Raw genomic sequence first — 343,865 nt, forward strand, 5'->3', positions numbered from 1 at the left:
CGAGGTTTTGAAACGCTCGGATTCCAGGCGCTTGAGCCAAAGACAGAAGCCGTTGCGCTCCCAATAGAGGATTTTCACCCGGTTGCGGGAGCGATTCAGAAAAACGAAAAGTACCGGGTCGAAGACGGCCACCTTGATATCCAGCTCGACCAGGGCGGCCAGGCCGTCGATGGATTTTCGGAAGTCCACGGACTTGGGGTAAAGGTAAACTTTTTCGACTTTGGCGTCGGGACGCATCATGAGGTGCTGGCTCCAGAAAGAGATCGGGAGAGCAGCATCGGGCTTCAATGGGCGGCTTTGAATGTGTGGGTGATGGATCGGTTACAGAAGATTTGTTGGAGGCTGCGATAAAAATCGGCCTTGAGCTGACTCACGAGGCAAACAAAAAGAAGGGAAGTTTGGAGAAATGCGGGCTGTGTTTTTTTGAGCTCGGGCATTTTGTGGACGTTTTCCCGAAAACCGTAGTATAGATTTTCAGTGTTTCCCAAACCCCAGAAACCACAAAGCCCCGCATTGCGGGGCTTCGAGATATGGTGCGGCACCAAGAGTCGAAAAATCTATTAACTTATTGTTTTTGAGTGGTTTTTTTATCTAAAAAAATAAGCCTACCTCTATTGCTATCCTTATCCTTGCGCACAACTGCCTCGCCGGGCAGGGCAGGCTATCTAGTTTTTACTTTATTTTAACCTTTGAAAAAATACTCCGAAATCGATCATACAGTTCGCCAGCTTCAACTGTCGGTGCGGCATCTAGTCGGGAAGCAAATATTTTATAGTAGGAGCCGTACATCTTTCGGTCTTTTGCTTTGTTCCAGGTCCAGCCAATACCTTTCCCGTTCCCTATATTCAACTCAGTTCCTGTAGCGGTGCGTTCTAGTATAAATCTAAATATTTCATTGTTTAATGATTTTGCTAGGGTAGTCAGTAAGTCCGCGATGCTGGCGGCGTCACTTACTTTTAGCTTCAAAGGCTTTTCAATAAATTGCTTATGGTTTGAAAGGCCGAGTTCGATTGCGTTTTTCGTTCCCAGCTTTCCAAATCGATGTACGCAGCAATGACGTATTTCACAGACGGAATTGTAATTGTTGAGTAGTTCAACTAGGGCTTTATCTTTCAAGTCAAAAGTCAAAAATTTCTTGAGGCCATCTATTATGCCTTTTTTTCCAGAAAATACTGACTCTTCAAGCAGCGCTTCTGGAAGCATTTCTTGCCTTTGATGTTTTGCAGCGCCATAGGATAATACAGCTTTCTCGCAAGCTTTTTGGCAATAAGGGTCTATGAATACAACTCTGCGCAGGAGCGCGCGCATAAAACTTTCGACGGCAGATACGTATCCAAGTATTAAAAGAATACCTAGCTCTGTTTCAATCACTTCGTCTGCTTGCCGGGCCACCCACATTCGATTCAGTCTTAGGGTGTTTTCGATGAACTGATCAATGGGTGATACATCAGAGTCGTCATGAGTGACGTCAAAAAGTGTACCAGTTTGGATTGTACCTATCAGAGGCCTTACGGCCACCAAGTTTGCAAAATCGTTTTCCGTAACTTTAATTGTCATAATTAGGATAGAAAGTCGTCTGCGAAGCCATTAAGAACGTCTACGATCTTTGCCGTTCTACGACGACCGAAGCCCCTTACCGTTAGCAAATCTGCTGCTGGGTCTTGCTTTGCCAGAAAGTCGCGAAGTGTTTTCAATAAAGGTAAGTGCTGGGAGATTTGGTCTCGCTGCCAAGTTGTAAGTCCCGGTACATCGGAGATAAAAGTTTCAAGGCACAATGAGAATGTGGACGCATCAACCAGTTGCTGTCCGCAACTGTGGCAGAAGCGCTGGTTATCGGTTAGGCGACGAGTACCGCACGAGCTGCATTTCGGCAGGGATAGCGTGAGCCCATCAAGGTCGACAGTGTTTACAACTCTCTTTAAGCTTTTTCGTACGGGGTGTTTGGCCGATTTAAACGCGATAGCCTCGACTGTCTGGTTAATCGTGCCCCCCGCGCCACTGCCACCTAATGCCCGTACCGTTAATAGGTGAGCAGTATGAGGAATGAATCGATGATAAATTCTAGTAGGTGTGCCATGTTTAACTGTACCATTGTCATAAATCAGTCCTGCCTCAACTAAGAGGTTGAACATGCGCTCTACAATGGCGGTCATTTCTGACTCGGCGACACCGTATGTAAGCTGTTTAAATTTTTTGGGTGCGATGGTCGCATTGAAGGATTTAAGCTCCGCCACGATGCCGTTTAAAACTTGCTCGCCAGCGATGACGAGTGATTCGATTTTTGGAACTTTTTTGCCCAAAGATCTGAATTCAGCGTTTCGCGCGTCAAGATGCTCTTGGATAATCTGATTGACCGCTTGCTGGCTAGAACGAAACCCTCCCCGTCGATACTCCTCTAACATTGTTAGGTAAGCACGAGGGATGCCAAACGCCGCAAAGCGAAGCATTTCTGTGTGTGACACATTGATGGTTTGGAAATCAGGTACGCGAGCCCGTGCAATGTCGTCCATTATCTCATTGTAATTTGGATCTTCGACACAGAGCCACACTGGTATAGAGATTGAGTCTTGGCCTTCATGGAATTTATAACTGACCTCAGTAGTCCCGGGGTATACGGATGCTTTCGGGGCCAGATCAATAGATTTCAGCGACCTAACAATATCAAGGAACTCAATCAAGAAGTCCGGGGCTAAGGTAAGCGCCGCGTCATCCATAAGAAGGATCGTGTACTTTCTTCCGAGAAGTCGTCGAGCATTAGAAATCAAAGATTGCACTGTCTCTATTGTCAGGCTTGCGGCAATCTCAGAGTTTTTTTCGTCCAGAGGTAGATTTCGCTCTACTCGGTTGACGTATGTTTTGATTGCGTCAATCGGAGCTTCGCTTGATAGCGTAGAATAAACTTTTTGAGAGTCTTCCCACTCAGTTAAGCTGTCGAATAAAGCTAGAACAATTCTAGCCAAAACCCAAGAATGGAACTGATGTAGGGCATTGGAGTGTGTAGAAAGTAATGGCTCTAGTCTAAAGTACCTGTTGAAGGTAACATAAACGGCAAAAGGATTTTTAATGTTATCTCGGCAGCTGAGCCAGGCATAGCGCATCATGTGCGTTTTTCCGCATCCTCTTGGACCAACAATCGTACGCAGCGCGCGATTGGTAAGCTCCTTGTGCACGGACTGGAAAAGATCGCCTGTTTGGGAGGTCTCTTTGAGCAAGTCTTCGATCGGGATGTAGTCTGCCCGCTGCTGTAATACGCTTTCGAGATTATTAGTAGTCATCCGTAATTCTTAATCCAGTTCTAAATCTAGAAGTCGGGCAGCAGTTATAAATCGAGCGCCTACTCCCTGAGAGATTTTATCAAGCTGAGCGCGGCCTGAGTCGCTCGTTAGGAGCCGTAATACTTCATCGGAAGCTGCATTGGGAGTTAGAGCAAAGAAACAATCCGTGATAAGGATTGGGCCTTTTTTTACAAGAACTACCTTTCGGCTTAAATTCCGCCCCACACGCGCGACAAGTATATCGCCCTCACGTGCATAGCTACCGCCCAAAGCTTCCGCATCAGACTGTGATACTAAAAACCTAGGTGAAATATCGGACTCGTAATCTGCCAAGTCTGTAATGTGAAAGATCGGTAGTTTTACTGATTTTCTTGAGCTAGAGCTATGGCTACCCCTAGAAACTGAAGAAATTAATTCACTTAACTTTCGTCTAATCTTCTTTCTTGTTTTTTTGGTTTTGTTTTGGACGTGATGGCTATAGTCGATCCGCGAGATGGCCTCGTCAGATGGTATATTTAACGCCTCAGAAAGAACGCCGCTCAGTTCGAGCTTCCTACTTGTTACAGTCGATTTTTGCGTCCCGTTTTTTGAAAGTATAACAATGTGTGTTTGAGCTTCCGTCTTACGAAAAATATTTCGTGGCAGCTCAATAATTTGCTCTAGTGAATGGTTTTCAATTAGCGCGCGCCGAAACCGTTCAAACCTTTCACCAGTAATTAAACCGTCTGGAAGTATTAGTCCGAGCTTGCCCCCACTCTTAAGAAGGCGCAGGTTTTGTGCCACAAATAGTATTCCAGCGGGTGCATTTTTTGCTTCTGGAAGGACATGGCTAAGGCCGACTTCTTCAAGAATATTGCCGAAATGTTCCTGCCAGATAGGGCGAATATAGGGTGGATTACACACAGCAGCACAGGCTTGCGACCAGCCGAGCCCTATTCGATCGCCCAATCTCAGGTCGAGTGCATCACCTGTAAAATGAACAAAAGACGGTCCGCGAAGCGTCGGAAGGCGGCCGCTATCGGCTTGCTCGTCAATATCTACGGTGAGATAGCGTTCTGCTGCCCACTGATTCGCGGCTTCAGTTACCAGCGCACCATCACCTGCACCTAAGTCAATGACAGTCCCAGGTGTAGCCAGCTTCATGGAGCTGATCAGAAGCGAGGCGACTGTCTCTCGGGTGTAGTATCGACCGAGATGGTCAGAGGTTCTAGATTCCATTGGTACTGCTTCGTTGGGCGCTCGGAGAGCGACTTTACAGGGTTTGACCGTGTCTGAGAACGTATTCTAGATAGCTTTTGACTCTTCATGCGATTGATGGCGGAGAATCGCTTGCGATGGTTCGAACCGCGTTTGGCGCTTGTGGAAAATGCCACTCCTTGCCCAGCCGCAGAGCAATCAAGCGTATTGTCAGCAGATAGTAGTATCGCGTTTGTGCGCCATGATTCAGCAGATAAGAGTTCATAAACCAAGCGAGGTGTTTCTGCCGCCAACTCCAAGGATTGTCTCGCTTCCAGCGATCCCCTATCGCCTTCTGGATACGTTTCGATTGGCGAAGATGGCGTTGACGTGTGGCATGCGACCCCTTAAGCACCGCTATCAGAAACACCTCAAAGTCGAACTGCCTGCTCATTTTTGACCCCCGATGTACGCTGATACAACGTCTATACGACTGTGTCCGAGTTCATAGCTGATTTGTGTGCGTGCCTTTCGGTCTAGTCGTGGATCGAAGCGGCCGGACCCGCCGCCATTGATCGGGGCTAGATGTTGGGTGATCTGTTCATATCGCTCGCACGCATAGGCCGCCCTTAACTCATGGAAGCCTTTGACGTTGTGTGCATGGAGGAAATCCCGAGCAGGACGGACGATTCGCTGTTGGAAATCCAGGTAGCTCTCGTTCGGTGCAAGTAGATTGTGGCTACCCTCTGGGGAGACCAGTTCTGCATAGCTGAGTGCTTCGCGAACCTGGTCATCCACGGAAATCCAACGAGGTGCTGACGCACCGCCGCGGCCACCTTTGGTGCCGTCCTGGATGTTGATCCTCCCGAGTTGCTCGGCTTCCCGTTGCAGCCGAGGAAGGTCGGCCAAAATCGCCTCGCGTAAGCGCATGCCGGTGGCGCGTGCCAACTGTGCGATAGCCGCGGCGCGGGGATGCTGTTCGTGGAGCGCATCGACAGTGCGCATTACTTGCTCGCGATTTTGGCCTTGGGGAATTGTCGTGCGAACGGTGGTGCGCTGCATCCTCAAAGCCTTACTCGGGCTCGGCACTTTCACATACTGATCACCGCGAAGAGCTGCGAGGGTTCGGTTGACGCTGGACAACCGGTTTTGCGCAGTCGCGATGGCGAGCTCGCCTTGTTCAACTTGCTGGCGGAGATACCCGGCGTAGTCCAGCAAGGTCTGCCGATCTATCTGCCGCGCATCGTTGAGCCCCGGCCCATCCTCCGAACGACACCATCGCACAAACGCCTGCCACCGATCACTGTGTGCCTTGACCGTCCCGTAATGCCCGCCGCCAAACAGATCACGTAGCGCCTGCGGCCCGGCATAACTCAGTTGTCGGCCATAGCCAAAATTTCGTCCATCCCGTCTACCTACCAATGCCATGATCAAGCTCCTCTCGAAGCCAAAACCTTTGAAACCTTCCCCACGTCATCCCGCCTAGGATGTTGAGTGTTATCAGGGATCAAGGCCCCTGCGACCTGTGAGGGTTGTCCACTAACGCGGGACTGGCGGCTCCTTACGACCGGGAGCTTGGGCATCTCATGATCTGGCCTCCTGAACACTTCCGAGGAAGTGGGCGGGTGGAGGCTGCACTGGCTGACGAGACCGGCGCCGCAAGACCCTGAGTCGGGTGAAGGCAGTGATGCGATGACAGGGGCATGCCTGACTGTCAGTCAGGTGCAGTCCATTCCTTGGGCTGCGGCACCATCATCTGCATCGCTGTTGCTGGTGACTTCGGTGTTTGTCACGCCGATTGTCACGAGGGGGAATGCCGCAAAGCCTTGTACGAGTTGGGCTGCAGCAGCGGTAGGAGTGCCCGTCTCTTTCCGGAAGAAAGAGACGGGCGCAGGTTGGCGCAGTGAAATGGCCAAGCGGATAGGTTGCTGCAGGGCAGCTATGCAAGGGGATGAGTTGCCGCAGTGGGCACACTGGTAAAAGTAGGCATCCATCACATCGCTGTGACCGTGCGAGCCGCCGGACGCTAATCGCACTTTGGGGGAACCACCACCGTGTGGCGTAGCCTTAAAGGTTCTGGCTACCTGGGTTGCTGTCGACGACAGCGCTTTGCCCGATCTTTTCTACGCCTGTGGATAATTCGGGTCAAGACTCCAATTTTCGGGAGTTCTGCGGCTGTGGATGAAATTATCCACCGGTGGAAATCAGTGGTTTTCCACAGACAGTTGTGTGGGCTTTAGATTTTTTAAGTGAGGTCCATCCAAGCAGGGCGGCTTTGCAGCCCTGTTTGGATGGACCCGCGTGGACAAGCGGATCGCTGAGATATGAAGACCGAGCGCTTACTCAGTTGCGCCACGTTTTGCTTTAAGGCGAGTGACGTTCGCTCCTGTCTGGTTCGCGAATTCGTGTGGAGTGACATGCTCCTGCCCATTGGCCTCCAGGTACCGGCTCCACCAGTTCATGATCAGCCTGCGCTCCTCAATAAACTCGGCCTTGTGGATGTAAGCGGCACGGACGTTGTTGCGCTCCTTGTGGCTCATCTGCCGTTCAATGGCTGTCTCCGACCACAATCCTGACTCGATCAGTGCACTGCAGGCCATCGAACGAAACCCATGCCCGCAGATATCGGTTTTGGTGTCGTATCCCATCGTCCGAAGCGCGTTGTTCACGGTATTTTCGGACATGGGCTTCCAGGGTTTGGCATCCCCTGCGAAGACCAATGCGAATTTGCCTGTGAGTGCATGGATTTTTTCGAGTAGCGCCACTGCTTGCGGCGATAAGGGTACTAAATGGATATCCCCTGCCATCTTCGTACCCCTTGTGGAAAAGGGTACTCCCTCCAACGCTGGTCGAGTGTCCGGTATCTCCCAGGTGCCGCGCTTGAGGTCGAACTCGCTCCAGCGTGCGAAACGCAGCTCGCTGGATCGTACAAACACATGCAGCGACAGCATCACCGTCAGACGGGTAAGTGCCCGGCCTTTATAGGTGTCGATCCGTTCCTGCAGTTCCGGCAGTCGCGATAAGGGTAGAGCGGGGCGATGCACCACCCGCGGGGCTTTGATCGAGCCTTCGAGATCGTAAGCAGGGTTTATGGTGATAAGCCGGAGGCGCTTTGCCTCGCGCATGATGCTCTGCAGGTAGTTTTGTACCCTTAAAGCAACGTCGATCGTTCCGCGCTTCTTGATCGCTTCCAAGGGCTGCATGAGGTCATGGGTGTCGAGGTCGACAATGGCGCGGGCGCCGATCAGCGGGAACACGTGGGTTTTGAGGCGGCTCATCACAGTCTTGGAATGGCCTGGTGCCCACTTGGCCGACATTTCCGTATGCCAGTCGAGCGCAACGCTTTCAAAGGTTCTGCCTTTGATCACGGCTTCCGCCTTGGCTTGGTGCTTGGTCTCTATGGGATCAATACCATCCGCCAGCATTCGCTTGACGTCCAAGCGCTTGCGGCGAGCATCGGCAAGGCCGATGACGGGGTAGTTGCCGAACGAGGTCAGTCCTTCCCGTCCGTCAGGTTTGACGTAACGGAGCCGCCAGCCTTTGCGGCCATTGGGTTGGACTAGGAGATAGAGGCCATCGCCGTCGAAAAGCTTGTAGGCGCGGTCTGTAGGTTTTGCCAAGCGGCAAGCTGCGTCGGAGAGCGGAGCTGTGGTGCGCGACATAAGGGTACTCCCTTTTATCGAAGTGACCTGTATCCCAAACTCTACCCCTAAAACGGTTGGAATCCACCAGTTTCTGACGGAAACCGATGGAACGCCAAAACGAAAAAACCCGCCAGAAGGCGGGTTTTTCGGGGGTTCCAGAGATTTTGAAAGCCTTCTCTGGAACCTTGTATGGTGCCGGCACCAGGAGTCGAACCCGGGACCTACTGATTACAAGTCAGTTGCTCTACCAACTGAGCTATACCGGCGTGTTAGGGCGACGATTATAGCGATTGGCAAGGTTCTGTAAACCCCTGAATTCTGACTATTTTTGCAGAACCCACGCTTTTTCCACGCTCGCCCCTTTTTCCAGCTGGCGAGTGTAGGATTTCTCCCTTGCCACCGTAGGGTCTACCCCGGCAAAAATCTTCTCCAAACTCAAGGAAGCCCCACGTGAAACGGACTCTCTCGCTGTCCCTCATCCTCCTCACTGCCGCGCTCGCTGCGTGTTCGTCCAACAAACCCGCCAACGACCCGGCGCTGGTGGGCACCTGGAAAGGTCTGCGCACCGAGACCGGTAAATGTCAGTTCCTGTCGTGGACCAACACCCTCAAGCCCGACGGTCGTTTTGTGATTACCTTCTACCGCGATGCACAGCAGACCAAGGTGATCCAGACCGAGCAGGGTTCGTGGTCGGCGGCCAATGGCAGGAATGAGTTGCGTACCGACGGCGTGCGTTCGCCGGATGTGTACACCTATAAGCTGCTGGACGCAGACACGGTGCATTACGTGAGTGTGGCGTCGGACCCGACCAGCGATTGCCAGGATGACTACGCGTTCACCGAGCGTCGTGTGCGCTAAGCCTTCAGAAACGCTCCGAAACCGGGCACTCAGGTGCCCGGTTCGCGCAAGCCTCAACTGCCTTCTGCGCAGTTACCTGCGAACTTTTTGTAGTCCAATACCTGCTTCTGCCCGTGGGAATCCAGGTAGGTCATGTGCGCATTCACGATCCCACACGCTCCGTTTGTGTCTTCGACAGTGGTCAGCACGCGCTGGATATCCAGCTTGGGCTGTACGTCGGCGTGGGCGTTGACGGCAAAAGCCAGCAGGCTGACGGCGATCAAGGTGTTCCAGTTCATGGTGAGTATCCTCCGGGTTCAACAAGTGGGTGTGGGCTTATTGAGCGCCCTGGAGGTATCTGCACTGTGTCATGCGGCGCGGGTTTTGCTTCGTTGTGTAGCGAGGCCGTGACTGCATACACAGCGATACACGGGCGGTGGCTTTATGGACCATTTGGATCGACCGCTCAGCCGGTTTTCCCTTGAATACAGGTGCGGTTTCCGTATTCTGTGCCGCGATATAAACCGTCAGTTTTATCGCGGTTCCTTGTAGGCAAATTTCCGAGACAATGTAGGGCAATTGAAAATCTGTTGAAGCGTATGTCAGTTTTGTGCCGTTTCTGTCCACTCGGCCAACTTTTTTTGCGAAATAATGATGCAAGTTCATGTTCTTACAGCGAATGGCGTTTTCTCTATAAAAACGTCATAAAAATGGCGTTAAGCCGTTCGTCGGATAGATTTGAACTAAAATCATCAAAATACTGACACCATCAATGTGATATCACAGAATGCGCCCGACACCACATAACTAGAAAAATACGAGGTCAGCTCATTGCTGGCCTTTTTATCGCCTTTTAAAGCGCAAATCAGGTGGGGGGGCAGTGAGTGAGTCGGGCAGATGATATTTCAAAGCTATTCAACAAGCTGGGTGCCAACCCGAGCGGCTATCGCGAGATCGACTTTGTCCATGAGTTCATCGAGGACGAAATAGAGGTCCTGGAAGCCCCCGCAGTCACTCACGCTCCCCCTGTGATCGAAGCACCCTCGGCGCCGCTGCTGCGCCTGCTGGAGGAACTGAGCCAAGGTGAAGCCGACCACCTGCAGCCGCCCGAAGTGGTGGAAGGGCGGGACGGCCAGGTGTACTCCGAGCAATCCAGCCCTAAAGTCGTAGTGTTGGTCTCGGTCAAGGGTGGCGTTGGCCGCAGTACCCTGGCCGCCGCGATTGCCAGCGGTCTGCAGCGCCAGGGCCGCCCGGCGCTGGCCCTGGACCTGGACCCGCAAAACGCCCTGCGCCACCACCTGTGCCTGGGCCTGGACATGCCCGGCGTCGGCGCCACCAGCCTGCTCAACGAAAGCTGGGCCGCCCTGCCCGAGCGCGGTTTTGCCGGTTGCCGGCTGGTGGCATTCGGTGCCACTGACCACGAGCAACAGCACAGCCTCAATCGCTGGTTGGGCCAGGACAGCGAGTGGCTCAGCAAGCGATTGTCCGGCCTCAAGTTGAGCGGCCAGGACACCGTGATCATCGACGTCCCCGCCGGCAACACCGTCTACCTCAGCCAGGCCATGTCGGTCGCCGACGCTGTGCTGGTGGTCGTACAGCCGGACGTGGCCTCGTTCAGCACACTCGACCAGATGGACAGCCTGCTGGCGCCGCACCTCAAGCGCGCCAAACCGCCACAACGCTTCTACGTGATCAACCAGCTGGACGGTGCCCACCGCTTCAGCCTGGACATGGCCGAGGTGTTCAAGACCCGTCTGGGCGCTGCGTTGTTGGGGACTGTCCACCGTGACCCCGCATTCAGCGAAGCCCAGGCCTACGGGCGTGACCCCCTCGACCCAACCGTCAACAGTATCGGCAGCCAAGACGTCCACGCCCTGTGCCGCACCTTGCTCGAACACATCGACTCGGACCTTCCATGACCGACACTACGTCCTCCACGCCCTTCGTCGAAGGGCACGCCGAACAGCGCCTCAATGACGCCATCGCGCGCTTCAATCGGTGGCCTGCGGCGCTGCGTACGGTGCTGGTTGTCGCCAGTTGCGTGCTCGGCGCGCTGCTGTTGCTGGGCATTATCAGCGCGCCGCTCGATCTCTACAGCCAATGCCTGTTCGCCGGCGTGTGCTTCCTCGCGGTGCTGGTGCTGCGCAAGATCCCGGGGCGCCTGGCGATCCTCGCGCTGGTGGTGCTGTCGCTGGTGGCGTCGTTGCGCTACATGTTCTGGCGCCTCACCTCCACCCTCGGCTTTGAAACCTGGCTCGACATGTTCTTCGGCTACGGCCTGGTCGCGGCCGAGTTCTACGCCCTGGTCGTGCTCATCTTCGGCTACGTGCAAACCGCCTGGCCGCTGCGCCGCACGCCGGTATGGCTCAAGACCGAGCCGGAGGAGTGGCCGACGGTCGACGTGTTCATTCCCACCTATAACGAAGCGCTGAGCATCGTAAAACTGACCATCTTCGCCGCCCAGGCGATGGACTGGCCCAAGGACAAGCTGCGCGTCCACGTGCTCGATGACGGCCGTCGCGACGACTTCCGCGACTTCTGCCGCAAGGTCGGGGTGAACTACATCCGCCGCGACAACAACTTCCACGCCAAGGCCGGTAACCTCAACGAAGCGTTGAAAGTCACCGACGGCGAATACATCGCGCTGTTCGACGCCGACCACGTGCCGACGCGTTCCTTCCTGCAAGTGAGCCTGGGCTGGTTCCTCAAGGACCCGAAGCTGGCGATGCTGCAAACGCCGCACTTCTTCTTTTCGCCGGACCCGTTCGAAAAGAACCTCGATACCTTTCGCGCCGTACCCAACGAGGGTGAGCTGTTCTACGGCCTGGTGCAGGACGGCAACGACTTGTGGAACGCCACGTTCTTCTGCGGCTCCTGCGCCGTCATCCGCCGTGAGCCGCTGCTGGAAATCGGCGGCGTGGCCATCGAGACGGTGACCGAAGACGCCCACACCGCGCTCAAGCTCAACCGCCTGGGCTACAACACCGCTTACCTGGCTATCCCGCAGGCCGCGGGCCTGGCTACCGAAAGCCTGTCGCGCCATATCAACCAGCGGATTCGCTGGGCGCGAGGCATGGCGCAGATTTTCCGCACCGACAACCCGCTGCTGGGCAAGGGCCTGAAGTGGGGGCAGCGCATCTGCTATGCCAACGCCATGCTGCACTTCTTTTATGGGTTGCCGCGCCTGGTGTTCCTCACCGCGCCACTGGCCTACCTGATTTTCGGCGCCGAGATTTTCCACGCCTCGGCGCTGATGATCGTCGCCTACGTGCTGCCGCACCTGGTGCACTCCAGCCTGACCAACTCACGGATCCAGGGGCGTTTCCGTCACTCGTTCTGGAACGAGGTGTACGAGACCGTACTGGCCTGGTACATCCTGCCGCCGGTGCTGGTCGCGCTGGTCAACCCCAAGGCGGGTGGCTTCAACGTCACCGACAAGGGCGGCATCATCGACAAGCAGTTCTTCGACTGGAAACTCGCCCGCCCGTACCTGGTGTTGTTGGCGGTGAACCTGGTCGGCCTGGGCTTCGGTATCCACCAGTTGGTCTGGGGCGATGCGTCCACAGCCGTGACGGTGGCGATCAACCTGACCTGGACCCTCTACAACCTGATCATCACCAGTGCCGCCGTGGCCGTGGCCTCGGAAGCGCGTCAGGTACGTTCCGAGCCACGGGTCAGCGCCAAGCTGCCGGTGAGCATCATTTGTGCCGACGGCCGTGTGCTGGACGGCACTACCCAGGACTTCTCGCAAAACGGCTTCGGCCTGATGCTCAGCGATGGGCACTCGATCACCCGTGGCGAACGCGTGCAACTGGTGCTGTCGCGCAACGGCCAGGACAGCCTGTTCGATGCGCGCGTGGTGTTCAGCAAGGGCGCGCAGATCGGCGCCCAGTTCGAGCCTCTCAGCCTGCGCCAGCAAAGCGAACTGGTACGCCTGACCTTCTCCCGTGCCGATACCTGGGCCGCGAGTTGGGGCGCCGGCCAGCCGGACACACCGTTGGCGGCCCTGCGCGAAGTCGGCGCCATCGGCATCGGCGGTCTGTTCACCCTCGGCCGCGCCACCCTGCACGAACTGCGTCTGGCCTTGAGCCGCACCCCCACAAAACCGCTAGATACGCTGATGGACAAGCCATGACCTCGAAGATATTCGCTCGCCCTCATCCGCGCCGTGCACTCGCGCTGATGATCGCCTCGCTGATGGGCCTCAACACCCTGGCGCAAGCTGCCGAGCAAGCGGCTGCCACCGTGCCGGTACAAAGCACCGATAACGGCTACAGCCTGACGCTCAAGCAGTTGGGCCGTCGCGACACCATGAACCTGCAAGGCGTGGAGTCGTCCGACAGCGTCAACTTCGATATCCGTGCCGATGAAGTGGTGAAGGGCGCGCAACTGCTGCTCAAGTACAGCTACTCGCCGGCGCTGCTGGCGGACCTGTCGCAGATCAACGTGCTGGTCAACGGCGAAGTCGCCGCCAGCCTGGCGCTGCCTAAAGAAGGCGCGGGCACCCCGCAAGAGCAACTGGTGCAGATCCCGCCGAAGTTGATCACCGAGTTCAATCGCCTGAGCCTGCAGTTCATCGGCCACTACACCATGTCCTGCGAAGACCCGTTGCACAGCAGCCTGTGGGCCAAGATCAGCAACAGCAGCGAGCTGAAAGTGCAGGTCGAGCCGATCGTGCTCAAAGACGACCTGGCGGTGCTGCCGCTGCCGTTCTTCGACAAGCGCGACGCTCGCCAGGTGAGCCTGCCGTTCGTGTTTGCCACCGCGCCGGACAGCGCCGCACTGGAAGCCGCTGGCGCCTTGTCGTCGTGGATCGGCGGCCTCGCCAGCTACCGGGGCGCGACCTTCCCGACCACCCTCGGCGAGCTGCCGGCCAAAGGCAACGCCATCGTGCTGGTGCAAACCGCCGACGCGATGGACGTGCACGGTGTGGCCATCGCCAAGCCGACCGGCCCGACGCTGACCCTTATCGCCAACCCCAACGACGCCAACGGCAAGCTGCTGATCGTCACCGGGCGTGACGGCGAAGAGCTCAAGCGCGCCGCCAACGCGGTGGTGCTGGGCAACCCGGTGCTGGCCGGTAACAGCGTGGTCATCACCAAGCTTGACACCCTGGCACCGCGCCGCCCGTACGATGCGCCGAACTGGCTGCCAAGCAACCGCCCGGTACGCCTGGGCGAACTGATCGAACAGCAGAAACTCAGCGTGTCGGGCTACAACCCGGGCGCCATCAGCGTCGACATGCGCCTGCCGCCCGACCTGTTCAACTGGCGTGAAGAGGGCGTGCCGCTCAAGGTCAAATATCGCTACACGCCGCAGCAAGTGTCGACCAACTCCTCCCTGTTGATCGGCCTGAATGACCAGTTCATGAAGTCCGTGGCGTTGCCGTCGGTGGCCAACCTGGGCGGCGGCCAGACCCTGCTCGACCAGTTGAAGAAAGACGAAAGCCTGCCGCGTGAAGTGACCACGCTGTTGCCGATCAGCTCGGCATCGCCCAAATCCAAGCTGCAGCTGCGCTTCATGTACGACTACATCAAGGAAGGCGAATGCCGCGACATCATCGTCGACAACATGCGCGGTTCCATCGACCCGGATTCGACCCTCGACGTCACCGGCTACCAGCACTACATCGCCATGCCTAACCTGGGCGTGTTCAACGACTCTGGCTTCCCGTTCACCCGTCTGGCCGACCTGTCGGAATCCGCCGTGGTCATGCCCGACAACTACGGCACCGACGAGTTGACCGCCTACCTGACCGTGCTCGGTCGCTTCGGCGAAGCCACCGGCTACCCGGCCACCGCCGTCAAAGTGGTGCAGGCCAAGGACGTGCAGAGCGTTGCCGACAAAGACCTGCTGGTACTTGCCACCGCCGCCAACCAGCCGTTGCTCAAGCAGTGGCAGCAATACCTGCCGGCGACCAGTGATGGCGAGCAGCACCACTTCCTGCTGTCCGACCTGCCGCGTTATGTGCGCAGTTGGATCAGCCCCGACCCGGCGGCCAACCAGCATCCGGCCAACACCGGCATTACGTTCAAGGGCCTGAGCAACAGCACCTGGCTGGCCGGTTTCCAATCGCCGCTCAAATCGGGCCGCAGCGTGGTGCTGATCGCCAGCAACCAGCCGCAGGGCCTGCTGGAAGCCACCTCGGCGCTGATCGGCGGGGACGACTACAAAGACTCGATCCAGGGCAGCCTGGCCGTGGTGCAGGGCACAACCATCAGCTCGCTGGTCGGTGACGAGCAGTACTACGTCGGCAAGCTCAACTACTTCAAACTCATGCAGTGGCAACTGTCACAGAACCTGGGCTGGATGCTGTTGATCACCTTCCTCGGCCTGGCCGTGGTGACCAGCCTGGTCTACCTGTCGCTGCGCGCACGTGCAAAACGGCGGTTGGCATGAGCCTGCTCAAGCGTATGGCCCTGGCGACACTGGGCGCGATGATGTTGGCCGGCGGCGCCCAGGCGCAGACCTGTGACTGGCCGCTGTGGCAGAACTACGCCAAGCGCTTCGTGCAGGACGACGGCCGGGTGCTGAACTCGTCCATGAAGCCCACCGAGAGCAGTTCGGAAGGGCAGTCCTATGCGATGTTCTTCGCTCTGGTCGGCAACGATCGCGCGAGCTTCGACAAGCTGTGGACCTGGACCAAGGCCAACATGTCGGGCTCCGACATCGGCCAGAATCTGCCGGGTTGGTTGTGGGGTAAAAAAGCCGATAACACCTGGGGCGTGATCGACCAGAACTCCGCCAGCGACGCGGACTTGTGGATGGCCTACGCCTTGCTCGAAGCGGCCCGCGTGTGGAATGCACCGCAGTACCGCGCCGACGCACAGCTGTTGTTGGCCAACGTCGAACGCAACCTGATCGTGCGTGTGCCGGGCCTGGGCAAGATGCTGTTGCCGGGGCCTGTCGGCTATGTGCATCCGGGTGGCTTGTGGCGCTTCAACCCGAGCTACCAGGTGCTTGCGCAACTGCGTCGCTTCCAGAAAGAACGGCCGAACGGCGGCTGGAACGAAGTCGCCGAAAGCAATGCGCGGATGCTCGCCGACAGCGCCAGCAACCCCCATGGCCTTGCGGCCAACTGGGTTGGTTACCGCGCCACCAGCGCCAACACCGGGGTGTTCGTGGTCGATCCGTTCTCCGATGACCTGGGCAGCTACGATGCAATCCGCACGTATATGTGGGCCGGCATGACCGCCAAGGGCGATCCTTTGGCAGCGGCGATGCTCAAGTCGCTGGGGGGTATTTCCCGTGCGACGGCGGCGTCGGTCACCGGCTTCCCGCCGGAAAAAATCCACGTACTGACCGGCGAAGCCGAGAAAAACAACGGCTATACGCCGATGGGCTTCTCGGCCGCTACCTTGGCCTTCTTCCAGGCCCGCGGCGAAACCGCCCTGGCGCAATTGCAAAAAGCCAAGGTCGACGACGCGCTCAATAAAGCCCTGGCGCCCTCGGCGCCCGACAGTGCGCAGCCGATCTACTACGACTACATGCTCAGCCTGTTCGGCCAGGGCTTCGCCGATCAGAAGTACCGGTTTGAACAAGACGGTACGGTCAAACTTTCCTGGGAGGCAGCATGCGCCGTCACACGCTAGCCATTGCGATTCTCGCTGCCCTGGCTTCCACCGCCAGCCTCGCTGAAACCAGCGACCCACAGTCCTTGCTGATCGAGCAGGGCTACTACTGGCAGTCGAAAAAGAACCCCGAGCGCGCCCTGGAAACCTGGCAGAAACTCTTGAACCTGGCCCCGGAGCAACCGGACGCGTTGTACGGCATCGGTTTGATCCAGGTGCAGCAGAACCGCCCGGCCGAAGCCCGGAAGTACCTGGCCCGCTTGCAGGCGCTGAGCCCGGTGCCGCGCCAGGCGTTGCAGCTGGAGCAGGACATCACCGTGGCGGTGCCGGACAACGCCAGGTTGCTGGAGCAGGCCCGCGAGTTGGGTGAACCCGAGGACGAGCGCGAAAAGGCCGTGGCCCTGTACCGCCAGATTTTCCAGGGTCGCCAGCCCCAAGGCCTGATCGCCCGTGAGTACTACAACACCCTGGGTTTCACCGCCAAGGGCACCAATGAAGCCATCGCTGGCTTGCAGCGTTTGTCCCGTGAGCGGCCGAACGACCCGATCGTTGCGCTGTTCCTGGCCAAGCACCTGGCGCGTAACCCCGCCACGCGGCCGGACGGCATCCGGGCGCTGGCCAAGCTGGCACCGAACAACGACGTGGGCGGCAACGCCGATGAAACCTGGCGCTTTGCGCTGATCTGGCTCGGCCCGCCGAAGCCGGACCAGGTGGCGTTGTTCCAGCAATTCCTGACCGCGCACCCGGATGACACCGAGATCCGCGCCATCATGGAAAAAGGCATCGCCCAAGGCAAAGGCGGTGGTGCCTGGCAGCGTGATCCGCAGATGACCAAGGCCTTCAAGGCCCTGGACGATGGCGACCTGAAAACCGCCGAGCCCCTGCTGGCAGCGCGCCTCGCGCAAAAAACCAACGACGTCGATGCCCTCGGCGGCATGGGCGTGTTGCGTCAGCAGCAGGAACGCTACGGCGAAGCGGAAAACTACCTGGTCCAAGCCACGCGCTTGCCCGGTGGTGCGGCCTGGCAGTCGGCCTTGAACGATGTGCGCTACTGGAACCTGATCAGCCAGAGCCGTGACGCTCAGCGCGCCGGTCGCAGCGCCCAGGCCCGCGATCTGGTTGCCCAGGCCGAGCGCCTGAACCCGGGCCAGCCCGGCGCGGCTGTCGCATTGGCGGGCTTCCAGGCCCAGGACAATCAGTTCGAGGAAGCCGAAGCCGGCTACCGCAAGGTGCTGGCCCGTCACCCTGGCGACCCGGATGCCTTGAGCGGCTTGATCAACGTGTTGTCCCAGTCGGGCCAGCCGGACGAGGCCTTGAAGCTGATCGACTCGGTGTCGCCGGCCCAGCGCGCCAAGTTCGCGCCGAGCGTGAAAATCAACGCGCTGCGGGCGACTCAGGTCGGCAAGCTGGCCGAGCAACGTGGCGATTTGAAAGGTGCGCAAGCCGCTTACCGCCAGGCGCTCGACGCTGACCCGGAAAACCCCTGGACGCGCTTTGCCCTGGCACGCATGTACCTGCGTGACGGCCAGATCCGCGCCGCCCGTGCCTTGATTGACGGCTTGCTCAAGACCCAACCCAACCAGCCGGACGCGCTGTACACCAGCACCCTGCTGTCGGCGGAATTGAGCGAGTGGAAGCAGGCCGAAGCGACCTTGGGACGCATCCCCACGGCGCAGCGCACCGCCGACATGAACGAACTGGCGACCGATATCGCGCTGCACCAGCAGACCGACATCGCCATCGAGACCGCCCGCCGTGGCCAGCGCCCGGAAGCCCTGGCGTTGCTGGGGCGTTCCGAACCGCTGACCCGCAAGAAACCCGAGCGCGTGGCCGTGCTGGCCGCCGCCTATGTGGAAGTGGGCGCTGCACAGTACGGCCTGGACATGATGCAGAAGGTGGTGGAGAACAATCCCAACCCGACGGTCGACCAGAAGCTGCTGTACGCCAACGTGCTGCTCAAGGCCAACAAGTACAGCGCGGCGGGTGAGATCCTGCGCGAAGTGCAAGGCCAGCCGCTGACCGAGACCGGGCGCCAGCGCTACGACGATTTGATCTACCTGTACCGGGTTAAGCAGGCCGACGCCCTGCGTGAGAAAAACGACCTGGTGGCCGCCTACGACATGCTGTCACCGGCCCTGGCCCAGCGCCCGAACGATGCCTTGGGTGTCGGCGCCCTGGCGCGCATGTATGCCGACAGCGGCAACGGCAAAAAGGCTATGGAGCTGTATGCGCCGTTGATCCAGCAGAACCCCGACAATGCACGTCTGCAACTGGGCCTGGCGAACATCGCCCTGAAAGGTCGCGACCGTGACCTGGCACAACGCGCCACTGACAAGGCGTTGGCGCTGGAGCCGGGTAACCCGGAGATCCTCACCTCGGCGGCCGGTGTCTACCAAGGCCTGGGCAAAAACAGCGAAGCCGCTGAACTGCTGCGCAGGGCCCTGGTGATCGAGAACGCGATGAAGGCCAGGACCCAGGTGGCCCAGGCCGGCACCGAAGCCAAGTCGTCGAACCCGTTCGTGGGCTTGCCCGGCCAGCGTCGCCAGGTCACCGACCTGACCATCGCCGGTGCGGTGCCACCACCGATCGATGCGCCGACCAACAGCGTGACCTCCAACGCATTTGCGAGTGCAACGTCCAACGACCTGAGCGATCCGTTTGTTCCGCCGTCGAAAATCGCCTCCATCGACAGCCCCGAGCTGAGCCCGGCGCGTCGTGCGCTGGACACCATCCTGCGCGACCGTACCGGTCATGTGGTGCAAGGCTTGAGCGCGCGCAGCAACAACGGCGAAAAAGGCTTGAGCAAACTCACCGATATCGAAGCGCCGTTTGAAGCGCGCATGCCGGTCGGCGATAACACCGTGGCGCTGCGAGTGACGCCGGTGCATTTGAGTGCCGGCAGTGTCAGCGATGACGCTGCATCCCGCTTTGGCGGCGGCAAAGCCACCTCACCCCGCACCCAGAATGCGACCGGTGTGGGCTTGGCCGTGGCTTTCGAGAACCCGGATGAAGGCCTCAAGGCCGACGTCGGCGTCAGCCCACTGGGCTTCCTCTACAACACCATCGTCGGTGGGGTGAGCGTGTCGCGTCCGTTCGAGGCCAATTCGAATTTCCGTTACGGCGCGAATATCTCGCGGCGCCCGGTCACCGACAGCGTCACGTCCTTCGCCGGTTCCAAAGACGGTGATGGCTATAAATGGGGCGGTGTGACCGCCAACGGCGGACGGGGTGAGTTGAGCTACGACAACCAGAAGCTGGGCGTCTACGGTTACGGCTCCCTGCACCAACTGATGGGTAACCACGTTGACGACAACACCCGCATGGAGCTGGGCAGCGGCATCTACTGGTACCTGCGCAATAACCCGCAGGACACGCTGACCCTGGGTGTCAGTGCCTCGGCGCTGAGCTTCAAGGAGAACCAGGACTTCTACACCTATGGCAACGGCGGCTACTTCAGCCCGCAGCGTTTCTTCTCCCTGGGCGTGCCGATCCGGTGGGCGCAGAGCTTCGATCGCTTCAGCTACCAGGTAAAAAGTTCGGTGGGTGTGCAGTATATCGGCCAAGATAGCGCGGACTTTTTCCCGGGCCGCAAAGACCTGGGTACCCAGGAGTACAAAAGCTCGGATAAAACCGGCATCGGCTACAGCTTCAATGCCGCCGCCGAATATCGCCTCAGCTCGCGCTTCTACCTGGGTGGCGAGATCGGTGTCGACAACGCCCAGGACTACCGCCAGTACGCCGGTAATGCTTACCTGCGCTACTTGTTCGAAGACCTGAGCGGGCCGATGCCCTTGCCGGTCAGCCCTTACCGTTCCCCTTATTCCAACTGATTAAATCGGAGTCATTCATGCCTGTTTCTGCGATTGCCGGCCTGACCATGCTGGTATTGGGCGAAAGTCATATGAGCTTTCCCGATTCGTTGCTCAACCCGCTGCAAGACAACCTCACCCAGCAAGGCGCGGTGGTTCACTCCATCGGTGCGTGCGGTGCCGGCGCGGCGGATTGGGTGGTGCCGAAAAAAGTCGAGTGCGGCGGCGAGCGCATGCCCACCGGCAAGGCTGTGATCTATGGCAAGAACGCCATGAGCACCACGCCGATCAAAGACCTGATCGCCAAGGACAAGCCCGACGTGGTTGTGTTGATCATCGGCGACACCATGGGCTCCTACACCAACCCGGTGTTCCCCAAAGCCTGGGCCTGGAAAAGCGTGACCTCGCTGACCAAGGAAATCGCCGCCACCGGCACCAAGTGCGTGTGGGTCGGCCCGCCATGGGGCAAGGTCGGTTCGCAGTACAAGAAGGACGACACCCGCACCAAGCTGATGTCGTCGTTCCTGGCCAGCAACGTGGCGCCGTGCACTTACATCGACTCGCTGACCTTCTCCAAGCCGGGCGAGTGGATCACCACCGACGGCCAGCACTTCACCATCGACGGCTACCAGAAGTGGGCCAAGGCGATCGGGACAGCCTTGGGTAACCTGCCGCCATCGGCCTACGGTAAAGGAAGCAAATAATGAAGCGAATGACCCTGGGCCTGGCGACCTTGCTCGCCAGCGTCAGCGCCTACAGTGCCGACATCCCGCTGTATCCGACCGGTCCGGAGCAAGACGCAGCGTTCCTGCGTTTTGCCAACGGCACCCCGGGCGAATTGAAGCTGGTGGCGGACGGTTCCAAGGCCAGCTTGGTCCTGAGCGGCGACAAAGCCGTGTCGGTGTTCCTGCCGGTGGTCGGCGGCGACAAGCCGATCAAGGGCGTCTTGAGCAGCGGCGGCAAAAACGCGGATTTCTCGGTGAACGTCGCGCCGGGTGAGTTCGCCACAGTGGTCGCATTGGTCGACGCCAAGGGCGCCACGCGCCAGCTGGTGGTGCGCGAAGTGCCGGACGACTTCAATGCGCTCAAGGCCTCCCTGGCCTTTATCAACGCCGACGCCAGCTGCGCCGACGCCAGCCTGGAAGCCGTGGCGCAAAAGGCCGAGTTGTTCAAGAAGGTCGCTGAAGGTGCGGTGCAGCGGCGCATGATCAACCCGGTAGAACTGTCGGTGCAGCTCAAATGCGCCGGCGCGCCGGTCGGTCAGCCGCTGGCGTTCACGCTCAAGGCGGGCGAGCGCTACAGCGTATTGGCCGTTCCTTCAGATAAAGGCTCGAAGTTGCTGTTCGCCTCTGACGCACTCGCTAACTGATCGGGCCCGACACCACCATGGTCTTTGCCTCACTCGAATTCCTCACGCTGTTCCTGCCGGCCTTCCTGTTGATCTACGCGCTGGCTCGTCCGAGCTGGCGCAACGTCATCCTGCTGATCGGCAGTTGGCTGTTCTACGGCTGGTTGAGCCCGTTGTTCCTGTTCCTGCACATGGTGTTGACCGTGGTGGCATGGGTCGGCGGCTTGCTGGTGGACCGCTCCCGTGAGGATGGCAAAGGCCGGGTGCGCCTGTTGATCGCATTGATCGTGTTCAACACGGCGGTGCTGTGTTGGTACAAGTACGCCAACATCGTCGCCGGCACGGTGAGCGAGGTGATCACCTGGTACGGCGCGATGCCGCTGGACTGGCAGCGTGTGGCCTTGCCGGCCGGCTTGTCGTTCATCGTATTGCAGGCGATTTCCTACCTGGTGGATGTGCACCGGCATACGGTGCCGGTGGAGCGCAGCTTCATCAACTACGCCACCTATATCTCGATGTTCGGGCACTCGATTGCCGGCCCGATCATCCGTTACGACTGGGTTCGCCGCGAGCTGAACCAGCGGTATTTCAACTGGGCGAATTTCTCCCTGGGCGCGCGGCGCTTCATGATCGGCATGGGCATGAAAGTGCTGGTGGCCGACACCCTGTCGCCGCTGGTGGACATCGCCTTCCACCTGGAACACCCCAGCCTGGTGGACGCCTGGATCGGTTGCCTGGCGTATTCGCTGCAACTGTTCTTCGACTTCGCCGGCTACAGCGCCATGGCCATCGGCCTGGGCCTGATGCTGGGCTTCCACTTCCCGGAAAACTTCAATCGGCCGTACCTGGCCAGCAGCATCCAGGATTTCTGGCGGCGCTGGCACTTGTCGTTGTCCAGCTGGTTGCGCGACTACCTGTACATCGCCCTGGGCGGGAACCGCGACGGCGTGTGGCGCACCTATCGCAACCTGTTCCTGACCATGGCGATTGCCGGGTTGTGGCACGGCGGCGACAGCTGGAATTACCTGTTGTGGGGTTCGGCCCATGGCGTGGCGCTGTGTGTCGACCGCGCCTGGTCGCGATCGAGCCTGCCGAGCCTTCCGCCGGTGTTGTCGCACGTCCTGACCTTGCTGTTTGTGTGCCTGGCCTGGACCTTGTTCCGTGCGCCGGACTTCCACTCGGCACTGACCATGTACGCCGGCCAGTTCGGCCTGCATGGCATGGCCTTGGGTGACGCGATGGCCGTGGCCATGCGCCCGGCCCATGGCATGGCCACGCTGTTGGGCCTGGTCTGCATCATCGCGCCAATCTGGCAGGTGCGTTGTGAACAGCGCTTCGGCACCCAACCGTGGTTTGTGCTGGCGGCTTCGCTGTGGCCGGTGGCCGGGTTTGTGTTGTCGTTCGCGCTGATCGCCAGCCGTGACGCCGTACCGTTTCTGTACTTTCAGTTCTAAGGACGCCCGACCATGCCTGCTCCTACCGCGCCGACGCCTCCGAGTGAACTGGCCGTTCGCACCAGCCCCCTGGCGGCCTGGGTGCTGGTGCCCTTCCTGGCGGCGGGGCTGTTGTCATGCGCCTGGCTGATGGTGAAGGGACCGATCAGCTATATGCCGGCCAAGGTCGACAGCGACATGCTGCTGCACGGCGACCTGACCCACCGTTTTGCCAAGGAACTGGCCAAGGCGCCGATGGCAATCCAGGCCGCCAACCTGGAGCGCGGCGGCAGCTGGCTGGCGTTCGGTGACACCGGGCCGCGGGTACGGCGAGGTTGCCCGGGCTGGCTGTTTATCAGTGATGAACTGCGCATCAACCGGCATGCCGAGGCCAATGCCCAGACCAAGGCCCAGGCGGTGATCGACCTGCAAAAACAACTGGGTCAAAAAGGCATCGACCTGCAAGTGGTGGTGGTGCCGGACAAGAGCCGCATCGCCGCTGCCGAACGCTGTGGCCTGTACCGCCCGGCGGTGCTCGACGGCCGCATTCAGTACTGGACCAAACGGCTGCAAGCTGCCGGCGTTTCCGCGCTGGACCTGACCGACACTTTGAAACCCCTGGGCGCCGAAGCCTACCTGCGCACCGATACCCACTGGAGCGAAATCGGTTCCAACGCCGGCGCACAGGCGCTCGCGCAGCGCATCCAGCAGCGTGGCATCAAGGCCACGCCGGAGCAGACGTTCGATATCACCCAGGCGCCGCTCGCCGTACGCCCGGGAGACCTGGTGCGCCTGGCCGGTCTGGATTGGTTGCCGCCCACGTTGCAGCCGCCGGGGGAGTCGGTCGCGGCCAGCAGCGCCCATGAAACCGGCGGCGCGACCAGCAATGCCGACGACCTGTTTGGCGACGCTGGCCTGCCCAATGTGGCGCTGATCGGCACCTCGTTTTCGCGCAACTCCAACTTTGTCGGCTTCCTGCAAAAAGCCCTGAACGCGCCGGTCGGCAATTTCAGCAAGGACGGGGGCGAGTTCTCGGGGGCGGCCAAGGCCTATTTCGAAAGCCCGGCCTTCAAGCAAACACCGCCCAAGTTATTGATTTGGGAGATTCCGGAGCGGGACCTGCAAACGCCCTACGATGCGATCACGGTTGGTCAGTAATTTGACGATTTGCCGTTTGTCTAAAAAATAGACAGCTTTCTCATCAAAATAATGACACCTTTGCGTGCCTGAAGCAGACTGGCTTGCACTAGGGCGACCACAAAAAGACCTGCGGTAAGCAGTCGTATCAGCTGACCTTTTCACGTCTTTGGGCTTCGCCGTGATGAGGGGTCAGCTATGAGCATTACCAATGGTCTTTTAGCCTTGCTCGGCAAGGACATCTGCCAGGATGAGCGCGGCAAGGAGGCGCGGATGCATTTCTTCGGCAGTATTCCCCGCGCGGATGATGTTGCCGTCAGCCACGACGCAGACACCGTGCCCCTCAAGCCAAAAGTGGTGGCGCTGGTGTCGATCAATGGCGGCGTCGGCCGCAGTACCCTGGCCACTGCCTTGAGCAGTGGTCTGCAGCGTCAGGGCGAGTCCGTCGTGGCCCTGGACCTGGACCCGCAGAACGCCTTGCATCTTCACTTCGGCGTGAGTCCGGCGTTGCCGGGCATCGGGCGTACCAGTCTGGAACATGGGCCATGGAACCCGCTTCAACAGCTCAGCTTCGCCGGCTGCCAGGTAATCCCCTTTGGCGAAATCGACATCCCACAGCAGGAAAGCCTGGAGCGCTGGCTCAAGCAGGAGCCGCGCTGGCTGGCTCAACACCTGGCAGCCCTCGACTTGAGTGCGCGACAGACAGTGATCATCGACACACCTGCCGGTAACAACATCTACTTCCATCAAGCGCTGAGTGTCGCCGATGTGGTGCTGGTCATTGTGCAGGCAGACGCTGCATGCCTGGGCACCCTCGACCATCTGGATGCACTGCTTGCCCCGCACCTTGAAAGTGGACACGCGCCTCGCGTGCACGTGGTTATCAACCAAGTGGATGAAAGGAATGCTTTCTGCCTGGACATGATCGAGGCCTTTACCCAGAGGCTGGGGAAAGAGGCGCTGCAGGTGCATCGCGACATGCGGATCCATGAAGCGCTGGCTTCTGGTGACGACCCGGTGGAAAGCGCAGAGAAGGGCCTGGCGGGTGACGATATCAACGATCTTTGCCAGCTGTTGAAGGCGCCAAACACCCGGGCATAAAGCGCTGGTTATACGCTTGACCCCAGATGCTTATGCACAATCGGTTGGATGCACCTGTCACCCAACAGCCATTTTGTGGAGCTGTTCTCATCACGCTGCAACTGCCTGTTTTGCGTGCATTTTATTTTGTGAACAAAAAATGACCAGTACGGCTTTTGGCCTGTAGCGCAGATGCCTACAAGCTCCGTAAAGAATCCATCAACAGAGTTATCCACAGGCTGCACTGCGACAATTTTGCCCTCTAATCGCGCTGGGCAAGCACCATCAAGTTGCGCGGCGTCAGTGCAGGATCGCAGAAGGTGCCTACGTCGACCTTGTAGCCGTTCTCACCGAGAAACAACGCCCGATCCAGCACCAGCCACACCTCAAGCGGGCGCCGAAACAGACCACGCACCAATTCCAGGTTTCTCACCTCAGCCAGGCGGCGCCAGCCGTGGGCCTCCAGTGCCGCCCAATCCTGTTCACCTGTGGATAACCCTTTGAGGTTCGCCAGCTCCCGGCAGTAATCGGCGAAGGACTTGTCCAGCCAACGGGCAGGCAGGGACGGTGTGGGCAGGTATTCGTCGAGGCCGCGCAGTTCGCGTTGCAGTTGGTCGAAACCCAGGCGCCGTGCCATGGACGTATCGCGTTGCAAGCGCACGCGTTTGCCAGCGGTGACGGTTTCGCTCAGCGGCAGGCCGAGGTCATCGATGGACAGTTGCAGGGTTGAAGCACGGCCTGCGTTGGACAGTGGCTGGTAGGTGTCGGCAGTGATGCGGTTGTAGCAGCATGGCGCCAGCGCCAGCTGCTTGCAGCCGACCGCGCTGGCCAGTTGCAGCAGGCGCACATGCAGGTCGCCACAGGCGTGCAGGGCGACGGGGGTGTGTTCGGCGTGGATCGCCACATCGGCCATCACATCTTGCAAGCGATGGGTGGCGGACAGGCCATGGTGATCGCTCAAGGCCTGGCCTGCCGCGATCAGTGCCGGGTCGTATTCCAGGCAGGTCAGGGCCTGATCGGCTTGCAACAGCCGGCGACCTAGGTGGCCCTTGCCTGAACACCAGTCCAGCCAGTGTGTGGGGGCTTGCGCAAACTGCAGCGCACTGCCGAAGGCTTCAATCTGTTCCCACTTGCGGCCCGGAACATCGACGTTCAGGCGGTGACGAGCAGGAGCCAGGGGTTGCGTCGGTAACTTATCCACAGCACTGAGCGCGCGAGCGTGCGCGGCGAGTTGCGCAAAAGGCGCCGGTGCCGGCAGGTCATGGGGGTGGTTGTGACAGGTTTCGGCATCGTCCAGCGAGCGTTGCCGCAGCCACTGGGCGAGTTCGGGGTGCTGGGTTTCCCAGGGCAAGTGCAGATGAGTAAAGGGCCGTGGTTTCCACAGCCCTTGGTGCTCGATCAGGAACGCATCCAGCGCCTGGAAGCGTGCCTCAACGTCCTTGGCAGGCATCGACGCGCAGCCAGCGTTCCAGCAGTTTGAAGGCGCGTACCAGCACGTAGGCCATCAACAGGTAGAACAGGCCCGCAGCGAAGAAAATCTCTACCGGCAAGTAGGTACGGGCAATGATGGTCCGTGCCATGCCGGTCAATTCCAGCAGAGTAACGGTACTGGCCAGGGCGCTGGCCTTGAGCATCAGGATCACTTCGTTGCTGTACGCCGGCAGGCCGATGCGCGAGGCACGCGGCAGGATGATGTAGAACAGCGTCTTCGGCCTGGACATGCCCAGGGCTCGTGCCGCTTCGATCTCGCCGGGCGGGATGGCCTGGATGGCGCCGCGCAGGATCTCGGCGATATAGGCGGCGGTGTGCAGGGTCATGGTGGCGGTGGCGCACCAGAACGGATCGCGCAGGTAGGGCCACATGAAGCTCTCGCGCACTGAATCGAACTGCGCCAGGCCGTAGTACACCAGGAACAACTGCACCAGCAGCGGCGTGCCACGGAAGAAGAAAATATAGGCGTAGGGCAGGGCGCTGACGTACCAGCGGCGCGAGGAACGGGCGATGCCCAGCGGGATCGCCAGCAGCAGGCCGGCGATCACCGCAATGGCCACCAGCTCCAGGGTCAGAATGGCGCCCTGGGCCAACTTGGGCAGCCACTTGATGATCACGGACCAGTTCAGGCCCAGGTCGAAATGCGCCAGCCAGCTGTAGTCGCCGCTCATTGGGTGCTCCTTGCAAAGCCGCGGGCGGCGCGTTTTTCCAGGAAGTGCATGCCGGTCATGGCCAGCACGGTGAGGCCCAGGTACATGAAGGCGGCGACCATGAAGAAGGTGAAGGGCTGCTTGGTGACAGTCACGCCGATCTGCGCATGGCGCATGATTTCTTCCAGGCCGATCACCGATACGAGGGCGGTGTCCTTCATCAGGATCATGAACAGGTTGCCCAGGCCCGGCAGGGCGATGCGCCACATCTGCGGCATGATCAGCCGGGTGAAGATCCGGAACTTGGACAGCCCCAAGGCTACACCCGCTTCACGGTGGCCCTTGGGAATGGCGAGGATCGCGCCACGGAACACTTCGGTCGCGTAGGCGCCAAAGCACAGGCCCAGGGCAATGACCCCGGCGGCGAAGGCACTCAGGGAAAGGTCGGGGTTGCCGAAGAACTCACCGAGGGCACGCATCAGGTTGACCGTGCCGAAGTAAATCAGCAGCACCCACAGCAATTCGGGAATGCCACGCACGATGGTCGAATACGCACCGCCCACCCATTGCAACGGCTTGTACGGCGAAGTCTTGGCCAAGGCCCCGGCAAGGCCGAGCACCAACCCCAGGCACAGGGCCGTGAGCGCCAGTTTGACGGTCATCAGCGCGCCGGCGGCAAGCGCCGGGCCGAATCCGTAGAGATCGAAATTCATGGTGTTTTCATATCGCGGCAGGCATTGCAAAAAGCCGACGCGCTCAGGTGAGCGCGTCGGGCATACCGTTCAGATCATTCGATGCTGAAAGGGAAGTACTTGTCGTTGATCTTCTTGTAGGTGCCGTCTGCCTTGATCTCTGCCAGGGCTTTGTTCAGGCGCTCGCGCAGTGGGTCGCCCTTGCGTACGGCGATACCGATCTTGTCGCTTTCTACAACCGGGTCGCCCTTGAACTCGTAGGCCGAACCGTCTTTGCTCTTGAGCCATTCGTACTGCACGTACTTGTCGGCGAGGATGCCATCCAGGCGACCGGAGGTCAGGTCGAGGTAGGCGTTTTCCTGGGTGTCGTACAGCTTGGCTTCGGTTTCAGGCAGCTTGTCTTCCAGGTAGGTACCGGCCAGCGTCGCGCGTTGTGCACCGATGACCTTGCCTTTCAGGTACGCCGCGTCAGTCTTGAAGTCGGCGGTGGCTTTAGGCGCGATGAATTGCAGCTTGTTGGAGTAGTACGGGTCGGTGAAGTCGACGGCCTGCTTGCGCTCGTCGGTGATCGACAGCGAGGACACCAGGAAGTCGAACTTCTTGGCGTTCAGGGCCGGGATGATGCCGTCCCAGTCGGACACATACACTTCGCACTTCTCGACTTTCATCTTGGCGCACAGGGCGTCGCCGATGTCTTTGTCGAAGCCGACCACGTTGCCGCTCGCGTCTTTGTTGTTGAACGGCGGGTAGGCCGCTTCAATCCCCATTTTCAAGGTTTCTGCCATGGCCGTGGCGCTGAACGCCATCGAGACGGCCGCGGCCAGAAGGAATTTTTTATAGTTCTGCATGCATGTTGCTCCGTTAGCGGTTGCTGGACATGAATTGTTTGCAGCGCGCCGAAAGCGGGTTTTCAAACACCTGCTGTGGCGATCCTTGCTCTTCGACCAGGCCCTGGTGGAGGAACACCACTTCACTGGACACCTGACGGGCGAAGCCCATTTCATGGGTGACCAGCAGCATGGTGCGGCCTTCTTCGGCCAGCGCGCGGATCACATTAAGTACTTCCTGAACCATTTCCGGGTCAAGCGCGGAAGTGGGCTCGTCGAACAGGATGACCTTGGGCTGCATCGCCAGGGTGCGCGCGATGGCGGCCCGTTGTTGCTGGCCGCCGGACAATTGCGCGGGGTAGGCGTGGCGCTTGTCGGCAATGCCGACCTTGTCCAGCAGCGCTTCGGCGACTTCGATGGCTTCGGCCTTGCTTTGGCCGAGCACGCGGCGCGGGGCCTCGATGATGTTGTCGAGGATGCTCATGTGCGGCCACAGGTTAAAGTTTTGAAACACAAAACCGATTTCGCTGCGCAGGCGGTTGATCTGCTTGCCGTCGGCGGCCATCAGTTCGCCGTTTTTCGCGGCCTTGAGCTTGAGTTCTTCGCCGGCCACCAGGATCTGGCCCTGGTGCGGGTTTTCCAGCAGGTTGATGCAGCGCAGGAAGGTGGACTTGCCGGAACCGGAGGAACCCAGGATCGAGATCACATCGCCGTCGCGAGCGGTCAGCGAGATACCTTTGAGTACCTCCAGCTCACCATAGCGTTTATGCAAGTTGCGGATTTCAAGCGCGGGCGTGGCCTCGGCCATGTGGGGTCCTCATTGTGTTCGTTGCAATCCTGCTGTTGGGCCGCCTTCCTGGCGAGGCGCCAAGCTAGCATAGCGTCCTGATGGCAGCCAACAGCGCGCCGGCGGTAAACCGATGGTGTGCGGCGGGGTGTCGCATCGGCACAGCAGCGTGTCGCGCCATCAACAACCGAACAACCGTTTGAACCCGGAAAACCGCAGGCTTTGCGTAAAAAAGGGCGCGATGGTGCCAGCTTTGGCCGGGTGTTGGAAGGGTTAACCGGGCAAACGGTGCTTATCAGCCCTTTTATGGAGCGTCACGTACTTTTTGTGTGTGTTTATGGTGCGTTTATTCGTCTTGAATGTGAGTCGCACGGTAACGCTATAGCGGAATGCCATTGTTCTCAATGACTTGCGATGGTTGTTGAATCGTCCTACAGCCCACGTCAATCGTGGCTCTGTAACATTTTGGCGCAAATCTTGCGTAAAAAATAAAGAACGCCCTGTTGGTTTCTTTTCACGAGAAAGATCCCGGGCCGGGTGGACCGTTTTCGCAATTCCTCGCAAAGGTGTGTCAATGAGTAGTACGCAAAGCTCCAATGACCTCGAACAGGGGCTAAAACCGCGTCACGTCACTATGCTGTCGATTGCCGGCGTCATCGGTGCCGGTCTGTTTGTCGGCTCCGGCCACGCGATTGCTGCCGCCGGCCCGGCCGTACTGCTGGCGTATGCCGCAGCGGGCACGCTGGTGGTATTGGTGATGCGCATGCTGGCCGAAATGGCCGTGGCGTCGCCGGACACCGGTTCGTTCTCCACTTATGCCGACCGTGCGATTGGCCATTGGGCCGGCTTTACCATCGGCTGGTTGTACTGGTGGTTCTGGGTCTTGGTGATTCCGTTGGAAGCCAACGCCGCCGCGACCATCCTGCATGCCTGGTTCCCGGATGTGGCTATCTGGGCCTTTACTCTGATCATCACCCTGCTGCTGACGGCGACCAACCTGTTCAGCGTGAAGAACTACGGCGAGTTCGAGTTCTGGTTCGCGTTGATCAAGGTCGTGGCGATCGTAGGCTTCGTGATCCTTGGCCTGGCCGCGATTTTCGGTTTCCTGCCGACCAGCCAGGTCAGCGGTGTTTCCCATCTGTTCGATACCCAGGGCTTTATGCCAAACGGCATGGGCGCCGTACTGGCTGCGATCCTGACCACCATGTTCTCGTTCATGGGGACCGAGATCGTCACCATCGCCGCCGCTGAATCGAAGAACCCAGGCCAGCAAATCACCAAGGCCACCAACTCGGTGATCTGGCGGATTGGTTTGTTCTACCTGCTGTCGATCTTCATCGTGGTGTCCCTGGTGCCTTGGAACGATCCGACCCTGGCGGCCGTGGGTTCCTACCAGACCGTGCTGGAACGCATGGGTATCCCGAATGCCAAGCTGATTGTCGACCTGGTGGTACTGGTGGCCGTGACCAGTTGCTTGAACTCGGCGCTGTATACCGCTTCGCGCATGCTGTTCTCCCTGGGCCGTCGCGGTGATGCACCGGCTGTTGCCAAGCGTACCAACAAGAGCGGCACGCCTTACTGGGCGGTGTTGTTGTCCACCGGTGCGGCGTTCCTGGCGGTCTTCGCCAACTACGTGGCCCCGGCGGCGGTGTTCGAGTTCCTGCTGGCCAGCTCCGGCGCCATCGCGCTGCTGGTGTACCTGGTGATCGCAGTATCGCAACTGCGCATGCGCCAGAAGCGCACGGCGGCGGGCGAGAAGATTGTCTTCAAGATGTGGCTGTTCCCTGGCCTGACCTACGCGGTGATGGTGTTCATCGTGGGGACGTTGACCATCATGCTGTTCCAGGAAGCGCATCGGGTCGAGATCATTGCGACCGGTGTGCTGAGCTTGCTGGTAGTAGCGGCGGGGCTGATGGTGGCGAGTCGCCGCAAGGCGCAGCGAGTGGGGGTTGCGGTACTTAACTGACCCAATGTGGGAGGGGCAGGCCCCTCCCGCTTTGTTTTCGCGTCAGGCTTCTGGGGTGATCAGCGCCTGAGACGCCGCGACGTAATCCGCCTGGAACTGCGGCGACTCGATCCACGCCAATGCAGCCGCCTCATCATCGGTATCCGTCGCCCACTGTCGATACTCGATCAGCGCCGCCAGGATGAAATCGGTGGCTTGCTCTTCGCCTTCCTGCTCCAGCACCAGCGCCAACAGCGGGTGCGCCAGGAATGCCGTGCACAACGCCTGCTGGCTGGTTTCGCCTGCGGTGCGCATCTCGACAAACATCTCCGTCAAATCCACCGACTCCAAGTCAATGCGGCTGTCATCGCCGGCAAACGCATCCGGTTTGGTCGCGACGGCGCGCTGGGTGCGGTTCTGCTTGGCCTTGGCCTTTGCCCGGTGGGCGCGTTTTTGCTGCTTGTTCGGCGAGGCCATGGGGTTGGCGTCCTAGGGTTCTGGATCGGGGGGAGTATTGAAGCGCAGGTTGGGGGAAATCCCAAGGGTATCTGCCGTCAATTGACCGTTTTGAAGCCACGCCAATGCAATCGGCCACAACCGGTCCTGATATTCGCTGCGGAAAAAGGCGAAATGCCCGACCTGGTTTTCGCCGATATCTTCCGGCGCTATGCGCAGGTGCGTACGCTCGCTGCCGTCAAAATAACCCAGCAGCCGCTCGATGGCCGCCACGGTGCCGAAGGGGTCATCCGTGATACTGATTGCCAGTATCTGCGCTTTCACGCGGCTGAAGGGCAGGTTGCCCAGCGCTCGACCGCTGGGGCGTGTTTCATACCGGGGCGTCGGCATGCTCCAGTCGCGCACTACGCCGGCTGGCGTATCTTCCAGCCAGCCCAGGCGCTTGCCGGGGAAGTATCCGCACAGTGCCGTCAGCAGCGGCATTACCACATGCCACTTGGCAAACATGCGCCAGCGCCCGCTTGGTGCGTAATCGCGCCAGTAGGCGAACTGTGCGCCCACCGTGACGATCCGTCGAATAACAGCACCCGACGCCGCGAGTCCTGCCGCGCAACCGCCAAAGCTGTGGCCGACTACGTCAATCGGCTGCCCTGGGAACTCCCGTTGCGCACGCGTGAGCATCGCCTCGAAATCCAGCACGCCCCAATCCGACCACGAGGCCTTGAAGTGGCGCAGCGAGCCGTTGCGGGATTCGCCGATGCCACGGTAGTCGTAGGTGATGACATCCAAGCCGTTGGCGAACAGGTAGTCGGCGAAGCGAGCGTAGTGGCGGCAGCGTACGGAGGTGGCGGCGTTGATGATCACCACCGGGCGTGCGGGGTCGGTCCTGATATGGCGCCAGGCGAAGCCGCCCAGGATATGGCCGTCGGCGGCGGGTTCCTTGAAGGGTTCGCTGTGATCGCGTGCAGGCGGGGCTGGAGGCAATTGTAAAGAGGCGTCGTTCAAATTCATTGGTTTCTCGACCTCGATCGGTTTCTTGTTTTTTTAGAAACAATTGCTCAGTTTGCCAGCACTTGCGCTGTCATTTGGTGGTTTATCAAATGACGGATTGGATCGCCTGCTTATGTCGCTCGACCTGGAGCCGGTATATACATAATCTTGCGCTCTTTCGATTCGACTAGACCACCTTATGACCCGCGATACCCTCGAACACAACCAGATTCCGATCTACCTCGTCACTGTGTTTCTGGCCGTCGTCCTCGGTCTGCTTCCCCTTTCATTCGCCCACGATCTCAGCGCACTGGTCACCCCCGCCATCGCCGTGCTGATGTACGCGATGTTCCTGCAAATACCGTTTCTGGACCTGCGCCAAGGCTTGGGTAACAAGCGCTTCCTGTCGGCATTGCTGCTGGCCAACTTCATCCTGGTGCCCTTGCTGGTATGGGCGCTGACCCAAAGCCTGGTCGGGCGCCCGGCGTTGCTGGTGGGGGCGTTGCTGGTGTTGCTGACGCCTTGCATCGACTACGTGGTGGTGTTTACGCATATCGGCAAGGGCGACTCACGGCTGATGCTGGCGGCCACGCCGGTGCTGTTGCTACTGCAGTTGGCGCTGTTGCCGTTGTACTTGGGGTTGATGCTGGGGCCGCAGTCTGAGGTCGTGGTGGAAGCGGGACCATTTGTCGAAGCATTCCTGTTGTTGATTGTGATGCCGATGATTCTGGCAGTGCTCACGACTTCCCTGGCGCGGCGATCATCTGTCGTCAACGCGTGGAGCAGCGCCTGGGCGTGGCTGCCCGTGCCGGCGATGGCGCTGGTGTTGTTTGTGGTGATCGGTTCGCAAATCACTTCCGTGGTGCGGGATATCAACCTGCTGTTGCCGGTGATTCCGGTGTATATCGGCTTTCTGCTGTTGGCGCCGTTGATGGGTGCGCTGGCGTCGCGGCTGTTTGCGCTCCCGGCCGCAACGGCGCGGGCGGTAACATTCAGCGCATCGACACGCAATTCGTTGGTGGTGCTGCCCTTGGCGCTGGCCCTTCCCGACGATATGCGCGGGTTGGCGGCGACGGCGGTGATCCTGCAAACCCTGGTCGAACTGGTCGGGGAGTTGATTTACGTGCGGCTGATCCCGAAGTGGGTGTGGCCCGCAGGTCGGTAGGCGCACAAATCTTCCAGTCTGTTCAGGCGCTATTCAGCAGGGCGGTCGGCACCATAAGTCGGCGCCCCTTACCTGACAGGTCAACCGATGGATCACCGCAACCGTTTTCGCCTGGAATCCTCAGGGATTTTCCTCTTCGCTCTATTGTTGTTCACCCTGGGCATCTGGGATCAACAGCCCCAAGGGTTTGATGGGCGATGGGCGCTGTTCCTGCAAGAGATGTTTCGCCATGGCGTGAGCTTTTTCCCGACCACCTATGGCCAGCCCTACGCGGATTATCCCGGCACCGCGACCTTCTTCAGCTATGTGTTTGCCAGGCTGTTCGGTGCGCCCAACCATCTGGCGAATATCCTGCCGACCGCCCTGGCTTCTGCTGGCGTAGTCGCGGTGGTCTATCGCTTGCTGGTGCCTGCGAGCCGGCCGTGGGCACTGCTCACGGTGCTGCTGACCTTGCTTACCACCCAACTGCTCGAAAAGTCCCGCTCGGTTTGCCTGGACCAGATGATGGCGTTGCTCTGTGTAGGCAGTTTCTACCTGCTGCACAGCGGTGGACGCTGGAGGCGGCTTGCAGTGTTCCCGCTGTTTGTCCTGGGTTTTGCGATACGCGGGCCATTGGGGTTGATCGAGGTCTGTGGTGTGGTGTGTGTGTATTGGGCACTGGCCAAGCCTGGCGAGCGTGTGAAACAGGTGCTGATTCACGGCATCGTCGGCGTGGTGCTGCTGGCAGCCTGTTGGTGGCTGCTGGTGAAGCTGGCGCGCATCAGTGGGGGCGACGCGTTTGCCGATGAGGTGTTCAAGATGCAGGTCGGCGGGCGCCTGGATGAAACCGGAGAGCCGTTCTACTTCTATTTCCAGTTGAGTCTGTACCGCTATTTTCCAGTGGTGCCATTGGCGCTGGCCACGATGATTGCCCTGCGTCATCGCTGGCCCGAGCGGTTTGAGGGCGACATGCAACTGGTCGCGCGGCTGGGTGCCTGCGGCTTGATGATCTTGCTCGGGCTGTCGATACCGCACTTCAAGCGCGCTTATTACATCCTGCCCATGGTGCCGATGTTCGCGGCTGTCGCGGCCTATGGGCTGCTCCAGGCGCAAGGCTGGCTCACGGGCGTGCGCCGCTGCTACGAAGCGCTTGTCGTCGCGCTGCCGGCGTTGTGCGTGGTTGCGATCTTTGTGTGTCGGCATGGCTGGCAGAAGCACGGTTACTGGCCGGCTGTTTCACTGCCGCTGCTGATTGGCGGGCTGGTGGTGCTGCAGGTGGCGGCGCTGATCGCCTGGCATCGGGGAGGGCGGTTGGTGTGGCTCAGCCTGATCGCGTTGATGGCGCAGTGGGTGGTGTTGGTCACTGTGGTGGAGCCCTCCAAGGATATGCAGTTCGATACCCGGAAGTTTGTCGGCCAGGTGGAGGCGTTGCGTGCCGCGCAGCCGGGGCCGCTGGTGTTTATCAATCTCGGCCGAGACACTTGGGCGGTGCGCTACATGATGAACCTGGACCATGATGAGCAACCGATCTTTATCGAAGGCAGCGAAATAGAGCGACTGGGGACTTTGCCTCGACCCGCCTGGGCAATTGTGTCGCGCAAGGAAACCGCGTTGCTGCAAGGAACGCCTCTGGAGAAGCAGACGCCAAGATTTGAAGGGCGGCTGAACGACAATCCGCTGATGGTGTTCTTGTTGAAGTAATAGAGGTCGTTCGTTTCGGGGTGGCGCAGGCCGCCCCTGGACAACGCAATAAACGACAGACAACAAAAAACCCGCACTAGGCGGGTTTTTGTGTGTTTCAAATGACGTTTGCACCACTTGAAACTGAATAGTGGTGCCCAGAGACGGAATCGAACCGCCGACACGGGGATTTTCAATCCCCTGCTCTACCGACTGAGCTATCTGGGCAACGGGGCGCATTAAACGGGTTTTTCAGGGGGTCGTCAAGCAAGTTTTCGAAAAATATTTAATTATTACCGTCGCTTACGTGCCGGCCCCGGTTTTTGATCAATTATTGAGCAGGCGGCACGTAGCCGTCGGCCTTGGCGTATTCCTCGCCGGAAAAGAACTTGTCCATCTCGCCCGCCAGGTATTTGCGATCTTCGGCGTTCATCATGTTCAGGCGTTTTTCGTTGATCAGCAGGGTCTGGTGTTTCAACCAGTCGCCCCAGGCTTTGGCCGAGACATGTTCGAAAATGTCCTGGCCCTTGGCGCCTGGATACGGAGGGCGTTCCAGGCCGGGCAATTCTTCTTTGTACTTGCGGCACATGATGGTGCGGGTCATGACGACACTCCTGCATTCAATACGTCGGCCGCGCGTTTCAGCAGTTTTTTTACCGGGGCGGCAAGGCCCAGGCGCGGCGGGGTGGCGAGGTTATACCAGAGCCAGTCGGCCTCGGCCACGTGATGGGCGGTTTCCTCGACCTGGATCAACCAGGGTTCGATGGCGAGCTGGAAGTGGCTGAAGGTGTGGATCAACCCCGGCAGCGCCTGTTGGTTGCCCAGTTCCAGCGCATGCTGGTGGGCCAGGTGTTCCAGGTCTTGCAGGTCATCCAGCTCCGGCAAACTCCACAGGCCGCCCCATAGCCCGGTGGAAGGACGACGGTAAAGCAGGATCGCGCCCTCGGCATTCGCCAGCATCGGCATCAGCGTGCGCTTTTGCGGGATGGTCTTGCGCGGCTTGGGGATCGGATAGCGTGTCTCCAGGCCGAGCATGTGGGCTTCGCAATGTTTTTCCAGCGGGCACAGCAGGCAGCTGGGTTTGCTGCGGGTGCAGAGGGTGGCGCCCATGTCCATCATCGCCTGGGTGTAGGCGTTGACGCGGGTCTGGGGCGTGAAGCGCTCTGCGGTGGCCCACAGCTGCTTGGCCACCTTGGGTTCGCCGGGGTAGCCCTCCTGTGCGGTAAACCGCGCCAGCACGCGCTTGACGTTGCCGTCGAGGATCGGCGCACGCAGGCCCATGCTCAGGCTGGCAATCGCGCCGGCGGTGGACAGGCCGATACCGGGCAGCTCGGTGAGCTTTTCGACATCCCTGGGAAACTCGCCACCGTACTCGGCCACGACAATCTTCGCGGTCTTTTGCAGGTTGCGCGCCCGGGTGTAGTAACCCAGGCCGGTCCACAGGTGCAGCACTTCATCTTCCGGCGCGGCGGCCAAGGCTTCGACCGTTGGCAATGACGCCATGAAGCGGTCGAAGTAATTGAGCACCGTGCTGACCTGGGTCTGCTGCAGCATGATCTCCGAGACCCACACCCGATAAGGCGTGATGCCCTGTTGCCAGGGCAGGTCATGGCGACCGTGGCGGTCGTACCAATTGAGCACGGCCTCTGAAAACTGCTCGTTTCTCATCGCTTGAACAGGCCCTTCAATGCATCTTTCAACTGCGGGTTCACCTTGTCGAGCTTCTCTTCCAGCTTGTCGCTAAGCTTGTTGCCGGCCGCCTTGATGGCGACCTGGGTCAAGCCGTCCTTGTCCAGGCGGCAGGCCTTGGCGCCCAGCTCCAGCGGGCCACGGCAGCGCAGCGGCACTTCGATGCCCTGGAAGTTGGAGCCGACCTGGCAGGCAGGGTCCGGCGTTTCGCGCTGGTCGCCCTCGACAATGATGCCGACGCGGTAGTCCATGCCCAGCACGCGCAAGTCCACATCACCGTTACCATTGACGGTCAGGCCCGGGATGCGCACTTTCAGGTCAGGGTTGCTGGCCACACCGTTACGGAAGGTCAGGTTGCCTTTCAGCTCCTGGAACGGCGTGTCCTTGCCTGGCGGCGTGCTGCTCAGCGTTTTGCGGTTGAGCAGGGCAATACCGGTGCACAGTTGTTGCTCAAGGTTGGCGTTGAGCAGCACGCCGTTGTTGATCACGAAACTGGCGGTGCCGTTGAGGCTGTCGATCAGGGCTTTCTGGCTGTTGCCGCGGCCTGTGAGGTTGCTGTCCAGGGTGATCTGGCCTTTTACCGGCGGGTTCTGCCCCTGGGCCTGCAGGATGCGCTCGACCGGCACCTGCTTGATCCGGCTCTGCAACGCCAGCACCGGAATATCCTGGCGCACATCGAGGCTGCCGTTGGCCTGGAAGGTGCCGTTGTAGAGACCGCCGCTCAAGGTGTCGAGCTTGAGTTGGCCGTCGAGGCCGGACGCTTTGAGCGCCGCATTCTGGATCGGCAATTTGCTCAGGGTCAGTTGACCGAAGGCGAGGTCGGCATCCACGTCCAGCGTGCGCAGGCGCGTCAATGGCAGCAGCTTGTCGGTGCTCCAGGCGCCCTTGGTCGGGGCGTCGGGCAATGGCGTGGTGCCGCCGGCGGCCATGGCACCGGCTTCGCTGTTCTGCACCTCGGCCTGGCGTGCGGCGCTTGCACCCTTGGCGGATTCGGACTTGGCCGGCAGGTAGTTGTCGGCGTTGAATGTATCGCCCTTGAGCTGCACACGCAGCGATTGTTTGGCGAAATCGTCCACCGCCAGGCGACCGGTGAAGGTGCTGCCGTCGAGTTTCAGGTTCAGGTCTTCCAGCGCCAGGCTGGTCGGGGTGCCCTTGAGGCGGCTGACCAGTTCGACCTTGCTCAGGCTGCCCTCGGCCATCGGTGGCAGGGGGTGGCCGACGCTGTCGAGGAATTTGGCCAGGTCGAACTGGGCAATGGAGAGGGCGCCGCTGAGCTGCGGGGTCTTGTCCAGGTCGTTGACCTTAAGCTCGCCCAAGGCGCGCAACTGGTTGGCCGAGAGCTTCAGGTTGGTCCATTCGGCGATATTGGCCGCCTGGTCCACCAGCAGTTGGCCTTGGGTGGAGAAGGTCACGGTCTTGCCTTGCAGCGGTTCACCCGTGGCTTCGCCGGTGATCTTCATGTCTTCCAGCTGATAACGCTTGAGGGCGCGCTGGATGCGCAGGTTGCCGTTGAGTTCGGTCTTGACGCGCATCACCGGCTGGTTGGTGCCGAAGAAGGCAGTGAGCTTCACCGGAATACTGGCGCCTTCGTGCACGGCGCCGGCGCTCAGCTGGATGCTTTCGGCGCTGAACTGCTTGCCGGTCTGCTCGTCGTTGTATTCGATGCGGGCGTTGTTGATGGTCAGGCTGTCGATGTCCAGCCGGATAGGTTTCGAGGGTTTCTCCGGCTCGGGCTCGGCGGCCTGTTCCGCGGCAGCGGGTGCGCTGGCGCTCGGCTCATTGGCGTTCTTGCCAATGTCTTCCCAATCGCCATGGCCTTGTTTGTCGCGGTTCAGGCGCAGGTTGAGGCCTTCGACACGCACATCGCTCATCTGCACTTCACGACGCAGCAGCGGTAAAACCCGTACCGACAGGCCGAGCATCTGCAAGTCGGCGAACGGTTTGGTCGGGTTGGTCAGGGTCGCCACGCTGGCTTCGTGCAGTTCCAGCCCGAGCCAGGGGAACAGGCTCCAGCCGATATCGCCATTGAGCGTCAGCTCGATGTGGGCCTTGTCGCGGGCAATCTGGCGGATCTCATCTTTATAGTCGTTGGGATCGAAGAGGTGGGTCAGGGCAAAGCCCAGGGCCACAATGATCAGCAACAGCCCGAGAAGTACCAGACCCAGGATTTTGCCGAACGCTTTCATGGGCGAGTCCTTGTATGTCGATTTCAAAATTTAGCCGCAGAGTATAACGCCCGACGGCCTGCGTCAGTGCCCCGATCGTTACATTGTATCCAGGGGCCGGGAAACGGGTTTTTGACGTCAAACAAAGCAGATTTCCTGAAAAAGGTGATGGCAGTTTGGTTTTTCTGTCATCCACAGATGCTAATCTCTGCATGTTCGTCCGCCTTCTGCGACTTAACGTCGCGCCTAAAACGGAGCTTCACTCAACAAAACGGCCGCGCTTTGCGTGCAAGGCCGAGGGAGAGAGCGCCTGACGGACACATACTAACAACTGGGGGAAACACCAATGAGCACTAGCACTGCGGCAGCTTCATCTGCCGCGCAGCCTGCGTTCCTGTCCAAGGAACGCATTATCGCCAAGCCCGGCTTCAACCGCTGGCTGGTTCCGCCGGCCGCCTTGGCCATCCACCTGTGCATCGGCATGGCCTATGGGTTCTCGGTGTTCTGGCTGCCACTGTCCAAAGCGCTGGGTATCACCAAACCGGTCGCCTGCGCGCCGGACATGAGCTTTATCGCTCAAGTCTTTTCGTCCCAATGCGACTGGCCCATCTCCATGCTGGGCTGGATCTACACGCTGTTCTTCATCTTCCTGGGCTGCTCGGCAGCGATCTGGGGCGGCTGGCTGGAACATGCCGGGCCACGCAAGGCGGGCGTTGTTTCGGCGCTGTGCTGGTGTGGCGGCCTGTTGATTTCGGCGTTGGGGATCTATACCCACCAGATCTGGCTGATGTGGATCGGCTCCGGGGTCATTGGCGGTATCGGCCTGGGCCTGGGCTATATCTCGCCCGTGTCGACCCTGATCAAGTGGTTCCCGGACAAGCGCGGGATGGCCACCGGCATGGCGATCATGGGCTTCGGCGGTGGCGCGATGGTGGGTGCCCCGTTGGCAGCGGCATTGATGGGTCACTTTGCTACGCCCACCAGCGTGGGCGTGTGGCAGAGCTTCCTGGTGATGGCCGCGATCTACTTCGTGTTCATGATCGGTGGCGCCTTGTCCTACCGCGTCCCGCCGACCGGCTGGAAGCCTGAAGGCTGGACCGCGCCGGCGAAAAAAGCCAGCAATGCAATGATCACCCACCGTCACGTACACGTGAACGTGGCGTGGAAAACCCCGCAATTCCGCCTGGTATGGCTGGTGCTGTGCCTGAACGTGTCCGCCGGTATCGGCATCCTCGGCATGGCTTCGCCCCTGCTGCAGGAAGTGTTCGGCGGCAAGTTGCTGGGTGTGGATGTGCCATTCGGCCAGCTGGACGCCGGTCAACTGGCCTCCATCGCCGCCATTGCGGCGGGCTTCACTGGCCTGTTGAGCCTGTTCAACATCGGTGGCCGGTTCTTCTGGGCGTCGTTCTCCGACTACCTGGGCCGCAAAAACACCTACTTCGTGTTCTTCGCCCTGGGCTTTGCCCTGTACGCGCTGATCCCGAACCTGGGGCACCTGGGCAACGTGGCGCTGTTCGTGGCGGCGTTCTGCATCATCCTGTCGATGTACGGTGGTGGTTTTGCGACCGTCCCGGCCTACCTGGCCGACCTGTTCGGTACGCAAATGGTCGGCGCGATCCACGGTCGCCTGTTGACCGCCTGGGCGGCGGCTGGTGTGTTGGGCCCGGTGTTGGTGAACTACCTGCGTGAGTATCAACTGAGCATCGGCGTTGAACGCGCTGCGGCCTATGACATCACCTTGTACATCCTCGCTGGCCTGCTGGTGCTGGGCTTCATCTGCAACCTGCTGGTCCGCCCGGTGGCGGACAAGTACTTCATGACCGACGCCGAACTGGCCGCCGAACAGGCGCTGGGCCATGACAAAGGCGCGGATGCCACCACTTCCCTGGAGTGGAAAGCAGCCCCTGGCACCGTGCCATTGGCGATCGCTGCCTGGCTGGTGGTGGGTATTCCGTTGGCGTGGGGTGTGTGGGTGACCCTGCAGAAGACCGCAGTCCTGTTCCACTAACACCGCAAAAATTTTGTGGGCGCGGTTCCTGTGGGAGCCGGGCTTGCCCGCGATGGCATCACCTCGGTGCAACTGAAACGCCGAGGTGCCTGCATCGCAGGCAAGCCAGCTCCACAAAAGCTGGTTCTCACATGTATGCACATGTCTATCCCCGACACTCCATCAGTCTTATCCCCTCCGATGTTTCTGTTTGGCGCCCGCGCCCCTATAATGGCTGCCTTTTTCGCCCAATGATTTTGCGGAGCTGGTGATGGCCGAACGTAAGGCGTCCGTCGAGCGCGACACTCTGGAAACCCAGATCAAAGCCTCGATCAACCTGGATGGCACCGGAAAGGCCCGATTTGATATCGGTGTTCCTTTTCTTGAGCACATGCTGGACCAGATCGCCCGTCACGGGCTGATCGACCTGGATATCGTCAGCAAGGGCGACCTGCATATCGACGACCACCACACGGTGGAAGACGTCGGTATCACCCTCGGCCAGGCGTTTGCCAAGGCCATCGGCGACAAGAAAGGCATCCGTCGCTACGGCCATGCCTATGTCCCGCTGGACGAAGCGCTGTCGCGTGTGGTCATCGACTTCTCCGGCCGTCCAGGCCTGCAGATGCACGTGCCCTACACCCGCGCCACCGTGGGCGGCTTCGACGTCGACCTGTTCCAGGAGTTCTTCCAGGGGTTCGTCAACCACGCGCTTGTCAGCCTGCACATCGACAACCTGCGCGGCACCAACACCCACCACCAGATCGAAACCGTGTTCAAGGCTTTCGGCCGCGCCCTGCGCATGGCTGTGGAGCTGGATGAGCGCATGGCCGGGCAAATGCCTTCGACCAAGGGCGTCCTGTAATGCAGACGGTCGCGGTTATCGATTACGGCATGGGTAACCTGCACTCGGTGGCCAAGGCCCTCGAGCACGTAGGGGCCGGCAAGGTACTGATCACCAGCGATGCCAACGTGATTCGCGAATCCGATCGCGTGGTGTTTCCCGGCGTCGGCGCGATTCGCGATTGCATGGCCGAGATTCGCCGCCTGGGCTTTGACAGCCTGGTGCGCGAAGTCAGCCAGGACCGTCCGTTCCTCGGCATCTGCGTGGGCATGCAAGCCTTGCTCGACCGCAGTGAAGAGAACGAGGGCGTCGACTGCATCGGCCTGTTCCCTGGGCAAGTGAAGTTCTTCGGCAAAGACCTGCATGAAGACGGCGCTCACCTGAAAGTCCCGCACATGGGCTGGAACGAAGTCAGCCAGGCGGTGGATCACCCGCTGTGGCACGACATTCCAGACATGGCGCGCTTCTACTTCGTGCACAGCTACTACATTGCCGCCGGTAAGCCGGGCCAGGTGGTGGGTGGCGGGCACTACGGCGTCGACTTCGCCGCTGCGCTCGCTGAAGGCTCGCGGTTTGCCGTGCAGTTCCACCCGGAGAAGAGCCATACCCATGGCCTGCAATTGCTGCAGAACTTCGCCGCCTGGGACGGGCGCTGGTAATGGCCAGGAAGCCGAAGCAGCCGGTCTTGAACCTCACGCCTGAACAGGAGAGTGAGGCTACCCTCAAGATCAAGCGTTTCATGGAAGATCGCTTCGAGCTCAAGCTGGGGTCGTTCGAGGTCGCCGAGATCCTCGAACTGTTCACCACCGAAGTGGCTCCGCACTATTACAACAGGGCGATTTTCGACGCGCAGACGCTCCTTAAAGAAAGGTTCGAAAGCATCGAAAGCGACCTGTGGTCGCTTGAGAAACCCTGATTTCCCAAGCATTGCTGAATATCGAATAAGGTTTGCCAGATGCTGATTATCCCCGCTATCGATCTCAAGGACGGTGCCTGCGTACGTCTGCGCCAAGGCCGCATGGAAGACTCCACCGTGTTCTCCGATGACCCGGTGAGCATGGCCGCCAAATGGGTGGAAGGGGGCTGCCGTCGTCTGCATCTGGTGGACTTGAACGGCGCCTTCGAAGGCCAGCCGGTGAACGGTGAAGTGGTCACCGCCATTGCCAAGCGTTACCCGAACCTGCCGATCCAGATCGGTGGCGGTATCCGCTCCCTGGAAACCATCGAGCACTACGTCAAGGCCGGCGTGAGCTACGTGATCATCGGCACCAAGGCGGTGAAAGACCCGGCGTTCGTCGCCGAAGCCTGCCGCGCGTTCCCGGGCAAAGTGATCGTGGGCCTGGACGCCAAGGACGGTTTCGTCGCCACCGACGGCTGGGCTGAAATCAGCACGGTGCAGGTGATAGACCTGGCCAGGCAGTTTGAAGCCGACGGCGTCTCCGCCATCGTTTATACCGACATCGCCAAAGACGGCATGATGCAGGGCTGCAACGTGCCATTCACCGCTGCACTGGCGGCCGCCACGAAGATCCCGGTGATCGCTTCCGGCGGCATCCACAACCTGGGCGACATCAAGTCGCTGCTGGACGCCAAGGCGCCCGGCATCATCGGCGCCATCACCGGCCGTGCTATCTACGAAGGGACCCTGGACGTCGCTGAAGCCCAGGCTTACTGCGATGCCTACAACGGCTGAGGACTGACCATGGCGCTGGCCAAACGCATCATCCCTTGCCTGGACGTCGACAACGGTCGCGTGGTCAAGGGCGTCAAGTTCGAGAACATCCGCGACGCCGGTGACCCGGTGGAAATTGCCCGCCGCTACGATGAGCAAGGTGCCGACGAGATTACCTTTCTCGACATCACCGCCAGTGTCGACGGCCGCGATACCACGTTGCATACCGTCGAGCGCATGGCCAGCCAGGTCTTCATCCCGCTGACCGTGGGCGGTGGCGTGCGCACTGTGCAAGACATCCGCAACCTGCTCAATGCCGGCGCGGACAAGGTTTCGATCAACACGGCGGCGGTGTTCAACCCGGAGTTCGTGGGCGAGGCCGCACAGCACTTCGGCTCGCAATGTATCGTGGTCGCCATCGACGCCAAGAAAGTCTCCGGCCCGGGCGAAACCCCGCGCTGGGAGATCTTCACCCACGGCGGTCGCAAGCCGACCGGCCTGGACGCGGTGGAGTGGGCGATGAAGATGGAAGGCCTGGGTGCCGGTGAAATCCTGCTGACCAGCATGGACCAGGACGGCATGAAAAACGGCTTCGACCTGGGCGTGACCCGGGCCATCAGCGATGCGCTGGGCATCCCGGTGATCGCTTCCGGCGGCGTCGGCAACCTGCAGCACCTGGCCGACGGCGTGATCGAAGGCCACGCCAGCGCGGTACTGGCGGCGAGTATTTTCCACTTTGGCGAATACACCGTTCCCGAGGCCAAGGCCTACATGGCGGCGCGCGGTATCGTCGTTCGCTAAACGCTGCTGGACACCATGGCAGGCCAGAGGCACTCTCTGCGCTTGCCATGGATTCCGGTAACTTTCATGTTCAAGCACCTGCTGCTCGCCCTTGCCAGTACGTCCCTCCTGTTGACCGTTCCGGCCCGCGCCGAGGAACCGTCCGACGCCTCCCTGGTGTTGCTGACGGAAAACTTCCCGCCCTACAACATGGCGAAAAACGGCAAGAACTTCGCCAAGGACGAGAACATCGAAGGCATCGCCGTGGACATCGTGCGCGAAACCTTCAAGCGTGCGGGCATTTCCTACAATCTCACCCTGCGTTTCCCCTGGGAGCGCATCTACAAGCTCGCCCTGGAGAAACCAGGCTACGGCGTGTTCGTGATGGCGCGCCTGCCGGACCGGGAGGCGCTGTTCAAATGGGTCGGCCCCATCGGTCCGGACGATTGGGTGCTGTTGGCCAAGGCCGACAGCAAGATCCAGCTGAACGACCTTGAGCACGCGCGCCGCTACAGGATCGGTGCCTACAAGGGCGATGCCATCGCCGAGACCCTGGAAAAGCAGGGACTCAACCCGGTCGTCGTGCTGCGCGACCAGGACAACGCGCAAAAGCTGCTGGATGGCCAGATCGACCTGTGGGCCACCGGCGACCCCGCCGGGCGTTATCTGGCGCGCCAGATCGGGGTCTCCGGGCTCAAGACAATCCTGCGTTTCAACAGCGCCGAACTGTACCTGGCGCTCAACAAGCAGGTGCCGGATGAAGTAGTGAGCAGGCTTCAAGCGGCGTTGGATCAGTTACGAGACGAGGGGGTCGTGGCTGACATCATGGGGCGTTACCTCTAGTGGCGGCTCCTTTGCGGGCACGGGCTGCGGGCGCTCGGCCTCTACGGAATCGGTGGTATTTGCCTCACTGAAATACACCTGCTCGGTATTGGTGTAGGTCACTGATGTTGCCAGGGGGCTGGCATCCCTGCGCAGCAATGTGTACTCGCTTTCGACCACATAGGCTGCCACGGTCTTGTGGGCCGGGACATATGCAGCGATGTCGGTGGTTTGCGGGGCGGTCCAGCCTTTGGACGAAACGCTCGAGTGAGTGAATGCACTGCCCAGCCTTACCGAGCTTTTCGGGTTGGTTCTGAGAGAATGGCCTGTCCATGCCTCGGTCATGTCGACACCCGTGGCCCACTTGAGGAAGTTGGCTGCGAAACCGGTCGAGCCTTTGGTAATCGTCCATTTGAAGGTCTGGCTGGTGGTCGTTGGGTTGCGCGCCACATCGACCAGTACGTACTTGTCGCGTCTTTGCAGCCTGTAGAAGGGGGACCGCAAGGGTTGCTCGTCGGCTGGCAGCTCCGGGTCGGAGACTAGAAACCAGGGGAGTTGGCAGACATGCAAGGACTCTTCGGCGTCCAGGGTTGAAGGTTGCCCGTCTGCAGACGGTGCGGGCGGGGCCGGGAGCTCGTGCCCCGCCACCTCGGTCAGGGGGATATGCAAGGCATGCGCTAACCCGGGCGCTTCGGGCTTTGCATAGCCCCGCACCCCGAAAAATGTCCCTGGTGCCAGGTAAGCCTCTCCAGGATGAGCGGTCGGCGGCATGACGTCCCAGGCACTGAAGTCGATTTGGCCGCGACTGCCTTTGTCATTCCAGATCTGATCGGCAACGTAAGCCGGCACGGCCAGGTCAGCCCGCACACAGCGCACGGTGTTCAGCGAAGGCCGTTGATAGCCCACGCCGCATACGGTACCCAGGGCCACATAGCCATCAGGCGGGACCGGCTGCCAGATGGAAATATCAGCGTTGGCGCCTGTGCCGCGACTGTTCCAGACTTCTATGAAGTCTTTCGGTTGGCGAAGTGCGGTGCCGTTGGTTTTGTTGGCTTCGCTGACAACAACGACGGTCTTGCGATGATTCAAATTGTCATGGCTCGGGTGAGCGACATCTCCCAATGAGGAGAACGAGATCAAGTGATCGGCACTGGTGCTCGGGCGCCAAAAGCTGGCCGACTTTTTGGCGCCCGAGCCTTGGTCGTTCCAGAGTGGGGTGAACTCCGAAGTGAAGTTGATCAGCAGGTCTTTGACTTGGATGGGTTCCATGGGGGTACTCCTTGTGGATGGAATGGTTCTGTCTCTCGATGTGGTCGAGCCGGACCGGTTAGCGGGGTTTGAGCAAGTCCACGCGCAGTGTTGAGGGTTGGTCAGCCTGGTCGTAGGCGTAGGTGCAGATCTTGTAGGGTCTGTCCCGAACGGTGATCAGCCGTGCGTACTGCTCTGTTCGCGTGCTGGGGGAGTCATTGAGCGTGGAAAATATCTCGATAGGTTCGTCCTCCTCCTCCTCCACGGGAGGGGGCGGAAAGGCCAGGTAATCGACTGGCCTGAGGCAATCGGTCGTGGTGGCCGGGCCGAACTTGTAGGAGTAGCGATGCATGAATGGCGGCGCGAGCTTCCAGATCACGGTGTAGGCCGCCAGCCCCTGTTTATCCAGGCTGATGCTCAAGTTCGGCGTGCGTGCCGGCCCGGGTTCGGCCAGTTCCACCGCCAGGGTCAGGGCATTTTTCATCATGCCGTTGGTCGCCTGTTGTTCCTCGGAATCCAAGCCGACGATACACAGCATGTGCATACCGGTTTCCGGTCCGATGGCGTCATTCACGTACGCGTCCTGCGCCTTGATCGGGGTGCTGTAAAGCTCCGGTTTTTCGCAATCAATGGCGCGCCGAGTGGTTTTGTAGCGATAGAGCGCAGTGTTGGTCGTGAAGGAAAGGTTCCAGCGCGGCACGATATCCTTGTGTGTGCCGTCGGGTCGCTTGACGAAGTATTGCTGGATGGGGTCCGGGTGCCGAAAGGAAATGGTGGTGGTCGGGAAGAGTTCGCAGTGTTCACTGTCGGCTTTCAGAACGCCTTCGACAAAGCACCGGTTGAGGAACGTCACCGGGCTGCCGTAGTTCGTTTCGGGGTGCCAGGTGGGCATACCGTTGTTGACCTCGCAGGGCGCGTCCCTTTGGCATTTGCGTTCTTCGGTCTGGCCTGAAGTGCTGGTGCTGAGAATGCCGAAGAGCGTATTAGTCGCCCGCTCCAGCAGTGGCCCGCCGAAGCCGCCGCGGCCGATACCCTGGCATTGGTTTTTCATGGTCACCCGCCACACGAACGGCTGTTCCACCAGTTCGCGCGAGGCTTGCTGCGCGCAGGCGGAGAGATGCAGGGTGTCCCATTCCGGTGCAGCCAGCGCGAGGATATCGACCCCGTCGGCGGGGACCGCTTCGGCCAGTTTCAAAGGGGCGATGCCTGCCTTCAGCAAATCGGCAAGCGAAGCTTTCAGCTCGACGATCGCCAGGTCCACTCCCTGGCTACTGCTCCATTTCAGGGTTTTCAACGGAAAGGTCTTGAGGCTCTCCAGCGTGTCGTCGAAGTAGTTGAAGCTGATGTTGCCTTTGATATCCAGGTCTTTTTGTACCCCGCCGTTATGGCGATGAAGGCAGTGGCTGCTGGTGAGCACATAGGCCGGGCCGGACTTGCCTGCGTCGTCGCGGGTGTCCAGTAGGGAGGCGGTGCAGAGGGCCTGGGCTTCATTGCGGATGCGACCGACGCCAGTCCAATGGGCGTGCTGATGCTGCGCATTGGCGAGCATTCTGGGCGGGCTGGCGTTGGCAAGGCCTTCACCATAGTCCCTTGGTGCCGCGATAAGCAGGTTGGAAAGGCTGCAGAGCAGCAGCCCCGAAATCAAGTGGTGGAGCGTGTTCATGGCATGTCCTGAAAGAGTGAGCGCAAGGTTCGACTATTCAGGAATGTCAGCTGGGCAGTACGGTAGCTATCTAGTACTTGCCATTCTTGCCATGGCCGGCCATTGCCTGGTTACTGCGCACGCTGATCATCAACTTGATATCGATCCACTCCACGCCCTGGGCCTTGAGCTTGGGCAGCTCGCGCTCCAGCACCGCCAGGGTTTGCGGGTAGGGATGGCCGATCATCACCGCCGAACCCTGTTTGTGCGCCAGTTTGATTGCGCTCTGCAGCTGCGTGGTGATTGCCGCTTCGGTGCGTTCGTCGTCCAGGAACACGTCCCGCGAGACGCTGGCCAGGCCGATCTTCTGCGCCTCGGCGGCGGCGACTGTCTTGGCGCTGGTGCGGCTGTCGACAAAGAATTTGTTGCGCCGTTGCAGTTCGCCCATCAACCAGGCCATGGCCTCGGGCTGCGCGGTCATGCGGCTGCCCATGTGGTTGTTGATGCCCGCGGTGTAGGGCACTGCCTTGAAGGCAGCGTCCAGGCGCCTGCCGAGTTCCTCGATGGGCAACTCCGGGTGCCAGGCGAACGGGCCGGTGGCCGGGTCCATGGGCATGTGCAGGATCACGATCTTGCCGGCCTTGTGGGCTTCGCGGGCGAATTCGGCGGCATGGGGCGTGTCGGGCATGATCGCCGTGGTCACCGGCCCGGGCAGGGCCAGCACGCGACGATCCCTGGGCAGATTTTGCCCGAGGTCGTCGATGATAAGGGTCAGGTAGGCTTTGTTGGGCTCGTTGGCCGGGGTCGCATGGGCGACTCCGGCCAGGCTGCACAGCACGGCGATGATCAGGGCAAAACGCATATCAACGGCTGCGCGTAATGCTCAAGCCCTTGAGCAGGCTCAGCGCCTGGGCCAGCTGGTAGTCATCGTCCTGTGGCATCGGCTTGGCTTTCTTGCCGCTGCCGGTGGGCTGGTCGGCGCCGCCGTTGCCATTGCCCAGATGGCCTTGCAGGTCCGCTTCTTTGTAGTACTCGCTGTCGATCTCGTTGGTGATCTTGGCTTTGCGCACCTCGATGTCGGGCACGATGCCCTGGGCCTGGATCGAGCGACCATTTGGCGTGTAGTACAGCGCCGTGGTGATCTTCAGCGCACGTTCGTTGTTCAGCGGCAACACGGTTTGCACCGAGCCTTTGCCGAAACTGGTGGTACCCATCAGCACGCCGCGCTTCTGGTCTTGCAGGGCGCCGGCGACGATCTCCGACGCCGAGGCGCTGCCGCCGTTGATCAGCACGGCCAACGGGACGTTTTCGCTGAGGTCGTTGCCCGTTGCCGAGAAGCGCAGTTCGGAGTTGGCAATGCGGCCCTTGGTGTACACGATCAGGCCCTTGGTGATGAAGTGGTCGACCACTTCCACTGCCGACTGCAGCACGCCGCCCGGGTTGTTGCGCAGGTCGAGCACGATACCGCTGAGCTTCTTACCGTTGTCCTTGCGCAGCTTGGCCAGGGCCTTGGCCACTTCGTCGCCGGTCTTGACCTGGAATTGGGTGATGCGGATGTAGCCGTAGCCCGACTCCAGCAGCTGGCTCTTCACGCTCTTGACCACAATGGTCGCCCGGGTCAGCGTCACGTCGAACGGGTTGCCGCCGTCGCGTACCAGGGTCAGGGTGATTTTCTGGCCGATCTTGCCGCGCATCTTGTCGACGGCTTCAGTCATGGTCTGGCCACGGGTCGGCTGGCCGTTGATCTTGACGATGAAGTCGCCGGCCTGGATGCCGGCCTTGGACGCCGGGGTGTCGTCGATCGGCGAGACCACCTTGATGTTGCCGTCTTCGGAGCCGACTTCGATGCCCAGGCCGCCGAATTCGCCGCTGGTGCTTTCCTGCAGCTCGGCAAAATCTTCCGGTCCCAGGTAGGCGGAGTGCGGGTCGAGGTTGCTGAGCATGCCCTTGATGGCATTTTCCAGCAGGGTCTTGTCGTCTACAGGTTCGACATAAGCGGCCTTGATCCGGTCCATGACCTCGGCAAAGGTGCGCAGCTCGTCCAGCGGCAGCGGCGCCTTGGTGGTCGCGGCCGTGCTGGCCGGGGCAGCCTGGTCGGCGAAAGCCAGGGGCGCGCCGATCACCAGGGCGATCGTCAGGGCCAGCGAAGTGAGGCGGGACAAATGCAGCATGTCGAACGAACTCCTAATGTAGATGCGCCCCTATCCTTGGGAGCGGCACCATTGTGCGGGATCGCTCGGGCGACCCTGCTGACGAATAGCGAAGTACAGCGCCGGAGTGTCCTGGCCACCACTGTTACCCACAGTGGAGATGGATTCACCGGCTTTTACAACATCACCTGCCGACTTGAGTAATGTCTGATTGTGGCCGTAAAGGCTCAAATAGCCATTGCCGTGGTCGAGAATCACCAGCAAACCGGCGCCCCGCAGCCAATCGGCAAACACCACACGCCCGCCATGAACGGCGTGGACCTGGCTGCCGGCGGAGGCGCTGATCATCACCCCATCCCACTTGGCGCGGGTGTCATCGCCACGGGTTTCCCCGAAGCGTGCCAGTAATCGACCATCAACTGGCCATGGAAGTTTGCCGCGGGCCGAAGCAAAAGGCCCACCGAACGACTCGCCGGCGCTGGAAACCAGCGGGCCAGGCGCTGCATGCGCCGGTTTACGCGGTGCTGGCGCATCCGTAGTGGCGGCCAGCTCGGCCTCACGCTGGCGCTTTTTTTCGGCTTCCTGCTGGGCGATCAGCGCTTTCTGTCGCGCTTCTTCGGCCTCGCGTGCCTGGCGTGCCAGGGTTTCCTCGATGGTTTTAAGCACTTTGGCCAAGTCGGCCTGGTCCTGCTCGCGGGCCTGGAGCTTGGCGTCGCGGGCCTTCACATCCTCATTGAGCTTGGCCAGGGCCAGTTGGCGCTCCTTGCGAACCTTGTCCAGCTCGTCGCGCTGGGCGTTGAGGGCGCTTTTCTGGTCTTCCAGCTGCGACTGCTGGTTGGCGATCTCCTGTTCGACGTTGACCAACTGGCGCAGGGTTTCGTTGAAGCTTTTAAGTTGCTCCAGCCGGGCCTTGCTCAGGTAGTCGTAGTAGGTGAGGGTGCGCGCGAATTTCTCGGGGTTCTGCTGGTTGAGCAGCAGCTTGAGGTATTCCTGGCGGCCGTTCTGGTAGGCGGCACGGGCCTGGATCGCGATCAGGCGTTGCTGTTCAACGCGGGCGCTCTGGAGTTTTTTTTTCTCAGCGTCGAGTCGCTCCAGTTCCGACTCGCTCTTCTTTAATTCTTTTTGTAGCTCCTGGACCTGCTTCTCCAGCTTGCCCATCTCGGTTTCCGTACCGCGCAGGTCTTTCTGCACTCCGGATTTCTCTTCCTGGAGCTTGCCGAGCAGTTTCTTCAGCTCGGTAATGTCCTGACGCGTAGCGTCCAACTGTTGTTGGGTTTGTGCGCGCTCGTCGGCAAACGCCGGTTGGAGCAGGCAGACAAGAGCAAGGGTAATCAAGGCGCGAAGCATAGAGGCGGGCGACACCAGGGAAATGGACGGCCTAGTATGCCCGCCAAGCGCGGCAAAAAAAACGCCCAATTCGGGCTGTAGCGCAAGATAGGTGCCGAGTGGCAGTGGTATGGCAAAAAGACATGTTCCAAACACCGCAGATCCAATGTGGGAGGGGGCTTGCCCCCGATTGCAGTGTGTCAGCTCAATAGGTGCTGGCTGATCCACTGCTATCGGGGGCAAGCCCCCTCCCACACTGTTGCGCGGTGTGGTTGAAATCAAATCAGAATCGAAGTCCCGGTCATCTCCACCGGCTTCTCCAGCCCCATCAGCATCAGCATGGTCGGCGCCACATCCGCCAGCACGCCACCGCTACGCACCTTGAAATCACGCTTGCCGACGTAGATGAACGGCACCGGTTCGGTCGTGTGAGCAGTGTGGGCCTGGCCGGTGGATTCGTCGGACATCTGCTCGCAGTTGCCGTGATCGGCCGTGATCAGCGCTTCGCCGCCCACCTTTTCCAGGGCGTCGACGATACGGCCGACGCACAGGTCCAGGCATTCCACGGCCTTGGTCGCAGCTTCCAGGTTGCCGCTGTGGCCCACCATGTCGCCGTTGGCGTAGTTGACTACGATCACGTCGTAACGCTGGTGGTCGATGGCGTCGACGATCTTGTCGGTGACTTCCGGCGCGCTCATCTCCGGCTGCAGGTCGTAGGTGGCGACCTTTGGTGATGGGATCAGGATGCGCTCTTCACCCGGGAACGGCTCTTCGCGACCACCGGAGAAGAAGAAGGTTACGTGGGCGTATTTTTCGGTTTCGGCAATGCGTAGCTGGGTCTTGCCATTTTTTGCCAGGTAATCGCCCAGCACGTTGTCCAGGCTGCCCGGGGCAAAGGCGGCGGGGGCCGGGATGCTGGCGGCGTATTGGGTCAGGCCCACGTACTGCACTTTTGGCTGGCGGGCGCGCTCGAATTCCTTGAAGCCGTCTTCGACAAACACACGGCTGAGCTCACGGGCGCGGTCGGCGCGGAAGTTCATGAACACCACGGCGTCGCCGTCTTCGACCTTCACTGGCTCGCCGATGGTGGTGGCTTTGACAAACTCGTCGCTTTCGCCACGGGCGTAGGCGGCTTCCAGGCCTTCCTGGGCGGTGGCGGCGTTGAATTCGGCCTGGCCGTCGACGATCAGGTTGTAAGCCTGGGAGACGCGGTCCCAGCGGTTGTCACGGTCCATGGCGAAGTAACGGCCCACCAGGCTGGCGATGCGGCCCTTGCCGAGGGCGGCGAAGGTGGTGTCGAGCAGTTCGATGGACGATTGCGCGCTTTTCGGCGGGGTGTCGCGGCCGTCGAGGAAGGCATGCAGGTAGATCTTGTCGGCGCCGCGCTTGAAGGCCAGTTCGGCCATGGCGACCAGGTGGTCCTGGTGGCTGTGGACGCCGCCATCGGACAACAGGCCCATGAAGTGCACGGCCTTGCCGGCAGCCACTGCTTTATCGACCGCCGCGCAAATCGTCGGGTTCTCGAAGAACTCGCCATCGCGGATCGCTTTGGTCACGCGTGTGAAGTCTTGATACACCACTCGTCCGGCGCCGAGGTTCATGTGGCCGACTTCCGAGTTGCCCATCTGGCCGTCCGGCAGGCCCACGTCCATGCCCGAGCCGGAGATGAGGCCGTTGGGTACGGTGGCGGTCAGGCGGTCGAGGACAGGCTTGTTGGCCGCGTATACCGCGTTGTCGTGGTGGCTTTCACTGTGTCCGAAGCCATCGAGAATTATCAGGACCAAAGGTTTAGGCGTAGTAGTCATAGATCCTCTCGCGGCGGTAATAAAGGAAGACAATTGAAAAGGGAGTGGCAGTTTAAAGCGAAGTTCCGACCACGTCACCGCTTTACGGGGGTTGGCCCCCCCTGGCGGCTGTGTATACTTACCGCCATTTTAACGCCCTGGAACCTCCTTGATGGTTGATCACCTGATTGCATTTGCCACTGCCCACTACCTGCTCGTGGGTGCCTTCGTTATCCTGCTGGCGCTGCTGATCGCTCATGAATTGAGCCGCGGTGGCCGCAGCCTGAGCACGGCGGAGCTGACCGCGCTGGTCAACAAGGATGAGGCCGTTGTCGTGGACATTCGTCCGGCCAAGGATTTCGCCACCGGTCACATCGTCGGCGCCCTGAACATTCCTCAGGACAAGCTGATCGCGCGCCTGGCCGAGCTGGAAAAGCACAAGGCCAAGACCATCATCCTGGTCGACGCCCAAGGCCAGCACGCCGGCACCCACGCCCGCGAAATGCTCAAGACCGGTTTCACCGCCGCCAAGTTGTCCGGTGGCATCAGCAGCTGGCGCGCCGATAACCTGCCGCTGGTGAAGTGATATGAGCCAGGTTGTCGTGTATTCCAGCGATTGGTGCCCTTACTGCATGCGGGCCAAGGCCCTGCTTGAGAAGAAGGGTGTTGCCTTCGAAGAAATCAAGGTCGACGGCAAACCGCAAGTGCGCGCCGAAATGGCCCAGAAGGCGGGGCGCACGTCCGTGCCGCAGATCTGGATCGGCGCCAGGCACATCGGTGGCTGCGACGACCTGTTCGCCCTGGAGCGCGCCGGTAAACTGGATGCGCTGCTGCTCGTCTGACTCCTAAACCCTAAAAGACCTCAAGATCACAAGGATCTGCGATGACTGACCAACAGAACACCGAAGCTGCAGAAGCCCAAGCGCCACAGTTCTCGCTGCAGCGCATCTACGTGCGTGACCTGTCGTTCGAAGCGCCGAAAAGCCCGGCCATCTTCCGTCAGGAATGGACGCCAAGCGTTGCGCTGGACCTGAACACCCGCCAGAAGGCACTGGAAGGCGACTTCCACGAAGTCGTGCTGACCCTGTCCGTGACCGTCAAGAATGGCGAAGAAGTGGCCTTCATCGCTGAAGTGCAACAGGCCGGTATCTTCCTGATCCAGGGCCTGGACGAAGCGTCCATGAGTCACACCCTGGGCGCGTTCTGCCCGAACATCCTGTTCCCGTATGCCCGTGAGACCCTGGACAGCCTGGTCACCCGTGGCTCGTTCCCTGCGCTGATGCTGGCTCCGGTGAACTTCGATGCCCTGTACGCGCAAGAGCTGCAGCGCATGCAACAGGAAGGTTCGTCGACGGTTCAGTAATCTCGAACCCGGTGCAGGACCCCATGTGGGAGGGGGCTTGCCCCCGATAGCGGTGGATCAGTCACATAGATGTCGACTGACACTCCGTCATCGGGGGCAAGCCCCCTCCCACATTTGTTATGTGTGTTATTTGAAGCCGAGCTGGCGCCAGCCTTCGTAGACGGCGACGGCCACGGTGTTGGACAGGTTCAGGCTGCGGCAGCCCTCGCGCATCGGCAAACGCAGGCGATGGCCGTCGGGCAGGGCGTCGAGCACCTCGGCCGGCAGGCCCCGGCTTTCCGGGCCGAACAGGAACGCATCGCCCTCGGCAAAGCTGGCATCATGGAACGGCCGCGACCCCTTGGTGGTGAACGCGAACAGCCGTGGGTGGCCCAGGCTTTCCAGGCAACTGGCCAGGTCGGCGTGGCGTTTGAGCGTGGCGTACTCGTGGTAATCCAGCCCGGCACGGCGCAGGCGCTTGTCGTCCATGTCGAAGCCCAGCGGTTCGATCAAATGCAGGTGGCAGCCACTGTTGGCGCACAGCCTGATAACGTTGCCGGTATTCGGCGGAATTTCTGGTTGAAAAAGGATGACGTGAAACATGCACGGCTCCGAAGGCAAAGATGCGCTGCATTCTACCCTCGAAGAGGACCCGAGGCCGAAGCTTATGCCGAGGGTCATGGGCTCTTTGGCGATTGTCGGCATGATGGTCGGCCTGATGATCGGTCGCCTGACCACCCCGGAGCCGGTCGAACTGCAACAGGTCGAGACCGCGAGGGACGGCGTGGTGGTGTGGTTCAACGGCGAACCCAAGTTGCACGGCGAGCACGTCGACGGCACTGTGGCGCTGTTGTTCGACGCCCAGGGCAAGGCCGCGAGTGGACGGCTCAAGGTCAATGACAAGGACGTGAACTGGCGCGTACGCAAGACCGATGGCGGCCTGCTGCTGAACCTCGTGGCGGCGCGACCATTGCGTGGGGAGTGGAAGGGCGAGAAGGCCGATGGCCGTTGGCGGCTGGAGATCCATCTCCAGGAGGAATAAAAGAGGGAGTTCCCGGCCTGCCTGTACCAGGGCTCCCAAAACGGGGTGAAGCTTGCAAAGCTTCGGTGTTAAAGAGGGAATCCCCGGCCTGCCTGTACCGAGGTTCCCCAAAGCGGTGTGGAGCGCGACGCGATTCGCATCAAGCACCCCGGGTGTAAAGAGGGGATTCTCGGCCTGCCTGTACCAAGGTCCCCGAAACTGGGTAGTAACAGGGTTATTGCAGGGCGCGTGCCAAAATTCGCAATATGGGCCAAAAAATTACGCCAGAAAGCGCAAAGCCCCGGAATACGGGGCTTTGGTGTTTTCGGTTCGCGGGTTCTATTGAGTGAGGCTCTGGCTTTCGCTACCAGATCCATGCCCGATGCCGGTTCATGGTGCATTGAAGCGGTGCACGGTGCTGGAGCCTTGTAGAGGTCCAAATGTGGGAGGGGGCAAGCCCTCTCCCACATTGGGTCTTGAGTGGATCCGAGATTCAGGCTTCATCCCCCTCGTCATCATCCCCCCCGTCGACCTTCATCCCCAGTTCCTTGATCTTGCGCGTCAGGGTATTGCGGCCCCAGCCCAGCAACACGGCGGCATCGCGACGGCGACCGGCGGTGTGTTTCAAGGCGGTCTCGATCATGATCCGCTCAAAGGCCGGCACGGCGCTGTCCAGCAGGCTCGACTGGCCGCGTGCCAGGGCCTGGTCGGCCCACTGGCGCAGCGCCTGTTCCCAGTTGGTTACTGGCGCAGAGTCTTGCGGCAGGCTCAGCAGCTCCGGTGGCAGGTCGCTGATATGCACTTCGCGCCCGGACGCCATCACGGTGATCCAGCGGCAGGTGTTCTCCAGCTGGCGCACGTTGCCCGGCCACGGCAGGTTCTTCAGGTACTCCTCGGTCTCGCTTTTCAGCAGTTTCGGCTCGACGGCCAGCTCCTGGGCGGCGCGGCTGAGGAAGTGACGGGCGAGGGTCGGGATGTCTTCGCGACGGTCCGACATGCGTGGAATGTGGATACGGATCACGTTGAGGCGATGGAACAAGTCCTCACGGAATTTGCCGGCGTGTACCAGGGTTTCCAGGTTCTGGTGGGTTGCCGCAATGATGCGTACGTCGACCTTGACCGGCGTGTGCCCGCCAACGCGATAGAACTCACCGTCAGCCAGCACCCGCAGCAGGCGGGTCTGGGTATCGGCCGGCATGTCGCCGATTTCATCGAGAAACAAGGTGCCGCCGTCAGCCTGTTCAAAACGCCCGCGCCGCAGGTTGGCCGCGCCGGTGAACGCGCCTTTTTCATGGCCGAACAGCTCGGATTCCATCAAGTCCTTGGGAATCGCCGCCATGTTCAGCGCGATGAACGGCGAGGCCGCCCGTGGGCTGTGGCGGTGCAGTGCATGAGCGACAAGCTCTTTACCGGTGCCGGATTCGCCGTTGATCAGCACGGTGATGTTGGAGTGGCTCAAGCGCCCGATGGCGCGAAAAACTTCCTGCATCGCCGGCGCTTCGCCGATGATTTCCGGGGTGCGGGTCAGGGCCGGTGGGGCTTCCTGGTTCTGCTGTTCCTGGGCGTGCTGGTTGGCGCGCTTGACCAGTGCCACCGCCTCGTCCACGTCGAACGGCTTGGGCAGGTACTCAAAGGCACCGCCCTGGTAGGACGCGACAGCGCTGTCCAGGTCCGAGTGCGCGGTCATGATGATCACTGGCAGGCGCGGGTGCTGCTCGCGAATCCGCGCCAGCAAGTCCAGGCCACTGGCGCCGGGCATGCGGATGTCGGAGATGATCACATCGGGCTGCTGGCGCGCCAGGCGGCTCATCACCCCGTCGGCGCTGTCGAAGCTCTGGGTGGTCATGCCTTCCTGTTGCAAGGCTTTCTCGAGGACCCAGCGGATAGAACGGTCGTCATCGACGATCCAGACAGTTTCACTACGGCTCATGTCGATGGGGCTCCTTGTTCCAGAGGCAGAAAGATCGAGAACGTGGTGTGGCCGGGATGGCTTTCACATTCGATCAGACCCTGGTGCTGGCTGATGATGTTCTGGGTGATGGCCAGGCCCAGCCCGGTACCGTCCGGGCGGCCGCTGACCATGGGAAAGAAAATGGTTTCCTGGAGTTCCGCAGGAATGCCCGGGCCGTTGTCGATGATTTCGACCTTGGTCACCAGGCGATGGCGCACGTGGCCGATGGTGAACTGGCGCAGGGCGCGGGTGCGCAGGCTGATGCGACCCAGGCGCAGCTCATTCTGGCTGCTGATGGCCTGCATGGCATTGCGCACGATGTTGAGCACTGCCTGGATCATCTGTTCGCGGTCGATCAATACGTCGGGAATGCTCGGATCGTAGTCACGCACCAGGGTGATGCAGCCCTGGCTTTCGGCTTCCACCAACTGGCAGACGCGCTCGAGCACTTCGTGCACATTGGTCATCGCCAGTGACGGCAACTTGTTGGAGCCGAGCATGCGGTCCACCAGGTTACGCAGGCGATCGGCCTCCTCGATGATGACGTTGGTGTAGTCCTTGAGGTGTTCCTCCGGCAGCTCACGGGCCAGCAACTGCGCCGCACCGCGAATGCCGCCCAGTGGGTTCTTGATCTCATGGGCCAAGCCGCGCACCAGCATCTTGCTGGTTTCCTGCTTGGACAGCTGCGCTTCCTCCTTGGTGATGCGCAGCAGGCGATCGCGCGGGTGTACTTCCAGCAGCAGCAACGTCGCGCCGTTGCTCAGGATGGGGGTCACGGCATAGTCGACGGTCAGTGTCTGGCCGGTGAGGGCGGTGAGCATCGCTTCGCGTTTGGTGAACGGGTGTGCCTGCTCCACCGCCTGGCGCAACGAACTCAGGGCTTCGGCCGACTCGGTGAACAATTCGCTGATGAACTGCCCATGGCTGCGCTGGCCGCTGATGGCCAGGAGCATCTCCGCCGCCGGATTCATGTACTCAAGACGCAAGTCGTCATTGAGCAGGATGGTCGCGGTGGTCAGGTTGTCGAGTAGCAAACGGTGCAGTGCATCGCTGATGGTCATCAGGACCTCTTTTGGAGCAAGGCGCGGGCTTGAGGCACACGCTGATACATGGAAAATGCAAAAACCAAACCAAGGCTCCGAAAAGAAGCGTGAAAGCCCTGAAATGGGTGTTTCAGGCGCGAAACTGTGGCGTTCTGCCAGCTTGCACGGGAAGTTTCGAACCAAAATGGGCTGGGCAAGTGGGAAGGGTGCAGCCTATCGCACCAATATAGTGCGGTTTTGTGAAGGTTGTTCAGGAAGTGGCGAGTGGATCGTTTTCAGGGCGCGGTGAAAACGATCCGGAGTGGGGGATGGATCAGTGTTGTTCGGAAAGTGGCATGCCCGGACGGCCCGCGTAAAAGACCAGCAGCTCGACCGGGGTGTTGCCGGTAATACCGCGATGCTCAATGCCTACCATCTCGGCAAGGGTTTGCCCTTGCCTCAAGGTGCGCGTCAGCCCGCTCTTACGGGTTTCAACGGTCAGCTCTCCCGAAACGATGTAGGCGGCATTTGGCATTGGGTGAGTGTGCCAGGGCAATTGCGTGTGCGCAGGGATCTTGAGGCGTATGAGCGTCAGTTGCGGCGGACCTGAGGGGTAGGCTTTGTAAGGTGTGCCATCCCATGACGCGCTGCGTTCAAGCAACACCTCTTTTTCGATGTGTACGGCGTTCTTTGGGTGGGTGCCGCAGCCAAGCAACGACAAACCCACCGCTGCTGCAATCCAGCACTTGAGGGTGATCATGGTTCCATCCTGTTCGATAAATGAACAGTCAGGCTATGGCTGCCGGCCTCGGTGAAAATGCAGGACGGGTCCTCAAATCAAGTAGGTCCAGTGCACAGTTCGGCCGTGGCGCGGATCATCGCCAGCTGACGCAACGGATCGTTCAGCGGCTCATGCACGGCTTCGGCCAGCCATTGTGGGCACTGTGGATCGGTGCGCTGCGGGGTGAAGTCAGCCAATTGCTGCAGCAGGCGTTTTTGCAATTCGTCCAACTGCGGGCGGATCTGTTTCACCAGGTCCGGGCGCGGATCGTCAGGTGCCTTGCCCTGGAACTGCCAGTCTGACAGATGGGTGTACTGCACCAGTTTGTTCGCCTCGATCTGCGCCGAGAAAAACTGCTCGACGGCGGCAGACGCCAATTTGTAGCTCGGTGCCTGGGCGACGACGCTGGCGATCACTTCTTGTTCGCGCTTTTTGTCCTCTACCGGCTTGTGGCTGTCCCATTTGCTCAGGGCTACCTGGTCGGCGATCTCCAGGCGTTCGGCGATGCTGTTGAGCAGCGGCTCCAGGGTGGGCGGCGCGGCACTGGCACTGGCACTTGCGAACAACAGGGCGCACACAAGTCTATGTTTCAATGAAGATCTCCTTGTGGGAGGGGTAAGCCCCTTCCCACCTTTTTGATTGGGTTTGCAGGTCTACAGCAGCGTCAGTCAGAGGCTACCTTATAGTTACGCGAGAATCCGCCGGCCAGCTAAACCCCAGGCAAAAAAAAGACCTCCCGAAGGAGGTCTTTTTCGTCACGCCACGTTAAGCAGCGCTACCGGATCAGCAGCTGTAGTACAGCTCGTATTCCAGTGGGTGTACGAAGGTGCGAACCTTGATTTCTTCTTCGCTTTTCAGCTCGATGTAGGCATCGATGAAGTCGTCGCTGAATACGCCGCCTTTGGTCAGGAACGCACGGCCCTTGTCCAGCTCTTCCAGGGCTTCTTTCAGGCTGCCGCACACTTGTGGGATCTCTTTGGCCTCTTCAGGCGGCAGGTCGTACAAGTTTTTGTCGGCGGCGTCGCCAGGGTGGATCTTGTTCTGGATACCGTCCAGACCGGCCATGACCAGTGCCGCGAAGGCCAGGTATGGGTTGGCTGCCGGGTCCGGGAAGCGCGCTTCGATACGGCGAGCACGTGGGCTGGACACGTAAGGAATACGGATCGAGGCGGAACGGTTGCGAGCGGAGTAGGCCAGCATTACCGGAGCTTCGAAACCTGGGACCAGACGCTTGTAGGAGTTGGTCGACGGGTTGGTGAAGCCGTTCAGGGCCTTACCGTGCTTGATGATGCCGCCGATGAAGTACAGGGCAGTGTCGGACAGGCCGGCGTAACCTTCGCCTGCGAAGGTGTTCTTGCCTTCTTTGGCGATGGACAGGTGAACGTGCATACCCGAACCGTTATCGCCGTACAGTGGCTTAGGCATGAAGGTCGCGGTACGGCCGTAGGCATCAGCCACGTTGTGTACGCAGTACTTCAGGGTCTGTACTTCGTCAGCCTTGGCTACCAGGGTGTTGAACTTCACACCGATTTCGTTCTGGCCGGCAGTGGCCACTTCGTGGTGGTGCACTTCGATGACCAGGCCCATTTCTTCCATGGCGTTGCACATGGAGGTACGGATTTCGTGGTCGTGGTCGAATGGCGGAACCGGGAAGTAGCCTCCCTTGACGCCTGGACGGTGGCCTTTGTTGCCGCCTTCCACGTCCTGGTCGGACATCCAGGAGCCTTGTTCGGAGAAGATCTTGAACATGGAGCCGGAAATGTCGGACTTGAACTTGACCGAATCAAAGATGAAGAATTCTGGCTCCGGGCCTACGAATACGGTGTCGCCGATACCGGTGGACTTCAGGTATTCCTCGGCACGCTTGGCGATCGCACGTGGGTCGCGGTCGTAGCCTTGCATGGTCGAAGGCTCGATCACGTCACAGACGATGATCAGGGTTGGGTCTTCGGTGAACGGGTCGAGAACAGCAGTGCTGTCGTCCGGCATCAGGATCATGTCGGAAGCTTCGATGCCTTTCCAGCCAGCGATGGAGGAACCGTCGAACATTTTGCCTTCTTCGAAGAAAGCATCATCCAGCGCGTCGCGAGCCGGCATGGTCACGTGGTGCTGAGTGCCTTTGGTGTCCGTGAAGCGCAGATCAATCCATTTAACGTCATGATCTTTGATGAGTTGAACCGACTTCGACATAGTGTCCTCCGGGTGGCTTCGGGCTGGGGTAGTGGAGTTAGCCCTTAGAATGTGGGTGATGCCGGCGCGGATACTCCGCCATGGCAACCTGCCTCACAAGAGAGCAAATTGCATGCCAGTGCGCCAACATGGGTTTTCTGTTCCAAAAACGCCCCTATAACGGTGCATTACGACAAAAGCCCGAAAATAGCGCACCTCAATGTAGCGCAAAGGCGTGCATGTGCACCCATTTAGTGCGTTGCGCCTGCTGTGCATATTAACTGGTTAAACCTTGAGCGATTTCCGCTATAATCCGCGCCCCCCTTTTTCAGCAGGCCCGGCGCGCGCTGTTTCCATGAAATTAATCGTTAAAGTCTTTCCCGAGATCACCATCAAAAGCCGACCGGTACGGACGCGTTTCATCCGTCAGTTGGCCAAGAACATCCGTGCCGTGCTCCGCGATCTGGACCCGGCTGTGGTGGTGAACGGCGTGTGGGACAACCTCGAGCTGGAAACCCGTGTCACCGAGCCCAAAGCCTTGAAGGACATGACCGAGCGCCTGAGCTGCATGCCGGGGATCGCGCACTTCCTGCAGGTGGATGAGTACCCGCTGGGCGACTTCGACGACATCACCGAGAAGTGCAAACAGCACTACGGCGACTCGCTTACCGGCAAGATCTTTTCGGTGCGCTGCAAGCGTGCCGGCAAGCACAGCTTCAGCTCCATGGACGTCGAGAAATATGTCGGCAGCAAGCTGCGTCGCGAGTGCGGCGCTGCCGGAATTTCCCTGAAAGCACCGCAAATTGAAGTGCGCATGGAAATTCGCGACCAACGGTTGTTTGTGATCCACAGCCAGCACAACAGCATCGGCGGCTACCCGCTGGGCGCTCTGGAACAGACCCTGGTACTGATGTCCGGCGGTTTCGATTCCACGGTGGCGGCCTACCAGATCATGCGTCGCGGCCTCATGAGCCACTTCTGCTTCTTTAATCTGGGCGGGCGTGCACACGAATTGGGCGTGATGGAAGTTGCGCACTTTATCTGGAAGAAGTACGGCAGCTCCCAACGCGTGCTATTTGTGAGCGTGCCGTTCGAGGAAGTGCTGGGCGAAATTCTCGGCAAAGTCGATAACAGTCATATGGGCGTGGTATTGAAGCGTATGATGTTGCGCGCTGCCTCGCGGATCGCCGACCAGTTGCAGATCGACGCGCTGGTCACCGGTGAAGCGATCTCCCAGGTATCGAGCCAGACGCTGCCGAACTTGTCGATCATCGATTGTGTTACCGAGAAGCTGGTACTGCGCCCACTGATCGCCAGCCACAAGCAGGACATCATCGACCTGGCAGAGCAGATCGGCACCGCCGATTTTGCCAAGCACATGCCCGAGTACTGCGGGGTCATCTCGGTGAACCCCAAGACCCACGCCAAGCGTCACCGCGTGGAGCATGAAGAGAAAGAATTCGACATGGCGATTCTGGAGCGTGCGCTCGAGAACGCCAAACTGGTCCCGATCGATCGCGTCATCGACGAGCTGGGCCAGGACATCAAGATCGAAGAAGTCAGCGAAGCCCTGGCCGGCCAGATCGTCATCGACATCCGTCACCCGGATGCCGCTGAGGATGAGCCGCTGGAAATCGCCGGCATCGACGTACAAACGCTGCCGTTCTATGCATTGAACGCGCGTTTCAAGGAACTGGATAACAGCCGTCAGTACCTGCTGTATTGCGACAAAGGCGTGATGAGTCGCCTGCATGCCCACCATTTGCTCAGTGAGGGGCATGCCAATGTGCGCGTTTATCGACCGAGCTAAGAGCCCGGGGCTGTTTGCCTGTGGCCTGCGTCACCGGCCCCCCGACTCTGCCGTCAAGCTGTAACGGCAAGGCCTGACTCTACTGTTAATCGCTGCCACGACCTGTCAGCACACCGAATCCTCTGATCGAGATACACAAGTGATCGAAAATCTACGTAACATCGCCATCATTGCTCACGTTGACCATGGTAAAACCACCCTGGTAGACAAACTCCTGCGTCAGTCCGGCACCCTGGAGCGCAACGAGCTCAACGACGAGCGCGTGATGGACTCCAACGACCAGGAAAAAGAGCGCGGTATTACCATCCTGGCGAAAAACACCGCCATCAACTGGAACGGCTACCACATCAACATCGTGGACACCCCGGGCCACGCCGACTTCGGCGGCGAAGTAGAACGCGTAATGTCGATGGTGGACTCCGTTCTGCTGCTGGTTGACGCTCAAGACGGCCCTATGCCGCAAACCCGTTTCGTGACCAAGAAGGCCTTCGAAGCTGGCCTGCGTCCGATCGTGTGCATCAACAAGGTTGACCGTCCAGGCGCGCGTCCGGACTGGGTTCTGGACCAGATCTTCGACCTGTTCGACAACCTGGGTGCCACCGAAGAACAGCTGGACTTCAAAGTCGTCTACGCCTCGGCCCTGAACGGTATTGCCGGTCTGGACCACACCGACATGGCTGAAGACATGACCCCGCTGTACCAGTCGATCGTCGACAACGTACCTGCGCCGGCTGTTGACCGTGACGGTCCGTTCCAGATGCAGATCTCGGCACTGGACTACAACAGCTTCCTGGGTGTTATCGGCGTTGGCCGTATCGCCCGTGGTCGCGTCAAGCCGAACACTCCGGTTGTCGCTATCGGCGCCGACGGCAAGAAGCGTAACGGTCGTATCCTGAAGCTGATGGGCCACCACGGCCTGCACCGCATCGACGTTGAAGAAGCTGCAGCTGGCGACATCGTGTGCATCAGCGGTATGGACTCGCTGTTCATCTCCGATACCCTGTGCCACCCGGACGCGGTAGAAGCGATGAAGCCTCTGACCGTTGACGAGCCAACCGTTTCCATGACCTTCCAGGTAAACGACTCGCCTTTCTGCGGTAAAGAAGGCAAGTTCGTGACCTCCCGTAACATCAAGGAGCGTCTGGACAAAGAGCTGCTGTACAACGTTGCACTGCGCGTTGAAGAAGGCGACTCGGCTGACAAGTTCAAGGTTTCCGGCCGTGGTGAGCTGCACCTCTCGGTACTGATCGAAACCATGCGTCGCGAAGGCTTCGAAATGGGCGTTGGTCGTCCTGAAGTGATCATCCGTCAAGTTGACGGCGTGAAGCAGGAACCGTTCGAAAACGTCACCATCGACACCCCTGAAGAATCCCAGGGCAAGGTCATGGAAGAGATGGGCCTGCGTAAAGGCGACCTGACCAACATGGTGCCGGATGGCAAAGGCCGTGTGCGTCTGGAATACAACATCCCTGCTCGCGGTCTGATCGGTTTCCGTAACCAGTTCCTGACCCTGACCAACGGTGCTGGCATCCTGACCTCGATCTTCGATCGCTACGACACCATGAAGTCCGGCGACATGTCCGGCCGTCAGAACGGTGTTCTGGTCTCGGTAGAAACCGGCAAGGCACTGACCTACTCCCTGGAAACCCTCCAGGCGCGTGGCAAGCTGTTCGTTGAACACGGTCAAGAGATCTACAACGGTCAGATCGTCGGTCTGAACAGCCGTGACAACGACATGGGCGTCAACCCAACCAAAGGCAAGAAGCTCGACAACATGCGTGCTTCGGGTAAAGACGAAACCATCGCCCTGGTTCCACCTGTTCGCTTCACCCTGGAACAGGCCCTGGAATTCATCCAGGACGACGAGCTGTGTGAAGTCACGCCTAAGTCGATCCGCCTGCGTAAGAAGATCCTGGACGAAGGCGAGCGTACCCGCGCTGCCAAGAAAGCCAAGAACTGAGTTAACTCAGGCTGAATGAAAAACGCCCCCGGTCGAAAGGCCGGGGGCGTTTTTTTGCGCCTGCATTTTGTGGGGTGGCTTTACTGGCCTCATCGGGGGCAAGCCCCCTCCCACATTTTGAACTGTGAACACTTTCAAGTGTGGGAGGGGGCTTGCCCCCGATAGGGCCCTTGAAAGCCCCGCAAAACCCTGATCAGAACTTGTCGAGGGTCTTGAACGTGGTCTCGCGCACCACTTCCTTCGGCTTGTACGCGCAATATCCCGGACGCGGCCCGATCTTCGGGTGGTTGCGGCAGGTATCCGGGCGCTTGTCATAAATAGTGCAGAAGCGCGTCTTACGATCCAGGTACAGGCAATCGTTGTTGCTCATGCGCTGCAGGGTAAAAATCTCGGATTTGGAATTGAAGCGCTCGACGATGCCTTCCTTCTGCAGGCGCTTGGCGATGTTCTTCGGCGGGTCGCCACGCTCGAATTCATCGACGATGCCAATACGGATCAGGTCCTTGATCTTCACTTCGACCGGCAGCGTGCAGCAGCTGGACACGCAACCACCGCACATATGCGCGGAATATTTCTGCCACGTTTCAAGACGGTCGAGTTCCGCGGCGGCGATCAATTGAGGCTTCATCAGGGTTCCAAAAGGTGGGGCTGTATCCGGGCGCGCGATCATACCGGGATTGGTGATTTTTTGAACAATATTTTCTGGGTTTCAGCTCAAAGGCAGATCGGGCACGACCCCTGCATCTAATTCACGCAACGGTGAATGCGTTAAAAAACTGCCGAACCAGCGCGTCTACCGCCTGTCAGACCGTCTAGGCTCTAGCAACTCCTTCTATCTCGCCCGAGGTCGCAATTGATGTCTCAGGAACCACTTGCACGAGAAGCAGAGGTAGCCGCATTCCGCGATGCCGTCTTGACCAAACTCACCTACGCGGTGGGCAAGGACCCGGATCACGCCTTCGACCACGACTGGTTCGAAGCCATTGCCCTGGCCGCCCGCGACCAGATGGTCGACCACTGGATGGACCATACGCGGCGTATCTACCGCAAAGGCCAGAAGCGCGTTTATTACCTTTCCCTGGAATTCCTCATCGGCCGCCTGCTCTACGACAGTCTGAGCAACCTTGGCGTGCTGGAGATTGCGCGCGAAGCGTTGTCCGAGCTGGGTGTCGACCTGGAGCGCATTCGCCTGCTGGAGCCCGACGCGGCGCTCGGCAACGGTGGCTTGGGCCGCCTGGCTGCGTGCTTCATGGAAAGCATGTCGACCCTGGGCATTGCCGGCCATGGTTATGGCATTCGTTATGAGCACGGCTTATTCCGCCAGGCGATTGTCGATGGCTGGCAGCAGGAGCAGACCGAGCGTTGGCTGGATTTCGGCAACCCGTGGGAGTTCGAGCGGGCCGAAGTGATTTACCCGATCGGCTTTGGCGGCAGCGTCGAAACCCTGGCGGATGCCTCCGGCAAGATGATTCAGGTGTGGTCGCCCAACGAAACCGTCCGGGCCGTGGCCTACGACACTCCGGTGGTCGGCTGGCGTGGCGCCAGCGTCAACACCCTGCGCCTGTGGCGCGCCCGTGCGGTGGAAGACTTGCACCTGGAGCGCTTCAACGCCGGTGACCACTTGGGCGCTGTCGCCGAAGTGGCCCGGGCTGAAAGCATCTCCCGCGTACTTTACCCAGCCGACAGCACCGAAGCGGGGCAGGAACTGCGCCTGCGTCAGGAATACTTCTTTGTCTCTGCCTCATTGCAGGACCTGCTGCGCCGTCACAAGAACATGCACGGCTCGGTGCTGAGCCTGGGCGAACACGCGGCGATCCAGCTCAACGACACGCACCCGTCCATTGCCGTGGCCGAGTTGATGCGGCAGTTGGTGGATTTGCACGATATTCCGTGGGAAGCAGCTTGGGACGTCACCGTTGAAACCCTTTCCTACACCAACCACACGCTGTTGCCCGAAGCCTTGGAAACCTGGCCTGTGGGCCTGATGGAACGCATGCTGCCCCGGCACATGCAGATCATCTACCTGATCAACGCCCAGCACATCGATTCGCTGCGCGCCAAAGGTATCCACGATTTCGATGTGCTGCGCGCCGTCTCACTGATCGAAGAAGACAACGGCCGCCGTGTGCGCATGGGCAACCTGGCATTCCTCGGTTCCCACAGTGTCAACGGCGTGTCCGGCCTGCACACGCAACTGATGCGCAGCACCGTGTTCTCCGAACTGCACAAGCTGTACCCGGAGCGCATCAACAACAAGACCAACGGCATTACCTTCCGCCGCTGGTTGTACCAGGCCAACCCCAAGCTCACGTCCATGCTGGTGGAGGCGCTCGGTCCGGACATTCTCGACAAGCCCGAAGAGCGACTGCTGGAACTTGAACCCTTTGCCGAGAAACAGACATTCCGCAAGACGTTTGCCGAGCAACGTTTACACAGTAAGCGTGCACTGGCCGACATCATCCACGAGCGCCTGGGCATTGCGGTGAACCCGGCGGCGATGTTCGACGTGCAGGTCAAGCGTATCCACGAGTACAAGCGCCAACTGCTCAACCTGCTGCACACCGTGGCGCTGTACCAGGCGATCCGTGCCGAACCGGGCACCGACTGGGTGCCGCGCGTGAAGATCTTCGCGGGCAAGGCGGCGGCCAGTTACCACCAGGCCAAGTTAATCATCAAGCTGACCAACGACATCGCCCGCACCGTCAATAACGACCCGACCGTGCGCGGCCTGCTCAAGGTGGTGTTCCTGCCTAACTACAACGTCAGCCTGGCGGAAAGCATCATTCCGGCGGCGGACTTGTCGGAGCAGATCTCTACCGCCGGCTTCGAAGCCTCGGGCACCAGCAACATGAAGTTCGGCCTCAATGGTGCGCTGACCATCGGCACCATGGACGGCGCCAACGTTGAAATGCATGAGCGCGTGGGTGCCGAGCACATGTTTATCTTTGGCCTCAGCGCGCAGCAAGTGGAAGCCCGCAAACACGCCGGGGAGTTCAGCGCCGGGCCGGACATCGTCGCCTCCCATCGGTTGAACGATGTGCTGCAAGCGATCCGCGGCGGGGTGTTCTCGCCGGATGATCCGGGCCGCTACGTGGGGTTGATCGATGGGTTGATCGACTACGATCGATTCCTTGTGTGCGCCGACTTCGATTCGTACTGGGACGCCCAGGCGCGGGTCGAGGCGCATTGGCATGATTCCAAGGCGTGGTGGCGTTCGGCGGTGCTGAATACGGCGCGCATGGGCTGGTTCAGCTCGGACCGGACGATCAGGGAGTACGCGACCGAGATCTGGAAAGCCCTCGACTAAACATCGCTGATCCAAAAATGTGGGAGGGGGCTTGCCCCCGATAGCAGCCTGTCAGTTTGCAGATATGTCGACTGGTGCACCGCTATCGGGCGCAAGCTCCCTCCCACATTGGTTCTGCATCGATATACTGGGCGCCGGTTTGCCTAGGGAATATCGACCATGCAATGGATTTTCATGCTGATTGGCCTGGTGCTCGGCTGGACGCTCGATGAGTCGTTCAGCGATGCGGGCATCGGTGCGCTGTTGGGGCTGGGCATTGGCCAGGCGATCCGCCTGGCGAAGCTGTCCTCCCAGGTGGACCAACAGGCGCGTCAGTTGGAAACCACGCAGAAGTCGCTGATAGCGCTGGGTGAGCGCCTGCGGCAACTGGAAGTGCCTGCGCCTGCAACCAGCAGCGTGTTTGTCGAGCCCGCCGTTGCAGAACCCACCCCCGTCGCCCAAACGCCTGAGCTGGTCTGGGAGCTGCCTGCCGAGCTGACACCTGTGACCATGGTCGCCGAAGCGAGCCAGCCGCTGCCGGATGATGTGTGGGCACCGGCTGCGTCGTCGTCCCCTAAAGAACCTGCCATCCCGCGTGGCCCCAACCTTATCGAGCGTGCCCTCAACGGTGCACGCAATTGGCTGTTTGGCGGCAACACGGTGCTGCGCGTCGGGGTGGTGCTGCTCTTTCTCGGCCTGGCGTTCCTGCTGCGCTACGCCACCGAAGGCATGGTGGTGCCGATCGAGCTGCGTTATGCCGGTGTGGCTGCGGCTGCGGTGGGCCTGCTGGGCCTGGGCTGGTGGCTGCGGCTGCGCAACAGCAACTACGGGTTGATGCTGCAGGGCGCGGGCATTGCGGTGTTGTACCTCACGGTGTTTGCGGCGATGCGTGTGCATCTGCTGATCGATCCCGGCGCGGCAATGGGGTTGCTGGTCGCCGTCACGGTATTTTCAGCGATCCTGGCGATCACCCAGGATGCCCTCGGCCTCGCCTGTGCGGCGGCTTTGGGCGGTTTTGCGGCACCGATCCTGGTATCGACCGGCGCCGGAAGCCATGTGGCGTTGTTCAGTTACTTTGCGTTGCTCAATGCCGGCATTCTCGCGATTGCCTGGTTCAAGGCCTGGCGCCTGCTGAATGTGATCGGCTTTGTGGGCACCTTCGGGATCGGTTTCGCCTGGGGTATGCGTTCCTACACGCCGGAGCTGTTGTGGAGCACCGAGCCGTTCCTGCTCCTGTTTTTCGCGATGTACCTGGCAATCGGCCTGTTGTATGCCTGGCGCAAGTTGCTGGAGATGGGCGAGGGCGACAGCCTGGGTACGCAATTGCGCAAGGGCGACTATGTCGACGGCACCTTGTTGTTCGGCCCGCCGCTGGTGGGCTTTGGCTTGCAGTTCGCGCTGGTGCAACACCTTGAGTTCGCCGCTGCGTTCAGTGCGCTGGGCCTGGGCATTATTTACATGGTCTTGGCCCGTGTATTCAGTGGTGGGCGCGCCGGGCTCCTGACGGAAACCTGTCTGGCCCTGGGGGTGATCTTCGCCAGCCTGGCCATTCCCTTGGGCCTCGATGCACGCTGGACCGCTGCGGCGTGGGCTGTCGAAGGCGCCGGGATCTTCTGGCTCGGCCTACGCCAGCATCGCCCCGTGGCGCGGGCGTTCGCCTTGCTGTTGCAACTGGGTTCGTTGCTCGCCTTCCTCAGCGAACTGCGCGATGGCCAGGACACCTTGCTGCTGGGCCCTCCATTAGGGGCGTTGTTGCTGGGCGCCGCACTGTTGTTCAGTTTTTACCAACTACACAAAGCCGCGCCGGAGCAGAGCCGGCGTTGGGAACGTCTCGGCGCTCCAGGGCTCGCCATACTCGGCCTGGGTTGCGCCTACCTGCTGGCGCCGCTGTTGTTTTCAACCCAAGGCAGCATCGTCAGTTGGGCAGTTGCGGGCCTTGCGACCCTATGGGTGGGCCAGCGTATCGGCTCGCCGGTGGTAGTGCGCTGTGGCATTGCTGTGCAAGTCCTTTCGGGCGCGCTGTTTGCCCTCGACCCCGTGAGCAATGCCTGGACGCCGATGATCATTGCCTTGGCGGCAATGCCCGGCGCCTGGCGCTTGCCCCGTGGCCGTTTGTCCTCAGCTCTGCTGGCCTGGGGTGTGGCGTGGTGGGCGCTGGCGGTGATCATTGAAGTGTGGCGCTTGGCGCCTGTACCTTTGCACGCTGCACTGTTGCTGCTGGCGGCTGCGCTGAGCGGGGTGATCTGGACGTTACTGGCGCTGCGTTTGCGCTGGGTGGCGTTGGGTCTCGCCAGCACGTTGCTGATGCCTGCGGCGGGCCTGGTGTTGTGGGACGCATGGACCGAGTATTACCACCCAGCCGCGCAGTTCGGCTGGCTGGCCTGGCTGGCGGTGTTCGGGGTGCATTTCATCTCGCTGCGACGTTTGGCGGCACTGGTGCCTGGAAAGGTCTTAAGCGCGGCTCATGTACTGGGCTGCTGGATGCTGATCGGCGTACTGGCACTGGAACTGCGCTACGGCTTGCTGATGCTCTCGAGCGAATACAACGCCTGGCGCTGGCTGGGCTGGGCGATCCTGCCAAGCCTGTACCTGGTGCTGGCCGCCGCGCCGCGCAGCTGGCCGTGGCCTGTTTCCGCGTACCCAAGGGAATACCGCGTGCTCGCCGCATTGCCGCTGGCGGTGCTGATGCTCGGTTGGTTCTGGCTGGCGAACATCTTCAGTGACGGCACTGCCAAGCCGCTGCCCTATCTGCCCATGCTCAATCCGCTGGACCTGGGCCTGCTGTTCGCGTTGCTGGGCATTTACCTGTGGTCGCGCAGCGCCGCGCCGCAGCGGGGGCCGCGTGTCGAGTCGATCGCCCAAGGTGTCGCGGGGCTTTCGCTGTTCGCCTTCTTTACCGCGCTGGTGATGCGCACGGCCCACCATTGGGGCGGCGTGCCGTTTCAATGGGATGCGTTGCTGGAGTCGATGCTGGTACAGGCCGGCCTGTCGATTGTCTGGACCCTGATCGCCCTCGGCCTGATGATCGGCGGCCACCTGCGCCATCGTCGTGAAGTGTGGCTGATCGGCGCGGCGCTGATTGCGGTGGTGGTGGCCAAGCTGTTCTTCGTCGAATTGAGTAACCGCGGCGGCCTGGCGCGGATCGTGTCGTTTATCGGCGTGGGCGGGTTGTTGCTGGTGGTGGGCTATTTTGCACCGTTGCCGCCCAAACGTATTGAAACTGAGGGAGCGTCTTCTTGATAGGCAAGCTGAGTCTGAGTGGGTTAACGATATGGACGCTGTGCTCGGTGGCGTTTGCTCAAGAGCGGCCGGCTGATTTCGCCACCCAGGTGCCGCTCGCCGTGAGCGGCACTGGCCCCTGGTATCGCCTGGACTTGCCGTTGGCGGTTCAACTGAATGCACGCCAGGCCGATCTCAGCGATGTGCGAGTGTTTAACGCCGCCGGTGAACCCCAGGCCTATGCGCTGTCTCGCCAGTCCGTGCAACGCTCCGAGAGTCGCAACGTCACTGACGTGAAGTGGTTCCCGCTGTACGCCGCCGACACTCAAACAGCGTTGCCCGACGTGGTGATGAAGGCCTCTACCACAGGCACCTTGGTGGAAATAACCCCATCCACTGCACCCAAACCCGGCAAGCAAGTACTGCGCGGCTGGGTGTTGGACGCCAGCGCGATCAAGGCGCCCTTGCAGCAATTGACCCTGGACTGGAGCCGCGAACAGGAGGGCTTCCAGCGTTTCAGCATCGAGGCCAGTGATGACTTGCAGCACTGGGACGCCTGGGGCGATGGGCAGGTGGCGCGCTTGTCGTTTGCCGACGAACGGGTCGAGCAACATGACGTGAACTTGCCCGGGCAATCGGCGCGCTACCTGCGTCTGGTCTGGCAGGGCCAGGCGGCGCCGCTGCTGACCTCGGCCAAACTGGTGAGCGCTACCCGCAGCAGCGTGCCGCTGCCGTTGGTATGGTCGCAGCCGCTCACGGGTACGCGGCTTGGCGCCGGGGAATACAGTTGGCAGTTGTCGGCGGGGGTGAGCATCGAACGCTTGCGCGTCGAGTTGAAGCAACCCAACACGCTGGCGCCCGTGACGTTATCCGGTCGAAGGGACAGCAAGCAGGCATGGCAGCCGTTGAGCAATGGTCTGTTGTATCGCCTGACCCAGAATGGCCAGGACGTGGTGCAGGATGAACTGCAACTGCCGGGGCAAACGGTGGCCGAGCTCAAATTGCAGGTAGATGAGCGCGGTGGTGGTCTGGGCGTCGAGGCGCCGGCGCTGCGCTTTGCAGTGCGTGCCACGCAGTTGGTGTTCCTGGCGCGGGGGGAGCCACCGTTTACGCTGGCGTTGGGCAATGCGTCCGCCAAGGCCGCGAGCTTGCCGCTGTCGACCTTGATCCCGGACTACAAACCCGAGCGCTTCGAGACGCTGGGGCAGGCCAAGGTCGTCGGGGAAGTCGCGGTCACACCGGTTGCGATGGTAGCCGCTGCCGATCCCGGGACGAACTGGAAAAAGCTTGGGCTCTGGGCCGTACTGCTGCTCGGCGTGGCGGCACTGGGCGCCATGGCCTACAGTTTGCTGCGCAAGCCGCCGGCGGCACGTTAAATAAAGTCCATGAACTCTATTGGGTTTAAATCCTCTGATAGGAGGAAATACGCCCCGACTCGCGTTAAACTGCGCGGGTTTTCAAGCCCCCCATTCTCCGGAGCCTTACATGTCCCGCGTTACCTTGAGTCGCTATTTGATCGAGCAGACCCGCAGCAACAACACGCCTGCCGATCTGCGCTTCCTTATCGAAGTGGTGGCGCGTGCTTGCAAGGAAATCAGCCACGCCGTTTCCAAAGGCGCACTGGGTGGTGTCCTGGGCAGCATGGGCACTGAAAACGTGCAGGGCGAAGTGCAGAAGAAGCTCGACGTCCTGTCCAACGAAATCCTGCTCGAAGCCAACGAATGGGGCGGTCACCTGGCCGGCATGGCGTCCGAAGAAATGGACAATGCCTACCAGATCCCCGGCAAATACCCGAAAGGCGCGTACCTGTTGGTGTTCGACCCACTGGACGGTTCGTCCAACATCGATATCAACGCACCGGTCGGCACCATCTTCTCGGTACTGCGTTGCCCGAATGAATACCTGAGCCAGAACGAAGCGCTGAACGAAAAAGCCTTCCTGCAGCCAGGCACCGAGCAGGTCGCTGCCGGCTACGCGATCTACGGCCCGCAGACCATGCTGGTGCTGACCCTGGGTGACGGCGTCAAGGGCTTCACCCTGGACCGTGAAATGGGCAGCTTCGTACTGACCCACGAAGACATCTCCATTCCTGGGTCGACCCAGGAATTTGCGATCAACATGTCCAACCAGCGCCACTGGGAAGAGCCGGTGAAGCGCTACGTCAACGAGTTGATGGAAGGTGAGGAAGGCCCGTTGAAGAAAAACTTCAACATGCGCTGGGTGGCCGCGATGGTCGCCGACGTGCACCGCATCCTGACCCGTGGTGGCCTGTTCATGTACCCACGCGACAGCCGCGAGCCGTCCAAGCCGGGCAAACTGCGCCTGATGTACGAAGCCAACCCGATGTCGTTCCTGGTTGAGCAGGCGGGCGGCGCGTCCACCGACGGCCATCAGCGCATCCTCGACATTCAGCCGGAAGGCCTGCACCAGCGTGTGGCGGTGTTCCTGGGGTCGAAGGAAGAAGTCGAGCGCGTGACGGCTTACCACAAGAAGTAAGCTGCGGCGACAAGTGACTGGTGTTGTTGTGAGCCGGTTCACCGTTGAAGAAGCCCCGAAACGTTTCAGCGTTTTTGGGGCTTTTTTGTTTTCGCTCATCGGGAACCAGACACCTCTTTTCCCTTCTAAGCTTCTGGCAGATACCCACGCTGCTTCGTCCCTCCAGGAGTGTTTCCATGTCGTTACGCCGTTTCGCTTTGCTGGCTTTTTGCGTGCTGTTGGCCGCTTGCAGCAAGGTCAACCAAGAAAACTATCAAAAATTGTCGGCTGGCATGGCCAAGGCTGAGGTGGAGTCGTTGCTGGGCAAGCCGACCGATTGTTCCGGCGCACTGGGCATGTCCAGTTGTACCTGGGGCGATAAAAACAGCTTTATCAGCGTTCAATATGCCGGTGACAAGGTTCTGATGTTTTCCGGGCAAGGCCTGAAGTAAACCGGGGCGCAAGCCTGCGGGAGAAGAAGAATGATGCGTTTTGTTTTGTTCCTTTGTGCCAGCCTGTTTTTGGCGGGCTGTGCCAGCCATTCTGGCGATGATCTGCAACCCAAGACAGCGAGCAACGTCAACCTCAAGCGTTACCAGGGCACCTGGTATGAGTTGGCCCGATTGCCGATGTACTTCCAGCGCAACTGTGCGCAGTCCGAAGCCCGCTACACCCTGTTGCCCGACGGCGACATGTCGGTGTTCAACCGCTGCCTGACGACCGAATGGAAGTGGGAGGAAGCTAAGGGTACCGCCACCCCGCAAGTGCCGGGCAAGACCGACAAGCTCTGGGTGGAATTCAACAACTGGTTCACCTCGCTGCTGCCGGGCGTCGCCAAGGGCGACTACTGGGTGCTGTATGTCAGCGATGACTACAAGACCGCCATTGTCGGCAGCCCGAGCCGGCGCTACATGTGGATCCTTTCGCGCACGCCAACGGTCAATGCGGACACCCGCGAAGACCTGCTGAGCAGGGCGCGACAGCAGGGGTATGACACCACACGGTTGATCTGGCGTACGTCGGACAAGCAGATGGCGAAGACTTCGCAATAATCTGAGAACTCCTCAATCCAATGTGGGAGGGGGCTTGCCCCCGATAGAGGTGTGTCAGTATCTGATTTGCTGGCTGACACTCTGCAATCGGGGGCAAGCCCCCTCCCACACGTTTTAACCGAGTAAGTCCCTTAGAACCTGCGTGAATGCGAGGCTACTGTCTTCCTCGCCGGCATGTCGCCCATCACGCACCACCCACTTTCCATTCACCAGCACATCCCGCACCTGCCGATCACCGCCGGCAAACAACCAGCGATTCAGAATCCCGTCCTCGGTCGCCGTGGCCAGGTACGGATCATTACCGTCCAGCACAATCCAATCCGCACGTTTGCCCACTTCCAATCGGCCAATTGGCTGTCCCAGCGCCTGGGCACCACCGTCCAGCGCGGCATCGAACAGCGTGCGCCCAACCATCGGCTGGTCACTGCGATACAAGCGGTTACGCCGTTGATCACGCAGGCGCTGGCCGTATTCCAGCCAGCGCAATTCTTCCACCACGCTCAGTGACACATGGCTGTCGGAGCCGATACCCAGGCGTCCGCCCTGAGCGAGGAAGTCCACCGCCGGGAAAATCCCATCACCCAGGTTGGCCTCGGTGGTCAGGCACAAACCGGCAATCGCCCGGCTCTTGGCCATGCGCGTCACCTCATCGGCGTCGGCATGGGTGGCGTGCACCAGGCACCAGCGTTCATCGACGTCGACATTGTCATACAGCCATTGCAGTGGGCGTTTGCCGCTCCAGGCCAGGCAGTCGTCGACTTCCTTCTGCTGCTCGGCAATGTGGATATGCACCGGGCACGCCTTGTCGCTGGCGGCCAGCACTTCGTTGATTTGTTGCGGTGTGACGGCGCGTAGCGAGTGAAAACACAGGCCCAGTTGCTGTGCGGGTTGCGCGGCCAGAATTGGCTGCAGACGCGCTTGCAGCTCCAGATAATTTTCAGTGCTGTTGATAAAGCGCCGCTGGCCTTCATTGGGCGCCTGGCCGCCAAACCCAGAGTGGGTGTAGAGCACCGGCAACAACGTCAGGCCAATCCCGCTGCTGGCCGCCGCCTGGCTGATCTGCCGCGACAATTGTGTGCGATCGGCATAGGGCTGGCCGCTGACGTCATGGTGCACGTAGTGAAACTCGGCCACCGAGGTATAGCCGGCCTTGAGCATCTCGATATACAGCTGGCGCGCGATGACCTGGAGTTGGTCCGGGTCGATCTTGCCGACCATGCGGTACATCAGGTCGCGCCAGGTCCAGAAACTGTCATTCGGGTTGCCGGCCACCTCGGCCAAGCCGGCCATGGCACGCTGGAATGCGTGAGAATGCAAGTTCGGCATACCCGCCAAGACCGGCCCTCTCAGCCGTTCGGCCCCCTCTGCGCTGGCATTGGCCTCAACGTTGGTCAGCAGGCCATCGGCGCTGACTTCAAGACGTACATCATTGGCCCATCCATCAGGCAGCAGCGCGCGTTCGGCGAAGAAAGCGGACATGATCAAGGCACCCCGGTCGTGTGTTTATTTGTATATACATATACAGACGTTTGCCTGCTCGGTAAACTCCGGCAATCTATGCATCTTTTTCCCCTGCAAGGATTCCCCGTGCCGACTCCGCCCGCCAACTCTTCGCTGGCTGCCCACATGGACGAAAGTCCGGCGCCCTTGTATGCCCGCGTCAAACAGATGATCAGCCAGCAGATCCTCAACGGCAACTGGCCGCCCCATTACCGCGTGCCATCGGAGAGCGAGTTGGTCAGCCAACTGGGTTTCAGTCGCATGACCATCAACCGCGCCCTGCGCGAACTCACCGCCGAAGGGTTGCTGGTGCGCATGCAAGGCGTCGGCACGTTTGTCGCCGAGCCCAAGAGCCAGTCGGCGCTGTTCGAGGTGCACAACATCGCCGATGAGATCGCCTCCCGCGGTCACCGGCATACCTGCCAGGTCATCACCCTGGGTGAAGAGGCCGCCGGTTCCGAGCGCGCCGTTGCCTTGGAGATGCGTGAAGGCGGGCGGGTGTTCCATTCATTGATCGTGCACTTCGAAAACGATATTCCCGTGCAAATCGAAGACCGCTTCGTCAATGCCCTGGTCGCGCCGGAATACCTGCAGCAGGATTTCACCCAGCAAACGCCTTACGCCTACCTGAACCAAGTGGCGCCACTGACCGAAGGCGAGCATGTGGTCGAAGCCATCCTTGCCGACGCCGCCGAGTGCAAGCTGCTGCAAATCGAGCCTACCGAGCCGTGCCTGTTGATCCGCCGACGCACCTGGTCGGGTCGCCAGCCGGTGACCGCTGCGCGTTTGATCCACCCCGGTTCCCGTCACAGCCTGGAAGGACGTTTCAGTAAATGAGTAGCGTAAAAGTCTGGCGCGCCGCTGAGTACGTACGCATGCCGTGGAAAAACGGCGGCGGCAGCACTGAAGAAATCACCCGTGATGCAGGTACAGGGCTGGATGGCTTTGGCTGGCGCTTGTCGATTGCGGATATCGCTGAATCCGGCGGTTTCTCCACCTTTGCCGGCTATCAGCGCGTGATCACCGTAATCAAGGGCGCCGGCATGGTCTTGACCGTGGACGGCGAGGAGCAGCGCGGGTTGCTGCCGCTGCAAGCTTTTGCGTTCAAGGGTGACAGCCAGGTGTCATGCCGTTTGATCACCGGGCCGATCCGCGACTTCAACCTGATCTATTCGCCCCAGCGTTACCACGCACGGCTGCAATGGATCGATGGCGAACAGCGCTTCTTCAGCACGGCGCAGACAGTGCTGGTGTTCAGTGTCGCGGATGAAGTGAAGGTGCTGGACCAAAAGCTAGGCCATCACGACTGCCTGCAAGTGGACGGTAACACTGGCCTGCTGGAGGTTGCCGTGAGCGGTCGCTGTTGTGTTATCGAACTGAGCAACAGCTGAGCGCTTGTATGACCGGCGCTCAGCCAGCGTGGGGAGATGGGTTTACTTAACGCACATCAGTTGAAAGCCCATCGAAGAATCGCCCGCGGGTTTGTTGTCTCCCACTTTCAGCGTTAAAACGTTGACGTAGTTGATCGCCGGGACGCTCCCCAACTTGGCGTGGCCGTAGAAGATGTGATCATTGGAGCTGACGTCCGTCACCGACACGGTGCAAAACCGTGGCGCGTCCTTGAACACTCCCGGCACAAACCTGACTTTGTAATCGGAGAAGTAATCAGGTTGGGCGGTGAGTTTCACGTCCTTGATCCACTTGGGTGACTGCGCAGTAATTTTTCCTGTTTTATCAAGGGTCGCAGTAAAGGTGTCGGCAATGGCCTGGACTGAAGCCATGCTTGTCGCCATGAGTACGATAAAGATGCCTGCCCGTTTTAGAGTGGTCACGATAAGTCTTCCATGGTGTTGGGTGTGTGAAAGCCGACTCTAAACCACTGAATATACAAAAAAATCCGTTTTTACTGGGCTACAGATAACTCAGAAAAATCGTCGTTGGGACGCGCCTTTTACCTGGCAGGCCAGGCGCGCCATTTCACTGCTACGCATGCCCACCCTCGATTCCCAACCGTGCGCACCATTTTGTTACCGAATGCCCCAATGCGGCGCAATGCTGCATTGGGGTGACAAACCCCTCTCCCGGGAAGAAACGTCTGCAAGAAATTTCATCAAGCCTCAAAGCCTCAATTTCCAAGGCTTGCACACCCCTTCACAAAAAATCCCGACAACGCCTTTCTAAAGTTGGCCGCTTGATTGCATATGCTTGTATGTACAAGTAAAGATGTGTGCGTAAGACTCTCCTTCGCACCATCCATGTTCGCGCATCATGCCGAGGAGTCCAGTCGTGACCGATTTTTCTAAAGCCAGGCCTACAAAATACCGTGACGTCGAAATCCGTGCCGCCCACGGTAACAAGCTCACCGCCAAAAGCTGGCTGACTGAAGCGCCGCTGCGCATGCTGATGAACAACCTCGATCCACAAGTGGCCGAGAACCCGAAAGAGCTGGTGGTGTATGGCGGTATTGGCCGCGCAGCACGCAACTGGGAGTGCTACGACCAGATCGTCGAGAGCCTCACCCACCTGAATGACGACGAAACCCTGCTGGTGCAATCCGGCAAGCCGGTCGGCGTGTTCAAGACCCACAGCAATGCACCGCGTGTACTGATCGCCAACTCCAACCTGGTGCCGCACTGGGCTAGCTGGGAGCACTTCAACGAACTGGATGCCAAGGGCCTGGCCATGTACGGCCAGATGACCGCCGGCAGCTGGATCTACATCGGCAGCCAGGGCATCGTCCAGGGCACCTACGAAACCTTCGTCGAAGCCGGTCGCCAGCATTACAACAGTGACCTCAAAGGCCGTTGGGTACTGACTGCCGGCCTCGGCGGCATGGGCGGCGCCCAGCCGCTGGCGGCCACTCTGGCTGGCGCCTGCTCGCTGAACATCGAGTGCCAGCAGGTCAGCATCGATTTCCGCCTGAACAGCCGTTATGTCGACGAACAAGCCACCGACCTCGACGACGCCCTGGCACGCATCGCCAAATACACCAAGGAAGGCAAGGCTATCTCCATCGCCCTGCTGGGCAACGCCGCCGAAATCCTGCCGGAACTGGTCAAGCGTGGCGTGCGCCCGGACATGGTCACCGACCAGACCAGCGCCCACGACCCCCTCAACGGTTACCTGCCCGCTGGCTGGACCTGGGACGAATACCGCGCCCGCGCCAAGACCGAGCCCGCCGCCGTGATCAAGGCCGCCAAGCAGTCGATGGCCGTGCACGTCAAAGCCATGCTGGAATTCCAGAAGCAAGGCATCCCGACTTTCGACTACGGCAACAACATCCGCCAGATGGCCCAGGAAGAGGGCGTGGAAAACGCCTTCGATTTCCCGGGTTTCGTCCCGGCCTATATCCGCCCGCTGTTCTGCCGTGGCATCGGCCCGTTCCGCTGGGCGGCGCTGTCCGGTGACCCGCAGGACATCTACAAGACCGACGCCAAAGTCAAAGAGCTGATCCCGGACGACGCGCACCTGCACAACTGGCTGGACATGGCCCGCGAACGCATCAGCTTTCAGGGCCTGCCGGCACGTATCTGCTGGGTTGGCCTGGGCCAGCGCGCCAAGCTCGGCCTGGCGTTCAACGAAATGGTGCGCAGCGGCGAGTTGTCGGCACCGGTGGTGATCGGCCGTGACCACCTCGATTCCGGCTCGGTCGCAAGCCCGAACCGCGAAACCGAAGCCATGCAGGACGGCTCCGACGCCGTATCCGACTGGCCGCTGCTCAACGCTCTGCTCAACACCGCGAGCGGCGCGACCTGGGTGTCGCTGCACCACGGTGGTGGTGTGGGCATGGGCTTCTCCCAGCACTCCGGCATGGTCATCGTCTGCGACGGTACCGATGAAGCGGCTGAGCGGATCGCCCGTGTGCTGCACAACGACCCAGCCACCGGGGTGATGCGCCACGCAGACGCCGGTTACCAGATCGCGATCGATTGCGCCAAGGAGCAGGGCTTGAACCTGCCGATGATCAAGTAAGCCAGCACCACCCTGAAACAATCCATCAGAGGTTGAACCGACATGGCTGCAAATGACACCACCCCGTTGATCGAAAGGCGTTCGATCGACTACATCCCGGAAGCGGAAAGACACGGTCGTCTGTTCAGCCAGTTCACCCTGTGGATGGGCGCCAACCTGCAGATCACCGCGATTGTCACCGGGGCCCTGGCCGTGGTGCTGGGCGGTGATGTGTTCTGGTCGTTGATCGGTCTGTTGATCGGTCAACTGATCGGCGGTGGGGTCATGGCGTTGCATGCGGCGCAAGGGCCCAAGCTGGGCCTGCCGCAGATGATCTCCAGCCGGGTGCAGTTCGGTGTGTATGGCGCGGCGATTCCGATCGTGCTGGTGTGCCTGATGTACCTGGGTTTCACCGCCACCGGCACCGTGCTTTCGGGGCAGGCGCTGGGCCAGTTGTTCGGGGTCAGCGACAGCGTGGGCATCCTGATTTTCGCCAGCGTGATCGTGTTGGTCACGGTGCTCGGCTACCGGGTGATCCATTTCATTGGCCGCGTCGCCAGCGTCATTGGCGTGGTCGCCTTTGTCTACCTGTTCAGCCGGCTGGTGAGCCAGACCGATGTGGGCGCACTCCTGCAAATCCGCCACTTCAGCTGGAGCAGTTTCCTGCTGGCGGTATCGCTCGCGGCCTCCTGGCAGATTGCCTTCGGCCCTTACGTGGCGGACTACTCGCGTTACCTGCCAAGCAAGACGTCATCGGTGAAAACCTTTTTCGCCGCCGGCGCCGGTTCGGTGGTGGGCGCGCAGGTGGCCATGGTGCTGGGCGTGTTTGCCGCGGCCATGTCCAACGGTCAGTTCGCCGGGCATGAAGTGGCGTACATCGTGGGCTTGAGTGGCACGGGTGCTACCGCTGCGTTGCTGTACTTCAGCATCGCGTTCGGCAAGGTCACCATCTCGACGCTGAACTCCTACGGCAGCTTCATGTGCATCGCGACCATCATCAGCGGCTTTCGTGGTCGCCTGGAGGTCACGCGCCTGCAGCGCCTGGTGTTCGTGCTGGCGATTGTCGGCACGGCGACCCTGATCGCATTGCTCGGCCAGCACTCGTTCCTGGGGGCGTTCAAGTCCTTCATCCTGTTCCTGCTGGCGTTCTTCACGCCCTGGAGCGCGATCAACCTGGTGGACTACTACTGCATCACCCGCGAGCGCTATGACGTACCGGCGCTGGCCGACCCGAACGGTCGCTATGGCCGCTGGAACCTGCTGGGAATCAGCGTCTACGTGTTCGGCGTGCTGGTGCAGTTGCCGTTCATCTCCACCAAGTTCTACACAGGTCCCTTGGTGGCCGCGCTGGGTGATGTGGATATCTCCTGGATCATCGGCCTGGTACTGCCCGCAGCGCTGTATTACCTGTGTGCGAAAAAATGGCACGGCACCGTGCCCGATCAACTGATCCTGCCAACAGAGCAGGGCGCTATACCCACAACAAACGGGCTGGCTGCACAGGCCTGATGGGACGTGGACAGGGCAGGATGCCTACTGACTGCCGTAATCCATTTCAAGATTGGGAGCGTCACAACAATGAAAATGCATAAGACCCTGATGGCTACCTTGCTCTCTGCGGGCTTGCTGGCCAGCGCTGGCGCCCAGGCAGCCGGTTGGTGCGAATCCGGCAAACCGGTGAAATTCGCCGGGCTGAACTGGGAGAGCGGCATGTTGCTCACTGACATCCTGCAAACCGTGCTGGAAAAAGGCTACGACTGCAAAACCGACAGCCTGCCGGGCAACTCCATCACCATGGAAAACGCCCTGAGCAGCAATGACATCCAGGTGTTCGCCGAAGAGTGGGTCGGCCGCAGCGAGGTCTGGAACAAGGCCGAGAAGGCCGGCAAAGTCGTCGGCGTCGGTGCCCCTGTAGTGGGCGCTATCGAAGGCTGGTACGTGCCGCGCTATGTGATCGAAGGCGACGCCAAGCGCAAGCTGGAACCCAAGGCCCCGGACCTGAAAAACATCGCCGACCTGGCCAAGTACGCCTCGGTGTTCAAGGACCAGGAAGAGCCCTCCAAGGGTCGTTTCTACAACTGCCCGGCCGGCTGGACCTGCGAGCTGGACAACAGCGAGATGCTGAAAAGCTATGGGCTGGAAAGCACCTACACCAACTTCCGCCCCGGCACCGGCCCGGCGCTGGATGCGGCGGTGCTGTCGAGCTACAAGCGTGGCGAGCCGATCCTGTTCTACTACTGGTCGCCCACGCCGCTGATGGGCCAGGTCGATTTGGTCAAGCTGGAAGAAAAACCCGGCGTGGATAAAAGCGTGAGCATCAAGGTCGGCCTGTCCAAGACCTTCCACGAGCAAGCCCCTGAATTGGTGGCCGTGCTGGAAAAGGTCAACCTGCCCATCGACCTGCTGAACCAGAACCTGGGCCGCATGGCCAAGGAGCGAATTGAGTCGCCAAAACTGGCGAAAATTTTCCTCAAGGAACATCCTGAAGTCTGGCACGCCTGGGTGAGCGACGACGCAGCCAAGAAAATCGACGCGGCCTTGTAGGTCAAGCGTGCCCGGCTACCCTGAGGGGCTGGCCGGGCGCCTGGCCACAACCCACTGGATCGAGAGCACGATATGTTTCCTGAGAGTTTTACGTTTTCCATCGCCGACTGGGTCAACGGTTGGGTGGACTCACTGGTCACCAACTACGGCGATGTGTTCCGGCACATCTCCGACACCCTGCTGTGGGCCATCGTCAACCTGGAAGGCTTGCTGCGCGCAGCGCCCTGGTGGCTGATGCTGGCCATCGTCGGCGCCGTCGCCTGGCACGCGACCCGCAAGGTGGTGACCACGGCGGTGATCGTCGGCCTGCTGTTCCTGGTGGGCGCGGTTGGCCTGTGGGACAAGCTGATGCAGACCCTGGCCCTGATGATGGTCGCTACGGTGATCTCGGTGCTGATCGGCATTCCGCTGGGCATCCTGTCGGCGCGCAGCAATCGCTTGCGTTCGGTATTGATGCCGCTGCTGGACATCATGCAGACCATGCCGAGCTTCGTGTACCTGATCCCGGTGCTGATGCTGTTCGGCCTGGGCAAGGTCCCGGCGATTTTCGCCACGGTGATTTACGCCGCGCCACCGCTGATTCGCCTCACCGACCTGGGCATTCGCCAGGTCGACGGTGAAGTTATGGAAGCCATCAACGCCTTCGGTGCCAACCGCTGGCAGCAACTGTTCGGTGTGCAACTGCCGCTGGCATTGCCGAGCATCATGGCCGGTATCAACCAGACCACCATGATGGCGCTGTCGATGGTGGTGATCGCCTCGATGATCGGCGCCCGTGGCTTGGGTGAAGACGTGCTCGTCGGCATCCAGACCCTCAACGTCGGGCGTGGCCTTGAAGCCGGCCTGGCGATCGTGATTCTCGCAGTGGTCATCGACCGCATTACCCAGGCCTATGGTCGTCCACGGCATGAGGCGAGCAAATGACTACTGTCAGCAAAATCGAAGTCAAAAACGTCTTCAAGATCTTCGGCGCGCGTTCCAAGGATGCGCTGTCGTTGATCGGCCAGGGCAAGACCAAGGACCAGGTGCTGGCCGAGACCGGCTGCGTGGTCGGTGTGAACGACCTGTCCCTGAGCATCGGCACCGGTGAGATCTTTGTGATCATGGGGCTGTCGGGTTCCGGCAAGTCCACACTGGTGCGTCACTTCAACCGCCTGATCGACCCCACCAGCGGCGCGATCCTGGTGGACGGCGAAGACATCCTGCAACTGGACATGGAAGCCCTGCGCCAATTCCGTCGGCACAAGATCAGCATGGTGTTCCAGAGCTTCGGCCTGCTGCCCCACAAGAGCGTGCTCGACAACGTCGCCTATGGCCTGAAGGTGCGTGGCGAAACCAAGCAGGTCTGCGCCGAGCGCGCGTTGCAGTGGATCGAAACCGTGGGCCTCAAGGGCTACGAAAACAAATACCCGCACCAGCTCTCCGGCGGCATGCGCCAGCGTGTCGGCCTGGCCCGCGCCTTGGCGGCTGACACCGACATCATCCTGATGGACGAAGCCTTCAGCGCACTCGACCCGCTGATCCGCGCCGAGATGCAGGACCAGTTGCTGGAACTGCAAAAGACCCTGCACAAGACCATCGTGTTCATCACCCACGACCTCGACGAGGCCGTGCGTATCGGCAACCGCATTGCGATCCTCAAGGACGGCAAGCTGATCCAGGTCGGCACGCCTCGGGAGATCCTGCATTCGCCGGCGGATGAGTATGTGGATCGGTTTGTCCAGCGGCGGGCGGCGGTGGTCTGATCTGGATGTGTTGGTGAGGCTGATGGCCTCATCGGGGGCAAGCCCCCTCCCACAGGGGAATGCATTCCAAATGTGGGAGGGGGCTTGCCCCCGATAAGGCCGGTAAGGCTGCACAAGAATTGAAGAGAGTATGAACATGTCCCAGGCAACAAAAATCACCATCGCCGACACCCCGCTGCGCTGGCAGGACGTGGTCGCCGTCGCCCGCCACGGCGCCGTGCTCGAACTCTCGGGCCAGGCCTGGGCGCGCATCGACAATGCCCAGGCCATTGTGCAGCGCATCGTCACCAGCGGTGAGCGCGCCTATGGGGTGAACACCGGCCTGGGCGCGCTGTGCAATGTGTCGCTCAAGGGCGAGCAACTCAGCCAACTGTCGCGCAACACCTTGCTCAGCCACGCCTGTGGCGTCGGCCCGGTGCTGAGCGACGAGCAGACCCGCGCGATCATCTGCGCCGCCATCATCAACTACAGCCACGGCAAATCCGGCCTGCATCCGCAGGTGGTGCATTCGCTGCTGGCGCTGCTCAACCACGGCATCACGCCGCAAGTGCCATCCCAGGGCTCGGTGGGTTACCTGACCCATATGGCCCATGTTGGTGTGGCTTTGCTGGGCGTGGGTAACGTGAGTTACCAAGGTCGGGTCGTTCCGGCTCAAGAGGCATTGAGCGCGGAAGGTCTGCAGCCGGTGGTGCTCGGCGCCAAGGACGGCCTGTGCCTGGTCAACGGCACGCCGTGCATGACCGGCCTGAGCTGCCTGGCCCTGGCTGACGCCCATCACTTGCTGCAATGGGCTGACGTGATCGGCGCCATGAGTTTCGAAGCCCAGCGTGGGCAGATCGATGCCTTCGATGAAGAAATCATCGCGCTCAAGCCGCACCCGGGCATGCAGCACGTGGGGACCCATCTGCGCGCCTTGCTCGATGGCAGTGAAGTGATCGCCAGCAGCAAAGGCATCCGTACCCAGGACGCCCTGAGCATTCGTTCGATCCCGCAGATCCACGGCGCGGCCCGCGACCAGGTAGAGCACGCCACCCGTCAGATCGAGACCGAACTCAACAGCGCCACCGATAACCCGCTGGTGCTCGGCACGCCGGAACACTACCGCGTGGTGTCCCAGGCCAACCCGCACGGCCAGTCCGTGGCGCTGGCGGCGGACATGCTGGCGATCGCCATGGCCGAAATCGGTTCGGTGGCCGAACGTCGCCTGGACCGCCTGATCAATCCGCACGTCAGCGGCTTGCCGGCGTTCCTGGTCAGCAACCCCGGGGTCAACTCCGGGATGATGATCGTGCAGTACGTCGCCGCCTCCCTGTGCGGGCAAAACCGCCAACTGGCGCAACCGGCGGTGCTCGACAACTTCGTCACCTCGGGCCTGCAGGAAGACCACCTGAGCATGGGCACCAATGCCGCGCTCAAGCTGCACCAGGTGCTGGCCAACGTGACCCAGATTCTCGCCATCGAGTACTTGTTGGCGGCCCAGGCGTTCGAGTTTCTCAAGGAACAACGTTTCGGCGCCGGCACCGACCGTGCCTGGCGGTTGTTGCGTGAAGTCGTCCCGGCCTATGAACAGGACCGCTGGCTGGCGCCGGACATTGCCGCCGCCGCTCAGTTGCTGAAAAACACCGATTTACCGAATGTGCACTTTTAAAAGAACAATTCAGAAGGAGTATGAATGTGACTGCGCTAAACCTGATTCCAGGCCAACTGAGCCTTGCCCAGCTGCGAGCCATCTACCAGCAGCCGGTAACCCTCAGTCTGGATGACAGCGCTACGGCGCAGATCGACGCCAGTGTGGCCTGCGTGGAGCAGATTCTCGCCGAGAACCGCACCGCCTACGGCATCAACACCGGTTTCGGCCTGCTGGCCTCGACCCGCATCGCCAGCGAAGACCTGGAAAACCTCCAGCGTTCCCTGGTGCTGTCCCACGCCGCCGGCGTCGGTGAGCCGATCAGCGATGCGCTGGTGCGGCTGGTCATGGTGCTCAAGGTCAACAGTCTGAGCCGTGGATTCTCCGGCATCCGCCGCCAGGTGATCGACGCGCTGATCGCGCTGATCAACGCGGAGGTATACCCGCATATTCCGCTGAAAGGTTCGGTGGGTGCCTCCGGCGACCTGGCGCCGTTGGCGCACATGTCCCTGGTGCTGCTGGGCGAAGGCAAGGCACGCTACAAAGGCGAGTGGCTGGAAGCGATCGACGCGCTGAAAGTCGCCGGCCTCACGCCGCTGACCCTTGCCGCCAAAGAAGGCCTGGCGTTGCTCAACGGCACGCAGGTGTCGACGGCTTATGCACTGCGTGGCCTGTTCGAAGGTGAGGACCTGTTCGCCGGCGCCCTGGCCTGCGGCGGCCTCACCGTGGAAGCGGTGCTGGGTTCGCGTTCGCCGTTCGACGCGCGTATCCACGCGGCTCGCGGCCAGCGCGGCCAGATCGACGCGGCAGCGGCCTACCGCGACTTGCTCGGCGAAAGCAGCCAGGTGTCCCAGTCGCACCAGAACTGCGACAAGGTGCAAGACCCGTACTCGCTGCGCTGCCAGCCACAAGTCATGGGCGCCTGCCTGACCCAGTTCCGCCAGGCCGCTGAAGTGCTGGTGGTCGAGGCCAATGCCGTGTCGGACAACCCACTGGTGTTTGCCGCTGAAGGCGACGTGATTTCCGGTGGCAACTTCCACGCCGAACCGGTGGCCATGGCCGCCGACAACATGGCGCTGGCCATCGCCGAAATCGGCTCCCTGAGTGAGCGCCGTATCTCGTTGATGATGGACAAGCACATGTCGCAACTGCCGCCGTTCCTGGTGGGCAATGGCGGTGTGAACTCCGGTTTCATGATCGCCCAGGTGACCGCTGCCGCGCTCGCCAGCGAGAACAAGGCGTTGTCTCATCCCCATAGCGTCGATAGCCTGCCGACCTCCGCCAACCAGGAAGACCACGTGTCGATGGCCCCGGCTGCGGGCAAACGTCTGTGGGAAATGGCTGAGAACACCCGTGGCATTCTCGCGGTTGAGTGGCTGGCCGCGTGCCAGGGCCTGGACCTGCGCGAAGGCCTGAAAACTTCGCCGAAGCTGGAAAAGGCGCGTGGCATCCTGCGCGCCAAAGTGGGCTTCTATGACAAGGACCGCTTCTTCGCCCCGGACATCAATGCCGCCAGCGAACTGCTCGCCACTCGCTGCCTCAACGAGCTGCTGCCAGCTCGGTTGCTGCCGAGCCTGTAACTGCGCACGCGATCCAATGTGGGAGCTGTCGAGCCCCAGCGAGGCTGCGAAGACGGCAGCACTGGCGATGGAGATGTTGAGCCTGAACCACCGCTTTCGCAGGCAAGCCACCCACAGGGATTAGTTTCACCGACCACAGACGGAGGCGTTGATGAAAACGCTATGGCAACACTGCCACATTGCAACCATGGCCCAGGGCAAATACTCGATCATCGAGGATGCCGCCCTGGTCACCGCCGGTTCGCTCATCGAGTGGGTCGGCCCGCGCAGTCAAGTCCCTGCGGCGGATTACGCCCAGGTGCATGACCTGCGTGGCGCATGGGTCACCCCCGGGCTGATCGACTGCCACACCCACACGGTGTTCGGCGGTAACCGCAGCGGCGAATTCGAGCAGCGTCTCGAAGGCGTGAGCTACGCCGAGATCGCGGCCAAGGGCGGCGGTATTGCCAGTACGGTGCGCGCCACTCGCGCCGCAACCGAAGATGAGCTGTTTGCCAGTGCTGAAAAACGCCTGCGCAGTCTGCTACGGGACGGTGTCACCACCGTGGAGATCAAGTCCGGCTACGGCCTGGACCTGGCCAACGAACGCAAGATGCTGCGTGTGGCCCGTCGCCTCGGTGAAGCCCTGCCGGTCAGCGTGCGCGCCACATGCCTGGCGGCCCACGCGTTGCCGCCGGAGTACAAGGACCGCGCCGACGATTACATCGAGCACATCTGCGCCGAGATGCTGCCGGCCCTGGCCGCGGAAGGGCTGGTGGACGCGGTGGATGCGTTCTGTGAATACCTGGCGTTTTCCACCGAGCAGGTGGAGCGGGTGTTCAAGGTCGCCCAGCAACTGGGCTTGCCGGTGAAGCTGCACGCCGAGCAGCTTTCGTCGCTGCACGGCTCCAGCCTGGCCGCGCGTTACCAGGCGCTGTCGGCGGATCACCTGGAGTTCATGACCGAAGCAGACGCCATCGCCATGGCCGCCTCCGGCACCGTCGCGGTGTTGCTGCCGGGCGCGTTCTACTTCCTGCGCGAAACCCAGTTGCCGCCGATGGACGCCCTGCGCAAACACGGCGTGAAGATCGCCATCGCCAGCGACCTCAACCCCGGCACCTCGCCAGCGCTGTCGGTGCGCCTGATGCTGAACATGGCCTGCACCCTGTTCCGCATGACCCCGGAAGAAGCCCTGGCCGGTGCCACGCAACATGCGGCTACCGCATTAGGCATGGGCGACACCCACGGCTCCCTGGAAGTGGGCAAGGTCGCGGATTTTGTCGCCTGGCAAATCGATCGCCCCGCCGACCTCGCCTACTGGCTGGGTGGCGAGCTGGATAAACGCGTCGTGCGCCATGGCGTCGACGTCACTGTGTGAGGAGTACTGCTTGTGGATAAGGTTCTGAACTTCAAACAAGGCCGCGTTCCGCTACTGATCAGCATGCCCCATGCCGGTCTGCGCCTGACGCCTGCGGTCGAAGCGGGGTTGATCCCCGAGGCGCAAAGCCTGCCGGATACCGATTGGCACATTCCTGCGCTGTATGACTTCGCCGAAGAGCTGGGCGCCAGCACCCTGGCCGCCGAATACTCGCGGTTTGTCATCGACCTGAACCGGCCATCCGACGACAAGCCGCTGTACGCCGGCGCGACCACCGGGCTGTACCCGGCAACGCTGTTCGACGGCGTGCCGTTGTTCCGCGAAGGGCTGGAGCCGTCCCCGGAGGAACGCGTCAGCTACCTCCAGAAAATCTGGGGGCCGTACCACCGTGCCCTGCAAGAAGAACTGGCGCGCCTCAAGGCCGAGTTCGGCTATGCCTTGCTGTTCGATGCGCACTCGATCCGCTCGGTGATCCCGCACCTGTTCGACGGCAAGCTGCCGGACTTCAACCTTGGCACTTTCAATGGCGCCGCGTGTGATCCCGAATTGGCCTGCCAATTGGAAGCCATTTGCGCCGCGCACCCGCAGTACTCCCATGTACTGAACGGGCGCTTCAAGGGCGGCCACATCACCCGGCATTACGGCGATCCGGCTCAGGATGTCCACGCGGTGCAGTTGGAGTTGTGCCAGAGCACTTATATGGAAGAGGTTGAACCGTTTCGGTATCGCCCTGATTTGGCCGAACCGACGCGGGTGGTGTTGAAGCAATTGCTGGAGGGGGTATTGGCCTGGGGGCAAGCGCGCTATCGGTGAATTGGGGGGCTCCTGAAATAGCTATCGGGGGCAAGCCCCCTCCCACCTTTTGATTGGTGAACCCAGTCAAATGTGGGAAGGGGCTTGCCCCCGATGGCGGTCTCACCGTCGCCCCAGTGCAACTGCCGGTCGCCACAGTTCGTGTTGAATGCATGCTCACTGCGTAAGGTTGTTTAATAAAAACAGCCGAGTGAGTGCTCACCCATGAAAAAACTGTTGTTGCCCCTCACCTGTGTCGCACTGCTCAGTGCACACGCCATGGCCGCCGAACCGATCTCCTGCAAAAGCATCCGCATGGGCGTGGTCAGTTGGACCGACGTGATCGCCACCTCGGGCATGGCCGACGTGCTGCTCAATGGCCTGGGCTACGACAGCAAGCAGACCAGCGCGGTGCAGCAGATCATCTTCGCCGGCATCCGTGACAAGCGTCTGGACATCTTCCTCGGCTACTGGAAACCCGCGATGGACAACAACATTGCGCCGTTCCTGGCGGCCAGGCAGGTCAAGGTCTTCGACACCCCGAGCCTCGCCGACGCCCAGGCCACCCTGGCCGTGCCGCAGTACGTAGCCGACGCAGGCTTGAAGACCTTTGCCGACATCGCCCGCTTCAAGGACAAACTGGGCGGCAAGATCTATGGCATCGAGCCGGGCAGCGGCGCGAATACCGATATCCAGAAAATGATCGACACCAATCGTTTCGGCCTGGGCGGCTTCAAGCTGGTGGCCTCGGGTGAGGCGGGCATGCTGGCCGCCGTGCAGCGCGCGGTGAATCGCAAGGAGTTCGTGGTGTTCGTCGGTTGGACCCCGCACCCGATGAACATCAACATGAAAATGGCCTACCTCACCGGCAGCGAAGACGTGTTCGGCCCCGACGAAGGCCGTGCCACCGTGTCCACCGTCACCGCGCCGGACTTTGCCGAGCGTTGCCCCAACGCCAACCGCCTGTTGGAGAACCTTACCTTCACCGCCGCCCAGGAAAGCCAACTGATGGTGCCGATCATGGAACGCCAGTCGCCGCAGGACGTGGCCAGACAATGGCTGCGCGACCATCCCGAGGATTTGCAGCGCTGGCTGGCCGGGGTAAAGGCGTTTGATGGCGGCGATGGTGTGGCGGCGGTGCAGGCGAGCCTTAAATGAATCCATACCCGATTTCGCCTGAACTGGCAGCGTTCGTAGCGAGGACCGAGTCTTTCACCAGCGACGACACGTCGCTGGCTGGGTTGCGCAACGGCTATGACCGCATGTGCCTGGCGTTTACCCCGCCGGTGCCCGAGGGGCTGACGATTGCGGATTTTTCCCTGGCTGGCGTGAGTGTGCGCAGCTATTTGCCCACTGCCCCCACGCCCCTGGATGGCTGGCCGTGCCTCCTTTATATGCACGGTGGTGGTTGGGTGGTCGGTGGGCTGGATTCCCACGATTTCATCTGTTTCGAACTGGCCAGTACCTTGCAGGTGCTGGTGATCGCCATCGATTACCGGCTGGCGCCGGAGCATCCGTTCCCCGCTGCCTATCAGGATTGCCGCGTCGTGTGGCAGGCGATCCAGGCGGGGCAGGGGCCGCATGCCATCAACCGGCAACGTCTGGTGGTGATCGGCGACAGCGCGGGCGGCAACCTGGCCGCGGCGTTGTGCCTGGGGTTGCGCGACGACCGGCAGCCACTGCCGCTGGCCCAGGTGCTGATTTACCCGGGGCTGGGCGGCCCGCCTGACTTGCCGTCGAGACGCGACTGCGCGGATGCCCCCTTGCTCAGCAGCGCCGACACCGACTGTTATCTGGCGCTGTACCTGCAGGGCAGCGGCAAGCCCATAGCCTATGCCATGCCGCTGCTGGCCAATGACTTCAGCGGTTTGCCCAGGGCGCTCATCGCCGTGGCCCAGTTCGACCCGCTGCGCGATGACGGCATGCTTTACGCCGAGCGTCTGCAAGCAGCGGGTGTGAGCACCGTGCTGTATCCGGGCAAAGGCCTGGTGCACGGCTGCCTGAGGGCGCGGCGGCAAGTGCCGGAGGTGGATCGGCTCTACGATTTCCTGCTGGATTACCTGGGGAGCGAAGGGCTGACACAGGTCTAAGCGCTCTAGGACATGCTCATTGCACAATTCGGGTTTATAGTGCCAGACGGCAAAATAAAAGACGTCCCCCCAGGGATGAACCCGACCCCCTACGGAGCGCGCAATGCAGACTTGGTACCCGCAGATCAAACCCTACGCCCGGCACGATCTGGCAGTCGATGACACCCACACCCTGTACGTCGATGAAAGTGGCTCCCCCGAAGGCTTGCCCGTCGTATTCATCCATGGTGGCCCTGGTTCCGGTTGCGATGCCCAGAGCCGCTGCTATTTCGACCCGAACCTGTACCGCATCGTCACCTTCGACCAGCGTGGTTGCGGGCGCTCCACTCCCCGCGCCAGCCTGGAAAACAACACCACCTGGGACCTGGTCGCCGACCTTGAGCGCATCCGCGAGCACCTGGGCATCGACAAATGGGTGCTGTTCGGCGGTTCCTGGGGCTCGACCCTGTCCCTCGCCTACGCGCAAACCCACCCGGAACGCGTGCATGGCCTGATCGTGCGCGGCATTTTCCTGGCTCGGCCGCAGGACATCCATTGGTTCTACCAGGAGGGCGCGAGCCGCCTGTTCCCGGATTACTGGCAGGACTACCTTGCGCCGATCCCGGCGGAAGAGCGCCACGACATGATTGCGGCCTACCACAAGCGTCTTACCGGCAACGACCAGATCGCCCAGATGCACGCGGCCAAGGCCTGGTCCGGCTGGGAAGGGCGCATGCTGGGCCTGTGCCCAAGCCCGGCACATGTGGAGCGCTTTTCCGAACCGCAACGCGCGCTGTCCATTGCGCGAATCGAGTGCCACTACTTCACCAACAACTCGTTCCTTGAGCCCAACCAGTTGATCCGCGATATGCACAAGATCGCCCATCTGCCTGGCGTAATCATTCACGGGCGCTACGATATGATCTGCCCATTGGATAACGCCTGGGAGTTGCACCAGGCGTGGCCCAACAGTGAGCTGCAGGTGATCCGCGAAGCTGGCCATGCGGCGTCCGAACCCGGCATCACCGATGCCTTGGTGCGTGCGACCAGCCAAATGGCACGTCGCTTGCTCGATCTGCCGCCTGAAGAAGCATGAAGGGCCTGTTGCAACGGGTGAGAGGCGCCCGGGTGGAGGTCGCGGGCGAAATCGTCGGCGCCATCGACCAGGGTTTGCTGGTGCTGGTGGCCGTCGAGCCTGCGGATACGCCGCAGAGTGCCGATAAACTGCTACATAAGCTGCTGAACTACCGGGTGTTCAGCGATGACCAAGACAAGATGAACCTGTCGTTGAAGGATATCGACGGCGGTTTGTTGCTGGTGTCGCAGTTCACCCTGGCGGCGGATACCAAGAGCGGGCTGCGGCCGAGCTTCTCCACAGCGGCCCCGCCGGCCCTGGGAGCGGCGCTTTTTGATCACTTGCTGTTACAAGCGCAACAATTGCATTGCAGGGTGGCGTCGGGGCGTTTTGGCGCCGATATGCAGGTGCATTTGGTCAATGATGGCCCTGTGACCTTCCTCTTGCAGACGTGAATGTATTAAAAACGACTTTTAATGCCTAAAAACGCAGGGTTTCGCTACAAATACTTCGTTGTCCCTGATGCGTTGTCTCGCGGGCTACTAGATAATCGCGCGCTACGGGGATCAGCGTTGTTTGGTCCATTTTTGACTTAGGTAGAGACTTGTCCGACAACCAATGGGGAATCATTTTGCCCCCGGGGAGTCGGAACAATGCTCGCCAACCTGGCATATAGATAGCTGGCCGTTGGTTTTTTGATCTGTTTTCGGCGAGGGTTGCTCGTGATTGTTAGTCCCTGTAATGCACCAAAATTGTCTGCCAAACGGTTACGAAACGCACTGGTGACGGGCTCCGCCCTGTTTTGCCTGTTCGGCGCGGGTCAACTGTGGGCATTCAGTCTGGATGATGTGTCGGCCAAGGCAAAAGAGCTGGCCGGACAGAAATACGAAGCTCCGCGCAGCAATCTGCCGAATGAATTCCGCGAAATGAAATTCGCGGACTACCAGAAGATTCGTTTCCGCAACGAAAAAGCCGAGTGGGCTGATCAGAACACCCCGTTCAAGCTGTCCTTCTATCACCAGGGTATGCATTTCGATACACCGGTGAAAATCAACGAAGTCACCGCCGACAGCGTCCAGGAAATCAAGTACGACCCGACGCGCTTCGATTTCGGCGACGTGAAGTTTGATCCCAAGGCCACCGAACAGCTGGGTTATGCCGGCTTCCGTGTGCTGTACCCGATCAACAAGGCCGACAAGCAAGACGAAATCATGACCATGCTGGGCGCGAGCTACTTCCGCGTGGTCGGCAAGGGCCAGGCCTATGGCTTGTCCGCCCGTGGCATGGCGATCGACACGGCATTGCCGTCCGGCGAAGAGTTCCCGCGCTTCACCGAGTTCTGGATCGAACGTCCAAAACCGGGTGAAAAACAACTGGTGATCTTTGCCCTGTTGGACTCCCCACGGGCAACCGGTGCTTACCGTCTGATCCTGCGTCCGGGCACCGACACCATTGTCGATGTGAAATCCCAGATGTTCCTGCGCGACAAGGTCAGCAAGCTGGGCGTTGCCCCGTTGACCAGCATGTACCTGTTCGGTGCGAACCAGCCGTCCAAGGTGCTCAACTACCGTCGTGAGCTGCACGATTCCAGCGGCCTGTCGATCCATGCCGGCAACGGCGAGTGGATCTGGCGCCCACTGAACAACCCTAAACACCTGTCGGTCAGCAACTTCACCGTCGAGAACCCGAGAGGTTTCGGCCTGCTGCAACGCGGTCGCGACTTCAGCCACTACGAAGACCTGGACGACAACTACGACAAGCGCCCAAGCGCCTGGATCGAGCCTGAAGGCGACTGGGGCAAAGGCACTGTCAACCTGGTAGAGATCCCGACGGCCGATGAAACCAACGACAACATCGTTGCGTTCTGGAGCCCGGAAAAACTGCCGGAAGTGGGCCAGCCGCTGGACGTTTCGTACCGCCTGCACTGGACCATGGACGAAAAAGCCCTGCACCCGGCCGACAGCGCCTGGGTCAAGCAGACCCTGCGTTCCACCGGTGACGTGAAGCAATCGAACCTGATCCGCCAGCCGGATGGCAGCGTGGCCTACCTGGTGGACTTCGAGGGCCCGTCCCTCAAGGCCCTGCCGCCGGATGCCGCAGTGCGCAGCCAGGTGAGCGTCAGCGACAACGCCGAACTGGTTGAAAACAGCGTGCGCTACAACGAGCACACCAAAGGCTGGCGCCTGACCCTGCGCATGAAGATCAAGGACGCAGGCAAGCCGACCGAAATGCGCGCAGCGCTGGTGCAGGACGTTCCGCCTCCGGCCCCTGAGCAGGACACGAGCCACGTGCTCAAGGCCGACAAGGTCCTGGCCAAGCAACACGAGAAGCAGGCCAGGAAAGACGCCAAAGACAAGGAAGCCAAGCAGCCAGAAGCTGCCCCAGCCACGCCGGAGCCGATCAAGACCGAACAAGTCCTGACCGAAACCTGGAGCTATCAGTTGCCTGCCGATGAGTAATTCTCAAATCCAGCCAGAGACCCTCTCCGAGTATCTGGCGCATCTGCCCATGACCGCTGAGCAGCGCGCCGAACTGGCGGGCTGCACCTCCTTCAGCGAGTTGCACGAGCGCTTGTCGTCGAAGACCTTCGACGCGCCCATCGACGCCGCCCAGGCGTCGGTGGGCACGCGGTTGACCCTCAGCACCGCCGAAGAGCTGCAGGACGCCGAAATGCTGGCCCTCGATGCCGAAGGCCGCGTGTGCCTCAAGGCCACCCCGCCGATCCGTCGCACTCGCGTGGTCCCGGAGCCGTGGCGTACCAATATCCTGGTGCGTGGCTGGCGCCGTATCACCGGGCGCAGCAACCCGCCGGCCCCGCCGAAGGACGAGCGCGTATTGCCGGCTGCCCGCTGGCGTACCGTCGGTTCGATCCGCCGCTACATCCTGCTGGTGCTGATGATCGGCCAGACCCTCGTGGCCGGCTGGTACATGAAAGGCATCATGCCTTACCAGGGCTGGTCGCTGGTCGACTTCGACGAGATCCGCAACCAGACCCTGCTGCAAACCGCGACCCAGGTACTGCCGTACGCCCTGCAAACCAGCATCCTGATCATGTTCGGCATCTTGTTCTGCTGGGTGTCGGCCGGTTTCTGGACTGCGTTGATGGGCTTCCTGGAATTGCTCACCGGTCATGATAAATACCGCATCTCCGGTAAAAGTGCCGGCGACGAGCCGATCCCGAAAGACGCCCGCACCGCGCTGGTGATGCCGATCTGCAACGAAGACGTGCCCCGGGTGTTTGCAGGCCTGCGCGCCACGTTTGAGTCAGTCGCCGCCACCGGTGACCTGGATCGCTTCGACTTCTTCGTGCTCAGCGACAGTAACGAGGCCGACATCTGCATCGCCGAACAGCAAGCCTGGCTTGACGTGTGCCGCGAAGCCGGTGGTTTCGGCAAGATCTTCTATCGCCGTCGTCGCCGTCGCGTCAAACGTAAAAGCGGCAACCTCGACGACTTCTGCCGTCGCTGGGGCGGTGACTACAAATACATGGTCGTGCTCGACGCCGACAGCGTGATGAGCGGCGAATGCCTGACCAGCCTGGTGCGCCTGATGGAAGCCACGCCGGATGCCGGGATTATCCAGACCGCGCCGCGTGCGTCGGGCATGGACACCCTGTATGCGCGCATGCAGCAGTTCGCCACCCGTGTGTACGGCCCGCTGTTCACCGCCGGCCTGCACTTCTGGCAGTTGGGTGAATCCCACTACTGGGGTCACAACGCGATCATCCGCATGAAGCCGTTCATCGAGCACTGCGCCCTGGCGCCATTGCCGGGCAAGGGCGCGTTCGCCGGTTCCATCCTGTCCCACGACTTCGTAGAAGCTGCGCTGATGCGCCGTGCCGGCTGGGGCGTGTGGATTGCCTACGACCTGCCGGGCAGCTATGAAGAACTGCCGCCGAACCTGCTGGATGAACTCAAGCGTGACCGTCGCTGGTGCCACGGTAACCTGATGAACTTCCGCCTGTTCCTCGTCAAAGGCATGCACCCGGTGCACCGTGCCGTGTTCCTGACCGGTGTGATGTCCTACCTGTCGGCGCCGTTGTGGTTCCTGTTCCTGGTGCTGTCCACGGCCCTGCTGGCGGTGAACACATTGATGGAGCCGCAGTACTTCATGGCACCCCGTCAGTTGTACCCGCTGTGGCCTCAATGGCATCCGGACAAGGCGGTAGCGCTGTTCTCCACCACCATCGTGCTGCTGTTCCTGCCCAAACTGCTGAGCATCATCCTGATCTGGGCCAAGGGCGCGAAAGAGTTCGGTGGCAAGTTCAAGGTGACCTTGTCGATGCTGCTGGAGATGCTGTTCTCCATGCTGCTGGCGCCGGTGCGGATGATCTTCCACACCCGCTTCGTGCTCGCCGCATTCCTCGGCTGGGCGGCAACCTGGAACTCGCCGCAACGTGACGACGACTCCACCCCGTGGAGCGAGGCGGTCAAGCGCCACGGTCCGCAAACCGTGCTGGGCTTCCTGTGGGCGCTGCTGGTGGTATGGTTGAACCCGAGCTTCCTGTGGTGGCTGGTGCCGATCGTCGGTTCGCTGATGCTGTCGATCCCGGTGTCGGTGATTTCCAGCCGTGTCGGGCTGGGCCTCAAGTCTCGCGACGAGAGCCTGTTCCTGATCCCTGAGGAATACAACCCGCCGCAAGCCTTGCTGTCCACCGACAAGTACACCCACGAAAACCGCTGGCACGCGCTGAATGACGGCTTTGTGCGCTCGGTGGTCGATCCGCAGCAGAACGCTTTGGCTTGCGCCCTGGCAACCTCGCGTCACGCCCAGGCCGAGCCGATCGAGTACCTGCGTACCGAGCGTGTGCGCCACGCGTTGAAAGTCGGCCCTGCCGGCCTCAACAACGGCGAGCGCCTGGCGTTGCTCAGCGACCCGGTCGCCTTGGCTCGCCTGCACGATCAGGTCTGGAGCGAAGGTCACGCCGAGTGGCTCGCCGCCTGGCGGAACTCGATCAAGGCAGATCCGCATGCACCGTTGCTGCCGCTGAAACCGCTGTCGTCCCAGGCCCAACCGGCCTGATTCGGATACCCCCGAGGGCTCACCTCGGGGGTGCTTCAAGCGCTGATCCTACAGCGTTTCCCGGTTCTTCCTTCTTTGTGTTAACCCCTTGTTTTTTCGAAACAAAAGACCCTCGTTCGAGGCGTATTGCCGTGCGCGTGGCTGCGTTAGCATCGCCCCCGAATTTGACTTGGTACGGGGGGATTCATGATCAAACGGTATGGTTCGGCGCTGCTGATCGGCGCTGTCGCTTTCATTCACATGGGCCTGGCCCAGGCCGGTGCAATCGATGACGCCGTTCGGCGCGGCGTGCTGAAAGTCGGCACCACACCCACTTACGTGCCCTTCGAAATGACCGATAAACAGGGGCGCATCGTCGGTTTTGAAATCGACCTGCTCAAGGTCATGAGCCAGTCCCTCGGGGTCGAGCTTGAGCTGGTCGCGGTGCCCTACACCGAACTGGTTACGGGGCTCTTGGCGAAGAAATTCGACCTGATCGGCAGCGGCATGACCGTCACCCAGGAACGTAACCTCAAGTTGAATTTCAGCGATTCGTTCATCGTCGTTGGCCAGTCGGTGTTGTTGCACCCAAGCCTTGCGGGCAAGGTCAACGGTGTCGAAGACCTTGACGACGCCAGCTACCGAATTGCTGCCACCGAAGGCACCACGGGCGAGGCGGCGGCCCGACGGTTTCTGGGGGCGGCTCGGATCAGCAGTTTTGCCACGCCCGAGGAAGGGGTGCGCCAGGTGGTGCAGGGCAAGGCTGACGCCTTTATTCATGACGCCCCCTACAACCTGATCGCCCTGAGCCGCCCGGAAAACCGCACGCTGTTGGCGCTGGAACAACCCTTCACCTTCGAACCCCTGGCGTTCGGCTTGAAAAAGGGTGATTTCGACAGCCTCAACTGGATCAACCATTTCCTCAATCAGGTAGCGCAGGACGGGACCTATGATCGCTTGCACGACAAGTGGTTTAAAGACACCGACTGGCTGGTGGAAATCGACTGAAAGTCATAACTGCTTACATATCAATCCGTTGCCCGGGCGGTCTGCGCGAGTGTCTACCCCTGCGCTTTGCTGCAGTGTTGTGGGGCTTTTCCGACATACGCCGACAACAAATAGCCGTGAAACCTTTGTGACGGCAGACGAGTGGGTTAGGATCGCACCCCGAAATGGTGCAGCCCTTTTGCGCGCCGACCTTATAAGAATGGTTCAGGGGACTTGATGATGAAAAAGTATCTTTCGATGCTGCTGCTCGGCGTCACCGCGCTGGTCGCGGCCAATGCGGCCCAGGCCGGCGCGATCGACGATGCCGTCAAGCGCGGTACGCTGAAGGTCGGCATGGACCCGACCTACATGCCGTTCGAAATGACAGACAAACGCGGCGAAATCATCGGTTTCGAAGTCGACATCCTCAAGGCCATGGCCAAGTCCATGGGCGTCAAGCTGGAGCTGGTCTCCACCGGCTACGACGGCATCATCCCGGCCTTCCTGACCGGCAAGTTCGACATGATCGGCAGCGGCATGACCCTGACCCAGGAACGCAACCTGCGCCTGAACTTCAGCGAACCCTTCATCGTGGTCGGCCAGACCCTGCTGATCCGCAAGGAGCTGGAAGGCACCGTCAAGTCCTACAAAGACCTGAACGACGAGAAATACCGCCTCACCTCCAAGCTGGGCACCACCGGCGAAATGGTCGCCAAGAAGCTGATCTCCAAGGCCAAGTACCACGGCTACGACAACGAGCAGGAAGGCGTGCTGGACGTGGTCAACGGCAAGGCCGATGCCTTTGTGTATGACGCGCCGTACAACGTGGTCGCCGAGAAGAAAGTCGGTAACGGCAAGCTGGTGTTCCTGGAAGAACCCTTCACCTTCGAACCGCTGGCGTTTGGTTTGAAGAAGGGCGACTACGACAGCATCAACTTCATCAACAACTTCCTGCACCAGATCCGTAACGACGGCACCTACGATCGCATCCATGACAAGTGGTTCAAGAGCTCCGAGTGGCTCAAGGACATGGAATAACGCTTCAGACCGAGTTGCCTGTATCGCAGGCAAGCCAGCTCCCACATTTGACGGTGTTCACACATCAACATGTGGGAGGGGGCTTGCCCGCGATGGCGGCCTCACAGGCAACACAAATCGCGGAAAGTGAAATGAAACAGAAAAAAGCCCAATGGCCCTGGCACCTGCTGACCGTGGTCGTGCTGGTCGGCCTGGCCGGCGCCTTGTACTACGCCACTTCGCTGATGTCCTACGAGTGGCGTTGGAACCGTGTACCGCAATACTTCGCCTACCAGGCCGAAACGTCCCAGCGCGCCGCTGACATCTCCACCGTGGTCGAGCTGGTACGCAAAGGCGATGTGGCCGAGGTGACCCTGCGCAACGACGCGGGCGCCGAGCAAAAGCTGACCGTGGCCGACAACAGCCTGCAGGTGGCCCGTGGCGACGATGTGGCTGAAGGCGATGTGGTCGGCGTGACCCGGCAGTGGGCGTTGGGCCCGTTGATGTGGGGCTTGTGGACCACGCTGTGGTTGTCGGTGGTGTCCGGCATCCTCGGTTTGGCGATCGGTCTGGCCACCGGTTTGTGTCGCTTGTCCAGCAACCCGACCCTGCGGGATCTGTCGACGATCTACGTCGAACTGGTACGCGGTACGCCGCTGTTGGTGCAGATCTTCATTTTCTATTTCTTTATCGGCACGGTGCTCAACCTGTCCCGGGAGTTTGCCGGCATCGCGGCGCTGTCGTTGTTTACCGGTGCCTACGTGGCGGAAATCGTCCGCGCCGGCGTGCAGTCCATCACCCGTGGCCAGAACGAAGCTGCCCGTTCCCTGGGCCTGAGTGCCAGCCAGTCGATGCGCCACGTGGTGTTGCCGCAGGCGTTCAAGCGTGTGCTGCCGCCGTTGGCCGGGCAATTTATCAGCCTGGTGAAGGACACGTCCCTGGTGTCGGTGATCGCGATTACCGAGCTGCTCAAGAGCGGTCGTGAAGTCATCACCACCTCGTTCTCACCGTTTGAAATCCTGTTCTGTGTTGCAGGCCTGTACCTGCTGATCAACCTGCCGCTGTCGAAAATGGCCAGCCGGCTTGAGCGGAGGCTCGCACAAAGTGATTGAAGTCCGCGATCTGGTAAAAGTCTTCGACACCCGTGGCCACGTGGTCCGCGCGGTGGACCACGTCACCACGCATGTGGCCAAGGGCGAAGTGCTGGTGGTGATCGGCCCCTCCGGCTCCGGCAAGTCCACCTTCCTGCGCTGCCTTAACGGCCTGGAAGAGTTCGATTCCGGCTCAGTGAGCATCGACGGCTTGCAATTGGCTGATCCGAAGACCGATGTGAACGCCTATCGCCGTGAAGTCGGCATGGTGTTCCAGCACTTCAACCTGTTCCCCCACATGACCGTGCTGGAGAACCTGTGCCTGGCGCAAAAAGTCGTGCGCAAGCGCGGCAAGCAGGAGCGCGAGGCCAAGGCCCTGGCGCTGCTGGAAAAGGTCGGCATTGCACAGAAGGCCAATGAGTTTCCGTCACGCCTGTCCGGCGGCCAGCAGCAACGGGTTGCGATTGCCCGGGCCCTGGCGATGGAGCCCAAGGTGATGCTGTTCGACGAACCCACTTCGGCGCTGGATCCGGAAATGGTCGGCGAAGTATTGGACGTGATGAAGACCCTGGCCCTGGAAGGCATGACCATGGTCTGCGTCACCCACGAAATGGGCTTTGCCCGTGAGGTGGCCGATCGCGTGCTGTTCTTCGACCATGGCAAGTTGCTCGAAGATGCCGCCCCGGCCGAGTTCTTCGATGCACCCAAAGACCCACGGGCCCAGGCGTTCCTGCGCCAGGTTCTGTAAGACTCAGAGCCTGAATTTGCCGACCAGCGTCTGCAAGTCCAGGCTCAGTTTGGTCAGTTGGACACTCGCCGCCGCCGTTTCCTCGCTGGCGGCGGCGGTCTGTTCCGACACATCCCGCACCTTCAACACACTGCGATTGATCTCTTCGGCCACTGCACTTTGCTGTTCGGCCGCAGCGGCAATCTGCGGGTTCATTTCCTGGATCACCGAGACCGTGCGCGCAATCGCCGCCAAGGCGTCACCTGCGTCGCGGGTCAGCCCGACACTGTAGTCGGTCAGGCTGCGGCTGCTGTCCATGATGTCGGCGACTTGCTGGGTGCCGGTCTGCAACCCCTGGATCAGTCCTTCGATTTCTTCGGCCGATTCCTGGGTGCGCTGTGCAAGGCTGCGTACTTCATCGGCCACCACCGCAAAGCCTTCGCCGGCCGTGCCCGCGCGTGCGGCTTCGATGGCGGCGTTCAGCGCCAGCAGGTTGGTCTGCTGGGACACCGATTTGATCACGTCCAGCACACTGCCGATCTTCCGGCTTTCTTGCTGTAACGCCAGCATCGCCCGGCCCGCGAGGGCCATCTCATCTGCCAGTTGGCTTATCTGCTCAACGGCCTGGGTCACCACTTTCTCCCCGGCGCTGGCTTGCAGATCGGCTTCGTTCGCCGCGATCGACGCTTGCTCGGCGTGCCGGGCAACTTCCTGTGTGGTGGCGAGCATTTCGTTCATGGCGGTTGCCACTTGATCGGTTTCGTCTTTTTGGTGGTTGATGCCGGTGTGACTGTGTTCGGTAACGGCCGACAGCTGTGTGGCGGCGCTGGCGACCTGACGGGCGCTGTCGCCGATGCCGCTGATCAGGCTGCGCAGGTTGCGGTTCATGTCGCTGATAGTTCGCAGCAATTGCCCCAACTCATCGCGGCGTTCCACTTGGATCTCATGGCTGAGATCGCCCTGGGAGATGCGGTTGGCAGACACCAGCACCTGGCGTAGCGGCACGGCGATCTGGCGGGCGATCCACCAGGCTGCAAGGGCACCGAGCAGCAGGGCAGCCACCGTGACGCTGATGAGCAGTGTCCGGGTGTCGTCGGCTTCCTTGCCGCGCTTGAGAATCTGGCCATTGCTCACCGCTTCGCTTTGTTCAAGCAACTGGTTGAGCTGCGTTTCAAACCGCCCTTGCGCAGTTTCGGTGGTGAGCTGAGCGTCCTTGAGCTTGATCAACTGCGCGCGATAGTTCGCCAGGTCGGTTTTAAGCAAGGTGGAATCGATCGGCAGGTCTGTCACGGCCGCTTGGGCAATGTCCAGGGCATCGAGGGCCTGGCCGACGGCTTCGGCGTAGGCTTGCAGCGACTCCTCCGCCCAGGCGGGGCTTCGGGCGCGGTCCTCGGCTTGCTCCATAGCCTGGCGCAGGTTCTCGATGGCATCCAGTGCCTGCTGGTCCTGCTGGTCAGGCAGTTCGCTGGCCAGTTGTGCGAGCGTGTCGCTGGCCTGGAGTGCTGTCGCGTGGAGGGGGGAGCGCAAGTTTTCGCGCGCCTGGATCAACGGCGGCAGCTCCACCAGCGCCGCCTTGAAGCTGGCCGAAAGGCGTTCCGCTTCCTGGACGCGCTGCAAGTCGGCTGGGTCTTTCAGATGGGTTGACAGGAAGCCGAGGTGCTCATCGATCTGAACGACCTGCCTCTTCATTTTGTCCAGGCTGGCCGTGTCCGCCAGGGTCCGGTACACGATACGGTCCGCACGCATGGCTTCAGCGACAACCGACAGTTGGCTCAAGGCAGTCAGGTTGCCTGAGCGGAACAACACCGCATTCAGGGCTTGCCAGCCGGCCACGGCGATGGCGAAGCTGAGCATGAGCACCTGGCCAAACCCCAGGGCGAGCTTGAGGCGGACGCTGGCATTGACCAGCCAACGGGTCAGTAGAGGAAGCATGGTGAACCTCCAAATCTGAAAAAGCGTTTCGCGACAAAAGAAACGCTAATTCGATTCGGAGTATTGCTGGGCTGATAACTGCGTAGGAAATTTCACAAGGTGCTGATTAGATGCGGAAGCGCCCCACCAGTGTCTGCAGGTAAATGCCCAGGCGTGCGAGCTCGGCACTGGAGGCGGCGGTTTCTTCACTGGCCGAAGAGGTTTGTTCCGACACATCGCGCACGTTCAATACGCTGCGGTTGATCTCCTCAGCCACCGCACTTTGCTGTTCTGCGGCAGTGGCAATCTGCGAGTTCATCGCCTGGATGGTCGAGACCGTGCGCGTGATGCTCGCCAACGCGCTGCCGGCGCGACGGGTCAGCTCGACGCTGCTGTCAGTGAGGCCACGGCTGTTGTCCATGATGGTCGCGACCTGCTGGGTGCCGCTCTGCAGGCCGACGATCAGCTCTTCGATCTCTTCGGTGGACTTCTGGGTGCGCTGGGCCAGGCTGCGCACCTCATCCGCCACCACGGCGAAGCCTCGCCCGGCTTCCCCGGCACGTGCGGCTTCAATAGCGGCGTTGAGGGCCAGCAGGTTGGTTTGCTGGGCAACGGACTTGATCACATCAAGCACGCTGCCGATCTTGTCGCTTTCACGCTTCAGGTCGCCCATGGCAACGGTGGAGTTGCCCACCTCGGTGGCCAGGCGTTCGATCTGGGCGATGGCTTCACCCACCACCTTGTCACCCTCACGGGCCTGTTGATCGGCGGCCACGGCCGCTTCAGAGGCTTCCTCGGCGTTGCGCGCGACTTCCTGCACGGTGGCGGCCATTTCGTTCATGGCGGTGGCGACCTGGTCGGTCTCGACCTTCTGGCTGTTGACGCCGGCACTGGTCTGTTCGGTCACGGCCGACAGCTGCTCGGCGGCGCTGGCGATCTGGGTGACACCTTCGCTGATCCCGCCGATCAGCTCCCGCAGGCCGACGGTCATGCTTTGCATGGCGCGTTGCAACTGGCCCAGTTCATCCTGGCGCACGGAAGTGAGGTTGTGGCTGAGGTCGCCGGAGGCCACGCGTTCGGCCACCTGCAGCGTCTGGTTCAGCGGAAGAATGATCTGGCGGGTGATGGCCCAGGCGGCCACCAGGCCGAAGATCAGCGCCAGCACGGTCGCCAGCAGCAACAGCTTTTTGGCGTGTGCGGCATCGGTGTCGCGCACCACGGTTTGCGACGTGGTGAGTTGTTCGCTGTGGCTCTGCAGAGTGTCGCCCTGGGCGCTCATGATTTTCAGCGCGGCAGCGGCGGCCGTCTGGGAGTCGCGGTACTGGCTGACGGCAGCGCGGTAGGCTTGCAGCGAAGTGCTGGCCTCCTGCAGGCTGGCCTGGTACTGCGCGGGCAGTTGTCCTTCGAGTTCGGTGATTTTCTTCAGGGCATTGTCGATGGCATCCAGGGCCGGTTGCTCGGCCTCGACCTTGCCGCTGTAGGTGTAGCCACGCACCTGGAAGCGCGCTTGCTGGATCAGTTTGCTCAGGTCGACCACGCTGTTGAACTGGGTGACGCTATCGCCTTGCAGCAGGGATTTTTCCACCTCACTGACCTTGGCCACGGCGTTGTCGGCGGTGTCGCCCAGCCTGCTGCGCGCACCTTCACGCTTGAGCCCGGCCTGGACCATGGCGCCAAAGGCTTTTTTGTATTGGTTCAGGGCATCCTGTTGCTGTTCCACCAGGGCCTTGTCGGCGGGTTGCTCGATCAGGTCGGCGGCGGTTTTGAGGCCGCTGTCCAGTTTGGCGATCAAGCCGTTGACCGCGTCCGTGCCTTGTTCGCCGCGACGCATTTCGAAGTCCAGCCGCGCCAGGCGCAAGTCCTTGGTCAGCCCGTTGAGGCTGGAGATATAGCCCAGCTTGTCACCGCGACTGGTGACATCCTCCAAGCCGGTCCAACCGGTGAAGGTGATCATCAACGTGAGCAGCAATACCAGGCCGAAGCCCACGCCGAGTTTGGTTTTGACGCTGACATTCCCCAGCTTTTCGGCTAACCAACGATACATGCTGCGAACTCCCCTGGAACAAGGCTTGGACTTATTCAAAGGTTATCGGCCAGCACGCGAAATTCTGTAGCGAAGCTGTGTCCATGTGGGAGGGGGCTTGCCCCCGATAGCGGTGTGTCATCCAGCTTATCTGTAGCTGACCCACTGCAATCCACAGGGTTGCTTAGGCGGTTAGAAGAGGCGGGCGAGCAGGGCGGTGACGGCGGTTTCGACGCGCAGGATGCGGGCGCCGAGTTGCACCGGCTGCAAGCCGGCCTTGGCCAGCAGGTCCACTTCGTAGGGAATCCAGCCGCCCTCGGGACCAATCGCCAGAGTCACTGGTTCGTCGAGACCGCGGGGGCAGGCTGGGTAGTCGCCAGGATGACCGACCAGGCCCAGGGTGCCTTCAACCAGTGCCGGCAGGCGGTCTTCGACAAACGGCTTGAAGCGCTTCTCGATAATGATCTCGGGCAGCACCGTGTCCCGCGCCTGTTCCAGGCCGAGGATCAATTGCTCGCGAATCGCCTCGGGCTCCAGGAAGGGGGTTTGCCAGAAGCTCTTCTCGACCCGGTAACTGTTGACCAGCACTACTTTGGGCACGCCCATGGCCGCTACGGTCTGCAGCACTCGGCGCAGCATCTTCGGGCGCGGCAGGGCCAGCAGCAGGGTCAGCGGCAGTTTGGCCGGCGGCGGTTGGTCGAAGCTCACATGCAACTCGGCTTCACTGGCCTCCAGGCGCAGCAGTTGGGCATTGCCCATCAACCCGCCGATGCGGCCGACGCGCAGGTTGTCGCCTACGGCGGCGCGGTGGACTTCCTGCATGTGCACCAGGCGCCGATCACGCAGCACCACGCGGTCGGCCGCGATGAAGTCGGCCTCCTCCAGCAGCAACAGGTTCACGGCTGGGTCGCTGGCGGCTGGTCGTCGTCGCGCTGGTCGTCCGGGTGTTCGCCGCGCTTGCTGATCAGGCTGCTGAACAGGATGCCGATCTCGAACAGCATCCACATCGGCACGGCCAGCAGGGTCTGGGAGAAGATGTCCGGCGGCGTGAGGATCATGCCGACCACGAAGCAGCCGATGATCACGTACGGGCGAATCTTCTTCAGGTACGCCACGTTGACCACGCCGATCCATACCAGCAGCACCACGGCCACCGGAATCTCGAAGGCCACGCCAAAGGCGAAGAACAACGTCATCACGAAGTCGAGGTAGCTGGTGATGTCGGTCATCATTTCCACACCGGCCGGGGTGGCGGCGGCGAAGAACTTGAAGATCAGCGGGAACACCAGGAAGTAGGCGAACGCCATGCCGGTGTAGAACAGCAGGATGCTCGACACCAATAACGGCACCGCGATGCGTTTCTCGTGCTTGTACAGGCCCGGCGCGATGAAGCCCCAGATCTGGTGCAGGATCACCGGGATCGCCAGGAACAGCGAGACCATCATGGTCAGCTTCAGCGGCGTGAGGAACGGCGACGACACATCGGTGGCGATCATCGTCGCGCCGGCCGGCAGATACTGGCGCAGCGGCGTGGAGACGAAGGTGTAGATCTGCTGGGTAAAGGCGAACAACCCGGCAAAGATGATGAAGATGGCCGCTACGCAACGCAGCAGGCGGGTACGCAGCTCGGTGAGGTGCGAGACCAGCGGCATGTGCTGGTCGTTTTCCGGTTTATCAGCGCTCATGGGGCTCGCGGCGGCAATGTAGGGTCATGGGGCGCGGGCGACGCGGCAGGCGTCGGCGCAGGCTGGGTTGGCGCGGAGGGTGCCACGGGAGCGGCTGCAACGGTCGGCGCGATGCTGTTTTGAGCCGCAGGTTCGACCGGTTTGGCAGGCTCCTGCACGGGCGACAGAATCTTGCGGGCTTCCTGCTCCAACGAGAGGATGTGCTCGTTGTGCAGTTGCCGGCGGATCTCGTCGGCGCCGATTTCCCGTTCAACTTCCTGTTTGATGGCGTTGAAACTGCGTTTCAGGCGCCCGATCCACAGGCCGGCCGTGCGCGCTGCACCGGGCAGGCGTTCCGGCCCCAATACCAGCAGGGCCACGAGGCCGACGAGCAGCAGTTCAGAGAAGCTGATACCAAACATTAGTCAGTGCTCACGAGTCTTTGCGGGTCGGCTCTTCGACTTTCTCAGCCTGTACGTCGAAAGTACGACGCTCGCTGATTGGCTGGGTCGCCTGCGGGTGCACAGGCTGCGCCGGAGGCACGGGGTTGACGGCAGGGTCGGCCGGCTTTTCGTCGTCGTTCATGGCTTTACGGAAGCCCTTGATCGACTCGCCCACATCGGTGCCCAGGTTCTTGAGTTTCTTGGTGCCGAATACCAGTACCACGACCACCAGAATGACGATCCAGTGTTTCCAGTCAAAAATGCCCATGCTGCGTATCCTCTAGTCTTGGTTATTCAGGCGGACGGGCGCGAGGCCTTCTCGGCGTGCCCGGACAAGCCGAAGCGACGGTCCAGTTCATCCAGCACAGCCTGTGGGTGCTGCCCCAGTTGGGCGAGCATGACCAGGCTATGGAACCACAGGTCGGCGGTCTCGTAGATGACATCGCTGCAGTCGCCGCTGAGCTGCGCATCCTTGGCGGCGATGATGGTCTCGATGGACTCTTCGCCGAGTTTTTCCAGAATCTTGTTCAGGCCCTTGTGGTACAGGCTGGCGACGTAGGAGCTGTCGGCGTCCGCGCCTTTGCGGTCTTCCAGCACCTGGGCCACACGGTTCAGGGTATCGCTCATGTCTAGTGTCCTGCCGAGTAGATAGCGTGCGGGTCTTTGAGCACCGGCTCCACGACTTTCCATTCGCCGTTCTCGAACACGCGATAGAAGCAGCTGTGACGGCCGGTGTGGCAGGCGATGTCGCCGATCTGCTCGACCATCAGGATCACCACGTCGGCGTCGCAGTCGATGCGCATCTCGTGCAGGGTCTGCACGTGCCCGGACTCTTCGCCCTTGCGCCACAGTTTGCCACGCGAGCGTGACCAGTAGATGGCACGCTGCTCAGTGGCGGTGAGGCTCAGGGCCTCGCGGTTCATCCAGGCCATCATCAGCACGCGCCCGGTCTTGTAGTCCTGGGCAATGGCCGGCACCAGGCCGTCACTGTCCCACTTGATCTCGTCCAGCCAGTCTTTCATGTTCAGCTCCGGCAATTTGCGACAGTGTATAACCGGATTGGCTATCGACGCACGATCAGATAAACACCCACGGCGACCATGATGCCGGCCGGCCAGTGGCCCAGTGGGTTCAGCGGGCCACCAATGGCGAGCATGACGCCGCCGACCAGATGCGCGGCGCCCAGCAGGCGCAGGAACCAGTCGTCCTTGGGCTTCTTCCAGGGCGGCGACGGGTCCTTGGCGTGGGGTTGGGACATGCGCTCCAACAGGTCGCGGGTCATGTTGGCCAGATGCGGCAGTTGCTCCATCTGGCTGTGCAGGTTGCCGAGCATGGTTTTCGGGCTCATACGCTCGCGCATCCAGCGTTCGAGGAACGGCTGTGCGGTATTCCACAGGTCGAGGTCCGGGTACAGCTGGCGGCCCAGGCCTTCGATGTTCAGCAGGGTTTTCTGCAATAGCACCAATTGTGGCTGCACTTCCATATTGAAGCGCCGCGCGGTCTGGAACAGGCGCATCAGTACCTGGCCGAAGGAAATATCTTTTAACGGTTTTTCGAAGATTGGCTCGCACACCGTGCGGATCGCCGCTTCGAACTCGTTGAGCTTGGTCTCGGCCGGCACCCAACCCGAGTCGATGTGCAATTGCGCCACACGGCGGTAGTCGCGCTTGAAGAAGGCGAACAGGTTGCGCGCCAGGTAGTCCTGGTCTTCCGGAGTCAGGCTGCCGACGATGCCGCAGTCGATCGCGATGTACTGCGGGCTCCACGGGTTGACCGTGCTCACGAAGATGTTGCCCGGGTGCATGTCGGCGTGGAAGAAACTGTCGCGGAACACCTGGGTGAAGAAAATCTCCACGCCACGCTCGGCAAGCATCTTCATGTCGGTGCGCTGGTCGGCCAGGGTCGCGAGGTCGGTGACCTGCACGCCGTAGATGCGCTCCATCACCAGTACTTTCGGGCGGCACCAGTCCCAGTACACCTGCGGCACGTACAGCAACGGCGAGCCTTCGAAGTTGCGCTTGAGCTGGCTGGCGTTGGCCGCTTCGCGCAGCAGGTCGAGTTCGTCGTAGATGGTTTTTTCGTAGTCGGCGACCACGTCCACCGGGTGCAGCAGGCGTGCGTCGGCGCTGAAGCGCTCGGCAGCGCGGGCGAGGATGAACAGCCACGCCAGGTCCTGGCCGATGATCGGCTTGAGGCCGGGGCGGATCACCTTCACCACCACTTCTTCGCCGGTCTTGAGTTGCGCGGCGTGCACCTGGGCGACCGAGGCCGAGGCCAGCGGGTCGACGTCGAAACGGCTGAACACGTCGCTGATCTTCTTGCCCAGTTGCTCTTCGATGAGCTTCATCGATTGCTGGGAGTCGAACGGCGGCACGCGGTCCTGCAGCAGCATCAGCTCGTCGGCGATGTCTTCGGGCAGCAGGTCGCGGCGGGTCGAGAGGATCTGCCCGAACTTGATGAAGATCGGCCCCAGGTCCTGCAAGGCCAGGCGCAGGCGTGCGCCTCTGCTGAGTTCCAGCTGTTTGCGCGGGAACCAGCGCCATGGCAGCGCATAGCGCACGGCGAGCAGGAACCACGGCAGGGGCAGGGCGAACAGCAGGTCATCGAGGCGGTAGCGGATTACGACGCGCTGGATACGAAACAAACGGCGGACGGCGAGCAGCTTCATGCGTTATCGCTTGGATCAAGGGAACGGCTCAGGCGCTCGAAGCGCGCCTCAAGGCGTTCCAGGTCGATTTTGGCCTTGTCGAGTTCACGAAAGCGCGCTTGCGCTTCCCGCTCCCCGACCAGGGTGCGCGATTCTTCGCTCAGGTATTCGGCGAGGTTCTGGTTGAGGCTGGCGAACCCTTGCTGGTACCAGCGCGAACGGCTGCGCAGGTGCCCGCTGATCAACTGGGTGGTGACGGGGCCGATCCAGCGCGACAGTTCGTATTCCCAGTCCAGTTCCAGGTCCTGCAGGATGGCTGCGAGGTCCATCAGCACCGAGCTGTCGCCTTCCAGCTCGACTTCGGCGCTGTGCAGGATGGCGGTCTTGTTGCGGCTCAGGGCCAGGTGCAACAGGCTCGATGCCGGCGCACGCAGCGTACAGTCGGCGTCGGCGGCCCACTGGGTCGCGAGCATCAGGCCTTCATCGCTGGGCAGGATAAACAGCTGCAAGCTGGGGCTGCGGCAATCGACGGCAATGACTTTGCCGTTGAGGTGCGCAAGCCGTGCCAGGGCGGTGCTGTCCAGGCGCAGCACACGGTTGAGGCCGTGTTCAACGCTGGCGAGAAGGCCTTTGATCAGCATCAGGGCTTGATGCCGCGATGCAGGGCGACGATACCCGAGGTCATGTTGTGGTAGGTCACGCGGTCGAAACCGGCCTCTACCATCATCGACTTCAGGGTTTCCTGGTCGGGGTGCATGCGGATCGATTCGGCCAGGTACCGATAGCTGTCCGGGTCATTGAGCACCAGCTTGCCCACCAGTGGCATGAAGGCGAACGAGTAGGTGTCGTAGACCTTGGACATCACTGCATTGGTCGGCTTGGAGAACTCCAGCACCAACAGGCGGCCACCCGGCTTGAGTACGCGCAGCATCGAGCGGATCGCGTCTTCCTTATGGGTCACGTTGCGCAGGCCGAAGGCGATGGTCACGCAGTCGAAATGGTTGTCCGGGAATGGCAGCTTCTCGGCATCCGCCTGGACGAACTCGATATTGCCGGCCACGCCTTTATCCAGCAGGCGATCGCGACCGACCTTGAGCATCGAACTGTTGATGTCGGCCAGCACCACCTGGCCGGTCGGGCCGACGAGCTTGGAGAACTTGGCCGCCAGATCGCCCGTGCCGCCGGCGATGTCCAGCACGCGGTTGCCGGGGCGAACGCCCGACAACTCGATGGTGAACCGCTTCCACAGGCGGTGCATGCCGCCCGACAGCACGTCGTTCATCAAGTCGTACTTGGCTGCCACGGAGTGGAACACCTCAGCGACTTTTTCCGCTTTTTGGCTTTCCGGGACGTTCTTGAAGCCGAAGTGAGTGGTGGGTTCGGCATCGCTGCCTTTGCGCTGATCAGTCATATCGCTGTCACCAAAAGAGAATGCGGGACATGATAATCCCCAAGGCCTGCTTTGTCTTGGCAAGGCTGAAGGTAAGATGGGCGGTCAGCGAGACCTTTTGCCGCATCGAAGGTATCCAAGTCCCTATAAAGAGGAGTCATTGCAATGGCCCGTATAACTGTTGAGCGTGCACATTCCCTGGGTAAAGAGGGCGCGCGGGCAAAGGCCGACAAGTTGGCGCACAAACTCAAGGAGCAATACGGCCTGGAGCCGTCGTGGTCCGGCGATACCTTGAATCTCAAGCGTTCGGGGGTTAAAGGCACGGTATTAGTCGCTGAGGATTCGCTGCGCATTGATGTGGAGCTGGGGCTGTTGATGTCGGCCATGAGTGGCACCATCAAGTCCGAAATCGAAAAGGCCCTGGATAAGGCGCTGGCGTGATCCCATTGTTCTTAGGGTGCCGATTCTAATTTTCCCGCCTACTTTGTGCCCAAGCCCTCAACTCCTGTGGGCCGTTCCTCCCCCCTATTCTGCGTGAGGTGCACCATGGCCAAAGTTATCCTGAAGAAAAAAATCGACGCCCAGACCACCACCCTGAGCGAGGTCAAGTCCTACGCCCGCAAGATTTGGTTGGCGGGTCTGGGGGCTTACGCCAAGGTCGGAAGCGAGGGCGGCGAGTACTTCAAAGAGCTGGTTAAAACTGGGCAACATGTTGAAAGCAAAGGCAAAAAAGTTGCAGTTGAACAACTTGAGGCCGCCAACAGTCAGATTGACCAAGTAAAGAGTAATGTCTCCGCAGTCAAAGGTCTGGTAGAAGTTCAGCTGGATAAAGTTGAAAAAGCTTTTGATACTCGCGTTGCCAGTGCCTTGAATCGAATCGGCATTGCGTCTAAACATGACGTTGAGACACTCTCTGCTAAGCTCGAAGAGCTGACGACATTGCTAGAACGTGTCGCGCGTAAACACTAAGGAGACATCGGGATGGCTGTTAAAAAGACTACTCAGAAAGAAGGCAGCTCGTGGGTCGGGGAAGTTGAAAAATATTCCCGTAAGATCTGGCTTGCTGGTTTAGGCGTGTACTCGAAGGTTAGCAGTGACGGCGGCAAATACTTCGAGACTTTGGTCAAGGACGGCGAGAAGGCCGAGAAGTTGACCAAAACCACGGTTGGAAAAAAAGTTGAAGCGGCCAAGGCAACTGCCGGCTCTGCCAAATCCAGCATTGCTGACACTTGGGAGAAGTTGGAACAGACTTTCGACAAGCGCCTCGCCAGTGCCGTTTCGCGACTGGGCGTGCCGAGTAAAGCTGAACTCAAAACGCTGCACAGCAAGGTCGATACCCTGACCAGGCAAATTGAAAAACTCACCGGCGCCAAAGTGGCTCCGGCGAAAACCGCAGCCGCCAAACCTGCTGCCAAGCCTGCCGCTAAAACAGCAGCGGCCAAACCGGCTGCCAAAACTGCCGCCAAGCCTCTGGTAAAAGCCGCCGCCAAGCCGGCCGCCAAACCAGCGGCCAAGGCTGCTGCGAAGCCAGCCGCCAAAACTGCTGCAGCCAAACCCGCTGCCAAGCCTGTCGCTGCGAAAGCTGCTGCCAAGCCAGCCGCTAAACCAGCGGCTAAACCCGCAGCCTTGGCTGCTGCTAAACCCGCAGCCAAGGCTGCTGCAAAACCAGCAGCAAAACCTGCCGCCAAGCCAGCGACCAAAACCGCAGCGGCCAAGCCAGCCGCCAAGTCGGCCGCCGCGAAACCGGCTGCCAAGCCAGCGGCAAAACCAGCCGCCGCGAAGAAGCCTGCGGTAGCGAAAAAACCAGCAGCACCGAAGCCAGCTGTTGCCAAGCCTGCTACTGCGCCAACCGCCTCCACAGCCAACTCGGTGTCCGCGCCGACCCCTGCTGCTGCGACCCCGACTGCAACGCCGGTAACCCCGACGCCATCCAGTCAGTCCTGATTTTTTCCAGGAGACGAAAAATGCCCGGCCTACGAAGGTCGGGCATTTTTTTGCGCCCCCTAAGGCCGTTTCGTCAGTTGTAAGTGATGGAAACGGTGACCGCGCTGACCAGGCTGCCCTGGGTGATGGCTTCACCGGTCTTATGGTAAGCCGCCGCGAGGGGAAGTACAGCCTTGTTGCCGTTCGTCGTCACAGTTCGGCTGCGCTGCTCAGGGGTGCCATTGGCGGGGATGGTCGAAAGGGTGGGCGCGCGATGTGTCAGCCACAGCGCAGTGCCTTTTGAGCCGCCGGTATTGGCAAATAACTCGCCGTTGCCCACGGCGGGTGTTCCGGCAAATAGGAAGATCACGTTACGGATATCCGATTCGCAGTCGGCGGTAACCTCGAAGTCGAGCTGGCCGGCGGAGGGGCTCGCGTCCAGGTCGGAAATCTTGATCGTTGGCAACGTAATGTTCCGATTTTCGTCGCCCGCTGCCAGGTTGCAGGTGCCGGCGTTGACTTGTCCGGCGAAACTCAAAGTGCCGGTAGTCGCGGCGTGGGCGGTGAGGCTGACGAGTCCGCCAATCATGGTCATTAGCAGGGGAATGCTTCGAAGGTACATCGGGTTTTCCTCGGGTTTCAGTTAGTTGTAGGTAATGCTGACGGTGGCGGTACTAGCCAGAGTGCCTGGGCTGACCCTGCCGTTTTTGTGGTACGCGGCGCTGAGCGGCAAGACTGCCCGATCACCGGACACCGTCACCGTGCGCTGGTCATTGACGCTGATGGTCTGAGGCACGCCGTTGATGCGTGAGTAGAGCCACAGCCCTATGCCTTGGGCAGTGCCCGTATTGGCGAACAGTGCGGTGTTGTCTGGCGCGGGCGTCCCGGTAAAACGAAAGGTGACGCTGCCGGCATCGGTGCAATTGGCGGTGAGATCGAAGTTCTGAACGCCGGCGTACGCTGCGTCGTTCAAATCGCCGACATTGATCGGGGCAAGTGTGATCAGGCGGTTGACGTCCCCGGCGGCCAGGTCACAAGTGGCGGGAGCCCGGATGAAACGTATGGCGTTGCCGAACACCAATCGAAAACTTTCCGGGACGTTATGCCACCTGTCCTCCCAGAGGCTCCCACTGGGTATGGTCCCGTCTGCCACTGTGCCCATCCTGTAGAAAGTGACTTGCGCCGAGGTGAAGCTTTGGACTTTCCCGGGGTACATAACGGTGTGCTGACTGAAGAGCCCGAAGTTTGCCGGCCCGCCATCGGCCCATGTCATCGACACCGTGATACCGATACCGGGCACCTCAGTGCGATAGATAAGTGTGCCGGGGTACAGATCGCGTGCGTAGCGCCCGGTAATCGTCCTCAGCGTCTGCCCCCAGCAATGGGTTGTGAAGCCGGGCGATGTGCCGTTGAACGCCTGTCGCAGGATCACGCCGCCGACAGGAATGCTGTCCGGCACGCTGATTGTCGTGGCCGTATTGAGGGTCAGCGTTGCATCCGGGTACCTGTCACAGGCCGCCTGTGCAGTGATCGATGTGCCCAGGGCCAGTAGTGCCGCCAGGAGGGGGAGGTGATGTTTCATCTTCAGTCCATCGTGAAAAGTGGCTGTGTAAACACGGGATGAACGGCCGGCCGCAGTCATTGGCATGCACCTGCGTCCACCTGAAGCAAGCGGTTGGCACCCTGTTGTCCACTGACGTCGTAACGAAGCCGGCAGGAAGCGTTTCCCTCGGACCCCCACTTCACCGCCAGTACCCCCTGGGAGCGCGGTACGCGCACAAAGGCTTTGCCACCCTGGCCGACCACGCCGACGCTGTCGCCATTCTCGTCGAACACATCGGAACCGAAGGGCAGCAGGCTGCCATCCTTGCGTAATGCAGAGATCAATAAGGCTTGGCCGCTGACGGTGTCGAAGTGCAGTTTCACCACCGAGCCTGCACGGGGGGCGACGTTTTGCGCGGCGCTCTTGAGTTCCACATCTACAGACAGATCCTTGGGGTCCAACTCGACCACGTTCTGGCGATAAGGTGTGAGGTACGGCACCACGGCATACCCGCCCTTGCCGACCTGGGCGCCGTGATTGCCATTGATCCGCGCACCTTGTGCGCCTGGGGCCTGGACAATGCCAATGGTTTCGCCCAGTTCCGGTGCGAAAATCACACCACCTGCGTGAGCGACGATGCCGCCGGTCATGCCCAGGGGCGTTGCGCGGTAGGCGTTGCTCTGGCCGAACCCTGCCGACAGCACGCCGTGGCTGGTCTGGTATTTCATGTCGGCAGAGACCGAGTTACTGCGGCCCTGCGTACGGCTACCCCCCACTCCGTAGCTGAATTGGCCGCGCTCGCCCAGGGTGCCGCCGAGGTTCATCCGTTCACCGCTGCTTTGATCGCCGCGATAGACAGTGGTGGTCAGGGTGGGGGAGCGTGCGTCGCTGCCTAAGGGCAGGCTCAGGGTCAGTTCCACTTGCTTGTCGACCCGCTCGCTCAGCAGATCCTTGGTGCGCTGGGCGCTGAGGGTGTAGCGCAGGCCCTTCCAGTTGCCGCTGTAACCGGTGGTAAAGGTCAGGTTGCCGCTGGTGCGGTTCCAGTAGTTTTGCGAGGATCCGGTCAGGTAGACCGTGCCGTTGCTCAAGCTTTGATTGAGGCTGATGTCCATCCTGTCGCGCAGACGCGATACGTTATCCAAGTTGTGCCCGCCGATGGCGAGGTCGCGCACCCGTGCGGCGTCGGCGATGCTCAGAAAGCCTTGCGTGGAGTATCGGTAGGCGCCGAGGGCGAAGTGGGTGCCGGTGTCGGTGAAGTTCTTGCTGTAGCGCAGCTGCACGCTTTGCCCCTGGCGTGAACCGTGGCCCGGTAATGTTGCATCTGAGTGGGTCAGGTCAAGGGAGAGCGCTCCATACGGGGTATTGAATGCCGCGCCCAGCAATTGCGACAAGTAGTCGTCACCCGCCACCGTCCCGGTGTAGCCGGTCACCAGGTTACTGAGGCCGTGCTGGTAAGTGGCTTGTACCAGCCTTGGGGGATGGCGCAGGCCGATTTCATCCATCCTGCCGACGCTAAGGGAATAGCGGCTGTGGCCAGTGCGCAGCAGATTGGCGTTGGCGGCGAATGGCACTATGAATTCGCGTCGACGGCCATCTGCCTCGGTCACCGTGACGGTCAAGTCGCCGCCATAACCGGTAGGAAACAAATCGTTGAGCACGAACGGGCCAGGAGCGACCGACACTTCATCCAACAACACGCCCCGTTGGCGCACGGTGACCCGTGCATTGGTCTCGGCGATGCCGCGCACGACCGGGGCGAACCCGGTCTGAGAGTCCGGCAGCATCCGATCATCGCTGAACAGGCTGGCACCACGCAGGCGCACGCTGTCGAACAGTTCGCCTGGGGTATAGATTTCGCCGAGCATCATCTGTGATCGCAGCGGGCTCAACTCGCGCTGCACATAGGTGCTGCTGCGCTGATAGCCCGAGGAGGTTTCGGTCTGGCTGAAGCTGCCGCTGTGGCGCCAGTGCCAGTCTCCCAGATTGAGCCCCGTATTCAGGCCCAGGTAATGAGAGTCGACGGAGCGGCCATTTGTGCGGGTCTCAAAGGTGTTGGCGTTGTAGCGCACGAAAGCCGCGTCGACCCCGCCGTCCCAGTGCCTGGGGTCGACATAACCGCGTGCTTTACGTGCCAGGTAGATCTGAGGAACCTGCAGGGTCAGGCGGTTTTCGCCCGGGTCGAATTGACCGGTGCTTCCCGGCAGGTAGGTTGAGATGTCTTCGCAGGGTGCAAACGCGGGAGTGGGCGTTTGTCTGGCTTCGCTGGGTTGAGCTTGTGCCGCGTCCAAGTCGATGCCAAACCTGAGCACGACATCTCGCTCCAGGCACATCTGTGCGGAATCTCGGCCCTTTACCGCGACAAACGTGAGGCTTTCGCGCCCAATCCATTGGCCATTGAGATAAACGTCGGTGCGGTAGCTGCCGGGCAGCACGACGTTACCCTGGCTGAATTTGCCTATGTCGACTTGTTGGCCGCCAACCCCATCCGGGAAGAAGGCCGGGTTGAACCTGACATTCTCGGCACCTTGGGCGCCCACAGCATAGGCGCTGCTCATCAGTAAAAGGCAGCGCGTCGCAAGCATCAATTGATGACGCGCAAAAGGCCAGTTTCTTAAACTGGCGCGGGTGTTAAAACTCATGTGTACCACTTCCAAAAAATAGGGGCTGTCCGAATTTGGGCAATGGGAAGCCCTTCCCTGAAAACCGGGCATCAAACCAACGTGTGCAGTGAGGTCAGTAGCGCGGAGAGGCGGGCCAATACGGCGCTAGGCAGCTCTCGGGGTCATGTCGAGACCCGGGCACTGTGGGTATTGCGCACTCCGTAGTCGTCGAGTGTCTGGAACTCCACGGTGGCGGCGCTGCCTGGCGGGGTGTTGAGGCTGGGCAGTTCAAAGCGCGTGCGATCACCCGGCGCCACCATGTTTCCAGCACCTGAAGACGCAGCCTTGCGTGGATGGCGCTGCCGGGACTCCAGCAACTCGACCTGTTCGAAGGTTACGTAGTAAGGCGTGGGGTTATAGACCTCCAGTACCTGGCCTTGCGCGGTCGATTCACGCCGCCATTGCAGTTTTCCCGGTGCCGCGTCGACCCCGGAAGGCAGGTTCGACGGTCGGAAAAACAGCTTGATCCGCGAGCGGAAGGCCAGTTGCAACTGATTGGCCTCCTGGGAGTGCGCGGGCACCTCCAACAGGTTGAGCCAGAACAGACTTTCCTGTTCCGTGGGCAAGCTGTCGCCCGTGTACGCCAGGCGTACGACCTGCTGCTTGCCTGGATCCATGCGAAAGATCGGCGGCGTGGCGATAAACGGCACCGTGGCCCTATCCGGGGTCGAGTGTTCGTCACCGCTGTCCAGCCAGACTTGGACCAGCACGGGTGCCTGGTTCTTGCTTTCGAGCCTGACCGTCACCTCCTTGTCGCGCTGCGGGTAGATGATCCGAGTGGTGCCAATGACCACACTGGCGTGCCCGACGGCGGCACCGGAAAGCGCAAGTGTCAATGCAATGAGACGGGCCACCCAGTGTGAAGTGAAAATGGCATTCATGGTTTCGATCGCCTGGCGTCTGGTGGTGTGACGCTTGCCGAGTGGCGCACGCGGGCACCGAAGTCGCTGACGGCGGTGAATTCGACGTTCAGCGCGCCGGTGGGGTATTCGCGCAACAATGGCAGTGCAAACAGCTTCACGTCGCCGCACGGCATCATCAGGCTGTCGTTGGCCTCTTTGTTTGGTGCTTTAGTGAATCGTTTTCCTTCGCTCAGCAAATCCACCGAACTCAGGGAAACATGATATGGCGTGGGGTTGGTGGCTTGCAGGGCGTAGCCATGCTCATGGGCGACCAGTTTCCATTGCAGCTTTGACGCAGCGCTGGCTACGGAGTAGGGCAATGCCTGCGGTCGCAGGAACACACGCAAGCGGGTCCGAAATGCCAGTTCGATCTGGTTGCCTTGTTCGGTACCGGCGGTAAGCGGTGGTACTTCCAGCACATTCAGCCAGTAGAGGCTTTCGCGATCGGGGGCTGCGGCCGCTCCGGTATAGCGCAGCCGCAGCGCCTGCTGCTGGTGGGGCTCAACGCGGAAAATCGGTGGCGAAAGGGTAAACGGCGTGCGTACCGTCGCCGGCGTCGAGCGGATATCGCCCGTGTCCAGCCAGGCTTGTACCAGCGCTGGACGGTCACCTTTGTTCTCCAGGCGTACCACCACTTCCTGCTGGTCAGCGGGATAGATCACGCGGGTGCCATGCATAATGACCCCGGCCCGGGCGGGAACTGCTTGCAGCAGTAACCCCGCAACACCACAGGTGTAAAGCACGAGGCAGGCCAGCTTTTTCATGCTCAAAGCTCTCTTCGAATCAAGCGAGTGGGCCTGCCTGGCGGCGGCAGGCCCGTTGCGTGCAAGGCCCGCCAGAGCGGGCCCGCTTTTCTATCAATCGGCGTACACGACCATGAAGCCGACGCGGGTCTTGACAGTACCTTCAGTCGCGACACCACTGGCGTACATCTGTGCGGCCAATGGAATGACAGCCTGGTTGTCGGCGATGACCACACCTTCGGATTTTTCCGTGTAAACGTTGATCGGAGTGCCATTACGGTTAGTCACCTCAACCTGTACGTTCTTGGCGTTGGTGGTGTCGGATGGGTCATCGTAGCCGTCGATGTTCAAGCGCCCGGTCGCCACATCAATCGCCGGGCTGGTAGGGTCGAAAGCAACCATTGCGGTGCGTCCGTTGGTGCAGCCACCTTCGCCAGGTGCGCCAATGCGGATGGTGAAGCCGGTCAGGTTGGCGCGATCACCCGGTTTCTGCAGGCGTGCGGCGGACACGCCACCAAGGTTGACGTCTTTGACCACGGCGCCGGTGCCTGGCGCTGCGCCTTCAATGGTGCAGGTCGTATCGCTCACCAACCCGGTGAAGTTGATGGTTCCGTCGTTGGCAGCCTGTGCCGGCTGCGAAACCGCTGCGGCTAAGGCGAGTACTACGGCGAGGGTGGAGAAAACGTGGACTTTCATAGTGTTCCCAATCGTGAGTTATCTGAGTAACCCGCCACACATTGAAGTGTTGCATCGGTAATTTGTTTCGTTTTTTTACCGAATGGCAGGTGGCAGTAATTTGGCTGGGAACGTTATTTTTGCCTATCGACAGGTCACGAGATTTATCTCGTAAATATTCGAAGTCTAAAATTTTAATTAAAACAATTGTATGGGGTAGTGTCTGTAGGGTTTCAATGTAAGACATGTATGTAGGAATAACTTGTCAGGCGCATGTTGGCTGTTTTTGATGGATTGATTCACGAAAAAGGCTGCGCTATACACTGTTCGTGCAGCGAGCATATGTGTACTAATTTGTACTTACTTGAGCGAACTTCCGGGTGTCTGAAATGCACACCATCATGTTGCTGGATAACCATGAAATGGTTCGGCAGGGAATTGAACTGGGCCTGCGCAAAGAGCCCGACCTGGAGGTCATCGGCTCCTTCGGTACATCCAGGGAGTTGCTTGATGCGCTCGGCCAACAACCTGCGGATGTGGTGGTGATGGACTTTACACTGGGGCCGTCAGACATCGATGGCCTCGGCCTGATCCAGATGCTGGGCAGGCGTTTCAAACGTTGCAAGGTGCTCGTTGTGTCATCCCGCTGCACGCGTGCAACGGTGATACTGGCGTTGAAGGCCGGGAGCTTTGGAGTGCTGGGCAAGACCGAACACCTCACGGAATTGATAGTGGCTATTCGGACTGTCGCCCAGGGGCGGATTTACCTGCAGCGTTGCATGTTGTCGGTGCTGCAGGAGGGAGAGTCTGTTCTGGCACGGGAGAATATCAAGTCGACACTTGAACATTCACTGCCGGTACGATTGAGCGGCGCCTTGACCCCCAAGGAACAGGAAGTCCTGCGTTGTTTTCTGGACGGAATGTCCGTGAATTCAATCGCGGCAAAGTTTTCGCGTAGCGCGAGTACTATCAGTACACAAAAACAGTCGGCGTATCGGAAGTTGGGTATCAGGACCGACAGTGAGCTTTTTATGTTTACCAAGCAGTTTGGTCGTCCTGATTAGCGCCGCGTGGTTTGAATGTTTGACTTGCGCGAGTATTTAAATCGGCCTGTCCAGATAACGCAGGGCCAATTGCTCAGTTGTCTGGCGTGCCGGCGATAGCAGATGGGGCGCCACCAGCATCATGATCTGGTAAACCACCACCTGTACTTCGCCTTCACGATCGAGAATCCGTTGGTAATCCAGGGAGAACAGCAAGGTCATGGTGATCTGCTCCACCAGTTGCCCAAGGGCCTGGGTGCTACTGACCAGTTGTCCTGCCGTCTTCAACCGCGCCAGCAATGACGCCAGGGTCCGTTTCAGCGCCGTCAGCAGGTTGCGAATGCCCTTGGCCAGCTTCGGCAGGCGCCCTGCCAGATTCGACAGGTCCTGAAACAGAAACCGATAATGCGCCATGCGCTCGACAATCAAGTGCAAGAACAGCCAGTAATCCTCGGCTTCCAATTGCGCGTCTGGCGGTGGGTCCAGCAGGGGCGCCAGCTCATTCTGGAAACGCTCGAACAGCCCCAGGACCAGCGGCTCCTTGCCATGGAAGTGGTAGTAGAGGTTGCCGGGGCTGATCCCCATTTCATTGGCCACCTCCATGGTCGACACGTTGGGTTCGCCCTTCTGGTTGAACAGTTGCAGGGCGCATTCAAGGATACGGTCGCGGGTCTTCATCCAGTCTTCTTAAGGTGATCGTTGAGCTCAGCGCACGCGCACGTAAGTGCCCGGTGCCGCTTCCATCGGTGGGTAATTCTGGTTGCCCAGGGCGGTGAGGGTTTCGCGTTGTACGCCGGAACGCTGTTGGATCCACTCCAGCCAACGCGGCCACCAGCTGCCTTCGACGTGGTTGGCGTCGTAATACCAGGCGCGTGGGTCGCTGCTCAGCTTGAGGTTCTCGACGTAGTTGGCCTTGGGGTTGCCCGGCGGGTTGAGAATGCTCTGGATATGCCCGCTGTTGGACAGCACGAAGCGCCGCTCGCCGCCCAGCAACTGAGTGGAGCGATACACCGCATCCCACGGCGTGATGTGGTCGTTGATGCCGGCCACGCTGAAACTGTCCACCGTGACCTTCTGCAAATCGATGGGCGTGCCACACACTTCCAGGCCGCCGGGATGGCTCAGTGGGTTGTGCTTGAAGAAGTCCAGCAGGTCGCCGTGCAAGGCGGCGGGCAGGCGCGTGTTGTCGTTGTTCCAGTACAGGATGTCGAAGGCCGGTGGTTCCTTGCCCAGCAGGTAATTGTTGATCCAGTAGTTCCAGATCAGGTCATTGGGGCGCATCCAGGCAAACACCTTGGCCATGTCGCGGCCGTCGAGCACGCCTTGCTGGTAGGAGCGACGCTTGGCGGCTTCCAGGGTCTGCTCGTCGGCGAACAGGGTGGCGGGGCTGTCGATCTGGCTGTCCAGCAGGCTCACCAGGTAACTTGCGCTGGAGATGCGGCGCAGCTGGCGCTTGGCCTGTAGGTGGCCTTGCAGCGCGGCGATGGTCAGGCCGCCGGCGCAGGCGCCCATCAGGTTGACCTCGCGGGCGCCGCTGATCGCGCGACAGACGTTGAGTGCTTCCTCCAGCGCGGCTACATAGGTGGAAAGGCCCCATTCGCGATGCCGCACATCCGGATTGCGCCAGCTGACCATGAAGGTCTGCAGGCCGTTTTTCAAGGCGTACTGCACAAAGCTGTTGGCCGGGCTCAGGTCGAAAATGTAGAACTTGTTGATTTGCGGCGGCACGACCAGCAGCGGCTTGGCGTACTGTTTTTCGCTCATGGGCTTGTACTGGATCAGCTCCAGCAGCTCATTGCGAAACACCACCGAACCGGGGGTGGTGGCTACCGTCTTGCCCACTTCGAAGGCGTGCTTGCTCACCTGGCGCGGTAGGCCATTGTTGTGCAGCAGGTCTTCGACCAGGTTGGTCACCCCACGCACCACGCTGTTGCCGCCGGAGTTGAGCAGCTCCTTGATCGCCAACGGATTGAGCAGGGTGTTGGAGGGCGAGACCGCATCGTTGAGCAATGAGAAGGCAAAGTGCGCACGGGCCCGGTCATCGTCGCTGAGGGTGCTGTCATCGATCCAGTGACGGGTCTGCTTCTGCCAGCTCAGATAGGCCTGCAGGCTGCGGCGGTACAGGGGGTTTAGCTTCCAGGTGGGGTCGTTGAAGCGGCTGTCGTTGGGGTTGGGTTCGTGCACGGTTTCACCGAGCAGTACGCGGCCCAGTTGCCCGCTCAGCGCCCAGGCATGCCGAACGGTATGCACCGGGTTGCGCAGGCCATGGGCAGCCACGCTGCGCAGCGTCGACAGCAAATCCCGGCCGCGCAGGCCGGTGATCGCATTTTGCGCGTTGATGAACGCGGCGGGGGTGGGCGCCGGGTTCGTCACGGGTCTTTCTCGCATGAGCCAACACTCCTTCGTCAAGCCATCAAACAGGCACGCCAATTCAGAACCATAGTCGGTTCCTGGCAAGTTGCGCGGCGGTGTGGTCCTTACACAGCCGGTCGCGGATGAATCACCGCGCGCATGCGCTCCTCTTCAAGAAACTTCATGATGATCGGCGCCACGGCTTCGGCCCGGGTGATCAGGAACAGGTGGCCGTCATCGATGATGTGCAACTGTGCATTGGGAATGCGCCAGGCGAGCATGCGCATGTTGATCAGCGGGATCAGCGGGTCATCGTCCCCCGCCAGCACCAGGGTGGGCTGGCGGATCTTGTGCAGCCAGTGGATGCTGGTCCAGCCCAACCCGGCGAACAGTTGCCAGTAGTAGCCGAGCTTGCCGGCCGAGCGCACTTTGCTGGCGTGTTCGGCGGCCAGTTTCGAATCGCGGCGGAACGAACCGCCGTAGATCATCGGCGCGATGCGCACCACGTGGGACGGCTGGATGTAGCGGCGCGGGCTGGCCATCAGCCACAGCACTTTTGGCTTGCCCGGCACCATCACTGCACCCGCCGCCGTGGCTGCGAGGATCAACTTTTTGCACCGCTCCGGGTAGTCATAGGCAAACTGCTGCGCCAGCGCGCCGCCCCAGGACACGCCAACGGCATTCACCTGGCCATAGTCCAGGTAATCGAGCATACGCGCGGTGAGTTTGGCCAAACCGGGAAAGCGGTACGGTCGATTGGGTGTCGACGAGCCGCCCACGCCGGGCACATCGAAGGCGATCACTTCCAGGTCCGGGTCCAGCGCCTGGACGAACGGAAACACCAACTCAAGGTTGGCGCCGATGCCATTGAAGATCAGCAGCGGCGTCAAGTGAGGCTTGCCCGGGCGTACCGCCGTGCGGATGGTCTGGCCATCCAGGTCGATGGTACGGAAGATGAACGGTTGCGGCATGCTCAAACCCTGTGAAGTGTTACAGCCGGAATGCGGTCAATGTGGGAGGGGGCAAGCCCCTTCCCACATTTGAATGCATTTCAATTTAGCGTTCGTGTACGTAGGTGCCGGGCGCCGCCTCTGCTGCGGCGTAGGTTTTGTTACCCAAACTCGTCGGCGCCTTCTTCAACTTGCCCGCTCGCTCCGCCTGCCATGCCTGCCAATGCAGCCACCACGAATCCGTATGCTTGGTCGCATTCTCCTGCCACTCAAGCGGCTTGCCCGCCAGGCCATCGCTGGTCTGGTAGCGCGCCTTGGGGTTGCCCGGCGGGTTGAGGATGCTCTGGATATGCCCGCTGCTCGACAGCACGAACTCGACCTTGCCACCAAACAGCTGCGCCGACTTGTAGCAGGATTGCCACGGCGTAATGTGATCGTTGGTGCCCGCCAATGAATAGATATCGGCAGTGACCTGCTTCAGGTCGATGGGCGTGCCGCACACTTCCAGTGCGTTGGCGCGCACCAGTGGGTTGTTCTTGAACAGTTCGATCAGATCGCCGTGGAACGCCGCCGGCAAGCGCGTGGTGTCATTGTTCCAGAACAGGATGTCGAACACCGGCGGCTCGTTGCCCAGCAGGTAGTTGTTCACCCAGTAGTTCCAGATCAGGTCATTGGGGCGCATCCAGGCGAACACCTTGGCCATGTCGCGGCCTTCGAGCACGCCGGCCTGGTAGGAATGGCGCTTGGCCGCCTCCAGGGTCTGCTCGTCGACGAACAGCGCCACCTGGGTGTCCAGCGTGGTGTCCAGCACGCTCACCAGCAGGGTCAGGGCGTTGACCTTCTTCTCCCCCAGCGCCGCGTAGTGGCCCAAGAGGGCGGTGCAGGTGATGCCGCCGGAGCAGGCGCCGAGCATATTCACATCTTTGCTGCCGGTGATCGCGGTGACCACATCGACGGCTTCTTTCAGCGCTTCGATATAGGTCGACAGGCCCCACTCGCGCTGCGCCTTGGTCGGGTTGCGCCAGCTGACGATGAACGTCTGCTGGCCGTTGCGCAGGCAAAAGCGCGCCAGGCTCTTCTCCGGGCTCAGGTCGAATACATAGAATTTGTTGATCTGCGGCGGCACCACCAGCAGCGGGCGTTCGTGCACCTGTTCGGTGATCGGCTTGTACTGGATCAACTCCAGCACGTCATTGCGAAACACCACCGCGCCTTCGGTGGTGCCCAGGGTCTTGCCCACTTCAAAGGCGCCCATGTTGACCTGGCTGGGCATGCCGCCGTTGTGCACCATGTCCTTGGCCAGGTGGGACAGGCCGTCGAGCAGGCTCTTGCCGCCGGTTTCAAAGAAACGCTTGACCGCCGCCGGGTTGGCCGCGCTGTTGGTGGGGGCCATGGCTTCGGTCATCAGGTTGATCACGAAGTGGCCACGGCTGATGTCCTGTTCCGACAGGTTGCTGTCGCCGATCCAGTCGTGCAGTTCCTTGCGCCACGCCAGGTAGGTTTGCAGGTAGCGCTTGTAGAGTGGGTTCTGGCTCCAGGCCGGGTCGGTGAAACGACGGTCATCGCTTTCCGGCACCAGCGCGGATTTGCCAAACATCACATTCTTCAGCTCGACGCCAAAATGGGCGACGTGCTTGACGCTGTGCAACGGTTGCTTGATGGCTTGGGTCAGCACCATCTTCGCCGAGGCGAGTAAATCCTTTTTACGTAACGCGATGATCGGGTTGAGCCCCAGAGTGTTTTCCGAGGCCTGGCGTTTCAAGTCATCGTTGTTCTTGTTACTCATCTACGACGCTCCATTGTCCGAAAGACGAGTACCGGGGACCGCTGCGCACCCAGTTTCGATACACAACACAAGCCTGGTACTGCGACTCGGGTGACCGTTGATACCACATCGTCAAATGCAGGGAACTTGCCAGTTCCATTGGTTACCCGAGTTTAATTTTTTTCGCAAGCGGGCCAATCGTTGGCCACGCGACAGGGCATTCAAGCAGATGAAATTAGAAAATGCGCTCTAAAGAGCAAGACGCCTGAGCTAGAGCATCAGCCGTACGACCGACTCGCTCGGGTCGCGGGTTTTGCCAGCGGCTTTGAGTTCGGCAAGATAGTCGGCCCACAGCGCGTCCTGACGCACGGCCAACTGATAGAGGTAGTCCCAGGTGAACAGTCCACTGTCATGCCCGTCGTTAAAGGTCAATTTCAGTGCGTACTGGCCGGCCGGTTCGATCTTGATCAACTTCACGTTGAGCTTGCCGAATTGCAGGATAGGTTTGCCGTGGCCCTGGACCTCGGCGGAAGGCGAGTGGGTGCGCAACAGTTCGGCAGGGAGTTGGTACACCTCGTCGGGCCCGTAGGTGAGGCCGAGGGTGTTGGAGGTTTTGTGCAGGTTTACAGCAGTGGGAAACTTTGACATTGGCAATAATCCTGATGGAACCGGCCTCAAAATGTGGGAGGGGGCTTGCCCCCGATGGCAGTGTGTCAGTCAGCATATATCTGTCTGATAGACCGCTATCGGGGGCAAGCCCCCTCCCACATTGAAGCGAAGCGATTCTGTGTGAGGCTTACAGAATATAGCGCGACAAGTCTTCGTTTTGCGCCAATTCGCCCAGGTGGCTGTTGACGTAAGCCGTGTCGATCTTGATCACTTCGCCATTCTGCGCACCGGCCAGGTCGCCGGCACTGAAGGATACTTCCTCGAGCAAGCGCTCCAGCAAGGTGTGCAGGCGACGGGCACCGATGTTCTCGGTCTTCTCGTTGACCTGCCAGGCGATCTCCGCCAGGCGCTTGATGCCGTCTGGCTGGAACTCGATGCCCAAGCCTTCGGTTTTCAGCAGTTCACGGTACTGCTCGGTGAGCGAGGCGTGCGGCTCGCTGAGGATGCGTTCGAAGTCGCCCGGGGTCAGCGCCTTCAACTCCACGCGAATCGGCAGGCGGCCTTGCAGCTCCGGCACCAAGTCGCTTGGCTTGCTCAGGTGGAACGCACCGGAGGCGATAAACAGGATGTGGTCGGTCTTGACCATGCCCAGCTTGGTGTTCACGGTGCAACCTTCGATCAGCGGCAGCAGGTCGCGCTGTACGCCTTCACGGGACACATCGACGCCGCCGGAGTTACCGCGCTTGGCCACCTTGTCGATCTCGTCGATAAACACGATGCCATGCTGCTCGACCGCCTCCAGGGCCTTGGCCTTGAGTTCTTCCTCATTCACCAGGCGCCCGGCTTCTTCGTCGCGCACCAGTTTCAGCGCTTCCTTCACCTTGAGCTTGCGGCTTTTCTTCTTGCCCTTGCCCATGTTGGCGAACAGGTTCTGCAACTGGCTGGTCATCTCTTCCATGCCAGGCGGGGCAGAGATGTCGACGCCGGACACTTCGGCGACTTCGATCTCGATTTCCTTGTCGTCCAGCTGGCCTTCACGCAGGCGCTTGCGGAACAGCTGGCGGGTGTTGGAGTCCGAGGCCGGTGCGGCTTCTTCGTTGAAGCCCATGCGTGCCGGTGGCAGCAAGGCGTCGAGGATGCGTTCTTCGGCGGCGTCTTCGGCGCGATGGCTGACCTTGGTCATTTCCTGTTCGCGCAGCATTTTCAGAGCTGCGTCTGCCAGGTCACGAATGATCGACTCGACGTCACGGCCCACATAGCCTACTTCGGTGAACTTGGTGGCTTCTACCTTGATGAACGGCGCGTTGGCCAGTTTGGCCAGGCGACGTGCGATCTCGGTTTTGCCGACGCCGGTCGGGCCGATCATCAGGATGTTCTTTGGCGTTACTTCAACGCGCAGTTCTTCGGGCAGTTGCATCCGGCGCCAGCGGTTACGCAGCGCGATGGCTACGGCGCGCTTGGCATCGTCCTGGCCGATGATATGGCGGTTGAGTTCATGGACGATTTCGCGGGGAGTCATGGACATAATGTTTGGCGGCCTCAAGCGGGAATAAGCCTACGGCTTACTCGGCGAGGTCCTGCTCCTCAATGGTGAAGTTGTGGTTGGTGAACACGCAGATATCGCCGGCGATGCCCAGGGCAGTCTCGACGATTTCGCGGGCCGACAGGTCGGTTTTCTTCAACAGTGCGCTGGCTGCCGCCTGGGCGTAGCCACCGCCGGAACCCATGGCGATCAGGCCATGTTCGGGCTCAACCACATCGCCGTTGCCGGTGATGATCAGGGACGCGTCTTTGTTGGCGACGGCCAGCATGGCTTCCAGGCGGCTGAGGGAGCGGTCGGTGCGCCATTCTTTGGCGAGTTCGACTGCGGCGCGCACGAGGTGGCCCTGGTGTTTTTCCAATTGGCCTTCGAAACGTTCGAAAAGGGTGAAGGCGTCGGCGGTAGCGCCGGCAAAGCCCGCGAGAACCTGGCCGTGGTACAGGCGACGCACTTTCTTGGCGTTGCCTTTCATCACGGTATTGCCCAGGGAAACCTGGCCGTCGCCGCCCATGACGACTTTGCCGTGGCGACGTACTGAAACGATGGTGGTCAAGGGGAGAGTCTCCACGCAGCGGGGCGAAAATGCCCTGATGCAAACTCATATGGGGGTGGCGGAGGGGATTTCAACCATAGGGGGTTATGGCGGACGAGTGGTGCTCAAGGGTCTGACACACATTCCACAGCGCTGCAAAACCAAATGTGGGAGGGGACAGGCCCCGTCCCACATTTGATCCAGGTTGGCTGAAGGTCAGCGGCTCTGGCGTTGTTGTAACAACAGGTTGCTAAAACCCGCGCCGGCCAATTGCTTTTGCGCCACGGTCAGCTGTTCACGGTTGCTGAACGGTCCTACCAGTACGCGATACCAGGTCGCATCCTTCACAGTGCCGGACTCCACCGTCACCGACTGGCCCAGCAGAATGATTTGCGCCCGCACGCGGTCCGCATCCGCCTGTTTGGGGAACGAGCCCGCTTGCAGGAAGAACTTGGTCACTGGCGCGGCCTTGGTCTCGGCCACCGGCGGTGCTGGCGGCGGGGTGATCCCGGCCAATGCGGCCTGGGCGCGCGCTGTGTCGATTTTAGCGGCCTCCGCCGGGGTGACCGGGGTGGTTGGCACTTGCGGCGTCGGCAGGGTTTTCTCCGGCACGGCGTCCGGCGGCACGATCACTTCCGATTCGGGCAACAGCGTGTAGAAGTCGTACTTCGGCTTTACCGGAGCGGTCGGGCTCGGCGCAGTCTTGTTGGCTTCGGCCATTTTCGTGGCCTTCTGTTGCTCCTGCTTGACCCGTTTGACGTCATCGCCCTTGCCCGGATCCAGTTTCATCAGGAATACGATAAACGCGCCGACGGTGAGGCCGATCGCCATCCACAACCAGCCCGGGATCGGCTTCTTCGCCGGGGCCTGATAGCGGCTGGCGCCGCGCTTGGGTGCAGGTTTTTTCTTGGCAGCCAACTTACATACGCTCCAGTGTTTCCAGGCCCAACAGTTCCAGGCCTTGCTTGAGGGTCCGTCCAGCCAGGGCGGCGAGGCGCAGGCGGCTTTGCTTCTGGGCTTCGTCGTCGGCAGTCAGGATCGGGCAGTTCTCGTAGAAGCTGGAGAACAGGCCGGCGACTTCGTACAGGTAGGTGCACAGGATGTGCGGCGTGCCTTTTTCGCCGACGCTGTTCAGCACTTCGCCGAATTGTGCCAGCTTGGCGGCCAGTTCCTGCTCGTGCGGGGCGTCCAGCACGATGTGCCCTTCAACTTCGCTGAAGTCCTTGCCCAGCTTGCGGAACACGCCGGCCACACGGGTGTAGGCGTAAAGCAGGTACGGTGCGGTGTTGCCTTCGAAGTTGAGCATCAGCTCGAAGTTGAAGCTGTAGTCGCTGGTGCGGTGCTTGGACAGGTCGGCGTATTTCACCGCACCAATGCCTACCACGCGGGCGATGTTGCGCAGGTCGGCCTCGGCCAGTTCCGGGTTCTTTTCCTTCACCAGGTTGTAGGCGCGTTCCTGGGCTTCGGTCAGCAGGTCGATCAGCTTCACGGTGCCGCCGTCACGGGTCTTGAACGGGCGGCCATCGGCGCCGTTCATGGTGCCGAAGCCCATGTGTTCCATGTGCATCGGGTGGGTGACGAAGCCCGCGCGGCGTGCCACTTCGAACACCTGCTGGAAGTGCAGGGCCTGGCGCTGGTCGACGAAATACAGCGCACGGTCGGCCTTGAGCACCCCACTGCGGTAGCGCACAGCCGCCAGGTCGGTGGTGGCATACAGGTAGCCGCCATCGGCCTTGACGATGATCACCGGCAGCGGCTCGCCGTCGGCGGTCTTGAATTCTTCGAGGAACACGCATTGCGCGCCGTTGCTCTCCACCAGCAGGCCCTGGGCCTTGAGGTCGTTGACCACGTTGATCAGGTCGTCGTTGTAGGCGCTTTCGCCCATCACGTCGGCCATGGTCAGCTTGACGTTGAGCAGATCGTAGATTTCCTGGCAGTGCGACAGCGAGATCTCACGGAAACGGTTCCACAGCGCCAGGCATTCCTCGTCACCGGCTTGCAGTTTGACCACCAGGCCACGGGCGCGGTCGGCGAACTCTTCGGATTCGTCGAAGCGCTTCTTGGCGGCGCGGTAGAAGTTTTCCAGGTCCGACAGCTCGTTGCTGGTGATCGGGTTTTCTTGCAGGTAAGCCATCAGCATGCCGAACTGGGTGCCCCAGTCGCCCACGTGGTTCTGACGGATCACGCTGTCGCCGAGGAACTCCAGCACCCGCGCCACGCCATCGCCGATGATGGTGGAGCGCAGGTGGCCCACGTGCATCTCTTTGGCCAGGTTCGGTGCCGACAGGTCGATGACCACGCGCTGCAGCGGGCCGGCCTTGAGCACGCCGATCCTGGCGTCGGCCAGGGCTGCATCCAGGCGCGAAGCCAGGGCCTGGGTATTCTGGAAGAAGTTGATAAAACCGGGGCCGGCGATTTCGGCCTTGGTGACGCTTTCGTCGGCCGGCAGCGCGGCGATGATTTTTTCCGCCAGGTCGCGCGGTTTCATGCCGGCCGGCTTGGACAGCATCATCGCAATGTTGCTGGCGAAGTCACCGTGGGTCTTGTCGCGGGTGTTTTCCACCTGGATCGCCGGCGACAGGCCTTCAGGCAACACACCTTCGTTGACGAGTTGGGTGAGGGCTTGTTGGATCAGCTGGCGAATGGTGTCTTTCATGGTGTTCTCTTTCGACCGCAAGCGGCGGCGCGCGATGCGCAGGTGGAAAAACTGGGCATTATCCGTGGCGAGGGCGGGCTTGCCAACCTTCGCGGGACCTGTGGCCAGGGTTAATACAAATCTACCGGGTCTACGTCCAACGACCATCGCACTTGCCGGCCGCTGGGCATTTGCTCCAGGGCAAGCAACCAGCTACTTAATAGCCGATGCAGCGGTGCGCGGGAGGTTGCCTGCAAGAGTAGCTGAGCGCGATAACGCCCGGCGCGGCGCTCCATGGGCGCAGGCACCGGGCCGAGCAGTTCGATGCCGCTCAGACCCAGTTCGCCAAGCAAACGTTCGGCCGCGCTGCACGCTTCATCCAGGAAACCTTCGGCCTGCCCCGGCTTGTGCGCTTCGGCGCGTAGCAGTGCCAGGTGGGAAAACGGCGGCAGGCCGGCGGCGCGACGTTCGCTCAGGGCCTGTTCGGCGAAGGCGAAGTAGCCTTGCTCGGTGAGCTGGATCAGCAGCGGATGGTCGGCCAGGTGCGTCTGGATAATCACTCGGCCTGGCTCCTCGGCACGCCCTGCGCGGCCCGCAACCTGCACGATCAACTGCGCCATGCGCTCGCTGGCACGGAAATCCCCGGAGAACAGCCCACCGTCCGCATCCAGGATCGACACCAGGGTCACCCGTGGAAAGTGATGCCCCTTGGCAAGCATCTGCGTGCCGATGAGGATGCACGGCTGGCCTTTCTGGATGGTGGCGAACAGCTGGTTCATCGCGTCTTTGCGCGACGTGCTGTCACGGTCGACCCGCAGCACCGGGTAATCCGGGAACAGGATGCCCAGGCGTTCCTCGGCGCGCTCGGTGCCTGCGCCTACCGGTCGCAGGTCGACTTTGCCGCACTGCGGGCAATGGCGCGGCACCCGCTCCACATGGCCGCAGTGGTGGCAGCGCAGTTCGCCGTGGCGCTGGTGCACCGTCATGCGCGCGTCGCAGCGCTCGCACTCGGACATCCAGCCGCAGTCATGGCACAGCAGCGTCGGCGCAAAGCCGCGCCGATTGAGGAACACCAGCACCTGCTGGCCAGCGGCGAGGGTCTGGCCGATGGCTTGTTGCATTGGCCCGGAAATACCGCTGTCCAGCGGGCGGCTTTTGACGTCCAGGCGCAGGAAACGTGGTTGCTTGGCGCCGCCCGCCCGTTCGTTGAGGCGCAAGAGGCCGTAACGGCCGGTGTAGGCGTTGTGCAGGCTTTCCAGGGACGGCGTGGCCGAGCCCAGCACAATCGGGATGTCTTCCTGGCGAGCGCGCACCAGCGCCAGGTCGCGGGCGTGGTAGCGCAGGCCTTCCTGCTGTTTATAGGAGCCGTCGTGTTCCTCGTCGATGATGATCAGCCCGGGGTTTTTCATCGGGGTGAACAGCGCCGAACGGGTGCCGATAATAATGTCGGCCTCGCCATCCCGCGCTGCCAGCCAGGACTCCAGGCGCTCGCGGTCGTTGACAGCCGAATGCACCAGCGCGATACGCGCATTGAAACGCTGCTCGAAGCGCGCCAGGGTCTGCGGGCCGAGGTTGATCTCGGGGATCAGCACCAGCGCCTGTTTGCCGGCTTGCAGGGTTTCGCGGATCAACTGCAAATAGACTTCGGTCTTGCCGCTGCCCGTGACGCCGGCCAGCAGGAAAGCGTGGAAGCTGTCGAAGCCTGCGCGGATCGCTTCGTAGGCGGCGCGTTGCTCGGGGTTCAGCGGCAATTCCGGCTGGGCCAGCCAGTGTTCGTGGCGGGCGTCAGGGGCGTGCTTGCGGATTTCCACCTGTACCAGGCCTTTGGCAAGCAGCAGGTCGAGGCTGTCTTTGCTCAGCATCAGCTTGCTCAGCAGTTGATGAGCCACGCCATGGGGATGCTGCGCCAGCGTGGCCAGTGCTTCACGTTGGCGTGGGGCACGGGCGATGCGCGGGTCGTCGAGGCGCGCGCCGGGCACCATCGACCAGAAGCGCTCCTGACGCGCTTCGGCCAGTTCGCCCTGGCGCAGCAGCACCGGCAAGGCCCAGCTCAACGTATCGCCCAGGCTGTGCTGGTAATACTGAGCGGTCCACAGGCACAGCTTGAACAGCGCGGGTGGCAGTGGAGGGGTGGTGTCGAGGATGGCCAGCGCGGGCTTGAGTTTTTCGGCCGGCACTTCGCTGTGGTCGGTGACTTCAACCAGAATGCCGATCATCTCACGCCGCCCGAACGGCACACGCACACGCATGCCCGGTTGCAACTGCGCCCGCAGTACGCCGGCCGGCGCCCGGTAATCGAACAGGCGGCGCAGGGGCGAAGGCAGGGCGAGGCGCAGAATGGCGTCGGGCACGCGAGGAGTCTCATATAAAGGCAGGCGGTGGCGCAGGGGCGGGAGCCTAGCAGAGCCGGGAGGGCTTGGGTATGCCACGGTTTTCTGATGAAAGGAGGTTTTCAGCCAGATGTGCAGCTTGCGTGATTGAAAAGGTCTGGTAGAATCCGCGGCCTAATTACGTGCGGTATTCGACAATAGTGTCGAGTGGCGGCACGCTAGCCCGAGGAAGTGCCATGAAAGCCGATATCCATCCAGCGTACGAAACCATCGAAGTCACCTGCAGCTGCGGCAACAAGTTCGAAACCCGTTCGAACCTGTGCAAGCCACTGGGTACTGACGTATGCAACGAGTGCCACCCGTTCTACACCGGTAAGCAGAAAACTCTGGACACCGGCGGCCGTGTACAGCGCTTCGCAGATCGCTTTGGTGCTTTCGGCAAGAAGCCTGCTGCTGCTCCAGCAGAGTAAGGCTCAAAAGCCTTATGGGCTTTTGCCAGCTGTTGAAAAAGGCGTCCCGTGTGGGCGCCTTTTTTGTGCCTGGGATTTGGCTTTCAGTCGCCCAGGCCGACGTGTTTTGCCCCGCGCCGTCCGCCTTGGCCCGGGTGGAGGTGCAACGCGTGGTGGATGGCGACACCGTGCGCCTCAAGGATGGCCGCAGTGTGCGGATGATCGGTCTCAATGCCCCGGAAACCGGCAAGCAAGGCCGCTCCGACGAGCCCTACGCCGTTGCGGCCCGCCAGCGTTTGCAGGTGTTGGTTGAGGCCAGTGGCGGCCGGGTTGGCTTGGTGCCGGGGCGCGAGAGCAAGGACCGCTACGGCCGTACCTTGGCCCACCTCTACAGCGCTGATGGAAAGAATCTTGAGGCGCAACTGCTGGCCGAAGGCCTGGGGTTTCAGGTGGGGGTCGCGCCCAATGTCGATCTTGTCGCTTGCCAGACAGCTGCGGAGGACAGCGCCCGTGACGCGCGTTTGGGCGTATGGCAGCAGTCACCCGTGCAAAGCGTGGCGCAACTCAAGCAGTCCGGCTTCGCCCTGGTCAGCGGCCGAGTGAGCAAGATCGAACGCAATCGTGGTGGAATCTGGATCGAGTTGCAGGGTTCACTGGTATTACGCATTGCACCCGAACTCGCCCGCCGGTTCGACTCGGTATTGCTCAGTGGTCTGCAAGGCAGGGCAGTCGAGGCCCGTGGCTGGGTGCAGGATCGATCCAAACGGGGTGGCCGGAAAAACGGCCAGGCACGTTGGTTGCTGCCGCTGACCGACCCCAGCATGCTCAAATCGGCTGATTAATAAAAAATTGTAGACATTTTTTTATTCGATTGTGAACAGTTAACCCCTTGTATCCCGTGGCCTTAGACCAAAGTACGGCGCTTTGGGGCCTTGACACCTGTGACTACCCAGTCTTGTAGGGACTTTGCGACACGCGTATCCTCGGCGGTCCGTCGACCAACAGTAAAAGCGGAATGCCGATATGTCTGATTTGAAAACTGCCGCTCTCGAATATCATGCCCATCCTCGTCCAGGAAAGCTGAGTGTAGAGCTCACCAAGGCCACTGCCACCGCCCGCGACCTGTCGCTGGCCTACAGCCCTGGTGTTGCCGAGCCCGTACGTGAAATCGCCCGCGACCCCGAACTGGCGTACAAGTACACCGGCAAAGGCAACCTGGTTGCAGTGATTTCCGATGGCACCGCGATTCTCGGCCTGGGCAACCTCGGTCCATTGGCCTCCAAGCCAGTCATGGAAGGCAAGGGCGTGCTGTTCAAGCGCTTTGCCGGCATCGACGTTTTCGACATCGAAGTCGACTCCGAAAGCCCGCAGGCTTTCATCGACACGGTCAAGCGCATTTCCATCACCTTCGGTGGCATCAACCTGGAAGACATCAAGGCACCTGAGTGCTTCGAGATCGAAAAGGCCCTGATCGAACAGTGCGACATTCCGGTATTCCACGATGACCAGCACGGCACCGCGATCGTAACCGCGGCCGGCATGATCAACGCCCTGGAAATCGCCGGCAAGACCCTGGCTGACGCGCAGATCGTCTGCCTGGGCGCCGGCGCTGCGGCCATCTCCTGCATGAAGTTGCTGGTGAGCATGGGCGCCAAGCTGGAAAACATCTTCATGGTCGACAGCAAGGGCGTGGTCCAGTCCGAGCGTACCGACCTGAACCAGTACAAGGCGATGTTTGCCCACGCCACCGACAAGCGCACCCTGGCTGACGCCCTCGACGGTGCAGACGTGTTCGTCGGCCTGTCCGGCCCGAACCTGCTGAGCGCCGAAGGCCTCAAGTCCATGGCGGCCAACCCGATCGTGTTCGCCTGCTCCAACCCGGACCCGGAGATCTCGCCGGAACTGGCTCACGCCACCCGCAGCGACGTGATCATGGCCACCGGCCGTTCGGACTACCCGAACCAGGTCAACAACGTACTGGGCTTCCCGTTCATCTTCCGTGGCGCCCTGGATGTTCGCGCCAAGCGCATCAACGAAGAGATGAAAGTGGCTGCCGCCAATGCCCTGCGTGAACTGGCCAAGCTGCCGGTGCCTCAGGACGTGTGCGACGCCTACGGTGGCGCCAAGCTGGAATTCGGTCGTGAGTACATCATCCCGAAACCAATGGACAAGCGCCTGATCACCCTGATCTCCGATGCCGTGGCCAAGGCCGCCATCGAGACCGGCGTGGCCACCCTGCCGTATCCGAAGCACTACCCGCTGAAAAGCGTGGATGATGTGTTCAACGGCTAAGCCGTTGTAGCGCACCAACAGAAAGCCCCGGCTCTTGCGAGTCGGGGCTTTTTTGTGGCGATTCACTTGGGCCTTGTGGAGACCCAAGTGTGGGAGCGGGCTTGCCCGCGATAGCGATGGATCAATCAGCTCATGTGGCGCCTGACACACCGCAATCGCGAGCAAGCCCGCTCCCACATTGAATCTGTTTCAGGCCATAAATCTCCCTAGAACAGATCGATCGGCGCCGCCTCATCCGCCGGCAGCGGGCTACCCGGTGCAACGCCATTGCCCAGCTCGTTGACCGACGGCGGCGTGTCTTCGCTTTTGAACAGTTCGAAGTACGCGTTCGGCGTGCTTGGCGAAGCTGCACGGCCACTGATCGGGTCGATGCGCAGGCTGAGGATGCCTTCCGGCTCCGGCTGGGTGTGCGGCGGCTTGTCCTTCAAGGCTGCGCCCATGTAGCTCATCCAGATCGGCAGCGCGACGGTGCCACCGAACTCGCGGCGACCCAGGCTTTCCGGCTGGTCATAGCCGGTCCACACGGTGGTCACGTAGTCGCCGTTGTAGCCGGAGAACCAGGCGTCCTTGGATTCGTTGGTGGTACCGGTCTTGCCGGCGATGTCCGGCCGGTTCAGCGCCAGGGCGCGGCGGCCGGTCCCCTTCTTGATCACATCTTCCAGGATGCTGTTGAGAATATAAGTGGTACGGCCATCGACAATACGCTCGGCAACTGCCGGCGCCTGTGGCTCCGCCGGGGTACCGTTGGCGGCCTGCGTCGTGCCTGGGGTCGGCTCGATGGTGATGCCGCCATTGCTTGGCGCTGCCAGGCCATCCGTCGCTGCCACGCCGTTGACCACGTCACCGGGCACGCGTGGTGGATTGGCGGTGAACAGGGTTTCGCCGTTGCGGCTTTCGATCTTGTCGATCAGGTACGGTGTGATCTTGTAGCCGCCGTTGGCAAAGGTGCTCCAGCCGGTGGCGATTTCCATCGGTGTGAGGGTCGCGGTGCCCAGGGCGAGGGACAGGTTGGGCGGCAGGTCTGACTTGGCGAAACCGAAGCGCGTCATGTAATCGATGGTCTTGCCCACGCCCATTGCCTGCAGCAAGCGGATCGACACCAGGTTACGCGACTTGTACAGCGCTTCGCGGATGCGGATCGGGCCCAGGAAGGTGTTGGTGTCGTTCTTCGGGCGCCAGACCTTGTCCAGGTACTCGTCGACAAACACGATGGGTGCATCGTTGACCAGGCTGGCGGCGGTGTAGCCGTTGTCCAGCGCGGCGCTGTAGATGAACGGCTTGAAGCTCGAGCCCGGTTGGCGCTTGGCCTGGGTCGCGCGGTTGTAGTTGCTCTGCTCGAACGCGAAGCCACCGACCAGGGCACGGATTGCACCGTTCTGCGGGTCCAGCGACACCAGTGCGCCCTGGGCCAGCGGCACCTGGCTGAACTTGAGGCTGTCGTCCTTCTGGCGTTGTACGCGGATCAAATCGCCCACCTGCGCCACGTCCGACGGTTGCTTGGGCATCGGGCCCATGCTGTTGGTGTTCAGGAACGGGCGCGCCCACTTCATGCTGTCCCATGCCACATGGGCTTCGCCGGTGCGGGTCAGGACCTGCACGCCATCTTTTTTCACCTGGGTGACGATGGCCGGCTCCAGGCCGCTGATCGCACGTTGTTTGCCCAACTCGGTGGTCCACGCGCTCAGGGTCTTGCCCGGCAGGCGTGATTCGGGGCCACGGTAGCCGTGACGCTGGTCATAGGTGATCAGGCCGGAATGCACCGAATTATTGGCGATATCCTGCAAGTCGCTCGGCACGGTGGTGGTCACGCGGAAACCTTCGGTATACGCCTCGCTGCCGTAGCGGCCGACCATCTCGGCGCGCGCCATTTCGGCGATGTAAGGGGCGTTCACTTCCGGCGTCGGCACGTGGTAGCTGGCATTCAACGGCTCGGCGATGGCGCTTTCGTAAGCGGCCTGGTCGATCTTGCCCAGCTTGTACATGCGTCCCAGGATCCAGTCGCGGCGCTCTTTGCTGCGCGCCGGGTTGGCCAGGGGGTTGAAGCGTGAGGGCGCCTTGGGCAGGCCGGCGATCATGGCCATCTGCGCCAGGCTGGCGTCACGGATGGACTTGCCATAGTAGACCTGCGAGGCCGCCTCGATCCCGTAGGCGCGGTTGCCCAGGTAGATCTTGTTCACGTACAGCTCAAGGATCTCATCCTTGGTCAACTGGCGTTCGATTTGCAGCGCCAGGAGGATCTCGGTGGCCTTGCGCGAAAAGCTGCGCTCGCTGGTCAGGAAGAAGTTCTTCGCCACCTGCATGGTGATGGTGCTGCCGCCGGATTGAATGTGTCCGCTTTTTACCAATTGCGTGGCCGCACGCACCAGGCTGCTGGGGTCGACGCCATAGTGGTTGGCAAAATTATCGTCCTCGGCCGAGAGCAGGGCGCTGATGAAATTGGGTGGAATATCGGCAAAACGGATCGGTGTGCGGCGCATTTCGCCGAACTCCGCGATCAGTTTTTCATCGCTGCTGTAGACCCGCAAAGGAATCTGCAACTGGATACTTCTGAGAGCCTCTACGGAGGGCAAACCCGGACTAAGGTAGAGGTAGGCCCCGCTGAGCACGAGCAGCAGCCCGCAAACGATGGCGACAATGGAGTACCCGAAAAACTTCAGCAGACGAATCAAGGCTTTTGGATTTCCAGAGAAAAGAATGGGTTAGGCGTCGGGGCTTGCATGGCAATCGATGGATCGACCCGAGCTGCAGATAAAAAGCGGCAAAAAACGCTGGGCATTAAAGCATTTTTCGACTTGGGGCGTCATTCGCACCTGCTCAACAAGTCGACCGAATGCATGGCGCCCGGCGGCAATCAGGCGGTATGACAGGCAAAGCTTTAGGGAGTTTTATGGGAAAAGGATTTTTCACGGGAAAACTCGATACCCTGCTGGGCGTCGACATCAATGACACGGCAATCCGGCTGGTGGAGCTGGGCCGTTCAATCACGGGTTACCACATTCGGGCCTATGTCACCCAGGCATTGCCGGTACGCTCGGTGGTCGACGGCACATTCCTGGATCTCGAAGGCGTGGGACGCACCTTGCGCAGTGCGTTGTCGCGAATGGCAACGTCGGTCCGTGGTGCTGCCGCTGCGGTATCCGGGCCCTCGGTGATCACGCGCATAATCGAGATGGAGGCTGGGCTCTCCGACGATGAGATGGCCTGGATGATCCAGATGGAGGCAGACCAGTACATTCCTTATCCATTGGATGACGTGGCCATCGACTTTCAAGTGCGCGGGCCGACCGCCCTGGACCCAGGTCGTGTCGAGGTGCTGCTGGCGGCGTGCCTGAAGGAACACGTCGAGGCACGGGAGGCGGTTCTGGCGCTGGCCGGGCTGGTGCCGAGGGTGGTCGATGTCGAAGCGTTTGCATTGGCGCGCGCATGCAGTCAGGATTTCGCCAGCTTCACGCCGGGCCATCGAGTCGATGGTGCACAATGGGCCGTGGACGCCCACGGGATGGGAATTGCTTGCGGGTTGGCCCTGAGGAGTTTCGCTTGAAGACACGAATCAACCTTTTGCCTTGGCGCCAGGCGCTGGCGGAGCGGCGACGCAAGTACCTGCTGGCGTGCCTGCTGGCGTTCGCCTGCGCGGCGCTCGCAGCCGTGTGGCTGGCGGACCAGGTGATCGACCAGGCCATTGACCGGCAAGTGACCCGTAATGACCATCTGGGCAAGCAAATCACCGGCCTGGATTCGCGCATCAAGACCATCGACGACCTGCAGGAGCAAAGCCAGCAGTTGGCGCAGCGCATGAAGGTTGTGCAGGACCTGCACGACTCCCGCTCGTCCGGTGCGCAATTGTTGGATCAGTTGGCGCGCGCAGTACCCGACGGTGTCCATCTGCATGAAGTGGTGGCGAAGGGCGATACGGTGAGTATCAGCGGCAGTGCCGAGTCGAGCCAGGATATCGCCCAACTGATGCGTCGCCTGGAGGCCGCGCAAGGCGCCCACTCTACGCGGTTGCAACAGGTGCGAACCGAGGGCGCGCGTGGCAACAATGAATTCCAGCTGATGGTGCGACAGGGCGAGCCTTCCGAGGCACAACCTTGAGCCCGTTGAGGCTCAATCTTTCTGCACTCACTCACAACGCTGCAAAATGGCCCCTGCCTGGCAAGGCCCTGTTGGGCTGTGCGCTGGCGAGCCTGATATTTGTGGTGGGTGACCTTGTGTACCTGAGCCCGTCGCGTCAGCGGCTAAGCCAGGTCGAGGTGCGGGAAGTGGCCCTGCAACAGCAAGTCGCTCAAAAGACGGCCATGGCTGCCCCCCTTGAGGCGCGCACGCAGCAGCTCCAAGTGATGCAGGTGAAAGCCGATGAGCTTTTCCGGGCGTTGCCGGGCGAATCCGAAATGCCCGGCTTGCTGGAAGACATCGCGCACTTGGCATTGGCCAATGGTCTGGTGGTCGAGAGCGTCACGCCATTGGACGAACAGTCTCAGCAGTACTATCACGAGCAGCCGGTACAGGTCGGCGTGACAGGGGCTTACCACGACCTGGCGACGTTCCTGAGTAGCTTGGGTGGTCTGGCGCGAATCGCGACGGTGCATGATGTGGTCCTGCGGCGGGATGGCAAGCTGCTGCGCCTTGATCTGCTGGTCAAGAGCTACTGGCAGCCGGGCGGCGGGGGAGGCGGTCAGGCCCGCCAAGGGCAGCCCTTTGTCTACGAGGCTTCTGGGCTGCGCGACCCTTTTCAGCGGCTTGCCGTTCAGGTCGATCATCTACCTGGGCGGCCAGCCCGTGCGCCAGATCTCGCCCGGCCACGTGCAGCCCTGGAAAGCCTTGCGCTGGACCAGTTCGAAATGGTCGGCACGCTGTCTCGCGGGTCGCAGGTTTTCGCCTTGCTGCGTGCGGCCTCCACGGTGCATCGCCTGGCGGTCGGTGACTATCTGGGGCCGGACCATGGCCGGGTCACGGCCATCCATGAGCGTCACATAGAGCTGGTCGAGCTGTTTCCCGATGGTCAGGGTGCATGGCTGGAGCGCCCGCGAACCCTGGTGTTGAACGTCAACTCATAACGGAATCGAATCAATGAAAAGGATTTTCTTGTCCTTCGGTGTGGCGCTATGGATAGCGTTCACGGCGCCGATGGCTGTTGCTGTGCCCAATCGTGTAGACCTGATCCAGTTGCCACCGCCTGGCAGCGCCACGTCGAGCGCTTACACCGGCGACAAGCTGAACCTCAACTTCCAGAGCATCGAGTTGCGCACCGCGCTGCAGCAGATTGCCGATGTGGCGGGCCTCAATCTGGTTGCCAGCGACGATGTGCAGGGCTCGATCACCCTGCGTCTAAAGGATGTACCTTGGGATCAGGCGTTGGACCTGGTGCTGCAAGCCAAGGGCCTGGATAAGCGGGTAAAGGCCGGTGTGTTGCTGGTCGCGCCCGCCGAGGAGTTGGCCGCGCGTGAGCTGCTGACGCTGGAGTCGCGCAAGCAAATGGCCGAACTGGCGCCGTTGCGTCGGGAGCTGTTGCAGGTCAATTACGCCAAGGCGGCGGACCTGGCCAAGTTGTTTCAGTCATTCACGGGCCTTGAGGGCGTCACCGATGAGCGTGGCTCGGTGGCGGTGGATGATCGCACCAACAACATCATCGCCTATCAGACTGGCGAGCGGCTGGAGGAACTGCGCAGGATCGTGGCGCAGCTGGATGTGCCGGTGCGCCAGGTCATGATCGAGGCGCGGATTGTCGAGGCGAATGTCGATTATGACAAAAGCCTGGGCGCGCGCTGGGGTGGGCGGCTCGCTCGCGGCAACTGGAGCGCGGGTGGCATTCCCAAACCTCTGCCTGAAGGCGCGGAGCCGCCGGAAAACCCACCCAGTTCACCTTTCGTGGACTTGGGAACACTCAACGGCACCTCGGGCTTGGGCATCGCCTTTATCACCGACAACCTGCTGCTGGACCTGGAGCTCACCGCCATGGAGAAAACCGGTAACGGCGAAATCGTCTCGCAACCCAAGGTGGTCACGTCCGACAAGGAAACCGCACGCATCCTCAAGGGCACCGAGATTCCCTATCAGGAATCCAGCTCCAGCGGCGCGACCTCGGTGTCGTTCAAGGAAGCCTCGCTGTCGCTGGAGGTCACCCCGCAAATCACTCCTGACGACCGCGTGATCATGGAGGTGAAAGTCACCAAGGATGAGCCCGACTATCTCAATAAACTCAACGACGTGCCGCCGATCAAGAAAAACGAGGTCAATGCCAAGGTGCTGGTCAAGGATGGCGAGACCATCGTCATCGGCGGGGTTTTCTCCAATACCCAAAGCAAAGTGGTAGATAAAGTGCCATTTTTGGGCGATGTGCCGTATCTTGGCCGCCTTTTCCGGCGCGATGTGCTGGCGGAGAAAAAATCCGAGCTGCTGGTATTCCTGACTCCGCGTATTATGAATAACCAGGCGATTGCTGTGAGTCGTTGATTCTGTGCGAAATTTGATTCTTGTAGGACCGATGGGCGCTGGAAAAAGCACCATCGGCCGTTTGCTGGCCAAAGAGCTGCGCCTGCCGTTCAAAGATTCCGACAAGGAAATTGAATTGCGCACGGGTGCCAATATCCCATGGATCTTCGATAAGGAAGGCGAACTGGGCTTTCGTGACCGCGAGCAGGCGATGATTGCCGAGCTGTGCGGCTGCGATGGCGTGGTATTGGCGACGGGTGGGGGCGCGGTGATGCGTGACGAGAACCGCCGCGCGCTGCATGCCGGTGGCCGGGTGGTCTACCTGCATGCGTCGGTCGAGCAGCAAGTGGGCCGTACCGCCCGTGATCGCAATCGCCCGTTGCTGCGCACGGCCAACCCGGAGAAAACCCTGCGGGATTTGCTGGCGCTGCGCGATCCGCTGTATCGGGAAATTGCCGATCTGGTGGTAGAAACCGATGAGCGGCCACCCCGGATGGTGGTCCTCGACATTCTTGAGCGCCTGCAACGGCTGCCACCCCGTTAAAGCCAGGCCCGAAATGCGCTATTCTCGGCGGCGCGCCAACACCTCCCAAGGTGTGGCGTAGAGCCATCAGGCAGCGTCAGCGTTTGACGTTACCGGTCGTCAATACATCTTCAACGCGGGGACACATGCAGACACTTAAGGTCGATCTAGGCGAGCGCAGCTACCCGATCCATATTGGCGAAGGTCTGTTGGACCAGCCCGAGTTGCTCGCACCGCATATTGCCGGGCGGCAAGTGGCGATCATCTCCAATGAAACGGTCGCGCCGCTGTATCTTGAGCGTCTGAGCCGCAGCCTCGCGGCGTACTCCGTTATTTCTGTGATCCTGCCCGACGGCGAGGCCCATAAGAACTGGGAAACCCTGCAACTGATCTTTGATGGCCTGCTGACTGCACGTCATGACCGCCGCACCACCGTGATCGCCCTGGGCGGCGGTGTCATCGGCGACATGGCCGGCTTTGCAGCGGCCTGCTACCAGCGTGGCGTGGACTTTATCCAGGTGCCGACCACCCTGTTGTCCCAGGTGGATTCGTCGGTGGGCGGCAAGACCGGCATCAACCATCCGCTGGGCAAGAACATGGTCGGCGCGTTCTACCAGCCCCAAGCCGTGCTGATCGATACCGCGACTCTCAACACCTTGCCGCCGCGTGAGCTGTCGGCGGGTCTGGCGGAAGTCATCAAGTACGGGCTGATCTGCGACGAACCGTTCCTGACCTGGCTGGAAGAGCACGTCGACGCCTTGCGCAATCTCGACCAGGCGGCCCTCACCGAAGCCATTTCCCGCTCCTGTGCCGCCAAGGCACTCGTGGTGAATGCCGACGAACGGGAGTCCGGCGTACGGGCCACCTTGAACCTGGGTCACACCTTCGGCCATGCGATCGAAACCCACATGGGCTATGGTGTGTGGTTGCATGGAGAGGCCGTGGCGGCTGGCACAGTGATGGCACTGGAGATGTCGCAGCGCCTGGGCTGGATCAGTGCCCAGGAGCGTGACCGTGGCATCCGCCTGTTCCAGCGCGCCGGTTTGCCGGTGATTCCGCCTGAAGAGATGACCGAGGCAGATTTCCTCGAACATATGGCAATAGACAAGAAAGTGATCGACGGTCGACTGCGACTGGTGCTGCTGCGCCACATGGGCGAAGCGGTGGTGACCGACGATTATCCGAAAGAGATTTTACAGGCCACGCTGGGAGCGGATTACCGCGCCCTGGCCCAGCTTAAAGGTTAATAAGATCCCGATGACTAGTTTGCATGCCGACGAGGCGTTCCTCGGCCATTACCAGTTAAGCCACGACCCTTTTGCTCCACGGGTGCCTGGTTTCAAATTTTTCCCGGCCCAGCGCAAACCAGTGCTCGGCCAGTTGCATCACCTCGCGCGCTACAGCCAATTGCTGCTGGTCGTGACCGGCCCTTTGGGCAGCGGCAAGACCTTGCTGCGCCAGGCCCTGGTGGCCAGCACTAACAAGCAGTCGGTGCAGAGCGTGGTGGTGTCGGCCCGTGGTGCCGGTGATGCGGCGGGCGTGTTGCGCCAGGTCGCCCAGGCGCTGGACGTGGCGACTGCCGAACCGAACGCAATCCTCAAGCAAGTGGTGCAACTGGGCCTGACCGGCCAGGAAGTCTACCTGCTGGTGGATGACGCCGAGCAGCTCGACGAATCCGCCCTCGAAGCGCTGCTGGCGCTGGCGGCCGGTACGCCGGAAGGTCGTCCCCACGTGTTCCTGTTTGGTGAGTCGTCGCTGATTGCCGAGCTGGAGCAGATCAGCGGTGATCAGGAGCTGTTCCACGTCATCGAACTGCAGCCGTACGAAGAGGAAGAAACCCGCGAATACCTGGCTCAACGCCTGGAAGGCGCGGGCGCGGGTATCGAACTTTTCTCCGCTCAACAGATCTCTGATATTCACGAAAGCTCCGACGGCTGGCCTGGCACCATCAACCAGGTTGCCCGCGATGCCATGATCGAAGCTATGATTGCCAGCCGCACAGCGGTCAAGCGTCCAAAGATGGGGTTCTCTATGCCTAAGAAACACGTATTGGCTATTTCCGCCGTTGTCGTGGTCGCTGTCGCCGCCGCCTGGTTGATTCCAGGCCGCAGCAAGGCACCGACCACGGCCGGCGCGCCAACCGAACAGGCGCAGTTGCCACTGGGCAAACCCACGCCAAACGTCGAGTTCGCCAATTCCGGGCAACCGACCAACCTGCCGATGGTTGGCCAACCTGTCATGCGCGGCCCGCTCGCCGAAGAAGCCGGTGGTATCTCCGAAGGTGATGACGGCGTGCCGGTGGAAGGTTCCAGCGCAACACCGCCGACCGTCACGACCACTGCACCCCCTGCGGGCGTGCCAGCCGGTCAGCCAGCGGCAAAACCAACGCCGGCACCGACTGTTGCAACCGCCAAGCCTGCGCCTGTGACCAAACCGGTTGCGCCTGCGCCTGCGCCAGCCGCCAAGCCCGCTCCGGCCCCGGCTGCCAAGCCTGCTGAAAAACCATCCGCCACCGTTGCCAAGGCCGGTGCTGCAGGTAGCGGCTGGTATGGCAGCCAGCCTTCCGGCAACTTCGTGGTGCAGATCCTCGGCACCAGCTCCGAAGCCAATGCCCAGGCGTTCGTGAAAGAGCAGGGCGGCGAGTACCGTTATTTCAAGAAAGTGCTCAACGGCAAGCCTCTCTACGTGATCACCTATGGCAGTTTCTCCAGCCGTGCAGCGGCTGATTCTGCCATCAAGGCCTTGCCAGCGAAGGTTCAGGCTGGTAAACCTTGGCCTCGCACTGTTGCCAGCGTTCAACAAGAACTCGCAACAACTCGCTGAAGATCCGGCGGCCTTACCCAGGCCGCCCTCCCGGCACCTCAAAAAAACCGCAAGTGCGTGCTGTCTCTAGAGACCGCGCGCTTTGTGGTGTCTGCGTCACAGTGGCTTTTGAGTCGTAGCGGTCAGAATTAAAAAAAGTTTTGACTAGCACAGCATATCGCTTTAAACCTTTCATAAATGCGACATAGATTTGCGACATTTCGTCGCTAAATTTGTGAGCGTCTGTGTCGGTGTGTACAATGACCTCCCTTTTGCCCCCGCTAAGCCGGCGTACGTTCGGCGTGGAAGGTAACCGGTTGAATTGAAAAGAAATTTGCCTCGGAATAAGAGGCAGCCTGGTGAGAAAGTGTCTATGAAAGCAGGTCTGTACCAACCCGATGAATTCAAGGATAACTGCGGTTTCGGCCTGATAGCCCATATGCAGGGCGAGCCCAGTCATACCCTTTTGCAAACGGCCATCGAGGCCCTGACCTGCATGACCCACCGCGGTGGGATCAACGCCGACGGCAAGACCGGTGACGGCTGTGGCTTGCTGATTCAAAAGCCCGACCTGTTCCTGCGCGCTGTCGCAAAAGAGCAATTTGCGGTCGACCTGCCCAAGCAGTACGCCGTGGGCATGGTGTTTTTCAACCAGGACCCGGTCAAAGCCGAAGCCGCTCGCGAGAACATGAACCGCGAGATCCTGGCTGCCGGCCTGCAACTCGTCGGCTGGCGCAAAGTGCCGATCGACACCAGTGTGCTCGGCCGCCTGGCCCTCGAGCGCCTGCCGCAGATCGAGCAAGTGTTCATCGCCGGGGATGGCCTGAGCGACCAGGACATGGCGATCAAGCTGTTCACGTCGCGTCGCCGCTCGTCCGTGGCCAACGCCGCCGACACCGACCACTACATCTGCAGCTTTTCCCACAAGACCATCATTTATAAAGGCCTGATGATGCCGGCGGACCTCACCGCCTTCTATCCAGACCTGAGCGATGAGCGCCTGCAAACCGCAATCTGCGTGTTCCACCAGCGCTTCTCCACCAACACCCTGCCGAAATGGCCGCTGGCCCAGCCATTCCGCTTCCTCGCCCACAACGGCGAGATCAACACCATCACCGGCAACCGCAACTGGGCCGTGGCCCGTCGCACCAAGTTCGCCAACGATTTGATGGACCTGGAAGAGCTCGGCCCGCTGGTCAACCGCGTGGGTTCCGACTCCTCCAGCATGGACAACATGCTCGAACTGATGGTCACCGGCGGCATCGACCTGTTCCGTGGCGTGCGCATGATCATTCCGCCAGCGTGGCAGAACGTCGAGACCATGGACCCGGACCTGCGTGCATTCTACGAGTACAACTCGATGCACATGGAGCCGTGGGACGGCCCGGCCGGCGTGGTCATGACCGACGGTCGGTACGCGGTATGCCTGCTCGACCGTAACGGTCTGCGCCCGGCGCGTTGGGTCACCACCACCAACGGTTTCATCACCCTGGCTTCGGAAATCGGCGTGTGGGACTACAAGCCCGAAGACGTCATCGCCAAAGGCCGCGTGGGGCCGGGCCAGATCCTGGCCGTGGACACCGAAACCGGGCAGATCCTCGACACCGACGCCATCGACAACCGCTTGAAGTCCCGTCACCCGTACAAGCAATGGCTGCGCAAGAACGCCCTGCGCATCCAGGCGACTATGGAAGACAACGACCATGGTTCGGCGTTCTACGACGTGGACCAACTCAAGCAATACATGAAGATGTACCAGGTCACGTTCGAAGAGCGCGACCAGGTGCTGCGTCCGCTCGGTGAGCAAGGCTACGAGGCGGTTGGCTCCATGGGCGATGACACGCCGATGGCCGTGCTGTCCCAGCGCGTGCGTACGCCGTACGACTATTTCCGCCAGCAGTTCGCCCAGGTGACCAACCCGCCTATCGACCCGCTGCGCGAAGCTATCGTGATGTCCCTGGAGGTGTGCCTCGGTGCCGAGCGCAACATCTTCCAGGAGTCGCCTGAGCACGCCTCCCGCGTGATCCTCAGCTCGCCGGTCGTGTCTCCGGCCAAGTGGCGCTCGCTGATGACCCTGGAGCGCCCAGGCTTTGACCGCCAGATCATCGACCTGAACTACGACGAGAGCCTCGGCCTTGAAGCCGCGGTGCGCAACGTCGCCGACCAGGCCGAAGAAGCCGTGCGTGCCGGTCGTACCCAGATCGTACTGACCGACCGCCACATCGCGCCGGGCAAGCTGCCGATCCACGCCTCGCTGGCGACTGGCGCGGTGCACCACCGCCTGACCGAAAAAGGCCTGCGTTGCGACTCCAACATCCTTGTCGAAACCGCCACCGCCCGAGACCCGCATCACTTTGCGGTGCTGATCGGTTTCGGCGCCTCGGCGGTGTACCCGTTCCTTGCGTACGAAGTGCTGGGTGACCTGATCCGTACCGGTGAAGTGCTGGGCGACCTCTATGAGGTGTTCAAGAACTACCGCAAGGGCATCACCAAAGGCCTGCTGAAGATCCTGTCGAAGATGGGCATCTCCACCGTTACGTCTTATCGTGGTGCGCAACTGTTCGAAGCCATCGGCCTGTCCGAAGAAGTCTGCGAGCTGAGCTTCCGGGGCGTGCCAAGTCGCATCAAGGGCGCACGTTTCGTCGATATCGAAGCTGAACAGAAAGCCCTGGCGGCCGAAGCCTGGAGCGCGCGCAAGCCGATCCAGCAAGGCGGCCTGCTCAAGTTCGTGCACGGTGGCGAGTACCACGCGTACAACCCGGACGTGGTCAACACCCTGCAAGCCGCCGTGCAGCAGGGCGACTACGCCAAGTTCAAGGAATACACGAGCCTGGTGGACAACCGCCCGGTGTCGATGATCCGTGACCTGTTCAAGGTGAAGACCCTGGACACGCCGATGGACATCGCCGAAGTCGAGCCGCTGGAATCGATCCTCAAGCGCTTCGACTCCGCCGGTATCTCCCTGGGCGCGTTGTCGCCCGAGGCTCACGAAGCCCTGGCCGAAGCCATGAACCGCCTGGGGGCGCGTTCCAACTCCGGCGAAGGCGGTGAAGACCCGGCGCGCTACGGCACCATCAAGAGCTCGAAAATCAAGCAGGTCGCGACCGGCCGTTTCGGTGTAACCCCGGAATACCTGGTCAACGCCGAAGTGCTGCAGATTAAAGTTGCCCAGGGCGCCAAGCCGGGCGAGGGCGGCCAACTGCCAGGCGGCAAGGTCAACGGTCTGATCGCCAAGCTGCGTTATGCAGTGCCGGGCGTGACCCTGATCTCGCCGCCGCCGCACCACGACATCTATTCGATCGAAGACTTGTCGCAGCTGATTTTCGACTTGAAACAAGTCAACCCGCAGGCGCTGGTCTCGGTGAAGCTGGTGGCGGAAGCCGGCGTGGGCACTATCGCCGCTGGGGTGGCCAAGGCCTATGCCGACCTGATCACCATCTCTGGCTACGACGGCGGCACCGGCGCTTCGCCGCTGACTTCCATCAAGTACGCCGGCGCGCCGTGGGAACTCGGCCTGGCCGAAACCCACCAGACCCTGCGCGGCAACGACCTGCGTGGCAAGGTGCGCGTGCAGACCGACGGCGGCCTGAAAACCGGCCTCGACGTGATCAAGGCCGCGATCCTCGGTGCGGAGAGCTTTGGCTTTGGCACTGCGCCGATGATCGCCCTGGGCTGCAAGTACCTGCGCATCTGCCACCTGAACAACTGCGCCACCGGTGTCGCCACTCAGAACGAGAAGCTGCGCAAGGATCACTACATCGGCACCGTCGACATGGTGGTGAATTTCTTCACCTACGTCGCCGAAGAGACCCGTGAGTGGCTGGCCAGGCTGGGCGTGCGTTCGCTGGAAGAGCTGATCGGCCGTACCGATCTGCTGGAAGTCCTCGAAGGCCAGACCGCCAAGCAGAACCACCTGGACCTGACGCCGCTGTTGGGCAGCGATCATATCCCGGCCGACAAACCGCAGTTCTGCGGCGTGGACCGTAATCCGCCGTTCGACAAAGGCCTGTTGGCCGAGAAGATGGTCGACATGGCCGGTTCCTCGATCAACGACGCCAGCGGTGGCGAATTCGCCCTGGATATCTGCAACTGCGACCGTTCCATCGGCGCACGCATCTCCGGCGAAATCGCGCGCAAGCACGGCAACCAGGGCATGGCGAAAGCGCCGATCACCTTCCGCTTCAAGGGCACCGCGGGCCAGAGCTTCGGCGTGTGGAACGCCGGCGGCCTGCACATGTACCTGGAAGGCGACGCCAACGACTACGTGGGCAAGGGCATGACCGGCGGCAAGCTGGTGATCGTTCCGCCTAAAGGCAGCGTGTACAAGACCCAGGACAGTGCCATCATCGGCAACACCTGCTTGTACGGCGCCACCGGTGGCAAGCTGTTCGCTGCCGGTACTGCCGGTGAGCGTTTCGCCGTGCGTAACTCCGGTGCCCACACCGTGGTGGAAGGCACTGGCGATCACTGCTGCGAGTACATGACCGGGGGCTTTGTCGCGGTACTGGGCAAGACCGGTTACAACTTCGGTTCGGGCATGACCGGCGGTTTCGCCTACGTGCTCGACCAGGACAACACCTTCGTCGACAAGGTCAACCACGAGTTGGTCGAGATCCAGCGGATCAGCGGCGAAGCCATGGAGTCCTACCGGAACCACTTGCAGCACGTGCTGGACGAGTACGTCGAGGAGACCGGCAGCGAATGGGGCCGTAACCTCGCTGAAAACCTCGATGATTACCTGCGTCGTTTCTGGCTGGTCAAGCCCAAGGCTGCCAACCTGAAATCGTTGCTTTCCAGCATCCGTGCCAACCCGCAGTGATATGCGCCTGAAGAGTTTGATGAGGTTTTAACATGGCTGAACGTCTGAATAACGACTTCCAGTTCATCGATGTCGGGCGCAAAGATCCGAAGAAGAAACTGTTGCGTCAACGCAAGAAAGAGTTCGTGGAGATCTACGAACCCTTCAAACCCCAGCACTCGGCCGACCAGGCCCACCGCTGCCTGGGGTGCGGTAACCCGTATTGCGAATGGAAGTGCCCGGTGCACAACTTCATTCCCAACTGGCTCAAGTTGGTGGCCGAGGGCAATATCCTCGCTGCCGCCGAGCTGTCGCACCAGACCAACACCCTGCCGGAAGTGTGCGGCCGGGTGTGCCCGCAGGACCGTCTGTGCGAGGGTGCCTGCACCCTCAACGACGGCTTCGGCGCGGTGACCATCGGTTCGGTGGAGAAGTACATCACCGACACCGCGTTCGCCATGGGCTGGCGCCCGGATATGTCCAAGGTCAAGCCGACCGGCAAGCGCGTCGCGATCATCGGCGCGGGCCCGGCGGGCCTGGGCTGTGCCGACGTGCTGGTGCGTGGCGGCGTGACCCCGGTGGTGTTCGACAAGAACCCGGAAATCGGCGGCTTGCTGACCTTCGGCATCCCCGAGTTCAAGCTGGAAAAAACCGTCCTGAGCAACCGTCGTGAAGTGTTCACCGGCATGGGTATCGAGTTCCGCCTCAATACCGAAGTCGGCAAGGACATCACCATGGAGCAACTGCTCGAAGAATACGATGCCGTGTTCATGGGCATGGGCACCTACACCTACATGAAGGGCGGTTTTGCCGGTGAGGACCTGCCGGGCGTTTATGACGCGCTCGACTTCCTGATCGCCAACGTCAACCGCAACCTGGGCTTTGAAAAGTCGCCGGAAGACTTCGTCGACATGAAAGGCAAGAAGGTCGTGGTGCTCGGCGGTGGTGACACCGCGATGGACTGCAACCGCACCTCGATCCGCCAGGGCGCCAAGTCGGTGACTTGTGCCTATCGCCGTGACGAAGCCAACATGCCCGGCTCGCGCAAAGAGGTGAAGAACGCCAAAGAAGAAGGTGTGAAATTCCTCTACAACCGCCAGCCGATTGCAATCGTCGGTGAAGACCGCGTCGAAGGCGTGAAGGTGGTCGAGACCCGCCTCGGAGAGCCGGACGCCCGTGGCCGTCGCAGCCCCGAGCCGATCCCGGGTTCCGAAGAGATCATCCCGGCCGACGCCGTGGTCATCGCCTTCGGCTTCCGCCCAAGCCCGGCGCCGTGGTTCGAGCAATTCCAGATCCAGACCGACAGCCAGGGCCGCGTCGTAGCCCCGGAACAAGGCCAGTACAAGCACCAGACCAGCAACCCGAAGATCTTCGCCGGTGGCGACATGGTGCGCGGTTCTGACCTGGTGGTAACCGCGATCTTCGAAGGCCGCAATGCCGCCGAAGGGATCCTGGATTACCTGAACGTCTAATCTCGTTCAGGCTGAAATGCGGTCAAAAATGTGAGAGGGGGCTTGCCCCCGATAGCGGTGGTTCAGTTACAGATACTGGGACTGACACACTGCAATCGGGGGCAAGCCCCCTCCCACGTTTATTTTTGTAGCGCTTTCATGTCCGCGACAAATTGACCCGATAGACAAAAGGCACGGCTCATACCGTGCCTTTTGCGTCTGGCTCTGAGAAAATGCCCGCACTTTTTTTGCGGATGCCGACATGACTGCCCTCAAGAACGACCGTTTCCTTCGTGCCCTGCTCAAGCAACCCGTGGACGTCACCCCTGTGTGGATGATGCGCCAGGCCGGTCGCTACCTGCCGGAATACCGCGCCAGTCGTGCCAACGCCGGCGATTTCATGAGCCTGTGCATGAACCCGGAGTTCGCCTGCGAAGTCACGATGCAGCCGCTGGACCGCTATCCACAATTGGACGCGGCCATCCTTTTTTCCGACATCCTCACCATCCCTGACGCCATGGGCCAGGGCCTGTACTTCGAGACCGGCGAAGGCCCGCGTTTCAAGAAAGTCGTCAGCACCCTGGCCGATATCGAAGCCCTGCCGATTCCAGACCCCCACAAAGACCTCGGTTACGTGATGGACGCCGTCAGCACCATCCGCCGCGAGCTTAACGGCCGCGTGCCGTTGATCGGCTTCTCCGGCAGCCCCTGGACCCTGGCCACCTACATGGTCGAAGGCGGCTCGTCGAAAGACTTCCGCAAGACCAAGGCCATGCTCTACGACAACCCGCAAGCCATGCACCTGCTGCTGGATAAGCTGGCACAGTCGGTCACCTCCTACCTCAACGGCCAGATCATGGCCGGCGCCCAGGCGGTGCAGATCTTCGACACCTGGGGTGGCAACCTCTCGGCGGCGGCGTACCAGGAGTTCTCCCTGGCCTACATGCGCAAGATCGTCAGCGGCCTGATCCGCGAACACGAAGGGCGCAAGGTGCCAGTGATCCTGTTCACCAAAGGTGGCGGCCTGTGGCTGGAAAGCATTGCCGGCGCTGGTGCCGATGCATTGGGCCTGGACTGGACCTGCGACATTGGCGAGGCTCGCCGTCGCGTTGGTGGCGAGGTCGCGCTGCAAGGCAACATGGACCCGACCGTGCTGTACGCCAAGCCGGAAGCCATCCGCACCGAAGTTGGCCGCATCCTGGCCAGCTACGGCAAAGGCACCGGGCACGTGTTCAACCTCGGCCATGGCATCACCCCGGAAGTGAATCCGGAGCATGCGGGTGCGTTCCTGCGCGCGGTGCATGAGCTGTCGGCGCAGTATCACGAATAACACGCAAAACGAATGTGGGAGGGGGCTTGCCCCCGATGGCGGTGTACCAGTCAGTACAACTATGACTGATCTACCCTCATCGGGGTGTAGCCCCCTCCCACATTAAAAGCCAGAGAAACTCAGGCCTTCGCTTGCCCCAACGGCGGCAACTTTGCCAACTTCAACGCCACCAGCAACGCCCCGATCAACAGCGCCACGATAAACGCGCCGATCCCGTTCCACCCGGCGAAGTGCCAGAAGAACCCGCCTGCCGTCCCCGCAATACTCGACCCCACGTAGTAGCAGAACAGGTACAGCGACGACGCTTGCCCCTTGGCTCTCACCGCGCGGCGGCCGATCCAGCTGCTGGCCACCGAGTGGGCGCCGAAGAAGCCGAAGGTGAAGATCAGCATGCCCGGCACAACAAGCCACAGGGGGGTGAACAAGGTCAGGGCCATGCCGGCCAGCATCAGCACGATGGTGCCCCACAGCACGCGACGGCGGCCAAGGCGGTCAGCCAGGGAGCCGATTTTCGCCGAGCTGTAGATGCCCGAGAGGTACACCAGCGACAGCAGGCCGACCACGGCTTGGCTCAGGTCATAAGGATCGGCCAGCAGGCGATAGCCGATGTAGTTGAACATCGTCACGAACGCGCCCATCAACAGGAACGCTTCGAGGAACAGCCACGGCAGGCCGGCGTCCTTGAAATGCATGACAAAGCCATCCACCAGGCTGCGCGGCTTGAGACTGGTAGCGCGGAAGTTGCGTGATTCGGGGAGGATCTTCCAGAACACCGTGGCGGCGATCAGCGCCAGACCGCCAATGATCAGCATCGCGGTGTGCCAACTGACGAAGTCGATCAACACGCCGATGATCAGCCGCCCGCTCATGCCGCCAATTGCGTTACCGCCGATGTACAAGCCCATGGCCAGGCCGATGTGCTGCGGGTGGATTTCTTCGCTCAGGTAGGTCATGGCTACGGCGGCCAGGCCGCTGAGCGACAGACCCACCAGTGCACGCATCAGCAGGATGCCTTCCCAGGTCGGCATAAGGCCGCTGGCGATGGTCGCCAGCGCGGCGCAGAACAACGCGGAGACCATCACCGGCTTGCGCCCCAGGCGGTCGGAAATCGGCCCGGTGATCAACAAACCACATGCGAGCATCGCCGTGGCCACCGACAGGATCAGGCTGCTTTGTGCCGCATTGATGGAAAATTCGTGGGACAGCGCCGGCATCATCGGCTGCACGCAATACAGCAGCGCAAAAGTGGCGAAACCGCCGGAGAACAGTGCCAGCACCGTACGCATGAACATCGGCGTGCCTTTTTCGATGTACTCGTCATTGAGCTGGGCCACCACCTCATCCAGGGCAGTGGGCGGGACTTCTTGAGCGAGTGGAGCGACAGCAGCTTTCACGGGGACCTCGGGGAGGAAGAGCGTGCCAGGACCGGCAATGCAAAAAAGAATATAGCTCCCTAATGATTCTTTCCAATATATTGTTCGACCTGTTTGATAGCTTTAACGACCTAATGAGGTTTGCATGGAATTGCGTCACTTGCGGTACTTCATCGCCGTCGCCGAAGAACTGCATTTCGGCCGGGCCGCGCAGGTGTTGGGCATTTCGCAGCCGCCGTTGAGCCAGCAGATTCAGGCGCTGGAGCAAGAGGTGGGCGCACGTTTGTTTGAGCGGACCAATCGTCGGGTCGAGCTGAGCGAGGCCGGGCGGCTGTTCTTGCAAGAGGCGCGGCTGGTGCTGGCGCAGGTGGACAAGGCGGCGGATGTGGCGCGTCGGGCGCAGTTGGGCGAGCTGGGTGAATTGAAGATTGGTTTCACCTCGTCGGCACCGTTCAACTCCAGTATTCCCCAGGCAATTTTCGCGTTTCGCCAGGCATTCCCGGCGGTGCATCTGAACCTGCAGGAGATGAGCAGCACCGAAGTGGCCGAGTCGCTGGTGGATGAGTCGATCCAGGTGGGCTTGATGCGGCCACTGCCCTTGCCGGATTCCTTGAGCGTGGTCGAGTTGATGCGCGAACCCTTGGTGGCGGTGCTGAATGCTGGTCACCCGTTGGTGGCGGGCAGCGAGCGTGGTTTGCACCTGGCGCAATTGGCACAGGAGCCGTTTGTGTTTTTCCCGCGCACTTACGGCAGCGGCCTCTATGCCCAGTTGCTCAACCTGGCGCGTGATGCTGGCTTCAGCCCGCACTTTGCCCAGGAGGCCGGGGAGGCGATGACCATCATCGGCCTAGTGGCGGCGGGCTTGGGCGTGTCGGTACTGCCAGCGTCCTACCAGCGCATTCGGATCGATGGTGTGGTGTATCGCACGCTGCTGGATCAGGAGGCGATGACGGCGGTGTGGCTGGTGCAACGCAAGGGCGCGCAGACGCCCATGGCAGAGGCGTTTGTGGAGTTGTTGACGCGCAAGGCTGCCCAATAACGCTTTGTGGTGAGCGCGCTTGTTGTGGTGAGCGGGCTTGCCCCGCGCTGGAGTGCGAAGCGCTCCCAAGATCTTTGGGGTCGCTACGCAGCCCAGCGCGAGCAAGCTCGCTCACCACAATAGCCCGCTCACCACGGAGGGGGTGTGCCTGACGCTGGTCTTACTTCGACGTCCCCGTCTGCTCAAACAACTGCGCCGCCGTCCCCGCCTCATTCACGCCATTGCTGCGCAAGCCCGCCATGATGTCGCTATCCAGATTGTTCACCCAACGGTTGTAGTTGCGATGGATCTTGCCATCCTTGTAGCCCAGTTCGCGGCTGTCGCGGTAGGTGATGGCGTAGCTGTTGCGGGTGTAGCGGATGTCGATGGCGGCGTAGTACTGGTTACGCACAGTGATTTCAGCCTGCACCAGTTGCGGGCTGAGGCGTTGTACCGTCCATTCGCGCTTTTGCAGGGCGTTGACGATCACCGTTTTCATTTTTTCTTCGCTGACCTGGGCGTTGGCCGGCAGGTCGTGCTGGGTATTGAGGATCGGTTTGCTGGTGCAGCCGGCGCTGACCAGCAGGGCCAGGGTGATCAAGGTAACGCGTAGCAAGGAAGACATTCCGTTTTCTCCAATCGATTAAAGAGTCAGGCCCAGCGGCGGAAAATCAGCGAGGTGTTGACGCCGCCAAAGGCAAAGTTGTTGTTCATCACGTAGTCGTGGTGCATCTCGCGGAAGTCACCCTGCAGGTAATCCAGCTCGCCGCATTGCGGGTCGACGGTGTCCAGGTTGAAGGTGTGCACGTACTGGTCGCGGTTCATCATCTCGATGCTGAACCACGACTCCAGCGCGCCGCACGCGCCGAGGGTGTGGCCGAGGAAACTCTTCTGCGAACTGATGGGCATGCGGGTGCCGAACAGGCTGCTGGTGGCCAGGGTTTCGGCGATGTCGCCTTGGTCGGTGGCCGTGCCATGCCCGTTCACGTAGCCGATCGCGGACGGCTCAAGCCCGGCATCTTCCAGGGCCAGCTCCATGGCGCGGCGCATGGTTTTCTGCTCCGGGCGGGTGGTGTGCTGACCGTCGGCATTGCTGCCGAAGCCGACAATCTCGGCATGGATATGCGCACCGCGCGCCAGCGCATGTTCCAGTTCTTCGAGCACCAGCATGCCGCCGCCTTCACCGATCACCAGGCCATCGCGGCCACTGTCATAGGGGCGTGGGCTGGTTTGCGGGGCGTCGTTTTTCAGGCTGGTGGCGTAGAGCGCGTCGAACACCATGGCTTCGGTGGGGCACAGCTCTTCGGCACCGCCGGCGAGCATCAGGGGCAGGCGGCCGAACTTGATCGCCTCATAGGCATAGCCGATGCCCTGGCTGCCGCTGGTGCATGCGCTGGACGTGGGGATCAGCCGTCCGGTCAGGCCAAAGAAGATGCTGATATTCGCCGCCGTGGTGTGCGGCATCATGCGCACGTAGGAGTTGGCATTCAGCCCCTCGGCCACCGAGTTCAGCAGCATATTGCCGAACGCCTTGATCTCGTCCGTGCTGCCGGTGGACGAGCCGCAAGCCACGCCCATGCGTCCGTCCTTGATCGACTCGTCACCGAGCAAGCCGGCGTCCTGCAACGCCTGCTCCGCCGCCCACACCGCCAGACGCGAGACGCGGCCCATGCTGCGCAGTTGCTTGCGCGTCCAATGGGCGGGCACGACGAAGTCGTCGATCGGCCCGGCCAGGCGCGTGTTCAATTCAGTGAAGCGGTCCCACTCGTCCATGCGCCGGATGCCACTGCGGTTGGCGCGGAAGTTGGCCGAAATGCTCGCCCAATCGCTGCCCAGGGAGGTCATGCCGGCCATGCCGGTGACGACGACGCGCTTCATCAGCACAAGCCTCCATTCACGGCCAGGACCTGGCGCGTGATATAGCCGGCTTCGGCCGACATCAGGAAGTTCACCGCACCGGCGACTTCTTCCGGCGTGCCCATGCGCTGCGCCGGGATCATTTTCATCAGCTCTTGCACCGGTACGTTTTCATCCAGCATCGCCGTGTCGATCAAGCCGGGGGCGACGCAGTTGACGGTGATCTTGCGCTTGCCCAGCTCGATGGCCAGGGCCTTGGCCGCGCCGATCAGGCCGGCTTTGGACGCGCTGTAGTTGACCTGGCCACGGTTGCCGATCAAACCGGAAACCGACGTGATGCACACGATACGCCCGGCTGCGCGACGACGAATCATCGGCATCATCACCGGGTGCAGCACGTTGTAGAAACCGTCCAGATTAGTGCGCATCACCACGTCCCAGTCCTCCTCCGACAGGGCCGGGAATGCGCCGTCACGGGTCAGGCCGGCATTGAGCACCACGCCGTAGTAGGCGCCATGTTGCTCCACATCGGCCTCGAGAATTTCCTTGCACAGCGCACGATCCGCCACATCGAACTGCAGCACCCGCGCCTTGCGGCCCAGGGCTTCAACCTCGGCCTGCACCGCATCGGCGTCGCTACGCCCGCTGCGGCAGTGCAGCACGAGGTCATGCCCGGCCTGGGCCAGGCGCAGTGCAATAGCGCGACCGATGCCACGGCTGGAGCCGGTGACCAGTACGGATTCAGTCATGGCGTTACGTCCTTCGATTCATCTAAATAATTGGCCGCCTGGGGCGGTCGAAATACATTCAAGCGGGCGCTCGCCTGGATACCGTCACCGGTCAGGTGGCATTCGAACACACCCATGCCATTGTCGTCTTCCAGGGAACGCAGGCCGTGGATGCTCAGCTCGGCGCCTGCCGGAAAGTGTTCCACGTTGCATTCGAACTTGCGCGTGCCGAGCAGGAAACCCAGTTCCACCGCTTCACCTTTCTGGCGCGCGTGGCAACCGGCGTAGGCGGCGACGCTTTGCGCCATCAACTCGATGCCGACCCAGGCCGGCAGGCTGCCGTCAGCGCGGTTGAACAGGCCGCCTGGCTTGATTGTGGTGCGGGTGTGGACCTGCTCTTCATCGAACGACAGCACCTGGTCGATCAGGATCATGTCGCCCGCATGGGGCAGCAGTTCGGCGAGTGGCCAATCGATCATGGGGCCTCTCCAATAATCAGGCTGACATTGTTACCGCCGAAGGCAAACGAGTTGCTCATCAGGCAGCGTTTTTCCAGGGGCTCTGCGGCTTGCGCCCAGTGCAAGGCGGGCAGTGCCGGGTCGGCCTGGCCATCCCAGACATGCGGCGGCACCCGGTGGTGGGCCAGGCTCAACCAGCAGAACGCCGCTTCCAGCGCACCGGCAGCGCCCAGGGTATGCCCGCTCAGGGGTTTGGTCGACGAGCAGGCCACGCCGTGGGGGAACAGGCTGGCGACCGCCAGGCTTTCCATCGCATCGTTATGCTGGGTGGCGGTGCCGTGCAGGTTCAGATAGCCGATCTGCCCGGGCTGCAATTTCGCGCTGGCCAGGGCCTTGCGCATCGCCTGCAATGCACCTTTGCCGGTGGGTTCCGGCGCGGAAATATGGTGCGCATCGCAACTGGCGCCGCTGCCCAGCAGGGCGATGGGGGCAGGCACCTTGCTCATCAGGAACAGCACGGCCGCTTCGCCGATGTTGATGCCGTTACGGTTCACCGAAAACGGGTTGCAGCGTTCGTTCGACACCGCTTCCAAGGCACTGAACCCGTTGAGCGTGAGCTTGCACAGGCTGTCGACGCCGCCGCAGATCACTGCATCGCACACGCCCAGGTCCAGCAGGCGCTGGGCGCTCATCAATGCGCGCGCGCTGGAGGTGCAGGCGGTGGAGATCACATAGGCCGGGCCGCTCAGTTGCAGCCAGTCGGCGAGGAAGTTCGCCGGGGCGCTGAGTTCCTGCTGCCGGTAATCGTAATCGCCGGGGAACTGGTGTTCGCGCAGGTAATGGGCAATACCGCGACTGGCTTCATCGATACCCGAGGTGCTGGTGCCGAGCACGATACCGACTCGTGAGGCGCCGTAGGTGTGGATCGCCTGGCGGATCTCGCCCTCGATCTGCAACGCCGCTTCCAGCAGCAACTGGTTATTACGGCTGCTTTGCTGGCCCAGCTCAGCGGGGATGGTTGCCAGCTCGCCGTGCACACCGGCCACCGGCAGCACACGGTCTGGGACCCAGCCGCTTTCGGCGCGCATGCCGGAGCAGTCACCGGCAAACAGGCTGCGGCTGACCTCCGCCTGGCCACGGCCAAGGGCGCAAATCACGCCCAGGGCGTTCAGGTAGGCGGTCATCGTGCCGCTCCTAGCGGTGTGATGCGGTAGCTCAAGGGGTGGCCAGTCATGTTTACGCTGAACACCTCGGACGACTGGTACACGATCTGCCAATGGCCCGGCAGGGTGCGCGTCAAATCCATCGCCTGCGCGCTGGGGTACAGCGTACGCACGTCATCCGCCGAGGTCAGCGCAAACAGCAGCGCGGCAAACAGCTCGCGTGCCTGGGGGTTGGGCGGCAGCAAGCCATCGGCTTGCCACTCGCCATCGATCAGCTTTTGCCGGGCCTGGGGAATGCCCAGGGGGTCCATCATCGACCAACGAATGCCATTGGCTTCGCGCTGGATCACCAACAGCCAGTCCTGGCTCTGGCCGTCAGCCAGGCGTTGCACATGCAGTTGCAGCGGCAAGGCCAGGGCCGGGATTTTCTCGGGCAACGGCGCCTGGCTGGCGCAGGCGCCCAGCAGCAACAGGCAACCGATCAACAGCCAGCGCATCATGGGTTGGCACTCGCCAGTGGTTTGCGTGCCACGCAGTTGACCAGGGTTTCTTCGCGTTGGCCCACCGGCGGTGCCTTGCGCAGGCCCCAGCGTTCCAGCAGGCCGAAGTCGCTGGAGCGGCTCCACCACAAGTACGGGTACGAGACGTTTTGCGGGCCGAACTCAAAGCCCTGTTCGCGGAGCATCTCCAGGTATTCTTCGGCGCTTTTCTGCACATGCATCGGGTGGCGGAACAGCCAGCGGATCACCCAGGTGTCGATATAGGCTTCGGTGGACTCGGCAAACAGCAAGTAACCGCCTGGCTTGAGCACGCGGTAGAACTCCTTGAGTGCGCGATGCTGCTCTACCAAGTGGTGGAAGGTCTGGTGGCAGAACAGGATGTCCACGCTGTCGTCCGACACCTGCAGGGTGGCGCAGTCACTGCCGATCAGCTCGATGGCCAGGCCCTGGCGCGCCGCTTCTTCACGGCTCAGTTCCAGGCTGTGCAGGTCCGCGTCAAGACCGATCAGGCGCTTCGGGGCGAACACCTGCTGCAACAGCTTGAAGGATTTGCCCTGGCCGCAACCGGCGTCCAGCAGCACCGGCGCTTGTGGCAGTGGTTCGGTGAACAGGCTGCGCAGGTCGTTGATCGCCACGCGCAACACATGGTGCTGCCAGGTGTGGCTGCGCAGGAACCAGAAGCCGAACCTGGTTTCTTCGACGTAGTTCTTACTCAAATACTGACTGCTCACGCGGCGTCCCCTGCGCAAATTTCCGACAACATCCGCAAGCGTCGCTTGGGTTCACTCACAAACGGGTTGCGCTCATCCCACGCATAACCGGCGAGGATCGACGCGATCATCCGGCGAATCTCCGGCGAACTGCCCGGATGGAAGATCACATCCTGGAACGTCCCGGCGTACCAGCCTTCGACGTAGCAGCGGAACGTATCGACACCGCGCTTCAACGGTTCGGCAAACTCTGTCTGCCAGTCTACGGTTTCGCCGTTGAGCTGACGATGCAGCACGCCGGCCGCCATGCTCGCCGAACGCATGGCGATGGTCACGCCCGAAGAAAACACTGGGTCGAGAAATTCCGCCGCGTTGCCCAGCAGCGCAAAGCCAGGCCCGTGCAGGGTTTTGACGTTGGCCGCGTAGCCGCCGATGGTCCGCGCCGGCGTATCCCATACGGCGTTTTGCAGCACACCGGCCAGGCTCGGGGTTTCATCGATGAAGCCGCGCAGGCAGGCGTCGAGGTCACTGTCACGACCGTCGAAATGCTGCCTGGCAGCGACCACGCCCACCGAGCAGCGGCCGTTGCTGAACGGAATGGTCCAGAACCAGATATCACGCTGGGTCGGGTGTGTGGTCACCAGGATCTTGCTGCGCTCGAAACCTGGGTGTTCGATGCGATCTTCGATGTGGGTGAACACCGCCTGGCGCACCGGAAAGTCCGACGGCAGATCCAGCTCCAGCAGGCGCGGCAACACCCGGCCGTAGCCGCTGGCATCGAGCACGAACTTGGCCTTGAGGTGGTACTCGCTGCCGTTTTCCCTGCGTACATGCAGGTAGCGCGACTCGCCCTTGAAGTCCACGCCGACAATGGTTTCGCCGTAGCGGATATCCACGCCTTGCTTGGCTGCCTGATCGGCCAGCAACTTGTCGAACTCGCCGCGCTGCACCTGGAAGGTAGTGGGTTTGCCGTTGCTGAAGGTGTCGCCGAAATCAAACGCGCTGTAGCGCTCGCCCCAGGCAAACGCAGCGCCGGTTTTCACCTGGAAACCTGCCGCCTGCACGGCGTCGAGCATGCCGGCTTCTTCGATAAAGTCGATGCAGTGCGACAGCAGGCTTTCGCCAATCGAGAACCGTGGGAAATGCTGGCGCTCGATGATCAATACATCATGCCCTTTGCGCTTTAACAGCGCGGCGGCGATAGCCCCGGATGGACCGGCACCGATCACCACCACCTGGCGACGTTCCATTTCAACTGTGGGCACGAGGGCTCCTTGCCACATTGGCGATAATTACATTCATAAGGCGTGCTTCTGCCGCCCGGCCCAGGGTGCCAGCATCAAGCTGAATGCCAGGCCCAGGCTGACCGATAAGCCGAAATTGCTCACCGCTGGCGTACTTGATACGGCCAGCAGGCCAAACGACAACCAGGTCGTCAGCGCCGCCAGCAATGTGCCGAGAAGACTGACCGCAGGACCGCCTATCTGTTCGCGCATCAGGATTGCGTAGTCCACGCTGATGGCCGTGACCAGCAGCAGGCCGAACAGGCTGAACAGCGTCAGCGGCTGGCCCAGCCAACCGAGGCTGGCCAGGCTGCACAGCGCCGCCAGCAATGGCAGGGCGACGATGCGCAAGGCCCCGCCGAGACCGAACGGCAGGATCAGCAGCAGGACGATCAAGACGCAGGAGATCAACTTCAATTCAGCGGCGCTGATCTGGGTGTCGGCAAACACCCGGTTCAAGTCGCCCAGGCGGTCGACCAACTGCACGCCGGGCAGATCCAGCGCTTGCACGCGCAGCAGCGCGGGGTTGTTCAAGCCTTGCAGGCTGACCATCGCCGCCACGCCGCCGTCCACCGGCCCGAGCCACAGCGTGCGCCAAGGCTCGGCCAGCGGGCCTTTCAGCGCGGCGTCGATGTCTTGGGTGGGCAGTGCTTGCAACTGTGCGACTTCGGCTTGCAGGGCACTGGCGGGCACGCCGAGGTCCAGCAGCGGCTGCCAGTGTTGCGGCAGTGCGTTCAGTGCGTCGCGCAGTTGTTGCTGTTCGGCGGGCAGGCTGACCAGTTGATCGAGCGCCAGGTAGCCCTGGAGCTTGTCCATGTTCACCAACTGATCTAGGCGTTGGCCCAACGCGTGTTGACGCTCCAACAGCTGTTGCTGGTTGTCTGCACGCACCAGGAAAAACTGGCTGGTGGGTTGGAACCCGGTGATCCGCGCCACGGCCTGGGCTTCTTGCAGCAGCTGCGGCGGCGCGCCGATCCACTGGCGGATATCATTCTTGCTGTTCAAGTGCCACAGGCCACCGGCGCAAAACAGCAGCACCAGCGCCAGCAATGCCGGGCTCGGCACGCGCTTGAGCAGCGACTCGCGCGCTAGCCACAGGCATTGCGCGACGCGCAGCGGCCATTGCGCCGGGCGCAGTTCGACGCCCTTGAGCAGCGCCGGCAGCAGACACACGGCGGACAGGTACGCACCGACCAGTCCCGCCGCGGAGAACACCGCAATCTGGGTCAGCGCCGGGAACGGCGTCCAGGCCAGCGCCAGGTAGCCGATGCAACTGGTGGCCAGGCTCAGACTCAAACCGGGCAAGGTGATGCGCAACGCCGGCCAACTGCGCCACGGCTGCAGGCTCCAGCTCTTCGACAGGTAGTGCAGCGGGTAATCCACCGCCACGCCGATCAGGCTGGAACCGAGTACCAAGGTCATCACATGCATATGGCCGAACAGCGCCACACAGGCCACCGCGCCAAACAGCATGCCCACCAGCACCGGCACAAAGGCCAGCAGCACGCGCCAGCGGCGGAAGGCGAGCAACAGCAACAACAGGATGCCAACGGTAGCGCCGCCGCCGACCCAGGTGATCTCCCGCGTGGCCTGCTGTTGACCATTGGCGGCGTACAACAAACCGCTGGCGGCGAGCAACTGCGCGCCTTGCTGACCGGCTTGCTCGCGGCTCGCCTGGAGCAGATCCGCCACCTGCAACGGCAGTTTCATGTCGAAGGCATTGCCGGTGGTGCGTGCCCGCAGCAGCACCCAGCTTTTGCCGTCGGCATCGGCGATCAATGCGCCGCTGCCGATATCCAGTTGCACCGAGCCGTGTTGCGGCTGGCTGTTCTGGATACGCCCGGTCAGGCCCAGCCAGTCATCCTGGCTCGGCACCAGGCTGAATCCGGTGAAGGGGTCGAACAGCGCCTGTACGCGTTGCTGGATAAACGCATCGGGATGCTCGATCAGTTGCTCGCGGTCCTTGGCTGACAGCATCGCCAGGCGGCCACGCAGCAATTGCTCGCGCAGTGCCGGCAAGTCGGCTTGCAGGTTCCACTGCACTTTTTCGAATAGCCCGCTGGCCTGCCAGCGCTCGCCCAACTGTTGCGCCACGGCCACGGCTTGCTGGCGGTCGGCATGTCCCACCAGCACCAGCATTTCGCGGTTCAGCGGCTCCTGCATGCGTTGTTCGGCTTGCTGTTCCAGCGCATCCGGGGTGTTGCCCGGCACCAGTTCCATCAGGTTGGCCGACAGCGGCGCACCGTGGCGCCACTGCCAGCCGGCCAGGGCCAGCACGGCCACCAGCAGGATCAGGAACAGGCGCGGCAGCAGGCGCTCACTGGGCAAAGTCGTGTTGCTCCGCTTCACTCAGGGGCAGGTCGGCATGGCTGTCCTGCATGCGCAGCACGGTGCTGTCGCCCTGGGTTTCCAGCAGTTCGATGGTTTGCACCAGGTCGCCGCCGTCGATGTTGATCTGGGTGAAGACTTGCTTGAGCAACAGCGAGCGCGGGATCAGGGTCAACTTCCACTGCTTGGCCTCGCCTTGCAGCTTCAATTCGAAGTCACGTTGCAGGCCGCTGCTGTCGCCCTGCAGTACGGCGAGGAACAGCCGATTTTGTTCGGCACCGGCGCTCTTGTTCGGCAGCAGTTGCCAACTATTGGCGTCGCGACGGGCAATGCCCTGGGCGCTGATGCGGTAGTCCTGTTGCAGTGGCGTTTTCAGCAGCCACAGCAGGCCATGGTCCTTGGCGAGCACGAAGGTGCCTTTGCTGACCAAGGGCTGGGGCAGGGCACGCAGGTGTTTTTCCTGGGTGAAGTTGCCGTGGATCACCGAGGGTTTGGCCAGTTGGTCGCTGAGTTGTTGCAAGTCAAAAGCATGTGCACTAAAGCTCAGGAACAACCCGATCAAAAATGTGGCAGCGGGCTTGCCCGCGATGAGCCTGAGGGCGCTGCGTAGTGTCCGGCGGATCGCGTTATCGTTGAAGTCCATCGGGGGTAAGCCCCCTCCCACATGGGATTTCATTTCAGGGCCCTTTCGACGGCGTCGGTGAAGACTTTGGGGGAGGCCAGTTGCATCTCGCGCGTGGCGATTTCCACCGCGACTTGCACGGTGCTGGCGCGGGTCAAACGCTCGCCGCTGGCCAGGTCGGTGATCAGGTAGTTGACCTTCAAGCGGTTCTCCCACTCCACCAGGCTGGCGCGTACGTTGATGGTCTGGCCGAACACGGCGCCGCGCACGTAGCGCAGTTGCAGGTCGATCACCGGCCAGGCGTAGCCCGATTCGAGCATCGCCGCGTAGTTGTGGCCGAGCTTGTCCAGCAGCGCGCAACGCGCCACCTCCAGGTACTTCACGTAATGCCCGTGCCACACGACGTTCATGGTGTCGACGTCAAAAAACGGCACGAGGATTTCAGTGTCGCAATGCAGCACGCCAGGGTTACGCATGCAGCCTCCAGTGTTGTTCGGCGATGCGTTGCAGGCACAGGCGCAGTTCGCCTTCCAGGGCGCGGTCTTCGATGACCGGCGGGAAGTCCTTGGCCAGTTCCGCGTGCATGGCGGCCAAGGCCGGTGGCAGCGGCCGCGCATCCTCGGCCTGGGCCCGCAGCCACACGCCCTGGTTGGCCGCGAGCAAAGTTGCGGCGGCGACCTGTTCGGTCAGCTCCAGCACGCGGATCGCATCGCGGGCGGCGATGGTGCCCATGCTCACCTTGTCCTGGTTGTGGCACTCGGTGGAGCGCGAGAACACGCTGGCGGGCATGGTGTTTTTCAGGGCTTCGGCGGTCCAGGCGCTGGTGCCGATCTGCACCGCCTTGAAGCCGTGGTTGATCATGGCGCGGTCAGCCGGCGCGCCGGACAGGTTGCTCGGCAGGCCGTGGTTGTAGCGCACGTCCACCAACAGTGCGAGCTGGCGGTCGAGCAGGTCGGCGACGTTGGCCACCAGGGTCTTGAGGCTGTCCATGGCAAAGGCGATATGCCCGCCGTAGAAGTGCCCGCCGTGCAGCACGCGTTCTTCTTCGGCGTCGATGATCGGGTTGTCGTTGGCGCTGTTCAGCTCGATCTCGATGAACGAACGCAGCCAGTTTAGGCTGTCGGCCAACACGCCGAGGACGTGGGGCGCGCAGCGCAGTGAGTAACGGTCCTGCAGACGGTGCAGTGGCGCGGTCGGCGCATCGATGGCCAGGTCCTTGCGCAGCCAGGCGGCGACTTGCATCTGCCCCGGGTGCGGCTTGGCGGCGAACAGCCGCTCGTCGAAGTGTTCCGGGTTGCCTTGCAGCGCCACCACGTTCAGCGCGGTGATGCGCGTGGCCAGTTGCAGCAGGTAGTCGGCGCGGGCGAAGGCCAGGCACGCCAGGCCGGTCATCACGGCGGTGCCGTTCATCAGCGCCAGGGCTTCCTTGGGGCGCAGCACCAGCGGGTTCCAGCCCAGTTCGCGGTGCACGTCGGCGGCCTGGCGGCGTTCGCCACGGAACATCACTTCACGTTCGCCGGACAGGGTTGCGGCCACGTAGGACAGGGGCGTCAGGTCACCGCTGGCGCCCACCGAGCCTTCTTCCGGGATCAGCGGCAGCACGTCGTGTTCGAGGAACGCATGCAGGCGCTCCAGCAGCTCCACGCGCACACCGGATACGCCGTGGCACAGCGACTGCAAACGAGCCGCCAGCACCGCCCGGGTGGCCTGGGCGTCGAGCAACTTGCCCAGGCCGCAACCGTGGAAGGTGTACAGATGACGCGGCAGCGCTTCGACGTGCTGCAAGGGCACCGCCACCACGCAGGAGTCGCCGTAGCCGGTGGTCACGCCGTAGATCACGCCTTCCTTGTCCAGCAGCGAGTCGAGGAACTGCGCGCCCTTGGCGATGCGCTGGCGATACGCGGGGTCATCCTGCAACTGCGTAGGCGCTTGACGGTTGGCCAGGGCCAGCACGTCTTCGATGCGCAAAGGGCGTTCGCCAAAGGTTACCGGCTCAAGATGCGTGGTCATCGGTCTTCCAGAAAGGGTAAAAGTTGAACCATTGTCGGGGCGCTTCCAGGCAGAACTCGCCCAGGCGTGCGGCGTAGCGTGCGGTCCACAGGGCTATGACCTGCTCGCGGGTGGTGCGTTTCCATTCGATCAGCGGCGTAAACGGCTCGATGCTCAGGCGATAGCGGCTGCCGTGCTTGAGGCACATCAACAGGTTCACCGGGCATTTGAGCAGGCCGGCCAGCAGCCACGGGCCTTGGGGGAAGGCGGCGTCGTGGCCGAGGAAGTCCACACGCACCGTGCGCCCACCGTGCAGCGGCACGCGGTCGCCGGCGATGGCCAGCCACTCGCCGTCATCCAGGCGCTGGCTGAGCAGCAGCATGGTGGCCGGGTCCAGCTCGCTGACCTGGATCAGGCGCAAGTGCGTCGCCCCGGCCTCGCCCAACAGACGGTTGAATTGTTCGGCGTGCTTGGTGTGCACCAGCACGTTCATGGTGACCTGTTCACCGATCTCGGCCAGCGCCCGGCACACTTCGAGGTTGCCCAGGTGCGCGCCCACCAGCATCTGCCCGCGCTCGCCCCGCAGTTGCCCGCGCAATTGCGCAGGGTCGTTGATTTCAATCTGCTCCAGACGCAACTTGCCGTTCCACACGTCGAGCTTGTCGAGCAACGAGTCGGCAAAGGCCATGAACTGGCCGAAGACTTTCCAGTGGGTAGGGCGCAGTTCGTCACGCCCGCTCCAGTCGGCCAGGCGCTGCTGGTATTGCCAGGCGCTCTGTCGGGCGGTGCGGCCGAACAGGAAGAAGTACAGGACGATGCCGTACAACACCGGGCTCAGCAGTCGACGACCAAGGACCTTGGCGGCGAAGGCGGTGAGTTTCATCAGCCAATAGCTGCCGCGCTCCTCGCGGTCGGCCCAGTGTTTGCTGCTGTCACTCATGCCTGCCACCGCCGCCACAGGATCATCGGCGCGCGGATCAGCATGCCGAAGAACAGTCGGGTGTGCATGGCCGAGATGCGTACGTTGTCGCGGAACAGGCGGAAGTGCGACAGGCCATCGGCCGGGTAATGCACCTGGGTCGGCAGCCAGCGCATCGGTTGGTTGCGCCAGGCCAGGCGCACCAGAATGTCGGAGTCGAAGTCCATGCGCGTGCCGATGTAGGCCGAGTCCATCAGCGCCAGCACCGGTGCCAGCGGGTACACGCGAAAGCCGCACATCGAGTCGCGGATCTGCAACGACAAGGTGTTGATCCACACCCACACGTGGGTCAGGTAGCGCGCGTACAAGCGGCCTTTGGGCACGCTGTCGTCGTATTCGGGATAGCCGCAGATAATCGCATCGGGATGCCGGCGCGAGGTGTCGATAAAGGTCTCGACTTCGCGCAGGTCATGCTGGCCGTCGGCGTCGACTTGCAGGGCGTGGCTGAAACCCAGGCGTGCGGCTTCGCGAAAGCCGGCCATCACCGCGCCGCCTTTGCCCTGGTTGTTCGGCAAGGTCAGCAGGGTGACGTTGTCCAGGGTTGCCAGTTGCGCCAATACCGCTGCGCACGCCGGGCTGCTGCCGTCATCCACCAACAGGCAGGGCAGGCCGCTGTCCAGCAGGCTGCGGACCACGGCCGGCACGGCGGCTTCGTGGTTGTAGACCGGGATCAGGGCGCAGGGGTTATGCATTGGATGCCACCAACTGAATGCGTCCGCTGGAGCAGGCCGCTACGCCGTTGCGATAGGCGAAATACAATTTGCCGCGTTCCGGGTCAAAGCGCAGGTGCAGTTCGATCCCATCGCCTGGGCGCACTAATTGCTGAAACTTGAGCACTTCCATACCCGCAAAACTCGGTGGCAAATCGAGCAGTTGTTGGCCCAGGTTGAACGCCCACTCGACTTGCACCACGCCCGGCAGCACCGGCGTGACCGGGAAGTGGCCGCTGAAATAGGCCAGGTCTGGCGGGACGCTCAGTTGCACGGTCCATTCGCCGTTGGCTTCGACGCGCTCCAATACTTCCGGTGCCTTGGGCCGGGGTGCCAGCAGCAGTGCCTCGATGTCGGCCTGAGGCAGTTTGCCTTGGCTGTTCAGCGGCAGCTGCCTCAGCAATCGCCAACGACGCGGCAGGGCCAGGGCTTCGCAGTGCTGGCTCAGGTGTTGGCGCAGGGTTTGGGTGACGGTCCGGCGGCCTTGATTGCGCAAGGCATGCAGGCCTTCGGCGCTCAACACCACCAGCGCACCAAGCGAGGCGCGATTTTCCTGGACTACGCCCAGGCGGGTGTCGGCGACCCACGGGTGGGTCATCAACGCGTGTTCCAGCATGGGCAGGGAGATGCGTTTTTCTTCCAGCTTGACGATGCGGTCCAGGCGGCCGAGCAGCTCGAAACGGCCATCGGCATGGATGCGTGCGGCGTCGGCGGTCTGTTCGACATGCCCCTCAGGCAGGTAAGGCGATGCAATGCGCAGGGCACCGTCGGCATCCTGGCTCAGTTGCACGTCGGTAAACGGCTGCCACGGCTGTGCGCCTTGGCGCCAGGCGATGCCGCCGGTTTCCGAGCTGCCGAGAATCTCGGTCGGCCATTGTTGCAAGCGGTCGTACAGGCTGCCGGCGGCGTCCACCGGCAAAGCGCCGCCGGACGAAAACACCCGCGACACGCTGCTCAGTGCCGGCCAGTCGAGGTTATCGCCCATGCGCTTGAGCAGTGCCGGGCTGGCAACCCAGGCAAAGTGCGCATGCTCGCGACTGGCGCGCTGCATGTCTTCAGGGAATGCCAGTTGCTTGCGCACAAAGGTACGGCCGGCGCACAGCGGCCACAGGACGCGGAACAGCAAACCGTAGATGTGTTGGGTGGCGACGCTGCCGATGATGCAGGCGTCCTTGAGGTCCTGGCCCCACAGGGTTTCCAGGGCCTCGACCTCGTTGGCCAGTTGACGCAGGGTCTTGTCGATGCGCTTGGGTTCGCCGCTGGAGCCGGAGGTGCACAGGCTCAGTTGGCAAGCGTCCAGTTCAAGTGCGGCAGCGCTCAATGGCGCCGCATACAGCGACTCAAGGTCAGCCGCTTCGGTCAGCCAGGCATCGACGGCCTCATCCCAGCGTTGGCGGGTCTGAGGTTGCAGGTCGGCGGGCAGCAGTACGCTGACTCCGGCCCGCCAGGCACCCAGCAGGGCAATCGCCAGCAGGCCGGCATCTTCCAGGTACACGGCCAGTCGCTGGATGCCGCGGGCTTGCAGGCCCGCCGCCAGGCTCAGGGAGTATGCCCACAGTTGGGCATGATTCATGGCAGGTTCGGTGGTAACCGGACGCTGTTCCAGCGGCTCAAGCAGCACGTGCTCAAGTTTCAACCCATTCATACGCGGCCTCGAACCCTTTGTCGTACCAGCCATTCCACGGCAAACAACAGCCCCATCAGCCCGTAGGCGATCAGGCCGTTGTACAACGTCCACCAGCTCAGCGGTGCCCACAGGGTGAGGGCGGCGGCGAGCAGGCCATTACACAGAAAAAACACACTCCACACCACGGTGACCTGGCGGGTGTACACGATGGCATGCGGCGCCAGCACCGGGTCGGTCATGCGCGCCAGGCGCTCGACCATCGGCGGGCCATATTTGAGGCTCAGGCCGAACAGCGCCAGCATGAACGCGCTGACCAGGCTCGGGTACCAGCGCAGCAGGCGGGGGTTGTCGAACCAGGCGAGCAACAGGCAGAACACGATCACCGCCAGCGCCATCCCGCGGCTGCCCGGGCGTCGTGCACCGGTCAGCGCGCGCAGCAGCCACAGACTGCCGAGCAGCAGACCGAATTGCCACGGGGCGAAGTGTTCGGTGCCGTAATACACCGCAAAGGGGTACAGCAGCCCCGCCAGCAACAGGCCAAGGCCGATCAACCGGCTCATGCGGCAGGCGTGACCAGACGGTACACCGCCTCAACCACGTCGTTCACGGTGCGCACAGCCTTGAATTCCTCGGCGGCGATCTTCTTGCCGGTCTGGCGCTTGATATGGTCGATCAAGTCGACGGCATCGATGCTGTCGATTTCCAGGTCCTGGTACAGGTTGGCGTCCAGGGTAACGCGTTCCGGCGGCAGTTCGAACAGTTCCACCAAGGCATCGCGCAGGGTGTTGAAAATATCGTCACGAGTTTGCATGGTCCGGTCTCAAGCTGCCTGTCTGGCCGTGACGAACGCCGCAAGGCTGGCCACGTTGGTGAAGTGATTGCGGGTGTCCTTGGCGTCGGCATCGATCTTGATGCCGTACTTTTTCTGGATCGCCAGGCCCAGTTCCAGGGCATCTACCGAATCCAGGCCGAGGCCTTCGCCGAACAGGGTCTGATCGCTGCCGATATCGTCGACGCTGATATCTTCCAGGCCCAGGGCCTCGATGATCAGCGCCTTTATGTCGTGCTCAAGGCGGTGTTGGTCGCTCATCTTCGGCGAGCTCCTTAATAAAATAGTGATGCAGGTAATCGTTGAGCTTGCGTGAGGCCTGGGGCGCGGGCCCCAGTGTTGCGAACGCCTGTGGTTCTATATCGGCACCCACCCGCAAACTGAAGTGCACGCGGCATTTAGGGATGCGATACCAGGGTTCGGCCTTGGTCAGCGTGGTCGGGCTGACCTTGATCACCACGGGGGTGATGATTGTCGCACCCCGCAGTGCAATGGCGGCACCGCCGCGATGAAAGGCAGGCGCCGCGCCGGGTGTGGTGCGGGTGCCCTCGGGAAAGATGATCAGGGTCTGGCCGCTGCGCAGGGCGTCTGCGGCAGCATCGAGCATCTCGGCACTGCCGTCGTTGCTGATATAACCGGCGTCGCGCACCGGGCCGCGGGTGAACGGGTTCTGCCACAGGCTCTGCTTGACCACGCAATTGGCCTGGCGCACCAGGCCGATCAGGAATACCACGTCGATCAGCGATGGGTGGTTGGCGATGATCATCTGGCCCGGGCGACCCAGCTTTTCGGCACCTTCGACGCTGTAGGTCAGCACGCCGGCGCGTTGCATCAGGCGGATAAAGAACCAGAACAGCCAACTGATCGTGTGACGGGCGCGGCTGCGGTGCTTTGCAGCGTCCCCTGGCAGGCAACTGAGCAAAGGAAACACCAGCAAACGCAGGCACAACCCGCCGAAACCGAACAGCGCAAAGCTGGCGGCGGTGGCGAACAGGCGCCAGTAATAGGCGTCTCGTGGTTTGTCATTCAGGGCTTGCGTTGCCAGTTCCATACGCGGTTCTTCCAGGCATGTTGGCAGGCGACCTGTTCGGTGAGCAGGGTGCGCAGCAGGTTCAGGGCGTGGGGCCACTGGGTTTGAGTGGGTTGGACAGTGCCGGTACCGAGTTCCAGTTGCCACTCGTCGCCCGGCGTCAGCAGCAAACCGAGGGCGTAGGGGAAGGGCACGTCGACGATCCAGCTGGCATAGGCTTCGGGCGCCTGCTCTTCGGTTATCACCAGTAAAACCGCCGTCGCACCTTCGTTGAGCAGCGCGGCGGCTTCGAGCATACCGTGTTCCAGGCCATCGCCGGCGGCGGCGAGGGCGGTCATTTCGCTGGTTTCATTGCGCAGGATCGACCAAAGGCCAATCACCGCATTGTGCACCGACAGGCTGAACTGGGTTGGCGACAGCGGTTGTTCGCTGGCCAGGTCGCTGAGGATGTCGAGGGTGCGCGGGGTTTCGCCATGCCGGGAGATAAACACCAGCGGCAGGTCCTGCAGGCCTTCGGCCAGTGGCCAACCCACGCTGAACGCCATGCGCGCCAGCCTGCTCAGGCGGCGGCGCTGCATGGCCGGCAGGAACGAGACATCAGGGGCTGCATCACTTGCGGGCAGCAACGCCGGCGCCTGACACCAGGCGCGCCAGTCATCCACGCTATCGAGCCCGGGGGCCCAGGCGCGCCATTGGGCGATGTTGAAAGTGATCACTGAGAAGTTGTCCCGCCCCTGCGGGCTTCCATGTGCGACTTTTGGCCCCGAATACCGGGACAGGGAACAATAGCCGAATGGCGCGCATTATCCCGGTGCCGTGGGGTTCTAGCAAACTTTGGTAAAGATTTGTGCACGGTCGATTACAAAATAGTGGAAAGAATTGACAGATTGTCCTTTACCCAAGGACTGGATGGATTGTCGGACCGTTCTTTTTAATCTGTGGGCTGTGTATGACAGCTATCGTGCCAATGGCATCGTGATGCAGCAGTGCATGGATGAACGAGGTAGCTAACAGGCGCTTTTGCCCTCTACACTCGGACATTCATTGATACACGGAGGTTTTTCCATGCGGCGTGTGGTGTTCAATCAAAAAGGTGGCGTTGGCAAGTCCAGCATTGCCTGCAACCTGGCGGCAGTCAGCGCCAGCGAAGGTTATCGAACCCTGTTGGTGGACCTCGATGCGCAAGCCAATTCAACCCAATACCTCACTGGGCTGACCGGCGACGATATCCCCATGGGTATTGCCGAATTCTTCAAGCAAACCCTGTCTTCCGGGCCGTTTTCGAAGAAAAACCGGGTGGATATCTACGAGACCCCCTTCGACAACCTGCACGTGATCACCGCAACCGCAGAACTGGCGGACCTGCAGCCCAAGCTCGAGGCCAAGCACAAGATCAACAAGCTGCGAAAGCTGCTGGATGAGCTGAGCGAAGATTACGACCGGATTTACCTGGATACGCCTCCAGCACTGAATTTTTATGCGGTTTCAGCGCTGATTGCCGCTGATCGCGTGCTGATCCCCTTCGATTGCGACAGCTTCTCGCGCCAGGCTCTGTATGGTCTGCTGGCGGAGATCGAAGAGTTGAAGGAAGACCACAACGAGGACCTCGAAGTGGAAGGCATCGTGGTCAATCAGTTCCAGGCCCGGGCGAGCCTGCCGCAGCAGATGCTGGATGAGTTGATTGCAGAAGGGTTGCCGGTGCTGCCGGTGTACTTGGCCAGCTCCGTGCGCATGCGTGAGTCGCACCAGGAGAGCAAGCCGCTGATCCACCTGGACCCACGGCACAAGCTGACGCAGCAGTTTGTAGAGTTGCATAACCTGCTGGAAAACGCGTGATCCAAAAGACAACACAAAACCCCTGTGGGAGGGGGATGGGTGGTTTCCAAGGCCGAGTTACACGCCTTGGCTATGCAACCAGCTCATCAATTGCGGCAACGCAAGCGCCCCACTCTGGCGCGCCGCTTCGCGGCCGTTCTTGAACAGAATCAAACTGGGAATCGAGCGAATCCCCAACTGTGCCGACAACTGCTGATTGGCCTCGCTGTCCAGCTTGGCCAACCGGCACTTGCCCGCCAACTGCCCGGCCGCCTGCTCGAACACCGGCGCAAACGACTTACACGGCCCACACCAGTCCGCCCACACATCCACCAGCAACGGCAAATCGCCCTTGATTTGACTGGCGTAGTCGCCTTGCTTCAACTCAAACGGCTTGTTCGACAAAACCGGCTGCTTGCAGCGCCCGCATTTGGGCGCATCACCCAGGCGTTCACCGGGGATGCGGTTGAGGCCGTTGCAGTGGGGGCAGGGGATGACAAGAGGTTCGGGCATGGTGGTCTCCTTGGATGTGGCCAATGGACTGTATTTGGAGTCGGGCCTAGGGTTTATCAAGCGGAGAGGGGAGGACTCATCCACTCACAGTTTCGCTCGTGCTGATGCGGGGTCGCCTATCTAGGCTGTTAGCGTCTGTTCTGTTTTGGCTCCATTGGTCTGTTTATGGCTATAGCAAATTGCGATATTTAAGCGACAGCTCTAACCTTCATAGCAAGATGCGATAAGGATGTTGCATGCGAGTGATCAGTGAGAAAAGGATCTGGGAAGCAAAGGAAAAGTGGCCGCAGTCAGCGACGGCATTGGATCAGTGGTATCGAATAATGAAGCGAAATTTCCCCAAGGATTTCGCAGCGATGAAAGCAATGTTTCCCGCCGCGGATAAGGTTGGGGAATTTCACGTATTCGATATTGGAGGAAACAAGCTGAGGTTGATTGCGGTCGTGGAGTATCGGGCGCAGCGCGTTTACATCAAGCATCTGCTTGATCATCGCGATTATGAGAAAGACAAATGGAAGGAAAAAAACAGATGAGCGCGCTTATGCGAGTAGCGGCCGAACATTGGCAATTCGTTTCGCCAGTGATGCGCAAACCAGAGAACGAAGCAGACTACGATGCGCTGGTATGTGGTTTGGACGAGTTGCTGACTCTGATCGGTGAAAATGAAGACAGCCCGTTGATAAGTCTGGTAGATATCCTCAGTGACTGGATCGAAGCCTACGATCATGAGCACCGTCCCATGCCGGTCGCCAGTGGTGCTGAAGTATTGCGATACATGATGCGTGAACACCATCTCACTCAGAGTGACCTGCCGGGGGTGGGGGCCCAGTCGGTGGTCTCTGAGGTGTTAAGCGGTAAACGCCAGCTCAACATACGCCAAATACGTTGGCTGGCTGAGCGTTTTGGGGTTTCAGTAGAAACCTTCATCTAGAGGCTTTACGACGAACAACTAATCTCCAAATGTTTCCCCCAATCTGGCGGCCGCTGTGCGTACTGCTCCATCCCCGCTTGCTCCTCAAACGGCTTGGAAAGCACCGCATGCAACCGCCGCACTTCGCTGTAATCCCCGGATTCGGCGGCAACGATGGCGTTCTGCGCCAGGTAGTTGCGCAGGATATACAGAGGGTTCACCGCATGCATCCGCGCACGGCGTTGTTCTTGGCTGAATTCCCCATCCCGCTCAACGCGCGCCTTGTACTGCTCGGCCCAGGCATCAAACCCGGCCAGGTCGACAAAGTCATCGCGCAGCCGCGCTACGGCCAACGCCGCCGATTCATCCCCCAGGCGCCGGAAGAACAGGGTGTAATCCACGCCGCTGTTTTGCATCAGCTTCAGTAAACGCTCGACCAGTTGCTGGTCATCGTCTTCGGCGATGGTCAGCCCCAAGCGGCGGCGCATCAGGTCCAGGTAGTTCGCTTGATAAAGCGGCAGATACAACCCAAGTGCTTCCTTCAACGCATCGACGCTGATAAACGGTGTCAGCGCCTGCGCCAATGCACTCAAGTTCCACTGCCCGATCGGCACCTGATTACTGAAGGAATAGCGCCCTTCGTGATCCGAGTGGTTGCAGATGAAGTGCGCGTCAAAGTCGTCCAGGAATGCAAACGGCCCGAAGTCGAAGGTGATACCGAGGATCGACATGTTGTCGGTGTTCATCACCCCGTGGCAGAAGCCATATGCCTGCCATTTGGCGATCAGCTCGGCATTGCGCTCGACGATTTCGCGGAACATCGCCAGGTACGGCTCGGGCTGTTCGCGGCATTCGGGGTAGTGCAGGTTGAGCACGTGTTCGGCCAGTTGCGCCTGCTGCTCGGGTTTCTTGGTGTAGTAGAAGTATTCGAAATGCCCGAAGCGGATATGGCTGTGCGCCATGCGCAATACCATCGCGCCGCGTTCCTGTTTTTCGCGCCACACCGGGGTGTCGGAACCGATCACGCACAGCGCGCGGCTGCTGGGGATGCCCAGCGCATGCAGCGCTTCGGACGCCAGGAATTCGCGGATCGACGAGCGCAGCACGGCACGCCCATCGCCCATGCGTGAGTAAGGCGTCATGCCGGCGCCCTTGAGGTGCAGGTCCCAATGCTCGCCCGCCTGGTTGTACACCTCGCCCAGCAACAACCCACGGCCGTCACCCAATTGCGGGGTGTAGCCGCCGAACTGATGCCCGGAATAGACCATCGCCCGCGGCTCTGCCTCGGCCCACAGTTTGTGCCCGCCGAACAGTTCGGCGAACACCGGTGTTTCGGCAACGGCGGGGTCCAGGTCGAGCAGGGCCATGGCGGCCTCGCTCGCCACGACCAGGCGCGGTGCGTCGAGGGGCTCGGGCAATACGTGGGTTGAGAACGCATCGCCCAGGCGTGCGAAGCGGTTGTCGAAGGTCAGTTCGTCGAGGGCTTTCACCGGCCATCTCCAGCAGAATGTCCGAGCATTCTGCTGGGGATAGCGCGGTTAGTCGAGTTTGCTCGGTGGTGGTTCCTGCACGCCGCCGTCATTGGCGGGCTTGGCCGGGGTGTCGACTTCCACCAGTTTGTATTCCTGGCCGTGGAGGTTCTTGAGATAGACCTCCATCTGGCGGAACGAGATGTTGATGTGCTCTTTCTTGAACTCGCGATTGATAAAGCGGTTCACTTCATCGATCACCGGGTTGCGGTCGCCCAGGTCGCGCACGTGCATGCGCAGTTCATGGTCGAGGGTGCTTTCGCCGAAGTTGAGGAAGTACACATGGGGTTCCGGCTCCTTGAGTACCCGCGGGTTCTCGCGGGCGGCCTTGAGCAGCAGTTCCTTCACGCGGTCCAGGTCGGAGCCGTAGTCCACGCCGAGCTTGAGGGTGACGCGGGTAATGGTGTCGGTCAGCGACCAGTTGATCAGTTGTCCGGTAATGAACGTTTTGTTCGGGACAATGATGTCCTTGCGGTCAAAGTCGGTGATCGTCGTGGCGCGGATGCGGATCTTGCTCACCGTGCCCGACAGGTTGCCGATGGTGATGGTGTCGCCGATGCGCACCGGGCGTTCGAACAGGATCATGATGCCGGAGATGAAGTTGGCGAAGATCTCCTGCATGCCAAAGCCCAGGCCCACCGACAGCGCCGCCACCAGCCATTGCAACTTGTCCCAGCTCACGCCGAGGGTCGACAGGGTGGAGACGAAACCGACGCCGGCAATCACGTAGGACAGCAGCGTGGTGGTCGCGTAGGCGCTGCCCTGGGCCAGGTCCAGTTTGGACAGCACCAATACTTCGAGCAAACCCGGCAAGTTGCGCGCGAGCGCGAAGGTAATGCCGATGATGATCAGCGCGCCGAGCAAGTCGCCGATGCTGATGGGCACCATGCTGATATTCGCACCTGTGCCGCTGGTGTATTCGTACAGCGTGACGTTATCCAGGTAGGAAAATACCGAGATCAGGTCCGCCCACACCCAATACAGCGCGGCGATAAAACCGCCGAGCAATGCCAGGCGAATCAGGCGCATGGACTGCTCGTTGACCTGCTCGATGTCCAGGGTCGGTTCTTCGATCACCGCTTCGCCGTCGCCGGCTTCCTTGGCGGCCTGGCGTTTGGCCAGGGCGCGCGCATAGGCCAGGCGCCGGGCGGCAACGCCCAGGCCACGGACGAAGGTGGCTTCGATCACCAGCCAGAACATCAGCAGGTACAGGGTATTGATCAGCCGGTCGCTGAGCTTGAGTGCGGTGTAGTAGTAGCCGAAGCACACGGCGATAAACAGCGCGATGGGCAGCGCGGTAAACAACAGGCCCACGGCCTTGCGAAACAGCGAAGCCTTTTCGTGCGTAGGGCTGTTGAGCAACAGGCGGCCCAGCAGCCAGGCCATCAGCGCGTAGCAGGTCAGCACCACGCCGATGCCCAGCACGTCGTCGGCCAGCGCCGCGGGTTGGTGTTCAGCGATGGCGACCACGGCCACCAGGGCCAATACCACCAGCCCGAGTTTGCGCACCCAGCCTTGCAGGAATTCGACCTGGGGCTTTTCCCAGCGAAAGTGCAGTTCGGCCACGCCACCGGGCGCCAGGATGCGATAGGCGGTGTAGAACACCAGCCATGCCTGGGCGATCTGCAGCAGGGCTGAACCGAGGTTGGCGTTTTGCCCACGGGCGTCGATTTGCAGCGCATACCCGCACAGCGCAAGGCCGAGGGACACCGGCATCGCCAGCAGGATGTTGATCAGGATGGCCTGGGGCGTGTGCCACTGGCTGTCGCGCTTGAAGTGGCCGATGTCCAGGTGCACCTTGTTCAGGCGCTGGTACAGGTTTTTCCGACGCCACAGCAACGCGCCGATCAACAGCAGCAGGGGCAGGAACAGCAGCGGGCGTTGGGTCAGGCCGTCATACAGTTCGCTGACGCTGGACGCCCAGGGCAGGGTGGCGACTTGCTTGCTCAGGTGCGCGGGGACGGTTTCCAGCCATTCGGTATCCAGCGGCTTGTTGCTGGGAATCCAGAACATCTGCTCATCCAGCGTCGCGCGCAGGGTGGTGGCGGTGCTAAGCAGTTGTTTCTGGTTCAGTTGCAACGTGATGGATTCGTTGAGCAGCGCGCTCAGTTCACGGCTCAGGCGCTCCAGCAGGTCGCTGCGGGTGATCGCCAATTCGAGCAAGGTGCGGCGCAGTTGCGGGGTGACGTCTTCCGGCGCCTGGTTGGCCAGCAGGTTATCCACATAGGCGCTGGGCGAGCTGATCAGCTCGCGCTGCTGGTTGACCTCGAACTGGTACAGGCGAATGTTGGCGATGTCGTCCGCCAGGTCGCGGTCCACGGTGAGACGCGGCAGGGCCTGCTTTTGCTTGTAGAGGATCTTTGACAGCAGCAGGCTGCCCTTGAGCACGTTGATCTGTTCGTCCAGGGCCGAGTCGCTCTGGGTCACGGTGTCCAGTTGCTGCTTGGTCTGCAGGTTCTTCTGGGTCAGGTCGTTGAGGCGGTCGGTACTTTTGAGCAGGTAGTCGGACAGCTTCAGGTTGGCCGCGCTTTCCGTGGCCAGCAGGCTGCTGCCACCGGCTTTTTGCGCTTCGATGGACTGCTGGGTCACGGTCTGCTGGGACTGGGCCAGGCGCTTCTGGTTGATCAGGGTCTGCAGGTCCTGGATCTCTTGTTCCAGGCGTGCGGTCTTTTCCATCACCAGGTCATGCTGGCTGTTGCCCAGGTCTTGCAGCTGGCTGTTGCCAGCCAGTTCCTGGCGGCGCAGGGGGATCAGCGCGTTGAGGGCCGCAAGTTCGGCGTTGAGCTGGTTGCGCTGGTCGGCGCTGAGGGTCTTGCCGTTGTCTTTACCGGCCTTGAGGGTCGAGTTGATCTGCAGAATGCGTGTCTGGCTGTTGCTGATTTCGGTCTGGGCGCGCTCAGGACGGGTCTGGGCGGCGATGGACAGGCTGTTGGCATCGGCCAGTTCTTTTTGCAGGTCGCCTTGCTGGGTGCTGCGCTGCACCAGCAACTGTTCAAGCTGTGGCACCGGCAGGCTGGCGTAGCGCTGGGCGACCGGGATGACTTTGGTTGCCTTGAGCCGCGTCAGTTCGCGCTGGTTCTCGGTGGTCTGGCGCGGGGCGTCTTCCAGTTGGCGCTTGAGGTCGGCCAGGCGCTGCTCGTAATCCTGCTTGTTGGCCAGGTACGTCAGGGTCTGCTGCAGAATGGTCTGCAGCGCCTTCATGTCGGCGTCGGGCAGTTTGCGGTCGGGCAGCTTGTCCAGGGTTTGCTGGATAGCCTCGGCGCTGGGCGGGTCGGCGGCGTGGACAACGCCGACACACAGGGTCAGGCTCAGCAGGGCAGTGGCGAGAAGAGTGCGCAAGGTTGGCATAGAGACCGGTCGTGCAAGGTGAAGAATCGGGGGCGTCGTCGCCCCGCAGTTTAGAGGAAGAGTCCGGGGCCCGGGCGACTTCCTTCGGGGAATCTGACGCCCACTTTGCCGATCTTGTTCCCGTCCATGACCGCAACGGTCCAGATGGTGTTGTTCCACTCCACCTGGTCGCCGACGATGGGCGCGCCCCCGACTTTCTGGGTGATGAAGCTGCTCAGCGGCATGTCCGGGTCGATGCCCTCCAGCTTCAGGCCGTACAAGGCCGACACCGCGCCCAGCTGGGCGTCGCCTTCCAGCACGAAGTCGCCGAAGAAGCGCAGATCCAGCCCGCGTTGCGGTGCCTGGCTGAACAGTTTGCCCAGGGCTGGCAGGTTGTGTTCGTGGCCGATCACGCAGAGCAGGTCGCCGACTTCCAGCACGGTACTACCCGACGGATGGAGCAGTTGCTGGCCACGGAACAGCGCGGCAATCCGCGTGCCTTCGGGCATTTTCAGCTCGCGCAGGGCGGCGCCGATGCACCATTTTTCCGCGCCCAGGCGGTAGACGAACAGCTCCCATTCGCTGGTGACGTGCACTTCCAGCGCCGCGCGGGAAATCGGCGCCGGGTCCGGCGGGACGGTGACCTTGAGCAGCTTGGCCACCCACGGCAGGCTCGTGCCCTGCACCAGCAGTGACACCAGCACGATAAAGAACGCCAGGTTGAAGTACAGCTGCGCATGGGGCAGGCCGGCCATCAGCGGGAACACCGCCAGGATGATCGGCACCGCGCCGCGCAACCCGACCCAGGCGATAAAGGCTTTTTCGCGGCCATGGAACGCCTTGAAGGGCAGCAGGCCAACCATCACCGACAGCGGCCGTGCAAACAGGATCATCCACAGCGCCAGGCCCAGGGCCGGCAACGCAATCGGCAGCAAGTCATGGGGCGTGACCAGCAGGCCCAGCACCAGGAACATGCCGATCTGCGCCAGCCAGGCCATGCCGTCGAGCATATGCAGAATGCCATGACGGCTGCGCACCGGGCGGTTGCCTATCACCAGGCCGCACAGGTACACGGCGAGGAAGCCGCTGCCGTGCAGGGCGTTGGTCACGGCAAATACGAACAGGCCACCGGCGATCACCAGGATCGGGTACAGGCCGGTGGCCAGGTTGATGCGGTTGACCATCTGCAACATCAACCAGCCGCCGCCCAGGCCGACGATGCCGCCGATGCCGAATTCGCGCACCAGGTGCGTCAGCAGGCTCCAGTGCAGGCCGGTCTGGCCGCTTGCGAGCATGTCGATCAGGGTAACCGTGAGGAACACCGCCATCGGGTCGTTGCTGCCGGATTCGATCTCCAGGCTGGCGGTGACCCGTTCGTTCAGGCCTTTGCCGCCGAGCAGCGAGAACACGGCTGCGGCGTCCGTCGAGCCGACAATCGCACCAATCAGCAAGCCCTGGATGATATTGAGGTCAAACAGCCAGGCCGCGGCCATGCCGGTGAGGCCGGTGGTAATCAACACCCCCACCGTGGCCAGCGACAACGCCGGCCAGAGTGCCACGCGGAAACTCGCCACCCGCGTGCGCAAACCGCCATCAAGCAGGATCACGGCCAGGGCGAGGTTGCCCACCAGGTAGGCGGTCGGGTAGTTGTCGAAGATGATGCCGCCGCCGTCGACGCCGGCGACCATGCCCACGGCCAGGATGATCACCAGGATCGGAATCCCCAGGCGGGACGAAAGAGAACTCACCAGAATGCTCGCACTTACCAGCAACGCGCCGATCAGGAACAGGCTGTTGATGGTCGTCGCATTCAAAGGCAATACTCCACGGGCAAACAAGACAGGGCGCAAACTGACCATGCAGTCTACGTGCCAGCGATTCTAACCTGTTGAATTGCTGCGCTGTCAAAAAGCTTTTAAAGACAGGCACAGATCTAAATGTGGGAGGGGGCTTGCCCCCGATTGCGATGGTTCAGCTACAGATAAGCTGGCTGATACACCGTCATCGGGGGCAAGCCCCCTCCCACAATTTCGACCCAGTTGTTTCAGTCAGAGGCGGAAGCGGCCGACCATGCCGTTCAGGTCCACTGCCAGGCGCGACAGTTCACTGCTCGCCGCGCTGGTCTGGCTGGCGCCGGTGGCTGACTGCACCGACAAATCGCGGATGTTCACCAGGTTGCGGTCCACTTCCCGCGCCACCTGCGCCTGCTCTTCGGCCGCGCTGGCGATCACCAGATTGCGCTCGTTGATCTCGACGATTGCGGTGTTGATGGTATCCAGCGACATCCCGGCACCTTTGGCGATGTTCAGCGTCGATTCGGCGCGTTCGGTGCTGTTGCGCATCGAATCCACCGCGTGCTCGGTGCCGGCCTGGATACTGCCGATCATCCGCTCGATTTCGCTGGTCGACTGTTGGGTGCGATGGGCCAGGGCCCGCACTTCATCGGCCACTACCGCAAAGCCGCGACCGGCTTCACCGGCACGCGCCGCTTCAATCGCCGCGTTCAGGGCCAGCAGGTTGGTCTGGTCGGCCAGGCCACGGATCACGTCGAGTACCTTGCCGATATCGCGGGACTCATTGGCCAGGTCGCCAATCAGGGTCGCGGTGGCTTGCACGTCGGCGCTCATGCGCTCGATGGCGCTGACTGTTTCCTGCACCAGATCACGGCCATCACCGGCGGAGGCGGTGGCGTTGCGCGACGCTTCGGAGGTGCTCACCGCATTGCGAGCAACTTCTTCGACGGCACTGGTCATTTCATTCACCGCTGTGGCGGCTTGTTCGATTTCATTGTTTTGCTGGGTCAGGCCACGGGCGCTTTCGTCGGTGACCGCGTTCAACTCTTCGGCGGCCGATGCCAACTGGGTGGCGGAACCGGCGATGCGTTGCAGGGTGTCGCGCAGCTTGTCCTGCATCTTGGCCATGGCTGCCAGCAGGCGCCCGGCTTCGTCGTTGCCGTCGACCTTGATCGGGCGGGTCAGGTTGCCTTCGGCCACTTCTTCCGCAGCTTCCAATGCCTGGGAAATGGGCAGTGTGATGCTGCGGGTCAACAGCCAGGCAAACAGCAGGGTCAGCAGCGTGGCGACCACCAACAGGCTTACCACCAGGTTGAAGGCCATGTTGTATTGGTCCTCGGCTTCCTTATTGGTGGTCAGGGCCATCGTGTTGTTGAGGTCCAGCAGCCGCGTGAGCACGGCGTTGACTTGCTCGGAATTGCTGAGCAATTCGGTGTTGAGCAGGCTGCGCAGTTCTTCCACTTGATTGGCCCGTGACAGGCTCTTCATGCGCTCTTCAATCTGGTGGTACTGGCCGAGCAGGCGTACGTACTCGTCATAAGTCGAGCGCTCCTCACTGCTCTCGATCAGTTTTTCGTAGATGCCCTGGGCGGTGCGGATCTGCTGGTTGCGCAGCTCGAAGGCTTCCAGGGTTTTCTGTTGCACATCCGGTTCACGGTTGGTCAGCAGGCGGTACGACAGCACCCGCAGGCGCAGGGTCAGTTGGGTGAACTCATCCAGGGCGCGAATGCTCGGCACGCTGGACAGGGTGATGTCTTCGGTGGCGGCGCGGATCTTGCTCATCTGATTCAGGGCGAACACACCGAGAAACAACATCAACGCACCAATAAACGCGAAGCCGAGGAAGGCCCTCGGAGCGATATTCATATTACGAAGCGACATGCGGGAATCCTGGGGGAGAAGCGCGATCCGTGCGGCCATGAGACGGGGTGTGCCTCTCTATCGGTCGTACGACTAAAGTCTAAAGGGGCGTGTGCGGTTTTGTCGCACCTGACGAGGGGTTTGACTGATTCAGGAACCAGATCCGGTAAATGCAGTCACTAAGGCTCGAAAGTGCGGCCCGGCCCTTAAAAATCGGGCCGCGCGCCGGGGATAACCCTGGCATCCGAGGTGAATTTTCTTTATCGTCACCGCCCTTTGAAAAGCCAGAGAAATCAAAATGTTAGAAGCATCCCTCAGCCAATTGGAACAACTCGTCAGCGACCTCGTACAACAGAATCAGGACCTGCTGGGCAGCAATGAATCCCTCAAGGCCGAACTGGCCCGCGCCAAGGATGAGAACGACAGCCTGCAACTGAGCCTGATGGAACAGGAAGAGAAGCACGGCGCCACCGCCGCCCGTATCCAGGCGCTGGTTGAGCGTGTGAGTGCAGGGCCTGTCAGCGCATGAGTGAAGGGATAAAGGTCGTTTCGATTCTCGGAGAGGATTACTCGATCAAGGCCCCGCCTGGGGAAGATAAGACCCTGATGCACGCCGTGACCCTGCTCAAGGCCTCCCTGGCCACCACCAAGAAAAAGTACCCGACCCTGATCGGTGACAAATTACTGGTGCTGGCGGCGCTGAACCTGTGCGCCGAGCAGATCGAAATGCAGCAGGCTCACCAGCAGGAACTCGACCGTTACCAAGAGCAAGTCAGCGCCACGGTCGATGTGATTTCCAAGGCGATCGGAACGCCTTAGAACCACTCATCCTGCATACCGAGGCACGTGTCATCGCGTGCCTCCAGAATCGCCAGTTCATGATGGCAGCCCGGTACTTCCCAGGTCAGGAAGTACCGGGCAGCCCGGAGCTTGCCTTTGTAGAAGGCCACATCGGCCGCATTGCCCTTGGCCAAGCCTTCTTCGGCGCGAATTGCCTGTTCCAGCCAGCGCCAGCCAATCACCGTATGCCCGAACACCTTCAAGTACAGCGCCGAGTTCGCCAGGCTGCTGTTGACCTTGCCCTGGGCGAGATCCGTCAGCAGGCCGATGGTCACGCCTTGCAGGCGGTTCACCAGTTGTTCCAGCGGTTCCCTCAGTGCAGTGAGGCTTGGATATTGCTGCGCACGGGCGCCGGTTTCGGCGATCAACCTGATGAGTTGCTTCAAGCCCGCGCCGCCATTCTGCGCCAGCTTGCGCCCCAGCAAATCCAGGGACTGAATGCCATGGGTGCCTTCATGGATCGGGTTCAGGCGGTTATCACGGTAGTACTGCTCCACCGGGTATTCACGGGTGTAGCCGTGGCCGCCGAGAATCTGGATCGCCAGTTCGTTGGCCTTGAGGCAGAACTCCGACGGCCAGGATTTGACGATGGGGGTCAGCAGGTCCAGCAGTTCATGGGCCTGTTTGCGCGCGTCTTCGGTTTCCAGGGTGGTGGTGTCGTCGAACAGGCGTGCGGCGTAGAGGCCCAGGTCGAAGGCGCCTTCCACATAGGATTTTTGTGTGAGCAGCATGCGCTTGATGTCGGCGTGCTGGATGATCGAGACCGGTGCGGTTGTAGGATCCTTGCTGTCGGGCAGGCGACCTTGAGGGCGCTCGCGGGCGTACTCCAGGGAATAGAGATAGCCGGCGTAGCCAAGCATTACCGCGCCCATACCTACACCGATGCGCGCCTCGTTCATCATCTGGAACATGCAGCTTAAACCTTGGTGCGGCTTGCCCACCAGATAGCCGACACAGTTGCCGTTATCGCCGAAATTCAACGCCGTGGAGGTGGTACCGCGCCAGCCCATCTTGTGGAACAGACCGGCCAGCAACACATCGTTGCGCTCGCCCAGGCTGCCATCGTCGTTGACCAGGAACTTGGGCACGATAAACAGCGAAATGCCCTTCACCCCGGCGGGCGCGTCCGGCAGCTTGGCCAGCACCATGTGCACGATGTTTTCCGACAGCGGGTGATCGCCGCCGGAAATAAAGATCTTGTTGCCCTTGAGGCGATAGGTGCCGTCAGCCGCTGGTTCTGCGCGGGTGCGAATATCCGACAGTGACGAACCTGCATGGGGTTCAGTCAGTGCCATGGTGCCGAAGAAACGGCCGTCGATCATCGGTTGCAGGAAGCGTTGTTTCTGATCGTCGGTGCCGAAGCTTTCGATCAGGTTGGCGGCGCCCATGGTCAGGAACGGGTAGGACGTGGACGCGGCGTTCGCCGACTGGAAGTGCGCGAAACAGGCTTGTGACAACAGGGTGGGCAGTTGCATGCCACCGGCTTCGAAACTGCGTGCTGTGTTGAGGAAACCGGCTTCAAGGAACGCATCCACCGCCGGTTTGACCTCCGGAATCAGAATGGCCTTGCCGTCTTCGTAGCGCGGTTCGTTCTCGTCGTTCTTGCGGTTGTGGGGCGCAAAGTATTTTTCCGCAATGCTGCGGGCGGTGCTGATGGCCGCGTCGAAGGTTTCGCGATTGTGCTCGGCAAACCGCTCGCGCTGGGTCAGGCCCTCGGCATCGAGGACTTCGTACAGCTCGAAAGCCAGATTGCGGGAACTGAGCAGCGTCTCGGACATGGCGGATTACCTTTGGAGGAATTGGCCTGAGTCTAAGTGCGCGAATAGAGGCTGGATAGCAACATTGATTTGGGTGATGCACAGGCAAATGTGGGAGGGGGCTTGCCCCCGATGGCGATGTGTCAGTCACCAAGTGCATTGGCTGATCCACCGCTATCGGGGGCAAGCCCCCTCCCACATTTTTTACCGCATTTCGTCAGGCAGTTAGCCGATGGTCATCAGGCTGGCGTTACCACCCGCCGCAGCGGTGTTGACACTCAACGCCCGCTCAATCACCAAACGCTCCAGCGCAATCGCCGTCTCGCCCTGGGATAAACCATGCACCCCGACAATCGCGCCACCACGCTGTGCCACTTGCTGGCACACCGCGCGCAACTGGTCGGAATCACCGTGGTGCAATACCGCATCGAACACCACTTCGTCCTTGGTCCAGTCTGCCACGCGCTTGATCTTCGTCTGAATCTCCTTCGGCAGGCGTGGGAACAAGGCCTTGGTCAGGTCAGATTCCGGCCATACCGCCGAACCGCCTACGGCCAGTACCGCCGCCAGTTGCGTCAACAGATCACCTTCCACGTCCGCCAGGCACAGAACGTGCTCGCGGGGCAGGATGGCGTAACTGTTGCGCTCGCCGGTCGGGCCGGCCAGTTGGCGGGTGATACCGCTTTGCGATTGCGCGGCGAACTGGCTGCACAGGGCGCTGAGTTCGCTGAACTGGTTGCTGTCGGCCCAGGTTTTGAGGGCCGTCAGCGGTTGGCTCATGGCGTCGCGCAAGCGAACATCCGGTGCGGCCAGTGCGTCGCCGCGTACGAAGGATTGCTCGATCGCATCCGTAGGACGGGTCGACAGCAGGCGGTACAGGTACAGCGGGCCGCCGGCTTTCGGACCAGTGCCCGACAGGCCTTCGCCGCCGAACGGTTGTACGCCGACCACGGCACCGACGATGTTGCGGTTCACATAGACGTTACCGGCATTGACGTTGTCGATCACCTTGGCGATGGTCTCGTCGATGCGGGTGTGCACGCCCAGGGTCAGGCCGTAGCCGGAAGCGTTGATCTGGCCGATGAGCTGGTCGATCTCTTTACGCTTGTAGCGCACCACGTGCACTACCGGACCGAAGATCTCGCGTTGCAACTCGTCGAAGCTTTCCAGTTCGATCAGGGTTGGCATCACGAAGGTGCCGCGCTTGATCTCTTCACCATCGGCAATCGCCACCTGGTATACGTTGCGGCCTTTGTCGCGCATGGCCTGGATGTGTTTCTCGATGCCGGCCTTGGCTTCGGCGTCGATCACCGGGCCGATATCCACCGACAGGCGCTCCGGGTTGCCCAGGCGGCATTCAGCCATGGCGCCCTTGAGCATTTCGATCACACGGTCTGCTGAATCTTCCTGCAGGCACAGTACGCGCAGGGCCGAGCAACGCTGGCCGGCGCTGTCGAAGGCCGAAGACACCACGTCGATCACGACTTGTTCGGTCAGCGCCGAGGAGTCGACGATCATCGCGTTCTGGCCGCCGGTTTCGGCGATCAACGGGATCGGACGGCCCTGGGCGTCCAGGCGGCCCGCGACATTACGTTGCAGCAGACGCGCCACTTCGGTAGAGCCAGTGAACATCACGCCTTTGACGCGATCATCCCCCACCAGGCGGGCACCCACGGTTTCGCCCTGGCCCGGCAGCAGTTGCAGCACGCCTTCCGGAATACCGGCTTCCAACAGGATGCGCACGGCTTGCGCGGCGACCAGCGGAGTTTGTTCGGCCGGCTTGGCCAGTACCGGGTTGCCGGCGGCCAATGCGGCGGCGACTTGGCCGCTGAAGATGGCCAGTGGGAAGTTCCACGGGCTGATGCAGACCACCGGGCCCAGTGGCCGGTGGGCGTCGTTGGTGAAGTCGTTGCGTGCCTGCACCGCGTAGTAGCGCAGGAAGTCCACGGCTTCACGCACTTCGGCGATGGCGTTGGCGAAGGTCTTGCCGGCTTCGCGGGCCAGCAGGCCCATCAGCGGCTGGATCTCGCCCTCCATCAGGTCGGCGGCGCGCTCCAGGATAGCGGCGCGTTCGGCGGGCGGGGTGGCCTGCCAGATCGGACCGGCACTGATTGCGCACAGGATGGCGTTGTCGACGTCTTCGACGGTGGCTTCTTGTACATGACCGACTACATCACGCAGGTCGGACGGGTTGAGCACCGGCGCCGCTGCTTGCTCGCTGGAGGTACAACCGAGCATCGGCGTGGCTTTCCAGTTGTTGTGAGCGGTGGCGAGAAGGGCACACGAAAGCGATGCCAGGCGATGTTCGTTGGCCAGGTCGATACCGGCCGAGTTGGCGCGGTCGCTACCGTACAGGTCACGTGGCAATGGAATGCGCGGGTGCGGCAGGCCGAAGCCGCCTTCCAGCGTGGCCATTTGCTCGATGCTGGTCACCGGATCGGCCACCAGCTCCTGGATCGAGATGGATTGGTCGGCAATACGGTTGACGAACGAAGTGTTCGCGCCGTTTTCCAGCAGGCGACGGACCAGGTAGGCCAGCAGCGTTTCGTGGGTGCCGACCGGTGCATACACGCGGCACGGACGGTTCAGCTTGCCATCGGCAACCTTGCCTACAACCTGCTCGTACAGTGGCTCACCCATGCCGTGCAGGCACTGGAACTCGTACTGGCCGGGGTAATAGTTCTGACCGGCGATATGGTAGATGGCCGAAAGCGTGTGGGCGTTGTGCGTGGCGAACTGCGGGTAGATGACTTCCGGTACCGACAGCAGTTTGCGTGCGCAGGCGATGTAGGACACGTCGGTGTACACCTTGCGGGTGTACACCGGGTAGCCTTCCAGGCCTTCGACCTGGGCGCGCTTGATTTCGCTGTCCCAGTACGCGCCTTTTACCAGGCGGATCATCAGGCGGTGGCGGCTGCGGCGCGCCAGGTCGATGACGTAGTCGATCACATACGGGCAACGCTTCTGGTAGGCCTGGATCACGAAACCGATGCCGTTCCAGCCAGTCAGTTGAGGCTCGAAGCACAGGCGCTCGAGCAGGTCCAGGGACAGCTCCAGGCGGTCGGCTTCTTCGGCGTCGATGTTCAAACCGATGTCGTATTGCTTGGCCAGGAGCGTCAGGGACAGTAGGCGCGGGTACAGCTCATCCATCACGCGCTCATACTGCGCACGGCTGTAGCGCGGGTGCAGCGCCGACAGCTTGATGGAAATGCCCGGGCCTTCATAAATCCCACGGCCGTGGGAGGCTTTGCCGATGGAGTGGATGGCTTGTTCGTACGAGGCCAGGTACTTCTGGGCATCGTGCTCGGTGAGCGCGGCTTCACCGAGCATGTCGTAGGAATAGCGGAAGCCCTTGGCTTCGAATTTGCTCGCATTGGCCAGGGCTTCGGCGATGGTTTCGCCGGTGACGAACTGTTCGCCCATCAGGCGCATGGCCATGTCGACGCCCTTGCGGATCATCGGCTCGCCGCTCTTGCCGATGATGCGGCTCAGGGACGAGGTGAGGCCGGCTTCATTGTGGGTGGCGACCAGTTTGCCGGTCAGCAGCAGGCCCCAGGTGGCGGCGTTGACGAACAGCGACGGGCTGTTGCCCAAATGCGGCTGCCAGTTGCCGGTGCTGATCTTGTCGCGGATCAGCGCGTCGCGGGTGCCCTTGTCCGGGATGCGCAGCAGCGCTTCGGCCAGGCACATCAGGGCGACACCTTCCTGGGACGACAGGGAAAACTCTTGCAGCAGGCCCTGGACAATCCCGGCACGGCCGCCGGCGCTCTTCTGGTTACGCAGTTTTTCGGCAATCGAGGCGGCGAGCTTGTTGGTGGCTTCGGCCATCGGCGCCGGCAGGCGGGCCTGTTCGATCAGCATCGGCACCACTTCCGGCTCGGGGCGACGGTAAGCGGCAGTGATCGACGCACGCAGCACGGATTGCGGCAGGATGCTTTCGGCGAATTCGAGGAAGCACTGGTGGGCGTGGTCGGTCTGGACCTCGCCCGCGTCGTCCGCGTCCTTGCTGCTCAAACCATTGAGTTCGGTCAGGGTTGCACCACCCTCCAGTTTCTCCAGGTAATTGAAAATCGCCTGCTTGATCAGCCAGTGCGGCGTGCGATCGATGGAGGTCGCGGCGGCCTTGAGGCGCTCGCGGGTCGGGTCGTCAAGTTTGACCCCAAGGGTGGTCGTAGCCATTTTCTTATCCTCATGGGTGCCACTACCGAGTGGCATCAGCTGGCGGCAAGATTAGCTTTGCGCATGCAGAGGTGCAACCGGGTGCAACCCATTTTCTTCATGATTTTTTCGATCGTGATCGGGAAAAAAACGGCCTTCGACGGAATCCGCTTCGCCTTGGTGCGTTTGCTTCTGAGATCGGCTGTTCTTGCTCCGAAAAGGAGCAAAAACGAGGTGTTTTGCGCATTTAACATCAAGGTGCAACTTATTCTCGCGAAACTGGTTGCACCTTATTTGCTTTGTTGAATAGCATTCGCGCCCAAGGTGCAACCACCTCTGAGGTTTGGTTCATCGGCTGGCGGCTTTCCTGGGGAAACGTCAGTCATAAATGCGCGGCACGCAGCTACGTCTACCTACTTCCAGTGGGTGGTCGTCTGACAGACCGCCGCTACATAAAAACAAAGCCAGGGCGTCACTCTTATGAGCGTTAGTAATCCAACCCTGATCACGTTCGTGATCTACATCGCAGCAATGGTGCTGATCGGCTTCATGGCCTATCGCTCCACCAACAACCTTTCCGACTACATCTTGGGCGGTCGCAGCCTCGGTAGCGTGGTGACAGCCTTGTCGGCCGGTGCTTCCGACATGAGCGGCTGGTTGTTGATGGGCCTGCCGGGCGCGATCTACATGTCCGGCCTGTCGGAAAGCTGGATCGCCATCGGCCTGATCGTTGGTGCCTACCTCAACTGGCTGTTCGTCGCCGGTCGCCTGCGGGTCCAGACCGAGCACAACGGTGACGCCCTGACCCTGCCGGATTATTTCTCCAGCCGTTTCGAAGATAAAAGCGGCCTGCTGCGGATCATCTCCGCCGTGGTGATCCTGGTGTTCTTCACCATTTACTGCGCTTCCGGCATCGTGGCCGGTGCCCGCTTGTTCGAAAGCACTTTCGGCATGTCCTACGAGACCGCCCTTTGGGCCGGTGCCGCAGCGACCATTGCCTACACCTTCGTCGGTGGTTTCCTGGCCGTGAGCTGGACTGACACCGTACAGGCCACCCTGATGATTTTCGCGCTGATCCTCACGCCGATCATCGTGCTGCTGGCCACTGGTGGCGTCGACACCACTTTCCTGGCCATCGAAGCCAAGAACCCTGACAACTTCAACATGCTGAAAAACACCACCTTCATCGGCATCATTTCGCTGATGGGCTGGGGCCTGGGTTACTTCGGCCAGCCGCATATCCTGGCGCGCTTCATGGCGGCGGATTCGGTGAAGTCGATTGCCAAGGCGCGTCGTATCTCCATGACCTGGATGATCCTGTGCCTGGGCGGCACGGTGGCGGTGGGCTTCTTCGGTATTGCCTACTTCTCGGCACACCCGGAAGTGGCCGGTCCTGTGACTGAAAACCACGAACGTGTATTCATCGAGCTGGCCAAGCTGCTGTTCAACCCATGGATTGCCGGTGTGTTGCTGTCGGCCATCCTGGCTGCCGTGATGAGTACCCTGAGCTGCCAATTGCTGGTGTGCTCCAGCGCCCTGACCGAAGACTTCTACAAAACCTTCCTGCGCAAGACCGCCTCCCAGGTTGAGCTGGTGTGGGTCGGTCGTGCCATGGTGCTGCTGGTGGCCCTGGTCGCTATCGGCCTGGCCGCCAACCCGAACAACCGCGTACTGGGCCTGGTGAGCTACGCCTGGGCCGGTTTCGGCGCCGCGTTCGGTCCTGTGGTGCTGATCTCGGTGATCTGGAAAGGCATGACCCGCAACGGCGCACTGGCCGGTATCCTGGTCGGCGCGATCACCGTGATCGTGTGGAAACACTTTGAGCTGCTGGGCCTGTACGAAATCATCCCAGGCTTCATCTTCGCCAGCCTCGCGATCTACGTCGTAAGCAAGATGGGCGCACCGACTGCGGGTATGGTCGAGCGTTTTGATGCGGCGGAAAAAGACTACAACCTCAACAAGTAATTCGCCGGGCCTTAAGCGCCTGATGAGTTGAAAGAGGGGCCCGCTTCCTATGGATAGCGGGCCTTTTTTTGCGTGTGCTTTACGCCGACCCAGAGAGGATTCGTACGCGTTTTTGTAGGGTTTTACTGATTTGTCTGGCGCGTGCTCGGCAGAGGGCAGCCGTGATGCAGAATCGGCCCCTTACCCCTTGCAGAGAAACACCGGATGTTAGCTCCTGCCAATCAGAGTGCCTTTACCCTGTCCCTCAATGGGGAGCCCAGTGAATTCAAGGTCCACGGGTTCATGGGGACTGAGTTCATCAGCCTGCCTTTTCGCTTTGACCTGGAGTTGGTCAGCGAGCAACCCGACCTGGACCTTGAGAGTCTGCTGCACAGCCAGGCGTTCCTGGGGTTTGATGCCAATGGCCATGGCATTCATGGCCTGGTGTATCGGGTCGCACAAGGTGATTCGGGCAGGCGCCTTACGCGCTATCAGATCACCCTGATGCCGCAGCTGGCTTATCTGGAGCACAGCACTCATCAGCGGATCTTTCAGAAAAAAACAGTGCCCCAGATCATTGCACAGGTATTGGAGGCCCAGGCCATCAAAGCTGATGCCTTCGCATTTCATCTGAGCGGCAAGTACCCCGAGTGTGAGTATTGTGTTCAGTTCGGCGAAACCGATCTGGAGTTTATTCAACGCTTGTGTGCCGAATGGGGCATTCACTATCACTTCCAGCACAGCCCCGAGCGCCACCTGTTGGTGTTTGGCGACGACCAGAGTGTGTTCGCGAAGCCGGATCACGTCACGCCATATTCACCCGGCTCCGGGATGGTGGCCGATGGGCCTGCGATCAAGCGCTTTATTCTGCGGCTGAAGACCCGCACCAGCGGTGTGAATCTGCGGGACTACGACTTCAAAAAGCCGAACCTGACGTTGGAAAGCGCAGTCTCCAGCAATCGGCAACCGACTCTGAACGACCAGCGTTACCCAGGGCACTTCGAAGATCGTGAGCGTGGCAAGTACCTGGCGCAACGCGTGCTGGAGCGTCATCGCAGCGATTACCGCCAGGCCCGTGGCCATAGCGATCAACCGGCGTTGGTCACCGGACAGTTCCTGAAGATGGCTGGTCACCCTCGTCAGGAGTGGAATGCCTTGTGGCTGGTCACTCAGTTGCACCATACAGGGCGGCAGCCTCAGGTGCTTGAGGAATCTGCCCCTGAAGGGTATGGCGATGAATCCTCCCAAGGCTACAGCAATGAATTTGTCGTAACGCCCTGGGACGTGCTGTTTCGAACACCGCTCATGATGTCGCGGCCGTCCATATCGGGTTACCAGAACGCAGTAGTGACGGGGCCCGCCGACAGTGAAATCCATTGTGACGAGTACGGCCGGGTCAAGGTGCAGTTTGCCTGGGACCGCAACGGTGAACGCAACGATCAGTCCAGCTGCTGGCTGAGGGTTGCCAGCGGTTGGGCCCATGATCGTTACGGTTCTGTGTTGATTCCGCGGGTCGGTATGGAGGTCCTGGTGGGCTTCGTCAATGGCGACCCGGATATGCCATTGGTGATGGGTTGCCTGCCTAATGCGGCAACACAGGTGCCCCTCGATTTGCCGGCGGACAAGACCCGAAGCATCTTGCGCAGCCAGAGCAGCCCTGGGGGGGGTGGCTACAACGAGCTACGCATCGAGGATCGCAAGGGGGCCGAGGAAATCTATCTGCGCGCCCAGCGGGATTGGACGCAGCATGTGCTGCATGACCATCGGGTGATGGTGGACGGCGAATCGCACCATGAAGTGCAGGGCGAGGAACAGCGGATAAATCATGGCAACCGCCTGACCGACCTCAAGCAGGACGACCATCTAGTGGTGGGCGGTTCGCAGCAGGTCCGGGCCGGGCAGACCATCCAGATAGGCGCAGGACAAAGCATCGTCATTGACGCGGGCGCGACCGTCACGATTCAGGCGGGTGGGCAGTCGATCACCCTGTCTGCCGGTGGCATTTTCAGCAGCGTGCCGATCCAGCCTGGCGGGGCGCCCGCTGCAGTAGCGGCGCCGTTGATGCCGGGGGTGAAGGAAAAATTGTTGGCAGTGATCCCGGCTCCGCTGTCCCGTGTGCAGGTCGCCAGCCTGAAACGCAGTGCACCGTTTTGCGAAGAGTGCGAACGATGCAGGAACGGCCAGTGCAATCTCACCTGACCTCCACCCAGAAGGACTCTACGTCGATGCTTCAACCCTTGCTTGCTGGTGAAAAGATCTTCGCAGTACTCGGCGCTGCCAGCGACGCCCAGCCCTTGAATGCGTGGCGAACGCTGGCCGGCGGAGCGCCTTTGCATCCCGTTTGGGCCAGTACGGCCTATGCGACCTGGGAGGAGGTGATGCCCTATGTAGGCATCGTCGATCCAGGTAGCGCGTTCCTGGAATGGGCTGCCGCCACAGACGCCACGGATTGGGGCTGGCTGGCCGTATCGTCCTGCCCATTGGACGTGGTGGTCGCACACCTGCAAAGCCTGACCAAGGTGTACCTGGCCGATGGGCAAGAGGTATTTTTGCGCTTTTGGGATGGCGCGCAGTTTCTGCCGATCATTCAGCGCTGCGGTGAAGAGCTGTTGCCGGTGTTCCCGCGATACCTCATTAGTGGCCAATCGCTGACTGTTGCGACTGGCCCGGTCACTGCCGCCAAAGCCAGCCCATGGTGGCGAGTGCCGGTACCTTTGCTGGAGCACTTGGCGGAGCAATCGCCGCAAACCCTGGTCGGTAACCTGTTGCAGTGGCTCGAAGAGCAGCGACCCGACCTCTACACCGCTTTTGCGCCGGCGACCTTGCAGCACAAGGTCGCCTACTTTGCGCGTCGATCGAGTATCAGCCATGAAGCGCTGGCTGATTACCTGGCCTCAGAGCTGAGTTGAGCCCAGCGCCTGCTGCAAATCCTCGATCAGGTCTTCAATGGCCTCGATGCCCACCGACAAGCGAATCATCTCGGGCTTTACGCCGGCCTTGGCCTGTTCTTGCTCGTTCATCTGCCGATGGGTGGTGGAGGCCGGGTGGCAGGCCAGGGATTTGGCATCGCCGATGTTCACCAGGCGCTTGAAGATGCGCAGTGCGTCATAGAAGCGCACGCCGGCCTCATAGCCGCCCTTCAAGCCAAATGAAAGGATTGCTGACGGTTTGCCTTGCAAGTACTTCTGCGCCAGTTCGTGGTGCGGGTGGTCCGGCAGGCCTGCGTAGCTGACCCACTCTACCTCGGCATGGCCTTGCAGGAACTGTGCGACCTTCAGGGCGTTTTCAGTATGGCGCTCCATGCGCAGGGCCAGGGTTTCCAGGCCTTGCAGCAGCAGGAAGGCGTTCATCGGGGCCAGTGCCGCGCCGGTGTTGCGCAGTGGAACGGTGCGGGCGCGAGCGATGAAGGCGGCCGGGCCGAATTTCTCGGTGTAGACCACGCCGTGATAGGCGGGCTCGGGGTTGTTGAGCCCGGGGAATTTCTGCGGGTAGTCGGTCCAGGGGAAGTTGCCGCTGTCGACGATCACGCCGCCCAGGGAGTTGCCGTGGCCGCCGATGTACTTGGTCACCGAGTGCACCACGATATCGGCGCCGAACCGGATGGGTTTGCACAGGATCGGCGTGGCCACGGTGTTATCCACCACCAGCGGCACGCCGTGCGCGTGGGCGACGTTGGCCAGGGCTTCCAGGTCGACGATGTTGCCCGCCGGGTTGCCGATGCTTTCGCAGTACACCAGCTTGGTGTTGTCGTCGATCAGCTCGGCGATGGCTTCGGCGCAGTCATCCCGGGCAAAGCGAACATCGACGCCGAAGCTGGGCAGCAAGTGCGCGAACAAGGTGTAGGTGCCGCCGTAGAGTTGCGGGGTGGTGACGATATTGTCCCCGGCGCGGGTGAGCGTCTGGATCGCGTAGTGGATCGCCGCGCTGCCGGCCGACACCGCCAGGCCTGCGATACCGCCTTCGAGCGCGGCGATGCGTTGCTCCAGCACGTCGTTGGTGGGGTTCATGATCCGCGTGTAGATATTGCCGGGCACGTCCAGGTTGAACAGGTCGGCGCCGTGCTGGGCGTTGTCGAATTCGAAGGCAACATTCTGGTAGATCGGCACAGCAACGGCCTTGGTGGTCGGGTCCGACTGGAAGCCGTGGTGCAGTGCGATGGTGGCGTCTTTCATGAGGGTGATGGACCTCCCTGGAGTGTGGATCGCCACAATAAGTCCGAGTCATCATTGATATTTAGACTTTTTTCAGGTGAAAGCCTGTCTTTTCGATATAAGTACCGCCCGGCACGTTGCCCTGCACCAACGCTTGCGTAAAAGGTAAACTTCGCCCCCTGCGCAGGAGCAACCATGAATTATCGTCACGCCTTTCACGCCGGCAACCACGCCGATGTCTTCAAACACCTGACCTTGACCCGCCTCATCGCCCTGATGTCGCGCAAGGAGCAGCCGTTCGCCTACCTCGACACCCATGCGGGGATCGGTCTGTACGACCTGCAGGGCAACCAGGCCAACCGCACCGGTGAATACCTGGAAGGCATCGCCCGCCTGTGGGGCGCAAGCGACCTGCCGCCGTTGACCGCCGATTACATGCGCGTGCTGCATGAGATGAACCCGGATGGCGAGTTGCGCTACTACCCTGGTTCGCCCGAGCTGGCGCGGCGCCTGACGCGCCCTCAGGACCGCGTGCTGCTCAATGAGAAACACCCGGAAGACGGCGTGTTGCTCAAGGACAACATGAAGGGTGACCGCCGCGTCAAAGTGCACCTGGGCGAAGGTTGGCACGTACCGCGTGCGCTGTTGCCGGTGCCGGAAAAGCGCGCGCTGATGCTGATCGACCCGCCGTTCGAAAAGCTCGACGAGATGCAACGCTGCGCCGCCTCCCTCAAGGAAGCCGTGGGCCGCATGCGCCAGACCGTCGCGGCCATCTGGTACCCGGTGAAGGACCAGCGCATGTTGCGTCGTTTCTACCAGGACCTCGCCGGCAGCGGCGCGCCGAAGTTGCTGCGAGTGGAGTTACTGGTGCATCCGCTGGACACCCCCAACACCCTGACTGGCTCGGGCCTGGCCATCGCCAACCCGCCGTGGGGGCTGGAAGAGGAGCTGCGTGAGCTGCTGCCGTGGCTGTCCAGGAAGCTTGGGCAGACCCAGGGCGGATGGCAGATGGATTGGCTCATCGCTGAGTAACCACGCCTTGTGAATACCTCATGTGGGAGGGGGCTTGCCCCCGATAGCGATCTATCAGTTACAGATGTACTGACTGACACACCGCTATCGGGGGCAAGCCCCCTCCCACATTTTACCCGTGTCGGCTTTAGATCGGGCAGGTCACACCGGTGCCACCAATCCCGCAATAGCCCTGCGGATTTTTCGCCAGGTACTGCTGGTGATACGCCTCGGCGAAGTACACCGTCGGTGCCTCTTCGATTTCGGTGGTAATCGCACCCAGGCCGGCCTTGGTCAGTTCGGCTTGATACGCCTTGGCGCTGGCCTGCGCCGCCGCCAGTTGTTCCGGCGTGGTGGCATAAATCACTGAGCGGTACTGGCTGCCGATGTCATTGCCCTGGCGCATGCCCTGGGTGGGGTTGTGCAGTTCCCAGAACATTTTCAACAAGTCTTCGTATTTCACTTTGGCCTGGTCATACACCACCAGCACCACTTCGCTGTGGCCGGTCAGGCCCGAGCAGACTTCTTCATAGGTCGGGTTGGGCGTGTAGCCGCCGGCGTAACCGACCACAGTGCTGACCACGCCATCGCGCTGCCAGAACCGACGCTCGGCACCCCAGAAGCAGCCCAGGCCGAAGATTGCAAAGCCGACGTCATCGAGGAACGGTCCGAGCAGCGGGTTGCCATTGACGAAGTGCTTCTGCGGCAATGCCATCGGGGTTTCACGGCCAGGCAGAGCTTGTTCTTGAGTAGGCAGCACGTTTTTGTTCACCAGAATTTCCGAGCGCAAGACCATGATCAGTCCTCTCGTCAGGTTGAGTTAGCAATAAAGATTGAGACCGCCAGTGTGCCCGAGTGTTACAGCGCTGTCAGGCGATAGGGCCGCGCGGGTAGCGTTTCAGCATCGCCAGCAGCTCGGCGCCGGGGATCGGCCGGTCGAACAGGTAGCCCTGGCCCACATCGCAACGGTGCCGGCGCAGGAACGCCAGTTGCTCGGCGGTCTCGATGCCCTCGGCCACCACCTTGAGCTTGAGATTGTGGGCCATGGCGATCACCGCCGAGGTGATTTCCATGTCGTCCTGGTTGTCCGGGATTTCGTGGATGAAGCTGCGGTCGATCTTGATGATGTCGATAGGGAATTTTTTCAAGTAACTCAACGACGAGTAACCGGTGCCGAAGTCGTCCATGGCCAGGGTCAGGCCGAAGCTCTTCAATTGATCAAGCTGCAGGCGCGTGTCTTCGGTGGCTTCCAGTAGCAGGCCTTCGGTCAGTTCCAGCTCCAGCAGGTTGGCCGGCAGTTTTTCTTCCTTGAGGATCGTGGCGATCGAGGCCACCAGGTCCGGGTCGGAAAACTGCTTGGGTGACAGGTTGATCGCCACCTGCAAGTTGCCCATGCCAGCGGCGGTCAACTGACGGCTCATGCGACAGGCCTGGCGCGCGATCCATTTGCCGATGGGAATAATCAGACCGGTTTCTTCAGCCACGCTGATGAATTGGTCAGGGCGGATCATGCCTTTTTCCGGATGGTTCCAGCGCAATAGCGCTTCCATGCCCAGCAGACGGCCACTGCGCAGGCACAGCTTGGGCTGGTAGAACACGTCCAGTTCGTTCTGGGTGAGGGCGCGGCGCAGGTTGTTCTCGACGAACAGCTTGTAGCTGGCCTCGGCATTCAGCGCTTCGGTAAAGATCTGCACCTGATGTTTGCCGTTGGCCTTGGCCTTGTGCAGGGCCAGGCCGGCGTTACGCATCAGGGTCTGCGGGTCGCGGCCATGCAGTGGCGCGCAGGCCAGGCCCACGGAGCCGGTGACGCTGATCAACTGGTTGTCGACGAACATCGGCTTGTCGAGGGTCGCGAGCAATTGGCTGGCCACCAACTGGCCACTTTCCAGGTCGGTGTCGTCGAGCAGCACCGCAAACTCGTTGCTGGCAAAGCGCGCCAGGCTGCCACCGGTGCTCAGGCTGTTGCGCAGGCGCCGGGCCAGGCTGATCAGCAGCTTGTCACCGGTCTGGTGGCCTAGGCTGTCGTTGATGCGCTTGAAGTTGTCGATGTCCACCAGCAGCAGGCTGATCGGGCTGTCGCTGTCACGGGCGAAGCGTTCATCGAGGTTGCGAATGAACGCCGGGCGATTGCCCAGGTTGGTCAGGTTGTCCGTGTAGGCCAGGCGCTCGATACGCTGCTGGGCCAGCTTGGTCTGGGTAATGTCTTCGTAGATGCCGATGTAGTGCGTCAGCTCACGGTTGTCGCCATACACCTTGGAAATCGACAGCTGGCCCCAGTAGGGCTCCAGGTTCTTGCGCCGGCTCTTGAATTCGCCCTGCCAGCTGTTGCTTTTGGCCAGGCTCGAGGGGGCGTCGAACAGCAATTCGCTGAGGTTCTCCAGCGCCGGCAATTGGGCCAGGCGGTGGCCGTGGACCTCTTCGGCGCTGTACTGGGTGATCGCAGTAAAGCTTGGGTTGACGTACTCCACTACACCATCGCAGTTGACCAGCAGAAAGGCGTTGGCGCTTTGTTCCACGGCACGCTGGAACAGGTGCAGGGCGCTGGTGGCGGTGCGGCGGTTGTGGTTGTTGATCACCTGGGCGAACTGGTCGGCCAGCTCGCCGGCAAAGGCAATTTCATCGGCCTGCCAGGCGCGGGTGCTGCCGCTTTGCTCCAGGCACAGCACGCCCACCACATGGCCATCGACGCGAATGCTCGCGTCAAGCATCGCGTGGATGTCTTTGTCGCGCAGGCTGTCGGCCATTTCTCGGGTGCGCGGGTCGCGCAGTGCGTTGGTGGCGTCGATGGCCCGGCTGGAGTGCAAGGCTTCCAGGTAGTCCGGGAAGCAACTGGCGTCGATAGGCTCGGGCAAGTGATGCTGCCCGTCTGCGCGGTGGTAGGCGGAGATCGGCACCAGGCGCTGGCCTTCAAGGTTCCAGATGCTGGCGCAGTCGATCTGGTAGATATCGCAGGCGCTGCGGGTGATCAGCTCGGCAGCTTCCTGCAGCGAATTGTTAGTGGTGTAGCGCTGACGGGCCAGCAGCAGGATCAACTCCTGTTGGGCGCGCACCCGCTCAAGGTGCTGCAACTGTTCCTGCTGGGCCCGCTGGTTGAGTTCCAGGGCGATCTGCAGGCGGCTGTTCTGGTTCTCCAGGTCTGCCGTGGGCACGGCAGTGGGGATTTCACTGAACAGGCCATCGACCACCATCAGGTAGCCGCGCAGCAGGTGGCGATTGTGTTGTTTGTAGGCTTCGCCCATTTCCAGCAGGCTCAGCGGGCCGTCGCTGGTGTGCAGGGTGTAGCGCACCAGGTAGTGCGGGCTCTGGTTCAGTTGCTGCTGGATGATGTCGTGCAGTTGATAGCGCGCCTGGGGCTCCATCAGGCTGGCGTAAGGAGTGCCGATCAGCGCGCACAGCTCGACCGCCGGCAGGCCGAATTGGCGCTCGCAATTGGGGTCGAGGTAAAGGAGGGCCCAGCTTGCCTCATTAAGCCGCTCGAAACGCAGCATACCGAGGCGCGAAGGCACCGGTAACTGCGTCACTACCTCGGCCGCCATTCGGGCGACATCGGGCTGGCTTTTCATGGGGGAGACTCACTTGAAATAACGCGCACGGCGCCGGGCTCACGCCCTCTTTTCTGTTGCCTGCGGCAAGGTTGCATCATGCGGCGCGGGCTGACAAGAGAGGATGAAGGCTAAGTGCTATAACGGGGTTATCGGCTGCGGAAGGGATTTCTGCAATCGAGGTGATGGAAGGTGTACAAACCTGTCTTGTATGTCCAGTTTCCTGCCTGAAAGCCGGCAAAAAAAGCCCCGCCAAGTGGCGGGGTTGAGGTACGAGCGTGGCGCTCGAAAATCGATACAGCCAGGCCTCCTCAGTGAAGAGGAGGCCGTGACGGTTTACAGCAAGATCGTGCGGATATCGTTCAGCACTTGGCCCAGACGCTGGGTGAAGCGTGCAGCGGCGGCGCCGTTGATCACACGGTGATCGTAGGACAGCGACAGCGGCAGCATCAGCTTAGGCTGGAACGCTTTACCGTCCCAAACCGGCTGGATAGTCGCCTTGGACACACCCAGTATCGCCACTTCCGGCGCGTTGACGATTGGCGTAAAGCCAGTACCGCCAATGTGACCGAGGCTGGAGATGGTGAAGCATGCGCCCTGCATGTCGTCCGGGGTGAGCTTCTTGTCGCGGGCCTTGGCAGCCAGCGCGGCGGCTTCGGCAGCGAGTTGCAGCAGGCTCTTCTGGTCGACGTTCTTGATCACCGGTACCAGCAGGCCATCCGGGGTGTCCACCGCGAAACCGATGTGCACGTACTTCTTGCGGATGATCGCCTTGCCGCTTGGCGCCAGCGAACTGTTGAAGTCCGGCAGCTCCTTGAGCAGGTAGGCACAGGCCTTGAGCAGCAGCGGCAGCACGGTCAGTTTCACGCCGGCTTTTTCGGCCACGGCTTTCTGCGCAATGCGGAAAGCTTCCAGGTCGGTGATGTCGGCCTGGTCGAACTGCGTCACGTGCGGGATGTTCAGCCAACTGGCGTGCAGGCCGGCCGCGCCGATTTGCATCAGGCGGGTCATCGGCACTTCTTCGACTTCGCCGAAGCGGCTGAAGTCCACGGTGCGGATCGGCGGAATGCCCGAACCACCGGTAGCGCCGCCAGCAGCTGGCGCTTCCTTGGCTTTCTGCATCATGGCCTTGACGTAAACCTGCACGTCTTCCTTCAACACGCGACCGTGAGGGCCAGTGGCCGACACAGCGCTCAGCTCCACGCCGAACTCACGGGCCAACTGACGCACGGCAGGGCCGGCGTGAACCTTGGCACCGCTTGGCGCAGGTGCGGCAGCAGCAGCGGCCGGAGCGGCCTCGACTTTTGCAGCAGGTGCAGGTGCAGCGGCAGCCGGTGCGGCTTCAGCCTTGGCGGCTGGAGCAGCGGCCGGGGCTGGGGCGGCGGCAGGCGCAGCGCCTTGTACTTTCAGCTTGAGGATGAAGTCACCGGTGCCGACTTCGTCTTCCAGCTTGACCGCAATGCTTTCCACCACGCCGGCAGCCGGCGAAGGGATTTCCATGGAGGCTTTGTCAGACTCCAGGGTGATCAGCGACTGGTCGGCTTCGACGGTGTCGCCGACCTTGACCAGCAGCTCGATGATCTTGGCCTTGCCCGACGAACCGATGTCCGGGACGTGAATGTCCTGGACAGTGGCGGCGGCAGGTGCGGCAGCGGCAGGCGCTTCGGCAGGTTTTTCAGCAGCAGGCGCAGGTGCAGCGGCGGCAGCAGGGGCCGCCGGCGCAGGGGCCGCATCAGCGGCACCTTCGATTTCCAGCTCCAGCAGTTCGTCGCCTTCTTTCAGGCGGTCGCCCAGCTTCACTTTCAGGCTCTTGACCACGCCGGCCTTGGGAGCAGGGATTTCCATGCTCGCCTTGTCCGATTCCAGGGTCAGGATGCTCTGGTCGGCTTCGACGGTGTCGCCGACCTTCACAAACAGCTCGATTACTTCACCTTCACCGCTGCCGATGTCAGGTACGCGAATGAGTTCGCTCACAAAAAGTCTCCTCAGCAGTCCAGTGGGTTGCGTTTTTCCGGGTTGATCCCGAACTTGACGATAGCGTCAGCCACCACCTTCGGTTCGATCTCACCACGGTCAGCCAAGGCTTCCAGGGCTGCCAACACCACGAAGTGACGGTCAACTTCGAAGAAGTGACGCAGCTTCTTGCGGCTGTCACTGCGGCCGAAACCGTCGGTGCCCAGGACTTTGAATTCCTTGGACGGGACCCACTGGCGAATTTGTTCAGCAAACAGTTTCATGTAGTCGGTCGAAGCGATCACCGGGCCTTTACGGCCGGTCAGGCACTCTTCAACGAAGGTGCGCTGTGGCTTCTGGCCAGGGTGCAGGCGGTTGTGACGCTCTACGGCCAGGCCATCGCGACGCAGTTCGTTGAAGCTGGTCACGCTCCATACGTCGGCCCCGACGTTGAACTCGTCACGCAGGATCTTGGCCGCTTCACGCACTTCGCGCAGGATGGTGCCGGAGCCCATCAGCTGTACGTGGTGCGCTGCTTCCTTGGTGTCTTCTTCGAGCAGGTACATGCCCTTGATGATGCCTTCTTCCACGCCGGCCGGCATGGCTGGCTGCTGGTAGGACTCGTTCATCACAGTGATGTAGTAGAAAACGTCCTGCTGCTCTTCGGTCATTTTCTTCATGCCGTCCTGGATGATCACCGCCAGCTCGTAGCCGTAGGTTGGATCAAAGGTGCGGCAGTTCGGGATGGTGGCAGCCAGGATGTGGCTGTGACCGTCTTCGTGTTGCAGGCCTTCGCCGTTCAGCGTGGTACGACCGGCGGTGCCGCCGATCAGGAAGCCACGGGTACGGCTGTCGCCTGCTGCCCAGGCCAGGTCGCCGATACGCTGGAAGCCGAACATCGAATAGAAGATGTAGAACGGCAGCATCGGCTGGTTGTGGCTGGAGTACGAAGTACCGGCAGCGATGAAGGAGCTCATTGCGCCCGCTTCGTTGATGCCTTCTTCGAGGATCTGGCCCTTCTTGTCTTCCTTGTAGAACATCACCTGGTCTTTATCGACTGGCTCGTAGAGCTGGCCGACGGAGGAGTAGATGCCCAACTGACGGAACATGCCTTCCATACCGAAGGTACGGGCTTCGTCCGGGATGATCGGGACGATGCGCGGGCCGATGTCCTTGTCCTTGACCAACTGCGCGAGGATCCGCACGAAGGCCATGGTGGTGGAGATTTCACGGTCGCCCGAGCCGTCAAGGATAGCCTTGAGGGTGCTCAGGTCCGGCGTCGGTACGCTGAAGCTCTGCGCGCGGCGTTGTGGCACGAAACCACCCAGTGCGGCGCGGCGCTCGGCCAGGTAGCGGGCTTCGGCGCTGTTCGGCTCCGGCTTGAAGAACGGCAGGTTTTCCAGCTCTTCATCCTTGACCGGGATGTCGAAGCGGTCACGGAACAACTTCAGGCTGTCGACATCGACTTTCTTGGTGTTGTGCGCAGTGTTCTTCGCTTCGCCGGCACCGGTGCCATAACCCTTGATGGTCTTGGCCAGGATGACGGTCGGTTGTTCTTTGTGGTTGACCGCTTCGTGGTACGCCGCGTAGACCTTGTACGGGTCGTGGCCGCCACGGTTGAGTTTCCAGATTTCGTCGTCGGACAGGTCGGCAACCATCGCCTTGAGTTCAGGCGTGTTGAAGAAGTGTTCGCGGACGAACGCGCCGTCCTTGGCCTTGTAGTTCTGGTACTCGCCGTCGATGACTTCGTCCATGCGACGCTGCAGGATACCGTCGACGTCCTTGGCCAGCAGTGGGTCCCAGAAACGACCCCAGATGACTTTGGTCACGTTCCACTGGGCGCCGCGGAACACGCCTTCGAGTTCCTGGATGATCTTGCCGTTGCCGCGAACCGGGCCGTCGAGGCGCTGCAGGTTGCAGTTGATGACAAAGATCAGGTTGTCCAGCTTCTCGCGGCCGGCCAGGGAGATGGCGCCCAGGGATTCCGGCTCGTCGCACTCGCCGTCGCCCAGGAAGCACCAGACCTTCTGTTTGCCTTCAGGGATGAAGCCACGGGCTTCCAGGTACTTCATGAAGCGTGCCTGGTAGATCGCCTGGATCGGGCCCAGGCCCATGGATACGGTCGGGAACTGCCAGAAATCAGGCATCAGCCAAGGGTGCGGGTACGACGACAGGCCGTTACCGTCCACTTCCTGGCGGAAGTTGTTCATGTGTTCTTCGCTGATGCGGCCTTCCATGAACGCACGGGCGTAGACGCCTGGCGAGGTGTGGCCCTGGAAGTAGATCAGGTCGCCGCCGTGTTCGTCGGTCGGGGCCTGGAAGAAGTAGTTGAAGCCGATGTCATACAGGGTTGCGCTGGAAGCGAAGCTGGAGATGTGACCGCCCAGGTCCGAATCTTTCAAGTTCGTGCGCATTACCATCGCCATGGCGTTCCAACGTACCAGCGAGCGAATGCGGCGTTCCATGAACAGGTCGCCAGGCATGCGTGCTTCGTGGGTAACGGGGATGGTGTTGCGGTATGGCGTAGTGATGGCGTAAGGCAGTTGCGAGCCGCTGCGGGTCGCGAGTTCGCCCATACGGGTCATCAGGTAGTGAGCACGGTCTTCGCCTTCTTTGTCGAGAACCGATTCCAGGGCGTCCAGCCATTCCTGGGTTTCGACGGGATCGAGGTCTTGCATGGCTTGCTCCAGGGCGGAAAGGCTACCAGAATCGGTTGCCTGAAGTTTGCGACTGGCCTTGTGGGCAGACGACATAAATTCTTGGATGGCCGAAGGTTGCTTCGGCGTCCTGTAGTTTTACTACAAATCGTCGGCCATTTCAGCCTTTCGAATGTATATACGAGTAGTAAAACTACACAAGACTGAGCGTATGGCTCGGTCTGGCTGGTGAGCATAATCGTTATTGTTGATCTTTTGCGAACAAGAAAAGGTGAAAGCTTGATGTTGGCTGCCAAAATGAAATTAATTTCAGCTATTTCTAACCTTTGTTCGACAGTCCTTCATAGAGCGTGGTCCTTGCGTTCACAACACGTAGCCAATTACACGCCGATCAAGGATAGACCATGAGCCTTCCAACACTGGCCCAACTACCGGCCATTCTCTTGCCAAAAGCCCAGCGGGCCGAGCAGTCATTTCGTGACGCAGTGGCCGCGCTGGACGACGATCATGGACTTTCTGCGTGGACGCCGCAACGGTGGGCCGACTTCGCCCGCGTGTGCGCCGCCAGTGATTTCGTCATTGAACAGAGTGTTCGTGACCCTTTGATGTTGCTCGAGCTGGCTGCCTGGGGCGAGTTGGACCGGGGTTTTGCGCCCGGCGAGCTGTGCGGGCAGATTGCTGGCGCCGTGCAACAAGTCGAAACAGAAGATGAACTCGGCCGTGTGCTGCGTCGCCAGCGCACGCGCCAGCAAGTGCGCATCATCTGGCGCGACCTGACCCGCCAGGCCGACCTGGTGCAAACCTGCCGCGACCTTTCCGACATGGCCGACGCCTGCATCGACCAGGCCTACCAGTGGCTGTACCAACGTCACTGCGTACAGTTCGGCACGCCCACCGGGCGGCGCAGCGGCGAGCCGCAGCACATGGTGATCCTCGGCATGGGCAAGCTCGGTGCGGTGGAGTTGAACCTGTCGTCGGATATCGACTTGATCTTCGCCTACCCCGAAGGTGGCGAGACGGTGGGTGTGAAACGCGCCCTGGATAACCAGGAATTCTTTATCCGCCTTGGTCAGAAACTGATCAAGGCCCTCGACCCGATCACCGTTGACGGCTTTGTGTTTCGCGTCGACATGCGCCTGCGGCCCTACGGCTCGGCCGGTGCGCTGGTACTGAGCTTCAACGCGCTGGAGCAGTATTACCAGGATCAGGGCCGTGACTGGGAACGCTACGCCATGATCAAGGCGCGGGTCGTGGCCGGCGACCAGGTGGCCGGTGCACAACTGCTCGACATGCTGCGGCCGTTCGTCTATCGCCGCTACCTGGACTTTTCCGCCATCGAAGCGCTGCGCACGATGAAGCAGTTGATTCAGCAGGAAGTACGGCGCAAAGGCATGGCCGACAACATCAAGCTGGGCTCGGGCGGCATCCGCGAAGTGGAGTTTATCGCCCAGGCGTTCCAGTTGATCCACGGCGGCCGCGACCTGAGCCTGCAACAGCGCCCGCTGCTCAAGGTGCTCGGCACCCTGGAAGGCCAGGGTTACCTGCCGCCGGCGGTGATTGCCGAATTGCGCAATGGCTACGAATTCCTGCGTTACACCGAGCACGCGATCCAGGCGATTGCCGATCGCCAGACACAAATGCTTCCGGACAGCCCCGAAGACCAGGCGCGCATTGCCTTTATGTTGGGCTTTGCCGATTGGGACGCTTTCCACGAGTGCCTGATGTACTGGCGCGGTCGGGTGGACTGGCACTTCCGCCAGGTGATCGCCGATCCGGATGAAGAAGAGGGCGAAGAAAGCGAGTTGGTGGTGGGCGGTGAGTGGTTGCCGCTTTGGGAGGAATCCCAGGATGAAGAGGCGGCCTGCCGTCAGTTGGCCGAAGGTGGTTTTACCGACGCGGCCAAGGCGCTCAAGGCGTTGGCCGGCCTGCGCAACAGCCCGCAACTGCGTGCCATGCAGCGTTTGGGGCGCGAACGGTTGGATGCTTTTATACCGCGCCTGCTTGCCCAGGCGGTCGAGCACGCCAACCCGGACCTGGTGCTGGAGCGCGTGTTGCCGCTGGTGGAAGCCGTCGCCCGGCGTTCCGCTTACCTGGTGCTGCTCACGGAAAACCCCGATGCCCTGCGCCGTCTGCTGACCCTGTGCGCCGCGAGCCCGTGGATCGCCGAGCAGATCACCCGTTTCCCGCTGTTGCTCGACGAATTGCTCAACGAAGGCCGCCTGTTCAAGCCACCGCTGGCGCCGGAACTGGCCGCCGAACTACGCGAGCGTCTTACACGCATCCCCGAAGATGACCTTGAGCAACAGATGGAAGCCCTGCGGCACTTCAAGCTGGCCCACCGCCTGCGCGTGGCGGCCTCGGAGATTGCCGGCAGCCTGCCGCTGATGAAAGTCAGCGACTACCTGACCTGGCTCGCCGAGGCCATCCTCGAACAAGTGCTGGCCCTGGCCTGGCGCCAGACCGTGGGGCGCCATGGCTCGCCGCAGCGGTTGGACGGCACCCTGTGCGATCCTGGGTTTATCATTGTCGGTTATGGGAAAGTCGGCGGTATAGAACTGGGGCATGGTTCGGACCTGGACTTGGTGTTTATCCACGACGGTGATCCCCAGGCGGAAACCGATGGCGCCAAGCCCATCGACGGTGCGCAGTTCTTCACGCGCCTGGGCCAGCGCATCATCCACCTGCTGACCACCCAGACCAACTCGGGCCAGTTGTATGAAGTGGACATGCGCCTGCGACCTTCCGGCGCATCCGGTTTGTTGGTGAGTTCGCTGGGGGCGTTTGAGCGCTATCAGCAAAATGAAGCCTGGACCTGGGAGCATCAGGCCCTGATTCGTGCGCGGGTGCTGGTGGGCAGCCAGGATGTGGGCCAGGCGTTCGAGCGGGTACGGGCTAAGGTATTGGGGCAGGAGCGGGACCTGGCGAAGCTGCGCCAGGAGGTCAGCGAGATGCGCGCCAAGATGCGTGACAACCTGGGCACCAAGGGCACGGCGGCCGGCACCGGCGCCAATGCCTTCGAAGCCACGGCGCTGTTCGACCTCAAGCAGGACGCCGGAGGTATCGTCGATATTGAATTTATGGTGCAATACGCGGCTTTGGCGTGGTCTGCGCAACATCCATCGTTGCTGCGCTACACCGACAATATCCGCATTCTGGAAGGCCTGGAGCAGGTAGGCTTGATGCCCGCCGCCGATGCCCATCTGCTGCGTGAGGTGTATAAGGCCTACCGATCCGCCGCGCACCGCCAGGCCTTGCAGAACGAGGCCGGTACAGTGGCCGGGGATCAGTTTGCCGACGAACGGCGCCAGGTAATGCGAATCTGGCAGGCGCTGGGGCTGAGCTGAAACACTATTACGGCGGGGAGGCATAAGCCTCCCCGCATCGTTTGTGGAAACTACATGAATATTCTGATCGTTGGGCCCAGTTGGGTCGGTGACATGGTGATGGCGCAGACACTCTTCCAGTGCCTGCGCGTGCGTTACCCGGACTGCCAGATCGACGTGCTCGCCCCCGAGTGGAGCCGGCCGATCCTCGAGCGCATGCCCGAGGTGCGCAAGGCCTTGAGCTTCCCGCTCGGCCACGGTGCCCTGGAGCTGGCAACCCGCCGTCGCATCGGCAAGTCCCTGGCGGGTGAGTACGACCAGGCGATCCTGCTGCCCAACTCGCTCAAGTCGGCGCTGGTGCCGTATTTTGCCGGTATCCCCAAGCGCACCGGCTGGCGCGGCGAGTTCCGCTACGTGCTGCTCAATGACGTGCGCACGCTGGACAAAGCCCGCTACCCGCTGATGATCGAACGCTTCATGGCCCTGGCCTATGAGCCGGGTGCCGAGTTGCCCAAGCCGTATCCGCGCCCGAGCCTGCAGATCGACCCGCTGAGCCGCGACGCGGCCCTGGCCAAGTTCGGCCTGACCCTGGACCGGCCGGTGTTGGCCTTGTGCCCCGGCGCCGAGTTTGGCGAGTCCAAGCGCTGGCCGTCGGAGCATTACGCGAAGGTGGCCGAGGCGAAGATCCGCGAAGGCTGGCAGGTGTGGCTGTTCGGTTCGAAGAAGGACCATCCGGTAGGTGAAGACATTCGCCAGCGCCTGATCCCCGGCCTGCGTGAAGAGGCAGTGAACCTCAGTGGCGACACGTCCCTGGCCGAGGCCATCGACCTGCTGTCCTGCGCCGATTCGGTGGTGTCCAACGACTCCGGCCTGATGCACGTGGCCGCTGCGCTGAACCGCCCGCTGGTGGCGGTGTATGGCTCCACCTCGCCGGGCTTCACGCCGCCCTTGGCCGATCAGGTCGAAGTGGTGCGCCTGGGCCTGGAGTGCAGCCCATGTTTTGACCGTACCTGCCGTTTCGGCCACTACAATTGCATGCGCCAGTTGTTGCCACAGCCGGTGAACGAGGCCTTGCAGCGGTTGCAGGGCTCTGCGGTCGAGGTCCGATAGCTTGCGCGTACTGGTAATCAAGACCTCATCCCTGGGCGACGTGATCCACGCCTTGCCGGCGCTGACCGACGCGGCGCGGGCGATCCCCGGCATTCAATTCGACTGGGTAGTGGAAGAAGGTTTTGCCGAGATTCCCACCTGGCACCCGGCGGTCGACAAGGTGATCCCGGTGGCGATCCGCCGCTGGCGCAAAAACATCTGGCAAACCATCAAGAGTGGCGAATGGCAGCGCTTCAAGCAGCAAGTCCAGTCGACCAAATACGATCTGGTGATCGACGCCCAGGGCCTGCTGAAAAGCGCCTGGCTGACCCGTTATGTGCGTGCGCCCGTCGCGGGTTTCGACAGAAACTCCGCCCGCGAGCCGATGGCCGCGCGTTTCTATTCGCGACGCCTCGCCGTTGCGCGAGGGCAACACGCGGTGGAGCGTCTGCGCCAGTTATTCGCCGTGGCGCTCGGATATGACCTGCCCAAAGGCCTGGGTGACTACGGCCTGAGCACTGAAAAGCTCCTGGGCCTGCCGCCGAAAAAACCTTTTGTGCTGCTGTTGCACGGCACCACCTGGGACACCAAGCACTGGCCCGAAGCCTACTGGCGCGAGCTGGCCGAGCGCATGGGCCGCCTGGGTGTCGACGTGAAATTGCCGTGGGGTAACGCCGCCGAAAAAGCCCGTGCCGAACGCCTGGCCCAGGGCCTGCAAAACGCCGAGGTGCTACCCAAGCTGAACCTGGCCGGTGTGGCTCGTGTATTGGCCGGCGCTCGCGCCTGTGTGGCGGTGGACACCGGTCTCGGCCACCTGGCCGCCGCGCTGGATGTGCCGACCATCTCCCTGTTCGGCCCGACCAACCCCGGCCTGACCGGTGCCTACGGCAAGCGCCAGATTCATCTGGCCAGCGACTTCCCCTGCGCGCCGTGCCTGCAAAAGCAATGTACCTATCAACCGACGGCCGACGACCTGCGTCGGTTCGACCTCAAGCGCGAGTCGCCCCTGTGCTTCACGCGCCTGAACCCAGAGCGTGTGGCAAGCCGACTGAGCACGTTGTTATTGGCTGAGGAGCTGCACTGATGCAACTGGCTTTTGTGCTGTACAAATATTTCCCCTTCGGTGGCCTGCAGCGCGACTTCATGCGCATCGCCCTGGAGTGCCAGCAGCGCGGTCATCAGATTCGTGTGTACACGCTGATCTGGGAGGGCGACATCCCGCCCGGCTTCGAAGTGCTGGTGGCGCCGGTCAAGGCGTTCTTCAACCATCGGCGCAATGAAAAGCTCAGCGCCTGGATGGCTGCCGACCTGGCCAGGCGCCCGGTGGACCGCCTGATCGGCTTCAACAAAATGCCCAACCTGGACGTGTACTACGCCGCCGACGGTTGCTTTGAAGACAAGGCGCAAAACCTGCGCCACTCGCTGTACCGCTATTTCGGCCGCTACAAGCACTTCGCCGAGTACGAACGCGCAGTGTTCGCCAAGGACGCCAAGACCGAAGTCCTGATGATTTCCGAAGTTCAGCAGCCGCTGTTCATCAAGCATTACAACACCCCGGTGGAGCGCTTCCACCTGCTGCCACCGGGCATTGCCCAGGACCGCCGCGCACCGCCGAATGCCGCCGAAATCCGTGAGGGTTTCCGCAAGGAATTCAACCTCGGCGACGACGAGTTGCTGCTGGTGCAGATCGGCTCGGGCTTCAAGACCAAAGGGGTCGACCGCAGCCTCAAGGCCGTGGCCGCGTTGCCGCCTGAATTGAAAAAACGCACGCGCCTGTTTGTAATCGGCCAGGACGACCCCAAGGTATTCCAACTGCAAAGCGCCACCTTGGGCTTGGGCGATAACGTGCAGTTCCTCAAGGGCCGCAGCGATATCCCGCGTTTCCTGCTGGGCGCCGACCTGTTGATTCACCCGGCGTACAACGAAAACACCGGCACCGTCTTGCTCGAAGCCCTGGTGGCCGGGTTGCCGGTGCTGGTCTCGGCGGTATGTGGGTATGCCCACTACATTGCCGAGGCCGACAGTGGCCTGGTACTGGATGAGCCGTTTGAACAAGCGCAGCTCAACCAGTACCTGACGCACATGCTCACCGACACTGCACAGCGCGCGGCCTGGAGCCGCAATGGCCTGGCCTTCGCTGAGACGGCCGACCTATACAGCATGCCGCAGCGCGCTGCGGATGTGATTCTGGCGGAGCCAAAACGATGAAGTTGATTCTTGCCGAACCGTTCAAGACATTGTGGGCCGGGCTTGATGCCTTTGCCGAAGTCGAGAAACTGCAAGGCCAGGTATTCCGTGAGCTGGCGGCGCGCCGCACGCTGCGCACCGTGGTGGATGGCCGTCCGTATTTCGTGAAGATCCACCGTGGCATCGGCTGGGGCGAAATCTTCAAGAACCTGATTACCGCCAAGCTGCCGGTGCTGGGCGCAGGCCTTGAATGGGCGGCGATTCATCGACTTCAGGCACTCGGCGTGCCGACCATGACCGGCGTGGCTTTCGGCGAGAAGGGCAGCAACCCGGCGGACCAGCACTCGTTCATCATCACCGAAGAGCTGGCGCCGACCCTCAGCCTCGAAGACGTCACGATCAATTGGGTCGCCGAACCGCCTGCGCCCGCGTTGCGTCATGCCCTCACGGCCGAGCTGGCGCGCATGGTTGGCGATATGCACCGGGGTGGCGTAAACCACCGCGACTGCTACCTGTGCCACTTCCTGCTGGACACCGCCAGGCCCATCGATGCGAACAACATCAAGCTGTCGGTGATCGACCTGCACCGCGCTCAACTGCGTGCCCATCTGCCGCTGCGCTGGCGCGACAAGGACCTGTCCGCGCTGTACTACTCGGCGCTGGATATCGGCCTCACCCGTCGCGACAAGCTGCGTTTTCTCAAGGGCTACTTCCGCCAGCCGCTGCGCCAGATCCTCGCTGAGCAATCGGCGTCACTGAGCCTGATGCAGCGCAAGGCCGACAAGCTGTATGCGCGCAAGCTGCGTTATGGGGATGCGATCTGATGGCGGGTTGGAACCTGGAACCTGCGTACGCCAGCCTGGCGGATGATTTCGGCAACCTCGAAGCGGTCTTCGCCCTGCAGGGCGAGCGCCTGACCCGCGATCCGCTGTCGGAAGTGATCCGCGTGGAGCGTTGCGGGGTCAACTATTACGTCAAGCGCTACATTGGTGCCGGCAAAGGGCTGCGGCGCTACCTGGGCAAGCCGCGGGTCAAGTCCGAATGGCAGAACCTCAAGCGTTTCGCCAAATGGGGTATTCCCACCGCTGATGTGGTTGCCTGGGGGCTGGAGCGAAAGGGCCTGGCCTATGATCGTGGGGCAATGATCACCCGCGAGCTGCCGAAGACCGAAGACCTCTCGGTATTGGCCGAGCGCAACGATGCGCGCCTGCGCGACCCCAAGTGGGTCGACGCGGTGAGCCGTCAGCTCGCCGAATACACACGCACCATGCACGATCATCGCTTTACCCATAACGACTTGAAGTGGCGCAACCTGTTGATCGATGACCAGCAGACCCTGTACCTGATCGACTGCCCCAACGGCGATTTCTGGCGCGGGTTCTGGCTCAAGTACCGCATCACCAAAGACCTGGCCTGCCTGGACAAGGTGGCCAAGTATCACTTGTCCGCCACCCAGCGCCTGCGTTTCTACATGCAATACCGTCAGCGCCGACACCTGAGTGCAGCGGACAAACAGCGTATTCGCCACGTGGTGAAGTTTTTCGAGGGACGTGAATGAGTGATTTCCTGGCGGCTGAAGACCGGGCGCTGCTGGAGCGCAACGGCTTGGCGACGTTCGACGCCCTGTGGGCCAAACAACTGGATGCAGTGGATGAACCCAACACCAGTCGCGGCGGCTGGAGCAGCGTGTTTCGTCTGGAGCTGGACGGCCACGGTTATTACCTCAAGCGTCAGAGCAACTACCTGACGCGCAGCCTGCACCGTCCCTTTGGCGAGCCGAGTTTCTCCCGCGAGTTCCGCAATATCAGTCGTTACCGCAAGCTCGGCATCCCTGCCTTGCAGGCGGCTTTCTACGGCGAGCGCAAGGTGGGCGGCGAGCATCGCGCCATGCTGCTGACCCGTGCCCTGGACGGCTGGAATGACCTGGATTCGCTGCTGGGGCAGTGGCCTCAATTGAGCGACGCCCAGCACCACGCGATCCTGCTGGCCTGCGGTCAGCTTGCACGTCGGTTGCACAGCGTCGGCCAGGTGCATGGCTGTTTTTATCCCAAGCATATTTTTATGCAGGCCACCGGCGACGGCTATGCCGCGCAGTTGATCGACCTTGAGAAAACCCGCCCGCTGCTGTTCGGCTGGCGCGATCGGGTCAAGGACCTGGAGCCGTTGTTGCGACGTGCACCGCAGTGGTCGGATGAACAGGTACGCCAACTGTTGGCCGCCTATCTTGATCAACCGAAGGACAGCGCGCTGGTCACCAGCTGGCTGCAGAAACTGACCGCGCGCCGTAGTCACAAGGAAAACCGTTGATGCGTCTGTCCGAGCTGAAAGCCGCCGGCCGTAACCCCGAGCTGCCACTGACCCTCGAACTGGCCGATGCGGCCGGCCCGGGCCAGTTGCAACTGCTGAGCCTGTTGCGTGTGCTGCCGGGCGAGCGTTATGTGGGGGCGGCGGTCTGGCGCGGTCGTCCGGTTTTGGCCAAGTTACTGGTGGGCAGCAAGGCGGCGCGGCACTTTCAGCGTGAACTCAGCGGCGTGCGCCTGCTCGCCGAGCAAGGCCTGACCACGCCGTTGCTGCTGGCCGATGGCTTGCAGGAAGGCGAGGGCGGCTGGCTGCTGTTCGAGTTCATTGAGGGCGCCGAAAGCCTGGCCGCTGCCTGGCAGGCCGTCGAAGACCTGCCGCCGCTGGCTGACGAACAAACCGCCGTGCTGGCCGAAGCGCTGGGCGCCATTGCGCAGATGCACACCAGGGGCCTATGGCAGGAAGACCTGCACCTGGACAACCTGCTGCGCCAGGACGGCAAGCTGTACCTGATCGATGGCGCCGGGATCCGCGTCGAAGAAGCGGGTAAACCGCTCTCACGCAACCGTGTGCTGGAAAACCTCGGGGTGTTTTTCGCCCAGTTGCCGAAGAATCTCGAGCCGTTTACCGAAGAGCTGCTGGTGTACTACCTGCTGAGCAACGGCGAGCACGCCCTGCCGCTGGAAGCCCTGGAGAAACAGGTGCGTAAAGTCAGTGCCTGGCGCCTCAAGGACTTCCTGAGCAAGGTCGGCCGTGAATGCACGCTGTTCAGCGTGGTGCGCGGCGCCTTTGCCTTGCGCGCGATCCGGCGGGAAGAGGAGCCGGCCATGCTACCGGTGCTGGAACAGGCTGACGCACTGCTGGACCAGGGGCATTTGTACAAGACCGGCGGCGCCGCCAGCGTGGCCAAGGTCGAGGTGGCCGGTCGGCCGCTGGTAATCAAGCGCTATAACATCAAGGGCTTCGCCCACTGGCTCAAACGCTTCTGGCGTCCGAGCCGTGCCTGGCACTCCTGGCGCGAAGGCAACCGCCTGGCGTTCCTCGGTATCGCCACGCCCAAGCCGCTGGCGGTGCTGGAAAAACGCTTCTTCTGGTTGCGCCGTCGCGCTTACCTGGTCACCGAATACCTGCCCGGCCCAGATATCATCGAGCGCTTCGCGCCGTACGTTGAAAATGGTGACGCGCCGGAAAACGAACTGCAGGCGCTGGATCACCTGTTCGCCGAGCTGATCCGTGAACGCATCAGCCATGGCGATTTCAAGGGCCACAACCTGTTCTGGGACCAGGGCCGCTGGTCGCTGATCGACCTGGACGCCATGTGTCAGCACGGCTCCGAGGCGAGCTTCGCCCCGGCGTATGCCAAGGACCGGGCGCGGTTCATGCGTAACTGGCCCGAAAGCAGTGCGTTGTACCAATTGATTGATCAGCGGTTGCCTCGAGATATCAACTGATCAGAACCGATACTCCGCCCCGGCGCCTGCATACCACGAACGTCCAGGCGCCGCTTCGTAGTAGCGGTTATTGCCGTCGCCGACGATCACCGAGCCGACGTACTGGCGGTCGAGCAGGTTGTCCAGGCGCAGGGTCTGGTGGAAGGTCCAGTGTTCGACTTTCTGCTCAAAGCGGGCGCGCCAGTTGAATACGCTGTAGGCCGGGGCGGCGTGTTGGCTGTTGGTGTCTTCGACGTAGACCTGGCTGCGGTACATCCCTTCGAGGGCGGTGCTGACCCAGTCCCTTGGTTTCCAGCTCAGTTCTGCGAACAGCGTGGTTTGAGGGACTCCCGGCAGGTAGTTGCCCTTGTCGACGGCGGTGTTGCCGCTGACGAAGTCACTGTCGTAGGTGGCTTGCAGGCGGGTGTAGGCGAGGTTGGCGCTCCAGTGCTCGCTGAGCTGGCTTTCGATGCCCAGTTCGAAGCCGCGGCGCAGGGTGCGGCCGGCGTTTTGGTAACTGGTGCGGCCGTCTTTGGATTGAGCGACCACTAACTCATCTTCTGTAGTTATCTGGAATACGGCCGCATTGATCCTGGTGTTTTTCACTTGGGCCTTTAATCCCACTTCGTACTGGGTGCTCTCTGACGGTTTCAAGCCGAAGTTGAAGCCCTCCACATTGCCCGGCGCATAGGCCAATTCGGCCTGGGTTGGTGTTTCGAAGCCTTTGCCCGCGCTCACATAACCATGCAGTTCAGGCGTGAACGCATACATCACGCTCATTGACGGCGTATTTTTCTGATAGGTCTTGTTGCCGCTGGAATCGCCGTTGCTGAGGAACTGGTCGTCAACGTCCAACTGCATGGTGCTGTGCCGGACGCCGGCTTGCAGGGTCCAGCGGTCGAGGGCCCAGTTGGCCTGGATATAGGGGTCGAGACTGCGGGCGGTGTCGATTTCATCGCGGCGCAGTTGGCCTTTTACGCCGAGGGTGTTGCCGCTGTAGTTCTGGTAGCCGTGGCGACTGTCTTCGCTTTGATCGAAATCCAGGCCGGAGATGATCATTAGCTCGCCCGGTGCGCTTTCAATAGGCTGTATCCAACGCACGCTGCCGCCATAGAACTTGCGGTCGAATTGCACCACCCCGCCGCCACGCTCGTTGGCGGGTGTGCCCTTTGGAATCGACAAATACTGAATCACACTCCGCCGCCCCGTATATCCGTTCACCTGCAGTGTCGCATCGCCGAAGTACCGCTCGTAATTCATTCCCAATTGCTGATGATCGATGCTTTTACGCGTGTTGTACGTCAGCGCGTTGGCGCTCACCGAGCGTGGGTCGGCCTTCGTACGCTGCCCAGGTCTGCCCCAGCGGGTCCTGGGTGCCGTTCTGCTCCAGGCTGCTGTAGATCAGCGCCACCTTGCTGTCGTCATCCGGCTGGACATTGAGCTTGGCGAAGGTCTGGTCGCGGCGTGCGCTGCTGTGGTCGCGGTAGCCGTTGGTGTCCATGCGCGAAGCGTCGAGCACGAAACCGGCGCCGTTGGTCGCGCCTTCGGCGTTCAGGTGGTTCTTGTTCAGGCCGTCGCTGCCCACCAGGGTCTCGGCGCCGATGCGCGGTGGGCCTTCGCCGTCGCGGGAGAACATCTGGATCACGCCGCCGGCATTGCTGCCATACAGGGTGGCGGCAGGGCCGCGCAGCACTTCGATGCGTTCGGCGGTATCGAGGTTGAAGGTGGCCGCCTGGCCCTGGCCGTCCGGGGTACTGGCGGGGATGCCGTCGGCAATCAGCTTGATGCCGCGCACGCCGAACGCCGAGCGGGCGCCGAAGCCTCGGGAGGAAATCTGCAGGTCCTGGGCATAGTTCTGGCGGTTCTGCACCACCAGGCCAGGCACGCGGGACAGGGCCTCGGAGGCGTTGATGCCCAATTGGCCGTCGCTGATCTGTTCGCGGCTGATGCCGTCCACCGAGTACGGCAGGTCGAAGGTCGGGCTGGCGCTGCGCGAGCCGGTGACCACGCTGGGGTCGAGGACCAGCGGAGCGTCGTCGGCCCGAGCGGCATCGCTCAGGGCCAACAGGCCAGGCAACAACAAGGTGAAGCGGGCGAGGGTTTTCATCAGTCAGCCGGAATCCATGGCGCGCATAGGAGGTAGACGCGCAAAGGGGCGCGAGTTTAGTGGCTCAGGCGATTTTTATCATTTGGGAATCGTCCTACGCTGCAAATCAATTTTGCTGCTTTGGGTCACCCACCTTGGCGATGGTAGCGTGGTCAGCCTTGGCAATAACAATGGCGGATGGGCCATAAGGAGAGGGTCATGAGAATGGGGTCGAAAGTCTTGTGCAGTGCGCTGTCGCTTGTGTTGACGGGCTGCGGAACCATCAATACGGTCTTCCGGCCCGACGCGGTCACCAGCCAGAACCTCAAGGACTCGCGCAGTCACTGCGAAAACGTGCCGCGCATCTACAGCGGGGTGATCTACGGGTTCTGCACGCTCAATGGGGAGCCGGCGCCCGACAAGAGCCTGAAGGACAAGAGCCTGATCGACCATGACGGGAGCATGCTACCCTTTGTCGCGGTCGAGTTTGTCGCCTCCGGCGTGCTGGACACCCTTGTGCTGCCCTACACCGTTTACCGTCAAAGCCGGGACGGCAGCATCGAGATCTTCCGCTGATCCCTCTTGACGCTCGCCGCTAACAGCTTCCTTTCGCTTTTACGCTATAATCCCGCCCTTTAGCTGTTTCCCGCCCAGGCGGGGAGCACACTTTTTTCAGGCGCAACCCGCCTGCATGCAGACTAAAAGAGGCTAGACCCCTGTGGCATTGACGATTCTTGGCCTGTCCGGCGCCCTTAGCCATGATCCTTCCGCAGCCTTGTATATCGACGGCAAGCTGATCGCTGCCGCCGAAGAAGAACGCTTCGTACGCGACAAACATGCAAAGAACCGCATGCCCTACGAGTCGGCGAAGTTCTGCCTGGAACAGGCCGGTATCAAGCCTTCCGACGTTGACGTGGTGGCGATCCCGTTCGCCCCGATCAGCCTGTTCGGTGAGGCGCGCTGGCATTACGCCAAGCGTTACTGGTACGCCCCGGACCGCGCCCTTGATGCGATCCTGATGGGCAACCGTCGCTACAAGCGCTATCGCAACAAGATCGTCTGGTGCCTGGAGCAACTGGGCTTCGATCCGAAGAAAATCAAGATCGAACCGGTTGAACACCACCTGGCCCACGCTTCCAGCGCCTACCACTGCTCCGGCTTCCAGGAGAAAACCGCGATCCTCGGGATCGACGGTAAAGGTGAGTACGCCACCACGTTCTTCGGCTACGGCGAAAACGGCAAGATCCACAAGATCAAGGAATTCTACGACCCGGACTCCCTGGGCGGCCTGTACGGCGCGATCACCGAGTTCCTCGGTTTCGAGATGCTCGACGGTGAGTTCAAGGTCATGGGCATGGCGCCGTATGGCGACGCCAGCAAGTACGATTTCTCGCGCCTGGCCTCCTTCGAGAACGGCGAGCTGGTGATCAATACCGACTACGCCAACGTCATCGGCCTGCGCCGTTATAAAGAGAAGGGCAAGGGTTTCTACTTCTCGCCAAAACTGATCGAGTGGCTGGGTCCCAAGCGCGAAGGCGATATCGCCGACGAGCCGTACATCCACTACGCCGCCAGCATGCAGGCGCTGTTCGAGAAGCTGGCCTTGCAGATGATCGACCACTACCTGGGCGACATCCTCAAGGACACCGGCAAGCTGGCCTTCGCCGGCGGCTGCGCGCTGAACGTCAAGCTGAACCAGAAAATCATCGCCCGTGATGACGTCAAGGAGCTGTTCGTACAGCCAGCCTCCGGCGATGCCGGTACTGCCGTGGGCGCGGCGGCCTACGTGTCCCACGCCCGGGGTGTGCCGGTGGAGAAGATGGAACACGTCTACCTCGGCCCGTCCTACAGCAACGAAGACGTGATCGCCGCGTGCGCCAGGCATGAGAGCAAGCCGAACTGGCGCAAGATCGAGAACATGCCCCAGCGCATCGCCAGGATCATGGTCGACGGCAACCCGGTGGCTTGGTTCCAGGGCCGCATGGAGTTTGGCCCGCGTGCATTGGGCGGCCGCTCGATCATCGGTTGCCCGAGCGCCACCGGCGTGGCGGACCGTATCAACCACCAGATCAAGTTCCGCGAGCGCTGGAGGCCTTTCTGCCCGTCGATGCTCGACACCGTCGCGCCGCAGATGATCAAGGTCGACCACCCGGCACCCTTCATGACCTTCACCTTTGAAGTGGCCGAAGAGTGGAAGACCCGCGTGCCGGAAGTGGTCCATGAAGATGGCACCTCCCGCGCCCAGGTGCTCAAGCGCGAGTACAACCCGCGCTACTACGACATGATGAAAGAGCTCGAAGTGCTGACCGGCAACGGCGTGTCCCTGAACACCTCGCTCAACCGTCGCGGCGAAGCGATGATCTGCTCGCCGACCGACGCGCTGAACATGTTCTTCGGTTCCGACCTGCAATACCTGATCATGGAAGACATTCTGGTCGTCAAGGACGGCGTGGACCCTTATGACGCCGTGGTCTAAATGCTGAACCGCTTCCAGGTGTGGCGTGAGCGTGGCTGGGCGCCTGTCGAGGCCGAGGTTTACGCCCAGGCCTGGCAGCGGTTTGGCGGCAGCGTTGCGACCCATCCGCAGGTTGTCGAACGCTTGGCGGGCCTGGCGCAGATTCCGGTGCGTTACCTGGGCTGGGAACAGGACGGCGAACTCCGGGGGGCGATTGCCACCTGGGGGCGCGACCTGGCCCTGTCCAAGGACGTACTCAAGCGCAGCGGCAAGAAAGGCCTGTTTGACTTGGGCAATGCTGAGATCATCCTGCCGATCACTGCCCATGCCCAGTTGCCGGTGCGCCATCGCGGGCGCTACCTGTCAGCGCTGAACGAGGGCCGCATCAGCACCCTCAAGTCCCAGGCCGAGCAGTTGGCCATGGCGCGTACCCCCGAAGACCTGTCGAAGAAGTTTCGCTACAACCAGCGCCGCGAACTGCGTCTGCTGGAAGAGGCGGGCGGCGTGGTGCGGGCGGTGAGCGAGTTTTCCAGTGTGGAGCTGTCGGCGATCTACTGCGATCTGTTCCAGCGCCGCTGGGGCTTTGCCGCCACAGGCGCCGAGCGCCTGGCTGAGGTGCTGGAGCTGCTCAAAGAGTTCCTGATCGGCTCGGTCCTGTTTCTCAACGATGCGCCGATTGCCGTACAACTGGTGTACCGCGTCGAGGCGCCGGAGTGGATCAGCATCGAGTACGTCAATGGCGGTGTCGACCCTGAAACCCGGGCATTCAGCCCCGGCAGTGTGCTGAGCTTCCTCAACACCCAAAGTGCCTGGGAACAGGCGCGGGCCGTGGATAAACCGCTGCGTTTTTCCTTCGGGCGTGCCGACCGCGAGTACAAGGAGCGCTGGTGCAACCCGGTGCCGGTGTTCAGCGTATGAGCCGCAAACAGCAACTGCTCAAGCGCCACCGGCGCAATAAACGCATTGCGCTGCTGATCGGGCTGCTGCTGTTGATCGCGACCGGTGTGCTGGTGGCCTGGTGGTTGCCGCTGATCCTCGCGGTCGTGCTGTGGGTGGCCCACGAAGCCTGGTTTGCCGACCACCTGTTTTATTCGCCCAAGGAAGACTACCAATACAGGTTTGCGTCGAGTGGTCAGCAGGTCGGGCTGCGTCTGGAGGGCGGCAGGTTGCTGGCAGAGACACCGCTCGAGCTGGCTGGCGATGAAACGCTGATCGTCGAAGTGCAGCTCAAGAGCACTCTCTGGGGGCGCTTGTTTGATCCTGCAGTTGATTTTCTGGACGATCGCCAGGCGTTCGAGCGCGGGGTTGCCGGCAAGCGTTGCCTCAATCTCACCGGTTCGGCGGCGGCATTGGCCGGCGGTGAACTGCGCCTGCGCGGGCGCTTTTGTCGCGTGATCGGCCAGCCGGTCTTGTGGGTGTTTCGCCAGCCAGATGCTGCCCGCCAGCGGGTGATGGTGATCGCCCCTCACGCCGATGATGCTGAGCTGGCTGCCTTCGGTCTGTACAGCCAGGCGGATGAAAGCTGGATCGTGACCCTGACCGCAGGTGAGATCGAGGCCGAGCACTATCAGCAAATGGGCTTGCCCAAGGCTGAAGCGGCGCGGATCAAAGGGCGCCTGCGTGCCTGGGACAGCATTGCCGTGCCGCGCTGGGCCGGTGTGCCCGAGGCGCACTGCGTGCAGTTGGGGTATTTCTGCCTGCAACTGTCGGCCATGCGTGACGCCCCCGATCAACCCCAGGCATCGCGCGAAGCGCAGTTGGACGATACGCGGCTGTTCCGCCAGTTCAATGCCTTGGCGTTGCCGGGGGATGTGGACGGTGCGCCGACCTGGAACAACCTGATAGCCGACCTGCGGGCGGTGTTGCTCAAGGCGCGTCCCGAGGTGATTGTGTTGCCGACGCCAGTGCTCGATCCCCACCCTGACCATATCTGCGCGCACACCGCGGTGGTGCAGGCGCTGCAGGGGCTTGAGTGGCAACCGACCACGTTGCTTGGTTATGCCAACCATCTGCATGATAACGACCGTTGGCCCATGGGTGATTCAGGCGCTGGCATCGCTTTGCCGCCACAGTTCGATGCCGCCCAGGTACTTGAGCCCTATTGCCGGGTGCTCAGCTTGAGCCAACAGCAGGACAAGGCCATGGCGCTGGGCATGATGCATGATCTGCAGCCCCGTGCACCGTTCAAGCGCCGGGTGCGTCGTCTGTTGCAGCAATGGCTGGCCGGCCGTGGTCCATCGCCTTACGGCGAGAACGAATTTTTCCGCAAGGCCGTGCGCCGCCACGAGCTGCTTTGGGTGCTGAAGCAGGACTGAAATTGACTTTTTTCGTCGGGCTGCCCGCGTGCAGTAGCCCGATTGCCTCATGGAGTGATATGAAGCCTCGTTTCAAGGTTTTGCAGTTGCAGCCTGACTACAACGTCAAGCTCAATGATTTCGCTGATCTCGGCGAGCAGATCGTCAAGGCGTTGCCGACGGAGCGATTCGAGGTAACGTCCGCCTTCCTGAGCGGTCGACCGCAGCCGGGCCAGCCGTTGAGCGTGGCGGATCATTCCAAGTATTTCGAGTTTCCCGAGAAGGCCCTCAAAGGCATCCGCCTGGGCGCCATGTGGGAAATCTACAAGTACTGCCGTGAGCAGAAATTCGATGTGGTCATCTGTAACCGCTTCAAGTCGGTGAACATGATGCTGTCGCTCAACCGTTGGTTGAAGATCCCGTTGTGCATCGGCATCTCCCACGGTTTCGGCGAGTACGAACGCGCGTATCGCCGGCGCCAGACGCGCCGCCTGGTCAGCCCGGCCTGGCGCTTTGTCGGGGTATCGGCGGCAGTCAGGGATTACCTGATCGGCCTCAACTGCGGCTTTACCCAAGAGAACACCACCTTCGTCACCAATGCCATCGATATTCCCCAGGCCGAAGCCTTGCAGTTGCCACGCGAGCAGGCGCGCCAAGCGCTCGGGCTGCCGCTCGACGCGCGGATCATCGGCGCACTGGGGCGACTGGTGCCGATCAAGGGCCATACGCACCTGCTGCAAGCGTTTGCCCGCCTCAAGGATAAGTACCCTGACGCTCAAGTCGGCATCATTGGTTCCGGCCGTGCCGAAGCCGACTTGCGTGCGGACATCGAGCGCCTTGGCCTCACTGGCCGTGCGCACTTGCTGGGCTTTCGCGAGGATGGCCTCAAATATGTACGCGCCTTCGATATTTGGACCATGCCTTCCTTGCTTGAGGGCCTGGGCCTGGCCCTGCTCGAAGGCATGAGTGGACGCCTGCCGGTGATTGCTTCCAACGGGCCGGCCATGCTGCCGCTGGTGGAAGGGGCGGGAGGCTTGTCTCACGAGCCTGGCAATGTCGAGCAACTGACAGCGGCCCTGGACACTTATCTGGCCATGAGCGACGAGCAATTGCGCGCCAAGGGTGAACAGGTATTCCGTTATCTGCAAGAAAACCACGCCCTGGCCGAGTTCCAGCAAAAGTACCTGAACCTCATCGAAACCGGTTTGAAAGAAGTAGGTAGAGCATGACAGCACAACAACCCCTGGTCTCGGTGATCATCGCGTCCTACAACCACGGCCGGTACATCGAGGAGAGCATCCTCAGCGTGCTTGGCCAGACGTACCCTAACATCGAGCTGCTGGTGGTGGATGACGGTTCCAAGGATGACAGTGTCGAGCGCATCCAGCGCCTGCAGGCCGAGCACGGCTTTGATTTCCAGGTGCAGCAGAACCAGGGCCTGACCGCCACGCTCAACGGTGCCATCGCCCGCGCCAAGGGCAGCCTGATCGCCCCGTTCGGCTCCGATGACATCATGTTGCCGGACCGCATCGCCACCCAGGTGGCCTACATGGAAGGGAAGCCGAAGGTGGGCATGTGCGCTGGCAATATCGAGTTGATCGATGGTGACGGCAATCTGCACCCGGAGAAAAAGCAGCGCCGCGACGTACCGTTTCGCAGCCTGGATTTCGACGACATGTTCATGGACCGCAAGCCCTTCCCGCCGGCACCGACCATGTTGATTCGCCGCGAAGTCCTGGAAGAAGTCGGTGGCTTCGACCCACTGATCCCTCTGGAAGACCTGCTGATCCAATTGAAGATCACCGCCGCGGGCTACACCATTGACGCACTCGGCGTAGTGATGGCGCAGTATCGGCAGCACGCAAGCAACACCTACAAGAACCACCGCTATATGATCCAGAACATTCTCAAGACCTATGCCCATTTCAGCGAGCACCCGGCCTATGACGCGGTGCGCTACAACTTCCTGAACTCGATGTTCTTGAAGACGGCTGATCGTGACCGGCCACTGGCGCGGGAGATCCTCAAGCAGATCCCGCTGAAGTTCTGGGGGCGCAAGACTTTGCGTGGCTTGGTGCGGTTGTACCTGGCGCCCCTCAGGAAATGAGGCGGCGGGGGGTATGAAAAAGGCGACTATCAGCAGTGATAGTCGCCTTTTTTATCAGGTGGCGGGGCTGGTCAATGCCTGCACTTGCGCGCGGATCTTCGCCGTGGCGCCTTGGCTGGCAACGGACGCATAACCTTTGGCCAACTGTTCGAAGTGTGTCTCGAACAACCAGGCGCGGTCCTGTGGGTAGCGCTGCATATGGCGCAGGTTGCGCTGGCGCAACGCGTTGCGCAGCGGCGACGGGAAGATGCGCAGGTCGGCGATATCGATCAGGGCGAACTCACCGTCATCCATCAACAGCACGTTACCCAGGTGCAGCGAACGGAAGTACACACCGCGCTCATGCAACTTGGCCATGAACTGGCCGAAACGTTCGATCAGCGACTCACGCAGGCTGTTGTCCAGGCCTTGCAGGGCCTGGCGCAGAGTCAGGCCGGGCAGTGGCGCGTAGCTGACGGCAGTGCTGGCATCGCGCAGGCTATAGAGGCCTAGAATCTGCGGCGTGGGGATGCCCAGGGTGCGCAATTGCTCGGCGTTGCTGGCAAACCGCTCGGAGTAGGGGTTGAAGCTGCCCGAGGTGTACCAGTGGCGCGCACGGAAGATCTTCAGGAAGCGGCCGTCGGCCAGGCGCAGGACTTTCGGACCCAGCCCGTCGGCTTCGATCACGTGGGCATTGCTGCACAACTGGTCGAAAGCTGCGGGCTTGAGCGCTTGTACCGGCATGCGCAACAGGCTGTGGCGGCGCTGGGCGATGCTCAGGCCGGCAATGATCGCCAGCGGGATCCACAGCACGAACCAGTGCTCTTTCGGGCGTGACAGGATGCCACCCCCTTCGGTCAGCCCGGCGCCGATGCCATAGGTCAGCAGCGACGAAGCCAGGATGAAGAGTGGCTGGGCGCGTTCTTTCAGGCCCTTGTACAGCCCCCAGCCGATCATGAAGATCCACGGGATAAAGCCGATGATGCCGACGTAATACAACACGCCCAGGGCAAAGCTGTGCGGCTCGCGCAGCTGATAGCCGTCGGACAGGGTCAGGTAGAGCTCGGAGTCGTAGCTGTGGCCGATCCATGGATGTTCGGCAATGCGTTGCAGTGACATGCCCCACAGTTCAAAGCGAAATGAGCTGCCTCGTTCGGTAATGGATTCCGGGTATAGCAGCAGCAATGCAGCAGCCCCCAGGACCAGGCTTGCTATCAGCAGGGCCGAGCGGCGGTTGCGGCTGACGAAGGTCATCCACAGGACGGTCAGTGTCAGGGCTACCAGCGGTGTACGCGAGCCTGTAGCCAGAACCGCCGCGAGCATGACTGCCAGAGCCGGGGCGCTGAACCACAGGACTTTCAGGCGCTGGGTGGTCATGCAGACATACAACCAGTAGACGCAGAAGAAACCGAATAGATGAGAACTGAGCAGCGGATTGTCGAGAGCGCCACGCCCACCGATCATGCGCATGCCCGGTTCGAAGCCTTTGACGAACGCCACCAGGTTGCACAGGCTCACCACCAGTGCGATTACCGCCGCACTGAAGAAGATCGGCTTGAACAGTTCGTTGCGGTAATGCAGCAACAGCCCGCAGCCACCAAACAACATGAAGGTATTGAGCGGGCGCTTGAACAGGTCGGTGTCGGTGGTGGGCTCCGGGCTCCACAGCAGGCTGGTCAAGGCCCATGCGGAGAAGACCAGAAAGGCGAGCGCCAGGGGCTCGCGCAGTAACTCTTTCAGCTCCCGGGGGCGCATGCACAACATGAAGAGCGTCGGTACGCTGAACAGGATGTAGACGATTCGATGCAACACGTTGCGGTTGGATACGAAGAACAGCGAACTCAGCAACAGCAACAAGCCAATGGGCAAGATCCACAGGACCAGGAAGTCAAAAACGCGATTTGAGCCATAGATCAGGCGCTTGGAGTGCATACAGTAAAGCCATTCCATTTGAGAAAGCCGACCATCATAAAGTAGTGGCTATATAATGTCGCCGGTTGGAGCCAACCGGTTTGAGGGTCATGCAGGGTGCAAGTACAACAGAGAAGCTGTGCTAAAGTCAGCCTCCTTTTTCAAAACGCCGCGTGATATGACCGACTCCAGTCCGAGCGCAAGCCCTTCGAGCTTGAAAATATACTTCCGCCTGCTCAGTTACGTTAAGCCTTACGCCGGCTTGTTCGCGCTGAGTATCGTCGGATTTCTGATTTTCGCGTCGACCCAGCCCATGCTGGGGTACATCCTCAAGTACTTCGTCGACGGCCTTTCCAACCCTGAAGCCGTGCTATTCCCTACCGTGCCGTACCTTCGGGACCTGCAACTGCTGCAAGCCGTGCCGCTGCTGATCATCCTGATCGCCGCCTGGCAGGGCCTGGGTTCGTTCCTGGGCAACTACCTGCTGGCCAAGGTGTCCCTGGGCCTGGTCCATGACCTGCGCGTGCAGTTGTTCAACAACTTGCTGACGCTGCCCAATCGCTACTTCGACAACCACAACTCCGGGCACCTGATTTCTCGCATCACCTTCAACGTGACCATGGTCACGGGGGCGGCGACCGATGCGATCAAAGTGGTGATTCGTGAAGGCATGACAGTGATCTTTCTGTTCGCCTCGCTGCTGTACATGAACTGGCGCCTGACGCTGGTGATGATTGCCATCCTGCCGTTGATCGCCGTGATGGTGAGCACGGCCAGCAAGAAATTCCGCAAGCAGAGCAAGAAGATCCAGGTGGCGATGGGCGACGTGACCCACGTGGCCTCCGAAACCATCCAGGGCTACCGCGTGGTGCGCAGCTTCGGGGGGGAGGTCTACGAAGAAAAACGCTTCCTCAAGGCCAGCCAGAGCAACACCAACAAGCAACTGCGCATGACCCGCACCGGGGCGATCTACACACCGGCACTGCAACTGGTGATCTACACCGCGATGGCGGTGCTGATGTTCCTGGTCCTTTATCTTCGCGGTGACGCATCGGCCGGTGACATGGTGGCCTACATCACCCTGGCCGGCCTGCTGCCCAAGCCGATTCGCCAGCTCTCGGAAGTCAGCTCCACGATCCAGAAGGGCGTGGCGGGTGCCGAAAGCATTTTTGAACAGTTGGACGAAGAGGTCGAAGTCGACAACGGCACCATCGAGCGCGACAAGGTCAGCGGTCGTCTCGACGTACGCAACCTGAACTTTACCTACCCGGGCACCGAGCGCCATGTGCTCAAGGACATCAGCTTCACCGCTGAGCCTGGGCAGATGATCGCCCTGGTTGGGCGCTCGGGCAGCGGGAAGTCGACCCTGGCCAGCCTGATCCCGCGCTTCTACCACCACGCAAGTGGCGAAATCCTGCTGGATGGTGTCGAGATCGAAGACTACAAGCTGCTCAACCTGCGCAAACACATTGCCCAGGTGACCCAGCATGTGACCTTGTTCAGCGACACCGTGACCAACAACATCGCCTACGGCGACCTGGCGGGTGCGCCTCGGGCGGACGTTGAAGCGGCCGCGGCGGACGCCAATGCCAAGGACTTCATCGACCAGTTGCCCAAGGGCTTCGACACCCAGGTTGGCGAAAACGGTGTGTTGCTGTCCGGCGGCCAGCGCCAGCGCCTGGCGATTGCCCGCGCCCTCCTGAAGAATGCACCGCTGCTGATTCTCGACGAGGCCACCTCGGCCCTCGACACCGAGTCCGAGCGCCACATACAGGCAGCGCTGGACAAGGTCATGCAAGGTCGCACCACCTTGGTGATTGCTCACCGTTTGTCCACCATCGAGAAGGCCGACCTGATCCTGGTGATGGACGACGGTCGAATTGTCGAGCGTGGCACGCACAGTGAGCTGCTGGCACAGAACGGCTATTACGCCCGCCTGCATGCCATGGGCCTGGATGCGCCGATTTCCGCCGACATCACCTGAACCTCCCTGGAGGAGCCGGCAAGCCGGCTCCTTGCAAAACCCTCCCGCAAACCTCCCACAACCCTGTGCTAATATCGCGCCCCTGTTCATTTTGTATGTGGGTTGCTCCATGAAGTTGTCCATGCCGCGATTCGATCAAGCCCCTGTCTTGGTGGTCGGCGATGTCATGCTCGACCGTTACTGGCATGGTGGTACCTCACGGATTTCCCCTGAGGCGCCGGTGCCGGTCGTCAAGGTCGAGCAAATCGAAGATCGTCCAGGTGGCGCTGCCAACGTTGCCCTCAATATTGCCGCGCTCGGCGCCCCGGCCTCGCTGGTCGGCGTGACCGGCGACGACGAAGCCGCCGACAGCCTGGCCAACAGCCTGCGCGGTGCCGGCGTGCGGGCGTTGTTCCAGCGCATCGCCCACCAGCCGACCATCGTCAAGCTGCGGGTGATGAGCCGTCACCAGCAATTGCTGCGTATCGATTTTGAAGAACCCTTCGCCACCGACGCCCTGGCCTTGAGTGGTCAGGTCGATCAGTTGCTGGAAGGCATCAAGGTGCTGGTGTTGTCCGACTACGGTAAAGGCGCCTTGAAAAACCACCAGGAACTGATCCAGGCCGCCAAGGCCCGGGGCATTCCGGTATTGGCCGATCCCAAGGGCAAGGACTTTTCGATTTATCGCGGAGCCAGCCTGATTACGCCGAATCTCAGCGAATTCGAAGCCATCGTCGGCGGTTGCGCCGATGAGCACGATCTGGTGACCAAGGGCGCGACGCTGATGGCCGACCTCGACCTCGGCGCCTTGCTGGTGACCCGCGGCGAGCACGGCATGACCCTGCTGCGCCCCGGCCACCCGGCAATGCACTTGCCGGCACGTGCCCGTGAAGTATTCGACGTCACCGGCGCCGGCGACACCGTGATTTCTACCCTGGCGGCCTCGATTGCCGCCGGTGAAGAACTGCCCCACGCCGTGGCCCTGGCCAACCTGGCGGCGGGCATCGTGGTGGGCAAGTTGGGTACTGCTGCCATCAGCGCACCTGAATTGCGCCGTGCGATCCAGCGCTCCGAAGGCTCGGAGCGGGGCGTGCTGACTATCGAACAATTGCTGCTGGCGATTGACGATGCCCGCGCCCACAACGAAAGCATTGTGTTCACCAACGGTTGTTTCGACATCCTGCACGCCGGCCATGTGACTTACCTGGAACAGGCGCGTGCCCAGGGGGATCGACTGATTGTCGCGGTCAATGACGATGCGTCGGTCAGCCGCCTGAAAGGCCCTGGCCGTCCGATCAACAGTGTCGACCGGCGCATGGCGGTGCTGGCGGGGCTGGGCGCGGTGGACTGGGTGATCAGCTTCCCTGAAGCGACCCCGGAAAACCTGCTGGCCCAGGTCAAGCCGGACGTGCTGGTCAAGGGCGGCGACTACTCTGTCGACCAGGTCGTGGGGGCGGACATCGTCAGCGCCTACGGTGGCAAGGTCAAGGTGCTGGGCCTGGTCGAGAACAGCTCGACCACCGCCATTGTCGAGAAGATCCGCAACAATGAGTAAGCAGGTTCTTGTCACCGGCGGCGCGGGGTTTATCGGCTCGCACCTGGTCGATGCGCTGCTCGCCAAAGGCTACGGCGTGCGGGTACTGGATAACCTCTCCACCGGCAAGCGCAGTAACTTGCCGTTGGACAATCCGCGCGTCGAACTGCTGGAAGGTGATGTGGCCGATGCCGAGTGGGTCGCCCGTGCCGCTGTCGGCGCAGCGGCGGTGGTGCATCTGGCAGCGGTGGCCTCGGTGCAGGCCTCGGTGGATGACCCGGTCAGCACGCACCAGAGCAATTTCGTCGGCACCCTGAATGTGTGCGAAGCCATGCGCAAGGCCGGCGTCAAGCGTGTGGTGTATGCCTCCAGCGCTGCGGTATATGGCAACAATGGCGAAGGGGCTTCGATCGACGAAGAGACCACCAAGGCGCCGCTCACGCCCTATGCGTCCGACAAGTTGGCCGGCGAGCACTACTTCGATTTCTACCGTCGCCAGCATGGCCTGGAGCCGGTGATCTTCCGTTTCTTCAATATCTTCGGGCCACGGCAGGACCCGTCATCGCCGTATTCCGGCGTGATCAGTATCTTCAGCGAGCGCGTGCAACAGGGCGTGCCGATTGCCGTGTTTGGCGATGGCGAGCAAACCCGCGACTTCATGTACGTGGGGGACCTGGTGGATTTGCTGGTGCAGGCTATTGAAGCGCCTGAAGCTCCGCTGGGCGCAATCAATGTCGGCTGGAACCGCACCACCACGCTCAAGGATGTGCTGCGGGCCTTGGAAGACATCGTCGGCAAGCTGCCGGCGGTGACTTACGGGCCGGCACGCTCCGGCGATATCCGGCATTCGCGGGCGAACAACCAGCGGTTGCTGGCGAGCTTCACACTGCCGGAGCGCACGCCGTTGAAGGTGGGCCTGGAGCGCTTGCTCAAAGGCTGAACGCCATCGCTGTGGGAGCTGGCTTGCGTCAGGCCTTGGTTTTTTTCTTCGGCACGATCTTGCGCAGCACCCGCTGGGCCAGGCGTTTCAATTTCGACTCTTTCTCAGGCTCTGCCAGACCTTGCTGGCGCAGCCAATCCTTCCAGCGAATCCGCTCCTCACGAACCAGCCAGCCTTCCTGCTGGGCGAAGCTCTCCGCCAGGTACAAGCCTCGCGTGCTCGCCGGGTACAACTGGTCTTTCTTGACGGTGTACAACTCAGCCTGGGGCTGGCCGTCTTTCAATGGCATCAGGTACAGGTCCGGGCGTTGACGGTCGAGGCGGGCGACCAGTTGGTCGCCTTCGAGGCGTTCGTCCACATGGAACAGGCTCAGGGATTTGGCTTCCTTGGGCACTTCCAGGCGCAGGTCGTAGATCAATTGCAGCGATGCCGTGGGCAGGTGCACATAGGCGCGCGGGCGTTCGATCAACTGGGTGGTGGCGCAGCGCACCGGGCGAGCCGCGCCGGACAGCGGGCTGAGGCGAAAGGGCAGGGCTTCGCGGTAATGCAGGGCGGCGGAGTAGGGGGCCGGCAGCCAGGTGTCGTTGAAGCGCCCGCCGAGCCAGCCTTCCGGCGTCTCCAGCAGGCATTCTTCGGCAATTTCCTGGATGGCGGTGTGCAGCGGCAGGTTCAGCTCATGGGCGGGCACGTAGCCTGAGATCAGCTTGAGTACCACGTCGCCACGGTCCTGGCGGCGCTGGCGCACCAGCACCCAGTAATCCTTGTTTTGCCAATGCAGGGTCAGGCGCACCGACACGCCGAGGTTGGCCAGTTCCAGGGCGAAACGCTCGGGGTCTGCCACCTCCACCGGCTTGCGCCGTTGCAGGGTCTGGGCAAAGTTGAGCGGCATGCCGACGCTCTGGTAGCTCAGGCCTTCGGGGGTGGCTTCGACGTGCAGCGGCAGTGTCTTGAAGTTGCTGGGGTTTTTTCTTATGAGCGTTCGCGGCATGTCGGCTCCTTCTTGCGACGGGGTCGGCCGCGTCGGCGGCATCAGAGTTGACGAATGACCTGGGCAGCGGTCGCCACGTTATGGGCCAGGTGCAGCGGATTAATGGTCCCGACAATAGCACTGGCAACGCCTGTTTGCGCAAACAACAACATGAAACTGGCGCGAATTGGATCCATTCCCGGCTCCAGGCACACGTGGCCGCTGGCCAAGGCCTTTTTCACCAGGATGCCCTTGCCATGGGCCGCCGCATATTCAATGACGGCTTTCTCGGCTTGTTCGTTCAGATTGTAGGTGACCATCGCGCAATCGCCCTGTTCCAGAGCCTTTACGCCGCCCTCGACGGTCTTGCCGGAAAAGCCGAAACCACGGATCTTGCCTTCCTGTTTCAGCGCCGACAGGGTCTGGTAGACCTCGCAGTCATTGAGGATATGCAGGTCGTTACCGTCGGAGTGCACCAGCACCAGGTCGATAAAATCGGTTTCAAGTCGTTTCAAGCTGCGCTCGATCGACATCCGGGTGTGGGCCGCGCTGAAGTCGTGGCTGGACGCGCCATTCTCGAATTCTTCGCCGACTTTGCTGACGATCACCCAGTCTTTGCGCTGGCCCCGCAGCAGCGGCCCCAGACGTTCTTCGCTCATGCCATAGGCCGGCGCGGTGTCGATCAGGTTGATGCCCAGTTCACGGGCCTGGCGCAACAGCATGCGGGCCTCGTCGTCGCCGGGGATCTGGAAGCCGCTGGGGTATTTCACCCCTTGGTCGCGGCCCAGCTTGACGGTGCCCAGGCCCAGGGGTGATACCAGCAGGCCAGTGCTGCCCAGGGGGCGGTGCAGGTCGTGCAGGGTGGGCAGGCTCATGGCAACAGTTGCTCCCAGGCAGGCACGCCGATGGCGGGTCTTGGCAGGTCGGGCAGCGGCTCGCCGACACTTGGGCGGATGCCGTCACGCTCCAGGCTGTTGATCACCCGATCGGCGAAGTCTGGTGCCAGGGCCAATTTGGTCGGCCAGCCCACCAGCAGACGGCCTTGCTCGGCGATGAAGGCGTTGTCGGGCCGGGTCAGGCCCGATTGCAGGGGCTCCGCGCGGTCGACGCGCAGGGTCGCCCATTGGGTCTGGCTCATGTCGATCCAGGGCAGCAACTGCGCCAGCTCTTTTTGCGCCATAGCAATCTGTTCCTGCGGGGTGCGCGCCACACCATCGGCTTCGGCAATATCGCCGCCCATGTACCACACCCAGTTGCCATCGGCCGCCGGGTGAGTGGTAACGGTAATGCGCGGTTTGGTGCCGCCGCCCAGGCAGTGGGCATACAGTGGCTTCAGGCCGGGCCCTTTGGCGATGATCATATGCAATGGGCGTTTTTGCATGGCCGGCTGGCTGATGCCCAGCGCGGTCAGCAGATCCGCCGTACCTGCGCCGGCACTCAACACGATGCGCTGGGCGCGGATCTCGCGACTGTCCACCTTCAAGCCCACCAACGTGTCGCCTTCCAACAACGGTTCGATGTGCTGGCCGGCGAGCAAACCATCGCCGGCCAGTTGGGCCAGGCGTTCGATCAGGCTCGGTACATCGATGACCAACTCGGCAAGGCGGTAGACCTTGCCCTTGAAGCGGCGGTCTTGCAGCGCTGCGGGTAAATCGTCGCCCTTGACCTGATCAACACGGCCACGCACGGCCTTGCTGGCGAAAAAACTGGTGAGGTTGCCGGCGAGCGTGCCGGGGGACCACAGGTAATGCGCCTCGGACAACAAGCGTACGCCGCGCAGGTCCAGCTCACCGCTACCCGCCAGTGCTTCGCGCCAGCGACGCGGCATGTCGGCAATGGCTTCGGACGCGCCGGTGATCGCGCCGTGCAGGGCGTACTTAGCACCACCGTGAATGATCCCCTGGGACTTCACGCTCTGCCCGCCACCCAAGGTGGCGTTTTCCACCACCACCGTGGAAAACCCCTGGCGGCGCAGGCGCGCATTCAGCCAGAGGCCGGCAACCCCGGCGCCGACAATCAGAACGTCGGTGGAAATAACGGATGGCATGGGCGACCTCAGTGTTCAAGACAAGAGGTGCAGTATACAGGCTGTTGAGGAGTGGTCAGTGCCCGGCGGTTTTCGAGAACAGCTGGATCACCACCACGCCCAGCACAATCAGGCCCATCCCCAGCATCGCCGGGATATCCAGCTTCTGCCCGTAGATGAACAACGCCGCGATGCTGACCATCACAATGCCCATTCCAGCCCACACCGCGTAGGCCACGCCCACCGGTACGGTGCGCACCACCAGCGTCAGCATCCAGAACGCCACGCCGTAGCCGACGATCACCAGCAGCAGTGGGATAGGCGTGCTCCAGCCCTTGATGGCTTTCATGCAAACGGTGGCGATCACTTCCGAGCAGATGGCGATAGCCAGATAGCAGTAGGCGGCGTTCATGGGGCAGTCCTCGGATAAAGCGGTCAGTTAAGGCTGGCATTTTAGAGTTATGTCAGATGGGGTAAAGTCATTACCTATCCGAATCAAAGATGGGTTGAGCCATGAGCGTACAGTGGGATCTGGAACGGATGCGTTTGTTTGTCAGCGTCGCCGAGCAGCGTTCGTTTTCGGCGGTGGCGCGCCAGCAGCGCAAGGCTCAATCGGCGGTCAGCAATGGGATTGCCATGCTGGAGGCGGACCTGGGCGTCAGCCTGTTCGAGCGTAGCAGCGGCCGCCAGCCCCGGCTGACCGAAGCCGGCAGTGTGTTGCTGGAAGAAGCGCGCGAAGTGCTGCGCCAGTGCGAGCGACTCAATGGCCGGGCACTGTCATTGACCCGTGGTGAAGAGGCCTGCCTGCGCCTGGCCCAGGATGAAGCCATGCTGTTCCAGCCAGTGCTCGATAGTCTTGAGGCACTGGCCGGGCAGTACCCGTTGTTGGAGGTACAGTTGTCCAGCGCGGCCCAGGGTGATGTGGCGCGCAAGCTGGTGGAGCGCAAGGCTGACCTGGGCCTGCTGTTCTATCACGACCAGATCCCTGAAGCCCTGGAGCGGCGCGTGGTCGGCAGCGTGGAGATGGTCACGGTGTGCGGTGTGAATCACCCGCTGGCCAAGCAAACCTATGTAACGTGCCAGCACCTGGCGCAGTTCCGCCAGTTGCTGATGTCGACCCAGACCAGTGTCTACCCCGGCAGCGAAGCCGCCAGCCCGCTGGTGTGGCGCGCCGACAGTTTCTACGTGCTGGCCGAATGGCTGATGAGTGGCCTGGGCTGGGCCTGGTTGCCGCGGCATATCGTGCAATACCCGACCTACCAGCAACAGATGGTCGAACTGGACAGCGAATGGACGCCGCCGGCCCTGGTGGTCGAGCTGGTCTGGCGGCGCGACGAACATCTGGGGCCGGCAGCGCGCTTCCTGGCCAAACGATTTGCCGAGTGCTTGCAGGCGATCGACTGAAAAAGCCGATAAACTCCGCCGCCATGAATAGAACTCTCTACAGCTGTCTGTTTTACCTGGCGCTGCCCTTGGTGGCTTTACGTCTGTGGCTGCGCGCGCGCAAGGCGCCGGCCTATGCCAAGCGCGTCGGCGAGCGCTTCTCCTATGGCTTGCCGGTGATGCGGCCGGGTGGGATCTGGGTGCACGCCGTGTCGGTGGGCGAAAGCATTGCCGCTGCGCCTATGGTGCGCGGGTTGCTGGAGCGTTATCCGACGCTGCCGATCACCGTCACCTGCATGACGCCGACCGGGTCCGAGCGTATCCAGGCGTTGTTCGCCAATGAACCGCGAATCCAGCACTGCTACTTGCCGTATGACTTGCCGTGCGCGGCCAAGCGTTTTCTTGATCGTGTACAGCCCAAACTCGCGGTGATCATGGAAACCGAGCTGTGGCCCAATCATATCCACGCCTGCGCCCGGCGCGGGATTCCGGTGGCATTGGCCAATGCGCGGTTGTCGGCGCGTTCGGCCAAGGGCTATGGGCGCTTTGCCAGGCTGACGGCGCCGATGTTGGCCGAAATGAGCCTGTTCGCTGTGCAGACGCAAGCCGAAGCGCAGCGCTTCCTGGATTTGGGGGCTCGGCCGGAAACCGTCGAAGTCACCGGCTCGATCAAGTTCGACCTGACCATCGACCCCCAGTTGCCGGTGCGCGCCGCCGCGTTGCGCGCGCAATGGGGCGCCAGCGAGCGTCCGGTGTGGATCGCAGCGAGTACCCATGAAGGTGAAGATGAGGTGGTGCTGGCCGCCCATCGCCGACTGCTCGACAGCTACCCCAACGCCCTGCTGATTCTGGTGCCGCGCCATCAGGAGCGCTTCGGCCCGATGTTCGCACTGTGCGAGCAGCAGGGTTTTGCCACGGTGCGTCGCTCCAGTGGCGAACCCGTCACCGCGAACACGTCGGTACTGCTCGGCGACACCATGGGCGAGTTGCTGTTTCTCTACGCCTTGGCCGATAGCGCTTTCGTAGGCGGCAGCCTGGTGGCGACCGGTGGGCACAACCCTCTGGAACCGGCGGCGCTGGCCTTGCCGGTGATCATGGGGCCACATGTGTTCAACTTCCTCGAAATCACCGCGATGATGCGTGAAGCCGGGGCGTTGCGCGCGGTGGACGACGCAGAAGGGTTGGCCGAAGCCGTGCGCCAGTTGTTCGAACTGCCGCAGGATGCGCGCAAGATGGCACAGGCGGGGCTCAGGGTGATGCAGGCCAACCAGGGCGCGTTGAAGCGGTTGCTGGATGGCCTGGGTCGACTGCTGGCTGACTGAATCAGCACCTGACTCAATGTGGGAGGGGGGTTGCAGTGGATTCAGTTGCCGGGGCGGGCCTTGAGCTGCTCGGCGGCAGCCTTGGCCAGGTCCGGCGGCAGGAAGTCGCGGTCCGGGTTGTAGTCAGCCTTGAGGTAGCGCGCCAGGTCCTGCAGGTCTCCCGGGTTCAAGGTGCCGGCCGCCTGCTTCAGGCGCAGGTTGTCGAGGATGTAGTCGTAGCGGCTGTTGTTGTAGTTGCGCACCGACGCGTAGAGCTGGCGCTGTGAGTCGAGCACGTCGACGATATTGCGCGTACCCACCTGATAGCCGATTTCCGTGGCTTCCACCGCGCTCTGGTTGGAGATGATCGACTGGCGGCGCGCCTGTACCTGCTCCACGTCGGTGTTCACCGCGCGGTGCAGGTTGCGGGTGTTTTCCACCACCTGGCGGCGCAGGCCTTCGCGCTGCTGCTCGGTCTGGCCCAGGCGCGAGTAGGACTCACGCACCTGCGAGCTGGTCAGCCCGCCGCTGTAGATCGGGATGCTCAGGCGCAGGCCAATGGTGCGCTGTTCCACATCTCCCCGGTACGGCGTGCCGAAGGCGTTCGGGTTGCTGAAACCGAGGGCGTCATTGTCGCCTTTCTCATATTGCGCCACGGCGTCCAGGGTTGGCGCGTGACCGGCCTTGCGCTGCTTGAGGGTTTCTTCGGCGGCAGTGACCGCGTAGTTGCTGGCCAGCAGGTTCAGGTTCTGGCGGCCGGCGGTTTCGACCCAGGCCTTGGCGTCGTTCGGCAGCGGCGGCAGCACCGGCAGCGTGTGGACGATGCCCTGGATCGAGTTGTACTGGCGGTTGGTCAGGGTGATCAGCGCTTCGAAAGCGTCCTCGACCTGGCGCTGGGCCAGGATGCGGTTGGCGCGGGCGGTGTCGTAGCTGGCCTGGGATTGCAGCACGTCGGTCTTGTCCGACAGGCCCACGTCAAAGCGCTCGTTGGACTGGTCCAGCTGGCGCTTGAACGCGTTTTCTTCGGCCTTGGTCGAGGCCAGGTTGTCCTGGGCGCGCAGCACGGCAAAATAGCTTTCGGCGCTTTGCAGGATCAGGTTCTGTTCGGTGGCCGACAGTTGCAATGCCGCCTGCTCATTGGTGGCCTCGGCGGCTTGCAGCTGGAACCAGCGGTCGGCACGGAACAGCGGCTGGCTCAGGGTGGCGCGCCAGGAGTGCGCATCGCGGTTGGCGGTAGCGGCCGGGGTGTCGATCTGGGTGCGCACGTTGTTGATATCGGCACCGCCGGTCAGGTTCGGCAGCAGGCCGGCGCGGGCCTGGGGCACCACTTCCTTTTGCGCGCCGTACTGGGCACGGGCGGCGGCCAGGTCGGCGTTGTTGTCCACCGCTTCCTGGTAGACGCTGATCAGGTCGGTTTTGGCGGACAAGGGCGCTTCAGCTGCCCAGACCATTCCGTTGGTCGCACAAGACACGGCAAAAGCCAGTGAAAGTTTGCGCAGCATGAGGCGATCCCTAGTTTGAATATTACGATGATAATTTAGCGCCCAAGGCTAAGGCCGGCCATTCCTGGCGTCAAGCATTGTGGCGGCAACCGAGTGTAGTGGTGCTGACTCGGCGCAACAATCCCGCAATCACGCCATTCATCACGCTGAATGCACCGCCATTGGCAATTTGCCCACGGCATGGTCTAGACTGGCCGCGTTCTTGTCGGGGTGCCTTGTTGGAAGGCTGAGATCGGTAAATACCGGATCCCGTTGAACCTGATCAGGTTAGCGCCTGCGTAGGGAACAAGATTTCTCGTCACCCGGCGAGTCCTCTTGTGCTTCGTCCGGGATGTTGTTCGACAATCGAACAGCCTCGTGCGCCAAGCACAGCACTGGTTCCAGTGCGTCCGTCCGTCACAGGTTCGCTCCGACAATAATCCACCGCCTGGATATTGGAGCCCGTGATGACTACAAAATTAAAAAATACCGTGCATTTGAGTGAGTCGGCCAAAGTCGACTCCGGCTCCGTGCAGCCCTTTACCCGCTCGCAGAAGATCTACGTAGAAGGCACTCGCCCGGACATCCGTGTACCGATGCGACAAATCAGCCTGGACGTCACCCCCACCGATTTCGGCGGTGAGATCAACGCGCCGGTTACCGTGTATGACACCTCCGGCCCCTACACCGACCCCAACGTGATCATCGATGTGCGCAAAGGCCTGGGCGATGTGCGCTCGCCGTGGATCGAAGCGCGTGGCGACACCGAGCGCCTGCCGGGCCTCAGCTCGCACTTCGGCCAACAGCGCCTCAGCGACGCCGAGTTGACCGCGTTGCGCTTCGCCCATGTGAAGAACCCGCGTCGTGCCAAGGCCGGCGCCAATGTCACCCAGATGCACTACGCGCGCAAAGGCATCATCACCGCCGAGATGGAATACGTCGCCATCCGCGAAAACATGAAGCTCGAAGAAGCCCGCGCCAGTGGCCTGCTCGACCAGCAGCACGCCGGCCACAGCTTTGGCGCCAGCGTGCCGAAGATCATCACCCCCGAATTCGTGCGCGAAGAAATCGCCCGCGGCCGCGCGATCATCCCGGCCAACATCAACCACACCGAACTGGAACCGATGATCATCGGCCGTAACTTCCTGGTGAAGATCAACGGCAACATCGGCAACAGCGCCCTGGGTTCGTCCATCGAAGAAGAAGTGGCCAAACTGACGTGGGGCATTCGCTGGGGCTCGGACACGGTGATGGACCTGTCCACCGGCAAACATATTCATGAAACCCGCGAATGGATCATCCGCAATTCGCCGGTGCCGATCGGCACCGTGCCGATCTACCAGGCCCTGGAAAAAGTCGGCGGCGCCGCCGAGGACCTGACCTGGGAGCTGTTCCGCGACACCCTGATCGAACAGGCCGAGCAGGGCGTCGACTACTTCACCATCCACGCCGGCGTGTTGCTGCGCTACGTGCCGCTGACCGCCAAGCGCGTCACCGGCATCGTGTCTCGTGGCGGCTCGATCATGGCCAAGTGGTGCCTGGCGCACCACAAAGAGAACTTCACCTACACGCATTTCGACGAAATCTGCGAAATCATGAAGGCCTACGACGTCAGCTTCTCCCTCGGCGATGGCCTGCGCCCGGGTTCGATTGCCGACGCCAACGACGCCGCGCAATTCGGTGAGCTGGAAACCTTGGGCGAACTGACCAAGACCGCCTGGAAGCACGACGTGCAAACCATGATCGAAGGCCCTGGCCACGTACCGATGCAGCTGATCAAGGAGAACATGGACAAGCAGCTCGAGTGCTGCGACGAAGCGCCGTTCTACACCCTCGGCCCGCTGACCACCGACATCGCGCCAGGTTACGACCACATCACCTCCGGCATCGGCGCGGCGATGATCGGCTGGTTCGGTTGCGCCATGCTCTGCTACGTCACGCCCAAGGAACACCTGGGCCTGCCGAACAAGGATGACGTGAAGACCGGGATCATCACCTACAAGATCGCCGCCCACGCGGCGGACCTCGCCAAAGGTCATCCGGGCGCGCAGATCCGCGATAACGCCTTGAGCAAGGCGCGTTTCGAGTTCCGCTGGGAAGACCAGTTCAACCTTGGCCTTGACCCCGACACCGCGCGTTCCTATCACGACGAAACCCTGCCGAAGGACTCGGCAAAGGTCGCGCACTTCTGCTCGATGTGCGGGCCGAAGTTCTGCTCGATGAAGATCACCCAGGAAGTGCGTGAGTACGCGGCCAACCAGCGCATTGAAGCGGTGGACGTGGACGTTGCCAAGGGCCTGGCCGAGCAGGCGGAGCGGTTCAAGCAGGAAGGCAGTCAGCTCTACAAAAAGGTCTGATTCGAGATCGTAGGCGCCTGTACCGGCCTTATCGGGGGCAAGCCCCCTCCCACATTACTCAAATTGTGGGAGGGGGCTTGCCCCCGATAGCGATCCGACAAACAACAAATGTTCCTCAGAGATAACCCCCTTGAGCATTCAACCGAGTACTTACTCCCCCGATATCGCAGTGCCGAGCGACAAAAGAGTCTTCGGCGCCCGCGACCTGTTCTCCCTGTGGTTCTCCCTCGGCATCGGCCTGATGGTCCTGCAGACCGGCGCCTTGCTGGCGCCGGGCCTGGGCTTGTCCGGTTCGTTGCTGGCGATTTTCCTCGGCACCCTGGTCGGCGTCCTGCTGCTGGCCGCCGTCGGCGTCATCGGCAGCGATACCGGCCTGTCCGCCATGGCCGCGCTCAAGCTCAGCCTGGGTGCCAAGGGCGCCAGCCTGCCGGCGTTGCTCAACCTGCTGCAACTGATCGGCTGGGGCTCGTTCGAAATCATCGTGATGCGTGACGCCGCGAGCCTGTTGGGCGCGCGAGCATTCAGCGACGGCAGCCTGTTGGCCAGCCCATTGCTGTGGACGCTGTTCTTCGGCGGTCTGGCGACCTTGCTGGCGGTCAGCGGTCCACTGACGTTTGTGCGTCAGGTCCTGCGCAAATGGGGTATCTGGCTGCTGCTCGCCGCCTGCCTGTGGCTGACCTGGAACCTGTTCGCCAAAGCCGACCTCGCCGCACTCTGGGCCAACGCCGGTGACAGTTCGATGCCGTTCGCGGTGGGCGTTGATATCGCGATTGCCATGCCGCTGTCATGGCTGCCGCTGATTGCCGATTACTCACGCTTCGGCAAGCGCGCCAAAAACGTGTTCGGCGGCACGGCGCTGGGTTTCTTTATCGGTAATTTCTGGCTGATGAGCCTGGGCGTGGCCTACACCCTGGCGTTTGCGCCGAGCGGTGAGGTGAATGCGCTGTTGCTGGCGCTGGCCGGGGCTGGCCTGGGGATTCCGCTGCTGCTGATCCTGCTGGATGAGTCGGAAAATGCCTTTGCCGATATTCACTCGGCGGCGGTTTCCAGCGGCGTGCTGTTGCGCTTGAAGGTGGAGCACCTGGCGTTGGCCATCGGCGTGATCTGCACGCTCATCGCCTGCTTTGCACCACTGGCCCAATACCAGAACTTCCTGTTGCTGATCGGCTCGGTGTTCGCGCCGCTGTTCGGCGTGGTGCTGGTGGATCACTTTATCCTGCGTCGTCGTGGCCAGGGTGCTGTCGCCAACCTGCGTTGGCCGGCGCTGCTGGCTTGGCTGGGCGGCGTCGCGACGTATCACCTGTTGGCCAATCTGTATCCGGACATCGGCGCGACCCTGCCGGCGCTGGTGCTGGCAGGGCTGTTGCAGTTAATTCTGGCTAAAGCCTTCAGCGGCGTGCAGGCACCAGCTCAGGCTGGATGATGCCGTCCAGGCGTGAATAGGGTATCTGCAATTCGACGTGGCCCAGGGCGTACGGCGCGATGGTGTTGGTAGGGTACTTGAGGATCACGCCCCCATAGGTCAGCGCCACGTTCGGGGTTTTCTGGAAGGGGTAGGTCTTCACATACTCCGGCTCCAGGCTCAGGCGGGTGCTGATCAGCCAGCTGTTGTGGGCCACCTGGGCGGCTTTCCAGAACGCATCTTCCTTGCCGGGCAGCAGCATGTCGGTCAGGGTCAGGGCCTTTTGCCGCTGGCGCGAATAGTTGATGAACGCACGGCCGGGCTCGCCGTGGGTGGCGCCCTGGTCCAGGTAGCTGGACAATTCGATGATCACCAAGCCGTCATGCTGTTCACGTACCTTGGCCTGCAAGTACATGCTGTTGCGTGGAGCGGCGGTTTTCAGGAATTGCTCGCGATAGGTCTCCAGGCTCGTCGGCAGGGGATCGCTTTGGGTCATTTCCAGCAGGCGCTGTTCAATCAATGCGTCCAGCTTGGGTTCCTTGGCAAAGTGCACGGTGTCGATATTCACCAGCGGGCAATCGGCGCTGGCGCAGCCCGGCTTGCTTTGCTCGGTGGCGTCGCGGGTGGCTTCCACCGGGGTTTTGTAACTCGGCTGGAACAGGCTCTGGCACGCGCCGAGGGTCAATGCGATGCAGGCCACGGAGGCGATTTTTAAAAGCGACATGTAAGTCCTTCGTCTATCGATAAGAGCGAAATTTGTGGAGCTTCGACTGCCAGCACGGCAGTCAGTTCGCCACTAAGCTGATTAGAGTGTGTTTGACGCCCGCCGTCTATCCCGGCAACTGGAAAGGGGCTGCATCCAGAGGCATGAGCGCGTTAGGATGGCGCCAATTGCGCAGGCTCAACGAGGAAGGGATATGACGGATTTTGCAAAATCGACGCCGAGCACAATCGAGATTGTTCAGCGCGACAATGCCTACCAGGGCTTCTACAAGCTTGATCGCGTGCAACTGCGCCACGAGAAGTTCGATGGCGGCATGAGCCGGGTGATCAACCGTGAAGTCTTTGTTCGTCATGATGCCGTGTGCGTGCTGCCCTACGACCCGCAGCGTGATGAAGTGGTGCTGATCGAGCAGTTCCGCGTCGGCGCCATGGGGCGTACCGACAACCCGTGGCTGGTAGAGATGGTCGCCGGCCTGATCGACAAGGATGAAGAGCCGGAGGAGGTTGCACACCGCGAAGCCGAGGAGGAAGCTGGGCTGACATTCTCCGCGCTGTGGCCGATCACCAAATATTTCCCGTCGCCCGGTGGCAGTACCGAATTTGTCCACTTGTACCTGGGCCGTTGCGACAGCTCGGGTGCGGGGGGCGTCCATGGATTGGAAGAAGAAGCTGAAGATATCCGCGTCACCGTGTGGGCCTTCGAAGATGCCCTGCAAGCGGTGCGCGACGGCAAAATTTCCAACGCAGCCAGCATTATCGCCCTGCAGTGGCTTGCGCTTAATCGCGCGGAAGTGAGGGGGTTATGGCAGTAAAGGCACGGGAACGTTATCGAGTCGACCTGATCGGGCTGCAAGCCGCCTGCGAGGCCAACTATGCGCGGCTGATGCGCCTGCTCCCCGACATGCGTCACGCCCCCGAGGCGCGGCGTATCGGCGTGACCCATGGCGACCAGATGCTCGGCGTGCTGGCCTTGGAAGTGATCGTCAACTGCCCGTACACCACCACCCTGCGCGTGCGCCAGGAGCACAGCCTGCCTTGGCTGCCGGTGCCGCAGCTGGAAGTGCAGGTGTACCACGACGCACGCATGGCCGAAGTGATCAGCGCCGAACATGCGCGGCGCTTTCGCAGCATCTATCCTTACCCCAACGTGTTCATGCACCAGCCCGACGAGAAAGCACAACTGAATGTGTTCCTCGGTGAATGGTTGAGTCACTGCCTGGCCCTGGGCCATGAGTTCGAAGCCGTGCGGTAGATGTGAACTGCGTCCGCTTCCTGGGTTTCCTCTTTGTGTCCTGCCCCAGCATAATCACGCCAAACGTCCATTCCTGTGATTGCCTTGGGAGAGCGCCTTGCCGAGCGTATCCACCGTGAGCCCCGATGCACCGGCCTTGCTGGTGCAACTGTCCGACAGCCACCTGTTTGCCGAGGCCGATGGCACGCTGTTGGGCATGAACACCCGTGACAGCCTGCAAAGGGTGATCGAGTTGGTGCGTGCGCAGCAGGCACGCATTGATCTGGTGTTAGCCACCGGGGATCTTTCCCAGGACGGCACACTGGAGTCGTATCAGCAGTTTCGCGATATGACGGCGCCCATTGGCGCCCCGACGCGCTGGATTCCTGGCAATCACGACGAGCCGCAGATCATGGCCCACGCCGCCGTGCACAGCGACTTGCTGGAGTCGGTGGTCGATATCGGCCACTGGCGTGTCACCCTGCTGGACTCCGCCGTACCCGGCTCTGTGCCCGGTTACTTGCAGGACAGCCAATTGCAACTGCTCGCCCAGGCCCTGAGCGAAGCGCCGAACCGTCACCATCTGGTGTGCTTCCACCATCATCCGGTGTCCATCGGTTGCGCCTGGATGGAACCCATTGGCCTGCGCAACCCGGAGGCCCTGTTTGCGGTGCTCGACCGTTTTCCGCAGGTGAGGGCAGTACTGTGGGGGCATGTGCACCAGGAAATCGACCACGAGCGCAACGGCGTGCGCCTGCTGGCGTCGCCGTCCACCTGCATCCAGTTCGCGCCGGGCAGCGAGGATTTCAAGGTCAGTGAACAGGCACCGGGCTACCGCTGGCTGCGCCTGCACGCCGACGGACGGTTGGAGACCGGGGTGGAGCGTGTCCAGGGCTTCGAATTTACCGTGGACTACGGCAGCAACGGCTATTGACTGTGGGAGGGCGCTTGCCCCCGATGGCGGTGGATCAGTCACATCTAACAGTGCCTGACACTCCGCTATCGGGGGCAAGCCCACTCCCACATTGGATCTTCGGTGTATTGAGGGCTGAGGTCATCACACACGGCTTCGATCCCTGTAAACTGCGCCTCTTTGGCTGAGTCATGGAGAGCCCGGCATGTCCGCTTCGATCCTGTATATCCACGGTTTCAACAGCGCGCCGGCGTCCAACAAGGCCAGCCAGCTGATCACCGTGATGGACAACCTTGGCCTGGCCGGGCAACTGCGTGTACCGGCCCTGCATCACCATCCCCGTCAGGCGATTCCTCAACTGGAAGCCGCGATTGCCGAACTGGGTCGGCCACTGCTGGTCGGCAGCTCACTCGGCGGCTACTATGCAACCCATCTTGCCGAACGCCATGGCCTCAAGGCATTGCTGGTGAACCCGGCGGTCAGCCCCCATCGGATGTTCGACGGTTACCTGGGCACCCAGAAGAACCTCTACACCGATGAAACCTGGGAGCTGACCCACGACCACGTGACGGCCCTGGCCGAACTGGAAGTCCCGGCGCCCCAGGACGCCGCGCGGTATCAGGTGTGGTTGCAGACCGGGGATGAAACCCTGGATTATCGCCTCGCCCAGCAGTATTACCGGGCCTGTGCCTTGCGCATCCAGGCCGGCGGCGACCATGGTTACCAGGGTTTCGCCCGGCAATTACCGGCGATCTTGAGCTTTGCCGGTATTGGCGCAGATCAGTATCAATCCTTCGACTTTGCTGCACTGTAAAGTCGCAGGTCATTTTTTAATCGAACGACTCACGACGAGACCCCATGGCCACTCCCAGCGCTAGCTCTTATAACGCCGACGCCATCGAAGTCCTCTCGGGCCTCGACCCGGTGCGCAAACGCCCCGGCATGTACACCGACACCAGTCGGCCGAACCACCTTGCCCAGGAAGTCATCGACAACAGCGTCGACGAAGCCTTGGCCGGGCACGCCAAGTCGGTGCATGTCATTCTCCACGCTGACCACTCCCTGGAAGTGTCCGACGATGGTCGCGGCATGCCGGTGGACATCCACCCGGAAGAGGGGGTGCCGGGCGTCGAGCTGATCCTCACCAAGCTCCACGCGGGTGGCAAGTTCTCCAACAAGAACTACCAGTTCTCCGGTGGCCTGCACGGTGTGGGTATTTCCGTGGTCAACGCCCTGTCCACGCTGGTGCGGGTCAAGGTCAAGCGCGACGGCAACGAGTACCAGATGACCTTTGCCGATGGCTACAAAGCCACCGACCTGGAAGTGATCGGCACCGTTGGCAAGCGCAACACCGGCACCAGCGTGTACTTCGCGCCGGACCCGAAATACTTCGATTCGCCGAAATTCTCCATCAGCCGCCTCAAGCATGTGCTCAAGGCCAAGGCCGTGCTGTGCCCGGGCCTGCTGGTGACCTTTGAAGACAAAGGCACCGGCGAGAAGGTCGAGTGGCATTACGAAGACGGCCTGCGTTCGTACCTGGAAGACTCCGTCAGCGACTTCGAGCGCCTGCCCAACGAGCCGTTCTGCGGCAGCCTGGCCGGTAATAAAGAGGCCGTGGACTGGGCGCTGCTGTGGTTGCCCGAGGGCGGCGATAGCGTGCAGGAAAGCTACGTCAACCTGATCCCCACGGCCCAGGGCGGCACCCACGTTAACGGCTTACGCCAGGGCCTGCTCGATGCCATGCGCGAATTCTGCGAATACCGCAGCCTGCTGCCACGCGGGGTGAAGCTGGCGCCGGAAGACGTGTGGGAGCGCATTGCGTTCGTGCTGTCGATGAAGATGCAGGAGCCGCAATTCTCCGGCCAGACCAAAGAGCGCCTGTCGTCCCGTGAAGCGGCGGCGTTTGTCTCTGGGGTGGTCAAGGATGCGTTCAGCCTGTGGCTCAATGAGCACCCTGAACTGGGCCTGGCCCTGGCTGAGCTGGCGATCAACAACGCCGGCCGTCGCTTGAAGGCCAGCAAGAAGGTCGAGCGCAAACGCATCACCCAGGGTCCGGCATTGCCCGGCAAACTGGCCGATTGCGCCGGGCAGGACCCGATGCGCTCCGAGCTGTTCCTGGTGGAAGGTGACTCCGCCGGCGGTTCCGCCAAGCAAGCGCGGGACAAGGAGTTCCAGGCGATCCTGCCGTTGCGCGGCAAGATCCTCAACACCTGGGAAGTCGATGGCAGCGAAGTCCTGGCCAGCCAGGAAGTGCACAACATCGCCGTGGCCATTGGGGTAGACCCGGGCGCGGCGGACATGAGCCAGTTGCGCTACGGCAAGATCTGCATCCTCGCCGACGCCGACTCCGACGGCCTGCACATCGCCACGCTGTTGTGCGCGCTGTTCGTCCAGCACTTCCGCCCGCTGGTGGATGCCGGCCACGTCTACGTCGCCATGCCGCCGCTGTACCGGATCGACCTGGGCAAAGAGATTTACTACGCCCTGGATGAAGCCGAGCGCGATGGCATCCTCGACCGCCTGGTGGCCGAGAAGAAGCGCGGCAAGCCACAGGTCACGCGATTCAAAGGCCTGGGTGAAATGAACCCGCCGCAACTGCGCGAAACCACCATGGACCCGAACACCCGGCGCCTGGTGCAGTTGACGCTGGGCGACGATTTCGCCGCCACCTCGGAAATGATGGACATGCTGCTGGCGAAGAAACGCGCGCCGGACCGCAAGTCCTGGCTGGAATCCAAAGGCAACCTGGCCGAGGTTCTGGGCTGATGCGCACAGGTTTCGCCCTGGCGATCCTGATGTTGAGCAGTTTGGCGGCCGCCCAGGTGGCTGCCGCGCCTGCGGCCGAGCTCAAGCTGGTGTCCGAACACCCGGTGGACGGCATGCGCGGCGGCAACCTGTCGGGCCTGGCGTTGTGCGGTAACGAGTTGTGGACGGTTTCCGATCGTGATGACGACCAGATCTACCGCCTGGATACAAGCGAGACGACTTGGAAGGCCGAAACCGTGAAGATCGACGTGCCGCCGGTGCCCGAGTCCGGCTTGCCCTGGGGGTTGCGTTCGCGCACCAAGGCAGCCTCGCTCATTCGCGGTGGCGACCTGGATTTTGAAGGTATCACCTGCGATGCCGCCGGTAACCGCTACATTGTCAGCGAAGCCCATGCGGCGGTGCTGCAAGTGCCGGTTACGGGGGCGCCGGACTGGTTGAGGATCGCACCGGGCATGGTGCGTGAGGCCCGGGCCAGCGGCCTGTTGCTGCACTTCAATGCATTGTTTGAAGGCCTGGCGATCAATCCTGAAGGCAATCAGATCTGGCTGGCGGCTGAGCGTGAACGGCGTGGCCTGATTTCCATCAAGCGTCCGCAAAGCCTGTGGGACTGCGATGGTCCGTGCGTGTTATTGAGTGAGGCGGGCACCGAGATGCAGCCTGCCCAGGTGCCCAAGGCCAAGGCGGTCGCCAGGAATTTTTCGGATGTGACGCTGTTTCAGGGCAAATTGTTCACGCTCGAAAGCAGCCAATACCAGCTGTGCCGCCGCGATGCCGTCACAGGGGCTGTCGAGCAATGCTGGTCATTTGCTTCCGAGATGCTCACGCCGCAACGCCGATACGATCAGCCCTACGGCCTGGCCGAAGCGTTGGTGGTGGACGCCGATGGCGCCTGGATCGGTCTGGACAACAATTTCGGCCCACGTGCCGATGGTGAAAAACGCCCCATGGTCTATCGTTTTGCCGCCCCTGTCGGTGGCTGGAGCGCCAAGCCATGAGCCAACACTTTTTTGAATTGACCCGGCGCCGTGGCATTTCCGCTGCGCCATACCCAAGCATGATGAGGCCCGCATGAGTGACATCCTCGCAGACAGCTTAGACGGCGTAGAACGCCGGTCGCTGGCTGACTTCACCGAAAATGCCTACCTCAACTACTCCATGTACGTGATCATGGACCGTGCCTTGCCGCATATCGGCGACGGCCTGAAGCCCGTACAACGGCGCATCATCTACGCCATGAGTGAGTTGGGCCTGGACGCTGATTCCAAGCACAAGAAATCGGCGCGTACCGTCGGTGACGTACTCGGTAAGTTCCATCCCCACGGCGACTCGGCGTGCTACGAAGCCATGGTGCTGATGGCCCAACCGTTCAGCTATCGCTACACGCTGGTGGACGGCCAGGGTAACTGGGGTGCGCCGGATGATCCCAAGTCCTTCGCTGCCATGCGATACACCGAAGCGCGCCTGTCGCGTTACTCGGAAGTCTTGCTGAGCGAACTGGGGCAGGGCACCGCCGACTGGGGGCCCAACTTCGACGGCACGCTCGACGAGCCACTGGTGTTACCGGCACGTTTGCCGAATATCCTGCTCAATGGCACCACCGGTATTGCGGTGGGTATGGCCACTGACGTACCGCCGCACAACCTGCGTGAGGTCGCCACGGCCTGCGTGCGTTTGCTGGATGAGCCCAAAGCCACGGTTGAACAGCTCTGCGAGCACATCCAGGGCCCGGACTATCCGACCGAAGCGGAAATCATCACACCGCGCGCCGACCTGCTGAAAATGTACGAAACCGGCAAGGGCTCGGTGCGCATGCGCGCCGTGTACCACATCGAGGATGGCGACATTATCGTCACCGCGCTGCCGCATCAGGTGTCGGGCGCCAAGGTGCTGGAGCAGATCGCCGCGCTGATGCAGGCCAAACCGTCGAAACTGCCGCAGGTGGCCGACCTGCGTGACGAGTCCGACCACGAGAACCCATGCCGCATCGTGATCATCCCGACCAACAGCCGGGTCGACCACGAAGTGTTGATGCAGCATCTGTTTGCCAGCACGGACCTGGAGTCCAGCTACCGGGTCAACGTCAACATCATCGGCCTGGACGGCAAGCCGCAGTTGAAGAACCTGCGCAACCTGCTGGTGGAGTGGCTGGAGTTCCGGGTGCAGACCGTGCGTCGCCGCCTGCAATTCCGCCTCGACAAGGTCGAGCGCCGCCTGCACCTGTTGGACGGCTTGCTGATTGCCTACCTCAACCTGGATGAAGTGATCCATATCATCCGTACCGCCGAGCACCCGAAAGCCGAGCTGATCGCGCGGTTTGAGCTGAGCGAGATCCAGGCTGACTACATCCTCGATACCCGCTTGCGTCAATTGGCGCGACTGGAAGAGATGAAGCTGCGCGACGAACAGGACGCGCTGCTCAAGGAGCAAGCCAAGCTGCAAGCCCTGCTGGGCAGTGAGGCCAAGCTGAAGAAACTGGTGCGCAGCGAGCTGATCAAAGACGCCGAAACCTACGGTGACGAGCGTCGTTCGCCAATTGTGCAGCGTGCCGAGGCGAAAGCCCTGACGGAAACCGAGCTGCTGCCAAACGAGAAAATTACTGTCGTTCTGTCGGAAAAGGGTTGGGTTCGATCCGCCAAGGGGCATGATATTGACGCCACTGGTCTGTCCTACAAGGCCGGTGACGGGTTCAAGACCGCTGCGGCCGGGCGTTCCAACCAGTTTGCGGTGTTTATCGATTCCACCGGGCGCAGTTATTCGGTGCCGGCTCACACCTTGCCATCTGCACGGGGACAGGGCGAGCCGTTGACCGGGCGTCTGACGCCGCCGCCAGGGGCGAATTTCGAATGTGTGCTGCTGCCGGACGACGATGCGCTGTATGTGATCGCGTCCGACGCGGGTTACGGTTTCGTGGTCAAGGGTGAAGACCTGCAGGCCAAGAACAAGGCGGGCAAGGCGTTGCTGAGCTTGCCGAACAACGCCAAGGTGATCCTGCCGCGGCCGGTGGATGATCGTGAGAGCAACTGGCTGGCGTCGGTGACCACCGAAGGGCGTTTGCTGGTGTTCAAGATCAGCGACCTGCCGCAGTTGGGCAAAGGTAAAGGCAACAAGATCATCGGTATTCCCGGCGAGCGGGTGGCCAGTCGCGAAGAGTACGTGACCGACATCGCGGTGATCCCGGAAGGCGCGACCCTGGTGCTCCAGGCCGGCAAGCGTACGCTGTCGCTACGCCCTGACGACCTTGAACATTACAAGGGCGAACGTGGTCGGCGTGGTAACAAACTGCCTCGAGGCTTCCAGCGAGTGGATGCCTTGCTGGTAGAAGCGCCGGTTTAACGCGTTTTAGAGCTCTCGATCTACGATTTAACGCGTAGATCGATGCTTTGGCGCTGGAGTCATGGCGCATATTCACGGATGATATGGCCTTTCCAGCGCCGGCGTGGCCGAGCGTGTTTAGGTTATTTTTAGTATTACATTGTGGTTCGCCTTGTGGCAGCCACCTGGATGGGATGATGACTGCTCCACGCCTTCCTTTTATTTTCATGCTCGCTGGCCTTTTGGGGCTGGCGGGCTGCAGCACACACCAACCGGTGTCGCTGTACCAGCTGGACAGCGGAAGCCCGGCTCAACCTGCACAGTCCGCCGGCATGGCCGTCCTGCTCGGCCCGGTGGTCGTAGCCGACTACCTGCAACGCGAAACCCTCCTGCAACGTCAGAACGATGGAAGCCTGCAAGGTTCCACCGATGGCCGTTGGGCGGGGAGTTTGTCCTCTGATATCAATCAGTTGATGTTGCGCCAGGTGGCGGGTCAGTTGGACAGCCAGCGGGTGGTCCTGGCACCAGGGCCCTCCGGGTTCACGCCTGATGTACAGGTGTTGCTGACCATTACCCGGCTTGACTCCGGCACGTCGCAACCGGCCATCCTCGATGCGCAATGGCGCTTGATCGACCGTCGTGGGCAGGTGCGTGATAACCGTATTGTGCACTTGCAGGAACAGCACACCGGTTCCACTGCGTCCCAGGTCCAGGCCCAGGGCGTGTTGTTGCAGCATTTGGCGCAGCAGTTGTCGGTGGCACTCAAGCCATTGGCCAACCAACCGCCGATTGCCGAAGCGCCGCGCAAGCAAAGCGCGCCGGCGCAGGCCAGGCCGGCAGAGCCGCAGAAGCCGAAGATGCCGATGGCTACGCCGATCCGTACGGATATGGAAGTGTTCAGGTTCTGACCTGAATCGCGCACAAACAAAAGGCCCGCTGATTAAGCGGGCCTTTTTGTTTGTGCGCAATTTGAGCCAGGCTGCGGACCCAATGTGGGAGGGGGCTTGCCCCCGATAGCGGTAGTTCAGTTAATGATGTGTTAACTGATACTCGGCTATCGGGGGCAAGCCCCCTCCCACATGAGTCCTACCGTTTTATTTGGCGCGGGTCTCATGCATCCGCGCCAACTGCCGCTCCAGCATCGACGGATACGGCTCCATCAATCGCTCCACACAACTGGCCCCCTCGGGGCTGGCAATCGGGCGGATACGCGCGCGTTGGCGGATCAGCGTGTCTTCACTGATCTTGCGCTCCACCAGCAGCAGGTTGCGGCTGTGTTGGGACAGGGCCAGGGCGTCCTGGGCGATTTCGGTGAGCAGCAGGTCGATCTGGCTTATGCCGAACAGATCGTCGCCCACTGTCAGGCCAAGCTGCAGTTGCAGGGTAATGCCGCTGTCCGCCACTTCGATCTGCAATTCATGACCCAGGGCACGCAGCAACTCGCCGCAGCAGATGGCGTTGGTCAGGTAGTCTTCACCGCTGTCTTCACTGTGGAACAGCATCAGCGTGCTGCCATCGTTCAGGGTGTGCAATTCGCTCTGGTACAGCGAAGCGGCCTGGTCGAGGCAGTCACGGTAGCGTTCCAGCAACTCGGTCAGGCGTGCGCGTGGCAGGCGACGGAGTTGATCCTGTGCTCCCAGTTGCACCGCCAGAACGGCGCTGTACTGGGGTTCCGCACTCTTTACCGGAGCCGGTTTGGCGGCGACGGCCGGGGCGCTGGCCGAGGTGTCGCGCAGATCGGCGAACGGGTCTTCGTCGTCCAGCTCGTCCTCTTCGGCTTTGAACGCCTGGCGAGTGGCAGGTTTGAGGCCTGCGACCGGGGCGTCTTCCACTTCAAACTCAGGCTCATCGTCGAACTCAGGCTCGGGCTCAATCTCGCGCACCACCGGTTCCGGGGCGAAACTGGCGTGCAGCTGGCGAGCGAGGTCGCCTATTTCGTCCTGGCGATCAGTGGCCGGAGTATGTTCGTCGATGTCCCGCAGCCAGATGCGCAGTTGCATCAAGGGCGTAGAGATATGCCGTCCCAGGCGCAGGCTCAGGGCCAGGGCCAGGGCCAGCAGGATCGCGCTGAGAATGCCCATGCTTTGCAGGCTGATGGTCATCGGCTGCTGGAATTGCTGCATGTCGAGGCTGATGCGCAGTTGGCCGGCCTTCACATCCTGAAACGTAATATTGCTCGAATACAGGCCTTCGGCTTCACCCAGCAGGCCGTTTTTCGGGCGTTGCCCGGCTTCGGCCATGATCCGGTTGTCCACGCTGTAGATGGCGGCGTGGGCCACCAGCGGGTTCTTGGTCAGGTTGTTGAGCAGTACGTTGAGGCTGAGGATGTCGTTGGACACCAGCAACTCAGTCGCCGAGGTGGCGGTCTGGGTCGTCAGGCTCTCGCCCAGGGCGTCGGCTTGTTCGTGCATGGCCTGCTTGAACTGCAATCCCATCACGCAGGCGTAGATCACCAGGGCCAGGGCGACCAGGATCACGTTATGGCTGGCGATGCGTAATGCGATCGGTACACGGCGGTGGCGCAGTGCCCGGAAGATCAGCAGGAAGAAGTTATCGGTTTTTACTGGCGTGGGCCGGTTCACTTGCGCTCGGCTCTTGGTCCGTGAAGTTGACGCGCAGTATAGCGACAGCCCCATGACCGGCAAAGCGCTGGCTGTGCCCGATGGTCACTGAAAGTGGGTAGAATGCGGTTTTTTTCCAGCCTGGGGGTGCGCCTTGCGCGAAATTGTCCTGATTAACATCACTGGGGAAGACCGCCCGGGTCTGACCGCAGCCATTACCGGCGTTCTGGCCCAGGGTGGTGTGAACATTCTCGACATCGGCCAGGCGGTGATCCACGACACCCTGTCGTTCGGCATCCTGGTCGAGATTCCGAGCACCGAGCAGGCGTCTTCGGTGCTCAAGGACATCCTGTTTACGGCCTACAAGCTGGACCAACAGGTGCGTTTCACCCCGGTGTCCGAAGAGGATTACCGGCAATGGGTTGCCGGCCAGGGCAAGAAACGCCACATCGTGACGCTGCTGACCCGCAAGGTCACCGCCGAGCAACTACAGCGCGTCAGCTCCATCACCGCGCAATATGGCCTGAATATCGACCATATCGACCGTTTGTCGGGTCGTATGCCATTGGACACGCCGGCCGACAAGGGCAAGGGCTGCATCGAGTTCTCCGTGCGCGGTGAACCGGCCGACCCGCAGGCCCTGCGTGCCGAGTTCCTCAGCGTGGCCCAGGAGCTGAACGTCGATATCGCCTTCCAGGAAGACTCGCTGTTCCGCCGCAACCGCCGCTTGGCAGTGTTCGACATGGACTCGACGCTGATAGAGGCTGAGGTCATCGACGAGCTGGCCAAGGCCGCGGGTGTTGGCGAGCAGGTGTCGCAAATCACCGAGCGCGCCATGGCCGGTGAACTCGACTTCCGCGCCAGCTTCAAGGAGCGCCTGGCGCTGCTCAAGGGCCTGGACGTGAGCGTGCTGGACTCCATCGGCGCTTCCCTGCGCCTGACCGAGGGCGCCGAAACCCTGTTCGCCGAACTCAAGCGCCTGGGCTACAAGACCGCCATTCTGTCCGGCGGCTTCACCTACTTCGCCAAGCAATTGCAGGCCAGGCTGGGTATCGACTATGTGTTCGCCAACGAGCTGGAAGTGGTGGATGGCAAGGTGACCGGCGTGGCGGTGGAGCCGATTGTCGACGCACAGCGCAAAGCGGATCTGCTCAAGGAATTGGCTCACAAGGAAGGGTTGCGTCTGGAGCAGACCATTGCAGTCGGCGACGGGGCGAATGACTTGCCGATGCTGGCGATTGCCGGGTTGGGTGTGGCGTTCCGGGCCAAGCCGTTGGTAAAGCAATCGGCCAAGCAGGCGATTTCGACGCTGGGGCTGGACGGTGTGTTGTACCTGCTGGGCTTTCGCGATCGCGACGGTCAGCTGTAACTCGATCTCACAGTAGGAATACAGTTAAAAATGTGGGAGGGGGCAAGCCCCCTCCCACATTTGCTCTGTACTGAATTCAAATCAGGCTTTTGGCAGTGCAATACCCTCGCCCATCTGCACTGGCGTACCCGCCGCCAATTCTTCAGCCCACTTCACCTGGTCCGGCCCGAACAGCACAATCGCCGTCGATCCCAGCTTGAAGCGCCCCAGCTCGGCACCTTTTTCCAGGTGGATCGGCGCACGTGCAGCTTCGTCGTAGCGGAAGGTTTTCAGCTCGCGCTTTGGCGGTGTCACCAAGCCGGCCCATACGGTTTCAATCGACGCCACAATCATCGCGCCCACCAATACCACGGCCATCGGGCCGCGTTCGGTGTCGAAGATGCAGGCAACGCGCTCGTTACGTGCGAACAACTCGGGTACGTTTTCAGCGGTGGTCTGGTTGACCGAAAAGATGCGTCCAGGAATGTAGACCATCTCGCGCAGCGTGCCGGCCAACGGCATGTGCACGCGGTGGTAGTCCTTCGGCGAGAGGTAGATGGTAGCGAAGTCGCCGCCCATGAACGGTGCAGCTACGGCCGCATCGCCACCCAGCAGTTCCAGCACGCTGAAGCTGTGGCCCTTGGCCTGGAATACGCGGCCATGTTCGATCGGGCCCAGTTGGCTGACCGCGCCATCGGCAGGGCTCAGCACCGCGCCTGGGGTTTGATCCAGCGGGCGGGCGCCGTCTTTCAGGGCGCGGGTGAAGAAGGCGTTGAAGTGCTCGTAGGCGCTCAGGTCTTCAACCAGGGCCTGGGACATGTCCACTTGATAGCGCTTGGCAAACCAGGCGGTGAAGGCATTCTTGAACCAGCGCACGCGGCACTCGGCGATACAACCTGCCAGGCGCGACAGCAAGTGGTGCGGCAGCAAGTACTGGCTGAGGATAAACAACTGCTTTTTCATAACTGTCCTTAAACCTTAAATCTCGACGGGGGTGTCGGGGTGGTTGCCCCATTCGCCCCAGGAACCGGCATAACCTTTGACTCGCGGATAACCGAGCGCCTTGGCCACCAGGTAGGTGAAGCCAGAGCGGTGGTGAGTCTGGCAGTGAGTGATGATTTCTTTATCTTTGGTCAATCCGAGGTCTTCGAGAATCTGCGGCATGTCACGACGGATACGCAGGTTGCGTGCCTTGTCCATGCCGGCGGTCCATTCGAAGTTGACCGCGCCGGGGATATGCCCGCCTTTGGCAGCGAGGACCTTCTCGCCGGAGTATTCCAGCGGCCCGCGAGCATCCCAGATGCCCAGGTCGGCAGCACCCAGGCGGCTTTGCAGGTATTCACGCGTGGCGGTGGGGCCTTCGTGCAGCGTGAGGCTGACCGGGCCACCGACAGGCGCGGGCACGTCGGTGGAGACCGGGTGGTGTTCTTCCAGCCAGGCCAGCAGGCCGCCATCCAGGTAGTGGTATTTCTGGTGGCCGATCACGTCGAGCATCCAGATAAAACGCCCGGCCCAGCCGCCGCCTTCGTCGTCATAGACCACGTAGGTTGCATCCGGGGTGTGGCCCAGTTCGCCGAACAGTTTTTCCAGGTCCGCCTTGCTGGGCAGCAGGCCGGGCGCCGGCGGCTGGCCCAGTTGGGTGCGCTTGGGGTCAACGAAATGCGCGCCGGGGATATGCCCTTCGGCGTAGCGGGCAGCGCTGGTGAGGTCCACCAGAATCAGGTGTTCGGCACCGAGGCGACCAATCAGGTCGCTGGATTCGATCACCAGCGGCAAGCCAGAGAAGTCAGGCATGTGAGGTCTCCTGGGCACAAATGTTGGCGATAAAAGAGGGCGATTGTAGCGCAAGCATCAGGCGCTGCGGTTGGTAAAGCAGTGCAGGGCTTTTTCGATGCATTGGGCGGTTTTGCCGAAGGCCTGCACGGTGGTTTCCGAGAACGGCCCCCCACCCTGGTCGGCCACCATCAGCATCACCACCTTGCCATTACAGCTCAGGGAACGCAGCAGCAGGTGTTCGCCGGTGAACAGGCGGCGCAGGATCGGCGGCAGCAAGGCTGAGAACTGGGCATGGTTTTCGGGGTTGAGGCGCACCTGGGCGGACTTTTCCAGCAGGCGTTGCAGCAAGGTGCTGTTGACCACGTCCAGGCTCAGGTTGGCGGCGTCCTTGGGCAGGCCATCGACCTGGTGCACGCGCAAGGTGCTCATGGCGCGATCGGCCATCAACAGCATGACCCGTTGCATGCCGCTGGCGACCAAGGCCTCCTTGGCGCAGGTGGTCAGGTGCATCGCGTTGGCAAAGCGGCTCGGTTCCACCAAGAGTTCAGTGCAGCGCTTGCGCCACACGGCCAGGGCCTCGGCGGTGGGCGGTGGCGCCGGCAGCAGGCCGCGATGGATCTTCGCCACGTGCCACGGCCAGATCAGCGATAGCGCCGGGTGCCAGAGGTCGGGCATCAGGGTGGTACGGGCACTGGTGACGGCTTGTTGGTGGACCAGTTGCTGCACCTCACCCAACGGTTGTTGCAGGTACAGCGCTGTGAGCAACTGCCAGCGTTCGGTGTGCGGGCAGGTCCAGGATTCCTGGGCCGACATCGCCAGGCCGTTGGCCAGCAACACGGTATTGGCCGGCTGGTTCAGCCAGCGCCGCAGATTGGGTTCAGCGTCGAGCAATTGCTGGTGGCGCAGCGGGTCGTCTTCACGAGCGATATGCAGGGCCTTGACCAGCAGGCGCTGCTCGCTCATCAGCAACTTATAGCCCTGGGACACCCAGATCGGCAGGTGCCAGGCTTCGGTCATGCCGACGCAAAGGTCCAGCAGGCGTACGCCGAACAATTCCTGCTCGACCGTGCGGGCTGATTGGCCCTTGTGGATAACCCGCAGCTCCCACTCCTCCAGAAGCTTGGGGTAGGCCACCGCCATCGGCCACAGTGGCGACAGGAACAACAGGCTGCCCCAGTGGATGTCTTGCCACAGCCGCGCCAGGCGACTGCCGAACAAACCGTTGGCCTGCTGCGACGCGTGCTGGCTGACCAGCAACAGTTGGCGCAACGCCACGGGGATCTCGTTGGCCGGCACCGAGGGCAGGCGTGCCAGCAGTTCTTCGGCGCGCTTGAGGCCCAGGCGGTTGAGCGCCACTTCCAGGTTTTCCGCCGGTTCCGCCAGGCTGCCATGGGTGTGGCTGTTGGCCTCGCGCATCACGCTGAGCACCAGGGCCGGGCTGCTTTGCATCAGTTCGGCAATATCCCGCAATGAACTGCGGTTATCGCGGATGCCTTTGCACACACGGTCGTGACTGGCCTGGGGAACGGGCAGCAGCACTTCGTCCAGGCGCTTGATCCAAGCGGCGATAGAGTTGGGTTTTGCAGTTGGGACTGTCGTTTCATTAGCCATGATTGGGGCGCGATCATCACTTGCGGTCTACACGCCCGGAGCGGGCCGAACTGGCTTTTCGCCTTAACGGGCTATAGTCTGGCGCAGTTTTGCCGATAAGTAGAACAAGAGTTTTCTGCTACACCCAATATGTCCATGAACCCGACGGCGCAAGTACTCATCTCCTATGGCTAAAATTATCGGCATCATCGTCGTCTTCGCAAGCGTGCTCGGCGGGTACGTCCTGTCCCACGGTAAAATCGCTGCGCTGATCCAGCCTTTCGAGGTGATGATCATCGGCGGTGCGGCGCTGGGTGCATTCCTGCAGGCCAACCCCGGCTACATGACCATGCACGTGATCAAGAAGTCGCTGGGCATGTTCGGTTCACGCTTTACCCATACCTTCTACCTGGAGGTGTTGGGCCTGGTCTACGAGATCCTCAACAAGAGCCGTCGCGAAGGCATGATGGCCATCGAGGCCGATATCGAAGACGCTGCCGCCAGCCCGATTTTCGCCAAGTACCCGGCCGTGCTCAAGGACGAGCGCATGACCGCCTACATCTGTGACTACCTGCGCATCATGTCCTCCGGCAACATGGCCCCCCATGAGCTGGAAGGCCTGTTCGACATGGAGTTGTTCAGCCTTAAAGAAGAGCTGGAGCACCCCTCCCACGCTGTGACCGGCATCGCCGATGGTATGCCGGGTTTCGGTATCGTCGCGGCGGTACTCGGTATCGTGGTGACCATGGCGTCCCTGGGTGAGGGCGACCAGGCCGCTATCGGCATGCACGTGGGTGCAGCGCTGGTCGGTACCTTCTTCGGTATTCTGGCGGCCTATGGCTTCTTCGGCCCGCTGGCGACTTCCCTGGCCCATGACGCCAAGGAAGAAGTGAACCTGTACGAATCGATCAAGGCCAGCCTGGTTGCTTCCGCTTCCGGCATGCCGCCGTCGCTGGCGGTGGAGTTCGGTCGTAAAGTGCTGTACCCCAAGCATCGCCCAAGCTTCGCCGAGCTGGAACAAGCGGTTCGCGGTCGCTAAGCCATGGAGAACAACCAGCCGATAATCATCAAGCGCGTCAAGCGCTTCGCTGCGGGGCACCATGGTGGCGCCTGGAAAATCGCCTTCGCCGACTTTGCGACGGCGATGATGGCGTTCTTCCTGGTGCTGTGGCTGATGTCCACCGCCACGCCCGAACAGAAGATCGCCATTGCCGGTTACTTCAAGGACCCGATTGGCTTTTCGGAAAGCGGCACGCCCTTTGTGATCGACCTGGGCGGTTCGCCGCAGTTGGCGCCTGAGCGCACCATCAACCCCGAAGTCAAGACTGAAGCGCCTCAGGAAAAAATCCCGATCGAGCGCGATACTGTCGAGTCGATGGCCGAACAGGTCGAGCAGGAGCGCCTTGAGCTGTTGCTGCAGGAGCTGCAGAACAAGGTCGAGGAAAACCCGCAACTGCTGAAGTTCAAGGACCAGATCTCCTTCGAAATCACGCCTGAAGGCCTGCGCATCCAGATCACCGACGCCGCCAACCGGCCGATGTTCGACTCCGGCAGCGCGCGTTTGAAGCCGTACTTCGAAGACATCCTGCTGGCCATGGCCGATACCATCAAAGCGGTACCCAACAAGATCAGCATCAGCGGCCACACCGACGCCAAGCCTTACGCGGGCCAGGGGGATTTCGGCAACTGGGAACTCTCGGCCAACCGCGCCAACGCCGCACGCCGTGCGCTGGTGGCCGGCAGCTATCCGGATGCGCAGGTGGCGCGGGTGGTGGGTTTTGCTTCGTCGCAGCTGTTTGATCATCAAGACCCGTTCAACCCGGTCAACCGCCGGATCGACATCGTGGTGCTGACCAAAAAGGCCCAGCGTGCGATTGAAGGTGACCAGCCGCCAGCGCCGCAACCTACTCCGGGGACCGGCGCTCCGGGTGAAGTACCGGCCGACCCGAACGCCATTCCGCCAGGGCAGGAGCCGTTGCCGGCGCATGAGTTGCGCCAGAAGCTGAACCTGTTTGATGACGGTGGGGTGAAGGATCCTACGGTGCCCAAGACGGGTTCTTAAGCTGCCGAAGCTGCTTCACTCATGAAAACGCCCCGATACTGATCGGGGCGTTTTCTTTTGCAGTCATAGCGGGAGGTAGGCTTTGACGCCTTTGATCACGCCTCGCATGTCATCGGTGCACAGGCGCGGTACGAAGTACTCCCGCCCTGTGGCTCGCGTCTTTCTATGGAGCTTGCTTCGCCCCTTCTGCGCCGCTGGATCAACCCCGAAGAGGATCCAGACTCCTGCCAGCTTGCGCTGGTGACGGAGCAATTATGCGCATCAGGAATTCCGAATTCAGGCTGGCTCGTGTCGGTGGGCCGTCCAGTTGTCCTGAATTCTTGATGCCAGACCCCGTTAAATCAATGGACCAGGCCATGCTGTGCCGTGCTTTATGTGTATCAAGGCATGGCGGTTTTAGTAACTGCTCTCCGGCAAGCTCGCAATAATCGACCGATAGCTGTTCATCCGCTGCTGCTGCACGCGCCCATCCTCCAGCGCCTTGAGCAACGCACAGCCCGGTTCGCGGTCGTGTTTGCAGTCGCGGAAGCGGCAGGTGCCGATCAGGTCGTTGAACTCGATGAAGCCCGCTTCCACATCACTGCGGCTGACGTGGCCGAGGCCGAATTCGCGGATGCCGGGGGAGTCGATCAGTTCGCCACCGCCGGGGAAGTGGAATAACCGCGCGGTGGTGGTGGTGTGGGTGCCCTGGCCGGACAGTTCCGACAGCGGACCTACGCGGGTGTCGACTTCCGGCAGCAGGCTGTTGACCAGCGAGGACTTACCCACGCCGGACTGGCCCACAAACACGCTGATGCGCCCGTCCAGCTGCTGTTGCAGCTGTTCCATGCCATTACCGTGATGCGCCGAAACCTCCAGCACCGGGTAACCCAGGGTGCGATAGACCGCCAGCAGGGCGTTGAGTGCCGGGGCATTCTGCTCGTCGATCAGGTCGAATTTGTTCAGCAGCAACAGCGGGCGGATGCCGGCGTGTTCGGCCGCCACCAGGTAGCGGTCGATCAGGTTGGCATGGGGCTCGGGCAGCGGCGCGAACACGATCACGATCATGTCGACGTTGGCCGCCACCGGCTTGAGCTGGCCGCGGCTATCGGGGCGGCGCAGTTCGGTGGTGCGCGGCAGTTGGGCGACGATTACGCCGATACCCTGGTTGCCAGCACGCCACACAACCCGGTCACCAGTGACCAGCGCCGGCAGGTTGGCGCGCAAGTGGCAGCGGAACACCTGGCCGGCGAGTTCGCCTTCGAGCGCCTCGACTTCGACCTGCACGCCGAAGTGCGCGATCACCAGGCCTGTTTGTTCAGGGCCGAGGTCGCCGCCCTCGAGCGCTTCCACGGCGGAGGATTCACGTTTGGCGGCGCGCGCGGCGCGTTCGCCCTGAATCTTTTCGATGCGCCAGTTTTGGCGACGGTTGAGCTGGCGTTTGGCCATTGGTGTTCCGTGTCGATAATGCAAAGGTTGGGTAAAACGGTCGCGAGTCTAGCACGGCCCCGCCTGCTAAACTGCGCAGCTACGCCAAGGTGCCAAGAGAATCAACCCATGCAAAACCCACAGAACCTGATTTGGATCGATCTGGAAATGACCGGTCTGAACCCCGACACCGACGTCATCATCGAGATGGCGACCATTGTCACCGACAGCAACCTCAACACCTTGGCCGAAGGTCCGGTGATCGCCATCCACCACAGCGATGCCGTACTCGCCACCATGGACGAGTGGAACACCCGCACCCACGGTAACTCCGGCCTGACCCAGCGCGTGCGTGACAGCCGCATCAGCATGGCCGAAGCCGAAGCCGAAACCATCGCCTTCCTGGAAAAATGGGTGCCCAAGGGCAAGTCGCCGATCTGCGGCAACAGCATCTGCCAGGATCGCCGCTTCCTTTATACGCATATGAAAGCGCTGGAAAGCTACTTCCACTACCGCAACCTGGATGTGTCCACGCTTAAAGAGCTGGCGGCGCGCTGGGCGCCGGAAGTGAAGGACAGCTTCCATAAAGGCAGCACGCACCTGGCGCTGGATGATATTCGCGAGTCGATTGCCGAGTTGCAGCACTACCGCAAGCATTTCATCAAGGCTTGAATTCCTTCAAGGGTGAGCCGGTTTTTTGTGGCGAGCGGGCTTGTCCCGCGTTGGGCTGCGAAGCAGCCCTAATACTGCCAACACACCTCTCCAAACAGATATCATTGCCGGCTTTGGGGCTGCTGCGCAGCCCAACGCGGGGCTAGCCCGCTCGCCACAGTTTTGCGAGGATCGCCCTCATGCTGCTGATGCTCTACCTCATCGCCATCACTGCCGAAGCCATGACCGGTGCGCTGTCGGCTGGGCGGCGGGGCATGGACTGGTTTGGCGTCGTGCTGATCGCCTGCGTGACGGCACTGGGTGGTGGTTCGGTGCGCGATGTGTTGCTGGGGCATTACCCGCTGACTTGGGTCAAGCACCCGGAATACCTGGTGCTGACCTCCGTCGCCGCGCTGGTGACGATCTTTATCGCCCCGCTGATGCGCCGCCTGCGTTCGTTGTTCCTGGCATTGGACGCCCTGGGCCTGGTGGCCTTCACCCTGATCGGTTGCATGACCGCCCTGGAAATGGGCCATGGCATGCTGGTGGCCTCGGTCAGCGGCGTGATCACCGGGGTTTTCGGTGGCATCCTGCGGGATATCTTCTGCAACGATATCCCGCTGATCTTCCGCCGTGAGCTGTACGCCAGCGTGTCGTTCCTGGCCGCCTGGTTCTACATGCTGTGCCTGTATCTGGAATTGCCCAGTGAGCAATCGATCCTGCTGACGCTGTTCAGCGGCTTTCTACTGCGCTTGCTGGCGATCCGTTTCCACTGGGAAATGCCCAAGTTCGTCTACAACGACGACGTGCACTAGCGGTTGGCGTGCTGGTTCAGCGCCCATTCCACATGTTCGCGCACCAGTTCGGAGGGATATTCGCGCCGCGCCTTCAAGGCTTCCAGCACCGGAATGCTCGACGGTGCGTTGCCCAGGCCTACCGCCAGGTTGCGCAACCAACGCTCATAGCCGGCGCGGCGCAGGGGTGAACCTTCGGTGCTGCTGAGGAATTTATCCTCATCCCACATAAACAACTCGGCCAGTTCGGCGTTATCCAGGTTGTGGCGTGGCTTGAAGTCGCCTTCGGCCGTGGCGCGGGCGAAACGATTCCACGGGCAAACGATCTGACAGTCATCACAACCGAACACGCGGTTGCCGATCAACGGGCGCAGGTCTTCGGGGATTGCGTTCTTGAGCTCGATGGTCAGGTAGGAAATGCAGCGCCGGGCGTCCAGCACGTAGGGGCCGACAAAGGCATTGGTGGGGCAGATGTCCAGGCAGGCGGTGCAGCGCCCGCAATGTTCAGTGCTATGAGGTGCGTCGATCGGCAGTGGCAGGTCGACAAACAGCTCGCTGAGGAAGAAGTAGCTGCCGGCCTTGCGATTGAGCACCAGGGTGTTCTTGCCGATCCAGCCCAGCCCGGCTTTTTCGGCGATGGCTTTCTCAAGCACGGGTGCGCTGTCGACGAAGGCACGGAAGCCGAAGGGGCCGATTTGCGCCTGGATACGGTCGGCCAGTTGCTGCACGCGCTTGCGGATCAGCTTGTGGTAGTCGCGGCCCAGGGCGTAGCGCGAGATATAGGCTTTTTCCGGCTTGGCCAGCAGTTGCGCCATCTGTGTGTCGCCGGGCAGGTAATCCATGCGCAGCGACACCACGCGCAAGGTGCCGGGCACCAGCTCATCCGGATGGGAGCGTTTGCTGCCATGGGCGCCCATGTAGTCCATCTCGCCGTGGTAACCCGCGTCGAGCCAGCGTTGCAGGTGCTGTTCATGCTCGGCCAGGTCCAGGCCGCTGATGCCGACTTGCTGAAAGCCCAGCTCGCGGCCCCAGTCTTTGATCGATTGGGCGAGGGCAGGCAGATCGGTGGTGATGGCAGGCATGAGACAAGGGAAACCGCAGGTTAGATAGGTATAATTCTGCCAGACATCGGAGCTTGAAGACGCATGCCGCAGACAAAACACGCAATAACCGACGTACAACCGCTGCTGCACGGCCATTTGCCGCAACTCGCTGCGCGTTCCCCGGACGCCCATAAAGGCCGGTTCGGCCACCTGCTGGTCATCGGTGGTGACCACGGCTTTGGCGGCGCAGCGCTGCTGAGTGCCGAAAGCGCCTTGCGCAGCGGCGCGGGCATGGTGTCCCTGGCTACTCGCCTGGAGCATGTGCCCGCGGCCCTGGCGCGACTGCCGGAAGTCATGACCGTCGGCGTCGCCTCGGCCAACCAACTGATGGGCCTGCTGGAAAAGATCTCGGTCATTGTGATCGGGCCTGGGCTCGGTGACGCGTCTTGGGGCAGAAGCCTGCTTTCGGTCGCCGCCAACGCCAGCCAGCCGCAGGTGTGGGACGCCGACGCCTTGAATCAACTCGCCACCGGCAGCGTCAGCTTGCCGGCCAACTGCGTGATCACACCGCATCCCGGGGAGGCGGCGCGGTTGTTGGGTCTGTCGACAGCCGAGGTTCAGGCCGATCGCCTTAAGGTGGCGCGCGCGTTGAGCCAGAAATTCAACGCAGTGGCTATTCTCAAGGGCGCAGGCAGTTTGATTGCCAGCCCGGACGGGCGTGTTTCACGCTGTGACCAAGGCCACCCGGCGATGGCCACGGCAGGGCTGGGCGACGTGTTGGCCGGTCTGGTGGGTGCACTGCTGGCCCAGGGCATGCCAGCCTATGAGGCAAGCTGCCTGGCCGTGTGGTTGCACGCAACGGCGGGAGATCGCCAGGGCACGTTCGGTCGCGGGTTGGCCGCCAGTGACCTGATCCCTGCCATTCGTCAATTGCTGGAGGAGCAGTCACCGTGTCTGAAGTAATTCTTTTCCTGGTCGATGAAGAGGCCATGGTTGCCTTCGGCCAGCGCATCGCCCAGGTCACGGCGGGAGCGGGGCTGATCTTTCTGGAAGGCGACCTGGGGGCGGGCAAGACCACGCTGTCCCGGGGGATCATTCGCGGGTTGGGCCACACGGGGGCGGTAAAAAGCCCGACGTTCACCCTGGTAGAGCCCTACGAAATCGGCGACGTGCGAGCGTTCCATTTCGACCTCTATCGCCTGGTCGATCCCGAAGAACTGGAATACATGGGTATCCGGGATTACTTCGACGAAGATGCGCTGTGCCTGATCGAGTGGCCAGATAAAGGCACAGGCTTTTTGCCAAAGCCCGACCTGACCATTACCATTACGCCGCATGAGCATGGACGTCAGTTGAAGTTGTTGCCCCAGAGCGTGCGCGGCCAGTCGTGGTGCGCGGCTTTGGCATTGGAATTCAAATAATTGGTGGGGTTAGGTATGCGCTTTCGCGCGTTGGTTGCTGTCGTGGGGGTGTTGCTTGCGGCAATGACTGTCAATGCTCTGGCTGCTTCACAGGTGAAGAGTGTTCGCCTGTGGCGAGCGCCGGATAACACGCGACTGGTGTTCGACCTGTCTGGCCCGGTCCAGCACAGCGTCTTTACCCTGACGGCGCCTGATCGCCTGGTGATCGACATCAACGGCGCGACCCTGGCCGCGCCGTTGAAAGTCTCCACCGCCAACACCCCGATTACCGCCATGCGTTCGGCCCAGCGTACGCCGACCGATTTGCGCGTGGTCATCGACCTGAAAAAGGTCGTGACCCCCAAAAGCTTCTCTCTGGCGCCCAACGCCCAGTACGGCAACCGGCTGGTGGTCGATCTGTTCGACAACGCCGCCGATGCCGCGCCGCCGCCTGCGCCGACCCCAAGCGTGGCAACGGTGCCGGCGGTGCCGGTGAACCCGTCGCAACCGCAGGTCAAGCTGCCACCGCCGCCACCGGCCCCGGCCGGCAAGCGTGACATTATCGTGGTGATTGACGCCGGTCACGGGGGGGAAGACCCGGGTGCTTCCGGCTCACGCGGCCAGCATGAGAAAGACGTGGTACTCGCCATCGCCCGCGAACTGCAGCGCCAGGTCAATGGCATGAAGGGCTACCGCGCCGAGCTGACGCGTACCGGCGACTACTTCATTCCGCTGCGCGGCCGTACCGAAATCGCCCGCAAGAAAGGCGCCGACCTGTTTGTGTCGATCCACGCCGACGCCGCGCCTTCGGCCGCCGCGTTTGGCGCCTCGGTGTTTGCCCTGTCGGATCGAGGTGCTACGTCCGAGACCGCCCGTTGGCTGGCCGACAGTGAAAACCGTTCCGACCTGATCGGCGGCGCCGGCAACGTGTCCCTCGATGACAAGGACAAAATGCTCGCCGGCGTGCTGCTGGACCTGTCGATGACCGCTTCGCTGACGTCCAGCTTGAACGTGGGCCAGAAGGTCCTGAGCAACATCGGCCGGGTCACCTCGCTGCACAAGCAGCGTGTGGAACAGGCCGGGTTCATGGTGCTGAAATCGCCGGATATCCCCTCGATCCTGGTGGAAACCGGGTTTATCTCCAACTCCAACGAAGCCTCGAAGCTGGCAAGCGCCAGTCACCAGCAGGCGCTGGCGCGTTCGATCAGTGCCGGTATCCGCCAGTTCTTCCAGCAGAACCCGCCGCCGGGCACCTACATCGCTTGGCTGCGTGACTCGGGGAAAATCGCCCAGGGCCCGCGTGACCATCGCGTGCAGCCGGGCGACACCCTGGCCATGCTGGCGGTGCGTTTCCAGGTATCGGCCGCGACCTTGCGCAGCGCCAACAACCTGAAAACCGATGAATTGAAAGTCGGCCAGGTGTTGACTATCCCCGGCACTGAATTGGCGGCACAGTAATGAGCGAATCACTCCTGAACAGCGGATCGCGCATTGAGCTGCTGAGCCCGCGCCTTGCCAACCAGATTGCGGCAGGCGAGGTGGTCGAGCGCCCCGCATCGGTGATCAAGGAGCTGCTGGAAAACAGCATCGACTCTGGCGCCAGGCGCATCGACGTCGATGTGGAGCAGGGCGGCGTCAAGCTGTTGCGCGTGCGTGACGATGGCAGCGGCATTTCCGCCGATGACCTGCCGCTGGCTCTGGCGCGTCACGCCACCAGCAAGATTCGCGACCTGGAAGACCTTGAGCGGGTGATGAGCCTGGGCTTTCGCGGCGAGGCCCTGGCGTCCATCAGTTCCGTGGCGCGCCTGACCCTGACCTCCCGCACCCGCGGCGCCGAACAAGCCTGGCAAGTGGAAACCGAAGGCCGCGACATGGCACCTCGGGTGCAGCCGGCGGCGCATCCGGTCGGCACCTCGGTGGAAGTGCGCGACCTGTTCTTCAACACCCCGGCGCGACGCAAATTCCTCAAGGCCGAGAAAACCGAATTCGATCACCTGCAGGAAGTCATCAAGCGCTTGGCCCTGGCCCGCTTCGACGTGGCTTTCCACCTGCGCCATAACGGCAAGACCATCCTCAGCCTGCATGAAGCCAACGATGACGCTGCGCGTGCGCGCCGGGTGTCGGCGATTTGCGGCGCGGGTTTCCTGGAGCAGGCGCTGCCGATTGAAATCGAGCGCAATGGCTTGCGGTTGTGGGGCTGGGTCGGGTTGCCGACGTTCTCCCGCAGCCAGGCGGACTTGCAGTATTTCTTCGTGAACGGCCGAGCGGTGCGCGACAAGCTGGTGGCCCATGCGGTGCGCCAGGCGTATCGCGACGTGCTGTTCAACGGGCGTCACCCGACGTTTGTGCTGTTCTTTGAGGTCGACCCGTCGGTGGTGGACGTCAACGTGCACCCCACCAAGCACGAAGTGCGCTTCCGTGATGGACGCATGGTGCATGACTTCCTCTATGGCACCTTGCACCGCACCCTGGGGGATGTGCGTCCGGATGATCAGTTGTCCGCACCGATTGTGACGGCAGTGGTCCGGCCGAGTGGCCCGCAAGCTGGTGAGTTCGGCCCTCAAGGCGAAATGAGCCTGGCGGCAAACCTGCTGCAATCGCCACAGCAGCAACCTTCGTATACCGCGCCGAATGCCGGCTCCGGCTCGGGTTATCAGTACCAATACACCCCGCGCCCGCAATCGGCGGTGCCGGTGGCCGAAGCCCAGGCTGCGTATCGCGAGTTTTTTGCACCGCTGCCGGGGGCTGAGCCGGGGGCGCCGGTCGCCTTGCCGGAGGGCGGTGGTGATATTCCGCCGCTGGGTTACGCGTTGGCGCAGCTCAAGGGCATCTACATCCTGGCGGAGAACGCCCACGGCCTGGTGCTGGTGGACATGCACGCCGCCCACGAGCGGATCATGTACGAACGCCTCAAGATTGCCATGGCCAGCGAAGGCCTCAGTGGGCAGCCGCTGCTGGTGCCGGAATCCCTGGCAGTCAGCCAGCGTGAGGCCGACTGCGCCGAAGAGCACCACAGCGTGTTCCAGAAACTGGGCTTTGAATTGCAACGCCTTGGCCCGGAAACCCTGGCCATCCGCCAGATTCCCGCGCTGCTCAAGCAGGCCGAGGCTAACCGGCTGGTGGCTGACGTGCTGGCTGACCTGATGGAGTACGGCACCAGTGACCGCATCCAGGCGCACATCAACGAGCTGCTCGGCACCATGGCCTGCCACGGCGCCATCCGCGCCAACCGCCGCCTGGCCCTGCCGGAAATGAACGGCTTGCTGCGCGACATGGAAAACACCGAGCGCAGCGGGCAATGCAACCATGGCCGACCGACCTGGACCCAGATGGGCCTGGACGATCTGGACAAACTATTCCTGCGCGGCCGTTGATGAGTGCCTTGCCCCCCGCGATCTTCCTGATGGGCCCCACGGCCGCCGGCAAGACCGACCTGGCCATCGAGCTGACCAAGGTGTTGCCGTGCGAGCTGATCAGTGTCGACTCTGCCCTGGTTTACCGGGACATGGACATCGGCACCGCCAAGCCTTCGAAAGAGCTTCTGGCCCAGTATCCGCACCGGTTGATCGACATCATCGACCCGTCCGAGAGCTATTCGGCTGCAGATTTTCGTACCGATGCACTCGCCGCCATGGCCGACATCACCGCACGGGGCAATATCCCGCTGCTGGTGGGGGGGACGATGCTCTACTACAAGGCTTTGCAGGAAGGCCTGGCGGATATGCCCCCGGCCGACGCCCAGGTGCGCGCCGAGCTCGAAGAAGAAGCGGCACGCCTTGGCTGGCAAGCCCTGCACGACCAGTTGGCGGCAGTCGACCCGGTCTCCGCCGCACGCATTCACCCCAATGACCCCCAGCGCCTCACCCGCGCCCTGGAAGTCTGGCGTGTGAGCGGGCAGACCATGACTGAACACCGGCGCAAACAAAGTGCGCAAAGTGCTGACGCAGGCGCTTCGGGACAGTCACAATTGCCCTATACTGTGGCGAATCTGGCCATCGCTCCGGCAAATCGCCAGGTGCTGCATGAACGAATTGCACAAAGATTCACAATTATGTTGGAACAGGGGTTTGTGGACGAGGTCGTAGCTCTGCGTTCCAGAGGTGACCTGCATCCAGGGTTGCCTTCGATACGTGCCGTAGGCTACCGCCAAGTCTGGGATCATCTGGATGGCAAGCTGACGTCAGCCGAAATGCAGGAACGCGGCATCATTGCCACGCGCCAATTGGCGAAACGCCAGTTCACCTGGTTGCGCAGCTGGAGCGATTTGCACTGGCTGGACAGCCTGGACAGCGACAATCTGTCACGCGCCTTGAAATACTTGGGAACGGTCTCCATATTGAGCTGAGTCCTTGCAATTGCCGTCTATCCTTGGGGGTGTGACGGCCATAAGCTATCTATTTTCCGATTTTTTATTATTGATCCTTAAAGGAGTGCGGCACATGTCAAAAGGGCATTCGCTACAAGACCCTTACTTGAATACTTTACGTAAAGAGAAAGTGGGGGTTTCCATCTATCTGGTCAACGGTATCAAGCTGCAAGGTACGATCGAGTCGTTCGACCAGTTCGTGATCCTGCTGAAAAACACCGTCAGCCAGATGGTCTACAAGCACGCTATCTCGACAGTCGTTCCAGTTCGTCCAATCCGTCTGCCTAGCGCAGCGGGTGATGAACAGGGTGACGTTGAGGCAGGTAACGCCTGATAGGAGTCTCCTTTGTTCTTTGAGCGCCACGGTGGTGGTGAGCGAGTGATCCTCGTTCACTTGGATGGACAGGACCCTGAGGCGCGCGAAGATCCGCAGGAGTTTCAGGAGTTGGCAAATTCGGCCGGCGCCGAGACCGTTGCGTTTTTTAACGTGCCGCGTCATCGGCCAACCGCCAAATTCCTGATTGGCAGCGGCAAGGTCGAGGAACTGCGCGACCTGGTCCACGCCGAAGAAGCCGATCTGGTGATCTTCAACCACATCCTCACGCCCAGTCAGGAACGTAACCTCGAACGTGTCTTCGAGTGTCGCGTGATCGACCGTACCGGTCTGATTCTCGATATTTTCGCCCAGCGCGCCCGTACCCATGAAGGCAAGCTCCAGGTCGAACTGGCCCAGCTTGACCACATGAGCACCCGGCTGGTCCGCGGCTGGACTCACCTTGAGCGCCAGGGTGGCGGTATCGGTATGCGCGGCCCGGGTGAAACCCAGCTCGAAACCGACCGACGCCTGCTGCGGGTTCGCCTGCGCCAGATCAAGGGTCGCCTCGAGAAGGTGCGCAGCCAGCGCGAGCAATCGCGGCGTGGCCGTTCCCGTGCGGATATCCCGACCGTGTCCCTGGTGGGTTACACCAACGCCGGCAAATCCACACTGTTCAACAACGTGACGAAGTCGGACGTGTACGCGGCCGACCAACTGTTCGCCACCCTCGACCCGACCCTGCGCCGTCTGGATCTTGACGACCTGGGGCCGATTGTCCTGGCCGATACCGTGGGTTTCATTCGTCACTTACCGCACAAGCTGGTCGAGGCATTTCGGTCTACGCTCGAAGAGTCGAGCAATTCCGACTTACTGTTGCACGTGATCGATGCGGCGGAACCGGATCGCATGTTGCAGATTGAACAGGTGATGCTGGTGCTGGGCGAGATTGGCGCCCAGGACTTGCCGATCCTCGAGGTCTATAACAAACTCGATTTGCTTGAGGGCGTTGAGCCACAAATCCAGCGCGATGAGAACGGCAAGCCCCAGCGGGTCTGGCTGTCGGCGCGTGATGGCAGCGGTCTCGAGTTGCTTGAACAAGCCATTGCCGAGTTGCTCGGCAGCGATTTGTTCGTTGGCACCTTGCGCTTGCCCCAGCGTTTTGCTCGACTGCGTGCACAGTTTTTCGAGTTGGGCGCGGTACAGAAAGAAGAACACGACGAAGAGGGTGTCAGCTTGCTGGCCGTTCGATTGCCGCGCTCGGAGCTGAATCGGCTGGTCAGCCGTGAAGGCGTGGTACCGACAGAGTTCATCGAACAACACACTTTGCAATAAAAGCCTCCTAAAGCGGTTGTGCCGCAGTGGCAGGCATTCTGTAGCATTGGTCGGCGCGCCGTGGGTGCGTCTTTGCTTTATCAGATGGAGAGCGCTATGGCTTGGAATGAGCCGGGTGGCAACTCGAATAATCAGGATCCCTGGGGTGGTAAACGCCGCAATAATGGCGACCGCAAGGGGCCACCAGATCTCGACGAGGCCTTCCGAAAGCTGCAGGAAAGCCTGAATGGGTTGTTCGGTGGTGGGAAAAAACGTGGTGGTGACGACGGCGGTCGCACAAGCAAGGGCGGTGGCTATGGCTTGCTGGGCCTGGGTCTTGTCGTGCTGGCGGCCGTTTGGCTGTACAGCGCCGTTTACGTGGTGGACGAGCAGGAGCAGGCCGTGGTGCTGCGCTTCGGCAAGTACTACGAAACCGTCGGTCCGGGCCTGAACATCTATTTCCCGCCGATCGACAAGAAGTACATGGAGAACGTCACGCGTGAGCGTGCCTACACCAAGCAGGGCCAGATGCTGACCGAAGACGAGAACATCGTCGAAGTGCCGCTGACCGTGCAGTACAAGATCAGCAACCTGCAGGACTTCGTGCTGAACGTTGACCAGCCGGAAATCAGCCTGCAACACGCCACCGAAAGTGCCCTGCGCCACGTCGTCGGTTCGACCGCGATGGACCAGGTGCTGACCGAAGGGCGTGAATTGATGGCCAGCGAGATCAAGGAGCGCCTGCAACGGTTCCTCGACACCTACCGCACCGGTATCACCGTCACCCAGGTGAACGTACAGAGCGCAGCCGCACCGCGTGAAGTACAGGAAGCCTTCGACGACGTGATCCGCGCCCGTGAAGACGAGCAGCGTTCGCGCAACCAGGCTGAAACCTACGCCAACGGCGTCGTGCCGGAAGCCCGTGGTCAGGCCCAGCGCATCCTCGAGGATGCCAACGGTTACCGCGACGAAGTGGTCTCCCGTGCCAAGGGTGAGGCGGATCGCTTTACCAAGCTGGTTGCCGAGTACCGCAAGGCGCCGGAAGTCACGCGTGAGCGTCTGTACCTGGACACCATGCAGGAAGTCTTCAGCAACACCAGCAAGGTTCTCGTGACCGGCAGCAAGGGTGGGCAGAACAACCTGCTGTACCTGCCGCTGGACAAGATGATCGAAGGTGGTCGTAGCAGCACCAGCGCACCGTCCACCGGTTCCAATGCCGCTGCCAACGAAGCGAGCGCCCGTGCGGCCGCCGACTTGCTGCAACAGCAAACACGTACCAGGGAGAGTCGTTGATGAGCAATAAATCGCTGACCGCCCTGATTGTGGGTGTCGTCGTGGTCATCGCTGCCTGGAACTGCTTCTACATCGTGGCTCAGACCGAGCGTGCGGTGCTGCTGCAATTCGGTCGCGTGGTCCAGGCGGATGTCCAGCCGGGCCTGCATGTGAAAGTCCCCTACGTCAACCAGGTGCGCAAGTTCGACGCCCGCCTGATGACCCTGGATGCACCGACACAGCGCTTCCTGACCCTGGAAAAGAAAGCCGTGATGGTTGACGCCTACGCCAAGTGGCGCGTCAAGGATGCCGAGCGCTTCTACACCGCGACCTCCGGCCTCAAGCAGATTGCCGACGAGCGCTTGTCGCGTCGTCTGGAATCGGGCCTGCGTGACCAGTTTGGTAAGCGCACCCTGCACGAGGTGGTATCCGGTGAGCGTGACGCGCTAATGGCTGACATCACCCGTTCGCTGAACACCATGGCGGAAAAAGAGCTGGGCATCGAAGTGGTCGATGTCCGGGTCAAGGCTATCGACCTGCCGAAGGAAGTGAACCGCAGCGTGTTCGAGCGCATGAGCACCGAGCGTGAACGTGAAGCCCGTGAGCACCGCGCCAAGGGTAACGAGTTGGCCGAGGGTATCCGTGCGGATGCCGACCGTCAGCGTCGTGTACTGCTGGCTGAAGCCTATCGCGAGTCTGAAGAGGCCCGTGGTGATGGCGACGCTCAAGCCGCGGCGATCTACGCCAAGGCCTACGGTCAGGATCAGGAGTTCTACGCGTTCTACCGTAGCCTGCGTGCCTACCGTGAAAGCTTCGCGAACAAAACCGACGTCATGGTGCTGGACCCAAGTAGCGATTTCTTCCGCTACCTGGAAAAGGCCAAGTAATCAGCTCGTCACTGTGTAGGAAGCACTCCGTCGGGCGGCTAAAACGCCAGGCGGGGTGATCCTTTCAGAAAACGGGTGTATGATGCGGCAGCCGGGAAATTCCCGGCTTTTTTGCGTCTGCATGTTTGATTCGGCAGGCGTGACAGGTTTTTCGAGGAAAGTGCCCGACGAGGCCGATTGCAGGCCATTCGTCACGTCGCTCTTGCGCGTGGTTTATGCAGGGGGCGGGTGTTTTCTGCTTCACTCAAGGCTCGGCCGAGGGCTGGCCGCCCGGATCAAAGGGGAATGGCGTAATGGCAACGGTAGACCGCTGGCTGCTGCCAGATGGCATCGAAGAAGTACTGCCACCAGAAGCTGCGCGCATTGAAGTAGCGCGCCGCCAGGTGTTGGATCTGTTCCAGAGCTGGGGTTACGAGTTTGTCGTGACCCCCCATATCGAGTACCTGGAATCCCTGCTGACCGGCGCGGGCCAGGACCTGGATCTGCGCACCTTCAAGGTCATCGACCCGCAGTCGGGCCGTCAGATGGGCTTCCGTGCCGATATCACGCCGCAAGTGGCGCGCATCGATGCGCACACCCTGCGCCGAGAAGGCCCGAGCCGCCTGTGTTACGCCGGTAGCGTGCTGCATGCTCAGCCACGTGCGTTGTCGTCGTCCCGCAGCCCGATCCAGTTGGGCGCCGAGTTGTACGGCGATGCCAGCCCAAGCAGCGACGTTGAAGTAATCAGCTTGATGCTGGCCATGCTGCAATTGGCCGACGTACCGGATGTCCACATGGACCTGGGTCACGTAGGTATCTACCGTGGCCTGGCCCGTGCGGCCGGTTTGTCTGGTGAAGTTGAACAACAGCTGTTCGATGCCCTGCAACGCAAGGCTATCGATGAAGTCATCGCCTTGACCGCTGGCGTGCCTGCCGATCTGGCCGACATGCTGCGCGCACTGGTCAACCTGTGTGGCGGCCGTGAAGTGCTGGTGGCAGCCCGTGAGCGCCTGGCCAATGCGCCGGCGCCGGTACTGGCGGCACTGGATGACGTGCTGGCAATTGCCGAGCAGTTGTCGGCGCGTTTCCCGGAGCTGCCGCTGTACTTTGATCTGGGTGAGTTGCGCGGTTACCACTACCACACCGGTGTGGTGTTCGCCGTATTTGTACCGGGCGTTGGCCAGGCCATCGCCCAAGGCGGTCGTTATGACGATATCGGCGCTGACTTCGGTCGTGCGCGTCCGGCCACTGGTTTTTCCACCGATTTGAAAACCCTGGTGACCCTGGGGCGTGCTGAGGTCGAGCTGCCGTCTGGTGGCATCTGGATGCCCGACAGTACGGACGCAGCACTCTGGCAGCAGGTTTGCCAGTTGCGCAGTGAGGGTCAGCGTGTTGTCCAGGCCTTGCCTGGCCAGCCATTGGCCGCCGCCCGTGAAGCGGACTGCGACCGGCAATTGATTCTGCAGAACGGGCTTTGGCAAGTATCGCCACTGGCTTCTTGAGTTTTCCTGCCGGCCATCGCCGGCACCAAGTTTGCGCGAATGAGGACAAGTGTTATGGGTAAGAATGTCGTAGTCCTGGGCACCCAATGGGGTGATGAGGGCAAAGGCAAGATCGTTGATCTGCTGACCGAACATGCTGCCGCCGTAGTGCGCTACCAAGGTGGGCACAACGCTGGCCACACCCTGGTCATCGATGGCGAAAAAACTGTCTTGCACCTGATCCCGTCGGGCGTATTGCGCGAAGGCGTGCAGTGCCTGATCGGCAACGGTGTAGTAGTTGCACCGGATGCCCTGCTGCGTGAGATCACCAAGCTGGAAGAAAAAGGCGTACCGGTGCGCGAGCGCCTGCGTATCAGCCCGTCCTGCCCGCTGATCCTGTCCTTCCACGTTGCGCTGGACCAGGCCCGTGAAAAAGCCCGTGGCGAGCTGAAGATCGGCACCACCGGTCGCGGCATCGGCCCGGCCTACGAAGACAAGGTCGCACGTCGTGGCCTGCGTGTGGGCGACCTGCTCAACATGCCACGCTTCGAAGACAAGCTGCGTGAACTGGTGGATTACCACAACTTCATGCTGGTCGGTTACTACAAAGAGCCGGCCATCGAGTTCGAAAAGACCCTGGCCGAGTGCAAGGAATACGCTGAGCTGCTCAAGCCGCTGATGCTGGACGTGACCGCCGAGCTGCACGACCTGCGTCGCGCCGGCAAGGACATCATGTTCGAAGGCGCCCAAGGCTCCCTGCTGGACATCGACCACGGCACTTACCCGTACGTGACCAGCTCCAACACCACCGCGGGTGGCGTGGCGACCGGTTCGGGCGTGGGCCCGATGTTCCTGGACTACATCCTGGGCATCACCAAGGCCTACACCACCCGTGTCGGTTCGGGTCCGTTCCCGACTGAGCTGTTCGACGAAGTCGGCGCTCACTTGGCCAAGCAAGGTCACGAGTTTGGTGCGACCACCGGCCGTGCCCGTCGTTGCGGCTGGTTTGACGCCGTTATCCTGCGTCGCGCTATCGACGTGAACAGCATTTCGGGCATCTGCCTGACCAAGCTGGATGTGCTCGACGGTCTGGAAACCATCAATATCTGCACTGGTTATAAAGATGCGGAAGGTAAAGATGTCGCCCCGACTGACGCTGACAGCTACGTAGGCCTGCAGCCTGTGTACGAAGAAGTGCCGGGCTGGACCGAATCGACCGTGGGCGCCAAGACCCTGGAAGAGCTGCCGGCGAATGCCCGTGCGTACATCAAGCGTGTTGAAGCGCTGATTGGCGCGCCGATCGACATTATTTCGACGGGGCCGGACCGCAACGAAACCATCGTTCTGCGTCATCCGTTCGCTTAATAAGCTGTTGATGTAAAAAGCAAAGGGTTCCTTCGGGAGCCCTTTGTCGTTTCTGTCGCCCGAGCGGCACGACCCTTGCTTTGGTTCTTTCTTTCGCGGTGCTATCAAATTAATGGCACCCGTGATGGAGGGATTCCCGATGTCTGCCGTTCTCTCATTGTTACAAAGCCGTCTGTTGCGGCCGGTGTTCGTTACCCTAGGTATCGCTCTTTTGGTGCAAGTACTGGTGGCGGTCGCCCTGACGCGAAGCACGGTCACTGCACTGGAGGCTGATCTGGGCAATCGCCTGGGTGTCGACAGCCAGAAGCTGTCCGGCGAATTGGCCCAGGCTGGCAAGGAAGTCACGTCCAGTCTCGATAGCTTGTCGACAAGCACTCGCCAACGTCTGACCGCTGGGCTCTCGGCTCGCCTGCAGGAAGAGCAGAAGCAACTGCGTGCAACCCTGGAAAAAGACCTGAAAGACTCCGCCAATGACATGGCACAGCTGCTCGCCTCAGTGGCGCCCCGCGCCATGTGGGACAGTGACGTGCCGACGTTGTCGGAGTTCGCCCGACGCGCCCAGCGCAATCCCAACGTGCTGTTTGTGGTGTATGACGACGCGGCAGGTGAGCACCTGACTCGCTACCTGAACCGTGAAAACCCGATCAACCAGGCGTTGTTGGAAAAGGGCAAGGGTGATCGTGCCCTGGATAAAGTGCTGGATGCGGCCAAGGATGATCCTTCTGTGTTCTACGTGGAAGCGTCCATCAGCCCGAATGGTGTAGAGATCGGCAAGGTGCGCATGGGGGTTTCGACAGCTGCGGTTGAAGCTGACTTGCAAGCGCTCGACAAGCGTTTCGCGGCGCTGATCGCCAGTGGTGATCAACTGGTCGGCGACAGCCTCAAGGGCGCAGCGGCCGACAGTGCTGCGGCCATGGGCGCCCGTCTGCAATCTGCGCAAGCCACAGCCACCCAAATGACGGCCAACACCACCAGCGCCGTCCAGGACGCTGCCGGCACCCTGCGCTGGCGCATTGGCATGGGGCTCGCGCTGGTCGGTCTTGGCGTATTGCTGTTGATCGCTGTTGTGCTGGGTCGTCGCGTGGTCAACCGCTTGAAGCTGTTGATCGCGGCCATGGATGATCTGGCGGCGGGCGAGGGCGACCTCACCAAGCGCGTACAAATCAGCAGCAAGGACGAAATCGGCGACATGGCCTCGGCGGTCAATCGCTTTGTGGATAAGTTGCAGCCCATCGTGCGTGAGGCGGGGGATGTAGCCCAGCGAACGGGTGTGGAAATCGGCGCCATGACCTTGCGCAACGCCGGTGCCGATGCGGCCGCGGGCTTGCAGCGTGATGAAGTGGCTGAAAGTCTGCGTGCGCTGTCGCAGATGGCAGATGAAGCTCAGGCTGAAAGCCACGCCATGCAGGCGGCGTTGCAACAGGTGGTGGATATTCGTCAGGCCACGGACGAGAACTCGCGCACCTCGGCTGAAGTCGGCAGTTTGATCGAGGCACTGGCGGGGCAGGTGCAGGCAGGTTCCACGGTTATCGAGCGCCTGGCCCAGCAAAGCGAGCAGATCGAGGTGGTGCTGACCGTGATTCACGGTATTGCCGAGCAAACCAACCTGCTGGCACTCAACGCGGCGATTGAGGCGGCACGTGCCGGTGAAACCGGGCGCGGCTTCGCGGTGGTGGCGGATGAGGTGCGCGCACTGGCGAGCAAGACCCAAAGCTCCACCGGCGATATCCAGGCGCATATCGTGGCGTTGCAGCAGGGCGCGCGGGAGGCGGTGGAAACCATCGGCAAGGCTGGGCGCCAGGCCAACGAAGGCTTGTTGGTGCTGCGTGACAGCGTGCGTTTGCAGCAGACGGTGCAGGCCTCGGTGGAGCAGGTACATGCCGCGATTGGTTTGGCAACACGTGCAGCCGAGCATCAGGCCCAGGGCGCCCATGCGGTGCGTGGTCGGGTGGAGGTAATCCATGCCCAGGCCGAGCGTGCCGCGCAGGCGGTGGTGGAGACCACCGCCAGTGGCAAGGTGCTGGATGGGTTGGCGGCGCAGTTGAAGGCGAGCCTGGGGCAGTTCAGGGCGTAGTGTTGCCTGTACCTGCCTCATCGGGGGCAAGCCCCCTCCCACATTTGTCAGCATTCCATAGCTGGAACTCGGTCAACTGTGAGAGGGGGCTTGCCCCCGATGGCGGTCTCAACGGCTCAGATACATCCGCGTCGTGAGCAGATAAACCGGCAACCCCGACACCACTATCAACAACGCCGCATAAGGTGCCGCCGCCGCAAATTCCACATTCGAAGTGTGCGCCCACACCGCCGTCGCCAAAGTATTCAAGCCGGTCGGGCTGAGCAGCAGCGTCGCCGTCAATTCCTTCATCGCATCCAGGAACACCAGCGCAAATGCTGCGCCAAGGGCCGGGAAGATAATCGGCAGCGTCACCCGACAAAATGCACTGAACGACGAAGCGCCCAGCGTGCGTGCAGCTTCTTCAAGCTGTGGCGCCGCCTTGTTCAGTGCCGTGCGAATCGGTGCCTGGGCCAGTGGCAGAAACAGTAGCGCATAGGCAATCAGCAACAGTGCCGAGGTCTGGTACAGCGCCGGCACGTAATGCAGGGCGAAATACACCAGGCTCAGTGCGATCACCAGGCCGGGCAAGGCGTGCAGCAGGTAGGGCAGGCGCTCGGCCCAGATCGCCAGCTGACCTTTGTAGCGCACTACCAGAAGTCCCACCGGCACCGCCAGTACCAAGCAAAGCGCGGCGCCGCCGAGAGACAGTGCCAGGGAGGACAGCAACGCCTCACTGATCTCGGCCAGCGGAAATGCAGTCGACGAACCCACCGCCAGCCAATAACCGAGCATTCCCAGGGGAATGCCGCTACCGATGATCGCCAACGCCAGGCAATACACCTGGCCCAATGGCGCCCACTTACCCAATCGCACCAGCTCCGCATGTCGCGCTGCGCCCTGGCCAATGCGCACGTGCCGGCCCTTGCCACGCATGCGCAGCTCCAGCCGCAGCAGCGTCAGGCACATCACCAGCAGCACGGCGGACAGCATCGCAGCATTCGCATTGCTGAATTCCAGCTCGAACTGCTGGTAGATCGCGGTGGTGAAGGTCTGCAACCCAATGATCGACAGCGCACCGAACTCCACCAGCATATGCAGCGCGATCAGCAATGCCCCCGCCAGCAGCGAGGGCCACAGCAGCGGCAAGGTGACGCGAAAAAAGATGCTCCAGCGATTCAGTCCCAGGGTGCGGGCCGACTCTTCCAGTGCGGGATCAAGATTGCGCAGCGTCGCCGCCACCGGCAAGAACACCAGCGGATATTTGGACAGGCTCATCACCAGGATGGCGCCACCGAGCCCTTCGAAACTGGCGCTCAGCGACACCCAGGTAAAGCTGCTGACAAACGCCGGTACCGCAAACGGCAGGCACAGGATCACGCCCCAGATACGTCGCCCCGGCAGGTTGCTGCGCTCCAGCAGCCAGGCGAGGGACAGGCCGATCACTGCGCAGCCCGCCGTCACGCCCACCATCAGCGCCAGGGTGTTGCGCAGCAACCCAAACACATAAGGTCGCCACAGCAGATGCACCGCTTCCGCCCAGCCCGCTTGCCAGGCCTTGGTGCCGACGTACGCCAGCGGCAACAGGCTCAAGCCAACCAGAAACAGCACCGGCAGCAACAGCCAGATCGACGGACGTTTGCGCCTTGGGCTGAGCCCTGTGCGCAGGGCGGGTAGCGACGGGTTCATCAGTTCAAGCCAACGTCACGTTCCAGGTCCAGGGCTTCTTCGGCGTTGCCCAGGTCGGCCGGGGTGACTTTCGGCGGTTGCAGTTCGCTGAAAGGCTTGAGGCCGCGATTGGATTCCATACCCTTGCGCAGCGGGTATTCGGCCGAGGTGTTGGTGATCACGCGCTGGCCTTCTTCACTGGCCATGAACGCCAACAGTTGCTGGGCTTCCTTGGGGTGCTTGCTGGATTTCAGCGCGGCGGCGGAAGACACGGTGATCAAGCCGCCGGCGTCGCCATTGGTGAAGTAGTGCAGTCGGGAATCCAGATTGGTCTTTTCTTTCTTCAGGGCGAACCAGTAGTAGTTGTTCACCAGAACAGTGGCCACTTCGCCGTTTTCGACGGCTTTCAGCGCAACCATGTTGTTGCTGTACACCTTGCCGAAGGCGCGCAGGCCGGTCAGCCATTCTTCAGCCGCTTCGCGACCGTGCAGCTTGATGATCGCCACGGCTTGTTCCTGGAACGCGCCGCTGGTTGGCACGAAGCCGACTTTGCCTTGCCACTCGGGGCCGGCAAAGTCGAGTACCGATTCGGGAAGGTCTTTTTCAGCAATCAGCTTCGGGTTGAAAGCCACAACGCGGGTGCGCGCGGTCACGCCCATCCAGTCGCCATTGGCGCCAACATAATCCTTGGGCAATACGTCGAGGGTGCTGGCGTCGATCCTGGCCAGCAGGCCTTGCTCGCCGAGTTTGTTCAGCGGAGGCGATTCTTCGGTGTAGATCACATCGGCGGGCGAGCGGTCGCCTTCTTCGACGACTTGGCTGGCCAACTGGTTGCTGCTTCCTTTGCGCACGTTGACGTGGATGCCGGTCTTGGCTTCGAAGGCCTTGGCGAGTTCATCGCCGACTTCTTTGTGCTGGCCGTTGTACAGGGTCAGGGAGACCTTGTCGGCGGAATAGGCGGTGGGCGAGAGCAAGGTCAGGCCGAGCAGGGTGAGGGTCAGGCCACGCAGAAGGGATGTCTTGAGACGGGTATCGCGGATGGTCATCCGAAGTTTTCCTCGCTTGTGTGCAACAAATCATTGCAAGGATAAACGATAAAGTTTCTCAGGTGCGGACGCAGGCGGAAATCGGCTGGGAAGTTTTCAAACCCCGGAAACGAAAAAACCCGCTTTCGCGGGTTTGATCTGAATTTGGTGCCCAGGAGAAGACTCGAACTTCCACGACCTTGCGATCACCAGCACCTGAAGCTGGCGTGTCTACCAATTTCACCACCTGGGCATTATCAACAACGCTTGCGCTGTTGATGGAGCGAACTATACGGAGGGCTTTTTGATCTGTAAACCCCTGATTCAAAAAAATAAATCAAGTTTTCCGTTAAAAATCAGAGCCTTGAAACGAAAAAACCCGCTTTCGCGGGTTTGATCTGAATTTGGTGCCCAGGAGAAGACTCGAACTTCCACGACCGTAAGGTCACCAGCACCTGAAGCTGGCGTGTCTACCAATTTCACCACCTGGGCATTATCAAACAACGTTGCCGTCGTCGATGGCGCGCACTATACGGAGGGGATTTTAAGCTGTAAACCCCCGCCACGAAAAAAGCCTGGAAAATTTCGCCAGTGGTCGTGCAAGGTGCCTGTTGCGGGCTGCAAAGGGCTTTAAAAGGCTTGTTGACGTCTGAAATTTCCCGTTTCAATACGCGTATGCCAAACTAACCCGCATATAGACAAGGTGAAAACTCTCTAATGGCCGATTGGCAGTCCCTCGATCCCGAGGCCGCTCGTGAAGCGGAAAAATATGAAAACCCTATTCCTAGCCGCGAACTGATCCTGGCGCACCTCGCCGATCGGGGCTCGCCTGCTAGCCGCGAGCAGTTGGTTGAAGAATTCGGTCTGACCACCGAAGACCAGCTCGAAGCCCTGCGCCGCCGCCTGCGCGCCATGGAGCGCGACGCACAATTGATCTACACCCGCCGTGGCACTTACGCGCCAGTGGACAAGCTCGACCTGATCCTCGGCCGCATCGCCGGCCATCGTGATGGCTTCGGCTTCCTGATCCCGGACGACGGCAGCGATGACCTGTTCATGAGCCCGGCGCAAATGCGCCTGGTGTTCGATGGCGACCGTGCCCTGGCGCGTGTTTCCGGCCTGGACCGTCGCGGTCGCCGTGAAGGCGTGATCGTCGAAGTGGTGTCCCGTGGTCACGAGACCATCGTCGGTCGCTACTTCGAAGAAGGCGGCATTGGTTTTGTGGTGCCCGATAACCCCAAGGTGCAGCAGGAAGTGCTGATCACCCCGGGCCGCAATGCGAATGCCAAGGTTGGTCAGTTTGTCGAGGTGAAGATCACCCACTGGCCGACCCCTCGCTTCCAGCCGCAGGGTGATGTGATTGAAGTGGTCGGCAACTACATGGCGCCGGGCATGGAAATCGATGTCGCGCTGCGTACCTACGATATTCCTCACGTCTGGCCTGAAGCCGTCGTGAAGGAGGCGCGCAAGCTCAAGCCGGAAGTCGAAGAGAAGGACAAAGAGAAGCGCATCGATCTGCGCCATCTGCCGTTCGTCACCATCGACGGTGAAGACGCCCGCGACTTCGACGATGCGGTCTACTGCGAAGCCAAGCCGGGCAAGCTGCGTCTGTTCTCCGGCGGCTGGAAGTTGTACGTGGCGATTGCCGACGTCTCCAGCTACGTGAAGATCGGTTCGGCCCTGGACAACGAAGCCCAGGTGCGTGGCAACTCGGTGTACTTCCCCGAGCGCGTGATTCCGATGCTGCCGGAAGAGTTGTCCAACGGGCTGTGCTCGCTGAACCCGAAAGTCGACCGTTTGGCCATGGTGTGCGAGATGACTATCTCGAAAACCGGCGAAATGACCGATTACCAGTTCTATGAAGCGGTGATTCATTCCCAGGCGCGCCTGACCTACAACAAGGTCAGCACCATCCTGGAACAGCCGAAAACCAGCGAAGCCAAAGCATTGCGCGGTGAGTACGGCCATGTCGTGCCGCATCTCAAGCAGCTCTATGCGCTGTACAAGGTGTTGCTGGGCGCACGTCACACCCGAGGCGCGATCGATTTTGAAACCCAGGAAACCCGGATTGTCTTCGGTTCCGAGCGCAAGATCGCTGCGATCACCCCGACCACCCGTAACGATGCGCACAAGCTGATCGAGGAATGCATGCTGGCGGCCAACGTGGCCACCGCTGAGTTCCTGAAAAAGCACGAGATCCCTGCGTTGTACCGGGTGCACGACGGCCCGCCGCCGGAGCGTCTGGAAAAGCTGCGCGCGTTCCTCAGCGAACTCGGCCTGTCCCTGCACAAAGGCAAGGACGGCCCGACGCCGAAGGATTACCAGGCTCTGCTGGCCAGCATCAAGGACCGCCCGGATTACCACGTGATCCAGACCGTCATGCTGCGCTCCCTGAGCCAGGCGGTGTACAGCGCGGATAACCAGGGCCACTTCGGCCTGAACTACGAGGCGTACACCCACTTCACTTCGCCGATCCGCCGTTACCCGGACCTGCTCACGCACCGTGCGATCCGCAGCGTGATCCATTCCAAGATGAACACCCCGCACGTCAAGCGCGCCGGTGCCATGACCATTCCGAAGGCGCGGATCTATCCGTACGACGAAGCGGCCCTGGAACAGCTGGGCGAGCAGTGTTCCATGAGCGAACGCCGTGCCGACGAAGCCACCCGCGACGTGGTGAACTGGCTCAAGTGCGAGTTCATGAAGGATCGCGTAGGCGAATCGTTCCCGGGTGTGATTACCGCCGTGACCGGCTTCGGTCTGTTTGTGGAACTGACCGATATCTACGTCGAAGGCCTGGTGCACGTCACCGCCTTGCCGGGCGACTACTACCACTTCGACCCTGTGCATCACCGCCTGGCGGGCGAGCGCACCGGTCGCAGCTTCCGCCTTGGCGATACCGTTGAAGTGCAGGTCATGCGCGTCGATCTCGACGAGCGCAAGATCGACTTCGGCATGTCCGATAAACCAGCCGAATCGCCGGGCAGCCGTAAAAAGCGTGGTAGCGAACCGACCAGCAAAGGCAAGGCCGCGCCTGCCAAAGCAGCGACCGTCGAGCCTGCGCCAGCCAAGGCCGGTCGTCGTTCATCGACCAAGGAAAAGGCCCCCGAAGCCTACCGCCCAAGCGATGCAGCGGCGAAAAACGCCGAACTGCGCAAGAGCCGTGAGTTGAAGCAGCAGTTGCTCAATGAAGCCAAAAGCGGTGGTAAAGCGGCGTCTGGGGGAAAGTCCCACGGGGCGGAAAAGCCGTCGAGCAAGCCCAGTAAACACCGTAAAGGCCCGCCAAAAGCGGGTTCGGCTCCCGCGAAGAGCGGCGGGTCGCGCAAACCTAAGGCCAAGTCATGAGTCTGGAAAAAATCTACGGCGTCCACGCCGTAGAAGCACTGCTGCGTCACCATCCCAAGCGCGTCAAGCAAGTCTGGCTGGCGGAAGGGCGCAGCGAGCCGCGCGTACAAGCGCTGGTTGAATTGGCCACGCAAAACAAGGTTGCCATCGGCCAGGCCGAGCGTCGTGAAATGGACGTGTGGGTAGAGGGTGTTCACCAGGGCGTGGTGGCGGATGTCAGCCCGAGCCAGGTCTGGGGCGAGGCGATGCTCGACGAGCTGCTCGACCGCACCGAAGGTGCACCGTTGCTGCTGGTGTTGGACGGCGTGACCGACCCGCACAACCTCGGCGCCTGCCTGCGCTCGGCGGACGCTGCCGGTGCGCTGGCGGTAATCGTGCCTAAAGACAAGTCGGCGACGCTGACGCCGGTGGTGCGTAAAGTCGCGTGTGGCGCAGCCGAAGTGATTCCGCTGGTGGCCGTGACCAACCTGGCGCGCACCCTGGAGAAGCTCCAGCAGCGCGGCCTGTGGGTGGTGGGTACGGCGGGAGAGGCCGAGGTCAGCATTTATGACCAGGACCTCACCGGCCCGACCATCCTGATCATGGGCGCCGAAGGCAAAGGTATGCGCCGCCTGACCCGCGAGCATTGTGATTACCTGGTGCACCTGCCGATGGCCGGTAGTGTCAGCAGCCTCAACGTGTCGGTCGCCACCGGCGTCTGCCTGTTCGAAGCCCAGCGCCAGCGTGGCGCAAAGGCCAAGGCCAAAACGAAGAAGTGATCAAAATGTGGGAGGGGGCTTACTCCCGATAGCGGTGTGTCGGTTGCGGATGATGTGGCTGATCCTTCGTAATCGGGGGCAAGCCCCCTCCCACAGTGTTTTTGGGGTGTCTGGAAGATTGTTCAAATAATCACCAATCACCTTGCACGCATCCTCCCCCTTCTCTACAATTGCGCCCCTTGCCTTCCTGGCGGGCACCGAGGTGCCTCCCTGCGGCAAGATCCATAAGTGTCATTCACTCCTTGTCTGACCGTTTTTGAGCGGCAGGCTACAACCCGTAAGGAGCATTCATGCGTCATTACGAAATCATCTTTTTGGTCCACCCGGATCAAAGCGAGCAAGTCGGCGGCATGGTTGAGCGTTACACCAAGCTGATCGAAGAAGACGGCGGCAAAATCCACCGTCTGGAAGATTGGGGCCGTCGTCAACTGGCCTACGCAATCAACAATGTTCACAAGGCTCACTACGTGATGCTGAACGTTGAGTGCACTGGCAAGGCCCTGGCCGAGCTGGAAGACAACTTCCGCTACAACGATGCTGTGATCCGTAACCTGGTCATCCGTCGCGAAGAAGCCGTTACCGGCCAATCCGAGATGCTCAAGGCTGAAGAAAACCGCAGTGAGCGCCGTGAGCGTCGCGACCGTCCTGAGCACGAAGGCGCTGATAGCGCTGATAGTGATGACAGCGACAACAGCGATAACGCTGACGAGTAATCCACGGACCTTTTAAGGAGCCTATCAAATGGCACGTTTCTTCCGTCGTCGTAAATTCTGCCGCTTCACCGCTGAAGACGTGAAAGAGATCGATTACAAAGATCTCAACACTCTGAAAGCCTACGTATCCGAGACCGGCAAAATCGTTCCAAGCCGTATCACCGGTACCAAAGCACGTTATCAGCGTCAGCTGGCCACCGCTATCAAGCGCGCCCGCTTCCTGGCCCTGCTGGCCTACACCGACAGCCACGGCCGCTGAGACCGGGCAGTCGACAAGTAGTAAGGGATTGAATGCATGCGCGCCTTAGCTGAGTTCATCATGCGCGGTCGCGTGCAGGCCACTCTCGTAGTGGCTGGATGTGCAGCATTGCCGTTGTTGTATTGGTTGGGTGCTGCCGCAGGTTGCCTTGTGCTGCTGCGGCGCGGTTTGCAGGATGCCCTTGGCGTCCTGGCCCTGGGAGTGCTGGCTGCCTTGATCTGGTGGCTGCAACTGGGCGAACCCAAGGTACTTCTGGTACTGCTGGGATCGTCGAGCCTTGCGTTGGTTTTGCGCGCAAGTGAGTCCTGGGCCCGCACGCTGCTGGTCAGCGTGGCAGTGGGGTTGGTGTTTTCGGTGTTGATCGACGCGGCTTTCCGCCCGCAGATCGAGGTGCTGTCGCAAGAGATCGTCAAGGTCCTGCCGATGGCCCTCGGGGAACTCTACCAGCAGCTTTCGGTAGATGAGCGAGCGCGTCTTGCGACACTGATTGCACCGGCCCTGATCGGCCTGATGGCGGTAATGATGCAGATCGTCAGCGTGCTGAGCCTGATGCTTGGGCGATATTGGCAGGCGTTGTTGTACAACCCGGGTGGTTTTGGTCGCGAATTTCGCAGTATCAGAATCCCCGTGGGCCCGGCGATGTTGCTGCTGGCACTCATGGTGGTCGGACCGTACTTCGGTTCACAAGCCACCTTGCTGGTGCTGTTTTGCAGCGTACCGCTGGTGTTCGCCGGACTGGCCCTGATTCACGGGCTGGTCGCGCAGAAGCGCCTGGCCAAGTTCTGGCTGGTGGGGATGTACGTAACAATGGTGCTGTTCATGCAGCTGATCTATCCGTTACTCGTGGTTCTGGCCATTGTCGACGGCCTGATTGATTTTCGCGGTCGTCTGGCGCCGAAAGACGCCGATAACGCGAACGGTGAAGGTTAAAAGTTAGAGGATTTTCACATGCAACTGATCCTTCTGGAAAAAGTCGCCAACCTGGGCAACCTGGGCGACAAAGTGAACGTTAAGGCCGGCTACGGTCGTAACTACCTGCTGCCATACGGCAAAGCCACCGCTGCAACCGCTGCCAACCTGGCTGCGTTTGAAGAGCGTCGTGCCGAGCTGGAAAAAGCCGCAGCAGACAAAAAAGCTTCGGCCGAAACTCGCGCTGCCCAACTGGCTGAGCTGGAAGTGACTATCACTGCCACCGCCGGTGACGAAGGCAAGCTGTTCGGTTCGATCGGCACCCACGACATCGCTGATGCACTGACCGCCTCCGGCGTTGAAGTGCAGAAGAGCGAAGTTCGTCTGCCGAACGGCACCATCCGCAACGTAGGCGAATTCGACGTAGCCGTGCACCTGCACGCCGAAGTTGAAGCCACCGTACGCGTTGTCGTGGTAGCAGCTTAAGCCGCACCTAACTGGCTGGCACCTCGCGTGCCAGGCGGTTAACATCGGGCACGATCCTGTTTACAGGTCGTGCCTTTTGTTTTTCTACACACCCCAAATTCCAAGTGGCCATGAACGATATTTCAGCTCCTGAGCAATACGATCTGCAAACCGCTGCCCTGAAGGTGCCGCCGCATTCCATCGAGGCCGAACAGGCTGTGCTCGGTGGTTTGATGCTGGACAACAACGCCTGGGAACGCGTGCTGGATCAAGTCTCGGACGGTGATTTCTATCGCCATGACCACCGCCTGATCTTCCGCGCCATCGCCAAGCTGGCCGACCAGAACTCGCCGATCGACGTGGTGACCCTGGCCGAACAACTGGACAAGGAAGGCCAGACCTCCCAGGTCGGCGGCCTGGGCTACCTGGGCGAACTGGCGAAAAACACGCCGTCCGTCGCCAACATCAAGGCCTATGCCCAGATCGTTCGCCAGCGCGCCACGTTGCGCCAACTGATCGGCATCAGCACCGAGATCGCCGACAGCGCCTTCAACCCCGAAGGGCGCACCGCCGAAGAGATCCTCGACGAAGCCGAGCGCCAGATCTTCCAGATCGCCGAGGCCCGCCCGAAAACCGGCGGCCCGGTGGGCGTCAACGAGCTGTTGACCAAGGCCATCGACCGCATCGACACCCTGTTCAACACCGACGCCGCCATCACTGGTATTTCCACCGGCTACACCGACCTCGACGAGAAAACCAGCGGCCTGCAGCCCTCCGACTTGATCATCGTCGCCGGCCGTCCTTCCATGGGTAAGACCACCTTCGCGATGAACCTGGTGGAAAACGCGGTGTTGCGCAGCGACAAGACCGTGCTGGTGTACTCCCTGGAGATGCCAGGCGAATCGCTGATCATGCGGATGCTCTCGTCGCTCGGGCGTATCGACCAGACCAAGGTGCGTTCCGGCCAACTGGAAGACGACGATTGGCCGCGCCTGACCTCGGCGGTCAACCTGCTTAACGACCGCAAGCTGTTCATCGATGACACCGCCGGTATCAGCCCCTCGGAAATGCGTGCGCGTACCCGCCGCCTGGCGCGCGAGCACGGCGATATCGCCCTGATCATGATCGACTACCTGCAGTTGATGCAGATCCCCGGTTCCAGCGGCGACAGCCGGACCAACGAGATTTCCGAAATCTCCCGGTCCCTCAAGGCCCTGGCCAAGGAATTCAACTGCCCGGTGGTGGCGCTGTCCCAGCTCAACCGTTCCCTGGAGCAACGCCCCAACAAGCGCCCGGTGAACTCCGACTTGCGCGAATCCGGCGCGATCGAGCAGGACGCCGACGTAATCATGTTCGTGTACCGCGACGAGGTGTACCACCCCGAGACCGAGCACAAGGGCATTGCCGAGATCATCATCGGCAAGCAGCGGAACGGCCCGATCGGGTTTATCCGCCTGGCGTTCATCGGCAAGTACACACGCTTCGAAAACCTCGCGCCGGGCAGTTATAACTTCGACGACGACGAATAACGCGCCTTACGGCCGGGCAAACAGCGCACGGATGGTGGCTTCGTCGTATTGGTAGTTCCAGCGCAACTCAGTGCCGGCGGGAATAGATTCGCTGGCAAATAATCCGGTGAGTATCATTTGATCCTGTCGGTTGCCGACCTGGGCCTGGAGCCTGAATTTTGCCGCCTCAACGTTGTAGCCCGAGGCGGCCTGTCGCACCGGAACATCGGCCTCATATTCAAAAATGGTATTGATCCTCGACAACGCGTTGTCGCCGGACAGTACCGGCTGAGTGTTGAGCGCGTGGGGCGACACAGGCCTCACATCCTTGACGGCCATCAGATAAGGATCTCGGCGCGCCTTCGCCACGAAAAACGGCAGGATGTCCCCTCCATACACGCCCAGCGCTTCGCCCTTGCTCAGCGGGCGCCGCGTGATGACCGTGGCTTCGCCGATCATTGCGGCCTCCTGGGGGAATTTTTGATGAGCGGCGGTGAAGGGTAAAACCTCAAGCTTGTCTTCATACAGGCGCGCGACGTTTTCATAACCTTCCCAGCGGATGTAGGGCAGCAGCTGGTCTTTGCTGAATACCGTGCCGGACGTTAACGACTTCCCTTGGGGTTGCATGAGTCGGATCAGCATGGGCTGACCATTTTCATCGCGCAGTGGGTAGCGGCCACAGTTGGCGCGGTCATAAATACGCCGATAGTTCTGGCTGTGCTGGTAGCTGCGCTCGTTGCGCATGTAGGCCAATTCCTGAGGAGTGTAGAGCGCGTCTACAGTGCCTTCCTCGGCTGATCCGTAAGAATTGGACGAGTGTGCCGACCCATACCCGTCAATGGAGTCGACGCTTTCGAGTGATGGCGCAGGCGAGCCCCCTCCGCCCGGTAACCCACCTTTGGCGGGGTCGATTTCCCAACCCCCGTTGGCGTTTTTGCGCAGATAGGGTGAATAGGCCCGGAAACGGCTACGCGCATCGACCAGTCGCCATCCCTGCGGGTCTTTTTTGATCTGGTAGTAGTTCTGCTCGTCCTGGACGTAATAGCGAAAACTTCCGTCAGGCAGTGGCGGCGCTTGAAAGGTCTGGTCAGCCAGCCTTGTCAGTCCGGCCGGAGGGGTTGGTTCGGCGAACAAGGGGTCGAGTGGCAACCCTGCCGAGGGCCGGGTTTCGAGGGTAAGGGGCTTGCCGCGCAGACGCGGAAGGCTGCTGGCCATCAGTGACTTGCCGGATTTGTGCAGGGCCTGCTCAAACGAATCCGCACCCGATTGGCGCAGCAGTGCACGGTGCTCCAAGGGGGAAAGTGTTTGCTCGATTGCGTGAGGCAGATCGGTCAGTGGGGGGGGGAGGGTATCTGGTGAGGCGTGAAGCGCGTATAGCTCGCCTTTGCGGATCAGCGTATGGCTCGAAGGGGCATCCGCGTTACCGATACTCCCCAGAAGCGGCCCCTCGGTACTGTCGTCATACACATCAATCCGGCGCGACCCAGGCCAACCGGGTATCTGCTCCAGTGTGTAAAGCATCAATTGCACGCTTTCCCGGTTGCGCAAGGTATTGAGGAAAATGCTCTCTTGCAGCTGGGCGACCTTTGCCATCTTTGTGTAGTGGTCTGCTTCTTCGAGCGATACGGGGTCCAGGCTGTCTCCCGCTTGCAAGCGTTGGCGTTTGCTTGCTGGGAGTGTGCGCTCTATCTCTTCAAGATGTCGTTTGGACAGTTGCGGCATCAGTGTGCGCAGACTTTTTTCGGTGGGTGTGACCGCGGCTTCATTGGCCGCGTTGAGTTGAGAAAACAGCCATTGTTTTTTCTGTGCGGCCTGCTTGCTCAATCTCAGGGCAAGGTTTTCGGTTTTACTGAAGTAGTCGATAGGCGAGGAGGGCAGCAGATTATTGAACGCGGTCTGAGGCATTTGCGCCTCTATGGCATGCAATAACTCGCCCTTTCTGAAACGGTCTTCGCTGACCTTGATTTCGACGTTGCCCTGACCGAACTGCATCACGGTCTGTTGCTGCTGGTCGACCACCTTCAGCCCGTAAGTGGCGGGCCATTCGGGCAGCGAGGTGAGCAGGTGGGCTTGAATCAGCGGCGAGTGAGCCGTCACGGAGGTGCCCTCGGCACGGCTCAGGTTGAAATCATTGATTTCCTGGTCCAGGTTGAAGTGTGTAACCGTATCGCACAGCAAGGGCGCAGGGCGCACCATCTCTTGATGGGCTTGGCGCAATGTGGTGCTGTCCAGCCCGCTGATCAGCAGGATGGGCTCTACGGACGGTTGGGTTATGTTGGCCGCATCTGGGCCCAGGCGCTTGATCAGTTTGAGCGTGTCCCAATCCTCTGGCGTTTCGTGCACATGGCGCCAGCCGCCGGCTTCGTTGTTCAACAGGGGAGGTGAATAAGCGTGCGGATCGCTGGGGTGTGACAACTCCCATCGTGTGCCATCGGGTGAGCGCTGAATGGCATGGGGGTGATCATCCAGTTTTAGATACGACTGCTGTTGGTATTGATAGATACCTTGTTTATCGGCAACCACGTGTTCAGGTAATGTCGCGGGGTGTTGGTAGGGTTCCAAGTCAGAGTGCCAGAGGCGCCAGCCCTGATTGCGTACCTGAACTTTCACGAGGCCCGCCGTAAAGCGTCCTGCCTTGATCACGCCGGCGGTCGCTACGGCCATGGCAACGTTATCCACCACGTCCAGCAGGTCGTCGAGCGCCTGTTGGCTATCGCCCTGGCTCCAGGCGGCAAAGCCGTTATAGACCGTGCCGATCAATTGGGCGGCGGTAACGACCAGCAGAACCTCCCCGACGATTGGCACGAAGGATGCGGCAAAGAACAGCAGGGATTTACCCAGGTCGGCATAGAACTGCAGGCGTTTTTGTCGGCTGATGGCATCAACCTGTGCCGTCGGGACCGCGACTTCGCAAGCGTCGCTTTCTATCTGGGAAAACCGTCGCAGGATGATGGCGTGGAACAGATTGCCGGTGATTTTGGTCAGGGTCAGCGGTTTGTCCAGCTGCGCTGGCTTGATTTTCCCGGGTGAGCCGATGGGCAGCCAATCAATCCACATGGGCTTTACATGCAGCAGCGATTCTCGCTGATGCGCTGGGGCCAGCCGCTTGAAGAAGGCCAGGTAGTCCGGTCGCATCAGGCGTTTAACGAGTTGAGTTTCCAGGTCGTCCATCGAGGGGTGCTGGCGAAGTGCCTCGATCGGGTCTTCAGGTGTGTAGAGAAGCGGTCCGGTTTCTGCCCGGACGTCAACGATGACCAGGACGTCAGGCAACACCACTCCACCAAGCGTCAGGTGAAAGCAGTCGAAGGACACGTGGTGTCCGCGCTCGGAGAGCTCGACCAATTCTTCGTAAAGGGTTTTCGGCATCTTCTTCTTGAGGTAGGCCAGGTGCAAGGCAACGTTGAAACGCTGCTGTTCGTGCTCGCGAAAGAACCGGCGTACCGACAGATTGGTGCTGATGACCGTGCGAATATGCTTGAGGTATTGCCCGCCCAGGTCCAGTTTGCGGCAAAAACCGGCGAAGAGCGTCGCGGAAATCAACGAAGGAAATCGTGAGTCCTGGGTGATGTTGAAAAGCTCGGTCCCGGTCTCCATGCCGCCGTCCTCTGCTTCCGAAGCCTCGAAGTTCTGCAGGGCCGCCTCCAAAAGGGATTGTTCAGTGGTGCGTGCGTGGGTGCGTAGCAGCCCGAACAGATGATGGTTTTTCCATTCGCGCACCAGGACCGAAGTCTTCGCATTCAGCAGCGTCAGGTATTCGCGGCGCAACGCCTGCTCAAACAGCGGAAAAGCGAACGCCTCGGGGCTTTGCAGTTGCCTGAGGAGTTCTTGGATCTTGTGCCTGGATTGATTGCTCTTGAGCAGGTTGGCGCGCAGGGCTGCGCGGGTGTCTGCGGGGGAGTCGGTGAGCCAAGTGGGGAGTTGGGTCTGGATGAAGGCGGCGTGGGCGTCGGGTGTTACCAGTGGAGGCGCGGGATTACTGCTCATCTGGGTTTCCATGAAAAGGCTAGTTGAATCCTGACAGCCTATCCAGGGTGTTTCCGGGGATGGGGCTAGCGGATTAGGCCCTTGCCCCCTGCAAATCCGGCTATGAGTACCGGGGAAAAGTGATGCCAGGGTAAAAGCCGACCATTACCGTCGGAATTGGTCAAAATTTGTGCTATATTCCGCGCCCGCGATTTTCCATCTCAACACCGGTCACCGTCATGCAAACAGCCAAGCCGTTATTTGACTATCCCAAGTACTGGGCCGAATGTTTCGGTCCAGCGCCATTCCTGCCGATGAGCAGGGAGGAGATGGATCAGCTTGGCTGGGATTCCTGCGACATCATCATCGTCACCGGTGATGCCTACGTTGACCATCCGTCGTTCGGCATGGCGATCATCGGCCGGCTGCTGGAGTCCCAGGGCTTCCGCGTCGGGATCATTGCCCAGCCGAACTGGCAGTCCAAAGACGACTTCATGAAGCTCGGCGAGCCGAACCTGTTCTTCGGCGTCGCGGCCGGCAACATGGACTCCATGATCAACCGCTACACCGCCGACAAGAAAATCCGCTCCGACGACGCCTACACCCCAGGCGGCATGGCCGGCAAACGCCCGGATCGCGCCAGCCTGGTGTACAGCCAGCGGTGCAAGGAAGCCTACAAGAACGTGCCGATCGTACTCGGCGGCATCGAAGCCTCCCTGCGTCGCATCGCCCACTACGACTACTGGCAGGACCGGGTGCGCAATTCGATCCTGATCGACGCCACTGCCGATATCCTGCTGTACGGCAACGCCGAGCGCGCCATCGTCGAAGTCGCCCAGCGCCTGTCGTGGGGCCACAAGATCGAAGACATCACCGATGTGCGCGGCACCGCGTTCATCCGTCGCGACACGCCGGCCGGCTGGTACGAAGTGGACTCCACGCGTATCGACCGTCCGGGCAAGATCGACAAGATCATCAACCCGTACGTCAACACCCAGGACACCCAGGCCTGCGCCATCGAGCAGGAAAAAGGGCCGCAGGATGATCCGGAAGAAGCCAAGGTCGTGCAGATCCTGGCCAGCCCGAAGATGACCCGCGACAAGACCGTGATCCGCCTGCCATCGGTGGAGAAAGTCCGTGGCGATGCGGTGCTCTACGCCCACGCCAACCGCGTGCTGCACCTGGAAACCAACCCAGGCAACGCCCGCGCCCTGGTGCAGAAGCACGGCGAAGTGGACGTGTGGTTCAACCCGCCACCCATTCCGATGACCACCGAAGAAATGGACTACGTGTTCGGCATGCCGTACGCCCGCGTCCCGCACCCCGCGTACGGCAAGGAAAAAATCCCGGCCTACGACATGATCCGCTTCTCGGTGAACATCATGCGTGGCTGCTTCGGCGGCTGCACTTTCTGCTCCATCACCGAGCACGAAGGCCGCATCATCCAGAACCGTTCCGAAGAGTCGATCATTCGCGAGATCGAAGAGATCCGCGACAAGGTCCCCGGCTTTACCGGCGTGATCTCCGACCTCGGCGGTCCGACCGCGAACATGTACCGCATCGCCTGCAAGAGCCCGGAAATCGAATCCGCGTGTCGCAAGCCGTCGTGCGTGTTCCCCGGTATCTGCCCGAACCTGAACACTGACCACTCGTCGTTGATCCAGCTGTACCGCAGCGCCCGTGCGTTGCCGGGTGTGAAGAAGATCCTGATCGCCTCCGGCCTGCGTTATGACCTGGCCGTCGAGTCGCCGGAATACGTGAAAGAGCTGGTCACCCACCACGTCGGCGGCTACCTCAAGATCGCCCCGGAACACACCGAGGAAGGTCCGCTCAACCAGATGATGAAGCCGGGCATTGGCAGCTATGACAAGTTCAAGCGCATGTTCGAGAAGTACACCAAGGAAGCGGGCAAGGAGCAGTACCTGATTCCGTACTTCATCGCCGCCCACCCGGGTACCACCGATGAAGACATGATGAACCTGGCCCTGTGGCTCAAGGGCAACGGCTTCCGCGCCGACCAGGTACAGGCGTTCTACCCGTCGCCGATGGCCACCGCCACGGCCATGTATCACTCGGGCAAGAACCCGCTGCGCAAGGTCACCTACAAGAGCGACGCGGTAACGATCGTCAAGAGCGAAGAGCAGCGCCGCCTGCACAAGGCGTTCCTGCGCTACCACGACCCGAAAGGCTGGCCGATGCTGCGTGAGGCACTGACCCGCATGGGCCGCGCCGACCTGATCGGGCCGGGCAAGGACCAACTGATCCCGTTGCACCAGCCGAGCACCGACAGCTACCAGAGCGCCCGTCGCAAGAACTCGACGCCGGCCGGCAGCCACAAGGTCGCCAAGGAAACCACCACCAGGATCCTCACCCAGCACACCGGCCTGCCGCCGCGCGGCAGTGACGGCAGCAACCCATGGGACAAGCGTGAACAAGCCAAGGCCGCGGCCCAGGCGCGCAACAAGCAGGCCGCCAAGGAGCGTGCCGATGCGGCCAAGGGCAAGGGCGGCAAGCCTGCGCGCAAGCCGGTCGTGCCGCGTTGATCGCAGCCTGAACATGCCAGACGCCAGCCTCGTGCTGGCGTTTTGCTTTCTAGCTGTTGGGTAACCTGTTTGCTAAGGTGGCGCCCATTAGAAAGCCATCGCGGGCAAGCCCGGCTCCCACAGGAGAATGCATTCCAAATGTGGGAGTGGGCTTGCCCGCGATGGGGCCCGCCTGGTCACCATCATTCTCAAGGAAGAACACTTATGGCTAACCCCCTGGCCTCCATCGGCATGGACTCCAACCGCTCTCAGTTCATGGCGCGCCAGCGCATCGAAAGCCAGATCAACCTTCCGCGCCTGTTTGCGGCCATCGACGCCGATCCAGGTATCGTTGGCGCAGGCGTCGTATACATCGACGCCGACTTCAACGTCATTACCCTGCGCGAATTCAAGCCCATCTGCAGCATCAAGCCCAAGCGCATCATTTTGCGTGAAGCGCAGAAGTACATTGCGCCAACGCAGTTTGCTCAACATGTCGTGAGCAATCCTCGAGAGTCGCGACTGATTGGCGAAGCCGTGAATACCGGAATCTCCTGCCTGGGGGCGGTCATCAGTTGGGCTGCGATCGCCAGTGGAACCATTCTGGTGCCTTTCAGCGCTGGCGCCAGTTCCGTCATCGTTGTAGTGGGGTATGCGGCTGCCGGCGCGAGTACGCTTCAGTGCTTTAACGGCATTGCTCGAACAGCGCTTGAGGTCGCCAAACCGGAGGTAAACGATTGGCTCGACAGTGAGGGCTGGTACCAGAATGCATCCGTTGTGCTGGACGCCGTTTCACTGGCTGGCGTAGGCGGTTCGGCCCTGACGACGGTCAAGCTGGTCAGGGCTGCCAAAGCATCGACGGGCAAGAGCCTGCGTGATGTGCTTCGCGGTTTGAATCGCCAGGAAAGAGCCAAGCTGACGAAAGAGCTGCTGAGCATCAACCATCCCAGCTTGACCGCCAAGATGCTCAAATTGCGGCAGGCGTCGGGCGAACTCACCAAGCGTTTCACCCCTACGCAGCTCAAGCACAGCACCACGACCCAGATCAAAGACGTCCTCGGCGCAACCGTAGGATTTGGCGGGAGTGCGTACTCCGGAAACGTCAATACCATCGCGATTGGGTTGTACGAGGAAATAAACGAATGAACGAGTTAATGACGCTACGCGACTTTTTCAGGCAATACTTTCTGACGTTTATGGGCGGCGTATTTGCTGCGTGTTTTTCTTTGGCGTTGGCTGTGGCGTTGGCGTTCATCACCTATTTTCGTGATGCGCCCATTGCTCAAGTGGGGCTCAAGATCATGTCTGCCGGGGCGCTGCTCATTCTGTTGACGGTCCATAGCAACTTTATGATTTTGCGGGGCCGCCCCTCCTGGGTGTGGGTGATGGTCGGCATCTACGTCGCCTGTCTACTGTTTGTAGTTCCGATGATTCAATTCCAGCCTCACAAAATTCTTTATGGGTTGGCGCTGTTATTCCCATTGCTCGGATTATTGACACTTAACAGCAAGGTTCAACGAGAGATGCGCCAGAAGCTGCTTGAAATACGCCACCTGCGCCAAGCCGTGATCGCCAAGCGCAAAACCGGCTGATTGGGTAGATTCCCCACCCACCTTCACACCCGCGCCACAAATATGTGCGTCACTTGCACCAGAGCATCGCCGTTGGCGCCGTTTTGGTGCTGTACTGCACTGGGTCCCACGATAAAGCGCAATGACCGCCGCTCTGGCATAAGTCTTGCGCGCTTTGTGTCCATGCCCTGGCTCGCAGGAGGCCGCCGTGTCGATTCATGTCGCGTTGCACCACGTTACGCATTACCGCTACGACCGTGCTGTCGAACTCGGCCCGCAGATTGTACGGTTGCGTCCGGCCGCCCATAGCCGCACGCGGATTCTGTCCTACGCGCTGAAAGTGCTGCCCGAGCAGCATTTTATCAATTGGCAGCAAGACCCCCAGGGCAATTACCTGGCGCGGTTGGTGTTCCCGGAAAAGACCGATGAGCTGCGCATCGAGGTCGACCTAGTTGCCGAGATGGCGGTGTTCAACCCGTTCGACTTTTTCCTTGAACCCTACGCCGAAAAAATCCCCTTTAGCTATGCCGCCGATGAACAACGCGAGCTGGCGCCGTACCTGGAAACCCTGCCGCTGACGCCGAAGTTCGCCGCGTACCTTGCGGGCATCGACCGTACGCCGTTGCCGGCCGTGGATTTCCTGGTGGGCCTCAACCAGCGCCTGGCGGCCGACATCGGCTACCTGATCCGCATGGAACCGGGCGTGCAGACGCCGGAATTCACCCTGGAAAACGCCTCCGGCTCCTGCCGTGATTCGGCCTGGCTGCTGGTGCAATTGCTGCGCAACCTGGGCTTGGCGGCGCGGTTTGTGTCTGGCTATCTGATCCAGTTGACCGCCGACGTCAAAGCCCTCGACGGCCCGTCCGGCACCGAAGTGGACTTCACCGACCTGCACGCCTGGTGCGAAGTGTATTTGCCCGGCGCCGGTTGGATCGGCCTGGATGCCACCTCCGGGCTGTTCGCCGGTGAAGGGCATATCCCGTTGGCCTGCAGTCCCGATCCCTCATCTGCCGCGCCGATCAGTGGGCTGGTGGAACCCTGCGAGTGTGAATTCACCCACGAAATGTCTGTAGAGAGGATTTGGGAGGCCCCACGGGTCACCAAGCCCTACACCGAGGAACAGTGGCTGGCGATTCAGGCACTGGGACGGCAGATCGATGGCGACCTGCTCAAGGACGATGTCCGCCTGACCATGGGCGGCGAGCCGACCTTTGTCTCCATCGACGATCCCGACGGCGCCGAATGGAACACCGCCGCCCTCGGCCCGGACAAACGCCGCCTGTCCGCCGAGCTGTTCCAGCGCATGCGCAAGCACTACGCGCCCAAAGGGCTGGTGCACTTCGGCCAGGGCAAGTGGTACCCCGGCGAGCAACTGCCGCGCTGGTCGCTCAACTGCTACTGGCGCCGTGACGGCGTGCCGATCTGGCACAACAGCGCGTTGATCGCCGATGAGCAAAAGGATTACGGTGCGGACGGCGTGATGGCCGGGCGTTTCCTGGCCAGCGTCGCCGAACGCCTTAAGCTGCCGGCACGCTTTGTGTTCCCGGCCTTCGAAGACAATTTCTATTACCTGTGGCGCGAAGGCGCGCTGCCGCAGAACGTCACCGCCCAGGACCCGCGCCTGGGCGATGAACTGGAGCGCGAACGCCTGCGCAAGGTGTTCGCCCAGGGCCTGGATAAAATCATCGGGCAAGTACTGCCGCTGGCGCGTACGCCTGCCAATGATCGTTGGCAGAGTGGCCGCTGGTACCTGCGCGATAACCACTGCCGTTTGGTGCCGGGAGATTCTCCCCTGGGCTATCGCCTGCCGTTGGCTTCGCAGCCGTGGGTGACGGCGGCGGAGTATCCGTTTGTGCACCCGACGGACCCTAACCAGGATCAGCCCGAGCTGCCGTCCACCGCCCAACTGCAAAGCCATGGCGAACCTGCGCCGAGTGATGAACGTGTACCCAAGGTGGACGAGTCCGCCGACTGGCTGACCCGCACCGCACTGTGCGCCGAAGCGCGGGAAGGGCGGCTCTATCTGTTCATGCCGCCGCTGGAGCGCGTCGAGGACTATCTGGAACTGGTGGCGGCCATCGAAGCCACCGCTGAAGAACTGCACTGCCCGGTCTTGCTCGAAGGCTACGAGCCACCGGCCGATTCGCGCCTGAGCAACTTTCGCGTCACGCCGGACCCGGGTGTGATCGAGGTCAACGTGCAGCCGTCCGCCTCCTGGGACGAGTTGGTGGAGCGCACCGAGTTCCTCTACGAAGAGGCGCGGCAAACCCGCCTGACCACCGAGAAATTCATGATCGACGGGCGCCATACCGGCACCGGTGGCGGTAACCATTTCGTGCTCGGTGGCGCCACGCCCAAGGATTCGCCGTTCCTGCGTCGCCCCGATCTGCTGCGCAGCTTGATCAGCTACTGGCACAACCATCCTTCGTTGTCCTACCTGTTTTCCGGCCTGTTCATCGGCCCGACCTCCCAGGCGCCCCGGGTGGACGAGGCGCGCAACGATGCGCTGTATGAGCTGGAAATCGCCTTCGCGCAAATGCCTGCTCCCGGCGAAGAATGCCCGCCCTGGCTGGTCGACCGCCTGCTGCGCAACCTGCTGATCGACGTGACCGGCAACACTCACCGCGCCGAATTCTGCATCGACAAACTCTACTCACCGGATGGCGCTACCGGCCGCCTGGGCCTGCTGGAACTGCGTGCATTCGAGATGCCGCCCCATGCACGCATGAGCCTGACCCAACAACTGCTGCTGCGTGCCTTGGTCGCGCGCTTCTGGCGCGAGCCCTATGCACCGCCGAAGCTGGCGCGCTGGGGCACCGAGTTGCACGACCGCTTCCTGTTGCCGCACTTTATCGAGCAGGATTTTGCCGATGTGATCGTCGAGCTCAACGCAGCCGGCTACCCGCTGCGCGCCGAGTGGTTTGCCGCGCACCTGGAGTTCCGTTTTCCCAAGGTTGGCGACTACGCCGTCAGCGGTATCGAACTGGAACTGCGCCAGGCCCTGGAGCCCTGGCATGTACTGGGCGAGGAGGGCGCGGTGGGCGGTACGGTTCGCTATGTGGATTCGTCGCTGGAGCGCCTGCAAGTCAAGTTGACCGGGCTGCCACCGCAACGCTACCTGCTGACCTGCAACGGCATCCCGGTGCCGCTGCAGGCCACCGGGCGCGTCGGTGAGTTTGTCGCCGGCGTGCGTTATCGCGCCTGGCAACCGGCCAACTGCCTGCAACCGACCATCCCGGTGCATGCGCCCTTGGTGTTCGATCTGCTGGATACCTGGATGCAGCGCTCGTTGGGCGGCTGCCAGTACCACGTCGCCCATCCGGGTGGACGCAATTACGACAGCTTGCCGGTAAATGCCAATGAGGCGGAGAGCCGGCGGATGGCGCGGTTTTTCCGGCTTGGGCATAGCCCCGGCAAGCTCCCCGTACCGACGGTAACCATCAACGATGAATTACCGATGACCCTGGATATGCGGCGTTTCCCCAATAAAAATGACTGAACACTGTTTAAGTGTGGGAGAGGGCAAGCCCCCTCCCACAGTGGATTGCAGTGAATTTGAGTTAATCTGAGCCCCCTTGTCCCTGCCGAGCGTTCCATGTCCGACTTGCTCGACCGTTACCCGCTGACCGCGGGCACTTATCACGAACTGCTGGACGACAGTGGCGCAGTGCGTGCCCATTGGCAGCGCCTGCTCGACCACCTGCAACGCAGCACGCCTGCACAATTGGCCCAGCGCCAGGCGCTGCTGACCCGGCAGATCCAGGAAAACGGCGTGACCTACAATGTCTACGCCGACCCCAAGGGCGCCGACCGCCCCTGGGAATTGGACCTGCTGCCCCATGTGCTGGCCGCCGATGAATGGCAGCACCTGTGCGCCGGTATCGCCCAGCGTGCACGCCTGCTCAATGCCGTGCTTGCCGACCTGTATGGCCCGCAACGCCTGATCAAGGAAGGCTTGCTGCCGGCCGAGCTGGTGTTCGGGCATAACAACTTCCTGTGGCCGTGCCAGGGTATCCAACCGCCGGACGGTGCCTTTTTGCACCTGTACGCCGTGGACCTTGCGCGCACGCCGGATGGCCGCTGGTGGGTCACCGCCGACCGTACCCAGGCGCCGTCGGGCGCCGGTTATGCATTGGAAAACCGCACTATCGTGTCCCGCGCCTTTCCGGATCTTTACCGCGACTTGCAGGTGCAGCACCTCACCGGTTTCTTCCGCACCTTGCAGGAAACCCTGGCCCGCCAGGCGCCCGGCGATGACCAGCCGCCGTTGATCGTGCTGCTCACCCCTGGCCGGTTCAACGAAAGCTACTTCGAGCACCTCTACCTCGCCCGCCAGCTCGGCTACCCGCTGGTGGAAGGCGGCGACCTCACCGTGCGTGACAGCACGGTGTTCCTGAAAACCCTCAGCGGCCTGCGCCGGGTGCACGCAATCATGCGTCGCCTGGATGATGACTTCTGCGACCCGCTGGAACTGCGCACCGACTCCGCCCTCGGGGTACCCGGCCTGCTTGATGCGGTGCGCCAAGGCAACGTGCTGGTGGCCAATGCCTTGGGCAGCGGTGTGCTGGAGTCCCCCGGTTTGCTGGGTTTCCTGCCGAAAATCAACGAATTCCTGTTTGGCGAAGAACTGATCCTGCCGTCCATCGCCACCTGGTGGTGCGGTGAAGCGCCGGTACTGGCCGAGGCCCTGGAAAAACTGCCGGAGCTGCTGATCAAGCCTGCGTTTCCGTCGCAGAGTTTCACCCCGGTATTTGGCCGTGACCTGAATGAAGAACAGCGCCAAGCCCTGGCCGAGCGCATGCGCGCGCGGCCCTACGCGTACGTCGCCCAGGAGTTGGCGCAGCTGTCCCAGGCGCCGGTGTGGCACACCGAGGATGATCATTTGCAACACCGCGCCATCGGCATGCGCGTGTACGCCGTGGCCAGCGATGACGGTTATCGCGTGTTGCCCGGCGGCCTGACACGGGTCGCCGCTGAAGCCGATGCCGAAGTGGTGTCGATGCAACGCGGCGGCGCCAGCAAGGACACCTGGGTGCTCGGTGAACGCGCATCCGGTGGTGAACATTGGCGCGCACAACGCGCAATCGGCGCCCATGATCTGGTACGACGCGACCCTTATCTGCCGTCCCGCGTAGTGGAAAACCTGTTCTGGTTCGGCCGTTACTGCGAACGCTGTGACGACAGTGCGCGTTGGCTGCGCATCGTGCTGGCACGTTATGTGGACGGCGACGATCCACTGGCCTTGCAGGCCGCCGTCGAGCTGGGCGAAAACCTGCGCCTGTTGCCGGAAGAGGGCGAGTTACCGGAGCGCTTGCAGGCCGCACTCTTGGGCGATGACTGGCCATCGAGCCTGCGCGCCAACCTGCAACGCTTGCAATGGGCGGCGTCCCAGGTGCGCGGCAAGCTGTCCCGGGAGAACTGGCAGGCCCTGGTGGAGCTGCAACGCGAAGCCCAGGAGCTGGAAAGCGAGACCCCGGATTTTGGCGAATTGCTGGACTTTCTCAACCGCCTGGTGATGTCCCTGGCGGCGCTGTCCGGGTTCGCCCTGGACGACATGACCCGCGACGAAGGCTGGCGCTTTTTGATGATGGGCCGGCGCATCGAGCGCCTGCAATTCCTGAGCAGCAGCCTGGCGGCATTCCTGCGCGGTGTGGCAGTGTTTGACCAGGCTGGCTTGGAGTGGTTGTTGGAGTTGGGCAACAGCAGCATCACCTATCGCTCGCGCTACCTGGCGGTGCCGCAGTTGATCCCGGTGCTCGATCTGTTGCTGCTGGATGAACAGAACCCCCATGCGGTGCTGTTCCAGCTCAAACTGGTGAGCCGCACCCTGCGCCGTCTCAACGACGACTTTGGCGTGCCGCGTGAAACCGGCCTCGGCCCGTTGGTGGAGCGCCTGGCGCGCTTCGACCTGGGCTGCCTGGAGAACCCATTGTTCGGCGAGTCCAGCGTGCGTGCCGCACTGGACGGCCTGGCCGACCTGCTGCAAGCAGTGGCCGATGAGAGTGGGCAAGTGTCGGATCGCCTGGCCTTGCGCCATTTTGCCCATGTGGATGATGTCAGCCAGCAAACGGTGTCGGTGTGATGAGTGCGCGCTACCAGATTTTCCACGATACCCATTACCACTACGACAGCCCGGTGTCCCTGGCCCAGCAGTTGGCGCACCTGTGGCCACGGCCGTGCGCCTGGCAGCGTTGCAGCTCGCAGCAACTGGATATCAGCCCGCAGCCGTCGTCGCGCCGCGATGAGCTGGACGTGTTCGGCAACCCTATCACCCGCCTGGCGTTCGAGCGGCCCCATGACGAACTGCTGGTGAATGCCGGGCTGACCGTGGAAGTGCTGGCGCGGCCGGTGCTGGATTTCCAGCAATCGCCGGCCTGGGACCAGACCCGCGACCGCCTGACCTACAGCAGCCAGCCGATGTCCGGCGAGCTGATCGAAGCCTGCCGCTATCGTTTCGAATCGCCCTACGTGCACTTGAAGAAAACCTTCGTCGAGTTCTCCGAAAGCTGTTTCCCGCCTGGCAAGCCGTTGCTGCTGGGCGTGCGGGCATTGATGGAGAAGATCTTCAGCGAATTCACCTTCGATGCCGAAGCCACCCAGGTGGCCACGCCGCTGGTGGAAGTGCTGGAGCGCCGTCGCGGCGTGTGCCAGGACTTCGCCCACCTGATGCTCGCCTGCCTGCGCTCCCGAGGCCTGGCGGCGCGTTACATCAGTGGCTATCTGCTCACCCAGCCACCGCCCGGCCAGCCACGGCTGATCGGCGCCGATGCGTCCCATGCGTGGGTCTCGGTGTATTGCCCGGTTTCAGGCTGGGTGGACTTTGATCCGACGAACAATGTGCAGCCGGCACTGGAGCACATCACCCTGGCCTGGGGCCGGGACTTTTCCGATGTGTCGCCGTTGCGGGGGGTGATTCTGGGGGGAGGGAGCCATGACCCGGAGGTGCGGGTGACGGTGATGCCGCTGGAATGATGGTTGATTGTGCCGAGCCGGAGCAGCCGGCTCAGCACAAAGGAAATTATTCAGCCGGATCTTTTGGTGTTTCGGTCTCGTCGCTCGTTACTTCAGCATCAGCGTCCGGGTTCAGTGCGCCAGCTTCTTCGTCTGCAGCGGCTTTCTTGCGTTGCAGTTTTTCCTCTTTCTTCTGTTCCTTGGCCAAGTCTCTCTGACGTTTGGCGAAGGAGTAATTAGGTTTGGCCATGGGCGATCCTCTAAGGTCGAAGGTGAGGGTGGCGGCGCGCAGCTGCCTTGGGACGACATGGTAGCAGCTTCAAGGTGCGCTTGGCCTTCACTTACCGCAGGCGTAGGCGGCCAGCAGGCCGTTGAACAGTTGATTGAGGTGCATGGCTCGGACTCCAGTGGGTGATGGGCCGATCATAATCAGCGTGCGGCACTTTGGCTGGTTGATTGTGTCGATAAGTCTGATAGCCTAAAGTTGTATACAATCTGTTGATTCAGGTCATAAGAATTTCTGCCTGCTTCAGGCACCCTTGTCGCATTACGCGTTTTTTAAACCCTGCCTTGGAGATTCACATGTTTGCCAAACTCGTTGCTGTTTCCCTGCTGACTCTGGCAAGTGGCCAGTTGCTTGCTGCAGAGTGCAAGGTCACTGTCGACTCCACCGACCAAATGTCCTTTAACACCAAAGCCATCGAAATCGACAAGAGCTGCAAGACATTCACCGTCGAGCTGACTCATTCGGGCAACCTGCCGAAAAACGTCATGGGCCATAACTGGGTGCTGACCAGCGCCGCCAACATGCAGCCGGTTGCCACTGACGGCATGGCCGCCGGTATCGACAAGGACTACCTGAAACCAGGTGATGACCGCATCATCGCCCACACCAAGATCATCGGTGCCGGCGAGAAAGACTCGGTGACCTTCGATGTGTCGAAGCTGGCCGCCGGGACTGACTACGCGTTCTTCTGCTCGTTCCCAGGCCACATCTCGATGATGAAAGGCACTGTGACCGTCAAGTAACACCGCATCACCGTTCATCGGGGGCAAGCCCCCTCCCACATTTGGATGTGTTCACAAATCAAAGTGTAGGAGGGGGCTTGCCCCCGATGGCGTCCTACCTCACGGCGCGAATGGCATGACCCGCTTGTGCTCGGTCTTGCGATACGTTTCGCAGATAATCCTGAACGCTTCCTCACGCACCGGCTCGCCGTGCAGGAAAGCATCGATCTCCGCGTAGGTCACGCCATGTGACGCTTCGTCCGGCTTGCCCGGCGACAGGTCTTCCAGGTCCGCAGTCGGTACTTTTTCCACCAACGACTCCGGCGCCCCGAAGTACCGCGCAATCGCACGCACCTGGTTCTTCACCAGCCCGCTCAGCGGTGCCAAATCGCAGGCCCCATCACCGAACTTGGTGAAAAAGCCCATCACCGCTTCCGCCGCATGGTCGGTGCCGATCACCAGGCCACCGGCCGCGCCCGCGATGGTGTACTGCGCCACCATGCGCATGCGCGCCTTGGTGTTGCCCAGCACGAAATCGCGGGACACCGCCGCCTTGCCTTCGAACGCCGCCACTTCATTGGCCAGGGCTTTGACCGCCGGGCCGATGTTCACAGTATGGCGCTCGTCCGGCTCGATAAAGTCCACCGAGGCCGTGGCGTCGATTTCGTCGAACTGGGTTTCGTAGGGCAGGCGCACCGCGATAAAGCGGTAGGCCTCATCACCGGTATTTTCACGCAGCTCTTTCACCGCGCGTTGGGCCAACAGGCCAGCGGTCAGGGAGTCGACACCACCGCTGATGCCCAGCACCAGCGCCTTGAGCCCGGCATTGCGCAGGCAATCCTGGATAAACCCCACGCGACGGGCAACCTCGGCCTCAAGTGCGGCCTGGTCGTTGAACGGCGCTTGGACCTTGAGCTGCTGCGCAATCTCACGCTGTACGGCTTGCATGATTCACTCCTTGCTGGATAGGGCAGGTACTTTGAAAACGTGACGCAAATAGGCGACGAAATTCGGGTCGGTGCAGTGGGTCTTGCCCGCTTCATCGGAGATCTTCGCGACGGGCTGGCCATTGCAGGCGGTCATTTTAAGCACGATGCTCATCGGCTCGACACCTGGAATGTCACAGGTCAGGTTGGTGCCGATGCCAAAGCTCACATTGATCCGACCACGCAGTGCGCGGAATATTTCCAGGGCCTTGGGCAGCGACAGACTGTCGGAGAACACCAGGGTCTTGCTCATCGGCTCGATGCCGAGCTTGTGGTAGTGGGCGATGGCTTTTTCCGCCCACTGCACCGGGTCGCCGGAGTCGTGGCGCAGGCCGTCGAACAGCTTGGCGAAGTACAAGTCGAAGTCGCCGAGGAACGCGTCGGTGGTGATGCAGTCGGTCAGGGCGATGCCCAGCAGGCCACGGTATTCGCGGACCCAGCAGTCCAGCGCGGCGATCTGGCTGTCGATCAGGCGTGGGCCGAGTTGCTGGTGGGCCATGATCCATTCGTGGGCCATGGTGCCCAGCGGCTTCATATCGAATTCGCGGGCCAGGTGCACGTTGCTGGTGCCGACAAAGCGCCCGGGGAAGTCATGCTTGAGCACACTGACCACTTCTTCCTGCACGCGGTACGAGAAGCGTCGGCGCGTGCCGAAGTCGGCCACTTGCAGCTCGGACAGCTCGTCGCTGCTGGCGTTGGCGGTCAGCCAGTCGAACTTGCGGTACAACTGCTCGCGGGCCTGTTCGAGGATCACCGTCTGGTAGCGGTAGCGGTTACGCACTTCGCTGACGATAGCCAGCATCGGCACTTCAAACAGAATCACATGCAGCCACGGCCCGCGCAGGCGGATGAACAGCTCACCGTTCTCGATGCCGGTCTGCACGTAGCGCAGGTTGAAGCGGAACAGCCCGAGAAAGCGCAAAAAATCCGGCTTCATGAAGCTGATGCGCTCCAGGAAACCCAGTTGGTCGGGGCTCAGGCTCAGCTCGGCAAGACGTTCGATCTGGTAGCGGATCTCGGCCAGGTACGGGCGCAAGTCTTCGCTGTTACGGCAACGGAACTCCCATTCAACTTCCACGTTGGGGTAGTTGTGCAGCACCGCCTGCATCATGGTCAGCTTGTAGAAGTCGGTGTCGAGCAAGTTCTGCACGATGCGATCGGCAAACACACTCTCGCTCATAACGGGAATCTCCAGACGGGACGGCGATGGGCGCCGACCTTTACGCACAATTAAGGAAGGGGGCTAGTGGCGCATAGACCTGTGGGGTTTTGCCAGTGTTTTTTTCAGTGGGACCACTGGCCTCATCGGGGGCAAGCCCCCTCCCACACTTGGAATGCGTTTCAGATGTGGGAGGGGCGGCGCGACGATTCGACTTGCCCTCGATGGCGGTATTCCAGGCACTAAATGACCTGCTCCATCATCCACTTCACAAAATCACGCACCTTGGGCACCTCTGCTGAATGCTCCGGGTAGGCCAGGTAATACGCGTCCTGGCTCGGCATCGCATGCTGCCAGGGGATCACCAGCTTGCCGTCGGCCAGTTCCTCTTCCACCAGGAAGCGCGGCAGCAAGGCCACGCCGCAGCCCACCTGCGCCGCCCGGATGCACATATAGAAGGTGTCAAAGCGCGGCCCATGGTAGCTGTGTTCGGTCTGGTAACCCTGGCTGGCGAACCAGTCATGCCAGCCCTGGGGCCGCGAGGCGTTTTGCAGCAGGACCAGGCCGCTCAGTTGCGTGGGGTCGCTCAAAGGCTGCGCCGGCAGGCTTTCCGGCGCACACACCGGTACCAGCTCTTCGCTGAACAATTTCAGGCTCTCGGTACCGGGGCGTGAGCCCTGGCCGAAGTAGAAGGCCATGTCGGCCTTGCCTTGCAGCAGTTCGTCCGGCTCCTGCTCGTTGCACAGGTCCAGGTGGATCTGCGGGTGACGCAGGCGCCAACCCTTGAGGCGCGGCACCAGCCAGCGCGCGCCGAAGGTGTAGGGCGTGGACACGCGCAATACTTCGGTCTCGCCGCCGTAGGAGCGCAGGTAGTGGGTGGACATCTCCACCTGGGTGAGGATCTTGCGCACTTCCACCAGGTACAGGTCGCCTGCCGGAGTCATCTGCAAACGGCGGCGCACCCGGCGAAACAGCAGGTGTTGCAACAGTTCTTCCAACTGTGCCACCTGTTTGCTCACGGCGCTCTGGGTGAGGTTCAGCTCCTCGGCGGCGCGGGTAAAGCTCAGGTGGCGAGTGGCGGCTTCGAAGCACTGCAGGGCAGTGATCGAGGGCAAATGTCTTTTATTCAGCACGGCACGCCTCTTTTTATTCTTTGCATGAATAAACGGAATGATATCTCGCCTAATCGTCGTTTGTTGGCAAGTCTTGGGCCAGCTACAAATAAGGCCTGGATCGCCGTGTGTGTGACGGTGCGAATTTTCTGTTTGAAATTGAAGGAGTGACCCATGGTTGCCGCATTGCTTGATCGTCTCGGGGTAAACCCGGCGTTGTACCAGTCGGGTAAACAACCTGTGCATTCGCCGATCGATGGCAGCCGTATCGGCAGTGTGCACTGGGAGGGCGCCGCCGAGGTGGAGCAGCAGGTCAGTCGCGCCGAGCATGCATTCGAGGCCTGGCGCAAAGTACCGGCGCCGCGCCGTGGCGAACTGGTGCGCCAATTTGGCGATGTGTTGCGCGAATACAAGGCCGACCTGGGCGAGCTGGTGTCCTGGGAAGCTGGCAAGATCACCCAGGAAGGCCTGGGCGAAGTGCAGGAAATGATCGACATTTGCGACTTCGCCGTCGGCCTGTCGCGCCAGTTGTACGGCTTGACCATCGCCTCCGAGCGTCCGGGCCACCACATGCGTGAAACCTGGCACCCGCTGGGTGTGGTCGGCGTGATCAGTGCCTTCAACTTCCCGGTGGCGGTGTGGGCGTGGAACACCGCCCTGGCGCTGGTGTGCGGCAACGCGGTGATCTGGAAACCCTCGGAAAAGACCCCGCTCACCGCCCTGGCCTGCCAGGCACTGTTCGAGCGCGTGCTGAAAAAATTCGATGGTGCCCCGCAGTACCTGAGCCAAGTAATCATCGGTGGCCGTGACGCCGGTGCTGCGCTGGTGGACGACCCGCGTGTCGCCCTGATCAGCGCCACCGGCAGCACGCGCATGGGCCGCGAAGTGGCACCGAAAGTCGCCGCGCGCTTCGCCCGCAGCATCCTGGAACTTGGCGGCAACAACGCGATGATCCTCGGCCCGAGCGCCGACCTGGACATGGCCGTGCGCGCCATCCTGTTCAGCGCCGTTGGTACCGCCGGTCAGCGTTGCACCACACTGCGCCGCCTGATCGCCCATGAATCGGTCAAGGAAGAAATCGTCACTCGCCTCAAGGCGGCTTATTCCAAGGTGCGCATCGGCCACCCGCTGGAAGGCAACCTGATCGGCCCGCTGATCGACAAGCACGGCTTCGACGCTATGCAGGACGCGCTGGAGCAGGCCCTGAGCGAAGGCGGCAAGGTGTTTGGCGGCAAGCGCCAGTTGGAAGACAAGTTCCCGAATGCCTACTACGTGTCTCCGGCGATTGTGGAAATGCCCGAGCAAAGCGATGTGGTGTGCACCGAGACCTTCGCGCCGATCCTCTACGTGGTCGGCTACACCGACTTCGCTGAGGCCCTGCGCCTGAACAATGCCGTGCCGCAAGGCTTGTCGTCGTGCATCTTCACCACTGACGTGCGTGAAGCCGAGCAGTTCATGTCGGCGGTGGGCAGCGACTGCGGCATCGCCAACGTCAACATCGGCCCGAGCGGCGCGGAAATCGGCGGCGCGTTCGGTGGCGAGAAAGAGACCGGCGGCGGGCGCGAATCCGGGTCGGACGCGTGGCGCGGGTACATGCGTCGCCAGACCAATACCGTGAACTACTCGCTGGAGTTGCCGCTGGCACAGGGCATCACGTTTGACTGACCCTGCTGGCCGGAATGGGATCAACATGTGGGAGGGGGCAAGCCCACTCCTACATTGACCGAGCTGTTTGTTAGGTTTCATCACGGAGTCTGGCAATGCCATTACGCGAAACATGTTTGTGGGAACACCTCACCCCCAGCCGGCCGGATCGCGCTGGGCTCAACGGCGAGGTCAAGGTGGATGTGTGCGTGATCGGCGCCGGTATTACCGGTCTGTCGGCGGCCATTCATTTGCTGGAACAGGGTAAAAGCGTGGCCGTGCTGGAGGCGCATCGCACTGGCCATGGCGGTTCGGGGCGCAACGTGGGGCTGGTCAACGCCGGGTTGTGGATCCCGCCGGACGAGATCGAAGCCGGTTTCGGCGAGGCGGTGGGCAGCCAGCTCAACCGCATGCTGGGCGCGGCACCCTCGCTGGTGTTCAGCCTGATCGACAAATACAACATCGATTGCCAATTGCGCCGTGAAGGCACCTTGCACATGGCGCACAACGCCCGTGGCGAGGCGGACCTGCGCAGTCGTGAAGAACAATGGAAGCGTCGTGGCGCACCAGTGGAACTGCTCACCGGCCAGGCCTGCGAGCAGGCTACCGGTACCAAAAAGATTGCCGCCGCCTTGCTGGACCGGCGTGCCGGCACCCTGAACCCGATGGCTTACACCAGCGGCCTTGCCAATGCTGCCGTCGGGCTGGGCGGGCAGTTGTTCGATCATTCACCGGTTACTCAACTTGAGCGCCAAGGTGCGCACTGGTCGGTGCAGACCGCCCAGGGCTCAGTGCAGGCTGCACAGGTGGTCATCGCCTCCAACGCCTACACAGAAGGCGAATGGACCGAGCTGCGGCGCAACTTTTTCCCCGGTTACTACTACCAGGTCGCATCAGCCCCGCTGACAGACGAAGCCGCCCAACAGATTTTGCCCGGCGGCCAAGGCTCCTGGGATACGCGCCAGGTGCTGAGCAGCATCCGCCGCGACGCTGACGGTCGCTTGCTACTCGGCAGCCTGGGCAACGGCAACCAGAAACCTACCTGGTTCCTCAAGGCGTGGGCTGATCGGGTGCAGCAGCATTACTTCCCGTACCTCAAATCGGTGCAGTGGGAGTACACCTGGACCGGCTGCATCGCCTTCACCCCGGACCATTTGATGCGCCTGTTCGAGCCCGCTCCGGGCCTTGTGGCAGTAACGGGCTATAACGGTCGTGGCGTGACCACCGGCAGCGTGGTCGGCAAGGCGTTTGCCGACTACTTGTGTCACCAGAATCCCCAGGCTTTACCGATTCCCTTCGCGCCCATGCAACCGCTTTCCGGGGTAGGGCTGCGTAGCTGTCTGTATGAAGCAGGATTTTCGCTGTATCACGCCGGCCAATGCCTCAGGATCGTGATCTGATCAGCGAAATACCGCTCAAAAGCCTGCATTTTCTTAGCAGGCTACTAATCTGTATTGGTGCAAGTCGTAGCAATCACGCACTGTAAATGTGCAGTTCCGTTACGCAGGTTGTTACAGCTGTAGGAACTGTCGTTTATAGCTCTGGTTGCAGGTGCGACCCGTCGAGGTTGTACTTTTTCGGTCCATCGGTTGCACCTCTGGGCGCTAGAGGGTTGCACGTCCTGGCGAACGGAGCCGAAACGCCTGCAATAACAATGACACCGTGTCTTTTTGAAGAATAAAAACCTAATGGCACGCGCTTTGCTCTGGGCTTTCAGTGAAAAGTTTGAACGCAAGTTGTCGTGCCAAAAATCAAAAATATCGGAGCACCACTCATGTCCCAGACGTTTTACAAGAAAGGTTTTCTGGCCCTCGCCGTTGCAGCGGCGCTGGGTGTTTCTACGTTTGTTCAAGCTGATGTGAAGATTGGCGTGGCGGGCCCGATGACGGGTGCCAACGCGGCTTTTGGTGAGCAGTACATGAAGGGTGCCCAGGCGGCAGCCGATGTGATCAACAAGGCCGGTGGCATCAACGGCGAGAAAATCGTGCTGGTGGCTGGCGACGACGCTTGCGAACCCAAGCAAGCCGTGGCCGTGGCCAACCGCCTGGCGGACCAGGACAAGGTGATCGGCGTGGTCGGCCACTTCTGTTCCTCCAACACCATCCCGGCGTCCGAGGTGTACGACGAAGCGGGCATCATCGCAATCACCCCTGGCTCCACCAACCCACAGGTGACTGAACGCGGCCTGGGCGCCATGTTCCGTATGTGCGGGCGTGACGACCAGCAAGGCATCGTGGCCGGCGACTACATCGTCGATGTGCTCAAGGGCAAGAAGGTCGCGGTCATCAACGACAAGGACACCTACGGCAAAGGCCTGGCCGACGCCACCGCTGCCCAGTTGACCAAGCGCGGCGTCAAGCCGGTGCTGGAAGAAGGCCTGACCCGTGGCGAGAAAGACTTCAGCGCCCTGGTCACCAAGATCCGCTCCACCGGTGCCGACGTCGTGTACTTCGGCGGCCTGCACCCGGAAGCCGGCCCATTGGTTCGCCAGATCCGTGAAGCGGGTCTGAAAGACGTGAAGTTCATGTCCGATGACGGCGTGGTCACCGACGAACTGGTTGCTACCGCGGGCGGTAAGCAATATGTCGACGGCGTGTACATGACCTTCGGCGCCGACCCGCGCCTGCTGCCGGACAGCAAGGCCGTAGTGGAAGAGTTCCGCAAAAACGGCACCGAGCCCGAAGGCTACACCCTGTACGCCTACGCGTCGGTCCAGGCCCTGGCCGCCGGCTTCAACGGCGCCAAGTCCAACAAGGGCGAAGACGCCGCCAAGTGGCTCAAGGCTCACCCGGTGAAAACCGTCATGGGCGAAAAAGCCTGGGACTCCAAGGGCGACCTGAAAATCTCCGACTACGTGGTTTACCAGTGGGATAAAGACGGCAAATACCACCAGCTGGAAAAACAGAAGTAATCCAGAACACCACAGCTCCAATGTGGGAGCGGGCTTGCCCCCTCCCACAGGAGATCGTGTTGTTATCAATATCTGTCTTTTCCTCCAGAAGCGCCGCGCACCTCCCGGTGTGCAGGTGCTCACCGCGTGAGATTGCGTTATGGATGGTATTTTCCTGCAGCAACTGGTCAACGGCCTGACCCTCGGGTCGGTCTATGGCCTGATCGCCATCGGCTACACAATGGTCTATGGCATCATTGGCATGATCAACTTCGCCCACGGCGAGGTTTATATGATTTCCGCTTACCTCGCGGCGATCAGTCTGGCACTGCTGGCTTACTTCGGCATCGAATCCTTCCCGCTGCTCATTCTCGGCACCTTGATCTTCACCGTGGTCGTCACTGGCGTGTACGGTTGGGTCATCGAGCGTGTCGCCTACAAACCGCTGCGCAACTCCACCCGACTGGCACCGCTGATCAGCGCCATCGGCATCTCCCTGATCCTGCAGAACTATGCGCAGATCGCTCAGGGCGCCAAGCAACAAGGCATTCCCACCCTGCTGGCAGGCGCCTGGCGCGTCGATTTCGGCACAGGGTTCGTCCAGCTCACCTACACCAAGGTCTTCATCCTCGTGGCGGCGTTCGCCGGCATGGCGTTGCTCACCTACGTGATCAAGTACACCAAGCTCGGCCGCATGTGCCGCGCCACCCAGCAAGACCGCAAGATGGCGTCGATCCTCGGCATCAACACCGACCGGGTGATCTCCTACGTGTTCGTCATCGGCGCCTCCATGGCGGCATTGGCCGGCGTGCTCATCACCCTCAACTACGGCACCTTCGATTTCTATGCCGGCTTCATCATCGGCATCAAGGCGTTCACCGCGGCGGTACTCGGCGGCATCGGCTCCCTGCCTGGGGCGATGCTGGGCGGGATCATCCTCGGTATCTCCGAGTCGCTGTTCTCGGGGTTGATCAACTCTGACTACAAAGACGTGTTCAGTTTCTCCCTGCTGGTGGTGATTCTGATTTTCCGTCCCCAGGGCCTGCTTGGTCGCCCACTCGTGGCGAAGGTGTAAACATGTCTGCTGCCAAATCAATCGATATCAAGAAAAGTGTGGTCGATACGATCCTTGCCGGGCTGATTTCGCTGATCGTATTCGGTCCGATCGTCGGCGTGGTACTCGACGGCTACAGCTTCAACCTGGAACCGGCCCGCGTGGGCCTGCTGGTGGCCATCGTGATGGTCGGCCGCTTTGCCATGAGCCTGTTCCTGCAAACCCCCAAGGGCCTGAAGATCCTGCAGGGCTTCGAAAGCAGTGGTTCCGGGGTGCACGTGCTGCCACCGGACTACAAGTCGCGGCTGCGCTGGATCATCCCGGTGCTGATCGTGATCGCCATCGTATTCCCGATCTTCGCCAACAAGTACCTGTTGACCGTGGTGATCCTCGGGCTGATCTACGTGTTGCTGGGCCTCGGCCTCAATATCGTGGTGGGCCTGGCCGGCCTGCTCGACCTGGGTTACGTGGCGTTCTACGCCATCGGCGCCTATGGCCTGGCATTGGGTTATCAATACCTCGGCCTGGGCTTCTGGACCGTGCTGCCACTGGCGGCCATCGCCGCGGCGTTGGCGGGGTGCATACTCGGGTTCCCGGTGTTGCGAATGCACGGTGACTATTTGGCCATCGTGACCCTGGGCTTCGGTGAAATCATCCGGTTGGTGCTCAATAACTGGCTGTCGTTTACCGGCGGCCCGAATGGCATGCCGGTGCCGTCGCCGACCTTCCTCGGCCTCGAGTTCGGCAAGCGCGCGAAGGATGGCGGGGTTCCCTTCCATGAGTTCTTCGGCATCGACTACAACCCCAACATCAAATTCCTGTTCATCTACATCGTGCTGTTCCTGGTGGTGCTGGCCGTGCTGTACATCAAGCACCGCCTGACCCGCATGCCGGTCGGCCGCGCCTGGGAAGCCCTGCGCGAAGATGAAATCGCCTGCCGTTCCATGGGCCTGAACCATGTGCTGGTCAAGCTCTCGGCGTTCACTATCGGTGCATCGACGGCCGGTTTGGCCGGGGTGTTCTTTGCCAGCTACCAAGGCTTCGTCAACCCGTCGTCGTTCACCTTCTTCGAGTCGGCGCTGATCCTGGCCATCGTGGTGTTGGGAGGCATGGGGTCGACGGTGGGCGTGGTGATCGCGGCCTTTGTATTGACCGTTGCACCTGAGTTGCTGCGCAGCTTCTCCGAATACCGCGTGCTGCTGTTTGGCGTGTTGATGGTGGTGATGATGATCTGGCGACCGCGAGGCCTGATCCGCATCAGCCGTACCGGTGTGACACCACGCAAGGGGGTAGCGCCATGAGCAAGGAAGTCGTGCTCTGCGTGGAGCATTTGATGATGCACTTCGGTGGCATCAAGGCCTTGAGCGATGTGAGCCTCAAGGTCGAACGCAATTCGATCTTCGCCCTGATCGGGCCCAACGGCGCAGGCAAGACCACGGTGTTCAACTGCCTCACCGGTTTCTACAAGGCCAGCGGCGGCAAGATCGAACTGAACATACGTGGCAAGCAGACCAATGTGATCCAGTTGCTCGGCGAACGGTTCCAGCCGACCGACTTCGTGTCACCGAAAAGCTTCCTCAGTCGCCTGTACTACAAGATGTTCGGCGGAACGCATCTGGTGAACCGTGCGGGTCTGGCGCGGACGTTCCAGAACATCCGCCTGTTCAAGGAAATGTCGGTACTGGAAAACCTGCTGGTGGCCCAGCACATGTGGGTCAACCGCAATATGCTGGCAGGTATCCTCAACACCAAGGGCTACCGCAAGGCTGAAAGCGACGCCCTCGACCACGCCTTCTACTGGCTGGAAGTGGTGGACCTGGTGGACTGCGCCAACCGCCTGGCCGGTGAACTCTCCTACGGCCAGCAGCGCCGCCTGGAAATCGCCCGCGCCATGTGCACGCGGCCGCAGATCATCTGCCTGGACGAACCCGCTGCGGGCCTCAACCCCCAGGAAACCGAAGCCCTCAGCGCGATGATTCGCCTGTTGCGCGACGAACACGACCTCACGGTGGTGCTGATCGAACACGACATGGGCATGGTGATGAGTATTTCCGACCACATCGTGGTGCTGGACCACGGCAACGTGATCGCCGAGGGCGGGCCGGACGCGATCCGCAACGACCCTAAAGTGATTGCCGCCTACCTGGGCGCTGACGAAGAGGAGCTGGTATGAGTGCACCTATCCTCGAAATGAAGGACCTGGACGTGTATTACGGCCCGATCCAGGCCCTGAAGAAAGTCTCGCTGCACATCAACGAAGGCGAAACCGTCAGCCTGATCGGCTCCAACGGCGCGGGCAAGTCCACGCTGCTGATGTCGATCTTCGGCCAGCCACGGGCCGAGTCGGGACAGATCCTCTACAACGGCGTCGACATTACCCACAAGTCGTCCCACTACATCGCCTCCAACGGCATTGCGCAGTCGCCGGAAGGGCGGCGGGTGTTCCCCGACATGACCGTCGAGGAAAACCTGCTGATGGGCACCATCCCGATTGGCGACAAGTATGCCTTTGATGACATGCAGCGCATGTTCGAGCTGTTCCCACGGCTCAAGGAACGGCGTACCCAGCGTGCCATGACCATGTCCGGTGGCGAGCAGCAGATGCTCGCCATTGCCCGGGCACTGATGAGCCGTCCGAAGTTGTTGCTGCTGGACGAGCCGAGCCTGGGCCTGGCGCCGATCGTGGTGAAGCAGATCTTCTCGACCCTGCGCGAGCTGGCGGCCACCGGGATGACCATCTTCCTGGTGGAGCAGAACGCCAACCATGCACTGCGCTTGTCGGACCGGGCGTATGTGATGGTCAATGGCGAGATCCGCCTGACCGGCACTGGCAAGGAATTGCTGGTGAACGAGGAAGTGCGCAACGCCTACCTCGGCGGTCACTGATCTAAATAACGACGCGGTCCCCCTGTGGGAGGGGGCTTGCCCCCGATAGCGGTGGATCAGCAGTACATCTGTCGACTGACATACCGCCATCGGGGGCAAGCCCCCTCCCACATTAAGCAGATCCACATGTTTTTTTGTGGTGTGAAGAGGGTTGCCACCAAATTGTGGAAAACAAATCCAGCCCCCCTCCAAAGCGCGACATATAGCCGCCGCAAATCCCTGTTTTGTCACAGTTTTGACTTGTCCCCATCCGCTGTGGAACCGGCTGTGGGTAACGTGGGAGTAGCTGGCTGAAAGCCAACAAATACGCGGCCTGTAGCGCGGTGATTGTTTTTTGATCAGCGGGTTTTTGGGGACCGCCCGAGCCCGTTGTCAACCTGTTTAAAGACACAGGTATATGACTGGAATATGTCCCGGCAGCCTGTGGATAAGTCTGTGACTAAACTCTGGAAAGACCGCCGCAGAGGCCGGAATGACTGGCCTGGAGCCATCGTTCTGGTTTGCCGTTCGTGAAAGGGCCTACATACGCACAGGCCAAGGTCAAGCAAAAACTTTCTAAAAGCGCCTGGAACCCTTGTGTATAGAGGCCTGAGGCATTTTGCACTTGCCCCCAAAGACTGTGGGCGCAGTTGTGGATAACCTGCGCGCATATGGCTGTAAGCCACGGCCTGTAAGGCTTTGCGTTCAGTGGTTAAAAAGTGATCAGGCATGTGTCAACTTGTGTGCCCAGTAGTTGCCGCCATCGCGGCGTACGGGCATTCTGCTGGCTGTTTTTTTCCCGATGCCCGCAAGGAGAACACCATGTCCGACACGCTGTTTATTACTGGCGCAACCTCAGGTTTCGGCGAAGCCTGTGCTCGTCGTTTTGCCGAAGCCGGCTGGAAACTGGTGCTCACCGGCCGTCGCGCCGACCGCCTGAATGCGTTGGTCGAAGAGCTTTCCAAGCAGACCGAAGTGCATGGCCTGGTCGTGGACGTGCGTGACCGCAAGGGCATGGAAGACGCCATCGCCAACCTGCCGCCGTCGTTTGCCACGCTGCGCGGGCTGATCAACAACGCTGGCCTGGCCGTGGGCACCGACCCAGCGCCCAAGTGCAATCTCGACGATTGGGAAACCATGGTCGACACCAACATCAAGGGCCTGCTCACCACCACCAGCCTGCTGCTGCCGCGCCTGATCGCCCATGGCCGTGGTGCGGGCATCATCAACCTCGGCTCCATCGCCGGCAGCTACCCGTACCCGGGCAGCCATGTGTACGGCGGCTCCAAGGCGTTCGTGAAGCAGTTCTCGCTGAACCTGCGTTGCGACCTGCAAGGTACCGGCGTGCGCGTGACCAACATCGAGCCGGGCCTGTGTGAGAGCGAGTTCTCGCTGGTGCGCTTTGGCGGCGACCAGGCGCGGTATGACGCGACCTACGCGGGCGCCGAGCCGATCCAGCCGCAGGACATTGCTGACACGATTTTCTGGGTGATGAACACACCGGCGCATGTGAACATCAACCGCCTGGAGCTGATGCCGGTGAGCCAGACCTGGGCGGGGTTTGCGATTGAGCGTGGGGCCAAGTAAGGCTTAAAAACGAGTCGCTGCCATCGGGGGCAAGCCCCCTCCCACACTTGACCGAGTTTCAGCATGTGAATGCGGTCGAAGGTGGGAGGGGCGGTGCGACGATTCGACTTGCCCCCGATAGCGTCAGATCGGCCAAAACAGGCCATAAGGTACACTCACCTCCTGAAAACCCCTCCGCACTCTGCGGATTCAAGGTTTTGACGGGAGGAAATGTGAGTAACCGAGGTGAGCAGGCACTGCTCAAACAATCGACCATCCTGATGTTCGCCGTAGCGATCGCCGGGATTGTCACGGGTGTGGTATCCGGCGCCCAGTCCATTCTGTTCGACGGCTTTTTCTCGCTGATCGCCACCGCCATCAAGGTGTTGATGCTGATCACGGCCAAGCTGATCGCCAAGAAGAGCAACGAGCGTTTCCAGTTCGGCTACTGGCACCTGGAGCCCATGGTGCTGCTGATCGAAGGCAGCTTCCTGTTGCTGATCGCCATCTACGCGTTCCTCAACGGTGTGTTCGGCATTATCAATGGCGGGCGTGAGATCGAGCTGGGGCTGGTGATCATCTATGCGGCGGTGTTTACCGTCGTCGAGTTCGCCTATTTTTTCTACGTGCGCTACCGCAATCGAACGCTGAAATCATCGCTGATCCAGTTCGACAACATCAGTTGGCTGGTGGACGCGATGCTCTCGGTGGGCCTGCTGATCAGCTTTCTGGCGGCCCTGTTGCTCAAGTCCCAGGGCTATGGCGAGTGGGCGGTGTATGTCGACCCGTTGATCCTGATCCTGCTGGCCCTGAGCATGCTGGCGCCGGCGTTCAAGATTTTGCGCCCGGCGTTGCGCGAGGTGCTGGGGATTGCGCCGGACCACCTGGACGACAAGGTGCGCGAGGTCATGGACGCGGCCCGGGCCAAACATGGTTTCGATGACTACGTGTCCTACGTGCAAAAGCATGGGCGCGCACGGTTTATCGAGATTCATGTGGTGTTGCCGGCGGATTACCCGGTGGATAACGTCGCGACCCTGGATGAGCTGCGCGAAGAGATATCCACAGGGCTTGGCACGCCGGATGCGGCGCGCTGGCTGACGATCAGCTTTACCGGAGATCGCAAGTGGATTGCATAAGGCCCTGGTAACAGGTCGCCAGGTGGTACGGCGTGGTCGACGGCATATCCCGTCGGCTCACCGCGCCCTGGGCATCCAGGCATTCATGCCAGCCTTTTGCATGCAGGAAGTGTTGTTGCAGCGCCAGCAACTGGCGCTGCAACCGCGCTTCGCTGTCCGGTCGCAAGGTCAGTGCCCGCAGGTACTCGGCCTGGGCCCAGATGCGTTGGGTGCCGTCGCGCACCGTGCCATCCAACGCCAACATGCCGCTGACGGCGCCGCTCGCGTTATCCACACCCTTTTCTTCGGCGTAGGCAAACGCCCGTGTCAGGGAGGCGTGCAACGGCGTACCGCGCAGTAACTCAGACGACTCCAGCAAGAAAAACCATTCGAACTGGTGCCCCGGCTCAAACCAGTTATCCACAGCACCCAGCGGTTTTTCCATCATCACGCCGTGGTGGCGGTCGATGAAGCGTTGCTGCAGGGCGTTGGCCAGGTCCAGCAGCGCGTCTTGGGTGATGGCATCTTCGCGCACGGCCAGCGTGGCGAGGAAGCCTTCGGCGAGGTGCATCAACGGGTTTTGCAGGGGGCCGGACTTGAGGGACGCCCAATTGCGCTCCAGCACCGCTTCGTACAGGCCGTCGCCTGTGGAAAACCGTTCGGCGACCACGGCCAGGGCGGCATTGAGCACCGATTCCACCAGCGGCTCGCGCACCTTGGCCCAGTAATGGGCGCAGGCGAAGATGATGAAGGCGTGGGTGTACAGGTCTTTGCGCTTGTCCAGCGGTCGGCCGGCGGGGTCGATGCTGTAGAACCAGCCGCCGTGTTCGGCGTCGTGGAAGTGCCGTTGCAGCGAGCGGAACAACGCCGCCGCACGTTCCTCGGCAAAGGCCGCGCCGGGCTCGCCGATCAGGCTGGCGAACAGGTACAACTGCCGGGCGCAGGCCATGGCGCGGTAGCGTTGCGGGGGTAATGGCCGGTGGTCGGCGTCCAGTGCCTCATACGGCAATGCCAGTTCGGCATTCCAGCCCGGGCCTTGCCAGAGCGGCACGATCAGGCTGTGGAAGTGCGTGAGCACGGTGTTCAAGGAGGGTTGGGAAGCGCTGGGCATTGGCTGGCGTCGTCACGGCAGGGGTGTAGGCGCGCATGGTAGCAGGCTTGGGTTCCGTGGTGTCTGGTCTAGCGCTATCGGGGCAGGCCCGCTCCCCAAAGGTGGGAGGGGGCTTGCCCCCGATGAGGCCGTCAAATACGCCGCAAATCAGCCTGCCAACAACCAGACCCCGGTCGCCGCCGAAGCCGCCCCGGCAACCCGTACCAGCGGCGCCGCCGCAGCCGGCAGCAAGCGCACCACAGCGTAACCGGCAGCATGCAGCACCGCCGTTGCACCGACAAAACCAGCCGCATACGCCCAGGGGCTGGACATGTCCGGCAGCTCCAAGCCATGGGCCACGCCATGGAACAGCGCGAACAAGGCTGTCGCCCCGACCGCCACGAACAGCGGCGGACGCACCGCCAGCGCGACCGCCAGACCCAGGGCCAGCACCGACGCGGCAATCCCGCTTTCCAGCGCCGGCAACTCCAGGCCTTCAAAACCCAGCACGCCGCCAATCAGCATGGTGCCCACGAAAGTGCACGGCAGTGCCCAGCGCGCGGCGCCTTTTTGTTGGGCGGCCCACAAGCCGACGGCGACCATGGCCAATAAGTGATCGATTCCGCTCAGGGGATGGCTGATGCCGGCCACCAGGCCGTTGTCGCCGTGGCCCGGGTGGGCGAAGGCCAGGGCAGGGGCCAGCAGCAGGGCGGCGGCGGTCAGCAGTTTCTTGAGGTTCATGGACAGGTTCCTTATGGGTTGATCAGGCGGCGGTCAGCAGGCCTTGGCGTTCGATGAAGGCGACGATGTCATCCAGGCCGACGCCGGTTTTCTGGTTGCTGAACACAAAGGGTTTACCGTTGCGCATGCGGGTGGTGTCGCTGTTCATCAGCTCCAGCGAGGCACCGACCAGCGGGGCCAGGTCGATCTTGTTGATCACCAGCAGGTCGGACTTGCAGATGCCCGGCCCACCCTTGCGTGGCAGCTTGTCGCCGGCGGACACGTCGATCACGTAGATGGTCAGGTCCGACAGTTCCGGGCTGAACGTAGCCGACAGGTTGTCGCCGCCGGATTCCACCAGGATCAGGTCCAGGCCGGGGAAGCGGCGATTGAGCTGGTCCACGGCCTCCAGGTTGATCGAGGCGTCTTCGCGGATCGCCGTATGCGGGCAGCCGCCGGTTTCCACGCCGATGATGCGTTCCGGCGCCAGGGCCTGGTTGCGCACCAGGAAGTCGGCGTCTTCGCGGGTGTAGATGTCGTTGGTGACCACCGCCAGGTTGTAGCGATCGCGCAGCGCCAGGCACAGGGCCAGGGTCAGGGCGGTCTTGCCGGAGCCCACCGGGCCGCCGATGCCGACGCGTAGAGGTTGTGCGTTCATGTGTGTTGTCTCCTAGGAACGGAACAGGCGGCTGTATTGGCGCTCGTGGGCCATGCACGCCAGGGACAGGCCAAACGCGGCGCTGCCGAGATGATCAGGGTCGATGTGGTTGGCGTCCTGCTGGGCTTGTTGCAACAGCGGCAGCAGTTCGCTGGTCAGGCGTTGGGCGGCTTGCTGGCCCAGTGGCAGGGTTTTCATCAGCACCGCCAATTGGTTTTCCAGCCAGCTCCACAGCCACGCGGCGAGGGCATCGGCGGGGCTGATGTGCCAGGCGCGGGCAGCCAGGGCCCAGCCCAGGGCGAGGTGAGGTTCGGTGCACTGTTGAAGAAAGGTGCGGGCCGCGTCGTCCAACTCGGGCAGGCCATTGAGCAGTTGTTGCAGGGAGTAGCCCATCTGCCGGCTTTCCTGATACAGCTCGCGTGTCTCACGGCTGGCGCGGTGTTCCTCACACAACTGTGCCAGGCGCGACCAATCTGCCGCCTGGGCGGCCTGGCAATGGGCGAGCAGCAACGGCGCCTCGAAACGCGCGAGGTTGAGCAGCAACTGGTCGCTGATCCAGCGGCGTGCACTGGCCGCATCGTTGACGCGACCGTTCTCGACAGCCATTTCCAGGCCCTGTGAATAGCTGTATCCGCCAATCGGCAATTGCGGACTGGCCAGACGCAGCAGCGCCCAGGCTGGGTTCATAGACGCACGCCGAACTGATGCAGCTTGGGCGGGTAATTGAAGTCTTCATCGCCATGGCGCGAATGATGATGGCCGCCGCCATAGGCACCATGCTCCGGTTGAAACGGCGCTTCGATGGTTTGCGTTTGCGCACCCAACTGTTCGAGCATGGCCTTGAGCACGTAGTCGTCGAGCAGGCGCAACCAGCCGTCACCTACTTGTAACGCGACGTGGCGATTGCCCAGGTGATAGGCCGCACGGGTCAGTTCGAATGCACTGCTGCAGGTCACGTGTAAGAGGTGTTCAGGCCGGGCGCGCACACGTACGACGCGTCCGTCTTCAGCCTGCAGGAATTCGCCATCGTGCAACGGAGGCTGGCCGCGCTCCAGAAAAAGGCCTACGTCTTCACCGTCGGCACTGAAACAGCGCAGGCGGCTTTTGCTGCGAGCTTCGAAGTTCAGCAGCAACTCGGCGGCCCAGAGGGCTTGGGGGGCGATTCGGCGGTGGATCACCAGCATCAGGAAGCTTCCAGCTATGAGCGATGCAACAGTTAGAGCAAGGGGCTTGCCAACCTCACTGGGGTGTAGGAAATGCCTGTAGGTGTGTGGGTGGCGCCACTAAATAGGGCGAAAAGACTCGGCTGGATTGCGCCAAAATGGTGCGAAGTGTTGCCTGTTGCACTGTGATGGGCGTTTTCAGATTTTCCCTACAGGGTCAAAGGAATTGGCGTTCATCAAGTTACCTGCGAGATCTTTAGTCTGTGCGCCGTGTTTAATCCACTGCGACGTTCATCATGTTCAAATCACTTTGTTACCTGTTTATAGTCAGCCTGACTTTTATGCTGTCCTCGGCCTCCGCCAATCTGCAGCCTCACGCCTCTTTCTCCACTTCACTGAAAGAAGCATCCATCGATGACGTGATCGACCGCGCCCACGAACTGCTGGGCACGCCGTACAAATGGGGCGGCACCTCGGCGGACCAGGGCTTCGATTGCAGCAGTTTCCTGGTCTATCTGTTCAAGACCCAAGCCAATATCCAGCTACCCCGTACGACGGTCGCGATGCACCGCTCCACGGCCCCGACCATCAAGCGCAATGCGCTCAAGCCCGGCGATGCGGTGTTTTTCAAGGGCAACGGGCGCGGCCAGGTCAGCCATGTGGGCCTGTATATCGGCGAGGGCAAATTTATTCATTCGCCGCGTACCGGCAAGAGCATCCGCATCGATTCGTTGAGCAACAACTACTGGAACAGGAACTACACCACGGCCAAGCGCTTCCACTCAGCGGGATGATGGCGTTACTCGGTGCTGCCCAGGCCTTGCCAGTGTTTCAAACCGATAAAGATAAAGCGCAATTGCTGGGTGATTTTTGCCTGGGGCGTGAGGTGGTCAGGCAGGGCCTGGGCCGGCGGGTCGATGATATCGGGCAGGGTGGCGAATACACTTTTAACGATCAGGTCGGCCATCACGTGCAAACCTTCGGCATCCAGATGCTGCAGCTTGGGCATCAGCGTCAGGTCGGCTGCCAGGTCACGGGTGATGTCTTCGCGCAAGGCGCCGATCGCTTGACGCACCGCCAGGCAGCCACCGTATTGTTCACGGGCCAGGAACAGGAATTGCGAACGGTTGGCCGAGACCACATCCAGGAAGATCCGCACGGAGGCATCGATAATGCCGCCCATCACGAACTCGTTGTGGCGCACCAGGCGGATCGTGGCGCGGAAGGTCTGGCCCACTTCGCTGACCAGGACGAGCCCAAGCTGGTCCATATCGGCAAAATGGCGGTAGAAACCGGTGGGCACGATGCCGGCCGTCTTCGCCACTTCGCGCAGGCTCAGGCTGCCAAACCCACGGCCACACTCCATCAGATGGCGGGCTGCGTCCATCAGGGCGAGGCGTGTCTGTTGCTTCTGTTCGGCGCGGGGCAGCATTGGCGAGCGGGCTTTGTCGGCAAGTACAGCGACGCACTCTAGCAAAACAGTTCTGTTGGCGTCGAACTTGGCAGGGGAAGGGCGTGACGCGATCTACAGGAAAGCAAAAGCCCGATCGACAGATCGGGCTTTTTTTTTCGGCCACCACGGGGTTAGCTCTGTGCTTGATGCAGTTCTTGCAGACGGTCAGCACCGCCTTCGGCAATACCCTGGGTGTAGGCACGTTCATTGGCTTGTTCAGCACCACCTTCAACCAGGCCTTTCTGTTCAAGGCGATCACGGCCACCTTCGGCAACAGCATTGCGTTCCAGCAGGCGATCGGCGCCACCTTCAACCAGACCTTTCTGTTCCAGGCGGTTGCGACCGTTTTCGGTCAGGCCTTCGGTGTAGGCGCGTTTGTTGGCTTGTTCAGAGCCATTCTCAGCAACGGCGCCTTTGGCGTAGTCACGGTTCTCTTCTTCTTGCGAACCGCTGCGAGCGACGGTCTGGCTGAAATGAGCGGCGTCGGCTTTGACTTGTGGGGTGGCCTGTTCGGCGGCTGGCAGGGCAAAGGCACTGGAAGCCAGGATGGATAACAGGACGGTAGCGAGTACTTGGCGTTTCATGATGGGTTGCTCCTTGGGAGGGCGATAAAGTGGGTACAGGGCTAATGCTACTCTCGATAAGTCGATATAAAAGTTCATAAACACAATGGTAATAATCAACAGAATTGATTGTTCTGGTCAGAGGCTCTAGGACGGGCCTCTCAAGCACGCGGTTTTGCACCGGTGTGGGTATTTTCGACACGCGCATGGGTAACAATGGTGCGGTGGCGCAGGTGGAATCTGTCGAGTCGGTCAGGAAATGCGCTTTTTCCTGGCAAATCGGCGATTGGGTTAAACCCCGCTGCGGTTTGCCAGTCGTAGTCCTATAAGCTGTCCTTAAAGGCTGTCATCCGGCCAGTCGTATTCAGGAGTCCTGTGCAATGACGCGCACGCGTAAAATCGCCGCTTGGAGCTGCGCCAGCTTCGTTCTGTTAATCGCCATAGTGGTATTGGTCCTGGTGTTCTTTGATTGGAACCGCATCAAGCCCCCCCTCAATGCCAAGGTCTCCGAAGAATTGCATCGACCGTTTGCTATCAATGGCAACCTGGCGGTGGTGTGGGCGCGCGAACCCGATGAAGGCGGCTGGCGCGCCTGGGTGCCGTGGCCCCATGTGATTGCCGAAGACCTGACCCTGGGCAACCCCGACTGGTCGAAAAACCCGCAGATGGTCACCCTCAAGAAGGTGGAACTGCGCATTTCGCCCCTGGCGTTGCTGGTGCAGCGTGTAGTGATCCCGCGCATCGACCTCACTGAGCCCAGCGCGCAATTGCAGCGCCTGGCCGACGGTCGCGCCAACTGGACCTTCAAGTTCGACCCCAAGGACCCCAACGCCGAGCCCTCCAACTGGGTGGTGGATATCGGCGCCATCGGCTTCGACAAAGGCCACGTGACCCTTGACGACCAGACCCTCAAGACTCAACTGGATGTGATCATCGATCCGTTGGGCAAGCCCATTCCCTTCGGTGAAATCGTCGGCGACGCCGATGCCAGGAAGGCACTGGAAAAAGGCTCCGCGCCACAGGATTACGCGTTCGGCCTCAAGGTCAAAGGCCAGTACCACGGCCAGAAACTCGACGGCAGCGGCAAGATCGGCGGCCTGCTGGCCTTGCAGGACGCGGCCAAGCCGTTCCCTCTGCAAGCCCAGGTCAAGATTGCCGACACCAGCATCGCCCTGGCCGGCACCCTTACCGACCCACTGAATCTGGGCGCCCTCGACCTGCGCCTGAAACTCGCCGGTTCCAGCCTGGGCAACCTGTATCCGCTGACCGGCGTGACCCTGCCGGATTCACCGGCCTATTCCACCGATGGCCACCTGATCGCCAAGCTGCACGAGCCCACCGGTGCCTCGTTCAGCTATGAAAACTTCAACGGCAAGATCGGCAACAGCGACATCCACGGCAGCCTCGCCTACATCGCCAGCCAGCCACGGCCCAAGCTCAGTGGCACGCTGGTGTCCAACCAACTGCTGATGACCGACCTTGCGCCCCTGATCGGCGCCGACTCCAACGCCAAGCAAAAAGCCCGTGGTGGCGACAGCAAGCAACCGGCGACCAAAGTGTTGCCGGTGGAAGAATTCCGCACCGAGCGCTGGCGCGTGATGGATGCCGATGTGGAATTCACCGGCAAACGCATCGTGCACAGTGCCGATCTGCCGTTCACCGATCTCTACACCCATCTGGTACTCACTGACGGCGAACTGAGCCTGGAACCCCTGCGCTTTGGCGTGGCCGGCGGCAAGCTGGATGCGCAGATTCGCCTGAATGGCCGCACCACGCCGATGGAAGGTCGCGCCAAACTCACCGCGCGCAACTTCAAGCTCAAACAACTGTTCCCGACCTTCGAACCGATGAAGACCAGCTTCGGTGAACTCAATGGCGATGCCGATATTTCCGGGCGCGGCAACTCGGTGGCGGCACTGCTGGGCACCTCCAACGGTGACCTGAAGATGCTCATCAACGACGGCGCGATCAGCCGTGGCCTGATGGAAATTGCCGGGCTCAACGTGGGTAACTACGTGGTCGGCCGCCTGTTCGGCGATAAAGAAGTGAAGATCAACTGCGCAGCGGCGGACTTCGGCATCAAGACCGGCCTGGCGACCACACGTCTGTTCGTGTTCGATACCGAGAACGCTATCGTCTACATCGATGGCACCGCGAACATGGCTACGGAGCAATTGGATCTCACCATTACGCCGGAATCGAAAGGCTTCCGCCTGTTCTCCCTGCGTTCACCGCTGTATGTGAACGGGCCGTTCATCAAGCCGAATGCGGGTGTGAAGGCCATTCCGTTGGCACTGCGTGGCGCAGGCATGGTGGCGCTTGGGGTCATCGCCGGACCGGCTGCCGGGTTGCTGGCGCTGGTTGCCCCCAGTGGCGGGGAACCGAACGAGTGCGCGCCGCTGCTGCAACAGATGAAAGAAGGCAAGGCGCCAAAAACCGTGAAAGGCTAACTGCAAATGTGGGAGGGGGCTTGCCCCCGATGGCGGCATATCAGTCGATATCTCAATTGACTGATCCACCGCTATCGGGGGCAAGCCCCCTCCCACATGGGTATTGCGTTCTGCTGGGTTACAGGCTTTCGAGAATATCCGCCATGTCGTCGGCATGCTCTTCTTCCTGCGCGAGGATCTCTTCGAACAGGCGGCGGGTGGTTGGGTCCTTATCACCGATGTACTGGATGATTTCGCGGTAGCTGTCCACGGCAATCCGTTCGGCGACCAGGTCTTCGTAGACCATTTCCTTGAGGTTATTGCCCGCTACATATTGCGCATGGGAGTTCTTCGACAGCAGGTCCGGGTTGAACTCCGGCTCGCCGCCCAACTGCACGATGCGTTCGGCGAGTTTGTCGGCGTGTTCGGCTTCCTGGGTGGCGTGTTCGAGGAACTCTTGTGCAGCGACGGCGGCCTTGATGCCGCTGGCCATGAAGTAATGACGCTTGTAGCGCAACACGCAGACCAGCTCGGTGGCCAGCGACGCGTTGAGCAGGCGGATGATTTCTTCGCGGTCGGCGTCATAGCCCTCGGTCACGGCACCGTTTTCGACGTTCTGGCGGGCGCGGCTGCGCAGGGTCGCAACGTCAGTCAAGTTTGTTTCGGTCATCTCTATCTCCTGGGGCTAATCCGGTTTTGCGCCACGCTCTGCCGGCGTGATCGCTCCAAGTTGTGAGTCCTGGGAGAAGCAAAAAGTTTTATTGGATTTACCGGCAACGTCACAAGCCCGACTTGAGGTTGGGCTAGGCTGGATGGATCGGATTGAAAGGATGCCCGGTTCATGCCGCAGTCGTTGGCCACGCGTTACCCCCTGGTGTTGGTACCCGGCATGCTCGGTTTCGTGCGCCTGGGCTGGTTCCCGTACTGGTACGGCATCGTCCCGGCATTGCGGGCGGGCGGGGCGCAGGTGTTTGCGGTGCAGGTGGCGCCGCTGGATTCCAGCGAGGTGCGTGGCGAGCAACTGTTGCTGCAGATCGAACGCATTCGCCGCGAAACCGGTGCCGACAAGGTCAACTTGATCGGCCACAGCCAGGGCTCGCTCACTGCGCGGTATGCGGCGGCCAAGCGCCCTGAGTGGGTCGCCTCGGTGACCTCCGTGGCAGGCCCCAATCATGGCTCGGAGCTGGCGGACCATATCCACCTGCATTACCCCGCTGACGGCGTGAAGGGCCGAATCATGAGCGCGCTGTTTCACCTGGCCGCCTGGGTGATGGGCGTGCTGGAAACCGGCTATCGCGGGCCACGCTTCAAAGCGGACCTGCAGGCGTCCCATCACTCCCTGACCAGTGCCGGCGTGGCGTTGTTCAACCAGCAATACCCGCAGGGGTTGCCGCAGACCTGGGGCGGGCAGGGTGCTGAAGAGGTCAACGGCGTGCGCTATTACTCGTGGTCCGGCACCTTGCAGCCGGGTATCACCGACCGTGGTCGCAACCTGTTTGACGGCACGAATCGCAGCTGCCGTTTGTTCGCCCGCAGCTTCGTGCGGGAAAAGGGGCAGTGCGACGGCATGGTCGGCCGCTACAGCTCTCACTTGGGGTTGGTGATCGGCGATGACTACGCACTGGATCACTTCGATATCGTCAACCAGTCCCTGGGCCTGGTGGGCAAGGGCGCCGAGCCGATCCGGCTGTTTGTCGAGCATGCACGGCGCTTGAAGGCGGCCGGTGTCTAGCGCACCGGCGTGGTCCAGCGCTCCGACAAGATCACCCCGCCCAAGGTCAGCAGGCCGCCCACCAGGTGGTACGGCGCCAGTTCTTCTTTCAACACCACGGCGGCGATCAGCGCGGTGATCAACGGCAGCAGGTTGAAAAACAACGTGGTGCGGCTCGGGCCCAGGGTCTTCACCGAGTGCATCCACGCCAGCGGTGCCAGCATCGAAGCCAACAGGCATGCATACAACACCAGCGGAATGTTGGCCCAGCCCAGGCCGGCCTTGGCCGAGAACAGGAACAGCGGAAACAGCACCACCACCGCCACCAGCACCTGCAGATACAGCAGCACCAGCGGGGGCAGGCGCAGTTGCCATTTTTTCAGCAGGGTGCTGTAGACCGCATAGGCCAGGGTGGCGACCAGCATCATGCCGTCACCCAGGTTGACCCCATGTTGCAGCAGTGCGCCGAGGCTGCCGGCGGACACCACCACGACCACGCCGGCGAATGACAGCACAGCACCGGTCAGCGCACCGTAGGTCAGGCGTTGGCCGAGGCTGATGATCGCCGCCGCCAGCGCCATCAACGGCATCAGGGAGAGGATGATGCCCATGTTGGTCGCCGTGGTGAGCGACGCGGCGTAGTAGGCCAGGCTCTGGTACACCGCCATGCCCAGCACACCAAGGATGAACACTTTGCCCAGGTTCGGGCGGATCTGCGCCCAGTGGGCAATCACCGGCTTGAGCATGAATGGCGTAAACAGCAGTGCCGCCAGCAGCCAGCGATAGAAGCCAATCTCCGCCGGGAAGATCGAACCCACGGCCAGTTTGTTGACGACGGTGTTGCCGGCCCAGATAAAAATGGCCAGCAAGGGATAAGCGTATTGCATCGAAAGGAGCCCGGTGTATAGATGAGGCAGGATTATCCATTGTCTGGATCGAAGCCTATACTGCGATCCAGACAACCCACCGTTGTATCCAGACAACATGGCCAAGCACAACGTACGCCTCCAGGATTTCCCACAACTGCCGAGCCCGGTGTATTTCCGCTACTCGGATTTCGCCCCCGACACCGAGTGCACGCCGCACCAGCATTTCTGGGGTTCGCTGGATTACTCCGCCAGTGGCGTGATGCGCATGGAAGTGGCCGGCAGCCGCTTCATGTCACCGCCGCAGTACGCCGTGTGGGTGCCGCCGCATACCGAGCACAGTTCCTATAACGCCGAGGCAATCGTCTACCACTCGGTGGGGCTGGCCCCGGAACTCTGCGAGCAATTGCCCCGGCAGCCGTGCACCCTGGCCATCAGCGATATCCTCAAGGCCATTCTCAGTGACTTCGCCCAGCGCGATGTGAACATGCCGCAGACCGAGTCCGACGTCCGCCTGGCCCAGGTGCTGGTGGACCAACTCAAGCAGGCGCCGATCCACGAGTGCTTCCTGCCCTACGCCCGTCACCCAGGGCTGCTCGGCGTACTGGAAGGCATGCAGGCCGATCCCGGCGACAACCGGCCGCTGGCGCACTGGGCCGAACAGGTGCACGTGAGCGAGCGCACCCTGGCGCGTCAGTTCATACGGGAGCTGGGCATGAGCTTCGGCGAATGGCGCCAGCGCCTGCGCTACCTGGCCGCCATCGAGGCCCTCGACAGCGAGCGCAGCGTGCAACATGTGGCGTTTGACCTGGGCTACAGCACCGCCTCGGCGTTTATCGCCATGTTCCAGCGCCAGGCGGGATGTACCCCCGAGCAGTACCGGCGTGCCCATATTCGTAGTCGGTGAAGATGTAACAGGCTTTGACTACACTGCTCGGTAGGCCGTGCCCGTCGGCGCGGTAACAGGGAGAAAACTCCATGAAGATGCTGCGTATTCCGCTGTTGATGATGGGCTTGCTGTTGTGTTCCCAAGGCTTTGCCGCCACCGCCCAGCAAAACAAAATGACCACCTGCAACGCCGAAGCCACCACCAAGACGCTCAAGGGCGACGAGCGCAAGGCGTTCATGAAGACCTGCCTGTCCGCCCCGGCGGCCAATGATGCCAAGACCCTGACACCGCAGCAGCAGAAGATGAAGGATTGCAATGCGTCGGCGAAAACCAAGGCGCTGACCGGCGATGCGCGTAAAACCTTTATGAGCACCTGTCTCAAAGGCTGATCGCTCTTTCGCGAACGCCGCAGATCAACGGTGGGAGCCGGGCTTGCCCGCGATACAGGCACCTTGCTCTGTCTGCTACACCGCGGCGAGGCCATCGCGGGCAAGCCCGGCTCCCACACTTGATCGCATTCATAATCGACCCACTCGCTTGATTCCCTCAAGGCTGGCAGACTGCCCATCCTTTAACGCCGTTCGTTTTGAGGCTGTATGCCAACGTTTTCTCAGCGTCACGTGCTATTGCTGGCCAGCTACATCATCATTTTTGGCGGGTTGCTGCTGGTGCTGCCGCTCAAATTGCTGCCCAGCCTGCTGGCCGGCCTGTTGGTCTATGAACTGGTCAACATGCTCACCCCTCAACTGCAACGGCTGATCGAAGGTCGGCGCGCGCGCTGGCTGGCAGTAGCGTTGCTGGGCACCCTGATCGTCAGCGTGCTGGCGCTGATCTTTGCCGGCGCCATCAGCTTCCTGCTCCACGAAGCGGAAAACCCCGGGGCGTCCCTCGATAAATTCATGGGTGTGGTCGACCGCGCGCGCGGCCAGTTGCCGCCGTTCCTCGACGCCTACCTGCCCGCCAGCGCTGCCGAGTTCCGTGTGGCCATCGGTGACTGGCTGAGCAAGCACCTCAGCGAACTGCAACTGGTGGGCAAAGACGCCGCCCACATGTTCGTCACCTTGCTGATCGGCATGGTGCTCGGCGCGATCATCGCCCTGCAGCGCGTGCCCGACCTGACCAAACGCAAACCCCTGGCCGCCGCGCTGTTCGACCGCCTGCACTTGCTGGTCCAGGCGTTTCGCAACATTGTCTTCGCCCAGATCAAGATCGCCGCGCTCAACACCGCCTTCACCGCCGTGTTCCTCGCCGTGGTACTGCCGCTGTGTGGCATCCACCTGCCGCTGACCAAGACCCTGATCGTGCTGACCTTCCTGCTCGGCCTGCTGCCGGTGATCGGCAACCTGATGTCCAACACCCTGATCACCATCGTCGCGCTGTCGCTGTCGATCTGGGTGGCGGTGGCGGCGTTGGGCTACCTGATCGTGATCCACAAGGTCGAGTACTTCCTCAACGCGCGGATCGTGGGCGGGCAGATCAGTGCCAAGTCGTGGGAGTTGCTGTTGGCGATGCTGGTGTTTGAGGCCGCGTTTGGCTTGCCGGGGGTGGTCGCAGGGCCGATTTACTACGCGTATTTGAAGAGTGAGCTGAAGCTCGGTGGGATGGTTTAGGCTTTGTATTGGCCGGTCTGGCCCATCGGGGGCAAGCCCCCTCCCACATTTTGATCTGTGAACACATTCAAAGGTGGGAGGGGGCTTGCCCCAGATGGGCGCGACGCAGCGTTTCAGATAAAACTCAGCTGCCGTAGCGCTTGCTTGCTTCGATCGCCAGGCCACTGCCGATACTGCCGAAGATATTGCCTTCCACATGCCGTGCATTCGGCAACATCGCCGAGATGCTGTGGCGCAGTGCCGGAATCCCGCTGGAACCACCGGTAAAGAACACGGTGTCCACCTGGGCCACGCTGACCGATGCATCGTTGAGCAACTGCGTGACGCTGTTGCGCACGCGCTCAAGTAACGTGTCGATGGACGACTCGAACAGTGCCCGGCTCAGGTCCACACTCAGACCGGCTTCGATGCGGTCCAGCGCCACATGACGGCTGTCTTCGTGGGTCAACTGGATCTTGGTTTCTTCCACTTCCATGGCCAGCCAGTGCCCGGCGCGCTGTTCGATTAGCTTGAACAGGCGGTCGATGCCACCGGTGTCTTCGATGTCGTAGCGCATGCTGCCCAGGGCCAGCTGGGATTTTTGCGAGTACACCGAGTTGATGGTGTGCCAGGTGGCCAGGTTCATGTGGTGGCTGGTGGGCATGTAGGCGCCGCTTTTCATGCGGCTGCCGTAGCCGAACAGCGGCATCATGCCGTTCAGCGAGAGCTGTTTGTCGAAGTCGGTACCGCCGATGTGCACGCCGCCGGTGGCGAGGATGTCGCTCTGGCGGTTGTCGTTGTGGCGACGGTCCGGCGACAGGCGCACCAGGGAGAAGTCGGACGTACCGCCGCCGATGTCGACGATCAGCACCAATTCTTCTTTCTCGATGGTGGACTCGTAGTCAAACGCCGCCGCAATCGGCTCGTACTGGAACGAGATGTCCTTGAAGCCGATCTTGCGTGCCACGTCGACCAGGGTGTTCTCGGCTTCCTGGTCGGCCATCGGGTCGTCATCGACGAAAAACACCGGGCGACCCAGCACCACTTCTTCGAACTCGCGCCCGGCGTTGGCTTCGGCGCGGCTCTTGAGTTGGCCGATAAACAGCGCCAGCAGGTCGGTGAACGGCATTGCGGTGCCGAGCACGCTGGTATCGTGCTTGATCAGCTTGGAACCCAGCAGGCTCTTGAGCGAGCGCATCAGCCGGCCTTCGTAGTTTTCCAGGTATTCGTGCAGGGCCAGGCGACCGTACACCGGGCGGCGTTCCTCGAAGTTGAAGAACACCACCGACGGCAATGTGATCTTATCGTCCTCCAGCGCGATAAGCGTCTCCTCGCCGGGGCGGATCCAGCCGACGGTGGAGTTGGACGTGCCAAAGTCGATGCCGCAGGCACGGGCTGGGGATGGGTTTTTCATGTCTATCGGGTTCCGGTTGAAAAACGGCCGCGCAGTGTATGCCAGTCGAAGGCGGATGCGTAGGCCGACTATCCGCTAAATCGTGCTTGAAAGTTGGGTATTCGCCCCCACATCTGCTGCATACGGCAAGTGCCGATAACACTTTGACGCATCCCCAGGCCACATCACTCAACAAGTGCAATGCAGCGCACGTTGTGCCCCGGGCTGTGCGATCTCGATTAAGGATGGTGAACCGCCGATGGATTTCAAAGACTATTACAAGATATTGGGCGTAGAGCCGACGGCCGACGATAAGGAAATCAAGGCGGCCTATCGCAAGCTCGCACGCAAATATCACCCCGACGTGAGCAAGGAAAAAGACGCCGAAGCCAAGTTCAAGGACGCGTCCGAAGCCTATGAGGCGCTCAAGAGTGCCGACAAGCGCGCCGAATACGACGAGCTGCGCAAATACGGCCAGCATGGCCAACCGTTCCAGGGACCACCGGGTTGGCAGAGCCGCGGCGGTGGTGGCGGCGAGGATTTCTCGGACTTCTTCAGCTCGATCTTCGGCTCCCGTGGCGACGCCTTTGGTGGCGGCCAACGCCGTCCTGCCGGGCGTAAAGGCCAGGACGTGGAGATGCAGCTGTCGGTGTTCCTCGAGGAGACGCTGTCCACCGAATCCAAGCAGATCAGCTTCCAGGTGCCGCAGTACGACGCCTCGGGCCGGCATGTCAGCAACACCACCAAGAGCCTGAACGTGAAGATTCCCGCCGGCGTGACCGACGGCGAGCGCATCCGGCTCAAGGGCCAGGGCGCGCCGGGCATTGGCGGCGGGGCCAATGGCGACCTGTACCTGATCATCAAGTTCGCGCCACACCCCAGGTTTGAAGTGGATGGCGAAAACCTGATCATCAACCTGCCGCTGGCGCCGTGGGAATTGGCGCTGGGTACGGAAGTGGCGGTGCCGACGCTGACCGGCAAGATCAACCTCAAGGTCCCCGCCAACAGCCAGAACGGCCAGCGCATGCGTGCCAAGGGCCACGGCCTGCTGAACAAGGCCGGGCAACGTGGCTACCTGTTCGTGCAGCTCAAGGCCGTGATGCCCAAGTCGGACGATGAGGCGGTCAAGGCCTTGTGGCAGGAGCTGGCGCAAAAAGCGGCGTTCAACCCCCGCGAGCACTTCTGAGGGGCTGAACGCCAGGGCGGCCGTTATTGCGGGCGGCGCCCCGTCACACCCCGTGAGGGGCCGGGTTGCTGGTGATCGCCGCCGTGCGGTGTCAGCTCGGCCACCTCCCGGCGTGACAGCTCCAGCAGCTTGAGGTTACGTTCGGTGGCCTGCTCGATTTCCAGCCGGTTCAAGGCCTCGAGGTAGGCGTCATCAAAGTCTTCGTGTGCATCTTCCAAGGCGTTCTGCCGTGCGTCGGCATTGCGTTTGAGGGTGGCGAACTCATCGGCATACCGCTGCTTGAGGTAGTCCACCCAGTAGTCCCGGCTGATCAAGTCCTCGTAAAACACCTCACTGCGTTCCGCGTCGAGAATATTGTGGCGCGCGTTGGCCAGTTCAGTGCCAGTGATTGGCCGGCTGAACCGCATGTAGCGGGGTTGCCCAGGCAGCTCCAACTGGTCCGGCCACCCCCTGGCCAGGCCGATGCGGTACGACAAGCGCACTTCCGCCACGTCCGAGTGTGGAACCAGCGCCCTGTCGGCCTCGACTTCGGCTCTGCCCAGCCGGAACAACTGCCGGGACAGGTTCAACAGCGCTGCACCTCTTAGATCCAGCCGCGCCGCATCGACGTTGAGCAACGCGTTGTGCTCGTAGACCCTGACTTCCAGCCCGCTGAAAGTCAGGATGCGGCCATCGACGCAGGTGCCGTGGGTATGGGACATGGCGAACAACGCCTGGCGCAGTTCGGTGTTATCGGCGGCTGCTTCCAGCACGTTGCGCACCCGCTGCGACAGGTCGGCGCGAGCCGCGCCGAATTCCGTGGTGTCCTGCAACCGTTCGAGCAAGTGAAAAAACGCCTGGTGATCCGGTTCAGCCTGCAGTTGTGTCCAGATCTCCCGCAGCCTGCCTTGTTCAGGAAGGGGCAGGTCGTCTATCCAGGGCACCGGTTGTTCAGGTAGGGCGGGTTGCGCTGGGAGCTCTTCGTCGGGTTGTTCAGGGAAGATTTCATCGGGCTCTGGTGATGACGGGAGCCCATCGTCCAACATTGTCTGGATGTCCCGCCGTGACAGGCCCAGCGCCGAGTTGTGCCCTGTGCGGTCCATATACTCGATAAGCGCCGTCAGGCTGTCGTGGGACAGGGGGTTGTCTGAGATATCGGTGCCCTGCATCAAGGTGTCGTGGCTGCCATCCAGTGCTTCGGTCGGGATTGAACGGATGTCATTGGAACTCAGGTCGAGTGCGCGCAGATTACCGGCTTCCAATGTACCGGCCGGCCAATCCGTGAGGCGGTTACCGTTCAGGTTCAACACCTCGAGGGGCGAGCCAGGCTCGAGACTGAAAAACTCCATCAGGTTGTCGCTCAAGTCCAGCCGTTGCAGATGTGGCCAGTCATCCAGGTCGACCGCCAACTCATCGTCGATTCGGTTGTATGACAGATCCAACTCCCGCAACTCAGGCATTTCTGCGAGTGCCCTGGGCAAGCCCTGCAACTCATTGCCGGTCAGGCGCAATGTGCGCAGGTTGGAAAAGCCTGCGAGGAAACCGTTGGAGCCTTGTTGGGCGAACAGGAGGCCGCTCAGGTCCAAATGTTGCACATGGGTAAAGTCCGCCATTACCGTCGGCAGGTTGTCCAGTTGCAAGCCGTTGAAACTCAGGGTCTGGCCTGCCGCGTCTGCCGCCAGGCCCTGGCGCCAGCACGTGACGATACGTTGCGCGGCCTGGTTGCGGCGGCTAGCCAAGGTCCCGTCGCTGGCAGGGGAGCCCCGCGTGTACAGCCAGCCATTGAGCTGGCGTGTCAGGGTGTGCAGGGCCTCATTCCAAACGTCGATCAGAGCGTGCAAGTGCGCGTCACTGGCGCCGCCTGCGCGCAGGCGTGCCAGCCATTGCTGCAATGCCTGTTCGTTCATCGCGGGTTGCAAGCGCTGCAGGCGTTGCGGCAGCGGCAGGTCGGGTCCGACTGCGGGCAGGTCGAGCAGGTGGCGGGCCAATGAGCCGCCGCTTTCGGCCTCGGGGAAAACGTTGGCGGACGGTTCTTCATAGGCAAAACGTTCCAGGGCTCCGGCGGGCAGGCCCCGGGCGGTTTCGACCCGCTGTCGGGCCGTGGCCAGCGCGCGTTCGGAGGCCTGACTCAACGGTGTTCCGGCCACGTTGGTATTGAGCAGCAACTCGTCCCTGGCCAGGATAGCCTCTGGCAACACCGTAATGCGGGTGTTGCGCAGGTTCAGCGAGGTCAGTTGCGCCAAGTCCTCGATACCGGTCGGCACCTGCTGCAGGTTCGTTTCTCGCAGGTTCAGGGTGCGGAGCCGGGGCAAGTGATCGACTTCTAGCCTTGTCAGGGGGTTGCCTTGCAGCGAGAGGTGTTCCAGCGCGGGGAAGTCCTGGAGCTCGGAGGGAGCGGCGGCCAGGTCGCAATAATTCAGTTCGAGAGTGCGTACCTGAGTGAACGCCTGTATGAAATGACTGATCTGCTCCATGGGTGCACGCAGGTTCATCAGGCGCAAAGCGGTGGTCTGGGGGAAGCTGTTGGCCGGCAGATCGGGCAAGCTCGAGGGTCTTAAACCGCGTAGGTCTACCTCCAGAAATGAGTTCGGCCGCACGCGCAGCGGGTCAGCCGCCGCGTAGAGGTTGAGCACCCCGCGACTCCATTGCACCCTCAGGTAACCGTCCATCCGCCGTTGGTTCACGTGTTCAACCTCGTGCGGAGAACGCAACCACTCGTTCAGTCGGCGGTCGATTTGACTGTACTGTTCGCTCAACGCCTCAATTGCTTCGAATCGGGCGCGATGACCTGCCCAGCGCTCGGTAAAACCGTTGATCAACACCTGCGAGTCCCCTGCCGGTGCCGTCAGGCGCGTCAGTTCTCCGACACAATAACTGCGCACCATTTCCTCAAGGTCGATCAGGTGATCCGCTCGGTTGCTCAGCCGGGTATAGAGCGCCCTGAAACCGTCGCGCGACAGTCCCGACCAGTTCAGCGAGAGGCCAGCCAGCAAGCGGTCGTGGCCTTCCAGCAGTTCGGCCGGAAAACTGTCGATGCTCGTGCCGCGCAGGTTCAGGCGCTCAAGCTGGGGCAGGTCCTGCACGCCAATCGGCCAGTCGGTCACCAGGAAGCCGGATATTTCCAACTGGCGTAGCCGCGTCAGGCGGCTGACATCCAGCCGGGGAAACACGCTGTTGCTGGCAATGCTCAGCTCCTCCAACTGGCTGAGCTCGCCCAGGGTGTTGGTGTTTTCGGCCGAGAGCGGTGAAAAGAGCCGCAACCTCGTCAGTCTTGACCAGTGTGTCAATGTCTCGAGTTGATTGATGCTCCGCGGGCCGGCGACGAAGATATGCAGGCGTTCCACGCTGGGGAACAAGCCAGGCAATTGCTCCAGCGGTTGGCCGTGGGTGACCAACACGCGCACATGGGAAAAATCCGCCGTCAACGGCGGCAATGGGGCGTCGCTGGTGAGTTCAAGTCGCGCGGCTGTCTGCACGTCATTGGCCAGTGGCGCACTTCGCCAACTGGTCCTGAGGTTTTCGGCGGTGGTACTGCGCAGCATGGCTTCCGGTGAAGTGGGCGGCGGCGTTGCCACCCACTGCGCCAATGTTGCCTCCAGGATTTCCCATTCACGCCCACGCGCCTGCAGCAGCCCGTAGATCTGTGCGTCGGTTTGCCCGGCGCGGCGTTGCTGGAGGATAAAGCCGTTGGCCTGCTCGTCGCTCAAGTCGGGGTACAGATCCTGCACACGCGTCACCAGGGACGGGTCCATGCCGGCACCACGACCGCTGGCGTAGTAGCCGGCCTGATTGACGCGAATACGTACCGGTGGCTTGAACCGCGTCGCCTCGCCACGGGCCTGGCCCAGCCACTGTGGTGCCAGGTGGCTGTGCTCGACCGCACTGCGAATGATGCTGTGCTGCAACTCGGCCTGCTGGCCCACATGGGGAACGCCCAACGCCTGGCGCGCTTCGTCGGGCAGGGCATGCAGCACCGACGCGTAGAAGTTGTCGCCATACCTGGGCAGGCTGTTGAGGGCTTCGCCATGCTCGTCGAACGCCTGGTAGACCGGACCTTTCTTGACCAGGAATTTGCGTTGCATCGCGTCCTGGTTGCCGATGGCGTCGATCAGCCGGCCACCCACGTGTTCATCGCGGATTTCCAGGCGCACCGCGTCCGACCAGCCAGTCAGTTTCTGCAATGCGTGCAGGGCCAGGCGCTTGCTGTCGGTGGTCGCTATGTGATCCGTGTACAGTCCGGCATAGGCGCGGGCCTGGCGCCCTTGTCGTGCATACCAGCGGCCTTCTTCGAGCAAGGCCAGCGGCACTTTGCCGGTGCTCTCCAGGCGCTCGAGGGCTTCGGCACTGGCGTGGGCAAGAATGTCTTGCGCTGCAGGCTTGCTCAACCCCGGACAGGCTTTTCGCAATTGCGTGATGCGCAGGTCAACGGGTTTGGGGCCTTCATAGAGACTGTCGAAAATCGCTGATCGACGGGTCTGCGCAAAGTCGGCGATCTGTTTTCTGAGCTCCACCGGCCTGGCCTCCCGCACCCGTGCCGCCTCACCGCCGAGCAGGCTGGTGATCTCGTCCTCGTCCAGGGCCGCCAGGATACGTGCCGGCAACTCGCTGCTCAGCACCTCGGCGCGGCTCATGCGGATGGGCGTCCTGGCACGGACACCGGTGTACAAGCGCTCGGCACCGTACTGCACGGACTTTCCCGTCAGACCCTGACCGTCAAAAACCTCCAGCACACGACCCGTCGGCCAGCGGGGCAACTCAGTGATCAGCGGCAGGATATACAGATAACGTTCATCCACTGCCGTGCCGGTCTGCACTCGGCTGATCACGTCTTCGACGCCCCTGTCGGCTTCAAACAGGCGCATGGCATCCGTCAACTCGGGCGGCGGCGGCTGGTTGTCCAGGTGGGCCTTGCGCAGGGTGTTATCGTTGACGCCGCTGACTTCGGCGATCTTCAACAGTTGCTCGTCGGAGTATTGCTCGGTCGCGTGGCCCAGCCGGCGCAGCAGGGTCAGCCGGTCCCAGGCCAGTGGACGTTCCAGGGTATGGCGCCAGGCCCCTTGCCCGTTGTGCCGTAGCAGAGGCTGATACGCATCGGGATCGCTGGGGTGCTGGAGGCGCCATTCACCAGGTGTTGTACCTTGGCTGATTTCGTAGTGTTTACCGTCCTGGCGGATATAGGTTTTGCCGTTGACCGCATAGCGTCCCTGGGAATCGGGGCTGGCATCGGGTGGCAGCTTGACCGGCGTTTCATAGGGTTTCAGGTCGGGCTTCCACAAGCGGGTTTTTCCATTGGGCAGGGTAACGGGTTGCAACCCCTCGACCACCGGTTCGGCCGGTACCGCCGTCAGTTTGGCCAGGCCTTTGCCTGCGCCCACCATGGCGGCCAGCAGCACCACGTTCTGTACCACATCCAACCAGTGGGCCTTGGCTGCCTTGCGATCGCCTTC

The 343,865-nt window shown here is 61.4% G+C and carries 282 protein-coding genes, 4 tRNA genes, 4 pseudogenes and 1 riboswitch; of the genes and pseudogenes, 158 read left to right on the top strand and 132 right to left on the bottom strand.

Annotated elements, in window-relative coordinates; all coding sequences use genetic code 11:
• The 8 genes from tnpB to BM017_RS16195 all read right to left on the bottom strand — a co-directional run.
• Window positions 1-240: IS66 family insertion sequence element accessory protein TnpB (gene tnpB, locus BM017_RS16150; RefSeq protein WP_139216865.1), on the bottom strand; the 240-nt coding region annotated here is incomplete at its 3' end.
• 432 nt (window positions 241-672) lie between these two features.
• Window positions 673-1,557: a hypothetical protein gene (locus BM017_RS16160; RefSeq protein ID WP_092246206.1), complete on the bottom strand. Its 885-nt coding sequence runs from the start codon at window positions 1,555-1,557 to the stop codon at window positions 673-675.
• Window positions 1,558-1,559: 2 nt separating this feature from the next.
• The gene (locus BM017_RS16165) at window positions 1,560-3,275 is read right to left on the bottom strand and encodes a zinc ribbon domain-containing protein (protein ID WP_092246209.1); all 1,716 of its coding nucleotides are present in this window, start codon (window positions 3,273-3,275) and stop codon (window positions 1,560-1,562) included.
• 9 nt (window positions 3,276-3,284) lie between these two features.
• Entirely contained in the window at window positions 3,285-4,418 is a 1,134-nt protein-coding gene (locus tag BM017_RS16170) for an N-6 DNA methylase (RefSeq protein WP_170856091.1), read from the bottom strand.
• A 160-nt stretch (window positions 4,419-4,578) separates the two neighbouring features.
• The gene (locus BM017_RS16175; protein ID WP_092246214.1) at window positions 4,579-4,905 is read right to left on the bottom strand and encodes a hypothetical protein; all 327 of its coding nucleotides are present in this window, start codon (window positions 4,903-4,905) and stop codon (window positions 4,579-4,581) included.
• The gene (locus tag BM017_RS16180; RefSeq protein WP_092246217.1) at window positions 4,902-5,879 is read right to left on the bottom strand and encodes an integrase domain-containing protein; all 978 of its coding nucleotides are present in this window, start codon (window positions 5,877-5,879) and stop codon (window positions 4,902-4,904) included. Before BM017_RS16180 ends, BM017_RS16175 begins: the two co-directional genes overlap by 4 nt.
• Window positions 5,880-6,790: 911 nt before the next feature.
• Window positions 6,791-8,113 (bottom strand): tyrosine-type recombinase/integrase, encoded by a 1,323-nt coding sequence (locus tag BM017_RS16190; RefSeq protein WP_092246220.1) that lies wholly within the window; start codon window positions 8,111-8,113, stop codon window positions 6,791-6,793.
• Between the two features lie 172 nt (window positions 8,114-8,285).
• A tRNA-Thr gene (locus tag BM017_RS16195) sits at window positions 8,286-8,361 on the bottom strand.
• 184 nt (window positions 8,362-8,545) lie between these two features.
• Between BM017_RS16195 and BM017_RS16200 the strand changes: the two genes are divergently transcribed.
• Entirely contained in the window at window positions 8,546-8,953 is a 408-nt protein-coding gene (locus BM017_RS16200) for a hypothetical protein (protein WP_058426314.1), read from the top strand.
• 53 nt (window positions 8,954-9,006) lie between these two features.
• Here BM017_RS16200 and BM017_RS16205 read toward each other — a convergent pair whose 3' ends face one another.
• Window positions 9,007-9,231 carry a DUF2790 domain-containing protein gene (locus BM017_RS16205; RefSeq protein WP_092246223.1) on the bottom strand — a complete coding sequence of 75 codons (225 nt, stop codon included), beginning with the start codon at window positions 9,229-9,231 and terminating at the stop codon, window positions 9,007-9,009.
• Between the two features lie 585 nt (window positions 9,232-9,816).
• Here BM017_RS16205 and bcsQ (BM017_RS16210) point away from each other — a divergent pair.
• The 10 genes from bcsQ (BM017_RS16210) to bcsQ (BM017_RS16255) all read left to right on the top strand — a co-directional run bounded on the left by bcsQ (BM017_RS16210) (window position 9,817) and on the right by bcsQ (BM017_RS16255) (window position 25,331).
• Entirely contained in the window at window positions 9,817-10,851 is a 1,035-nt protein-coding gene (bcsQ, locus tag BM017_RS16210) for a cellulose biosynthesis protein BcsQ (RefSeq protein ID WP_371914408.1), read from the top strand.
• Window positions 10,848-13,067 carry a UDP-forming cellulose synthase catalytic subunit gene (gene bcsA, locus BM017_RS16215; protein WP_092246227.1) on the top strand — a complete coding sequence of 740 codons (2,220 nt, stop codon included), beginning with the start codon at window positions 10,848-10,850 and terminating at the stop codon, window positions 13,065-13,067. Before bcsQ (BM017_RS16210) ends, bcsA begins: the two co-directional genes overlap by 4 nt.
• Window positions 13,064-15,331 carry a cellulose biosynthesis cyclic di-GMP-binding regulatory protein BcsB gene (gene bcsB, locus BM017_RS16220; protein WP_092246230.1) on the top strand — a complete coding sequence of 756 codons (2,268 nt, stop codon included), beginning with the start codon at window positions 13,064-13,066 and terminating at the stop codon, window positions 15,329-15,331. Before bcsA ends, bcsB begins: the two co-directional genes overlap by 4 nt.
• Entirely contained in the window at window positions 15,328-16,524 is a 1,197-nt protein-coding gene (gene bcsZ / locus BM017_RS16225; RefSeq protein ID WP_092246233.1) for a cellulose synthase complex periplasmic endoglucanase BcsZ, read from the top strand. Before bcsB ends, bcsZ begins: the two co-directional genes overlap by 4 nt.
• On the top strand, window positions 16,506-20,333 hold the full coding sequence (locus tag BM017_RS16230) for a cellulose biosynthesis protein BcsC (RefSeq protein ID WP_092246236.1): 3,828 nt from the start codon (window positions 16,506-16,508) through the stop codon (window positions 20,331-20,333). Before bcsZ ends, BM017_RS16230 begins: the two co-directional genes overlap by 19 nt.
• Before the next feature lie 17 nt (window positions 20,334-20,350).
• Window positions 20,351-21,016, top strand: a complete 666-nt coding sequence (locus tag BM017_RS16235) for an SGNH/GDSL hydrolase family protein (protein WP_071492442.1) — start codon at window positions 20,351-20,353, stop codon at window positions 21,014-21,016.
• A complete protein-coding gene (locus tag BM017_RS16240; RefSeq protein ID WP_092246239.1) occupies window positions 21,016-21,681 on the top strand; it encodes a cell division protein FtsQ in 666 nt (221 codons plus the stop codon). The genes BM017_RS16235 and BM017_RS16240 overlap by 1 nt, the downstream gene beginning before the upstream one ends.
• 17 nt (window positions 21,682-21,698) lie before the next feature.
• A complete protein-coding gene (locus BM017_RS16245) occupies window positions 21,699-23,114 on the top strand; it encodes an MBOAT family O-acyltransferase (RefSeq protein ID WP_092246242.1) in 1,416 nt (471 codons plus the stop codon).
• 12 nt (window positions 23,115-23,126) lie between these two features.
• A complete protein-coding gene (locus BM017_RS16250; RefSeq protein WP_092246245.1) occupies window positions 23,127-24,251 on the top strand; it encodes an alginate O-acetyltransferase AlgX-related protein in 1,125 nt (374 codons plus the stop codon).
• Window positions 24,252-24,428: 177 nt separating this feature from the next.
• Window positions 24,429-25,331, top strand: coding sequence for a cellulose biosynthesis protein BcsQ (gene bcsQ, locus BM017_RS16255; protein ID WP_092246248.1), 903 nt, complete (start codon window positions 24,429-24,431; stop codon window positions 25,329-25,331).
• Window positions 25,332-25,572: 241 nt separating this feature from the next.
• Here bcsQ (BM017_RS16255) and BM017_RS16260 read toward each other — a convergent pair whose 3' ends face one another.
• The 5 genes from BM017_RS16260 to BM017_RS16280 form a co-directional block, all read right to left on the bottom strand.
• Entirely contained in the window at window positions 25,573-26,760 is a 1,188-nt protein-coding gene (locus tag BM017_RS16260; protein ID WP_092246251.1) for a methyltransferase, read from the bottom strand.
• Window positions 26,741-27,430, bottom strand: coding sequence for an ABC transporter permease (locus BM017_RS16265; RefSeq protein WP_092246670.1), 690 nt, complete (start codon window positions 27,428-27,430; stop codon window positions 26,741-26,743). Before BM017_RS16265 ends, BM017_RS16260 begins: the two co-directional genes overlap by 20 nt.
• A gap of 38 nt (window positions 27,431-27,468) precedes the next feature.
• Complete coding sequence (locus tag BM017_RS16270; RefSeq protein ID WP_016979103.1) at window positions 27,469-28,164, bottom strand: ABC transporter permease; 696 nt, start codon at window positions 28,162-28,164, stop codon at window positions 27,469-27,471.
• Between the two features lie 74 nt (window positions 28,165-28,238).
• Window positions 28,239-28,991 carry an ABC transporter substrate-binding protein gene (locus BM017_RS16275; protein WP_071492436.1) on the bottom strand — a complete coding sequence of 251 codons (753 nt, stop codon included), beginning with the start codon at window positions 28,989-28,991 and terminating at the stop codon, window positions 28,239-28,241.
• Between the two features lie 13 nt (window positions 28,992-29,004).
• Window positions 29,005-29,778 (bottom strand): ABC transporter ATP-binding protein, encoded by a 774-nt coding sequence (locus tag BM017_RS16280; RefSeq protein WP_012721734.1) that lies wholly within the window; start codon window positions 29,776-29,778, stop codon window positions 29,005-29,007.
• A 553-nt stretch (window positions 29,779-30,331) separates the two neighbouring features.
• Between BM017_RS16280 and gabP the strand changes: the two genes are divergently transcribed.
• A complete protein-coding gene (gene gabP, locus BM017_RS16285; RefSeq protein ID WP_092246254.1) occupies window positions 30,332-31,723 on the top strand; it encodes a GABA permease in 1,392 nt (463 codons plus the stop codon).
• Between the two features lie 42 nt (window positions 31,724-31,765).
• On the opposite strand, the gene BM017_RS16290 is transcribed toward gabP, so the two are convergent.
• Together BM017_RS16290 and BM017_RS16295 are read right to left on the bottom strand one after the other, a co-directional pair.
• Window positions 31,766-32,179, bottom strand: coding sequence for a hypothetical protein (locus BM017_RS16290; RefSeq protein ID WP_071492434.1), 414 nt, complete (start codon window positions 32,177-32,179; stop codon window positions 31,766-31,768).
• Window positions 32,180-32,191: 12 nt separating this feature from the next.
• On the bottom strand, window positions 32,192-33,169 hold the full coding sequence (locus tag BM017_RS16295) for an alpha/beta hydrolase family protein (RefSeq protein WP_092246257.1): 978 nt from the start codon (window positions 33,167-33,169) through the stop codon (window positions 32,192-32,194).
• Between the two features lie 178 nt (window positions 33,170-33,347).
• On the opposite strand from BM017_RS16295, the gene BM017_RS16300 reads away from it, so the two are divergent.
• Both BM017_RS16300 and BM017_RS16305 read left to right on the top strand, forming a co-directional pair.
• Window positions 33,348-34,313 carry an arsenic resistance protein gene (locus BM017_RS16300; RefSeq protein WP_092246260.1) on the top strand — a complete coding sequence of 322 codons (966 nt, stop codon included), beginning with the start codon at window positions 33,348-33,350 and terminating at the stop codon, window positions 34,311-34,313.
• Between the two features lie 87 nt (window positions 34,314-34,400).
• Window positions 34,401-35,993 (top strand): ArnT family glycosyltransferase, encoded by a 1,593-nt coding sequence (locus BM017_RS16305; protein ID WP_092246263.1) that lies wholly within the window; start codon window positions 34,401-34,403, stop codon window positions 35,991-35,993.
• A 131-nt stretch (window positions 35,994-36,124) separates the two neighbouring features.
• On the opposite strand, the gene BM017_RS16310 is transcribed toward BM017_RS16305, so the two are convergent.
• The 4 genes from BM017_RS16310 to BM017_RS16325 form a co-directional block, all read right to left on the bottom strand.
• Window positions 36,125-36,200: transfer RNA gene (locus tag BM017_RS16310), tRNA-Phe, on the bottom strand.
• 103 nt (window positions 36,201-36,303) lie between these two features.
• Window positions 36,304-36,576, bottom strand: coding sequence for an oxidative damage protection protein (locus tag BM017_RS16315; protein WP_028615361.1), 273 nt, complete (start codon window positions 36,574-36,576; stop codon window positions 36,304-36,306).
• Window positions 36,573-37,640 carry an A/G-specific adenine glycosylase gene (mutY, locus tag BM017_RS16320; RefSeq protein ID WP_071492430.1) on the bottom strand — a complete coding sequence of 356 codons (1,068 nt, stop codon included), beginning with the start codon at window positions 37,638-37,640 and terminating at the stop codon, window positions 36,573-36,575. Before mutY ends, BM017_RS16315 begins: the two co-directional genes overlap by 4 nt.
• Window positions 37,637-39,847 carry an AsmA family protein gene (locus BM017_RS16325; protein WP_092246266.1) on the bottom strand — a complete coding sequence of 737 codons (2,211 nt, stop codon included), beginning with the start codon at window positions 39,845-39,847 and terminating at the stop codon, window positions 37,637-37,639. Before BM017_RS16325 ends, mutY begins: the two co-directional genes overlap by 4 nt.
• Before the next feature lie 325 nt (window positions 39,848-40,172).
• Between BM017_RS16325 and BM017_RS16330 the strand changes: the two genes are divergently transcribed.
• From BM017_RS16330 to BM017_RS16360, 7 genes are all read left to right on the top strand, one after another.
• Complete coding sequence (locus BM017_RS16330; RefSeq protein ID WP_071492428.1) at window positions 40,173-41,834, top strand: OFA family MFS transporter; 1,662 nt, start codon at window positions 40,173-40,175, stop codon at window positions 41,832-41,834.
• A 250-nt stretch (window positions 41,835-42,084) separates the two neighbouring features.
• Window positions 42,085-42,678 carry an imidazoleglycerol-phosphate dehydratase HisB gene (gene hisB / locus BM017_RS16335; protein ID WP_017849940.1) on the top strand — a complete coding sequence of 198 codons (594 nt, stop codon included), beginning with the start codon at window positions 42,085-42,087 and terminating at the stop codon, window positions 42,676-42,678.
• Entirely contained in the window at window positions 42,678-43,316 is a 639-nt protein-coding gene (gene hisH / locus BM017_RS16340) for an imidazole glycerol phosphate synthase subunit HisH (RefSeq protein WP_092246269.1), read from the top strand. The genes hisB and hisH overlap by 1 nt, the downstream gene beginning before the upstream one ends.
• Window positions 43,316-43,573: a DUF2164 domain-containing protein gene (locus tag BM017_RS16345; RefSeq protein WP_071492426.1), complete on the top strand. Its 258-nt coding sequence runs from the start codon at window positions 43,316-43,318 to the stop codon at window positions 43,571-43,573. The genes hisH and BM017_RS16345 overlap by 1 nt, the downstream gene beginning before the upstream one ends.
• Before the next feature lie 39 nt (window positions 43,574-43,612).
• A complete protein-coding gene (gene hisA / locus BM017_RS16350; RefSeq protein WP_016972250.1) occupies window positions 43,613-44,350 on the top strand; it encodes a 1-(5-phosphoribosyl)-5-[(5-phosphoribosylamino)methylideneamino]imidazole-4-carboxamide isomerase in 738 nt (245 codons plus the stop codon).
• A 9-nt stretch (window positions 44,351-44,359) separates the two neighbouring features.
• On the top strand, window positions 44,360-45,130 hold the full coding sequence (hisF, locus tag BM017_RS16355; RefSeq protein WP_003171107.1) for an imidazole glycerol phosphate synthase subunit HisF: 771 nt from the start codon (window positions 44,360-44,362) through the stop codon (window positions 45,128-45,130).
• Between the two features lie 66 nt (window positions 45,131-45,196).
• The gene (locus tag BM017_RS16360) at window positions 45,197-45,952 is read left to right on the top strand and encodes a substrate-binding periplasmic protein (RefSeq protein ID WP_092246272.1); all 756 of its coding nucleotides are present in this window, start codon (window positions 45,197-45,199) and stop codon (window positions 45,950-45,952) included.
• Here BM017_RS16360 and BM017_RS16365 read toward each other — a convergent pair.
• From BM017_RS16365 to gpmI, 6 genes are all read right to left on the bottom strand, one after another.
• On the bottom strand, window positions 45,905-47,200 hold the full coding sequence (locus tag BM017_RS16365) for a Vps62-related protein (RefSeq protein WP_092246274.1): 1,296 nt from the start codon (window positions 47,198-47,200) through the stop codon (window positions 45,905-45,907). The two genes, BM017_RS16360 and BM017_RS16365, sit on opposite strands and share 48 nt — an antisense overlap.
• A 58-nt stretch (window positions 47,201-47,258) precedes the next feature.
• Window positions 47,259-48,842 (bottom strand): trypsin-like serine protease, encoded by a 1,584-nt coding sequence (locus BM017_RS16370; RefSeq protein ID WP_092246277.1) that lies wholly within the window; start codon window positions 48,840-48,842, stop codon window positions 47,259-47,261.
• A 70-nt stretch (window positions 48,843-48,912) separates the two neighbouring features.
• Window positions 48,913-49,683, bottom strand: coding sequence for a divergent polysaccharide deacetylase family protein (locus tag BM017_RS16375; protein ID WP_092246280.1), 771 nt, complete (start codon window positions 49,681-49,683; stop codon window positions 48,913-48,915).
• 1 nt (window position 49,684) lies between these two features.
• Entirely contained in the window at window positions 49,685-50,992 is a 1,308-nt protein-coding gene (locus tag BM017_RS16380) for a S41 family peptidase (protein WP_071492420.1), read from the bottom strand.
• Between the two features lie 30 nt (window positions 50,993-51,022).
• Window positions 51,023-52,318: a murein hydrolase activator EnvC family protein gene (locus BM017_RS16385; RefSeq protein ID WP_092246283.1), complete on the bottom strand. Its 1,296-nt coding sequence runs from the start codon at window positions 52,316-52,318 to the stop codon at window positions 51,023-51,025.
• A gap of 257 nt (window positions 52,319-52,575) precedes the next feature.
• Window positions 52,576-54,102: a 2,3-bisphosphoglycerate-independent phosphoglycerate mutase gene (gene gpmI, locus BM017_RS16390; RefSeq protein WP_071492418.1), complete on the bottom strand. Its 1,527-nt coding sequence runs from the start codon at window positions 54,100-54,102 to the stop codon at window positions 52,576-52,578.
• Between the two features lie 151 nt (window positions 54,103-54,253).
• On the opposite strand from gpmI, the gene BM017_RS16395 reads away from it, so the two are divergent.
• Genes BM017_RS16395 through secB form a run of 3 tightly spaced genes read left to right on the top strand, consistent with a single transcriptional unit; the run spans window position 54,254 to window position 55,444 of the window.
• Window positions 54,254-54,667, top strand: a complete 414-nt coding sequence (locus BM017_RS16395) for a rhodanese-like domain-containing protein (protein ID WP_010213877.1) — start codon at window positions 54,254-54,256, stop codon at window positions 54,665-54,667.
• A 1-nt stretch (window position 54,668) separates the two neighbouring features.
• Entirely contained in the window at window positions 54,669-54,923 is a 255-nt protein-coding gene (gene grxC, locus BM017_RS16400; protein ID WP_033896917.1) for a glutaredoxin 3, read from the top strand.
• A 41-nt stretch (window positions 54,924-54,964) separates the two neighbouring features.
• Window positions 54,965-55,444 (top strand): protein-export chaperone SecB, encoded by a 480-nt coding sequence (gene secB, locus BM017_RS16405; protein ID WP_010213875.1) that lies wholly within the window; start codon window positions 54,965-54,967, stop codon window positions 55,442-55,444.
• A gap of 126 nt (window positions 55,445-55,570) precedes the next feature.
• Here secB and BM017_RS16410 read toward each other — a convergent pair whose 3' ends face one another.
• The gene (locus BM017_RS16410) at window positions 55,571-56,026 is read right to left on the bottom strand and encodes a tRNA (cytidine(34)-2'-O)-methyltransferase (protein WP_003171120.1); all 456 of its coding nucleotides are present in this window, start codon (window positions 56,024-56,026) and stop codon (window positions 55,571-55,573) included.
• On the opposite strand from BM017_RS16410, the gene BM017_RS16415 reads away from it, so the two are divergent.
• Entirely contained in the window at window positions 56,025-56,465 is a 441-nt protein-coding gene (locus BM017_RS16415; RefSeq protein WP_071492417.1) for a hypothetical protein, read from the top strand. The genes BM017_RS16410 and BM017_RS16415 overlap by 2 nt on opposite strands.
• Window positions 56,466-56,937: 472 nt before the next feature.
• On the opposite strand, the gene ntrC is transcribed toward BM017_RS16415, so the two are convergent.
• From ntrC to glnA, 5 genes are all read right to left on the bottom strand, one after another.
• Window positions 56,938-58,374 (bottom strand): nitrogen regulation protein NR(I), encoded by a 1,437-nt coding sequence (gene ntrC / locus BM017_RS16425; RefSeq protein ID WP_025859464.1) that lies wholly within the window; start codon window positions 58,372-58,374, stop codon window positions 56,938-56,940.
• Window positions 58,371-59,456, bottom strand: a complete 1,086-nt coding sequence (gene glnL, locus BM017_RS16430) for a nitrogen regulation protein NR(II) (RefSeq protein WP_056860661.1) — start codon at window positions 59,454-59,456, stop codon at window positions 58,371-58,373. Before glnL ends, ntrC begins: the two co-directional genes overlap by 4 nt.
• A 295-nt stretch (window positions 59,457-59,751) precedes the next feature.
• On the bottom strand, window positions 59,752-60,177 hold the full coding sequence (locus BM017_RS16435) for a cupin domain-containing protein (protein ID WP_092246286.1): 426 nt from the start codon (window positions 60,175-60,177) through the stop codon (window positions 59,752-59,754).
• Window positions 60,178-60,254: 77 nt separating this feature from the next.
• The gene (locus tag BM017_RS16440) at window positions 60,255-60,791 is read right to left on the bottom strand and encodes a chorismate mutase (protein WP_092246289.1); all 537 of its coding nucleotides are present in this window, start codon (window positions 60,789-60,791) and stop codon (window positions 60,255-60,257) included.
• A 190-nt stretch (window positions 60,792-60,981) separates the two neighbouring features.
• Window positions 60,982-62,388: a glutamate--ammonia ligase gene (gene glnA, locus BM017_RS16445; protein ID WP_017529544.1), complete on the bottom strand. Its 1,407-nt coding sequence runs from the start codon at window positions 62,386-62,388 to the stop codon at window positions 60,982-60,984.
• Window positions 62,389-62,722: 334 nt separating this feature from the next.
• Here glnA and thiI point away from each other — a divergent pair, with 334 nt between their 5' ends.
• Window positions 62,723-64,177, top strand: coding sequence for a tRNA uracil 4-sulfurtransferase ThiI (thiI, locus tag BM017_RS16455; protein ID WP_071492415.1), 1,455 nt, complete (start codon window positions 62,723-62,725; stop codon window positions 64,175-64,177).
• A gap of 139 nt (window positions 64,178-64,316) precedes the next feature.
• The gene (gene typA, locus BM017_RS16460; RefSeq protein WP_058423717.1) at window positions 64,317-66,137 is read left to right on the top strand and encodes a translational GTPase TypA; all 1,821 of its coding nucleotides are present in this window, start codon (window positions 64,317-64,319) and stop codon (window positions 66,135-66,137) included.
• A gap of 193 nt (window positions 66,138-66,330) precedes the next feature.
• Here typA and BM017_RS16465 read toward each other — a convergent pair whose 3' ends face one another.
• Window positions 66,331-66,765 (bottom strand): YkgJ family cysteine cluster protein, encoded by a 435-nt coding sequence (locus BM017_RS16465; RefSeq protein WP_012721764.1) that lies wholly within the window; start codon window positions 66,763-66,765, stop codon window positions 66,331-66,333.
• Window positions 66,766-66,993: 228 nt separating this feature from the next.
• On the opposite strand from BM017_RS16465, the gene BM017_RS16470 reads away from it, so the two are divergent.
• From BM017_RS16470 to BM017_RS16495, 6 genes are all read left to right on the top strand, one after another.
• Window positions 66,994-69,444, top strand: coding sequence for a glycogen/starch/alpha-glucan phosphorylase (locus BM017_RS16470; RefSeq protein ID WP_092246295.1), 2,451 nt, complete (start codon window positions 66,994-66,996; stop codon window positions 69,442-69,444).
• A 159-nt stretch (window positions 69,445-69,603) separates the two neighbouring features.
• On the top strand, window positions 69,604-72,663 hold the full coding sequence (locus BM017_RS16475) for a DUF2339 domain-containing protein (RefSeq protein WP_092246298.1): 3,060 nt from the start codon (window positions 69,604-69,606) through the stop codon (window positions 72,661-72,663).
• Window positions 72,663-74,018 carry a DUF3999 domain-containing protein gene (locus BM017_RS16480; RefSeq protein WP_092246673.1) on the top strand — a complete coding sequence of 452 codons (1,356 nt, stop codon included), beginning with the start codon at window positions 72,663-72,665 and terminating at the stop codon, window positions 74,016-74,018. The genes BM017_RS16475 and BM017_RS16480 overlap by 1 nt, the downstream gene beginning before the upstream one ends.
• A gap of 109 nt (window positions 74,019-74,127) precedes the next feature.
• On the top strand, window positions 74,128-75,138 hold the full coding sequence (locus BM017_RS16485) for a class 1 fructose-bisphosphatase (protein ID WP_092246301.1): 1,011 nt from the start codon (window positions 74,128-74,130) through the stop codon (window positions 75,136-75,138).
• A gap of 176 nt (window positions 75,139-75,314) precedes the next feature.
• Complete coding sequence (locus tag BM017_RS16490) at window positions 75,315-75,569, top strand: hypothetical protein (protein WP_092246304.1); 255 nt, start codon at window positions 75,315-75,317, stop codon at window positions 75,567-75,569.
• 30 nt (window positions 75,570-75,599) lie between these two features.
• Window positions 75,600-76,169: a lipocalin family protein gene (locus BM017_RS16495; RefSeq protein WP_058423714.1), complete on the top strand. Its 570-nt coding sequence runs from the start codon at window positions 75,600-75,602 to the stop codon at window positions 76,167-76,169.
• A 114-nt stretch (window positions 76,170-76,283) separates the two neighbouring features.
• On the opposite strand, the gene BM017_RS16500 is transcribed toward BM017_RS16495, so the two are convergent.
• A complete protein-coding gene (locus BM017_RS16500; RefSeq protein ID WP_092246307.1) occupies window positions 76,284-77,648 on the bottom strand; it encodes a formimidoylglutamate deiminase in 1,365 nt (454 codons plus the stop codon).
• 147 nt (window positions 77,649-77,795) lie between these two features.
• Between BM017_RS16500 and hutC the strand changes: the two genes are divergently transcribed.
• Together hutC and BM017_RS16510 are read left to right on the top strand one after the other, a co-directional pair.
• On the top strand, window positions 77,796-78,506 hold the full coding sequence (hutC, locus tag BM017_RS16505) for a histidine utilization repressor (protein ID WP_224265956.1): 711 nt from the start codon (window positions 77,796-77,798) through the stop codon (window positions 78,504-78,506).
• On the top strand, window positions 78,503-79,060 hold the full coding sequence (locus BM017_RS16510) for a HutD/Ves family protein (protein ID WP_092246310.1): 558 nt from the start codon (window positions 78,503-78,505) through the stop codon (window positions 79,058-79,060). Before hutC ends, BM017_RS16510 begins: the two co-directional genes overlap by 4 nt.
• Window positions 79,061-79,102: 42 nt before the next feature.
• Here the strand turns inward: BM017_RS16510 and BM017_RS16515 are convergent, their stop codons facing one another.
• Window positions 79,103-79,501, bottom strand: coding sequence for a hypothetical protein (locus tag BM017_RS16515; protein ID WP_092246313.1), 399 nt, complete (start codon window positions 79,499-79,501; stop codon window positions 79,103-79,105).
• A 436-nt stretch (window positions 79,502-79,937) separates the two neighbouring features.
• On the opposite strand from BM017_RS16515, the gene hutU reads away from it, so the two are divergent.
• The 19 genes from hutU to BM017_RS16610 all read left to right on the top strand — a co-directional run bounded on the left by hutU (window position 79,938) and on the right by BM017_RS16610 (window position 103,253).
• The gene (gene hutU / locus BM017_RS16520; RefSeq protein ID WP_071492409.1) at window positions 79,938-81,641 is read left to right on the top strand and encodes a urocanate hydratase; all 1,704 of its coding nucleotides are present in this window, start codon (window positions 79,938-79,940) and stop codon (window positions 81,639-81,641) included.
• 42 nt (window positions 81,642-81,683) lie between these two features.
• The gene (locus BM017_RS16525) at window positions 81,684-83,129 is read left to right on the top strand and encodes a purine-cytosine permease family protein (protein ID WP_092246316.1); all 1,446 of its coding nucleotides are present in this window, start codon (window positions 81,684-81,686) and stop codon (window positions 83,127-83,129) included.
• 69 nt (window positions 83,130-83,198) lie between these two features.
• The gene (locus BM017_RS16530; RefSeq protein WP_071492407.1) at window positions 83,199-84,164 is read left to right on the top strand and encodes an ABC transporter substrate-binding protein; all 966 of its coding nucleotides are present in this window, start codon (window positions 83,199-83,201) and stop codon (window positions 84,162-84,164) included.
• Between the two features lie 72 nt (window positions 84,165-84,236).
• Window positions 84,237-85,088 carry an ABC transporter permease gene (locus BM017_RS16535; RefSeq protein ID WP_012721776.1) on the top strand — a complete coding sequence of 284 codons (852 nt, stop codon included), beginning with the start codon at window positions 84,237-84,239 and terminating at the stop codon, window positions 85,086-85,088.
• The gene (locus BM017_RS16540) at window positions 85,085-85,909 is read left to right on the top strand and encodes a quaternary amine ABC transporter ATP-binding protein (protein WP_058423708.1); all 825 of its coding nucleotides are present in this window, start codon (window positions 85,085-85,087) and stop codon (window positions 85,907-85,909) included. Before BM017_RS16535 ends, BM017_RS16540 begins: the two co-directional genes overlap by 4 nt.
• 136 nt (window positions 85,910-86,045) lie before the next feature.
• Window positions 86,046-87,557: a histidine ammonia-lyase gene (gene hutH, locus BM017_RS16545; RefSeq protein ID WP_092246676.1), complete on the top strand. Its 1,512-nt coding sequence runs from the start codon at window positions 86,046-86,048 to the stop codon at window positions 87,555-87,557.
• Between the two features lie 20 nt (window positions 87,558-87,577).
• Entirely contained in the window at window positions 87,578-89,116 is a 1,539-nt protein-coding gene (gene hutH / locus BM017_RS16550; protein WP_092246319.1) for a histidine ammonia-lyase, read from the top strand.
• A gap of 151 nt (window positions 89,117-89,267) precedes the next feature.
• Window positions 89,268-90,473: an imidazolonepropionase gene (gene hutI, locus BM017_RS16555; protein ID WP_092246322.1), complete on the top strand. Its 1,206-nt coding sequence runs from the start codon at window positions 89,268-89,270 to the stop codon at window positions 90,471-90,473.
• Window positions 90,474-90,485: 12 nt separating this feature from the next.
• Window positions 90,486-91,286, top strand: coding sequence for an N-formylglutamate deformylase (gene hutG, locus BM017_RS16560; protein WP_092246324.1), 801 nt, complete (start codon window positions 90,486-90,488; stop codon window positions 91,284-91,286).
• A 204-nt stretch (window positions 91,287-91,490) separates the two neighbouring features.
• Window positions 91,491-92,423 carry a choline ABC transporter substrate-binding protein gene (locus tag BM017_RS16565; protein WP_092246327.1) on the top strand — a complete coding sequence of 311 codons (933 nt, stop codon included), beginning with the start codon at window positions 91,491-91,493 and terminating at the stop codon, window positions 92,421-92,423.
• Window positions 92,420-93,355, top strand: a complete 936-nt coding sequence (locus BM017_RS16570) for an alpha/beta hydrolase (protein WP_092246330.1) — start codon at window positions 92,420-92,422, stop codon at window positions 93,353-93,355. The genes BM017_RS16565 and BM017_RS16570 overlap by 4 nt, the downstream gene beginning before the upstream one ends.
• Window positions 93,356-93,458: 103 nt before the next feature.
• Window positions 93,459-94,430, top strand: a complete 972-nt coding sequence (pip, locus tag BM017_RS16575; protein ID WP_092246333.1) for a prolyl aminopeptidase — start codon at window positions 93,459-93,461, stop codon at window positions 94,428-94,430.
• Window positions 94,427-94,864: a D-aminoacyl-tRNA deacylase gene (gene dtd, locus BM017_RS16580; protein ID WP_092246336.1), complete on the top strand. Its 438-nt coding sequence runs from the start codon at window positions 94,427-94,429 to the stop codon at window positions 94,862-94,864. Before pip ends, dtd begins: the two co-directional genes overlap by 4 nt.
• A gap of 267 nt (window positions 94,865-95,131) precedes the next feature.
• Window positions 95,132-96,868 carry a glucan biosynthesis protein G gene (locus BM017_RS16585; RefSeq protein ID WP_071492534.1) on the top strand — a complete coding sequence of 579 codons (1,737 nt, stop codon included), beginning with the start codon at window positions 95,132-95,134 and terminating at the stop codon, window positions 96,866-96,868.
• Window positions 96,861-99,431 (top strand): glucans biosynthesis glucosyltransferase MdoH, encoded by a 2,571-nt coding sequence (mdoH, locus tag BM017_RS16590; protein ID WP_092246339.1) that lies wholly within the window; start codon window positions 96,861-96,863, stop codon window positions 99,429-99,431. Before BM017_RS16585 ends, mdoH begins: the two co-directional genes overlap by 8 nt.
• Window positions 99,432-99,617: 186 nt before the next feature.
• Complete coding sequence (locus BM017_RS16595) at window positions 99,618-100,418, top strand: transporter substrate-binding domain-containing protein (RefSeq protein WP_092246342.1); 801 nt, start codon at window positions 99,618-99,620, stop codon at window positions 100,416-100,418.
• 219 nt (window positions 100,419-100,637) lie between these two features.
• Window positions 100,638-101,435 (top strand): transporter substrate-binding domain-containing protein, encoded by a 798-nt coding sequence (locus tag BM017_RS16600; RefSeq protein WP_071492533.1) that lies wholly within the window; start codon window positions 100,638-100,640, stop codon window positions 101,433-101,435.
• Between the two features lie 131 nt (window positions 101,436-101,566).
• Complete coding sequence (locus BM017_RS16605; RefSeq protein WP_071492396.1) at window positions 101,567-102,526, top strand: amino acid ABC transporter permease; 960 nt, start codon at window positions 101,567-101,569, stop codon at window positions 102,524-102,526.
• Window positions 102,519-103,253 carry an amino acid ABC transporter ATP-binding protein gene (locus tag BM017_RS16610; protein WP_071492395.1) on the top strand — a complete coding sequence of 245 codons (735 nt, stop codon included), beginning with the start codon at window positions 102,519-102,521 and terminating at the stop codon, window positions 103,251-103,253. The genes BM017_RS16605 and BM017_RS16610 overlap by 8 nt, the downstream gene beginning before the upstream one ends.
• Before the next feature lie 3 nt (window positions 103,254-103,256).
• Here the strand turns inward: BM017_RS16610 and BM017_RS16615 are convergent, their stop codons facing one another.
• The 12 genes and pseudogenes from BM017_RS16615 to ubiE all read right to left on the bottom strand — a co-directional run bounded on the left by BM017_RS16615 (window position 103,257) and on the right by ubiE (window position 113,331).
• Complete coding sequence (locus tag BM017_RS16615; RefSeq protein ID WP_092246345.1) at window positions 103,257-105,164, bottom strand: methyl-accepting chemotaxis protein; 1,908 nt, start codon at window positions 105,162-105,164, stop codon at window positions 103,257-103,259.
• 106 nt (window positions 105,165-105,270) lie between these two features.
• Window positions 105,271-106,143, bottom strand: coding sequence for a methyl-accepting chemotaxis protein (locus BM017_RS29660; protein WP_371322038.1), 873 nt, complete (start codon window positions 106,141-106,143; stop codon window positions 105,271-105,273).
• A pseudogene (locus BM017_RS29665) lies at window positions 106,129-107,187 on the bottom strand (methyl-accepting chemotaxis protein); the annotation flags it as partial. The pseudogene BM017_RS29665 and the gene BM017_RS29660, both read right to left, overlap by 15 nt.
• A gap of 171 nt (window positions 107,188-107,358) precedes the next feature.
• Entirely contained in the window at window positions 107,359-108,066 is a 708-nt protein-coding gene (locus BM017_RS16625) for a 16S rRNA (uracil(1498)-N(3))-methyltransferase (RefSeq protein WP_092246351.1), read from the bottom strand.
• Window positions 108,063-108,851 (bottom strand): twin-arginine translocase subunit TatC, encoded by a 789-nt coding sequence (gene tatC / locus BM017_RS16630; RefSeq protein WP_058423693.1) that lies wholly within the window; start codon window positions 108,849-108,851, stop codon window positions 108,063-108,065. Before tatC ends, BM017_RS16625 begins: the two co-directional genes overlap by 4 nt.
• Window positions 108,848-109,252: a Sec-independent protein translocase protein TatB gene (tatB, locus tag BM017_RS16635; RefSeq protein WP_092246354.1), complete on the bottom strand. Its 405-nt coding sequence runs from the start codon at window positions 109,250-109,252 to the stop codon at window positions 108,848-108,850. The genes tatC and tatB overlap by 4 nt, the downstream gene beginning before the upstream one ends.
• A 10-nt stretch (window positions 109,253-109,262) precedes the next feature.
• Window positions 109,263-109,541 carry a twin-arginine translocase TatA/TatE family subunit gene (locus BM017_RS16640; RefSeq protein WP_071492390.1) on the bottom strand — a complete coding sequence of 93 codons (279 nt, stop codon included), beginning with the start codon at window positions 109,539-109,541 and terminating at the stop codon, window positions 109,263-109,265.
• Between the two features lie 26 nt (window positions 109,542-109,567).
• A complete protein-coding gene (locus tag BM017_RS16645) occupies window positions 109,568-109,900 on the bottom strand; it encodes a phosphoribosyl-ATP diphosphatase (RefSeq protein ID WP_071492389.1) in 333 nt (110 codons plus the stop codon).
• A gap of 2 nt (window positions 109,901-109,902) precedes the next feature.
• Window positions 109,903-110,295 carry a phosphoribosyl-AMP cyclohydrolase gene (hisI, locus tag BM017_RS16650; protein WP_058423690.1) on the bottom strand — a complete coding sequence of 131 codons (393 nt, stop codon included), beginning with the start codon at window positions 110,293-110,295 and terminating at the stop codon, window positions 109,903-109,905.
• A 41-nt stretch (window positions 110,296-110,336) separates the two neighbouring features.
• Window positions 110,337-111,941, bottom strand: a complete 1,605-nt coding sequence (gene ubiB, locus BM017_RS16655; RefSeq protein WP_092246357.1) for a ubiquinone biosynthesis regulatory protein kinase UbiB — start codon at window positions 111,939-111,941, stop codon at window positions 110,337-110,339.
• Window positions 111,938-112,561, bottom strand: a complete 624-nt coding sequence (locus tag BM017_RS16660; protein WP_092246360.1) for a ubiquinone biosynthesis accessory factor UbiJ — start codon at window positions 112,559-112,561, stop codon at window positions 111,938-111,940. The genes ubiB and BM017_RS16660 overlap by 4 nt, the downstream gene beginning before the upstream one ends.
• The gene (ubiE, locus tag BM017_RS16665; RefSeq protein WP_016972732.1) at window positions 112,561-113,331 is read right to left on the bottom strand and encodes a bifunctional demethylmenaquinone methyltransferase/2-methoxy-6-polyprenyl-1,4-benzoquinol methylase UbiE; all 771 of its coding nucleotides are present in this window, start codon (window positions 113,329-113,331) and stop codon (window positions 112,561-112,563) included. The genes BM017_RS16660 and ubiE overlap by 1 nt, the downstream gene beginning before the upstream one ends.
• A 144-nt stretch (window positions 113,332-113,475) precedes the next feature.
• Here ubiE and BM017_RS16670 point away from each other — a divergent pair, with 144 nt between their 5' ends.
• The 3 genes from BM017_RS16670 (at window position 113,476) to BM017_RS16680 (ending at window position 115,254) form a co-directional block, all read left to right on the top strand.
• Complete coding sequence (locus tag BM017_RS16670) at window positions 113,476-113,751, top strand: polyhydroxyalkanoic acid system family protein (RefSeq protein WP_071492386.1); 276 nt, start codon at window positions 113,476-113,478, stop codon at window positions 113,749-113,751.
• Window positions 113,752-113,856: 105 nt separating this feature from the next.
• Window positions 113,857-114,279 (top strand): phasin family protein, encoded by a 423-nt coding sequence (locus BM017_RS16675; RefSeq protein WP_028615406.1) that lies wholly within the window; start codon window positions 113,857-113,859, stop codon window positions 114,277-114,279.
• Window positions 114,280-114,291: 12 nt separating this feature from the next.
• Entirely contained in the window at window positions 114,292-115,254 is a 963-nt protein-coding gene (locus BM017_RS16680) for a phasin family protein (RefSeq protein ID WP_092246363.1), read from the top strand.
• A 73-nt stretch (window positions 115,255-115,327) separates the two neighbouring features.
• Here BM017_RS16680 and BM017_RS16685 read toward each other — a convergent pair whose 3' ends face one another.
• The 6 genes from BM017_RS16685 to BM017_RS16710 form a co-directional block, all read right to left on the bottom strand.
• Entirely contained in the window at window positions 115,328-115,855 is a 528-nt protein-coding gene (locus BM017_RS16685) for a fimbrial protein (protein ID WP_092246366.1), read from the bottom strand.
• 21 nt (window positions 115,856-115,876) lie between these two features.
• Window positions 115,877-116,815 (bottom strand): fimbrial protein, encoded by a 939-nt coding sequence (locus BM017_RS16690; protein WP_092246369.1) that lies wholly within the window; start codon window positions 116,813-116,815, stop codon window positions 115,877-115,879.
• Window positions 116,816-116,871: 56 nt separating this feature from the next.
• Window positions 116,872-119,415: a fimbria/pilus outer membrane usher protein gene (locus tag BM017_RS16695; protein WP_092246372.1), complete on the bottom strand. Its 2,544-nt coding sequence runs from the start codon at window positions 119,413-119,415 to the stop codon at window positions 116,872-116,874.
• Window positions 119,416-119,558: 143 nt separating this feature from the next.
• Entirely contained in the window at window positions 119,559-120,317 is a 759-nt protein-coding gene (locus tag BM017_RS16700) for a fimbrial biogenesis chaperone (protein WP_092246375.1), read from the bottom strand.
• Entirely contained in the window at window positions 120,314-121,102 is a 789-nt protein-coding gene (locus BM017_RS16705) for a fimbrial biogenesis chaperone (protein ID WP_092246379.1), read from the bottom strand. Before BM017_RS16705 ends, BM017_RS16700 begins: the two co-directional genes overlap by 4 nt.
• Before the next feature lie 93 nt (window positions 121,103-121,195).
• Window positions 121,196-121,777, bottom strand: coding sequence for a fimbrial protein (locus BM017_RS16710; protein WP_092246382.1), 582 nt, complete (start codon window positions 121,775-121,777; stop codon window positions 121,196-121,198).
• Window positions 121,778-122,145: 368 nt separating this feature from the next.
• On the opposite strand from BM017_RS16710, the gene BM017_RS16715 reads away from it, so the two are divergent.
• Window positions 122,146-122,820: a response regulator transcription factor gene (locus BM017_RS16715; RefSeq protein WP_256572950.1), complete on the top strand. Its 675-nt coding sequence runs from the start codon at window positions 122,146-122,148 to the stop codon at window positions 122,818-122,820.
• A 36-nt stretch (window positions 122,821-122,856) separates the two neighbouring features.
• Here BM017_RS16715 and BM017_RS16720 read toward each other — a convergent pair whose 3' ends face one another.
• From BM017_RS16720 to BM017_RS16765, 10 genes are all read right to left on the bottom strand, one after another.
• Window positions 122,857-123,477 carry a TetR/AcrR family transcriptional regulator gene (locus tag BM017_RS16720; protein ID WP_071492378.1) on the bottom strand — a complete coding sequence of 207 codons (621 nt, stop codon included), beginning with the start codon at window positions 123,475-123,477 and terminating at the stop codon, window positions 122,857-122,859.
• A gap of 27 nt (window positions 123,478-123,504) precedes the next feature.
• Complete coding sequence (gene phaC / locus BM017_RS16725) at window positions 123,505-125,187, bottom strand: class II poly(R)-hydroxyalkanoic acid synthase (RefSeq protein ID WP_092246385.1); 1,683 nt, start codon at window positions 125,185-125,187, stop codon at window positions 123,505-123,507.
• 89 nt (window positions 125,188-125,276) lie between these two features.
• A complete protein-coding gene (gene phaZ, locus BM017_RS16730) occupies window positions 125,277-126,122 on the bottom strand; it encodes a poly(3-hydroxyalkanoate) depolymerase (protein WP_016979176.1) in 846 nt (281 codons plus the stop codon).
• Between the two features lie 85 nt (window positions 126,123-126,207).
• Window positions 126,208-127,887: a class II poly(R)-hydroxyalkanoic acid synthase gene (gene phaC, locus BM017_RS16735; RefSeq protein ID WP_071492375.1), complete on the bottom strand. Its 1,680-nt coding sequence runs from the start codon at window positions 127,885-127,887 to the stop codon at window positions 126,208-126,210.
• 249 nt (window positions 127,888-128,136) lie between these two features.
• Window positions 128,137-128,514, bottom strand: coding sequence for a gamma-butyrobetaine hydroxylase family protein (locus tag BM017_RS16740; protein ID WP_092246388.1), 378 nt, complete (start codon window positions 128,512-128,514; stop codon window positions 128,137-128,139).
• Between the two features lie 148 nt (window positions 128,515-128,662).
• Window positions 128,663-130,000 carry an ATP-dependent protease ATPase subunit HslU gene (gene hslU, locus BM017_RS16745; RefSeq protein ID WP_092246392.1) on the bottom strand — a complete coding sequence of 446 codons (1,338 nt, stop codon included), beginning with the start codon at window positions 129,998-130,000 and terminating at the stop codon, window positions 128,663-128,665.
• 37 nt (window positions 130,001-130,037) lie between these two features.
• Window positions 130,038-130,568 (bottom strand): ATP-dependent protease subunit HslV, encoded by a 531-nt coding sequence (gene hslV / locus BM017_RS16750; RefSeq protein WP_010563201.1) that lies wholly within the window; start codon window positions 130,566-130,568, stop codon window positions 130,038-130,040.
• Window positions 130,569-130,763: 195 nt separating this feature from the next.
• Entirely contained in the window at window positions 130,764-131,465 is a 702-nt protein-coding gene (locus BM017_RS16755; RefSeq protein ID WP_025858692.1) for an SPOR domain-containing protein, read from the bottom strand.
• A gap of 1 nt (window position 131,466) precedes the next feature.
• Window positions 131,467-133,203: an arginine--tRNA ligase gene (gene argS, locus BM017_RS16760; protein ID WP_092246395.1), complete on the bottom strand. Its 1,737-nt coding sequence runs from the start codon at window positions 133,201-133,203 to the stop codon at window positions 131,467-131,469.
• Window positions 133,204-133,313: 110 nt separating this feature from the next.
• A complete protein-coding gene (locus BM017_RS16765) occupies window positions 133,314-135,533 on the bottom strand; it encodes a primosomal protein N' (protein WP_092246398.1) in 2,220 nt (739 codons plus the stop codon).
• A gap of 215 nt (window positions 135,534-135,748) precedes the next feature.
• On the opposite strand from BM017_RS16765, the gene rpmE reads away from it, so the two are divergent.
• The 3 genes from rpmE to BM017_RS16780 all read left to right on the top strand — a co-directional run bounded on the left by rpmE (window position 135,749) and on the right by BM017_RS16780 (window position 138,253).
• Window positions 135,749-135,982 (top strand): 50S ribosomal protein L31, encoded by a 234-nt coding sequence (gene rpmE, locus BM017_RS16770; RefSeq protein ID WP_092246401.1) that lies wholly within the window; start codon window positions 135,749-135,751, stop codon window positions 135,980-135,982.
• Window positions 135,983-135,996: 14 nt separating this feature from the next.
• A complete protein-coding gene (locus BM017_RS16775; protein WP_092246405.1) occupies window positions 135,997-136,803 on the top strand; it encodes a thermonuclease family protein in 807 nt (268 codons plus the stop codon).
• A gap of 181 nt (window positions 136,804-136,984) precedes the next feature.
• Complete coding sequence (locus tag BM017_RS16780) at window positions 136,985-138,253, top strand: malic enzyme-like NAD(P)-binding protein (RefSeq protein WP_071492370.1); 1,269 nt, start codon at window positions 136,985-136,987, stop codon at window positions 138,251-138,253.
• A gap of 206 nt (window positions 138,254-138,459) precedes the next feature.
• On the opposite strand, the gene BM017_RS16785 is transcribed toward BM017_RS16780, so the two are convergent.
• Window positions 138,460-140,919 carry a penicillin-binding protein 1A gene (locus BM017_RS16785; RefSeq protein ID WP_371914600.1) on the bottom strand — a complete coding sequence of 820 codons (2,460 nt, stop codon included), beginning with the start codon at window positions 140,917-140,919 and terminating at the stop codon, window positions 138,460-138,462.
• Between the two features lie 51 nt (window positions 140,920-140,970).
• Here BM017_RS16785 and BM017_RS29145 point away from each other — a divergent pair, with 51 nt between their 5' ends.
• The 11 genes and pseudogenes from BM017_RS29145 to hemE all read left to right on the top strand — a co-directional run bounded on the left by BM017_RS29145 (window position 140,971) and on the right by hemE (window position 155,586).
• The gene (locus tag BM017_RS29145) at window positions 140,971-141,117 is read left to right on the top strand and encodes a hypothetical protein (protein ID WP_156682174.1); all 147 of its coding nucleotides are present in this window, start codon (window positions 140,971-140,973) and stop codon (window positions 141,115-141,117) included.
• 23 nt (window positions 141,118-141,140) lie between these two features.
• Window positions 141,141-141,794, top strand: coding sequence for a type IV pilus assembly protein PilM (gene pilM, locus BM017_RS16790; RefSeq protein ID WP_092246410.1), 654 nt, complete (start codon window positions 141,141-141,143; stop codon window positions 141,792-141,794).
• Window positions 141,791-142,345, top strand: a complete 555-nt coding sequence (locus BM017_RS16795) for a PilN domain-containing protein (RefSeq protein ID WP_092246413.1) — start codon at window positions 141,791-141,793, stop codon at window positions 142,343-142,345. The genes pilM and BM017_RS16795 overlap by 4 nt, the downstream gene beginning before the upstream one ends.
• Window positions 142,342-143,307: a pilus assembly protein PilP gene (locus tag BM017_RS16800; RefSeq protein WP_092246416.1), complete on the top strand. Its 966-nt coding sequence runs from the start codon at window positions 142,342-142,344 to the stop codon at window positions 143,305-143,307. Before BM017_RS16795 ends, BM017_RS16800 begins: the two co-directional genes overlap by 4 nt.
• Window positions 143,308-143,446: 139 nt before the next feature.
• Window positions 143,447-144,703 (top strand): annotated as a pseudogene (locus tag BM017_RS16805) (type IV pilus secretin PilQ); the annotation flags it as partial.
• Between the two features lie 4 nt (window positions 144,704-144,707).
• Window positions 144,708-145,226, top strand: coding sequence for a shikimate kinase AroK (aroK, locus tag BM017_RS16810; RefSeq protein ID WP_003171222.1), 519 nt, complete (start codon window positions 144,708-144,710; stop codon window positions 145,224-145,226).
• A 125-nt stretch (window positions 145,227-145,351) separates the two neighbouring features.
• Window positions 145,352-146,452: a 3-dehydroquinate synthase gene (aroB, locus tag BM017_RS16815; RefSeq protein WP_021492321.1), complete on the top strand. Its 1,101-nt coding sequence runs from the start codon at window positions 145,352-145,354 to the stop codon at window positions 146,450-146,452.
• Window positions 146,453-146,462: 10 nt separating this feature from the next.
• Entirely contained in the window at window positions 146,463-148,028 is a 1,566-nt protein-coding gene (locus BM017_RS16820) for an SPOR domain-containing protein (RefSeq protein WP_092246422.1), read from the top strand.
• Window positions 148,029-148,380: 352 nt separating this feature from the next.
• The gene (gene gltB / locus BM017_RS16830) at window positions 148,381-152,826 is read left to right on the top strand and encodes a glutamate synthase large subunit (protein WP_092246425.1); all 4,446 of its coding nucleotides are present in this window, start codon (window positions 148,381-148,383) and stop codon (window positions 152,824-152,826) included.
• Window positions 152,827-152,858: 32 nt separating this feature from the next.
• The gene (locus BM017_RS16835) at window positions 152,859-154,277 is read left to right on the top strand and encodes an FAD-dependent oxidoreductase (protein ID WP_092246428.1); all 1,419 of its coding nucleotides are present in this window, start codon (window positions 152,859-152,861) and stop codon (window positions 154,275-154,277) included.
• A 241-nt stretch (window positions 154,278-154,518) separates the two neighbouring features.
• The gene (hemE, locus tag BM017_RS16840) at window positions 154,519-155,586 is read left to right on the top strand and encodes a uroporphyrinogen decarboxylase (protein ID WP_092246431.1); all 1,068 of its coding nucleotides are present in this window, start codon (window positions 154,519-154,521) and stop codon (window positions 155,584-155,586) included.
• Between the two features lie 119 nt (window positions 155,587-155,705).
• On the opposite strand, the gene BM017_RS16845 is transcribed toward hemE, so the two are convergent.
• Window positions 155,706-156,980: an MFS transporter gene (locus tag BM017_RS16845; RefSeq protein ID WP_092246434.1), complete on the bottom strand. Its 1,275-nt coding sequence runs from the start codon at window positions 156,978-156,980 to the stop codon at window positions 155,706-155,708.
• 124 nt (window positions 156,981-157,104) lie between these two features.
• Between BM017_RS16845 and BM017_RS16850 the strand changes: the two genes are divergently transcribed.
• The gene (locus tag BM017_RS16850; RefSeq protein ID WP_092246437.1) at window positions 157,105-157,998 is read left to right on the top strand and encodes a LysR family transcriptional regulator; all 894 of its coding nucleotides are present in this window, start codon (window positions 157,105-157,107) and stop codon (window positions 157,996-157,998) included.
• A gap of 160 nt (window positions 157,999-158,158) precedes the next feature.
• Here the strand turns inward: BM017_RS16850 and BM017_RS16855 are convergent, their stop codons facing one another.
• The 20 genes from BM017_RS16855 to BM017_RS16950 are packed head-to-tail and all read right to left on the bottom strand — an operon-like array spanning window position 158,159 to window position 175,506.
• Window positions 158,159-158,602, bottom strand: a complete 444-nt coding sequence (locus BM017_RS16855; RefSeq protein ID WP_092246441.1) for a hypothetical protein — start codon at window positions 158,600-158,602, stop codon at window positions 158,159-158,161.
• A 26-nt stretch (window positions 158,603-158,628) separates the two neighbouring features.
• Window positions 158,629-159,855 carry a beta-ketoacyl-ACP synthase gene (locus tag BM017_RS16860; protein ID WP_071492357.1) on the bottom strand — a complete coding sequence of 409 codons (1,227 nt, stop codon included), beginning with the start codon at window positions 159,853-159,855 and terminating at the stop codon, window positions 158,629-158,631.
• Window positions 159,855-160,583, bottom strand: a complete 729-nt coding sequence (locus tag BM017_RS16865) for a 3-ketoacyl-ACP reductase FabG2 (protein WP_092246444.1) — start codon at window positions 160,581-160,583, stop codon at window positions 159,855-159,857. The genes BM017_RS16860 and BM017_RS16865 overlap by 1 nt, the downstream gene beginning before the upstream one ends.
• Window positions 160,580-161,041, bottom strand: a complete 462-nt coding sequence (locus BM017_RS16870) for a hotdog family protein (protein WP_092246447.1) — start codon at window positions 161,039-161,041, stop codon at window positions 160,580-160,582. The genes BM017_RS16865 and BM017_RS16870 overlap by 4 nt, the downstream gene beginning before the upstream one ends.
• Window positions 161,038-162,204, bottom strand: a complete 1,167-nt coding sequence (locus tag BM017_RS16875; protein WP_092246450.1) for a beta-ketoacyl-[acyl-carrier-protein] synthase family protein — start codon at window positions 162,202-162,204, stop codon at window positions 161,038-161,040. Before BM017_RS16875 ends, BM017_RS16870 begins: the two co-directional genes overlap by 4 nt.
• Window positions 162,201-162,683: a hypothetical protein gene (locus tag BM017_RS16880; protein ID WP_092246453.1), complete on the bottom strand. Its 483-nt coding sequence runs from the start codon at window positions 162,681-162,683 to the stop codon at window positions 162,201-162,203. The genes BM017_RS16875 and BM017_RS16880 overlap by 4 nt, the downstream gene beginning before the upstream one ends.
• Complete coding sequence (locus tag BM017_RS16885; protein WP_092246456.1) at window positions 162,680-163,414, bottom strand: class I SAM-dependent methyltransferase; 735 nt, start codon at window positions 163,412-163,414, stop codon at window positions 162,680-162,682. Before BM017_RS16885 ends, BM017_RS16880 begins: the two co-directional genes overlap by 4 nt.
• Window positions 163,411-164,658: an NAD(P)/FAD-dependent oxidoreductase gene (locus BM017_RS16890; protein WP_092246459.1), complete on the bottom strand. Its 1,248-nt coding sequence runs from the start codon at window positions 164,656-164,658 to the stop codon at window positions 163,411-163,413. Before BM017_RS16890 ends, BM017_RS16885 begins: the two co-directional genes overlap by 4 nt.
• 33 nt (window positions 164,659-164,691) lie before the next feature.
• Window positions 164,692-167,004 (bottom strand): MMPL family transporter, encoded by a 2,313-nt coding sequence (locus tag BM017_RS16895; RefSeq protein WP_092246462.1) that lies wholly within the window; start codon window positions 167,002-167,004, stop codon window positions 164,692-164,694.
• A complete protein-coding gene (locus BM017_RS16900; protein WP_092246465.1) occupies window positions 166,994-167,647 on the bottom strand; it encodes an outer membrane lipoprotein carrier protein LolA in 654 nt (217 codons plus the stop codon). The genes BM017_RS16895 and BM017_RS16900 overlap by 11 nt, the downstream gene beginning before the upstream one ends.
• A 29-nt stretch (window positions 167,648-167,676) precedes the next feature.
• Window positions 167,677-168,102, bottom strand: a complete 426-nt coding sequence (locus BM017_RS16905) for an acyl-CoA thioesterase (protein WP_092246468.1) — start codon at window positions 168,100-168,102, stop codon at window positions 167,677-167,679.
• Window positions 168,095-169,636: an HAL/PAL/TAL family ammonia-lyase gene (gene hutH, locus BM017_RS16910; protein ID WP_092246472.1), complete on the bottom strand. Its 1,542-nt coding sequence runs from the start codon at window positions 169,634-169,636 to the stop codon at window positions 168,095-168,097. Before hutH (BM017_RS16910) ends, BM017_RS16905 begins: the two co-directional genes overlap by 8 nt.
• Window positions 169,620-170,555 carry an LpxL/LpxP family acyltransferase gene (locus BM017_RS16915; RefSeq protein WP_092246475.1) on the bottom strand — a complete coding sequence of 312 codons (936 nt, stop codon included), beginning with the start codon at window positions 170,553-170,555 and terminating at the stop codon, window positions 169,620-169,622. The genes hutH (BM017_RS16910) and BM017_RS16915 overlap by 17 nt, the downstream gene beginning before the upstream one ends.
• Window positions 170,552-171,286 (bottom strand): glycosyltransferase family 2 protein, encoded by a 735-nt coding sequence (locus BM017_RS16920; protein WP_092246478.1) that lies wholly within the window; start codon window positions 171,284-171,286, stop codon window positions 170,552-170,554. Before BM017_RS16920 ends, BM017_RS16915 begins: the two co-directional genes overlap by 4 nt.
• Entirely contained in the window at window positions 171,279-172,949 is a 1,671-nt protein-coding gene (locus BM017_RS16925) for an acyl-CoA synthetase family protein (protein ID WP_092246481.1), read from the bottom strand. The genes BM017_RS16920 and BM017_RS16925 overlap by 8 nt, the downstream gene beginning before the upstream one ends.
• Window positions 172,946-173,491, bottom strand: coding sequence for a COG4648 family protein (locus BM017_RS16930; protein ID WP_092246484.1), 546 nt, complete (start codon window positions 173,489-173,491; stop codon window positions 172,946-172,948). Before BM017_RS16930 ends, BM017_RS16925 begins: the two co-directional genes overlap by 4 nt.
• On the bottom strand, window positions 173,488-173,742 hold the full coding sequence (locus BM017_RS16935) for an acyl carrier protein (RefSeq protein WP_016979215.1): 255 nt from the start codon (window positions 173,740-173,742) through the stop codon (window positions 173,488-173,490). The genes BM017_RS16930 and BM017_RS16935 overlap by 4 nt, the downstream gene beginning before the upstream one ends.
• A gap of 9 nt (window positions 173,743-173,751) precedes the next feature.
• On the bottom strand, window positions 173,752-174,021 hold the full coding sequence (locus tag BM017_RS16940) for a phosphopantetheine-binding protein (protein WP_071492342.1): 270 nt from the start codon (window positions 174,019-174,021) through the stop codon (window positions 173,752-173,754).
• Window positions 173,999-174,811 carry a lysophospholipid acyltransferase family protein gene (locus BM017_RS16945; protein ID WP_092246487.1) on the bottom strand — a complete coding sequence of 271 codons (813 nt, stop codon included), beginning with the start codon at window positions 174,809-174,811 and terminating at the stop codon, window positions 173,999-174,001. Before BM017_RS16945 ends, BM017_RS16940 begins: the two co-directional genes overlap by 23 nt.
• Window positions 174,787-175,506, bottom strand: a complete 720-nt coding sequence (locus BM017_RS16950) for a beta-ketoacyl synthase chain length factor (RefSeq protein WP_092246490.1) — start codon at window positions 175,504-175,506, stop codon at window positions 174,787-174,789. Before BM017_RS16950 ends, BM017_RS16945 begins: the two co-directional genes overlap by 25 nt.
• Window positions 175,507-175,855: 349 nt before the next feature.
• On the opposite strand from BM017_RS16950, the gene BM017_RS16955 reads away from it, so the two are divergent.
• Entirely contained in the window at window positions 175,856-176,626 is a 771-nt protein-coding gene (locus tag BM017_RS16955; RefSeq protein ID WP_071492339.1) for a ParA family protein, read from the top strand.
• 57 nt (window positions 176,627-176,683) lie between these two features.
• Here the strand turns inward: BM017_RS16955 and trxC are convergent, their stop codons facing one another.
• Entirely contained in the window at window positions 176,684-177,118 is a 435-nt protein-coding gene (gene trxC / locus BM017_RS16960; RefSeq protein WP_092246493.1) for a thioredoxin TrxC, read from the bottom strand.
• Window positions 177,119-177,354: 236 nt separating this feature from the next.
• On the opposite strand from trxC, the gene BM017_RS16965 reads away from it, so the two are divergent.
• Entirely contained in the window at window positions 177,355-177,651 is a 297-nt protein-coding gene (locus BM017_RS16965) for a type II toxin-antitoxin system HigB family toxin (RefSeq protein ID WP_092246496.1), read from the top strand.
• Window positions 177,648-178,049: a helix-turn-helix domain-containing protein gene (locus BM017_RS16970; protein WP_092246499.1), complete on the top strand. Its 402-nt coding sequence runs from the start codon at window positions 177,648-177,650 to the stop codon at window positions 178,047-178,049. Before BM017_RS16965 ends, BM017_RS16970 begins: the two co-directional genes overlap by 4 nt.
• A 5-nt stretch (window positions 178,050-178,054) precedes the next feature.
• Here BM017_RS16970 and selO read toward each other — a convergent pair whose 3' ends face one another.
• The 5 genes and pseudogenes from selO to BM017_RS29675 all read right to left on the bottom strand — a co-directional run.
• Window positions 178,055-179,518, bottom strand: a complete 1,464-nt coding sequence (selO, locus tag BM017_RS16975; protein ID WP_092246502.1) for a protein adenylyltransferase SelO — start codon at window positions 179,516-179,518, stop codon at window positions 178,055-178,057.
• Between the two features lie 48 nt (window positions 179,519-179,566).
• Window positions 179,567-182,905: a mechanosensitive channel MscK gene (gene mscK, locus BM017_RS16980; RefSeq protein WP_092246505.1), complete on the bottom strand. Its 3,339-nt coding sequence runs from the start codon at window positions 182,903-182,905 to the stop codon at window positions 179,567-179,569.
• A 50-nt stretch (window positions 182,906-182,955) separates the two neighbouring features.
• Window positions 182,956-184,698 carry a potassium/proton antiporter gene (locus BM017_RS16985; RefSeq protein ID WP_058423526.1) on the bottom strand — a complete coding sequence of 581 codons (1,743 nt, stop codon included), beginning with the start codon at window positions 184,696-184,698 and terminating at the stop codon, window positions 182,956-182,958.
• 234 nt (window positions 184,699-184,932) lie between these two features.
• Window positions 184,933-185,805 (bottom strand): methyl-accepting chemotaxis protein, encoded by an 873-nt coding sequence (locus BM017_RS29670; RefSeq protein WP_371914746.1) that lies wholly within the window; start codon window positions 185,803-185,805, stop codon window positions 184,933-184,935.
• Window positions 185,806-185,835: 30 nt separating this feature from the next.
• Window positions 185,836-186,597 (bottom strand): annotated as a pseudogene (locus tag BM017_RS29675) (MCP four helix bundle domain-containing protein); the annotation flags it as partial.
• A 238-nt stretch (window positions 186,598-186,835) separates the two neighbouring features.
• Here BM017_RS29675 and BM017_RS16995 point away from each other — a divergent pair.
• Both BM017_RS16995 and BM017_RS17000 read left to right on the top strand, forming a co-directional pair.
• On the top strand, window positions 186,836-187,066 hold the full coding sequence (locus BM017_RS16995) for a hypothetical protein (RefSeq protein WP_058423524.1): 231 nt from the start codon (window positions 186,836-186,838) through the stop codon (window positions 187,064-187,066).
• Window positions 187,063-187,356, top strand: coding sequence for a cell division protein ZapA (locus tag BM017_RS17000; RefSeq protein ID WP_071492333.1), 294 nt, complete (start codon window positions 187,063-187,065; stop codon window positions 187,354-187,356). The genes BM017_RS16995 and BM017_RS17000 overlap by 4 nt, the downstream gene beginning before the upstream one ends.
• Here the strand turns inward: BM017_RS17000 and BM017_RS17005 are convergent.
• A complete protein-coding gene (locus tag BM017_RS17005) occupies window positions 187,353-189,155 on the bottom strand; it encodes an acyl-CoA dehydrogenase (protein WP_092246511.1) in 1,803 nt (600 codons plus the stop codon). The genes BM017_RS17000 and BM017_RS17005 overlap by 4 nt on opposite strands.
• 204 nt (window positions 189,156-189,359) lie before the next feature.
• Window positions 189,360-193,313, bottom strand: a complete 3,954-nt coding sequence (gene putA / locus BM017_RS17010) for a trifunctional transcriptional regulator/proline dehydrogenase/L-glutamate gamma-semialdehyde dehydrogenase (RefSeq protein WP_092246514.1) — start codon at window positions 193,311-193,313, stop codon at window positions 189,360-189,362.
• 459 nt (window positions 193,314-193,772) lie between these two features.
• Between putA and putP the strand changes: the two genes are divergently transcribed.
• The 3 genes from putP to BM017_RS17030 all read left to right on the top strand — a co-directional run bounded on the left by putP (window position 193,773) and on the right by BM017_RS17030 (window position 198,145).
• Window positions 193,773-195,257, top strand: coding sequence for a sodium/proline symporter PutP (gene putP / locus BM017_RS17020; protein ID WP_071492330.1), 1,485 nt, complete (start codon window positions 193,773-193,775; stop codon window positions 195,255-195,257).
• A gap of 204 nt (window positions 195,258-195,461) precedes the next feature.
• Window positions 195,462-197,435, top strand: coding sequence for a type VI secretion system Vgr family protein (locus BM017_RS17025; protein ID WP_092246517.1), 1,974 nt, complete (start codon window positions 195,462-195,464; stop codon window positions 197,433-197,435).
• Between the two features lie 26 nt (window positions 197,436-197,461).
• Window positions 197,462-198,145: a DUF4123 domain-containing protein gene (locus BM017_RS17030; protein WP_092246520.1), complete on the top strand. Its 684-nt coding sequence runs from the start codon at window positions 197,462-197,464 to the stop codon at window positions 198,143-198,145.
• Here BM017_RS17030 and BM017_RS17035 read toward each other — a convergent pair.
• Entirely contained in the window at window positions 198,131-199,408 is a 1,278-nt protein-coding gene (locus BM017_RS17035; protein ID WP_092246523.1) for an O-acetylhomoserine aminocarboxypropyltransferase/cysteine synthase family protein, read from the bottom strand. The genes BM017_RS17030 and BM017_RS17035 overlap by 15 nt on opposite strands.
• 174 nt (window positions 199,409-199,582) lie before the next feature.
• Between BM017_RS17035 and BM017_RS17040 the strand changes: the two genes are divergently transcribed.
• Complete coding sequence (locus BM017_RS17040) at window positions 199,583-200,419, top strand: 23S rRNA (adenine(2030)-N(6))-methyltransferase RlmJ (RefSeq protein WP_092246526.1); 837 nt, start codon at window positions 199,583-199,585, stop codon at window positions 200,417-200,419.
• 127 nt (window positions 200,420-200,546) lie between these two features.
• Here the strand turns inward: BM017_RS17040 and msrA are convergent, their stop codons facing one another.
• From msrA to aceE, 4 genes are all read right to left on the bottom strand, one after another.
• The gene (gene msrA, locus BM017_RS17045; protein ID WP_092246529.1) at window positions 200,547-201,194 is read right to left on the bottom strand and encodes a peptide-methionine (S)-S-oxide reductase MsrA; all 648 of its coding nucleotides are present in this window, start codon (window positions 201,192-201,194) and stop codon (window positions 200,547-200,549) included.
• Window positions 201,195-201,267: 73 nt separating this feature from the next.
• The gene (locus tag BM017_RS17050; RefSeq protein ID WP_071492324.1) at window positions 201,268-203,961 is read right to left on the bottom strand and encodes a putative bifunctional diguanylate cyclase/phosphodiesterase; all 2,694 of its coding nucleotides are present in this window, start codon (window positions 203,959-203,961) and stop codon (window positions 201,268-201,270) included.
• 315 nt (window positions 203,962-204,276) lie between these two features.
• The gene (gene aceF, locus BM017_RS17055) at window positions 204,277-205,914 is read right to left on the bottom strand and encodes a dihydrolipoyllysine-residue acetyltransferase (RefSeq protein WP_092246532.1); all 1,638 of its coding nucleotides are present in this window, start codon (window positions 205,912-205,914) and stop codon (window positions 204,277-204,279) included.
• An 11-nt stretch (window positions 205,915-205,925) separates the two neighbouring features.
• Entirely contained in the window at window positions 205,926-208,571 is a 2,646-nt protein-coding gene (gene aceE, locus BM017_RS17060) for a pyruvate dehydrogenase (acetyl-transferring), homodimeric type (RefSeq protein WP_058423512.1), read from the bottom strand.
• 383 nt (window positions 208,572-208,954) lie between these two features.
• Here aceE and glnE point away from each other — a divergent pair, with 383 nt between their 5' ends.
• From glnE to BM017_RS17100, 8 genes are read left to right on the top strand one after another with little or no spacing between them, the layout of a single operon-like run.
• Complete coding sequence (gene glnE, locus BM017_RS17065) at window positions 208,955-211,894, top strand: bifunctional [glutamate--ammonia ligase]-adenylyl-L-tyrosine phosphorylase/[glutamate--ammonia-ligase] adenylyltransferase (RefSeq protein ID WP_092246535.1); 2,940 nt, start codon at window positions 208,955-208,957, stop codon at window positions 211,892-211,894.
• A 54-nt stretch (window positions 211,895-211,948) separates the two neighbouring features.
• A complete protein-coding gene (gene waaF / locus BM017_RS17070; RefSeq protein WP_071492320.1) occupies window positions 211,949-212,983 on the top strand; it encodes a lipopolysaccharide heptosyltransferase II in 1,035 nt (344 codons plus the stop codon).
• A 1-nt stretch (window position 212,984) separates the two neighbouring features.
• On the top strand, window positions 212,985-214,046 hold the full coding sequence (gene waaC / locus BM017_RS17075) for a lipopolysaccharide heptosyltransferase I (RefSeq protein WP_092246538.1): 1,062 nt from the start codon (window positions 212,985-212,987) through the stop codon (window positions 214,044-214,046).
• Entirely contained in the window at window positions 214,046-215,170 is a 1,125-nt protein-coding gene (locus BM017_RS17080) for a glycosyltransferase family 4 protein (RefSeq protein WP_092246541.1), read from the top strand. The genes waaC and BM017_RS17080 overlap by 1 nt, the downstream gene beginning before the upstream one ends.
• On the top strand, window positions 215,167-215,973 hold the full coding sequence (gene rfaP, locus BM017_RS17085) for a lipopolysaccharide core heptose(I) kinase RfaP (RefSeq protein WP_071492317.1): 807 nt from the start codon (window positions 215,167-215,169) through the stop codon (window positions 215,971-215,973). Before BM017_RS17080 ends, rfaP begins: the two co-directional genes overlap by 4 nt.
• Complete coding sequence (locus BM017_RS17090; RefSeq protein WP_092246544.1) at window positions 215,973-216,707, top strand: lipopolysaccharide kinase InaA family protein; 735 nt, start codon at window positions 215,973-215,975, stop codon at window positions 216,705-216,707. Before rfaP ends, BM017_RS17090 begins: the two co-directional genes overlap by 1 nt.
• The gene (locus tag BM017_RS17095; RefSeq protein WP_092246547.1) at window positions 216,704-217,456 is read left to right on the top strand and encodes a lipopolysaccharide kinase InaA family protein; all 753 of its coding nucleotides are present in this window, start codon (window positions 216,704-216,706) and stop codon (window positions 217,454-217,456) included. Before BM017_RS17090 ends, BM017_RS17095 begins: the two co-directional genes overlap by 4 nt.
• Window positions 217,456-218,898 carry a lipopolysaccharide kinase InaA family protein gene (locus BM017_RS17100; RefSeq protein ID WP_092246550.1) on the top strand — a complete coding sequence of 481 codons (1,443 nt, stop codon included), beginning with the start codon at window positions 217,456-217,458 and terminating at the stop codon, window positions 218,896-218,898. Before BM017_RS17095 ends, BM017_RS17100 begins: the two co-directional genes overlap by 1 nt.
• Here the strand turns inward: BM017_RS17100 and BM017_RS17105 are convergent.
• Window positions 218,899-220,984: pseudogene (locus tag BM017_RS17105) on the bottom strand (TonB-dependent receptor family protein). It abuts the gene before it with no gap.
• Between the two features lie 198 nt (window positions 220,985-221,182).
• Here BM017_RS17105 and BM017_RS17110 point away from each other — a divergent pair.
• The 6 genes from BM017_RS17110 to BM017_RS17135 all read left to right on the top strand — a co-directional run bounded on the left by BM017_RS17110 (window position 221,183) and on the right by BM017_RS17135 (window position 227,819).
• Entirely contained in the window at window positions 221,183-221,539 is a 357-nt protein-coding gene (locus BM017_RS17110; protein WP_092246553.1) for a YceK/YidQ family lipoprotein, read from the top strand.
• A 142-nt stretch (window positions 221,540-221,681) separates the two neighbouring features.
• A complete protein-coding gene (locus BM017_RS17115; RefSeq protein ID WP_092246556.1) occupies window positions 221,682-223,439 on the top strand; it encodes a carbamoyltransferase family protein in 1,758 nt (585 codons plus the stop codon).
• Complete coding sequence (locus BM017_RS17120; protein WP_092246559.1) at window positions 223,440-224,336, top strand: antimicrobial resistance protein Mig-14; 897 nt, start codon at window positions 223,440-223,442, stop codon at window positions 224,334-224,336.
• Window positions 224,333-225,733: a PIG-L deacetylase family protein gene (locus BM017_RS17125; RefSeq protein ID WP_092246562.1), complete on the top strand. Its 1,401-nt coding sequence runs from the start codon at window positions 224,333-224,335 to the stop codon at window positions 225,731-225,733. Before BM017_RS17120 ends, BM017_RS17125 begins: the two co-directional genes overlap by 4 nt.
• A gap of 59 nt (window positions 225,734-225,792) precedes the next feature.
• The gene (locus tag BM017_RS17130; RefSeq protein ID WP_092246565.1) at window positions 225,793-226,941 is read left to right on the top strand and encodes a glycosyltransferase; all 1,149 of its coding nucleotides are present in this window, start codon (window positions 225,793-225,795) and stop codon (window positions 226,939-226,941) included.
• Entirely contained in the window at window positions 226,938-227,819 is an 882-nt protein-coding gene (locus BM017_RS17135) for a glycosyltransferase (protein WP_092246568.1), read from the top strand. Before BM017_RS17130 ends, BM017_RS17135 begins: the two co-directional genes overlap by 4 nt.
• Before the next feature lie 54 nt (window positions 227,820-227,873).
• Here BM017_RS17135 and BM017_RS17140 read toward each other — a convergent pair whose 3' ends face one another.
• Entirely contained in the window at window positions 227,874-229,730 is a 1,857-nt protein-coding gene (locus BM017_RS17140) for an O-antigen ligase family protein (RefSeq protein WP_092246570.1), read from the bottom strand.
• Window positions 229,731-229,887: 157 nt separating this feature from the next.
• Between BM017_RS17140 and msbA the strand changes: the two genes are divergently transcribed.
• From msbA to BM017_RS17155, 3 genes are all read left to right on the top strand, one after another.
• Complete coding sequence (gene msbA / locus BM017_RS17145; RefSeq protein ID WP_092246572.1) at window positions 229,888-231,693, top strand: lipid A export permease/ATP-binding protein MsbA; 1,806 nt, start codon at window positions 229,888-229,890, stop codon at window positions 231,691-231,693.
• 109 nt (window positions 231,694-231,802) lie between these two features.
• Window positions 231,803-233,227, top strand: a complete 1,425-nt coding sequence (gene hldE, locus BM017_RS17150) for a bifunctional D-glycero-beta-D-manno-heptose-7-phosphate kinase/D-glycero-beta-D-manno-heptose 1-phosphate adenylyltransferase HldE (protein ID WP_092246574.1) — start codon at window positions 231,803-231,805, stop codon at window positions 233,225-233,227.
• A complete protein-coding gene (locus BM017_RS17155) occupies window positions 233,220-234,146 on the top strand; it encodes an NAD-dependent epimerase/dehydratase family protein (protein ID WP_092246576.1) in 927 nt (308 codons plus the stop codon). Before hldE ends, BM017_RS17155 begins: the two co-directional genes overlap by 8 nt.
• Before the next feature lie 28 nt (window positions 234,147-234,174).
• Here the strand turns inward: BM017_RS17155 and BM017_RS17160 are convergent, their stop codons facing one another.
• The 4 genes from BM017_RS17160 to BM017_RS17175 are packed head-to-tail and all read right to left on the bottom strand — an operon-like array spanning window position 234,175 to window position 237,551.
• Window positions 234,175-235,134 (bottom strand): metal ABC transporter ATPase, encoded by a 960-nt coding sequence (locus BM017_RS17160; protein ID WP_071492298.1) that lies wholly within the window; start codon window positions 235,132-235,134, stop codon window positions 234,175-234,177.
• Between the two features lie 41 nt (window positions 235,135-235,175).
• Entirely contained in the window at window positions 235,176-235,988 is an 813-nt protein-coding gene (locus BM017_RS17165; protein ID WP_092246578.1) for an aldo/keto reductase, read from the bottom strand.
• Window positions 235,985-237,160 (bottom strand): NAD(P)/FAD-dependent oxidoreductase, encoded by a 1,176-nt coding sequence (locus tag BM017_RS17170; RefSeq protein WP_092246580.1) that lies wholly within the window; start codon window positions 237,158-237,160, stop codon window positions 235,985-235,987. Before BM017_RS17170 ends, BM017_RS17165 begins: the two co-directional genes overlap by 4 nt.
• A 55-nt stretch (window positions 237,161-237,215) precedes the next feature.
• Window positions 237,216-237,551, bottom strand: coding sequence for a DMT family transporter (locus BM017_RS17175; protein ID WP_092246582.1), 336 nt, complete (start codon window positions 237,549-237,551; stop codon window positions 237,216-237,218).
• Window positions 237,552-237,652: 101 nt separating this feature from the next.
• Here BM017_RS17175 and BM017_RS17180 point away from each other — a divergent pair, with 101 nt between their 5' ends.
• Window positions 237,653-238,543 (top strand): LysR family transcriptional regulator, encoded by an 891-nt coding sequence (locus BM017_RS17180; RefSeq protein WP_071492295.1) that lies wholly within the window; start codon window positions 237,653-237,655, stop codon window positions 238,541-238,543.
• A gap of 23 nt (window positions 238,544-238,566) precedes the next feature.
• Entirely contained in the window at window positions 238,567-239,844 is a 1,278-nt protein-coding gene (gene waaA / locus BM017_RS17185) for a lipid IV(A) 3-deoxy-D-manno-octulosonic acid transferase (protein WP_092246584.1), read from the top strand.
• A 41-nt stretch (window positions 239,845-239,885) separates the two neighbouring features.
• Here waaA and BM017_RS17190 read toward each other — a convergent pair whose 3' ends face one another.
• Window positions 239,886-241,325: a TolC family outer membrane protein gene (locus BM017_RS17190; RefSeq protein ID WP_092246586.1), complete on the bottom strand. Its 1,440-nt coding sequence runs from the start codon at window positions 241,323-241,325 to the stop codon at window positions 239,886-239,888.
• Between the two features lie 196 nt (window positions 241,326-241,521).
• Window positions 241,522-241,627: riboswitch (TPP riboswitch) on the top strand.
• Between the two features lie 144 nt (window positions 241,628-241,771).
• Here BM017_RS17190 and thiC point away from each other — a divergent pair.
• Both thiC and cytX read left to right on the top strand, forming a co-directional pair.
• Window positions 241,772-243,661, top strand: a complete 1,890-nt coding sequence (thiC, locus tag BM017_RS17195) for a phosphomethylpyrimidine synthase ThiC (RefSeq protein WP_071492292.1) — start codon at window positions 241,772-241,774, stop codon at window positions 243,659-243,661.
• 130 nt (window positions 243,662-243,791) lie between these two features.
• Window positions 243,792-245,084: a putative hydroxymethylpyrimidine transporter CytX gene (cytX, locus tag BM017_RS17200; protein WP_092246588.1), complete on the top strand. Its 1,293-nt coding sequence runs from the start codon at window positions 243,792-243,794 to the stop codon at window positions 245,082-245,084.
• Here the strand turns inward: cytX and BM017_RS17205 are convergent.
• Entirely contained in the window at window positions 245,050-245,787 is a 738-nt protein-coding gene (locus BM017_RS17205) for an RsiV family protein (protein ID WP_092246590.1), read from the bottom strand. The two genes, cytX and BM017_RS17205, sit on opposite strands and share 35 nt — an antisense overlap.
• Window positions 245,788-245,980: 193 nt before the next feature.
• On the opposite strand from BM017_RS17205, the gene BM017_RS17210 reads away from it, so the two are divergent.
• From BM017_RS17210 to BM017_RS17245, 8 genes are all read left to right on the top strand, one after another.
• Complete coding sequence (locus BM017_RS17210) at window positions 245,981-246,598, top strand: NUDIX domain-containing protein (RefSeq protein ID WP_058423483.1); 618 nt, start codon at window positions 245,981-245,983, stop codon at window positions 246,596-246,598.
• Complete coding sequence (locus BM017_RS17215; protein WP_012721893.1) at window positions 246,589-247,038, top strand: DUF1249 domain-containing protein; 450 nt, start codon at window positions 246,589-246,591, stop codon at window positions 247,036-247,038. The genes BM017_RS17210 and BM017_RS17215 overlap by 10 nt, the downstream gene beginning before the upstream one ends.
• Before the next feature lie 97 nt (window positions 247,039-247,135).
• Window positions 247,136-247,951, top strand: coding sequence for a 3',5'-cyclic-AMP phosphodiesterase (cpdA, locus tag BM017_RS17220; protein WP_092246593.1), 816 nt, complete (start codon window positions 247,136-247,138; stop codon window positions 247,949-247,951).
• A 184-nt stretch (window positions 247,952-248,135) separates the two neighbouring features.
• Entirely contained in the window at window positions 248,136-248,744 is a 609-nt protein-coding gene (locus BM017_RS17225) for a YqiA/YcfP family alpha/beta fold hydrolase (RefSeq protein ID WP_071491694.1), read from the top strand.
• A 44-nt stretch (window positions 248,745-248,788) separates the two neighbouring features.
• The gene (gene parE / locus BM017_RS17230; protein WP_071491693.1) at window positions 248,789-250,696 is read left to right on the top strand and encodes a DNA topoisomerase IV subunit B; all 1,908 of its coding nucleotides are present in this window, start codon (window positions 248,789-248,791) and stop codon (window positions 250,694-250,696) included.
• Entirely contained in the window at window positions 250,696-251,691 is a 996-nt protein-coding gene (locus BM017_RS17235; protein ID WP_092246596.1) for an esterase-like activity of phytase family protein, read from the top strand. Before parE ends, BM017_RS17235 begins: the two co-directional genes overlap by 1 nt.
• Before the next feature lie 73 nt (window positions 251,692-251,764).
• Complete coding sequence (parC, locus tag BM017_RS17240; protein ID WP_092246599.1) at window positions 251,765-254,029, top strand: DNA topoisomerase IV subunit A; 2,265 nt, start codon at window positions 251,765-251,767, stop codon at window positions 254,027-254,029.
• 176 nt (window positions 254,030-254,205) lie between these two features.
• Window positions 254,206-254,916, top strand: a complete 711-nt coding sequence (locus BM017_RS17245; protein WP_071491691.1) for a PqiC family protein — start codon at window positions 254,206-254,208, stop codon at window positions 254,914-254,916.
• Window positions 254,917-255,102: 186 nt separating this feature from the next.
• On the opposite strand, the gene BM017_RS17250 is transcribed toward BM017_RS17245, so the two are convergent.
• Window positions 255,103-256,590, bottom strand: coding sequence for an AhpA/YtjB family protein (locus tag BM017_RS17250; RefSeq protein ID WP_071491690.1), 1,488 nt, complete (start codon window positions 256,588-256,590; stop codon window positions 255,103-255,105).
• 133 nt (window positions 256,591-256,723) lie between these two features.
• On the opposite strand from BM017_RS17250, the gene serB reads away from it, so the two are divergent.
• Window positions 256,724-257,938, top strand: coding sequence for a phosphoserine phosphatase SerB (serB, locus tag BM017_RS17255; protein ID WP_071491689.1), 1,215 nt, complete (start codon window positions 256,724-256,726; stop codon window positions 257,936-257,938).
• 81 nt (window positions 257,939-258,019) lie between these two features.
• Here the strand turns inward: serB and asd are convergent, their stop codons facing one another.
• From asd to BM017_RS17270, 3 genes are read right to left on the bottom strand one after another with little or no spacing between them, the layout of a single operon-like run.
• Window positions 258,020-258,880: an archaetidylserine decarboxylase gene (asd, locus tag BM017_RS17260; protein ID WP_092246602.1), complete on the bottom strand. Its 861-nt coding sequence runs from the start codon at window positions 258,878-258,880 to the stop codon at window positions 258,020-258,022.
• Window positions 258,881-258,895: 15 nt separating this feature from the next.
• Entirely contained in the window at window positions 258,896-259,711 is an 816-nt protein-coding gene (locus BM017_RS17265) for a rhodanese-like domain-containing protein (RefSeq protein ID WP_071491687.1), read from the bottom strand.
• Window positions 259,712-259,768: 57 nt separating this feature from the next.
• Window positions 259,769-261,304, bottom strand: a complete 1,536-nt coding sequence (locus BM017_RS17270; RefSeq protein WP_092246605.1) for an HDOD domain-containing protein — start codon at window positions 261,302-261,304, stop codon at window positions 259,769-259,771.
• 166 nt (window positions 261,305-261,470) lie between these two features.
• Here BM017_RS17270 and motA point away from each other — a divergent pair, with 166 nt between their 5' ends.
• Window positions 261,471-262,322 (top strand): flagellar motor stator protein MotA, encoded by an 852-nt coding sequence (gene motA, locus BM017_RS17275; RefSeq protein ID WP_058423471.1) that lies wholly within the window; start codon window positions 261,471-261,473, stop codon window positions 262,320-262,322.
• Between the two features lie 3 nt (window positions 262,323-262,325).
• The gene (gene motB / locus BM017_RS17280) at window positions 262,326-263,345 is read left to right on the top strand and encodes a flagellar motor protein MotB (RefSeq protein WP_092246608.1); all 1,020 of its coding nucleotides are present in this window, start codon (window positions 262,326-262,328) and stop codon (window positions 263,343-263,345) included.
• 396 nt (window positions 263,346-263,741) lie between these two features.
• Here motB and rsgA read toward each other — a convergent pair whose 3' ends face one another.
• Window positions 263,742-264,773 carry a small ribosomal subunit biogenesis GTPase RsgA gene (rsgA, locus tag BM017_RS17290; protein ID WP_071491684.1) on the bottom strand — a complete coding sequence of 344 codons (1,032 nt, stop codon included), beginning with the start codon at window positions 264,771-264,773 and terminating at the stop codon, window positions 263,742-263,744.
• Window positions 264,774-264,881: 108 nt separating this feature from the next.
• On the opposite strand from rsgA, the gene orn reads away from it, so the two are divergent.
• Both orn and BM017_RS17300 read left to right on the top strand, forming a co-directional pair.
• A complete protein-coding gene (gene orn / locus BM017_RS17295; protein WP_010213620.1) occupies window positions 264,882-265,424 on the top strand; it encodes an oligoribonuclease in 543 nt (180 codons plus the stop codon).
• Between the two features lie 179 nt (window positions 265,425-265,603).
• On the top strand, window positions 265,604-266,218 hold the full coding sequence (locus BM017_RS17300) for a trimeric intracellular cation channel family protein (RefSeq protein WP_058423469.1): 615 nt from the start codon (window positions 265,604-265,606) through the stop codon (window positions 266,216-266,218).
• Here the strand turns inward: BM017_RS17300 and queG are convergent.
• Window positions 266,215-267,279: a tRNA epoxyqueuosine(34) reductase QueG gene (gene queG, locus BM017_RS17305; protein WP_092246613.1), complete on the bottom strand. Its 1,065-nt coding sequence runs from the start codon at window positions 267,277-267,279 to the stop codon at window positions 266,215-266,217. The genes BM017_RS17300 and queG overlap by 4 nt on opposite strands.
• Window positions 267,280-267,342: 63 nt before the next feature.
• Between queG and BM017_RS17310 the strand changes: the two genes are divergently transcribed.
• From BM017_RS17310 to BM017_RS17365, 12 genes are all read left to right on the top strand, one after another.
• A complete protein-coding gene (locus BM017_RS17310) occupies window positions 267,343-268,203 on the top strand; it encodes an NAD(P)H-hydrate dehydratase (RefSeq protein WP_092246616.1) in 861 nt (286 codons plus the stop codon).
• Window positions 268,191-268,661 carry a tRNA (adenosine(37)-N6)-threonylcarbamoyltransferase complex ATPase subunit type 1 TsaE gene (tsaE, locus tag BM017_RS17315; protein ID WP_071491680.1) on the top strand — a complete coding sequence of 157 codons (471 nt, stop codon included), beginning with the start codon at window positions 268,191-268,193 and terminating at the stop codon, window positions 268,659-268,661. The genes BM017_RS17310 and tsaE overlap by 13 nt, the downstream gene beginning before the upstream one ends.
• 15 nt (window positions 268,662-268,676) lie before the next feature.
• Entirely contained in the window at window positions 268,677-270,098 is a 1,422-nt protein-coding gene (locus BM017_RS17320) for an N-acetylmuramoyl-L-alanine amidase (RefSeq protein WP_025857370.1), read from the top strand.
• Window positions 270,098-272,014 carry a DNA mismatch repair endonuclease MutL gene (mutL, locus tag BM017_RS17325; RefSeq protein WP_092246619.1) on the top strand — a complete coding sequence of 639 codons (1,917 nt, stop codon included), beginning with the start codon at window positions 270,098-270,100 and terminating at the stop codon, window positions 272,012-272,014. The genes BM017_RS17320 and mutL overlap by 1 nt, the downstream gene beginning before the upstream one ends.
• On the top strand, window positions 272,014-272,985 hold the full coding sequence (gene miaA, locus BM017_RS17330; protein ID WP_071491678.1) for a tRNA (adenosine(37)-N6)-dimethylallyltransferase MiaA: 972 nt from the start codon (window positions 272,014-272,016) through the stop codon (window positions 272,983-272,985). The genes mutL and miaA overlap by 1 nt, the downstream gene beginning before the upstream one ends.
• A gap of 94 nt (window positions 272,986-273,079) precedes the next feature.
• Complete coding sequence (gene hfq, locus BM017_RS17335; RefSeq protein ID WP_058423463.1) at window positions 273,080-273,340, top strand: RNA chaperone Hfq; 261 nt, start codon at window positions 273,080-273,082, stop codon at window positions 273,338-273,340.
• Between the two features lie 12 nt (window positions 273,341-273,352).
• Entirely contained in the window at window positions 273,353-274,654 is a 1,302-nt protein-coding gene (gene hflX / locus BM017_RS17340; protein ID WP_071491677.1) for a ribosome rescue GTPase HflX, read from the top strand.
• A gap of 96 nt (window positions 274,655-274,750) precedes the next feature.
• A complete protein-coding gene (gene hflK / locus BM017_RS17345) occupies window positions 274,751-275,926 on the top strand; it encodes an FtsH protease activity modulator HflK (protein WP_028615515.1) in 1,176 nt (391 codons plus the stop codon).
• Complete coding sequence (gene hflC / locus BM017_RS17350; RefSeq protein WP_025857365.1) at window positions 275,926-276,792, top strand: protease modulator HflC; 867 nt, start codon at window positions 275,926-275,928, stop codon at window positions 276,790-276,792. The genes hflK and hflC overlap by 1 nt, the downstream gene beginning before the upstream one ends.
• A 293-nt stretch (window positions 276,793-277,085) precedes the next feature.
• A complete protein-coding gene (locus tag BM017_RS17355) occupies window positions 277,086-278,273 on the top strand; it encodes an ATP phosphoribosyltransferase regulatory subunit (RefSeq protein WP_016972601.1) in 1,188 nt (395 codons plus the stop codon).
• A 54-nt stretch (window positions 278,274-278,327) separates the two neighbouring features.
• Window positions 278,328-279,617 carry an adenylosuccinate synthase gene (locus BM017_RS17360; protein ID WP_071491676.1) on the top strand — a complete coding sequence of 430 codons (1,290 nt, stop codon included), beginning with the start codon at window positions 278,328-278,330 and terminating at the stop codon, window positions 279,615-279,617.
• A gap of 139 nt (window positions 279,618-279,756) precedes the next feature.
• Entirely contained in the window at window positions 279,757-281,691 is a 1,935-nt protein-coding gene (locus BM017_RS17365) for a methyl-accepting chemotaxis protein (protein ID WP_071491675.1), read from the top strand.
• A 108-nt stretch (window positions 281,692-281,799) separates the two neighbouring features.
• Here the strand turns inward: BM017_RS17365 and BM017_RS17370 are convergent, their stop codons facing one another.
• The 4 genes from BM017_RS17370 to BM017_RS17385 all read right to left on the bottom strand — a co-directional run bounded on the left by BM017_RS17370 (window position 281,800) and on the right by BM017_RS17385 (window position 284,855).
• Window positions 281,800-283,359, bottom strand: a complete 1,560-nt coding sequence (locus BM017_RS17370) for an ABC transporter permease (protein ID WP_092246622.1) — start codon at window positions 283,357-283,359, stop codon at window positions 281,800-281,802.
• Window positions 283,359-284,384 carry an extracellular solute-binding protein gene (locus tag BM017_RS17375; protein ID WP_092246624.1) on the bottom strand — a complete coding sequence of 342 codons (1,026 nt, stop codon included), beginning with the start codon at window positions 284,382-284,384 and terminating at the stop codon, window positions 283,359-283,361. The genes BM017_RS17370 and BM017_RS17375 overlap by 1 nt, the downstream gene beginning before the upstream one ends.
• Window positions 284,385-284,529: 145 nt before the next feature.
• Window positions 284,530-284,616: transfer RNA gene (locus BM017_RS17380), tRNA-Leu, on the bottom strand.
• Window positions 284,617-284,768: 152 nt separating this feature from the next.
• A tRNA-Leu gene (locus tag BM017_RS17385) sits at window positions 284,769-284,855 on the bottom strand.
• Between the two features lie 225 nt (window positions 284,856-285,080).
• On the opposite strand from BM017_RS17385, the gene rnr reads away from it, so the two are divergent.
• From rnr to dnaB, 7 genes are all read left to right on the top strand, one after another.
• Window positions 285,081-287,708 carry a ribonuclease R gene (rnr, locus tag BM017_RS17390; protein WP_092246626.1) on the top strand — a complete coding sequence of 876 codons (2,628 nt, stop codon included), beginning with the start codon at window positions 285,081-285,083 and terminating at the stop codon, window positions 287,706-287,708.
• Entirely contained in the window at window positions 287,705-288,466 is a 762-nt protein-coding gene (rlmB, locus tag BM017_RS17395; RefSeq protein ID WP_092246628.1) for a 23S rRNA (guanosine(2251)-2'-O)-methyltransferase RlmB, read from the top strand. The genes rnr and rlmB overlap by 4 nt, the downstream gene beginning before the upstream one ends.
• Window positions 288,467-288,756: 290 nt before the next feature.
• Window positions 288,757-289,179 carry a 30S ribosomal protein S6 gene (gene rpsF / locus BM017_RS17400; RefSeq protein ID WP_003236224.1) on the top strand — a complete coding sequence of 141 codons (423 nt, stop codon included), beginning with the start codon at window positions 288,757-288,759 and terminating at the stop codon, window positions 289,177-289,179.
• A gap of 28 nt (window positions 289,180-289,207) precedes the next feature.
• Window positions 289,208-289,438, top strand: coding sequence for a 30S ribosomal protein S18 (rpsR, locus tag BM017_RS17405; RefSeq protein WP_002551829.1), 231 nt, complete (start codon window positions 289,208-289,210; stop codon window positions 289,436-289,438).
• 36 nt (window positions 289,439-289,474) lie between these two features.
• The gene (locus BM017_RS17410; RefSeq protein WP_071491668.1) at window positions 289,475-290,368 is read left to right on the top strand and encodes a YybS family protein; all 894 of its coding nucleotides are present in this window, start codon (window positions 289,475-289,477) and stop codon (window positions 290,366-290,368) included.
• A gap of 18 nt (window positions 290,369-290,386) precedes the next feature.
• Window positions 290,387-290,833 (top strand): 50S ribosomal protein L9, encoded by a 447-nt coding sequence (gene rplI / locus BM017_RS17415; protein WP_003171376.1) that lies wholly within the window; start codon window positions 290,387-290,389, stop codon window positions 290,831-290,833.
• Between the two features lie 110 nt (window positions 290,834-290,943).
• The gene (gene dnaB / locus BM017_RS17420) at window positions 290,944-292,341 is read left to right on the top strand and encodes a replicative DNA helicase (RefSeq protein ID WP_071491667.1); all 1,398 of its coding nucleotides are present in this window, start codon (window positions 290,944-290,946) and stop codon (window positions 292,339-292,341) included.
• 6 nt (window positions 292,342-292,347) lie between these two features.
• Here dnaB and BM017_RS17425 read toward each other — a convergent pair whose 3' ends face one another.
• On the bottom strand, window positions 292,348-296,304 hold the full coding sequence (locus BM017_RS17425) for a dermonecrotic toxin domain-containing protein (RefSeq protein WP_092246630.1): 3,957 nt from the start codon (window positions 296,302-296,304) through the stop codon (window positions 292,348-292,350).
• A 218-nt stretch (window positions 296,305-296,522) separates the two neighbouring features.
• Here BM017_RS17425 and BM017_RS17430 point away from each other — a divergent pair, with 218 nt between their 5' ends.
• The 6 genes from BM017_RS17430 (at window position 296,523) to BM017_RS17455 (ending at window position 307,348) form a co-directional block, all read left to right on the top strand.
• Window positions 296,523-298,826 carry a YgiQ family radical SAM protein gene (locus tag BM017_RS17430; RefSeq protein WP_071491665.1) on the top strand — a complete coding sequence of 768 codons (2,304 nt, stop codon included), beginning with the start codon at window positions 296,523-296,525 and terminating at the stop codon, window positions 298,824-298,826.
• 204 nt (window positions 298,827-299,030) lie between these two features.
• A complete protein-coding gene (locus BM017_RS17435) occupies window positions 299,031-299,951 on the top strand; it encodes an Ssp4 family T6SS effector (RefSeq protein ID WP_071491664.1) in 921 nt (306 codons plus the stop codon).
• A complete protein-coding gene (locus BM017_RS17440) occupies window positions 299,948-300,397 on the top strand; it encodes a hypothetical protein (RefSeq protein WP_071491663.1) in 450 nt (149 codons plus the stop codon). The genes BM017_RS17435 and BM017_RS17440 overlap by 4 nt, the downstream gene beginning before the upstream one ends.
• Before the next feature lie 187 nt (window positions 300,398-300,584).
• On the top strand, window positions 300,585-303,875 hold the full coding sequence (locus BM017_RS17445) for a transglutaminase family protein (protein ID WP_092246632.1): 3,291 nt from the start codon (window positions 300,585-300,587) through the stop codon (window positions 303,873-303,875).
• Between the two features lie 96 nt (window positions 303,876-303,971).
• Window positions 303,972-306,458 (top strand): circularly permuted type 2 ATP-grasp protein, encoded by a 2,487-nt coding sequence (locus BM017_RS17450; RefSeq protein WP_092246634.1) that lies wholly within the window; start codon window positions 303,972-303,974, stop codon window positions 306,456-306,458.
• Window positions 306,458-307,348 carry a transglutaminase family protein gene (locus BM017_RS17455; RefSeq protein ID WP_092246636.1) on the top strand — a complete coding sequence of 297 codons (891 nt, stop codon included), beginning with the start codon at window positions 306,458-306,460 and terminating at the stop codon, window positions 307,346-307,348. The genes BM017_RS17450 and BM017_RS17455 overlap by 1 nt, the downstream gene beginning before the upstream one ends.
• A gap of 46 nt (window positions 307,349-307,394) precedes the next feature.
• Here the strand turns inward: BM017_RS17455 and BM017_RS17460 are convergent, their stop codons facing one another.
• A complete protein-coding gene (locus tag BM017_RS17460) occupies window positions 307,395-307,577 on the bottom strand; it encodes a hypothetical protein (protein WP_034105670.1) in 183 nt (60 codons plus the stop codon).
• Window positions 307,578-307,909: 332 nt separating this feature from the next.
• On the opposite strand from BM017_RS17460, the gene azu reads away from it, so the two are divergent.
• A complete protein-coding gene (azu, locus tag BM017_RS17465; RefSeq protein ID WP_010213586.1) occupies window positions 307,910-308,356 on the top strand; it encodes an azurin in 447 nt (148 codons plus the stop codon).
• A gap of 99 nt (window positions 308,357-308,455) precedes the next feature.
• On the opposite strand, the gene nadE is transcribed toward azu, so the two are convergent.
• From nadE to BM017_RS17480, 3 genes are all read right to left on the bottom strand, one after another.
• Window positions 308,456-309,283 carry an ammonia-dependent NAD(+) synthetase gene (gene nadE / locus BM017_RS17470; RefSeq protein ID WP_092246638.1) on the bottom strand — a complete coding sequence of 276 codons (828 nt, stop codon included), beginning with the start codon at window positions 309,281-309,283 and terminating at the stop codon, window positions 308,456-308,458.
• Window positions 309,284-309,286: 3 nt separating this feature from the next.
• The gene (gene pncB, locus BM017_RS17475; protein ID WP_065900159.1) at window positions 309,287-310,501 is read right to left on the bottom strand and encodes a nicotinate phosphoribosyltransferase; all 1,215 of its coding nucleotides are present in this window, start codon (window positions 310,499-310,501) and stop codon (window positions 309,287-309,289) included.
• A 221-nt stretch (window positions 310,502-310,722) separates the two neighbouring features.
• On the bottom strand, window positions 310,723-311,613 hold the full coding sequence (locus tag BM017_RS17480; protein ID WP_071491656.1) for a LysR family transcriptional regulator: 891 nt from the start codon (window positions 311,611-311,613) through the stop codon (window positions 310,723-310,725).
• Between the two features lie 153 nt (window positions 311,614-311,766).
• Here BM017_RS17480 and BM017_RS17485 point away from each other — a divergent pair, with 153 nt between their 5' ends.
• The 9 genes from BM017_RS17485 to BM017_RS17525 all read left to right on the top strand — a co-directional run bounded on the left by BM017_RS17485 (window position 311,767) and on the right by BM017_RS17525 (window position 322,750).
• Window positions 311,767-313,257 carry an L-piperidine-6-carboxylate dehydrogenase gene (locus BM017_RS17485; RefSeq protein WP_058423442.1) on the top strand — a complete coding sequence of 497 codons (1,491 nt, stop codon included), beginning with the start codon at window positions 311,767-311,769 and terminating at the stop codon, window positions 313,255-313,257.
• 95 nt (window positions 313,258-313,352) lie between these two features.
• A complete protein-coding gene (locus tag BM017_RS17490; RefSeq protein WP_092246640.1) occupies window positions 313,353-314,636 on the top strand; it encodes an L-pipecolate oxidase in 1,284 nt (427 codons plus the stop codon).
• A 374-nt stretch (window positions 314,637-315,010) separates the two neighbouring features.
• Entirely contained in the window at window positions 315,011-316,147 is a 1,137-nt protein-coding gene (locus BM017_RS17495) for a branched-chain amino acid ABC transporter substrate-binding protein (RefSeq protein WP_025999776.1), read from the top strand.
• Window positions 316,148-316,286: 139 nt separating this feature from the next.
• Window positions 316,287-317,201: an ABC transporter permease subunit gene (locus tag BM017_RS17500; RefSeq protein WP_092246641.1), complete on the top strand. Its 915-nt coding sequence runs from the start codon at window positions 316,287-316,289 to the stop codon at window positions 317,199-317,201.
• A gap of 2 nt (window positions 317,202-317,203) precedes the next feature.
• Complete coding sequence (gene livM / locus BM017_RS17505) at window positions 317,204-318,481, top strand: high-affinity branched-chain amino acid ABC transporter permease LivM (protein ID WP_071491653.1); 1,278 nt, start codon at window positions 317,204-317,206, stop codon at window positions 318,479-318,481.
• Window positions 318,478-319,353, top strand: a complete 876-nt coding sequence (locus BM017_RS17510; protein ID WP_071491652.1) for an ABC transporter ATP-binding protein — start codon at window positions 318,478-318,480, stop codon at window positions 319,351-319,353. The genes livM and BM017_RS17510 overlap by 4 nt, the downstream gene beginning before the upstream one ends.
• Entirely contained in the window at window positions 319,350-320,066 is a 717-nt protein-coding gene (locus BM017_RS17515; protein ID WP_071491651.1) for an ABC transporter ATP-binding protein, read from the top strand. The genes BM017_RS17510 and BM017_RS17515 overlap by 4 nt, the downstream gene beginning before the upstream one ends.
• An 801-nt stretch (window positions 320,067-320,867) precedes the next feature.
• Window positions 320,868-321,632, top strand: coding sequence for an SDR family oxidoreductase (locus BM017_RS17520; RefSeq protein WP_058423435.1), 765 nt, complete (start codon window positions 320,868-320,870; stop codon window positions 321,630-321,632).
• A gap of 212 nt (window positions 321,633-321,844) precedes the next feature.
• Window positions 321,845-322,750 carry a cation diffusion facilitator family transporter gene (locus tag BM017_RS17525; RefSeq protein WP_092246643.1) on the top strand — a complete coding sequence of 302 codons (906 nt, stop codon included), beginning with the start codon at window positions 321,845-321,847 and terminating at the stop codon, window positions 322,748-322,750.
• On the opposite strand, the gene BM017_RS17530 is transcribed toward BM017_RS17525, so the two are convergent.
• The 5 genes from BM017_RS17530 to ureE form a co-directional block, all read right to left on the bottom strand.
• A complete protein-coding gene (locus tag BM017_RS17530) occupies window positions 322,722-323,840 on the bottom strand; it encodes an AGE family epimerase/isomerase (RefSeq protein WP_092246645.1) in 1,119 nt (372 codons plus the stop codon). The genes BM017_RS17525 and BM017_RS17530 overlap by 29 nt on opposite strands.
• Window positions 323,841-323,987: 147 nt before the next feature.
• Window positions 323,988-324,560, bottom strand: a complete 573-nt coding sequence (locus BM017_RS17535) for a HupE/UreJ family protein (protein ID WP_071491648.1) — start codon at window positions 324,558-324,560, stop codon at window positions 323,988-323,990.
• 22 nt (window positions 324,561-324,582) lie between these two features.
• Window positions 324,583-325,197, bottom strand: coding sequence for an urease accessory protein UreG (gene ureG / locus BM017_RS17540; protein WP_071491647.1), 615 nt, complete (start codon window positions 325,195-325,197; stop codon window positions 324,583-324,585).
• Between the two features lie 12 nt (window positions 325,198-325,209).
• Window positions 325,210-325,884: an urease accessory protein UreF gene (locus tag BM017_RS17545; protein WP_071491646.1), complete on the bottom strand. Its 675-nt coding sequence runs from the start codon at window positions 325,882-325,884 to the stop codon at window positions 325,210-325,212.
• Window positions 325,881-326,381 carry an urease accessory protein UreE gene (gene ureE, locus BM017_RS17550; RefSeq protein ID WP_071491645.1) on the bottom strand — a complete coding sequence of 167 codons (501 nt, stop codon included), beginning with the start codon at window positions 326,379-326,381 and terminating at the stop codon, window positions 325,881-325,883. The genes BM017_RS17545 and ureE overlap by 4 nt, the downstream gene beginning before the upstream one ends.
• Window positions 326,382-326,656: 275 nt before the next feature.
• Between ureE and BM017_RS17555 the strand changes: the two genes are divergently transcribed.
• Window positions 326,657-327,154, top strand: coding sequence for a C40 family peptidase (locus tag BM017_RS17555; protein WP_092246647.1), 498 nt, complete (start codon window positions 326,657-326,659; stop codon window positions 327,152-327,154).
• Between the two features lie 5 nt (window positions 327,155-327,159).
• Here the strand turns inward: BM017_RS17555 and BM017_RS17560 are convergent, their stop codons facing one another.
• A complete protein-coding gene (locus tag BM017_RS17560; RefSeq protein WP_058423535.1) occupies window positions 327,160-327,792 on the bottom strand; it encodes a TetR family transcriptional regulator in 633 nt (210 codons plus the stop codon).
• A 152-nt stretch (window positions 327,793-327,944) separates the two neighbouring features.
• Entirely contained in the window at window positions 327,945-328,397 is a 453-nt protein-coding gene (locus BM017_RS17565) for a hypothetical protein (RefSeq protein ID WP_071491643.1), read from the bottom strand.
• A 359-nt stretch (window positions 328,398-328,756) separates the two neighbouring features.
• Here BM017_RS17565 and BM017_RS17570 point away from each other — a divergent pair, with 359 nt between their 5' ends.
• Window positions 328,757-330,826, top strand: a complete 2,070-nt coding sequence (locus BM017_RS17570; protein WP_092246649.1) for an AsmA family protein — start codon at window positions 328,757-328,759, stop codon at window positions 330,824-330,826.
• A gap of 118 nt (window positions 330,827-330,944) precedes the next feature.
• On the opposite strand, the gene BM017_RS17575 is transcribed toward BM017_RS17570, so the two are convergent.
• Window positions 330,945-331,475 (bottom strand): ferritin-like domain-containing protein, encoded by a 531-nt coding sequence (locus BM017_RS17575; protein ID WP_092246652.1) that lies wholly within the window; start codon window positions 331,473-331,475, stop codon window positions 330,945-330,947.
• A 171-nt stretch (window positions 331,476-331,646) separates the two neighbouring features.
• On the opposite strand from BM017_RS17575, the gene BM017_RS17580 reads away from it, so the two are divergent.
• Window positions 331,647-332,537: an esterase/lipase family protein gene (locus BM017_RS17580; protein ID WP_092246655.1), complete on the top strand. Its 891-nt coding sequence runs from the start codon at window positions 331,647-331,649 to the stop codon at window positions 332,535-332,537.
• Here BM017_RS17580 and BM017_RS17585 read toward each other — a convergent pair.
• Window positions 332,534-333,403, bottom strand: a complete 870-nt coding sequence (locus BM017_RS17585) for a DMT family transporter (RefSeq protein ID WP_071491640.1) — start codon at window positions 333,401-333,403, stop codon at window positions 332,534-332,536. The genes BM017_RS17580 and BM017_RS17585 overlap by 4 nt on opposite strands.
• A gap of 97 nt (window positions 333,404-333,500) precedes the next feature.
• Between BM017_RS17585 and BM017_RS17590 the strand changes: the two genes are divergently transcribed.
• The 3 genes from BM017_RS17590 (at window position 333,501) to BM017_RS17600 (ending at window position 335,881) form a co-directional block, all read left to right on the top strand.
• Window positions 333,501-334,289 carry an AraC family transcriptional regulator gene (locus tag BM017_RS17590; protein ID WP_092246685.1) on the top strand — a complete coding sequence of 263 codons (789 nt, stop codon included), beginning with the start codon at window positions 333,501-333,503 and terminating at the stop codon, window positions 334,287-334,289.
• Between the two features lie 71 nt (window positions 334,290-334,360).
• Entirely contained in the window at window positions 334,361-334,660 is a 300-nt protein-coding gene (locus BM017_RS17595) for a PsiF family protein (protein ID WP_017849707.1), read from the top strand.
• A 207-nt stretch (window positions 334,661-334,867) separates the two neighbouring features.
• The gene (locus BM017_RS17600; RefSeq protein ID WP_027607720.1) at window positions 334,868-335,881 is read left to right on the top strand and encodes an AI-2E family transporter; all 1,014 of its coding nucleotides are present in this window, start codon (window positions 334,868-334,870) and stop codon (window positions 335,879-335,881) included.
• A 124-nt stretch (window positions 335,882-336,005) separates the two neighbouring features.
• Here BM017_RS17600 and BM017_RS17605 read toward each other — a convergent pair whose 3' ends face one another.
• Window positions 336,006-337,274 (bottom strand): Hsp70 family protein, encoded by a 1,269-nt coding sequence (locus BM017_RS17605; protein ID WP_071491638.1) that lies wholly within the window; start codon window positions 337,272-337,274, stop codon window positions 336,006-336,008.
• Window positions 337,275-337,512: 238 nt separating this feature from the next.
• Between BM017_RS17605 and BM017_RS17610 the strand changes: the two genes are divergently transcribed.
• Window positions 337,513-338,439, top strand: a complete 927-nt coding sequence (locus tag BM017_RS17610; protein WP_092246658.1) for a DnaJ C-terminal domain-containing protein — start codon at window positions 337,513-337,515, stop codon at window positions 338,437-338,439.
• Window positions 338,440-338,462: 23 nt separating this feature from the next.
• On the opposite strand, the gene BM017_RS17615 is transcribed toward BM017_RS17610, so the two are convergent.
• The coding region (locus BM017_RS17615) for an NEL-type E3 ubiquitin ligase domain-containing protein (RefSeq protein ID WP_092246661.1) at window positions 338,463-343,865 on the bottom strand (5,403 nt) is incomplete at its 5' end.

Origin of the sequence: Pseudomonas sp. NFPP04, assembly GCF_900113815.1 — a bacterium.
Lineage (GTDB): Bacteria > Pseudomonadota > Gammaproteobacteria > Pseudomonadales > Pseudomonadaceae > Aquipseudomonas > Aquipseudomonas extremorientalis.

Bases quoted from the DNA above. Each gene is read 5' to 3' on its own strand.
- BM017_RS16160 (WP_092246206.1), bottom strand. From the start codon at position 1,557: ATGACAATTAAAGTTACGGAAAACGATTTTGCAAACTTGGTGGCCGTA.
- BM017_RS16165 (WP_092246209.1), bottom strand. From the start codon at position 3,275: ATGACTACTAATAATCTCGAAAGCGTATTACAGCAGCGGGCAGACTAC.
- BM017_RS16170 (WP_170856091.1), bottom strand. From the start codon at position 4,418: ATGAAGCTGGCTACACCTGGGACTGTCATTGACTTAGGTGCAGGTGAT.
- BM017_RS16175 (WP_092246214.1), bottom strand. From the start codon at position 4,905: ATGAGCAGGCAGTTCGACTTTGAGGTGTTTCTGATAGCGGTGCTTAAG.
- BM017_RS16180 (WP_092246217.1), bottom strand. From the start codon at position 5,879: ATGGCATTGGTAGGTAGACGGGATGGACGAAATTTTGGCTATGGCCGA.
- BM017_RS16190 (WP_092246220.1), bottom strand. From the start codon at position 8,113: ATGTCGCGCACCACAGCTCCGCTCTCCGACGCAGCTTGCCGCTTGGCA.
- BM017_RS16205 (WP_092246223.1), bottom strand. From the start codon at position 9,231: ATGAACTGGAACACCTTGATCGCCGTCAGCCTGCTGGCTTTTGCCGTC.
- bcsA (WP_092246227.1), top strand. From the start codon at position 10,848: ATGACCGACACTACGTCCTCCACGCCCTTCGTCGAAGGGCACGCCGAA.
- bcsB (WP_092246230.1), top strand. From the start codon at position 13,064: ATGACCTCGAAGATATTCGCTCGCCCTCATCCGCGCCGTGCACTCGCG.
- bcsZ (WP_092246233.1), top strand. From the start codon at position 15,328: ATGAGCCTGCTCAAGCGTATGGCCCTGGCGACACTGGGCGCGATGATG.
- BM017_RS16230 (WP_092246236.1), top strand. From the start codon at position 16,506: ATGCGCCGTCACACGCTAGCCATTGCGATTCTCGCTGCCCTGGCTTCC.
- BM017_RS16235 (WP_071492442.1), top strand. From the start codon at position 20,351: ATGCCTGTTTCTGCGATTGCCGGCCTGACCATGCTGGTATTGGGCGAA.
- BM017_RS16240 (WP_092246239.1), top strand. From the start codon at position 21,016: ATGAAGCGAATGACCCTGGGCCTGGCGACCTTGCTCGCCAGCGTCAGC.
- BM017_RS16245 (WP_092246242.1), top strand. From the start codon at position 21,699: ATGGTCTTTGCCTCACTCGAATTCCTCACGCTGTTCCTGCCGGCCTTC.
- BM017_RS16250 (WP_092246245.1), top strand. From the start codon at position 23,127: ATGCCTGCTCCTACCGCGCCGACGCCTCCGAGTGAACTGGCCGTTCGC.
- bcsQ (WP_092246248.1), top strand. From the start codon at position 24,429: ATGAGCATTACCAATGGTCTTTTAGCCTTGCTCGGCAAGGACATCTGC.
- BM017_RS16260 (WP_092246251.1), bottom strand. From the start codon at position 26,760: ATGCCTGCCAAGGACGTTGAGGCACGCTTCCAGGCGCTGGATGCGTTC.
- BM017_RS16270 (WP_016979103.1), bottom strand. From the start codon at position 28,164: ATGAATTTCGATCTCTACGGATTCGGCCCGGCGCTTGCCGCCGGCGCG.
- BM017_RS16275 (WP_071492436.1), bottom strand. From the start codon at position 28,991: ATGCAGAACTATAAAAAATTCCTTCTGGCCGCGGCCGTCTCGATGGCG.
- BM017_RS16280 (WP_012721734.1), bottom strand. From the start codon at position 29,778: ATGGCCGAGGCCACGCCCGCGCTTGAAATCCGCAACTTGCATAAACGC.
- gabP (WP_092246254.1), top strand. From the start codon at position 30,332: ATGAGTAGTACGCAAAGCTCCAATGACCTCGAACAGGGGCTAAAACCG.
- BM017_RS16290 (WP_071492434.1), bottom strand. From the start codon at position 32,179: ATGGCCTCGCCGAACAAGCAGCAAAAACGCGCCCACCGGGCAAAGGCC.
- BM017_RS16295 (WP_092246257.1), bottom strand. From the start codon at position 33,169: ATGAATTTGAACGACGCCTCTTTACAATTGCCTCCAGCCCCGCCTGCA.
- BM017_RS16300 (WP_092246260.1), top strand. From the start codon at position 33,348: ATGACCCGCGATACCCTCGAACACAACCAGATTCCGATCTACCTCGTC.
- BM017_RS16305 (WP_092246263.1), top strand. From the start codon at position 34,401: ATGGATCACCGCAACCGTTTTCGCCTGGAATCCTCAGGGATTTTCCTC.
- BM017_RS16315 (WP_028615361.1), bottom strand. From the start codon at position 36,576: ATGACCCGCACCATCATGTGCCGCAAGTACAAAGAAGAATTGCCCGGC.
- mutY (WP_071492430.1), bottom strand. From the start codon at position 37,640: ATGAGAAACGAGCAGTTTTCAGAGGCCGTGCTCAATTGGTACGACCGC.
- BM017_RS16325 (WP_092246266.1), bottom strand. From the start codon at position 39,847: ATGAAAGCGTTCGGCAAAATCCTGGGTCTGGTACTTCTCGGGCTGTTG.
- BM017_RS16330 (WP_071492428.1), top strand. From the start codon at position 40,173: ATGAGCACTAGCACTGCGGCAGCTTCATCTGCCGCGCAGCCTGCGTTC.
- hisB (WP_017849940.1), top strand. From the start codon at position 42,085: ATGGCCGAACGTAAGGCGTCCGTCGAGCGCGACACTCTGGAAACCCAG.
- hisH (WP_092246269.1), top strand. From the start codon at position 42,678: ATGCAGACGGTCGCGGTTATCGATTACGGCATGGGTAACCTGCACTCG.
- BM017_RS16345 (WP_071492426.1), top strand. From the start codon at position 43,316: ATGGCCAGGAAGCCGAAGCAGCCGGTCTTGAACCTCACGCCTGAACAG.
- hisA (WP_016972250.1), top strand. From the start codon at position 43,613: ATGCTGATTATCCCCGCTATCGATCTCAAGGACGGTGCCTGCGTACGT.
- hisF (WP_003171107.1), top strand. From the start codon at position 44,360: ATGGCGCTGGCCAAACGCATCATCCCTTGCCTGGACGTCGACAACGGT.
- BM017_RS16360 (WP_092246272.1), top strand. From the start codon at position 45,197: ATGTTCAAGCACCTGCTGCTCGCCCTTGCCAGTACGTCCCTCCTGTTG.
- BM017_RS16365 (WP_092246274.1), bottom strand. From the start codon at position 47,200: ATGGAACCCATCCAAGTCAAAGACCTGCTGATCAACTTCACTTCGGAG.
- BM017_RS16370 (WP_092246277.1), bottom strand. From the start codon at position 48,842: ATGAACACGCTCCACCACTTGATTTCGGGGCTGCTGCTCTGCAGCCTT.
- BM017_RS16375 (WP_092246280.1), bottom strand. From the start codon at position 49,683: ATGCGTTTTGCCCTGATCATCGCCGTGCTGTGCAGCCTGGCCGGAGTC.
- BM017_RS16380 (WP_071492420.1), bottom strand. From the start codon at position 50,992: ATGCTGCATTTGTCCCGCCTCACTTCGCTGGCCCTGACGATCGCCCTG.
- BM017_RS16385 (WP_092246283.1), bottom strand. From the start codon at position 52,318: ATGCTTCGCGCCTTGATTACCCTTGCTCTTGTCTGCCTGCTCCAACCG.
- gpmI (WP_071492418.1), bottom strand. From the start codon at position 54,102: ATGACTACTACGCCTAAACCTTTGGTCCTGATAATTCTCGATGGCTTC.
- BM017_RS16395 (WP_010213877.1), top strand. From the start codon at position 54,254: ATGGTTGATCACCTGATTGCATTTGCCACTGCCCACTACCTGCTCGTG.
- grxC (WP_033896917.1), top strand. From the start codon at position 54,669: ATGAGCCAGGTTGTCGTGTATTCCAGCGATTGGTGCCCTTACTGCATG.
- secB (WP_010213875.1), top strand. From the start codon at position 54,965: ATGACTGACCAACAGAACACCGAAGCTGCAGAAGCCCAAGCGCCACAG.
- BM017_RS16415 (WP_071492417.1), top strand. From the start codon at position 56,025: ATGCACGGCTCCGAAGGCAAAGATGCGCTGCATTCTACCCTCGAAGAG.
- BM017_RS16410 (WP_003171120.1), bottom strand. From the start codon at position 56,026: ATGTTTCACGTCATCCTTTTTCAACCAGAAATTCCGCCGAATACCGGC.
- ntrC (WP_025859464.1), bottom strand. From the start codon at position 58,374: ATGAGCCGTAGTGAAACTGTCTGGATCGTCGATGACGACCGTTCTATC.
- glnL (WP_056860661.1), bottom strand. From the start codon at position 59,456: ATGACCATCAGCGATGCACTGCACCGTTTGCTACTCGACAACCTGACC.
- BM017_RS16435 (WP_092246286.1), bottom strand. From the start codon at position 60,177: ATGATCACCCTCAAGTGCTGGATTGCAGCAGCGGTGGGTTTGTCGTTG.
- glnA (WP_017529544.1), bottom strand. From the start codon at position 62,388: ATGTCGAAGTCGGTTCAACTCATCAAAGATCATGACGTTAAATGGATT.
- thiI (WP_071492415.1), top strand. From the start codon at position 62,723: ATGAAATTAATCGTTAAAGTCTTTCCCGAGATCACCATCAAAAGCCGA.
- BM017_RS16465 (WP_012721764.1), bottom strand. From the start codon at position 66,765: ATGAAGCCTCAATTGATCGCCGCCGCGGAACTCGACCGTCTTGAAACG.
- BM017_RS16470 (WP_092246295.1), top strand. From the start codon at position 66,994: ATGTCTCAGGAACCACTTGCACGAGAAGCAGAGGTAGCCGCATTCCGC.
- BM017_RS16475 (WP_092246298.1), top strand. From the start codon at position 69,604: ATGCAATGGATTTTCATGCTGATTGGCCTGGTGCTCGGCTGGACGCTC.
- BM017_RS16485 (WP_092246301.1), top strand. From the start codon at position 74,128: ATGTCCCGCGTTACCTTGAGTCGCTATTTGATCGAGCAGACCCGCAGC.
- BM017_RS16490 (WP_092246304.1), top strand. From the start codon at position 75,315: ATGTCGTTACGCCGTTTCGCTTTGCTGGCTTTTTGCGTGCTGTTGGCC.
- BM017_RS16495 (WP_058423714.1), top strand. From the start codon at position 75,600: ATGATGCGTTTTGTTTTGTTCCTTTGTGCCAGCCTGTTTTTGGCGGGC.
- BM017_RS16500 (WP_092246307.1), bottom strand. From the start codon at position 77,648: ATGTCCGCTTTCTTCGCCGAACGCGCGCTGCTGCCTGATGGATGGGCC.
- hutC (WP_224265956.1), top strand. From the start codon at position 77,796: ATGGACGAAAGTCCGGCGCCCTTGTATGCCCGCGTCAAACAGATGATC.
- BM017_RS16510 (WP_092246310.1), top strand. From the start codon at position 78,503: ATGAGTAGCGTAAAAGTCTGGCGCGCCGCTGAGTACGTACGCATGCCG.
- hutU (WP_071492409.1), top strand. From the start codon at position 79,938: ATGCCGAGGAGTCCAGTCGTGACCGATTTTTCTAAAGCCAGGCCTACA.
- BM017_RS16525 (WP_092246316.1), top strand. From the start codon at position 81,684: ATGGCTGCAAATGACACCACCCCGTTGATCGAAAGGCGTTCGATCGAC.
- BM017_RS16530 (WP_071492407.1), top strand. From the start codon at position 83,199: ATGAAAATGCATAAGACCCTGATGGCTACCTTGCTCTCTGCGGGCTTG.
- BM017_RS16535 (WP_012721776.1), top strand. From the start codon at position 84,237: ATGTTTCCTGAGAGTTTTACGTTTTCCATCGCCGACTGGGTCAACGGT.
- BM017_RS16540 (WP_058423708.1), top strand. From the start codon at position 85,085: ATGACTACTGTCAGCAAAATCGAAGTCAAAAACGTCTTCAAGATCTTC.
- hutH (WP_092246676.1), top strand. From the start codon at position 86,046: ATGTCCCAGGCAACAAAAATCACCATCGCCGACACCCCGCTGCGCTGG.
- hutH (WP_092246319.1), top strand. From the start codon at position 87,578: ATGAATGTGACTGCGCTAAACCTGATTCCAGGCCAACTGAGCCTTGCC.
- hutI (WP_092246322.1), top strand. From the start codon at position 89,268: ATGAAAACGCTATGGCAACACTGCCACATTGCAACCATGGCCCAGGGC.
- BM017_RS16565 (WP_092246327.1), top strand. From the start codon at position 91,491: ATGAAAAAACTGTTGTTGCCCCTCACCTGTGTCGCACTGCTCAGTGCA.
- BM017_RS16570 (WP_092246330.1), top strand. From the start codon at position 92,420: ATGAATCCATACCCGATTTCGCCTGAACTGGCAGCGTTCGTAGCGAGG.
- pip (WP_092246333.1), top strand. From the start codon at position 93,459: ATGCAGACTTGGTACCCGCAGATCAAACCCTACGCCCGGCACGATCTG.
- dtd (WP_092246336.1), top strand. From the start codon at position 94,427: ATGAAGGGCCTGTTGCAACGGGTGAGAGGCGCCCGGGTGGAGGTCGCG.
- mdoH (WP_092246339.1), top strand. From the start codon at position 96,861: ATGAGTAATTCTCAAATCCAGCCAGAGACCCTCTCCGAGTATCTGGCG.
- BM017_RS16595 (WP_092246342.1), top strand. From the start codon at position 99,618: ATGATCAAACGGTATGGTTCGGCGCTGCTGATCGGCGCTGTCGCTTTC.
- BM017_RS16600 (WP_071492533.1), top strand. From the start codon at position 100,638: ATGAAAAAGTATCTTTCGATGCTGCTGCTCGGCGTCACCGCGCTGGTC.
- BM017_RS16605 (WP_071492396.1), top strand. From the start codon at position 101,567: ATGAAACAGAAAAAAGCCCAATGGCCCTGGCACCTGCTGACCGTGGTC.
- BM017_RS16615 (WP_092246345.1), bottom strand. From the start codon at position 105,164: ATGCTTCCTCTACTGACCCGTTGGCTGGTCAATGCCAGCGTCCGCCTC.
- BM017_RS29660 (WP_371322038.1), bottom strand. From the start codon at position 106,143: ATGCAAAGCATGACCGTCGGCCTGCGGGAGCTGATCGGCGGGATCAGC.
- tatC (WP_058423693.1), bottom strand. From the start codon at position 108,851: ATGAGCGCTGATAAACCGGAAAACGACCAGCACATGCCGCTGGTCTCG.
- tatB (WP_092246354.1), bottom strand. From the start codon at position 109,252: ATGTTTGGTATCAGCTTCTCTGAACTGCTGCTCGTCGGCCTCGTGGCC.
- BM017_RS16640 (WP_071492390.1), bottom strand. From the start codon at position 109,541: ATGGGCATTTTTGACTGGAAACACTGGATCGTCATTCTGGTGGTCGTG.
- BM017_RS16645 (WP_071492389.1), bottom strand. From the start codon at position 109,900: ATGAGCGATACCCTGAACCGTGTGGCCCAGGTGCTGGAAGACCGCAAA.
- hisI (WP_058423690.1), bottom strand. From the start codon at position 110,295: ATGAAAGACTGGCTGGACGAGATCAAGTGGGACAGTGACGGCCTGGTG.
- ubiB (WP_092246357.1), bottom strand. From the start codon at position 111,941: ATGAAGCTGCTCGCCGTCCGCCGTTTGTTTCGTATCCAGCGCGTCGTA.
- BM017_RS16660 (WP_092246360.1), bottom strand. From the start codon at position 112,561: ATGCTGATCAAAGGCCTTCTCGCCAGCGTTGAACACGGCCTCAACCGT.
- ubiE (WP_016972732.1), bottom strand. From the start codon at position 113,331: ATGACTGATCAGCGCAAAGGCAGCGATGCCGAACCCACCACTCACTTC.
- BM017_RS16670 (WP_071492386.1), top strand. From the start codon at position 113,476: ATGGCCCGTATAACTGTTGAGCGTGCACATTCCCTGGGTAAAGAGGGC.
- BM017_RS16675 (WP_028615406.1), top strand. From the start codon at position 113,857: ATGGCCAAAGTTATCCTGAAGAAAAAAATCGACGCCCAGACCACCACC.
- BM017_RS16680 (WP_092246363.1), top strand. From the start codon at position 114,292: ATGGCTGTTAAAAAGACTACTCAGAAAGAAGGCAGCTCGTGGGTCGGG.
- BM017_RS16685 (WP_092246366.1), bottom strand. From the start codon at position 115,855: ATGTACCTTCGAAGCATTCCCCTGCTAATGACCATGATTGGCGGACTC.
- BM017_RS16690 (WP_092246369.1), bottom strand. From the start codon at position 116,815: ATGAAACATCACCTCCCCCTCCTGGCGGCACTACTGGCCCTGGGCACA.
- BM017_RS16695 (WP_092246372.1), bottom strand. From the start codon at position 119,415: ATGAGTTTTAACACCCGCGCCAGTTTAAGAAACTGGCCTTTTGCGCGT.
- BM017_RS16700 (WP_092246375.1), bottom strand. From the start codon at position 120,317: ATGAATGCCATTTTCACTTCACACTGGGTGGCCCGTCTCATTGCATTG.
- BM017_RS16705 (WP_092246379.1), bottom strand. From the start codon at position 121,102: ATGAAAAAGCTGGCCTGCCTCGTGCTTTACACCTGTGGTGTTGCGGGG.
- BM017_RS16710 (WP_092246382.1), bottom strand. From the start codon at position 121,777: ATGAAAGTCCACGTTTTCTCCACCCTCGCCGTAGTACTCGCCTTAGCC.
- BM017_RS16715 (WP_256572950.1), top strand. From the start codon at position 122,146: ATGCACACCATCATGTTGCTGGATAACCATGAAATGGTTCGGCAGGGA.
- BM017_RS16720 (WP_071492378.1), bottom strand. From the start codon at position 123,477: ATGAAGACCCGCGACCGTATCCTTGAATGCGCCCTGCAACTGTTCAAC.
- phaC (WP_092246385.1), bottom strand. From the start codon at position 125,187: ATGCGAGAAAGACCCGTGACGAACCCGGCGCCCACCCCCGCCGCGTTC.
- phaZ (WP_016979176.1), bottom strand. From the start codon at position 126,122: ATGCCGCAACCGTTCATCTTCCGTACCATCGACCTGGATGGCCAGACC.
- phaC (WP_071492375.1), bottom strand. From the start codon at position 127,887: ATGAGTAACAAGAACAACGATGACTTGAAACGCCAGGCCTCGGAAAAC.
- BM017_RS16740 (WP_092246388.1), bottom strand. From the start codon at position 128,514: ATGTCAAAGTTTCCCACTGCTGTAAACCTGCACAAAACCTCCAACACC.
- hslU (WP_092246392.1), bottom strand. From the start codon at position 130,000: ATGTCCATGACTCCCCGCGAAATCGTCCATGAACTCAACCGCCATATC.
- argS (WP_092246395.1), bottom strand. From the start codon at position 133,203: ATGAAAGACACCATTCGCCAGCTGATCCAACAAGCCCTCACCCAACTC.
- rpmE (WP_092246401.1), top strand. From the start codon at position 135,749: ATGAAAGCCGATATCCATCCAGCGTACGAAACCATCGAAGTCACCTGC.
- BM017_RS16775 (WP_092246405.1), top strand. From the start codon at position 135,997: ATGGGCTTTTGCCAGCTGTTGAAAAAGGCGTCCCGTGTGGGCGCCTTT.
- BM017_RS16780 (WP_071492370.1), top strand. From the start codon at position 136,985: ATGTCTGATTTGAAAACTGCCGCTCTCGAATATCATGCCCATCCTCGT.
- BM017_RS29145 (WP_156682174.1), top strand. From the start codon at position 140,971: ATGGCAATCGATGGATCGACCCGAGCTGCAGATAAAAAGCGGCAAAAA.
- pilM (WP_092246410.1), top strand. From the start codon at position 141,141: ATGGGAAAAGGATTTTTCACGGGAAAACTCGATACCCTGCTGGGCGTC.
- aroB (WP_021492321.1), top strand. From the start codon at position 145,352: ATGCAGACACTTAAGGTCGATCTAGGCGAGCGCAGCTACCCGATCCAT.
- BM017_RS16820 (WP_092246422.1), top strand. From the start codon at position 146,463: ATGACTAGTTTGCATGCCGACGAGGCGTTCCTCGGCCATTACCAGTTA.
- gltB (WP_092246425.1), top strand. From the start codon at position 148,381: ATGAAAGCAGGTCTGTACCAACCCGATGAATTCAAGGATAACTGCGGT.
- BM017_RS16835 (WP_092246428.1), top strand. From the start codon at position 152,859: ATGGCTGAACGTCTGAATAACGACTTCCAGTTCATCGATGTCGGGCGC.
- hemE (WP_092246431.1), top strand. From the start codon at position 154,519: ATGACTGCCCTCAAGAACGACCGTTTCCTTCGTGCCCTGCTCAAGCAA.
- BM017_RS16850 (WP_092246437.1), top strand. From the start codon at position 157,105: ATGGAATTGCGTCACTTGCGGTACTTCATCGCCGTCGCCGAAGAACTG.
- BM017_RS16855 (WP_092246441.1), bottom strand. From the start codon at position 158,602: ATGTCTTCCTTGCTACGCGTTACCTTGATCACCCTGGCCCTGCTGGTC.
- BM017_RS16860 (WP_071492357.1), bottom strand. From the start codon at position 159,855: ATGAAGCGCGTCGTCGTCACCGGCATGGCCGGCATGACCTCCCTGGGC.
- BM017_RS16865 (WP_092246444.1), bottom strand. From the start codon at position 160,583: ATGACTGAATCCGTACTGGTCACCGGCTCCAGCCGTGGCATCGGTCGC.
- BM017_RS16870 (WP_092246447.1), bottom strand. From the start codon at position 161,041: ATGATCGATTGGCCACTCGCCGAACTGCTGCCCCATGCGGGCGACATG.
- BM017_RS16875 (WP_092246450.1), bottom strand. From the start codon at position 162,204: ATGACCGCCTACCTGAACGCCCTGGGCGTGATTTGCGCCCTTGGCCGT.
- BM017_RS16880 (WP_092246453.1), bottom strand. From the start codon at position 162,683: ATGATGCGCTGGCTGTTGATCGGTTGCCTGTTGCTGCTGGGCGCCTGC.
- BM017_RS16900 (WP_092246465.1), bottom strand. From the start codon at position 167,647: ATGGACTTCAACGATAACGCGATCCGCCGGACACTACGCAGCGCCCTC.
- BM017_RS16905 (WP_092246468.1), bottom strand. From the start codon at position 168,102: ATGCGTAACCCTGGCGTGCTGCATTGCGACACTGAAATCCTCGTGCCG.
- hutH (WP_092246472.1), bottom strand. From the start codon at position 169,636: ATGACCACGCATCTTGAGCCGGTAACCTTTGGCGAACGCCCTTTGCGC.
- BM017_RS16915 (WP_092246475.1), bottom strand. From the start codon at position 170,555: ATGAGTGACAGCAGCAAACACTGGGCCGACCGCGAGGAGCGCGGCAGC.
- BM017_RS16920 (WP_092246478.1), bottom strand. From the start codon at position 171,286: ATGCATAACCCCTGCGCCCTGATCCCGGTCTACAACCACGAAGCCGCC.
- BM017_RS16925 (WP_092246481.1), bottom strand. From the start codon at position 172,949: ATGAATGGGTTGAAACTTGAGCACGTGCTGCTTGAGCCGCTGGAACAG.
- BM017_RS16930 (WP_092246484.1), bottom strand. From the start codon at position 173,491: ATGAGCCGGTTGATCGGCCTTGGCCTGTTGCTGGCGGGGCTGCTGTAC.
- BM017_RS16935 (WP_016979215.1), bottom strand. From the start codon at position 173,742: ATGCAAACTCGTGACGATATTTTCAACACCCTGCGCGATGCCTTGGTG.
- BM017_RS16940 (WP_071492342.1), bottom strand. From the start codon at position 174,021: ATGAGCGACCAACACCGCCTTGAGCACGACATAAAGGCGCTGATCATC.
- BM017_RS16945 (WP_092246487.1), bottom strand. From the start codon at position 174,811: ATGGAACTGGCAACGCAAGCCCTGAATGACAAACCACGAGACGCCTAT.
- BM017_RS16955 (WP_071492339.1), top strand. From the start codon at position 175,856: ATGCGGCGTGTGGTGTTCAATCAAAAAGGTGGCGTTGGCAAGTCCAGC.
- trxC (WP_092246493.1), bottom strand. From the start codon at position 177,118: ATGCCCGAACCTCTTGTCATCCCCTGCCCCCACTGCAACGGCCTCAAC.
- BM017_RS16965 (WP_092246496.1), top strand. From the start codon at position 177,355: ATGCGAGTGATCAGTGAGAAAAGGATCTGGGAAGCAAAGGAAAAGTGG.
- BM017_RS16970 (WP_092246499.1), top strand. From the start codon at position 177,648: ATGAGCGCGCTTATGCGAGTAGCGGCCGAACATTGGCAATTCGTTTCG.
- mscK (WP_092246505.1), bottom strand. From the start codon at position 182,905: ATGCCAACCTTGCGCACTCTTCTCGCCACTGCCCTGCTGAGCCTGACC.
- BM017_RS29670 (WP_371914746.1), bottom strand. From the start codon at position 185,805: ATGGCCAAGATGCAGGACAAGCTGCGCGACACCCTGCAACGCATCGCC.
- BM017_RS16995 (WP_058423524.1), top strand. From the start codon at position 186,836: ATGTTAGAAGCATCCCTCAGCCAATTGGAACAACTCGTCAGCGACCTC.
- BM017_RS17000 (WP_071492333.1), top strand. From the start codon at position 187,063: ATGAGTGAAGGGATAAAGGTCGTTTCGATTCTCGGAGAGGATTACTCG.
- BM017_RS17005 (WP_092246511.1), bottom strand. From the start codon at position 189,155: ATGTCCGAGACGCTGCTCAGTTCCCGCAATCTGGCTTTCGAGCTGTAC.
- putA (WP_092246514.1), bottom strand. From the start codon at position 193,313: ATGGCTACGACCACCCTTGGGGTCAAACTTGACGACCCGACCCGCGAG.
- putP (WP_071492330.1), top strand. From the start codon at position 193,773: ATGAGCGTTAGTAATCCAACCCTGATCACGTTCGTGATCTACATCGCA.
- BM017_RS17025 (WP_092246517.1), top strand. From the start codon at position 195,462: ATGTTAGCTCCTGCCAATCAGAGTGCCTTTACCCTGTCCCTCAATGGG.
- BM017_RS17030 (WP_092246520.1), top strand. From the start codon at position 197,462: ATGCTTCAACCCTTGCTTGCTGGTGAAAAGATCTTCGCAGTACTCGGC.
- BM017_RS17035 (WP_092246523.1), bottom strand. From the start codon at position 199,408: ATGAAAGACGCCACCATCGCACTGCACCACGGCTTCCAGTCGGACCCG.
- BM017_RS17040 (WP_092246526.1), top strand. From the start codon at position 199,583: ATGAATTATCGTCACGCCTTTCACGCCGGCAACCACGCCGATGTCTTC.
- msrA (WP_092246529.1), bottom strand. From the start codon at position 201,194: ATGGTCTTGCGCTCGGAAATTCTGGTGAACAAAAACGTGCTGCCTACT.
- BM017_RS17050 (WP_071492324.1), bottom strand. From the start codon at position 203,961: ATGAAAAGCCAGCCCGATGTCGCCCGAATGGCGGCCGAGGTAGTGACG.
- aceE (WP_058423512.1), bottom strand. From the start codon at position 208,571: ATGCAAGACCTCGATCCCGTCGAAACCCAGGAATGGCTGGACGCCCTG.
- glnE (WP_092246535.1), top strand. From the start codon at position 208,955: ATGAGCCTTCCAACACTGGCCCAACTACCGGCCATTCTCTTGCCAAAA.
- waaF (WP_071492320.1), top strand. From the start codon at position 211,949: ATGAATATTCTGATCGTTGGGCCCAGTTGGGTCGGTGACATGGTGATG.
- BM017_RS17080 (WP_092246541.1), top strand. From the start codon at position 214,046: ATGCAACTGGCTTTTGTGCTGTACAAATATTTCCCCTTCGGTGGCCTG.
- rfaP (WP_071492317.1), top strand. From the start codon at position 215,167: ATGAAGTTGATTCTTGCCGAACCGTTCAAGACATTGTGGGCCGGGCTT.
- BM017_RS17090 (WP_092246544.1), top strand. From the start codon at position 215,973: ATGGCGGGTTGGAACCTGGAACCTGCGTACGCCAGCCTGGCGGATGAT.
- BM017_RS17095 (WP_092246547.1), top strand. From the start codon at position 216,704: ATGAGTGATTTCCTGGCGGCTGAAGACCGGGCGCTGCTGGAGCGCAAC.
- BM017_RS17100 (WP_092246550.1), top strand. From the start codon at position 217,456: ATGCGTCTGTCCGAGCTGAAAGCCGCCGGCCGTAACCCCGAGCTGCCA.
- BM017_RS17110 (WP_092246553.1), top strand. From the start codon at position 221,183: ATGAGAATGGGGTCGAAAGTCTTGTGCAGTGCGCTGTCGCTTGTGTTG.
- BM017_RS17120 (WP_092246559.1), top strand. From the start codon at position 223,440: ATGCTGAACCGCTTCCAGGTGTGGCGTGAGCGTGGCTGGGCGCCTGTC.
- BM017_RS17125 (WP_092246562.1), top strand. From the start codon at position 224,333: ATGAGCCGCAAACAGCAACTGCTCAAGCGCCACCGGCGCAATAAACGC.
- BM017_RS17130 (WP_092246565.1), top strand. From the start codon at position 225,793: ATGAAGCCTCGTTTCAAGGTTTTGCAGTTGCAGCCTGACTACAACGTC.
- BM017_RS17135 (WP_092246568.1), top strand. From the start codon at position 226,938: ATGACAGCACAACAACCCCTGGTCTCGGTGATCATCGCGTCCTACAAC.
- BM017_RS17140 (WP_092246570.1), bottom strand. From the start codon at position 229,730: ATGCACTCCAAGCGCCTGATCTATGGCTCAAATCGCGTTTTTGACTTC.
- msbA (WP_092246572.1), top strand. From the start codon at position 229,888: ATGACCGACTCCAGTCCGAGCGCAAGCCCTTCGAGCTTGAAAATATAC.
- hldE (WP_092246574.1), top strand. From the start codon at position 231,803: ATGAAGTTGTCCATGCCGCGATTCGATCAAGCCCCTGTCTTGGTGGTC.
- BM017_RS17155 (WP_092246576.1), top strand. From the start codon at position 233,220: ATGAGTAAGCAGGTTCTTGTCACCGGCGGCGCGGGGTTTATCGGCTCG.
- BM017_RS17160 (WP_071492298.1), bottom strand. From the start codon at position 235,134: ATGCCGCGAACGCTCATAAGAAAAAACCCCAGCAACTTCAAGACACTG.
- BM017_RS17165 (WP_092246578.1), bottom strand. From the start codon at position 235,988: ATGAGCCTGCCCACCCTGCACGACCTGCACCGCCCCCTGGGCAGCACT.
- BM017_RS17170 (WP_092246580.1), bottom strand. From the start codon at position 237,160: ATGCCATCCGTTATTTCCACCGACGTTCTGATTGTCGGCGCCGGGGTT.
- BM017_RS17175 (WP_092246582.1), bottom strand. From the start codon at position 237,551: ATGAACGCCGCCTACTGCTATCTGGCTATCGCCATCTGCTCGGAAGTG.
- BM017_RS17180 (WP_071492295.1), top strand. From the start codon at position 237,653: ATGAGCGTACAGTGGGATCTGGAACGGATGCGTTTGTTTGTCAGCGTC.
- waaA (WP_092246584.1), top strand. From the start codon at position 238,567: ATGAATAGAACTCTCTACAGCTGTCTGTTTTACCTGGCGCTGCCCTTG.
- BM017_RS17190 (WP_092246586.1), bottom strand. From the start codon at position 241,325: ATGCTGCGCAAACTTTCACTGGCTTTTGCCGTGTCTTGTGCGACCAAC.
- thiC (WP_071492292.1), top strand. From the start codon at position 241,772: ATGACTACAAAATTAAAAAATACCGTGCATTTGAGTGAGTCGGCCAAA.
- BM017_RS17205 (WP_092246590.1), bottom strand. From the start codon at position 245,787: ATGTCGCTTTTAAAAATCGCCTCCGTGGCCTGCATCGCATTGACCCTC.
- BM017_RS17210 (WP_058423483.1), top strand. From the start codon at position 245,981: ATGACGGATTTTGCAAAATCGACGCCGAGCACAATCGAGATTGTTCAG.
- BM017_RS17215 (WP_012721893.1), top strand. From the start codon at position 246,589: ATGGCAGTAAAGGCACGGGAACGTTATCGAGTCGACCTGATCGGGCTG.
- BM017_RS17225 (WP_071491694.1), top strand. From the start codon at position 248,136: ATGTCCGCTTCGATCCTGTATATCCACGGTTTCAACAGCGCGCCGGCG.
- parE (WP_071491693.1), top strand. From the start codon at position 248,789: ATGGCCACTCCCAGCGCTAGCTCTTATAACGCCGACGCCATCGAAGTC.
- BM017_RS17235 (WP_092246596.1), top strand. From the start codon at position 250,696: ATGCGCACAGGTTTCGCCCTGGCGATCCTGATGTTGAGCAGTTTGGCG.
- parC (WP_092246599.1), top strand. From the start codon at position 251,765: ATGAGTGACATCCTCGCAGACAGCTTAGACGGCGTAGAACGCCGGTCG.
- BM017_RS17245 (WP_071491691.1), top strand. From the start codon at position 254,206: ATGACTGCTCCACGCCTTCCTTTTATTTTCATGCTCGCTGGCCTTTTG.
- asd (WP_092246602.1), bottom strand. From the start codon at position 258,880: ATGAAAAAGCAGTTGTTTATCCTCAGCCAGTACTTGCTGCCGCACCAC.
- BM017_RS17265 (WP_071491687.1), bottom strand. From the start codon at position 259,711: ATGCCTGACTTCTCTGGCTTGCCGCTGGTGATCGAATCCAGCGACCTG.
- BM017_RS17270 (WP_092246605.1), bottom strand. From the start codon at position 261,304: ATGGCTAATGAAACGACAGTCCCAACTGCAAAACCCAACTCTATCGCC.
- motA (WP_058423471.1), top strand. From the start codon at position 261,471: ATGGCTAAAATTATCGGCATCATCGTCGTCTTCGCAAGCGTGCTCGGC.
- motB (WP_092246608.1), top strand. From the start codon at position 262,326: ATGGAGAACAACCAGCCGATAATCATCAAGCGCGTCAAGCGCTTCGCT.
- rsgA (WP_071491684.1), bottom strand. From the start codon at position 264,773: ATGGCCAAACGCCAGCTCAACCGTCGCCAAAACTGGCGCATCGAAAAG.
- orn (WP_010213620.1), top strand. From the start codon at position 264,882: ATGCAAAACCCACAGAACCTGATTTGGATCGATCTGGAAATGACCGGT.
- BM017_RS17300 (WP_058423469.1), top strand. From the start codon at position 265,604: ATGCTGCTGATGCTCTACCTCATCGCCATCACTGCCGAAGCCATGACC.
- queG (WP_092246613.1), bottom strand. From the start codon at position 267,279: ATGCCTGCCATCACCACCGATCTGCCTGCCCTCGCCCAATCGATCAAA.
- BM017_RS17310 (WP_092246616.1), top strand. From the start codon at position 267,343: ATGCCGCAGACAAAACACGCAATAACCGACGTACAACCGCTGCTGCAC.
- BM017_RS17320 (WP_025857370.1), top strand. From the start codon at position 268,677: ATGCGCTTTCGCGCGTTGGTTGCTGTCGTGGGGGTGTTGCTTGCGGCA.
- mutL (WP_092246619.1), top strand. From the start codon at position 270,098: ATGAGCGAATCACTCCTGAACAGCGGATCGCGCATTGAGCTGCTGAGC.
- miaA (WP_071491678.1), top strand. From the start codon at position 272,014: ATGAGTGCCTTGCCCCCCGCGATCTTCCTGATGGGCCCCACGGCCGCC.
- hfq (WP_058423463.1), top strand. From the start codon at position 273,080: ATGTCAAAAGGGCATTCGCTACAAGACCCTTACTTGAATACTTTACGT.
- hflK (WP_028615515.1), top strand. From the start codon at position 274,751: ATGGCTTGGAATGAGCCGGGTGGCAACTCGAATAATCAGGATCCCTGG.
- hflC (WP_025857365.1), top strand. From the start codon at position 275,926: ATGAGCAATAAATCGCTGACCGCCCTGATTGTGGGTGTCGTCGTGGTC.
- BM017_RS17355 (WP_016972601.1), top strand. From the start codon at position 277,086: ATGGCAACGGTAGACCGCTGGCTGCTGCCAGATGGCATCGAAGAAGTA.
- BM017_RS17360 (WP_071491676.1), top strand. From the start codon at position 278,328: ATGGGTAAGAATGTCGTAGTCCTGGGCACCCAATGGGGTGATGAGGGC.
- BM017_RS17365 (WP_071491675.1), top strand. From the start codon at position 279,757: ATGTCTGCCGTTCTCTCATTGTTACAAAGCCGTCTGTTGCGGCCGGTG.
- BM017_RS17370 (WP_092246622.1), bottom strand. From the start codon at position 283,359: ATGAACCCGTCGCTACCCGCCCTGCGCACAGGGCTCAGCCCAAGGCGC.
- BM017_RS17375 (WP_092246624.1), bottom strand. From the start codon at position 284,384: ATGACCATCCGCGATACCCGTCTCAAGACATCCCTTCTGCGTGGCCTG.
- rnr (WP_092246626.1), top strand. From the start codon at position 285,081: ATGGCCGATTGGCAGTCCCTCGATCCCGAGGCCGCTCGTGAAGCGGAA.
- rlmB (WP_092246628.1), top strand. From the start codon at position 287,705: ATGAGTCTGGAAAAAATCTACGGCGTCCACGCCGTAGAAGCACTGCTG.
- rpsF (WP_003236224.1), top strand. From the start codon at position 288,757: ATGCGTCATTACGAAATCATCTTTTTGGTCCACCCGGATCAAAGCGAG.
- rpsR (WP_002551829.1), top strand. From the start codon at position 289,208: ATGGCACGTTTCTTCCGTCGTCGTAAATTCTGCCGCTTCACCGCTGAA.
- BM017_RS17410 (WP_071491668.1), top strand. From the start codon at position 289,475: ATGCGCGCCTTAGCTGAGTTCATCATGCGCGGTCGCGTGCAGGCCACT.
- rplI (WP_003171376.1), top strand. From the start codon at position 290,387: ATGCAACTGATCCTTCTGGAAAAAGTCGCCAACCTGGGCAACCTGGGC.
- dnaB (WP_071491667.1), top strand. From the start codon at position 290,944: ATGAACGATATTTCAGCTCCTGAGCAATACGATCTGCAAACCGCTGCC.
- BM017_RS17425 (WP_092246630.1), bottom strand. From the start codon at position 296,304: ATGAGCAGTAATCCCGCGCCTCCACTGGTAACACCCGACGCCCACGCC.
- BM017_RS17430 (WP_071491665.1), top strand. From the start codon at position 296,523: ATGCAAACAGCCAAGCCGTTATTTGACTATCCCAAGTACTGGGCCGAA.
- BM017_RS17435 (WP_071491664.1), top strand. From the start codon at position 299,031: ATGGCTAACCCCCTGGCCTCCATCGGCATGGACTCCAACCGCTCTCAG.
- BM017_RS17440 (WP_071491663.1), top strand. From the start codon at position 299,948: ATGAACGAGTTAATGACGCTACGCGACTTTTTCAGGCAATACTTTCTG.
- BM017_RS17450 (WP_092246634.1), top strand. From the start codon at position 303,972: ATGTCCGACTTGCTCGACCGTTACCCGCTGACCGCGGGCACTTATCAC.
- BM017_RS17455 (WP_092246636.1), top strand. From the start codon at position 306,458: ATGAGTGCGCGCTACCAGATTTTCCACGATACCCATTACCACTACGAC.
- BM017_RS17460 (WP_034105670.1), bottom strand. From the start codon at position 307,577: ATGGCCAAACCTAATTACTCCTTCGCCAAACGTCAGAGAGACTTGGCC.
- azu (WP_010213586.1), top strand. From the start codon at position 307,910: ATGTTTGCCAAACTCGTTGCTGTTTCCCTGCTGACTCTGGCAAGTGGC.
- nadE (WP_092246638.1), bottom strand. From the start codon at position 309,283: ATGCAAGCCGTACAGCGTGAGATTGCGCAGCAGCTCAAGGTCCAAGCG.
- pncB (WP_065900159.1), bottom strand. From the start codon at position 310,501: ATGAGCGAGAGTGTGTTTGCCGATCGCATCGTGCAGAACTTGCTCGAC.
- BM017_RS17485 (WP_058423442.1), top strand. From the start codon at position 311,767: ATGGTTGCCGCATTGCTTGATCGTCTCGGGGTAAACCCGGCGTTGTAC.
- BM017_RS17490 (WP_092246640.1), top strand. From the start codon at position 313,353: ATGCCATTACGCGAAACATGTTTGTGGGAACACCTCACCCCCAGCCGG.
- BM017_RS17495 (WP_025999776.1), top strand. From the start codon at position 315,011: ATGTCCCAGACGTTTTACAAGAAAGGTTTTCTGGCCCTCGCCGTTGCA.
- BM017_RS17500 (WP_092246641.1), top strand. From the start codon at position 316,287: ATGGATGGTATTTTCCTGCAGCAACTGGTCAACGGCCTGACCCTCGGG.
- livM (WP_071491653.1), top strand. From the start codon at position 317,204: ATGTCTGCTGCCAAATCAATCGATATCAAGAAAAGTGTGGTCGATACG.
- BM017_RS17510 (WP_071491652.1), top strand. From the start codon at position 318,478: ATGAGCAAGGAAGTCGTGCTCTGCGTGGAGCATTTGATGATGCACTTC.
- BM017_RS17515 (WP_071491651.1), top strand. From the start codon at position 319,350: ATGAGTGCACCTATCCTCGAAATGAAGGACCTGGACGTGTATTACGGC.
- BM017_RS17520 (WP_058423435.1), top strand. From the start codon at position 320,868: ATGTCCGACACGCTGTTTATTACTGGCGCAACCTCAGGTTTCGGCGAA.
- BM017_RS17530 (WP_092246645.1), bottom strand. From the start codon at position 323,840: ATGCCCAGCGCTTCCCAACCCTCCTTGAACACCGTGCTCACGCACTTC.
- BM017_RS17535 (WP_071491648.1), bottom strand. From the start codon at position 324,560: ATGAACCTCAAGAAACTGCTGACCGCCGCCGCCCTGCTGCTGGCCCCT.
- ureG (WP_071491647.1), bottom strand. From the start codon at position 325,197: ATGAACGCACAACCTCTACGCGTCGGCATCGGCGGCCCGGTGGGCTCC.
- BM017_RS17545 (WP_071491646.1), bottom strand. From the start codon at position 325,884: ATGAACCCAGCCTGGGCGCTGCTGCGTCTGGCCAGTCCGCAATTGCCG.
- ureE (WP_071491645.1), bottom strand. From the start codon at position 326,381: ATGCTGGTGATCCACCGCCGAATCGCCCCCCAAGCCCTCTGGGCCGCC.
- BM017_RS17555 (WP_092246647.1), top strand. From the start codon at position 326,657: ATGTTCAAATCACTTTGTTACCTGTTTATAGTCAGCCTGACTTTTATG.
- BM017_RS17560 (WP_058423535.1), bottom strand. From the start codon at position 327,792: ATGCTGCCCCGCGCCGAACAGAAGCAACAGACACGCCTCGCCCTGATG.
- BM017_RS17565 (WP_071491643.1), bottom strand. From the start codon at position 328,397: ATGAAACGCCAAGTACTCGCTACCGTCCTGTTATCCATCCTGGCTTCC.
- BM017_RS17570 (WP_092246649.1), top strand. From the start codon at position 328,757: ATGACGCGCACGCGTAAAATCGCCGCTTGGAGCTGCGCCAGCTTCGTT.
- BM017_RS17575 (WP_092246652.1), bottom strand. From the start codon at position 331,475: ATGACCGAAACAAACTTGACTGACGTTGCGACCCTGCGCAGCCGCGCC.
- BM017_RS17580 (WP_092246655.1), top strand. From the start codon at position 331,647: ATGCCGCAGTCGTTGGCCACGCGTTACCCCCTGGTGTTGGTACCCGGC.
- BM017_RS17585 (WP_071491640.1), bottom strand. From the start codon at position 333,403: ATGCAATACGCTTATCCCTTGCTGGCCATTTTTATCTGGGCCGGCAAC.
- BM017_RS17590 (WP_092246685.1), top strand. From the start codon at position 333,501: ATGGCCAAGCACAACGTACGCCTCCAGGATTTCCCACAACTGCCGAGC.
- BM017_RS17595 (WP_017849707.1), top strand. From the start codon at position 334,361: ATGAAGATGCTGCGTATTCCGCTGTTGATGATGGGCTTGCTGTTGTGT.
- BM017_RS17600 (WP_027607720.1), top strand. From the start codon at position 334,868: ATGCCAACGTTTTCTCAGCGTCACGTGCTATTGCTGGCCAGCTACATC.
- BM017_RS17605 (WP_071491638.1), bottom strand. From the start codon at position 337,274: ATGAAAAACCCATCCCCAGCCCGTGCCTGCGGCATCGACTTTGGCACG.
- BM017_RS17610 (WP_092246658.1), top strand. From the start codon at position 337,513: ATGGATTTCAAAGACTATTACAAGATATTGGGCGTAGAGCCGACGGCC.